The following is a 401,963-nucleotide window of genomic DNA, read 5'->3' as shown; positions in this document are numbered from 1 at the left end:
TCGGGGCTCGGGGTCGACGACATCTTCATCATTGTGACTGCGTCGGGAACGAAGGGTCATGGTCCAAATCGAGAACGCTCGGCAAGGACGCGTTTAATTGATCGCCTACGAAGAGGACAGGCTGTCGACACTCGTCGACAGCGTGCTCACGCCCGTGGACAAGGTGCTCACACCCGTCGACAAGCTGCCGATGCTGCTCGTCGTCGTGCTCATGCCGGTGCTCAACTGCGCGACCGTCACCGCATCGGTCGGGTCCGCGCCGTCGGCCACGTTCTGGATGCGCCGTTGCGCCGTGGCATTGCCGATCGACACAGCCGAAGCCGGTGCGGCCTGGCCGGTGAGGAAACCGGTGCCTGCAGGCGCGGTCGTCGCCGTGCTGCCCGAGCCCAGGGCGATGGCGCCCGCATAACTGGTGACCGCGCCATTGCCGAGTGCCATGCTGCCCACGCCCTGCACCGATGACGAGGATCCAATGGCAATGCCATCACCCGACAGCGCATTCACGCTCGCACTCTGCCCGATCGCAATCGATCCGGCAGGCGTCGCTTGCGCGCCGTTGCCCATCGCAACGCTGTTGTTGCCGATGGCTGTTGCCTGGCCCACCGCGATGGCATCGGTGCCGGTGGCAGTGGCTTGTCCGCCCGTGCTGTTCACCGCCAGGTACGGGCTGGCCGCCGCCTGCGCCACTGCATAGAGCTGTGAACCGCTCACGGCATCCGTGGACGTCGCCGACACCTCGCCATCCGCCACGCCCTGGATCTGTCGCAACCCGATCGCCACGACACCGTTGGTCGGCGCCTGGTTCACGGCAAAGGTCTTGCCCTTGATGATGGTGCTGGCGCCCGTCCAGTTGGTCGTTGGTGACAGCGCAGTCGCCTGCGAAGTCGAACCCAGGGCCACGGAATTCGCCAGCGATGACTTCGAGGCAAGGCCGATCGCAATGGTGCCGACCGCGCTTGTGGTGGCAGCGGAGCCAATCGCCACGCTGCTGATGCCGCCGAGCGTCAGGTTCTGCCCGATGCCGACCGCGTTGTTCTGTGAGATCGCGATGTTGCTGCCAACCGCCACCGCGCCTTGGGGCGCCGTATTCGACAAGCCGATCGCAACGGCTCCGTCGCCGGTCGCGGCCTGCGCGCGCCCGATGGCGACCGAGCCGCCGCCAGCGGTGGTGCCATTGGCAGTGGTCAGCGCCGAACCGATGGCGACGTTCTGGCCTGTCGCGCCGCTGTTGGTGCCCTCGCCAATCGCGATGCCGTCCGTTGCGTTGACGACCGAATCCTTGCCGATGGCGATGCCCGCAGCCGCGCCGGTGACGACCTGGGCATTGCCACCCATTGCGACCGAGAAGGCACCGGCGGCCTTGGTCGTGGATCCAAAAGCGATCGCTGATTCCGCGGAGGCCTCGCTGCCGACCCCGATGGCCGTCGCGGCCTTGCCCGACGCCAGCGCAGCCACGCCATAAGCCATGGCAGTGGGCGCCGTCGCGGTAGCGGCCATGCCGACCGCCTGCGAATAGTTGCCGGACGCCATCGCGCCGCAACCCACCACGAAGGAGCCCACGCCCCAAGCGCGCGGCTCGGCAGTCGTGATGGCATTCGGGTAGCCGCCAGCGCTGCCCAGGTTGCCCGGCGCCGCCCAGACCTGCGACGTCGTATAGGTATCCCACACCGTCCTGTTGGTGGTGTTGACGCCGTTGAGCCCAGGCGCATTGGAAATGACGTTGGCATAGAGTTGCGCCGCCGTCAGCGTGCCACCGCCGATCGCACCCGCCGCGTTGGTTCGGCCAGCGACGCTGACCGAGCCGCAGTTGTCGTTGTCGTCGCCCGAGATGGACATCGACAGGTTGCTCGAAGACGCATAGTTGCCTGCGCCACTGTCGCTTCTGTTGAGAGCGCCTTGCCAATAGAAGCTTGCGGCATCGGCATCCCCCGGCGCGAAGCTTCCCAATGCCGTGATGGCTGCGAGCGCAACGACGCTGTGGCGCAAGCCGCCAGCCTTGCCCCGGGCTGACACCAATTCGGAGACCGCGACCCATGTTCCCGTCGCTTGACTGAAAACGGAGCGATATACCCTGTTCACATGGGCCTCCTCTCTATGGCGGCACGGCCGCCGGTGCGGACGCGCGCCAAGTCCCTTGAACGCCGGGCAGTTTACGGTTCGACACCATGATTGCCGCATCGGCGTACCCCGTAACGTTCGTAATAAACGGTCGCCATATCGGACATGTTTGCGCCACATCGAACTCAAAATAGCCGTCCTGCAGCTCTCATCCCGGCGGAGTGATGGACCCATGAGCGAACAACGCAATCGGATACGAAGCATTGCCATCGTCGGTGGTGGCACTGCCGGCTGGATGGCGGCCGTGGCGCTGGGCTACACGCACCGCGAAGGGCCATGCACCGTGCGTTTGATCGAGTCCGACGAGATCGGCACCGTCGGTGTTGGCGAGGCCACCTTGCCCATCTTGCGTTTGTTCAACCGCTTCTTCGGCATCGACGAAGACGAGTTCATGCGCGCCACGCAAGCCAGCTTCAAGGCGGGCATCCAGTTCGAGGACTGGGCACGCATGGGCTATGGCTTCTTCCATCCGTTCGGTGGCTATGGCGCGCCGATCGAGCGCTTGCGCTTCTATCAATGCTGGTTGAAGCAGCACAAGGCGGGATCGCCGTACAGCCTCAACGCGTATTCGGAGAACGCCGTCGCGGCAAAGCTGGGTCGCTTTGCGCGCGCGCGTTGGCCCAACGGCGAAGTCGCCGACAACCAGTACGCGTTCCATTTCGATGCGGCCCTCTATGCCGCGTACCTGCGACGCCGTGCCATTTCGTTTGGCGTGCAACGCACCGAAGGGCGTGTCGATCAAGTCAAGCTGCGCGAAAGCGATGGCTTCATCGAATCGATCAAGCTGGTCAGTGGCGAAGTGGTCGAGGCCGACCTCTTCATCGATTGCTCGGGCTTTCGCGGCCTGCTCATCGAAGGCGCGCTGCACACGGGCTACGAAGACTGGAGCCGCTGGCTGCCATGCAACCGCGCGTGGGCCGTGCTTTGCGAAGGCGTCGATGCCATCACGCCCTACACACGCTCGACCGCACGCAAGGCGGGTTGGCAATGGCGCATTCCGCTGCAGCACCGCATCGGCAATGGCTACGTCTACTGCAACGAGCGCATCAGCGACGATGAAGCCGCGGCAACGTTGCTGGCCAATCTCGATGGCCGCGCCCTCGACGAGCCGCGACAGCTGCGCTTTACCGCCGGCCGCCGCAAGCTCTACTGGAACAGGAACTGCATCGCCCTCGGCTTGGCATCAGGCTTCCTGGAGCCACTGGAGTCATCGAGCATCGGTCTGATGCAGAACGCCATCTTCCGCTTGCTCGAGCTGATGACGGACCGCGGCTTCGAGCAGGCGACCGTTGATGAATACAACCGCCAGACCATCCTGGAGACCGAGCGCACGCGTGACTTCATCGTGCTTCACTACCTTGGCAATGGACGGCATGGCGAGCCGATGTGGGACGACTGCCGGCACATGGAAGCACCCGCGCACTTGCAGGAGCGCATCGACCTCTTCCGCGTGCGGGGACACCTCAATCTCGAGAACGAACCCTATGGCGAAACCAGCTGGCTGGTGATGCTGACCGAGTTGGGATTCGTGCCACGCGACTACAACCCGCTGATCGATGCGCTGCCTGCCGCGACGCTGGAGAAGTCGATGGCCGACATCCGCGACCAGGTGGTGCGCTACGTTCAAGGGCTACCTGCGCACCGGGCCTACCTCGAGGCGAACTGCCGGGCCGATAGCCCGGTGGCAGTGGCCACGCCGACTCCGATGGCGGTCCGCGCATGACGACATCTTCCGCAAAGCTGTGCATCGGCATCACCATCGGCCTGCACCACGCGGCCGAGACGCTGTGGAACAACGGCATCAAGCAGAACGCCGTGTACCTGGCGGAAGCGTTGAAGAACTGCCCCAATGTCGAAAGCGTCGTGCTGGTGAACACCACGGCGGTGCCGATCACGCCAGCGTTGCCTTGGGATCTTGCACGCTGGCCCACCGTCAATTGGCACGGCGCAAAAGACTTCGTCGACGTGTTGATCGAACTGGGCGGGCAAATCGATCCGGTGCAGACCGACTACCTCAAGCAACGCGGCGCGCGGCTGGTCTCCTATTGCTGCGGCTTCGAGTACGTGACGTCGATGGAATCGATCGTCTTCGGCCGCGCGCTGTGGGGCGCGAACCTCTTCGTCAATCAACGTTATGACGACATCTGGATGGTGCCGCAGGTCGACAACATCAGCCGCCCCTACTTCGAGGTGCTGCGTCGCCAGAAGGCCAGGCCGGTGCCCTTCGTATGGAGTCCCGTTTTCCTGGAGCAGCGCAGCGCGTCGATGGCGAACCACGGCCTCTATGCGCCACGCAACGGACCGCGCCGCCTGACCGTGATGGAGCCGAACATCGACGTGGTCAAGTTCTGTCTTTATCCAATCTTCATTGCCGAGACGGCGTATCGGGCACGGCCGGACGCCATCGAATTGCTGCAGGTGACCAACGCCGAACGCATTGCCAAGGAGAGCCTGGAGTTCATCACGCTGATGAACCAGCTCGATCTTGTTCGGCAGCACAAGGCGGTCTTTTTGGGGCGGCACGACACGCCGCAGTTTCTCGCGGACCGAACCGACATCGTGGTCTCGCATCAATGGGAAAACCCGCTCAACTATTTCTACCTCGAGATCTGCTGGCAAGGCTTTCCGCTGGTGCACAACGCAACGCTTTGCACCGATCTCGGCTACTGCTACGAAGGCAATGACGTGCAGGCTGGCGCGGACCGCGTCATCGAAGTCATCGATCACCACGACGCCGCGTTCGTTGCCTTTCGCGATCGGCAGCGCAGGCTGATCGCGCGCTATCTTCCTGACAACGAACAACTCGTTGCGCACTACGCGACGCTGCTGGACGAAGTCGTGAAACGGCCTGCGCGCTGAAGGCGAACTTCACAGGCTTGCCAAAGCGGCGCGTCAGCGCCGGACCACACGCGCATGCGCCATTGCTGCGCGAAGGCTGCGCCATCTGCCCCTTAGCTTGCTCTCTTTGTCAAACCCAACGGAGAGCATTCATGAGCGAAGTGCAGGAAACGTACAACCCCGAGACGCTGTGGGACCTGATCAAGGAAACACGCTACGGCATGCTGACCCATCGCCACGAAGATGGCCTGCTTCACAGCCATCCGCTGACCACGCAGAACAAGCGCCTGGATGCCGACGCGCTGCTCTACTTCTTCATACCGAAGGACGGCGAGATTGCGCACGTGGTGGCGCACGATGGCTCGGTGAACGTGGCCTATGCCAACCCTGATGACGACACCTACGTCTCGGTGACCGGTCGCGCATCGATGCTCGACGACCCCGCGTTGAAGGAAAAGCTTTTCACGAGCTTCGCCAAGGCGTGGTTTCCTGGCGGCGCGGGCGATCCGAACCTCGGGCTTCTCGCGGTCGAGATCGTCAGCGCCGACTACTGGGAAGTGCAGGACAGCAAGCTGACCCAACTCTTCAAGATGATGCGATCCGCAGTGACCGGCAACCCGCCGACAGATATCGGCGAGCACGCACGGGTCGTGATGAACTGAGAGCGTCCCGCAAAAACAAAAACCCGCCGAAGCGGGTCTTTGTGATTGGTGCGCAGGTCAGGCGGCGACCGTCGCTGCAGCTTCGGTGAACTCGTCGATCTTGTCGAAGTTCAGGTATTGATAGACCTGATCGCTGGCGGCGGTGAGCACACCCATGCCGGCCATGTATTCCTCGCGCGTCGGGATGCGGCCGAGCGTGGAGCAGATCGACGCGAGTTCGGCGCTGCCGAGGTACACGTTCGTGTTCTTGCCCAAACGGTTGGGGAAGTTGCGCGTGCTGGTCGACATGACCGTCGCGCCTTCGCGCACCTGCGCCTGGTTGCCCATGCACAGCGAGCAGCCCGGCATTTCGGTGCGCGCACCGGCGTTGCCGAACACGCCGTAGTGGCCTTCTTCGGTGAGCTGGTTCGCGTCCATCTTGGTCGGCGGCGCGATCCACAGCTTGACCGGGATGTCGCGCTTGCCTTCGAGCAGTTTCGACGCGGCGCGGAAGTGGCCGATGTTGGTCATGCACGAGCCGATGAACACTTCGTCGATCTTGGCGCCGGCCACGTCGGAGAGCGTCTTCACGTCGTCCGGGTCGTTCGGGCAAGCCAGGATCGGCTCATGGATGTCGGCCAGGTCGATCTCGATGACAGCAGCGTATTCGGCATCGGCATCGGGTTGCAGCAGTTGCGGGTCCTTCAACCACGCTTCCTGTGCAGCGATGCGGCGGCCCAGCGTGCGGGCGTCAGCGTAGCCTTCGGCAATCATCCAGCGCATCAAGGTGATGTTGCTGTTGATGTATTCCATGATCGGCGCCTTGTCGAGGTGCACCGTGCAGCCAGCGGCCGAACGCTCAGCCGAAGCGTCGCTCAGTTCAAATGCTTGCTCGACCTTCAGGTCCGGCAGGCCTTCGATTTCGAGGATGCGGCCCGAGAAGATGTTCTTCTTGCCCTTCTTCTCGACGGTCAGCAGGCCGGCCTTGATGGCGTACAGCGGGATCGCGTTCACGAGGTCACGCAGCGTGACGCCGGGTTGCATCTTGCCCTTGAAGCGCACCAGCACCGATTCCGGCATGTCGAGCGGCATCACGCCGGTCGCAGCCGCGAAAGCCACCAGGCCGGAGCCGGCCGGGAAGCTGATGCCGATCGGGAAGCGCGTGTGGCTGTCGCCGCCCGTGCCCACGGTGTCAGGCGTCAGCAGGCGGTTGAGCCAGCTGTGGATCACGCCGTCGCCCGGACGCAGCGAGACGCCGCCGCGCGTGCTGATGAAGTCCGGCAGCTCGTGGTGCATCTTCACATCGACCTTCTTCGGATAGGCCGCCGTGTGGCAGAACGATTGCATGACCAGGTCGGCGGAGAAGCCCAGGCAAGCCAGGTCCTTCAGTTCGTCGCGGGTCATCGGGCCGGTCGTGTCTTGCGAGCCGACCGAGGTCATCTTGGGCTCGCAATAGGTGCCCGGACGAACGCCCTGGCCTTCCGGCAGACCGCAAGCACGGCCGACCATCTTCTGTGCGAGCGAGAAGCCCTTCTTGGTGTCAACGGGCGCTTGCGGCAGGCGGAACAGCGTCGAGGGCGGCAGGCCCAGCGCCTCACGCGCCTTCGTCGTCAGGCCGCGGCCGATGATCAGCGGAATGCGGCCACCGGCGCGCACTTCGTCGAACAGCACGTCGCTCTTCACGGTGAACTCGGCGATGACCTGGCCGTCCTTCAACGCCTTGCCTTCGTAGGGGCGCAGTTCGATCACGTCGCCCATGTTCATGCCGTTCACGTCGAGCTCGATCGGCAGTGCGCCAGCATCTTCCATCGTGTTGTAGAAGATCGGGGCGATCTTGGTGCCCAGACACACGCCGCCGAAGCGCTTGTTCGGGATGTAGGGGATGTCCTGGCCAGTGAACCACAGCACGCTGTTGGTCGCCGACTTGCGCGAGGAGCCCGTGCCGACCACGTCGCCGACGTAAGCGACCAGGTGGCCCTTTTCCTTGAGCGATTCGATGAACTTCACCGGGCCGCGCTTGCCGTCTTCCTCGGGCGTGATGCCGGGGCGCGCGTTCTTGAGCATCGCCAGGGCGTGCATCGGGATGTCGGGACGGGTCGTCGCGTCGGGCGCGGGCGACAGGTCGTCGGTGTTGGTTTCGCCGGTCACCTTGAACACGGTCAGCGTCATGCTTTGCGGCACTTCGGGGCGGCTGGTGAACCACTCGGCGTCGGCCCAGCTTTGCAGCACGGCCTTGGCGTGGGCGTTGCCGCCATCGGCCTTTTCCTTGACGTCGTGGAACTGGTCGAACATCAGCAGCGTCTTCTTGAGCGCATCGGCGGCCACGCCGCCCACTTCAGCGTCGTCCAGCAGGTCGATCAGCGGGCTGATGTTGTAGCCACCCAGCATGGTGCCGAGCAGTTCAGTGGCGTGCGCACGCGAGATCAGCAGGCTCTTTTCGGTGCCATGGGCCACGGCGGCGAGATAGCTCGCCTTGACCTTGGCGGCGTCGTCCACGCCGGCCGGCACGCGGTGCGTGAGCAGGTTCAGCAGGAACTCGCCGTCCTTGGCGGTTGCCGTCTTGAGCAGCTCGATGAGTTCGCTGGTCTGCTTGGCAGACAGCGGCAGGGGGGGAATGCCGAGCGCGGCGCGTTCGGCAACGTGGTCAACGTAGGCTTGCAACATGGTTTTCTCTCCGGGGAACTTGGGACGGGCAGCGGCGCCGCAATCAAGCAAGAGCCGCGCCGTGGCTTATTTCTTGGGGGCGTCTGCACCTTCGAACAGGCTGGCGGGCGGGTTGGCTTTCATCTCTTCAGCGAACTTGGCCTGCTCGGCGGCTTGGCACTCGTCGGCCAGGCGCAGGCCCAGCTTCTGGCTCATCAGCATCGACTTGTTGCCCAGCTGCAGCCACATGGCTTCCTGGCGCGGGTCTTCCAGGCGAATGGCGCCGGTGCGGCTGTTCACCGGGTGCATGCGGTACTTCACCTTGCCGTGCGTGAGGTTGAAGAAGCCCGGCTTGGCAGTGTCCTTCTCGATGTCGACGCTGGCGCCCAGCTCGCACTTGATGTTGCCGGTCTGCACCTTGTCGGCCACCGCGATGTCTTCGGGTGTGAGCACGACGTTGGTGTCTTCGATGATCGGCTGCTTTTCCTCGACCTTCTTGATGATCTTCTTGGGCACCACCTTCTGGGTGATCTTCTTGCCCGTGGACAGCGGCTTGGCCGCATCCTGCGCCGACGCGGCGAAGGGCAATGCCAGCGCGATCGCCGCTATGAGTGCAATCTGTTTCATGGTGGGTTCCTTGTTGGAGGGTTTGGTTTTCAGGATGAAGCGGGCGCGGCAAACCATGCCTTTGCTTCCGCGGGCATGGTGCGGCCTGTGGCATGCGCACGCTCGAGTACTTGCCAATAAAGGCGGTAGCTGGCTCGATCGTGCAGCACGCCTTCGAAGTTGATGGGCGCCCAGTCGGCGCGCAGCGCAGCGGCAATGATCCGCGTCGCCGCATCGATCTGCTTTTCGCCCGGGGCAAAAGCATCGAGGATCGGGCGAATCTGGTTCGGGTGGATGCTCCACATGCGTGTGTAGCCGAATTCATTGGCGGCGCGGTGCGCGGCGGCGCGCATGGCGTCGACGTCATTGAATTCCGTGACGACGCAATGCGAAGGCACCTTGCCGTGCGCGTGCGCGGCGGAGGCGATTTCCAGCTTGGCGCGCACCACCAGCGGATGCGTGAATTGGCCGGCCGAGGCCATGCCTTCGGCGGGAATCGCGCCGGCATGCGCCGACACGAAATCCATGAGCCCGAAGCTGAGCGACTGCACGCGTGGATGGGATGCGATCCTGAAGGCGTTGTGCACGGCCAGCGGCGACTCGATCAGCACCTGCAAGGGCAGCGAGGTGGCACCTGCCGCGTCCAGCGTGTCGGCCGCTTTCACGACGTCAGCCAGCGTTTCGACCTTCGGCACCATGATGTGGCTGAGGCGGCTCGCCGCGTGCCCGGCAATGGTGATAATGTCGCTGGCAAATGATGCGTGATCCACGGGATGCACGCGGGCGCCGACACGCATGCCGGGCGCCGCTTTCAGGACCAGTTCGCTCACCAGCGCCGCGTGCTCGGCTTCGCCACCGACGGGCGCACCATCCTCGCAATCGAGCGTGACGTCGAACACGCAGGCGCCGAACTCCTGGGCCATCTCGGCCTGGAGCGCGAGGCTTTTTTTCATGCGCGCTTCGACACCGCTGTAGTGGTCGCACACCGGCAGGCTGATGGCGCCAGCCTGGGCGCCAAGCAGCACTTCGCGGGGGTGATGGAAGGAGGATGCGTCGCTCATGACTTGCAGTTATGACTTGCGTGTCGCCACGATGAACAGGCGCGGAAAGGCCAGCAGCCGCTGTCCATCCGCGCGTTGCGGATAGGCGTCGCCGATACGGCGCTCGTACTCCGCCAGATAGCTGGTGCGCAGTGGCGGCGTCAGCGGATCGATGAAGGGGCGCAGCCCCGTGCTGCGCACCCATTCGACGATTGCCTGCGGCGATGCCATCGGGTGCTGATAGGCGGTACGCCAGATGTCGACGCTGCCGGCGAGCGGTGCGAGAAGATCGTAGTACCCGTCGAGGCCCAGCAGTTCGGTGCGCAACTTCGAGTAATCGCCAATCGCCTCGGCCCACGTGGGCTCGGCGGCGACTTCGCGCATCAGGCGATGCGTCGGCTCGTCGCGGTTGTCGGGCATCTGGATCGCGAGCACGCCGCCGGGAGCCAGCGCGTTCAGGAGGCGCGGCAACAGCGTTCGGTGATCGGGCACCCATTGCAGCGCCGCGTTCGCGTAGATCAGGTCGGGCGGCGTGTCGGGTTGCCCGCTGCCGATGTCGCTCAGGACGAACTGCACCTTCGGAAATTTGGCCTCAGGGAGGCGTTCGCGCGCCGATGCAAGCATCGAGGGCGAGTTGTCCGTGCCGATGACGGCAGCAGACGGAAAGCGTTCGACCAGCAATTCGGTCGAGTTGCCCGGGCCGCAGCCCAGGTCGACGGCCAGCGCAGCCGACTGGAGCGCCACGCGCGCGAGCAGGTCGCGTGCGGGGCGGGTGCGCTCATCCTCGAAGCGGGTGTAGAGCGCGGGGTTCCAGTCAGTGGTCATGAGGCCCCCCGGCTTTTCACGCGCGACGCGCGTGTAACTCCACCCCCCAAGGGGGAGGCGCGGCCGCCTTGGGGCGGCCCGGCGGCGGCCTCATTGACTTTCACGCAGCAATCAGAGCAGGTGGGCCACGCCGGCTTGTTCGCCCTGCAGCTCTTCCAGCGTCTTGTTGATGCGTTCCCGGCTGAAGGCGTCGATTTCCAGGCCGTCGACGACCTTGTATTCGCCGTTTTCGCAGGTCACGGGGAAGCCGAACATCGTGTCCTTCGGAATGCCGTACTGGCCGTCCGACGGGATGCCCATCGTGACCCACTTGCCGTTGGTGCCCAGGGCCCAGTCGCGCATGTGGTCGATGGCAGCGTTGGCAGCCGAGGCGGCCGACGACAGGCCGCGCGCTTCGATGATGGCGGCACCGCGCTTGCCGACGGTCGGCAGGAAGGTGTTGGCGTTCCATTCCTGGTCGTTGATCATCTTGGCGACGCTTTCGCCGTTGATGGTGGCGAAGCGGTAGTCGGCGTACATCGTGGGCGAGTGGTTGCCCCAGACGGTCAGCTTCTCGATGTCGGCCACGGCCTTGCCGGTCTTGGCGGCGATCTGGCTGGCGGCGCGGTTGTGGTCCAGGCGCAGCATGGCGGTGAAGTTCTTGCGCGGCAGGCTGGGCGCGCTCTTCATGGCGATGTAGGCGTTGGTGTTGGCCGGATTGCCGACCACCAGCACCTTGACGTTGCGGCTGGCGACGGCGTCGAGCGCCTTGCCTTGCGCCGTAAAGATGGCGCCGTTGACGGCCAGCAGCTCGGCACGTTCCATGCCGGGGCCACGGGGACGCGAACCGACCAGCAGGGCGTAGTCAGCGTCCTTGAACGCCGTCATCGGGTCGCTGTGCGCTTCCATGCCGACCAGCAGCGGGAAGGCGCAGTCGTCGAGTTCCATCATCACGCCCTTGAGGGCCTTTTGCGGGCCTTCGACGGGCACTTCGAGCAGATTCAGGATGACCGGCTGGTCTTTGCCGAGCATTTCGCCGGATGCGATACGGAACAACAGTGCGTAACCGATTTGACCTGCGGCGCCGGTGACGGCAACGCGAACGGGCTTCTTGCTCATGGGAGGGACTCCAGGGTGGTGAAAAAGACTGGCTCTCGGGGCGGCGGATAAACACGTATTGACGGGCTTCCTGTCATGGGCGAAAGCGCCCCGGCGCGAAAACGAGCGAGATTTTATGCCGAATTGTGCTTTTTATGGCGCATGTCTTATGTCTTATATAAGATACGAGGTGTACGCATTGACACAGTGCGTCAATCCAGACCATGAACACCCCTTCCAGCCAGCTCGCCGAAAGCGCGACGCCCGCCTACAGCCCGCTGTACCTGCAGATCAAGACGCTCATCCTGCAGAGCCTTCACGCGGGCGAGTGGAAGCCGGGCGAACCGATTCCCAGCGAAATGGAGCTGGCGGCGCGTTTCCGGGTGAGCCAGGGCACGATGCGCAAGGCGATCGACGAGCTGGCGGCCGAAAACCTGGTCGTCCGGCGCCAGGGCAAGGGCACTTTTGTCGCTACGCACGCCGAGCAGCACGTTCAATACCGCTTTCTCAAGCTGGTGCCCGACAGCGGCGACCTGAACACCGAAGGCCCCGCCGAACGCACCATCGTGGACTGCCGGCGCCAGCGCGCCGCCGCCGATGTGGCCCGCGCCCTGTCGATCAAGACGGGGGACGCCGTGCTTCAGGTGCGCCGCGTGCTCGCCTACAGCGGCGTTCCCACCATCCTCGAAGACCTCTGGCTGCCAGGAACGCCCTTCAAGGGCCTGACGGCCGAGCGCCTGGAAAACTGGCATGGACCGATGTATTCGCTCTTCGAGACCGAATTTGGGGTGCGCATGGTGCGCGCCGAAGAAAAAATCCGTGCCGTGCTGCCCGACGCTGCGCAAGCCGGGTTGTTGCAAGTTACGACCGCGACCCCCCTACTCAGCGTCGAGCGCGTGGCGCACACTTACCACGACACGCCCATGGAGCTGCGCCGGGGCTTGTATCGCACGGACACGCATCACTATCACAACGAACTCGGGTGAACAATGCTTGCCCCCAGTGATTCCGCGCGGCCGGTTTGAGGCGCTCCTGAATCTGTAGCACTTGAGCAATGCACTGCGTCGATGCACGACGCACCGATACCGGATGGTGCATTGCAATAGAATTTTGCGTTGTTTGCATTTACCCAAAGTACAAGCCGTCCTTCCAAAAAAAGCCACGAAAGTCCCCATGACAGAGCTTGCAACCTCCCGGCCGCCGCGCCGCGAATTCAGAAACATCAACGCCTTCACCGACCTCAGGACCTATCGGTTGCCGCCCGCCGGCATCGTGTCGATCCTGCACCGCGTCAGCGGTTTCCTGATGTTTGCGCTGCTGCCGTTCATCATCTGGATGTTCGACACCTCCATCTCCTCTGAAATCTCCTTTGCAAAGTTCAAAGCCGTGTTCAACACCGGCTTTTCTTTTGTGCCGGGCTTCTTCGTGAAGCTCGTGGCCCTTGCGCTGATCTGGGCTTACCTGCACCACTTCATCGCCGGCCTGCGCCACCTCTGGATGGACGTGAGCCACGCCGCCGTGACCAAGGAGTTCGGCAAGAGCTCCGCCATCGTCACGCTCGCCCTGAGCATCGGCCTGACGGTCGTGCTCGGCCTGAAGCTCTTCGGCGCCTATTGAGAGGAGCACGAACATGGCAGTGAACTACGGCTCCAAGCGCACCGTCGTCGGCGCGCACTACGGTCTTCGCGACTGGCTCAGCCAGCGCGTCACGGGCGGCCTGATGGCGCTCTTCACGCTGATCTTGCTGGCGCAAGTGATCTTCACGCGCGGGCCCATCGGCTACGACAAGTGGGCCGGCATCTTCTCGGCGCAATGGATGAAGGTCCTGACCTTCGCAGTGATCGCATCGCTGCTCTATCACGTGTGGGTGGGCATGCGCGACATCTGGATGGACTACGTCCAGCCCGTCGGCATTCGCCTCGCCCTGCAAATTTTCACCATCGTTTGGCTTGTCGGTTGTGCGGGTTGGGCCATTCAAGTGCTCTGGAGAGTCTGATTCAATGACCTACACAAAAGACCAAATCACCAAGCGCAAGTTCGACGTCGTCATCGTCGGCGCCGGCGGTTCCGGCATGCGCGCTTCCCTTCAGCTGGCACGTGCCGGCCTGAACGTCGCTGTTCTCTCGAAAGTGTTCCCGACCCGCTCGCACACCGTCGCTGCACAGGGCGGCGTGGGCGCATCGCTCGGCAACATGAGCGAGGACAACTGGCACTACCACTTCTACGACACCATCAAGGGTTCGGACTGGCTGGGCGACCAGGACGCGATCGAGTTCATGTGCCGAGAAGCACCGAAGGTCGTGTACGAGCTCGAGCATTTCGGCATGCCCTTCGACCGCAACCCGGACGGCACGATCTACCAGCGCCCCTTCGGCGGCCACACCGCCAACTACGGCGAAAAGCCCGTGCAACGCGCCTGCGCCGCAGCCGACCGCACCGGCCACGCGATGCTGCACACGCTCTATCAAAAGAACGTGGAAGCGCGCACGCAGTTCTTCGTCGAATGGATGGCACTCGACCTGATCCGCGACGAAGAAGGCGACGTCGTCGGTGTCACCGCCCTCGAAATGGAAACCGGCGACCTGCACATCCTGCAGGCCAAGACCGTGCTGCTCGCCACCGGTGGCGCGGGCCGCATTTTTGCCGCATCGACCAACGCCTTCATCAACACCGGCGACGGTTTGGGCATGGCGGCGCGCTCGGGCATTCCGCTGCAGGACATGGAGTTCTGGCAGTTCCACCCGACCGGCGTGGCCGGTGCCGGCGTGCTGCTGACCGAAGGCTGCCGCGGCGAAGGCGCGATCCTGCTCAACAGCAACGGCGAACGCTTCATGGAGCGCTATGCGCCCACGCTGAAGGACCTGGCGCCGCGCGACTTCGTCTCGCGCTCGATGGACCAGGAAATCAAGGAAGGTCGCGGCTGCGGTCCCAACAAGGACTACGTGCTGCTGAAGCTCGACCACCTCGGCGCGGAGACCATCCACAAGCGCCTGCCTTCGGTGTACGAAATCGGCGTCAACTTCGCCAACGTCGACATCACCAAGGAACCGATCCCGGTCGTGCCGACGATTCATTACCAGATGGGCGGCATCCCCACCAACATCAATGGCCAGGTCGTCATCCAGAAGGGTGAAGAGAACAGCGCCATCGTCAACGGCCTCTACGCCGTCGGCGAATGCTCCTGCGTGAGCGTGCACGGCGCCAACCGCCTGGGCACGAATTCGTTGCTCGACTTGCTGGTGTTCGGCCGCGCGGCGGGCAACCACATCGTCGAGTTCAACAACAAGAACAAGGAACACAAGCCGCTGCCGGCCGATGCGGCCGACCGCACGCTGGCACGCCTGAACGAACTCGAATCGTCGACCGACGGCCTCTACGCACAAGACGTCGCCAACGAGATCCGCGCCACGATGCAGCAGCACGCAGCCGTGTTCCGCAAGCAAGCCTCGATGGACGAAGGCGTGCAGAAGATCGCCGCCGTGCGCGAGCGCGTGCGCGCCGTCACGCTCAAGGACAAGTCGCGTGTGTTCAACACCGCGCGCATCGAAGCGCTGGAAGTCGACAACCTGATCGAAGTGGCGCAGGCCACGATGGTCTCGGCCGCTGCCCGCAAGGAATGCCGCGGCGCGCACACGGTCGAGGACTACGAACGCCCGGCCGATGATCCGGTCGCGCCGCTCGGCCGCGACGACGCCAACTGGATGAAGCACACGCTGTGGTACAGCGAAGGCAACCGCCTGTCGTACAAGCCGGTCAAGATGCAGCCGCTCACCGTTGCCTCTGTGCCGCCCAAGGTCCGCACGTTCTAAGCAAACAGAAATTACAAGGTTTCCACGATGAAGCGCACATTCCAGATCTACCGCTACGACCCGGACAAGGACGCCAAGCCCTACATGCAGACCATCGAGATCGAACTCGACGGCCACGAACGCATGCTGCTCGACGCCTTGATGAAGCTCAAGGCGCAAGATCCCACGCTGTCCTTCCGCCGTTCCTGCCGCGAAGGCGTCTGCGGCTCCGACGCGATGAACATCAACGGCAAGAACGGCCTGGCCTGCCTGACCAACATGAACACCCTCAAGGGCACCGTCGTGTTGAAGCCGCTGCCCGGCCTGCCCGTCATTCGCGACCTGATCGTGGACATGACGCAGTTCTTCAAGCAGTACAACTCGATCAAGCCGTACCTGCAGAACGACACCGTGCCGCCCGAAAAGGAGCGCCTGCAGTCGCCCGAAGAGCGCGATGAGCTGAACGGCCTGTATGAATGCATCCTGTGCGCGAGTTGCTCCACGAGCTGCCCCAGCTTCTGGTGGAACCCCGACAAGTTCGTGGGCCCGGCCGGCCTGCTGCAGGCTTACCGCTTCATCGCCGACAGCCGCGACGAAGCCACCGGCGAGCGCCTGGACAACCTGGAAGACCCGTACCGCCTGTTCCGCTGCCACACCATCATGAACTGCGTCGACGTCTGTCCCAAGGGCCTGAACCCGACCATGGCGATCGGCAAGATCAAGGAATTGATGGTCCGCCGGGCTATCTGAACCATCATGCAAGCCGCGACATCACTGCACGACCAGCCGATCGACGAGCGTACGTTGAGCCGGCTCAAGTGGCGTTGCCGCCGCGGCCTGCTCGAAAACGACCTGTTCATCGCCCGATTCTTCGAGCGACATGAAGCCGCCCTCACCTATGGGCAGGCACAGGCACTGGAGACATTGATGGATCTGTCGGACAACGACCTGCTGGACCTTCTTCTGCGACGAAAGGAGCCCGAGCCTGCAGAGGCCGGCGCCGGCGTGGTGGAGCTTGTTCACCTCATGCGCACCTGACAACGCGACGCACCGATCTTTTTTGTCAGTTCTCCAGTTATCTCATCTCTGAAAGTACCCTCAAATGAAAGCCTCCGATACCAAGGCCACTCTATCGTTCAGCAACGGTGGACAAAACGTAGACCTGCCGATCTACAAGGGCACGCTGGGCCCGGACGTCATCGACATCCGCAAGCTGTACGCGCAAACCGGCATGTTCACGTACGACCCGGGCTTCATGTCCACAGCGTCGTGCGAGTCGGCCATCACGTTCATTGACGGCGACAAGGGCGAACTGCTGTATCGCGGCTACCCCATCGAGCAACTCGCCACGAACTGCGACTTCCTCGAAACCTGCCACCTGCTGCTGTACGGAGAACTGCCCAACCCCGAGCAAAAGGCCGGCTTCACCAAGCTCGTGACCAACCACACGATGGTGAACGAGCAGATGCAGTTCTTCCTGCGTGGCTTCCGCCGCGATGCGCACCCGATGGCCATCATGACCGGCCTGGTCGGCGCCCTGTCGGCCTTCTATCACGACAGCACGGACATCAACAATCCGAAGCACCGCGAGATCGCCGCCATCCGCCTGATCGCGAAGATGCCGACGCTGGTCGCCATGGCGTACAAGTACACGATCGGCCAGCCGTACATGTACCCGAAGAACGATCTGAGCTACGCCGGCAACTTCCTGCACATGATGTTCGCCACGCCGTGCGAGGAGTACAAGGTGAGCCCGGTGCTCGAGCGCGCGCTCGACCGCATCTTCATCCTGCACGCAGACCACGAGCAGAACGCGTCGACCTCCACGGTGCGCCTGTGCGGTTCGTCGGGCACCAACCCCTTCGCGGCCATCGCAGCCGGCGTGGCCTGCCTCTGGGGCCCCGCCCACGGCGGCGCCAATGAAGCGGCGCTCAACATGCTGTACGACATCCAGAAGGCTGGTGGCGTCGAGAAGATCGGCGAGTTCATCAAGCAGGTCAAGGACAAGAACTCCAACGTCAAGCTGATGGGCTTCGGGCACCGCGTCTACAAGAATTACGACCCGCGCGCCAAGCTCATGCAGGAAACCTGCAAGGAAGTGCTGAGCGAGCTGGGCCTGGAAAACGACCCGCTGTTCAAGCTGGCGATGGCGCTCGAGAAAATCGCTTTGGAAGACGAGTACTTCGTCTCGCGCAAGCTCTACCCGAACGTCGACTTCTACTCGGGCATCGTGCAACGCGCGATCGGCATCCCGGTGCCGCTCTTCACCGCGATCTTCGCGCTGGCCCGCACCGTGGGCTGGATCGCCCAGCTGAACGAAATGATCGGCGACCCGGACTACAAGATCGGCCGCCCGCGCCAGCTGTTCGAAGGCTCGCCCCGCCGCGACGTCAAGCCGATCGCCACGCGCTGATCGACTACACAGCGTCTCCTTTGCGCTGACACGAGAAAGCTGCCTTTGGGCAGCTTTTTTGCGTTTTGGCTGACAAGACAAGCGAGCGCCGAACGGTACTTTTGAGGCCGGAGGGGGTTGCTCCCTCGCCTTTTCAACATTCACCGAAGGAGTCTTGTCATGAAGAAGATCGCCGCTTTGCTCGCCGTGACGTTTGCGTTCGTCATTCCCCTCGCCGGCTGCAACACCATGAAGGGTGCGGGCCAGGACATCCAGAAGGGTGGCCAGAAGATGGAAGACGCCGCCCAGAAGAAGCAGTGAAGTTCGGGCCACGGCCTGTTCACGACAAGCGGGTTGCGGCCCGCTTTTTTGTGACCGCTGAGACTTCAGCGGTTTGAAAACACATCGCGACGCGGCAGCTTGGTCATCGCGGATCACGATGACGAAGGGGGTATTTGCGTAGCAAAATGGCGGGATGCATCGCGAAATGCGATGCCCACCGCTTTATGGCCCTCCCTGACCGCAATTTCGTCCGTCGCGTCGACCTGACCTCGCTCCAGCTTTTCGTGGCCGTGTGCGAGCTTGGCAGCATCGGCCGCGCGGCGGAGCGCGAATTCATTGCGGCTTCAGCCATCAGCAAGCGCCTGTCGGACCTGGAAGCCACCCTTCACACCCCCCTGCTCTACCGCCACACGCGCGGCGTCGACCTGACGCCCGCCGGCGAAAGCCTGCTGCACCACGCGCGCTCGGTGCTCTACAGCCTCGAAAAGATGCAGGGTGAACTCAGCGAATACGCCGACGGCGTGCGCGGACACGTGCGGGTGCACGCCAATATCTCGGCCATCGTGCAATACCTGCCGGAAGACCTGGGCGTCTTCACGCGCGAGCATGAGGCCATCAAGATCGACCTCGAAGAGCATCTGAGCAGCGAGGTGCTGAGGGCCGTGCAGGAAGGCGCCGCGGATCTCGGCATCTGCCACGCCAGCGACGGCACGCATGAACTGCAGAGCCTCGCGTACAAGCAGGACCGTTTAGCCTTGGTGGTCCCCAAAGGCCACGCGCTGGCCGCCCACCCCACCATCGACTTTGCGCAGACGCTCGACTTCGACCACGTGGGCCTGCACACCAACAGCTCCATCTACGTCGCCATGCACCAGGCCGCACTGGACGCGGGGCGCAGCATCAAGCTTCGCATCCACGTCACCGGCCTGGACGCCATGTGCCGCATGATCGAGAACGGCTTGGGCATCGGCGTGATGCCCCTGCGCGCCTTCGAATTGATGCAGGGCGGCATCGGTCGCGGGCTGGTCAGCATTGCGTTGAACGACGCTTGGGCGCAGCGCGAGATTCGCCTCGTGGCGCGCGATTTCTCGACCTTGCCCGTGGCTGCGCGATCGCTCGTCAGCCACCTGCATTCCACGGCCGGCGCCCGCGAAGCGCTGGCTGCATGAACAAGACATACATCCCCACGAAAGAAGACTGAAATGGCCCGCACGCTCTACGACAAGATCTGGGACGAACACGTCGTCCACACCGAGGAAGACGGCACCGCGATCCTCTACATCGACCGCCACTTGGTGCACGAAGTCACCAGCCCGCAAGCCTTCGAGGGCCTGCGCGAGGCCGGCCGCAAGCTGTGGCGCATCAGCTCGGTCGTGGCCACGGCCGACCACAACACGCCGACCACGGGATGGGAGCGCGGCTACGAAGGCATCGCCGACCCGACCAGCAAGGAACAGGTCACCACGCTCGACCACAACATCGCCGAATTCGGCGCTGCAGCTTTCTTCCCCTTCCTCAGCAAGCGCCAGGGCATCGTGCACGTGATCGGCCCGGAATCGGGCGCGACGCTGCCGGGCATGACGGTCGTCTGCGGCGACTCGCACACGTCCACGCACGGCGCCTTCGGAGCGCTCGCGCACGGCATCGGCACCAGCGAGGTGGAGCACGTGATGGCCACGCAGACGCTGCTCGGCAAGAAGGCCAAGAACATGCTTGTCAAGGTCGAAGGCAAGCTGCCGCTCGGCTGCACGGCCAAGGACATCGTGCTGGCGATCATCGGCAAGATCGGCACCGCCGGCGGCACCGGCTACACCATCGAATTCGCCGGCTCCGCCATCCGCGACCTGACGATGGAAGGCCGCATGACGGTCTGCAACATGGCCATCGAAGCCGGCGCGCGTGCAGGCCTCGTCGCGGTCGATGAGAAGACGATCAACTACGTGAAGGGCCGTCCCCTCGCGCCCACCGGCGTGGAGTGGGAACAAGCGGTCAGCTATTGGAAGACGTTGCATTCCGAACCCGGCGCGCATTTCGACCTCGTCGTCGAACTCGACGCGACGAAGATCCCGCCGCAAGTCACCTGGGGCACCTCACCCGAGATGGTCACCGACATCAACGGCCGCGTGCCCGATCCCGACAAGGAAAAGGACGCCAACAAGCGCGGCGCCATCGAACGCGCCCTGACCTACATGGGCCTGGAGCCCAACAAGCCGATGAACGACATCTTCATCGACAAAGTGTTCATCGGCTCGTGCACGAACAGCCGCATCGAGGACATGCGCGAAGCCGCCGCGGTGGTGAAAAAGCTTGGCCAGAAGATCGCGAAGAATGTGAAGCTCGCGATGGTCGTGCCAGGCTCCGGCCTCGTGAAGGAACAGGCCGAGCGCGAAGGCCTCGACCTGATCTTCAAGGCCGCAGGATTCGAATGGCGCGAACCCGGCTGCTCCATGTGCCTGGCCATGAACGCCGACCGCCTCGAACCCGGCGAACGCTGCGCCTCGACCAGCAACCGCAACTTCGAAGGCCGTCAAGGCGCCGGTGGCCGCACGCACCTCGTGAGCCCCGCCATGGCCGCGGCCGCCGCGGTGCACGGCCACTTCGTCGACGTCCGTACCTTCGCCTGATCAGGGAACACACACCATGCAGAAATTCACCGTGCACAAGGGCCTCGTCGCCCCGATGGATCGCGAGAACGTCGACACCGACGCGATCATTCCCAAGCAATTCCTCAAGTCGATCCGCAAGACCGGCTTCGGCCCGAACCTGTTCGACGCCTGGCGCTATCTGGACACGGGCGAGCCCGGCCAGGACCCGGCCACCCGCAAGCCGAACCCGGACTTCGTGCTGAACCAGCCGCGCTATGCCGGCGCGTCGATCCTGATCGCGCGCCAGAACTTCGGCTGCGGCTCGTCGCGCGAGCATGCACCCTGGGCGCTCGACCAGTACGGCTTCCGCGCCATCATCGCGCCGAGCTATGCCGACATCTTCTTCAACAACAGCTTCAAGAGCGGGCTGCTGCCGATCGTGCTGCCCGAAGCGCAGGTTGCCAAGCTGTTCGACGAAGTCTTCGCCTTCCCCGGCTACCAGCTCACCATCGACCTGGAACGCCAGGTGGTGGTCAAGCCCGACGGCACCGAACTCGCCTTCGACGTGCAGGCCTTCCGCAAGTACTGCCTCATCAACGGCCTGGACGACATCGGCCTCACGCTGCGCCACAAAGACAAGATCGAGGCTTTCGAGAAAGAGCGCTTGGCGACCAAGCCCTGGCTCGCCCACACGATGGTGAGCTGATCCGGAGCCGTCGCCATGCGCAGGCTGTTTCAGCGTTGGGTGTTGTCCCGGCTGTGGCTGACCTTTGTGGTGCTCTGCTTGAGCTTTCTGGCGTTCGGCATCGGATCCCTCAACCTCGTCTACCTGTTCCAGGCCAATGCCACCTTTCTCGCCGAGCAAGGATGGCAGGCCGTCATGGACGGTGCGCTGGTGCAGCTGACGCAGCTCATACTGAACGGCGTGCTGAGCATGGTCGCCTACGTCATCTTCAAGACCTGCGAACATCGCCTGTCGCATTGGCTTGCCGATGAGCATTGATCAACAACCAACCCATTGACCCTCATGAAAATCGCAGTCCTCCCCGGTGATGGCATCGGCACCGAAATCGTCGCGGAAGCCATTCGCGTCCTCGACGTGCTCGACCTCAAGTTCGAAAAGGAAACCGCCCTGGTCGGCGGCGCCGCTTACGAAGCGCACGGTCATCCGCTGCCCGAGTCGACGCTCAAGCTTGCCAAGGAAGCCGACGCGGTGCTCTTCGGCGCCGTCGGCGACTGGAAGTACGACAAGCTCGACCGCCCCCTGCGCCCCGAGCAGGCCATCCTTGGCCTGCGCAAGAACCTGGGCCTGTTCGCCAACTTCCGCCCGGCCATCTGTTACGAGCAGTTGGTCGACGCATCCAGCCTCAAGCCCGAGTTGATCGCGGGCCTGGACATCCTCATCATTCGCGAACTGACCGGCGACATCTATTTCGGCCAGCCGCGTGGCCGCCGCACCGCCGTTGACGGCCACTTCCCGGGCGCCGAGGAAGCCTTCGACACGATGCGCTACTCGCGCCCCGAAGTCGAGCGCATCGCCCGCGTCGCCTTCGAAGCCGCCCGCAAGCGCAACAAGCTCGTGACCAGCGTCGACAAGGCCAACGTGCTCGAGACTTTCCAGTTCTGGAAGGACGTCGTGACCGAGGTCCACAAGGACTATCCGGACGTCGAACTCGACCACATGTACGTCGACAACGCCGCGATGCAACTCGTGAAGGCGCCCAAGAAGTTCGACGTGATCGTGACGGGCAACATGTTCGGCGACATCCTCTCGGACGAAGCCGCGATGCTCACCGGCTCCATCGGCATGTTGCCCTCGGCCTCGCTCAATTCGAGCAACCAGGGCCTGTACGAGCCGAGCCACGGCAGCGCCCCCGACATCGCCGGCAAAGGGGTTGCAAACCCTTTGGCTACAATATTGTCTGCAGCCATGATGCTCCGCTTCTCCCTCAACCAGCCCGAAGCTGCCGACCGTATCGAGTCGGCGGTCAAGCAGGTGCTCGCCCAGGGATTGCGCACAGGAGACATCTGGTCCGAAGGCACGAAGCGCGTCGGAACCCGTGAAATGGGTGACGCCGTGGTTGCGGCCATCACCAAAAAGACGATTACCGGCTAACCGCAGCCCGATTCGTCACGCCCCTCCCGGCTCGACGAGCCGGGCGCAAAGAGAAACCAGATTCTTTTTTCTATAGGGCAACTTCAAATGGCGAACGCAACTCAACCTTTGGTCGGCCTCGTTGGCTGGCGCGGCATGGTCGGCTCGGTCCTCATGGACCGCATGGAGGCCGAAGGCGACTTCGGGCTCATCGAGCCGATGTTCTTTTCCACGTCCAATGCGGGCGGCAAGGCTCCCGCGCAAGCACGCAATGAGACCCAGCTGCATGACGCGCTCGACATCGCGCAGCTGTCGAAGTGCGAAATCATCATCACCTGCCAAGGCGGCGACTACACCAGCGAGGTGTTCCCCAAGCTGCGCGCCGCCGGCTGGAAGGGCCACTGGATCGATGCCGCCTCCACCCTGCGCATGCAGGACGACGCCATCATCGTGCTGGACCCCGTCAACCTGCCGGTCATCCAGAACGCGCTCACAAAGGGCGGCCGCAACTGGATCGGCGGCAACTGCACCGTCAGCTGCATGCTGATGGGCGTGGGTGCCCTGTACAAGGCAGGCTTGGTCGAGTGGATGACCAGCATGACCTACCAGGCCGCATCGGGCGGCGGTGCGCAGCACATGCGCGAACTGCTCACCCAGTACGGCACGCTCAACGCCGAAGTGCGCGACCTGCTGCACGACCCGAAGTCGGCCATCCTGGAAATCGACCGCAAGATCCTCGCGAAGCAGCAGAACCTGTCGGCTGCGGAAACGGCCAACTTCGGCGTGCCGCTGGGCGGCTCGCTCATCCCCTGGATCGACAAGGACCTGGGCGATGGCATGTCCAAGGAAGAGTGGAAGGGCGGCGCCGAAACCAACAAAATCCTGGGCCAGGGCGCCGGCTTCGGCACCGCTGCCACACCGGTTGACGGCTTCTGCGTGCGCATCGGCGCGATGCGCTGCCACAGCCAGGCGCTGACCTTCAAGCTCAAGAAGGACGTGCCGCTGGCGGACATCGAAGCGCTGATTGCCGCGGACAACGAATGGGTCAAGGTGGTTCCCAACACGCGCGAGGCATCCGTGAAAGATCTCACGCCCGTTGCAGTCACCGGCACCATGAATATCCCTGTCGGCCGCTTGCGCAAGCTGGCCATGGGGCCGGAATATCTGGGCGCCTTCACGGTGGGCGACCAACTGCTGTGGGGCGCGGCCGAACCGCTGCGCCGCATGCTGCGCATCCTGTTGGAAGCGTGATGTACTGCACGGGCGTGAGCCATTCGCGCCCGGCGTTGCTTCACAACAACGGCGAAAATGCGACGAAGTTCGTACACACTGGGTTAACAATCCTAGTTGCCTTGTCACTGCCGGGTGATGGTGTTAACGTCCTCTTACACTTTTGGGCCGAGCTGCCCCTATCAGCATGACAAGACTTTCGTTGCCTGCCGCCTCCGTTGTGGCGACCCGTACGAGTTCGAAGATTCCCGGTCGTTGTCAGCTGTCGATATTGAGCGCGGCTGTGGCGCTGACCCTCGGCGCCATGAGCACGCAAGCCAACGCGCTGGCGCTGGGTCGCCTCAATGTTCAGTCGCACCTCGGCGAGCCGCTGCGAGCCGAAATCGAAGTCACTGAAATCACCCCCGCGGAAGCGGACGGGCTGAAGATCAACATCGCGTCCCAAGCGGCCTTCAACGCCGCCGGCGTCGCCTACAACCCCGCCCTGGCCGATGTCCGCGTGGGCTTGCAGCGCCGCGCAGACGGCCGATACATCGTGCGCCTGAACGGCAACCGCTCGATGAACGACCCGTTCATCGACCTGCTGCTGGAAGCCAACTGGAGTTCGGGCCGCGTGGTGCGCGACTACACGGTGCTTCTGGACCCGCCGAGCAGCCCCAAGGCGCAGGCCCAATTGACGGCGCCGATCACCCCGACCGCGCCACAGATCAGCCCGATCGCCCCACAGGTCAGCCCGGCGCCGCGCGTTGCGCGCGCCCCGGCCCCGGTGGAAGCGGCGCCCGAAGCACCCGTCCGCCGCCAGCGCGCGGCGCCGCCCGCCAAGGCGCCTGTGGAAGCGCCCTCCGGCGGCGGTTCGCGCGATGGCGAGCAGGTCACGGTCAGGCCCGGCGACACCGCCAGCAAGATTGCCAGCGCGCACCGCACGGCGGACGTCTCGCTCGACCAGATGCTGGTCGCCATGCTGCGCGCCAACCCCAATGCGTTCATTGGCGGCAACATCAACCGCATGAAGGCCGGCGCCGTGATCGCGGTGCCGCCCGCAGCGCAAGTCGCCGCCATTCCTGCGGACGAAGCACGCCAGACCGTCACGGCGCAGAGTCAGGACTTCGGCGCCTACCGCCGTCGCCTCGCTGAAAACGCGCCCACGTCGCGCGTTGCCGGCGCCGATCGCCAAGCCGGCGGCAAGCTGCAGGCCAACGTGGAAGACCGCAACGCCGCGGTCGCGTCGCCGGACAAGCTGACGGTGACGCAAGGCGGCCCGACCAAGCGCGAAACCGACGAAAAGCTGATGCAGCAGCGTCAGGCGCAGGAGTCCAGTTCGCGTGTCGCGGAGCTGTCGAAGAACCTCAGCGACCTGAACAAGCTGCAGGCCGCAAGCGGTGCTCCCGCTGCGGCTGCGGCACCCGGCGCAGCCGCCCCGGTGACCGCACCATCCGCTGCCGCACCATCCGGGGCCGCAACGACGCCGGCCGCTACGGCACCGGCCGCAACCGCTGCGGCGCCGGCTCCAGCGACGCCAGCCCCGGCCACTGCGCCCGCCGAAGCCAGCACCCCGGCAGCCGCTGCTCCCGCAGCAGCCGTGGCACCCGCAGCCGTGGCACCGGCCGCCGGCGCGCCCGACGCAAGCACTGCAGCGCCCACCACGCCGGCCGCACCCGCCACCCCTGCAGCCACCGCGCCCGCCAAGCCCAAGCCTGCCGTCGCGCCCCCTGCGCCGCCGGTCGAACGCGGCTTCCTGGCTGACCTGCTCGACAACCCGATCATGCTGGGCGCCGCCGGTCTGCTGCTCCTGCTGATCGGCTTCCTGGCCTACCGCGTGCTCGGCCGTCGCCGCACCAACGCGAGCGAAAGCGTGTTCCTGGAAAGTCGGATACCGAAGGATTCCTTCTTCGGCTCCAGCGGCGGCGAATCGGTGGACACCAAGAACCAGGGCAATTCGGCCATTTCCTCGCTGTCGTACTCGCCGAGCCAGCTCGACGCGGGCGACGTCGATCCGGTCGCGGAAGCCGACGTCTACCTCGCCTATGGCCGCGACCTGCAAGCCGAAGAAATCCTGCGCGAAGCGCTGCGCCTGAACCCGGATCGCACCGCGATCCACCTCAAGCTGCTGGAAATTCACGCCAAGCGCCGCGACCTGCGTGCGTACGAAGCCCTCGCCTCGGACGTCCACAAGCTCACTGGTGGCGTCGGCACCGAATGGGCCCGCGTCGTCGAACTGGGTCGCGATCTCGATCCGGGCAACCCGTTGTACCAACCCGGCTCGACGCCCAACGTCACGACCGAGGCGCCCACGGTGCCGATCGTGGCGCCCGTGGCGGCCGCTCCTGCAGTGGTTGTCGCCCCCGCAGTGGCAGTGCCCGTCGCACCGGTGGCGCCCCCGCCGCCGGCCGCCGCTCCGCCCGCCTTCGTGCCGTCGGTCGCTCCGCTGGACTTCGACCTCGAACTCGAAAAGCCCACCTCGCCTGCGCCCCTCACGGCCAGCCTGCCGACCGTTGCCGCCGCGGCAGCCGCCAAGTCCCGCCTGCCGCTCAACGGCACGGGCCACCACCTGGACCTGGAAAACGACTTCGACACGGCACCCGCTGCCCTCGAGCCGATGATCCGCCAGGCACCTCGCCTGGCCGACGACGAAGAGCGCACGCAGCCGGCTACCTTGCGCGCCGGCCTGCCGGGCGATTCGGGCTTTGTCGAATTCGACATGACCACCCGCAACGGCCCGCTCGGCACCGCCACCTCGCCGGCTCGCCTGGAGCCGTCCGACGATTCCGGCGAGAGCCCGCACGCCATCAAGCTGACCCTGGCGCGCGAACTGCACGCCCTCGGCGATGCCGAAGGCGCCCGCTCGCTGGTGGAAGAAGTCGCCGCCGAAACCTCGGGTGACCTGCGCGCACAGGCGCAACAGCTGCTCGGCCAGTTGCGCTGACCGTTCTCCATGGGGGTTCATCCGTGAGGCTGGCCCTCGGCGTCCGCTACAACGGAAAGGCTTACGAGGGCTGGCAAAGCCAGCTCTCGGGCCGAACGGTGCAGGACAAACTCGAAGCGGCCTTGGCCGCTTTTGCCGCTCAACCCATCTCCACCCTCTGCGCCGGACGCACCGACACGGGCGTGCATGGCCTGATGCAGGTGGTTCACTTCGACACCAGCGTCGAACGCACGCCGTTTTCATGGGTGCGCGGCACCAACCGCTACCTGCCGGACGACATCGCCGTGCAGTGGGCGCAGCCGGTGCCCGATGCATTCCATTGCCGCGCCAGCGCCCTGACGCGCCGCTATCTCTACGTGCTGTCGCAGTCGCCGGTGCGGCCCAGCCTCGATGCAGGCCTCGTCGGCTGGACGATGTACCCGCTCGACGGCGACGCCATGCGTGAAGGCGCGCAGGTCCTGGTGGGCGAGCACGACTTCAGCTCCTTTCGTGCCTCGGCCTGCCAAGCGCGCTCGCCCGTCAAGGACTTGCGGCGCATCGAGATCACCCGCATCGGCGAGGGCGAGCGTTGCCGGTGGCACTTCGAATTCGAGGCCGACGCTTTCCTGCACCACATGATCCGCAACATCATGGGTTGCCTGGTACGCATCGGCCAGCGACAGGCCGATCCGACGTGGATGCGCGAAGTGCTGGAGGCGCGCAGCCGCATCGTGGCGGCGCCCACCTTTTCGCCGGCGGGGCTCTACTTCGTGGGGCCGCAATACGCCGCCGAGTGGGGTTTCCCGCCAGAGGCCACCTTCGGCAGCGAGGCGGCTGCGTATCATGGTCCGCCATGAACGCGAATGCCCCATGCACCCGGATCAAGATCTGCGGCCTGACCCGCGAACAGGATGTGGACGCCGCCGTCGAGGCGGGCGCGGACGCGATCGGTTTCGTCTTGTATGCCCCGAGTCCGCGTGCGGTCACAGCGCAGCGCGCGGCGCAACTGGCTTCGCGCTTGCCCCCTTTCATCACGCCGGTGCTGCTTTTCGTCAATGAGGATCCTGCGGTTTCGTCGCGCGCACTCGCAGCCGTGCCCGGTTCCATCGCCCAATTCCACGGGGACGAATCGCCGGAGCAATGCCGGGCCGGCAGTGGCAACGGCGCCCACCGTTTCCTGCGTGCGGCCCGGATTCCGCTGGGCGCGGCCGGAATCGACTTCGACCTCGTAAAATACGCCCAAGATTTCTCAGAAGCCCAAGCCATTCTGCTCGACGCGCACGTCGAAGGGTTTGGCGGGGGCGGCAAGGCATTCGATTGGTCACTCCTTCCACACGTCGCAAACGCTCACCTCGTCTTGTCTGGTGGGTTGACGCCTGCCAACGTCGGCGATGGCATCCGTGTGCTGCGGCCGCGGTGCAAATCGCTGGCCGTTGACGTGAGTTCCGGCGTCGAAGCCTCCAAGGGCATCAAGGACGCCGGCAAGATCCGCGAATTCGTGGCTGCCGTGCGCGCAGCCGACGCCTTCGCCTCCTAGTTCCACGGTCGTCCTGCCCCGGAGTGGTTGGCGAGGCCGACCACCCATCGAGGCTTGTGAAACCATGTTCGACTATCAGCAACCCGACGCCACCGGCCATTTCGGCATCTACGGCGGCACCTTTGCCAGCGAGACGCTGACGCACGCGATCAACGAACTGCGCAACGCGTACGCCAAGTTCAAGGACGACCCGCAGTTCGTCGCAGAATTCCGCTACGAGCTGGCGCACTTCGTCGGCCGCCCTTCGCCGATCTATCACGCGGCGCGCAGCAGCCGTGAAATGGGCGGCGCCCAGATCTACCTCAAGCGCGAAGACCTGAACCACACGGGCGCACACAAGGTCAACAACACCATCGGGCAGGCCATGCTGGCGCGCCGCATGGGCAAGCCGCGCGTCATCGCCGAGACCGGCGCCGGGCAACACGGCGTGGCCACGGCCACCATCTGCGCGCGCTATGGACTGGAGTGCGTGGTCTACATGGGTGCGGAGGACGTCAAGCGCCAGAGCCCGAACGTCTATCGCATGAACCTGCTCGGGGCCAGAGTCGTGCCGGTAGAATCCGGCAGCCGCACGCTGAAAGACGCGCTGAATGAAGCCATGCGCGACTGGGTCACCAATGTGGAAGACACCTTCTACATCATCGGCACCGTGGCCGGGCCGCATCCCTATCCGACGATGGTGCGCGACTTCCAGCGCGTCATTGGCGATGAGTGCATCGACCAGATGCCGGCCATGCTGGCGGCGCAAGGGATCACCGGCGAAGCGCAGGGCAAGCAACCCGACGTGGTCGTCGCCTGCGTGGGCGGGGGCAGCAATGCGATGGGCATCTTCTACCCGTACATCCCTTTTGAACAAACGCGCCTTGTCGGCGTTGAAGCAGCCGGCGAAGGCCTGGACAGCGGCAAGCACTCGGCCTCAATCCTGCGCGGCAGCCCGGGCGTGTTGCACGGCAACCGCACCTACCTGCTGCAGGACGACAACGGCCAGATCACCGAGACGCACAGCATCAGCGCCGGACTGGACTACCCCGGCGTCGGACCGGAGCACGCCTACCTGGCCGACATCGGCCGCGCAGAATACGTCGGCGTCACGGACAAGGAAGCGCTCGACGCCTTCCACTACCTGTGCCGAACCGAAGGCATCATTCCTGCCCTCGAATCCAGCCACGCGGTGGCCTACGCCCTCAAGCTCGCCAAGACCATGCGCCCTGACCAGTCCATCCTCGTGAACCTCTCCGGCCGCGGGGACAAGGACATTGGTACCGTCGCCGACCTGTCGGGTGTCGATTTCTATGACCGCCCCTCGATGCGCGGCCTCAAGGTGAAGGGAGGCAACGCATGAGCCGCATTGCTGCCACCTTCGCGAAGCTGAAGACAGAGGGCCGCAAGGCGCTGATTCCTTACGTCACGGCCGGCTTTCCCTTTGCCGATATCACACCCGAACTGATGCACGGCATGGTCGCCGCGGGTTCGGACGTGATCGAACTCGGCGTTCCTTTCTCCGACCCGATGGCCGATGGCCCCGTCATCCAGAAGGCGGGCGAAGCGGCTCTGGCGCTCGGCGTCGGCATGACGCAGGTGCTGGCAATGGTTCGCGAGTTCCGCCAGAAGGACGACACCACGCCGGTCGTGCTGATGGGCTATGCGAACCCGGTCGAGCGCTACGACCTCATCCACGGCAAGCGCGCCTTCATCCGCGATGCGGCTGCGGCGGGCGTCGATGGCCTGCTGGTCGTGGACTATCCGCCGGAAGAGTGCGAGGACTTCGCCGCCGACCTGCGCGCGAGCGGCATCGACCTCATCTTCCTGCTGGCGCCCACCAGCACGCCGGAACGCATGGCACAGGTCGCGCGAATCGCGTCGGGCTACGTCTACTACGTCTCGCTCAAGGGCGTGACGGGCGCCGGGCACCTGGACACCGAGGCCGTCGGCCGCATGCTTCCGCGCATCCGCGAGCATGTGACGATCCCCGTCGGCGTGGGTTTCGGCATCCGCGATGCGGCCACGGCGCAGGCCGTGGGCAGCGCGGCCGATGCGGTCGTCATCGGCACGAAGATCATCCAGTTGATCGAAAACCAGGCGCGCGATCAGGTCGTGCCGACCGTCGGCGAATTCCTTGCCGGCATCCGCACGGCACTGGATGCACTGCCGGCGGCTACTCCGAAGAACGCGGCTGGTCGATAATCAGCGCTTCGCCCTCACCCCCAGCCCCTTTCCCGCTCGCGGGCGAGGGGAGCTAATCAGGATTTCCGAATGAGCTGGCTAGAAAAACTGCTTCCCCCCAAGATCGCCCAGACCGACCCGAGCGAACGCCGCCAGATGCCCGAAGGCCTCTGGATCAAGTGCCCAAGCTGCGAAACGGTGCTCTACAAGACGGATCTGGAGCACAACCAGAACGTGTGCCCGAGCTGCGCGCATCACCACCGCATCAGCGCACGTGCACGCCTGGACGCCTTCCTGGACGCCGAAGGCCGCTACGAAATCGGCCAGGAAGTGTTGCCGGTCGACGCACTCAAGTTCCGCGACAGCCGCAAATACCCCGAGCGCCTGAAAGAAGCGCTGGAAAACACCGGCGAAACCGACGCGCTGGTCGTCATCGGCGGCTCGATCCACAGCATCAACGTCGTGGTGGCCTGCTTCGAATTCGAGTTCATGGGCGGCAGCATGGGCAGCGTGGTCGGCGAGCGTTTCGTGCGCGGCGTCGAAACCGCCATCGAGCAGAAGGTGCCCTTCATCTGCTTCACCGCCACGGGCGGCGCGCGAATGCAGGAAGGCCTCTTGTCCCTCATGCAGATGGCCAAGACCAACGCCGCATTGACCCGCCTCGCCAAGAAGGGCCTGCCCTACATCAGCGTGCTAACCGACCCCACCATGGGCGGCGTGTCCGCAGGCTTCGCCTTCGTAGGCGACGTCGTCATTGCCGAGCCCAAGGCCCTGATCGGCTTCGCCGGCCCCCGCGTCATCGAATCCACCGTCCGCGTCACGCTACCCGAAGGCTTCCAGCGCGCCGAGTTCCTGCAAACCAAGGGCGCCATCGACTTCATCAGCGACCGCCGCGAACTCCGCAAGACCATCGCCAACACCTTGGCCATGCTGCTACGCCAGCCCGCTGACGCAGTAGTCTGACAAGCGCCCCCGGCGACCGATCCCCTTCAAGCCACGCACCGCGGAACCGGCTTCGCCGGGCCGCCGGTGGGGTCCCCTCCTCGGGAGGTGGCGAATTACACGCAGCGAAGCGGAGTGAAAAGCCGGGAGGCTCTACCTCCCCATCGCGTACGCCCAACCCAGCGCGTCGCCCAGCACGATCGCCACGATCTGCAGCACCACGATCGCAACCAGCGGCGACAGGTCGACGCCCCCAATCAGCGGAATGAAGCGCCGAAACGGCCGAACCAGCGGCTCGGCCAGCCGCTGAACAAGGTCATGCAGCATCGATGACGCACTGGGCACCCACGACAAAATCGCATAGACGATCAACAACGCAGTCAGCCCCGACACCGCCAGTTGCAGCAACCCAAAGACCGACAACAACGGCAACACGCTGAACTTGCCCCCCGCGCCAATCAGCAAGAACAGCAGCAGGAACTTCAACATGACCAGCAGCCACGCCGCAATGCCGCTGGCCAGGTCCCACCTGCGAAACGCAGGCACGATGCGACGCAGCGGCAACACGATCCAGTCAGTGATGGCAAAGATAAAGCGCCCCAGCGGATTGCCGAACGGCACGCGGTGGTACTGCATGTAGAGCCGCAGAAGGCATGCGCCCCCGAACAAGCCAGTGATCACATCGAGAAGAAACGAGGGAATCTGGTAGAGCATGACGCGCCATATGGGGTGGGAGTGCGATGATATCCACGCCAAAGGCTGCCGATGACGCCACCCCTCCTTTCCACCATCCCATTGTTTCCGTTGGGAAGCGTGCTCTTCCCGGGCGGCCTGCTGCCGCTTCGCATCTTTGAAGTGCGCTACCTGGACATGATCGGCAAGGCGCACAAGGCGGGAACGCCATTCGGCGTGGTCGGGCTCACGCAGGGATCAGAAGTGCGCGTGGCAGGCGCCGAAGCAGAGCGCTTTGCACCCATCGGAACGCTGGCCGAGATCCGGTTTTTCGACGCCCCGCAAGCAGGCCTGCTGCAAATTGAATGCATCGGCACGCAGCGGTTCCGCGCACATGTCAGCACGCAACAGAAAAACGGCCTGTGGATGGCAGAGGTGGAGATGCTGCCCGACGATGTGCCCTTGAGCGTCCCCGACGATCTCGCGAACGCCGCGACAGCCTTGCGCCGCGTCGTCGACACCCTGGAAGCGCGTCGCCAGGCCGAGGGCAAGCTGGACATGCGCTTGCCGCTGGAACCACCCTGGCATTTCGACGACTGCGGCTGGGTCGCCAATCGATGGTGCGAGTTGTTGCCGATGCCCACGGAATTCAAACAACGCCTGATGGAACTCGACAGCCCCCTCTTGCGCCTCGAACTCGTGAGCGACCTGCTGGTGCGCAATGGCATCGTTTCCTGACGCGCCATTGAATCGATAGCGCCACACCGCGGCATCGCTGGCGCTGGAAGGCAGCGCCCCGCAGGGCATCGCCAGTTAAAATAGCGGGTTCCGCGCACGGCCCGACGGGCCCCGTTCCCTCCATCTTCCACGCGCGAACCAATTCGTTCTTTTTCCCCTCATGACCGACCAAACGCCCTCCTCCGCACCTGCGATCGACGACAACCAGCTGATTGCCGAGCGCCGCGAAAAACTCAAGGCATTGCGCGCGGCACAAGTCGAAGGCAAGGGCGTCGCGTTTCCCAATGATTTCAAGCCGGGCCATCGCGCGGCCGCATTGGCCACGGCGCACGGCGCGGCCGAGGCGGAAGCACTGGAAGCACAGAACGTCAGCGTGAGCGTGGCCGGCCGCATGATGCTCAAGCGCGTCATGGGCAAGGCCAGCTTTGCGACCGTGCAGGACGCCACCGGCCGCATCCAGCTCTACGTGCAGCGCGATGCCATCGGCGATGAGGCCTATGCCGAGTTCAAGCGTTGGGACTTGGGCGACATCGTGGGCGCCCAAGGCGTGCTGATGAAGACCAAGACCGGCGAGCTGTCCGTCAAGGTGACGCAACTGCGCCTGCTCACCAAGAGCCTGCGCCCCCTGCCCGACAAGTTCCACGGCATGGCCGACCAGGAACAGAAGTATCGCCAGCGTTATGTCGACCTCATCACCGACGAGGCCGCACGTGTGCGCTTCACGGCCCGCAGCCGCGCGGTGAGTGCACTGCGCGAGTTCATGGTGTCGAACGACTTCCTCGAAGTCGAGACGCCCATGCTGCACCCCATTCCCGGTGGCGCCAATGCCAAGCCCTTCAAGACGCACCACAACGCGCTCGACCAGGAAATGTTCCTGCGCATCGCGCCCGAGCTGTACTTGAAGCGCCTGATCGTCGGCGGCTTCGAGCGCGTGTTCGAGATCAACCGGAGCTACCGCAACGAAGGCATCTCGGTACGGCACAACCCCGAGTTCACGATGATGGAGTTCTACGCGGCCTACTGGAACTACCGCGACCTGATGGACTTCACCGAAACACTGATCCGCACCATCGCGGAAAAAGCCGTCGGCACGCAGCAACTCACCTACCAGGGCAAGCCGGTCGACCTGAGCCAGCCCTTCGCGCGCCTCACCATCCGCGAGGCCATCCTGAAGCACACCGAGGCCGGCGACAAGGTCGATGATGCGGCGTGGCTCACCAACGCCTTGCGCAAGCTCGGCCTCACCGAGGAAAAGCATCGTCTTTCTGGCCGAAGCCTCGCCAGCCTGCAGGTGCTCTACTTCGAGGAAACCGTGGAAGAAAAGCTCTGGCAGCCGACCTTCATCATGGAGCACCCCACGGAAATCTCGCCGCTCGCGCGTGCCAACGACGACCGCCCCGAGGTCACGGAACGCTTCGAGCTCTACATCACCGGCCGCGAGTTCGGCAACGGCTTCAGCGAGTTGAATGACGCCGAAGACCAGGCCGCGCGCTTCAACGCGCAGGTCGAAGCCAAGGACAGCGGCGACGACGAAGCCATGTTCTACGACCACGACTTCGTGCGCGCCCTCGAATACGGCATGCCACCCACGGGTGGCTGCGGCATCGGCATCGACCGCCTGATGATGCTGCTGACCGATTCGCCGAGCATCCGCGACGTGATCCTCTTTCCCGCCCTTCGCAGGGAATCTTGAAAACGCCCGCGACGCTCGCGATCGGCATCGACTTCGGCACGTCGAACTCCGCGGTGGCGTGCGCGCTCGAGGGCGGCGCTGCGCGCCTGTTGCCCATCGAGGGCGATGCGACGACCCTGCCGACCGCCGTCTTCTTCAACTCGGAAGACCGAAGCACGCATTTCGGCCGCGACGCCATCGCGCACTATCTGGCAGGCACCGAAGGCCGCTTGATGCGTTCGCTCAAGAGCTTGCTCGGCAGCCCGCTGATGCAGGAGTCGACAGCCGTGTACGACGGGCTCATCAGCTTCCAGGACATCGTCGCGCGCTTCCTGCACGAGCTGGGCACGCGCGCCGAGGTCGAACTGGGGCAGCGGCCGCAGCAGGTCGTCATCGGGCGGCCGGTTCACTTCGTCGATGACGACGAAAAGCGCGACCACAAGGCCGAAGAAAGCCTGCGCACCGCCGCACGTGCTGCCGGCTATCGCGACATCTCCTTCCAGCTCGAGCCCATTGCCGCGGCCTTCGACTACGAGCAGCGCGTGACGCGCGAGTCGCTGGTGCTCATCGTCGACATCGGCGGCGGCACCTCCGACTTCACCGTGGTGCGCGTCGGGCCGGACCGCATGTCGCACGCGGACCGTGCCGACGACATCCTCGCCACCACCGGCGTGCACATCGGCGGCACCGATTTCGACCAACGCCTGAATCTCGAACGCGTGATGCCCACGCTGGGATTCCGGCATCTGGGCCCCGATGGACGCGAGGTGCCGAGCAGCGTGTTCTTCGACCTGTCGACCTGGCACCTGATCCACTGGGTTCAAACGCCGCAGGCCATCACCCAGGCGCAGACGCTGCGCACCAACTACAGCGACCGCCGGCTGCACGAGCGGCTGATGGAGGTGCTCAAGGAAGGCTATGGGCATCGCATTGCCAGCGAAGTGGAAGACGCCAAGATCCGCGCATCGGTCAGCGGCGAGGCGGTGGACATCGACCTGTCTTTTGTCGAACGCGCGCTGCATGCGTCGCTCACGCCCGAGGACATGCAGGCCCAGTTGGCCGATTCACTCGCCGCCGTCGTCGCCTGTGCGCACGCCTGCGTCAAGCGCGCCGGGTTGCGCAGCAATGACCTCGATGCAATTTATCTGACGGGCGGCTCCTCCGCCTTGCGTCCGTTCCAGCAGGCGCTGCATCGCAGCTTCGTCGGCGTTCCGCTCATTGAAGGGGATCTGTTCGGTGGCGTGGCGGCGGGCCTGGCTTACTCGGCCCGGGCGTCGCGCGGCTTGCGGCAGCCTGCATGAGGTATCTGACGGGCTACGCGCCCTCGTTGCTGGCGCAAGTGCAGCAGCGCATCGCCGAAGGAAGTTTGGGCAAGGCACTGCTCTCGCGCTACCCGGCCGCGCATGAGGTGCGCACCGATCGGGCGCTGTATGACTACGTCAACGGCCTCAAGTCCGAATTCATGCGCAAGTCAGAGCCGCTCGCCAAGGTGGCGTATGACAGCAAGTTGCACGTGATACGCAATGCGCTCGGCACGCACACCGCCATCTCGCGCGTGCAAGGCGGCAAGCTCAAGGCCAAGCGCGAAATCCGCGTGGCGAGCCTTTTTCGCGAAGTGCCACAGGAGTGGCTGCGGATGATCGTGGTGCACGAACTCGCCCACATGAAAGAACGCGACCATGACAAGGCCTTCTACGCCCTGTGCACGCACATGGAGCCGGCGTACCATCAACTCGAGTTCGACCTTCGGCTGTACCTGACGCATCTGGACCAGGGCGGCGAGCGCTTGTGGGCGCCCTCGCAGGACACGGCTGCGCAGCCGCCGCCGCAGACATAGCGCTTCACGCCCCTTTGGGGTATCTTCTGCCGCCTCTGGCTCGACGCGCAGGCACATGTCTTCCCCACCGACCGAAGCCGTTTTCTCGAACATCTTCACCGCCAACACGTGGGGATCGAGCGAGAGCGTGTCGGGGGCAGGCTCGGAACTGCAGAACACCGCGCAGATCATTCGCGAACTGCCGCACCTGCTGCGCGAATTGCGCGTGCAGTCCATGCTGGACGCGCCTTGCGGCGACTTCAACTGGATGCAGCACGTCGACCTGGCCGGCATCGACTACCACGGCGCCGACATCGTCGAGGTCCTGGTGGAGCGCAACGCGCAACGCTTTGCCACCCCGGGACGGCACTTCAGCAAGCTCGACATCCTGTCGGACGCATTGCCCAAGGTGGACCTCATCCTGTGCCGCGATTGCCTTTTTCATTTTTCGCACGCCGACGTGTTCCGCGCGCTGCGCAACTTCATCGCCAGCCGATCGACCTGGCTGCTGACGACGACCTTCACCTATCGGGCACTCCCGCGCAACGGCGACATTGCGACGGGCGGCTGGACGGCCATCAACCTTGAACTGCCGCCCTTCAACTTCCCGACGCCGCGGCGCTTCATCATCGAGGGCAACGTGACGGAGGCGATCGTCTACACCACGCCCAATGGAAGCCTGCAGTTTCCGCAGAACGACCGATGCCTGGGGCTGTGGCTGCTGGAGGACATCCACGACGCGCTGTCGCGCATGGGGCGCTGACGCCACCCCCCGCATGGAGGACGTCAACTCCGCAAGAGTCGATTAAATTCAACCCGTTCCTGCATCGAACCTGCTATCGCTCGCCCAGCGTTTTTCCGCCCGCCAGGAGACCGCCATGTGGAAAGCCACCTTGCTTTGCTTGCTGCTCTGGACCGCCTTGTCCGCGCAGTCCGAAATCGTCTTCGTGAAGAAATCGGAACTGTGGGCCTTCGAGCTCAACCAGCAGCTCAGCAAGAACATCGATGACATCAACAGGCACGCCGAGGACCATGTGCGGTACATGCGCTGGCGCGAGGAACAAGGCCGTTCACTCAGGCAGCAGATCCAGGCGTGCGGAAACTGTGCCGACCGCGACCGTCTGGTCGCTGCGTTGAACGACCTCGAAGCCAGCAACCGCAGACATGACCAACTCCTGTGCGGCACGATCGAAGCCCAGAAAAGCTTCAGCCCGGCCATGGCTCCCATCGAGAAGCTGATGGGCCTCGAATCGTTCTGCGCCAAGGTGATCGCCGACCGCGACGCAGCACAGGAACGCCAGGAAGCCGAGCAGATCATTGCGCGCATGAAAGCGGGTGACGCAAACGCCTACGGCGAATGGGGCATGAAGCTGATGTACGGCAAGACGGGCCTGCCCACCGAAGTGGGGCGCAACGACGCCTGCCCATTGTTCTACCAGGGCGCCAGGCAAGGCGATGTCGTGTCGACGCGGGAATTGGCGCGCCATTGTCTCGGCAGCTCGACCAGCGCCATGGATCGGCGCATGGGTCTGGAACTGCTGCAGGCCTGCGCCGCGCGAGGGGAGCCGGAGTGCCTCTACCAGCTTGGCGCGCTCTATTCTCCGTCGTACGACGCGCAGTCCCGTCCGCCACCGCTCGTGGCCAATCCGGACGAAGCATTGCGCCTGCTCGATCAGGCGGCCTCGAAGGGCCATGCCGACAGCGCCAAGTACGCGGCAAGGCTGCGCAGCCAGATGGAGCGCGCCGCGGCCGGCCTGCCCCCGTTGCCAGATACCAGCGGCAAGAGCAAGCCCTTCGTGGTCACCGAAGGCGTCTACACGGTCAAGGCGCCCAACGGAGCTCACCGCGGCACCTGCACGGTTCGCGCGCTGGGCAACGATCGCTATGAACTGGCCTGGAACTCCGGCCGCCTGGCGACAGGCACGGTGCGCGGAAGCGGCCTGTACCTGGACAACGCGCCGGGCGGAGCCCCCTACACAATCCTCAATTCGAGCCGCGTGTCGCTGCTCAGCTCGCCGCAGGAATCGCTGACGCTGACGCGATAGGCCTTTTGCGCTTTACCGCAACTGACGGTTTTCAGCCGGCGCGCAGCGACGCCAAGTCCTGGTCGGCCATGTAGACCGACCGATACGGCTCACCCAGCCCGAGGAAGTGCATGAGCAGCGTGCCGGGCGTGCGCAGGTAGTGCGGCGTGTTGACGGAGACGAAATCCAGCACGTTGTCCACGCCATCGAGCCCTTGCTCGCGCAGCAGCGCATTGACGAAATACTGGTCGCCCATGCTGGCGTACACGCTGGACTTGTCGGGCACCTCGTGGATGCGCCGGTTCAACTCTTCGAGCAAGGCCGCATTAGAAGGCGTGTTGCGAAACGCCATGAGCCCGGAGTTGACCGGCCAGTTGCCGATGTCCTTGGCAAACAGAAGGTCGCGGCCGGACAGCAGTTCGTCGAAGCGTTGCGCGGGGTTGACGAAAAGCATGTCGGCGTCGATCCAGATCACCCAATCGTGCTGCGCCAGGTGCTGCTGGAGAACCCAGGCCTTGGCCCAGTTGCCCTTGACCTGCGGGCCGAGCGCTTCCGGCACGGACCGGTAGACGTGGAATGCGTACCCGTGACGGTCGCAGTAGCGCTTGACGTTGTGCTCCGCCACGCGCGCATAGGTGGCGACGTGCCCGGTGTAGAGTGTGACGAAGGCAATCCGCGATGCCGCGTTGTAGCTGGACAGCGCATCGCCGGAAAGCGGCGGATAGGCGGGCGGCTGCAGGATACGCTCGCCATGCATCAGTCCCCGATTGACCTGCCGGACCAGCAGGTTCTTGAGCGTGAGGTCATGCAGGATGTCGACCGCTTCCACGCCGCCCCGCCCCACCACCGGCAAGGGCGCGAGGTTGACGACGAAGATGCGCGCGTCTTGCCAGTTCGTGGTGCGCCAGCTGATGTGCACATAGGTGTCGGCCACCATTGCGTTGCAGGGCAGCGCGCCGGCTTCGCGCAGGCGCGACGACGCGTCCAGTTCGTCGGCCTCCAGCGCAATCACGCGACTGGCATCGGCCACGAGGTCATGCAGCATGCGCCGGTTGGCATCCGTGTTGCGAAGAACGAGCATGCCGGTCATGACGCGCTGGGCAAAGTTGCCCACCACGGGCCCTTCGACCGCCAGCACTTCGCCGGCCTGCAGCATGGCATCGACCGGCACGGGCCAGAACACCACGCAGTCGGCATCGAGGCACAGCAGCCAGTCGCCTTCCGGCAAGGCGCGCAGGTGGCGAAGCATCCGGCTGTATTTCCACGCGTCGCGCAGTGCTGGATGAAAGATGCCGTCGCTCTCCACGCTTTGATGCGGATAGCCGTGGACACGACAGTAGTGCGCGTGGTTGCGCAGCACGTCTTCGTCCATGCGATGGAAAACACTCAGGCACAACGGCATGGCTTCCCTTCAGCAGTTCGATGCGCGCGCCTTTTGCGTCAAAGGCGCGCGGTGCGCACTCAGGATGCGGTCAGCGTTCGCACCGCGTCATGGTAGCGGCGAGAGTCGATCAATGCGTCCCACGACGGCGCGGGCGTGTCGGGCATCAGGGCGCGGCGGCGGCGCTCGCTGGCGGGGTCTGGCGTCCACCGCCCATCGCGGGCAGCGGCGCCGAAACCTTCGAGCAGTTCGTCGAGCGGGCGGCCTTCGCCGATGCTCTGGTTGCACAGCATGGGCAGGTCGCATCCGGCCTTCAGGGCCGCCAGTGCGGCATCGGCGTAGCTGAGCAACTGCCCGTCGATGTAGCGACCGGCCTCCATGCTCAGGTCGTCGCTGAATATGGCCCCGTCAAAGCCCAGCCGTGTACGCAGGATCTCACGCAGCCACCGGTCGGAAAAGCCGGCCGGCCGCGCATCGACTTTGGAATAGATCACATGGGCCGGCATGACGGCCGCGAGCGTTCCGGTCAGCCATTCGAAAGGCCGCGCATCGTCGGCGAGGATGGCGTTCAGGCTGCGCTTGTCGATAGGAATGGTCACGTGCGAGTCGGCCTTGACGAAGCCGTGGCCGGGAAAGTGCTTGCCGCAATTGGCCATGCCGCCCTGCAGCATGCCGTGCATCACGCTCTTGGCCAGCAATGCGACCACGCGCGGATCGCGATGAAAACTCCGGTCGCCGATCACGCTGCTTCCGCCATGGTCGAGGTCCAGCACCGGCGCGAAACTGAAGTCCACGCCGCAGGCGCGCAACTCGCTGGCCAGCACGAAGCCGGCATTCGTCGCCACTTGCGTGGCGCGCATCGGATCACGCATCCAGAGTTGGCCGAGCGATCCCATCGAGGGCAAGCGGGTGATGCCGTCAGTGCGAAAGCGTTGCACCCGGCCGCCCTCGTGGTCCACACAGATCAGCAGGTCCGGACGCAGCGACTTGATCTCGCGGTTGAGCGCCGTCATCTGCGCGCGGTCTTGCCAATTGCGCGCAAAGTGAATGACGCCGCCGACGTGCGGGTCGGCCAGGCGCCGGCGGTCCGCCGGGGTGAGTTCGGTGCCCGCAACGTCGATGACGAGCGGGGCGTGCACGATGTCTTGCTTCATTCTTTTCGTTCGACCACGACGAAGCTCGCGGCGTAGTCGCTTTCGTCGGTCACGGTGACATGGGCGCTGAGGCCCTCGGCCTCGAACCAGTCCTTCAGGCGGCCATGCAGCACGATCACCGGCTTTCCGCTTTTCTCATTGGCAATCTCGCACAGGCGCCAGCTCATCGGCGTGATCATGCCCGTGCCGATCGCCTTGCTGAAGGCTTCCTTGGCGGAAAAGCGGGTGGCGAGGTAGCGGGTGCCGCGCTTGGGCCAACGCGCGCTGCGCGCCTTCCACACGGCGAACTCGGCATCGCTCAACACCTTGCTCGCGAAGCGCTCGCCCTGCCGCTCCAGCGTGGCCGCAATGCGGCGGATGTCGCAGATGTCGGTGCCGATGCCGTAGATCACTGCGCCTCGCTGATGCAGCGCAGGTAGTCGCGCGTCGTGGCGGCGTAGCCCAGCTCCAGCGCGTCGGCAACGAAGGCGTGGCCGATGGACACCTCGCGCACGATGCGCGTGGCCCGCAGGAATTCGGTGAGGTTGTCGCGGTTGAGGTCGTGGCCGGCGTTGACCTCCAGCCCGGCGGCCTGTGCGGCCAAAGCGGACTCGACATAGAGCTGCAGCACGGCGTCCGCCTTCGAGGTGCCGCGAGACGCTGCGTAGCCCTCGGTGTAGAGCTCCACGCGGTTGGCGCCCACGGCCTTGGCAGCGGCCATCATGCTGGGGTCCGGGTCCATGAACAGGCTCACGCGGACGCCGAGCGACTTGGCTTCGGCGATGACCGGGCGCAGCCGCTCGGCGTCTTCAGGAAAGGTCCAGCCGTGGTCGCTGGTGAACTGGCCCTCGGAATCGGGCACGAAGGTCGCTTGGTGCGGACGCAACTCGCGCAGGAAATCCATGAGGTTGTGGAACGGGTTGCCTTCGATGTTGAATTCGGCCCGCGGCCAGTCCTTGGCCAGGAGCGCCGACAGGTCGTGCACGTCCTGCCCGCGGATGTGGCGCTCATCAGGCCGTGGATGCACGGTGATGCCGCGGGCGCCCGCGTCCAGGCACACGGCCGCCGCGAACAGCACGCTGGGTATGCCCAGATGACGCGTGTTGCGCACCAGCGCCACTTTGTTGAGGTTGACGGACAGGGCGGTGCCGTGGCCCGCTGGCGATCCGGAGGAAGGGGTGGTCGAGGGTGACGTGCTCATAGGGCTTGCAGATCTCGCATCATCTGCCGCGTGCGCAGGGTGGATACGCCGCAATGGTAGTTGAGCAGAACCCGCAGTTGGTTGCGCAAGGCGCTGTTTCCGCCGGGATTCATGGTGGCGATGCTGCGCAGCGTGGTTGTGAACGGCGCCCGGTCGTCCAGCGCCGCTTGCAGCGCCAGCCACTCGTGGCCCGCCAGTGAAGTCTCGTCGTCGGCCGCCTCGCGCAGTCCCGCCTCCGGCACCAGCGCGTAGGCGGCGTCAGGCTGCAGCGGCGCCAGTGTCGACGTCTGGGCGTCGAGGCTGGGCAGCAGGCCGATCTCGCGCAGCAGGATCAGCTCGAAAGCCCGCAGCGCACCGGTCTGGGCGGCGCTCTGCGCGCTGGCGTGGTCGGTGGCCAGCACCTCCACGGCGCCGGCGTAGGCGTCGAACAGCGCCTGATGCGGGTCGTCGCGCGCCAGCAGGCGCATGAGCAGTTCGTTGAGGTAGTAGCCCGAAAGCAGCGCGTCACCCGTGGGCATCACGTGGCCGCCCATCCATTCGGCGCCCTTCAGCGTTCGGATCTCGGCGTCGCCGCCGTAGTTGAGCTGCAAGGGCTGCAGCGGCAGCAGCACGGGCCTGAAGTTGGAACTGGGCCGCTTGGCGCCCTTGGCGACCAGCGCAATGCGCCCGTGGTGCCGCGTGAAGGTCTCCAGGATCAGGCTGGATTCGCTCCAGTCGTAGCGATGCAATACGTAGGCTGGCTCGTGGGAAACGCGATGAGTGGCCACATCAAAGCCCGCTGGGGCCGCATCCTTACTCGTATCCGAAAGACTTGACGCGTGCCTCGTCGTCCGCCCAGCCCGAGCGGACCTTGACCCACAGCTCGATGAACACCTTGGCGTCCATGAGCTTTTCGAGTTCGACGCGGGTTTCCATGCCGATGCGCTTGATGCGCTCGCCCTTGTCGCCGATGACCATGGCCTTGTGGCCGTCGCGCTCGACCACGATGGTGGCGGCGATTTTCACCAGGCGCTTGTGGCCCTTCTTCTTCGGCGCTTCTTCCTCGAACCTGTCGATGATGACGGTCGAGGTGTAGGGCAGTTCGTCGCCGGTCAGGCGAAAGAGTTTTTCGCGCACTGTTTCGCTGGCGAGGAACTTCTCGCTGCGGTCGGTGAGTTCGTCTTCGGCGTACCACCAGTCCTGCTCGGGCAGGTACTTCTCGCAGATGCCGAGCAGGCGCTCGATGTCCTTGGCGTTCTTGGCCGACATGGGCACGAACTCGGTGAACGCGTGCTCCTTGTTCATGGTCGCCAGCCAGGGTGCGATGTCGCCGCGGCGATGCACGTTGTCCAGCTTGTTGGCGATGAGCAGCGTCGGAATGTCCTTGCCCAGCAGGCCCAGCACCTTGGCATCGGCCGGCGTGAAGCTGCCCGCCTCCACCACGAACAGGATCAGGTCGACGTCGGCCACCGCGCCGAGCACGGTCTTGTTCAGCGAACGATTGAGCGCATTGGCATGGCGTGTCTGGAAACCGGGCGTGTCGACGAAGACGAACTGCGTTCCGGTGCCATCCGGCTGCGCGACGGTGCGCATGCCGGTGATGCGGTGGCGCGTGGTCTGCGCCTTGCGCGAGGTGATGCTGATCTTCTGGCCGACCAGTGCGTTGAGCAGTGTCGACTTGCCGACGTTGGGCTTGCCGACGATCGCGACGAGGCCGCAGCGGCGGCCGGGCACGGGTTCTCCGGACGCGGAAGCCCCGGGGCGCGCGCCGGGCATGGGGGGCATCTCCGGAATGGGATGCGTGGTGTCGGCGTCGTTGTTCATTTCTTTCCCTGATTTCGCGCTTTGAGCCGGATCAGCATGGCTGCGGCCGCAGCCTGCTCACCAGCCCGTCGCGATCCCCCAATGCCGCGCTCGCTCAGCCCGAATTCGGCCACTTCGCATTCGACATTGAAAGTCTGTTTGTGCGCGGCGCCGAGGGTGGCCGCCACGCGGTAGATCGGCAGCTTCATTTTGTGACCCTGAAGCCATTCCTGCAATTCGGTCTTCGGGTCTTTTGCGACCGCTTCCATGCGCGGATTGATCTCGACCGACTCGAAAAGTCGGTGCACCAAAGCCTCGGCGGCCGCATAACCGGCGTCCAGATACACGGCGCCGATGACGGCCTCCAGCGCATCCGCCAGGATCGACGGGCGGTTGGGGCCACCCGAACGGGCCTCCCCTTCACCCAGGCGCAACAGCGGCGACAGTTGCAGCTTCAGCGCCAGCTGATGCAAGGTGTCCTGCTTGACCAGGTTGGCCCGCACGCGCGACAGGTCGCCTTCGGGCATTTCCGAGAGACGCCGGTACAACAGATGCGACACGGCCAAGTTCAGCACCGAGTCGCCCAGGAATTCCAGGCGCTCGTTGTGGTCGGCCGCGAAGCTGCGGTGCGTCAGCGCGCGCTGTAGAAGGTGCGCATCCGCGAAGCTGTGTTGAAGACGCGCTTGCAGCGCAGCAGTTCCGCTTTCAGACACAGCCCGATTCCCACGCTGATCGCTCAGCGCGACTGACCCTGGTATTTCAGCAGCAGGTAGGCCGGGCCAAAGAGGTGGATCTGGCGTTCGTACGCGTACGAGACGACAACCTTGTCGCCGACCTTCTGCACGTCGAGGTCCTTGCCGCTTACCGAATGGAAATCGTCGATGGCCTGTGCCCGATCGAAGATGGCTCGCACTTCAGGCACCGTGCTGCCCTCCTTGGCCTTGTTGGCGGCCTTGTCGATCGCCTGGTATTCGATCAGCGTCGGAATGACCTGCGCGACGACAACGCCGACGCAAGCCAGAACCACCGCCACGAACAACAAACCGATGAACGAAATGCCACGCTGCCTCGATGCAAAAGTCGACCGATTTACCCTCATGTGCCTGCTGCCCCTCGTCTTTTGATAACGCTTATTGGAACGGACCGATCCGTTTGAAATTGCCGAAGTTCATCCAGATGAAAAACGCCTTGCCGACGATGTTCTGATCTGGAACGAACCCCCAATAGCGTGAGTCCAGCGAGTTGTCGCGGTTGTCACCCATCATGAAGTAGTGACCCGCGGGCACCTTGCAGACCACGCCTTCAACACTGTAACGGCAATTGTCACGATTTGGGAACGACATGATCTCGACCTCGGACAAACCAGCACGGCGCGTGTCGTCATTAAGAAGTTTGTGTTCCTTGGTGCCCAGGGTTTCGTCGTACTGCTTGAGGTAGCGCATCGTCTCCTCGTCGAAGTAGTCGGGCACGGCCGTCTTGTTGACGGGCTTGCCGTTGACGGTGAGCTTCTTGTTGAGGTACGCCACCTCGTCGCCCGGCACGCCGACCACACGCTTGATGTAGTCCATGCTGGGCTTGGGCGGATAGCGGAACACCATCACGTCACCGGCCGCAGGCGGCGTGCCGTCCGTGAGCTTGGTGTTGATGACCGGCAGGCGCAGGCCGTAGGTGAACTTGTTGACCAGGATCAGGTCGCCCGTGAGCAGCGTCGGCATCATCGAGCCCGAGGGAATCTTGAAGGGCTCGAAGAGGAAGGAGCGCAACAGGAACACGGCCAGGATCACGGGGAAAAGGCCTGCGGTCCAGTCGAGCCACCACGGCTGCATGAGCAGGCGCTCGCGCGCTTTGGTGTCCACGCGGTCCACTTGCGTGATGCCCTGCTTTGCGAGTTCTTCCTTGCGCTGCGCCAAAGACGAGTCGAGCGACTCGGCCGCACGCCGACGACGCGGCAGGAAATAGAAGCGCTCTGCCAGCCAGTAGACACCGGTCACGACCGTGGCCAGGAACAGCAGGAGGGAGAAGTTGCCTTCAACGGCACCGAAGTACCAGGCGCCGATGTAGCCGGCAAAAGCCGCGAGGATGATGGAGGTGAGAAAGGGCATTCTTCTTAGTCTTCGACTTGCAAGATGGCGAGGAAGGCTTCTTGCGGCACCTCGACGGAGCCGATCTGCTTCATTCGCTTCTTGCCGGCCTTCTGCTTTTCGAGCAGCTTCTTCTTGCGGGTGATGTCACCGCCGTAACACTTGGCAAGAACGTTCTTGCGAAGTGCCTTGATTGTCTCACGCGCAATGATGTTGACCCCGATGGCCGCCTGGATGGCAACGTCGAACATTTGTCTCGAAATGATCTCGCGCATCTTGGACACGACGGCGCGTCCGCGGAACTGCGACTGGGTGCGGTGCACGATGATCGAGAGCGCGTCGACCTTCTCTCCGTTGAGCAGGATGTCGACCTTGACGACGTCGGACGCGCGGTATTCCTTGAACTCGTAGTCCATCGACGCGTATCCGCGACTCACCGACTTCAGCTTGTCGAAGAAGTCGAGCACGATTTCGCCGAGCGGCATTTCGTAGGTCAGCATGACCTGGCGGCCGTGATAGGCCATGTTCATCTGCACGCCGCGCTTCTGGTTGGCGAGCGTCATCACGGCGCCCACGTATTCCTGCGGCATGTACAGGTGCACCGTGACGATGGGCTCGCGGATCTCGGCCATGCGGCCGACGTCGGGCATCTTCGACGGGTTTTCCACCATCATCACTTCGCCGTCGCTCTTGACGACCTGGTACACCACACTCGGCGCGGTGGTGATGAGGTCCTGGTCGAATTCGCGCTCCAGGCGCTCCTGCACGATCTCCATGTGCAGCAGGCCGAGGAAGCCGCAGCGAAAGCCGAAGCCCAGCGCCTGGCTCACTTCGGGCTCATAGTGCAGCGAGGCGTCGTTGAGCTTGAGCTTTTCGAGCGCGTCGCGCAGCGCGTCGTACTCGCTGGCTTCCGTCGGGTACAGGCCCGCGAACACCTGCGGCTGGATTTCCTTGAAGCCCGGCAGCGCTTCGGTTGCGGTGAACGCAGCGCCACCGCTGCCGCCCTTGATGAGCGTGACCGTGTCGCCAACCTTGGCAGCCTGCAGCTCCTTGATGCCCGCGATGATGTAGCCGACCTCGCCCGCTTCGAGCGAATCGCGCGGCTCGTTGTTCGGCGTGAAGACACCGAGGTTGTCGGCGTTGTAAGTCGCGCCCGTCGCCATCATCTTGATGCGCTCGCCCTTCGCGAGTCGGCCATCGACCACGCGCACGAGCATCACGACACCGACGTACGAGTCGAACCAGCTGTCGATGATCATCGCGCGCAACGCGGCATCAGGATTGCCCTTGGGCGGCGGCACCTTCGCGACCACGGCTTCGAGAATTTCGTCGATGCCCATGCCGGTCTTTGCCGAGCATGGAATCGCATCACTCGCATCGATGCCGATCACGTCTTCGATCTCGGCCTTCGCGTTGTCGGGGTCTGCTTGCGGCAGGTCCATCTTGTTGAGCACGGGCACCACTTCAACACCGAGGTCGAGTGCGGTGTAGCAGTTGGCAACTGTCTGTGCTTCAACACCTTGCGATGCATCGACAACAAGCAATGCGCCTTCGCATGCAGAGAGCGAGCGACTCACTTCATAAGAGAAGTCAACGTGTCCCGGTGTGTCGATCAGATTGAGGTTGTAGACCTTGCCATCGAGTGCCTTGTAGTGCAGCGCAGCGGTCTGTGCCTTGATGGTTATCCCACGCTCTTTCTCGATGTCCATCGAGTCGAGAACCTGCGCTTCCATCTCGCGGTCTGCAAGGCCACCACAGCGCTGGATCAAGCGATCAGCAAGCGTCGACTTGCCGTGGTCGATGTGCGCAATGATCGAAAAATTTCTGATGTGATTCATCAACGGGAACGCTTAAGTACTTGAATTGGCTCGCGCACACGAGTGTCGTGGGCAAGAAAAAAGGGCGCGTCCTCTAGAGACGCGCCCTGAACCAACAAGCAATGGCAACTGCAGTAGTTGGAACTTCATTGTAGGCAAAAAGGGGGGCGCGTACAGCCGCAAGGACGGTCCGAAAGGCTCGTTGCAGGTCAGCAACATGATCTTATCAACAGCTTATCAACAATTTGTGGGGAGCGTTTTCTGGACAACTTGTGGGCGATCTGTGGAGCGCCGGTGGACTGTCACACGCCATCTCGCATCGTGAACAAGCTTGTCCGCTTTATGCGCAGGACCTGCGGGGCAACCCCCGTATTCTACTGAAAAGTGTCATTAGCCACCTTTTAAGTTAGTAGTTGCCCACAAACTTGGGCCAAAGTTGTGAGGGAATATTTTTTTGAAGGTAGACGCCAAGCGTCGGAATTTCATCAAAAAAGTGGCCCCAAACCCGACTGCGGGGTGGGGCCACTTGACGGGAATCCGATCTCAGCGTGTGGGTCGGATCAACGCATACTGGGCCCAATCCGCACGCCGGAACAACACGCTGATGGGCTTGGACTTGTCGGCCTTGGCGACCGCGCTGTCGAATTCCTTCAGGTTCGCGATCTCGATGTTGCCGACGGCGAGGATCACGTCGCCCTCGCGCAAGCCGGCCCGTGCGGCGGCGTCTGCGGCGGAATCCACCTTCACGCCGCCCTTCAGCTTGAGCTCGCGCCGCTGCGCTTCGCTCAGGTCGCTCACAGCCAGGCCGAGGGACTTCGCTGCGGCGGATGACGAGGGCTTGGCCGACGGCTCTTCGCGCTCGGCCACCTTCGTGGGCTTGTCGGGCTCGATCTCCGCGATGGTCACGTTGAGGTCGCGCGAGTTGCCGCGGCGGAACACCGTCACCGTGCTCTTCGTGCCGGGCTTGGTGTTGCCCACCAGGCGCGGCAGGTCGCTGGGCTTTTCAATCGACTTGCCGTCGAACTTGGTGATGATGTCGCCGGCCTCGATGCCGGCCTTCTCGCCAGGCGATCCGGCCTCGACGCTTCGCACCAATGCGCCCTGCGCCTTGCCCAGGCCAATGGATTCGGCAACGTCCTTCGTGACCTGGTCGATCTGCACGCCGATGCGCCCGCGCGAAACGCGGCCGGTGGTGCGAAGCTGTTCGCTCACGCGAATGGCCTCGTCGATCGGGATCGAGAAGGAGATGCCCATGAAGCCACCCGAGCGCGAGTAGATCTGGCTGTTGATGCCGACGACTTCGCCGCGCATGTTGATGAGCGGGCCGCCCGAGTTGCCGGGGTTGATGGCCACGTCGGTCTGAATGAAGGGCAGGTAGTCGCCCGTGTCGCGCCCCTTGGCGCTCACGATGCCGGCCGTCACGGTGTTCTCGAGCCCGAAGGGCGAGCCGATGGCCATGACCCACTCGCCCACGCGCAGCTTGGAGATGTCGCCGACCTTCACCGCCGGCAAGCCGGTGGCGTCGATCTTGACCACGGCCACGTCGGTGCGCTTGTCGGCGCCGACGATCTTGGCCTTGAATTCCCGCTTGTCAGTGAGCGTGACCAGCACTTCCGAGGCGTCTTCGACCACGTGCGCATTGGTCATCACATAGCCGTCGCCGGTGAGGATGAAGCCCGAGCCCACGCCGCGCGGGCGCTCTTCTTCCTGCGGCTGCTGCGGACGGTTGGGACGCGGACCCTGGCGCGGTACGCCGGGCATCGGCTGGCCGAAGAAGCGCCGGAAGAATTCCTGCATCTCCTCGTCCATCTCGGGGTTGCCGCGTTGGGAAACCTTTTCGATGGTCCGGATGTTGACGACGGAAGGTCCGACCTGGTCAACGAGATCGGTGAAGTCGGGCAACGCGCGCGTTTGCGCCGACACCGGCGTCACGGGCGCGAAGCCCAGGGTCGCGGTCAGTCCGAGCATGACCGCCATGAGGCAGGAACGAAGCGTTTTCCCTTCGGCTTTGAACATCATTGAAATAACTTTCATTGGAAAAAGCGGAAACAGGACGGGCAAGTAGAACGCCATTCGGCGGATTGGTTCTGTTCAGCGTGCAACGCGTGCAATATTTTGCGCGAACGCCTCAAGCGTCTGGGGGGGCACTTCGCCAACCACAGTCAGCCACCACTCGCCGGAGTTGTCAGCCAAGCGCTTGGTGAGGGTGTTGGTGGCGCCCATCGCCAGCAACGCTTCCTTCTGGCCACGCTGAGCATCGTAGGGCTCGACAAAGAGCGACACGGTCGCGAGGCCATCCGAAAAGGTCCATTGCAGGGTGCGCTGCGGAGCGGTGGGCGCGCCCATCGCACGGCGGTAGCAGCTGATCGGCTTGAAACCCGGCACCGCGTTCTTGAGGGTCCAGCCTTCGGCAGCCGCCGTCGTGCGCTCGACATCCGGCTTTTCCATGCGGAAGCCCATGGTGCTGCCCATCATCTGCGAGAGGGCCTGCACCTTCACTGGTGCGTCCAGTTGGAGCTCCGAGAAAGCCGACTGTTCGACGACGCGCCCTTCGCTGTCGATCGTCTGCAGCTTGGTGAGCAGGCCTGTTTGTTTTTCCGTCCAGATGCGGTAGCCAAAGCGCATCGCATCGCGCGGCATGAGTTGAACGACGTCGGTGTCGAAGCCCGCCACGCGTCCCTTGCCGACGACACGCGCGGTGTAGTAGTCCGCGATGGACGAGTCCGGCATGCCCAGCAGATTGGGAAAGAGCTCGAGATTCTCTCGCTTCTCGCTCTTGACGACGCGCTGGTCGGGGAGGAAGGTCAAGACTTGGTCGTTGCGACGAAAGGTAGAGCGCGGCGGACCCGACAGGGCTTCCACACGCTCGATCTGCAGATCGCCCTCGCACGCATGCCAGATGCGTGCGCTCGACAGGCTGCCCGCCGCCACGGAGACGACAAAGGTACCGATGTAGGAATGCTGCCGCGACGCCGTGTGCATGCGTTGCAGCCATTCGACCACGCTTCGCGAAGCCGATTCATCCGATGAGGGAGCTGCGAGCGGCTTGACGGGATTTCCCGTCGCCGGCGTCTGGGCACTCGCGAGATGCGCCATGCAAAGTGCCGCCATTGCCGGCACAAGAGCATGCACGGGATTTCGCGTCCAGTTCTTCATGCGTCGTCGTTCTCCGCGCTCAGCGCGCCGGGCCTTCGAAAGTGGCGTTGCGCAGGAAGCCCGAAGGCATCTGCGATCCACCGCCTGCTTGCTGGTGTGCCTCCAGAAGCGCGTCAAGGCGCGGGTCGCGCAGCATGAGCTGGGGCTGTTCGCCGGCCACCACGACGCGTGTTGCCGTGGTGTTGCCAGGTGCTGTTGCGATCACGGCGCCGACAGGCGCCTGCCCTGCCCCGCTGACCAGGTTCCAGCCAATGGCGGCGACGGCCGCCAGCGATGCCGCGCCTGCGACCAGCTTCCACCGGAAGACCGGTTCATTCGCCGCTTCAGCGCGGCCACGGATGGGCTGCACCACGGCCGGCGCGATCGCTTTGCTGGGGGGCGTGACCGCCTCGGCCGCCAGGCGCTTCTGAAAACCGGCCACGAAAGCCACCGAATCGCGGCAGGTCTCATGACTTCCCGAACGCAGCACGTCGCCCACCAGATGGTAGGTACGCCACGTGCTGAGCAACTCGTCGCGCGTGCAAATATCGTCGACCACCCGGGCGAACTCGTCGCCCTGAAGATCGCCATCCACCAATGCAGAAACCCGCTCGCGCAAATTGTCTGTGTCGTTCATTTCATTCACCTGCTTACCATCGCTTGCCGGACTGGTTGTCCAGGAGCGGTTTGACCCGGGCCGAAATGGCCTCACGCGCCCGGAAAATACGCGAGCGCACCGTGCCGATCGGGCAATTCATGACCTCGGCAATCTCTTCGTAGCTCAACCCTTCGATCTCGCGCAGCGTGACCGCCTGCCGCAGTTCCGCGGGCAACGCGTCCATCGCCGCATTCACTGCCGCTGCGATTTCTTTCGCGGCCAGGACTGAATCGGGGGTTTCGTCGCTCGTTGGTTCGTTTCCCGGCCGGTAAGTTTCATCTTCGTCATCGCTTGATCGAAGAGCGGCTTCGGACACGGTGGGATCGCGCTTCATGTCGACCAGTGCCTTCTTGGCCGTATTGACCGCGATGCGGTAGAGCCAGGTGTAGAACTGCGCCTCGCCGCGGAACTGGTGGAGCGCCCGGTAGGCGCGGATGAAGGTCTCCTGCGCAATGTCTTCGACCAGGTCGACGTCGCGCACCATGCGCCCGATGAGGCGCTCGATACGGCGCTGGTACTTGATGACCAGCAGTTCGTAGGCCTTCTGGTCGCCGGCGACGGTGCGCTGGACGAGCAGGAAATCGGCGTCGCCGGGCTTGGGCGCCGTGGCGTCCGCAGGCAAGGGCGGCACAGGAGGCGAGGTTTCGCTCATGGTACCGACGCCGAGTCCATGCGGCCCGCGGAGTTGGTGGCCTCGATGCCCTGACCGGTCTCCGACATCGACACCTGCGCGTGCAGCGCCCTGCGAACGTCCAGCCAGCGCTGCGGCATGGCGGCGCGTTCAAGCCACACCCAGACTGAATTCCGGTCGGGCTCGGCAAGGCGCACCAGCATGAGAGACTGGAAATCGAGGTGAACGGTCGCGCGGGCGGCTCGCAGCGATGCGCCAGCCTCGGCTGACCAGTGCTGGCCATCCCAATGAAGGCTGAGGCCCTCGCCAAGACGCACAGAACGCCAGGCGCCCCATGCAGCCATCATCAGCGCACCGAGCAGCGCCGCCGGCTTACACCAAGCGTCAGCGGTCATCGCTGATTGACCCCAGCACCACGCGCAAACGCCGCACGCGCCCAGAAGCCACAGCCCCAGCACGAGGCGGATCGCATTGCGCGAACGCCCCACCGGATAGGTCACCGATGGGGCGTTGTGCATGGAAAGAGCGGAATCAAGCGCGCTTGAACACCAGCGTGCCGTTGGTGCCCCCGAACCCGAAGTTGTTCTTGACCGCGACATCGATCTTGAGATCGCGCGCCTCGTTGGCGCAGTAGTCGAGATCGCACTCCGGATCCTGGTTGAAGATGTTGATGGTCGGCGGGCTCTTCTGGTGATGAAGCGCCAGCACGGTGAACACCGACTCGATGCCACCGGCACCGCCCAGCAAGTGGCCGGTCATCGACTTGGTCGAGTTGACAACCATCTTTTTGGCCTGGTCACCGAACGCCAGCTTGATGGCGTTGGTCTCGTTCAGGTCGCCCAGCGGCGTGGACGTGCCGTGCGCGTTGACGTAGTTCACCTGATCGGCGTTGACGCCGGCGTTGGCCAGCGCGCTCGCCATGGAGCGGCGCGGGCCGTCCACGTCGGGTGCCGTCATGTGGTACGCGTCGCCCGACATGCCGAAGCCTGCGACCTCGGCGTAGATCTTGGCGCCGCGGGCCTTGGCGTGCTCGTACTCCTCGAGCACCATCACGCCGCCGCCCTCGCCCAGCACGAAGCCGTCGCGGTCCTTATCCCAGGGGCGCGAAGCCGTCTTGGGATCGTCGTTGCGGGTGCTCAATGCACGGGCCGCCGCGAAGCCGCCGATGCCAAGCGGCGAGACGGTCGACTCGGCGCCGCCGGCGATCATGACGTCTGCATCACCGTATTCGATCATGCGTGCCGAGACGCCAATGGCGTGGAGACCCGTGGTGCAGGCCGTGACGACCGCGATGTTCGGTCCCTTGAAACCGAACTTGATCGACACGTGGCCCGAGATCATGTTGATGATCGACGCGGGCACGAAGAATGGCGACACGCGACGCGGACCGCGGTTGACGAGTTCCGTGTGCGTCTGCTCGATCATCGGCAAACCGCCGATGCCCGAGCCGATGTTGCAGCCGATGCGCACTGCCTGCTCCGGCGCGAGTGCGTCGCCAGTGGGCAAGCCACTGTCCTGCACCGCCTGGATGGCAGCGGCCAGCCCGAGATGGATGAAGCGGTCCATGTGACGCGCTTCCTTCTCGGGAATGTATTGGGTGATGTCGAAGCCCTTGACCTCGCCCGCGAAATGGCAGGCGAAGGCACTGGCGTCGAAACTCTGGATGGTGTCGATGCCCGACTTACCGGCCAACAGGTTGGCCCAGGCTTCCGTGACGGAATTTCCGACAGGAGCCAGGCAACCGAGCCCAGTCACAACGACGCGGCGTTTGGTCATGCCGGCAAACCTTTCTGGGAGAACTGCATTCCGCTGTGCGGCGCGCTGGCTTCAATTCGCCGCGTGCCGAACGGATTCAGCGCGGCCGATCAGGCCTTTTGATTCTTGGTGGCGTAGTCGACGGCGTTTTGCACCGTGGTGATCTTTTCGGCGTCTTCGTCCGGGATCTCGATGCCGAATTCGTCTTCGAGCGCCATCACCAGTTCGACCGTGTCGAGCGAGTCCGCGCCGAGGTCAGCCACGAAAGCCTTTTCGTTGGTGACTTGGGACTCTTCCACGCCGAGCTGCTCGGCGATGATTTTCTTGACACGTGCTTCGATATCGCTCATTTGGTTCCCTCTGAGGGTTGTAAGTAATCGGTGGATTTTAGCCGGCCGGGCGTGATGTTTTGCCCAGTCAGCCGCTTGGAAAAGGTGAAGGCTGCTTGCCGCCTACATGTACATGCCGCCATTGACGTGCAATTCCTGCCCCGTCACATAGGCCGCGTGAGGCGACGCCAGGTAGGCAACCGCGTGCGCAATGTCGGCCGGCTTGCCGAGGTGACCCAGCGGAATCTGCGACAACAGGGCCTGTTGCTGCGCCTCGGGCAGCGACGCGGTCATGTCGGTTTCGATGAATCCGGGTGCCACGCAGTTGACGGTGATGTTGCGGCTGCCCAATTCTCGTGCCAAGGCGCGCGTCATGCCCGCCACGCCGGCTTTTGCCGCTGCGTAGTTGGCCTGCCCCGGATTGCCGGAAGCACCCACGACGCTCGTGATGCTGATGATGCGGCCGTAGCGCTGCTTCATCATCGGGCGAATGACCGCACGCGAGAGACGGAATACGGCCTTCAGATTGGTGTCGATGACGGCGTCCCAGTCTTCGTCCTTCAGGCGCATGGCGAGCGTGTCGCGCGTGATGCCGGCGTTGTTCACCAGCACGTGCAGGGCGCCGAATTCCTTGACGATGGCGTCGATGAAAGCATCGGTGGCGCCCAAGTCGTTGACGTCCAGCGCACGCCCTTGGCCGCCATAGGGCGCCAACGCGGCAGTGATCTTTGCGGCGCCTTCAGCCGTCGTGCCGGTGCCGATCACCTTCAGGCCGTGGTGCGCGAGTTCGTGCGCAATCGCCGCGCCGATGCCGCGCGTGGCGCCAGTGACGAGGGCAACCTGACCTTCGAATGGGAGCGTGTTCATTGTTTCAGGCAAGCAGTGTTCGGGCTTCGGCAAGCGAGGCAGGATCAAAGACGCTGGTCGATGCCATATCGGGCGCGATGCGCTTGGCCATGCCGGCCAGAACCTTGCCCGGACCACATTCAATCACAGCTTCAACGCCGCGGGCCTTCAGTGCCTGCACTGTTTCGACCCAACGCACCGGACCGGCGGCCTGGCGCACCAGCGCATCGCGAATGCGATCCGCATCGGTTTCGACGCTCACGTCGATGTTGTTGACGACAGGGATTTGCGGCGCAGCGAAGGCGACGTCTGCCAGCTTGCCACGAAGGGCTTCGGCGGCCGGCTTCATCAGGCTGGAATGGAATGGCGCCGACACCGGCAGCGGGAGCGCCCGCTTCGCGCCGTTGGCCTTCAGCACTTCGCAGGCCTTGTCGACGGCGGCCTTGCTGCCGGCAATGACCGTCTGCAGGGGATCGTTGAAATTGACTGCTTCCACGACTTCCGCAGAGCCTGCGCCAAACGTGGCCGTGGCCTCTGCGCATCCAGCGATGACTTTGGACGCCTCCATGCCGAGGATGGCAGCCATGGCGCCCGTCCCGACCGGGACCGCCTGCTGCATGGCTTGCGCGCGAAAACGAACCAGAGGCGCAGCCTGTGTCAAGGTGAGCACGCCGGAAGCAACCAGCGCGGAGTATTCGCCCAGCGAATGTCCCGCGACGACGGAGGGCTTGGCGCCACCTTCAGCCAACCACGCGCGCCATGCGGCCACGCCCGCGACCAGCATCACTGGCTGCGTGTTGGTGGTGAGGGCCAGGCTTTCCTTGGGGCCTTCCTTGATGAGCTTGGCCACGTCTTCGCCCAAGGCATCCGATGCCTCGGCAAGCGCTTCAAGCACAGCAGGATGGTCACCCCAGGCGTCGAGCATGCCGACAGCCTGCGAACCCTGACCGGGAAAAACGAACGCAAACGATTTCATTGATCTTGTCTCCAGCAACGTGCGGCGCCGGTCTCGCGGGCGCCGCGCGCTACCTGCATTACATATTCAACAGGACGGCGCCCCAGGTAAAGCCGCCGCCAACACCTTCGAGCATGACGGTGTCGTTCTTCTTGACCTTGCCGCTGCGCACTGCGTCATCGAGTGCGAGCGGAATGGACGCCGCCGAGGTGTTGCCGTGCTCGTGCACCGTCACGATCAGCTTCTCGCGCGGCAGCTTGAGCTTTTTGGCCGTGCCTTCCATGATGCGGATGTTGGCTTGGTGCGGAATGAGCCAGTCAATGTCTGTATCGGCTTTGCCGGCCTTGGCCAGCGTGGCCCGCGCGGCTTCTTCGAGGACGCGCACCGCCAGCTTGAACACCGCTTGACCATCCATGTGCAGCAGTGGCGTACCGAGCACCTGGCCGCCCGACACCTGGCCGGGGACACACAGGATGCCGACGTGCTTGCCATCGGCGTGCAGATCGCTCGCCAGGATGCCCGGCGTTTCGCTCGCCTCGAGCACCACCGCGCCGGCGCCGTCTCCGAAAAGAACGCAGGTCGTGCGATCGTTGAAATCAAGGATTCGGGAAAAGACTTCGGCACCGACGACCAGCGCGCACTTTGCCGTGCCGGTGCGAATCATGGCGTCCGCCACCGTCAGTGCGTAGACGAAGCCACTGCAAACGGCTTGCACGTCGAACGCCGGACACCCGGCGATGCCCAGCTTGTTTTGCAGGATCGCTGCAGAGGACGGAAACACCATGTCAGGCGTCGACGTCGCGACGATGATGAGGTCCACGTCGCTGGCCGTGCGGCCTGCGGCCTCCAGCGCATGACGCGCCGCCTCGAAACCCAAGTCGCTGCTGGTGACTTCGGGCGCCGCGAAGTGACGCGCGCGAATACCCGTGCGCTCCACGATCCATTGGTCGGAGGTTTCGATGCCGCGCCCTGCAAGTTCGCGGGCGAGGTCGTCGTTGGTAACCCGGCGCGGCGGCAGGTAACTGCCGGTCCCGGTAATGCGTGAATAGGAGGACATCAAACTTGAAGCGCTGCCTTTTCGGCCGGCGCCGCGGATTCTTTGCGCGCAAGAAGCGGTGCAGCGTGCGCGATGCGGGCCCGAACTCGGTCGAGCAAATTGTTGCGAGCGGCATCATAAGCGCGATCCAGCGCATAGCCGAACGCGACGTCGTCAGCCGAACCGTGGCTCTTGAACACCAGCCCGCGCAAACCGAGCAGCGCAGCGCCGTTGTAGCGGCGGTGATCCAAGCGGTTTTTGAAGGATTTGAGAACAGGATAGGCCGCGATGGCAGCAAGTTTCGTGAAAATGCTGCGCGAAAACTCGAACCGAATGAATTCCCCGATCATCGAGGCAACGCCTTCGCTGGCCTTGAGTGCCACGTTGCCCACGAAACCGTCGCACACGACGATGTCGGTCGTTCCCTTGAAAATGTCGTTGCCCTCGACATTCCCGTAGAAATTCAGGTCTTGCGAATTGGCAGCCGTTCGAAGCAGTACGGAGGCCTTTTTGATCGTTTCGCTGCCCTTGATCGCTTCTTCACCAATATTGAGCAAACCGACGGATGGCGATTCATTGCCGGTAAGCGCCGAAACCAGCGCAGAGCCCAGTACGGCAAATTGAAGCAGATCCTCGGCGTCGCAATCGACGTTGGCACCCAGGTCGAGCACGGTGGTGGCCGCGCCCTTGACGTTGGGCAGTTGGGGCGCAATGGCCGGCCGGTCGATGCCGTCCAGCGTCTTGAGCAAATACCGGGCAATCGCCATCAGCGCGCCCGTGTTGCCAGCAGACACCGCCGCCTGTGCGGCGCCATCCTTGACCTGCTGGATGGCCACGCGCATCGACGAATCCTTCTTCTTGCGAAGAGCAATTTCGATGGGGTCATCCATGCCGACGACCTCACTGGCCGGCACGACGCGGGCACGCGGATGCGAGAAGCCCTCCAGCGCCGCGGGCGCGCCGACGAGCAGCAAAGAAGCCTGCGGGTGGCGCTCGAGAAAGGCGCGGCAAGCCGGCAGCGTGATGCCGGGGCCATGGTCGCCACCCATGCAATCAACGGCCAGCGTGATTGCAGACGAGGGGGCGGAATTGAATGCGGAAGTCGTAGCCATCAAAACAAAGGCCCGACGCTACGGCAAAAGTAGCTTCGGGCCTTGGCGTGAAAAACGGCGATCAGGCTTCAGACTTGGTCTTGAGCACCTTGCGGCCGCGATAGAAGCCGGTGGGGCTGATGTGGTGACGCAGATGCGTTTCGCCGGTGGTGGGCTCGACGGCGATGCCGGGCACATCCAGCGCGTTGTGCGAACGATGCATACCGCGCTTGGACGGCGACTTCTTGTTTTGTTGAACGGCCATGCTGGCTCCTGAAATTCGGTTAGGTTGGAGGGCGGGCGTGCGGCAAAGGATTGCCTGTCAATTCCCTTCTCGCCAATGCCCGAACAATTCAGTTGTTCGAACTCAAGGCAAAGCGGCATGGCACGCGCGAAGCCCACGATTATAGCGCAACTGTCGCCAAGCACGCCAGCCCCCTACTCCGCCTTGCCGTCGCGCAGTTTGGCCAGCGCGGCGAAGGGATTGGGGCGCTCTTTCTCGGCCTGGTCGAAGTCGGGGTCGACTGCCGACAGCGGAACCTCCTCCGGGCACTCATCGTGGCGGGGCGTCACTGGAATTTCCATGAGCAGTTCGTCCTCGATCAGGGCATGCAGGTCGAAATCCCTGCTGACCACCAGAACGTCTTCGTCTGACTCCTCGTCCTGCGCCGCGGCGGTGTCTTCGTCCGGCGCAAAACGGAACCACCGGTCGACGTACAGGGGTGTCTGAACCGGCAGCAGGCAGCGCTGGCAAACCAGCGGGACCGAGGTTTCAGCTTCCAGATGGAGCCACGGCTGCGCGCCGCCAGCGGAGTCTTTGCGCTGCTCGCCGACCGCCGTCCATTGCACGCGCGCATCACCATCGGGCTCGACCGCCTCGGCGGCCAGTCGCGGGAAGTGACCCAGCACATCTTCAGCCGACAAGCTTGCCCCGGCCTCGGCAAACCCGGCGACGTCCAGCCGTGCGGGTGCGAATTCTCTCTTCATCCGCTCAGTCTAATCCGCTTGCGCTGTCATCCCACACAATCGGCACATGCAAAAAAGGACTGTGATTCTGGCGTCGACCTCCCGGTACCGGCGCGAACTGCTTTCTCGCCTGCGTTTTCCCTTCGAGGTGCAATCGCCCGGTGTCGATGAAACAGCACTGGAGGGTGAAACGCCCCAAGCGCTGGCCGAGCGGCTGGCGCTCGCCAAGGCCGAGGCCGTGGCGCGCGAATTTCCCGACGCCGTGGTGATCGGCTCGGACCAGGTCGCCGATTTGCGGGGCGAAGCGCTCGGCAAGCCGGGCAACCATGAGCGCGCCACTGCGCAGCTGCGCCACATGAGTGGCCAGACGCTCATTTTCCAGACCGCCGTCGCCGTCGTCTGCCACGCCACAGGCTTTCAGCAGCGCGATCTGGCACCGGTGCGCGTCGTGTTTCGCAATTTGAGCGATGCGGCCATCGAGACTTACCTTCAGGCCGAGCAGCCCTACGACTGCGCCGGAAGCGCCAAGAGCGAGGGCATGGGCATCGCGCTGCTGGAAGCCATCGACAGCGACGACCCCACGGCATTGGTCGGCCTTCCCTTGATTCGCACGTGCAACATGTTGCGGGCGGCCGGTGTGGAGTTGCTGTGAGCGCTCACGGCAAGCTGTACCTGGTGCCCGCTCCGCTCGATTTTGGGTGCGACGCGCAGACCCCCGTGGACGAGACGGTGCCGCTGGGCACGCTTCGGGCGGCCGCAGCCCTGACGCACTGGATCTGCGAGAACGCCAAGTCAGCGCGCGCCTATCTCAAGCGCATCGAGGCGCTGGTGCCATTGGCGGCGCCGCTGCAAGCCCAGCAGTTTCAGGAATTGCCACGAGAGGTCCACAAGAAAGGCGATCACGCAGGGCAATTCGATGCGCGGCCGCTCCTGGCGCCCGCCCTTGAAGGGCACGATGTCGGGCTCTTGAGCGAGGCGGGCATGCCGGCCGTGGCCGATCCCGGCTCCTCCGTGGTGAAGGCAGCGCACGAACTGGGATTGACCGTCGTCCCGCTGAGCGGCCCCGTTTCCCTTCTGCTGGCGCTCGCGGCAAGCGGTCTCAATGGCCAGAACTTCGCATTCGTGGGCTATCTGCCGCAAGACGCGCAGGACCGCACGCGGCGCATCCGCGAACTGGAGGCACTGGCGCTGCGCACGGGACAAACGCAGCTGTTCATCGAGACGCCGTATCGCAACGCCGCCATCTTTCAGGCCCTGATGCAAAACTTGCAGCACAACACGCGCATGTCCGTGGCGCGGGGGATCACGCTGCCCGATGCGAGCGTGCGTTGCCTGACCGTCAAGGCGTGGCGCAGCCAGCCCACGCCGGCGCACGACCGCTTGCCCGCCGTCTTCGCGATCGGGCGCTGACCTTGGGCCCGAACGCCGCGCCAGCACCCGCGTCGGCCCGCTGGGCCACCCGCACGCAGTTTTTCTGTTCGGGCTTCATCTTCGCGACGTGGGGCGTGCACATTCCGACCGTCAAGGCGCACTACGGGATCGACGAGGCCCAACTCGGGTTGGCCATGCTGGCCGCCGGCATTGGCGCTCTTGCGGGGCTGACGCAGGCCAGCCGCTGGATCGGCCGCCATGGCGCCCGCGGCGCCGCTGGCGCTTGTGGCACCGTCTACGCGTTGCTGCTGGCGGGCCTGATCGCCATGCCGGGGTATGGGGCGCTCCTTGCCCTGCTTGCGGTTTTCGGCGTCGTGACCAGCGTGTTCGACGTCGCCATCAACACCGACGCAGCGCAGCTCGAAGCCTTGAGCGCCAAGCCGCTGATGAGTGGCATGCACGGCATGTTCAGCCTGGGCGGCATGGCCGGCGCCACGACGGGCGGTGCGGCACTTGCCGCGGGCATGCCACCGGGACAACACCTCCTGTGGGTCGCCCTCGCGAACGCGTTGGCGATCGCCTGGGCCACGCGGCTGATGCTTCCCAGCCACATGACACGGTCCGCTGACGCCGAGGCCGCCTTTCAGTTGCCGCGCGGCGCACTCGTTGTGCTGGGCATCCTCGCCGCCTTGGGGCTGATTGCGGAAGGCGCCATTTATGACTGGAGCGTTCTGTACCTGCAGCAGGAACTCGACAGCCCGCAGGAGCAGGCAGCGCTGGCGTATGCGAGTTTTTCAGCGGCCATGGCAGCGGCCCGGTTTGCGGGAGACGCCCTGCGCGCCCGCTTTGATCCAGCGACTTTGCTTCGCGCCAGTGCACTCCTGGCGGCCGCATCCATGGCGCTGGTGCTGCTCACATCGACGCCGTGGGTTGCCCTGGCAGGGTTTGCGGGCGTTGGCGTCGGATTTGCCAACGTTGTTCCGGTGCTGTTTTCCGCCGCGGCGCGCCAGCCGGGCGTGGAGCCTGCGCGCGGCATTGCCGCCGTCGCAGCGGCCGCGTACCTGGGATTCATGTGTGGACCGCCAGTGATCGGCTTTGTCGCCAAAGTCAGTTCATTGACGGCGGCGCTTTATCTTGTCGTCGCCTTTGCGGCGGCATTGGCCTTTTCCGCCGGTCGCGCAGGAACCGGGTCGGTCGAGAGAAGCGGGCCTTAGCGCACTTAGCGCAGGGCGGGCCCAGAGCGCACGGCGCTCCACGTGGCTTGGGCAAAGGCCGCGCCAAAGCGCTTGGCCAGACGCTCGGCCACGTTGTCACGTCGCGTGTAGTCGATGAGTTCTTCGGCCTTGACGATCTCGCGCGCCACGAAGTCGACGCTGCCCAACTGATCGGCCAGACCCAGCTCAACGGCCTGCTGCCCCGTCCAGAACAGGCCACTGAACAAGCCAGGCGTTTGCACCTTGAGGCGATCCCCGCGGCCCGCCTTGACCACGCCGATGAACTGCTGGTGAATCTGGTCGAGCATCGCCTGGGCGTGCGCCTTCTGCGCGTCCGACATCGGACTGAACGGGTCCAGGAAGCCCTTGTTCTCGCCGGCCGTGAGCAGGCGCCGCTCGACGCCGGCCTTTTCCATGATGCCGGTGAACCCAAAGCCATCCATCAGGACGCCGATGCTGCCGACCAGGCTGGCCTTGTCGACAAAGATCTGGTCTGCAGCCGCGGCGATGTAATAAGCCGCCGAGGCGCAGGATTCCTCAACCACCGCGTAGACCGGCTTGTTGTACTTTGCGCGCATGCGCTTGATCTCGTCGGCAATGATGCCGGCCTGCACCGGACTGCCGCCGGGAGAATTGATCAGCAGCACCAGGGCCTTGGACCCGTCGTCCTCCAGGGCCGCCTTCATGGCCGCCGTGATGAACTCGGCGCTGGCGTCGGCTCCGTACGCAATTTCGCCCTTGATTTCGACCACGGCGGTATGCGGCGAAGATTTGGCGGAGGTGGGCGTCGCACGAGAGAAACCCAGCCAGACCAGCGCAATGAAAAACACGAGCCAAGCCAGGCGCATGCCGATCTTCCAGCGCCGGGCGGCCTTCTGCTCATTGAGCGACGCAAAGGCGAGCTTTTCGAGCGTCGCGCGCTCCCAGCCGGCGGACAGCGCGGCCTCACCTCGGGGCGTGCTGCGGCCGGGCGCTGGGGGCGGTTGTTCAAAGGGTTCGAAACCTTCTGGTTCCGTGCGGATCGGGTCGGTCATGTCAGAAAACCAAAGGCTTCAAGTTCCAGTCAGTATGCCAGTGGACAACGCCGTCACGTTCGCTCAGGGCGATCTTGACCAGCCCTCCGCGGCACGGGCCACCGGCGCATTCCCCGGTGTCGGGCTTGTAGACCGCCCCATGTGTGGCGCACAGAAGCCACTGGCCGGTGTCGTCGAAAAAACGGTCCGGCTGGAAATCCAGTTCCATGGCCACATGGCTGCACCGGTTGAGGAACGCATGGGGCGCGCCCTCGAAGCGGATGGCGAAGGCGCGGCAACTCTCCCCGCCGTGGACTACATCGAAGGACACAGCCCTGCCACCCTCGACGAGGTCAGCCGCGTTGCAAAGGGGAATGCATTCGCTCATGTACTTTCATCACGAAAGATGGGGATTTCAGCCGTTTTGCAACAACCATGCCTGCAACCCTTCCACCGAATGGGCGATGTAGAGGGGGGCCAATGCGTCAAAGTTCTCCGACTCGTGCGCGCCGTAACTCACGGCAACGCTGGCACAGCCGGCATTGATGGCCAGCTGCAGGTCGTGGGTTGTGTCCCCGATCATCAAAGTGCGCTCCGGCGTCACGCCCTGCTCTTCCATCAATTCGAGGAGCATGCGCGGGTGCGGCTTTCCATAGGTTTCATCTGCCGTGCGCGAAGCATCGAAGCGGCCATGCAGCGCGACCGTGGCCAGGGCGGCGTTGAGGCCAGATCGCGACTTGCCGGTGGCCACGGCCAGCTTGTGGCCCCGGTCTCGCAAGCTGTCGAGCAGGGAAAGGACGCCGTCGAACAGCGTCAGGTCGCCGTGATGCCGCGCGTAGTGAAAGCGATATCGGGCGCCCAGTTCGGAATATTTCTCGCGCGGAACGTCCGGCGCGGCCTTGGCCAAGGCCTCTGCCAGGCCCAGACCGATGACCCAGGCTGCGTCGCGATCGCTCGGCCGGGCACCGCCCACATCGACGACGGCCGCCTGGATGCTGCGCACGATGATCTTCGTCGAGTCGTAGAGCGTGCCGTCCCAGTCGAAGGCGATGAGGTCGAAACGGCGGGAAGTGGAATCAGTCATTTCTCTGGCTTGGAAAGCTCGGCAAGCAACGTGGCAGGCAGCACGCCTGCGAGGTCGGGAGGCAAATCGGCCTGGAGCGCCATGCGCTCGGCTGTGGCCGGGTGATTGAATTGAAGCCGCCATGCGTGGAGGAACATCCGCTTGAGGCCGACCCTTTGCAAAAGGCGGTTGCGCGCGAATTCGCCGTACTTTTCGTCACCGGCGATGGGATGCCCTGCCGATGCCAGGTGCACGCGGATCTGATGGGTGCGGCCAGTCTTGATGGTGACCGCCAGGAGAGAAAACGGGGCCTCCTCGCCCGGAAGCGTCACGCGCGCCAGAACCTTGACGAGGGTGACTGCGCGCATTGCGTCGGGATGATCCCTGGGCACGACGCGCACGCGCCGCTCGCCCTCGCCGGGGGCGCCGTCGGCACCCGGCAGGAGATACCTGGCCAGGGGAGCGTCCAGCACCTTCTTGTTGGCGGGCCATTCGCCAAGCACCAGCGCAAGATAGGTCTTGCCGGTTTCGCGCTCGCGGAACTGGTCCTGCAGGTGCGTGAGCGCGCTGCGCTTTTTGGCCACAAGCAGGATTCCGGAGGTTTCGCGGTCCAGCCGGTGCACCAGTTCCAGGAATCGTGCGGTCGGCCGCGCCGCGCGCAATTGCTCGATCACGCCAAAGCTCACGCCGCTTCCTCCGTGCACGGCAATGCCTGCCGGCTTGTCGATGGCGATCAACGCGTCGTCTTCGTGAAGCAAGGCGTACTCGCGTGCGGGCGCCGGTGCAGCCGGCTTGGCCTGCGCATTCGCCGCCGTTTCGGACGTGCGCATCGGCGGCAGGCGGATGAGGTCGCCGGCCTCGATACGCGTTTCGGCTTGCGCGCGCCCCTTGTTCACGCGCACCTCCCCCGATCGGATGATCCGGTAGACATGTGTCTTGGGAACGCCCTTGAGGTGGCGGAAAAGGTAATTATCGAGACGCTGGCCGGCCGATTCTTCGTCCACGGTCACGAATTTGACCGTTTCGGCTGCGGGTCTGCCATGAGTCGCGGGCTTGCGCTTCGCACCTATAATGTTTTTCACCAGCGCGTCTTGGTAAGTGCTTGATTAAACACAGAAGTTTAGAGCACCGGGCCAACTGCGCTGTGAGGTCGATGCCGCTTTGGCGATGATTCTGCAAACCCCGCGCTCAAGCGCAAAGTGGCAGATCCAGCGCACAAGTCAAGCCGACGCCCACGAAACACCGAATAACGGAATACCCAGTCGGCAGACTCCCATCTGCCGGCGGATCGAAGCGAGTCCCTTGTGTTGATGATGCTGATTCAAATGGTGCTGCACTGGCTGACCAAGCCGGTTGCGCTGCCCATTGAACCAGCCTCCGAGCGCGTCACAGTTGCGTTCCCAGCCGTCCGAACGACGGCACATCGACGTCAAATCAGGCTTGCGCCCATCCATGCGCCCCCACTCCGGCTGACGAGCTAGCCCTCGGGCAGAACGATCGCGTTCTGCGCGAGCGTATTGCCATTGCAACTGGAGCCAAGCGGCAATTCCCGTCGTTTCGCGAGCAGTCGTCCGTGCATCGTTGCCCGTCATGGGCATGTAGAACGATAGAGATACAAGGACAACGCATCATGAAGCGGATGCTGATCAATGCCACGCAGGCCGAAGAACGCCGCCTGGCCATCGTCGACGGACAAAAGCTCCTCGACTACGAGATCGAAATAGAAGGGCGCGAACAGCGCAAGGGCAATATCTACAAGGCCGTCGTCACGCGCGTCGAGCCTTCGCTGGAAGCCTGCTTCGTCGACTACGGCGAAGACCGCCACGGCTTCCTGCCGTTCAAGGAAATCTCCAAACAATACTTTGCCGAAGGTGTTTCGGCCAATTCGGCCCGCATCAACGAGGCGATCCGCGAAGGCCAGGAACTGGTGGTCCAGGTCGAAAAGGAAGAGCGCGGCAACAAGGGCGCGGCCCTCACCACCTTCATCTCGCTGGCCGGCCGCTATGTCGTGCTGATGCCCAACAACCCCCGCGGCGGTGGCGTTTCGCGCCGCATCGAGGGCGACGACCGGGCCGAGCTCAAGGAGGCGATGGACCAGCTCGAGTACCCCAAGGGCATGAGCATCATCGCCCGCACCGCAGGCATCGGCCGCACCGCGCCCGAACTGCAATGGGACCTGAACTACCTGCTCAAGCTCTGGACCGCCATCGATGGCGCCGCCAAGGGCGGCAAGGGCGCCTTCCTGATCTACCAGGAATCGTCGCTGGTCATTCGCGCCATCCGTGACTACTTCAATCACGACATCGGCGACATCCTGATCGACACGGACGACATCTACGACCAGGCGCAGCAGTTCATGGCGCACGTCATGCCCGAGCATGCCGCCCGCGTAAAGCGTTATCGTGACGACGCGGCCCTGTTCAGCCGCTTCCAGATCGAGCACCAGATCGAATCGGCCTACGCCCGCACGGTGCAACTGCCCAGCGGCGGCGCCATCGTCATCGACCACACTGAAGCACTCGTTTCGGTCGACGTGAACTCGGCCCGCGCCATCAAGGGCGGCGACATCGAAGAAACCGCCACCCGCACCAACCTCGAAGCCGCCGACGAAGTGGCCCGCCAGATGCGCCTGCGCGACCTGGGTGGCCTGATCGTCATCGACTTCATCGACATGGACGAATCGAAGAACCGCCGCGAAGTCGAAAGCCGCCTGCGCGACGCGCTGCGCCAGGACCGCGCCCGCGTGCAGTTCGGCTCGATCAGCAAGTTCGGCCTCATGGAAATGAGCCGCCAGCGCCTGAAGCCGGCGCTGAGCGAAGGCGCTTCGATCCCCTGCCCCCGTTGCGGCGGCTCGGGCCACATCCGCGACACCGAATCGAGCGCGCTGCAGATCCTGCGCATCATTCAGGAAGAGTCGATGAAGGACAACACGGCCGCCGTGCACGTTCAAGTGCCGGTGGAAGTCGCTTCCTTCCTGCTGAACGAAAAGCGTCCGGAAATTGCCAAGATCGAGTTGAAGCAGCGCGTCACCGTGCTGATGATCCCGAACAAGACGCTGGAAACGCCGAACTACCGGCTGGAGCGCCTGAAGCACGACGATCCGCGCCTGGACCACATCGAAGCCAGCTACAAGATGGCCGACGAAATCGAGGATCCGACCTCGGTCACGCGCCGCTCGCAAGAGCCGACCAACAAGCAGACACCCGTCATCAAGGGTGTTCTGCCCGACGCACCGGCGCCGGTCGCTGTGCCGAAGCCGGAGCCCGTCCGGGCACCCGCGCCTCAGCGCGCACCCGCTGCAGTTCAGCCTGTCGCACCGGCTCCGACGCCGGCAGAAGGCGGCTTCTTCCGCTGGCTCAAGGGATTGTTCGGCGGCACGCCTGCACCGGCACCAGCGCCGGCGGCTCCCGTTGTGGCGGCGACCGCTGCGGAGGCACCCAAGTCAGCACGACGCGACGGACGCTCCGGCCGCGACGGTGAATCCCGCGGTCGCGACGGCGAACAGCGCCGAGGTGGTCGCGATGGCGAAGGTCGAGGCGGACGCGGCGCAGAAGCGCGCAATGGCCGCGACGGCGAACGCCGCGGTGGTCGCGACGGCGCCCGTTCGGGTGAGCGCCGCGAAAACCGGGCTGAAGCGCGCGCAGAAGCACCGCAACGCGAGGCACGCGATCCGCAGCAGGCGCGCGAGCAACGTGAGCCCCGCGAGCCGAGGGAGCAGCGCGCTCCGCGTGACGGACAGCAGCGTGGCGAGGGCCGCGACGGCGAACGCCGCGGTGGTCGTGGCGAGCAGCGCAACCTGCCGGTTGCTGACCTCCCGGAAACGCTCGACGCGCAAGCAACCAACCCTTTGGGCAAGGAAGGCGGCGAGGATCTGGCTGCGACCAACGAGCGCCCACCGCGTGCACGTGGCGAGCGCCGTGAACGCGGCGATCGCGCTGACCGAGGCGATCGGAGCGAACGCGGAGAACGCGGCGAGCGCACCGAACGTGCTGAGCGCGGTGAACGCGCAGAGCGCCGGGACCCGGCGCAAGCGGAAGACGCACAACGCGTCGAGGCGTCAGCATCACGCAATGGCGAGAACGAAGTCATAGGCGAGGCCGCAGTGGAAGCACAGCGCCCCGAAGGCGAAGAGCGCCGCGCCCGGTCTCGCGACCGTTACGGCCGCGACCGCCGCGAGCGGGCACCGCGCGAAGCGGCGGAAGCTGCTCCCGAATCCGTCGCCGCCAGTTCGCCGGTGATGCCTGATGCCCAGGAAGAGTCCGTGCTGGCATCCGAGCGGGTCTTCGCCGCCCCCGAAGCGCCCGCTGTACAGCCGATCGCGCTTGTCAAGCCAGCGCCTATTGAGGTGCCCGCCGTCCACGCGCGCGCCTTGCCGAAGGTCACCCCCTTTGAGCTGCCGCTCGGCGAACTGGCACAGATCGCCGAAGGCTCGGGCCTGCATTGGGTCAACTCCGACATGGAGCGGGTGGCCGAGGTTCAGGCCGCCATCGCGGCGGAGCCCAAGCCACAGCACGTGCCGCGCGAGCGTCCGCCCCGCATCGTGCTGGACGACGCACCGCTCATCCTCGTGGAAACGCGCCGCGATCTCGGCCAAGTGGTGTTGCCGTTCGAGCGCACAAGCGAGTTCAGCAACCACGCGAACTGATCCCTGAAACGACGGCCTGAGCGCCGTCCCCCGCCAAAAGGGCGACGAGGTACTCACCTCGTCGCCCTTTCTTTTTGCCCGGACACATCCACTTCCTCTGCTGCATCCTGTTGCGCGGGGTTACTTAATGCGGATTAGTTGGCGTCCTTGAACAACGCATTCATGCCCTGTCTTGTTACTCGTGATAAAAACTAAATGCTTACACCGGAGATAAGGTTCGCTGCAGTGCAGCAACCCGTTTTGGCGGAGGCCTACGTGGAGAGAGCATCCCTATTCGCCGTATGGCGTACGTCTTTTGAAGGCGCGACAAAGTAACGCGAATGTGTTCAAATTCTTTCGAATAGTAGTAAAGCGTTACAGAGTCACAGCGCATCACCAACATTGCAGACGCAGTACAGAACCCGAGGAATTTGCATGTTCCGACCCGATTCAAGCGCACGAGGCCACCTTGATCGCCAACTGTCCCCCGGCGGCGGCAGCGCTTCGCCGTTCATCCCGGCCATCCAGCCACGAAAGTTCGGCACGATGGAACGCGCCGTCAAGCGCGGAATGGACATCGCAGGTGCACTCCTGTTTTTCCTTGTGCTGGGCCCGTTTTACTTGCTTGTCGCGCTCTGCGTCCGGGTGAGCATGGGCAGCCCTGTCCATTTCGGACAGATCCGCATGGGAGCCCAGGGCCAACGCTTTCGCTTCTACAAGTTCCGCTCCATGGTCCACGACTCCGACGCAGTGCTCACCGAACTGCTGAGCCGCAACGACATGGCGCGTACCGAGTGGGACACCTTCCAGAAGCTCACGGTAGACCCGCGCATCACGCCGGTCGGTCAATGGATCCGCAAGCTCAGCCTCGACGAATTGCCGCAATTCTGGAACGTCCTCAAGGGCGACATGAGCCTCGTCGGTCCCCGCCCCTGCATGGAGCGTCAGCGCAGCCTCTACGGCCGGGATTGGGAGCAATACTGCGCCGTGCGGCCAGGTCTCACTGGTCTGTGGCAAGTCAGCGGCCGCAATCGCCTGCCCTACGCCAAACGGGTGGAACTTGATGCGTACTACGTGACGCACTGGTCTATCTGGCTGGACTGCAAGATCCTTGTCAAAACCGTCCTCGTCGTTCTTACCGGGGATGGCTCGCGATGACCGGCGTCCTGCCCGTCGTCCTGTGCGGTGGCAGCGGAACTCGCTTGTGGCCCCTGTCGCGCAAGACGCTGCCCAAGCAGTTCGCGCCGCTCTTCGGCGAAAGCAGCCTGCTGCAGCTCACGCTGGAGCGCCTGCGCCTGCTGCATCCGGACGTCATGTGCATTGCCGCCGAGGAACATCGCTTCCTGGTCCAGGAGGCCATTGACAGTGCCGGCGTCGGCGGATCCCAGTTGCTCGAGCCCAGCGCGCGCAACACCGCTGCGGCCATGGCCGCCAGCGCCCTGCTCGCCGAACCTGATCAACTGTTGCTCTTTGCGCCTGCGGATCACTACATCCCCGATGCCGAAAGGTTCGCTGCGACCGTGATGAGCGGCGTTTCGGCGGCGTTGGACGGATTCATCGTGACCTTCGGCGTGGTGCCCACTTTTCCGAGCACGGGCTATGGCTACATCCGCGAGGGCAAGCACCTGGGCGGCGGCGACCAGGACGGTGCACGGAAGGTCGATGCGTTCATTGAAAAGCCCCCGATCGAGCGCGCCACCCAGATGATTCTGGCTGGAGATCATCTCTGGAACGCAGGGATCTTCCTGGTGCAAGCCAAGGTGCTGATCGCAGAGTTCGAAAAGCATGCGCCCGACATTCTTGAAGCGTGCCGCCGCGCCACGGCGCACCCGTCGATTGACGGCGCCTTTGTGCGCATGGACCGGGCCGCATTCGAGTCATGCCGCAGCCAAAGCATCGACTACGCGGTGCTGGAAAAGTCCTCCTGCGTCGCGGTACTTCCCTTTGGGGGCGCGTGGAGTGACGTCGGCAGCTGGAACGCCGTCGCCAATTTGCACAAGGCCGACGAAAACGAAAACCGCATCAGTGGCCAAGGTTTTGCCATCGGCACACGCAAGACCTTCATCCACGCGCCCACGCGGCCTGTCGTGGCGCTCGGCACCGTGGACCTGCTCATCGTTGACACACCCGATGCCCTGCTTGTTGCCCACTCCGATTGCGCAGAACAGGTCAAGGACGCCGTAAGCCTCCTCACCACCCGCGGCAGGACGCAGGCAACACAGCATCGGCGCATTCCACGTCCGTGGGGTGCCTACGACAGCATCGACGACGGCGCGCGCTTTGCGGTCAAGCGGCTCACCGTCAAGCCCGGCGCCAGGCTCGCGCTTCGCATGCACCACCATCGAGCGGAGCACTGGGTCGTGGTCCAGGGCACGGCCCAGGTCCTGCGGGACGGCACCTTGACGCTGGTGAGGGAGAACGAGTCCATCTACATCCCCTCGGGAACGACCTATCAGCTCGGGAACCCGGGCAAGACCGTTCTGGAAATCATCGAGGTGCAAACAGGTGGCTATCTCGGCGACGACGACATCGTCCGCTTTGAGGACGCCGAACTGCTGGCCAGTCCAGAGGTCCGCAAAACGGCCTGATGGGTTGACGAGTTCAACTGTGCATTCACTACCAACAATTGCCTCCGCAAGACCATGACTTCATCGCAGAAACGCATCTACGTCGCGGGACATAGGGGAATGGTCGGGAGCGCCATCGTGCGCTGCCTCGAACGCTCTGGCGTCAAATCGATCATCACGCGCACGCACGCCGAACTGGACCTTACCGATCAAGCGCAAGTGCGCGCCTTCTTTGCAAGGGAGAAACCCGACGAGGTCTACATGGCCGCCGCGCGCGTCGGTGGCATCCATGCGAACAACACCTACCCGGCCGAGTTCATCTACTCGAACCTCATGGTGCAGAACAACGTGGTGCACGAGGCCTGGAGAAGCGGTGTCAACAAATTGCTCTTCCTCGGTTCGAGTTGCATCTACCCGCGAATGGCGCCGCAACCCATGGCCGAATCTGCATTGCTCATGGGCAAGCTGGAACCCACCAACGAGCCCTACGCCATCGCCAAGATTGCAGGCATCAAGCTTTGCGAGAGCTACAACCGCCAGTACGGCACCGATTACCGCAGCGTCATGCCGACCAACCTCTATGGGCCGGGCGACAACTACCATCCGGAAAACAGCCACGTCCTGCCCGCGATGATTCGTCGCTTCCATGAAGCAAAGATCGCCGACGCACCCTTTGTCACCATCTGGGGCACTGGCCAGGCCAAGCGCGAATTCCTCTATGTGGATGACATGGCAGCCGCATGCGTGCACGTCATGGCGCTCCCGCCGATGGACTACGCCTCGAACACGCAGCCCATGGAAAGCCACATCAACGTCGGCACCGGCGAAGACTTGTCAATTGCCGAACTGGCCACGGTGGTTGCGCAGGCCGTCGGCTATCGCGGCGGCCTCAAGTACGACACCTCCAAGCCGGACGGGACGCCGCGCAAGCTGCTGGATGTCGCGCTGCTTCATCGCCTCGGTTGGAAAGCGCAAATCTCCCTGCGCGAGGGCATTCAGCGCGCGTATGCGGATTTCCTGCTCCAGCACGCCGTGGAATCCGAAACGCTCGCAGCAGCGTGAGTGCGGCTGCAGAAGCCGTGCTCGCAGGGCGGTCCGGCAAGCGCATCCAGAAACTGTCGTCCATGAATAGCGAGCTGGTCACGGTGATTCCGCCCGGCACGGGAGGCGTACGCGACTATGCCGAGATCATGGGCCGCCACATTCCCACGCGCATCATCGCGCCGACTGCGCAGACACCGCTGGCGGAATATGGCAACGGCGCCATCCTCCTCAACTTCAGCGGCTACGGCTTCCACCCCCGCGGCATCCCGAGCTGGCTGGTCGAGCGGCTTGGCCAGCTTCGCGCGCGCGGCTCGAAGGTCGGCATCTTCTTTCACGAGTTGTTTGCCTCCGAGCCGCCCTGGCGCTCAGCCTTTTGGCTGGGCCCCACGCAGCGCCGCATTGCGGCAGATCTTGCAGGGCTCTCGGACTTCTGGCTGACGAACGCCGACATGGCAGCGCAGTGGTTGCGCCCACGTTCGCCGGGCACGCCCAACCGGGTACTGCCGGTTTATTCAAACGTCGGAGAGCCTTGTTTCACTCGAAACCAACGCTCGCAGAAGATCGTTGTCTTTGGCGGCCCTGCCATCCGCAGCAACGCCTATCGCGAGCTCGATGAGAATTTTTGGAGATGGGTTCGCAACCAGGGTCTGACGGTGCACGATATTGGCCCCCCCATTCAAGGCGCCGACTACGCCAAGCTGCGCGCGGATGGCCGCATCCAGGCCCACGGCGCATTGCCGGCAAGCCAGGTCAGCGCGCATCTGAGCGATGCGAAGTACGGCATCCTTTGTTATCCGCCGCAAGTCGTCTCCAAAAGCGGGGTTTTTGCCGCTTACTGCGCGCACGGAACCTGCACGGTACTGTTCGCCAAGCGCTATAACGTTCATGATGGCCTTGAACCGAATCGACACTACGCTGCCGGCTTTTCCGCGGTGACCAACAACGCCAATGGGGCGGCTGAAATCGGCGCGTCGGCACATGCCTGGTACACGCCACACCGCGTTGAAGCGCATGTCGATGCGGTCAAGACCCTGCTTGCTGGAGCGTCCTAGCCGCTCCACCACCCGTTTTTTTGATGCAGAACGCCACCCTTGCGCGCACAGCGCCCACCACCATCCGAGCCGCTCGATTGTCGACGGCAGGTCGGCTGTTCATTGCCGTCCTCCTGATCGTGGTGTTGGAAGGCGCCTTTCGCAAATGGGTGTCTGGATCGGCCACGCTGCCCCTCGTCTTGCTGCGTGACTTGTTGGTCGTTTTCGCCATCGTCCGCGCATTCGTCCGGGGAGACATGCATCGCCAACCACAACTCCTCGCGCTGGTGTCGGTGTGGTCTGCTTGCGTCATCGGCTGGGGCTTGCTGCAACTGACGCTGGGTGAAAGCAACTTTTCGATCTATCTGATTGGCCTTCGCTTCTGGCTGCTCTACATCTGGTTTGCCCTGGCCGTGGCAGCCACCCTGACGGAGCGCGACTACGTCGTCGCGCTGCGCGTGCTGCTCACGCTGCTGGTGCTGATGGCGCCACTCTCTGTGCTTCAGCATTTCTCGCCGCCTGGCGCCTTCGTCAACGCATCGCTCGATACCGACCCGGACGATGTGTTCGTGGTCGTCGCCGGGATTGTGCGAACCACGGGTACCTTCAGCTTCACGGCCGGCCTTACCACTTTCCTTGCCCTGTGCACACCCTTCGCGCTCGGCGTCTTCGAAGCCAGGAAGCGCAACACGCGCCAGCGGATCCTGGCATTGGCAATCTTCGCAAGCCTCGTTGTCTGTGCACTGGTCAGCGGGGCACGCGCCGCGTTCATCTTCACAGGCGCCATGCTGATGGTGTACCTGCTAGCAAACCTGCTCTTTGCGCCCGTACGCCGCAAGGGTTCCGCCTTGCTGATGGCCGTGCTCGTGCTCATTGTCGTGGGCGGCCTGGGCTTCGTGTTTCAGGGTGCCATCGAAGCGACGCAGCAGCGCTTCGAGACAGCCGCTGAGTCGGAAGACCTGGCCTCGCGGGTGGTGTCCGCGCTATTTGGTGAAACCGGAGCCTTCAAGCACATCACATGGATCGGTCAGGGCATTGGCATCGGGTCCAACCTTGCGCAATACGTTCAAACGGGCGATCGCGCCATCTATGTGCTGGCGGAGTCCGAGTCCGGGCGCACGCTGGTCGAAGGCGGACTGTTGGGGTGGCTCTTTCTCGCGGTGAAATTTTCGGCGGTGATCGCCGGCCTCCTGGCTGCGATGAAGCGTGCGACGCGCAGTCACGCCGTGTTTCCCCTTCTGGTCTGGGTCGGGCTGGCAGTGGCAACGGCGGGCTGGCCCGCCATTGGCCAGTTGACCGCCAACGCATTGTTCGGTGTGTACCTGGCCTTCGGGTTGCTTGCCTTCAAGTACCCGAACTTCAAGCTATTCACTTGACTGCGTCCATGAGATTCCTGCACCTCATCGCCTCGGTAGACCCCACCGGCGGCGGCCCGATCGAAGGCGCGCGCCACCTGCACCGGTCTTTGGTGGAACTGGGCCACACCGGCGAATTCGTCTCACTCGATGCGGACGACGCGCCGTGGGTTCAAGACTTTCCAACCACGTTGCATGCACTGGGGCCCGCCAAGGGTCGCTTTGGCTACAGCCCCGCGCTCTTGCCCTGGCTGCAAAGCAATGCTGAAAATTTCGATGCGGTCATCGTCAATGGCCTGTGGCAGTACCACGGCTTGGCCGCCTGGCGCGCACGCAATGATTCGCCCACGCCTTACTTTGTCTTTCCGCACGGCATGCTGGATCCTTGGTTCAAGCGCCGGTATCCGCTCAAGCACCTGAAGAAGTGGCTCTATTGGCCATGGGCCGAATACCGGGTGCTGCGCGACGCAAACGCGGTGCTCTTCACCTGCGAAGAAGAGCGCCTGCTGGCGCGCAAGTCATTCTGGCTCTATCGCTGCAACGAGGCGATCGTCTCTTTTGGCACCTCGGCACCCACCGATGATGCGCAAGATTCAAGGCGCGTCTTTCTCGACGCCTATCCCGAGTTGCAGGGAAAACGCCTTCTTCTCTTCCTGGGCCGCATTCACCCCAAAAAGGGCTGCGACCTGCTCATCGAGGCATTTGCGAAGGCGTGTCGCAACACACCCGATGTTCACTTGGTCATGGCAGGCCCCGACCAGGCGAACTGGACCCGCGCACTGCAGGCAAGGGCGCAGCAACTCGGCGTGGCCGACAGGGTGACGTGGACGGGCATGCTCGCAGGCCAACTCAAGTGGGGCGCCTTTCGCGCAAGCGAAGCGTTCTGCCTTCCATCGCACCAGGAAAACTTCGGGATCGCCGTTGCCGAAGCGCTGGCCTGCAAGTGCCCGGTGCTGATCAGCGACAAGGTGAACATCTGGCGCGAGATCGAAGCAGGCCACGCGGGCTATGTGGAAACCGACTCGATCAACGGCACGGTTGCGCTGCTCGAGCGTTGGCTCGCAACACCTGCCCCGCAGTGGGCAATCATGCGTGAGGCCGCACTGCGCTGCTTCGACCGGAATTTCAGGATGGACAACGTGGCGCGGACGCTGGTGCACGTGGTGCAAAAAAACTCACCCAAAGGCGTGTCGCACATGGACAAGCAAAGTGCACATGTCTGACGCTCAAACGGCGGTGCCTGCCGCCCACTCCTTTGCCAGCGTCCCTGCCGGACGCCCCATGAAGCTGCTGCTCTACGGCATCAACTTTGCGCCAGAAATGACGGGCATCGGCAAGTACACGGGCGAAATGGCCGAGTGGCTTGCCGCACAGGGACACGATGTCCGCGTCGTCACTGCGCCACCCTACTACCCGGAATGGGCGGTGCGGGAAGGCTATAGCGCTTCGCGATATGCACGCGAGCAGTGGCGTGGCGTCCACGTCATTCGCTCGCCGTTGTGGGTTCCCGCCAAGGCCAACGGCCTGCGGCGCATCATCCATCTCGTCAGTTTTGCGATCTCGAGCTTCCCGGCCCTGATAGCGCAATGGCGCTGGCGACCCGACGTCGTATGGGTCGTCGAACCCGCCTTTGCCTGTGCGCCGGCTGCGTTGGCCTTTGCACGCCTGCGCGGCGCGCGAGCCTGGCTTCACATCCAGGACTATGAAGTCGATGCCGCCTTTGATCTGGGTCTGCTCAAGGGCGATCGGTTGCGCCGCTGGGTCACGGCCGTGGAGTGCGCGCTCATGCGCCAGTTCGATCGCGTCTCGACCATTTCCCATCGCATGCTCGATCGCGCACGGAGCAAGGGCATCGTCAATGAACGCCTTGTGCACTTGCCCAACTGGGTGGACGTTTCGGCCATCAAGCCGTTGACCTGCGCCAGCCCGTATCGAACGGAGTTGGGCATCCCGGCCGACACGGTGGTCGCACTTTATTCCGGAAACATGGGCGCCAAGCAAGGCTTGGAAGTGTTGGCTGACATCGCCAGGCGCCTGAAAGACAAGCCCTCAATCCAGTTCGTCTTCTGCGGCGCCGGCGTTGGCCGCGACGCACTCGTGCAAGCCTGCGCGGGCTTGCCGAATGTACGCTTCCTGGACCTGCAGCCGATCGAACGCTTGTCGGACTTGCTCGGGCTGGCCGACATCCACCTTTTGCCCCAACGCGCCGATGCGGCCGACCTGGTGATGCCCTCCAAGCTCACGGGCATGCTCAGCAGCGGTCGGCCGGTGGTGGCAGGCGCTCGACCGGAAACCGAACTGGGCCAGGTCGTGGCGCTTTGCGGTCAGGTGGTGACGCCCGACGATGGGCAGGCTTTTGCCACCGCGATCGAGACCTTGGCTTCGCAGCCTGAACTGCGCGCACGGCTCGGGCGTCAGGCCAGGGCTTGGGCCGAAGAGCACATGACGCGCGACGGCGTGCTTCGACAGTTTGAATCGGCGCTGAAGACTTGCGTTCTCGCTGCCCAGCAAGCCTGACCTGAGCAACTCAAAAGGAAAAAGCGCGGCAACAGTTGCCGCGCTTTTTTTGTTGCTTCCGAACCATCCTGATCAGCTTTACCACTTCGGGGAAAAAGCACGGCAATCCTCAAAGTGAAACGCCCGATGAATTTCATCGGGCGTCCTTGGGCGGCTTGTGTCGCCGGCGATGTGCCCCTTACAGGGCACTCGCAACTATTGCTCTTCCGGCAGGATGCTTTCGTAGTTGTAGCTCGTGTAGCGGTAGCGGCCGTACTTGTAGTTGCCGTATGCGCGGCGCTTCGAATCCATGCCATTGAGCAACACACCGGCTGCCGCCTTGCCTGCCAGTGACAGGCGACGCGTGCTTTCCTTGAGTTCGCCCATGGTCGACAGATTGGCCCGCGCAATGAGCAGCACCGTTCCTGCGTGCGTTGCGATGGACGAGGTGTCCGAAGCCACCAGCACAGGCGGCGTGTCGATGACCACCAGATCGTATAGCTCCGAGAGCTTCTTCAACGTGGCCGAGAAGGACTCGGACGTCAGCAGTTCCGCCGGGTTTGGCGGAAGTTGCCCCGTCGCCAGGAAGTCCAGGTTCGGCACGACCTGGCGATGGACCGTCTGCTGAACCGTCAGGCTGCCCGCGATCAGTTCGGACAGACCACCATGACGCTGCAGGCCCAAGTACTGGTGCAGGTGCCCGCGCCGCATGTCCGCATCGACGAGCAGCGTCTTCTTTCCCGCCGCTGCCATGAGGGCAGAGAAGTTTGCCGACACAAAGCTCTTGCCCACGCCAGGCGTCGCGCCAGTGATGATGATCCGGTTGCTGGGCGATTCCAGCATGGCGAATTGCATGGCCGTGCGAAGGCTGCGCAAGCTTTCGACGGTTGGATCGTCGGGATACTCGATCGCGAGCAGTCGCACACCCGTGACGCCCGTGAGGCGCCGGCCTGCAATGGCCGCCTGATGTTCGCTGATCGGGATCGTCGAGAAAACCGCAAGTCCGGTATGCGATTCCACTTCGTGCGGATCCTGGATGCGTTGCTCAACGAGCATGTTGCGCACCAGCGCGGCGACGATACCGAGGAAAAGACCCAGCGCAAAGGCCGCACCGACAATGGTCTTGCGCTGCGGCTTGATGGGCGCCAGTGCGACTTCAGCCTCGTCGAGGATCCGCACGTTGCCGACCTTGCCCTCCTTGACCAGGCGAAGCTGCATGGCGTTGTTGAGGAGCGATTGATACAGCTCTGTGTTGACCTTGACGTCGCGCTCCATGCGCACTGCTTCTTGCTGCACGGCCGGCAGCGCCTTGATGCGCGTCTGGATATCGGCCATGTTGCCCTTGAGGGCCGAGATCTGCGCATCCAGCGTTTGCACTGCCGGGTGATTCGAGGTGAAGCGCTGTTCCAGTTCCGTGCGCTTTTGTTGCGCTTCCAGCAGCTTGGTCTGGCGGTCCACGGACATCGCAAGAATGAGGTTGGCTTCCTCACCGAACGCGACCGTTCCCTGCTGGTTCCGATAGCGGTTGTAGACCTCTTCGGACTGCTCCAGCTGCTTCTTGAACAGTGGCAATTGCACATCGAGGAAGCCGAGCGTCTTCTGTGCCTCGGCTGCGCGTCGCTCGATGTTCTGCCGCACATATTGGGCGCCGATGGCGTTGAGCACGCCCGCCAGCAAGCTCGCGTTGGAGTCCTGCATGGAGACGTTGATGATGCCGGACTGCTTGCCACGCTCGGTGATGCCCAGGCGCGACTGCACGTTCTCGATCGTCGCTTGACGCGACACACGCGAAAGATAGAAGTCGGCGCCGCGCTTGCCCGCCAGGGTAGTGATGAACAGCTCGACCGGGCCGTCCGGCGTATCCGCCTTGAGCAGCGTCCCGACCGACCCCTGCAGCGGCTCCTGCCAACCCGGATGGTTGAGGGTGTAACGGCCGTCGCCTTGCGCAGTGACGATGAACTGCTGGCCTTCGAGGCGAGACGGGAGGGCGAAACGCGAAATCACGATGCGTTCGGTTCCCGTCACGTAGCCCGCCATGCCAAGGAAGCCAGGGTCCGAAATCCCGGTCGCCCGCCGCGCCAGCCAGCCGCCCACGTAGGGCGCGTAACGCGGAATCGCCGTGATGTTCAGGTGCGTGGCGTCCACCGCCTCGCCGATCACCGTGCGCGAGCGGATGATTTCAATTTCCGCGGCGGCCGGCGTCTTGACGTCCAGGATCGTGCTGGCCTCTCCAAGTACGTTTTTGCTTGCGCCCTCGGAATCCTCCACCTGCACGACAAGATTGGCTTCATAGACCGGCCGCTGGAGCATCGCATAGATGGCGCCCAGTGCCGTCACCAAAACCACGATGGCAAGGATCAGCCACTTGTTGACGATCAACGCTTCGAGATAGCGCCCCAGGTCGACTTCGCTTTCCGCAGCCGGTTCGGCCACGCCCGGTATGGTGTTTGGCGCGAGCCCCGAGTTTTGATATTTGGAATTCATCGGCTGGCTACTATCGTGGGATGTTGCGCACGGACGTGTAGGCTGTGCTGGACGGCAGCACCAGGTTGGCCACACGGCTCCACAACACCAACGGCACCGGATCGACGTAGACAACGTCCTTCGGCTTCAGGGGGAACCCATCGGCCATGGCCAGCGCCGTCGCGGAGCGGGCGTCCAGGTGGTAGATGGTGTAGCCGCCTTGCGGTTGGTTCCGGATCACGAAAATCTGGCGCGGATTGGACGTGCCGAGGTTGACGCCGCCTGCTTCGCTCAGCGCGTCGTTCAGGCTCAAGCGGCCGTTGCGCATCAGCATGGCCTGCGCATTGACGACTTCACCCATCACCATGACCTTGCGCTCGTCGCGATTGCGCACGAACACGAGGTCACCGTTTTGCAGCGGAATGCGGGCCGGATCGATACCGGCCTCGGCCATTCGCATCAAGTCGATCGAGGTTGTCACGCCCTTGCGAGTGAGCGTGACATAGGAGCGGTCTCCAGCGGGATTGATGCCGCCGGCGCGATTGATGGCCTCGGGCAAGGTCATCGGGATGTCGGTGAAGACCTGGATGCCTGGCGTGCGGACCTCGCCCTCGACATAGGCGCGCTTGCTGCGGAACGCCTCGACGCGGACGGTGATCTGGGGGTTCTTGAAGACGCGCGAGAGCCGCTGGGTCAGCGTGTCGGAAAGCTCCTGGATCGTCATGCCTGCGGCGCGAATCTGGCCGGCATAGGGAAAGGTCAATATTCCGCCACTGGACACCAGGAAACCGGGCGCTGGCGAAACGCTGGCCGGGTCCGCCACGGTGGTCGCCGGCGTGGAACTGAACACCAGTTCAGGGTGGTCGTAGACGTGGATGCCGATCGCGTCGCCGATACCAATGCGGTAAATCGGCGGCTCCCCCAGCAAGGCCTCGACTTCAGGCCCGACGCTGGCAGGCGCTTCGGTACGCAAGGAAGCGATCAGCTCAGGCGTGATGGGCGTGATGGCGCCGTCCGGCGGCTGGTCGGCAAGGGCAACCGAGGAACCCGCAGGAACGACCGGCTTTGCCGTCGATTTCTCAAGCCGCACCGAATCGAAGCCAGGGATCAGCGCGGGTGCAACAGTGCACCCCTGCAAGACGCCGAGGCCAATCAGCAACGCGGTTTGTAAGAACAATGGTTTGGAATACGCTCTCACACTCAACCCTAAGGATTAATACTTTTGCAATCAGTTACGAACTGTACTGCACAAAAATGGGTCGTGCCAGTCCTCGAGAGCGCTATTCCAAATGGCTGTCAGACAACGTGAAGTAGTTGACGAGGGGGCGCGAGACGTGGAGAAATCGAAATCAGGAAATTTCGGTTTCCGCGGCCCGTTTCCAGGCTGCTGCCGCCTGTTCGAGGTCTCCCCGCTCCTCTGCGAGGCGCGCAAGTGCGTGCCAGGCGTGACGGTGAAGGCCAGCATCCTGAAGTCCGAGTCCAGCTTGGGTTAGCAACTGTTGTGCCTTGCCCCAGAGTTGGCGCTTCATGCAGGCCATGCCGGCGAGGTACTGCAGGTTGGGGTCGCGGGGATTGTTGCGCTGGGCGGTTTCGATCCGCGCCAGCCAATCGGCATCGACAGAGTCGAGGCCCGCTTCGAGCACGCGGGCAAGCTTGACCCGCAGGCCGTCGCCCAGGCTGCGGGAGTTTTCGACCATGCGCTCCCATACCGGAAGCAGCCAAGATCGGGCCAGCGCCAAGTCGCCACGCAGCGCAACCTGGCGCTGCGCCGCATGAATGGCCACCTCGGGCATCTCGCGCTCGGCGGTTTCCAGTTCCGCCCACGCCCGCAGGAGTTGCGCGGGATCGTGCGCGTCCGACAGCAGGTCGGTCGCCAGGCCCCGGATGATGCTGTGCGCGGCCGTTTCGGAAAAAGCGCGGTGCTTGGCGAGCAGGCGCGCCGTTTCCAGTGCCTCCAGCGTGCGGCCGTCCAGGCGCGCGGCCTTGAGTTTCAGGCGAAGTGCCAGCGTGCGGCGTTGTGCACCATGAGGGAGCTCTTCCAGCCGCGCCAGCGCGGTGGGTGCGTCGCGATCCTGCAACGCCCAACGGGCGGCTCGTAACTGCACGCCTTCGCGCGTTTCCAGGCTGACGGCGGCGGAGCGCTCGGCACTTTCATTGAGCGCGAGCTGCAGATGCGCGTCGCGCGCCGCCTTGTCCTGCAGTGATTGCGCACTTTCGGCCGCCAGCAGATGCGACATCACGCGGATCTGCTGGGCTTGCGGAATGCTGGCATCCAGTCCCGCAAGGGTGTGCTCCTGCACCAAGGCGGCCTGCGCTGCCTTGCGGGCCCGCGAGAAGCGCCCCGCCAGCAGTTGCGCGATGGCGTCGAGCAGCGAAGCGTGCAGGGCGCGCTCCTTTTGCTGCATGCGCCATTGACGTGCTTGGCGCGGCAGCGAGAAAAGTGCTGCGAGCGCGCGCAATGCGACGTGCAATATCGCAAACACCGCAAACAGGATGAGCAGCACCAGGTTGAGCGACAGGTCCACGCGCCAAGGCGGCCAGAACACGGTGATGGTGCCCTGGTTGTTGCCGGCAAACAGGGCGACGGCCGCGGCAATGCCGAACAGCGCCAGGAGCCAGAGGGCGGCACGCATGGCCCTATCGCCCCGCCGCGGCGGTCGCGAGAGCCGCCAAGGTGTCGTCGGCGCGCGGCGGCTCGGCCTCCTTGACCTGCGCCTGCAACTGCTGCAGCAGCGTGGCCGCCGCCTGTGTACGGCGCGAGGCGGGATCGAAATATTTGTTCAGCGCGGCGGAAACTGCAGTCAGCTCGCTGCGCACCCGGTCCGGCTGGCGAGACAGCAGTGCCAGGCGGGCATTCATCAACCGGAGCTTGAGGTTCTCCCGCAGGAAGAAGATCTGCTCGGGCGCCACCAGCACCGCTTCAGGAGCGTCGATGCGCCCCACACGCACCAGCGAGCGCGCTTCCTGCCGAACCGCGGCCACGATCCGTTCCCACCACGGCGCATCGGCCGGAAGGGTGTCGCTGGGCCACAGGGTTGAACCGCCCCGTGCACCCACAGCATTGAGTGCTGGCAAGTCATCGACCGAGCGAATCAGCTCATCGAGTTTCTGAAGCGCGTCCGCACTGTCGTTGCTGGCGGTGGAGCGGATGCGGTCGGCATCGCGTTGAAGCGCGCGCTGCAAGGGAGCCAGCCGCGGCTGCGCAGCCCGTGCAACGCGTTGCTCGCCAGCCTTGAGCGCTGAAAGCAAGGGCTCGGTGCTGCCGGAGGCCTGCGCCTGTTGCAGCCCAAGGCGCACGGCGGAATCGATGTCCACCACCAGGTTCTCGTCGCGCGAACGCGACAGGCTCTGGATGAGTTCTTCGAGTTGGGTGCGTTGCAGCGCCAGTTCGGAAACACGCGTTTCGTTCACGGCGACGCGCGCTGCGGCGTCGCGCACCGTTTCGCTCGCCTGACGTGCGAGGGTGCGCGCCTCGCCGGCTTGCGCCAACGCGTCTGCGCTCTGGCGCGCCAACTGCTCCTGCATGCCATCGACCTTCTGCCAGAGTGCGATGACCATGAAGAGCGCGATCAATGCGGCGACAGCCAACCCGCCGAGAATCATTCGCGATGCTGTTGAAGGCATTGCATGGGCCGCCGGCGCCGCAGCCATCGGCACAGGGAGCGGGGGGCGCTCGGCCGGATCCTGCAGGACTTCGTCAGACGTGGAGGCGACACTCATCCAAGGGATTCTATCGACGCGGACAGCGCGTCAACGTCAGCGTTGGATGTACGCACCACGCCAAAGCCCGCGTCGGTGGCCGCGCGTGCAATGCGCGCGTGGGTCGCCACGGCCAGCGCAGACCCCCAATGCGCTTGCGGCAACATCTGCAACAAGTTGGCGACGGCTCGCGAACTGCTGAAAAGCCAGACCGAGCCATCGCTGCAGGCGGCCTGCGCCAACTGGCGCTGCGCACTTGTCCAGGCCGCCGGGCGCCGTCGGTAGGCGACGACCGTGTCATGCTGGGCGCCCGCCGCCTGGATCTGGTCCGCCAGCCATTCGCGGCCTTCGGCGCGGCCCAGCTCATCACCGCCGCGCACGATCAGCACGCGGGTTGCCGTGCCCACTTGGGGTCGCACGATGTCCCAAAGCGCTTCCGAATCGAATTGGGGAGCGCGACTGTCCGGCACGTCGATGGACGATTCGGGCACGCCTTCGGCCCGCAAGGCACTGGCGGTGCCGGGACCGGTCGCCCAGAAGCGCGGGCGCGCGATCAAGCCCGGGGGCGCTGCCGCAAAGAAATGCTGGACGGCGGCCGCGCTGACGAACATCAGCGCGTCGTAGTCGCCGCCCCGCTGCGCGACGGACCGGATCGCGCCCGGATCCTCGAGCGCCACCGTCTCCAGCAGTGGCAATGACACGGCGTCTAAGCCACGGCTTCGCAATGCATCGACCCAGCGCGTCGCTTCGCGGGCGGGCCGTGTCACCAGCACGCGGCGCGGTGTCATCCGGCGGCTTGCGCGCCGGCCTGGCGCAAGGCCTGCGCCGCCTGCTCGCCCAGCGTCGCGGCGCGGTCCAGATCGCGTGCGTCACCCTGCACCTGCACGCGCACCAGAGGCGAGGCGCCTTCCATGTCGCCCCATGCGGCATCGACTCGCAGGGTGCCGTCGGGTTGCCAGCGTGCGTGGGCGGCCAGCGGCATGGAGCAACTGCCGCCCATCGCACGGCTGACAGCGCGCTCGGCGGCGGTGGCCAGCCAGTCGGGCTGCGAGACCAGCGGCGCGAGCACTTCGATCAAATCGGCGCGGTCGGCCCTCACTTCGATGCCCAAGGCGCCCTGCCCTGCCGCGGGCAACATGGCATCGGGTTCAAAGGTCGTGCGGATGCGGCTTTCCAGCCCCAGGCGCTTCAGCCCGGCCGCCGCCAGCACGATGGCGTCGTACTGTCCTTCGTCGAGCTTGCGAAGCCGGGTGTCCAGGTTGCCGCGCAAGGGTTCGATGCGCAGGTCGGGCCGCATCGCACGCAGCAGCACCATGCGGCGCAGGCTCGACGTGCCGACCACCGCACCCTGCGGCAGGTCGGCCAGTTGCGAATAGCGGGGGGATACCAGCGCGTCGCGCGGATCCTCGCGCTCCATCACGCAGGCCAGCGCAAAACCGGCCGGCAGGTCCATCGGCACGTCCTTGAGGGAATGCACCGCGATGTCGGCGCGGCCTTCCTCGATGGCAAGCTCCAGCTCCTTGACGAAGAGGCCCTTGCCGCCGACCTTGCTCAGCGAGCGGTCCAGGATCTGGTCGCCTCGCGTGGTCATGCCCAGCAGCGTCACCGCGTGGCCGTGCGCTTCAAGAAGGGATTGAACGTGTTGGGCTTGCCACATGGCCAGCCGACTTTCGCGCGTCGCGATCACGATGTGAGTCAAAGCGTGTCTCCGCCGCTGTAAAAAACTGCGTCCGATGCTAGCATGCTGCATCGCAGCAACCCGCCGGCGAGGAAGAGGACAACAGCGCAGTGAAAAACACCAAGACCCCTGCTTCTCCCAAGCGTCGAAAGAACGCAGACCACGACGATCAACCCCTGATCGAGGACATCCGCCTGCTGGGGCGGATCCTCGGCAACGTCATTCGGGAGCAGGAGGGCGAAGCCACCTTCGAGCTCGTCGAGAAGATACGAACATTGTCGGTCTCGTTCCGCCGCGATGAAGACCACTCCGCCGACCGGGCACTGAAGAACCTGCTCAAGACATTGAGCGCCGCCGAGACGGTGCGCGTGATTCGCGCCTTCACCTATTTCAGCCATCTCGCCAATCTCGCGGAAGACCGCCACCAGATTCGCCGCCGCTCGGACGCGGATCGCGCCGGCGAAAGCGCCGAGGGCAGCCTGGACGTGGCACTGGCGCGCATCCGAAAGGCAGGCGTGTCAATCGACAAGGTGGTGGAGACGCTGGCGCACAGCTACGTCTCGCCCGTGCTCACGGCGCACCCGACGGAAGTGCAGCGCAAGAGCATCCTGGACGCCGAGCGCGGCATCGGCCAGCTGCTTGTGACGCGAGACGACATCCTGCTGCGACAACAGGCCTACGCGAGCCGCCCTGCCGCCAAGAAAGATGCCCTCACACCAGTGCAGTTGGAAGAGAACGAAGTGCAGCTGCGCACCCGCGTCACGCAGCTCTGGCAAACACGCCTTCTGCGCTTTTCCAAGCTCACCGTGGCCGACGAGGTCGAGAACGCCCTGAGCTACTACGAGGCCACCTTCCTGCGCGAGATCCCCCGCGTCTACGCCGATCTGGAGCGCGCACTGGGCCACGACGGCATCGCGCCCTTCCTGCGCATGGGCCAATGGATCGGCGGCGACCGCGACGGCAACCCGAACGTCACGGCCGAAACCCTGCAATACGCGTTGAGACGCCAGGCCGAACTGGCCCTGCGCTACTACCTGACCGAAGTGCATTACTTGGGCGGCGAACTGTCGCTGTCGGCCTCGCTGGTGGATGTGTCGGTGGAAATGCAGTCCCTGGCCGAACGCTCGCCCGACAAGAACGAACATCGCCGCGACGAACCCTATCGCCGCGCGTTGACCGGCGTGTACGCACGGCTTGCCGCCACGCTGCACGATCTCACGGGCGGCGAAGCGGCCCGCCACGCCGTTGCGCCGCAGAACCCCTACAAGCAGGCCTCCGAGTTCCTGGCCGACCTGCGCACGATCGAAGACTCGCTGCGTGAGAAGCACGGCACCGTGCTCGTGTCTCAGCGCTTGGGCCCGCTGGTCCGCGCCGTCGAAGTGTTCGGCTTTCACCTTGCCACCATCGACCTGCGCCAAAGCTCGGACAAGCATGAGGCCGTGATTGCCGACCTGCTGGCCGCCGCACGCATCGAGCCGCAATACGCCGCGCTGCCCGAAGACGCCAAGCAGACCCTGCTGCTGCGCCTGCTCGACGAAGCCCGCCCCTTGCGCGTGCCCGACGTCGAGTACACGCCGCTCACGCGCAGCGAACTGGCGATCTTTGCCGCAGCGCGCGCAGCGCGTGCCACCTACGGCAAGGAAGCCATTCGCCACTACATCATCAGCCACACCGAGACGGTGAGCGACTTGCTGGAAGCCCTTCTGCTCCAGAAGGAAGTCGGGCTGCTGCGGGGCACGCTCGATGGCGACGCGCATTGCGACCTGATCGTGGTGCCGCTGTTCGAGACCATCGACGACCTGCGCAACGCCGCGCCGATCATGAAGGCCTTCTACGCCTTGCCCGGCATCGCGGCGCTGATCCGCCGCTCGGGCGCCGAGCAGGACGTGATGCTTGGCTACTCCGACAGCAACAAGGACGGCGGCATCTTCACCAGCAACTGGGAGCTCTATCGCAGCGGCGGTGAGCTGGTGGCGCTGTTCGACGAATTGAACCGCGACGCGCCTGAGGGCGAAGCCGTGCGCCTTCGCATGTTCCACGGCCGCGGCGGCACCGTCGGTCGCGGGGGCGGCCCCAGCTACCAGGCCATCCTTGCGCAGCCGCCCGGCACAGTGCGCGGGCAGATCCGCCTCACCGAACAGGGCGAAGTGATCGGCTCGAAATACGCCAATCGCGAAATCGGCCGGCGCAACCTTGAAACGCTGGTGGCCGCCACCCTGGAAGCCACCCTGCTGCCGCTGGCCAAGGCCGCGCCCGCGCCCTTCCTCGCCGCAGCGGACGAACTTTCGCGCGAAAGCATGGCGGCCTACCGCGAGCTCGTGTACGGCACGGCCGGCTTCGGCGACTACTTCTTCAGCTCGACGCCCATCCGCGAGATTGCGGAGCTGAACATCGGATCGCGCCCCGCGTCGCGCAACCCGAGCCATCGCATCGAGGACCTGCGTGCGGTTCCGTGGAGCTTCAGCTGGGGGCAGTGCCGACTCACGCTGCCGGGCTGGTACGGCTTTGGATCCGGTGTCACGGCCTTCCTCGACGGGGGCGGCAAAGGCGAATCCCGAAAGGAACGCCTCGCCCTGCTGCAGCGCATGTACGCGAAGTGGCCCTTCTTCAGCACACTGCTCTCGAACATGGACATGGTGCTGGCCAAGAGCGATCTGGCACTGGCCTCGCGCTATGCCGAGCTGGTGGAAGACCGCAAGCTGCGCAAGAAGGTGTTCTCCATGATCGAAGCGGAGTGGCACCGCACCTCGGATGCGCTCAACCTCATCACCGGTGCAAAGCAACGCCTGGAGGGCAACGCGGACATGCAGCGCTCGGTGCGCCATCGCTTTCCGTACATCGATCCCCTGCACCACCTGCAGGTGGAGTTGATGCGGCGCTATCGGGCCGGCGACGGCGGCGAGCGCTTGCAGCGCGGCATCCACATCTCGATCAATGGAGTCGCTGCGGGATTGCGCAACACGGGATAGCGGGCGGCGGTGTGCGTGGCCTCCTACATGAACATAGGTGCGCACGCCTTCTTTGCACGCTCGCGCGCGCGTAGGCTGGTAGGGAAGTTGAAAGTGGGTGCGAGCGTCGCATCCACGCGTTTGGCTTCCACAGGAACCCGTCGCCATGTCTTTTCCATCATCCCTCTCGCTCGGCAGAACCGCGCGCAGCGGCAGCACCCCTGATTTCGTCAGCAGCGATGTCGCTGCCCTGGCGTCGCACATGGAACGATGTGCCCAGTCCCGAGGTTCACTCTTCGCGCTCAGGCGCCATCTTCAAATGGGCCGTGCAGTGCTTGCAGGACGGCTGGTAACGGTGGCCCTCGTCAGCGGCACCGTCGTCGCCTTGGCGCTCCAGTTCGTGTAAGGCGTGAGCGCCTCCGTTCTGGACCGGTTCGACAGCCTCAGCGACTACGCTCGCCAACTTCTTTCAAGCCCTCACGCCGAACGCGAAGCGCCGATCCGCTCCGACCTGTTCGGCGCGCAACGCTTTGCCGAGCATGGCCGCAGTCTGGCCCGCGCGCAGCTGGTGCAGGAAAGGCCGACACGCGGCGAGCCGGCCTTCTTTCCGCGCGTCGAAGAAAACCTGGAGTCGCTGCGGCGGGCCTTCGACTACATCGCGCTGACCTCGCGCAGCGGGCGCTACGTGGCGCCAGCCGCGGAATGGCTGCTTGACAACTTTCACCTCATCGAGGCGCAACTCCAGCAGATCCACGAAGGCGTGCCGCGCAACTATTACCTTCGCCTGCCCAAGCTGAGCGAAGCGCCGCTGGCGGGCCTGCCACGCATCTACGGCATTGCGTGGGCCTATGTTGCGCACACCGACAGCGTGCTCAACAACGAGCTGTTCACCGCCTTTCTGGATGCCTATCAGGAAATCGATGAACTGACGCTGGGCGAGTTGTGGGCCTTTCCCACCACCTTGCGTGTGGTGCTGCTGGAAAACCTGCGCCGCGTCGCCGAGGACATCGCCGGCACCAAGGTCGCACGCGAAGTGGCCCATGCCGTCTCGGACATCGCCGGGAGCCTGTCCACGCACGACCTCGACGTGATGGGCCGCATGATGCGAAGCCGCGGCCTGCACGAGCCCTATGTGACGCAGCTCTGGCAGCGGCTCCCCGTGGAGCGCACCGAGCAGACCTCGTCGCTGGTGCGTTGGACGGAGCAGCATTGCCCCAACGGTCCGTCGCTCATCAGCGATGCGCAGACCGCCGCGGCTGCCGACAACCTGACGGTCGGCAACATCATCACGACCCTCCGCACGATCGGGCAGGTCGAGTGGTCCGAGCTGATCGAGCCCGTGAGCCGTTCGCTGCGCGTTTTGCGGCGGATTCCCAGCTTCAGCCTTGAAAGTGAAATCACCCGCCAGCAGATCACCCACGCCATGGAGCAGTTGGCAAGGAGCACGGCGAGGTCCGAACGCGAAGTGGCCGAAGCAGTGGTGCAACTGGCACAAGCGCCGGCTCCGGACACTGGAACGGATGCCCAGGCGCAGCTGACGGCCGGCTACTACCTCATCGGACCGGGCCGGCCCCGCTTGCGTGAATCCTTGCGGCCCTTGCATGCGCCTGTGCGCGCTGGTGCGGGTGCGCCGACGGATGCCGTTGCATGGCGCCTGCTCATCTACCTTGCCTGCATCGTTGGCGGCACGGTGCTGGTGCTTGCCGGCATGGCGCATGGCCTTCATACCGCGGATTGGAAGGCTTCCATCGGGAATGGCTGGATAACGGCGTGCGCGCTCGCATTGGCCGCTTGGCCGGTGTCGGAGGCGGTGATCGCCTTGATCCACCGCATCGTGGCCGAATCGGCGCGTGTGCATCCGCTGCCACGGCTGGATTTTCCGGCAGGCATCCCCGAAGACGCACGCGTGCTCGTGGTGATTCCCGCGTTGCTTGGCTCCACCGAAGTCAACGAACAGCTGGCGCATCGCCTCGAACTCCACTGGCTCGCGAATCGCGAAGCCAACGCGCAGTTCGCATTGCTGACGGATTGGCGAGACGCCGACAGCGCCAGCACACCGGACGACGACCGCCTGCTGGCCGACGCCTATCGCCGCATCGACGCGCTCAACGAGCGATACCCCGCAGGCCCTGACGCGCCCACCCGCTTCCTGCACATGCATCGCCCCCGAAGCTGGAGCGAGACCGACAGGACGTGGATGGGCTGGGAGCGCAAGCGCGGCAAGCTGGAGATGCTGCTGCGCTGGCTGGCCGTGGGCGACGCCAGCGGCTTTCTGCCCCTGAAGGCAGGCTGGCGGCTGGCCGACCGCATTCCCTATGTCGTCACGCTCGATGGCGATACCGGTCTGCCCCCCGGCATGCTGAAAGACCTGGTTTCCACGGCGGCACACCCGCTCAATGCGCCTTACGTGGATGCGTCAAGGCGCCGCGTGGTCTCCGGCTACGGCATCCTTCAACCGCACGTCGTGACACCCTTTCCGGCGCACGACGAGCGCTCCCTCTACCACTGGCTGTTCGCAGGGCAATGCGGCATCGATCCGTACAGCAGCGGTGCGTCCAACATCTACCAGGACCTTTTCGGATCCGGCTCATTCACCGGCAAGGGCCTGCTCAACGTGCGCGCCGTGCATGCCGTGCTGGATGCGCGGATGCCCGAAGGCCAGGTGCTCAGCCACGACCTGCTCGAAGGCGTCGTCGCACGATGCGCATTGATGACGGACGTGATGCTGCTGGAAGACCATCCCCACCACGCCAGCGTCGCGTCCTCGCGCGTCCATCGCTGGACGCGGGGAGACTGGCAACTGTTGCCCCTGATGCTGCAACCGCGCCGATTCGGCATCGATGGGCTCGGCCTGTGGAAGATGATCGACAACCTGCGCCGGGCCCTGGTCGCGCCGGCGTCGTGCCTGCTGATCGCGCTGGCCATCTTCGCGGACGCCGTGCCCTTGAGCTGGGCGCTGGCGACGGCTGCGGCCGCGCTTCTCCTCGGCCCGTTGCTCGGCGCGCTGGCCGGACTGGTACCGACGCGGCGCAACATCGAGTTGCGTCACTTCTTCGACATCGGCGGCGGCGAGTTGATTCGCGCGCTGGCCGGCGCCGCCTGGCAGTTCGTCCAGTTGATGGCCCAGGCCAGACTGCTGCTGGACGCGAGTGCAAGAGCGTTGTGGCGCATGACGATCAGCCGGCGCAAGCTCCTGCAATGGACGACGTCCGAGCAGGCGGCGGCGCAGGCGCGGTATGAGCTTCCCGCCTTCCTGCGGGCCGGTGCCGTTGCAAGCCTCTCGGGCATCGTCCTGGCTTGCGCTGCCGCATGGAGCCCCCATCCCTTCGCAGGCCCAGCCCTGTTCGTCGTGTGGGCGCTGGCGCCTGTGCTGGCGTGGTGGTCCAGCGACGTCACCAAGCGTGACCGCCATCGCCAGACCCTGGACGCCTCCGAGCGCGACTACCTGGAAAAGCTGGCGCACGACACCTGGCGCTTCTTCGAGTACGTCGTAGGCCCGGAGGACAACGACCTGCCGCCCGACAACCTGCAACTCGAACCACAGCCGACGATCGCCCACCGCACCTCGCCGACCAACATCGGCATGTACCTGCTGTCCGCCTGTTGCGCGCACGAGTTTGGATGGATTGACACGGCGCAGTTGCTCGCGCGACTGGAAGCGACGCTCGCCACGGTCGACCGGCTCGACAAGTTCCATGGCCATCTCTACAACTGGTACGACACGCAGACGCTTCGCATGCTCCCGCCGGCCTATGTGTCGAGCGTCGACAGCGGCAACCTCGCCGGGCATCTTCTGTGCGTGGCGCAGGCCTGTGGGCAACTTGCCAAGACCACGGCCCGCGACGACGCCCAACGCGCTGCACTGGAAGAGATGGCAAGACGCTGCGAGACCTTGTGCCACGCGATGGACTTCAGCGGCCTCTACAACCCCAAGCGCCACCTGTTCCACATCGGCCTTCGCGTGGACGACATGACGCTCGACGCGAGCTACTACGACCTGCTCTCTTCGGAATCGCGACTGCTCAGCTTCCTGGCCATCGCCAAGGGCGACGCACCACGCCGCCACTGGCCGGCGCTGGGCCGCCCTTTCCTGTCTGTCGGCTTCGAGCCGGGCCTGAAATCATGGGCGGGCTCGATGTTCGAGTACCTGATGCCCTCGCTCGTGATGCCAGAGCCGCAGCACAGCCTGCTGGACGCGGCCAACCGCGCAGCCATTCGCGAGCAGCAGGCTTTCGGCCATGCGATGTACCAGCCCTGGGGCGTTTCCGAGTCGGCCTATTTTGCGCAGGACCATTCGCTGGCGTATCAGTATTCGCCCTTCGGCGTGCCGCGTCTGGCCTTGCGGCGCACACCGCCCACGGAACGAGTCGTCGCGCCCTACGCCGCCGCCATGGCCGCGGCGCATGTACCGCACGACGTCATGTTGAACCTGCACCTGCTTCAATCGCTCGGTGCGCGTGGCGAATTCGGCTTCTTCGACGCAATCGACTTCACGATCTCGCGGCAGGCCGAAGGACAGGGCTTCAGCGTCGTGCGCAATTTCATGTCGCATCACCAGGGCATGTCGCTGGTGGCGCTGTGCAATTTGCTGTGTGACGATGCGCCCCGGCGCTGGTTCGCGTCGGCGCCGCTGGTGCAGGCCCATGAATCGCTGCTGCACGAACGCACGCCGCGCCAGATCATCGGCAGCGCCGATCCGCGCACGCCGCCCGAACCGGCGGAAGGCGAACCGCCGCCGGTCTTCCAGCCACGCGTGGTGGATCCGCTGGCGCCGGGCATGCAGCCCACGCACCTGCTCTCCAACGGCCGCTACACGGTCGCCCTGCGCGCCAACGGCGCTGGCGTGAGTCGCTGGCAATCCTCGAACGTGAGTCGCTGGCGCGACGATCCCTTGCGTGACCACTACGGCACCTTTTTCTTCGTGCACGCCGAAGGTGCCGGCGATGAAGCAGCCAGGCCCGTGTCGCTGACCGCGTTGCCCGCGCCCGGCGAGGGCTGGCACTATCGCGCCCGCTTCCTGGCCGATCAGGTTCAGTTCGACGCACGCTGCGAAGACCTGCAGGTGCGCACCACCGTCCTCATCAGCCCCGAGGACGATACCGAACTGCGCACGGTGGCCCTGCACAACACGAGCAACGCCACACGCACGCTGGAGTTGATTTCGTACTTCGAACCCGTGCTGTCGCAGCCCAAGGCGGACGAGGCGCATCCGGCGTTCACCAACCTCTTCGTCGAGACGCGATGGGAGCCGGCATGGCGCGCCCTGCTCATCACGCGCAAGCCCCGCCTGCACGGCGACGCGAGCATGGCAGTTGCGCATTTCGTGGCCTCGGTCGATGCGCACGTGCTGTCGGTCGCCTGCATGGCCGACCGGCGCGCCTTCATCGGCAGGAACCGGTCGCTGGCCGATCCGGCGCTCGACGCGCAGGCGCTGGACGGCAACGGCCAGCCCATCAACGGCCTGGACCCCATCGCGTGCCTGCGCGTGCGCCTGCAGATCGAGGCCGGCGCCACCGCACGCATCACCTTCGCCACCACCGCCGATGAACACGAAGACGGATTGCTCCCCGTCATCGACCGCTACCTGCAACCCATGCACGTGGAGCGGGCGACGCGCATGGCCGCCACGCTGGCGCAGGTGAGGCTGCGCGACCTGAGCATCGACCCGGCGCAAAACCTTGCGTTGCAGGACCTCACCACCATCCTGACCTACACATCGCCGCGCCCGATGAGCGATCGCGGCACGATCGACCTGCGGCAGATCTGGCGCTTCGGCATTTCGGGCGACAAGCCGATCGTGCTGGTGCACATCCATTCGACCACCGGCATGCGGTTGCTCAACACGCTGCTGCGCGCGCAGCCGTGGTGGGGATTCGGCGGCGTGGCCTGCGACCTGGTGGTGCTCAACAGCGAGCCCAGTTCGTACCTCATGCCCCTGCAGCGCGAGATCCAGGCGCTGCGCGACCGGGTGGCGCAGCAGGTGCAAAACAGCTTTCCGCGCAACGACTCCGCAGGCTTTTATCTCTTGCGCGACCAAGATGTCGCAGCTTCCGAAAAGGCTGCGCTGTCGGCCCTGGCGCGCGCGGTGTTCACCGCCGATGGCCGCACGCTCGAAGCGCAGGTTGCCGCCTTGCGCGATGCAGCCACGCCGCGCGCCATCGCCCAGGACGCACCCACCGTCGCATTGAACCCGCGTGGCGCATTCAAGCAGCCGCAGGCCGTGCAAGCGCAAGCCGTGCAGGCGCCAGTCGGCGATTTCGACGCCGCATCAGGTGAATTCAGCTTCACGGTCGATGCGCAGCACCGCCCTTTGCGGCCGTGGGTCAACATCATCGCCAACGCCGATTTCGGCTTTCAGGTTTCGGAGGCGGCTTCAGGCTTCACGTGGGCCGGCAACAGCCGCATGCACCAGATCACGCCATGGTCGAACGATCCGGTGCAGGACCCGGCTTTCGAGCACTACCTTCTTCAGGACCTCGATTCACGGGACTTGATCCCGTTGACGCCCGCCGCCGGCACGCGCCCGGATACCCGGCACCATGTGCGCCACGGCCAGGGCTACACGATCTTCGAATGCGAGCACGAAGGCCTGTCGCTGGAGACGACCTTCTTCGTCGACCGCGACGACCGCATGAAAGTCGTCCATGTGACCGTGCACAACCAAGGCAGCGGCCCGCGACGCCTGCGCGCCCTCGCCATGGTCGAGTGGCAGATGGGCGCCGCGCGCGGCGAACGGCGCACCGTGCACACTTGGAAGCCCGACGGCGTCCCGGCGGTCTTTGGCCAGCAACGCGAATCGAACGCGGGCTTCGGCGGCAGCACGGCCTTCGTGATGATCGCGGGCCTTCCACGGACTCCCGAGCAATGGACGTGCGACCGGGACGAATTCTTCACCCAGACCTCCGGCGGCCTTGAAGTTCCAGACGCCCTTGCACAACGCGCCGGCAGCGGACTGGATGCATGCGCCGCCATCGCAGGCGAGCTGGCCGTGATGGCCGGCGAGGTCGCCAGCTTCAGCTTCCTGCTCGGCCATGCGCCCGATGCGCAGGGCGCCATGCAACTGGCGCAGCAATGGCGCCAACGCGATGCGGGCGAATCCTTCGCGCAGGTGCGTGGCTTCTGGGACGAGCTGCTGGGGCGCGTGCAAGTGCGCACGCCCGATCCGCTGTTCGACGTGCTGGTCAACCGCTGGCTACCCTACCAGACGCTGGCCTGCCGCATCTGGTCGAAGGCCGGCTTCTACCAGGCCGGCGGCGCCTTCGGCTTTCGCGACCAGTTGCAGGACGCCATGGCCTTTGCGTTGACCGATCCGAAACGGCTGCGCGACCAGATCGTGATGAACGCGTCGCGGCAGTTTCCCGAAGGCGATGTGCAGCACTGGTGGCACATGCCGGGCGGCGCCGGAGTGCGCACGCATTTTTCGGACGACCTGCTGTGGCTTCCCTATGCCTGCGCGCACTACGTCGAGGTCAGCGGCGACACGAGCATCCTCGACGCCGCGGCCCACTTCATCGAGGGACCGCCGATTCCCGAGGGTGCAGAGGACGCGTACTACCCGCCGCAGATCAGCGAGCAGGTCGCCACGATCTACGAGCACTGCGCCCGCACAATCGACCGCAGCCTCAAAGTGGGCGCCCATGGGCTGCCGCTGATGGGCACCGGCGACTGGAACGACGGGATGAACCGCGTCGGGCACGAAGGGCGTGGGGAATCGGTGTGGCTCGGCTGGTTTCTCTGCGACGTTGTGCAACGCTTTGCGCCCATCGCGCAGGGACGCGGACAGGGCGAGCGCGCCAAGCGCTGGCTCGAAGCGCGCCAGGGCTGGGTGCTGGCCTTGCACCAGACAGGCTGGGACGGCGCCTGGTTCCGCCGCGCCTTCTTCGACAATGGCGCGCCGCTGGGCTCATCGATCAACGAGGAGTGCCGCATCGACCTGATTGCGCAGGCGTGGTCGGTCATCTCCGGTGCCTCGCGCGAGGACTTCACCGTGCCGGCCATGCGCGCTGTCAAGCAACAGTTGACAGACCACTCGGCCGGCCTGCTTCGCCTGCTGCATCCACCGCTGGCGCATTCCACCCACAATCCCGGTTACATCCAGGCCTATCCGCCCGGCGTGCGCGAGAACGGCGGCCAGTACTCCCATGGTGCCGTGTGGGCCATGATGGCGCAGGCACTGCAGGGCGACGTGCACACCGCATGGGAAAGCTTCAAGGGCCTGAGCCCCGCCCATCGCGCGGCGCATCCGCAGCGCCGCCCGGTGTACGAACTGGAGCCCTATGTCATGCCGGGCGACACCTATGGCGCGGCGCCTTACGTCGGGCGCGGCGGCTGGAGTTGGTACACGGGCTCCGCGGCCTGGCTGCAGCGCGCGGCCATCGAAACCCTGCTGGGCCTGCAGGTGCAGGGTCACAGGCTGCGGTTGACGCCGCGCGTGCCGCCGGAGTGGCCCGGTTTCGAGATCGCGCTGCGGCTCCAGGGCCGTGAGTTCTCGGTGCAGTGGTGCGGCAGCGAGACCGATGCGCGGGCGGCCGCCGTGAACGTGCGACCCGGCGAATGGATCGACTGGCAGGCGTTGGAGGACAAGGCCGTCGTGCGCGTCTCTTCCGTCAGCAGTTGAACACGAGTTCCGTTATTTATTGATAGGTTCTAAAATACGGAACTTCAACAACCGACGCTCTTTCGCATGTCGCATCCACTGCTGGCATTCCTCACCATCGGACAATCGCCCCGCCCTGACATGACCGGGGCCATCGTGAAAGCCTTGCCTGCGCATGTGCGAACCATCGAATGCGGCGTGCTCGATGGACTTTCACCTGAAGCGGTCACGCGCGACTTTGCCGTCCGTGAAGGCGCCTTCCCCCTGATCTCCCGGCTTGCCAGCGGCCAATCGGTCGCGCTGGATGAGCACGCAGTGGAACGAGGCTTGCAGCGTTGCATCGACCAATTGGAAGCGCAAGGTGCGAACGTTGTCGTTGTCCTTTGCACGGGGCACTTTGCGACGTTGCGCACGAAGGGCGCATGGCTGATTGAACCCGACCGCGTCGTCCAGGCGACCATCAACAACCTGGCGCACGGCAAGCGCCTCGGAATGATCGCGCCGCTGCCGGAGCAGGTGAGGCAGATCCAGGACAAGTGGTCCGCGCCCGGCGATGAGTTGCCGTGCGCATCGGCATCGCCCTACGGCCCGCTGGACTCGCTGGTGGACACGGCCAGGACACTTCGCGATCAAGGCGCACAAGCCATCGTGCTCGACTGCATGGGCTATACGGAGCAGCACAAGCAAGCCGTCGTCAACGCGATGCCTGGCTTGCCGGTGTTCGTCTCCGCAAGCGTGCTGGCCTCGACCGTCGGCAATCTGTTCTGATCAGGCCGCAGCCTGGAAGGCCAACCAGTAAGGATCGCCCACGCGCTTGCCGACGTTGCTCGCGGCATCCCGCACCAGCGCACCAAGCCGCGCGACGAGCGCATCCGTCAACGATTCCACTGGAATGGCCAGGCCAAAGCCATAGCGCTGGCGGCTGGCCGGATCCAGCACCGCGGCGGCGATTCCCGCAACGTTGGTGACAGCCTCTCCGCGCGAGAGCGACCAGCCATGATCGCGCACCTGGGCGAGCCGCCCCAGCAGGTCCTTGCGCGTACGTGGCGCGTCTCCACGGCGCAGATCCAGTTTGCTGCCCACCAGTTGTGTGACCTCTTCGTCTGAAAGCCCGGCCAGCAACGCGCGCCCCGGTGCGCTTGCGTACGCCGGCGCGCGGGTGCCCGGCGGGGTATAGACCTGCAGCGTGCCGGAGCCGGCGCGCATCTGGATGACCATCGAATCGGCGCCATCGAGAACGTTGACGTAGCCCGTATAGCCGCTTTCATCCACCAGCGCGGCAAGCGCCTCCTCGACCAGTGAGGCGGTGCTGCGCGATGCGCGGTAGTGATAGGAGGCCTCCATGATGACGCCGCCCGGCCGGTAGGCGCGCGTAGCGGGATCGCGATCCAGAAAGCCGTAGCTGGCCATCATGCTCAGCGTTCGTGACGCGGAACTCTTGGGCAGATTCAATTCCGCGGACACGTCGGTGACCGTGATGTCGCGGCGCAATCGCGCGATCAGCTTCAGGACATCCATTGCGTTGGCAAGCGTGCTCATTTCCCTCTTCTGGTTGGCAAGGCTGCCGGGATCATAGACGGCGCACTCTCGCGACAAGGCTGCGAGATGGCCAGGCAATCCCCCTTGACAGTTTTTTGGCGGCAACTATCATTGGTTCCATAAAATCATACTAGGTTCCATATTTTGGAACCACAAGAAGTTGAGCAGTTTGGCAATTCCGATGGCTTGGCCATCGATCTGAAACAATCAGGAGATGCTCTGATGGCACATGAGACGACGGCAACCCCGCTGGGTTCGACCGCACACACCAGCGCGTTCGACGTGGAATCAACCCACCCGAAGGCCCTGGCGCCGGCCAACCTGATCCTGACGGTCGTGCTCAGCATCTTTGGCGCCATCGTGGGCATCCAGATTCTTGCGAGCCTGGGCATCACGCCAAGCACTTCGCTGGTGGGCGCGCTCGCAGCCATGGCGCTGGCGCGCATTCCGCTGGCGATGTTCCGGGGCTTCCGTTCCGTGCATGCGCAGAACCTGGCGCAAACCAGCATCTCCTCGGCCACCTTCGGCGCGGCCAACAGCCTCTTCCTGCCGATCGGCATTCCCTTCCTGTTCGGCCTGCCGGAAATGATCGTGCCAATGCTCATCGGCGTGAGCCTGGCGATGCTGCTGGACGCGTGGTTGCTCTATCGCATGTTCGACACGCCCGCCTTCCCTGCAAAGAATCCCTGGCCTCTGGGCATCGCTGCGGCCGAGGCGATCAAGGCTGGCGACAGTGGCGGCAAGCAGGCGTGGCTGCTGGTCGGCGGCTTGGCCGCGGGCGTTGCCGGCGCGGTATTTGCGCTGCCGATGTCGGCATTCGGCGTGGCGCTCATCGGCGGCCTCGGGGCCATGATCGCCTTCGGCGTCGGCCTTCTCGCACGCGGTTATTCGACCCTCTTGTTCGGCGTAGACATCGCCAAGCTCTACGTACCGCACGGCATGATGATTGGCGCCGGCATCGTGGCGCTGTTCCAGGTGGGCCGCGTCGTCATGCGGGGCCGCTCCGGCGGCACCGGCGCCGTTGCGGCCAACGACGCACGCGGCGCCTCCGTCCTGGGACGCTCGCTGCGCCTGGGCGGCGCAGGCTACCTCGCGATCATGGTGTTGCTGACGGCCACCACGGGTGCGTGGGTCGGCATGTCGATGCCCATGCTCATCTGCTTTGTCCTCTACGGCACCTTTGCGGCCTTCGTTCATGAACTGATCGTTGGCATCGCCGCCATGCACTCGGGTTGGTTCCCGGCGTTTGCGGTGGCGCTCATCACACTGTTGATCGGCATCCTGATCGGCTTTCCACCCGAAGCGCTCGTGGTGCTCGCGGGCTTCTCGGCCACCACCGGTCCGGCCTTCGCGGACATGGGCTATGACCTGAAGGCAGGCTTCATCCTGCGCGGCGAAGTGTCGGGCTCAGCGCTCGAAATCGATGGACGGCGCCAGCAGTTGATCGCCGGCATGATCGGCTTCGTCGTCGCCATCGTCGTGGTCGCGTGCACCTACAAGCTGTACTTCGGCAACAAGATGACAGCGCCCATCAACGCGGCCTACGTCGCGGCCATCAAGGCGGGCATCTCGGGCGAAACGGCGCGCAATCTCGCGCTGTGGGCCATACCCGGCGCCATCCTGCAAATCATCGGCGGCGCACGCCAGCAACTGGGCGTGCTCTTTGCCACCGGCCTGCTCATTGCCAGCCCGATGGCCGGCTGGATGGTGGCCATTGGCATCGCCTTTCGCATCGTGGCGCAAAAGACCCTGGGCGCAGGTTCGCGCAAGAAGCTCGAAGTGTTCGCAGGCGGCGTGATCGCCGGCGATGCGCTGTTCAGTTTCTTCTCGGGCGCGTTCAAGGCCATGCGTGCCAAGTAAACACACTCTCTGGAGCACTGAACCATGAAACGCAATTTGACGACCGACGACGTCCTGGCAGCCGTGTGGGGCGGCGCCATCCTTGGCGGCGGTGGGGGCGGCATGATCGAGGCGGGCGAGCGCACCGCGCGCCTGGCCTTGCAAGTGGGCACGCCGCAGCTGTGGAGCGCCGACGAATTCGACAATGACGCACTCACGGCGACCGTTGCCCTGGTCGGCGCACCCGGCGCACCCAACCCTCACGTGCGGCCGTCGCACGGTCTGCGCACCATCGAACTGCTGCGCCGGGAACTGCCCCGCGGTCGCGAACTGGTTGCCCTCAACACCAACGAGAACGGCGCCGACACCACCATCAACGGATGGTTCCAGGCGGCCATGACAGGCCTGCCGCTGATCGACCTCGCCTGCAACGGACGGGCACATCCAACCAGCGTGATGGGTGCAATGGGCCTGCACACCGAGCCCGGCTATCTTTCCATCCAGGCATACGCCGGAGGCGATGAAGCGCGCCATGTCGAAGGCACGACCTCCGGGCGCCTCGAGAGAACGTCCGGCATGGTGCGCCGCGCGTCCGTCGAGGCAGGCGGCATCGTCGCGGTGACGCGCAATCCGGTGTCGGTCGGCTACGCGCGCCGGCACGGTGCGCCCGGCGCCATCAGCCGCGCCATCGCATTGGGCCGCGCGTACCTCGACCGCGGGATGGACGCAGCCGTCGATTTGCTCGGTGGACGCGTCGTTGCTGAAGGCCGGGTGAGCGCCTACCGTTGCGAGCAGCAGGAAGGGCTGGATGTCGGCTTTGTCGAACTTGACGACGGCGCGCAGACGCGGCTGAGCCTCATCAACGAATACATGCTGCTGGACCAGAAGGGCAAGCGGTTCGCGCAGTTCCCGGACTTGATCATGACCTTCACCGCGGCTGGACAGCCGGTGGTGTCCGCACACGTTCGCACCGGGATGGAGCTGCGCGTGGTGGTGGTGCCGGCGGCACGCTTGCTCCTGTCACGCACGATGCACATGCCCAAGCTGTACGAACCGCTGGAGGCCATGCTGGGTGAGAGGTTCGCACCCGAACCACAGGAAGCGCTCGAAGCGCAGGAACAGGCGGCCGCCCTGGCCGCCTGACAGCCTCAAGCCCCGGCGCGAACGCTGCCGCGGCCCACGCCCACATACGTGACGCCCGCGTCGCGCATGGTGATGGGTTCGTACAGATTGCGCCCGTCAAAAATCACGGGCGACTTCATGAGCGCCTTCAGCTTGTCCAGGCTCGGGCTGCGGTAGGCCTTCCACTCCGTGACGATCACCAGCGCGTCGGCCTGTGACAGTGCATCCATGGGGTTGGCGGCAAAGCTGATCTGGTCGAGCAAGGCAGGCGCATCGGCAAAGTCAGCCGCCAGCACGCGCTTTGTCTCGTGCACCGCAACCGGATCGTGCGCCACGATGCACGCGCCGGCGCGCAACAATGCATTGATGACCACGCGGCTCGGCGCCTCGCGCATATCGTCCGTGTTGGGCTTGAAGGCGAGCCCCCACAGCGCAAACGTGCGTCCGGCCAGATCCTTGCCAAATCGCTCGAAGATCTTGTTGACCAAAATGAACTTCTGCTCGTCGTTCACCGCCTTGACCGATTCCAGCACGCGCAGCGTCTGGCCGTATTCCTGCGCCGTGTACGTCAGCGCCTCGACGTCCTTGGGAAAGCAGCTGCCGCCATAGCCCGTGCCGGCATACAGAAAGCTGTAGCCGATCCGCGGGTCGGAGCCCATGCCCTGGCGCACCAGTTCGATGTCGGCACCCACCTTGTCGGCCAGGTTCGCCAGTTCGTTCATGAAGCTGATGCGCGTGGCCAGCATCGCGTTGGCCGCGTACTTGGCAAACTCCGCCGAGCGCACGTCCATCACGCGGGTGCGTTCGTGGTTGCGGTTGAAAGGCGCATAGAGCTTGCGCATCGTCGCCAAAGCTTCGCGGCCGCTGTCGTCATCCGAGACGCCCAGCACGATGCGGTCCGGCCGCATGAAGTCCTCGACCGCAGCGCCTTCCTTCAGGAACTCGGGGTTGCTCACCACCGAGAAGGAAAGATCGCTTCGATCGCGCTTGGCCAGCTCCTCGCGAATGGCGGCCGTGACCTTGTCGGCCGTGCCGACCGGCACGGTGGACTTGTCGACCACGACCTTGTAGCCCTCCATGCTGCGGCCGATGTTGCGGGCCGCCGAGAGAACGTATTGCAGATCGGCGCTGCCATCCTCGTCAGAAGGCGTGCCCACGGCGATGAATTGCACGTCGCCGTGTGCCACGGCCGCTTCCACGTCGGTCGAGAAAATCAGGCGCCCTGCGGCGAGGTTGGATTGCACGATGTCCGCCAGTCCCGGTTCATAGATCGGGATGCCGCCCTCGTTCAGGGTGCCGATTTTCCTGGCGTCAAGGTCAAGGCAAAAAACGTGATTGCCAAGGTCGGCGAGGCAGGCGCCCGTCACGAGGCCCACATAGCCGGTGCCGATGATGGTGATGTTCATTTCTGGAAAGGAGGGCCGTTCAGTCCTGCTTGGTGCCGGAGAGAAGTTGATCGAAATAGGCGATGGTCTTGGTGAGGCCTTCGTTGAGTTGCGTCTTCGGCGTCCAGCCGCCCAGGTGTTCCTGCGCCAGCGAGATGTCGGGGCGCCGCTGCTTGGGATCGTCCGAGGGCAAAGGCATCTTCACGAGTTTGCTGCTCGAACCTGTCAATTCGATGACTTTTTCTGCCAGTTCGAGCATCGAGAACTCGCCGGGATTGCCGATGTTCACGGGGCCCGGAAAATCGTCGCCCGTATTCATGAGGCGCAGCATGGCTTCGAGCAGGTCGTCCACGTAGCAGAAGCTGCGGGTCTGGCTGCCATCGCCATAAATGGTGATGTCCTGTCCCTTCAGCGCCTGCACGATGAAGTTCGACACCACACGCCCGTCGTTGGTGTGCATGCGCGGGCCGTAAGTGTTGAAAATCCGAGCGACCTTGATGCGCAGCTTGTGCTGGCGGTAGTAGTCGAAGAACAGGGTTTCAGCACAGCGCTTGCCTTCGTCATAGCAGCTGCGCAAGCCGATCGGATTCACGCGGCCCCAATAGGCCTCGACCTGGGGATGAATCTCCGGATCGCCATAGACCTCGCTGGTCGAGGCTTGCAGGATCTTGGCGCGCACGCGCTTGGCTAGGCCCAGCATGTTGATGGCGCCATGCACGCTGGTCTTGGTGGTTTGAACCGGATCGTGCTGGTAGTGAACCGGCGAGGCCGGGCATGCCAGGTTGAAGATCTCGTCGACTTCGATGTACAGCGGAAAGGTCACGTCATGGCGCATCAGTTCGAACTGCGGATGACCCAGCAGATGCTCGACGTTGCGCTTGGTACCGGTAAAGAAGTTGTCGACGCACAAGACATCGTGTCCTTGCGCAATGAGCCGATCGCACAGGTGGCTGCCGAGAAAGCCGGCACCACCGGTCACGAGGATGCGTTTGGACGGGTTGTATTGGCGCATGAAAAAGTCGCTCCCAAAGTCACTGAAAATTGAAATGCGGGCTAGCGCGAACGCTGCTCGTAGATCTTGGCGTCCACCAGCATGCGAAACCACAGCGCCTGAAAGAAGGCGAAGTAGAAGCCCGGCTTTCCATCGAGGAAGCCAAGGCGCAGCACATAGCGGTAGACGAAATAGCTGAGTGCCCGCATCCCGATGGGGAGGCGGTAGTACAGCTGCTTGATGAAGCGCGTGCGTTCCCGCGCGTCGCCCATGAGTCGCGGCTGCAGCACGTTGTCGCCAACGAGCTGCGGCCCCATCTTTTCCTTGGCCTCGGCATCGCTCCAGCGGTTGTGGCGCGCGATCCAGTCGGTGAGGTCCAGCGAGTTCTTGTCGTGCATGAAGCCGGTGAGCTTGCCGCTCTCGCCGCTCGCCCCCACGGTAATGAAGTGCTGGTCGTACAACCGGGCTTCGCAGCGGCCCTTGCCCGAGCGGAACAGGCGCAAGTGCCACGGATTGACGCCGCTGAATCGCAGCATGTGGCCCATGAAGTAGTCGCGACGGCGCAGCATGTAGGCATCGTTGCCGTCACTGCCTGCAAGGATTGCGCCAATCTCTTGCACCGCCACGTCGTCCAGCACCTCGTCGGCATCCAGGTGCAGTTGCCACGCGTAGTCGGCCTCCACCTGCGAGATCGCCCAGTTGCGCTGGTCGCTGTAATTGGTAAAGGGGCGCTGCACCACGGTGCAGCCCAGTTCGCGCAGCGCTTCGGCCGTGCCGTCGGTGGAACCGGAATCGACCGCGTAGACATGCGGGCTCACCCGCAAGGCCGCAGTGACGGTCTCGCGAATGATCCCGACCGAATTGAAGGTCAGCAGCACGACCACGCACTGCGGGTTCGCCCCGCTTCGGGAGATGCTTTGGGAAGAGGTCGCGTTCATGATGACAAGGAGTGCCCGGTCGCCGCGCCATGGCGGCGGCGTTTGCGGATCGCCATGGCGGGATTGCCGGAATACACCGTCCAGGGCTCGAGTTCGCCGAAAACCACGGCCCGCGCACCGAGTACTGCCCCCTCGCCGACGCGCGCGCCGGGCCCGACGAAGGCCTCGGCCGCGATCCAGGCGCGCGCGCCAATGACGATGGGGCGCGCTTGGAGCTGGAATTCGGGGGAGTTGTAGTCGTGCGTGCCGGCGCAAAGATGGGCGCCCTGCGACACGAGGGCGTCTTCGCCCACCACGATCTGGCCCATGCTGTAGACATTGACGCCAGGCCCGACGAGGGCGCGGGCGTGCATTTCCAGATGGGGCGGATACCAGACGCGCGCACTGCCGCGCACGTCGCTGCCGGGCGCCATCCGGGCGCCGAAAAGGCGCAGCAGAAGGCGCCTCCAGCCGGCCAGTTGCCTTGGCGTCCACGAGGCGCCCAGTGCCCACACGACGATCCATGCCGCCCGTATGAGCCGATTGCTCAGGGAAAAGCTGGGGCCGCCTTCGGAAGGCGCCGATTCACGCGCGTCAAGAATGGTCACTAGCAAAGTAAGAAAAAGTGAATGAACGTATGCCGAAGCGTCTCGCACCGCAGCATATTTTGTCAACACAATTTCTTACATAGACCCTAAGCCCTGTGTTGCGAAAGCACCAATGCAGGAGTAATGCGCAACTGTCTCAACTTCCGAGCAACTCTCCGACGGGCTGCAAGTCTTCGACACGGTCGCACACTGCCTTGACGACCATCATCACGGGCACGCCGAGCAGCAAACCCCAGACGCCCCACAGCCAACCCCAGAATATGACCCCGACGAAAACAGCCACCGGATTCATCTGGCTGGTCCGGCTGGTGAGCCAGGGCGTGAGCAGGTTGCCGACCAATGTGTGGATGACCAGGGACACGCCGCCCACCAGCAGCGCCATGTCCACCGCGTTGAACTGCATGAAGGCCACCATGGCCGACAAGCCCATGACGATCACCGAGCCGACATAGGGAATCAGGTTGGTGACGGCCGCCACGATGCCCCACACGGCGGCGTTGTCCACACCAAGGGCCCAGAAGGCCAGGCCAGTCGCCACGCCCACCACCGCGCTCGTGAGGATCTGCACCAGAAGGTAGCGCTCGATCTGCCGTGTGATGTCGTCCAGCACCTGCACCGTGATCTTCTTTTTCTGCAGGCTCGGCCCCGTCATCCGCACCAGTTTTCGCCGAAAGGTGTCACCGGAACACAAGGCGAAATAGGTGAGAAAGGAAACCAGCGTGAACTGCCCGACCGCTGTGAGCAGCCCGATGGTGCCGCTGACCAGGTAGTCGCGCACGTTGAAAGCCGGCCGCTCGATGACCACGCGCGCCACGCCCTTTTTCGAGGCGATCCTGGCGGAGTTTTCGTTGGCGGCCTGTTCCAGTTGCGCCGCCGCCTGCTGGACCGTGTCGAGCGTGCTGGCGTGGGCATCTTTCGAACGCACGGCCACGCGGAATTTCTGCGCCGCCAGCGGCAGCGTGTCGATGAAGCGGGAAGCGCTGTCAGACAGTGAATAACCCGTCCAGCCCATGCCACCGATGATGCCCAACAACACAATGGCCGCTCCCAGCCAGCGCGGCAGCCTCCAGCGTTGGAGACGATCGACCAGCGGCGCCAGTGCGTAGGTCAGCAGCAGGCTCACCATCAGCGGGATGAAAACCGCGGCGGCCCAGTGCAGCACGAAGACACCCGCCAGCACGGCCAGGAAGCCCAGCGACAGGCTGCGCACGTCCACCTGCACGGGCAGCATCGTGCGTTCGTGATCGCGCCCATTTTTCCGGCCTGGCGGCGCGTCGCCCGGCTCGCTCATCAAGCCTCCTTCAGCGCTTCGCGCACGGCGGCAAGCTGGCGGCGTGAAACGGCTACGGGTTCGGCGATGCCGTGCAGCCGCAGCGCCCAGCCGTCGGAGTCTTCGCCGTCGTCGTACTTCTCCAGCGCGCGAATGGCCTCACGCGCGACCAGCGCATTGCGGTGCACGCGCACGAAGCGATTCGGGTAGCGCTCCTCGAACTCGCTCAGCGAGCCGTCGAGGATGTGGCTGCGCACCGCCGTTCGCACCGTCAGGTACTTGAACTCCGACTTCAGGTAAAGCACCTCGGACAGCGGCACGCGTTCGGCGCGGCCCCGGTCCTGGATGAGGAGCGTCTCCTGGGGTGACTCGGTCAGTTCGGCACGGCGGTCCTTGAGGTAGCGCTCCGCCTTTTGCAGCGCCTGCTTGAGCCGCTCGGCGCGCACGGGCTTGGTGAGGTAGTCCACGGCCTCGAGTTCGAAAGCCGTCACGGCGTGGGTCGCATGCGCGGTCACGAAGACGATGGCTGGCGCATTGGCACGCAAGCGCAGCACGCGCGCCAGCTCGATGCCGTCCAGGCCCGGCATGTGGATGTCCAGCAGCACCAGATCGAACGCGCCTGAAAGAATGTGGCGCAGCCCCTCCTCGCCGTCGGCCGCCTCGGCCAGGACGGTGGTCGCGGGCGCGGTGCATTCACCCAGCAGGGTGCGCAGGCGGGAACGTGCGAGGGCTTCGTCGTCGACGATCAAAGTCCGCAGGCTCATGGTCGTTCTTTCCTCTTCAATCTTCAGGGTGGTGCCGGAATATCGATGCGTACGCGGTAGTTGTCCTGGTCCACGCCCGCGCGGAACTGCGCCTGCACATCGTGCAGCAAGCGCAGCCTGTCGCGGACGTTGGCCAATGCAATGCCATGTCCCCGGGGCAAGGGATCGTCGGCCCACAGGAGCGGCGGCAGGCTGTTGACGACCTCGATGATGACGCGACTGCCGCGCCGCTCGGTGCGGATGCGCAGCCTGGCGCCCTTGGGACTGGGCTCCACGCCGTGTTTGACGGCGTTTTCAACCAGCGGCTGGAGCAGCAAAGGGGGCAGGCGCGCATTGCTGGCCGCGGCATCGAGATCCCACCGGATGCGAAGCCGCTCGCCAAAGCGCACCTGCTCGATGGCGAGATAGCGCTCCGCCAGCCCGATTTCATCGGCAAGCGTCACCGACTCGCCGGGATCGGCCAGCGCCTGCCGGAACAACTCGCTCAGGTCTTCCAGCATGGTCTCGGCCTTGGCCGGCTCTTCGCGCACCAGGGCGATGGCACTGTTGAGCGTGTTGAACAGGAAATGGGGCCGGATGCGGGATTGCAGCTCCTCCAGCCTCGCTGTGGTCGCGGCCGGCGTCGCGCCGCGTGCGCGCAGCACCAGCCAACCCATGGCCACCACCGAAAACAGCAGGCCGGACAGCGCACTGGCAAACCAGGGCGCCGTGCCGAGCGCGCCCGTCAAGCGCAGCAGGCCGCAGCCGTAGAGGCCGGCCAGCACGCCCATCAGCCCGCCCACGACGTGCTGCCCCGCCGATGGCAGCCGTCCCAGCAGCTTGCGGGCCGCGCAGACGGCCACCAGCCACAAGAGCGTGGCCGGCAAGGCGCCGCCCGTCATGGTGGCGACAAGGCCGAGCCATTCCAGGGGTGCGTCCGCCGAAAAGAGCGCAACCACGGCGAGAACCGCCTCCACGAAGAGCACGGCGCGCAGGACCACGCCCACTTGGCAGACGTCGAACACCGAAGAACGCAGCGGCGGGTCCACCTTCGCTTTCTTCTCCTGAGAAGCAGAACTGCGGGTGGCCGATAAAATCGACAGATTGCGCATCAAAGAAACATTGGGTGACAAGCCCATTATTGCCTCCCATGTCTGAAAACCAACTCGACAAGAAGTCCGAAGCCTGGTCTGCCCTGTTCTCCGAGCCCATGAGCGAGCTCGTGCAGCGCTACACCGCCAGCGTGTTTTTCGACAAACGCCTGTGGCAGGCCGACATCGAAGGCTCCCTCGCCCACGCCGAAATGCTCGCCGCCCGCAAGATCATCGGTGCGCAGGATCTGGCCGCCATCCAGGGCGGAATGAAGCAGATCCGCGAAGAGATCGAAGCCGGCACCTTCCAGTGGAAGCTCGAACTCGAAGACGTGCACCTCAACATCGAGGCGCGCCTGACCCAGATCGCCGGTGACGCGGGCAAGCGCCTGCACACGGGCCGCAGCCGCAATGACCAGGTCGCCACCGACGTGCGCCTGTGGCTGCGCGGCGAAATCGACCTGATCGGCGGCCTGCTGGTGGACCTGCAGAAGGCGCTGCTGAGCATCGCCGAGAAGAACGTCGAAGTCATCCTGCCGGGTTTCACGCACCTGCAGGTGGCCCAGCCGGTGAGCTTCGGCCATCACATGCTCGCCTACGTGGAAATGTTCAGCCGCGACGCCGAGCGCATGCTGGACGTGCGCAAGCGCGTCAACCGCCTGCCGCTGGGCGCAGCCGCCCTGGCCGGCACCAGCTACCCGCTCGACCGTGAAATGGTCGCCAAGACGCTGGGCATGGACGGCGTCTGCCAGAACAGCCTGGACGCCGTGAGCGATCGCGACTTCGCCATCGAATTCACCGCGGCCGCGTCGCTGGCCATGATCCACATCAGCCGCTTCAGTGAGGAACTGGTGCTGTGGATGAGCCAGAGCTTCGGCTTCATCGACATTGCGGATCGCTTCTGCACCGGCTCATCGATCATGCCGCAGAAGAAGAATCCCGACGTGCCCGAACTGGCGCGCGGCAAGACCGGTCGCGTCGTCGGCCACCTGATGGGCCTCATCACCCTCATGAAGGGCCAGCCGCTGGCCTACAACAAGGACAACCAGGAAGACAAGGAGCCGCTGTTCGACACCGTCGACACGCTCAAGGACACGCTGCGCATCTTTGCCGAAATGGTGGGCGGCATCACCGTCAAGGCCGAGGCCATGGAAAAGGCCGCGCTGCGCGGCTACGCCACGGCCACCGACCTGGCGGACTACCTCGTGAAGAAGGGCCTGCCCTTCCGCGATGCGCACGAAACCGTGGCGCATGCGGTGAAGGCTGCGATTTCGCACCAGGTCGACCTGTCCGAGTTGCCGCTGGCGGTGCTCAAGCAGTTCAACGCGAGCATCGAGAAAGATGTGTTCGACGTGCTGAGCCTGCGCGGTTCATTGAACGCGCGCAACGTGCTCGGCGGCACCGCGCCGGCGCAGGTGCGCGCGCAGATCGCGCGCCACCGCGCCAGGCTCGGCTGAGCCGGGGGACGGCTACATCGCCCGGTAGAAGATGTAGTCCGCCTGGTACTTCACGACCTGCTTCTCGCCCGTGTTCGTACCCGTGCAAGGCATGGCAGGCGCGACGCCGCCCTGCGTGCCCACCCGCTGGATGTAGCTCACGCCCTGCATCTTGCCGGTGCCCATCGCCGGGTTGGCCTTGACCAGCTGGTAGGGGATGTTGCCGCTGCCGTTGGGCGCCACGGCCACCTGGGTGGCGGTGACCTTCGAGCCGTCCATGCTCTCCCACGTGGCGGGTGGACCGTAGTACTTGCCCACCTGCGCGCCCATGCGATCCATCAGCCTGGCGTCGGGGCCAACGAAGGTCCATTCGAACTGGCCTGGCATGTTGGCCTTGACGCGGCATTCGTAGGTGATGTCGCCGGCGCCAACGGTTTCCATCGCCACCACATGCCCGGCAGGCACTTTCACGGGATCGGGAAGCATGGCCTGCGAATACATCGACATCGCGGGCTTGGCGTTCATGTCCGCACAGCCGGCAAGGCTGGCGAGACTTGCGAAACCTGCAATGGCCAGCACGGCCGGGAGGGTACGGAGTTGCATGATCGAATCCTTCTCATGGTTTGGACGAACGGCGAAGCGCCTGTCGCGTGCACGGCTGTTGTGTGCGTTGTGGCCGCTGCTTGCATGCCTTGTACGCACCGTGCGTGAGATTGGATTCAATGTGGCCTGAACGAGCATGCACCGCGTGTGGCGCATGCGGCCGCCTCAGGCCGCCTCAGGCCGCTTCAGGCGGTGCCAGGCGCCGTCGTCACTTCTTCGGCGGGCGGCGTGGCATCGGCCTTCTGGCTGACGCGCGCCACGCCGTACATGCCGCCCAGCACGACGACCAGCAGCAGGGCATCGCTCCACCACGGACGCGCCAGCTGGCTGTCGCCAAAGAAGGCCAGCACCAGCAGCACCGCGACCAGGTGTGCGCAAAAAACAGGCAATGAGGCCGAGCCCATCGTTTCCAGCCAGCGCTGGCGCGGAATCCAGCGGGCGACCGTCGGGCCGAACCGGATGGTCAGGATGCCCAGCACCACGAGATTGACCACGCGCAGCGGGCCCAGTAGCCACTTGTCGAATAGCAGGTTGCGCTCCACGTCGCCACCGAAGGGCGCCTGGCCGTTGATGCCCGTGTGCCGCCAGAAGAAGCCATAGATCGCCAGCGCGCCGGCCAGCGCCAGCAACCATGCAGGAAAGTGAAAGGGCTTCGCGCCGGGCGCGTTGCGGCTCGCGCCCATCCACAAGCCGGCAAACCAGAGGAACTGCCAGGCAAAGGTGTTGAACGAACCCGTCTCGCCATAGGGCACGGGCAGGTGCAGCCAGTGCACGGCCTGCGCGTGGACCCATTCGGCGAAGCCGTATTGCGCCAGCACCCAGAAGGCACAGCTCACCGCCATCACGCCCCACCAGCCATGCCGCATGCCAAAGGCCAGCACCCAGGGGCTCAGCAGCATGAAGAAGATGTACATCGGCAGGATGTCCAGCAGCGCCGGTTCATAGACCAGCAGCAGGCCGAACACAAAGCCTTCCAGCGGCTGCGCGAGGTAGAAGGAGACAAGGTTCTTGACCGACGGCTGGTCGATCTTCAGGCTCACCGCCGTGATGACGGTGAACAGGAAGAACAGGATCGCCGCCTGGATCAGGTAGACCTTGAACGCGCGCTTCCAGAAGGCGCGCTCCATCGCGACGATGCCGTCCCGATAAGCGAGACGGCTGTAAACCAGCCCCGCCATGCAGGCCGACAGCAGCACGAAGCCCTCGGCCGCCGAAACGAAGCCGAAGGGCTGGCCCATCGGGTCGGTAAGGCGCGTGGGCAAGTGCGTGAGCGTCATGAGTACGAGCATCAGCCCGCGCAGCGCGTCGATTTCCCAGGAGCGTCGGGACGCCCGAATGTCGGTCATTGAGTCATTCGGCCCCCGAGGGGGCCATGTCAGTCCAGTTCGCGGATGGCATCGACGACGATGTCGCCGTAGTGCTTCCAGGTGTAGGTCGCGGCGTGCCGGACAGCGGCGGCCTTCATGGCGGGAAGGTCGCGACGGTGGCTGTTGAACCACGAGATCTTTTCCGCGATTTTCTCAGGAGAACGGATCGGCACCAAAAAGCCGGTTTGTCCCTCGATCACCAAGTCTTCCCCGCCGGTGTTGGCAGTGATGATGATGGGCAGGCCCTGGCTCATGGCTTCCTGCGTGACGAGCGCACGCCCCTCGACGATGGACGGCAGGCAGAACACGTCGCAACTGCGCATGAGTTCCAGCACCTGCGCGTGCGGCCGGCCCTTCTCGTGGGTGAAGTCGGCATATTCCGAACGATAGAACTCCGCCGGCGCCTGCATTGAGCCGAGCACGATCAGCTCGACGTTCTCGCCCTTGAGCAGCTTCATCGCGTTGAAGAGGTCCGCCAGGCCCTTGCGCTGCCCCATCGAGCCGCAAAAGAGCACACGCAGGGGCCGAGATGCATCAGGCGCCGCAAACGACGCTGCCGAGGCCGAAGCCGGCGAGCCGAAGGGTGCAAGAACGCGGCGCGGCCCGGTGGCTGCAACCGGCAGCGAATCGAGCACAAAGCCACTGGGCGCGACCACCATGTCGGCCAGTTGCAGCTCTTCCGTCTTGCGTGCGAGCTTGTCCTGCGAGTCGCTGACGCCGCCGCCGAGCGTGACGGCCCATTGCGGCAGGCGCTCCGCCTCTTCCTGCATCAGCTTGCGGCCCATCGCCCAATAGGCGATCGGCAGGTCGTAGATGCACTTCAATCCGAGTGACCTGGCTGCCCTGAAAGTGTGCAGGGCCGAATCTTCGTAGGCATAGACGGCCTTGAGCCCGTGGTCGCGGGCCAGCGCAGGCAGTGCGTCCGCCACGAAGCGGTCGAAATCCTGGAACACGGCATCGGGTGACGCAAAGCCGGCTTCGTGCCGCGTCATGCCCTGCCATCCGGCCTTGGAAGCGACCATGCGCAGCAGTTCGCGCGAGGGATGACTCAGCAGCTTGGCGGGCGCGATGTCGAAGGCGCGGCGCATCCATTCGCGCCGCAGGCCTCCGGGCATCAGCCGCGCCGCGGCGCCTTCCGGAAAAGCCGCCACGGTGGTCGCAAAGCGCGCGAGCATTCCAGCGCCCTCCGTGGCCGAGAGCACGGCGCGGACATTCTGGTTTCCGGCGGGGTGAGTCAACAATAGTTGCATGAGGGTCCTTCGAGCCGCGGCGATCATAAATGGAGCCTTTTGGTTTCAGGCTGGCTTAAGCCGACGCAGCACAATCAAGACTCCCACTATTGCCACTTCGTTAACACATGCGCCTCCTGCTCGTTGAAGACGACCACATGATCGGCGAGGCCGTGCTGGACCTGCTGCGCTCGGAGCACTACGCCGTCGACTGGGTTCGCGACGGTGCCATGGCCGACACCGCCCTGCGCTCGCACCGCTACGACCTCGTGCTACTGGACCTGGGCCTGCCCAAGCGCGACGGCATCGAAGTGCTGCGCGCCCTGCGGGGCCGTCGCGACCGCGTGCCGGTGCTGGTGGCCACGGCACGCGACGCGGTGGCCGACCGCGTGGCCGGGCTCGACGCCGGCGCGGACGACTACGTCGTCAAGCCCTACGACATGGACGAGTTGCTGGCCCGCATCCGCGCCCTGATCCGGCGCGGCGCGGGCATGGGCGAGCCAGTGTTCTCGCACATGGGCGTCACGCTCAACCCGGCGACGCACGAAGCCACGCTCAACGGCCAGCCGGTGCAGCTCTCGGCCAAGGAATGGGCGGTGCTGGAACCCCTCATCGCCCGGCCGGGCATCGTCCTGTCGCGCACGCAGCTGGAAGAAAAGCTCTACGGCTGGAAAGACGACATCAGCAGCAACGCGGTGGAGGTCTACATCCACGGCCTGCGCAAGAAGCTGGGCAGCGGCTTTATCCAGACCGTGCGCGGCCTGGGCTACCTGGTGCCCAGGGAATGACGGACGACGCGGGTTTTTCGCTGCGCCGCCGCCTGCTGGGCTTTGTGCTGGCGTCGATCCTGCTGGCCGCCACGGCGCTGGGCGTCACCGCCTATCGCGGCGCGTTGCGCGATGCCGATGCGATGTTCGACATGCATTTGCAGCAGATGGCGCATTCGCTGCACGGCAACGTGCCCATGCGCAGGGACGATGAGGCTTTTGGCCGCGAGGGCTATGACGTGTTCGTGCAGATCTGGGGACCCGACGGCACGCAGGTCTTCCGATCCGCCCGTCCCGCGCTGCCGCCGCAAGCGGTGCTCGGCTTTTCCGACGCGGTGGTGGGTGGCACGCGCTATCGCGTGTATTCGCTGCAAACCCCGGTGCAGACCGTTCAGATCGCGCAGGACATGGATGCTCGACAGGAGCGCGCCCGCGCCCTCGCCTTTCGGGCGACGCTGCCCATGGCGCTGATGGCGCCGCTGCTGATGCTGCTGGTGGGCTGGATCATCACCCACTCGCTCAAGCCGGTGGAGCGCATGCGCCGCGAGGTCGCTAGCCGTGCGGACGACAACCTGTCGCCCCTGTCCGAGGCGGGGCTGCCGCAGGAAGTGCGTCCGCTGGTGCAGGAGCTGAACCTGCTGTTCAGCCGCGTCGGCTCGGCCTTCGAGGCGCAGAAGAATTTCGTTGCCGATGCGGCGCATGAACTGCGCTCGCCCCTCACCGCGCTCAAGTTGCAAGCCCAGGCGCTTCGCCGGGCCAGCGATGAGGCGGGCCGCGACGCCGCCATCACACGACTGCAGGCGGGCATCGAGCGATCGATCCATCTGGTTGGTCAGCTGCTGGTGCTGGCGCGCCAGGAGTCGGGCGAGGAGAGCGCGACGCAATCCGCCAGCGTGGATCTCGAGCAACTCGTGGCGCAGACGGTGACGGCCGCCTTGCCGCAAGCCCATGCACGCCACATCGACCTGGGCGTGGCCGCCACCGAGCCCGCCACGGTGCAGGGCGATGCGGCGGCGCTTCGCATCCTCGTGGGCAATCTGGTCGACAACGCCGTCAAGTACGCGCCCGTCGAGGGTCAGGTCGACGTGTCGCTGCATGTGAAAGATGGCGCCGCGGTGATCACCGTCGAAGACAACGGCCCCGGCATTCCCGAGGCCGAGCGCGAGCGCGCGTTTGACCGCTTCTATCGCACGGCCGATGCCAAGGCGGATGGCAGCGGGCTCGGACTTGCCATCGTGCGCGCCATTGCCGAACGCCAGGGTGCGACCGTGCAGCTCGGAACCTCGGAGCGCCTGGGCGGCTTGCGTGCGACGGTGCATTTCCAACGGAAGGATTAAGCCCCGTCTAAGCAGGCGTCCGCATCATTCAGGTCATCCAATCCCTCTCTCAAGGACCTGACCACCATGCGACTCCAGTCAATGACCCCTTCCCGCCTGATCCTTGCGCTTGTCGCATCAGGCGTCATCGGCGGTGCCAGCGTATCGGCGATCAACCTCACGAAAGCCACCGCCGCTCCGCTGCCTGCCGTGACGGCAACCACCACGACGGGCGTTCCGGTCGCGCTGCCGGACTTCTCGGCGATCACGCAGCGCATGGGCCCTGCGGTGGTCAACATCAGCGTGGTCGGCTCCGCCAAGGCCTCGGACGACGAGGCGTCCAACGATGACGGCAACCCCTTCCAGGGCGACCCCTTCGCCGAGTTCTTCCGGCACTTCCAGGGCCCGGGCATGCAAGGCATTCCCGGCATGCAGCAACGCGGTCGCCGTGCGCCTGCGCCTGCGCCCCAGCAGGTTGTTCGCGGCCAGGGCTCTGGCTTCATCGTGAGCGCCGACGGCATCATTTTGACGAATGCGCACGTCGTGAAGGGTGCGACGGAAGTCACCGTGAAGCTGACGGACCGCCGCGAACTCAAGGCCAAGGTGCTGGGCGCCGACCCCAAGACGGACATCGCCGTGCTGAAGGTCGATGCGAAGAACCTGCCGGTCGTGACGCTCGGCAGCACGGCCGATCTGAAGGTGGGCGAATGGGTGCTGGCCATCGGCTCGCCCTTCGGCTTTGAAAACACGGTGACGGCGGGCGTGGTGAGCGCCAAGGGCCGCTCGCTGCCGGACGACAGCGCGGTGCCCTTCATCCAGACGGACGTGGCGGTGAACCCCGGCAACTCCGGCGGTCCGCTGTTCAATGCGCGCGGCGAGGTGGTGGGCATCAACTCGCAGATCTACAGCCGCACGGGCGGCTACCAGGGCGTGTCCTTTGCGATTCCGGTCGACCTGGCCAACAAGATCAAGGACAAGATCGTGGCGACCGGCAAGGTCGAGCACGGCAAGCTGGGCGTGGCGGTGCAGGAGGTGAACCAGACGCTGGCCGACTCCTTCAAGTTGGACTCGCCCGCGGGCGCGCTGGTGGCCAACGTCGAGAAGGGCGGCCCCGGCGACAAGGCGGGCCTGGAAGTCGGCGACGTGGTCCTGAAGGTGGACGGCACGCCGGTGGTCTCTTCGGGCGACCTGCCCGCCGCCATCAGCCTTTCGTCGCCTGGCGACAAGGTCAAGCTGGAGGTCTGGCGCAAGGGCGGCACGAAGGAAATCACGGCGCAACTGGGCAACGCCAGCGACAAGGCGGCCAAGGTGGCGAGCGCGGACGACAGCACGGGCCAAGGCAAGCTCGGCCTGGCCCTGCGACCCCTGCAGCCGCAGGAACGCCGCGAAGCGGGTGTCGACAGCGGCTTGGTGGTCGAGGACGCACGCGGCGCGGCGGCGATGGCTGGCATCCAGCCGGGCGACGTGCTGATTGCGGTCAACGGCACTGCGGTCAAGAGTGTCGATCAGGTGCGCGACGTGGTGTCGAAGTCGACCAAGTCGGTGGCGCTGCTGGTGCAGCGTGGCGACGACAAGATCTTCGTGCCGGTGCGGATCGGCTGATCGAAGAGTTCTCCAGGTCCCCCGCTGTTGCGGGGTTTGAAAGCATCAACCCGGCGTTGGAGGGGTTGGTGCTTTTTTGTTTGTGGTCGCGGTGTGTGCTTGCGGTGTGTGCTTGCCATGTGTGCTCTTCGGGGGGCCGCCCGGCATGCGATGGCCGCTGGGCGCCTTCACTGTGGCGGTCCCTGCGGGACTTCCCTGCGCTGCTCGCCTTTCGCGGGGTCTGGCTCGAACTCGCTCCGCTGCGCTCCACTCAGACAATCGCCAGCCCTGATCCGCGAAAGGCTGCGCTGCTCGGCGCCACAGAGGCGGCGCCCAGCGGCCATCGCATACCGGGCTCCGGGGTGGCGCCAACGGTGTGGGCGTTTCCATCGAACCTGCGTTTGATCCGTCGGTGCGCAAGAGCTCGCGGCGCGCGCACTCTTTGCTGGGGCACGACCGTCGAAACGTCCTGTTCACCCCCACCCTGTGCGGCGGACAGTTCACCCCCACCGTGTCCAGCGTCGGCGGGCGGTATGCCTGTGGGCGGCTGTTGAGCCTCGGGCGAGCACCGCAAGGAAAGGCGGAAGAAGGGCCGCAGCTGTTTGAGCGACACGCAGTGGCGCGAGTTCTGCGGACCCCGCCTTTCCTGAGGAGCAGCAGCGAAGTCCGAAGGACCCGAGGCGTCAGCCGACCGCAGGCATACCGTCCGCCGACGCCGCCCCCACGCCCACAGGCATGCCACCCACCGACCACACACACAGAGCATTCACCCCGCGTCAGTCAAGCAACGCCCGTCTCATTCAACATCGGAAACCCCCTTTGATGCCACACCGGATACGCAGCCGGCGCATCACTCGCCGCATCGAGTACCGCTACCTGTGAAGTCGTGAGGTTCCACCCCACCGCACCAATGTTCTGCACCAGCTGCTCCTCATTGCGCGCCCCGATGATCACGCTCGACACCGTCGGCCTCTGCAACAGCCAGTTCAATGCCACCTGCGTGATCGTCTTGCCCGTTTCCGCTGACACCGCATCCAGCGCATCGACGATGCGGAACAGCCGCTCTTCCTCGAAGTGCGGCCCCGTGCCCGCGATGTCGTGCGCACGGGTGCCGGGTTGCGCGGGCTGGCCGCGGCGGATCTTGCCCGTGAGCTTGCCCCAGCCGAGCGGACTCCAGATCACCGCGCCCACGCCCTGGTCGAGACCCAGCGGCAGCAACTCCCACTCATAGTCGCGATTGAGCAGCGAGTAATACGCCTGGTGCGCCACATGCCGCGGCCAGCCGTGACGGTCCGACGCGGCCAGCGACTTCATCAGGTGCCAGCCGGAGAAATTCGAGCAGCCGATGTAGCGCACCTTGCCCGAGCGCACGATCTGGTCGAGCGTGGAAAGGGTCTCTTCCACCGGCGTGTTGTAGTCCTGCCCGTGCAGCTGGAACAGGTCGATGTGATCGACGTTCAATCGCTTCAAGGCCTTGTCGACCGCCTCGACCAGATGCTGGCGCGACGAACCATAGTCGTTCGGACCGTCTCCCGTTGGAAACGTCGCCTTCGTCGATATCAGCAACTGGTTGCGCTTGCCCTTGATGGCCGCGCCGAGAATCTCTTCCGCCAGCCCCGACGAATAGCCGTCCGCACTGTCGAACATCGACACGCCGTGGTCCAGGCACACGTCGATGAGGCGTGACGCGCCGCCCGAATCCGTCGAACCCCAGGCCTTGAAGAATTCGTTGCCGCCGCCGAAGGTGGCCGTGCCGAAGCTGAGAGCGGGCACGCGCAGGCCCGAGTTGCCGAGACGCCGATGTTCCATGAGGAGTTCCTGGTCAGCAAAAAAAGGAAGCCCGCAATCTATCCCTTTGCGCCAAGGCGTGCTGGCGTGCGCCTTATCGCGTGTCGGCTGCCGGATCTTCCTCCGACGACGCCCCGTTGTCCGCCTCGCCAGCCTCCCCGTCGCCACCCACGCTGCCGTAGAAGTGGAACACGTGGCAACTCCTGGCCCAGTGCCGATTGGTCGCCTTGCGCGTGCCCACACCCACCAGCGTTCGCCCCAATGCCTTGATCTTCTGCGCGACGGGCATGAAGTCGCTGTCGCCGCCGACGATGACGACCGTGCCGATGTGCGGATGGCGTCCCAGGTCTTCGATCGCGTCCAGGCACAGCCGGATGTCCGCGCCGTTCTTGGACGACTGGCCCGGCGGGAAAAGCTGGATCAGCTCCATCGAGCATTGCAGCAGCGCATCGCGATAGCGGCCGCAGTATTGCCAGTTGCCGTACGCGCGGTTGATCGACACCGCGCCGAAGGACGAGGCAAGGTCCACCACGGCCTGCACGTCCACCAGCGGATCCTGCACCTTGAAGCGCGAATCGGGCTTGCTGTAGCTGCCCTCGCCGAACCGGGCCTCGTACAGGCTGGCGTGGAGGTTCTCGAAGTCCCAGTAAAGGGCGACGGTGTTGTTGGCGGCGCTGTTGTCAGTGGTCACAGGAATCCTTCAGTTTCAGGGTCGCAACCGGCGTGGCGAAAGCCCGGCAAACCGCGTTACGCTCGGCGATCATCCTGAGGAGCACGGTGTCCGTTTCAACAAGAATCATGGTGCAAGCCGGCGTGCTGCTCGCCCTCGCCGGCCATGCGCATGCACTGCAGATCACCAGTCTCACGCCGCAGGGCGAAGTCGCTCGCGTTCGCCAGATTGTCGCCAAATTCGACGAGCCTGCTGTGCGTTTTGGCGATCCCAAGGCAGCCGCACCGCTCACCGTGAGCTGCGCCGATGCGCGCGCCGGCAAAGGAAACGGCCGCTGGACCGGCGACAAGCAATGGGTCTTCGACTTCGAGAACGACCTGCCGCCCGGCATGCGCTGCACCGTCACCCGCGTCGCGAACTTCAGCGATCCCGCAGGCAACGCGCTCACGGGCCCGGCGCGCTATCAATTCACGACCGGCGGCCCCTTCGTGCGATTCATCGTGCCAAGCGGCGGGAAGATCGACGAGCAGCAGGCTTTCTTGCTCGAACTCAACGGCGCGGCCACGACGCAGAGCATTCGCGACAACGTCTGGTGCGCCGTCGAAGGCATGGGCGAGCGCATTCCGGTCCGGTTGCTGGACGCTGATCAACGTGCCGCGCTGCTGGCATCCACTGGCCACACCCAAGTCGCCGCAAGAGATCCTGATCGCTTCGTGACCTTCCAGTGCAACCGCACGCTGACTGCGGCAAGCCGTGTGCAGATCGTCTATGGCAAGGGGGTTGCCACGCCCACGGGGGTGGCCAACAGCGTCGAAAAGCGCTTCTCGTTTCAAGTGCGCGAGCCCTTCGCAGCCTCCTTCACCTGCGAGCGCGAGAACGCGCAAGCGGGTTGTCTGCCGCTGCGGCCGATGGAGTTGCGATTCAACGCGCCGGTCGCGCGCACCTTGGCGACGCAGATCAGGCTCAAGGGAGACAGCAAGACCCTCGAGCCAAAGTTCCCCGAGGGAAGCGCGGGTGACGACCTGGTGGAGTCGATCCGCTTCGAGGCGCCCTTTGCCGAGCTTGCGCAATACACCGTCGAGCTGCCCTCCGGCTTCAAGGATGCATCGGAGCGACCGCTCGGCAACCCCGGCGTCTTTCCGATGAAGGTCAAGACTGGCGCGATGCCACCGCTCGCCAAGTTTGCGGCATCGCCCTTCGGCGTGATCGAGCGCCTCGCCGAGCCGGAAGGCGGCGCGATGATGCCGGTGACGGTGCGACGCGTCGAACCGGCGCTCGCCATGCAGGCACTCACGCCCGGCAAGGTGAGCGACATCAATCCGAAGACCGACGCGGAGATCATCGCGTGGTTCCGCAAGGTGCGGCGCTATGAGAACAGCTACGCCGTCCCGCGCAAACAGGCGCGTGCCGACATCAAGGGCGAGTTGCCGAAAGTCATCGACAAGGACGATCGCGACAACGTGCAAAGCCGCATGCTCTCGCTGCTCGGCGGCCAGCCCGGCGTGAAGACGCTCGACATGCCCAAGGCCAACAGCCAGGACCCGCGTCCGTTCGAAGTCATCGGCATCCCGCTCACGCCCGGGTTCCACGTGCTGGAGATCGCGTCGCAAAAACTCGGCGAATCGCTGCTGGACGAACGCTATGGCAACGGCCGCACGATGTATGTGCGCACGAGCGCGCTGGCGACGAACCTCGCGGTGCATTTCAAGCTCGGCCGCGAGAACTCGTTGGCCTGGGTCACGACGCTGGACAAGGGCAAGGTGGTGGCCGGCGCCAAGGTGCGCGTCTCCGGTTGCAATGGCAAGGAAGTGGCCACCGGCACGACGGATGCCAACGGCATTGCGCGCCTCGAAGGCATCGATGCAGACGCGCCCACCTGCTCCGGTGCGGGCAATGCCGATGACGGCGAATCCGGCGACTACAGCAACGCGTACTTCGTGAGCGCGCGCGCCACCGACGACAAGGGCGTGGAAGACCTCGCCTTCACCTGGAGCGATTGGCAGCGGGGCATCGAGCCGTGGCGCTTCAACGTGCCGACCAGCAGCGATGGCGACCCCGATGTCGTGGCGCACACCGTCTTCGATCGCGCCCTGTTCCGCGCAGGCGAAACGGTGTCGATGAAGCACCTGATCCGCACGCAAACCAACGCCGGCTTCGGCGTGCCGAAGGATTTGCCGGGCACGTTGACCATCACGCATTCAGGCAGCGGCCAGACCTTCACGCAGCCCGTCACCTGGCGCACCACGGCGACTGGCGGCAAGAGCGCTGAGAACGTCTTCGCCGTTCCCACAGCCGCGAAACTGGGGGTCTACGAAGTCCAGTTGTCCATTGGCTCTGCGGGCGACGTGCGGCGCGCGTACGCCACCGGCCAGTTCCGCGTGGAAGAGTTTCGACTGCCCGTGCTCGAGGGCCGCATCGCACCGACCGACAAGAAGCCGCTGGTGGCGGTGACGTCGCTGCCCACCGACGTGCAGATCAACTACGTCTCTGGCGGCGGCGCGTCGAACCTGCCGGTGCGCGTGTCGGCCATGATGCGCAGGAAGTCCGTCAACTTTGCCGACTACGAGATGTTCAACTTCTCGCCGCCGCGCAGGGACCGTGATGCGGCAGCCTCTTCTGCTGATGAAGAATCCGAATCCGACGATGCTCGCGTGGTGGCCGACAAGCAACCCCTGACGCTCGACCGCAACGGCGCCGGCAAGCTCACGCTCGACCCGTTGCCTACCGCCAAAGCCCCGCGCGACTTGCTGCTCGAAGCCACCTACGCCGACCCCAATGGTGAGGTGCAGACGCTGCGCAGCACGCAAACGGTCTGGCCCGCCGACGTGATCGCCGGCGTGAAGACCGAAGGCTGGGTGTCGACCGGCCAGAAGCTCAAGTTCCAGGCACTGGCGTTGGACCTGTCGGGCAAGCCGCAAGCCGGGGTGCCCGTCGAAGTGAAGGCCGTCGCACGCATCACGACCACGAGCCGCAAACGCATGGTCGGCGGCTTCTACACCTATGACAACAAGACCGAAACCAGGGACCTGGGCACCGTGTGCAGCGGCAAGAGCGACAGCCGCGGCCTCGTGCTGTGCGACGCATCGCTGAAGGAACCCGGCAACGTCGAGCTGGTGGTGGTGGCCAAAGACAAGGAAGGCCGCGAGAGCCTTGCAGCGGCATCGATCTACGTCACGCGGCAGGGAGAACTTTGGTTCGGCGGCGAAGACCACGACCGCATCGATGTGCTGCCCGAGAAGAAGAGCTACCAGCCGGGCGAAACGGCGAAGGTCCAGGTGCGCATGCCCTTCCGCTTTGCCACTGCGCTGGTGGCAGTGGAGCGCGAAGGCATCATCGAAACGCAGGTGGTGCAGCTCAACGGTCAAGACCCGACGGTCAACCTGCAGATCAAGGACAGCTGGGGCCCGAACGTCTACGTGAGCGTGCTCGCCTTGCGCGGCCGCTTGCGCGAGGTGCCGTGGTACAGCTTTTTCACCTGGGGCTTCAAGGCGCCGCGCGAGTGGTGGACGGCCTTCTGGTACGAAGGCCGGGAATACGTGGCGCCAACAGCGATGGTCGACCTGAGCAAGCCGGCCTATCGGCTCGGCGTGGCGGAGATTCGCGTCGGCACCGCATCGCATCAGATCGACGTGAAGGTGGCCAGCGACAAGCCCACCTACACGGTGCGCGGCAAGGCCCAGGTCACCATCACCGGCAAGCTGCCCGATGGCAAGCCGGCAGCGGGTGCGGAAGTCGCGCTTGCGGTCGTCGACCAGGCATTGCTCGAACTCATGCCCAACACGAGCTGGAACCTGCTGGACGCGATGCTCACGCGCCGCAGCTGGGGCGTGAGCACGTCGACGGCGCAAATGGAAATCGTCGGCCGACGGCACTATGGCCGCAAGGCCGTGCCCGCGGGCGGCGGTGGCGGCAAGTCGGCGACGCGCGAGTTGCTCGACACGCTGCTCTTGTGGAGCCCGCGCGTCCTGCTCGACGCCAATGGCCAGGCCACCATCACCGTGCCGCTCAACGATGCGCTGACCACCTTCAGGATCGTCGCCGTCGCCGATTCGGGCACCCAGCTTTTCGGCACCGGCCAGGCGTCCATCCAGACGACGCAAGACCTGCAGATCATCAGTGGCCTGCCGCCGCTGGTGCGCGAAGACGACCAGTTCCGCGCGCAGATCACCTTGCGCAACACCACGCAGAAGGCGATGAAGGTCGAAGCCGCGCCGCGCGCGACCTTGCTGACGCTTCAGCCGCAAACCATCGAGATTCCGCCGGGCGAGGCGCGTGAAGTTGCGTGGACGGTGACGGCGCCGGCGCAGCTCGCGCAGACGCGCGCCGAATCGATCCTGTGGGAGATCGACGCCAGGGACACGCTGGGCGACGCACGCGACGCACTCAAGGTGCGCCAGCGCATCGTGCCGGCCGTGCCGCTGACCGTGCAGCAGGCCACGCTGGTGCGGGTCGACGAACCCTTCTCGCTCGACGTCGCACCGCCTGCGGACGCCCTGCCCGGCCGCGGCGGCCTCAAGCTCGCCTTGCAACCCAAGCTGGCGGACGGCATGCCAGGCGTGCGCGACTGGTTCGCCAACTATCCCTTCTCGTGCCTGGAACAGAAGACGAGCAAATCCATCGGCCTGCGCGACGCGAAGATGTGGCAAGGCGTGGTGGCGCAGTTGCCGAGCTATCTCGACAGCGACGGACTCGCCAATTACTTTCCGCCACGCGATGGCGAGGCCAATCGCGGCAGCGACATCCTCACCTCGTACCTGCTGGCCGCGACGGACGAAGCGTCCGCCATCGACCCGGCTTTCGCATTGCCGGATGACGCGCGAGCGCCGATGGAAAGCGGCCTCATCGCTTTTGTCGAAGGCCGCATCCAGCGCGAGTTCTGGAGCCCGCAAAAAGACCTGGACGTGCGCAAGCTTGCTGCGCTCGAAGCGCTGTCACGCTACGGCAAGGCGCAGGGCCGCATGACCGGCAGCATCACCATCGCGCCGAACCAGTGGCCGACGAGCGCCGTGATCGACTGGGTCAACATCCTGAAGCGCGTGAAGGACGTGCCGCAACGCCAGCAACGCATGGACGAAGCCGGCAACGTCTTGAAGTCGCGCCTGTCGTACCAGGGAACAAAGGTGGTCTTCAGCACCGAGCGCGACGACTACTGGTACTGGCTGATGGCCAATGGCGACGTGAACGCCGCGCGCCTCCTGCTCACGGTGATGGACGACCCTGCCTGGAAGGACGACATCGGCAAGCTGGCCAATGGCTTCATCGGTCGCCAGAGGAACGGTGCGTGGCACACGACTACCGCCAACCTGTGGGGCGGCTTGGCGCTGGACAAGTTCTCGAAGGCTTTCGAAAGCGAACCCGTCACGGGTTCGACCAACGCCACGCTGGGTGCGGCACCGTTGGGCAACGCCGATTCGACGAAGCGTGTCGAATCGGTGGAATGGAGCCGCGTCGAGCGTGTGAAGGCCAGCGACCCGTCCGGCGCACCGGGCCCAGGCACGTGGTTCGGCGCGCCGGCATCGCCGGGTGACTTGCGCAACAACGCGATGTTCCTGCCGTGGAAGCCGGGCGCCGCAAAGGAAACGCTGACCGTCACGCAGAACGGCGGCGGCAAGCCCTGGCTCACGCTGCAATCGGTGGCCGCGGTTCAACTGAAAGCGCCCTTCGCCGCAGGCTACGCCATCAAGAAGACAGTGACGCCCGTCGAGCAGGCCAACCCCGGGCAGTACACGCGCGGCGATGTGCTGCGCGTGACCCTGGAAGTCAACGCCAGCGCCGACATGACCTGGGTCGCGATCACCGATCCGATTCCGGGTGGCGCCACCATCCTGGGCAGCGGCCTGGGGCGCGATTCGCAGATTGCCACGCAGGGCGAAAAGCGTTCGGGTGGCGGCTGGCCAGCTTTCGAGGAACGCAGCTTCGAGGCCTTCCGCAGTTATTACGACTACCTGCCCAAGGGCGTTGTGAAAGTGGAATACACCGTGCGGTTGAACAACGCCGGTGATTTCGCCCTTCCGCCCAGCCGCGTCGAAGCGCTGTACGCGCCGGAGATGTTCGGCGAATCCCCCAACGCGCGTGTCAAGGTCGAAGTCGCCAAATAATGGCGACCGAACGGACACATGCGAAGAAGGAAACACGATGTGCAGAAGTATCAAGACCCTCTTCAACTTCGATCCACCGGCGACGGAAGAAGAAATGCGCGCGGCGGCCCTGCAGTTCGTGCGCAAGCTGAGCGGTTTCACCGCGCCGTCGAAGGCGAATGAGGCGGCGTTCAACAAGGCTGTGGAGGATGTGACTGCTTCGGCGCGAACGCTCATCGAATCGTTGGTGACGACAGCCGATCCACGGGACCGCGAGATCGAAGCGGCGCGGGCACGGGCACGCACCCTCGCCCGCTTCGGCACGCATCAACACAGCTGACCCGTCTTGCTCTTGCTCCCTCTCCCTCCGGGGAGAGGGCTGGGGTGAGGGCTCCGGGCGGTTGATAGTGCGAGGCTGTTCCACGGCAGTTGCCCCTCACCCCAACCCTCTCCCCGGAGGGGCGAGGGAGCAGAGACCTCTCCCGTCTTACTCCCTCTCCCTCCGGGAGAGGGTTGGGGTGAGGGCTCCGGGCGGTTGATAGTGCGGGGCTGTTCTACGGCAGCTGCCCCTCACCCCAACCCTCTCCCCGGAGGGGCGAGGGAGCAAGAGACCTCTCCCGTCTTACTCCCTCTCCCGGAGGGAGAGGGGACGAAGATCAAGTGCCTCGTGTTGCTCCCTCCCGCAATGGAGCAAGACGCTACACGCCCACCAGGTCAGGCGCCCCAACCAAGGTCCGCAAGCTGGCCGCCATGCTCACCGAATAGTCATGGCTTAACACCGTGCTCACTTCCATCCAATCCCCTCGCGCCTCTGAAGGCGTCAGCGTCAGAACAAGATAGCCCCGCTTGCTCGTCTGCGCATAACGCAGCTCAGGCACCATCTTGAGAAATGCATCGCCCAAGAGGTCGTTGGCAATCAGCGGCAGCAAAGTCTCGAAGCCCGGCGAACTCACCGACGCGGCACCGAACTCCACGCCCACGCGCTGCCCGGATGCATCCGTCAGGTTGCCACCCCACGCGTTGTGCGTGTCCCCTGCCAGAGAGACCAGGTTCTTGCCCTGCGACCGCGCCAGGCTCAGCACCGCATCGCGCGCCGCCGGGTAGCCGTCCCACGCGTCGAGGTTGTAGGGCGCGCGGCGCTGGTTGACCAGGGCGCGTTGCTCGTCGCTTCGCAAGGCGTCCGGCGTGGAGAGGGCCGCAAGGTATTCGGCCAGCGTGATCGGCGTGATCGCGCTCGCCACGCTCAGCGGCAGTTCCATGCGCGCCATCAACACCTGCTGCCCCAGCACCTGCCACGTCGCGCTGGATGCGCCCATGCGTCCCGCCAGCCAGTCGAACTGCGTCTGCCCCAGCATTTGGCGTGTGGGGCCATTGGCCAGGCCGCTCAGGTATTGGTCCAGCGACACCTGCTGGTCGCGCCCGACAAGCCGCGTGTCCAGCATGTGCAGCGACGCAAGATTGCCAAAGTCGAAAGATCGATAGATCTTCAAGGTGTCGGCCGCATCGGGCAGGCGCGTGGGCAGCCACTCGTGATATGCCTGCACGGCCGCAGCGCGACGCGCGGTGAAGCTGCCCTCGCTTCCCTCGTCATGATTGGAAGCACCACCGGACCAGGCATTGTCGGCAACATCGTGGTCGTCCCACACGGCGATCACCGGCACGTTGGCATGCATCGCGCGCAAGTCGGGGTCGCTTCGGTATTGCTGGTGACGTCGACGGTAGTCTTCCAGCGTCAGGATCTCGTGCGATGGTTTCGATTCCCGGTCGATGACGAACGCGAGTTGCGACGCATAGCCGATGGGACCGTATTCGTAGATGTAGTCGCCCAGATGCAGGGCCACATCGATGTCGGTGCGCTTGGCAACCTCCGCATACACGTTGAAGTAGCCCGCGGGGAAATTCGCGCACGACAACACCGCCATGCGCACCTGCGATACGTTGCCCACAGGCAAGGTCTTGGTGCGTCCTGTGGGCGAGGCTTGGGGGCCGACATGGAAGCGGTAGTAGTAAACGCTGGCCGGTTGAAGCCCGGCGGCATCGACCTTCACGGTGTAGTCGCGATCGGCGTTGGTCGTTGCCGTTCCGCGCGCGACGATGATGCCGAAGTTGGCATCACTCGCCACTTCCCAATCGACGTTGAGTGCGCCGGGGCTCGCCATGGTGACGCGCGTCCACAGGATGACGCGGTCCGACAGTGGATCGCCGCTGGCGACACCGTGCTCGAAGGGACTTGTGTCAGCGGGTGGGTCGCTGCCCCCACCGCCGCCTCCGCCTCCGCCACCGCAACCCGTCGTGCTGACGCCCACGCCAACGAGCATGGCGTAGAAGATGGCTCCCCGGATGAGGCTTCGACGCGAAGTGCCCGATCCCGCATTGGGTTCGCCGTGCTTGGTGCTGACAGGAATACCCATGGTGTTTCCCTTGCCCCAACCAACGGCAGCCGCTGGAGTGCGTGCTTTTATCGTGTCGGATGCTGACGCGGATTAGAGAGCTCGATGGAGGCAACGCGCTGTAGGCGCGCGCTTCAAGCGAAGGTCAGCCGACGGCCGACGGATCATTGGCGATACGGATTGTTCGGCTGGCGGTCGTATTGGTTGGGCACGCGGTCGTTGTCGCGATCGCGGTCGTACTTGTTCGGAATGCCGTCGTGGTCACGGTCGCCGTTGCCGTGGCCGTGGCCGCTGCCGTAGTTGGCACGTGCCTGCGGAGGTGGCGGGCCAGCGTCGTAGGGAACGGCGACACATCCGGCCAGTGTGGCCGAGGCGATGAGGAGTGTGGCGAGTGTTTTCATGACTCCCACCTTGGCCCGCGGCGTGATGCGGCCGCTAAAGACGGCCAGCCATCTGTTGGTAGGTGAACGCCGCACTCGCCCACATGGCATCACCTACCGCTGCGCACCGAGGTAAGCACGTGCTAGCGCGTCATCGCTGGCAATCTCTTGCGCCGTTCCCTGCGCGACGATGCGCCCGCCTTCGATGACGTACGCGCGGTCGGCCAGCGCCAGCGCAAGGCTCGCCATCTGGTCCACCAGCAGAATCGTCATGCCTTCAGCACGCAAGGCATCGAGCGCCGCGAAGAGCTCCGCGATGATCTTTGGTGCCAGGCCAAGCGAAGGCTCGTCGAGAAGCAGGATGCGTGGGCGCGCCATGAGGCCGCGCGCAATGGCGAGCATCTGTTGCTCGCCACCCGACAGCAGGCCGGCACGCTGGTGTTGCCGCTCGCGCAGACGTGGAAAGCGATCGAACATTTCATTGACGCGCGCTTCGCGATCGTGCGGCTGGCGGAACGCACCGAGGCGAATGTTGTCGATCACGCTCAGTTCCGGAAACACCTGCCGGCCTTCGGGCACGAGCACCAGGCCGCGCTGCACGATGAGTTCCGCGCTCAGGCGCGCCAGTTCGTGCCCTTGCAGATGAATGCCGCCATGCACTGGCCGATGCAGCCCCCCCAGCGAACGCATGAGCGTGGACTTGCCGGCGCCGTTGGCCCCCAGCAGTGCGACGACTTCGCCACTGCGCACCTGCAGGTCGATGCCATGAAGCACGGGCTCCGCGCCATAGCCTGCGACCAATGCGCCGACGCCGAGAATTTCCTGCGCTTCACTCGGGTTGGCGGAGCGCGCACGTGGACCGCCCTGCGCCACCAACGCTTCGCCGAGATAGGCCTGACGCACACGCGGATCGGCCTGCACCTCGGCCGGCGTGCCGGCGGCCAGATGCTGCCCGGCATCGAGCACCACGATGTGATGCGAGATGCCCATCACCAATTCCATGTCGTGCTCGACCACCAGCACGCCGATGCCGGCCGCGGCAATCTGTTGCAGCAAGGCGGCCAGCCGCTCCTTGTCTTCGCGCGAAAGGCCGGCTGCGGGCTCGTCCAGCAACAGCACCTGTGGATCGGTCGCCAACGCACGTGCGATCTCGACCAGGCGGCGGTCGACGTGTGCCAAGTCGGTAGCGAGCGTGTCGAATGCGCCGTGGTAGCCGCAGAAGTCGAGCAGCGCCTGCGCGCGGCTTCGAATCTGCGATGCGCTGAAGCGCCTCGCGCCGAACAGCATCCCCAGCGCGCCGCGACTGGCGGCCAGCGCCACGTTGTCCAGCACGCTGAGGCTGCCAAAGAGTTGTGAGGTCTGATAGGTGCGTGCGACGCCTCGCCGCGCAATGGCACACGACGGCAGTCCCTGCAAGGCTTCGTCACCCAGGCGGAAGCCGCCACCTGTGGGCACATAGAAGCCGCTCAGCATGTTGAGCGCCGTCGTCTTGCCCGCGCCGTTGGGGCCGATCAGGCTCGTGATGCGGCCGGGCGCGGCGTCGAATGAGAGATCGCTCACGGCACGCACGCCACCGAATTGCATCGACAGCTTTTCCGACACCAGTGCGCTTCCCTTCAAGCCTTCTCGCGTGGGCAGCGCGGCGACGCCCGACGGCACGCGCGGCGCTGCGACGATGCGCGCACCGCCGATGCGGCGACGGATCTTCTGCCACAAGCCCGTCGCGCCATCCGGCGCCGCCCACAGCACCACCAGCAACAGCGCGCCAAAGAACAGCAGCCGGTATTCCTCGAGGCTGGACAGCACTTCAGGCAGCAGCGCAACCACGATGGCACCGACCAGCGGGCCGGCGATTGACCCCGCACCGCCGATGACGACCACCAGCACGAAAAGAATGGATTGCCCGAAGCCGAAAGTGCTCGGCGTCACAAAGCCCGAGAGCGGCGCGAACAGCCCGCCTGCGATACCGGCCGCAACGGCCGACACCGCAAATGCCACCGTCTTGACCACCAGCGGATTGATGCCCACCGACTCAGCCGCCGTCTCGCTGTCGCGCACGGCACGCATGGCGGCGCCCCACGTTCCGCGCGAGAGCCACGCATACAGCGCGAGCATGAGACCCGCGGTGACGATGGCCAGCATCGCAACCGCCTTCTCGCCGCGCACCACGCCTGCGAACAGCGACGGCGCGGCGATGCCCATGATGCCGTTCTGGCCGCCCGTGAGGTCGCGCATCTCGACCACGCTGTGCTCGACGATGAAGCCGAAGGCGATGGTGATCATCGCGAGATAGGGCCCCTTCACGCGCAAGGCGGGCAAGGCCAGCAACGCACCCATGACGCCCGCCATCGCAGCAGCCAGTGGCCATGCCGCCCAGAAGCTCCATCCATATTTGGTCGTGAGAATGCCTACCGCATAGGCGCCAATCGCGTAGAAGCCCACGTGCCCGAAAGACACCTGCCCGGTGAGCCCCTGCAACACGTTGAGCCCGATGCCGACGATGGCCAGCAAGGCCACGTTTGCCAACACGAAGACGTAGTAGCCGTTGACGCCCGCCGCGGCGGCGATGCCGGCGACCAGCAACACGAGAACGGCAAGGATCTGCGGCATCGAGCCAAGCCCGAGCCGTGGAGACGACGCTGCTGAAGGCGACGAAGCAAAGGGCAACACCGCACTCATTGTTTGGCCCCCTGTTCGGCACTTCGTGTCCTCACTGCCCCCAGAGGGAGTGCGAGCTTGCGTGGGGCGGCAAGGCGCGCACTCATACTTTCTTCACCTCAGCCCGCCCGAACAAGCCATTGGGCCGCATCGCCAGCACCACGATCACCAAGGCAAAGCTCAGGATCTGCGTGTAGCTCGACCCCAGCGTCGACGTGATGAGCGATTCAAGAATCCCGAAGAGCAATCCGGCCACCATCACGCCCCAAGGGCTACCGATGCCGCCCAGGATCGCCACCGCAAAAGCCTTGAGCCCGAACAGCGTCCCCATGTCCGCGTTGACGTTGAACAGCGGCGCGATCAGCACCCCTGCAACGCCCGCAAACACGGCAGACATCGCAAAGGCCAGCGCCACCACGCGCTTGATCGGAATCCCCATGAGCCGCGACGCGTCGCGGTTCTGCACCACGGCCAGCATCGCCACGCCCCAGCGCGTGCGACGCGACACCGCATGCAGCACGCCCGCAAGCGCCAACCCCACGACAGGAATGACCAGCTGCAAGGGATACACCCCCAGCCCCACACCGCCGATGGACACCGGCGACACCGCCAGCGGCGAAGGCAGGCTGCGCGGCTCCTTGCCGAAGGTGAACAGCACGACGTTGTCCAGCACGATGCCCAGCGCCACCGTCGCGATCAGCCACGCGTTCGAGCCGCGGCTGGCAAAGGGCCGCACCGCCAGGAACTCCACCACAAGGCCGTACAGCGCGCACAGCAACAAGGCCAGCAGCACAGCCAGCGCCATGGGCCAGCCGAGCGTCTGCGCAAAGGCGAAGGTCAACACCGCGCCCAGCATCATCGAACTGCCCTGCGCGAAATTGACCGTGCCCGACACGGCATAGGTCACATGGAATCCGAGGGCCATCAGGCCATACATGCTCCCCAGGCCGAAGCCGCTGAGAAGCGCTGACAACAGTTGCATGGGATGGACTTCCTCGAGTCTTCAGTCGGCAAGTCAGTTCGTGGCCACGTTCACCGGAAGAATGCGGTTGTCGATGAACTGCGCCCACACGTAGTCGTTGACGCCGATCGCATCGTGGTTCGTCGGGCTGAAGGGCTTGTCGTACTTCTTGATCAGCCCGTCGTACGTCGTGATCTTGTAGAAGCCCTGGCGCACCGCATCGCCATCGGTGGAGCCGGCCTGCGCGATGGCCAGCGCTGCCAGATGCATGCCGTCATACGCGTTGGCCACACCCACGGCCGGCGTGATGTCGCCGGGGCCCTTGATCGCGGGGTACTTCGCCATCAGCGACTTGATCACGCGCTCGCCGTTGGGCGATTGCTTGCCGAAGAAGCTGTAGGTCTGCACGAAGTGCACTTCCTTGGCGTTGGGGCCGGCCAGTTCGGTGAAGCGACCACCCGCGGGGCCCCAGTGCGACACCACCGGCACCTTCCAGCCCATGCGGTCGAGCGACTTCACGACTTGCGCCGACGGACCCACGTTGCCCACGAGGAAGAGCGAGTCGGCCCCCGCAGCCTTCAGGCGCGTGAGCTGCGGCACCATGTCCAGGTCGTTGGCTTCGTACTTCTCGACGCCGACGGCCGTCACGCCCTTCTCGGCGAGCGCGGCCTTCAATCCCTTTTCGTTCGATTCGCCCCACGGGTTGTTGACCAGGATCATGCCGGGCTTGGTGGCCTTGAAGGTCTTCTGCGCGTACTGCAGCATGGCCTGGTCAACGATCTCATCGACAGCCGACACGCGGAAGGCGTAGTTGGGATTGGCGCCGTTCTTCGTGATGGCCGTGCCTGCCGCCCACGGACCCATGAAGGGCACCTTCTCCTGGTTGACCAGCGGCACGATCGCCATCGACACCGGCGTGTCCAGCCCGCCGAACAGCACGGCGACCTTCTCCTTGAAGATGAGTTCGCGCGCCGCCGTCACGCCCTTGGCGGGGTTGGCTTCGTCGTCGCGGCGCACCAGTTCGAGCTGGCGCCCGCCCAGCAGGCCGCCCTTGGCGTTGACTTCGTCGATGGCCAGTTGCAGGCCGCGCGTGATCGCCTCGCCCGACAGCGCGGACTGGCCCGACAGGGCCGTGACCAGCCCGATCTTGATGGTCTCGGCCGCAAGCGCGGTGCCCGACAGCGTGGCGACGGCCAGCGCGATTGCACTGGAAAGTAGGGTGCGGCGTGCAAGAAGGGACATGCGAGTTCTCCGATGAATGGAGCCCGCCGTGGATGCAAGCGTCGTGCCAGTGTCGCCAATACTGACAATAGTTGATCGACAGAGCACAACATCTATTGTCAACAATCGGCATGCATCTTGCGGACACGAAATCATCGCGATTGGATGCACACTTTTGCATCGCCGTTTGCACCGTTTGCACCAAAACCGGAATGCCAAGCCCATGACCGCCCGATACCTCGGCCCGCTGCCGCACCATCGACGCTTCGACTACAGCCCCATCACGCAACGCAAGGACTACGCGTGGCCCAATGGCGCCCGGCTGGCGATGTACCTTGGCTTCAACCTCGAGCACTTTGCGTTTGGCGAAGGCATGGGCGCCTGCATCGGTCCGGTGCATCCACATCCGGACGTGCTCAACCATTCGTGGCGCGAGTACGGCAATCGCGTCGGCGCGTGGCGCTGCCTTGAACTGTTCGACAGCCTGGGCCTGCCTTCGAGCACCCTCCTGAATACAGCCCTGTACGACCACTGCCCTGAACTGGTCGCGGCCTGCGTGTCGCGTGGCGACGAACTCGTCGGCCACGGGCACAGCAACTCGGAGCGCCAGGCCGACATGCATGAAGCCGACGAGGCCGCGCTGCTGGCCGACTGCCGCGAGCGCATTCGCAAGGAGAGCGGCAAGGCTCCGACCGGCTGGCTCTCGCCCTGGATATCGGAAAGCCACCTCACCCCCGACTTGCTGGCTGAAGCCGGCTATGACTACACCCTGAACTGGGCCCACGACGACCAGCCGGTGCGCATGCGAACGCGCAGCGGCAAGGCCTTGTGGTCCATCCCGTATCCCCAGGAGCTCAACGACATTCCGATGATCATCGCGCGACAGATGGACGCCAGCGACTTCGCGCAGATGGTCATCGACAACGCGGACGAGATACTGGAACAGTCGCGCAAGCAGCCGCTGGTGATGGGCGTGGCGCTGCATCCCTACATCGTCGGTCAGCCCTATCGCCTGCGGCACTTGCGCCGTGCCTTGTCGCACCTTGCCGCGATGCGCGATCGCGGCGAGGTCTGGTTCACCACGCCCGGCGCCATCTGCGAACACATGAACCTCATTGACCCGGAGACCCCACCATCATGAGTCGACGACCCGCTTCCCGTTCGCCCGTCGACGCGCCTGATGCGCCCCCTGCGCATGAAGAAGAACCGCTGCGTCCCGGCGGCGCGCTTTCGTCGGTGGACGACAGCGACGAGATCGAATCGCGCATCTACCGCGCCGTGTTCGAAAGCGTGATGAACCAGCGCCTGACGCCGGGCACCAAGCTGCCGGAAGCGCAGCTGTGCGACCTGTTTGGCACCAGCCGTTCGGTGGTGCGCAAGGTGCTGCAACGCCTGGCGCATGACCACATCGTGCAGTTGCGGCCCAACCGGGGCGCCATCATCGCCATGCCTTCGCCGGAGGAAACGCGCCAGATCTTCGAGGCGCGGCGCGGGCTGGAAGCGATCATCGTCAACCTCGCCACGCAGAACGCGACGCCCAGGGATCTGGAGGCATTGCGCCAGCAACTCAAGCAGGAACACGACGCGATGCATCGCTTCGACCAGCCCGCATGGGCGCGGCTGGCGAGTTCGTTTCATCTGCGGCTGGCGGCCCTGGCCCGCAATCCCATCCTGGAGCGCTACCTGGTGGAGATGGTCTCGCGCTGCTCGCTCATCGTGGCGCTGTATGAGCCACCGGGCAATGCGTCGTGCGAGCACGACGAGCACGAGCGCATCGTCGATTGCCTTGAGCGCGGCGATGCAGCGGGTGCCGTGCAGTTGATGGATGAGCATTTGCGGCAGTTGGAGCGCAATGTCTCGGTGCAGCGCACCGCGCCGGACCGTACGCTGGCTCATCTCCTCGGCCTGAGCTGACTCTTGCCCCCTCTCCCCTGCGGGGAGAGGGTTGGGGTGAGTGTACCGGGCCTTGGAGAATTCGTAGCGATGGATACGCCCAGTGCCCTCACCCTGGCCCTCTCCCGGAGGGAGAGGGGACAAGAAAGGACAATGTGCGTTCACACCATGGACTTGCCGTCGCTCCGCCATCCCCCCGTTGCGCGATTCGCCGCCGCACGCCGTTGTGCATTTGCCGTCCTGGTGCTCCTCATTTCCGCCAGCGCAACCGCCATCCCCAGCTTCACCCAGGTCAAGCAAGACTTCCTCCCCTCCGACGCCACCTTCGTCGACCGCAACGGCGAATTCCTCCAGCGCATTCGCATCGACCCGCGTGTACGCCGCGGTCAATGGATTGCGCTCGCCGACGTCTCGCCCGCCCTTCGAACCGCCATGGTGCTGAGCGAAGACAGGCGCTTCCACGAGCACAGCGGCGTCGACTGGCAAGCCGTGTCCGCCGCGGCGTGGGGCAACCTGTGGAACACCCGCACGCGTGGCGCATCGACCATCACGATGCAACTCGCTGGATTGCTCGACGACGACTTGCGGCGCAACAGCGGCGGTCGAAGCCTCACGCAAAAATTCGGGCAGACGCTTGCAGCGCGCGAACTGGAATCCGGCTGGCGCAAGGATCAGATCCTCGAGACCTACCTCAACACCGTCCCCTTTCGCGGCGAGATCATCGGCATCGATGCGCTCTCGCGCACGCTCTTTGGCAAGGCGCCGCACGGGCTTGACGCACGCGAGGCCGCGGTGGCTGCGGCACTCGTGCGCGCGCCCAATGCAAAGCCGTCGATGGTGGCGCAGCGCGCCTGCGAGGTGATGCGCGCCATGGCGCCCGACAGCCGGCCCGATTGCGGCGCCGTCGACATGTTTGCCACCGCCGCATTGGCACGCCGCGACTTCGACGCCAACGAAGGCATTGCGCCCCACGCGGCACGGCGCGCGCTGAAGGAACTCGAAAAAGACGCCCGTGCCGTGCGCCCGGGCCCGATCCGCACCACGCTACGCGCCCCTTTGCAACGCTTCGCCCTCACCACGCTGGAGCGCCATCTGCGCGAACTGCGCGGCCGCAACGTCGAAGACGGCGCGCTCATCGTGCTCGACAACGCCAGCGGCGACGTGCTGGCGTGGGTCGGCTCCTCTGGCGCCCTGAGCCGCGCCGCCGAAGTCGATGGCGTGCTCGCCCAACGCCAGCCGGGCTCCACCCTCAAGCCGCTTCTGTATGCGCAGGCGATTGCAGAGCGCCGCCTCACCGCCGCATCGCTGCTTGACGATTCCCCGGCGCAGATCAGCACGGCCGGCGGCCTTTACATCCCGCAGAACTACGACCGCCATTTCAAGGGCTACGTGTCGGCACGCACGGCCCTCGCCTCTTCGCTCAACGTGCCGGCCGTGCGCACCTTGGTCATGGTGTCGCCCGAAGCCTTTGCAAACCAACTGCGCGCGAGCGGATTGCCGCTGCGTGAAAACGGCGACTACTACGGCTACAGCCTCGCCCTGGGCAGCGCCGAGGTGTCGCTCCTCAACCTCGGCAACGCCTATCGCACGCTGGCCAACGGCGGGCGCTTCAGTGTTGCAGGCAACGTGTTGCCAAGCGCAGGCGCAGCACCTTCCACACCGGCCATCGACCCGCGCGCCAGCTTCATCGTTGGCGACATCCTCAGCGACACCAACGCCCGCGCGCTGACTTTCGGGCTGGACAGCGTGCTCGGCACGCGCTTCTGGACGGCCGTGAAAACCGGCACCAGCAAGGACATGCGCGACAACTGGGCCGTTGGCTGGTCGCAGCGCTACACCGTCGGCGTGTGGGTGGGCAATGCCAGCGGCGCGCCGATGTGGGACGTGAGCGGCACCAGCGGCGCGGCGCCCGTGTGGGCGGCGGTGATGGGCTTCCTGCATCGAAACGAAGCCAGCCGCGCGCCGCAGCCGCCTGCGGGATTGGTGCGCACGCATGTGGCGTTTGGCGACGGACTCGAAGCAGCGCGCGAAGAATGGTTCATCGCAGGAACCGAGCAGGCATTGTTCGCCGTCGACGAAGCGGTCAACGCAACGGACGCCTCTGCGCGCATCCTGTCGCCTTCGGATGGCACCATCGTTGCGCTCGACCCCGACATTCCGCCGAACCGCCAGCGCGTCAGCTTCGAGGCTGTCGGTCGCGGGGTGCAGTGGCGCATTGACGGCAAACCCCTGGGCCGCGGCAATCGCGCGCAGTGGTTGCCATGGCCCGGCCGGCATGTGGTGCAGCTGGCTGACGCATGCGGAGAGATCGTCGACCAGATCCGGCTCGAAGTCCGCGGCGCAGCCCTGGCGGCAAAGGCTCCGCGGCGACCCTGAGGCCACTGCAACGTGGTCCAGCAGTCAGCTTCGAAGGCCGAAGTGCCGTGCAGGCGCCGCGGCCGAATCGCCCCTCGCCAAGGCAATCAAGCAAGGTCAGTTCAATCCCGGTCGGCTGCATGTTCGGGGCCAAGCCGCGTCCGCGATCCGGAATGCTGTGCTTTCGGCATCACCTGAGCGGCCCTCTGGAGACGTCACTCGGCTACCCCGAAACTTTGCACCGGAGCCCTTGCGCTGATGGTTGCGGCCTTTCGCATTACTTCCTGTTCGTGCGCATCTTTGAAGAGACGCATTCCGTCAAATGGCCCGCGCCAATCGCGCTGCTCTTGCGGACAAATTGCGGCATGGCGCACACGGGCACGTACGTCTGAAGCACTCGTCTACCCGTGTCTCAAGGCCCTTATGAGTAGCAAAGGATTACCACACCAGACCTGATTCCAACAGGCGCGGCAATTGCTTGTCGATTCCGGAATTGACAGGGGCCACATCGACTCCAGGCGCCTGTGGAACTGCTTCCGGACCCATGCGGTAAATCCCGAATCTCGCGTTCGAGATTTCTTCGTAGTGCAGAACAGGGTGCTGCGGAAATCATCGCGGACAGTGCCAGCCAGGCATCGGATCCGGTGAAGCCAGTCAGATAGAAAAAGTAACTGTCATGGCAATAAAGAAAGGCGCTGTCACGGTTGCATTGACGTTCCGGAGGGCAGGAATAACAGCGATGCAGTCGGCCCCCAGCAGAGCGGCATGCCGCGCGCGGCGATGGGCAAGGGAGTGGCGGTCATGGCGTCACCAAGATACACGTTTGTAACGGGCGGGTGTTGTAGGTCCACCGATTGTGAAAAGGTTTGCAAGAACATTTGCCCCACCCGCGCGTGCAAAGTACAAACTGGTTATGTCAAACAGAGGGTATAGCTCGTGAAAGTAATTAAGACAACAGCATTACTGACGCTGATTTCAGCGCTTGGCGCTTGTGGTGGCGGCGGAAGTGGCGGTACTACGGGCGCGGCCGCCGGCACCAATGGTGCAGGGACCCTTGATGCAGCCGCGGATCCGAACACACTCGTTGCGGGGTCCGCAGAAGCCGAAGCCGAAAAACGCCGGCGCTGGGGTTCCAGCACCCCCGCACCGGCACCGGCACCGGCACCGGCGGCATCGCCGCCTCCGCCGCCTCCTCCGCCTCCTCCGCCTCCGCCTCCGCCGCCTCCTCCGCCTCCACCTCCGCCCGCTCCGGCCGCACCAATCGCAAGCGGCGATCCGACGGACAGCCCCACGCTCAGCGCACCGCTCGCAACGGCAAAAAGCGCACCTGACGATGATGTCGTCAACGCATCGCGCCTGGTCGATCCGGATGCCTATTCAAAAATGGCCGCCAAGATGAGCGGCGAGGATGGCATCACCTATCGCTATGGTTCTCCGTCCTCCGCAGGCGCCACGACCACGAAATGGTATGAAAGGCCGAGCAACTCGTTCACCCTGACGCAGCGACCCAATGCCGATGTTGGCAATCTCGGCCAATGGCAGGTCGGTGGCCCTGTGGCGTCAGAAGGCGGCTATGGCGACTATTTCTCCAATATCGGCAACGTCCTTTACGTAGCCAACTCGACGGCGTCGACCGCGCGCACGGGTGTCGCCGATGTCGCAACGATTTCCCAGCAAAGCAATACGTTCAGCCAGAAGCCGGAACTGCCTTGGGTGATGCGCAACTACATGGGCGGTGGCGTGGACGACATGCACGCGCAGCAGTTCGGTCTCAAGAATCCGGTTGCTGCGGCGCGCTGCTACGGTCGTCCGGGCTGGTGCTCCGAAAGCGTCGTCGTCTACCAGGACGGCACCGTCTCGACAGCCTTCGGCAGCAACACGGCCCAGAACTCGTACAAGACCAAGCTCGAAGCGGGCAAGGTGCCGACCGCGATCACTATCACCAACAGTGGCGAGTTCGCGCTCATCACGGTGTGGGACGTCGCAAAGACGCGCGGGCAGATTGCCGTCGTCGCATTGGCAGGCTTGTGTGGCGGCTGCACCGTCGCCAAGCCGGACCTCGGCGATGTGGGTTGGGGCGATTGGGGTGCGACGCATCCCGGCTTGGCCAATCAGGGCAACATTGCCTACATGAAGGTGCTGGGCTATGTCGACCTGCCCGAGAATCTGCGCGCACCGACCGAGATCTCGGCGACAACGGGCTGGGAGCCATGGGGTGGTCGGGTCATCACGCCATCCGGGCAGTACTCGGCCTACAAGATGCCGCTGGCCGTCGAGAGCAATCGCCAGACCTTCATCACTGGCAACAACGTCAATGCCTATGCCAAGGCGGGCGTGGCCGTGGTGGTCTCGAAGTCCGAGCAACGCGTTGCCTTCATCGACCTGAAGCCACTGTTCGACTACTACAAGTCGATGTACTTCGGGCCGATCGCGAACTTCAACGCGACCAAGGTGATCGGTGAAGCGCCCAGCCAATGGCCCTACACCTTTGACTACGCGACTCAGCAGAAGCCGACCTTGATCAAGACGATGGACATGCCCAGTGGCGCCAAGCCGACGGCGGTCAAGGTATCGCTTTGGGGTCCCAACGCGCGTGCCTGGATTGCGACGCAAGAAGGCGCACTGCGGGTGTTTGACCTCGGCAACTATGCGCAGCCGAGCGGAACAAGTGCGCCGAGCGTCATCAGGCAGTTGTTCTCCGTCCCGGTCGGAAGCAATCCCACCAGCATCTCGTACTTCCGCGGTGACCTTGGCAACATGCAGAGCCTCAGCTACCAGGCCATCGTGTTGTCGCGCGGAGAGCGACGCGTCGACTGGGTGAACTTCAACAGCACGCGAACCGGCGGCAGCGTCGATCTCACGAAATCCCTCAAGGACGTGCGTCTTGTCGACCCGATCTCGATCGAAGACAACGAGAACCATGGCACCGAGGCGTTCACGTTGACCCTGGCCGATTACACCGGCGGGACGATTCGCAACTACCGCTACGGCAACGTCATCTTCCATACGAACGGTGGCGCTTGCCAGAAACCGGGATGCGGAAAAGGCGAAGGCCTGACTGGGACCGACCTGTTCGAATACGGTGGCGACCTGGTTCTGCCTCCGACCCTGCGGTACACGGACGGAGCCAAGGCGCCTGCGTTGTTGCCGGGCAAGCCCTTCTTCATCACGTCACAGAACGTGCCCTGACGGAATGCCGGGCGGGGGATCAAACCCCTGCCCGTCGTGGACTTCATTGCGGCGCTGAGCGACCTTCGGGCTCGTTCAGCGCCGCAAGTCGTTGTGCCGACGTACAGGCCCGAACGGCCCGCCGGCAAGCTCAGGCCGGCTTCGACTCGCGCGCCCGGCGCGCCTCGTAAGCCTTGAGGTGCGCGTAGACCACCCGCAGCAGGGACAGTGGTTGCGCCCCGTCCCCCGCGCGTCGCAGCAGGTCGCCGATGATGTGATCGGCTTCGATCGGCGCGCCGCGCTCCATGTCCTTGAACATCGACGCGGTCATCGGCGAGCCCGCGGTGGTCAATGCGGCCTTCGCACGCTGGATGGACGCGGGCGCCGGCGCAAAGCCGTTGCGTGTCGCAACCGCCGCGCATTCCTCGACGAGTGCCGTCGTCACGTCGTTGCCGCCACCTTCCACGATGTCGCCGATGCTGGCGCGCATGAGGCAGGTCATGCCGGCAGCCGAGGCGATGAACATCCACTTCTCCCACATCGCCTGCAGGACGTTGTCCGAGGCCGACGCGGTGAAGTTGGCCTTGGCAAAGGCCTGCTCGATGGCGTCGATGCGCGGCGAACGGCCGCCGTCGAGTTCGCCGTAGGTCAGGCCGTGCATGTCGTTGACGTGCATCACGCGGCCTTCATCGTCCAGCACCGCGGAGATCAGGCACAGGCCGCCGAGCACGCGCTGGCGGCCGAAGCGCTGCGTGAGATCGTCCAGGTGGCGCATGCCGTTGAGCACGGGCAACACCGCCGTCCCGGGACCGACTGCGGCGGCAAACGATTCCATGGTCGCCGCCAGGTCGTAGGCTTTGCAGCCGACGATGACGACGTCGTACGGCGCCTGGACGTCTTGCGACAGCACGACGGGCGGCGACGGCAGATCCAGGTTGCCGAAGGGGCTCTTGATGACAAGGCCCGTCTTCGCCAGTTGCGCGGCGCGACGCGGCCGCACGAGAAAGGTCACGTCCTCGCCGGCCTGCAAGAGCCTGCCGCCGAAATAGCCACCCAGCGCGCCTGCGCCCACAACCAGAAATCGCATGTCAAAGTCCGCTCAATGAAGGGAGCGGGGATTCTGCGCTGAATCAGGCCAGGCCGCAGAAGGCCGGCACAACCGTAACCATAATGTGTCTTTTGCGCCATCAGACAACAACTCGAGGAGACCGCTCTCGTGCCTGACCTTTCCAAGATCACCTGCATCGAAGACCTGCGCGTCATTGCCAAGCGCCGCGTCCCGCGCATGTTCTACGACTACGCCGACTCCGGCGCATGGACCGAAGGGACCTATCGCGACAACGAAGCGGCATTCCAGAAGATCAAGCTGCGCCAGCGCGTGGCCGTGAACATGGAAGGCCGTTCGACCCGCACCACCATGATCGGGCAGGAGGTCGCGATGCCCGTGGCGATTGCGCCGACGGGCCTCACCGGCATGCAACATGCGGACGGCGAGATCCTGGGCGCACGCGCCGCCAAGGCCTTCGGCATTCCCTTCACGCTCTCGACCATGAGCATCTGCTCGCTGGAAGACATTGCTGAAGGCACGGGCCGCCATCCCTTCTGGTTCCAGTTGTACGTGATGCGCGACCGCGACTTCATGGAGCGCCTCATCGACCGCGCCAAGGCCGCCAACTGCTCGGCGCTGCAGGTCACGCTCGACCTGCAGGTGCTGGGACAGCGGCACAAGGACATCAAGAACGGCCTGACGACGCCGCCCGCACCGACCATTGCCAACCTCATCAACCTCGCGTTCAAGCCGCGCTGGTGCATGGGCATGCTGGGCACGCAGCGGCGCACCTTCGGCAACATCGTGGGGCACGCCAAGAACGTGAGCAACGTGTCGTCGCTGTCGTCGTGGACGGCCGAGCAGTTCGACCCGAGCCTGAACTGGGGCGACATCGAATGGATCAAGCGCCGCTGGGGCGGCAAGCTCATCCTGAAGGGCGTCATGGACGTGGAAGACGCGCGCCTGGCTGCGCAGACCGGCGCGGACGCCATCGTCGTGTCGAACCACGGCGGACGCCAACTCGACGGTGCGCCGGCATCCATCACCGCCCTGCCCGCCATTGCGGATGCCGTGGGCAAGCAGATCGAGGTGTGGATGGATGGCGGCATCCGCGGCGGCCAGGACGTGCTCAAGGCCCGCGCGCTGGGTGCTCGCGGCACGCTGATCGGGCGCAGCTTCCTGTACGCACTGGGCGCCCATGGCGAAGCCGGCGTCACGCGAGCGCTGCAGATCCTGCACAAGGAACTGGACATCACGATGGCGTTTTGCGGACACACGCAGATCGACACGGTGGACTCCGGCATCCTGTTGCCGGGAACGTTCTAAGAAGCGCTGAAAGTCGCGACCTTCGTAATTTCTGGAGGTCGCAGCTTGCCGCCCGTGCGCGGCGCCGGCTGACAGCGCAGTTGCATCGAGGCGCGCAGAATGCCCTCTGCCAATAACAACACGCAGAGGCCGCCATGAGTTCCACCATGTCCAGCCCGGTCGTCGCGCCGGGTTCTCTTCGTCAGTACACGGCAGAAGAAAAGCGCCACCGCATCTTTGCCATCGTGGGTGCCTCTTCCGGCAACCTGGTGGAGTGGTTCGACTTCTACGTCTACGCCTTCTCCGCCATCTACTTCGCGGGCTCCTTCTTTCCGAAATCGGACCCGACGGCACAGTTGCTCAACACCGCAGGCGTGTTCGCAGCGGGCTTCCTGATGCGCCCCATCGGCGGCTGGTTCTTCGGCCGCATCGCCGATCGCAAGGGCCGCAAGGCCTCGATGGTCATCTCGGTGACGATGATGTGCGCCGGCTCGCTGGCCATTGCCTGCCTGCCGACCTACGACAGCATCGGCGCGTGGGCGCCTGCATTGCTGCTGATGGCGCGCCTCTTCCAGGGCTTGTCGGTGGGCGGCGAATACGGCACCACGGCCACCTACATGAGCGAGATTGCACTGCGAGGACAGCGCGGATTCTTCTCGTCGTTCCAGTACGTCACGCTGATCGGCGGACAGTTGCTCGCGGTGCTGGTGATCGTCGTGCTCGAACAGTTGTTGACCGAAGCAGAACTCAAGGCCTGGGGCTGGCGCATTCCCTTCGTGATTGGCGCCATCACGGCCGTGGTGGCGATGTACCTGCGCCGTGCGCTCTCGGAAACGCATGGCGAACAGGGCGCGAAGAACAAGGAAGCCGGCACGCTGGCCGAACTGTTCCGCAACCACAAGGCGGCGTTTTTCACCGTGCTGGGCTACACGGCCGGCGGCTCGCTGATCTTCTACACCTTCACCACCTACATGCAAAAGTTTCTGGTGAACACGGTGCACATGCCGATCAAAACGACCAGCTACATCATGACCTGCGCCCTGTTCGCGTACATGTGCATGCAACCCTTGTTCGGCATGCTGTCGGACAAGATCGGCCGCCGCAACAACATGCTGCTGTTCGGCGCGCTGGGCACGTTGTGCACGGTGCCGATCCTCACGGCGCTTCAGACGGTGACGAGTCCCGTGGCCGCCTTCGTGCTCATCGTCGTGGCGCTGGCCATCGTGAGTTTCTACACCTCGATCAGCGGCATCGTGAAGGCCGAGATGTTCCCGCCCGAGATCCGTGCGCTCGGCGTGGGGCTGGCCTATGCCGTGGGCAATGCAATCTTCGGCGGGTCTGCCGAATATGTCGCGCTGGCCTTCAAGGCCGAAGGGCACGAGTCAACCTTCTTCTGGTACGTCACGGCGATGATGGTGGTCGCCTTCCTGGTGAGCCTGCGCCTGCCCAGGCAGGCAAGCTACCTGCACCACGACCATTGAGGGCCAGGCGTGCGGGCGGTAGAAGATCCTAAGGCTCTGCCTGCCAGAGCCGCGGATACTCCGTCACGAAGCCTTCGGACGTCACGCGCAGCGTGTCCTTGTATTCGAAGCGCGGCGCCTCGTAGGCGTATTCGGCGTCGCTGCGTCGCACATAGCGCTGCGCCAGCAGGCTGAGCGAGTCGCCATCCAGGTCGATCCACGCGGCGGGCACGTCGGCGGACTCGCCCATCTTGAGGTTCAGCCGTCGCAGTTGCACCAAATTGGTGGCTGGTGTGAATCCAAGGTCCAGATCGATGCAGTGCCCCAGTTCGGGGATGACCGCGTCGTTGAGCGTCCAGTCGCCGCGCGTATTGCGGGCAATGGCAAAGTCGACGGCCATGCTGCCGATCCAGCCACGCACGCGCCCCCACTTGGTGTGCCAGGCCTTGTCGCAGTACACGCGATAGTCAAGCCGCGCGGGCCGTCCGTCGGTGTGCTGGAACACCGCGGCCCCGTCGACTTGCCATGACTCGCCGTGCCGTTCAAGACGACAGGCGTCATGCCCCGGCGCGTCGAGCCGGCGCCAGAAAACCGTGGCGATGGTTTGCATGGGCCAATGATCGCATCGAAGCGCGGCGCGCACCAGTGGTGCTGCAACGAAACCTGTCTCGCGCGCCGGCGCCGCGCTGCCGGCAAAATCGGCGCCGTGACCGAACCCATCCGCCGCATCGCCCATCTGGACATGGACGCCTTCTTCGCGTCCGTCGAATTGCTGCGCTATCCGCAACTCAAGGGCTTGCCAGTGGTGATCGGGGGCGGACGCCGCAAGGTGGACGAGGTATTGCGGCAGGTGCCAGAAGGCGGAACCCTTGCCGACATTCCCGTGGCGGCCTTTCCGCTGCTCAAGGATTACGCAGGCCGGGGCGTGATCACGACGGCGACCTACCCCGCGCGTACCTTCGGTGTCGGCTCGGCCATGGGGCTGATGAAGGCCGCCAAGCTGTGCCCGCAGGCGATCCTGCTGCCGGTGGATTTCGAGGAGATCCGCAAGTATTCGCGCCTGTTCAAGCAGACGATCCTGGAGATTGCGCCGCTAATGGAAGATCGGGGCGTGGACGAGGTGTATATCGATTTCACCGACGTTCCGGGCGGCCAGCGCGAGGGCGGGCGGGTGCTGGCGCGGCTGATCCAGAAGTCGATCTTCCAGGCGACGGGGCTGACCTGCTCGATCGGCGTCGCACCCAACAAGCTGATCGCCAAGATGGCGAGCGAATTCGACAAGCCCAACGGCATTTCGGTGGTGTACGAAACCGATCTGCAAACGCGCATCTGGCCGCTGCCGTGCCGCAAGGTCAACGGCATCGGGCCGAAGGCGGACGAAAAGCTCAAGGGCCACGGCATCCAAACGGTGGGCGACCTGGCAGCGCGCGAGCGCGACTGGCTGATCGCCCACTTTGGAAAGTCGACAGGCGCGTGGATGCACGAGGTGTCCTGGGGCCGCGACAACCGGCCGGTGGTGACCGAAAGCGAGCCCGTCTCCATGAGCCGCGAGACGACCTTCGAGCGCGACCTGCACGCAGTGCGAGACCGCGCCGAACTGGGCGCCATCTTCACGCACCTGTGCGAAAAGCTGTCGGAAGACCTGCAGCGCAAAGGCTATGTCGGCAAGACCATCGGCATCAAGCTGCGCTACGACGATTTCCGCATCGCGACGCGCGACCAGACGCTGGCGACTTTCACAGCGGACGGCAAGACGATCCGGCAGACGGCGGGCATTTGCCTGAAGCGCGTGCCGCTGGACCGCCCGCTGCGTCTGCTGGGCGTGCGTGTGGGCTCCCTCGCACGGGCGGACAGCGATCAGGCCGCGGCGACCGAGCGACCGGCCTCCGGGGAGCGCACACAGCCTGCGCGCAGCGCGGACGCGGCCGGCGCGACGGGCTCGCTCTTTTGAAGGCGCGCCATGCGGGCACTGCTTCGCACCTTGGCGCTGCTCTTGATGGTGCCCGTCGCCGCGTTGCTGGCCTACCTCGGCGTCGCCTGCGCGCTCATGTTTTTTCCGGCGAACATGATGGCGACGACCGAAGCGCGCAGCATCGAGGCTTGGGTGTTGAGCAACGGCGTGCACACCGACCTGGTGCTACCTGTGCGCGGGCATGGCATCGACTGGTCGCAACTCTTTTTGCCGGCGCACTTTCGCGCGGCGCCGCCGGATGCCGAGTACGTCGCCATCGGCTGGGGCGACCGGGAGTTCTACCTGCACACGCCCCGCTGGGCAGACCTGACGGCGTCACGCGCGTTCGGCGCGGTGATGGGCGTGAACCCGGCGCTGCTGCACGTCACCTACCTGAAGCGCGATGAACTGGCTGCGTTCGCACACCGCCTGCCGCTTTCGCAGCGCCAGCACCAATTGCTGGTCGACTACGTGCGCGCCGCCTTGCCGGGCGGGCGGGCCCTGCCGGTCGCGGACGCGCACTACGGATCGGCGGATGCCTTCTACGAGGCGCAGGGCAGCTACGACCTGTTCGACACGTGCAACGCGTGGACCGGACGCGGGCTGCGTGAAGCCGGCGTCGTGATGGGATGGTGGACGCCGTTCGACTTCAACGTGCTCTGGCACGTGCAATAGGCCGGGCGCCGTTCGAGCACTTAGCGTCCCACACAACATCCATCATCGCGCAGGAACGCCGCCTTGCCACTGCCCCCAGTTGGTGACGATGTGGTCCACGACGCGGCTTCCCACCAGCTCGATGTTCTGCACCGTCTCGGCAAACCCGCCCGCCGTCTCGCCCGGCGCCGGGTCCAAGTGCTGCAAGGTCGTTTCCTTCGGATTGCCCTGGTCGAAGTTCACGGCGCCGCGCAGGCTCATCACGCGGTCGGTGCCATGCGTGCGCTGGATCACGAGGGTGATGGCGGCCGCTTCCATCTCGGTGATGACGTAGTCGTCCGCGCCATAGAGCTTGGCGATGTATTGCGCCTGCTTCGACATGCCCGGGCCATGGAAGAATGTGTCGCCGGTCATGTGCGTGCCGGTGCCCACGAAGGGCGCGCGGCGCGCTGCGGCGTCGGGATAGCGCAGGCGATAGGTGCGGGCCGAATCGGAATCCTTCAGTGGCGTGTCGGCGCTCAGCTTCATCGCCCAGGCGACCAGTTCCGGGTTGAGCTTGAAGCGGCGGTAGTTCTCATAGCCCTTGCGCGGCATGAAGGTCGGCTCGCCGGGCTTGTTCTCTTCAGGCGCCCAGCGATGGCCGAGGTCGTAGTCGACCAGCCACGTGGCCCAATTGACCTCGCCGATCGTGCCGCGCGAGGGCGGCGTGCCCGCCACGCCGGAGATCACGTAGTACGCCTTCGAAAAATCGAACGCGGGATTGAGCAGGATCGCCTGCATCGACGACGACGAATTGACCTTGCCCATGCCGAGGACCGCGCCGCAGACGCCGTCGGCATTGCAATACACCGGGGCGAGCGCGCCCGGCACGGTGACGGGCTTGGCGTCTTTCCAGTAGCGCTCGTACCAGTGCTGGAACTCGCCGGCGCGGTCGCCGGTGTTCTGGCCGATTTCGAACATCGCGGCCACGAACACCTTGACCTTGACCGGCGCGGCCGCCGGCGTTGTCGTGGTGGTGGATGTGCCTGAGGAAGGCATCGCGCCGCAACCCGCCAGCACGGCGGCACCAAGGCCCAAGGCCGCTGACAGCGCCACGCGACGCGTGCGCATAGAAATGGAAGTAAGCATGAAAGTGATCGCCAGGCGAAGGGATGAAAGAAGAAATCGCACGCGAATCGCGCGGGCCGCGCACCCGTGGCGCCTGTGGCGTCCTACAGCGGCCACGGCGACATCGCAGCAAAGCTTCGATTGTCACCTTGTTGTTGCCGATGCAATCCTCATGCCGACTGCGCCCATTCCGAAACCCGCCAAACCCACGCCACTGGCCAACGGCCTGGTCTATGTCACCCAGGAAATGCCCGGCCATTCGCGCGTTCGGCAAGGCGAGCGCTTTCGCTACCGCACGGCCAAGGGCGCGTGGATCGATGACGACGAAGAAATCTCGCGCATCAATGCGCTGGCGATTCCTCCGGCGTACACCAGCGTGTGGATCTGCCCGCTGGCCAACGGACACCTGCAGGCGACGGGACTGGACGCACGCGGTCGCAAGCAGTACCGCTATCACGCGGAATGGCGCGCGTTGAAGGACGAAGCGAAGTTCGAACGACTCGAAGCCTTCGGGCGCGCCCTGCCCCGGATTCGCGCGCGCGTCGCAAGCGACCTGCGGCCACGCAAGGGGTCGGAATTGCGCCGCGAGACGGTGCTGGCGACGCTGGTGCGCCTGCTGGACACGACCTTCCTGCGCGTGGGCAACGAGGAATACGCGGCGAGCAATGGCTCCTTCGGCCTCACCACCTTGCGCAATCCGCACGCGAAGGTGGGACGGGGCGTGCTCAAGCTGCGCTTTCGGGGCAAGAGCGGGGTCGAGCATTCGGCGCAGGTGGACGACCCGCGCATCGTGAAAATCGTGCGGCGCTGCCAGCAGTTGCCGGGCCAGGAGCTTTTTCAATACCAGGGTGAAAACGGGGAGCCGCGCAGCCTCTCATCCACCGACGTGAACGACTACCTGCGCGAAATCGTCGGAACGCAAGGCCCCGATGCCTTCACGGCGAAGGATTTCCGGACGTGGCACGGGACCGTGCAGGCGCTCGAATTGACGCGCCTGGCCTGTGACGCCAATCCGGAACCCGGCGCCACGACCGCCGTGCGCTTCACCGCCAAGCACATCCTGGCGGCCGTTGCAGAGCAACTGGGCAATACGCCGGCCGTCTGCAAGAAGGCCTATGTGCACCCGGCCGTGCTGGCGCTCGGCGCACGGCTGGCGGGCGATGCGGAGGAGATGCGCGCCATCTGGGAGCGCATCGGGAACGGCCACGGCCACGCCCGGCTGCATGCGGCTGAAAGGCGCCTGTTGGGATTCCTCGCGGCGCATCGACGTACGCTGGCGCGGCAGGCATCCCTCGCAGGCAAAGCGGCGCGCAAGTCAACGCATAGCGCGCGGGCTGGCGGCGCGGGCCGCGCGCGAAGCGGTGTTCAGGCCGCAGGTGCCAGAGCGAAACGCACGGTGTTGGCGCCCTCGAGCATCACCTCGTAACCCAAGTCATCGGCCAGGCTCTGAAAGGCCACGGCATCGATGGCGAGCTTGCGCGGCGCGCGGTGCGCCGAATCGTCGTCCGCCACGTTTTCGGCACCGCCGTTGCGCGCCACGGTGCTCAGGGTCAGCCCGTCGGAACCCACGCCGGCGATGGCAATGGCGGCAACCTTGCCCGCACTGTCGTGCAGGTAGCTCAAGGCGCACAGCAACAGATAGCGCAGCGCAGCGCCCTGCGGCCATTGCGCTTCCGATTCAGCAGCTTCGAGCGAAGGGCCCACTTGCAGGTCGACTTCACGCATGCTGAACGCGGGCCGCAGCAGCGCGACGCACTGCGCGACCAAGGCGGAGCGCGTGATGCCGTCGTCGACTGTGGCCAGCTCCCAATCGCGCAGCGAGCGCATGGCAGCCGTGAGTTCGCCGATCTGGTTTTCGATCAGGTCGACGCGCTGGGCGCATGCCTGGGCGTCGATGGACGGAGCGGTCAGCTGGCGCTTGAGCGTCATCAGGGCCATGCGCATGACCGAAACGGGACCGACCATGTCGTGGCGCAGGGCCGGCAGCACGCGGGACAGCAGCTCATGCCGCACGCCGGCTGCGATCCAGCTGCGGGCGCCGGGTGAAGCTTTCATCATGCTGTCAGTATCCCTGTGCGAATTCAAAGAGGCTGTAGGAGCGGAGCTACTGTCGGGCCGTGCGCGTATTGGCCGGCAGCGCCTGCGGCCAGCTCGCGCGGAAGGGATTGATGTCCAGCCCGCCACGGCGTGTGTACCTGCAATACACCGCCAGCTTGGTGGGCTCGCAGCGCTTCATGATGTCGGTGAAAATCCGCTCCGCGCAGGGTTCGTGGAACTCGTTGTGCTGGCGAAAGCTCACGATGTATTGCAGCAGGCCGGCCTGGTCGATCTGCGGTCCGCTGTAGCGGATCTGCACGCTGCCCCAGTCCGGCTGGCCGGTGACGAGGCAGTTGCTCTTGAGCAGGCGGCTCGTGAGCGTTTCGGTCACCGGCTGTTCGTCCTTGACGCTGGATAGCAGCTCAGGCGCCGGCTGGTAGTGCGTGCATTCGAGGTCGAGCCGGTCGAGGTCGACGCCATCGAGTTCATGCACCGGCTCACGGTCAAACATCTCTGGCGCCAGCAGCTTGACGCCAATGCGCCCGGCGCGACCGCTGCCGCGCCACACGGCTTCGCTCAGGTCGTTCGCGAGCGTGTCGCGCACGGCCTGCGCATCGGCGAACACGCTGCTGTTGAAGCTGTTGAGATACAGCTTGAAGGACTTGCTCTCGATGATGTTGGACGTCTCGCACGGGATGGTGAAGTGCGCGATGGCCAGTTGCGGCTTGCCGCGCGCATTCAGCCAGCTCAGTTCGAAGCCGGTCCACAGGTCGGCGCCGAAGAAGGGCAATGCGCCTTCCGCAATGCCCATGGCTACGCGCTGCGTGGCGCGTGCAATGGGGAAGAGCTGGCCCGGGTCGTACTGGTCAACGTAGGCCGACACGCGACCGAGTTGCGATTGCTCAGGCGTGTTGTCCAGGCTCACTTCGCGGCCTCGGCGTCATTCAGGAAGGGAATGATGTGGCCCATCAGGATCGCGTTCACCCCGGGCGGCAGGTCGTGGCCCATGCCCGGGATGCTGATGAAGCGCGCGCCGGGAATCCGCTTGGCCGTGTCGCGCCCCGCCGCGATCGGCACCAGCCTGTCGGCCTCGCCGTGCAGGACCAGCGCCGGGCACTGGATGCGCGCCAGTTCGCGGGCGCGATCAGCGTCCGCGCCGATGGCCAGCATCTGCCGGATCAGGCCGGCGGGCCGGTAGGCGCGGCGCAAGCCGAGAGTGACGCGTTCGCGCAAGGCCGTCTCGTCGGTCGGATAGGCGGGGCTTTCGATGAGCCGGATGAACCCGAGGCTGTATTCGAGCAACGCTTCTTCATTGCGACCCGGCGAGGGTTTGAACAGGGCGGTGGCCACTTTCGGGTCCGGCCCCGGCAGCCCGCGCGCGCCACTGGAACTCATGATGCTGGTGAGCGATACGACACGCTTCGGCGCACTCGCGGCCAGGCGCTGCGAGATCATGCCGCCCATCGAGGCGCCGATGACGTGCGCCTTGTCGATGCCGAGCGCGTCGAGCACGCCCAGCGAATCGTTCGCCATGTCCTGCAGCGTGTACGGCGAGCGCACCGACAAGCCCAGTCGCGAACGCACCGTCTGCCACACGAAGTTGTGCTTCGGAACATGGTCGAAGCCTTCGCTCAGGCCGATGTCGCGGTTGTCATGGCGGATCACCCGAAAGCCCGCATCGACCAGCGGCTGCACGAAATCCTTTGGCCAGGCGATGAGTTGCATGCCCAGGCCCATGATGAGCATCACGACGGGACGCCCGGCCTGGCTCCCGTCCGCGCCCGTGTCTTCCACTTCGATGTCGATGCCGTTGGCTTTGAGTTTCATGGTTCTTTCGGTTTCAGGCTCTCACGCGAATTCGCGCTCGCGCAGCCATTTGGTCGCCACCCATTTTTCGCCCAGCAGCACCGGCGCGCCGCCGTGCAAGGTGGCCGTGGTCGGCTCGGGCTTGTCGTAGCTGAAGAAGACGCCGGTGCCGCGCACGGGCGCCACTTCGAGCCCCACGTCAGGGAAGGTCGTCGCCCCGCCCTGCTCCGGCTCCTGCAGGTACATGACCAGCGTCGCCAGCCGCTGGCCGCCGCGCTTCAGGATGGTCGGCGTGCCGGGCTCCACGGGGTCGAAGTAGTCGTAGTGCGGGCGGTATTGCGCGCCGGGGCTGTAGCGCAGGATCTGCAGGCCTTCGCCGTATTCGACGGGCCAGTTCACCAGCTGGGCAATGCGCTTTTCGAGCCGGGCGACGATCTCGTTTTCGCCGCGCTCGAAGAACATGCCATCGCTCGTGCGGTCGACGTTGAGCGCCTCGCCGCCGGTCTTGGTTTCCACGGTGAGCGAGCGCGCCAGCCGCACGCGCGCGGCGGCGATCAAGCCCTCGCATTCCTCGTCGGACAGCAGGTTGCCGAAGACCACGACACGCGGATGGCGCATGGTCTGCAGCACCTGCACGCGGCGGTCGCCGGCGTCGATGTAGAGCGGGGAACCTTCGAGCATCGGTCCGGGCATGGCGGTGCGGGGGCCGGCGGGCGCCGCGCTGGGCAATGCGGGTGCGGCTGCACCGGCTTCGACCTGGACCAGCGCCGCGTCGATCGCGTCGTTGTGCCATCCGGCTTCGCGCATCGAGGCGCGCAGCGCCGGCACCGTGTGTCCGGCGGCGAGTTGCTCGACAACCCAGGCCCGCAGTTCAGGGCTGATGGGTTGGGCGGTATGAGTGGTGTTCATGACGATTTCCTGCGAAATACCATGCGGTCCGGCCCGGAAGCCATGGAATCGAAAGCATAGCCTTCCAGATCGAAGCGCTCCAGTGCCCGGGGCGTGGACGCCTGGTGCAGCACCGCCCAGCGTGCCATGAGGCCGCGGGCGCGCTTGGCGAAGAAACTGATCACTTTGTATTCACCCCCGGCCCGGCTCTTGGGCGAGGGCTTCCATTCCTCGAAGACGCACTCGACCACGCGGGCCTTGAGCACCTTGCGATCGACGGACTTGAAGTATTCCTGCGACGCGAGGTTGATGACCACGGGCGTGCGGTCTGCTGCGGCGCGTTTGTTGAGGTATTCGGAGATGCGGCTGCCCCAGAAATCGTACAAATTCTTTCCATTGGGGTGCGCCAGTTGCGTGCCCATTTCCAGGCGATAGGGCTGGAGGCGGTCCAGCGGGCGCAGCACGCCATACAGGCCGCTCAAGATGACGACATGCTGTTGCGCCCAGTCGAGCTGTTCAGCCGTGAGCGTTTTTGCGTCGAAGCCGCCGTAGACGTCGCCGTCGAAGGCCAGTGCGGCCTGCTTCGCGTTTCGCGGGGTGCTCTTCCTGGCCCAGGCGGCGTAGCGGCCGACGTTGAGGGCGGAAAGGTTGTCCGACAGGTCCATGAGTTCGGCGATCTGCTGGACGGACTTCTGGCGAAGCAGGCCGATGAGTTCGACCGAAGGGCCATTGGGCGCCTCGAAATGCGGCTTGGTGGCGGGAAGGTCGGCCGGGACGGGAGTTTCGTAGTCGAGGGATTTGGCGGGGGACAACAGGAAAAGCATCGGGGAATTATCGGGCGAGGCCGTTTCGCAAGTTGGCGCAAGGTCAGCGCCAAACCAGGCACGCGCTCGCCCGGCAGGAGGACGAGCGCTGTTCAACGCACCGAAAAGCCCCCCTTCGCCAGGTCGCCACCACGTCGAATAAAATCAACGCAGCGCCCCTCAGTCTCCGACGGCATCCCTGCGGATGCCGTTCTTATTTGCACCGCCATGAGCGACACCCTGAACCAACCCGGCCTCGACAGCCTCTCCAAGTCCTTCGAACCCGTTGCCATCGAGGCGCATTGGGGTCCGGAGTGGGAAAAGCGCGGCTACGCCAAGGCGGGCTTCCGCGGCACGCAGCAGCCCCAGGAAGGCGCGCCCTCCTTCGCCATCCAGCTGCCGCCGCCCAACGTCACTGGCACGCTGCACATGGGCCATGCGTTCAACCAGACGATCATGGACAGCCTCACGCGCTACCACCGCATGAAAGGCGCCAACACGCTGTGGGTGCCGGGCTCGGACCACGCCGGCATCGCCACGCAGATCGTCGTGGAGCGCCAGTTGCAGGAGCAGAAGGTCAGCCGGCACGATCTCGGCCGCAAGAACTTCGTCTCGCGCGTGTGGGAATGGAAAGAGAAGTCCGGCAACACCATCACCAGCCAGATGCGCCGCATGGGCGACACGGTGGACTGGAGCCGCGAGTACTTCACCATGGACGACAAGCTCTCGAAGGTGGTCACGCAGACCTTCGTGCAGCTCTACAACGAAGGCCTCATCTACCGCGGCAAGCGCCTCGTGAACTGGGACCCCACCATCAAGACCGCCGTGAGCGACCTCGAAGTCGAGAGCGAGGAAGAAGACGGCTCGCTCTGGCACATCGCCTATCCGCTGGAAGATGGCAGCGGCTCGCTCACCGTGGCCACGACGCGCCCCGAGACGATGCTCGGCGACACGGCCGTCATGGTCCACCCCGAGGACGAGCGCTACAAGCACCTCATCGGCCAGCAGGTAAAGCTGCCGCTGGTCGATCGCCTGATCCCGGTGATCGCCGACGACTATGTGGACAAGGAATTCGGCACCGGCGTGGTCAAGGTCACGCCCGCGCATGACCACAACGACTATGCCGTCGGGCTGCGTCACAAGCTGCCGATCATTGGCGTGCTCACGCTCGACGCGACCATCAACGACAACGCGCCTGAGAAATACCGCGGCATGGACCGCTTCGCGGCGCGCAAGGCTGTCGTGGCCGACCTGGAAGCGCTGAGCCTCCTGATCGAGACGAAGAAGCACAAGCTCATGGTGCCGCGTTGCGCCCGCACCGGCGCCATCGTCGAGCCGATGCTCACCGACCAGTGGTTTGTCGCGATGACCAAGCCCGACGCCAATGGCCAGTCGATCGCTCAGAAGGCCATCGAGGCCGTGCGTTCGGGCGAAGTGAGCTTCGTGCCCGAGAACTGGGTCAACACCTACAACCACTGGATGGAGAACATCCAGGACTGGACGATTTCGCGCCAGCTCTGGTGGGGTCACCAGATCCCCGCCTGGTACGACGAACAAGGCAAGGTGTACGTCGCACAGGACGAAGCCGAAGCCCAGGCGCAAGCACCGGGCAAGACGCTGCGTCGCGACGAAGACGTGCTCGACACCTGGTACTCATCGGCCCTCATCCCCTTCTCTTCCCTCGGCTGGCCCGAAAAGACGAAGGACCTTGACCTGTACCTGCCCTCCAGCGTGCTGGTCACGGGCTACGACATCATCTTTTTCTGGGTCGCCCGGATGATCATGATGACCAAGCACTTCACCGGCCAGGTGCCTTTCAAGCACGTCTACATCCACGGACTGGTGCGCGATTCGCACGGGCACAAGATGAGCAAGTCCGAAGGCAACGTGCTCGATCCGGTCGACCTGATCGACGGCATCGCGCTGCCCGAGTTGCTCGAGAAGCGCACGCAAGGCCTGCGCAAGCCCGAGACGGCGCCAACCGTGCGCAAGAACACGCAGAAGGAATTTCCGGACGGCATTCCCGCCTTCGGCGCTGACGCCTTGCGCTTTACCTTCGCATCGCTCGCCTCGCTGGGCCGCAGCATCAACTTCGACCCCAAGCGCTGCGAAGGCTATCGCAACTTCTGCAACAAGCTCTGGAACGCCACGCGCTTCGTGCTGATGAACTGCGAAGGCCAGGATTGCGGCCTGAGCGAGCACACCAAGGAAGAATGCGCGCCGGGCGGACCCGCGCACGGGTATCTCAGCTTCAGCCAGGCCGACCGCTGGATCGTCTCGAAGCTGCAGCGCGTCGAAGCCGAGGTGGCCAAGGGCTTCGAGGAATACCGCCTCGACAACGTCGCCACCGCCATCTACCAGTTCGCCTGGGACGAGTTCTGCGACTGGTACCTCGAGATCGCCAAGGTGCAGATCCAGACCGGCACCGACGCGCAACAGCGCGCCACGCGCCGCACCTTGATCCGCACGCTGGAAGCCTTGCTGCGCCTGGCCCATCCCATCATTCCGTTCATCACGGAAGCGCTCTGGCAAAAGGTCGCACCCGTCGCCGGACGCGAAGGCGCGTCGATCATGATCGCCGCCTATCCGCAAAGCCAAAGCGAGAAGATCGATGAAGCGGCTGAAGCCCACGTCGCTCGGCTGAAGGCGCTCGTCGACGCATGCCGCACGCTGCGCGGCGAGATGAACGTCTCGCCCGCCACGCGCCTGCCGCTCTATGCCGTGGCGGACGATGCCGCCAACGCCGAATTCCTTCGCAGCGCCGCGCCGGTGCTGCAGGCCTTGGCCAAGCTCAAGGAAGTGAAGGTCTTCGACGATGAAGCTTCGTGGGCCGCAGCGGCGGAAGCGGCGCCGGTCGCGGTGGTTGGACAAGCGCGCCTGTGCCTGCACATGGAGATCGACAAGGCCGCCGAAAAGGCGCGCATTGGCAAGGAACTTGCACGCATCGAGGGCGAGATTGCAAAGGCTAACAACAAGCTTGGCAACGAAGCATTTGTTGCCAAAGCGCCTCCCGCTGTGATCGCGCAAGAAAAGCAGCGTGTAGCGGACTTTTCTGCCACTGTCGCTCGCCTGCGGGACCAGATCGGGCGTCTTGGCTGACACGTCTACCCCGTCGCCGCACTTAACATGTGCGGCTACGACATCCAACGACCACTGAAAGCCCATGCCCAACTCGACGACACGTATTCGCAAGGCCGTTTTTCCTGTTGCAGGATTCGGCACCCGCTTTCTCCCGGCCACCAAGGCGCAGCCCAAGGAAATGCTGCCGGTGGTCGACAAGCCCTTGATCCAATACGCCGTCGAGGAGGCCTACGCCGCTGGCATCCGCGACATGATCTTCGTCACCGGCCGCAACAAGCGCGCCATCGAAGACCATTACGACACGGCCTACGAGCTTGAAAGCCAGCTCGAGGCGAGCCACAAGACGCAGTTGCTGGAAATCGCACGCTCGGTCGTGCCAGACGACATGACCTGCTCCTACGTGCGCCAGCCGCGCATGCTGGGACTGGGGCACGCTGTTCTGTGCGCCGAGCATCTGGTGGGCAATGAGCCCTTTGCCGTCCTGCTGGCCGATGACTTGATGGTGGGGCCCGCCGGCGGCGAGCCCGTTCTCGCGCAAATGGTGCGCAGCTACGCGAAGCTCGGCGGCTCGGTGCTGGCCGTGCAGGAAGTTCCGCTGGATCAGGTCAAGCGCTACGGCATCGTGGCGGGTGACAGGGTCGACGAGCGCCACACGCGCGTGCATCGCATGGTCGAAAAGCCCAGCCCCGAATCCGCGCCTTCACGCCTGGGTGTTGCGGGCCGCTACATCCTCTCGCCTTCCGTGTTCGCGCAGATCCGCCAGCAACCGAAGGGCGCGGGCGGCGAGATCCAACTCACCGACGGCATCGCCGCGTTGCTGGACAAGGAAGCGGTCCACGCCTACGCCTACGAAGGCACGCGCTACGACTGCGGCAGCAAGGAAGGCTTCCTGCAGGCGACCGTGGAACTGGCCCTGCAGCACCCCGAGGTGGGCAGCCAGTTCAAGGAATATCTCAAGAGCCTGGCGCTCTGACAAAAGGGCGCCCTTGGGCGCCCTCCTTTATTGACGAAGCGGGCGCCAAAGAGCGCCTTTTTTCTTTCAACTGCTCGTCAACGAGCGGACGAATCGCTGGACTTCATCGGCGCCGATCGGCGTGACCGGCAGCTTCACGACATCGCGCAAGTGCTGCACCATGGCCTGTGCCCACAGCACGTTCCACACCAAGCCGTTGTGGTCGTCGCCCAGCATGGAATTCGTCGGTGCGTCGCCGACGGAGTGCGTCACTCGCAGCGAGCCGATGACAATCGTCTTGTAGGCCGGCAGGCCATCGGCGTCGCGAGATCCCCACTGCGCGCGAAACCAGGCGCGGTCGTCGAAGAAGCTGGTGCGCGGCGTCGCCGCGACGATCTTGCGCAGGCCGTCGTCGAACTCGTCGCACATCTTCGAAATGTTCGCGATCTCCGAAGCCGAATGCCAGCGCTTGAGGTTGATGGCGTCGTGCGTGTCGTTGAATGTGCCCACCAGAACGATGTGCGTGGTCGGGTGCGTCTTGCGGATCAGCGACACGGCCTCGCGGTAGGCCTGCATGCATTCCTCGATGCCCTTGTGCATCGCCGGCTCGCCCGGCTTGACCGCCTGCACATCGATGAAATCGGACACGTTGCTCAGGCCGATGCGGATGATCACCACGCCGTCGCGCCAAAGTCCGGGTTCCTTGTCCATGAGTGCGACCAGGCGGGGGGTTTGTCGCCGGCGCGTGTGCATCAACTCTTCGCACCGGGCGCCCTCGTTGGCAAAGTTATAGCGGTAGTCTTCCTTGCGCGGTGCGCGGCCAACAGGAATGCCCACCACGTCGAGCCATCGCAGTGCCGGGTTGGAGACACCCCACGTCTCCCACGGGCCGGGATCGAGTTCATTGCCACGCAACCGGGCAATGACTTCGCCCCATTGGAAGGTGCGGTCGCGGAAAGCGCCTCCGCGTTGTTCCGGTCCCTGGATCGAAAGGTGATCCTGGAACGACATGCTGTTGGAGTCACCCATCACGGCGAACGGGATCTTCGACGGGGTGCCCATGGCCGGAGCGCTTGTCATTGCCAGTACAGCAAGTAGAGGAAGCGCCCATTGCAGCACAACGGCAAGCACCGCGCGCACGCCCTTCAACGCCCTGCCAACGGGCGTCATCGGCTCAACGGCGCCGCAAGACATGGATGAAATCCGTACCCGCTGTTTGCTGCTCGATGAGGTCATTGCCCGTCTGCCGCGAGAAGGCCTGGAAGTCGCGCACGGATCCCGGGTCGGTGGACACAACGCGCAACAGCTGGCCGCTCTGCATTTCATTCAGGGACTTCTTCGCCTTCAGGATCGGCAAAGGGCAGTTGAGTCCGCGCGTATCAATTTCGCGATCAATTTGCACGTATAGGCTCCTCGGGTGGCAAGTTCAGGCCCCTGCGGCGTTCATCGTTCTCGGCCTGCGTGAAGAATACCGGTTCGTGCCCGCGGCTGCGCAGCCAGTCGGCCAAAGCGTAGCCGGTGCCTGCGGGCCAGCACTTGAGTTGGGGCAAGTCGTAGAGCTTGTAGTCCACCAGTTCGGGCGACAGGCGCACCTCGCCGTCAGCCACCACGTGGTAGGCGATGATGACCTGGTTCATGCGCTGGAAGTCATAGGCACCCACGATCTTCGTGAGGCTCACGTCGAGGTTGGTTTCTTCCTTCACCTCGCGGGCGATGCCCTCTTCCGGTGTTTCGCCTGCTTCCATGAAGCCGGTGATCAGCGCGAACATGCGTGCCGGCCAGGCCGCATTGCGCGCGAGCAGTACCTGGCCGCGGTACTCGACGATCGCCGCCAGCACCGGCGTCGGATTGTTCCAGTGCGTGTGTCCGCAGTTGGGGCAGCGAAGGCGATCTTTTGCGCCGCCGTCTTCCATTTGCGTCATCCATTCGAGTGGCGTCGCGCAGGCTTGGCAAAACTTGGGGTGGGGCATGTTCTCTTTCTTTCCTCAGGCCGGGAAGACGCCGGTCGACAAGTAGCGGTCGCCGCGGTCGCACACCACGAAGACGATGGTCGAGTTTTCGACTTTCTGTGCGATTTGCAGCGCTACGCAGAGCGCGCCCGCCGCGGAGATGCCGGCAAAGATGCCTTCCTCGCGCGCGAGGCGGCGGCACATTTCCTCGGCGCTGTCCTGACTGACGTTGACGACCTGGTCGATGCGGCTCGGATCGTAGATCTTGGGCAGGTATTCCACGGGCCACTTGCGGATGCCGGGAATGCGCGAGCCTTCGTCCGGCTGCGCGCCGATGATCTGCACCGCAGGGTTCCTTTCCTTCAGGAAGCGCGACACGCCGGTGATGGTGCCGGTGGTGCCCATGGCGCTGACGAAGTGGGTGATCTTGCCCTGCGTGTCGGCCCAGATTTCCGGGCCGGTGGTTTCGTAGTGAATGCGCGGGTTGTCCTGGTTGGCGAACTGGTCCAGCACGCGTCCCTTGCCTTGCGCGACCATCTGCTCCGCCAGGTCGCGCGCGTATTCCATGCCGCCGCTCTTGGGCGTCAGCACGAGTTCGGCACCAAAGGCCTTCATGGTCTGCGCGCGTTCCACCGAGAGGTCTTCCGGCATGATCAACACCATGCGATAGCCCTTGATGGCCGCGGCCATGGCCAGCGCAATGCCGGTGTTGCCGGAGGTGGCCTCGATCAGCGTGTCGCCCGGCTTGATTTCGCCGCGCTCCTCGGCGCGCTTGATCATCGACAGGGCGGGCCGGTCTTTCACGGAACCTGCGGGGTTGTTGCCCTCGAGCTTGCCCAGGATGACGTTGCCACGCCGGGCGTTTTCGGCGGCTTCGATTCTTTGCAGCGCCACCAATGGCGTCTTGCCGATGGCGTCTTCGATCGTCGGATAGTTCATGCCAAACACTGTGCCATAATTTCGGGCTTGCTTCCCTTCCGTGCCGGAGTGGTGAAATTGGTAGACGCAGGGGACTCAAAATCCCCCGCCGCAAGGCGTGCCGGTTCGATTCCGGCCTCCGGCACCAGTGCTTGGTCACAAGCGCTGTCTTCTCTCCCCCGTTCCGATATTTTGCTGTCACGCGTGCCAAACGTGGGCATCCAGGGGTGTCGCCGCGCGTCAAGGGAAAACCAGTAGCGCCGCCGCGCGCAGTGCCGCGTCAAATCCCGGCGACCATGCTGAAGAACATCGATCCCCTGCTCACGCCCGACCTCCTGCGCCACCTCGCGGCGATGGGGCACGGCGACTTCATTGCCGTGTGCGACGCGAACTTTCCGGCGTATTCGGTCGCCGGCAGCAAGCCCCTGGTCCACTTGCCGGGCATCGGCGTGATTCCCGTGCTGCGGGCCATCCTGTCCGTGATGCCGCTGGACACTTTCGATGGCAGCCCCGTGCACCGCATGCAGCAGGTGGGCGATGCCGGGACATTGGCAGCGATTCAACGGCAGGCCATCGACACCGTGTTCTCGAAGCTCGACCCGGTGCCCGAAGTCGCAGGCCTTGAGCGCCATGCCTACTACGTGAGGGCGCGCGAGGCGTTTGCCGTCGTCGCGACGGGAGAGCCCCTGCCCTACGGAAACTTTCTCTTGAGAAAAGGCGTGCTGTAAAGGCTCACGCCTGTGGGGTGCGCAGTCCGGACTCCACCGTCGGGTACTTGAGCCTCACCCGAAGTTCGCGCTTGAGCCGCGTGTTGTCGAGCCGACGCGATTCGCCCATGAAACTGAGCAGCTGCAACGGCAATTGCTGCTGCGCATCTTCCCGCGCGACGCGCGGCGGGCGCTTCATGCCATAGAGGTCGGCGGCCAGGTCGAAGTAATCGCCCATCTTCAGTTCGGTGTCGTCGCTTGCGTGGTACACGCGCTGGGCGGATCCGCGCCAGAGTGCCGCCACGCAGGCGCGCGCCAGATCGTCGGCATGGATGTGGTTGGTGTAGACGTCGTCCTGCGCGTTCAGCACAGGCGTGCCGCGCTTGAGGCGCTCGCGCGGCGTGCCGCCCTGGCGGTCGGGCGCATAGATGCCGGGAATCCGCAGGATGCGCACTCCCACGCCCGAACGCCCCAGCCACCGCACGGCGCGCTCGGCATCCACGCGCCGGTGCGCGCGCGGCGTGTCCGGGCCCACAGTCCGCGCTTCCGTGATGCGGGCACCGCCGCAGTCGCCATACACACCGCTGGTGGAGCCGTAGACCAGCGTCGCCGGCAGGCTGCGGCGCTGGATCGCGCGCACGAGGTCGGTGGTGCGGGCATCGCGCCACCAGCGCGGCCCTTCGTCGGTACGCGCAGGGGGTGCGAGGTGCAGCACGCGCGTCGCGAGGCCGGCGAGCCGGCGCAGCGTTTCGGGCCGGTCGAGGTCTGCGACGAGCGGCGTGATGCCTGACTTGCGCAATTCGTCGATCCGCGCCGGCGAAGATGTAACGGCCAGCAGGCGCACACGCGGTGCCAGAAGGCCTGCCGCACGCAGTCCGACGTCGCCGCAGCCGACGATAAGTAACCGCTCCCGGCGAAAGCGCGAGGGCAGTGCCCCGACAGGGCTATGGTTTGAGGGCAAAATCCGATTCCTTTTCCTGGCAGAAGAATACCCATGAGCGCAGGGTCGCACGAGGCGAACTTTTCCATTACGGTTGAACCGAGCGGGCGAAACTTCGCGGCCCATCCCGACGAAACCATCCTGTCCGCCGCCATCCGCCAAGGCATCGGCCTGCCCTATGGCTGCAAGGACGGCGCGTGCGGATCGTGCAAGTGCAAGAAGCTGTCGGGCGAGGTGGAGATCGGCGCGCATCAAAGCAAGGCCCTGAGCGCTGACGAGCAACTCAACGGCTACGTGCTCACCTGCTGCTCCGTCCCGAAGACCGATGTAGTGCTGGAGTCGCGCCAGGTGACCGAAGCGGGCGCCTTCCCGATTCGCAAGATGCCCGTGCGCGTGCAGGCGCTCACGAAGAAGTCGCACGACGTGGTCGCCATGAAGCTGCAGTTGCCCGCGGGCGAACCGCTGCAGTTTCATGCGGGGCAGTATGTGGAGTTCATCTTGCAGGGCGGCGTGCGGCGCAGCTATTCGATGGCCAATGCGCCGCACACGCTGGCGCAGCCCGGAACGGGCATTGAACTGCACATTCGCCACCTGCCCGGCGGCCGCTTCACCGACCACGTGTTCGGCGCCATGAAAGAGAAAGAAATCCTTCGCATCGAAGGCCCTTATGGCAGCTTCTTCCTTCGCGAGGAATCGGCCAAGCCCATCGTGCTGCTCGCCTCCGGCACCGGCTTTGCGCCGATCAAGGCGTTGCTGGAGCACATGGACTTCAAGGGCATCGAACGTCCGACCTCGCTTTACTGGGGCGGCCGACGGCCCGAAGACCTCTACATGGACGAATGGCTGCGCGAGCACTTCGCCGACAAGCCGCACCTGCGCTACGTGCCTGTGATTTCCAATGCGGTGCCCGAAGACAACTGGACCGGGCGCACGGGCTTTGTGCACCGCGCCGTGCTGGAAGACTTCGCGGACCTGTCGGGGCATCAGGTCTACGCCTGCGGTGCGCCCATCGTCGTCGATTCGGCCAAGCGCGACTACACGGCCCGCGCGGGCTTGCCTGAGGAAGAATTCTTTGCCGACTCGTTCACGAGCGAGGCCGACAAGGCCGAGCCCTGACTTTCTCTGCGCTGGCTTTGACGCGAGCGCTTAGGCGTTTGTACTGCCAGTCAATTCAAACGGGCCGCTGACAATCACGCGGCCGCATCAACTCTTGTTTCCTCAATTTCGACATGACTTCTCGACGCCTTGTGATCTCGGCCGCCATTGCCGCCGCCGCGGCCGCTGCCCTTCCCCTTCATGCCCAACAGCGACCGATCCGGCTGGTGGTGCCCTATGCCGCGGGCGGCCCGATCGACGCGACGGCGCGCATCCTGGCCGAAGGAGTCAAGGAGGCCCTGGGCCCGGTCATCATCGACAACAAGCCGGGTGCGGGCGGCAACATCGGCGCCGACCTCGTGGCCAAGGCAGCGCCTGACGGCTTGACCATCGGCATCGCCGCCACGGCGACGAACGCGGTCAATCCCTGGCTCTATTCGAAGATGCCCTTCAACGCGGCGAAGGATTTCGCGCCCATCACGCAAATGGTCCGCGTGCCCAACGTGCTGGTGATGAACGCCGATGCGGCGCAGCGCCTGAGGATCAACAACCTGAAGGACCTCATCGCCTACGCCAGGGCGAACCCCGGCAAGCTCAACTACGGCAGCGGCGGCAACGGCAGTGCCGGCCACCTGGCGGGCGAAATGTTCAAGAAGGAAGCGGGCGTCTTCGTGGTGCACATTCCGTACAACGGCGGCAATCCGGCGCAACTGGCGCTGCTGTCGGGCCAGGTCGATTTCAACTTGGACAACCTGGCGACCGCCGCCCCCAACATTCGCGCAGGCAAGCTCAAGGCCATTGCCGTGACCACGCTTCAGCGCAGCCCGATGCTGCCCGATGCGCCGCCTGTCGCGGACGTGCTCAAGGGCTTTTCGATCGACACCTGGTGGGGCCTGGTCGCGCCGGCCGGAACGCCGCACGACGTGATCGTGAAGCTCAACCATGCCTTCGTCGCGGCCCTTCAATCGCCGGACACCAAAACCCGCTTCGCATCGCTGATGGCCGAGCCGGTCGGCAGCACGCCGGAGCAGTTTGGCGCCTTCATGAAGGCCGAACTCGCGAAGTATGAGAAGGTCGTGAAGGCGACCGGCGCGACAGTGGACTAGGAAATCACTGCCGGAAACCAAACGGACCGGCTTGCCGGTCCGTTGTGAAGGTTATTCCCCCAGGTACGCCGCGCGCACCTTCGGGTCGCTCAGCATCACCTTCGCGTCGCCGCTCATGGTGATCAGCCCCGACTCCATCACATAGCCGCGATCGGCCAGTTGCAGCGCGCGGCTGGCGTTCTGCTCCACCAGCAGCACGGTGACGCCCTGCTTGTAGACCTCTTGCACCACCTCGAAGATCTTGTCGACCATGATGGGCGACAAGCCCATCGAAGGCTCGTCCAGCAACAGCACCTTGGGGCGTGCCATCAATGCGCGGCCCATGGCCAGCATCTGCTGCTCGCCGCCCGACATGGTGCCCGCCAGCTGCGTGGCACGCTCCTTCAGACGCGGGAAGGTCGCGAACACACGGTCGATGTCATTGGCAATCTCGGCCTTGTCATTGCGAATGAAGGCGCCGATCTGCAGGTTCTCCGTGATCGTCATGCGCGTGAACACACCGCGGCCTTCGGGCACCATCACCAGGCCCTCGCCCACGAGATCCCACGCTCCGCGACCCTTGATGCTCTTGCCCAGGAATTCGATGCTGCCGGCCAGGCTCGGCAGCGTGCCGGTGATGGCCTTCATGGTCGTCGTCTTGCCGGCGCCATTGGAGCCGATCAGGGAAACCAGTTCTCCTTCGTTCACCTCGAAATCAATGCCCTTGACGGCCTGGATGCCGCCGTAAGCCACCTTCAGGCCGCTGACTTTCAGCAGTGTCTTGCTCATCTCAATGTCCTCCGGTGCCGAGGTAAGCCTCGATCACCTTTTCGTTCTTCTGCACGTCGGCCGGGGTTCCTTCGGCAATCTGCTTGCCGTAGTCGAGCACCGTGACGCGGTCGCACAGGCCCATCACCAGCTTCACGTCGTGCTCGATGAGCAGGATGGTGCGGTTGTCCTTGCGAATGCGGTCGATGAGCTCGCGCAGCATGACCTTTTCCGTGGCGTTCATGCCGGCGGCAGGTTCGTCGAGGGCGATGAGTTGCGGATCGGTTGCCAGTGCGCGCGCAATTTCCAGGCGGCGCTGGTCGCCGTAGCTCAGCGTGCGCGCCTTGTAGTCCGCGTACTTGCCGATGCCGACGTAGTCGAGCAGTTCATACGCGCGCTTGGCAATCGCCGCTTCTTCGGACTTGAAGGACGAGGTGCGAAGGATCGCGCCGATCACGCCCGAATGCGTGCGGATATGGCGCCCGACCATCACGTTCTCGAGCGCCGTCATGTCGGAGAAGAGCCGGATGTTCTGGAATGTGCGCGCGATGCCCGCCTTGGCAACTTCGTGCACCGCCGTCGGCTGGTAAGGCTTGCCCGCCAGCTGGAAGCTGCCGCTGTCCGGCGTGTAGAGGCCTGTGATCACGTTGAAGAAGGTCGTCTTGCCGGCGCCGTTGGGGCCGATCAGGCCGTAGACCTGGCCGCGCTGGATGGTGATGCCGACGTCGGAAAGCGCCTGGAGCCCGCCGAAGCGCTTGGAGATGCCCTTCACGTCGAGGATGGTTTCTGTCATGGAACGGTCCTCGCTCACGGGTTGATCGACATCGGACGCGAGGGTTCGCCCGGAACTTCATCGGCTGGCACTTCAATGCCGGGAGGATGTGCTTCGACGGACATGGTGTTCGCCGCTGAAGCGCCGCCGTTCTTGCGCGGCAGCACCTTGCCGTGCTCCGGCGACGGCCACAGGCCGCGCGGACGAACCAGCATGATCACGATCATGGCGAGCGCAATGAACAGTTGGCGCAAGATGGACGCATCGAGCCGGCCATCGGTCATCGATTGCAGCGGACCGGCCACATAGCGCAGCACTTCGGGCAGCGCAGCCAGCAGCACCGCGCCCAGGATCACGCCCGGCAAGTGGCCGAGGCCGCCCAGCACCACCATGGCGACGATCATCACCGACTCCATCAGGCTGAAGGACTCGGGCGACACGAAGCCCTGGAACGAAGCGAACATCGCACCGGACACGCCGCCGAAGCTCGCGCCCATGCCGAAGGCCAGCAGCTTAAGGTTGCGGGTGTTGATGCCCATGGCCTTGGCAGCGATCTCATCTTCGCGAATGGCCATCCAGGCACGGCCCACGCGTGAGAGCTGCAGCCGGTGCGACACGATCACGGTGATGATCACCAGCACCAGGAAAAGGTAGTAGTACAGCGTCACACCCGAGATCGAGAATCCATCGATCTTGAGCGTCTTGCCGAAGTCCAGGCCGCCGATCTTCACCGAGTCGATGGCAGTGATGCCCTTGGGACCGTTGGTGACGTTGACGGGATGGTCGAGCGTGTTCAGGAACACGCGGATGATTTCCCCGAAGCCGAGCGTCACGATGGCGAGGTAGTCGCCCCGCAACTTGAGCGTTGGCGCGCCGAGGATCACGCCGAATATTGCCGCTACCACGAACGCAATCGGAATGACGACGAAGAGCGAGGTGTGAAGGCCGTTCGGGAACATCGCCTTGATGGCCGGGAAGGTGTCCGTCAAATGCGGCGAGCCCAGCAACGCGAAGAGGTAAGCCCCGATCGCGAAGAACGCGACATACCCCAGGTCGAGCAGGCCGGCGTAGCCGACCACGATGTTCAGGCCGAGTGACAGCATCACATAGAGCAATGCGATGTCGACGATGCGCACCCAGGCGTTGCCCTGGGTCTGCAGGACCAGCGGCAGTGCGATCAGCAGCACGGCCGAGACCAGGAAGACGACGATGCTTTTGGTGTTCTTCATGCTCGTCTCCTCAGGCGCGATCGGCCACGCGCTCGCCGAGCAGGCCCGACGGGCGCACGGTCAGCGTGAGGATCAGGATCACGAAGGCGAAGATGTCGCTGTGCTGGCTGCCCAGCACACCGCCGGTCACCGCGCCGAGATAACCCGCGCCGATGGCCTCGATGAGGCCCAGCAGGATGCCGCCCACCACCGCGCCGCCCAGGTTGCCGATGCCACCGAACACCGCCGCCGTGAACGCCTTGAGGCCGGGGATGAAGCCCATCGCATGCTGCGCGATGCCGTAGTTCGACGCGTACATCACGCCGGCAATGGCCGCGAGGATGGCGCCGATGATGAAGGTGGCCGAGATGACCATGTCGGGCCGAATGCCCATGAGCGCCGCAACGCGCGGGTTCTCGGCAGTGGCACGCATCGCGCGCCCCAGCTTCGTGTAGTTGACGACCCACATGAGGACCGCCAGGGACACGGCCGTGAGGCCCAGGATCATGATCTGCGTCGGCGAGATCGAAGCGCCGGCGATGTGGATCGACTCGCTCGGCAGCAGCGTGGGATACGCCTTGTTGGTCGGACGCCAGATGATCATGGCAACCGTCTGCAAGAAGATCGACATGCCGATGGCCGTGATGAGCGGTGCCAGCTTCGGGCTGTTGCGCAGCGGCCGGTAAGCCACCTTCTCGATCACGAAGTTGAGCGTGGCCGCGACGATGCACGCAATGATGAGCGCCAGGATGAGGATGATCCAGCCCGGCGTGTTGGGCATGGCTTCGCGCATCCATCCGATGATGGTCCAGCTGGTCAGCGCGCCGACCATGAGGACTTCACCGTGGGCAAAGTTGATGAGATTGATAATGCCGTACACCATCGTATAGCCCAAGGCTATCAATGCGTACATGCTGCCAAGAACCAGACCGTTGATGATCTGTTGCAGCAAGATGTCCATAAAAGGTCCCTTTTTGTAATTGCACCCTCGGGAGGTGCACTTGACTCACCCGGTGCACCGGGTTGGCGCTGAGGTGTAGTTAGCAAAAAACCCGCCAGCGTGGATTGGCGGCGGGTTAGTGGCCGGGATTGTAGTCAAACGTTAAGCTCAAACCGGACCTGCGCGGCACGGGTTTTCCCGCTGGTGCACCAAGCTGGGCCGGCGGCAGCACTTCAACCGTGCTCGTCGTTGCGTCGGCGCAGTTCCCGCATTTTCTCGGCGATGCGTATCTCCAGGCCGCGCTCGACCGGACGATAAAAGCCGGGCGGCTCCATGCCTTCGGGCAGGTAGCGCTCGCCTGCCGCAAAGCCGCCCTCTTCGTCATGCGCGTAGCGGTAGCCCTTGCCGTAGTCGAGCTCTTTCATGAGCTTGGTGGGCGCGTTGCGCAGATGCATGGGCACCGGGCGCGTGCCGTCCTTCTGGATGAAAGCCTTGGCCTCGTTGTAGGCCTTGTAGACGGCATTCGACTTCGGCGCGATGGCAAGGTAGACGACGCATTCGGCCAATGCCAGTTCACCCTCTGGTGTGCCAAGGCGCTCGTACACCTCTGCCGCGTCGAGTGCGAGTCGCAGGGCGCGCGGGTCGGCCAGGCCGATGTCCTCGCTCGCCATGCGCACGAACCGACGAGCCATGTACCGCGGATCGGCGCCGCCATCGAGCATGCGCACGAACCAATAGAGCGCGGCGTCCGGATCGCTGCCGCGTACGGACTTGTGCAGCGCCGAGATCGTGTCGTAGAACTGCTCGCCGCCCTTGTCGTAGCGGCGCATTCGCTCGCCGAGCACGCGCAGGAGCCACGCGTCGGTGATGTCGTCGAGCTTTTCGGAGCGGGCCGCGACGGCCAGCGTTTCCAGCGTGTTGAGCAGGCGCCTGGCGTCGCCGTCGGCGTAGGCGACGAGCCGGTCGATGGCCGATGATTCAATGGAAGGGACTGCGCCGATGTCCTGCGCCCTGGCCACGATCTGCTTGAGATCGCCCTCGCCCAGCGGCTGCAAGACGTAGACGGCAGCACGTGACAAGAGCGCCGAGTTCACCTCGAAGGACGGGTTCTCGGTCGTCGCCCCGATGAAGGTGAAGAGCCCGCTTTCCACATGCGGCAGGAACGCGTCCTGCTGGCTCTTGTTGAAGCGATGCACTTCGTCCACGAAGACGATGGTGCGTTGCTGCGTGAGTCCGTCGCGCGCCAGTTGCGCCCGCTCCACGGCTTCGCGGATGTCCTTGACGCCGCCCAGCACGGCGCTGATGGCGATGAACTGCGCGTCGAAGGCATCGGCCATCAGCCGCGCGATGGTCGTCTTGCCGGTGCCGGGCGGGCCCCAGAGGATGCACGAATGCGGCTGGCCCGACTCGAAGGCGATGCGCAGGGGCATGCCCGCGCCGAGCAGGTGCTGCTGGCCGATCACCTCTCCCAGGGTCTTGGGTCGAAGGCGCTCGGCAAGGGGTTGGTGCGTGCCCGGAGAAGCCACCTACTGCTTGATCACGTCAGCGCCCGCGGGGGCCTTGAACGTGAAGACACCGGCCGGCAGCGCGGGGTTCACTTCGACCTTGTCGAACTTCAGAACGGAGCGCTGGCCAAAGCTGTCGAGGATCTCGAGCGCCGCCAGCGACTCGCCCTGGAATCCGATCTGGATGCTTTGCAGCTGTCCGTCCTTGTTCTTGGGCGTGGCCTTGACCCATTGCAGGCCATCGCGCTCCGGCGTGGCTTCCAGCGAGAAGTCGGCCTGCAGGGCGCGCAGGTCGGGCGCTGACGCAATCAATGCGGCAGGCGTCGAGCCCAGGGCCTGCGCCTGCTTGCGCTGCGTGACCTGGTTCAGGTCCGCGTCGTAGAGCCACAGGTTGTCGCCATCGGCCAGGATGAGCTGCGTGAACGGCTTCTTGTAGTCGAACTTGAACTTGCCCGGCCGCTGGAATTCGAAGGTGCCCGTGGACACCTTGGCGCGCGATGGCTGGCCTTCCCTGGGCGGTGGCGTGACGGTTTGCGTGAACTGCGCACGCCCGGTGCGCACGTTTTTCACAAAGCTTTCGAGGCTTTCCATGCCACCCGCCCAAGCGGCGCCCACGGCACTCCAGAGAACCACGACACCCAGCAATCTCTTCATCAATTCCGCCCTGTCATCTATTCGGCGCGCGCGGGCACCAGGATTTCGCGCTGGCCACTGCCGCTCATGGCGCTGACGAGACCGGCGTTTTCCATGTCTTCGACCAGTCGCGCGGCGCGGTTGTAGCCAATCTTGAGATGACGTTGAACGAGGGAAATGCTGGCCTTGCGGTTCTTCAGCACGACTTCCACAGCCTGGTCGTACATCGGATCCTTCTCGCCGCTTCCTTCGCCGCCGTCACCCAGTAGATCGCCGTCGCCGTCGACAGTTCCACCTTCGAGCACACCTTCGATGTAATCGGGCTCGCCTTGTGACTTCAGATAGGCAACCACGCGGTGGACTTCCTCGTCGGAGACGAAGGCGCCGTGCACGCGTATCGGCAGTCCGGTGCCGCTGGGCATGTAGAGCATGTCGCCCATGCCGAGCAGGGCCTCGGCGCCCATCTGGTCGAGGATGGTTCGGCTGTCGATCTTGCTGGAGACCTGGAAGGCAATGCGCGTCGGGATGTTGGCCTTGATGAGGCCGGTGATCACATCCACGCTGGGCCGTTGCGTCGCAAGGATCAAGTGGATGCCGGCTGCGCGCGCCTTCTGCGCCAATCGCGCAATCAGTTCTTCGATCTTCTTGCCCACGACCATCATCAGGTCGGCGAGTTCGTCGATGACCACCACGATGTGCGGCTCGCGCTTGAGCGGCTCCGGGTCGTCCGGCGTCAGGCTGAAAGGGTTGTAGATGAACTCGCCGCGCGTCTTGGCTTCGTCGATCTTGGTGTTGTAGCCGGCGAGGTTGCGCACGCCCAGCTTGCTCATGAGCTTGTAGCGGCGCTCCATCTCTGCCACGCACCAGTTCAGGCCGTGCGCGGCCTGGCGCATGTCGGTGACGACTGGTGCGAGCAAGTGCGGAATGCCTTCGTAGACCGACATTTCCAGCATCTTGGGGTCGATCATGAGCAGGCGCACATCGCGCGCCTCGGCCTTGTAGAGCAGGCTCAGGATCATGGCGTTGATACCGACCGACTTGCCCGAGCCGGTCGTGCCGGCCACCAGCACGTGCGGCATCTTGGCCAGGTCCGCGACCACCGGATTGCCGACGATGTCCTTGCCCAAGCCCATCGTCAGCATCGACTTGCCTTCGTTGTAGATCTGCGAGCCAAGGATTTCGCTGAGCTTGATGGACTGGCGCTTGGCGTTGGGCAACTCCAGCGCCATGAAGTTCTTGCCGGGAATGGTCTCGATCACGCGAATCGACACCAGCGACAACGAGCGCGCCAGGTCCTTGGCCAGGCCGACGATCTGCGAGCCCTTCACGCCCGTGGCCGGTTCGATCTCGTAGCGCGTGATCACGGGGCCCGGAGAAGCCAGCACGACGCGCACTTCGACGCCGAAGTCCTTGAGCTTCTTTTCAATCAAGCGGCTCGTCATTTCGAGCGTGTCGGGCGAAACGGTTTCCTGGCGTGCCTGCGCCGCGTCCAGCAGATCGACTTGCGGCAGCTTGCTGTCGGGCAGTTCGCGGAACAGCGGCTTTTGCCGTTCCTTGGCCACGCGGTCGCTCTTGGGCACTTCGGCCAGCGCGGGCTCGATCTGCACCGGTGGCGATGGCGCGCGCCGCTTGGGCCGTGGCTCGATGCGCAACTCTTCGTCAGGCGACTCGACCTCGTCCGTGCCGCGGTCGACTTGCACCGTTTCCTCGCGCTCGCGCACGGCGCGCTTGCCCATGGCGATGTCTTCGGCAATCTCGCGTTTTTCGCGGCGCGACTCGAACAACGAATACATGCGCGAACCAATGCGCTCCGCAATCTGCGTCCACGAAAAACGGAACACCAGCGCCGAGCCGATGACGCCCGCCGCAATGGCGATGAGGGCGGACCCGGTGAAGCCCATCCACTTCACGCTGGCCGGGCCGACCAGATATCCGAGCACGCCGCCACCGTGGCCCGGCAGGTGGTACTCGAGCCGGTAAAGGCGCGACCATTCGAGGACGGCACTGGCACACAGTAGCAAGACAAGGCCGAACCAGAAAGCGATGCGGCTGCGGTTGAAGCGCCCCCGCGGCGGCTCTTCGGCATGGCCCGCCTCCCCACCGCGCAACCAGCCGGCAAGCGACGACATCCAGGCGCGCACGCTGGCCGCGACGCACCACCAGACGGAGTAACCCGCCAGGAAATAGCTGCCATCGGCCAGCCAGGCGCCGATGCGCCCACCCCAATTCTTGACCTCGCCGCCGGTGCCGGAGGTGGACCACGCCGCGTCCGACGGCGTGTAGCTGAACATCGCCAGCAGCCAGAACAGGATCAGGAAGAAGCCGGCGATCAGCGTGATCTCGTGCGCGAATCGCAGGGCGCGGGCCCGAACGGGTGTCGCCTGCGCACCGGACGCGGACTGAAGGGTATTGAGCGAATAGGTCATTGCAGGAACAACGGCAATCGACCCGTGCCAAGGCACGGGGACCGCATCAAAACAGTGGCCGCGCCATCGCGCTGGCCGGCATTGTGTACCAGGACGGCGCCAAAGGCGTTGCCCTCGCCGCTGGGCGTCAGGTGAGCGATGAGAGTCGATCCTTGACGTACATCGAGCCGTCGGGCTGCGTCTGGACGAAGCCGCGTTCTTCGAGATCCTTCATGACGCGGCTGACCATTTCGCGCGAGGCGCCGACCATCTTGGCCAAGTCCTGGCGGGAGATCTTCTCGCGCACCTTGAGGTTGCCCGCGCCGTCGTCCACGGCGAACTCGAGCAGCGAGCGGGCGACGCGGCCGTATACATCCATCAGCGCCAGCGACTCGATCTTGCGGTCGGCGTGGCGCAAGCGGGCAACGAGACCACGCATGATGTTGTAGGACATCGAGGAGTTCTCGGGCAGGCAGCGCGAGAACGCTTCGCGGCCGAGCATGAGCACGTCGGTCTGCAGTTCGGTGCGAACGGTGGCCGAGTGCGGTTCGTCGTCGATGAGGCTCATCTCGCCGATATAGTCGCCCGGCTGCAGCGTCGCGAGAATGACCTCGCGGCCGCGGCTGTCCGTGCTCATGACCCGTGCGCGCCCCGTGAGGATGATGTAGAGCGCATCGGATTTTTTGCCTTGCTCCACGACGATCTCGGCACGCTTGAAGCGTTTCTTGACAATCGCATCGGCAATGCTTGCCGACTGCGACGCTGTCAGCGCCGAGAACAGCGGGACACGGCGGAGCAATTCAAGATTGGACAGCATCGACATTCAGGATCCCTCGAAAAGACGCGCAGTCGAATCCAATGGATTCATACAATCGCGCGCATTGAAAACGTGCTGGCATCCGGATTGAACCGGACAGTGATACTCGGTATCTACCATTTCTCCCCAAAATGTACACGCACCGGGCGTGCAATTTCTACAGGTTTATAGGCTTTCCACCATGTCATCGACTCAACACGCCAAGGTCCTCATCCTCGGCTCGGGCCCCGCAGGCTACACCGCCGCTGTCTACGCCGCACGTGCGAACCTCCAGCCCATGCTCATCACGGGCATCGCCCAGGGCGGTCAACTCATGACAACGACCGACGTCGACAACTGGCCCGCGGATGTTCAAGGCGTGCAAGGCCCCGAGCTCATGCAACGTTTTCTTGAACATGCAGAGCGCTTCAAGACACAGATCGTGTTCGACCATATCAACAAGGTCGATCTCAGCAAACGGCCATTTACCCTGACGGGCGACAGCGGCACCTACACCTGTGATGCGTTGATCATTGCCACGGGCGCATCGGCCAAGTACCTGGGCCTGCCGTCTGAAGAACACTTCATGGGACGCGGCGTGTCGGGCTGCGCCACCTGCGACGGCTTCTTCTATCGCGACCAAGAGGTCTGCGTGATCGGTGGCGGCAACACGGCCGTGGAAGAAGCGCTGTACCTGTCCAACATCGCCAGCAAGGTCACGCTGGTGCATCGCCGCGACAAGTTCAAGGCCGAGCCCATCCTCGTTGACAAGCTCCATGAAAAAGTAGCCGAAGGCAAGATCGATCTCAAGGTGCACAACACGCTCGACCAGGTCTTGGGCGACGACACCGGCGTCACGGGGGTTCGCCTCAAGAACACGCAGACCGGCAAGACCGAAGACCTCGATCTCAAGGGCTGCTTCATCGCGATCGGTCACCATCCGAACACCGACATCTTTGAAGGCCAACTCGAAATGAAGGGTGGCTACATCATCACGCGTTCGGGTCTGCAAGGCTTTGCAACCATGACCACGGTGCCGGGTGTGTTTGCGGCGGGTGACGTGCAAGACAACGTGTATCGCCAGGCGATCACCAGCGCAGGCACTGGTTGCATGGCGGCGTTGGACGCGCAGCGCTTCCTGGAACAGGAATAAGGCTGCCACCTCGCTTGCTCAACGGCTTTTTCACGGCGCGACCCTTCCGGCCGCTCCAAAAACGGCCGGCCTGCCCTGGTGGGCAGCTGCCGAAGGGGCAGGAAGTGCGCGGCGGCAGGCGAGAAAGATTTTTCGGGCTATAATCTTTGGCTTTGCTGAACTTGCGCCGTCATGGCGTCTTGGCAATCCGGGGTACCGCCACCCGTTTCTGGCGAGGTCAAGCTGCAAAACACCACGCGACACCTTGTTGCGGGAGCTCCCGGGCTCCATCGGTCCAGCTGTTGAATGAAAGAGTGTCCTCATGGCACGCGTATGTGACGTCACGGGCAAGGGCCCGATGGTCGGGAACAATGTTTCCCACGCCAACAACAAAACCAAGCGCCGGTTCCTCCCGAACCTGCAATACCGTCGTTTCTGGGTCGAAACGGAAAACCGCTGGGTTCGCCTGCGTGTTTCGAGCGCTGCCCTGCGCCTGATCGACAAGAACGGCATCGACTCTGTGCTCGCAGACCTGCGCGCACGCGGCCAAGCTTAAGTAAGGAGCTCACATCATGGCAACGAGCAAAGGCGGACGCGAAAAGATCAAGCTGGAATCCACCGCGGGTACCGGCCACTTCTACACGACGAGCAAGAACAAGAAGACGATGCCTGAAAAGATGTCGATCATGAAGTTCGACCCCAAGGCACGCAAGCACGTCGAATACAAGGAAATCAAGCTGAAGTAATTCGGCCTGCTCCAACAAGAAAACCCGCTGTGATCCAGCGGGTTTTTTGTTGCCCGATCGATATTCATGCCCAGACCAACGGCAGGCATAAAAAAACCGACCTCGCAAGGCCGGTTTTTTGACAGGCCGCGCGGGCCCTCAGGGTCTGATCAGGCGCGGGCGGCGCGCAGGCGAACCGAGAAGTCGCTCAGCGCAGCGATGCCGCTGGCCTCTGCACGGCGACACCAGGCCGCCAGGTCAGCCGCCAACTGTTCGCGCGATTGCGAGGTGTTGAGCCACATCTGACGCAACTCTTCGCGCATGGTCACCATCTTGTCGAGCACCGGATGGGCCGCACGAGCCTGCACCAGCGCCGGACGAGCCGATGCCGGCACCTTGTCATCGTCACGGTGCAACCAGCGCTTGGCGCCCTTTAGCACCGACAGGTCGGCACCCTTGGCCTTGAGCTGTTCGATCTCGCCCTTGCAGGCGCGGCGCATTTCACGCGCATAGCGGGCCATGACTTCGTAGCGGTTGGCGATGACGGCCTCGAGCGTCTTTTCATCCGCAACGGGCTGTACGGCGCCCAGTTGCAGCTTCGGCGGCACCTTCTTGACCTTGGCCCAGCCGATGGCTTCCATGGCGCGGATGTAGACCCAGCCGATGTCGAACTCGTACTTCTTGACCGAGAACTTGGCCGAGGTCGGGTACGTGTGGTGGTTGTTGTGCAGCTCTTCGCCGCCAATGATCAGGCCCCAGGGCGTGATGTTGGTGCTGGCGTCAGGCGCCTCGAAGTTGCGATAGCCCCAATAGTGGCCAATGCCGTTGATGATGCCGGCGGCGGTGATCGGGATCCACAGCATCTGCACGGCCCAGACCGTCAGGCCCAGTGCACCGAACAGCGCCACGTTGATGATGAGCATCAAGCCCACGCCTTGCCAGCTGAAACGGCTGTACAGGTTGCGTTCGATCCAGTCGTTGGGCACGCCGTGGCTGAACTTGGCGATGGTTTCCTTGTTCTTGGCTTCGGCGCGATACATCTCGGCGCCGCGCCACAGGACGTTTTCGATGCCGCGCGTTTGCGGGCTGTGCGGGTCTTCTTCGGTTTCGCACTTGGCGTGGTGCTTGCGGTGGATGGCAACCCATTCACGCGTGACCATGCCCGTGCCCAGCCAGAGCCAGAAACGGAAGAAATGTGAAGGAATCGGGCCGAGGTCCATCGCGCGGTGCGCCTGCGTGCGGTGCAGGAAGATGGTGACGGCGGCGATGGTGATGTGCGTGGTGGCGAGCGTGTACAGCACGACCTCCCACCAGGTGAGGTCCCACAAACCGTTGGCGAGCCATTCGACGGCCGCACTCAAAACGGCAGAGTCAGGAAGAAGCAACTTGGATACTCCATATGGCTGCACGAAGGTGCCGCCTTATCGTTGAAGCTTCCGATTTTAAAGGATCGGGCCAAAAAAAGCCTTTGATTTCCCTCAACAAATCTGGTTAATCACTCCCTTTGGGCGCTTTCACCTAATTTGCCGGAAACATCGATTAACTATTTGCGCTTCCAGATGGCAGCAAAAAAGCCGTCCGTGGCGTGGCGGTGCGGCCAGAGGCGGAGGTAGCGCGCGCCGCTCTCGCCGCCCGTGCACAGGGCGGCGGAATGCTCGACCTTCAGGCCCGCCAGCAATTCCCCGGCGTCCAGCACCTCGAAATCGGGATTTGCAACGCTGAATTGCTGCGCAATGGCCTCGTTTTCTTCCGGCAGGATGCTGCAGGTGGCGTAAATCAGGCGTCCGCCCGACTTGACCAGCCGCGAGGCGCTTTGCAGGATGGCCGCCTGCTTGACGGTCAACTCCTCGACCGATTTGGGCGACTGGCGCCACTTGAGGTCCGGGTTGCGCCTGAGCGTGCCCAGGCCCGAGCAAGGCGCATCGACCAGCACCCGGTCGATTTTCCCGGCCAGGCGCTTGATGCGCTCATCCCGCTCGTGGGCAATCGCTGCCGGATGAACGTTCGACAGCTTGCTGCGGGCCAACCGCGGCTTGAGTGCGTCCAGGCGATGTGCGGACGTGTCGAAAGCGTAAAGGCGGCCTGTGCTGCGCATGGAGGCCCCAATGGCCAGCGTCTTGCCGCCCGCGCCGGCGCAGAAGTCGACGACCATTTCGCCGCGCTTGGCGTCCAGCATGAGCGCCAGCAGTTGCGAGCCTTCGTCCTGCACCTCGATCGCCCCGCGAGCGAAAGCGTCCAGCTTGGTCAGCGCCGGCTTGCCATCAATGCGCAGGCCCCATGGCGAATAAGGCGTGGCAGCAGCCTTGATCCCGGCCAGCTTGAGCTCCGCCTGCACGTCCTGGCGCTTGTCGGTGAGCGCGTTGACGCGCAAATCGAGCGGCGCAGGCTGCTGCATCACTTCCACGAGCTTCCAGAACTCGTTGCCGAGTTGCGCCTTGAGCGGCGCGACCATCCATTCGGGCAGGTTGTGGCGATGGCGCTCCATCAGATCGGCGATCTGTATGGCGTCGCAGGCGTCCAGCCAGCGCGCCTCAGTCTCGTTCAGCGCGCTGCGCAGGAAATCGCGCGGCCCGTGGAACCCCAGGATCGCCATGCGGCGCTCCTTGGGCCCGGAGCCCGAGGGCGAGAAATGGTCGAACTGCAGCTTCTTGCGCAGCACCGTGTAGACGGTCTCCGCCAGCGTCGCACGCTCGCGCGGACCCATCTCGCGATGGTCGCGGAAGTAACGGGAAACGACCGCATCGGCCGGGTGATCGAATTTCAGGACGAGGCCGACGAGTTCCGCCGACGCATCCAACAAGGCTCTGGGGTGCATCCCCCGATTGTCCCATTGACACCCATCGGCGCGTCGCCGCGCAGATGTTTCAGGCTGCAGTGCGCGTCCAGAACGCCCCGCGCGCGTTGCGCTCGATTTCCTCTAGCGTCGGCGCGTGGCCGGCCCACAGCACCAGCGCGGCACCAGGCAGGCTCAACGTCTGCTCGAGCTGGCGGCACAGGTGATAACGGTCTTCGTCGGCCATACCCGGCAGGTCCACGAACAGGATGTACGCGCGCCGCCACGGAAATTCCCGGAGCGCCTTCCGCACCAGCCACGCACGGGAAATCGGGTGGCAGCGCACCAGGTCGGCCTGCAGTTCGCCGGCTTCGAAGTCACTCAGGTCGTGGCGGGTGATCTGGCTGAAATAGGGCGTGGAGGTGATCTCTTCCCACGCGCGTCGCTCGGCTTCGTCCGCTTCTTTCAGGCGTGCGCGCCACAGCTTGAGCCCCGTTTCGTCGTGCGGCCCGGCATCGGGGTTTTCCAACAATGCCACAGCGCTCGTGGCCGCCCACCACCGGCTGGCGGTGCCGGACGCATAGAGGCGGTCGAGCACTGGAAGGCGCGCGGCGCGGTCGGTGGGCGACAGCATCTGGACGTAGCCGCGCAGGGCACCGGCGTGCTCAGGCGTGAGTTCCAGCGCACGCTCGTAGCGGGCACGCACGTCGGCGTTGGCGTCCAGGCGCCGCTCCAGATCCGCCCACTCCACCATCTCATCCGCGTTGTTGCGACGCTCGCTGGCGGCCAGCGCATCGATGCGCTCGCGCACCCGCGCCAGGTAGCCAAAGTGCTGCCGCCAGTCGTTGCCATGCTCGCGGCACCATTCGCGGTCAAAGTGCTCGATCCATTTCTGGCCGCGATCCGCCAGCATTTCAAGCGCAGGCTTGGTGGACCAGTCCGGCAACTGGGCCTTCTCCTCGAAGGCTTCGAGGCGATCACGCAAGACGGGATGGGTGTCGTCTACGCCGCTCACGCGGGTCATGGCCATGCGCAGGGCCTCGCGGGCAAAGGCGGGGTCGGGCGCCCGGCGGAACTCAGTTCGCATGGCGGAAAACGGCCCGACAGGGAGCGGCTCGGTGGAGGCGCGCGCCCAGTGCGCAGGCCAGAAGGTGTCGGCGTACCAGGCGCTCTTGACGGCGATTTCCGTCAGCGCCGCAGCCGCCACCGACGTGCCCAGCAGCTTGGCAGAGATGCGGTCGGCCTCGTATTCATCCTGCCGCGCCAGCGCGAAGGTGCGCGCCGCAAAGCGCGGAAAGTACCAGCGAAAGAAAGCCTGCGACACCGCCGCCATCACGCCCTCTTCCTGCTGCAGGCTCGCATCGAGCTTGAGCCATGAAAGACGTGTGCGGTAGATCCAGGCGCTCAGGCGGCCGTGGTTGCCGCGAAGGTGTCCATATTCGTGCGCGAGCACCGACAAGAGGCGTCGGCGATCCAGCGCCATCAAGAGCGGCAGACCCACGCTCAGATAGTTCACGGCGCCGCCCAGCAGGCCGAAGCGGGGCAACTGGCGGATGCTCGCGTTGAATTCGTCGTCCAGATAGACGTAGTGGACCGGCGGGCCATCGATGCGGTCGCGGATGCGGTCGAGCGCATCGAACAGGCGGGGCGCGTCCTCGCGTTCCAGCCGCACACCGGCGGGCTCTTCAAAAGTGACCCACAGAGCGCGCAAGGTCGCCCAGAGGAGGCCCAGCGCAAACAGCGCCATCCAGCCCCGCGCAAAAGTGAAACGGTCCTGACCCAGCGAGCTGGCAATCCACACCAGAAGGCCCACGGCCAGCAGCAGGCACGCAATGACCCATGCGTAGCCCAGCGCGGCGAATGCGGCAACGCTGCGCCGGTAAGCAACGCTGTCGTCGGCGCTGGCGTGCTCGCTCATGCGCACGAGATGTACGAAATCAGCCCGTTCCAAATCAATCCCTTAAATGGTTAAAAGAATGTTAAACGTGAAGATGTACATCGCAACTTCATGCGCTGTTTCGGTGCACCTTTCGTGAATTAAGCCCGTGGCGCCAAAGCCGCACGTGCTATGTCAGGCACGCAAAAAGGCTTCAATGGCTTGGGGATAGATGCGGTGCTCTTGCGTCAGGACGCGTTCGGCAAGCGCTTGAGGCGTGTCGTCCGCCAGCACCGGCACGACGGCCTGCGCAAGGATGTGGCCGTGGTCGAGGTCGGCCGTGACCTGATGCACTGTCGCCCCGTGCACGCGGCAGCCGGCCTCGATGGCCCGCTGGTGGGTGTTCAGGCCCGGGAAGGCCGGCAGCAATGAAGGATGGATGTTCAGCAGCCTGCCTTGGTAGCGGGCCACGAAGCCCGGCGTGAGGATGCGCATGAACCCCGCCAGCACAACCAATGTCGGTTGATGAACGTCGATCGCCTGCGCCAACGATGCGTCGAAAGCCTCGCGAGACGGGAAGTCACGGTGATTCACAACCGTCGTCGCAATCGCGTTGTCTTGCGCAAACGCGAGCCCACCCGCATCCACCTTGTTGCTGATGACAGCCGCCACGTGCGCATCGAACCTTTGCGCCCAGCGCATGCTCTTTGCCGCGTCCACGATGGCCCTCATGTTGGAACCACCACCCGAGATCAGGATCACAATGTTCTTCGTCATGCCGGGGCGGATTATCCTTGTGTCCCCGGCCGGACTATCGGTCGCGAACGAGCATGCTAAAAACCGGGATTCTCTGGAGACACTTCATGGATTTGGCCTTTACCCCCGAGGAACAGAAGTTCCGCGAAGACATCCGCGCGTGGGTCGCGGAAAACCTGCCCAAAGAGCTTTCGCACAAGGTGCACAACGCGCTCGAATTGACGCGTGACGACCTGCAAGGCTGGGCAAAGATTCTTGGCAAGAAGGGATGGCTCGGCTACGGCTGGCCCAAGCAATTCGGAGGGCCGGGTTGGACCGCCGTCCAGAAGCATTTGTTCGAAGAAGAAACCGCCCTTGCCGGCGCACCACGCATCATCCCCTTCGGCCCGGTGATGGTCGCTCCGGTGATCATGGCTTTCGGCAGCCCCGAACAGCAAAAGCGCTTCCTGCCCGGCATCGCCAGCGGCGAAGTGTGGTGGAGCCAGGGCTACAGCGAGCCGGGTTCGGGTTCCGACCTCGCCTCGGTCAAGACCAAGGCCGAGCGCAAGGGTGACAAGTACATCGTCAACGGCCAGAAGACCTGGACCACGCTCGGCCAATTTGGCGAGTGGATCTTCTGCCTGGTGCGCACCAGCTCCGAAGGCAAGCCGCAAACCGGCATCTCCTTTCTCCTGATCGACATGAAGTCGCCCGGCGTCACCGTGCGTCCCATCAAGTTGATGGACGGCGGCGTCGAAGTCAATGAAGTCTGGTTCGACAACGTTGAAGTGCCGGCAGAGAACCTCATCGGCGAAGAGAACAAGGGCTGGACCTATGCCAAGCACTTGCTCTCGCACGAACGAACCAACATCGCCGACGTGAACCGCGCCAAGCGCGAACTCGAGCGCCTGAAGCGCATCGCCAAGGCCGAAGGCGTGTGGGACGACCAGCGCTTCCGCGACGAAATCGCCAAGCTCGAAGTCGACGTGGTCGCGCTCGAAATGCTCGTGCTGCGCGTGCTCTCGGCCGAGAAGTCGGGCAAGAACTCGCTGGACATCGCGGGCCTGCTCAAGATCAAGGGCAGCGAGATCCAGCAGCGCTATAGCGAACTCATGATGCTCGCCGGCGGCCCCTACTCGCTGCCGCTGGTGCGCGAGGCGATGGAAGCCGGGTACCAGGGCACTTATCCGGGCGGTCACGTGGAACTCGCTCCCCTGACCTCCACCTACTTCAACATGCGCAAGACAACGATCTACGGCGGCTCGAACGAAGTGCAACGCAACATCGTCGCGCAAACCGTGCTGGGCTAAGGAGACAAGAAGATGGATTTCGATTTTTCCGACGACCAGCAACAACTGCGCGACGCGGTCGCCAAGTGGGTTGAAAAGGGCTACACCTTCGAGCGCCGCCAGGCGATTGAAAAGGCCGGCGGCTTCGCACGCGATGCGTGGGACGAACTCGCTGAACTGGGCTTGGGCGGTCTCTACATTCCCGAAGACGAAGGCGGATTGGGCATGGGCCCGGTCGAAGGCATGGTCGTCATGGAAGAGCTCGGCCGCGGCATCGTGCTCGAGCCGCTGGCGCAGGCTTTCATCGCGGGCGCCGTGCTCGCCGGACACGCCGACGAAGACACCAAGGACAACTGGCTGCCGCGCATCGCTGGCGGACAGGCGCTCATCGTGCTGGCCTACCAGGAACGCAAGGCGCGCTACAAGCTCGACGTGTGCGAAGCCAAGGCCACCAAGACCGCCAACGGCTACACGCTGAGCGGTGCCAAGAGCCTCGTGCCTTCGGGCGACGAAGCGGACGCCTACCTTGTGCCGGCCCAGCTGGACGGCAAGATTGCGCTCTTCTTGGTCGAGCGTGCCGCCAGCGGCGTCGAATCGAAGGGCTACGGCACGCAAGACGGCAGCCGCGCGGCGGAAGTCGTGTTCAGCAATGCCGGCGCAACGCTGATCGCGGCCGATGGCCTGCCGGTGCTCGAACATGCCGTCGACATCGGCATTGCCGCACTCTGCGCTGAAGCCGTGGGCGTGATGGACAAGACCCTGGCCATCACCGTCGAGTACATGAACACGCGCAAGCAGTTCGGCGTGAACATCGCGACCTTCCAGGCGCTGCGCCATCGCGTGTCGGACATGAAGATGCAGCTTGAACTGGCCCGCTCGATGAGCTACTACGCCAGCCTCAAGCTCAACGCGTCGGCCGCAGAACGCCGCCAGGCGATTGCACGCGCGAAGTATCAGCTCGGCGTGTCGATGCGCTTCATCAGCCAGAACGCCGTGCAATTGCATGGTGGCATCGGCGTGACGGACGAATACATCGTGAGCCACTACTTCCGCAAGCTCACGCAGCTTGAAATGTCCTTTGGCGACTCGATGCACCATCTGGGCGAAGTGTCCAGGCGCATGCAGGACACGGCCGGGGTGTTTGCCTGATCGGCTGATTCAGGCCAGTTCCATCCTTTTTGACGCCCGTCAGTGTTGCACTGACGGGCGTTTTCGTTTTCGGGTCGGATATGCCTGACAGCTCGGCTCCACAGTCAACAAGAATTGGAGAATATTTCTTATTGAAGATAAAGAATTGTCTTTATTGAATTCAGACTTTTCCTGTTGCACCTTCAAATACCCAGAATAGACCGCAAACAAGTTGACATTTGGATGACTATTGCAAACCCAAAGTCATCCAAACAGCCGCTTTCTATTTACAATTCATCCACACCCATTCAATAGCGCATTCAATCAATAGAGTTCGCCATTTGAAGGAATTCTTGATTGAATTAAAGGATGAATGAAATGCGTGAGATTCTCTTGATTTCGGCCCTCGTCGCTACAGTCGCATTGTGGGCAGGCAATGCAACGGCCGCGAATGGCCCCGTCGATGCCCGTGGTGCAAGCCAAGGCTGCTACAGCATCGTTCCGGCTGACTGCACCTCGGAGTCTGGCCGGTTGGGCGCCCGCATTGTCGGGAGCGACGCGCAACCTGATCTGGCCCGCGGACTCTTCAAGAACACAGGCTCGACGAGCGTCGTTGAACACAGCGCCTGGGATCAACTGGATACGCCGTTGAGGCCGACAGGGAGCACGGGCGGCTTCAAGCGGATCGATACCGCCGCAGGCGCAGTGCAAATCTCGAACGCTTAAGAAGCGGACCGGCGCGACAGCCCTCACCGAACCTGGAATTCCTAGGCAATCGGCAATCGCGAATTGGAGCATCGATAAAGCACGCGCCCACGGAAGCACATGCCTCCGCAGAGACGAATTGCACCAACGCTGATTCAGCCTTTAGTGGCCAAGCGTCAATTGCCTCTCAACGAGCGCAAAAAAACACGCGCCGCATTCACCCATGCAAGCGCGAGCTTTGCGGCAAATGCGCCATCAGGAACTCCATCTGGTCCGCCAAGATGCGGCGGTTGCGCAAAATGAAGTCTTCCCACAGGCTGGGCACATAAGGCGTATACAAAAGCGCCATGCCGGCTTGCTCCGGCGTGCGGCTGCTCTTGCGATGATTGCAAGGGCGGCACGCGGTCACGACGTTCATCCACGAATCCACGCCGTTCTGCGCAAACGGGATGATGTGCTCGCGCGTGAGGTCTTCTTCATGGAAGTGACCACCGCAATACGCACAGATGTTGCGATCCCGCGCAAACAACTTGCTGTTCGTGAGTCCGGGACGTTGCGTGAAAGGATTGATCTTTGGCACGCCCTTGGTGCCGATGATGCTGTTGACCGCGATCTGAGACTGCATTCCTGTGACAGCGTTCGTTCCGCCACGGAACAGGGCCACCTGTGCACCAACCTCCCAGCGCACCTCGTCAGCCGCATAGTGAGTCACCGCTTGTTCAAGCGAAATCCACGATTGCGGCAGCCCCTGGGCCGACAGCTTCAAGACCTTCACCACACACGCCCCCTCTTCAAAAAGAAGAACCTACGCAAATGAACGGATCCAACGCGTCACAATATATACCGCTTTCATGACAAATCGTCTGCGAAAGGCCATTGGCCGGGCGCAGCGTGCTATCAAAAAGATAATCCGCAATGCAGACATTCCGTGGCTTTCGCCACCCCGAGGTCGCCAGGGCCTGCGCCTTGACGATCGGCAATTTCGACGGCGTTCATCGTGGCCACCAGGCCATGCTGGCCCTGTTGGCCACCGAAGCACGCCATCGGGGGCTGCCCAGTTGCGTCCTGACCTTCGAACCCCACCCGCGCGACTACTTCGCGCAGGTCGCCAAGAAACCTGAACTGGCGCCCGCCCGCATCGGCACCCTGCGCGACAAGCTGGGCGAACTGGCCGCCTGCGGTGTGACCCAGACGGTGGTGCTGCCCTTTGACGCGCGCCTCGCATCGAAGTCGCCCGATGAATTCATCGACCAGGTATTGATCGAAGGACTCGGCGCCAAATACGTGCTGGTGGGCGACGACTTCCGCTTTGGCGCCAAGCGCGCGGGCGACTACGCCATGCTCGACGCGGCTGGCGAGGCGCGGGGCTTCGACGTGGCACGGATGAACAGCTACGAAGTGCACGGCCACCGCGTGTCCAGTTCCGCCGTGCGCGAAGCCCTGGCCGCCGGAAACATGAGCCACGTGCAGACGCTGCTCGGCCGCCCCTACGCCATCTCGGGCCACGTGGTGCATGGCCGCAAGCTCGGCCGCGCCCTCGGCGCGTCATCGCCGGGCGGCATCGACGGGTTCCGCACGCTCAACATGCGCTTCTCGCACTGGAAGCCGGCCGCCAGCGGCATCTTCGCGGTGCTCGTGCATGGCCTGGTCGACAAGCCTCTGCCGGGCGTCGCCAACCTCGGCGTGCGGCCCTCGCTGGATGCCAACGACGTCAACGCCGGGCGCGTTCTGCTGGAGACGCACTGCCTCGAATGGCCGTCCGAACTGGGCGAGGAAGGGGCCTACGGTAAAATCGTACGCGTGGAACTTCTACACAAACTGCACGACGAGCTGCGCTACAACAGCCTCGAGGCCCTGACGGCCGGCATCGCGAAAGATCGCGACGATGCCCGTGCGTTCTTTGCGTCCACGCACCGGCAGACCACGCGCGACCGAATTTGAGCGGCGGAAGGTTTCGCTTCGCTCTGCGGCGCGCCCCATCGCGCCCGCTGCTGCCCACGATTCTTTCCGCCTGTCCCCGCAAGTCGAGCCAGCCGCCACGACCGGCCGCTGCTCGCGAACAGAACATTTAAGGCGCCGCCCGAAAACGACGCCCACCCGGACACTTCGGAATACCTCGGAAACATCATGGCTGACACTCCCACCGACAGCGCTGCTGACTATCGCGCCACGCTGAACCTGCCCGACACGCCCTTCCCCATGCGCGGCGACCTGCCCAAGCGCGAGCCGGGCTGGGTCAAGGAATGGAACGACGAAGGCCGCTACCACCGCCTGCGCGACGCCCGCCACGGCGCGCCCAAGTTCATCCTGCACGACGGCCCGCCCTATGCCAACGGCCAGATCCACATGGGCCACGCCGTCAACAAGATCCTGAAGGACATGATCACCAAGGCGCGCCAGCTCGAGGGCTACGACGCGCTGTACGTGCCCGGCTGGGATTGCCACGGTCTGCCGATCGAGAACGCCATCGAGAAGAAGTACGGCCGCAACCTGAGCCGCGACGAGATGCAGGCCAAGAGCCGCGCCTATGCCACCGAGCAGATCGCGCAGCAGATGGTCGACTTCCAGCGCTTGGGCGTGCTGGGCGAGTGGGACCATCCGTACAAGACCATGGACTTCGCCAACGAGGCGGGCGAGATCCGCGCGTTCAAGCGCGTGATCGAGCGCGGCTTCGTTTATCGCGGCCTCAAGCCCGTGTACTGGTGCTTCGACTGCGGCTCCTCGCTGGCCGAGTTCGAGATCGAATACGCCGACAAGAAGTCGCAGACGCTGGACGTCGCCTTCAAGGCCCATGACCCGATCGCGCTGGCCACGGCCTTCGGCGTTCCGGTGATCGAAAAAGACGCCTTCGCCGTCATCTGGACCACCACGGCGTGGACCATCCCGGCCAACCAGGCGATCAACCTCAACCCCGAGTTGCAGTACTCGCTGGTCGACACCGAGCGCGGGCTGTTGATCCTGGCCGACTCGCTGGTCGAGATGTGCATGAACCGCTATGCGCTCGATGGCAAGGTGCTGGCCACCGTCAAGGGCGAAAAGCTGGGCGGCCTCGAATTCGAGCACCCACTGTACGACGTCGATGCCGGCTATCGCCGCTTGTCTCCGATCTACCTGGCCGACTACGCCACCGCCACCGACGGCACGGGCCTGGTCCACTCCTCGCCGGCTTACGGCGTGGACGACTTCAACTCCTGCATCGCGCATGGCGTGGCGTATGACGACATCCTGAACCCGGTGCAAGGCAACGGCTCGTACGCGCCGGAGTTTCCGCTCTTCGGCGGCCAGAACATCTGGAAGGCCGTGCCGGTCATCATCCACGCCTTGCGCGACGCCGGCCGCCTGCTGGCCACGGAAGCGATCACGCACAGCTACCCGCATTGCTGGCGCCACAAGACGCCGGTGATCTACCGCGCCGCCGCCCAGTGGTTCATCCGCATGGACGAAGGCGAAGGCGTGTTCACCAGGGACAAGGCGGAGAAGACCTTGCGCCAGACCGCGCTGGAAGCCATCGAACAGACCAGCTTCTATCCGGAGAACGGCAAGGCGCGCCTGCACGACATGATCGCCAACCGGCCCGACTGGTGCATCTCGCGCCAGCGCAGCTGGGGAGTGCCGATTCCGTTCTTCCTGCACAAGGATTCGGGCGAACTGCATCCGCGCACCATGGAGATCCTCGACCAGGCCGCGGCCATCGTCGAGCAGGGCGGCATCGAGGCGTGGAGCCGCGTCACCGCCGAGGACATCCTCGGCGCCGAAGACGCGCCCCACTACACCAAGAGCACCGACATCCTGGAGGTGTGGTTCGACTCCGGCTCGACCTTCTTCCACGTGCTGCGCGGTACGCACCCCAACGTGCACCACGACGCCGGTCCCGAGGCCGACCTGTACCTGGAAGGCCATGACCAGCATCGCGGCTGGTTCCACTCGTCGCTGCTGCTGGCGTCCGCGCTGGAAGGCCGCGCGCCGTATCGCGGCCTGCTGACGCACGGGTTCACCGTGGACAGCCAGGGACGCAAGATGAGCAAGTCGCTGGGCAACGGCATCGACCCGCAAGAGGTCAGCAAGAAGCTCGGCGCCGAAATCATCCGCCTGTGGGTGGCCGCGAGCGACTACTCGGGCGACATCGCCGGCGACGACAAGATCCTCGCCCGTGTGGTCGATGCGTATCGACGCATCCGCAACACGCTGCGCTTCCTGCTTGCGAACACCAGCGACTTCGACATCGCAAAAGACCTCGTGCCTTTCGAAGATTTGCTGGAGATCGACCGCTATGCGCTCAGCCGCGCGTCGCAGTTCCAGGCCGAGATCCTCGCGCACTACAAGGTCTATGAATTCCACCCGGTGGTCTCCAAGCTGCAGGTGTATTGCAGCGAAGACCTCGGCGCGTTCTACCTCGACGTGCTCAAGGACCGCCTCTACACCACCGCCGCCGGCTCGCAGGCACGTCGCAGTGCGCAGACCGCACTCTGGCACATCCTGCAAGCCATGCTGCGCTGGATGGCGCCCTTCCTGAGCTTCACGGCCGAGGAAGCATGGAAGTTCTGCGCCACCGAGGACGGCAAGGGCCACTCGATCTTCACGCAGACCTACCTGGACCTGGGCACGCCCGACGAAGCCCTGTTGGCCAAGTGGAACCGCATCCGCGAAGTACGCGACGTGGTCAACAAGGACATCGAGGCGGTGCGTGCGGACGGCAAGGTCGGCTCGTCGCTGCAGGCCAACGTGCAGCTCACGGCCAGCGCCGACGACTACGCCCTGCTCGCCAGCCTGGGCGACGACCTGAAGTTCGTGCTGATCACCTCGGCGGTCGAACTCATCGAAGGCGGCGAACTTGCAACGCGGGTGGTGCCGAGCACGGCGCTCAAGTGCGAGCGTTGCTGGCACTGGCGCACCGACGTCGGCCACGACGTCGACCGCCCCACGCTGTGCGGGCGCTGCACCACCAACCTCTACGGCGCCGGCGAAGTGCGCAAGGTGGCTTGATGGCGCGCTCCAGGCCTTCGGGCGGCTCGCAAGGCATCTGGCCCTGGCTGGGCATCGCGCTGATCATCGTCATCGTGGACCAGTTCACCAAGACGCTGATCCTGGGCTACTACCAGTACGGGGACCAGACCGTCGTCACGAGCTTCTTCAACATCGTGCGCGCCCACAACACGGGCGCGGCGTTTTCCTTCCTGGCCGATGCGTCGGGATGGCAGCGCTGGATGTTCACGGGCATCGGCGTGGCGGCGGCGGCATTCATCATCTGGATGCTCAAGTCACACGCGGGCCAGAAGCTGTTCTCGCTGTCGATGGCCCTCATCCTCGGCGGCGCGATCGGCAATGTGATCGACCGGATGATGCACGGCTACGTCGTGGACTTCCTGGACTTCCACTGGGGCACCCAGCACTTCCCGGCCTTCAATGTGGCCGACAGCGCCATCACCCTGGGCGCCGTCTTCCTGATCCTGGACGAACTGCGACGCGTGCGGCGCGCCCGCTGAAGCGCCGCGCGGATGCCCTGCGCGGATTCGTCCGCGTATAGTCTTCGGCATCCATGAAACATTTGTTGAACTTACTGGCAGCCGTTGCGCTGCTGGTTTGGGGTACCCATCTTGTCCGCACGGGCGTGATGGGCGTGTTCGGCACCAACCTGCGCAAGTTCTTGGCGCGCAGCATGCGCAACCGGTTCACGGCTGCGCTGTCGGGCATCGGCGTCACGGCGCTGGTGCAGTCGAGCACGGCGACTTCGCTGATGACCTCCTCCTTCGTCGGGCAAGGCCTCATCACCTTGCCTGCCGCATTGGCGGTGATGCGCGGTGCGGATGTGGGGACCGCCCTCATGTCGGTGCTGTTCTCCACCGACCTTTCATGGCTCTCGCCCCTGTTCATCTTCGTGGGCGTGGTGCTCTACATCTCGCGCTCGGCGACCGCGTGGGGCCGCGTCGGGCGGGTGTTCATCGGGCTCGGCCTGATGCTGCTGGCCCTGCAGCTGGTGGTGGCTGCGACGGGGCCGCTGTTCGATTCACCCCCCGTACGTGCGCTGCTTGCGTCTCTCACCAGTGACGTGCTGCTGGAGATCACCATCGGCGCGGCGCTGGCTGTGGTCGCCTATTCAAGCCTGGCCATCGTGCTGCTGGTGGCCGCGATGGCGAGCTCGAATGTGGTGCCGCTCGACGTGGCGCTGGGCCTCGTGCTCGGCGCCAACCTGGGCAGCGGACTGCTGGCGGTGCTGACCACGGCCCGGGCCTCCATGACCGTGCGGCGGGTGACGGTGGGCAACCTGCTGTTCAAGCTGCTGGGCGTGGCCGTTGCAGCGCCCTTCGTCGGGCTCTATCTGAACCATGTTCGACCGTATGTGAACGCGACGCAGCTGGTGGTGCTGTACCACCTGGCCTTCAACGTGGTGATGAGCATCTGCTTCATCGGCCTGACAAACTGGGTCGCCAAGTTCGTCACCCGCATGCTGCCCGAGCCGGCCGAGCCGGTGGCCAGCGGACGGCCCCAGCATCTGGACCCCTCGGCGCTGTCGACGCCGAGCTTGGCCATTTCCAACGCGGCGCGCGAGGCGCTGCACCAGGCCGACGTCGTCGAGACCATGCTCATCGGCATGCTCAACGTCATCCGCCACAACGACCTGCAGCTGGCCGAGGAGCTGCGCAAGATGGACGACACGGTCGACAAGCTCTACTCGGACATCAAGTACTACCTGACGAAGATCTCGCGCGAGGCGCTGGGCGAATCGGAAAGCCGCCGCTGGACGGACATCATCAGCTTCACCATCAACATGGAGCAGATCGGCGACATCATCGAGCGCGTGATCATCGACATCGAGGACAAGAAGATCCGCCCGCAACGCAATTTTTCAGAGGCGGGCATGCGGGAGATCGTCGAGCTGCACGAACGCCTGGTGGCCAACCTGCGGCTGGGCATGAGCGTGTTCCTGAATGGCAACGTGCGCGACGCGCAACGCTTGCTGGAAGAAAAGGCGCGCTTCCGGGACCTTGAACATGCCTACGCCAGCACGCACCTGGCGCGCTTGTCGGAGCAAACGGCGTCGAGCATTGAAACGAGTTCGCTGCACATCGACCTGATCAGCGACCTGAAGCGCATCAACTCGCACATCTGTTCGATCGCCTACCCGATCCTGGACTCGGCGGGGGCGCTGGCGCCAAGCCGCCTTCGGACGTCGCGGCTGGGGTCGCTCGAGTAGTTGTTGAGGCGGCGGCGCTAGTGCGCGGCCAGCTGCGCGCGCGTCACGTTCTCCTGGTGCACCTTGAGCAGCCACTCGTACCAAAGGCAAAGCGGCATGGTGACGAAGGCCATGCCAATGACGTAGATGAGCAGGCCCATCATGGGAAAGTCGGCACCGTCCCGGTAGGGGATGCATGCGAGCACCGCCGCGATGGTGATGATGGCCATCACCGCCTTCAGGGCGCGGCCCATGAAGGTCGTGCGCCGCAAGCCCTGGGGATCGAACTTCTCGCTGTCCGCGCGTGAGTATTCGCGCTTGCCGCCGTCAATTTCCATAGCCTCTCCGTGATCGAAGGCTCCCCTGCCGCTTCATCCTACGCGGCTGGAACCCGGATCAACCTGGAGGCTTCCCTGGCGCGCAATAGTTGGGCGCCAGGGCAACAAGTTAGCGCAGGCCGATGCGCGAGGCGCGCCTTCTCAGCGCCGCAGCGCGCGCAGGGTCCGTGGCTTCGGCAGCGTGGGCGTCGGTCAGCAAGCTGCGCATCTGCTCGACTTCCCCGAGGATCTTGTTCGGGCTCGCCAGCGCCTTCAGCAGCATGAAGGTTTCCTCGGCGAAGGCCTCGACGACAGCCGAAAAGCCGTCGATGGCAGCAGACCCCCTGGTCGTGCGGTTGAGCGTTGTCATGGCGGAACTCCTTGAGAGACTGGGGCCCATCATCCGCAGCCCTTTGCAATAAGTACAACGATATTTATTGCCAATTCCATGCAAAATAATTGCATTCAACCCGAGGCAATCCATGGACATCAACCTGGCGCGCACCTTCCTCGAAATCGTTGCAACGCGCAGTTTCCAGCGCGCCGCCGAGCGTTTGCACGTCACGCAGACCTCTGTGAGCGCACGCGTTCGCACGCTGGAGGAACTGCTCGGCCGCACCCTGTTCGTGCGCAACAAGGCCGGCGCTGCGCTCACCGTCGCGGGCGAGCATTTCCTGCCCCACGCGACCACGCTGGTGCAGGTGTGGGAGCGTGCGCGCCAACAGGTCGCCGTGCCGACCGGCAGCCGCGCGGTGCTCTCCGTGGGTTGCGAAGTCAGCCTGTGGCATCCGCTCTTGCCCCGTTGGCTGATGTGGATGCGCGCTCGCGTGCCCGACCTCGCCATCCGCACCGAGGTCGACTTCCCGCGCGACCTGCTCGACCAGGTAGCAGCCGGCGTGCTGGACATCGCCATCGCCTACGCCCCGCAGCAGCGCCCGGGGCTGCGCGTGGAGTTGCTCATCGAGGAAAAGCTCATCATGGTCACCACCGACAAGCGCCTGCGCACGCCCCAGGCCGCGCACTACGTCAACGTCGATTGGGGCCCCGAGTTCGCGGCGCAGCACGACCTGGCTTTCCCCGAACTCTCCAACGCGCCCGTGCGCGCCGGGCTCGGCCCCCTGGGGCTGGAATACGTGCTGGCCGCTGGCGGCACGGGCTACTTCCGCCTCGACGTGGTTCGAAGCCATCTGGAATCCGGCCGCCTGCGCCGCGTTCCGGGAACGCCGGAGTACCTTTATCCGGCCTATGCGGTCTACGCCGTCGGCGCCGAACCCACCATCGTCGACGCCGCGCTCGAAGGCCTTCGTCAGGTGGCCAACCCGACACCAAAGCCCGCCACGACCCGGGCGAAGGCCGGGAAAACGCCCAGACCGCGCCTTCCGAAAAATTGACACAGGTCAAGTGACGGGCGCTTCGGGCGGGCACAGAATGCCCGTCAAACAAGCATCCGGGGCTCTTTGCACATGACGACGCTGATCTACACCCATCCGGCCTGCCTCGATCATCGTCCGGGTCCGCATCACCCCGAGTCGCCAGAACGCCTCATGGCCGTGCTGAAGGCTTTGAAGACGCCGGAGTTCGCGGACGTGGAGTGGCGCGACGCACCGCGCGGGTCGCGCGAACAGGTGCTGCTGGTGCACACGGAGGATTACGTCGAGTTGGTCGAGTCCCTCTCCCCCACCGAGGGCTACCAGGTGCTGGACGCCGGCGACACCATCATGTCGCCGGGCACGCTCGAAGCGGTGATGCGCTGCGTGGGCGCGGCGTGCGCCGCGGTCGATGCGGTGGTGGCCAGGGAAGCACGCAATGCGTTCTGCGCCACACGCCCTTGCGGCCACCACGCCGAGGCCGATCGCGCGATGGGTTTTTGCGTCTTCAACCAGGCCGCCATTGCCGCGCTGCATGCGCGTGCGAAGCATGGCCTCAAGCGCGTGGCGGTCGTCGACTTCGACGTGCACCATGGCAACGGGACGCAGAACACTTTCAGCAACGATCCGGACCTGTTCTATGGCTCGTCGCACCAGTCGCCGTTTTACCCCGGCACCGGCGCGCGCCACGAAACCGGCGTGGCCCACAACATCGTCAACGTGCCCTTGTCGCTGGCGTGCGACTCCGCCACCTTCCGCGCGCGCATGTCGGCGGACATGCTGCCGGCGCTTCGCGAATTCGGCGCGGAACTGATCATCCTGTCGACCGGCATCGACGCGCATTTCAAGGACCCGCTCGGCGGTCTCAATTTCAAGGACGACGACTTCCACTGGATCACGCGCGAGCTCATGCAGATCGCCAACGAATCCGCACACGGGCGTGTCGTCTCGATTCTTGAAGGCGGCTACAGCCTCGAAGCGCTGGGCACCGGCACCGCAGCGCATGTGCGTGCGCTCATGACATAGCCTGCGCGTTTCGCGCCGCGGCATTCAACTTCGACATCAGTAAGACATTTCTCTTCATGGTGTTTGCGTTAAGTTTTTTGCTGCGCGCCTTTGCGCGCGCCAACTCATACTGTCCACATGCGCGCGACCCATCCCCAAGGGCGCGGGCATACCCCGATACGGCATTTTGGAAAAGTTGACCGAGGTCAATTTGCATCGCAGCGCCAACGCGCAGCATCGGTTTCGTTGGGGAGTTCCGCCACAAATTCATAACTACGAGAAAGGCGAACTGTTCAGGAGACAAGTGATGATCGAGAGACTCTTCGCGCGCAGCCGGGCTTGCAGAACCAAACTCTGCGCTACTGCCCTGCTTGCACTGTCGGTTGCTGCCCCCGCGTTTGCGTGGGAGCCAACCAAGCCCGTCGAGTTCGTCGTGCCGGCAGGCACCGGCGGCGGCGCAGACCAGATGGCTCGCCTGATCCAGGGCATCGTCATCAAGCACAAGCTGATGAAAGAGCCACTCATCGTCGTCAACAAGTCCGGTGGCGCTGGCGCCGAGGGCTTCCTGGCAGTCAAGGAAGCCAAGGGCGACCCGTACAAGATCGTCATCACGCTCTCGAACCTCTTCACCACGCCGATGGCCACCGGCGTGCCCTTCAACTGGAAGGACATGACCCCCGTCGCCATGATGGCGCTCGACCAGTTCGTGCTGTGGACCAACGCGGACGAGCCCTACAAGAGCGCGGCCGAATACATCGCCGCAGCCAAGGCGGCAGGCCCCAACAAGTTCAAGATGGGCGGCACCGGCTCCAAGCAGGAAGACCAGATCATCACCGTCGCGCTGGAGAAGGCAACCGGCACCAAGTTCATCTACGTGCCCTTCAAGGGCGGCGGCGAGGTGGCCGTCCAGTTGGTGGGTGGTCACATCAACTCCACCGTCAACAACCCGATCGAAGCCGTGGCCCAGTGGCGTGCCGGCAAGCTGCGCGCGCAGTGCGTGTTCGACGAACAGCGCATGCCCTTCAAGGCCAAGGTGACCGACACGCAATCGTGGAACGACATCCCGACCTGCAAGGAAGCCGGCGTGCCGACGGCCTACACGATGCTGCGCGGCATCTTCATGCCGCCGGGCATCAAGCCCGACGAACTCGCCTTCTACGTGGACTTGCTCACCAAGGTGCGCGCCACGCCTGACTGGGCCGAGTACATGGAAAAAGGTGCGTTCAACCAGACCTTCCTGACGGGCGAACCCTACGCGAAATGGCTCACCAAGGCCGAAGCAGATCACAAGACACTGATGACCGAAGCGGGCTTCATGGCCCCGAAGTGACCGGACGGGCGCACGCCCACGCGCGCGGCGTGCTGCCCCCTGCTGCGATTGCCCTGCCGCCCGCGCAGGGCAAGTTCGGCTACGCGCCCATTTCATGACTTTCTTCGAGGATGGAGGCTCCATGGAGCACGAGGATTCTTCCGGCAGCGCCGTGCGCAAAGGCGTTGCCACCAATGTGGTGGACGCCGTGGTCGCGGCGGTTCTGCTCGTCATCGGCATCGTGGTCATCGTGGAAAGCCGGCGCCTGGGCGCCGGCTGGACCAGCGATGGCCCTGGCTCCGGCTACTTTCCCTTCTACATCGGCGTGATCATCACGATCTCGGCGCTGGGCATCTTCTACCAGGCCATCCTCGGCAAGAACAAGAACACCGAGGTGTTCGTCGACAAGGAACAGCTCAAGCGCGTGCTCTCGGTGCTGCTGCCGGCCACGGTGTACGTGCTGGGCATCTCGCTGATCGGGATCTACGTGGCCTCGGCGATCTACATCGCCCTGTTCATGATCATCCTGGGCAAGTTCTCGTGGGTGAAGAGCGTGATCGCGGCGCTGGCCGTCAACGTGCTGTTCTTCCTGATGTTCGAAGTGTGGTTCAAGGTGCCGCTCTTCAAGGGCAAGCTCGATCCGCTGGCCTTCCTCGGCTACTGAACCCCCACGGAGCAAACGCGAAATGGAAGAAATCAACGCCCTTGCGCAGGGCTTCGCCGTGATCCTGAGCCCCATGAACATCGGCCTGATGTTCGTGGGGATCATCCTCGGCGTGCTGATCGGCGTGCTGCCCGGACTGGGCGGCGCCAACGGCGTGGCGATCCTGCTGCCGCTCACCTTCACGATGTCGCCGACCTCGGCGATCATCATGCTGTCGTGCCTCTACTGGGGCGCACTGTTCGGCGGGGCCATCACCTCGATCCTGTTCAACATTCCGGGCGAGCCCTGGTCGGTGGCAACCACCTTCGACGGCTACCCCATGGCGCAGCAGGGCCGCGCCGGCGAGGCGCTCACCACGGCCTTCACTTCGTCCTTCGTGGGCGCGCTGGTGGCGGTGATCATGATCACCTTCCTGGCGCCGCTGGTGGCGAAGTTCGCGCTCAAGTTCGGCTCGCCGGAATTCTTTGCGGTGTACCTGCTCACTTTCTGCAGCTTCGTGGGCATGGGCAAGGGCTCGCCCTTCAAGATCCTTGCGTCGATGGCGCTGGGCTTTGCACTGGCCTCGGTCGGCATGGACACGGTCACCGGCCAGCTGCGCCTGACCTTCGGCCAGGCCGAGCTGATGCGCGGCTTCGACTTCCTGATCGCCGTCATCGGCTTGTTCGGCATCGGCGAAATCCTGCTGTCGATGGAAGAAGGCCTGAGCTTCAACGGCCAGACGGCCAAGATCGATCCCAAGGTGGTGCTGCAAACCTGGAAGAAGCTGCCCCAGTACTGGGTGACCTCCGTGCGCAGTTCGCTCATCGGCATCTGGATGGGCATCACGCCCGGCGGCGCCACGCCGGCGTCGTTCATGAGCTATGGCCTGGCCAAGAAGATGTCGAAGAACGGGTCGAAATTCGGCACCGGCGAAATGGAAGGCGTGGTCGCACCGGAAACCGCGGCGCACGCGGCCGGCACCAGCGCGCTGCTGCCGATGCTGGCACTCGGCATTCCGGGCTCCCCCACCGCGGCTGTGCTGCTGGGCGGCCTGCTGATCTGGGGCCTGCAACCGGGGCCGCTGCTCTTCGTCGAGCAGAAGGACTTCGTGTGGGGCCTGATCGCGTCGATGTACCTGGGCAACATCGTCGGGCTGATCGTGGTGCTGAGCACGGTGCCGCTCTTCGCGTCGATCCTGCGCATTCCGTTCTCGATCATCGCGCCGGTGATCATCGTGATCTGCGCCATCGGCGCCTACACGGTGCACAACGCCATGCTGGACATCTGGTTCATGCTGGGCTTCGGCATCGTCGGCTACCTGTTCAAGAAGCTCGACTTTCCGCTGGCGCCGCTGGTGCTGGCTCTGGTGCTGGGCGACAAGGCGGAAGACTCGTTCCGCCAGGCCATGCTGGTGTCGCAAGGCGACGTGATGATCATGTTCTCCAACCCGCTGGTGGGTGGCATCACCACGCTGGCGCTCGTGCTTCTGTTCTGGCCGTTGATCTCCAAGCTGATCGCGCTGATCAAGCACCCGAAGGTTGACGAATTTGCAAGCGAACGGCCGGTGGACTGATGAAGGAAAACATCATGCCCGTCATCGCCATGACCCAGGAAATGGGTTCCCTCGCCAAGGATGTTGCCGCCGGGCTCGCCGAGAGGCTCGGGCTCGCGGTGATGCGACACGAGGTCATCGAGCACGTCGCCGGCAAGATGGACGTGTCCCACAGCCTCATCAGCCGGCTGCGCGAAGGCAAAGCGGGGCTGGTCGAGCGGTTGAAGACCGACCGGCGAACGCTGGCGCTCTACACCGCGGAAGAGCTTTATGCCGTGGCGGACCGCGGCAATGTGGTCATCCGCGGCTGGGGCGCCACCTGCCTGCTGCGCCCGGTTCCGCACGTCGTGTGCGTGCGCATCACCCGCTCGCTGGAGAAGCGCGTCGAGTGGCTGATGGCCGACCTGGAGACCGACGACTACGCGTTTGCCGAAGCGGAGATCCGACGAAGCGACAAGGCGCACGCCGCGCGCATGCACGAGCAGTTCGGCGTGACCTGGGGCGACCCGGTGTTGTACGACGCCGTTCTCAACACCGATCGGCTGTCGGTCGATACCTGCGTGGAGCAGATCGCGCAATTGGTGCGCCGGCCCGAGTTCGCCGAGACGCCGGAGTCGCGCGCCCTGCTTGCCAACATGGCGCTGGCGGCAAGCGTGCGCGCCGCCCTGAAGGGCGAGGCCGCCACGCGCGACATCAACATCACGATCGACGCCGATGGCAGCCGCGTCGTCTTGCGCGGGATCGTCGTCAGCGCGGAAGAGCGGCAGCAGGCCGAGAGCACGGCAGCGGCCGTGAGTGGCGTGTCGGGCGTCGACAACGAGCTGAGGTTGATGGCGACGACGCGGCGGTTCACGTCGTCGAAGCAGACCTGAGGCCGTCCCGGCCCCCCGCGGGTCGGGCAACGCGCGCCCACGCAGGAGGCAGTTGAGGCCAAGCCGCGCCGGCGGAGCGCGGTACCTCGCCCGGATCTTCCTAGATCTTCCCGCGCTTGCGCAACCGGCTCAGCGTCTCCGGCGACAGGTTCAGGTATGACGCCAGCTCCTTGCGCGGAATCCGGTCCACCAGTTCCGGATGCTTGCGCGTGAAACGGTGAACCCGCCCCGGCGCGTCCAGCAGGTGCAGCGTGATGGTGTGCGCCATGATTTCGCTCATCCCGCGCATCACCATGTACTCGAACAGCTCCTTGGCCTGCGGATGGCGGTTCAGGAAGGCGATCCACTCCTTGAGCGGCAGGCTCACCACCCGCGCCTTGGTGACGCAGACGATGCCGTAGGGCGTCGGCGTGCCCAGGCGCAGCGCGGCGTAGCTGGTTTCCATGTCCTGCTCGTCGGCGAAGCGCAGGATCATTTCCTTGCCCTGCGCGTTGCTGACAACGCGCTTGAGGATGCCTTCGATGATGAAGTACTGGGCCATGTCGCGCACGCCCTGGTGCAGCAGGAACTCGCCCTTGTTGCCGTCGACGACGACCAGGTGCGATTCCAGTTCTGCCCGCTCGCTCTCGCTCAGGTCCTTGAGCAGCACATTCTCCCGGAGCTGGAGTCGAATGATGTTTTTCTCCGGGTGGTTTTCCAACAACGTCATGGTTACCGATTACTCGCTTTTCGCAACACCGCCGCTTCGCATCTTTTGACAGCGTCGTTTTCCGGAAAGTTGACATAGGTCAACGGCCGAATGGGATGGCGCGAATCATAGTCGCGGCACGGGCTTCGGCCATTCGTTGAAAGTAGAAGGAGAGACATGTCTTCAGTCAGCACGGAAAAGCAGGCTCTTGCGACAGTGGCGGACGCCGAAGTTGCACGCGCCCTCAAAAACATGACCGACTCTGCGCCGGCCGCCGAAACCACCGATGGATTCCATCTGGTCATCGACGCGTTGAAGCTCAACGGCATCGACACCATCTTCGGCCTGCCGGGCATTCCCATCACCGACCTTACGCGCATGGCGCAGGCCGAGGGCATGCGGGTCATCTCCTTCCGCCACGAGCAGCACGCCGGCAATGCCGCGGCCGCTGCGGGCTTCCTGACCCAAAAGCCGGGCATCTGCCTGACGGTGTCTGCGCCGGGCTTCCTGAACGGCCTGACCTCCCTGGCCAATGCGACGACCAACTGTTTCCCGATGATCCTGATCAGCGGCTCCAGCGAGCGCGAGATCGTCGACCTGCAACAGGGCGACTACGAGGAAATGGACCAATTGGCCATCGCCAAGCCGCTGTGCAAGGCGGCCTTCCGCGTGCTGCACGCTGAAGACATCGGCGTGGGCATTGCGCGCGCCATTCGCGCTGCGCTGTCGGGCCGCCCGGGTGGCGTGTACCTCGACCTGCCGGCCAAGCTGTTCGCGCAGACGATGGACGCCGTCGCCGGCAAGAAGTCGCTCATCAAGGTCGTCGATCCGGCACCGCGCCAGATCCCGGCGGCCGACACGGTCCAGCGCGCGCTCGACCTGCTCAAGGGCGCCAAGAAGCCGCTGATCCTGCTGGGCAAGGGCGCTGCGTATGCGCAAGCCGACGCCGACATCCGCGCGTTGGTCGAGAAGACCGGCATCCCCTACCTGCCAATGTCGATGGCCAAGGGCCTGCTGCCCGACACCCATGCGCAATCGGCCGCTGCCGCGCGCTCGTATGTGCTGCAGGAAGCCGACGTCGTGATGCTGGTCGGTGCGCGCCTGAACTGGCTGCTCTCGCACGGCAAGGGCAAGACCTGGGCGCAGGAAAAAGGCGCCAAGAAGTTCATCCAGATCGACATCGCGCCAACCGAGATCGACAGCAACGTCGCCATCGAGGCGCCGGTGATCGGCGACATCGGCTCCTGCGTGTCGGCGCTGCTGGCCGGCATCGATGGCAAGTGGGCCAAGCCGCCGGCCGAGTGGACCGGCGCCATTGCCGAGCGCAAGGACAAGAACCTGTCGAAGATGGCCGCCACGCTGGCTGCGCGTCCGTCGCCGATGAACTTCCAGAGCGCGCTGAGCGTGATCCGCGACCAGGTCAAGGCCCGCCCCGACGCCATCGTGGTGAACGAAGGCGCCAACACGCTGGACTTCGCACGCAGCATCGTGGACATGTACGAGCCGCGCAAGCGCCTGGACGTGGGCACCTGGGGGATCATGGGCATCGGCATGGGCTTCTCGGTTGCCGCTGCGGTGGTCACGGGCAAGCCGGTGATCGCCATCGAAGGCGACAGCGCCTTCGGCTTCAGCGGCATGGAAGTCGAGACCATCTGCCGCTACAACCTGCCGGTGTGCGTCATCGTCTTCAACAACAACGGCGTGTACCGCGGCACCGACGTGAACAGCAGCGGCACCGCCGACGTGGCACCAACCGTCTTCGTCAAGAACGCGCGCTACGACAAGCTGATGGAAGCCTTCGGCGGCGTCGGCGTCCACGCCACCACGGCGGACGAATTGCAGGCGGCGCTCACCGAAGCGGTCGCATCCGGCAAGCCCACCCTCATCAATGCAGTCATCGACGAAACCGCAGGGACGGAGAGCGGCCGCATCACCAGTCTGAACCCGGCAACGGCGAAGAAGAAGTAATTCCAGGCAACACAGGAGATATTTGAAATGAGCACCAAACCTCTAGACGGCATCAAGATCATCGACTTCACGCACGTGCAGGCCGGGCCGGCGTGCACGCAACTGTTGGCCTGGTTCGGCGCGGACGTCATCAAGGTCGAGCGCCCGGGCGCCGGCGATGTGACCCGCAGCCAGCTGCGCGACATCGAGAACGTCGACGCGCTGTACTTCACCATGCTCAACAGCAACAAGCGCTCGATCACGCTGGACACCAAGAAGCCCGAAGGCAAGGCGGTGCTGGAAAAGCTGATCAAGGAATCGGACGTCCTGGTCGAGAACTTCGGCCCCGGCGCGCTGGACCGCATGGGCTTCACCTGGGAGCGCATCCAGGAGCTCAACCCCAAGCTGATCCATGCCTCGGTGAAGGGCTTCTCCGAAGGCCACCACTACGAAGACCTGAAGGTCTATGAAAACGTGGCGCAATGCGCCGGCGGCGCCGCATCGACCACCGGCTGGTGGAAGGGCGAGAACTCGGCGCCCACCATCTCTGCTGCCGCCCTGGGCGACTCCAACACCGGCATGCACCTGGCCATCGGCATCCTGACGGCCATCATCGGCCGCGACAAGACCGGCAAGGGCCAGAAGGTCGCCTGCTCGATGCAGGACGCCGTGCTCAACCTGTGCCGCGTGAAGATGCGCGACCAGCAGCGCCTTGAGAAAGTCGGCTACCTCGAGGAGTACCCCCAGTACCCGCACGAGATGGACGCCTTCAAGGACAAGGTCGTGCCGCGCGGCGGCAACGCCGGCGGCGGCGGCCAGCCGGGCTGGATCCTGAAGTGCAAGGGCTGGGAAACCGACCCCAACGCCTACATCTACTTCACCGTGCAGGGCCACGCCTGGGAGCCGATCTGCGACGCGCTCGGCAAGCCAGAGTGGAAGACCGATCCGGACTACACCACCGCCCGCGCGCGCCAGCCGCACATCGAGCAGATCTTCGCGACCATCGAGGACTTCATCAAGGACAAGACCAAGTTCGAAGCGGTCGACATCTTCCGCAAGCACGACATCCCCTGCGCCCCGGTGCTGTCGATGGCCGAACTGCTGGTCGACGAGTCGCTGCGCAAGAGCGGCTCCATCGTCGAAGTGCCGCACAAGGAGCGCGGCAGCTACTGGACCATCGGCAGCCCCATCAAGTTCTCGGACCTGAAGCCCGAAGTCACGGCCTCTCCCCTGCTGGGCGAGCACACCGACGAAGTGCTGGAAGAACTGGGCTACAGCAAGGCGCAAATCGCCGCCATGCACGAAGGCAAGGTGGTTTAAACCCCAGGCGACGCGGCCGCGAAAGCGACTCTCCGCCTTGTACATTCGGCAAGGCGGGGAGAGGTGCGGCTGCGTATCGCTGAGATGACTTGCCGGGAGGCATATGCAATCGAATTTAGACCTGAGCCAACTCGTCGCCGGTGCCGGCGACTCGATCATCGTCTGTGACGCCGAGGGCGCCATCGTCCTGTGGAACAAGGCCTCGGAGCGCATCTTTGGCTTCACCGAAGCCGATGCCCTTGGCAAATCCCTGGACCTCATCATCCCCGAGCGCCAGCGCCAGCGCCACTGGGATGGCTACAACAAGACCATGGAGACGGCCGTGACGCGCTACGGCGCCGACTTGCTGCGCGTCCCCGCCCTGCACAAGGACGGCCACACGCTGTCCATCGCGTTCACCGTTTCACTGCTGCAATCCGTTGATGGAAAGGTCACGGGCATCGTCGCCATCGTTCGCGACGAGAGCGCCCGCTTTGCCGAGGATCGAAAGCTTCGTGCCCGGATGACCGAACTCGAATCCCAGATCAAAGGAATCAAGCAATGAGCCAAGCACTCAAGGGTGTTCGCATCCTGGATTTCACGCACGTCCAGTCGGGCCCCACCTGCACGCAACTGTTGGCATGGTTCGGTGCCGACGTGATCAAGGTGGAGCGCGCCGGCGAAGGCGACGCCACGCGCACCCAGTTGCGCGACATCCCCGGCGTGGACAGCCTCTACTTCACGATGCTCAACCACAACAAGCGGTCGATCACGCTGGACACCAAGAAGCCCGCGGGCAAGAAGGTGCTCGACAAGCTGATCAGGACCTGCGACGTGATGGTCGAGAACTTTGCGCCTGGCGCCCTCGACCGCATGGGCATCACCTGGGAACACATCCAGGAGATCAACCCGCGCATGATCGTCGCGTCGGTCAAGGGCTTTGGTCCCGGCAAGTACCAGGACTGCAAGGTCTATGAGAACGTCGCGCAGTGCGCCGGTGGCGCCGCATCGACCACCGGCTTTGAAGATGGCCCGCCGGTCGTGACCGGCGCGCAGATCGGCGACAGCGGCACGGGCCTGCACCTGGCGCTGGGCATCGTCGCTGCGCTCTATCAACGCAACAGCACCAACCGCGGCCAGCAGGTGCTCGCGCCGATGCAGGACGCCGTGCTCAACCTCTGCCGCGTGAAGATGCGCGACCAACAGCGGCTGGAGCGCACGGGCACGATGCACGAATACCCGCAGTACCCCGACGGCACCTTCGGCGACGCCGTGCCGCGCGCCGGCAATGCATCGGGCGGCGGCCAGCCCGGCTCGATCCTGAAGTGCAAGGGCTGGGAGACCGACCCCAACGCCTACATCTACTTCATCACGCAAGGCGCGGTGTGGCCGGCCGTGTGCAAGGTGATCGGCGAGGAAGGCTGGATCGACGACGAGGCCTACGCCACGCCGGCCGCGCGCCTGCTGCACCTGAAGCCCATCTTCAAGCGCATCGAGAAATGGACCATGACCAAGACCAAGTACGAGGCCATGGAGATCCTGAACCAGTACGACATTCCCTGCGGCCCGATTTTGTCGATGAAGGAAATCGCCGAGGACGAGTCGCTGCGCCAGACCGGCACGATCGTCGAGGTGGATCACCCCACGCGCGGCAAGTACCTGACGGTGGGCAACCCGATCAAGATGTCCGACAGCCCGACCGTGGTGACGCGCTCTCCCCTGCTGGGCGAGCACACGGACGAGGTGCTGGGACAACTGGGCTACAGCGCCGACGAAGTGGCGGCGCTGCGCGAAGAACGCGTCATCTGACGCACACGAAGAGAGTTGCAGACAACGCGGAATTGACGCTCCCCGCAGCCTGAACGGACACCGGATCGAAGGTTGCGCGGAGCGGGTCCGCCATGGGATAGCCTTGGCTTCCATCCATAACTCATCGTAGATGTGTTTTATAAAATAGTTTGACTATCCTTTATTGTTCAAGACCCCTAAATTTCCTTCCATGCCGATGCTTTCCTCATCCCTCAACCCGGCATCCAAGTTCAAGGAAATGGTCATGTACAACGATTTGCCCGCCGACTACCGCGACGAAGAAATGGACCGCAATGCATTCAATGCAGCCTTCAATGAGCTGGGCCTGCGGTGGTACTGGGACAGCGAAACCTACGCGCAACTGTTGCGCCAAAGCGCCGAGGCGTCCGACCGCATCCGCCACTACCTCGAGACGCAACAGGCGCACTTGCTGCGCGCCTACGACGCCGCATTTCTCGTTGGCGTGATCCAGGAAAAGGCCGGCCAGCACAAGAGCCGCCTGTGCGTGCCGGGCGCCATGGCCTCGGCTTACTTCAACTGGGCCGAAACGCTCGGCCGTGAACTCGGCATCTGAGCCAAAGAAGAAAGACACATGCTCCTCGACACCAGCACCGACCTCACGGCCCTCGCGCCGCCACCGCGAACCCTGCCCCGGCAAAAACATTGGGTGCGCTTCAAGTTCGCTGGCAAGACGGGCTTCGGCACGCTCTCCGGCAATTCCATCCACGAATACCAGGGCGACATGTTCGGCGCCTGCGAGGCGACCGGCGCCGTGCACGCGTTCGCCGAAGTCAAGCTGCTGACGCCGACGACGCCGAGCAAGGTCATCGCGCTGTGGAACAACTTCAAGGCGCTCGGCGAAAAGCTGAACCTGGCGGTGCCTGCCGAGCCGCTGTACCTGCTGAAGTCGCCCAACTCTTACCTGGCGCACGACGAAGCCATCCGCAAGCCCTTGTGCGACGGCAAGGTCGTGTACGAGGGCGAACTCGGCATCGTCATCGGCAAGACGGCCACCGCGGTTTCCGAAGCGAACGCGCTCGACCATGTCTTCGGCTACACCTGCGCCAACGACGTGACCGTCGCCGACATCCTGAACCGCGACGCGTCGTTCGCGCAGTGGGTTCGCGCCAAGGGCTTCGACACCTTCTGCCCCATGGGCCCGGTCGTCGCCACGGGCCTGGACCCCGCAACGCTCACCGTCACCACGCTGCTCAACGGCGAAGTGCGGCAGAACTACCCGATCAGCGACATGCGCTTTTCCGTGGCGCAACTGGTCAGCCTGATTTCCATGGACATGACGCTCAACCCCGGCGACGTGATCCTGTGCGGCACATCGGTCGGCGTCGGCTCGATGAAGCCGGGCAGCTTTGTCGAAGTGGAGATCAGCGACGTCGGCAGGCTCAGCAACCGGTTCGGCTAACCCGTTCAGCATTCAACTCTTGAGGATCGACATGAAGATTGCAGTCATCGGCGCAGGCGCGATCGGCGGCCTGGTGGGCGCAAAGCTCGCCTTGGCCGGCGAAGACGTCACATTCATCGTGCGGGGCAAGAACCTCGACGCCATTTGCACGCATGGATTCAAGCTCATCAGCGCCGAAGGCGGCGAGCAGGTGGCCCACAACGTCAAGGCGACCGACAGCTACGACAAGGCCGGTGTGCAGGACATCGTCATCCTCGCGATGAAGGCGCACCAGGTCGAGGCGGTGGCGAAAGACGTGCCCAAGCTCTTCGGCCCCGACACGGTCGTCGTGACGATGCAAAACGGCATCCCCTACTGGTACTTCCAGAAGCACGGCGGCACGCTCGAAGGCAGCACCGTGCGCAGTGTGGATCCCAATGGCACCGTGGCCGCCAGCATTCCGGCGGAGCGCGTCATCGGCTGCGTGGTGTATCCGGCCTCCGAGCTGGTGGCACCCGGCGTGGTGAAGCACATCGAGGGCGATCGCTTTCCGGTGGGCGAGCTGGACGGTTCATCGAGCGAACGCGTCAACCGCGTGTCCGCCTGCCTGGCCAACGCCGGGTTCAAGGCGCCCGTGCTCGACAACATCCGCTCGGAGATCTGGCTCAAGCTGTGGGGCAACCTGACCTTCAACCCCATCAGCAGCCTGACGCATTCCACGCTGGTCGACATCTGCCAATACCCGCTCTCGCGCGAACTCGCCTCCAACATGATGAAGGAGGCGCAAGCGGTCGCGAACAAGCTGGGCATCGAGTTCCGCGTCACGCTTGAAAAGCGCATTGCCGGCGCCGAGAAGGTGGGCAAGCACAAGACCTCGATGCTGCAGGACGTGGAAGCCGGCCGCGCACCGGAAATCGATGCGCTGGTGGGTGCGGTGGTCGAACTGGCCCGGCTCACCGAGACGCCGACGCCCCACATCGACACGGTCTTTTCGCTCGCCAAGCTGCTTGCAAAAACGATGGAAGAACAGCGCGGTCACGTCCGCCTTCGCGAATTGGCTGCGATGGCATCCTGATCGCCTCAGGGGCCGTGATGAAGTCCAGGACGCTCTGCGACACGATCTCGCGATCGTTGTCCACGCAGATCATGTGGTAGCTGTCTTCCAGCACCACCATGCGAACACGTGGTGCGCGCTCCGACCTGCCAATGTGCCTGGCCAAGTGGTGGGCAGAGCGCAGGCTGGTCAGTTCGTCTTCCCGCGCGTGCGCAATCAGCGTGTCGCATTCGATCTGATCGAGTCCTTGCCTGACCATGGCGCCCAAGCGGTCCACCTGGCGAATGCATGCGAGCGGCACCCATCCATAGTGAAAGCTGTCGCCTCGCTCGAACCTGGCCTTGATCATGGCGCGCAACTTCTCGTTCTTCACGCCATAGGGCTCTTGCTCGACCACTCGCATGCGCTCTGGCATGCCGGGCACGCGATACACGAGCTTGCGCAGACCCCGATACCAGGGGGTTGACCACCCGTCGAGATAAACCGGCGTTGCCAGCGCGACCAGACACCCCTTGACATGACGCTCACGCTTGACGACTTCGATGGCCAGCAATGCCCCCATGCACATGCCGACGACATGCAGCGTGTCGTGTTGTGCCGAAGCCTCGCGGTACTTCGCGCGAACGGCCTCGATCCAGTCCTCGGCACGCACCTTCAGCAAGTCCGTCGGCGTGGTGCCGTGACCGGGCAGGGCAACCGGATGAATTGCGAAGCCTGCTCGCATGAGCTTCTTCTGGATCAAGCCAAGGTCGAATTGCGTACCGCCGAGTCCGTGGATGAGCATGACGCCCTCAGCCGACGCACGCATCGGATGGCCCTGAACCGGATGCACAACGAAGCTTGTCGACTGCGCCAAGCGCGTGAACGCGCGCGCCGATGACAACGGCGCGCCTGAGGCGCATCGCTTTAAAACCCTGCATTGAATTCCCCCTGAGATGTGAGTACGGCCAATCAGGCCGAATCTGTTTTTCTTGGGGGTAAATCTAAAGAAGAGTCGTCATTGAAACTTCGCGGCGTGCTGTGCGAAGTTTCCCAAGGATCTCGCATGCACGCGGAAGCGCCTTGAGGTCGAAGGACCCCCTTTACCAAAACGGTGACGACGAAGCAATGACAGGTCGGTTTGCAGGACCGATCAAGCGGTGTTCGTTCGGCCAGATGACAAACGGTCCAAGACCGTGCTGGTACACGCGCGGACCAGCAGCGTGTTTGGCGTCCATCAATTGAACGCCAAAAGCAAAACGGCGCCGCAAGAACTGCGGCGCCGTTTTTGCTTTTTGCCTGACGCGTTATTCGAGCAAGCCTGCCAACTCAAGGCCCTGCTTGCCCGCAGGATGCCGGCAATCGATTTCCTCGAACTCGTTGATCTTGTCGATCTCGGTGCCCATCGCGATGTTGGTCACTTTTTCCATGATGACTTCAACCACCACCGGCACGCTGTACTTCTGCGCCATGGCACGCGCCTCGACCAGCGCCGACTCGATCTTCTCGGGGTCGGTCACGCGCAGCGAACGGCAGCCCAGGCCCTGGATCACCGCCTGGTGATCAACGCCATAGCTTTGCAGCGTCGGATCGGTCACGTTCTGGTTGTCGAAGGCCAGTTGCACGCAGTAGTCCATGTCGAAGCCGCGCTGCGACTGCCGGATCAATCCAAGGTAGCTGTTGTTGACCAGCACGTGGACGTAAGGCAAGCGGAATTGCGCGCCGACAGCCAGTTCTTCGATCATGAACTGGAAGTCGTAATCGCCCGACAGGCCCACCACGGTGCGCGTCGGTTCTGCCGCGACCACGCCGAGTGCCGCGGGCATCGTCCAGCCCAGCGGGCCGGCCTGGCCGCAGTTGATCCACTGGCGCGGGCCGTACACGTTGAGGAACTGCGCACCGGCAATCTGGCTCAGCCCGATGGTGGTCACGTAGACCGTGTCGCGCGGGAAGGCCTTGTTCATTTCCTCGTACACGCGCATCGGCTTGATCGGCGTTTCGGTGAAATGGGTCTTGCGGTGCATGAGCTTCTTGCGTTCCGCGCAGCGCGCGGCCCATTCGCTGAAGTCGCGCAGCTTCTTGTCCATCATGCGCTCGCGTGCCACCTGCACGAACATTTCGAGCGCTGCCTTGGCGTCGCTGACGATGCCCAGATCCGGATTGAACACGCGGCCGATCTGCGTGGGCTCGATGTCGACGTGAACAAAGGTGCGGCCCTTGCAATAGACCTCGGTCGAGCCCGTGTGACGGTTGGCCCAACGATTGCCGATGCCGAGCACGAAGTCGCTGGCGAGCATGGTCGCATTGCCATAGCGGTGGCTGGTTTGCAGCCCGCACATGCCGGCCATGAGTGGATGGTCATCCGGAATGGCGCCCCAGCCCATGAGGGTGGGAATGACGGGCACGCCGGTGAGTTCGGCAAACTCGACAAGCAGGTCGGCCGCATCGGCATTGATGATGCCGCCACCGGCAACAATGAGCGGCTTGTTGGCGGCGGCCAGCATGTCCAGCGCCTTCTCGATCTGCTTGCGGCTGGCGGCCGGCTTGTAGACGGGCAGGGGCTCGTAGGTGTCGATGTCAAACTCGATCTCGGCCATCTGCACGTCGAAGGGCAGGTCGATGAGCACGGGGCCCGGGCGACCGGACCGCATCAAATGGAAGGCCTGCTGGAAGGTGCGCGGCACGAGGCCGGGCTCGCGCACGGTGACGCTCATCTTGGTGACGGGCTTGGAGATGGACTCGATGTCGACGGCCTGGAAGTCTTCCTTGTAGAGCCGGGCGCGCGGCGCCTGGCCGGTGATGCAAAGGATCGGAATGCTGTCCGCAATGGCCGAATACAAGCCCGTGATCATGTCGGTGCCGGCCGGGCCGGAAGTACCGATGCACACGCCGATGTTGCCGGGCTTGGCGCGGGTGTAGCCCTCTGCCATGTGCGACGCGCCTTCGACGTGGCGCGCCAGGATGTGCGAGATGGACTGGCGCTCGCGCAGCGCGGCGTAGAGCGGGTTGATGGCCGCGCCAGGCACACCGAAGGCTTGCGACACGCCTTCTTTTTCCATCACGAGCACGGCTGCCATCGCTGCTTTCATCTTCGCCATCGCGTTGTCTCCTCAAGGGTTTACGGGTAGATGGGCGAATGGTCGGGGTACGGGGCGAAAGGCGGAACCCATGCAGGGTGCATAACGTCTATTCCGTGCCGGAATGCTTGGCTTGCAACTGTTGCTTGTGTTTGGGTGGGGTCGTGTTCGTGTTCGTGTTCGTGTTCGTGTTTGCTTCGGAGGCCGCCCGGCATGCGATGGCCGCTGGGCGCCTTCACTGTGGCGGTCCCTGCGGGACTGCCTTGCGCTGCTCACGTTTCGCGGGGTCTCGCAGAACTCGCCTTCGGCTCAGACAGCTGCGATCCTGATCCCGCGAAACGCTGCGCTGCTCAGCGCCACAGAGGCGGCGCCCAGCGGCCATCGCATACCGGGCTCCGTCGAGGCGCCAACGGTGTGGGCGTTTCTATCGATCCTGCGCGTTGATCCGTCGGTGCGCAAGAGCTCGCGGCGCGCGCACTCTATCCCTTGGGCACCCCCACGTCGAAACGTACTGTTCACCCCCAACCTCGTGCTGTGGAAAGTTCACCCCCACCGTGTCCAGCGTCGGTGGGTGGTATGCCTGTGGGCGGCTGTTGAGCCTCGGGCGAGCACCGCAGCGAAAGGCGGAAAAAGGGCCGCAGCTGTTTGAGCGGAACGAAGTGCAGCGAGTTCTGCGGACCCCGCCTTTCGTGAGGAGCAGCAGCGAAGTCCGAAGGACCCGAGGCGTCAGCCGCCCACAGGCATACCGCCCGCCGACGCCGCCCCCGACCGCGCACCACGCACCACAAAACACGAAACACCCAAATCAACCAACCGAAGAATCAAACGGCACGATCTTCTCAATCAACGCCGTTCCATCGCTCAGCAGGAAATCCTTGAACGCCTGTGCCACAGGCGGCAGCCGCTTGGTGCGCCGATGCACCACATACCAGTTGCGCATCAACGGAAAGCCCTGCACGTCCAGAACGCGCAAGCTCCCCGTCTTCACCTCCAGACTGATCGTGTGCGCCGACATGAAGCTCAGCCCCATGCCCGCGATCACCGCCTGCTTGATCGTCTCGGTGCTGCGAATCTCCATCGCAATGCGCAGGTCGAGGATGTGGACGCCACAGCCCTCCTCCATCATGTTGCGCGTGTCCGAACCTTTTTCGCGCACCACGAAAGGTTCGCGCATCAGGCGCGCCATCGGGATCTTCTTCTTGCCGACCAAGGGATGGTCTGGCGGCGCGACGATCACATACGGGTGCGGCGCAAAGGGCTGGTTGAGCGTGTCCAGGTCCGTCGGCGGACGCACCATGATTGCCAAATCGGTCTGGTTCTCGGCAATGCAGGTCAGCAGCCCCTCGCGGTTGTGCACCGTGAAGTTCAGGCTCACGCCGCGATGCCGGCTTGCGAACTCCACGAGCAGGCGAGGAAAGAAGTAGTCCCCCGCGCTGATCACACCCACATTCAGCTTGCCGCCCGAGACGCCCTTGAACTGCGTCATCGCGTTCTCGGCCGCCTCGAACTGCTGGATGATGGTTCGGCTGATCTGCAGCAACTCCGTGCCTGCCGGCGTCAGGTAGATCTTCTTGCCGAACTGCTCGAACAAGGCGTTGCCGGCGTGCTCCTCGAGCTTGGCCACTTGCGTGGAAACGGCCGGCTGCGTCAGGTGCAGTTCTTCGGCCGCGCGCGAAAAGCTCAAGTGGCGCGCCACCGCCTCGAACACCTTCAGCTGGCGCAGCGTCGCGTTCTTCACCGCGGCGGGAACTCAGAGCGTCAAGATCGTGCAGCCCGTCGTCTTGCGCGACTCGAGATCGCGGTGCGCCTGCTGGACGTCTTCCAGCTTGTAGCGCTGGTCGATCGGGATCTTCACCGCGCCGCTTTCGACAATGGCAAAGAGATCGTCGGCCATCGCCTGCGTGCTCTCGCGGCTCGACATGTGGGTGAACAGCGTGGGCCGCGTCATGTAGAGCGAACCCTTGGACGCCAGCGTGCCGAGGTTGACCGGAGGCACCGGGCCGGAGCCATTGCCGAACACCGCGAGCAGGCCAAAGGGCCGCAGGCAATCGAGCGAGCCCTCCCAGGTGTCCTTGCCCACCGAGTCGTACACCACCTTCACGCCCTTGCCGCCGGTGATCTCCTTCACGCGCTGGGCAAAGTTTTCGGTGTTGTAGTTGATGGCGTGCGCGGCGCCATGCTCCAGCGCCAGCTTGCACTTGGCGTCGGTGCCGGCCGTGCCGATCAGCTGCAAGCCCAGGGCCTTGGCCCACTGGCAGGCGATCAGGCCGACGCCGCCGGCGGCTGCGTGGAAGAGCACGAAGTCGCCGGGCAACAGGCCTTCGACGGGCAGCGTCTTCTTCAACAGGTACTGGGTGGTGAGGCCCTTGAGCATCATGGCCGCGCCGGTCTCGAAGGAGATCGCGTCGGGCAGCTTGCACACGTTCCTGGCAGGCATCACGCGCACTTCGCAGTACGAGCCGGGCGGCTGGCTGGCGTAGGCGGCGCGGTCGCCGGCCTTGAGGTGCGTCACGCCCTCGCCCACCGCTTCGACAATGCCAGAGGCTTCCATGCCGAGCTGCAAAGGCATCGCAAAGGGATACAGGCCGCTGCGCTGGTAGGTGTCGATGAAGTTCAGGCCAACGGCCTTGTGGCGGATGCGGATCTCGCCGGGGCCGGGATCGCCCACTTCGACATCGACGATCTTCAATTCTTCAGGGCCGCCATGGCGGTCGATTCGTACGGCTTTGCTCATTGCTCGGGTTCCTTGAATGGCTACAGGCGCGCATCCTGCCACGAATAGGCTTCGTTGCGCAGGCGTGGGGCCGTCAGGGCGGCAAGGGCCGAATATCGACGGCCTGAGTGTCGCGCCCTGGCCTCGGCACGTCGCGCAAGCCGTCGCTCATGCCAGGCACGAGCGCATGAACCCGTCAGTACGTGCCCGGGTACGCGCCGCCGTCGGCCAGCACGTTCTGCCCCGTCACGTAACCCGCATGGACGCTGCAAAGAAAGGCGCAGATGGCACCGAACTCTTCCGCATTGCCGAACCGCCTGGCGGGAATCGTCTTCTGCCGTGCGGCACGGACAGCATCGACGTCCTGCCCCGACTTCTGCGCGCCGCTCTGGATCGTCGCTTTCAGTCGATCGGTGTCAAAGGCGCCCGGCAGCAGGTTGTTGATGGTCACGCCCTTGCCCGCGATCGAACTGCGCGCCGCACCCGCAACAAAGCCCGTGAGCCCGCTGCGTGCGCCATTGGACAGGCCCAGGATGTCGATGGGCGACTTCACCGAACTCGACGTGATGTTCACGACGCGCCCGAAGCCGCGTTGCGCCATGCCGTCCACCGTCGCCTTGATGAGTTCGATGGGCGTGAGCATGTTGGCGTCCACCGCCTTGATCCACACTTCGCGGTCCCAGTCGCGGAAGTCGCCGGGCGGCGGGCCGCCGGCGTTGGTGACGACGATGTCGAAATCGCGGTGCACCGCGAACACGGCAGCGCGGCCGTCTTCGGTGGTGATGTCCACGGCAACGGTCTTCACGAAGGGCCCGGAGGCCGCCGCGCTCGCCTTGAGCTGTGCCGCCGCGGCTTCCAGCGCCTCGGCGCCACGCGCCACGATGACGACGTTGACGCCTTCCTTGACCAGCGCCAGCGCACAGCCGAAGCCCAGCCCCTTGCTCGCACCGCATACCAGCGCCGTCTTGCCTGCAATACCCAGATCCATGAGAACTCCTTTTCAGCGCCCAGCGCGTGTGAATACAAAAATGCCTGCGATGACCAGCAGCGTACCTGCGGCAATCCAGACCGTGAACGGCTCGCCCAGAATGACCACGCCCATGAGGATGGTGGACATCGGGCCGACCATGCCCGTTTGCGCCGCCATCGCCGGGCCGATGCGCTCGATGGCCATCATCACCGCCAGCACCGGCAGGGCCGTGCACACCGTCGCATTCAGGATCGACAGCCAGACCACCTGCGGCGCCACCTCCAGCACCGCGCCCAGGGGCCGCAGCGCCATGTACTGCACGATGCACAACGCGCACGCCACGCCCGTCGCCAAGCCCACCAGGCGCATCGAGCCCAGGCGCTTGACGAACTCCCCGCTCGCGACCAGATAGCCCGCATAGCTCACGGCGCTCAGGAAAATGAGCAGCGCGCCCCACGCGGCGGAAGCGCTCGCCCCCGTCCCGATCTCATGGCCGAACACCAGCAGCACGCCCGCATAGCTGATGGCCATGCCGGCGACCTGCATGCGCGTGATGTGCCGGCGGTAAACCACCCAGCCGAACAGCAGCACCAGCGTCGGGTTGAGATACAGGATGAGCCGCTCAAAGCTCGCCGTGACGTAGGCCAGTCCCGCAAAGTCCAGAAAGCTTGCGAGGTAATAGCCCGAAAAGCCCAGGCCGAGCACGCCGATCCAGTCCTTGCGTGTGAGTGGCGGCTTGCCCCGCCCGGCCCACCAGGCCATGCCCGCGAACAGCGGCAGCGCAAAGAGCATGCGCAGCATGATCAGCGTCACCGCATCGACGCCGTAGCGGTACGCCAGCTTGACGATGATCGCCTTGCCGCTGAAGGCAATCGCGCCCACCGTCGCCAGCGCAAGGCCCGGACCGAGGCTCTTGCCCGCAGCCCCGGATGCCGCGGCCGCTACCGCCATCTGACGAAGAAGACCATCAGAACCCTGCCGCAAGGCCGTCGCGGCGCGCATCGCTGGCCGCGACATAGCCTTCGACCGCCGGATTGCCCGCACGCCAGATGAACTGGCCGGCACCGAAGTCCTGGTAGGAGTCGTTGATGACTTCCATCTGGTGGCCCATGTCGGCCAGGCCCTGCACCGTTGCGGGGTTCATCGCCGCCTCGACGTTGATCTCGCGGCCGGCGTTGAAGCGCCAGCGCGGCGCGTCGCAGGCCGCTTGCGGGTTCTGGCCGTAGTCGAGCATGCGCACCAGCGTCTGCATGTGGCCTTGCGGCTGCATGTTGCCGCCCATGACGCCGAAGCTCATGACCGGCTGGCCGTTTTGCGTCAGGAAGGCCGGAATGATGGTGTGGAAGGGCCGCTTGCCGGGCGCCACGCGGTTGGGGCTGCCTTCCTTCAGGCTGAAGCCGTGGCCGCGGTTTTGCAGGCTGATGCCGAAGTTCGGCTCCACGCAGCCCGAGCCGAAGCCCATGTAGTTGCTCTGGATGAAGCTGACCATCATGCCGCTCTCATCGGCCGCCGTGAGGTAGATGGTGCCGCCCTTGACCGGGTTGCCCGCCTTGAAGTCCTGCGCCTTCTTCACGTCGATGAGCCGTGCGCGCGACGCGAGGTAGGCGTCATCGAGCATTTGCGCAGGCGTCACCTCCATCGTCGACGGCTCCGACACATAGCGGTACACATCGGCAAAGGCCAGCTTCATCGCTTCGATCTGCAGGTGTTGCGACGCGACCGAATCCACCGGCAGCGAGCCGATGTCGAACTTTTCAAGAATGCCCAGCGCGATGAGCGCGGCGATGCCCTGGCCGTTGGGTGGAATCTCGTGCAGCGTGTGGCCGCGGTAGTCGCGCGAAATGGGCTCCACCCACTCCGGCTTCCAGCCTTCGAGGTCGCTCGCCTTCAGACTGCCGCCGCTCTCGTTGGAGAACTTCTCCAGCGCATGCGCGATCTCGCCGCCATAAAAGGCCGCGCCCTTGGTCAAGGCAATGGCCTTGAGCGCGCGTGCGGCGCCGGGAAACTTGAACAGTTCGCCCACCTTCGGCGCACGGCCCCAGGGCATGAAGCCTTCCTTGAAGCCGGGCTGCGATTCGAGCAGCGGAATCGCCGCGGCCCACTTTTGCTGCACCACCGGCGGCACGAGGTAGCCGCGCTCGGCCACTTCGATGGCCGGCGCCATCAAATCCCCGAAAGGCAGCTTGCCAAAGCGCTCGCTCAGCGCCACCCAGCTGCCGATGGCACCCGGAATGCTGACCGAATCGATGCCGCGCATCGGCGGCGTGGCGGCGTCGGCGCCGTATTTCTTCGCAAAGTATTCGGGCGTCCAGGCCTTCGGTGCACCGCCCGAGGCGTTCAGGCCGTGGAGCTTCTGGCCGTCCCACAGGATGCAGAAGGCATCGCTGCCCAAGCCGTTGCTGACCGGCTCTGCAAGCGTCATCACGGCGGCGGCCGCCACCGCCGCATCGACCGCGTTGCCGCCCTGGTGCAGGATGCGCAACCCCGCCTGCGCGGCCAGCGGGTGCGAAGTGGACACCACGTTGCGCGCGAAAACGGGAATGCGGGTGCTGAGGTACGGGTTATGAAAGTCGAATTTCATGGGCTTGCAGTCTGAGGGGGTCAGTCGTTGGTGATCTTGTGCTCGACGATGATCTTCTTCCACTTCACCGCATCCTGCGCGGCCGTGGCGGAAAGCTGTTCCGGCTTGCTGGTTACTGGCTCGATGCCCAGGCGCGAGAGCTTGTCGCGCACCGACGGATCGGTCAATGACTCATTGGCCGCCGCATTCAGGCGCGCGACCAGCTCGGGCGGCAGGCCCTTGGGTCCATACAGCCCGAACCAGGTGTTCGACTCGAAGCCGGGCAGCGTGTCGGCAATGGCCGGCAGCTCGGGCGCCAGCGCGCTGCGCTTGAGCGAGGTCACGCCCAATGCGCGCAGGTGGCCGTCGCGCACATGTGGCATGCCGGTGGGCAAGGCGTCGAACAGCACGTCGATCTTGCCGCTGATGAGGTCGGGAATCGCCTGTGCCGTGCCCTTGTACGGGATGTGCATCACCTGGATGCCGGCCTGCGAATTGAACAGCTCCGCGCACAGCTGCACGATGGTGCCGTTGCCGCTCGACGCGTAGTTGAGCTTGCCCGGATTCTTCTTGGCGTAGTCGATGAATTCGCGCACCGTCTTGGCGGGCGAGCTGTTGGGCACCAGCATGATGCTGGGCGCGTCACCCACATGCGCAATCGGCGTGAAGTCACGCACCGGGTCGTAGGGCAGCTTGGTCAGCGCCGGACCGATGGAGTGCGTGCTGCTGGTGGCCAGCAGCAGCGTGTAGCCGTCCGGCGCCGACTTGACCGCCGCGTCCGAGCCGATGGCGCCGCCGGCGCCCGGCTTGTTGTCCACCACGATCGGCGTGCCAAGCTTTTCGCCCATCTTCGCGGTCAGGGTGCGCGCAAAGAGGTCGGTGGCGCCGCCGGCCGGAAAGGGCACGATGAGGCGAATGGGTTTGTTGGGATAGGTGTCGGCCGCAAAGGCCAGCGAAGGGGCGGTCAGGGCCGCGAAGGAAGCCAGGGCGGCGAACAGCGCCGTTGGCAGGTTTCTGCGTTTCATGTCTCTATTTTCTCCCAGTGGATGTTGCTCATTGGCATCGGAAAAAGGAACGGTACCGCAAGGCGCCGTCCCGCAATGGAAACGATGGCGCACAGCCCGTAACATGCTGCAAAGACTTGAAGAGGGAGCCCGAGCCGTGACAACGCAGAACCCCGCCCTTCCATTGCCGCCCACGCTCGCTGCGCTGATCGAACGCTTCAGCCACGCCTGCGCCAACGACACACGCCAACTCGGCAACGAGGTCGGCAGCGTGTCCACCCGGCACTACGCCGACGGCGACCATTGGCAGCGGGAGCAGCAGTCGCTGTTTGCCAACTGGCCGGTGGTGGCAGCGCACAGCTCGGAGCTCGCCGTCGGATCGGCGCTGCCCTTTGATGCACTGGGCGTGCCCATCGTGCTCACGCGCGCGGGCGATGGCCGGGTGCGCGCCTTCTTCAACGTGTGCAGGCACCGCGGTATGGCGCTCGTTCAGTCGGACGGCGCGCAGCCCGCCACGGCAAAGCCCTGCAAGACGCTGGTGTGCCCCTATCACGGCTGGACCTACGAACTCGATGGGCGCCTGCGCCATCGCCTGCATGCCGAGACTTTCGATGGCATCGATCCGGCCACGTTGAACCTGGTCGAACTCCCGTGCGACGAAGCGGGCGGGCTGGTCTTCGTCAAGCGCACGCCCGGCGAAGCCTTCTCGGCGGCAAGCTATCTCCAAGGGCTGGACAAGCATCTCGACTGGCTGGGCCTGCCCGGCATGAAGGTGTTCCGCAAGGTCGACGACGTGTACGCGGCCAACTGGAAATTGACGGTCGATGCGTTCCTGGAGAGCTATCACATTCGCGTGCTCCACCGCGACACGATCTTTCCCTTCTTTGCGGACGCCTTCGCGGTCAGCCACTACGCCGGTCCGCACCAGGATGCACTGGTGGCGCGCCGCGCGGCCTTCGAGCCCTGCGATGCGCCGCGCGATCGCAACGCGCTGTGCAAGCTGGCAACGCCGACGCAGTTCCTGTTTCCCAACACCTTCCTGATCTGGCATCCGGACTACGTGAGCGTGATCGGCATGTTCTCGCCGGCGGTGGACAAGGTGCGCTGGATGCACACCATGCTGGTTCCCGCGGACCGCATGGGCGCCGACTGGGCACCGCACTGGGAAAAGACCTTCCGCCTGATCGAGCAGACGGTGTTCCAGAAGGAAGACATCGCCACCGCCGTTGCCATTCAGCGGGGCATGGCCAGCGGCGCCAACACGGGCCTGGTGGCCGGCCGACTCGAAAGCGATGTGCTTCGCTTTCACCGCACCGTGGACGCAGCAATCGAAAAAAAGACGCTCCCGCCAAGTTAGCAGAAGCGTCCTTCGGTATTCAATCCCGCGAACATCGCGGAACCGGTGTAACCCCCGGCAGGGGGCTACACGAAGTGAGCAAGCCTGGTCAGTCCGCTTCCACGAAGGCCTCTTCGCGCTTGGACTTCACGGCCGGCAGCAGCACGATCACCAACAGCAAGGCTGCCGCAGCCAGCAAACCTGCCGACAACGGACGCGTGAGGAACACGCTCCAGTCGCCGCGCGACAGCAGCAGGGCCCGGCGCAGGTTTTCTTCCATCATCGGGCCCAGGATGAAGCCCAGCAGCAAAGGCGCCGGCTCGCAACCGAGCTTGAAGAACACGTAGCCGATGAAGCCGAAGGCACCCACCATCCAGATGTCGAAGGTGTTGTTGTTCGTCGAGTACACGCCGATGGCACAGAACAGCACGATCGCCGGGAACAGGAAGCGATAAGGCACCGACAGCAGCTTGATCCACATGCCGATCAGCGGCAGGTTCAGCACGATCAGCATTGCATTGCCGATCCACATCGAGGCGATCAGGCCCCAGAACAGTTCCGGGTTGCTGGTCATCACCTGCGGGCCGGGCTGGATGTTGTGGATGGTCATGGCACCCACCATCAAGGCCATCACGGCGTTGGGCGGAATGCCCAGCGTCAGCAGCGGAATGAAGGAGGTCTGCGCACCGGCGTTGTTGGCCGATTCAGGTGCGGCCACACCGCGGATGTTGCCCTTGCCAAAGGGCACTTCGCCCGGACGCAGCCTGGTCTTCTTTTCGATGGTGTAGGCCGCAAAGGCTGCCAGCAACGCACCGCCACCGGGCAGGATGCCCAGCGCCGAACCCAGCGCCGTACCGCGCAGCACGGCCGGGATCATGTTCTTGAAGTCTTCCTTGGTCGGGAACAGGCCCGACACCTTGGCGGTGAAGACTTCGCGTTCATGCTCGGGACGCGACAGGTTGGCAATGATTTCGCCATAGCCGAACACGCCCATGGCGATGGCCACGAAGCCGATGCCGTCGGTGAGTTCCGGAATGTCGAAGGAGAAACGCGCCACGCCCGAATTGACGTCAGTGCCGACCAGGCCGAGCAACAGGCCCAGCACGATCATCGCGATGGCCTTGAGCAGCGAACCCGAAGCCAGCACCACGGCGCCGATCAGGCCCAGGATCATCAGCGAGAAGTATTCGGCGGGACCGAACTTGAAGGCGACTTCGGTGAGCGGCGGTGCAAACGCGGCCAGGATCAGGGTGCCCACGCAACCCGCGAAAAAGGAGCCCAGCCCGGCCGCCGCAAGCGCTGGACCGGCTCGCCCCTTTCGGGCCATCTGGTAGCCGTCGATCACGGTCACCACCGAGGACGATTCGCCCGGCAGGTTGACCAGGATGGCGGTGGTGGAACCGCCGTACTGCGCGCCGTAGTAGATACCGGCCAGCATGATCAGCGCTGACACAGGGGGCAGCGCATAGGTGGCGGGCAGCAGCATCGCGATGGTCGCGACAGGGCCGATGCCCGGCAGCACGCCGATCAGCGTGCCCAGGATGCAGCCGACCAGGCAATACAGCAGGTTGGTGAAGGTAAAGGCAACGCCAAAACCGATCGAGAGGTTGTGAATCAGGTCCATGTGCTTTGCCTCAACCCGTGATGAAGGTGGGCCAGACCTGGATCTGGAGCTTGAGTGCCCAGATGAAAGCCACGTAGCTGCCAATGGCCAGCACGGTTGCCAGGATCAGCACGTCGCGAAGGTGGAACTCGCTGCCGGCCAGGCTGGAGATGATCACCAGCGCATAGATCCCGATGATCAGGCCCATCGCCGGTATGCCCACGCTGGGCAAGCCGCCCAGCAGGAAGCCGAACGCAAGGTTGGCACCCAGGATGTAGACCACCTGCTTCCAGGCCCACTTTCCGATGGGTTCGCCGTCAGCCGTTTCCACGCTCATGGCAGTGAACATGATGACGATGCCGATCACGGCCATCACGATGCCCAGCCACAGCGGGAAGTACCCTGGACCCATGCGCGCGCCATTGCCAACGCTGTAGGTGGTAGCACCCCAGGCGAAAGCAACTCCCGTAGCGGCGAACATGAGGCCCGCGAAAAAGTCTCTCTGACTTTTGATTTTCACGAACAGTCTCCTCGAAAATTTCGACCCTGAAATTTTGCTGTCCACAGGAGCCGGAATCGATGTGGATTCCACCTAGCGCGCAGCCAGGGTTATCCCTTGCAGCCAAGGAGCTGTTCACACTTTTGCCGAAGAAAGTGTGAACAGGTTCAAGCTATTCGAGCGGCGGTGTCGCGCTCAGCACTTCTTCCATCGTGGTGAGGCCTTCGGCCACGCGCAGCGCACCGGCCAAGCGCAGCGGCCGCATGCCATCAACCACCGCTTGCCGTCGCAGGTTCGCAATGTCCGGCTCCTTGTTGACCAGCGTCTTGAAGGCCTCGCTGAGCGTGAGCAGTTCATACAGGCCCATGCGTCCGCGGTAGCCCGTCATGCGGCAGTCCACACAGCCCACCGGCTTGTATGCGCGAACCGCGCCGGAGATCTTCCAGGGCTTGACGAATTCGTCCAGATGCTCGCGCGTGATCGATTCGTCCGGCTGCTTGCAATGCGTGCACAAGGTGCGCACCAGCCGCTGCGCCAGCACACCGAGCATCACCGCGTTGATGAGGTACGAGGGCACGCCCAGTTCCATCATGCGCGTGATGGCGCTCGGCGCGTCGTTGGTGTGCAGCGTGCTGAACACCAGGTGGCCCGTGAGCGCGGACTGCACCGCCATCTCGGCCGTGGCGAGGTCGCGGATTTCGCCGACCATGATGATGTCCGGGTCCTGCCGCATCAACGCGCGCAGGCCTTCGATGAAACCGAAGTCCAGCTGCGGCTGCACCTGCGTCTGGTTGAACGAGGGCTCGATCATTTCGATCGGGTCCTCGATGGTGCTGACGTTGACTTCTTCGGTGGCCACGCGTTTGAGCGTGGAGTAAAGCGTCGTCGTCTTGCCCGAGCCGGTGGGTCCGGTGACCAGCACGATGCCGTGCGGCCGCGTGACCAGCTGCTCCCAGCGCTTGGCGTCATGCTGCGCAAAGCCCAGCTCGTCGAGGTTCTTGACCGTGGTGTCGGGGTCGAAGATACGCATCACCATCTTCTCGCCGAAGGCGGTGGGCAGCGTCGACAGCCGCATTTCGATTTCGTCGCCGCGCATGTTGCGCGTTTTGATGCGGCCGTCCAGCGGGCGGCGCTTTTCGACCACGTCCATGCGCCCCAGCAGCTTGATGCGCGCGACCATCGCGTTCATCACGCCCATGGGCATCTGGTAGGCCGGATGCAGCACGCCGTCGATGCGAAAGCGGATCACGCCCTGCTCCCGCCGCGGCTCCAGGTGGATGTCGCTGGCACGCTGGTCGAACGCGTATTGCCAGAGCCAGTCGACCACCTGCACCACGCTCTGGTCGTTGGCGTCGAGTTGCTTGTTGGTCTTGCCGAGCTCCACCAGTTGCTCGAAGCTGGCCGCGCTGCTCGCGCCGCCCGACTTCTGCGCCGCGCGCACCGACTTGGCCAGCGCAAAGAACTCCGCTGTGTAGCGGTGGATGTCGCTCGGGTTGGCGACCACGCGGCGCACCGATCGGCGTGCCTGCCGCTCGACCTCGCCCACCCAGTCGGTGACGAAGGGCTCGCAGGTCGCGACCACGACTTCGGTGGGCGTGACCTGCACCGGCAGCACCTTGTGCCGCTCGGCATAGGCCGCGCTCATGGTGTCGGCCACCTTGCCCACGTCGACCTTGAGCGGGTCGATGCGCAAGTAGGTGAGCCCGGAGCGGCCCGCCAGCCATTGCGTCAGCATTTCGAGGTCCAGCGGCTTGCCGTCGCTCTGGCGCGTCATGGCGACACTGGCCAGGCGCACCAGCGGCTGCTGGCGGCTCTCGACCTGCGCGCAGCGTGCGATGGTGCGCTTGGCCTCTTCCGCCGATATCACGCCATCCAGCGCCAGCCATTCAATGGTGCGCCGCAGCTCGAGCGGACCTTCATGGCGGGCAGGTGCCGCTGCCGGCACGGGTGAAACGGAACGGGGAGTGACGCTCATGGACTGTGGGGTTTGAACACCCGCAGCCATTTGGTCGCGGGCAGGGCCCATCGAGTCTGGATGGTTTGCGCGCGGTCGGCAAGCGCGGCGCGCGTCGGGCGCGTCGGCTCGCGCTGCGCCAGCACCACCGTGTTGCCTTCACGCGTCGGCCTGAAGGCCCAGACCGCCTTCTCGCCGTAGGCCGCAACGATTTTCTCCAGGCTGCTTTCATAGCTCGACGAGCGGCCGAAGAGGTTCACCGTCATGCAACCGTCCTCAGTGAGCAGTGCGCGGCAGTCGCGATAGAAGTCCTCGGTATCCAGCACGGGCGCGGCGGCCTCATGGTCATACAGATCGACCTGCAGCGCATCGACGCTGCCCTGCCACTCGGGCTTGCGAATTTCCACGGCCGCATCGGCCGTGACCACGCTCAGCTTGGCATCGTCGGGCGGCAGCTTGAACCAGCCCCGGCACGCGGCCAGCACCTGCGGGTTGAGTTCCACCGCCGTGGTGCGCATGCGCAGCTGCTTGCGCGTGAACTTGGTCAGTGCGGCGGCGCCCAGGCCAAGTTGCATGGCGTGCCGGTTCATCACGCTGGACGGTTCCACGAACAAGAGCCACGCCATCATGCGCTGCACGTATTCGAGCTGGATCTCGAAGGGCGCCTTGAGCTTCATGGAGCCCTGAACCCATTCGGTGCCCAGATGCAGATAGCGGATGTCACCCCAATCGGAGAAATTGACTTCGGGCAGGGAGGGCGTCATGGAATTTGGTGGTTGCTACGCTATTGATAGCGCGCAGACCCCGCCAGCAGCGGGTTTGCGGGCTTCGTAGCTCAAAAAATACTGCGTGCGCACAGACACGGACGCACATAATACCGCTGCCTCGCCATCCATCGGCGCGAGGTCTGTGAGGCCGGCCTGCCACGTCGCCCTGACGCGATGCCGCCCTTGTCATTCAACGCATATGCCGTCGCGTGTCCCCTCGCGCCGGCACAGTGAGGAGAGAAGAATGAATACGGAAGCGATCTGGATATTCCTGAGCACGCAAGGCGCAGACTTCGGCCTGAAAGTCCTTGGCGCGTTGGCCGCATGGATCATTGGCCGCTGGCTGATCGGTATTGCGCAGCGCCTCGTGGCCAAGGCCATTGCGGCGGGCCAGCGGATGGACCCCACGCTGAGCAAGTACCTCGTCTCGATCCTTGGCGTGGTGCTCACCATATTGCTGATCCTGTCGATCCTGGACATGTTCGGCGTTCGCACCACTTCCTTTGCCGCGTTGCTGGCGGGTGCGGGCCTCGCCATCGGCACGGCTTGGGGCGGATTGCTCACGCACTTTGCGGCCGGCGTCTTCCTGCAGGTGTTGCGGCCCTACCGGGTTGGTGACTTCGTCACGCTCGCCGGCCTCACGGGAACGGTGAAGGAACTCGGCCTGTTCGGCACAACCATCATCACGCCCGACAACACCACCACGCTCATCGGCAACAACAAGGTGCTTTCCGACAGCATCCAGAACTTCAGCCAACTGCCTTTCCGGCGCGTCGAGACCACGGCGAAGCTGGCCAACGGCGTGGACGTTACCAAGGCCATCGAACTGCTCAAGGCTGAACTGGCCACGATTCCCAACGTCTCGACCGAGCAGCCGCCCGATGTGGAGATCCTGCAGTTCACGCCGGAGGGTCCGCTCCTGGCGGTGCGCCCCTACACGCACACCGACCACTACTGGCAGGTGTACTTCGACACGCACCGCGCGGTCGTCAAGACCTTCGGCGCGGCCGGCTTCCCTACGCCGGAGACGCCCATTTCCTATCGCACCGCCGGCGCGCAGGCTGCCAACGCCTGAACGGAGCCCCTTCGCGGCCTGAACGAAAAAACCCGCCTTGCGGCGGGTTTGTGCTGCAACTGGAAACTGTTGCGACATCACTCCTTGGGAGCAGGCGGCAGCTTTTCGCCGATCTTGTTGCCCACGTTGCGGGTCGCATCGCCCGCCGCCGTGGCGCCCTTGTCGATCGCGTTGCCCGTGGCGTCCACCGCCTTGGTGGTGCCCTTCTTGGTGGCATCCCAGCCCTTCTTGGTGGTCTTCTTGGTCGAGTTCCAAGCCTTCTTGGTGCCGCTCTTGGTCGCGTCGTAAGCCTTTTCGGTGTCCTTCTTGGTGGCGTCCCAGGCCTTTTCGGCAGCGTTCGGCTGAGCCGCCGGTGTAGCCGCCGGTGTGGCTGCTGGTGTGGCTGCCTTGTCTTGCGCCTGTGCAGGCGCCGCAATGGCAGCCATGGCCAGTGCGATGGCAGCGGGCAGGGTGCGAATCATTGTTCGGTTCATGGTGAAAGCTCCTTTGTATGAGTTGGAGGTGACGAACTTGCCACTGTGAATCAACGGTTTCACAGGCGTAAGGATGACATCAAATCGCCCGGCGTCCAGCCCTTGACTTCAAATCAGGGCTTTGACCTACTGGCAGCGCAGGCTTCTGTCGGACACGGAGATCAGCGCCCGGAGCTTTGGCAGCGCCTCGATGGCGTTGCCAGTTGTCACATCGGCCCATTGTTGGGCGCTGCAGCCCCGCAGTTCTGCCAGCACGCCCGCGATGCGCGGCATTTCGGCCGGCTCGTTGCGGCCCTGTGGTTTTCCTGCGTCGCGCTCGGCCTGTGTCGCGTAGAGCCAGTGGGGCGGAATGTCGGGCGAATCGGTTTCCATGACGATGGCGTCCTTGGGCAGCGAAGCGGCGAGGCGGCGCAACTGCAGCGCCCGCTCGTAGGTGACGGCGCCGCCAAAGCCCAGCTTCAGCCCGAGCGACAGGCAAGCCGTGGCCTGCTGCTCGCTGCCATTGAAGGCGTGGGCGATGCCCTTCCACGCCCGCCCGCCCGCGGCGTCCCGCAAGCCCTTGAGCACCTTGTCGACCGAGCGCCGCACGTGCAGCAGCACCGGCAGGTCATGCTTGCGCGCCAGGCGCAGCTGTTGCTCGAAGATGCGCTCCTGCCGGCCCGGCACCATGCCTTCCACAAAATAGTCGAGGCCGATTTCGCCAACGGCGACCAGGCGCGGGTCGTCCCGGTGCGCGCTGAGCTGCGCGTCCAGGCGCTCGAGATCCTCGTCGCTCGCGTTGCCGCTGCACATGGGGTGGATGCCCAGGGCGTAGGCGTCGTGCTGCGCATGCGCGAGTTCACGCACCGTGTCGAAGTTGAAGGCCGCCACCGCCGGAATCACGCACAGGGTCACGCCGCTTGCCGCTGCACGTGCGCGCATCGCGGCCCTGTCGCCGTCGAACTCGGGCGCGTCGAGGTGACAGTGTGTATCGACCCAGGAAGTCATCGGCGCCATGATGCCCGAACGCATGCACAGGCGCGCAAAGCGTGCTACCGTGAAGTCTTCACGTGTCCTCTTTCCCCGCTGGAGGTGCCCGATGCGCAGGCCTGCTTTCTATAGCCGTTCGCCACGCGCGCCGCAGGATGCGGCAGCACCGGCTCGGGCTGCGCCTGAAGAGGCAGATGCCGGGGATTCGCCAGCTTCAGCGGTGCAAGCGCCCACGCCGCTTCCCGCGCGGCGCGGGCCGGGCTGGCGCAGCTTTGCCGCCCTGTGCCTCGTGTTGGCCGGCGTCGCAGGCGGTGGCGCCTGGTACTTGCCGCGGCTCATGGGCCACCAGTACACGCAGAAGGACATCGACTCGGCCGTCCTTCGCACCCTTCAGACCAACACCCTGCCCTCGCGGGCTGCGCACGCGGCCAATGTGGTGCGCCCGTCCATCGTCCAGGTGGTCGCCTACGGACCCGAAAAGCCGCCCACGCCCGCCGCCAAGCTCGAGAAGCGCGGGCGCAACATGGCACGCGGCAAGCCGCCGGACGCCGAGGAGCCGGCCAGCGAACCCGAACGGGGCGTGGGCACCGGCGTGGTGATCGTGGACAAGGGCCTCATCCTGACCAACTTCCACGTGATCGCCGGCGCCGAAAAAATCAAGGTCACCTTTGCGGACGGCCTGGAAGCCCCTGCCACCATCGTGAGCGTGCAGCCCGAGAACGACCTGGCCGTGCTGCAGGCGCAAAAGCTGCCCGACGACCTGATCCCCGCCACGATGCGCTCCACCGCCGACCTGCAACCCGGCGACGACGTGGTGGTGGTGGGCTTTCCCTTCGGCATCGGGCCGTCGGTGTCGGCCGGCGTGGTGTCGGGCCTGAAGCGCTCCTTCCGCTCGCCCGAAGGCAAGCAGGAACTGAGCAACCTGATCCAGTTCGACGCCGCCGCCAACCCGGGCAACTCGGGCGGGCCGCTGGTCAACATGGACGGCGAGGTGCTGGGCATCGTCACCGCCATCCTGAACCCCACGATGCAGCGCACCTTCATCGGGATCGGCTTCGCCATGCCGATCGAGAACGCGGCATCCGCCGCGGGCATGCCGCCCTTCTGAACCCGCATCCGCCAACCCCACCGGAAAGACCACGCAGCATGAGCACAGACGCCAACCCCTACGCACCGGCCGCCGCCACCAGCGAACTCATGGAGCAGATCCTCTACGAGGTCAAGCGCGTGGTCGTGGGGCAGGACCGCTTCCTGGAACGCGTCATGGTGGCCATGCTCGCGGGCGGGCACCTGCTGGTCGAAGGCGTGCCGGGGCTGGCCAAGACGCTCACCGTCAAGACGCTGGCGGACATCGTGCGCGGCAAGTTCAAGCGCATCCAGTTCACGCCCGACCTGGTGCCGGCGGACCTGGTGGGCACGCGCATCTACAACCAGAAGACGGGCGACTTCAGCACCTCGCTGGGCCCGGTGTTCGCCAACCTGCTGCTGGCCGACGAAATCAACCGCGCACCGGCCAAGGTGCAGAGCGCGTTGCTGGAAGTGATGCAGGAACGGCAGGTGACCATCGCCGGCGAAACGCACAAGGTGCCGCGCCCCTTCCTGGTCATGGCGACGCAAAACCCGATCGAGACCGAAGGCACCTACCCGCTGCCCGAAGCGCAGGTCGACCGCTTCATGATGAAGGTGCTGGTCGACTACCCGACCGACGAGGAAGAGTTCGTGATCGTCGAGCGCGTGATCGGCACGCCGGTCGAGGTGAACGCCATCGCCACCACCGACCAGTTGGCCGAATTGCAGGCCGAGGCGCGTCGCGTGTATGTGGATCCTTCGCTGATCCAGTACGCCGTGAAGCTGGTGTCGGCCACGCGCACGCCTGAAAAGCATGGGCTCAAGGACATGCGCCGCCACATCACTTTCGGCGCCAGCCCGCGCGCGAGCATCAACCTCACCGAAGGCGCGCGAGCCCTCGCCCTGCTGCGCGGACGCAGCTACGCGTTGCCCGAAGACATGACGGCGCTGGCACCCGACGTGCTGCGCCATCGCGTCACGCTCTCTTACGAAGGATTGTCGGAAGGACTCACGCCGGACAGCCTGATCGAACGCATCATGAAAGCCGTTCCTGCTCCCGCAAAACCACTCGAACATGAAAAGCTGGTGGCGTAGGCGCGACAGCGCCGCTAACGACGCGCTGGTGGCCGCAGATGCCGCGAGCGCCGGGGCGGAGCGCGCGCTTCGAAGGCTCGAGTGGACCGTCATCCGCCGCCTCGACGGCCTGCTGCAAGGCGACTACCGCACCCTGATGCGCGGCTCCGGCCTCGACCTGGCCGACCTGCGCGAATACCAGCACCACGACGACGTGCGCCACATCGACTGGAACGTGACGGCGCGCCTGCAGGTGCCGCACGTGCGGGTGTTCACCGAAGACCGCGAGATGGGCGCCTGGTTCGTGCTCGACCTGAGTCGATCGGTCGACTTCGGATCCGGCACACGCGCCAAGCGAGAGATCTCCGCCGGCTTTGTCGGCGTGGTCGCGCGCCTGCTGACGCGCCACGGCAACCGCGTGGGCGCGCTGGTGTACGGCAGCAAGCTCGAAGCGGTGATTCCGCCGCGCACGGGCCGCCGCCATGTGCTGCACCTGCTGCATGCCATGGAGCGCCGCGCGGAAGAAGCCAAGGGCAAGAAGGCCGAAGGCACGACGCGCCTGTCGGACCTGCTGGCCGCCGCAGGCACCCTGATCCGCCGGCGTTCCACCGTGTTCGTGGTGTCCGACTTCCTGAGCGAGCCCGGTTGGGAAAAGCCGCTGGGCCAGCTGGCGCAACGCCACGAGGTGATAGCGGTGCGCCTGTTCGACCCGCTGGAACTCAGCCTGCCCGACTTGGGCCTCGTGCCGCTCACCGATGCGGAAACGGGCGAACAGTTGTGGGTCGACACGCACGACAGCGGTTTTCGCAAGCGCTTCACGCGCATGGCCGGCGAGCGCGAGGGCGTGCTGCGCGAGTCGTTGGCGCGGGCAGGCGTGGACGCGCTGGAATTGTCAACGCAGGATGATCTGGTCGAGGCGATCGTTCGCTTCGCGGATCTGCGAAAGCGCCGCGTGCGCAACGGTTTGGCAAACGCGAGGGCGGTGGGATCATGACTTTTCTCTGGCCTCAATTTCTCTGGCTGTTGCTGGCCGTTCCGCTGCTCTTGCTGCTCTACGTCTGGCTGTTGCGACGCAAGAAGAAGCTGGCGATTCGCTACGCCAGCCTGTCGATCGTGCGCGAAGCGATGGGCGCCGGGCAGACCATGCGCCGGCACATTCCGCCTTTCCTCTTCCTGCTGGCCATGGTGGGCATGCTGGTGGCCGCGGCAAGGCCGATGGCGGTGGTGCTGCTGCCCTCCAACCAGCAAACGATCATTTTGGTGATGGACGTCTCGGGCAGCATGCGCGCCGCCGACGTGCTGCCCAACCGCCTGGCCGCCGCGCAAACGGCTGCCAAGAGCTTCATCAAGGACTTGCCCCGCACCGTGAAGGTGGGCATCGTGGCCTTTGCCGGCAGCGCGCAGGTGGCGCAACTCCCGACGGTGAACCGCGACGACCTCGTGGCCGCCATCGATGCCTTCCAGTTGCAGCGCGGCACGGCCACGGGCAATGGCTTGGTCGTGGCCCTGGCCACGCTGTTTCCCGATGCCGGCATCGACATCGACGACTTCGGCCCCAAGATGAAGCAAAAGGGCGTCGCGCTGGACCAGGCGGGCAAGAACCCGCCGAAGGAATTCGTGCCGGTGACGCCGGGCTCCTACACCTCTGCGGCCATCATCATGCTGACGGACGGACAACGCACGACCGGTGTCGATCCGCTCGACGCCGCCAAGGTGGCCGCCGACCACGGCGTTCGGGTGTACACGGTGGGCGTGGGCACGGTCGACGGCGAGACCATCGGCTTCGAGGGCTGGTCCATGCGCGTGCGGCTGGACGAAGACACGCTCAAGGCCATCGCCAACAAGACGCAGGCCGAGTACTTCTACGCGGGCACGGCGGACGACCTGAAGAAGGTGTACGACACGCTGAGCTCGCGCCTCACGGTGGAAAAGAAGGAAACCGAGATTTCGGCGCTCTTTGCGATGGCGGCTGCCGTGCTGGCGTTGCTGTCAGCCGGGCTGTCGCTGCTCTGGTTCAACCGAATCCTCTGATTGCGCCAGGAGGCCGCGCGTTTGTCGCGTGGCCGCGAGCGCATTTTCATCAACATGGAGACATCGGATGTTTGATCTGAACGGAAAGGTCGCGCTCGTCACCGGGGGCAATGGCGGGATCGGGTTGGGCATGGCGAAGGGGCTGGCGCAGGCGGGGGCGCGGGTCGTGGTGGCGGGGCGCAATGCGGAGAAGTCGGCGGCGGCGGTCGAAGCGCTCAAGGCCCTGGGCAGCGACAGCTTTGCGTTGTCGGCGGACGTCACGAACGAAGCTTCGGTCAAGGCGCTGTTCGATGAACTGGCCGAACGCTGCGGGCGGCTCGACATCCTGGTGAACAACGCGGGCGGCACGGTGCGCAAGCCCGTGGACCAGTTGTCGCTGGAGGAGTGGAACAAGGTGATGGACACCAACCTCACCAGCGCCTTCCTGTGCAGCCGCGCCGCCCATGTGCTGATGAAGCGCTCCGGCGGCGGGAAGATCATCAACATCGGCTCGATGATGTCGATCTTCGGGGCCTCCTTTGCGCCGGCCTACGGCGCCGCCAAGGGCGGCGTGGTGCAGCTCACGAAGGCCATGGCCCATTCGTGGGCGGCGGATGGCATCCAAGTCAACGCGGTGCTGCCCGGCTGGATCAAGACCGACCTGACAGACGCCGCGCGCGTGCAGGTGCCGGGCCTGAATGAGCGCGTGCTCTCGCGCACCTCGGCGGCGCGCTGGGGACAACCCGGGGACTTGGCCGGCGTGGCGGTGTTCCTCGCCAGCGCGGGCTCGGACTACATCACCGGAACGGCCATTCCGGTGGATGGCGGGTATTCGATCTCGCCCTGAATCGCCTGCGATCCGGGTCGCGGCGCGCACTGCGATCCCTTGTCTGCGCAAGGGTTAATGGCGTGGCGCCCTCTCGGACGCCACGCCATTTTTCACTGGTTCGTGAAAACCCTCTTTGTCACTAATCGTCACCTAACAAAGATGCAGTACTGGAAATTTTCCAGGCTCACAAGGATGGAGACACGCAATGACAGTGAACAAACCGACCCGCCGGCGCAACCTCCTCAAGGGCGCAGCCGTGGCGGCCGGCGCCATGTCCGCGCCAATGGTCAGCATGGCGCAGACAACGTCGCTCCGCTTCCAGAGTACGTGGCCTGCGAAAGACATCTTCCATGAGTACGCCCAGGACTTCGCCAAGAAGGTGAACGACATGGCGGGCAACCGCCTGAAGATCGAAGTGCTGCCTTCCGGGTCGGTGGTGCCGGCCTTTCAACTATTGGATGCCGTGGCCAAGGGCACGCTCGACGGCGGCCATGGTGTGGTCGCGTACTGGTATGGCAAGAACTCGGCGCTGGCGCTGTGGGGCTCGGGTCCGGGTTTCGGCATGGACGCCAACACCGTGCTCGCCTGGCACAACTACGGCGGCGGCAAGGTGCTGCTCGAAGAGATCTACAAGAGCCTGAACATGGACGTGGTGTCGTACCTCTACGGCCCGATGCCCGTGCAGCCGCTGGGCTGGTTCAAGAAGCCGGTCGCCAAGGCCGAGGAAATCAAGGGCCTGAAGTTCCGCACCGTGGGCCTGGCGGTGGACGTGTTCACCGACATGGGCGCGGCCGTGAACCCCCTGCCCGGCGGCGAGATCGTGCCGGCACTTGACCGCGGCCTGATCGATGCGGCCGAGTTCAACAACGCATCGAGCGATCGCGTGCTGGGCTTTCCGGACGTGGCCAAGAATTGCATGCTGCAAAGCTTCCACCAGTCGGGCGAGCAGTTCGAGATCCTGTTCAACAAGGGCAAGCTCAACGCGCTGCCGCCGGAGCTCAAGTCCATCATCGACTACGCGGTGCAGGCGGCCAGCGCCGACATGAGCTGGAAGGCGGTGGAGCGCAACTCGGCCGACTACGTCGAATTGAAGAAGGCCGGCATCAAGTTCTACAAGACGCCCGACGCCATCCTGCGCGCGCAATTGGCATCGTGGGACAAGACCATCGCCAAGAAGTCGGAAGAGAACCCGATGTTCAAGAAGGTGCTCGAGTCGCAGAAGGCCTTCGCGCAGCGCGCGCTGCAGTGGCAGAACGACTACACGGTCGATTTCAAGATGGCCTACAACCACTACTTCGGAAGCCAGGCGAAGAAGACCTGACACCTGCGTCGACGGCAAGGGGCACCGCCGGTGCCCCTTCTTCTTTGTCACAGGCCGCTCGCGGCCAGGACTTCCTCATGCAATCCATCCTGTTGGCGGTCGACCGTTTCTCGACCTGGGTCGGCAAGACCTTTGCCTGGTGCGCGGTGCTGCTCACCCTGCTGATCAGCTGGGAGGTGTTCTCCCGCTACGTGCTCAACCACCCGCACGCCTGGGTGCTGGACGCGCAAATCATGCTGTACGGCACGCTGTTCATGACGGCCGGCGCATACACGCTGAGCAAGAACGGCCATGTGCGCGGCGACGTGCTCTACGGCTTCTTCCAGCCGCGCACGCAGGCCATCTTCGACCTGGCGCTGTACATATTGTTCTTCCTGCCCGGCATCGTGGCGCTGACCTGGGCGGGCTGGATCTACGCGGGCGAGTCGCTCGCCATCCGCGAGCAGACCTTTTCGGCCGAGCCGCTGCCGCTCTACCCCTTCAAGTTCATCATTCCGCTGGCGGGCGTCACGCTGCTGCTGCAAGGGCTGGTGGAGATCGTGCGCTGCGTGCAATGCATCCAGACGGGGTACTGGCCCTCGCGCGAACAGGACGTGGAAGAGGTCGACGTCGAGAAGCTCAAGGAGATGGTCAACGTGCACGATGAGGACATCCGCGCACTGGACGCCGTGGTCGTCGCCAAGGAGGCCACGAAATGAACATCCGCAAGGAACTGTGGTTCGGCCTTGGCTTCATGGCCATTCTGGTGCTGGCGGCAGGGTCCATGCTGCTGCGCGCGGAGACCATCACCAACGGGCACTTGGGCTTGCTGATGCTCTCGCTCGTTGTGGTGGCGATCATGCTGGGCTTTCCCACCGCCTTCACGCTGATGGGCATGGGGATGATCTTCACCTGGTTCGCGTATGAGCGGAACACCACGCACACGCTGGACCTGATGGTGCAGGCCGCCTACAAGACGATGTCGAACGACGTGCTCATCGCCATTCCGCTCTTCGTCTTCATGGGCTACCTGGTCGAACGGGCCAACCTCATCGAGACGCTTTTCAAGAGCCTGCACCTGGCGATGGCACGGTTGCCCGGCGCGCTCGCCGTGGCCACGCTGGTCACCTGCACGATCTTCGCGACGGCCACGGGCATCGTTGGCGCCGTCGTCACGCTGATGGGCCTGCTGGCGTTGCCCGCAATGCTGCGCGCGGGCTACAGCATTCCGCTGGCGGCGGGCGCCATCACGGCGGGCGGTTGCCTGGGCATCCTGATTCCGCCGTCCGTGTTGTTGATCGTCTATGGCGCGACGGCTGGCGTGTCGGTGGTGCAGCTGTATGCGGGCGCGTTCTTTCCCGGGCTGATGCTGGCGTCGCTGTATGTGGTGTACGTGATCATCGTTGCCAAGCTCAAGCCGGCCTGGGCGCCGCCACTGTCGGCGGCCGACCGCGTCGTGACGCTGCCGCCGCTGACGCAGCGCCTGACAACCGACTCGAGCGAGCACGCGCTGACGCGGCTGGTGAGCGCGATCAAGGGCAAACGCAATGCCGATGTGCCGGTGGGCCATCTGCTACGGCAACTGGGCATCGTCCTGGTGCCGGGCGCGTTGTTTGCCCTGCTGGCCATCACGAGCTACGAAGCGGTAACGACGGTGAGCGCGCAGGAGGAATACGCGATCGAGGAGATCGGTGCGGCGCGCTCAGGCGCTGCTCAAACCGGTGGCTTGGCAGAACCACCATCCGACAGCGGCGGCTTGCAGGAACCGCCGAGCGATGGCGCATTGGCCGAGCCGCCATCTTCGGGCGGCGTGCAGGAGCCTCCTGGTGCCGGTGCGGTGCAAGAGCCACCCGGCGCAGCGAGGGTGCAGGCGCCAGCTGCATCGGCTTCCGGATCCGGCACAGCGTCATCGCAAGCCGCGACCACGCGCGACGCGCCAACCTGGTGGTGGGTCTGCTTCGCCGTGTTCGGCGCGATGGTCGCGCTCTTCTACCTGTTCCTGAGCTTCGCGCGGCTCGAGATCTTCAAGATGCTGCTCGCATCCTTTTTCCCTTTGATGCTGCTGATCCTGGCGGTGCTCGGCTCGATTGTGCTGGGGCTTGCGACGCCGACCGAAGCGGCAGCGATGGGTGCGCTCGGCGGCTTTCTGCTCGCGGCGGCCTACCGCCGGCTCACGCTGGACGTGTTGAAGGAATCGGTGTTCCTCACCGCCAAGACCTCGGCGATGGTGTGCTGGCTCTTCGTCGGCTCGGCCATCTTCTCGGCCGCCTTTGCGCTGCTGGGCGGGCAGGCGCTGGTGGAAGAGTGGGTGCTGAGCATGAACCTCACGAAGGTGCAGTTCCTCGTGCTGAGCCAGTTCATCATCTTCATCCTGGGCTGGCCACTGGAGTGGACCGAGATCATCGTGATCTTCATGCCGATCTTCATTCCGCTGCTGGACAACTTCGGCGTGGATCCGCTGTTCTTCGGATTGCTGGTGGCGCTGAACCTGCAGACCGCCTTCCTCTCGCCGCCGGTGGCAATGGCGGCCTTCTACCTGAAGGGCGTGAGCCCGCCGCATGTGACGCTGAACCAGATCTTCCTGGGCATGCTGCCTTTCATGGGCATCCAGGTGCTGGCGATCGTGCTGCTGTACATGTGGCCGCAGATCGGGTTGTGGTTGCCGCAGCTGCTTTACAAGTGATGGTGGGCGGGCGCGGCGACGTCGGCGCTACGACCGGGCGGCCCACGCTGCCAGGACCGCGCGGTGATGCGGCCGTTTCGAAGTGCGCGGCCGCGCTGGCGAGGAAGTCGTTGTGAGTTCATGGCCCACGAGCCGGGGCAGCGTGTCCCCGGCTTGCGCATCGAGTGCAATCAGGGTCCGGTCCCAGAAGTGGAAGCGGCGCGGGCGAGGCACATTGGCTTCTGCCCCGCCGGAGGGACTCCACCACGGCGTCAACCCTTTTTGGCCAATTCCTTGAGGTAAGTGTCCGCGAAATCCGTACCCACTTCAATCCACAAAGGGCTGTGGTCAGACATCTGCCACGTGCGCCATTTCGCGTAGAGGCTCTCAGGCGTCTTCGCCGCAAACTTCCCTTGCTCAGGATCCCTGTCCGGCATGCGACTCTTGTACGTCTCCAGGTCTTCAACACGAAACACATCCTCGAACATGTCGACAATGCCTCCCGCCGTCACATTGAAGCGTTGATCTTTGACTCTGACCGCGATCTGGTCATAGAAGTGCATGCCCTTCTTGCGGACCTTGGCCCCGTCGATCGCCCCCGGCACTTCGAACCCCTGGCTCTTGAGCGCTTTCATGGTTTCATGCTCGGGGCTCACGACATTGAAGTCGCCCAAAAGCAGATAGTTCTCAACGGCGCCACGGCGATCCAGCTCTTGCTTGTTCACATCATCCTGGCGGTCGGCAAAGAACTTCACCAGGCGCTTGATCTCTTCAATGCGCCGCTGTAGTTGGGCGCCCGACTCGCTTCCGTAGTAGATGTGGACGGTGCAAAGACTGAAGCGAAACCATCCCGATTGGAAAGCCACGAGAAACGGGCTGCGGGCGAACTGCTGCTTTGCCTCGGTGTCGATGGACTCACCATCCACCTTCACTTTCTTGGGGGAGACGATCAGCTGACCGTCGGGAAGAACGACTTCTCCAGCGATCTTCCGGAACCAGACCTTCTCCTTGTTGTAGACGAAGGCCATTCGCTCCTGATTTCCGCCTGGGCCCTCCGTCGTGTCGGTGACGATGTAGTCCCATTCGCGACCAAGGATGCGCATCACGTGATCCAGCGGCGCCAGATCACGATTGACCTCCTGCAGTGCAACGAGGTCGAAGCACGAGATGATCTCGGCGAGGTAGTAGAACGTCTCGGGCAATCGCGGTCCGAACTTGAACTTGTTGGAGTCGAAATCCCGGATGTTCCAGGTCGCAAGGAGCAGGTTGCTGTCGGTTTTGCGAGCCTTCAGGGGCGCCAGCCGCGACCGCATGGCAAGCAGACGGTCTGCGCATCGTGTCCTGTCCGTCTCGTCTTCAATGTCACGACGCAAACCGGCGTACATGTTCGACATGAGATCTCCACAAGGTTGCAAGGGAAGCTGCCGCTCAGTATGGGGACGGCGCACGTCTTGCAGAATCCTCAAAGTTGTGGATCTGCGTGGGGCACCGCGCTCCCACATTAAAGGGTGGCACGAATCCTTCTGCGGGCTCACGGGTGAGATCGAGTTCATTCGCGGCGGCCGCGCCTCCGGTCACTTGGCGACCGGATGCAAACACCCCGCGACAACCCTCCCGATAAAAAAGTCTGAGGCCAGCGCAACCCGAACTCACCCCACGCGCAGGCGTTTGAAATCACACTCGGTGCATCGGATCCAGTCCATTCACCCACGTTTCAAACGCCACCATGATCATCGACTGCCACGGCCACTACACCACGGCGCCCAAGGCCCTTGAAGATTGGCGCAACCGCCAGATTGCAAGCCTCGGCAACCCGGCGGAACCGCCCTCGCCTTCCTCGCTGAAGATCAGCGACGACGAGCTGCGCGAATCCATCGAGACCAACCAGCTGCAGAAGATGCGCGAGCGCGGCAGCGACCTGACGATCTTCTCGCCGCGCGCCAGCTTCATGGCGCACCACATCGGCAACTTCGAAACCAGCGCCGCCTGGGCCGCGATCTGCAACGAGCTGTGCCACCGCGTGGCGCAACTGTTTCCAGACCACTTCATCGGCGCCGCGATGCTGCCGCAATCGCCGGGCGTCGATCCACGCACCTGCATCCCGGAGCTGGAGCGCTGCGTGAAGGACTACGGCTTCGTCGGCATCAACCTGAACCCCGATCCTTCGGGCGGACACTGGACGTCGCCGCCGCTGTCGGACCGCCACTGGTACCCGATCTACGAAAAGATGGTGGAGCACGACATTCCTGCGATGGTGCATGTCAGCACCAGTTGCAACGCCTGCTTTCACACCACCGGCGCGCACTACCTCAACGCCGACACCACCGCCTTCATGCAGTGCCTGACCTCGGACCTGTTCAAGGACTTTCCGCAGCTGCGCTTCGTGATCCCGCATGGCGGCGGCGCGGTGCCTTATCACTGGGGTCGATTCCGCGGGCTCGCGCAAGAGATGAAGAAGCCGCTGCTCAAAGACCACCTGCTCAACAACATCTTTTTCGACACCTGCGTCTATCACCAACCGGGCATCGACCTGCTGACCAAGGTGATCCCGGTCGACAACATCCTCTTCGCCAGCGAGATGATCGGCGCGGTGCGCGGCATCGACCCGGAGACGGGCTTTCCCTATGACGACACGCGCCGCTACATCGACGCCACGCCGATGCTCGACGACGCACAGCGCCACCAGATCTACGAAGGCAACGCACGCCGCGTGTACCCGCGCCTCGACCGCGCCCTCCAAGCCAAAGGACTCTGACCATGACCCACACCGTTCAAGAACTCGGCGTCGTCTACCGCAACATCACGCGTGCCGATCCGGGTGCCGTCGAGAAGCTGTCGCGCTTTGGCGTGTCCACGGTGCACGAGGCGCTCGGTCGCCTCGGGCTGATGGCACCTCGCATTCGCCCCATCTTCCCCGATGCGCGCTTTTGCGGCCCGGTCGTCACCGTGCTGCTGCAGCCCGGCGACAACTGGATGCTGCACGTCGCGGCCGAGCAGATCCAGCCCGGTGACGTGGTGGTGGCGGCCTGCACGGCAGACAGCACCGACGGCTTCTTCGGCGACCTGCTCGCGACGTCCTTCAAGTCGCGCGGCTGCGCGGGCCTGGTCATCGACGGTGGTGTGCGCGACGTGCACGACCTCACGGCCATGAACTTCCCTGTGTTCAGCCGCGCGATCCACTCCAAGGGCTGCATCAAGTCGTCGCTCGGCTCGGTCAACGTGCCCGTGGTGTGCGCCGGTGCGCTGGTGCATCCGGGCGACGTGGTGGTGGCCGACATCGACGGCGTGGTCGTCGTGCCGGCATCGCTCGCGCAGAAGGTCGCCGATGCCGCCGAGGCACGCGAAGCCAACGAGATCAGCAAGCGTGCCCGATTCGCCAAAGGCGAACTGGGCCTGGACATGTATGCCATGCGCGAACCCCTGGCCAAGGCCGGGCTGCGCTACATCGACTGAATCAAGAACGGAATCCAGATGAAGAAGACACTCAACACCCTGCTGGCGGTGAGCGCCGCGGCTTTCTCCCTTTCCGCAGCACCCGCGCATGCGCAGGATTTCCCGACCAAGCCCGTGCGCATCATCACGCCCTTTCCGGTGGGCAGCGGCCCCGAAGGCGTGGTGCGCCTGCTGGCCGACAAGCTCAGCCGCGCATGGGGCCAGCCGGTGACGGTCGAGAACCGCCCCGGCGGCAACGGCTTCATCGCCATCGATGCCTTCAAGCGCGGCGCCAAGGATGGGCACGACCTCATCCAGCTCGACAACGTGCACCTCATCGCCTACCCCTACCTGTTCAAGAAGTTGCCCTATGACCCGGTGAAGGACTTCGAGCAGATCGATCCGCTGTTCCGCACCAACTTCTTCTTCGCTGTCTCGACCGAGAGCAAGTACAAGTCGGTCGGCGACATCATCAAGGACGCCAAGGCCAATCCGGGCAAGCTGAACTACGGCTCATGGTCCATCGGCAACCCGGTGCACCTGGGCTCGGCGCTGTTCGAATCGACGACGGGCACGACGATGTCGCACGTGGTCTACAAGGAAACGACGCAGCTCTACACCGGCGTGGCGACCAACGAACTCTCGTTTGCGCTCGGCACGCTGGGCACGGCTGGTGCCATGCAGCGCGCGGGCAAGCTGAAGTACCTCGCGGTGGCCGCGCCTGCACGGCATCCTGCGTTCCCGGATGTGCCCACGGTGGCGGAATCAGGCGGCCCTGCCGGCTTCGAAGTCACGGGCTGGACGACGCTCGCCGCACCCACCGGCCTGCCGCCCGCTGTCACCGACAAGATCCGCCGCGACGTCGAGAAGGCCCTGGCCGACAACGACTTCAAGGCCAAGTTCGCAGCGTTCGGCTACGAGCCCTTTCCGACGACGCGCGACAAGTTCGCGCAGTACGTGAAGACCGAGTCGCAGCGCACCGAAGCCGTCATCAAGCAGGCCAAGGTCTCGCTCGACTGAGCGCGCACAGGAGATAAAACCATGGCTCGCATCATCGGCGCCGTCGCCTGCTCCCACACGCCCACCATCGGCTTTGCCTACGACAAGAACAAACAGGACGATCCGGTCTGGGCGCCCATCTTCGAGGCCTTCGATCCCGTGCAGAAGTGGCTCGCCGAGCAGAAGCCGGACGTGCTGTTCTTCATCTACAACGACCACGTCACGTCCTTCTTCTTCGATCACTATTCGGCCTTCTCGCTGGGCGTTGGCGAGAGCCATGCGGTGGCGGACGAAGGCGGTGGCGCGCGGGACTTGCCTTCCGTGGCGGGTCATCCCGCGCTGGCGCGGCACATCGGCCGCTCGCTGGTGGCGGACGAGTTCGACATGTCCTTCTTCCAGGACCGCGCGCTGGACCACGGCGTGTTCTCGCCGCTGTCGCTGCTGTGCCCGCACGAGCCGCAATGGCCGATGCCGGTGATTCCGCTGCAGGTCGGCGTGTTGCAGTCGCCGGTGCCGTCGGCGCGGCGTTGCTACAAGCTGGGGCAGGCGCTGCGCCGTGCCATCGAAAGCTATCCCGAAGACCTGAGGGTCGCCATCGTCGCAACGGGCGGTCTCTCGCACCAGGTGCATGGCGAGCGCGCGGGCTTCAACAACACGGCGTGGGACGAACAGTTCCTCGATTTGATCGAGAACGACCCGGTGCGCCTCACGGAGATGACGCAGGCCGAACTCGCGACGCTGGGCGGCCTCGAGGGTGCGGAGGTCATCATGTGGCTGGTGATGCGCGGTGCGCTGTCGTCGAACATTCGCAAGCTGCACCAGAGCTACTACCTGCCGTCGATGACGGGCATCGCGACGGCCGTCTACGAGAACCTGGCGAGTGCGCCGATCGCGGGTGAAGTGCAGCGCCACCAGCGGCACATGAACGAGCAACTCGCGGGCATCGAGTCGTTGAATGGCACCTACCCGTTCAGCCTCGAATCCAGCGTGCGCGCGTACCGGCTCAACAAGTTCCTGCATGGCATGACGCAGCCGGACCATCGGGCGCGTTTCCAGGAAGACGAAGAGGCAGCGTTCGAAGCCGCAGGGCTCACGCCGAAGGAGCGCGACCTGGTGCGTCACTGCGACTGGCGCGGACTGATCCACTACGGCGTGATCTTCTTCATGCTGGAGAAACTCGGCGCGGTGGTTGGCGTGTCGAACCTGCACATCTACGCCGCGATGCGCGGGGAGACGCTCGAGGCTTTCCAGCAAACGCGCAACGCACCCGGCGCGCTGTATTCGGTGGCGGGCAAGGACGCGAAGGCGCAGGCATGGGACAAGGCATGAAACGACGTCCATTTCTGGCAGGCGCCGCAGCAGCGTTCGCTGCCTTGGCCGGACTGCCGACCCGTGCCTTCTCCGCGGACTACCCGGACAAGCCAATCCGCCTCGTCGTGCCCTTCGGCGCCGGTGGCGTGGCGGACCTCACGGCGCGCACCGTTGGCCAGGCGCTGGGGCAGCGGCTCGGCCAGAGCGTGGTGGTGGACAACCGCCCGGGCGCCGGTGGCGTGGTCGCCGGCGACATGGTGGCCAAGGCCGCGCCCGACGGCTACACGCTGCTGCTGGTCAGCAACGGAACGGCCGTGAGCGAGGGGCTGTTCAAGCGCCTGCCTTTCGATTCGCGCAAGGACTTTGCGCCGATCTCCTTGCTCGGGCAGTTCGACCTGGCGCTCGTCGTGCCCGAGACGTCCCGATTCAAGACCTTGCAACAGTTGCTCGACGCCGCGAGACAGCAGCCGGGCAAGCTGAACATCGGCACCGTCAACGTCGGCAGCACCCAGAACCTCTCGGCGGAACTGCTCAAGCAGGCGGCCAAGGTCGATGTGCAGGTCGTGCCATTCAACGGGACGCCGGCCGTGATCACCGCGCTGCGCGGTGGACAGATCGATGCGGCGGTCGAGATCCTTTCGCCGCTCATGCCGCAGATCAAGGCACAAAGCGTGCGTGCACTGGCCGTGCTGGGCGACACACGTTCGCCATTGCTGCCTCAGTTGCCCACGGCTGCCGAGGGCGCCGGACTCAAGGGCTTCAGCGTGACGTCATGGAATGGCCTGGCCGCGCCTGCGAAGACACCCGCCGCCATCGTCGCGCGCCTGGCCCGCGAGACGCAGCAAGTGCTCGATTCAGCCGCGGTGAAGAAGCAACTTGCCGACCTGAACGTGCAGGCGCGCGCCAGCAGCCCGGAGCAACTGGCGACATTGCTCGACACCGAAATCAAACGCTGGAGCGACGTCATCGCGCGAGCCGGAATTCCACGCCAATGAACCATCCCATCCGCATCATTTCGTCCATGGCCACGCGGGGACTCCTGGAGGACCTGACGTTGGCCCATTCGGAGCGCACCGGCGTGGCCATTGCGCTCGAATCCGTCGGCGGGGTCGAGGCTGCACGTCGCGTTGCCGCGGGCGAGCCTTTCGACATCGTGGCGCTGGCCTCCGACGCGATCGACAAGCTGGTAGGGGCCGGGCATGTCGACGCTGCCAACAAGATCGACGTGGTCCGCTCGGGTGTCGGCGTGGCGGTGCGCGCAGGCGCGGCACGACCCGACATCAGCACGGAAGACGCGTTGCGCCAGGCGGTGCGGGATGCCGGGCGCATCGGGTATTCGACTGGCCCGAGCGGCATTGCGCTTATCGCACTGTTCACGCGCTGGGGCATTGCGGGCGACATCGGGGACCGGCTGGTGCAGGCACCTCCCGGCGTGCCGGTGGGCTCGCTGGTAGCGCGCGGCGATGTGGCGCTGGGCTTCCAGCAGATGAGCGAGTTGCTGCACGTGGAAGGCATCGACCTGCTCGGTCCCTTGCCTGACGCGGTTCAGATCACCACGGTGTTCTCGGCCGCACCGTGTGGTGGCGCCAATGCGAGCCCCGCCGTGCGTGCGCTGCTCGACTATTTGATTTCTCCGGAAGCGGTCGAAGCCAAGCGCCGCCACGGCATGGAGCCTGCGCCATGAACGCTTTCACCAAGACGCCCGGCTGGCTCGATTGGTACGCCAACCCGTCGACGCCACGCTTTCAGGTGCCGCCGGGCAGCGTCGACGCCCACTGCCACGTGTTCGGGCCGGGCGACATTTTTCCGTTTGCACCCGAGCGCAAGTACACGCCTTGCGATGCCTCGAAGGAGCAGTTGTTCGCGCTGCGTGACCACTTGGGCTTCGAGAGAAACGTGATCGTCCAGGCCACCTGCCACGGCGCGGACAACCGCGCGCTGGTCGACGCACTGCTGGCCTCCAACGGCCGCGCCCGGGGCATCGCGACGGTGAAGCGCGACGTGAGCGATGAAGCGCTGCACGCCCTGCACGCAGCCGGCGTGCGCGGCGTGCGCTTCAACTTCGTCAAGCGCCTGGTCGACTTCACGCCCAGGGACGAACTGATGGAGATCGCCGGCCGCATCGCCAGGCTGGGCTGGCACGTGGTGATCTATTTCGAGGCGGTGGACCTGCCGGAACTTTGGGACTTCTTCACGCGCTTGCCGACCACGGTGGTGGTCGACCACATGGGCCGGCCCGACGTATCGCAGCCGGTCGACGGGCCGGAGTTCGAACTGTTCATCCGCTTCATGCGCGAGCACGAGAACGTCTGGAGCAAGGTGAGCTGCCCCGAGCGGCTGTCGGTCAGCGGCCCACCCGCGCTGGATGGCGAGCAGGCGCCCTATCGCGACGTGGTGCCCTTCGCGCGCCGCATCATCGAACGGTTCCCGGACCGCGTGCTGTGGGGAACCGACTGGCCGCATCCGAACCTCAAGCACCACATGCCGGACGACGGCCTGCTGGTGGACTTCATTCCGCAGATCGCGCCCACGGCCGAATTGCAGAAGAAGCTCCTGGTCGACAATCCAATGCGCCTGTACTGGCCCGAAGATTGAAGCCTTCAACGAGGACACACATCATGGGATTGACACTCGGCCTGATCGGCTACGGCGAAGTCGGCGGCATCTTCGGCCGCGGGTTGCTTGGCAAGCCCGGCATCGATGCAGTGTGGGCGTGGGACCTGAAGTTTGCGCAGGAGGCCACGCGGACGGCTGCTGCGGCCGAAGGCGTTCAGGCGGCCGATGGCATGCAACAGTTGTGCACCAGGGCCGACTTGCTCATCTCGGCGGTGACCGCGTCCAACACCTTCGCCGTTGCCGATGAAGCCGCGCGCCACGCACGCAGGGGCAGCCGCTTTCTCGACCTGAACTCCGCCTCGCCCGGCACCAAGCAGCGCGCCGCGGCGGCGCTGGAAGCCGTCGGCGTCGCCTATGTCGAAGCGGGCGTGATGACCTCCGTGCCGCCCTACGGCATCCGCGTGCCGATGCTGCTTGGCGGCGCGCAAGCCGAATCGCTCGCGGCCGAACTCAACGCATGGGGCATGGACGCGCGCACCGTGAGCGAGCAACTCGGCGTGGCCTCGGCCATCAAGATGAGCCGCAGCATCATGATCAAGGGCCTGGAGGCGCTGGTGATCGAGAGCTACACGACCGCGCGCCGCTACGGCGTCGAGGCGCACGTGCTGCCGACCTTGAAGGAGACCTTTCCGCAGATCGACTGGGACAAGCAAGGCGCCTACTTCTTCAGCCGCGTGGTGCAGCATGGAAAGCGGCGCGCGGAGGAGATGCACGAGGCGGCACGCACCGTGAAGGAGGCAGGCTTCGAGCCCATCATGGCAACGGCCATCGCCCACAAGCAGGACTGGGTCGCCCGCCAGGCACAAGCCGGTCTCTTTGACGGACTCGATGGGCAAAGCGCGTGGCAGGCCTATGCAGACCGGCTGATCGCGGCCAGCGATCCCGACTGAATATCTCGACAAGGGCGCAGCCGGCGACGCGAGGGCTCGAATCATGGCGTGTAGAAGGCCAACACCAAGCCTCGAACCGCTGACTTCGCTGGGGGCCGCCACGGGAACCAACGGCTTTTTCCAGGGCGCCTACAGCGCCGACTTCGAAGCCACACGGCGCACCGAAAGAACGAAGGCGGATTGACCCGGCATCGGGGCGCGGCGGCAACATTGCCACAATCGCCGGATGCGAGCATCCACCGATTCCTTTGTCCGCCGTGTCCGTAGCCACCTCGAAGCACTCCCCGATACGGAGCGCAAGCTGGCCAATTTCGTGCTCGAGTTTCCCGGTGAACTGGCGGGCTATGCGGGCAACGAACTGGCCGAACTCGCGGGCGTATCACCGTCCACCGTGAGCCGCTTCATCCGACGCATCGGCTACGAAAACTATGAGGAAGCGCGGCGGCACGTCCGCGAAGAAAAGCAGTCGGGCTCGCCACTTTTCCAGTCGATGAAAGCGGGCGGCAAGCGCGGCGACCTGGTGGCCGCGCACGCGCAGGTTTCCGGTGCGAACCTGAGCACCACCTTCGAGCGGCTGGGCGATGCGCAGATGGTTGAAATCGCCAAGGCCATCCTCGGCGCCGAACAGGTGCTGATTTTCGGCAGCCGCAGCAGCCACGGCTTTGCCATCTATCTGCGCTGGCAGCTCATCCAGGTGGTGCCGCATGTGACGGCCATTCCCGGCGCCGGCGAAACGCTCGGCGAACACCTCGCCGGCGTGAGCGAACGCGACTGCGTGATCGTCTTCGGCATTCGCCGGCAGACGCGCCAGATGAGCGCGGTGCTGGAAGCGGCCCGCCAAGCCGGCGCAAGGATCCTCTTCATCAGCGACCAGACCTCGCCCGAGTACCCCGGCGCCACTTGGTCGATTCAATGCGATTGCCGCGGCACCGGCCTGCTCGACAACCACGTGGCGGTGATGGGCCTGTGCGACCTGATCGCGACGACGGTCGTCGACGCATCCGGCTCCGCGGGACGCAAGCGCCTGGCCGCCATCGAGCAGGCGCATGACGAGCTCGACGAGCTCTGACGCCTCATCTTTCCGCACGGATCCTGCGGCGCCCCCGAGCGTGCGGCTCAACCCTGCCAATTGCACGCCGAGGGAGCCATGCCGCGAGGGTGAATCAGGGTTTTCACTTGAAATAATAATTTCAATATTGAAGACAAAATGAAATCGTAGTGCCACAATCTGCACTCCCGGATTGCTTTGGTTTTCGATTCCTCAAGGAGCTACGACATGGCCGGTGGACCTGCTCTTTCAGCGCCAACTTCGCCCCGCGTGGCCGAGCTGGACCGCGCACTCGATCAGATCGGCGTGACCCGCTCGCACCACACGATCATTTTTCTCATCCTGATTGGTTGCCTGTTCGACGCCTTCGAGCAGAACGCGGTGGGCATCGTCGGGCCGATGTTGCGCGAGCAATGGGGCCTGGGCGCCACCGACATCGGCCTGCTGAACACGGTGACCTTCGGTGCCGCAGCCATCGGGCGCATCGTCTCCGGCTTCGTGGCCGATCGCTACGGTCGCCGCGTGATGCTCAGCCTCGACCTGTTGCTGTTCACGCTGGGCGCCGGCATCTGCGCCGCGGCACCCAACCTGACGGTGATGGCCATCGGACGCGCCGTGGTCGGCTTCGGCCTGGGTGGCGAAATCGCGATTGCCGTCACGATGCTGTCCGAGTTCTGCTCGACCAAGTTCCGCGGAACGGCGGTGGGGCTCGTGAACGTCGGCGCCGGCGGGCTGGGCAATTTCCTCGCGCCCGCTTTCGGGCTGCTCGTGTTCTCGATCTTTCCTGGCGAGAGCAGCTGGCGCTGGCTGTTCGTGTGCCTGATGGTGCCGGCCCTGTTGGGCGCCTTCTACCGTCGCTACATCCCGGAGACGCCGCGCTTTCTGCTGTCGCAAGACCGCGTCAAGGAAGTCAACGTCGTGCTGACCAAGCTGGCCTCGGGGCGACTGAGCGGCAAGGTGGACGTCGGCCATGCCTACATCGCCGATGACGGCACGCCCAACCCCACGGCGAAAGTCAAGGTGCGCGTGACGGAGATCTTCCGCGGTGCGCTGGCGCGTCGCACGATTCCGCTGTGCATCACCATCTGGATGGCTTATGGCGCGCAGCTGTCGGTGCTCACACTGATGCCGACGATTCTGGTTGGCCTGGGCTACACGGTGTCCAAGAGCCTGCTGTTCACGATGATCATGCAAAGCGGCAGCCTGCTGGGCGCCATTGCAGCGTCCGTGCTCGGCTTCAAGTTTCCGCGCAAGCGCGTGCTGACCATCGGCGCCCTGTGCGCCGGCGCGGCTGCTTTGACGATCGGCTTCCTGGCCCAGAGCATCGTGCTCGTGCTGGCGGCCGGCGCGATCTTCCAGTTCTTCGTGCTGCTGCTGAACACGACCATCTGGATCTTTGCGCCCGAGTTGTATCCGACCAAGGTGCGTGCTTTCGGCACGGCGTTCATCCTGGCGACCGGCACGGCGGCGGGCGCGTTCATGCCCCTGGTTGCGGGCCGGTTGCTCGATGGTTTTGGCGTCGCCGGCGTGTTCGGCATGGTGGCCGCCATGTACGCGATCTTCACGGTGAGCGTACAGAGCGTGCCCGAGACCTATGGCCAATCGCCCGATGCCATTGCCTTGCCCTCGGAGGAGGCCATCACCCACGCCGTCCCTTCGCGGGCCTGACTGACAACGCACCGCCCGGACGTTTTTCCCATGCGCGACATTCTCTTGATCAACCCCAACTCGTCCGAAGCGACCACCACGATGATGGTGCGGATTGCCACGGCCGAACTTCCTCCTGTTGACGGTTTTCGTGTCACCGGCCTGACTGCACTGCGCGGCCCTTCGATGATCGTCAACGAGGCGGAGCTGAGCGCGGCGGGCCTGGAGGTCGAGCGCTCATGGCGCGATGCCGGAACGGCTTGGGACGGCATCATCATCAGCGCGTTCGGCGATCCCGGCATCGAACGGGTGCGCCGCTTGAGCCCGGTGCCGGTGGTTGGTATTTGCGAGGCATCGATGCTGGAGGCGGCGCACGGCTCGCGGCGTTTCGGCGTTGCGACCGTCACGCCCGATCTGGCTGCCGCCATCGATGGCCGTGCTGCCGAACTGGGGCTCAGCGCGCACTACAGTGGCATCCGCCTCACCGAGGGTGATCCGCGTGCGCTGGCGGCCGATCCGGCAGCGCTTGACGAAGCACTGGCCGCAGCCGTGCAGAAATGCATCGACGAAGACGGCGCGCAGGCGGTCATCATCGGCGGCGGGCCGTTGGGTCAGGCTGCGATGAACTTGTCTGGGCGATTTGGCAGCGTGGCGCTCATTGCGCCGATTCCGGCGGCTGTTCGGCGGTTGCGGATGCTGATGCTGAGGCGCCAAAGCGTGGGTGCTGCCAGCAAGGCGGGTGCTTCCTTGTGAGTCGCAGCAGCTGGTTGGCGTGAAGCGGTGCACAGGGCGCGACCGGGAGGTGTGGTCTTCGCATGCATCGACGTGAAGGGCGGTGACCTTGCGGGTTTGAATTTCCGGTTCAAGCCTGGTTGCTGTCACTGGCCTCAGTTGAATCAAAGGCAGGATCGGGCCCGTCTCGGACCTTCGACTGAGCACTCTGAAAGTCAGCTCTACCGGGAGAAGCAGTCGCGGCAAGAGTTGATTGATCGGCGCGCCAGTCTTCACCGCCGCTTCAATCGGGCACGTCCATTCCGACAGCGGTCCGATCCGGAACAAACCTCCCCTCCGAGGTGCTCGGGGTCTCGGGGCATTCGTCCATCTTGCGTGGTTCTTGAGCCGATCGTCGGGGTTCGGCTTTGATGCGTTCGAGCAATACTTGAAGCGGATGCAGCAATGCGACGCCATCCATCAGATCTGCCTGGCAGCGGCACGAATAGCCGGTCGCGACGACGCGGCCTGCAAAGCCCGGATCGGACACCAGCTTTCCCCAACTGAGCTTGTAGATCGCTTCCGAGTTGGATCGATTTGCAAGCTCGTGCCCGTAGAGCCCGGCCATGCCACAACATCCGCTGGGCATGAGGTTCAGTGAAACACCCAACCTTCGGCCCAGCTTGGCCCAGTCTGCCGTCGCGGCAGGTGCGTTTGTTTTCTCGGTGCAATGCGCCAGGAGGGCCCACGGTTGAGCGCCATCGAGCGCCATCTGGGGGAGCCGATCGATGCGTTTCACCAGCCACTCCTGCGGCAACGACACTTTCGGGGCGCGATCGATTCCGAGAGCCTTCACATACTCTGCCCGAAATGCAAGGGTCATCGAGGGATCGACACCTACCAGCTCGACACCCGTGGCAGCGAGCGCATTGAGCATCCCGGCGTTGGACGCCGCCGTCTGCTCGAATTTCCCCAAGAAGCCGAGCACGTGCTGCGGCTTTCCGTTGGGCTTGAACGGCGCCATCCAGGGCGTGAAGCCGAGCAGCGTCAAGAGCTCGCAGAAGTCCAAGACGACAGTGGTGTCGTAGTAGGAGGTAAAGGCATCCTGAACGATCACAACGCTGCTGCTTCTGTCGTGGCGCGGAAGTGCCATCAAGGCGGCGGGGGAAGCCATCTTCACGCCTCGGCGCTCCAGTTCGCGGCGAAGCGCGATCCCGCTGAGGTCCGGCAACGCCACAAGCCCCACCCTGCGCAAGGCCGCACGGCCAAGGCCACTCTGCGTCACGGCATTGACGATGCGAGGCATCGTCGCTGCGACGGGCAGCCAGCGCTCGAGCGAGGCGACGAGGCGGTCCTTTGCCGGACGCAGATAGCGGCCGTAGTACACCTCAAGGAAACGGGATCGGAACGCAGGAACATCGACCTTGATGGGACATTGCCCGACGCAAGACTTGCAGGCAAGACACCCATCCATCGCTTCCTTGACCTCAAGGGAAAAGTCGCTTCGATCGCTTCGCGCGGTCCAGGAGTTCAGTACCCGTGAAGGAAGGTCGATCCATCTTTTCCACATGCTTAGCCGCCGGATCCGCCGCGCTTCTGCTGACGAATCGACGTTTGCGTCGGCCAGCAAGCGCAACCACTCCCTCATCAACGAAGCGCGACCCTTCGGCGAATGCTTTCGGTCGCGCGTTGCTTTCCACGACGGGCACATCGCGTCGTCGGGGTCGTAGTTGAAGCATGCGGCATTGCCGTTGCAATGCAACGAGTCCTCGTTTGCACGGCGAATCGTCAAAGGGATTCGACGGTCGGACTGGCCGCGTGTAGGCACTTCATCGATGCGCGTCAACGAATGGCCAGGAGGCGCCGCGATCTTGCCAGGATTGAGCTGGTTGTTCGGGTCGAACGCGGCCTTGATTTCCTGCAGCCGCGGATACAAAGGGCCGAAGAACTTTGGCGCGTATTCGGACCGGAAACCCTTGCCGTGCTCGCCCCAAAGCACCCCTTGGTACTTGCGCGTCAGCGCAAACACCTCGTCCGAGATCTCCCGGATCAGCTTTTCCTGGTCCGGATCCTTCATGTCCAGCGCTGGCCGAACATGCAGGCATCCTGCATCGACGTGACCGAACATCCCGTACACGAGGCCTCGTCGATCCAGCACGGCGCGAAACTCGGCGATGTAGTCCGCGAGGCGCTCTGGCGGGACCACGGTGTCTTCGACAAACGGCACCGGCCGCCTATCCCCTTGCATGTTTCCGAGGAGGCCGACGGACTTCTTGCGCATCGACCAGATGGCTGACGCCGCTGCCTCGCCGCGCGCAACGGTGTAGCCCCTTCGTCCGGCGCCGCCCCCCGCGGACACCAGTTCGGCTTCGACGCGGGCGAGTTTCCCGGCCAGCTCAGTCTCATCCCCTGCGAGGAACTCGACGAGGTTGACCCCTTGGGCCGGGCCTTCGGGATCGTCTGGAAAATATTCTTTGACCGCCAGCCACACGGCATCTTCGCGTGCGAGCGCCAAGACCTTTGCGTCCACTGTCTCGCTTGAGGCAGCTTCGAGCTTCATGAGCGTTTCGGCATCCCGCAAGGCAGCGTCAAAGCTGCTGTAGCGGATGTTGACGAGGGCCGTGCAATGCGGAATCCGCACCAGGTTGATCTTGGCCTCGGTCACGAAAGCCAGGCTACCCTCCGCCCCACACAACACGGAGCTCAGGTTGAAGTTTCCGCAATGGTCACAAAGGTGCACCAGGTCGTAGCCGGTGACGCATCGATTGAGCTTTGGAAATCGTTCAGCGATCAACTCTGCGTCGTCCACGCGGATGCGGTCCAGCAGGCGATGGATGGCGCCCACGCGGTCCTCGCGGCGCTTGACGCCATCGAACTCCGTGGCGTTGAGTGGCCGCGAGTGCCACGGCGTGCCGTCCAGCAGCACCGTTTTCAGCTCGAGCACGTGATCCCGAGTCTTGCCGTACAGCACGGAGCCCTGCCCACTGGCGTCGGTCGCAATCATTCCGCCGATGGTGGCGCGGTTCGATGGAGACAACTCCGGCGCAAAGAAGAGTCCGTGTTCGCGCACGGCGTCGTTCAACTGGTCCTTCACCACCCCTGCCTGAACACGTGCCCATCCCTCCGTGGGATTGACCTCCAGGATCTTGTTCATCTGGCGCGAGAGGTCCACGGCGATCCCGCTCGTCAGGGACTGGCCGTTCGTTCCGGTCCCGCCGCCACGCGGCGAGAACGAAACCCCCTTGAACCGCGGCTCGTTGGCGAGCTTCGCCACCCGGATGACGTCAAGCTCGCTTCTTGGAAAGACGACCGCCTGCGGAGGGACCTGGTAGATGGAGTTGTCGGTCGCGAAGACGGTGCGATCCGAGCGCGACTGCGTCACGTCACCCTCGAACCCTCGCAGGCGCAGTTCTGACAAGAAGTCCGAATAAAGCGCGGCAGGAAGATCCTGCGGCTTCAGACTGGGAATCATGATTCGTGCTGGTTGGCTGGGTGCGCGTGTTGATCAGGCGGCGAGCTGCGCGAGCCCCGCCTGTTTGAGCGCATCGTTGAGCCAAGGCGATACGAGCTCGCCCTTCGCAATCTCATCCAGACGTTGCTGCTCGGCTGCGATCTTGGCGTCGGCAGCGTCAAGCACCTTCTCGACCTGATCGCGCGGAATGATCACGACGCCATCGACGTCGCCGACCACCAGATCGCCCGGATTGACGGCAACACCACCCACAGATACCGACGAGGCGATACGGCCCGGCAGTCCCTTGGTCGGGCCGCAGGGATTGGTTCCCGCGGCGAAGATCGGAAACTTGCCCTCCGCCAGCGACGCGGTATCGCGAGAAGCAGCATCGACGACAAACCCGCCCAGCCCTGCAGCCTCGGCTTGCGTCACCATCAGGTCACCGAACAGCGCGCAGGTCGCATCGGCCTTGCCGTCAACGACCACGACGTCGCCCGGCTTCGCCACGGCCAGCGCCACATGGAACATGAGGTTGTCGCCAGGGCGCACTTCCACGGTGAAGGCGGGGCCCGCCAGCTTCATGTTGGGATGAAGCGCCCGAACGCGGGCGTTCAATGCTCCGCGCCGTCCACCCACGTCGCACAGGATGGCGACCTGGTACTTGCGCGCACGGTCGATCAGTGCGGGACTTACGCGCTCGAACTCTGCAGATGTGTTGTAGGTCATGGTCGTCTCTCGTTGGATGTTCTGGAAAGGGTGTTGCGGGTGCGATGTCAATCACTGCAGCGCTGAGGCTGCTGCGATGGCTTCGTTGCGCCGTTGGACGAAGACGTCCCACACTTCCGGGTTGACCAGGCGTGGAGGCCGGCCGCCGGCAAGAAGCTGGATGATCTGGTCGGCCGCCAGCGCCGCGACGTTATGGCGACCTTCGTGCGAGACGCCGGCCGTGTGGAATGTCGCCACGACGTTGTCCAGCGCGAGCAGCGGGTGGTCCAGCGGAGGCGGTTCCTGTTGCCACACGTCCAGGCCGGCGCCTGCGAGGTGTCCAGAGCGCAAGGCATCCGCGAGTGCGAGTTCGTCATGCACGCCGCCACGAGCGGTGCTGATGAACAAGGCGCCTTTCTTCATTGAAGCAAAGCGCTCTGCGCCGAAAAGGTTCAGCGTGGCTTTGTCCCGTGGACAGTGCAGGGAAACGATGTCGGAGACCCTGACCAGCATTTCGAGGTCTACAGGCTCGCCCCCGCGGGCACGAATCTCATCGGCGGTCAGCAATGGATCCACGGCTAGCACGCGCATGCCGAACGCCTTGGCCAAGGCTGCCGTCTTCGTTCCCGCATGGCCGATGCCCACGATGCCCAGCACCTTGCCGCCGATGTCGTGGCCCATGAGGGATTCACGAGAGAAGCCACGATCGACCCGGAGCTTGCGATCCGATTCGACGATTCGCCGGGAGACCGCGAGCATCAACCCAATCGCCATCTCGGCCACTGCGGCGGAGTTGCCGCCGATCTGGCTTACCACCGCTACCCCTGCACGGGTGCAGGCATCAACGTCCACGGTGTCGAAGCCAGCGCCCGTGGAAGACACGCACAGGAGTTCGGGACAACGCTCAATCAAGGGCTTGTGCGCATGAAAGGGAAGCGGCAGTTCGTCCTTGGCGGCGGTGATCTGGTAGACGTGGGCCTTTTCGAGCGCCTTCCACGCCTTGGCTTCATCTCCTCGCACGGAAGCGACCTCGAGGGCGATGCCCTTCTCATGCGAGATGCGTTCGTCGAAGACGGGGTTGATCCAGAGATCGAAGCGCGCGACGCGCCAGGGTGCAGATGCATTCATGTCAGTTCCTGTCGGGCTCTTTTGCTCTTTGGCGTTACTGCTTGGGCAGCGACTTCGCCAGTTCCTGCAGGGCCTTCTTGTTCTTCTCCAGAGACTGCTGCCATTCGGTCCCGGAGAGGTACGCGAGCACCGGCGCGTCGGCCGATGCGTTGGCAATGAACTCCGGGTCGCGCAGGCTTTCCGCGATGGCCGCGTCAAGTTGCTTGATGATTTGGGCGGGAACCGCCTTGGGTGCGGCGAAGCCTCGTTCAGAGGTCATGACGACCTTCGTACCGGTTTCCGTGGCCGTCGGAACGTTGGGCAGTGCCGGGGAGCGCTTCTCGCCAAGCTGAACCACGGCCTTGAGCTGGCCCGTGCCGGTGCCATGAAGCTCGGGCACCTCGCCTGCGCTCACCACGCCGAATGTCAGATGCCCGCCCAGGACGTCCGTCTTTTGCGCAGCGGTGCCCTTGTAGGGAATCGCATTGAGCTCGACCTTTGCCTGCTTGGCCAGCAACTGCAAGGCCAGATCACCGTTGGTGGCGACGCCGTTGTGGCCAAAGGTCAGTGACCCGGGCTTGTCGCGCAAGGCCGTAAGGGCTGCAGGCAAGGTCTGGATTGGGTTCTCGGTCCGCGTCACCAAGACCGTTGGGTCGTCCACGACGCGGGAGACCAACGTGAAGTCCTGCGGGTCGTATTGCGACTTCTTGACCATCGGCAGGAACAGAAATCCAGGAACGTTGACGACCGCCAGCGTGTACCCGTCCGGCTTCGCATTCTTGACGTAGGCATTGGCGATCTCGCCGCCGGCGCCGGGCTTGTTGACGACGACGAACTGCGCCTTGGGCCCAAGCCGCTTTTGGACGAAGGGCAGCAGCTTGCGTGCCATCAGGTCGGTGCCGCCGCCTGGGGCGAATCCGACAACCACTTCGATCGGCTTGTCCTCGGGCCATGCGGCGAAGCTTTGCCCCGCAACGCCAAGTGCCACTGCTGCGGCTGCCGCCACTTTCATGCTTGCGAATCTCATCTATGTCTCCGTTGGTGGAGACCGAATGATCGATGCGCCGTGTCAGTCGCACAAGCGATTTATTTGCTCTGCTTCGCAGTCGTTTTACGACTTTTAGCGAGTGGCGCGAGGTAGTGCGAAGGGGTCGCAAAATCGGCGACGCGCATCACGTACGACTGCATGGCCTGCAACAGCGTGCGAGTGTCATCGGCGCGCTGGAAGAAGTAGTAGTTCAGGCTCGGAAGGGGCGGATCGCTCCTCAACGCAACAAGGGCTCCTTGATCGACCCAAGGCTTCATGAACTGGGTCGGAAGGAAGCTGATGCCCGTGTCCGCAAGGACCAGTGCGACGATGGCCATGAGGCTGTTGCACCCCAGCGTGCGATGCATCGTGATGCCCTGCTCGGACGACCATGCCTCGATGGCGCGGGTCAGCCCGGAGCCCTCTGTCATGGTGATCACGGGATGCTGTTCCAGGTCTGCCTTTCGCAGCAACCTCTTGGCCGAAATCCGGGCGGGCGATGCCACCCAAGTGAACTCCACTCGACCAATGACGTTTCCCGTGACCTGCGCACCCAGACCCGGGCCAGGAGCGACCGAGAAATCGAGCTCGCCCCTTTGGACTTTTCGTTCCAGGTTTCGCGCCAGATCAACGTAGGGTTCGAGGATCAAGGCTGGATGGTCCTCGTTTACCAGGCGCGTGAAGTCGGGTAGCCAGGTCAGCGAAACAAGTTCGCTGACCCCGAACCGGCACACGCCTGCCATGCTGCTGGAAGCCAGCACCTCGCTTTGAAACTGGTCCTTGAGGTTGAGCATCTTGCCTGCAAGAGGAACCAGTCTGTGGCCCGCCTCCGTCAGCTGGGCCCGCTTGCTGGATCGATCAAAGAGTTGGGCACCGATCGACTCTTCAAGCTCCACGATGCGCTTGGACAAGGACGACTGAGTCACATGCAGACGGGTCGCAGCAATGCTGAAGCTGCCCAGGTTGGCGGCCCAGTAGAAGGCTTCGATTTCCTTTAGCGTCATGGCTTCATTGGGAGGAGTTCGGGCGAGCGGATTGGCGGAAGGTGTGCCGTAGCACCCTCCAATGCGCGACCATACTCGAAGCTGTTCCGGGAGGCCCAATGCCGACTCTCAACGAAAGCAGACCTTGATGGGCCCAGCGCGAATTCCCTGCTGATGGCCGCTACCCGCGTGCTGCACGCCAACCCCCGACCGATTCGACCATCGGAGGCGCGCGGCCGGCAAGTTCGGGCCCGTCGTGGTCATTCGCCCCTTAGCGCGAGCGACCGCTTCGCGCAGACAAGGGGTCGTCACATCGAAAGACGTGCGGGTATGTACTAAAAGAACAGCTTTTCGGGATTGCTAACCAACACTTTGTGGCGCGCCGCCTCATCGGGCACCCATCCCGCGACCAAGGCGAGTTGCTGTTCGTCGTCGACAGGCCTGAAAGATTCGACTCGCTCGGGCGGTGCGTCCTTGGGACGAGATGTCCCACCGGTATGGGGCCAGTCTGAACCCCATACAGTCCGCTCGGACGCGGCATCCCATAGAGCACGGGCAATGGAGGCAACGTCCCTGTACTTTGGCGAGTCGCTGGAAATCTGATGCTGTCCGGAGAACTTGATCCAGACATTGGCATTGCGCACCAAGTCGATCATCTGGGCCAGCACATTGATCCGCCCGGCGACGGGCGGCGGCACAAGCCCGAAGTGATCGATCAGCACGGGGCGTGACATGGTGCTGATGACTTCACTGCATGCCAGCGTGACCGCGACAGGGGCGTAGAGCTGCAACAGCATGGGAATGTCCGAAAGGGTGTCATCCATTCGTTGCAGCAATCCGGCGCAAGCCGGCGCGTCTCTTCCCCCATCGACCCCCACATTCAAGCGAACGCCCCTGACACCGGCTTGGTAGAGGCACAGAAGTTCATCTCGCGTGGTTCCTTCCTCGACCACGGCAACTCCGCGCGCGCGATCACCGAGTTGCGCAAGCCCGTCCAGCAGGCACGCATTGTCGAAGCCGTAGACGCTGGGTTGGACCAGCACGACCCGCTCCACGCCAATCGCGCGATGCACCTTCTGCAGGTCGGCGACTGTCGCAGGCGGCGGCGTGTATCGACGCTTCGCGGCGTAGGGGAACCTTGCGGGATCGAACAGATGCACGTGCGTGTCCGTCGCAAGCGGCGGCAACTTGAAGGGCTGCATCCCTATTGCGTCTGGATGTTGGCGCTCTTGACGACCTGTTGCCACTTCTTGGTTTCGTCGTTCACGAACTTTTGGAAGTCCTCCGCCGAAGTCAGCGCTGGAGTGGCCCCGAGTTCGGCGTACTTCTGGATCACTTCCGGCGCACGCAGGGCCTTTTCGATCTGCGCGTGCAGCGTCGCCAACACCGAAGGTGGTGTCTTCGCGGGCGCCACCACGCCGACCCAATGGGTCATCGAGAAGTTCTTGATGCCTGCCTCGTCGAACGTCGGGATGGCCGGCATTCGCGGCGAGCGAGTGGCTCCGCTGATGGCCAGCGCCTTGACGCGCCCGGATGCCAACGGTGCCGCGGTGCTGGTGATGCTGTCGATCAGCAGATCCACTTCGCCACCCATCAGTGCCTTGATGGATTCACCGCCGCCTTTGTAGGGCACGTGGGTGAGCTTCGCGCCAGTCACCGATGCGAGCAACTCGGTGGTCAAGTGGGGTGTGCTGCCGTTCCCTCCGGAGCCGTAGTTGAGCTTGCCGGGATTCTTTTTGGCGAAATCGATGAGTTCGCCAGCACTCTTGAATCGGGAGTCGGACGGGACCATCATGAGCATCGGCGACTCGGCAACCTTGGTAACGGCCGCCAGATCCTTCTGGGTGTCGTAGGGCATCTTGGCTTGCAACGCCGGCGACATCGTGAACGGGGCACTGACGAAGCCGAGCGTGTATCCATCAGGTGCAGCCTTGGCCACAGCATCAGTGCCAATCACACCGCCCGCCCCCGCCTTGTTGTCCACGACAAAGGGCTGACCGGTTTCACCCGTGAGGCGTTGCGCGAGCACCCGTGCCATCACGTCGTTGGGGCCGCCTGCGGCAAAGGGCACCACGAGGCGCACGGGTCGTGAAGGATATGCCCCTGTGGCCTGGGCATGTGAGAGTACAGGAGCTGCCAAAGCGAAGGCGACGGCAAGACCGGCAAGCGGCCGCTGGAGGAATGAGACTTTCATGGCTCGGAGCGTTTAATGGGACGAAGGAGATCCAACCGCGCTTATTCGGGCTTGATGTTGTGCGACTTCACCAGCTTCGACCAGCGGTCCGACTCGGAGCGGATGAAGGTCGCAAAAGCTTCCGGTGTGCCACCGGCCACTTCATTGCCTTGCGAGGTGATCTTTTCGGCCACGTCTGGCTCGCGGATGGCCTTGTTGATGGCCTGGTTCAGCTTGGCAACGACCGCGGGCGGCGTGCCCTTGGGGGCGACCACGCCAAACCAGTTGGACATCTCCATGCCCTGGATGCCGATCTCGTTGAATGTCGGCACGTCCGGCAGCAGCGGCGAGCGCTTGTCGCTGGTGATGGCGAGCGGGCGCAGCTTGGCTGAGTCGCCCTTGAGGTACGGCATCACCGCGTAGATCCACTCGAACATGATGTCAACATTGCCTGCGATCAGGTCGTTGGTCGCAGGCGCACCGCCCTTATAGGCCACATGCACCATGTCGACCTTGGCGCTTTGCTCAAAAGCCTCTCCGGCGAGGTGATGCGACCCGCCAAGGCCGCCGGAGGCAAAGGTCATGGTGCCAGGCTTGGCTTTGGCACGCGCGACCACATCCTGGGCGGTCTTCATGGGCGAGTTGAGGCTGACGGACATGACCAGCGGCCCGCGCTCGATCATTGCAACCGGCACCAGATCAGTGGCCGGATCGAACGGGAGTTTTGCGAACAGTGCCTTGTTGACGGCCAGCGGCGCAAAGTTGCCCAGGCCAATCACGTGGCCGTCCGGCGCGGCCTTCGCGATGTAGTCCGTGCCGATGTTGCCGCCTGCACCCGGGCGGTTGTCCACGATCACCGGCTTGCCAAAGTAGATCGAGAGCTTTTGCGCGATTTGGCGTGAGCGAATGTCCGAGCTTCCGCCTGCTGCATAGGGGACGACGAAGGTGATGGTCTTCGTCGGGTAGTCGGTTGCTGCCTGTGCGGCGGCAAGGGTCGGGAGGGTGGCGAGCGTGGCAAGGGACAGGGCCGCAATGAGGGGGTGGCGGCGGTTCAGCAAGCGGTTCATAGAGTCTCCAAGGGTTGGCAAAAAGATGCGGCGAACATGCCGCGGTGGGTTTTCCCTGATTGTATCTACACACGACGCAGTACAATCATGGCTAACCCTACCAAACTGGCACAGACACAAATGCTTGCACCAAGGATTGCGTTAATACATGCAACGCCACTGGCGATGGCTCCGATCCAAGGCGCCTTTGCGCGCCTCTGGCCAGAAGCGCAATGCGCCAACCTGCTGGATGACTCGTTGTCTGCCGACCTGTCGGCTGCGGGCGAACTTGGCGAAGCGCTGACCACACGTTTCGTGCAACTCGCGCAATACAGTGAGCGAACGGGAGCGCGAGCAATCCTTTTCACGTGCTCGGCGTTTGGGGCCGCGATAGAAGCGGCGGCCGCGTCAGTGGCTGTTCCAACGCACAAGCCGAACTACGCCATGTTCCGGGAAGCGATTTCGACGACTCCGGCGGCCGGTGTCTTGCGCATCGGCCTCCTCTCGACCTTCGAGCCATCCATCGCCTCGATGTCCGATGAACTGCTCCAACTCGCATGTGCGAATGAAGTCACCATCGAACTGAAGACGGCTTTCGTTCCGGACGCGATGAGCCTTCTGGCACAAGGTGACGGCGCTGCGCATGACCGCTTGATTGCTTCGCGCTCGACCGACCTTCAAGCCTGCGATGTCGTCATGCTGGGCCAGTTCTCGATGGCGCGGGCACAGCAGATGGTCCAGGCCGCCGTTGGCAAGCCGGTTCTCACCAGTCCCGACAGTGCTGTTCGCCTTCTGAAAAGTCTTTGCGCGGCGGTCCCGGCCGATTCGCTTTCTTGAGTTCACCCCACCCTACCAACCACTGGAGTTCCCCATGAAGTTCATCGTTCTGCCGTGTGACGGCATCGGCCCTGAAATCGTTGCCGCATCGGTCGAAGTACTGAAGGCCGCTGACAAGCGCTTCGATCTCAACATCAGCTACGACTACGAAGACGCCGGATTCACGAGCCTTGAGAAGCACGGCACGACCTTGCGCCAGGAGGTGCTGGACAAGGCGAAGACCTACGACGGCATCATCTTGGGCACGCAATCGCATGCCAATTACCCCGTGCCGGAAAAAGGCGGTCGCAATGTGTCGGCCGGCTTTCGCATCGGCTTGGACCTGTACGCCAATGTGCGTCCCGCGCGCACACGCCCCTACCTGCAGTCGAACATGCGCGAAGGCCGGACCATGGACCTGGTCATCATGCGGGAGGCCACGGAAGGCTTCTACCCGGACCGCAACATGGCGCGCGGCTGGGGCGAGGTGATGCCCGACCCGGACATGGCGCTGTCGATCCGCAAGATCACGCGCCGCTGCAGTGAGCGCATTGCGCGCCGCGCGTTCGAGTTGGCGATGACGCGCCGCAAGAAGGTCACGGCGATCCACAAGGCGAACAGCTTTCACATGACCGATGGCCTCTTCCTCGAGGCCGTGCGCCACGTGGCCAAGGACTTTCCCGAAGTTCAACTCGACGATCTGCTGGTCGATGCCTCGACGGCCCATCTGGTCAAGGAGCCGGAGCGCTTCGACGTGCTGGTCGCGACCAACTTCTACGGCGACATCATCTCGGACTTGGCCAGCGAACTGTCTGGCAGCTTGGGCTTGGCGGGATCTGTCATGGCCAGCGACGACCTGTGCTGCGCGCAGGCCCAGCATGGCTCGGCGCCGACCATCGCCGGCAAGGACCTTGCGAACCCCACGTCAATGATCCTGTCGGTGGCGATGATGGTCCGTTGGGTTGGCGACAAGCAGAAGAACAAGGCCATGCAAGACGCAGGTGACGCCATGGTGCGCGCCGTCGATAAGGTGCTGGAAAACCCCGAAACGCGCACCAAAGACATTGGTGGCACCGTTGGTTGCAAGGCTTTCACGGAAGCCGTCGTCAAGGCCGTGGCCACGGCCTGATCCACCATGACCCAAACTGTCCTGGGCTGCATCGCCGACGACTTTACGGGCGCCACCGACCTGGCCAACAACCTGGTGCGCGCCGGCATGCGGGTGGTGCAGACCATCGGCGTGCCGTCCGGGCCGCTCGATGGCGAGGCGGATGCGGTGGTGGTGGCGCTGAAGTCGCGCACGATCCCCGCAGCGGACGCCGTGCAGCAGTCGCTTCAAGCCCTTCAGTGGCTGCAGGGCCAAGGTTGCCGGCAGTTCTATTTCAAGTACTGCTCGACATTCGACTCCACTGCCGAAGGGAATATTGGTCCGGTGACCGATGCACTGATGGATGCGCTCGGCACGGACTTCACGATCGCCTGTCCAGCCTTTCCGGAAAACGGGCGCACGGTTTTCAAAGGCCATCTCTTCGTGGGCGACGAGTTGCTGCAAGAGTCCGGCATGCGCAATCACCCGCTGACACCGATGCGCGATTCCAACCTAATTCGTGTTCTGCAGGCGCAAACGCAACGTCGGGTTGGCCTCATCGAGCAGCGGACCGTGGCACAAGGCGAGGCGTCCATCGCGCAGCGCGTCGCGGCCTTGCGCAGCGAAGGCGTTGCCATGGCCATCGTCGATGCGATCAGCAACGCCGACCTGATGGTCATGGGCCGGGCATTTGCCGACCTGCCGCTGTTGACGGCAGGCTCCGGAGTGGCGATTGGACTGCCGCAAAACTTCGGCATAAAGCCGGCAGCCGACGCCGCGCGCCTGGCGCCGCCGAGCGGCTTGCGCGCCATCGTGTCGGGTAGCTGCTCGACGGCGACGAACGCACAGGTCGCGCATTTCCTCGCGAACGGCGGTGAGGGCTTCGCCATCGATCCCCTCCAGCTTGCCGAAGGCGTGGATTTGGCCGCACAAGCGCTTGATTGGGCGAGCTCGCGAATTGCGGCAGGACCGGTGCTGGTGTATGCCACAGCCGAACCAGCATCCGTCAAGGCGATTCAGGCGCAGTTGGGCAGCGCTCGCGCGGGCGAGATCGTCGAGCACGCCTTGGCGGCGGTCGCCCGCGGTTTGGTCGAGCGCGGTGTCGGCCAGTTGATCGTGGCAGGCGGAGAAACCTCAGGTGCCTGCGTGCAGGCGCTCGACATCCGCAGCATGCGCATCGGCCCGCAGATCGCTCCGGGCGTCCCGTGGTGCCACGCGGCATCCGGGCACGCTGGCGATGGCGCGTTGCACATTGCTTTGAAGTCCGGCAATTTCGGGGCCACCGACTTTTTCACCAGTGCATTTCGTCTGCTCGATTAAGTCGTAGAGTTCAGTTTTGCCACAGCTTGTCCCGTCCATGCCCAACTCTGCATCGCCAGCCAACGTCAGCGCGCTCACGCCCACGCTCGCCCGCAGGATCATCGAAATGATCCGCCGTGAGGGCTATTCGGTCGGCCACCGGCTGACCGAGCAGGCTTTGTGCGACGAACTGGGTGTGTCGCGCTCCCCGGTGCGCAAGGCATTGCAGTACCTGCAGGGCGTCGGGGCGCTGACCTCTGAGCCGAACCGTGGCTTTCAGGTCGCGAAGATGCCGGCCGAACTGGGCGAGCTGGAGTTCGCGCCCAATCCGGCGTCCGAGGAGGTGCTGTACATGCGCGTTGCGAACGACCGCATCCATGGCCTTCTGCCGGATGAAATTGCCGAGAACGACCTGATGGAGCGCTACGGCTTGGCGCGCCTGCAGGTCCAGCGCATCCTGAACCGCATGGCGCGCGAAAGCATGATCGACCGCAAGCCGGGCCGCGGATGGATCTTCCGCCCGTTGCTCAGCAATGTGGAGTCGCACCGCGAAAGCTACCGCTACCGCATGATCATCGAACCGGCCGCCATCCTCGAACCGGGCTACCAGGTCGACCTCGCCGAACTGGAGAAATGCCGCCGCGAACAGATCGAACTGCTGGCCGGCGGCATCGAACGCTGCACGCCCGCCGAGTTGTTCCGCGCGGGCGTGCATTTTCACGAGACCATGATCGCCGGCGCCAACAACCGCTTTCTGCTCGACTCGCTGCGCACCTTGAACCAGATGCGGAGGGTCGTGGAGTACGGCACGCGCCTTGACCGCAACCGGCTGCATCGCCAATGCGAAGAGCACCTTGTGCTGATCGACCTGCTCGTCAAGGGCGAGCGGATGGAAGCCTCCCAGTACCTGCGCCAGCACCTGAACACGGCGCGCATCACCAAGATTGGAACCGCCGATGAACGAGAGCGCGGCACGTGAAGAAATCTGCCGCGTCGGCCGCAGCCTGTTTGAGCGCGGCTATGTCCATGCGACGGCCGGCAATATCAGCGTGCGGCTCGATGACGAAGAAGGTGGCGGCTTCCTCATAACGCCGACCGATGCCTGCCTGGGCTACCTGCAACCTGAACGCCTGGCTCGACTCGACGCACGCGGCACGCAGTTGACCGGCGATCGCGCCAGCAAGACCATTGCATTGCACCGGCGCATCTATGACGCGAGCCGAGCCACCACTGCGCCCGCGCGCTGCGTGATCCACACCCACAGCACGCACTGTGTCGCGCTAACCCTGACGGGAAAGGTGAGCGCACCACCCGCGGAACGCGAACTGCTCCCGGCAATCACGCCCTACTTCGTGATGAAGGTCGGCCATGTACCCGTCGCGGCATACGCACTTCCTGGCAGCCCGATCACGGCGGATTGCGTAGAAAGCCTCATCGCTCAATATGCCGAGCGGGGCACCCCCATTCGCGCCGTCATGCTGGAACGCCTCGGCCCCAACGTGTGGCACGACACACCTGCGGCAGCAATGGCCACCCTGGAAGAGCTTGAAGAGACGGCCGCGCTCGCCGTGTTGGCTGGACCGGATACTCCAATGCTGGATGCGGAGCACATCGAAGCACTGCGCGCCACATTTGGGGCGATCTGGTAGCCATGCGAATGCACTCAGGCTGTCAAAAACCGGGATGAAAACAATATTTGCCTATGTAGGCTCCCGAACCACGCGGGAGCGAAACGCCAGGGGTGAAGGGATCAGTGTCTTTCGGCTCGATACGCAGCAGCGTCGGCTCGAACAAACGCAACTGCTCGGGGATCTGGTCAACCCGTCGTTCCTTGCGATGAACAGTGCTGGAACCGTCCTGTACACGGTGCATGGCGACGGGCATGAGGTCTCCAGCTTCAAGGTAGACCCGTCAGACGGCAACCTCAAGTTGCTGAACCGCGAGGACTGCCAAGGGCGCAACCCGGTCCATCTGGCACTCGACCCGAGTGAGCGTTACTTGATCGTTTCCAATCATTTGTCAGGGACCGTGGCCGTGATGCCATTGGCTCGGGATGGTTCAATCCAACCGGTGCAGCAGCTTGCGAAATGCGAAGGGACGCCGGGGCCGCATCGCATCGAACAACCCTTTGCAAAACCGCACTTCAATCCATTTGACCCGAGTGGGCGCTTCGTCGCTGTGCCGGACAAGGGACTCGACAAGATCTTCACCTTCGAGTTTCTCAATGGGCGCCTCGAGCCGACTTCGCCGGCGGCAGCGACATCCCGGGAAGGGTCCGGACCGAGGCATCTGGCCTTCCACGCGGCACGTCCGATGGCCTACGCGGTCAACGAGCTGGACTCAACAGTAACCGCATACCGGTTCGATGTCGAAACGGGCACGTTGGCTCCTGTGCAAATCTTGTCCACGCTTCCCGACACCTTCACCGGTAACAGTCGCGCCTCTGAAATCGCGATCGACGGCGGCGGCGGGTTTGTATACGCATCCAATCGGGGCTTTGACAGCATTGCATTGTTTGCCGTCACGGGCGAAGGAACACTGAAGTTCATAGAAGCGGTTGAAACGGGCGGCAAGACGCCGAGATTTTTTGCGTTGACGCCGAATCAACGCACGCTATTTGCGCTCAATGAGGACAGCGACAGCATCGTCGCGATGGCGGTGTCGGACACTTCGGGTCGCCTGTCGAAAACCGGCATCGATGTTCATTGCAGAAGTCCTGTTTGCATGGTCTTCTCGCCGCAAGAACGATAGGACTCGAAGCAACTAGCGGGCTCAGCGGAAGGCGTCCTGCAAGCGCCGGCTTGGATACGATCTTTCGTGATTCTGTCGTGACGTGCCTGTCTCGCCCCTGTGCAACGTCCGCTTGCTGGCCCAAAGCGATACTTTACGGCAAGGTACTTGAACTTCCGTTCATGGCCGACAGTTCCATTTTTCAGTCCAAACTCGAAGGTCAGCTTGCACTGCTGCACGCCGGTGACAGCGACAAGTGTCCGTACCACCCTGCCGTTTGCATCACGCAGATTTGCCGCGCGCGCCCTTCTTCTGTCCTTCGGCACGAGCTCCGTCGCCGCCCGACAAACCATTGCCGCCGTTGACCTGCTCAAGCCACTGCAACGCGTCGACATAGGCCATGAACCGGTTCAGGTACTCCGGCGACACGTTGCGCATCAAGGTCAGGGATCGATGCACGAGGTGGTGCGAATTCAACGGGCCGGCGTTCCCGGGCACCTTGGCGAGCGATTGCGTCAGGCGCTTGTTGGCGCTGAGCCGCGACCACGTGCTGCGGAAGAAAGCGAGCGCCTTGTGCTCGGGCTTGGAGGCGAGCGTGGGCACGGGCTTGGCTGTCTGAGAATCGTCTGCATGCGAAGACGCATGGCGCGTCATGTGCTCGACGAGTTCCGCCAAAGGCCCGCGCTGCGTTTGGCCCTTGGTCTTTGGCGCGACTTCACCGTCGGCGCCAGAATGCTTTTCAAGCTCCTCGCCATACGCGAGCACCAGTCTGCCCAGCTTGTCATCCAGGATGCGCCGCGCCTCGCCATGGTGAGCCGCGGTACGCCTCGCCATCGCCTCGATCAAGCGAAAGCGCACCGGGTCCAGCCGATCATCACCACGCGCACGCCACGCGTCGATCGTGGCCGCAGCGTCCGTTGCTTGATCCATGGATGTGTGGCTACTCACGAGGCTTCGTGTTCGCGCTGGATGAAGGCCTGGGCGTCGGCGCCATTTCCACGCGCCGGTTTTTTGACCGACCGTCGGCATCGGCATTCGACGCCACGGCCTGCTCGGAACCAAAGGCCGCGGCAAAGACCGACGACGACGGCACGCCCTCTTCGATCAAGGCCCGCGTCACCGTCAACGCACGCTGCGCCGACAGTTCCCAGTTGTCCGCGAACTGGCGGTTGCCGCCGCGCACCTGCCGGTCGTCGGTGAAGCCGCTCACCATCAGGATCTCGTCGCGCGATTTGAGGTACGCGGCCAAGGGAGTTGCCAGGCTCTTGAGCAGTTGCCGGCCTTCGGGCTGCAGCTCCGCGGAGTTCAACGCAAACAGCACGCTGCCGCTGATGCCGATGCGGCCGTTGTTCAGCGTCACGCGACCGGCGGCCAAGGGTCCGGCCAAGGCCTGCTCGAGTGCCTCGCGCCGCTGCGATTCCATCTGCCGCTGCTTGACCTCGGCTTCCAGCTTCGTCGCCAAGTCCAGTTGCATGCCGATCACGCACACCAGGATCAGCACGAAGGCGCCCAGCAGGCCCGACATCAAATCGCCGAACACGGCCCACACGGGCACGCTCGGCTCGATGCCGGCGTCGACGTCCTCCGTCATCATGCTTCGCTGCCCACCAGCGTGCGTTGTGCGGCGATGTGCTGCAGGTCTTCGACGATCTGCTTTTGCGACATGATGCTCAAGTCGATGACTTCACGGGCCTGCGCCACGTAGTAGTCGAGTTGCTCGTCGCTGCGCGCAATGGCCTTGCCCAACGCGCCTTCGATGCGCTGCAGATGCGTCACGAGCTTGTCGTTCGACTGGCCGAAGAGCTGCACGGCCAAGCCAAAAGCCTCGCCCAGGCTCGCAACCTCGACGGCGCTGCCGGTGATCTGCGCAGCCACCTCGGCCATCTTGCCGGTCTCCGCATCGACCTTGTCGTTGAAGCGTGAGCCCACGCGATCCAGCAGGTCCGCCGATGCGGACACGAGCGCATCGATGGCCGTGCGCTGTTGGTTGGAGGCATGGTTCACCGCGCCCAGCAGCGTCTCCAGCGTTTCGAGAATGCGGCCGCGTTCTTCCAGCATCGTGTTGTCGCGCGCCATGCTGTCGGCCAGCTTCTGGCGCAGTTCGCCGATGACTTCGGCTGCCGCGCGCGGGGCCTCGGAAGCGGTCTGCACGAGCTGCGCGATCTCGGCAATCGTGTCTCTTGCATGCGCCTGTGTTTGGGCGGAGATGTTGCCGGCGGTCTTTTCCAGCGTCTCGCAGATCTCCCGCTGCTGGAGTTCCGATCGCTCGCCAGCCTGCTGCCATTCCTCGTGGAGCGATGTGGCCATCGACTCCAGCGCCTGCGTCCACGCGGACAGGCGCTGCTCGTCGCGTGATGCAAGCTTCGACTGCAGATCGGCATGGGCTTGATCCACCGTGCGCAGGAGCGAAGCGCTGTGCTGCTCGAAGGTGGCAGCGGCTGCAACGAGTGCCTGCGTCGTGTCGCCCGACAGTTGATCGCTCACGCGCTGGTGCTGTGCAAGCGCGCTGCCCCACGTGTCCGACACCTTGCTGACCGCGCCTTCGAGTTGCCCGCCGACGCCAGCGACCAGGGCCGCCGAGCGTTGCTCGAAGGTCTCGGCGAACTGGTCGAGCGTGGCGCGCAGGTCGCGGGCCTGTGCCTCGTTCGTCTGCTGATGTCCGGCGAGTGCGGACTGCCAAATCTCTCCGACGTCGGCAGTCGTGGCTTCAAGGCGCGTCGTCAACCCGTCCAGCTGGCGCTGCACGCTGCTTTCAACGGTGCCATTCAACACGGCCGCCTCGCGCGCGATGCTGGCCATCGTCGCTTCGACAACCGGCTGGATCGTGGCGCTGGCCGCGCGTGCGCTCTCGGTGAGGCTTTCCTTCAGCGATTGGCCGACAGTGGAAGCCAGCCCTGCATAGGCTGCCTCGGCCTTGTGGTGAAAGCTCTCCTGACTGGCGACAAGGCGCTCGTTCAGCGCGTGGTTCTGGCGTTCCATCGTCGACATGAGGGCCTGCAGGCGATCGACCAGCACGGGCATTGCCTCGCCCTGTCGCTGCAGCAGCCTGAACGACTCTTCGCGTTGGTGTGCAAGGGAGAAAACGCGCAAGGTCGTCGCAATGCGCGTGTCCAGCAACTGCGCGGCCTGCAGCCTGTCGCGCCGGCACAAGGCAGACACGAGCCCCAGCATGGCCGACGCCGCCACACCCGCGACCGAGGTGCCAAAGGCAATGCCCAGGCCCCGCACCGGCGCAGCCAGCGAGGAACGAATGGCCTGCACGTCCGCCGCGCTTTCCAGCGCCAGGCCGGTGCCGTTCAGCGTGACCACCATGCCCAGGAAGGTGCCCAGCATGCCCAGCAACACCAGCAGCCCCGCGAGGTAAGGCGTCATGGCCGGACCGGGCAAGGCGACGCGCACACCCTCAACGCGCAGTCGCACCGCGTTCTGCAGCGAAGGATGCAGCTGGCCCAGCCATTGGCCCAGGTTCGCCGGCGGTTCAGCCGACTCCGATGCCACGGCTTGCGACAGCGTGGTCGTCGCCTGGTTGAAGTGGTGAAGCTCCAGCGCGCCCATCAGGTAGAAGGCGCCCACGATCAGCGTGATGGCAAGCGCCAGCGGGTTGGTGCCGACGTAGCCCACACCCACCCAGCACACGGCGGCCAGGCCCACGACGAAGGCGGCGTATTGAAGAAATCTGGTCATTGCAGCCTGACTACTACTGTTGTCTCTTGCGAAGGGCTTCGAGCAGCCCCTCGACCGGTTGAAATCGAAGATCCAGTTCGGCCAGCAACACGCCCTGCATGTCCTTGCCGAACACCTCCAGCCACGTTGCGGGCTGGACACCATCACTGTCGCTCCCCTCGAGTGCCAATTGCACTTCGGCGAGCTTTGCCTCATGGGCCTTGCGCAAGCGCTCGAAGTGCTTGTGGAGCAGCGCGGGCACGGTGGCGAGCAACCGTTGCTCGTGCGCACCCAGCACCTGCTCCATCACGACGTCCAGCGATGCGAGCCGCGCCTCGTCGGTGGAGGACGTGGCCGCAAGCCGCGCCCGCAACCGATCGCGCAGGCGGCCGATGCTCGTTTCCATCGCCTGTTGCCGTGCGACATAGCGCTGGCGGTACGGCGCGAAGTCCGCCGTTGCGGACGCCGCGCCTGCTTCGGCAATGGCACTCACCAGCCCGGCCCGCACACGCGCGCACTCGGCCTCTTCGGCACTCGCCGAACCCCGGGCCGCGGCGGGCGCCGTCGCCACAGGACCATTCAATGCCGAAGAGAGCGAGATGGCGTCAGTCCAGCTGAACCATTGACTCAATCGATCCGCGAAATCCCGTTTGGATTCGGGAACGTCGATGTCTGTCAGTCTGGCCAGCAGGCGAATGAGCGCCGAGTCGTTGAATCCTGGGCGCCGTAACACTTTCGCCATACCGCCGGAGGGGGAAAAACGGGGCAGTTTACCCGCAACGGCGGGGCGGTCCGGATTCCGGACGGGTCCCGCTCCGGGGATACGGGTGCGGACAACGCTGTCGACGTGGCGGTTGGGTGGTCGCGCCTTTCTGCAGCGGGTTTCAAGCCTCGCCCCGTTCAGCGCTTTTCCTCCAGACGCGGAGCCACTAGAATCGTTTCACGTATCGTTTCATGCATTCAATGAACGGCAGCCAAATCTCCTTTGGGAGAAGTGCAATTTCAAGCTGATTAATCGTTTCATCATGCCCATCGACCCCATCACGCTACTCCGTGCGAGCGGCCCACAGGCCGCCAGCAAGCTCGCCGAGTTGATGGGGGCGAGTCGGCCCACGTTGAGCCGGGCAGTGCACGCAGCAGGGAATGCGCTCATCACACGCGGCCGGGCTCGGCGCACACGGTATGCAGCAAGGCGCGCGCTGCGCGGTTCCCTGGCGCCGCTGCCCCTCTTTCGCATCGACCGCGAGGGGACACCGCACCAGATCGCCGAACTGGACCTGATCTACCCGGACGGCACCGCGCTCAGCTACAGCGGCGGGTTCGGCTGGCCGCTCGAAGAGCAGATGCTGGATGGCTGGTTCGATGGCTTGCCCTACCCGATGCAGGACATGCGCCCCCAAGGTTTCCTGGGCCGCCACTTCGCCCGGCACAACGCCGCGGTACTCCAGGTCAACGAAGACCCGGCGATGTGGTCGGACGACGATGTGCTGTACGCCCTGTCGATCCTGGGCGACGACACGCCCGGTGATCTGCTGGTCGGCGCGGCGGCCTGCAGGCGGTGGCTCGACCGGGTGCAGCAAGTGGCGTCCAGCGAAGCGCCAGCGGGCTTGCGCAATTCGCAGTTGGCGCAGGCGTACCCGAAGCTGGCAACGATGGCACTCGAACTGGGGGTGGCCGGCTCTTCGGCCGGGGGCGAGTTCCCGAAGTTCACGGCCTTGCGCCAGATGGCCGATGGCGCGCTTCAGCATGTGCTGGTCAAGTTCTCGGGCTCGGACGATTCGCCGGGCACGCAGCGCTGGGCGGACCTGCTGGTGTGCGAGCACCTGGCCGGCCGCGCGCTCGAAGATCACGTCGGCATTGCCACTGCACGCTCGCGCGTCCACGCGCACGCGGGCCGAACCTTCCTGGAGGTCGACCGCTTCGACCGTCACGGCACGCTGGGCCGCTCTCCGATGGTGTCCTGGGCGGCCTTGAACAACACCTTCATCGGCAACGCTGGACGCGCATGGGGAGAGGCCGTCGCACCGCTGGTGCACAAGGGCTGGGTGGAGGCGCAGGACATCGGCCGCATCCTGCGCGTATGGCTCTTCGGACAGCTCATCGGCAACAACGACATGCACGACGGCAACCTGTCTTTCCTGCCGGCGCAGCGAGGCAATGCCCTGCAATTGGCGCCCATCTACGACATGTTGCCGATGATGTACGCACCCGTGCGTGGCGTTGAACTGCCTCCGCGCATCTACGCGCCACGCCTGCCGCTGCCAGCGGACGCAGCCGCCTGGCAGGACGCCGCGCGCGCTGCCCTGGCCTTCTGGGAACTTGCCGCAAGCGACCAGCGCATCAGCGCCAGCTTTCGCAAGGTCTGCGGGGACAACGCGGCGCTGCTCGGCAAGCTGGCTCGACGTTAGGCAACAGCGCGCGCTTGCCGGTGCCCGTCATGGGCGGGCAAGGCGACACTCAATCCGCCAGCCGGCCAGCGGTCAACCGCAGCACGCGGTCGCAACGCGACGCCAGGCTCTCGTCGTGCGTCACCATCACGAAGGCGGTGCCACGGTCGCGCGCCAGCGAAATCATGAGCTTGAACACGCCGTCGGCGGTCGCGCGGTCGAGGTTGCCGGTGGGCTCGTCGGCCAGCACGCAGTCGGGCTGCGTGACCAGCGCACGCGCAATCGCCACGCGCTGGCGTTCGCCGCCCGACAGCTCGGCCGGCCGGTGCTGCACACGTTCTGCCAAACCCACAGAGGCGAGCATGGCGGCGGCGGCGGCTCTTGCACGCTCGGGCGTTTCGCGGCGTATCTTCAGCGGCATCGCGACGTTGTCCAGCGCGCTGAACTCCGGCAGCAGGTGATGGAACTGGTAGACGAAACCCAGGTGTCGGTTTCGCAAGCGCCCCTGCTCGGCCGCGTCGACATTGGCGATGTTCTCGCCGTGCAGCTCGACGCTGCCGCTGGTGGGCGCATCGAGGCCGCCCATGAGGTGCAGCAGCGTGCTCTTGCCCGAACCCGACGCGCCGACGATGGCCAGCGTTTCTCCCGCGCGCACGTCCAGGTCCACCCCATGCAGCACCGTGAGGTCGATGCGGCCTTCATGAAAGCGCTTGGTGAGCCCGCGCACCCTCAGCACGATGCCGTCCTTGCCGTTCGCATTGGCCTTGACGTTCGCGCCGGCGACCGTGCTTGCGTGGTCATTCATAACGCAGCGCCTCCGCCGGGTTGACGCGGCTCGCGCGCCAGCTCGGATACAGCGTGGCCGCAAAGGCAAGGATGAGCGAGATCACGGTGATCGGCACGATGTCGCTTTGCTGCGGATCACTGGGCATGCGGCTGATGAGGTAGATGTCCTTGGGCAGGAAGCTGGCATGAAACAGTTTCTCGAGCGCGGGCACGATCACGTCGATGTTGTAGGCAATGCCCAGCCCCAGCAACAGCCCGCCCATGGTGCCGATGACGCCCACCATTGCCCCTTGCACGACGAAGATGCCCATGATGCTGCGTGGGCTCGAACCCAGCGTGCGCAAGATGGCGATGTCGGCGCGCTTGTCCGTCACCGTCATCACCAGCGTCGAGACCAGGTTGAAAGCCGCCACGGCCACGATGAGCGTGAGGATGATGAACATCATGCGTTTCTCGACCTGCACGGCCGCGAACCATGTCTTGTTCTGCCGCGTCCAGTCGCGAATCAGGAAGGAGCCCGGCAAGGTCACGGCCAGTTCGTCGGCCACCTCGCGCGCCAGATGCAGGTCCTTGAGCTTGAGGCGAATGCCACTGGCGCCTTCGAGGCGGAACACTTTTTCCGCGTCCTGCTCATGGATCATCGCGAGCGCCGAGTCGTACTCGTAGTGGCCGGAATCGAAGGTGCCGACCACGGTGAACTGCTTGAGGCGCGGCACCACGCCGGCAGGTGTGACCTGTCCGCCGGGTGCCACGATGGTCACCGTGTCGCCCTCGCGCACGAAAAGCGATCGCGCCAGTTCGCCGCCGAGCACGATGCCGAATTCGCCCGGCACCAATCGGTCGAGCGCGCCGTTTTGCGCGGTCGTGGCGATATCGGTCACCTGCGGCTCCAGCTTGGGGTCGATGCCGCGCACCAGGGCGCCCTTCATGTCTTCGCCCCGCGCCACCAGCGCCTGCGTGGAAATGAACGGCGCCACCCCAATCACCTGAGGGTTCTTGCGCGCTGCCGCCATGATCTCGTCGATCTCCGGCAGCGCCTGCCCGTCGCGCGAAAAAATCTCGATATGCGAGACGACGCCCAGCATGCGGTCGCGCACTTCCTTCTGGAAGCCGTTCATGACCGAGAGCACGATGATGAGCGCCGCCACGCCCAGCGCAATGCCCAGCATGGACACGCCTGAAATGAAGGAAATGAAGCCGTTGCGCCGCGTGGCCCGGCCGGCGCGCGTGTAGCGCCAGCCGAGTTGCAGTTCATAGGGGAGTCGCATATCAGGTGTTTCGAAGGGCCGCCCCATGGCGAACGAGGGGGTTGTTCATCTTCGGAATTGTGGCATCCCGGACAATAGCCCCATGACCACATCCACTCGGCACGTCCTGATTCCTTTCGCCGGACGCAGCACGCCCGCATGCCAGGCGGCACTGGGAGGATTGCGGCTGCCCAACCTCGAAAGCCTGCTCGGCCGGCTCACGCTGGTGCGCGACGATACGCAGGAAGATTCATCCCTCTCCGCACCCCATGAACGCGCCCTTGCGGCCGCCATGGGCCTGGCGGCGTCCGATGGCTGCATTCCGTGGGCCGCGTGGGAGGCGCGCGAAATGGGCCTGCCGAGCGCCGGTGACGGCGCGTCCTGGGGCCTGCTCACGCTGTGCCATTGGCAAGTCGGCATCGACGACGTGGTGCTCGGCGACCCGAACGCCATCGACATCGACGCCGGGGAATCCGCCACGCTGCTCGCCGCCGCCCAGCCCTTCTTTGCGGAGGACGGCATTGCGCTGCACCCGAGCCAGCGGCCGGGCCGCTGGCTGGCGCAGGGCAAGGTGTTCGACGGCCTTGCCACCGCCTCCATCGACCGCGCCGTCGGCTATCCCATCTCGCAATGGTCACCGCTGTCGGACGCGGCGCGGCCCTTGCGCCGGCTTCAGAACGAAATGCAAATGCTGCTCTACACCGAGCGCGTGAACGACCTGCGCACGCAGCGCGGCGCACCGCCCATCAACTCCTTCTGGGTCAGCGGCACCGGTGCGCTGCCCGCCACGCTGACACCCGCTGACGCCACGCCCGCATCCGTCGAGGCCAGCCTGCGCGTGTCCGCATTGCACGATGACGCCGCGGCATGGACGCAGGCCTGGCAAGCCCTCGACGCCGGCGTTCTCGCATCCCTGCTCGCCGACCACAACCGCGGCGAGGAAGTCAATTTGACGCTGTGCGGCGATCGCGCCGCGCGCACCTTTGCCGCGCGCAAGGTCGGCTTCACCACGTGGGCGCGACGCCTGTTCAAGCGCGAGCCGGCAGCCGCCGTGCTGGGTTCGCTATGAAGATCGTCACGCGAGACATTCCGCCGCGCAGCGCCTGGGCGCTGGAGCAGGCGGGCGTGCACCCCCTGCTCGCCCGGCTCTACGCGGCCCGCGGCGTCACCGCCAAGGACCAACTCGACGACGGCCTTGCCCGCCTGCTGCCGCCCGAGACCTTGCGCGGCGCCCGCGAAGCCGGCGTGCTGCTGGCCGACGCGATTCGCGACGGCAAGCGCCTGTGCATCGTGGCCGACTACGACTGCGATGGCGCCACCGCCTGCGCCGTGGCGGTGCGCGGCCTGAAGCTGCTCGGCGCGCGCAACGTGAGCTACCTCGTGCCCGATCGAGTCGTCGACGGCTACGGCCTCACGCCCCCCATCGCCGAGCGCGTGGCCGACACGGGTGCCGACGTGCTCATCACCGTGGACAACGGCATTGCCAGCGTCGAAGGCGTGGCGAGCGCCAAGGCGCGTGGGCTCACCGTGCTGGTCACCGACCATCATTTGCCCGGCCCCGAGTTGCCCGCTGCGGACGTGCTCGTGAACCCCAACCAGCCGGCTTGCAGCTTCGAGAGCAAGAGCATCGCGGGTGTCGGCGTGATGTTCTATGTGTTGCTGTCGCTGCGCTCCGAGCTGCGTGCGCGCGGCGTGTTCAGTGTTGCGGACCAGCCGAAGCTGGATGCCTTGCTGCCACTGGTTGCGCTCGGCACGGTCGCCGACGTGGTGCGGCTGGACCCCAACAACCGCCGCCTCGTGGCTCAGGGCCTTCGCCGCATCCGCGCGGGCACGATGCCTGCCGGTCTCGCCGCGCTGTTCAAGGCCGCAGGACGCGCGTCGCCCGTCGCCACCACCTTCGACTTCGGCTTCGCACTCGGCCCACGCATCAACGCGGCGGGGCGTTTGTCCGACATGACGCTGGGCATCGAATGCCTGCTCACCGACGACGCGGGCCGTGCCGAAGAACTGGCACGCACGCTCGACGGCATCAACCGCGACCGGCGCGAGATCGAAGGCGGCATGCGCGACCAGGCCCTGTTGCTGGCCGAGAACCTGTTCGTGGGCGAACTGTCCCCGCCACCGGCCGTCACCGTGTTCGATGCGCACTTTCACGAAGGCGTGGTCGGCATCGTGGCCTCGCGCATCAAGGATCGCTTTCATCGCCCGACCTTCGTGTTCGCGGCCAGCGGCGCGCCGGGCAAGGAACATGAACTCAAGGGCTCGGGCCGGTCCATTCCCGGCTTTCATCTGCGTGACGCGCTGGACCTGGTGGCCAAGCGCCATCCGGAGGTGCTGCTGCGTTTTGGCGGCCACGCGATGGCGGCGGGCTGCACGGTAGCGCGCGAGCAACTCAAGACCTTTGAAGACGCACTGGCGCAAGTCGCCCGCGAATGGCTCGATGCCGCCACGCTCACGCGGCGCCTGGACACCGACGGCCCGCTCGCGCCGGAGTACCTGCGCGTCGACCTGGTCGACACGCTGCATCGCGAGGTGTGGGGCCAGGGCTTTGCGCCACCGACCTTCAGCGAAGAAGTCGAAGTGGTGTCGCAACGGCTCGTGGGTGAAAAGCATCTGGCGCTCAAGTTGAAGCACCAGGGCAAGCCGGTGGACGCCATCTGGTTCGGCCACACGGAGCCGCTGCCGCAGCGTGTGGTGCTGGCCTTTCGCCTCGATGCGGACGAATGGCAGGGCGTCCGGCGTGTACGCTTCATGGTCGAAGGCGCGGAAGGCTGAATGCCGGCGCGAAAGGATTGAACATGGCAGGTTGGATTTCAGTGTTGCAGTTGGTCCCCTGGTCGGACGTGATCAGCAACGCGCCCAAGGTCGCGGAGGCGGCCAAGAAGTTGTGGAACACCGCGTCGAAGAAGACGCCGCCCGATGTGCTTCCCGATACCCCCGCCAGCCCGCTCCTGTCGCCTGAAGCAAAGCTCGCCGACCTGCAGGCGCGCCTGGCCGCCACCGAGGCGGCGGTGGCCGACCTGCAAAAGCAGATGGTGGCGTCTTCTGAACTCATCACCACGCTCGCGGCGCAGAACACGCAATTGATTCAACGCGTGGAGCGCAATCGAATCAGAATGCTGTGGTTGTCCGCTGCCACTGTGGCGCTTGGCCTGCTCGCGATCATCGAGGTGTCCCTGCATCTCGCTCGCTGAGCGCACGGGTGTGGGACGGATCGATTTTTCCTTCCACTCCACCCCCAAAGGCGCCAATGAACGACAACAACACGCTTGCTTCGGCTGTTCCGGGTTTCAGCAGCCACGAAGCCGAAGTCAACGGCACACGCATCCACTATCGCGTCGGCGGCGAAGGGCCTGCGGTCGTGCTGCTGCACGGCTACGCCGAGACCAGCCACATGTGGAATCCCTTGATGCCCCTGCTGGCCAAGAACCACACGGTGATCGTGCCCGACCTGCGCGGCGCCGGCGATTCGTCCAAGCCCGAAGGCGGCTACGACAAGAAAAACATGGCCGTGGACATCCACGATCTGGTGAAGACGCTGGGAGTGCAACGCGCCAGCATCGTGGGCCACGACATCGGCCTGATGGTGGCCTACGCCTACGCGGCGCAGTTTCCCGGCGAGACAGAGCGCGTGGTGCTGATGGACGCCTTCCTGCCAGGCATCGGCACCTGGCAAGACGTCTGGCTGCTGCGCGACCTGTGGCACTTTCACTTCCACGGCGAGACGCCGCTGGCCCTGGTGGCGGGCCGCGAGCGCATTTACTTCGAACACTTCTGGAACGATTTTGCGGCCGATCGGACACGGTCATTGTCCGAAGCCGACCGCCAGTTCTACGCCAACGCCTACGCGCAACCCGGCGGCATGCGGGCCGGCTTCGAGTACTTCAAGGCTTTCGAGCGTGACGCCGCCGACTTCGCGAAACTGGCGACCACCCCTTTGACCATGCCGATGCTGGTGCTCTCCGGCGAGAAAGCGGGCGGCAGCTTCCTGATCGAGCAGGGCAAGCTGGTGGCGAAGGATGTCAAGGGCGTCATCGTCAAGGGATCGGGCCATTGGCTGATGGAAGAAGCGCCCGACCAGGTCATTCCCGCGCTGCTGGACTTCCTGGCCTGAGGCACATCAAGGCCGCTTGAACTCGTGGTTCAGGCCGACCACGAAGGCCCGGACTCCGTTGGGACCGATGCGCGCAAGGCTCACGTCAACGCTGATCAGCGGCGTGATGCTGTAGCGCAGGCCCGCGCGCGTGGTCGTGAGTTCGAATGCGCGGTTGTATTCGCCGATGAGCGAGAACTGCGGGTTCAGCGTCCATTCGATGGCAATGCCGGCGCGCGGGGTCCGTGCGCCGTCGCCGGGACTCCAGTCCTGCCCCAGATTGGCGTGGACAAAGAACGGCTCGCTGACGTGCCAGGTCACCGGCACGACCCACTGCGCGCCCCAGCGGCCGCCTTGCCTCAGGTCATGAAAGACACCGACTGACAGCGCTGCCGCCAGCACCGCATCGGGCGACTGCCCGAAGAAGGTCCACTTGACCTGCGGACCGAGCAGGTCAAGGCGGTCGTCAGTTCCGCGGAGAGCGTCGTAGTTGATGCCCAGCTCCACCGGGCCCACGCGGCAGGCCGGGCCGAGATGAAAGAAGTTGACGACCCTTCGGGTGGAATGCCCGGCCCAGATTTCGTACTGGCACTGCCCGGGGTCCAGCGTGCCTGCGTCGTCAACGTCGAAGTGGCCACCTGCTTGCGCGTGGCTGGCCAGCCATGCTGCGCCGAGGAAAGCCCACCATCGAGTCATCGTGCCTTTCGGGGGGTTTTTGCCCCTTTTTTGGCCGATTCTAGGGTTGAGACTTGTCAGCGCGATGAATCGCGCCAAACAGCGCTGTCGCTCTTTTTTGGCGTGGGCAGCGCAGGCGGATGCGCCCGTGGCAGAACGCGAACGCCACGCAGCAACTCAAAACTCGAACTGCGGCTGCAATTCGCGAATGCGTTTCATGGCCACGCCCGCGGCGGCCGTGCGCGTTTCGACGCCGAGCTTGACGTAGACGCGCTCCAAGTGCTTCTTGGCCGTGGCCGGGCTGCTGCCCAGGATCTCGCCGATGTCGCGGTTGGTCTTGCCCTTGACCACCCAGTAGAGCACCTCGGCCTCGCGCGCCGTGAGCTTCATGCTCAGGCTCATGGCCTCGATGACGGCGCGGTCGGACACCTCGCGCATGATGATCATCCACTCGGCGCCGTCGTCGTCGTGGCCGGTTTGCTGGTGCAGGCGCAGGCTGAGCCGCGCCGCACCGTGCTCGATGGACAGGGGCGGCGGCTCGGTGCCATCGACCGTTGCGGGCAGGTGCTGATGCAGCCACTGCAGCACGGCGGCAGGCGTCTCGGGTGCGCTGGTGCCGCAGTAGCGCTGCAGCAGGTCGCGCGCCAGCGAGGTCTGCCAGATCAGCCGCCCTTCAGGCATGCGCACGGTGATACTGGCATAGCCGAAGGCATCCAGTGCGTTGCGGGCCTGGCCGGCCTGCCGGGCCGCCTGCCGCGCCCTGCGCGCGCCCTGCAAATGCACGTTCATTCGCGCCAGCACTTCCTTGGGCTTGATGGGCTTGGTGACGTAGTCCACCGCGCCTGCTTCGAGCGCGGCGACGAGGTGTTCCGTCTCGGTCAGCCCCGTCATGAAAATGATCGGGATGTGCGCCGTGGTCGCATCGGCCTTGAGGCGGCGCGCGACTTCAAAGCCATCGAGGCCCGGCATCATCGCGTCGAGCAAGACGATGTCGGGCTGCGCCTGCACGGCGCGCGCCAGCGCGTGTTCGCCGTTGGTGGCCACCAGCACGGTGTAGCCGGATTCGTCCAGTGCGTCGTGCAGCACCGCGAGGTTGTCCGGCACGTCGTCGACGACAAGCACGAGGTCGCTGTTGCCGCCCGGATCGCGCAGGCTGTTGGCGAGCGAATTCGTTTCTGCGTTCATGGCGCACTCATGGCTTCTGCCAGCGATCGGCTCAGCGCGTCGAGCTCAAAGCGCCGCGCCAGCACGCGCTGCACTTCGGTCCAGGCGGCGCACTCGGGCTGGGCGCGATCGATCGCGTCGAGCTGGTTCATGATGCCGCGCAAGTAGCCCAGGCTCACCGCTTCTTCCAGCAAGCGGATGTGCTCGGCTGCGGGTTGCACGAGTGGCCCACGCGGTGCGGCGGCGACAGGCGCACGGACGCTGTCGCTCCAGGTGAGCGACAGCCGCCGTTCCAGCCAGTCGAGCAGTTCGCTGTGGCGCACCGGCTTGACCAGGAAATCTTCCGGCGTGATGCCCACGTCGTTGTCCAGCCGCTTGTCGAAGGCGTTGGCCGAGACGATGGCCACGGCCGCGTCGGGCAAGCCCAGGCGCTGTGCGCGACGAATGGTTTCCCACCCGTCGATACCAGGCATGGCGAGGTCGACGAACATTGCGTCGGGGCGGTAGCCGGCCGCGATCAGGTCGAGTGCATCGTGGCCGCTGGCAGCGGTGCGCAATTCGAAACCGAGCGGCGACAGCAGTTGCACCAGCAACTCCCGGTCGGCCTCTTCGTTGTCGACCACGAGCAGGCGACGGCGCGCGCCTTCATAGCCGCGACGCACACGCTGCTGCGCCGGCTTGCGCGCCACGGCAGCGGCGGCTTCGTGCACGCGTGGCAGGAACAGGCGAACCTGGAACACCGAGCCTTCGCCCGGCTTGCTTTGCACCGACATCTCGCCGCCCATCAGGTCGGTGAGCATCTTGGCGATGGTGAGCCCCAGCCCAGCGCCGGAAGACGACATGCCCGCCGTCGCGCCGCGTGTGAAGGGTTCGAACACGCGCTCGATTTCCTCGGCCGACATGCCGGGCCCGGTGTCTTCGATTTCCAGCGTGGCGAACTCGCGTGCATAGCGCAGGCGGAGCGTGACCTGGCCACGCGCCGTGAACTTGATCGCGTTGCCCAGCAGGTTGATGAGGATCTGGCGCACCCGCTTTTCATCGGCACGCACGACCTCGGGCAAGGTGCCGGAGGGCTCGAAGACAAAGGCGAGCCCCTTCTCTTCCGCCTGCAACTCGAACATGTCGGCCAGTTCCTGCATCGCTTGGGCAAAGCGCATCGGCCGGGCGTGCAGGGTGAGCTTGCCGGCCTCGATGTGCGCGATGTCGAGCGTGCCTTCGATGAGCGAAAGCAGATGCTCCCCGCCGCGCTTGATGACCGCCACGGCCTGCCGGCGATGCGGCGGCACCGACGCGTCCTCGCCCATCAATTGCGCATAGCCCAGGATGCTGTTGAGGGGCGTGCGCAGCTCATGGCTGATGGCGCTGATGTAGCGGCTCTTGGCTTGGTTGGCGGCTTCCGCGTTTTGCTTGGCCTCTTGCAGCGCGCGATCGGTCTCGCGGTGCAGTTCGATTTCGCGCATCAGCAAATGCGTCTGGCGGTTCGACTCTTCCTGCGCCACCCGCCGACTCTGATGCGCCAGCACCAGCCACCACGCGACGATGCCGGCAATGACGAGAAGCGCCATGTAGGCCTTCATGAACCCGGAGCGCAGGGCCGCGGACGGGCCTTCGGGCAAGCCGGTGTCCGCCAGCGCCAGGAGCTCCTGCCGGTAGAGCACGCCGAACACCATGGCCAGCAGGGGCACGATGATCAGCATGAGCAGCATGAAGTGGCCCAGGCCCGTGTCCAGGTAGCGCCAGCTGCGCTTCGGAAGGAACCAACGCAGGACGGCAGACCACTGCGCCGACAGGCTGGCGTGCGGCTTGCACAGGTCGCCGCAACGCGCGTCGAGCGTGCAGCAGAGCGAGCAGATGGGGCCCTGGTAGGCGGGGCAGTGCGCCATGTCGGGGCCTTCGTATTCGCGCTCGCAGATCACGCAGCGCTTGACCGCCAGCCGCTGATAGCCACCAGCGCCCTCGCCCGTTCGCGCGAGGTAGTACTTGCCGCGCGTCGCCCATGCGATGAGAGGCGCTGCAACGAAGGCAGTGCCCAACGCGATCAGCGCCGAGAAGGCCTGCGCCAGCGGCCCGAACACGCCGAGATAGGCCGTGATCGACAGCACCGACGCCAGCGCCATCGCGCCCACGCCCACCGGGTTGATGTCCCACAGATGCGCGCGCTTGAACTCGATGCCCGGCGGTGACAAACCCAGCGGCTTGTTGATGACCAGGTCCGCCACCACGGCCATCATCCATGCGATGGCGATGTTGGCGTACAGGCCCAGCACGTCGCCGAGCGCATCGAACACGTTCATCTCCATCAGCATGAAGGCGATGAGCGTGTTGAACACCACCCACACCACGCGCCCCGGATGGCTGTGCGTGACGCGCGAGAAGAAGTTGCTCCAGGCCAGCGAGCCGGCATAGGCGTTGGTGACGTTGATCTTGAGCTGCGAGATGACGACGAAGAGCGCCGTCGCCCACACCGCCCAGCCGTAGTTCGGAAAGACGTACTCGTAGGCCGCGAGGTACATCTGGTTCGGGTCCACCGCCCGGTCCGGCGGCACCATGTGCGAGATGGCGAGGTAGGCGAGCAGCGCCCCGCCCAGCATCTTGAGCACGCCCAACACGACCCAACCCGGCCCGCCCGCCAGTACGCCCATCCACCAGCGGCCACGGTTGGCGTCGGTTCGCGCCGGCATGAATCGCAAGTAGTCAGCCTGCTCGCCCATCTGCGTGATGAGCGCGATGCCGACCGTGAGCGCCGCACCAAAGAGGGGAAGCTGGAATTCAGGCGAGGTGCTTCTCAGCCCGAAATAGTGCGTAATGCCGGAAAACGCACCAGGATCGCGCGCCAGCACATAGACGAAGGGAACGACCAGCATCACGAGCCAGATCGGCTGCGTCCACAGCTGAAGCCGGCTGATGGCCGACACGCCGTGCGTCACCAGCGGGATTACGACCAGCGCGCAAACCAGGTAGCCCCATGCCGGCGGAATGCCCAGCGCGAGGTCCAGCGCATAGGCCATCACCGCCGCCTCAAGCGCGAAGAAGATGAAGGTGAAAGACGCGTAGATCAGCGAGGTGATGGTCGAGCCGATGTAGCCGAAGCCCGCGCCGCGGCTGAGCAGGTCCATGTCGACGCCGTAGCGCGCCGCGTAGATGCTGATCGGCAGCCCTGCCAGAAAGATGATCAGCCCGGTGCACACGATGGCCCAGAAGGCGTTCACGAAGCCGTACTGCACCAAAAGGGTGGCCCCGACCGCCTCGAGGATGAGGAAGGACGCCGCGCCGAAGGCCGTGTTCGCCACGCGCCATTCCGACCACTTGCGAAAGCGCTGCGGCGTGTAGCGCAGGGCGTAGTCTTCCAGTGTCTCGCTGGCCACCCAGCTGTTGTAGTCGCGCCGGATCTTGACGATGCGCTGCGGTGCTTCGTCGGGGTCGGAAGCGGCTGGGACGACAGGCAAGGGGGGCGAGTTCACGCCGATACGGTGCAACAGTCGTGCCGACCCGCCGCATTCGCCATGGAAGGCACGACTGTTGCATTCACGCAAAGCAGCCGATAACGTCAGACCCCATGGAACTCACACCCCGAGAAAAAGACAAGCTGCTGATCTTCACAGCCGCCCTGCTCGCCGAACGCCGCCGCGCACGCGGCCTGCGGCTGAACTACCCCGAGGCCGTCGCCATGATCTCGGCAGCCGTGATGGAAGGCGCACGCGACGGCAAGAGCGTGGCGGCGCTGATGAGCGAGGGCCGCACCGTGCTCACCCGCGCCGACGTGATGGACGGCGTGCCGGAGATGATCCCGGACATCCAGATCGAAGCGACCTTCCCGGACGGCACCAAGCTCGTGACGGTGCACCAACCCATTGTCTGAACGGCCTGAACAACAACAACGCTGGAGAACTTCCTGATGCGCATCCAACGCCTTGCCCTTGCGACCCTGACTGCCGCCGCTACCGCCCTGCCCCTTGCTGCCTCGGCCCACGTCGGTGTCGATGGTGCGGCCCATCACGCGGCCAGCTTCGTGCAGGGTTTCGTGCATCCCTTCATCGGCATGGACCATCTGGCCGCGATGGTCGGCGTCGGCTTGTGGAGCGCCCTGGCTGCGCGCGGTGCGCGTGACCTGTTATGGGCGCCGCTGGGCTTTGCGGCGATGCTGCTCGCCGGTGCGCTGCTCGGGCTGGGCGGCCTGCAGGTGCCGGGGGTCGAGCCGATGATCGCGGCGTCGCTGCTGGTGATCGGCCTGCTGGTTGCCACGCGCTTGCGGCTGCCGGGCCCGGTTGCGGCGGCTGCGGTCGGCGCTTTTGCGTTGTTCCATGGCGTGGCGCACGGCTACGAACTGTCGGGTGACAGCAGTGCTCCTTTGGCTGTGGCCGGCATGGTGCTGGCGACCGCGTTGCTGCACGTCGCAGGCATCGCCATCGGATGGACCTTGCGCCAGCGCGGCACGCTTTTGCCGCGCGTGGCCGGTGGCGCGGTGGCGGTTTTCGGTGTTGCGCTCCTCACGCAGGTGGCCTGACACATGATCCCCGGCGAACTCCTCACCGACAACGGCGAGCACGCGCTCAACCCCGGCCGGCGCACCGTCACGCTGGTCGTGCAAAACACCGCTGACCGCCCGATCCAGGTTGGCTCGCACTATCACTTTGCCGAGACCAATGGCGCGCTCGGCTTCGACCGCGAAGCGGCTCGCGGCATGCGGCTGAACATCGCATCCGGCACGGCCGTGCGCTTCGAGCCGGGCCAGCAACGCACGGTGGAACTGTGCGATTTCGCGGGCGACCGCATCGTCTACGGCTTTCGCGGCCTCGTTCAAGGAAAGCTATAGATGGCCACCATTGGACGGCGTGCCTACGCCGAAATCTTTGGCCCGACGGTTGGCGACCGCGTGCGCCTGGCCGACACCGACCTCGTCATCGAAGTCGAAGAGGACTACACCCTGCGCGCCGGCGGCTACGGCGAGGAAGTGAAGTTCGGCGGCGGCAAGACCATCCGCGACGGCATGGCGCAATCGCAGCGCACGCGCGCCGAAGGCACCGTCGACACGGTCATGACCAATGCGCTCATCATCGACCACTGGGGCATCGTCAAGGCCGACATCGGCCTGCGCGACGGGCGCATCGTCGCCATCGGCAAGGCGGGCAACCCCGACGTACAGCCGGGCGTGGACATCGTCATCGGACCGGGCACGGAAGTGATCAGTTGCGAAGGCAACATCGTGACGGCCGGCGGCATCGACAGCCACATCCACTTCATCTGCCCTCAGCAGATCGAGGAGGCGCTGGCCTCGGGCGTGACCACCATGCTCGGCGGCGGCACCGGCCCCGCAACGGGCACCTTTGCGACCACCTGCACGCCGGGTCCGTGGCACATCGAGCGCATGCTGCAAGCGGCCGATGCATTTCCGATGAACCTCGGCTTTCTCGGCAAGGGCAATGCGAGCCTGCCTGCCGCGTTGCACGAGCAGGTCAACGCCGGCGTCATCGGCCTGAAGCTGCATGAAGACTGGGGCACCACGCCCGCGGCCATCAGCAACTGCCTGGACGTGGCGGACGACACCGACACGCAGGTTGCGATCCACAGCGACACGCTCAACGAATCGGGCTTCGTGGAGAACACGATTGCGGCGTGCAAGGGCCGGTCGCTGTGCGCCTTTCACACCGAAGGCGCGGGCGGGGGCCATGCACCCGACATCCTGCGCGTGGTGGGCGAGCAGAACTTCCTGCCCTCGTCCACCAACCCGACGATGCCCTACACCGTGAACACGCTCGACGAACACGTCGACATGCTCATGGTGTGCCATCACCTCGACGCCGGCATCGCCGAAGACCTGGCCTTTGCCGAATCGCGCATCCGCAAGGAAACCATCGCTGCCGAAGACATCCTGCACGACTTGGGCGCCATCAGCATGTTCAGCTCCGACTCGCAGGCCATGGGCCGCGTGGGCGAAGTGATCATCCGCTGCTGGCAGACCGCCCACAAGATGAAGGGCCAGCGCGGCAAGCTGCCCGGCGACAGCGAACGCCACGACAACTTCCGCGCCAAGCGCTACATCGCCAAATACACGATCAACCCGGCCATCTCGCACGGCATCTCGCATGAAGTGGGCAGCGTCGAGGTCGGCAAGTGGGCGGACCTCGTGGTGTGGAAGCCGGCCTTCTTCGGCGTGAAGCCTTTTGCGGTGATCAAGGGCGGCACGATTGCGATGGCGGCCATGGGCGACCCGAATGCGTCGATCCCCACGCCGCAGCCGGTGCACTACCGGCCGATGTTCGGCTCGTTCGGCGGTTCATTGGCCAAGAGTTCCCTCACCTTCCTCTCGCAGGCCGGCATGGCGGCGGGCGTGGGCGAGCGCTACGGCCTGAAGAAGACGCTGAGCGCCGTGCGCAACATCCGCGGCGTGCAGAAGCAGCACATGGTGCACAACAGCTACGCGCCCAAGATGGAGATCGATGCGCAGACCTATGCGGTGCGTGCCGATGGCACCCTTTTGGTGTGCGAGCCGGCGACCTCGCTGCCGATGACGCAGCGTTACTTCTTGTTTTAAAGACCGCATCAAGACAGTGTCTTGTCGAAGCCCGACAATCGCGCCCCCTCCCCTTCGACCTGACACTCCATGCGACAACTCTCCCCCGCCGGCCAACAGGTCATCAACGACATCGCGCAGCGCAACGGCTTCAGCGTGGATGCGACGCTCAGCATGCTGGACTCGGTGATCAACGGCAACGGCAGCCAGGCCCAGTTCAACCACCCCGAGTTCTCCGGCTCCGGCCAGTGGATGCGCGGCGGCATGATCATGCTGTCGGACATGTTCAACAACTACCTGAAGGGCCGCGTGGACGGCCTTTGCAACGACCTGTCGAACCTGGTGGCGAGCCAGCCCGATCTGGTGCGCACCGGCAGCTTCCAGTCGCAGAGCCAAGGCAACGGCTACAACAGCGGACAGGCGCAGACCAGCTATGGCGGCGGCAACAGCCAGCAGCAAGGCAGCGGCGGCTTCGGTGCCAACAGCCTGTTCGTGCCGGGCACGAGCAACGACTGGTGGCCTTCGGATCTGCGCTTTCCGAACAGCACCGGCGCGCAGAACGGCGTTCGATACGCCTACTTTGCGCAGGCGCGGCGCCTGGCCATCGAAGTCAACGGCCGCGTCACGGTGTACGACACGCTCGATCATCAGATCGGTGGTTTCGGGCAGCAGCAGTCGTACGGCGCTACGCTGAGCTTCAACAGCCAGTATGGTTTGATCGACGTGGCGAGCTTGCCCGTGATTTCGGTCGATGGCGTGGCGCCCTACGTGGCACCGCCGGCGCCTGCGTTCAACGAACAACCAGCCGCCGTCAGCAGCAGCAACTACGGCAACGGCAACAACGCCCCGACGGGCAACCAGCAGGACATCTTCGCCACCATCGAACGCCTCGCCGACCTGCGCGCCAAGGGCATCCTCAGCGACGAAGAATTCGCCAACAAGAAGGCGGAGTTGCTCAGCCGGGTATGAGGCAGGCTCGTTGAATGATTTCAGCGTTGCCGTGGCTGCATATGCTCGCGAATCCAGCCCGCAAAGGCAGGCTCATCGATCTCACTGGCGGCCACCGCCAACACGGTCAATGTCGCCTCGGCTTGGGAAACCACCAGCCGGTGCCCGTTGAGCGCGAGGCACAAGCCAACCGCAAGGAATGCAGCCCGCTTGTTTCCATCGACGAACGGGTGGTTTTTTGCAACTCCGACCCCATACGCCGCTGCAAGTTCGGCAAGGTCCGGCTCCCCATAAGCCACAAGATTGAGCGGACGAGCCAGCGCCGACTTCAGCAGGCCCTCGTCGCGAATACCTGGCGCACCGCCGTGCTCTGCAAGACTCTCTTCATGCAGCAACAACAGCGAGCGCCGATCTACCCATCGCCACTCGCTCATTTGGCCAACTGGTGGAACGTGTCGCGGAACTCGCGCATGAACTCGCGGCCCAGTTTCAACTGTTCCGCGAGGTCAGGATCGTATGGCGTCAACGTGTACCCTCCGTTGGCCGCCTCGCTCACGAAGAGCGTGTCGCCCTTTTCCACCTTCATGTATGTCAGCATTTCCTTTGGAAGAATGACGCCGACGGAATTGCCGACCTGTGTGAGCTTGACTGTGGCCATTGACGCCCCCTGAAGTTATAACGGTTGTTATATTATCAGCGCTTCTCCCAGTCGATCAAGACCCCATGCTCACTGCCAACAAACTCATGCCCCAAGGCAAGGGCCTCGCGCCCGTGCTGATCAAGCGCGCATCGACCATCGAACTCGACTGGGACGTCCGCCAGAAAAGCCGCTTCGATGTCACCGACTCGCAAGGCCGCCAGATCGGCGTCTTCCTGCCCCGCGGCACGTCCGTGCGCGGCGGTGACGTGCTGGTTGCGGAAGACGGCTCGCTCGTGCGCGTCATCGCCGCGCCGCAGCCGGTGCTGGTCATCACGCACTGCACGCAGCACGGCACGCCTTTCGACTTGACACGTGCCGCCTACCACCTGGGCAACCGCCACGTGCCGATCGAGCTCAAGCCCGATCACCTGAAGATCGAGCCGGACCATGTGCTGGCAGGCATGCTGCGTTCGATGCACCTGATCGTGCGCGAAGCCAATGAAGCCTTCGAGCCGGAAGGCGGGGCGTATGGGGGCCACGGACACGCGCACGGCGCCCATGAAGGCGCGGCACCCGTCGGACCGGTGCTGCATCCTGACGCGTATGGCGGATCGCATTCACACGGCCATGACCACGATCACGACGACCACTTGCACGATCACTCCCACGGCCACGGACATTCGCATTGATGCCTGACGACCCGCCCCGCGAGCAGCCCGCATCCAGCCTCCTGCAACTTATCTGGCTCGCTTCGCCGGCGTTGCCCGTCGGCGGCTTCTCGTATTCCGAAGGCGTGGAGTCGGCGGTCGAACTGGCCGGCGTCACCCACGAAGCGGCTGCCGCGGACTGGCTCGTCGACCAGCTGCACCTGAGCCTTGCACGCGGCGACCTGGCCGTGGTCGCACAGGCCATCGCGGCGTGGCGCGCGGTGGACCGGGCACGCGTCCATGCGCTCAACGCGTGGGTGCTGCAAACGCGCGAAACATCCGAGTTCCTGCTGCAGACCGAACAGATGGGCCGCTCTTTTCTCGAATGGCTCAAGCTCCATCACGAAGACGCCGCGGCGATGTTCGACGGCTTGCCCATCACCTACCCGGTGGCCTTCGCCTTTGCGGCGGAGCGCGCCAACGCGACGGTGCGCGACGGCTGCCTGGCTTTCGCCTTCGGCTGGGCCGAGAACATGACCGGCGCGGCCGTCAAGGCGGTGCCGCTCGGCCAGAGCGCCGGCCAGCGCATCCTCGGGCGCCTGGCCGCCGAAATTCCCGACGCGGTAGAGCGGGCGATGGCCTTGTCCGATGATGAGCGCCAAGCCTTTTCCCCGATGCTTGCCATCCTGTCTTCGCGCCACGAAACCCAGTATTCCCGCCTCTTCAGAAGCTAAAACATGAACCCCCACGCTCATCACTTCGTGTATTCGCTGCCCCCCGAGGGGGCGCTTGCCTCGCTAGAGGCGGCTCGTCGCTAGGCAAACATGTCCTCCGCCCTTCACCACATCCCCAACCGCACCAAGAGACTCCCGCCCCTTCGGGTCGGCATCGGCGGCCCGGTCGGCTCGGGCAAGACGACCTTGCTCGAAATGCTCTGCAAGACGATGCGCGACAAGTACGACCTTGTCGCCATCACCAACGACATCTACACCAAGGAAGACCAGCGCCTGTTGACCGTCGCGGGCGCGCTGCCGGCCGAACGCATCATGGGCGTGGAAACGGGAGGTTGCCCGCACACGGCCATTCGCGAAGACGCATCGATCAACCTGGAAGCCATCGACCGCATGCTGGTGGACTTTCCCGATGCGGACGTGGTGTTCGTGGAGAGCGGCGGCGACAACCTTGCCGCCACCTTCAGCCCGGAGTTGAGCGACCTGACGATCTACGTCATCGACGTGGCGGCCGGCGAGAAGATCCCGCGCAAGGGCGGGCCCGGCATCACCAAGAGCGACCTCTTCGTCATCAACAAGACCGACCTGGCACCCTACGTGGGCGCCGACCTCTCGGTGATGGAAAGCGACACGCAACGCATGCGCAAGAAGAAGCCCTACGTGATGACCAACCTCAAGACGCTCACGGGCGTGGCCGAGGTCGTGGCTTTCATCGAAGAGCGCGGCATGCTGGCCAGTGACTGATCAGAGCGTGCTGTCGTCCTTGCGCTCGCGCGCCGCATACACGATGCGCACGGCGGCATGGCGCGGGTCGCCCATGCGCTGCGCGTAGACATCGACGCCGCCTTGCGACCAGGCCGCGTATTGGCTGGCGCCATCGGTGGACGCCAGTTCCTGGCCGAAGCTGCCACGTCCCCACGACACGATCTCATTGAAGGCCTGCGCGCCGAGGTCGGGTTCGCTGGTCGCCGAGGCCGAAAACTCCACGCGCTGCAGTCGGGCACCCGCGAAATAGAAGGTGGGCGCAAGCGGCAAGCCGCCCACCACCGCCGGTGCGCCACGCCAGGTGCCGGCCAACCCACCCGACAGCCGCTGCGGCCGGGGCACGCGTTCAGCCGAGGGCACCGCCGCACGCAGTTCGTCCACCGTCATGCCCATGTGCACGCCCTCGGGCAATGATTGCGCGTGGGCCAGCACGGCGGCGAATGACAGGAACAGGGCAGACGTGAAAAGGCGAACAGGGCGTCGCATGGCGCAGGCACAAGAAGATGGGGACGGCCAAGCATACCGTCCGGGCAATGGCGCAGCCTTCAACTCGCCTTTTCCGGCTTGGGCGCCTGCTGGTCCGCCAGGTCGACCCAGCCACCGCCCAGCGACTTGTACAGCGCCGTCGCCTGCAGCAACACCTCCGCCTGCGACTGCGCCAGTTGCAACTGCGCGGCGAACAGGCTGCGCTCCGCATCGAGCACCTCGAGATAGCTCGTGTAGCCGCCCTCGTAGCGCTTGCGCGCCAGGCGCGCGTAGTTGGCCAGCGCGTTGACCTGCAGTTGCGCAGCATCGCGCGCTTTCAAAGAGTCGGTGACGCCCACCAGCGCGTCCTCCGTCTCCCGAAAGCCCGTCTGCACCGCCTTGCGGTATTGCGCGAGGGACTGGCGCTGCGCCGCTTCGGCGCTCGTCACCTGGCCCGCGATGGCGCCCGCCGTGAAGATCGGCACGCTGACGTCCACGCCATAGGTCCAGATGCGCGCCGCACCGCCCGACAGGTCGGACAGTGAACGGCTCGCCGCACCGAACGCGCCGGTGAGCGAAATCGTCGGAAAGTAGGCCGCTTTCGCGGCGCCGATGCGCGCATTGGCGGCTACCAGCAATTGCTCCGCCTGCTGCAGGTCGGGCCGGCGTTCGAGCAGTTCCGAAGGCAGGTCGGCAGGCACCGGCGGCAAGGTGAGTTCATTGATCGCGCGGCCGCGTGCAATGGGCCCCGGATTGCGCCCCACGAGCACGGAGAGCGCGTTTTCCTGCTGGGCCGCGGATTGCTCCAGCAGCGGCAGCGTTCGCAAGGCAGACGCATATTCGGAGCGCGCCTGGCTCACTTCCACTTCCGACACCACGCCTCCCTTGAAGCGCTTTTCGAACAGCGTCAACGTGTCCTTGCGCAGGCCCAGCGTGTCGCGCGCCACTTCGACTTCGCGGTCGAGATCGCGCAGGTGCACGTAGCCGGCGGTGACGGCCGCCACCACCGACAGCACGGTCCCACGCCGAAACGCCTCGTTGGCTTGCAGGTCCGCAACCGCCGCCTCGGTCAGGCGGCGCGTGCGGCCGAACAGGTCGATCTCCCAGCTCGCCAGCAGATTCGCCTGCGCCGCGTTGTAGGGATTGATCCCCGGCGCGGGGCTGATCGTTTGCTCGCTGGCGCGCGTGCGGCTGCCTGTCACGTCGGCGCCAACTTGCGGAAAGAGCTGCGAGCGCGTCGTGCCCAAGGCGCCGTAGAACTGGTCCACCCGCGCTGCTGCCGCCACCACGTCGAGGTTGTTGGCCAGCGCCTCGGAGATCAGGGCGTTGAGTTGGGCATCGCCGAACTGTTCCCACCACGCGGTGTCGGAAGCCGTCGGGCTCACGTTCGTTTGCTGCGCCGCGCCGCGGTATTGGGCCGGCACCGGCACGTCCGGACGCTTGTAGTCGGGCCCGAGCATGCAACCGCCCAGCAGCGCGCCCAGCGCAAGTGCAACAGTTGCGCGTGGCGCTTCAGCGGGGCGCATCGCCAGCCCCCTCGCCTTCGACAGGCGCCGCATGTTCCGCCTTCTTGCCGCTGGTGCGCTCGCTCATCGTCTCCAGGCCCCAGAAGAACATCGGGATGAAGAAGATCGCAATGGCCGTGGCGCCCAGCATGCCGCCGATCACGCCCGTGCCCAGCGACTGCCGGCTGGCAGCCGACGCGCCGCTCGCAATGGCCAGCGGTATGCACCCCAGGATGAAGGCCAGCGAAGTCATGATGATCGGCCGCAAGCGCAGCCGCGCCGCACCGACCGCCGCGTCGTAGGCGGACATGCCTTCCTTGTGCCGCAGCTCGACCGCGAACTCGAAAATCAAGATCGCGTTCTTCGCGGCCAATGCGATGAGCACCGTGAGCCCGATCTGGAAATACACGTCGTTCTGGATGCCACGCAACCAGATCGCCACGATGGCGCCGAACAGCGCAAAGGGCACCGCCAGCAGCACGCCCAACGGCAAGGACCATTTTTCGTACTGCGCCGCCAGGATGAGGAACACCATCACCAGCGCAAACGCGAACACCAGGCCCGCCGTGGAGCCCGCCTTCTTTTCTTCATAGGCCTGCCCCGACCACGCAAAGGAGAAGCCTTGCGGCAAGACTTCCTTCGCGATCTGCTCCATCGCGTCGAGCGCCTGCCCCGAGCTGTAGCCCGGCGCGGGGCCGCCCGAAATCTTGGCCGCCGTGAAGTTGTTGAAGCGCGTGACGATGTCGGCGCCGACCACGTAGCGCGTGGTGGCCACCGCCTTCAGCGGCACCATCTTGCCTTCCTTGTTGCGCACGAACATGTTCTGCAGGTCTTCCGGCTTGGTGCGGTAGTTCGGCTCGGCCTGCAAGATTACCTGGAACAGGCGGCTGTTCTTGGGGAACTGGCTCACGTAGAGCGAGCCGAAGAGCGTTTGCAGCGTCGAATAGACGTCCTGCACCGGCACGCCCAGGCTCTCCGATTTGTCGCGGTCCACATCGATCATCAGTTGCCTGGATCGCGTGTTGATCGTCGAGTTCACGCCCGCCAGTTCAGGGCGCTGGCGCGACTTGGCGATGATCTCGCGCGTGATTTCTTCCACGCGCTGCAGCGGCGCATCGCCCTCGCTCTGCACCCAGAACTCGAATCCGCCCGTCGTGCCCAAGCCGGGTATCGACGGCGGGTTCACCGGGATCATCACGCTGTCCTGGTCCTTGCGGAATTCGGCCGCGGCATTGCGTATCAACGCATCCGCCTTGTCGGCCGGCGCCTGCCGCTCGGCAAAGCCCTTGAGCGACACGAAGAGCACGCCGGCGTTCGACTTGAGTTGCGAATCGATCAGGCTGAAGCCCGGCACCGCGGCCACCGCCTTCACCGCGGGTTGCTTGCTGAACCAGGCTTGCGCCCGATCGGTCGCGATCTCGGTGCGGTCGAGGCTGGCAGCGTCCGGCATGATCGCGGCCGTGAAGATGTAGCCCTGGTCTTCCTCGGGCAGGAAGGCCGAAGGCACCTTCCTGAAGAGCCCCATCATGATGACGATCATGCCCACGATGAGCAGCGCTGACACCAGCACGCGCTTGATCACCAACTGCGTCGTGTTGCTGTAGCCGTGGGTGAGCTGCTCGAAGCGCCGGTTGAACCAGCCGAAGAAGCCTCTCTTCTCGTGCGCCTCGCCCGCCTTCGGCGGCTTCAGCAGGATGGCCGCGAGCGCAGGCGACAGCGTGAGCGCCACCAGGCCCGAGAGCACCACCGACACCGCTATCGTCACAGCGAACTGCTTGTAGAGCTGCCCGGTGATGCCCGAGAGAAAGGCCACGGGAATGAACACCGCGCACAGCACCAGCACGATGGCGACCACGGGCCCGCTCACTTCGTCCATGGCCTTCTTTGCGGCGTCCTTGGGCGAGAGGCCGTACTCGGCCATGTTGCGCTCCACGTTCTCGACCACCACGATGGCGTCGTCCACCACGATGCCGATCGCCAGGATCATGCCGAACAGCGTGAGCATGTTGATTGAAAAGCCCATCGCCGTGAGCCCGATGAAGGCCCCGATGATGGACACCGGCACCGCCATGATCGGCACGATGGTCGCGCGAAAGCTCTGCAGGAAGATGAACACCACGATCACCACCAGCACCACCGCCTCGATGAAGGTGTGGATCACCTCGTTGATCGACTCCTGCACGAACTCGGTGGTGTCCAGCGCAATGTCGTAGTCCAGCCCTTGCGGAAAGGTCTTCTTCAGCTCGACGAGCGAGGCACGCACATCCTTGGCCACCTGCAGCGCATTGGCGCCAGGCTGCTGGTAGATCGCGATCAGCGTCGCGGTCTTGCCGTTGTACTTGGACCGGATCGAATAGTCCTTGGCGCCCAGTTCGGAGCGGCCGATGTCCTTCACGCGCACGATGGCGCCGGTGCCCTGCTGCGAGGCGCGCAGGATGATGTTGTCGAACTCCGAAGGCTCCGTCATGCGCCCCGAGGTCGCGACCGGAATGGTCTGCTGCACCGGCCCCGCCGTGGGCGATGCACCCAGCCGCCCGGCGGCGTATTGCTGGTTCTGCGCCGCCACCGCCTGCTGGATGTCGGTGGCCGTGAGGCCCAGGCTGGCCATGCGGTCGGGCTTGAGCCACAGGCGCATCGCGTAGTCGGGTGATCCAAAAATCGAACTCTGGTTGGCCCCCGGAATGCGCTTGATCGTGTCCAGCACATTGATGTTGGTGTAGTTCGCGACGTAGGTCGGGTCCTGGCTGCCATCGGGCGAAAAGATCGCCACGATCATCATGAAAGCCTGCGACTTCTTGGCCACCGACACGCCCTGCTGGCTCACGGCCGAAGGCAGCGTGGGCAGCGCGAGGTTCACGCGGTTCTGCACGTCCACCTGCGCGAGCGAGGGGTCGGTGCCGATCTGGAAGTACACCGACAGCGTCATGTTTCCCGTCGAGCTCGACGTGGAGTTCATGTACATCATGTTGTCGGCGCCGTTGACCTGCTGCTCGATGGGCGCGGCCACGTTCTGCGCCACCACTTCCGAGCTGGCGCCGGGGTACGTGGCCGACACCGAGATCTGCGGCGGCGTGATGTCGGGAAATTGCGCGATCGGCAGGTTCAGCATCGCCACGCCACCCGCCAGCACGAGGATGATCGAGATGACGCTCGCGAAGATCGGATGGTCGATGAAGAAGTGCGCGAACTTCATCGTGCCCCCGCCAGCGCGATGTCGACGCGACGCGCCAGTGCGGGGGATTCACCGCCGGTGATGTTGGCGGGCGCCTGCAAGGCGATGCGCTCGCGCGGCACGCCCGCGGCCACGAGCGCATCACGCACGGCTTGCGCGCGCTGCTTTGCAAGGTCCTTGTTGCGGCGGGCGTTGCCGGTGGCATCCACGTAGCCATTCAAGGTGACCTGCATGTTGGGCTGCGCCTTCATGGCGGAGGCAATGCCCAGCAGGCGCGCGCGGGCCGTGGCGTCCAGGCGCGTGTGGTTCGAATCGAAGAACACGGCGTCCTTGTCGGAGGTGGAAGCGGTCGCGGCGGGGCTTCCTGCGCTTCCTGCGCTTCCTGCGCTTCCTGCACCGCCCGGGCCACTCAATGCAGCCGGCGGCGCACTCATCGCAGGCGCTGCGGCCGACGTCGATGCGCCCGGCGTGCCCCCCGCAGCCGCGCCGGATGACGCCGCGCCAGGTGCCGCCATCGCCACCTTCTGCTGCGGCAAGGGTTCCGCAGGAACCTCCTTCACGCTCACCGGCACGCCGGGCGCCAGCCGCATGAAGCCATCCACCACCACGCGCTCACCGTCTTTCAGGCCACTGCTCACCAGCCATTGGTCGGCCAGCCAGTCGCCCGCGACCACAGGCCGCGGCTGTGCCTTCGATTCGCCGTCCACCGTCCACACAAAGGCGCCGCGCGGGCCTTGCTGAACGGCACGCTGCGGGACCACGATGGCGTTGGGCCGGGTGAAGCCGATCACGTTCACGCGCACGAACTGGCCGGGGCGCAAATGCCCTTCCGGATTGGGCACATCCGCGCGCAGCAGGAAAGTGCCTGTCTCCTGGCTGAACGCGGCGTCGGCAAAGGTGATGCGGCCCCGGGCAGGGAACACCGATCCATCGGCCAGCACCAGTTCCACCAGGTAATCGTCATGCGCGGCGCGCGTGAGCAAGCCCTTGTCCACCTCATCCTTCAGGCGAAGGCTCTCGTTTTCTGACAAGCTGAAGTTCACGCGCATCGGGTCGAGCTTTGCGACATAGGTCAGCAGGCTGTTGGCCGCGCTGACGAATGCGCCTTCCTGCACCTTGGCGAAGGACGACAGGCCCGCCAGAGGCGAGGTGATGGTCGTGTAGCCCAGGTTGAGCTGCGAGTCGGTCACCTTTGCGGCAGCGGCCTCCACCGCGGCGGCGGCGGCCTGCTCCTGCCCGGTGGCGTCGTCCAGGTCCTTGACGGCCAGCGCGTTGTCGGCCACCAGCGGCTTCACGCGCGCGAGATTGGCGCGCGCCGTTTTCAGCCTTGCCTGCTGCTGCGCAAGCTCGGCCTTCGCAGCCGTGAGGTCTGCGTTGAAGGGCTTGTTGTCCATCAGGAACATCACCTGCCCCGGCTTGACGAAGGCGCCTTCGGTGTACACGCGCTTCTCCAGGAAGCCGGTGACGCGGGCACGGATCTCCACCTGCTGCGAGCTCTCGGTCTGGCCGACGAAGTCGAAGGTGACAGGCACCAGCTGGGCCTTCACCGTGAGCACAGACACTGCGGTGGGTTGCGCTGCCGGCGCATGCGCTTCCTGCTTCTTGCAGGCCGCCATGAGCGCCATTGCAGGCAGCAAGACGAATGCCGCCCGACGCCACGTCGTCAAGCGCATGTTCAAGGCCATTGCAGCCTCCGCGGGGCCGCGGCCGTATCGCGCGTGACGACCGGCCAGATCTGCATCTGTTGGACCATGCGAACCCTCTCCGTCAGGCCGGGCTTGCGCCGCACTCGGTCAACGCAAAACTGCCGGCCAAGTTGGGAAACACTAGTCCGTTAATGTCACTACAAATGGCAGGATCGGGCAAGTACGCAATCGCGGGCCGATTTTTCGTTACGCGTCGAAGGGCTTGCCATGTGGGGGCGTCCCGCGTGTAATGGCGGCGGCTGCCGTTGACGGAGGAAAGAACTTTATGTCCAAGTCTCTTCTGCGCGTGCTGTTTGCGGGCGTCGGTCTTCTCGCTGCAAGCGCGACATACGCGCAGGATTCCCTTCAGATCTACGGCATTGCGGACACGTATGTCGAAGGCATCAGCGGGGGAGGCGGCTCGATCTGGCGTCTTCAGTCAGGCGGGCGTTCGGCTTCGCGCCTGGGATTCAAGGGCCGCGAAGATCTTGGCGGCGGCCTGTATTCCGTGTTCACGCTGGAAATGGGCATCAACTTCGACGATGGCTCGACCGGCCAGGGCTCGACCTTCGGCCGCCAGTCCTTTGTTGGCGTCGGCGATGAGCGCTTCGGCGCGGTCACGCTGGGACGGCAATACACCGGCTTCTGGCACATCACCGACGAGTTCAGCGAGTTTTCCAATTCTCCCGACGGCCCCAGCAGCGCAACGGTGGGTGGCTTTGGCGGCTACGAGCCGGTGCGGGGGTCGGACGACAGCGCCACCGGGCACGGCGCACCAGCGCGCATCGACAACGCCGTGAAGTACGAAACACCCGTTTGGGGCGGCTTTCGCTTCGGGGTACAGGGGGGGTTTGGCGAAGTCGTCAACAACGCTGGCGGCAACCGCATATACGATGGCTACGCCCGCTATGACCAAGGGCCGGTGGACCTGGCCCTTGGAGTCGTGGACGACAAGGGCGGCAGCGTGTCGCCGCTCGCGCACCGGCGCAGCTGGATCGTCGGAGCCGCCTACAGCTTCGGCAACCTGAGCTTCAAGGGTGCCTTCCTGTTCGTGGACGATCGCACGCCCACCAACCTCGACGGCTCGGGCTGGTGGCTTGGCGCGGACTACAAGTTCGGCGTGAACCTGGTGAAGATCCAGTATGTGGAGAACCGGCCCAAGTACATCGACGACGCCAAGACGCAGGGGCTGGGCGTTCAGTACGAGTACACGCTGTCCAAGCGCACCTTGCTCTACACCGGCGTGACCTACTTCAAGAACCAGGAAAACGCGGGCTCGGGCCTGGGGCGCGCTTCCTTCACCATTCCCGCTGGCGTCACCAACACCGTCGACAACGACCTCACGGAATGGGTCGGCGGCATTCGCTTCTCGTTCTGAGTTCAGCCGGTAGCGTTACAAACGGACGCCAATTTGCCGGCACCCATGGTGGTGCGCATGGCCCATCGCGGGGATATCGCGGGGATATATGCACCTCGCGAGTGCCGGTGCGTCGCCGCGCGCATGGCTGATCAACATTGCCCTACGCAAGCTCAGGCAAGCCGCGACGCCTTGCGCGACCGATCGCTTATAGAGTGCGTTGCATGCTCATCAAGATCGGCTTTGACATCGAACTCGGGGTCGCTTCGCCGACTTCGCTCATCTACCTGCTGCAGGTTCACCCCACGCGTGCGGCGGATGTCCAGGGGATGGAAAACATCACCATCAGCCCACCGCTGGCCACCGACTACTACCTCGACGGCTTCGACAACCAGTGCGCGCGCGTGCATGTGGACAGCGGCATCTCCAGGATCCGCATCCGCAACGAATCGCTGGTGTACGACAGCGGCCTGCCGGACCCGCAATCCCCCGGCGCGATCCAGATTGCGCCGGCCGACCTGCCGGTGGAAACGCTGCGCTTCCTGCTGCCCAGCCGCTATTGCGAAGTCGACAGCGAACTGCTGCAGTTCGCGTGGGACCGCTTTGGCACCACGCCGCTGGGCTGGCAACGCGTGCAGGCCATCTGCGACTTCGTGCACCAGCACCTGGCCTTCGACTACCAGCGCGCGCACCCCACGCGCAGCGCCCTGAGCGCCTTTCGCGAACGCACCGGTGTGTGCCGCGACTTCACGCACCTGGCCATCACCCTGTGCCGGTGCATGAACATTCCTGCGCGCTACGTGACGGGCTACCTCGGCGACATCGGCGTGCCGCCGGTGCCCTACCCGATGGATTTCAGCGCGTGGTTCGAGGTGTACCTGGGCGACCGGTGGCACACCTTCGATGCACGCCACAACACGCCGCGCATCGGCCGCATCGTCATCGCGCGCGGGCGCGACGCGGCGGATGTGCCGATCACGATGGTGTTCGGCGCCAACACGCTGGAGCGCTTTGAAGTCACGACGGAAGAAGTGGCTGGTTGAGCCGCGCTGAACGGCTGAGCCGCGTTCAATGGCCTAAGCAGCGCTGTGGCAGGCCGCACGCACGATGCGCCCGGTCGGGTTCGGCTCGACGTCAAGGAAGAGCATCGGCTTGGGGTTGCTGGAATAGTCCGTCGCCTGGTGCGGATCGCCACGCCACAGGGGCTGCATGTAGAAAATGGCATCCACGTAGTGCGCCCGCATGACGCGGCAATCGAAGCGAACGCGCGCGTGGTACGACCTGTAGGGAACGCCCTCCCAGTTGCGGCGCTCCTGCGAGCGGTTGACGCGCAAGGTCATGGTCTTGAAGTCGCCATTGACCTGAAGCGCCACCGGATCCACCTGCACCGTGTTGACCGTCGCCACGCGCGGGTCACCGGTGACCGTGAGCCACTCCGCAAGGGCTTGCGTGGCGCACGCGCCCAAGCCCAGCAATAACAACCACCTCTTCACGCCACCCTCTCCATCGGAAAACAACGATTGTAAAGAAAGCTTAACGGCTCAAGCCGCGGGGGACAGCCGAATGCCTTTCAGGTACGCCCACACGGTGCGCCGGGCGAATTGCGCCATGGCCTGCATGTCCGGCACGCCGCCGGCATGGATGAAGGTGTGCGAGACGACGCCGTAGAGCACGGCGTGGCTCACCCGCGCCGCTTCGTGCGACAGGGCGTCGGGCAGCGCATCGCTGGCCGTGGCAAAGGCCGCGGCCCATTCATCGACGAAGCGCTCATACATCTTGCGATAGGCGTCCGAGCTCGACAGGTGGCGTTCGAGGAGGTAGTGCGCGCCCCACTCCTGCGGATGCAGGCTGTGCGCCGCGACTTGCGCGTCGATGATGGCATCGGCGATTTCCTGCAACGGCCGACCGGCGCGCGCCAGCGCTGCATTGCGGGTGTCCATCAACAGCGCCTTCGAGCGCAGGTGCAGGCACACGCGCGCCAGGTCTTCCTTGCCGGCGAAGTATTCGTAGAAGCTGCCCAGGCCCGTGCCGGCCACGGAAACGATCTCGCGGATGGTGATGCCGGCGTAGCCGCGCTCGACCAGCAGGCGCACGAAGGCCTCCTGCAAGGCGCGCGAGGTGTGGTGGGCGCGGGACTGGCGGGGCTTTCTCCTCGGGGCAGCAGGCGAAGGCGATCGGTTGGCTTTGGGCTTCATGCCTTGGGATACGGGCGCAGGGAAGATGGAGTCTGTCTACAATTTTTCGAAACCGTCCGGCATTCTCGCCTGCCGGCAACATACAAAGACCCGACAAGGCAAACACGAGATGACCGATACCGCGCAATCCATTCCAGCCTGGGTCTACAGCCGCAAGGGCGACGCGTGGCACCCCACCGTCCATGCGCGCGGCCCCTGGGACCCGCGTGCGCAACACGGCGGCGCGCCCGCTGCGCTGCTCGTCCACGTGGCGGAAAGCGCGGTGGAAGGCCCTGGCTGGCAGCTCGCGCGGCTCACCCTCGAACTGATCCGCCCTGTGCCGCTGGCGCCGCTCACCACGCGTTGCACCGTGCAGCCCGCACGCTCCACGGCGCGGGTCTACATCGACCTGTACGCGGGCGAAACGCTCATCGCAAAGGCGCACGGCTTGATGCTTCGCCAGCATGCACTGAACTTGCCCGCTGGAATGCCGGGCTGGTCGCCGTCGCAACTGCTGCCCTCGCCTGGCGACTGCAAGGATCCGCTTCGCATTGCCGGATTGCCCGGGGGAACGTCTTTCTACGGAACCGCCATGGAAACGCGCAATGCGCAGGGCGACCCATCGCGACCCGGGCCCGGCGCCGCGTGGTTCCGCCTGGTGCTGCCTTTCTTCGAGCACGCCCCGACCTCCCCCGCGATGCGGGCGGCCGCCGCGGCGGATTTCGGAAACGGGTTGAGCTGGGTGCTGCCCGCCGAGCGCTATGTGTTCACCAATGCGGACCTCTCGCTGCACCTGCACCGGCAGCCGGTCGGCGAATGGATCGGGCTTCAGTCGGAGACGCAGGCCGACGCAAGCGGCGGCGGCACCACACGCACGAACCTGTTCGACGAACAGGGCGTCATCGGCGTGGCGGTGCAGACGCTGGTGATGCGCGAGCGCGGCGCCTGAGCGCCTTGCTGCGGCCTATCCGAGCGTCTGGATGATCGCCATGATGTTGCCCTCGGTGTCCTTGAACCACGCCGCCTTGGCCCCGCCGGCGGTGACGATGCCGTTGGCGTCCGAGCCCGGCATGTCGTAGTGCTCGAACAGGACGCCGCGCGCTTTCAGCTCCGCGACTTCCTTTTCAATGTCCTTCACGTCCCAGAAGGCCTGGCTCGCCTGCGACGTTCCGGCGTTCGGGGTGGGATACAGGAAGCAGGAGGTGCCGCCAGCGCAGTTGTAGGCGACACCGCCGCCCGTTTCGGCGCCCGGCTTGAAGCCGAGCTTTTCTTCGTAGAACTTGCGCGCGCGGGCCACATCCTTGGCGGGGATGTACGCGTACATGGGAGCTTCTTGCAGCATCGCTTTCTCCGGTCGGTCAGACAGAAGCGAAGACTACTGCGATGTGGCGAACCCGGCTGTCGGTGAACGACTACGCCGGGCTTGCATTTTCAGCGTTGACGTGCGGTGCCTACGCCGGCTTTTTCACCGTCGACAGCTGGATCACCGGCTGCGCGTCCGTGTAGTTGGGGATGTCCTTCATGATCTCGTCCGCGTGCGGTCCGAAGGCCGCGCCGAAGGTGTCGGCCGAATCGAAATACATGTGCACGGCGGCCACGAAAGGCGGCTTGCTGCCCGGGGCCCCACCCGCGACGCCCTCGTCGACCTCGTACTTGTGCAGGGCGGCGCCGCACCGGTTCGCAACCAGCGGCATGTGCTTGTTGAGGTAGTAGTCCATGTCGAACTTGCGACCTTCGGCGTTCGGGTACAGGACGGTGACCTTGAGCATAGGGATGTCTCCTTTTGTTGGTGAGTCGAGCAATGTACTGCGGAAGTTCTCGCTGCGTCAGTTGTGCTTGGACACGAGTGTGAGGATGTCGTAGCTCGCCACCACTTCGCCCAGCTGGTTGGTCACTTCCACGTCCCACGCCACCACGCCCTGCCCGACGCCGTTCGCGTCCTTGCGGTTGCGGTCGATCTTGCGCTTGCAGGTCAGGCGCGCGCGGATGGTGTCGCCAATGCCCACCGGCTTGACGAAGCGCAGCGTGTCCAGCCCGTAGTTGGCCAGCACCGGTCCTGGCGCGGGCGAGACGAAGAGACCTGCCGCCGCTGACAGCACGAAATAGCCGTGCGCGATGCGCTTGCCGAAGGGCGATTCCTTCGCCGCCACTTCGTCGAAATGCATGTAGAAATAGTCGCCGGAGATGCCGCCGAAGGCCACGATGTCGGCCTCGCTCACTGTGCGGCGGTGCGTGAGCAGCGAGTCGCCGATGGCCAGGTCTTCGAAGTGCTTGCGGAAGGGATGCTGGTCGCTTTCCTGCAGGGTGGCGCCGCGCATGTATTCGCCGGTGATGGCGGCGATCATGCTGGGCGAGCCCTGCACGGCCGTGCGTTGCAAATAATGCTTCACCGCGCGGATGCCGCCGAGTTCCTCGCCACCGCCTGCGCGTCCCGGGCCGCCGTGCTTGAGCATCGGCAGCGGCGAGCCGTGGCCGGTGGATTCGACCGCCGCCTCGCGGTCGAGCACAAGGATGCGGCCGTGCAGCGCCGCCACCGCCGGCACGACACGCGCCGCCGTTTTCGGATCGCGCGTGACCAGCGTGCCGACCAGGCTGCCGCGTCCGCGGGCGGCCAGCGCCATGGCTTCGTCGATGCCGTCGTAGGCCATCAGCGTGCTGACGGGGCCGAAGGCTTCGACGTCGTGCACGGCGTCGTGCTGCATCGGCTTGCGGCTGAGCAGCAGCGTGGGCGAGAAGAAGGCGCCTTCGCCCACGCCCTCGCCCACGGGGTTGAATCCATCGCGCTCGCCGTAGACCAGTTCCGCGCCCTGCATCAGGGTGGCGACGCGTTCGGACACGTCGGCGAACTGTGCGCGTGAGGCCAGCGCGCCCATGCGCACGTCTTCGCGGGACGGGTCGCCGACGACGGTCTTGGCAAGCCGTGCGCGCAGCTTTTCAGCGACGGCGTCCACGTGCTGGCGCGGCACGATCGCGCGGCGGATGGCGGTGCATTTCTGGCCGGCTTTCACGGTCATCTCGCGCGCCACTTCCTTGACGAAGAGGTCGAACTCCTCATCGTCCGGCGTGACGTCGGGCGCAAGGATCGCGCAGTTGAGCGAGTCGGCTTCGGCGTTGAAAGGGATCGACTGGCGCACCACGTTCGGGTGAACGCGCAGCTTGGCGGCCGTGTCGGCAGATCCGGTGAAGGTGACGAAGTCCGAGCCGTCGAGGCGGTCGAGCAGGTCGCCCGTGCCGCCGATGATCAGTTGCAGGCTGCCCTCGGGCAGCAGGCCGGATTCGTTGATCAGGCGCATCAGCGCTTCGGTCAGATAGCTCGTCGATGTCGCGGGCTTGCCGATGCAGGGCATGCCGGCCAGGAAGCTGGGCGCGAACTTTTCGAGCAGTCCCCACACGGGGAAGTTGAAGGCGTTGATGTGCACCGCGACACCGTTGCGCGGCACGAGGATGTGCGTGCCGGCAAAGCCGCCCTTCTTGCCCAGCGGGATCGCGGGGCCTTCGTGCACGAGGTTGCCCGAAGGCAGCTCGTTGCTGCCCATGCTGGCGTAGGCCATCAGGGTGCCGGCGCCGCCTTCGATGTCGATCCAGCTGTCGGCACGCGTGGCGCCGGTGTGCGTGGAAATCGCGTAAAGCTTTTCCTTGTTCTGCGCAAGGTACTTGCCCAATGCCTTCAGGCGTTCGGCACGTTGCTGGAAGTCGAGCGCCAGCAGCGCTGGCAAACCCACCTTGCGCGCGTGCGTCAAGGCCTCGCCGAAGTCGAGCGATTCGGCATGCGTGGCCGCCACCCGTTGGCCGTTGACGGCGCTGCGCAACTCTTGCGCGGCCTCGGTGCCGATCCAGCGGCCGGCGATATAGCTCTGGAGAACAGAAGTCATCTATCAAGTCCCTTTTGTGATCTGAAATTCAGGCGGCAGCGGCCGCCGCTTCGCTGTTGTTGCGTTGCGCGTTGCCCATGCCGAGGTAGGTGTCGATGATCCGCCGGTCATGCAGCAGGTCCGACGCCTTGCCCGAGAGCGCCACCGCGCCGGTTTCCAGCACGTAGCCGCGGTCGGCCACCTGCAAGGCGGCGCGCGCGTTCTGCTCCACGAGCAGCACCGAGACGCCGTGGCTGCGCAGCGAGGAGACCACCTGCAGCACTTCGCGCACGATGAGCGGCGCCAGGCCCAGCGAGGGTTCGTCGAGCATCAGCAGGTGCGGACGCGCCATGAGCGCGCGGCCGATGGCCAGCATCTGCCGCTCTCCGCCCGAAAGCGTCGAAGCCATCTGGCCGCGGCGCTCGCGCATGCGCGGAAAGATCTGGAAGACTTCGTCCATGCGCGCCTTCTGGTCGCGCTTGCCCTTGCGCCAGCGGTAGAAGCCGCCGAGCAGCAGGTTGTCTTCCACCGACATTTCGCCGAACAGCTCGCGCTTTTCCGGCACCAGTGCCACGCCGCGCGAGACCATGGCCTCGACGGTCGGCCGGGCGATGCGGTCGCCCGAAAGCGCGAGCGAGCCGGTGGAAGGCAGCAGGCCCATCACCGCGCACAGCAGCGTGGTTTTTCCTGCGCCGTTGGGGCCGATGACGGTGACGATTTCGCCTTCGTTCACGTCGAGCTTGACGCTGTGCAGCGCCTCGACGCTGCCGTAGGCGACGCTGAAGCCATCGAGTTGAAGCAGGTTGGTCATTGTTCACCGCCTAGGTAGGCGTCGAGCACGCGCGGATTCACCTGGATTTCGGCGGGCGTGCCCTCGGCGATGACGGTGCCGAACTCCAGCACCGTGATGCGGTCGGCGAGGTTCATCACGAACTCCATGTCGTGTTCGACCACGAGGATGCCCAGGCCTTCCGCGCGCAGTTGCGACAGCAGTTCGGCCAAGGCGCGTTTTTCAAGATGCCGCAGGCCGGCGGCGGGTTCGTCCAGCAGCAGGACTGCGGGCTGCGCCGCCAAAGCACGCGCGATTTCCACCACGCGTTGCTGGCCCAGCGCGAGCGATGCCGCAGGCGCATCGGCATGCGCGCCGAGTCCACAGCGCTCGATCTGGTGACGTGCTTCGGCGAGCAATGCGGCTTCTTCGCCGCGATCGAGGCGCAGCATCGAGGCAATCCATCCACGGTGCGCACGCAGGTGTGCGCCCAGGGCCACGTTCTCGATCACGCTGCGCTGGCCGAGCAGGCGAACGTGCTGGAAGGTGCGGCCCAATCCCAGCGCCGCGAAGGCGCGGGCGGGTGATTGATGCATGGGCTTGTCCATCAGCCGCACTTCGCCTTCGGTCGGGTCGTCCACGCCCGAGATCATGTTGAAGAAAGTGCTCTTGCCCGCGCCGTTGGGCCCGATCAGTGCGTGGATTTCGCCAGCCTTGACGTTCATCGAGACGTCGTTGTTGGCGACCAGCCCGCCGAAGCGCTTCGTGACCTTCAACGACTGCAGCAACACCGTGCCGCGCGCCGGCAATTCGCGACGCGCCAAGGTGGCGACGGCACGCGGCGCACGCGCCACATCGGGCCGCAGGAAGCGCTGCCCCAGTCGCTCCAGCGAGGGCCACAGGCCTTCGGCAAAGCGCTGCAACACGAAGAGCATCAACAGGCCGAACACGATCACTTCGAAGTTGCCGCTGGTGCCCAGCAGGCCCGGCAGGATGTCCTGCAACTTCTCCTTGAGCAGCGTGATGAGCGCCGCGCCGAGCACCGCGCCCCACAGATGGCCCGCGCCGCCCACCACGGCCATGAACAGGTATTCGATACCGATGTTCAGGTTGAAGGGCGTCGGGTTGACGAAGCGCTGCATGTGGGCATACAGCCAGCCCGAGATGGCCGCCAGCAGGGCCGCCAGCACGAAGAGCTTGATGCGATAGCGGGCCGTGTCCACGCCCATCGACTCCGCCATCAGGCGCCCGCTCTTGAGCGCACGCACCGCGCGGCCTTCGCGCGAATCGAGCAGGTTGTGCAGCACCCACAAGCCAAGGAGCAGCACTGCCCAGATGACGATGCCCAGCGCACGCGGCGAAGCCAGCGAGAAGCCCGCGATCACCAGCGGCGGAATGCCGGTGATGCCGGTCTGCCCGCCCAGGAACTCCATGTTGCCGAAGAGGTAGTAAAGGCTCAGCCCCCACGCGATGGTGCACAGCGGCAGGTAGTGGCCTTGCAACTTGACGGTGATGGCGCCCAGCGCCCACGCGAGCGCAAAGGTCAGCACGAGGCCGAGCAGCAGGCCCACCCACGGCAAGCCCGCCGCACCGACGATGGCGCCGATGCTGGCGGCCGCCATCGGCGAGGTGCAGGCCCATGCGGTGGCATAGGCGCCCATGCCGACGAACGCGGCCTGGCCGAAGGACGTCATGCCGCCCACGCCGGTGAGCATGGCAAGCCCGACGGCGACGATGGCGTACAGGCCGATATAGCTCATCACCACGACGGTGAATTCGGGGAGGAAGCCCCACGCCAGTGCCAATGCGAGGACGGCAGCCAGCGTGAGGTGTCGCCGTGTCATGAAGCCCGCATTCGATGCCGAAGTCGCGACGACCACAGGCTTGTTGTCGATGGACGCGCTCATTCCTCGTCCTCCACGTGATGGCTGCGTAGCGAGCGCCACCACAGCACCGGAATGATGAGTGTGAACACCATCACCTCCTTGAACGCACTGGCCCAGAAAGAAGAAAAGGCCTCCAGTTGCCCGACCAGCAGCGCGCCGAGCAAGGCGACCGGATAGCTCGCCAGGCCACCGACGATGGCTGCAACGAAACCCTTGAGGCCGATCAGGAAGCCGGTGTCGTAGTACACCGTGGTGAGCGGCGCGATCAGCAGGCCCGAAATGGCGCCGATCAGCGCCGCCAGCGCAAAGCTCAGGTCACCCGACAGTTCCGTCGGGATGCCCATCAGTCGCGCGCCCACGCGGTTCATCGCCGTGGCGCGCAAGGCCTTGCCCACCATCGAGCGCCCGAAGAACTGGAACATCAGGATCACCAGCACCAGGGTGACACCGATGACCACCAGCGACTGGCCGGTGACCTGCAACCCGCCCACGCTGAAGCTGGCATCCGAGAAGGCCGGCGTGCGCGAACCCTCGGCACCGAAGAACAGCAAACCCAAGCCGACCAGCACGCCGTGCAGCGCCACCGACACGATCAGCAGCGTCAGCACCGTGGCGTTGACCAGCGGCCGGAAAGCCAGGCGATAGAGCAATGGCCCGAGCGGCGTGATGAGCACCAGCGTCGTGAAGGTTTGCGCCACGAGGCCAGTGGGCCACCAGCCCAGCACCAGCGCACTGGCCAGCGCCGGCAGGGCCACGCACCACAACAGCGCCGAAGTCCATTCGACGGTGGCGCCGCGCTTCCAGCGCCAGGCTTCCACGACCAGCACCACCGCGGCGAGCACCAGCAACAACCACAGCGTGGCGGGAACCTTGCCCGCCTGCATCATGGCCATCGAGAGCGCGCCGAATGCCACGAACTCGCCCTGCGGAATGAAGATGACGCGGGTCACGGAAAACACGAGCACGAGGGCCAGCGCCATCAGTGCGTACACCGCGCCGTTCACGAGGCCGTCCTGCCCGAGCAGCAAGGCGATCTGAGCATCCATGGTTGAGACCTTAGAGGGTGGGAAGATTTCGTGGCGAGCGCGCCGAGCCCGGGTCGAGGAGTGGAGCCGTACTCACGTACGGCGAGCACCGCAGGCCCGGGATCGGTGGGCGCAGTAGAAAGATTTCCATCCTCTCAGGGCTGGTACTTCCAGCCACCATTCTCGATCTTCACCATCACGCGGGCGCGCTGGTCCAGGCCGAGGTGGTCGGTGGGCGACATCGTGAAGATGCCGTGCGCGCCGGGCATTTCGCGGATCTGCTCCAGCGCGTCACGCAGGGCGGCGCGGAACTCCGGCGTGCCGGGTTGCGCCTTCTTCAAAGCCACAGGCACGGCAGTCGCCATGAGCAGGCCGGCATCCCAGGCGTGGGCGCCGAAGGTCGAGACGCTGCCCTTGCCGTTGGCCTCGGTGTAGGTCGCCACATAGGCGAGCGCACTCTTGCGCACCGGGTTGTTGGGCGGCAGCTGGTCTGCCACCAGCACCGGGCCGGCAGGCAGGAAGGTGCCTTCGACGTCCTTGCCGCCCACGCGCAGGAAGTCCGCGTTGGCCACGCCGTGGGTCTGGTACATCTTGCCGGCGTAGCCGCGTTCCTTGAGAGTTTTTTGCGGCAGCGCGGCGGGCGTGCCCGAGCCGGCGACCAGCACCGCGTCGGGCTTGGCGGCCAGTATCTTGAGCGTCTGGCCAGTGACCGAGGTGTCGCTGCGGCTGAAGCGCTCGTTCGCGACGATGGTCAGGCCCTTGAGGCCGGCGGCCTTGCCGAACTCCTGGAACCAGCCTTCGCCATACGCATCGGAAAAGCCGATGAAGCCAACCGTCTTGACGCCCGTGCGCTGCATGTGCTCGGCAATGGCCAGCGACATCATGATGTCGTTCTGCGGCGTCTTGAAGACCCACTTGCGCTTGTCGTCCATGGGCTCGACGATGCGTGCCGAAGCGGCCATCGAGATCATCGGCGTCTTGGCCTCGGAGATGACGTCGATCATCGCCAGCGAAGCCGGCGTGACGGTGGAACCGATCACCACGTCGACCTTGCTTTCAGCGATCAGCTTGCGCGTGTTGGCCACGGCTGCCGTGGTGTCAGACGCGTCGTCGAGCACGATGTAGTTGATCTTTTGCCCGCCGATGGTCTTGGGCATCAGGGCGATGGTGTTCTTTTCCGGAATGCCGAGCGATGCCGCCGGGCCGGTGGCCGACAGCGTGACGCCCACATTGATGTCGGCATGCGCGGCGAGCGCAACGCCAAGCAGACCTGCCAGCAACAGCGGTTTGAACGATTTCATGAGAAAGTCTCCGAGTAAAAATCAAGTGACGGGATAGGCAAATGCGCCAACCGTAGTGGACGGCTTTCGGGGTCAGGCCGTCATCGGGATGTACCCGCTGCGAGTCACATCAGCGTTCGTCGAATGAGAGCACCACGCGCTCGGTCAATGGATGCGCCTGGCAGGTCAGCACGAAACCATTGGCCACTTCCTTCTTGTCGAGCGCGAAGTTGCGCTCCATGCGCACTTCGCCTTCGATGAGCTTGGCGCGGCAGGTGCCGCACACACCGGAGGTGCAGGAATACGGCACTTCGAGCCCCGAAGCCGATGCGGCGTCGAGGATGCTGGGCTGGTTCTTGGTGAACGAGATCTCGCGCTGCAGGCCGTCGCGAATGATCACGATGCGCGCTGTTTCCGCGTCGCCCGGCTTGGCCTCGTGCACGACCGCGCCCACGGGACCGGTGGCCGGCAATGCCACGCCGAAGCGTTCAATGTGAATGCGCTCTTCGGGCACACCCGCTTCGAGCAGCGCCGCCTCGGCCTCGTCGTTCATCTGGAACGGACCGCAGACGTACACGTGGTCGATACCCGCAGCAGGCACGACGCTCTTGAGGAACTCGCCGATCTTCTCGCGGTTCATCACGCCGTGGTTGAGCGGCGAATCGGTGTGCTCGTCCGAGAACACGTGCTGCAAAACCAGCCGCGTCATGTAGCGGTTCTTGAGGTCTTCGATCTCTTCCTTGAACATCGTCGACTGCAAGAGACGGTTGCCATAGATGAGCGTGAAGCGGCTCATGGGTTCGCGCGCCAGCACCGTCTTCATGATCGACAGAATGGGCGTGATGCCGCTGCCGCCGGCGATGCCGACGTGGTGGCGCTTCGACGTGGAATCGAGCGGCACGAAGAAGCGGCCTTGCGGCGCCATCACGCTCACGGTGTGGCCGGGTTGCAGGTGCGTGTTGATCCAGTTGGAAAACACGCCGCCGCGCACCTTGCGCACGCCGACGCGCAACTCGCCATCGTCGACGCCGGCGCAAATCGAATACGAACGGCGCAGGTCCTGCCCGTCGATGTCGGTGCGCAGCGTGAGGTATTGGCCTTGTGTGAAGCCGAACACTTCGCGCAGATTGGGCGGTACGTCGAAAGTGACGACAACCGCTTCCTGCGTGTCGGGCTCGATCGACTTCACTTGCAGTGGGTGGAACATGACGCTCATGGCAGGCGATCAGATGGGTTTGAAATGTTCGAAAGGCTCTTTGCACGTGAGGCAGCGATAGATCGCCTTGCACGCGGTGGAACCGAAAGCCGCGAGTCGCTCGGTGTGAAAGCTGCCGCAGCGCGGGCAGGCCAGCTTTTGTGCGTCGATGCGGCGGCCGAAGAAACGGATCGGAACGGCTTCGTTCGACGACGCCGGGCCGGGCGGCGCAATGCCGTACGCGCTCAGCTTCCGCTTCCCCTCTTCGCTGATCCAGTCCGTCGTCCACGCGGGTGCGCGGCGCAGGCTCACGCGAGCCGGCCCGAGGCCCGCTGCGTCGATGGCGGCCAGCACGTCGTGCTCGATCACCTCGGTCGCAGGACAGCCCGAATAGGTGGGCGTGAGCACGATCTCCAGGCCATCGTCATGCTCGATCACGTCGCGCACGATGCCCAGGTCACGCACCGACACGGCCGGCACTTCGGGGTCGAGCACCGTGGCAAGCACGTCCCAAGCCGCGAGGGCACGCGTGCTCGTGGCCACGTCCGCCACCGCTACCATCACCACACGCCTCCGGGGAAGCTGCGTTGCAAATATTGCATGTCCGCCAGGATGAATCCCATGTGCTCGCTGTGACGACCGCGCTTGCCGTCGCTGCGGAAAGCGGAATCCGCCGGCACGGCGAGGCCCGCTTCACCGAGGATCAATTCCATCTCGGCCTTCCACGGCGCCTGCAATTCAGACCACAGCGGACCGATGCCTTCCGCGCTGGCTTGCTCGTCGATGGGGTCGGTGTCGAACAGCTCGGACGCATAGCGCCACAGCTGGGCGAGCGCGGCTTCCATGCGCTGGCGCGATTCGTCGGTGCCATCACCCAAACGCACGACCCAGTCGCCCGAATGCTGCTGGTGATAGCGCGCTTCCTTCAGCGCCTTGCCGGCGATGGCGCGCACTTCATGGTCGCTGGACTGGCCCAGTCGCTCCCACAACAGCTTGAGCCAGGTCGAGACCATGGTGTTGCGCAGCACGCTGAAAGCGAAGTCGCCGCGCGGCAGCTCGACCATCGTGAGGTTGAAGTAGTCGCGCTCGTTGCGCAGGAAGGCGAGTTGGTCTTCGTCGTGTTGCCGCCCTTCGATTTCACCGGCGCGCGTCAGCAGGGCACGCGCCTGGCCGATCAGGTCGAGCGCGATGTTCGACATCGCGATGTCTTCTTCAAGAATGGGCGCATGGCCGCACCACTCGCCCAGGCGCTGCGCCAGGATGAGGCAGGTATCGCCGACGCGCAGCAGGTACTGCGCTTGCGGGTTCAGTTGGAGTTCGATGGATGCTGCGGACATGGCGTGCTCACATGTGGTCCACGGCCTTGGGCAGCTCGTAGAAAGTCGGATGGCGGTACACCTTGTCTTCGGACGGATCGAAGTACATGTCCTTGTCGCCCGGGTCGCTCGCCACGATCTGGTCGGAGCGCACCACCCACACGCTGCTGCCTTCCTGGCGGCGCGTGTACACGTCGCGTGCCATCTGGATGGCCATCTTCGGATCGGCGGCGTGCAGGCTGCCGCAATGCTTGTGGTCCAGGCCCGCCTTGCTGCGGACAAACACTTCCCACAGGGGCCATTCGTTTTGCGTGCTCATGCTGCTTCCTTCAAATTTGTTTGCTTGCGGGCGTGTTCGAGTGCGGCTTCGCGCACCCATTCGCCGTCTTCCCATGCCTTGACGCGGGCGCCCAGGCGTTCGGTGTTGCAAGGTCCGTCACCACCGATGACGCGCCAGAATTCGCTCCAGTCGATCGCGCCGTAGTCGTGCGCCTGGCGCTCTTCGTTCCACTTCAGATCGGGGTCGGGCAAGGTCACGCCGAGGATGCGCGCCTGCTCCACTGCGGCGTCGATGAACTTCTGGCGCAGGTCGTCGTTGCTGAAGCGCTTGATGCCCCAGCGCATCGATTGCGCGCTGTTGGGCGACTGGTCGTCCGGCGGGCCGAACATCATGATCGACGGCCACCACCAGCGATTGACCGCGTCCTGCACCATCGCCTTCTGCGCCTCGGTGCCCTTGGTCATCATGGTGAGCAGCGCTTCGTAGCCTTGGCGCTGATGAAAGCTCTCTTCGCGGCAGATGCGGATCATGGCCCGCGCATACGGCGCATAGGAGCACCGGCAGATCGGCACCTGGTTCATGATCGCCGCGCCATCCACCAGCCAGCCGATGGTGCCGATGTCGGCCCAGGTCAGCGTCGGGTAGTTGAAGATGGAGCTGTACTTGGCCTTGCCCGAATGCAGCGCGTCGAACATCTGGTCGCGCGAGGTGCCGAGTGTTTCAGCAGCGGCGTAGAGGTAGAGGCCGTGGCCGCCTTCGTCCTGCACCTTGGCCAGCAGGATGGCCTTGCGCTTCAGGGTCGGTGCACGCGTGATCCAGTTGCCTTCGGGCAGCATGCCGACGATTTCCGAATGCGCGTGCTGGCTGATCTGGCGCACCAGCGTCTTGCGGTAGTGCTCGGGCATCCAGTCCTTGGCCTCGATGAAGTCGCCGGCGTCGATGTGCGCGTCGAAGCGCTCTTCGAGCTGCATCTCCTCGGCGGAGCGAACGGCCTTCTTGCCGTCGCCGGCTTCCTTGCCCATGGTGTCCATCGCTTGCGTGTACATGGTCGTGTTCTCCTGTGTTCGGTTCAGCGGGGGCGGTTGTCGTAGACGCGGCGCGCCTTGCCGGTCAGCGTGCGTTCGATCTTTTCGGGGTCGAACACGCGCACGGCCGTGGAAATGCCCACCAGCGTCTTGATGCGGTGCTGCACCCAATGCGCCACCTCGACGCGGTCGCCATCGCTGACCGAGAGGCCGGGGCGCAGTTCGCAATGCACTTCGACCATGTCCAGCAGGCCGTCGCGGCTGATGTGCAACTGGTAGAGGCCGTTGAGCTTTTCATGCGCGAGCACGATCTCCTCGACCTGCGTCGGAAAGACGTTGACGCCGCGGATGATGAGCATGTCGTCGCTGCGGCCCACGATCTTGCCCATGCGGCGGAAGGAGCGCGAGGTCGGCGGCAACAGGCGCGTGAGGTCGCGCGTGCGGTAGCGGATGATGGGCATCGCTTCCTTGGTGAGCGAGGTGAACACCAGTTCGCCCTCTTCCCCATCGGCCACCAGTTCGCCCGTTTCGGGGTTGATGATCTCGGGGTAGAAATGGTCTTCCCAGATCACCGGGCCGTCCTTGCTTTCAACGCATTCGCTGGCCACGCCCGGGCCCATCACTTCCGACAGGCCGTAGATGTCGACGGCGTCGATGCCGGCCTTGTGCTCGATGTCCTGGCGCATGGCCTGCGTCCACGGCTCGGCTCCGAAGATGCCGACCTTGAGCGAGCTCTTCTGCGGATCCAGCCCCTGGCGCACGAACTCCTCGATGATCACCTGCATGTAGCTGGGTGTGACCATGATGATGTCCGGCTTGAAGTCGTTGATGAGCTGCACCTGCTTCTCGGTCTGTCCGCCCGACATGGGCACCACGGTGCATCCGGCGCGCTCTGCGCCATAGTGCGCGCCGAGGCCGCCGGTGAACAGGCCGTAGCCATAGGCCACGTGCACCATGTCGCCGGGCCGTCCGCCCGCGGCGCGGATCGAGCGGGCCACGAGGTCGGCCCAGGTGTCGATGTCATTCTTGGTGTAGCCGACCACCGTGGGCTTGCCGGTCGTGCCGGAGGACGCGTGGATGCGGGCCACCTTCTCGCGCGGCACGGCAAAAAGCCCGAAAGGATAGTTGTCGCGCAGGTCCGACTTCACGGTGAAGGGAAACTTCGCGAGGTCGCCCAGTTCCTTCAGATCACCCGGCTTCACGCCCTTGGCGTCGAAGGCCTTGCGGTAGTGCGGCACGTTGTCGTAGGCGCGCTGCAGCGTGGACTGGAGGCGCAACAGTTGCAAGTTGGCGATTTCGTCGCGGCTGGCTTTTTCGATGGGCGAGAGGTCGGCGGGTGCGCTGGTCTTGACGGTCATGTGGGTGGACTCCTTGAACTTTTGCGACGGCTCAGCGCGGCGTGACGGCCGGCTTGCCTTTCATGGTGTAGGAACGGCCGCGGAAGACGGCGATGCGCTCTCCGCGCTGGTTGGTGACTTCAGCGTCGTAGACGCCGGTGCGGCCGGCCTTCGACACTTCATGCGCATGAGCGCTGAGCAGGTCGTCCAGCCGCGCGGGCGCCACGAAGTCGACGGAGAAGGCAGACGCCACGGTCAGCTCGTTGTACGAGTTGCACGCAAAGGCGAAGGCCGAGTCAGCCAGCGTGGAAATCAGGCCGCCATGACAGGTGTCGTGGCCGTTGAGCATGTCTTCGCGCACGCGCATGGTCACCGTGGCGCAGCCGGGGGACACGTCGACGACCTGCATGCCGAGGGCGCGCGTGGCGCGGTCGTTTTGCAGCATGCCGTCGCGCACGAGTTCCGCGGTTTGCTGGGGGGTGGGTTGGCTCATTGGATATCAGCGGTCCGTGAAGTTGGGGGCGCGCTTGGCGCGGAACGCCTCCACGCCTTCGAGGTAGTCATGGGCGGCGCCGAGTCCGGTTTGGAGGCGCGCTTCGTTTTTCAGGGCGCCGACGAGGTCCATGTCCTGCGCAGCGGCGAACGCGTCGCGGATGACGGCCAGCGCGCGCGTGGGCATGGCGCACAGGCGTGTGGCCAGTGCGGCGGTGGCATCGGGCAGTGCGCCGTCTTCCACGCATTGCCAGATCATTCCCATTTGCGCTGCGTCCGCGGCGGGGATCTTGTCGCCCAACATGGCGATGCCCAGGGCGCGGGCGCTGCCGACCAGGCGCGGCAGCAGCCAGGTGCCACCGGTGTCGGGCACAAGACCGATCTTCGAAAACGCCTGGATGAAGCTGGCCGAACGCGTGGCCAGCACGAAGTCGCAGCAGAACGCGAGGTTGGCGCCGGCCCCTGCCGCAACGCCATTGACGGCCGCGATCACCGGAACGGGCATGGAGCGGATGCGCTCGACCAGCGGTAAATAGTGCGCCTCGATGAGCTTGCCCAAGTCCTTGCCGGGCGCGGCCTCCGGGTCGCCCAAGTCCTGCCCGGCGCAAAAGCCGCGGCCGGCGCCGGTGATGACCACGCAGCGAACGGATTCGCTTTGCGCCGCGTCATTCAGGGCTGCCAGCAACTGCGCATGCATGGCCGTCGTGAAGCTGTTCATGGCGGCCGGGCGGTTCAGCGTCAGGGTGCGGGTGGCACCTGCGTCCGTCACCAGGATCAGGGAATCCGTGCTCATCGTGTTGTCTCCTCCGGGCGAGAGTGGGGGGATCGTTGGCATGCCGGCCGTGCCTGAAAACACTATTGACCGACCGTTCGGTAGATTATAGGATTCGATCGTCGACAGGTTCAAGATGTTTTGATCTAGTGCAAACCCTGGTCGTCTGCAAAGTGCTATTCAAGGAGACACAACGTGCCCTGCTATTCCATCGAAGGCGTCGTGCCGGTCATCGACCCCACGGCCTATGTTCACCCCACTGCCGTCTTGATCGGCGACGTCATCGTGGGCCCCGGCTGCTATGTGGGCCCCTGCGCCAGCCTGCGCGGTGACTTCGGCCGCATCGTGCTGAAGGAAGGCGCCAACGTGCAGGACACCTGCGTCGTCCACGGCTTTCCGGACCAGGACACGGTCGTCGAAGAGAACGGCCACATCGGCCACGGCGCCGTGCTGCACAGCTGCATCGTGCGCCGCGATGCGCTGGTCGGCATGAACGCGGTCATCATGGACGAGGCCGAGATCGGCGCGCAATCCATCGTGGCTGCCTGCGCCTTCGTGTCCGCTGGCGTGAAGGTGCCGCCGCGAAGCCTCGTGGCCGGCATGCCCGCCAAGGTGAAGCGCGAGCTCACCGATGCCGAAGTGGCGTGGAAGCTGGAAGGCACCCTCACCTACCAGGAACTCACGCGGCGCTGCATGAAAAGCATGGTCGAGGTGGCGCCCCTGGCCGCGGTGGAAGCCCAGCGCCCGCGCGTTCAATACGCGCCGGTGCGCTCGCTCATCGACACCAAGCGCGGATAGCGCGCCGGCTCAGGCAAGATCGCGGCAGACAACATACAAAAACAGGAACGACCGGCATGCCAAGGGGAAGATCAGCCAACTACGACGACCAGCGCGGGATGATCCTCGAGCGGGCGGCGCAGCTGTTCGCCAAGCGCGGCTATCCGGCCACCTCGATGAACCAGGTGGCCGAGGCGTGCAACTTGTCGAAGGCGACGCTCTACCACTACTACCGCGACAAATACAGCCTGCTGGTGAGCATCGCGGAAGACCACGTCTCGCGGCTCGCGGCGCTCATCGAGGACGAGGAAACGCTCAAGCTGAACGGCGAGGCGCGGCTGCGCCACCTGATCCATCGCATCGTCGAGGAATATGCCGACGCGCAGAACGCGCACCGCGTGCTCACGGAGGACGTCAAGTTCCTCGAACCGGAAGACCGCGAACGCGTGCTCGACAAGGAACGGCTGGTCGTCGCCGGCTTCGCGCGCGCGGTGGCCGAGATGAACCCCGGCAAGCCGGTGCAGCCCTTGTCCAAGCCGCTGACCATGCTGCTTTTCGGCATGATCAACTGGATGTTCACCTGGATGAAACCGGAAGGCGAACTGGACTACGCCGCCATGGGCCCGATCGTGGCCGACCTGTTCATGGGCGGCGTTGGCAGCGTTCGCATGCCCTCTGAATCGCCCGACTGACCGGCCACCGACCGCATCTCACGCAGGACGCATCCCGCGCTTGCAAATGGCAACTGCTGTTGCCATCCCCAAACGCGAGGATGCGTTTGCTTGAATTGCGCTTGCTGAACGCACCGCGCATGGCGTAGAACGGGAGGCTGCTTCAGGGGGCCCTCGTTTCGCACTTCCGTTGTGAAGGATCCCCATGCCCGACCATTCCACACGGACCACGCACGCCACCCACAACATCGGCGTCGCGGAGCAGATCGGCAAGTACAGCGACGCCATCGAAACGGCGCCCGATCTGCGCTGGCTGTTCACCGCGGGAACGCCGGGGCTCTCACCCGACGGAATGCTGTCAGTGGACTTCAGCGAACAGGCGCGTCAAGCCTGGACCAACATCATGTCCGTGCTGGAGACGGTGGGCATGGGCGTGGAAGACATCGTCAAGGTCAGCACAACCCTGGTGCGTGCGGAAGACATCGCGGCCAACGCGTTGATACGCGCCAGCTTCCTGGGCGACGCGCGGCCGGCCTTCATGCTCGCCGTGATCGACCAGCTCGTGCGGCCGGACATCCTCATCGAGGTTGAGGTCATTGCCGCCAAGGCTTGAAAGGCTCCTATACTTAGCCACATGGCTAACCATAGCGCGGTCATTTCCGATGTCTTCTACGCACTGGCAGACCCGACCCGTCGCTCCATCGTGAGCGTATTGGGGCGGGGTCCGGCGTCGGTGTCCACGCTGGCGGCGCCCTTCAGCATGGCCCTGCCCTCGTTCATGAAGCACATCGGCGTGCTGGAGCGCAGCGGCGTCATCCGCTCGAACAAGGCCGGGCGCGTGCGCACCTGCGAACTCGTGCCCAAGACGCTGTCGCAGGCTGAGCAGTGGATGGCCGAGCAGCGTTCGATCTGGGAAGCGCGCTCCGATCGCATGGCCGATTTCGTCGAAACACTTCATCACCAGGAGAGCTTGTCCCGTGGCAAATCCAGACCCCAAAGCTGATCAACAACAGGATCTCGTCATCACGCGCATCCTTCGGGCACCGCGGGCCGCGCTGTGGCGGGCCTGGACCGACCCCGCATTGCTCAAGGAATGGTGGTGCCCCAAGCCGTGGACCACGGAAGTCCGCGAGTTCGACCTGCGCGCGGGCGGCGGCTTCTACACCTTCATGCGCGGACCGGACGGTGGCACCAGCGACAACCCGGGCTGCTTCCTGGAGGTCGTCCCGCAAGAGCGCATCGTGTTCACCAGCGCGCTGCTGGCCGGCTGGCGGCCGGCCGCGCCCTGGATGAACTTCACGGCCCGCATCGACATGCGCGACGAAGGCGAAGGCACGCGCTACGTCGCCACGGTGATGCACCCCGACAAGGCCACCCGCGACCGCCACGAGGAAATGGGATTCTTCGAGGGATGGGGCACCTGCATCGATCAGCTGGAGGCGCTGACGGGCGGGTCGCACTGACCCGCGTGGGCGGGCCCACTGAGCCGCGTGGGCGTGCTTCAGCCCATCAATTCCGGATTGCGACGGGCTTCGTCCAGCCGACGTTGCTTCGCCACGGCGAGGCAACGCGGATGCCGCGCGTGCTGCGGCTCTGCGCAGCGGCGGTTCAGGCAGATGGCGCGCAACAGGAACATCTCGCCGTTGCAGACGGCGGTCGGATCCGCCGCCTCGGTGCGCGGGGCGATGCGGTTGGCGCGAATGACCTTTGCAGCGGATCGGCTCGCGTCCATGTGTCTTTCGGTGGCGGAGGTGGCGGCTCTTTCTTCGATGATGACTTCGCCGTCGTCTTCTTCATTCGCTGGGAGCGGCCGCAGCGAGGCGGTCTTGACGGGCTCATTTGTCCATGACGGGCCCTGCGCCGCCGGCGACGTCTGTCCAGCCTCCTGCGCCTGCACGGCGCCAGCTACCGCGGGCATGCCCATCGCCTGCCGCTCATGCATGAAGTCGTAGTACCAGCCGGCAAAGCCGATGAACAGCGCCAATGGCATGGCCAGCACCCAGCCGAGCATGTGCACCCATTCGCGCGGCGTCCTGCGGCCGCCCTCCGTGTTGGGGTTCGACTGGTGGCTCGGTTCGGCTTGCACCGGCTCGGCACTGTCGTTCCGATAGCCACCGGGCAACCGACCTGAGCAGGCCTCGCAATGCAAGGCGTTGTGATGGTTCAGCGTCTGGCAGAAATTGCATCGGACCGGAATCGCCTTCTCGCCGCGCCACAGCAATTCCAGCAACACGCCCAATCGCCCGAACTCGATGGCGGGCGGGGCGGAAGCCTTCTTCGCGTGCGATGCAATCATGACGAGCTCCAGGAAGACGGCATGGCCGGCATGTGTCTTTTCAAATTGACAGGAACGGAACGAGTCCGCAACGAATACCTTTGTCTTCGATTCATGGGCACTGCACATGTCGGACGCAGCCGCGAGCGACCCGTCGGAAACAGCGGAATCTGGGCCCTCGCCAGCGCGCTCGTCCTGGGCCGGGAGCGGAATTTGCTATTCCTATAATGAATCGCAAGAACGGCCCGAACCCCGAGGCCGATGCGGTGGCACAGTGCAGAGGGCACTTCATGGAAGCGTGGTTCAGCTCAGAGTTGCAGCCTATTTGCCAGGCGCCGCTGTTCGTCTCCAGCGATCCCGACGTCGTCAAGCACGAGACGGCCGGCGCCTTCAAGGAACACGAGCTTTCCTGGCGCCGCGGCAAGGTCGACTCGGCCCTTTATGGGGCGCATGTGGGGTCCCTGTCCTTCTTCGTCCTGCAATACGGTGCGGCCGTGCACATCGATCCGGGCGAGCTGCAGGGCTTCGTGCTCTTCCAGGTGCCGCTGCGGGGCTCTGCCGAGATCCGCGTGGACGGCCAATCCGTTGCCGCATCGCCGAGCACCGGCGCCGTGATCTCCCCCAGCCTGCCGCTGCAGCTGGACTGGCATGAAGGCTGCCGCCAACTCTTGGTGAAGATTCCCCGCGAGCGGGTCGAGCGCACCTGCCGCCACCTGATCGACGACGAGGTGGCGACGCCGATCGAGTTCGATCCGGAAATGCACCTGGACAACGACGCGGGGCGCAGCTGGCAGCACCAGTTGGCCAGCCACTTCTGCAACCTGCGCATGCCTTCGCCGGCTCTTGCGCCGCAGCTCTTGCCGGCGCAGGAAGAAGCGTTGATTCATCACCTGCTGCTGCGGCAGGACAGCAACTACTCGGGGCGGCTGTCGCAGCCGCAGCCGGCTGCAGCGCCCCGGCATGTGCGCGCGGCGCAGCATTTCATCGAGGCGCACCTGTACGAAAGCTTGACGCTCGAGATGATCGCGAGGGCCAGCGGCGCCAGTGTGCGCAGCCTCTGCATGGGGTTCCAGAAGCACTTGCAGCGCTCACCCATGGCCCATGTGCGCGCCGCGCGGCTGGAGCGGGCGCGGCTGGATCTGCTGCAAGCGCCGCCGGGGACGCAAGTGACGGACATAGCGCTGCGCTGGGGCTTCAACCACGTGGGGCGGTTCAGCACTGCGTACCGCAAGCGCTACGGCGAATTGCCAATCCAGACGCTGCGCGGTGCCTGACTTGCTCGCTTGCCCCCTCTCCCTCCGGGAGAGGGCTGGGGTGAGGGCTCCGGGCGGTTGAACAGTGCGTGGCTGATCCACCGCCCATGCCCCTCACCCCAACCCTCTCCCCGGAGGGGCGAGGGAGTGAAGACATCACACACCGACGTCGCGATGCCATGACTTGACTTGCCCCCTCTCCCTCCGGGAGAGGGTTGGGGTGAGGGCTCCGGGCGGTTGATAGTGCGCGGCTGATCCACCGCCCATGCCCCTCACCCCAACCCTCTCCCCGGAGGGGCGAGGGAGTGAAGAGACGGAGTGACGTCCATCACACACCGACGTAGCGGTGCCAGATCTCCGGCTCGGCTTCCAGCGCCGCACTGCTCCCCGCCCACACCACGCGGCCTTTTTCCACCACCGTGTGATGGTCCGCCAACGACAGCAGGCGCTCCACATACTTGTCGATGACCAGCGTCGTCTGCCCCTGCGATCGCAGTTGGCGCAAACAGGTCCAGATCTCTTCACGGATGAGCGGCGAGAGCCCTTCGGTGACTTCATCGAGGATGAGCAACCTGGGGTTCGTCATCAACGCACGTCCCATGGCGAGCATTTGTTGCTCGCCACCGGAAAGCTGGTTGCCCATGTGATGCACCCGCTCTTTCAAACGCGGAAACAGCGCATAGACCCGATCGAGCGTCCACGGCTCCCGGCTCGCATTGCGGTTGTCCGCAAAGGCGACAAGATTTTCCCGCACCGACAGGTTCGGAAAGATCTGCCGACCTTCCGGCACCAGCGCCACGCCCAGCCGCGCGATGCGGTCCGTGGCCCACGCATCGATGCGCTGCCCCTTGAATTCGATGCGCCCCTTTCGCGCAGGCGTAAGCCCAAGGATGGCGCGCACCGTCGTGGTCTTGCCGGCGCCGTTGCGGCCCAGCAGCGTGGCGGTCTGGCCTTCCGCAATCTGCAGATGCATGCCGAACAACACCTGGCTCTGGCCATAGCCCGCGTCGACGTCGTCCACGGACAAGACCATCGCGCCACTCACGTCGCCACCTCATCGCCAAGATAGGCCTTGCGCACCTCGGCGTTGCCGCGGATCTGCTCGGGCAAACCCGTCGCCATCACCTGCCCCGACACCAGCACCGAGATACGGTCGGCCAGCTGGAACACCGCGTCCATGTCGTGCTCGATGAGCACCACCGTGAGCGTCGAGCCCAGTTCCTTGATGAGCGGGATGAGTTGCGCCGATTCCTCCGGCCCCATGCCGGCCATCGGTTCGTCCAGCAACAGCAACTGCGGCGAACTCGCCAACGCCAGACCCATCTCGAGCTTGCGCTGCTCGCCGTGCGACAAGCTCCCCGCAATCGCCTGCAGTCGAGCCGACAGGCCCACGCGCTCGCCAATCGCCGCAGCCTCGCGAAACAGCGCCGACTCGGACAGCGCCGGCTGCCAGAAGCGCAGGCTGCTGCCGCTTCGGGCCTGCACCGAGAGCGCAAGGTTGTCCAGTACCGAACAGGTCTTGAACACATTGGTGATCTGGTACGAACGCGCCAGCCCCATCGCCACCCGTTCATGCATCGCGCAGGCCGTGACGTCCCGGCCATTGAAGACGATGCGCCCGCTGTCCGGCTTCAGTGCGCCGGAAATGAGCTGGATCAACGTCGTCTTGCCCGCCCCGTTGGGTCCGATGATGGCGTGTATCTGCCCCTGAACCAGCGACAGGTTGAGCTTGTTCGTCACCGTCAGGCCGCCGTAGCGCTTGACCAGGTCGTGCAGTTGAAGAACCGGCGTCGAACTCATGCCTTGCCCTTGCGTCGGAACACGCTGTCCAGCATGCCGGCGAGCCCATTGGGAAAGGCCATCACCGCGCACAGCAGGATGAGACCCAGCACCAGCTGCCAATAGTTGGTGTACGCCGACAGAACCTCTTCCAGCACCAGCATCACCACCGCACCCAGCACGCCGCCGGACAGGTAGCCCATGCCGCCCAGGATCACCATCACCATCAGGCTGCCGGACTGCGTCCAATGAAGCAGGTTGGGCGTGATCATCATGTTCTGGTTGGCGATCAGCGCACCCGCCAGGCCGGCCAACGCGCCCGCCATCGCAAAGCAGATGAGCTTGTAGCGAAACACCGGGTAGCCCAGCGCCTCCATGCGCGTCTCGTTCTCGCGAATGGCCTGGATCACGCGGCCGAAGCGCGAGTTGATGAGCCGATACAGCAAGGCCAGCGCCACCGCCGTCACGCCCAGTACCACCCAATAAAAGACGGCTGGCGCACCCAGGTCGATGCCCGTCAGCGTCGAGCGGCCCGGCAGGCTGATGCCGTCGTCGCCGCCATAGGCCTTGAGCGAGGTCATCACGTAATACATCATCTGCGCGAAGGCCAGCGTGATCATGATGAAGTGCACGCCGCGCGTGCGCAGCGAGACGATGCCGATGCACCACGCCAGCACGCCGCTGGCCAGCGTCACCAGCGGCCAGGCGATCCACGCCGACGTCAGGCCTTGCTGCATGAGGATGCCCACGAGGTACGCGCCGAAGCCGAAGTACGCCGCATGGCCCAGGCTCACCATGCCGCCGAAACCCAGGATCAGGTTCAGGCTCGTCGCGGCCAGCGAAAAGATCAGGAGGCGCGTGGCAAAGCCGATATAGAAGTCGAAGCCGGTCGCTTCCGCGATCCACGGAAAGGCCGCCAGCACGGCCAGCAACACCGCCATGAGCGGCAGCGACACCGTGTGGTGCAGCGTGCTCTTCATCGATGCGTTCATGGTGTTGTCAGCCCCGCGCAGGGAACAGCCCCTGCGGCTTGAAGAAGAGCACCGTCGCCATCAGCATGTAGATGAGGATCGACGCCAGCGTCGGCCCCAGGTTCGACGCAATGTCCGCCGGCGCAATGGCTTTGAGCGCCGCAGGCAGCAGGCTGCGGCTGAGCGTGTCGACGACGCCCACCAGGATCGCGCCGAACAGCGCGCCGCGGATGGAGCCGATGCCGCCGATCACGATCACCACGAAGGCCAGGATGAGGATGCTTTCTCCCATGCCCACCTGCACCGACAGCACCGAGCCCAGCAATGCACCGGCGACCGCGCACAGCCCTGCACCGAGTGCCACCAGCAAGGTGAAGATGCGCTGGATGTTGACGCCCATCACCCGCACCATCTCGCGGTTGGAGGCACCGGCGCGCACCTGCATGCCCAGCCGCGTCTTGACCACCAGCAGGTAGAGCAGCCCCGCCATCGCCAGGCCCGCCGCGATGATGAACAGGCGAAACGACGGATAAGAGAAACCGGCGAACAGTTCCACCGGCCCCGACAGCGATGGCGGCGTGTTCAGCATCAAAGGCGCCGGCCCCCAGACCATGCGCGCCGCGTCGTTGAAGATGAGGATCAGCGCAAAGGTCGCCAGCACGTGCGACATGTGGTTGCGCTCATAAAGGCGCCGGAAGATGGCCACTTCGAGCAGCGCACCGATGAATGCCGTCGCCACCACCGCGCACAGCAGGCCCAGCCAGAACGAGCCCGTCATTTCGGTGAAGGTCGCCGCAAAGTACGCGCCCGCCATGTACAGCGAGCCATGCGCGAGGTTGATGAAATCCATGATGCCGAAGATCAGCGTCAGCCCCGCCGCGAGCAGGAACAGCATCAGGCCGAACTGCAGCCCGTTGAGGGCGTGTTCGAGCAGCAGCGTGGCGTTCACTTCTTGGCGTCTGCAGCTCGCGCAAACCACACGCGGGGGCCCACACCCTGGTCGGGTCCCAGCACCGAGTAACCGCCATCCACCGGAATGTCCACACCCGTGATCCACGACGCCGCGTCGGAGCAGACAAAGGCCACCGCATTGCCCACCTCCGCCCCGTCGCCCACGCGCCCCAGCGGATGCAGCGGCGCCGCCACCGCATCGGCCAGCTCGCGCGAACCCTCGCTCAGCGATTCGACCGATGGCGACCAGGTCCACGCCGGCGATACCGCCACCACGCGGATGCCCTGCGGCGCCACGGAGACGGCCAGGCTCTTGGTGAGTTGCAGCATCGCCGCCTTCGAGGCCGGGTACAGCGCCCGACCCGCCGATCCGAACTTGCCGCCCACGCTGCCGAGGTTGACGATGACACTGCCGCGCTGCATGTGCGGCAACACCTTCTGCGAAAAGATGGCGGCGGAAATCAGGTTGACGCCCAGCGTCTGGTGCCACTGCGCGCGGCTCGATGCAATGCCCTCGTCGGTGTAGATGCAGGCGTTGTTGACCAGGATGTCGATGCGGCCGAATCGCTCGAGCACAGTCTTCACGCACTGGTCGATCTGCTCGTCCTGCTCGATGTCGACGGCGCAATAGATGGCCTGCGCGCCGGGCTCGGAAGTGAGTTCCCATGCCAGCGCCTGGCCCGCCGTGTCGTTGCGGCCCACCACGACAACGCTGGCACCCGATGCGCTCAAGACACGCGCAATGTCCGCGCCCACGCCCTGCGTGCTGCCGGTGACGATCGCGACCTTGCCCGCGAGCAGGTCGGCGCCCATGGCGGCGGTCATTGCACAAGCTCCGTGCTTGCGGAGCGATCCTGCGCTGCGCTCATGAGAACACCGCCTCTCCGCGAGCAATCGTCGCGATCAAGCCCATGCTGTGCAGCGACGCTTCATGCTCCGCCGCCTGCGCTGCAGCGCAGGCATCGGCCGCCACCGTCACCGTGTAGCCCATGTCCACCGCATGGCGCACCGTGCTCTCCACCACCGAATGCGTGGCCACGCCGGCGATGACGAGCCGTCTGGCGCCGACCAGGCGCAGCACGTCGTCCAGCGGCGAGCCGTAGAACGCGTTCACGCGCTGGTGCTTCACGACGAATTCCTTGCGGCTGTCCGGCAGCGGCGCCAGTCCTTCGAAGAATTCGGAGCCCCATGCACCTTCCACGACCGCGCCCGAAGCGGCCACGCCCCGGAAGATCGGCGCGTTGACCGTGAGGTCGGCGAAGTCGGCGCGGAACGCGATGCGCACATGCACGATGGGCCATTCACGTTCGCGTGCGCCCTGCAACAGCGCCTTCGCGGCGGCGATGACCCCGGCACGCACCGGGCTGTCGGCGCTCATGCCCACGCGGATCTTGCCATCCGGGTGGAGCACGTCGTTTTGATAGTGCAGCGCGATCAGCGCAATGTCGGCCATCAGATGAAGATCTCCAGGTTTTCATGCGCCGCGTCGCAGTTGACGAGGTTCACGCGCTTCATGCGCAGGCGCCAGGTGTCGCCGTCGGCCACCAGCTTGTAGTCGTAGAAACCGGCCAGCTGGCGCGTCTGCTTCTTGCGCCACTCGGTCATCTGGAACACGGCGCGCACGACCAGGTTGCCGCCCGCATCCACGCCATCGACGCTGACGTTGCCCACCAGGCGCGTGGCGTGCGTCGGCGGTTGCTGCGACCAGTTGCGCGCGTTCTCGACGCGGCGCACGCGCACTTCGCGCAGCATCCTGTCTTCCCATGCCAGCGAGATATGGTCGTAGGGGCTGGCCTGGTCGTGCTGTTGCGGAATCCAGTACATGCCGTCGTCGGTCCACAGCGCCAGCCATTCGTCCCAGCGGCGCTCGTCCAGCAGGCGCGCCTCGCGGTAGATGAACTGCTGCAGGCGCAGGAAGCTTTCCATCGGCACGTCGACCGGCGTCAGCTTGTCGACGGAAACGTCGAAGTCGAGGTCAAGCAGCATGGGCGCCCTCCTTCGCTTCTGCTTGCAGGAACTCGCCGGTCATGAAGCGCTTCCATGCCTTGAACTGGTTGCGCATCGGCAGTTCGCTGGTGCCGTTGGTCGACACCATGCCGCCCTGCATCTCGCGGTCCGCGCCGGCGTAGCGGTGCATGCTGACCCAGTCGCCGCCTTCGTTCATGTTGCCTTCCTGGCAGCGGCCATAGACCTCGATGTCGTCGGGCATCACGTTGGACGACGGCGAGTTGATGAGGTTGCCGTACACCAGCGCGCGCTTGAACAAGGCAGGTGGCGCGTCCTTCAGCCGGAAGATCTGGATCTCGACCATCGTGCGGTCCACCGAGATCGGGCGGATCACGCGGAACTGCTGGAACACCGTGTGCGGCGATCCGCTGCCGTAGATGATGGTGTTGTGGCGGTTCATGCCCAAGATCTCGCGGGCGCGTTCTTCGCCATACGCTTGCTTGAGCGATTCGAAGTGCGCGCGCGTCACCGGGTCCTTGTCGGCGGCGCCGGGGTCGAAGATGCCTTCCATGTAGCCGTGGCCGTTGTCGTAGGCGCACAGGTCCAGCTTTTCCCAGAACTCGTAGGGCTCGCCGTTGCCATCCATGATGTGCAGTTCCAGCGGCATGTTGCCCATTTCCTTCGCCTGGTCGCGTGCGGCCATGAAGGAGGATTCGTGCGTCACACGCGCGTGCATCGTGTCGTGCAGGTTCTCGTAGAACACCTTCCAGTTCGAAGGCTGCAGCACGCGGAACACGCCACCCGCCACTTCCACCTCGCCCGAGGGCGAGCGGTCGCACAGGTTGTCGATGGAGGTGATCACGCCGCCCAGGAAGGTCTTGAGGTCCGGCCCCTGCGCCGATTGGTTGGCGAATACGAAGCCGCGGTAGTTCTCCACGCGCGCCAGCCGACGCATCGAGAAGTCAGGATGCTTCGGATCGAAGCAGGTGCCTTCGAAGCCCAGCTTCATCGGCGCCGACAAATGCTGGCCGTCGAGCTTGAAAGTCCACGCGTGGTACGGGCAGCGGAAGAACTTGCCGGCGTTGTTGTCGCCCTCGGGCACCAGCCTGGCGCCCTTGTGCGGACAGCGGTTGTAGAGCACGTTCACCTGGCCGGTGGTGTCGCGCACCATCACCACGTCCTGGTTGCCGATGCGCGTGGTGTGCGTGTCGCCCACCTTGGGCACCTGGCTTTCGTGGCCGACGTAGATCCACACGCGGCCGTAGATGCGGCTCATCTCCAGCTCGAAGATGGCCGGGTCGGTGTAGACGGATTTGTGCACGCTGTCGCCGCGCACGAGCGCGGCGACCTGTGCGGCGATCTCTTCGTCCGAGCGCTGTTGCTGTTGCTGCTGCATCGATGTCTCCTTCGTTGCCGCTGGCGGTCACTGCATCTTGCAGGAAGACGCAAACGGGTCGTGGTAGTTCGTCAGAATGGTCTTGAGCGTCTTGTTGTCAATGCGGCCCTGCTTGTCGCGGCCCACCACGCGCAGGTAGTAGTTCTGGATCGGGAACTGGTTGGTGTTGAACTTGAAGTTGCCGCGCACCGACTTGAAGTTGGCCGCCCGCAAGGCCTTGCGCAGCGCGTCCTTGTCTTCGATCTTGCCCTTGACGTCGCGCACGGCGCCGTCGAGCAGCATGGCCGCGTCGTAGCCCTGTGAGGCGTACAGGGTCGGGATGCGGCCGTATTCCTTTTCGAAGTCGGCGACGAACTTTGCGTTGGCTTCGCCCGGCAGGTCGGCCGCCCACTGCGAGGAATTGAACATGCCCAGCATCGGCTCGCCCACCGCCTTGATGGTGTCCTGGTCGCCCGAGAATCCCGGCGCGTACAGCGTCACGTCCTTGCTCAGGCCCGAGGCGACGAGCTGCTTGATGAAGCTGATGCCCATGCCGCCCGGCAGGAAGAAAAAGGCCGAGTCGGCGCCCGAGGCGCGCAGCTGCGCCAGCTCTGAAGAAAAGTCGAGCTGGCCCATCTTCACGTAGACCTCTTCGGCGATCTTGCCCTTGTACAGGCGCTTGAAGCCGCCGATGGATTCACGCCCGCCGGGGTAGTTGGGCGCGATGAGGTACACGCTCTTGTGGCCCTTGTCGGAGACGTACTGGCCCATGGCCGCGGGGATGTCCTCGTTCTGCCACGCGACGGCGAAGAAGTTCTTGTTGCATTTCTCGCCGGCATATTCCGCGGGGCCGGTGTTGGTCGAGAGGTACACGGTGTCGTTGGCCAGGATGCTGGGCATCAGCGGCAACAGCACGTTGGAGAAGACCATGCCGGTCATCACGTCCACCTTGTCGCGCTTGAGCATGCGCTCGGCCGCCTGGCGTCCGACGTCGGCGCTCTGCTGGTCGTCCACCACGTTGATTTCCACCGCCAGTCCGCCGAGCTTGCCCTGGCGATGCTTGAGCGCGAGCTGGAAGCCGTCCCGGATATCGACACCCAGCGCACCGCCCGGCCCGGAGAGGGTGGAAAGAAAGCCCACCTTGATCTTGTCCGCCGCATACGCGGGCGACACCAGTGCCGCAACGGCCAGCGCGGCCGCGATCCATCGAAACTTCATCGGGAGCTCCAGTTGTGGGAAATCGTTTCTCCGCGCATCGTGCAGTGATCCGCGCCGCGAACGCAAGCCAAATCCGGCAAGCGCAGGTCGATTCCGGCAAAGCGCTTTCACCGATCCGCGAGCGGCACGGGCACCCGCAAAATGGCAGCACCTTTCAATCCCACCTCCTGGAGTTCGCACTCATGCGCCAACTGTTTTCGATCGGATCCCTCCTGGCTTCGGCTCTTGTGCTGGCCGGCTGCGCCACGGCGCCGGGCGGCGCACCGGCGTCGCATCTCGACACCGTCCAGAAGGAGGCGCGCCTTCGCATCTGCACGCCCGGCGACTACAAGCCCTTCAGCTTCAAGAAGGCAGACACGGGCTACGAGGGCATCGACGTCGACCTGATGACGAGCTTCAGCGCCAGCCTTAACGCCAAGCCAGAATGGATCCAGACGACCTGGGCCAACCTGCTGCCCGACCTGAGCGCCGGCAAGTGCGACATCGCCGTGGGCGGCGTGTCGGTGACCACCGACCGCCAAAAGCGCGCCTTCTTCAGCACCGCCTACATGGTCAACGGCAAGACGCCCATCGTGCGCTGCGCCGACGTCTCGAAGTACCAGACGGTGGCGGACATCGACAAGCCGAACGTGCGCGTGATCTTCAATCCCGGCGGCAGCAACGAGCGCTTTGCGCGCGCCACCTTCAAGCAGGCGAAGATGACCTTGCACGGCGAGAACATCACCATCTTCGACGAGGTGCTCAACAACCGCGCCGATGTGTTCGTCACCGAATCGGCCGAAGCGATCACGCAGCAAAAGCTCAAGCCGCGGCTGTGCGCGGTGAATCCGGACAAGCCGCTGCAGTACGGCGAAATGGGCTGGATGCTGCCGCGGGATGACGTGGCGTTCAAGGCGTACGTCGACCAGTGGCTGCACCTGTCGCAGGCGGGTGGTGACTTCCAGAAGGTGATGGACCGCTGGCTCAAGTAGCCGGTCTTTCCCCCTCTCCCGCTCGCGGGAGAGGGCCGGGGTGAGGGAACTGGGCGTTGGACAAGCCGCAATCCATCCACCGCCCTTCCCCGCATTGCCCCCTCTCCCCCCGGGAGAGGGCTGGGGTGAGGGCACTGGGCGGTTGACAAGTGCGTGGCGGATCCACCGCCCGTGCCCCTCACCCCAACCCTCTCCCCGGAGGGGCGAGGGAGCAAGAGAGCTCAGGGATGTGCGCGTCGCGCAGTCAGCGTCATCCGCGTATTGCGCTCCACCGACAGCGACCACGCGAATACCGCGAGCCCCGCCAGCGCCAGCAACGCACCCACCCACCCCGTCGACGTCCACCCCAGCCCCGCGCTGATTGCCACCCCACCCAGCCACGCACCAAACGCATTGGCCATGTTGAAAGCCGAATGGTTCAACGCCGCCGCCAGCGTTTGCGCATCGCCCGCCACGTCCATCAACCTGATCTGCAGGGCAGGCCCGATGGCCACGGTGGTGCCGATCAGGAACACGTTGATGGCCGCCGTCACCGGGTGGTGCGCCATGAAGGTGAACGCCACCAGCACCAGCGCCGCATAGGCCAGCACACCGCCGATGGTGCGCATCGGCCCCTTGTCCACGAAGCGCGACCCCACCACATTGCCGACCACCATGCCCAAGCCGAACAGCGCCAGCACCAGCGGCACGCCGCTCACCGGCAATCCGGTCACCTCGGTGAGCGTCGGCTTGATGTAGCTGAACACCGCGAACATGCCGCCAAAGCCGATGGCGCCGATGCCCAGCGTGAGCCAGACCTGCTTGCGCCGGAAGGCGCCAAGCTCGCGCAGTGGGCTCGCGCCCGCAGCGGCCGGCATTTCAGGCAAGGCGCGGCGCAACAGCACGATGGCCAGCAGCGCAATCGCGCCGACAAAAACAAAGGCCGCGCGCCAGCCCCAGTGCTGCCCCAGCCACGCCGCAATCGGCACGCCGAACAGCGTGGCGCCCGTCAGCCCGAGCATCACCAGCCCGTCCGCGCGGCCACGCCGCCCCGGTGGCGCCAGGGTTGCGGCCACCAGCGCGGCCACGCCGAAGTAGGTGCCGTGCGGCAACCCGCTCACGAAGCGAAGCAGGTTCAGCGACAGGTAGCCCGGCGCCATCGCACTCGCGAAATTGCCGGCCGCGAACACCGCCATCATCGTGATGAGCAAGGCACGTCGGCCCCAGCCGGCCGCCAGCACCGCCAGCAAGGGCGCGCCGATGACCACGCCCAGCGCATAAGCGCTGATGACGTGGCCGGCCGTTGGAATGCTGACGTCGATGTCCTTCGCCACCTCGGGCAGCAGGCCCATGATGACGAACTCGCCCGTGCCGATGGCAAAGCCACCCACGCCGAGTGCCAGCACGGCGCGCACGAAGTTGGAGGCGGGAGCGGATTCGGTCGGAGCGGGGGCAGACATGGTGGAGCAGAAAATTCAGGGTTAACCCTTGTCTGCCGCACCTTAGCACGCACGTTCAATCCTTGCTGCGGCGCAGCAAATGGACCCCTCCGCTCGCAGGTTTGTCAGGGGTTCGGCGTGGCCAACTTGACGAGCGAGTGGGCCACCCCCGGCGTCCACGTGTAGACCTCCGCCGCCCCGCCGGCCGCCGCATTCGCTGCACGGGGCCGCGCGGCCCTGTCCTGGTAGGTGACGAAGCTGGGCACGCCGGTGGCCACCGGAAACACCATGCCCAGCATCGAGTTTCCGTACTGCAGGCCGGCGCCACCATGGGAAAGCACCCCCACCTCCGTCTTCGCCTGCGTTTCCAGGTCGGTCTGCACGATCTTGCCATTGGTGCATTGCTTGTCGCCGGCGGTGGCGGGCACGCAGGCCACGTAGCTGTCGATGTAGTGGTTGTCCGCGATCCAGTGGCTCGCGTGCACGTCGCTGCCGATCACGGCGGATTCGCCCAGCAGGATGTCGTCCGTGCCGTCGAACTTGACGGCGTGGGTGGTCCGCCCACTTCGGTAGACCATGCGCGTGGCGGTGGCGCCCATCAGGGAGGCGTTTTGCACCATCACCGGCGCGCCGCCGCGCTTGCTGATGGCAGCGACCGAGGGCGGCGAGCGCGGGTTGGCCGGATCGGCTTGCCATAACGCCAGATGCGTCTGCGACACCATGATCGCGTACACCGGCAGGCCGGGCAAGGTCGCGATTTCCGAAGGCTGGCCCGCGCCCGCAACCTTCATCAGCTTGTTGTTGTCGGCAAAGTAGAACGCGTCGACGTCGGCATGGCAGGCGACGTTGCGCGTGCCGAAATCAGCGCGCGCGAAGGTGTGGATCGGCGCGGCGAGCGTGGCGGCGGTTGCCGTCCACGCCAGCCGGCGCACCGTGCCGTCGACGCGGTAGTAGCCCGCCTTCAGGGTCGAGAAGTCGTAGCCCATCAACTGCGCGACGCGCGCTCCGGCACCGCCCTCGACGGGTCCGATGCGGGTGAAGTCGGGCCGGAACAACTCCAGCCCCGCGGGCGTCAGCATCAGGAAGGCGACCATGGTCTGGGCGCCGTCGTCCAGGGTGTCGACAAATTCGCCGGGCAGGCTCGCCAGCGGCGCCGCGGTGGCCGGCATGGTCGAGCGCACGTAGACGCCGCCGGCGCCTTGCTGCGTGCAGGCGCCGGAGGGGCCCTGCGTGTCGACCTTGATCCAGCCGTCGCGCCCGTCCGCGCTCACGCGCAGGGGCTCGATTTCCACCGACAGCCGGCATGCCGTGGTGAGCGAGGAGACTTGCACGGGCGTGTGCGGCAAGTCGGTGCGCAAGTCGATCTTCCACACTTTGGCATCTTTCACGAAGAACACCACCGCCTCGCCCTCGTAGGTCGTGAGGCGTGTGGCGCGATCAAAGCGAAAGGATTGCAGCGACGCCACCATCGGCACGCCGAAGGCACTGACGGCGCCGCCGTCCATGACGATGCTTTGTTCAGGCGCGGCCGGCTTCGCGGGATCGACGACGTAGAGCGTGGACTTCTGGTCGCGCGAGCCGATGGTGCCGCCCTGTGGAACGAGGCGGGCGATGACGTAGGTTCTCTTGGGTGCGGCCGGTGTGCTGGCAGCGCTGGCGGCAGGCCCGCCCGTTGCCGCTGCAGGCGGTGCGGACTTCGACGCATCCGCCCCTCCCCGGTCGTTGCAGCCCGCAAGCGCCGCCGCAACAACAAGCGCAGCCACCCGGCACCCCATCGCGACATGGTGATTCATGAAGAAAGCCCCCGCGTGATTGCAATCGCCTGCGGAGGCTCGACTCGGAGTCTCCTCTAGCGAACGTTAACGCACATGCCTTCCGTCACCTCGATTCCCGCCAAAAAAATTCCGCTCTGGCAGCGGAAGGCCACGAGCCCCTTGCCGTTGCGGTCGGAGCGAACGGCAAAGGGCGGCGAGCGTTCGCCGCTGGCCAGCGAAAACGGGCTCGCCTCGATGGGCCGCGTGCCGCCCTTGATCGTGTCGAAGACGTGCACGGTCTGCGCGTTCGGCGTCAGGTTGGCGACGGTGATGTTCAATGTCAGGCGGCTCGTCATGAGGGTCTCGGTCAACGGTCTATCTTCAGGAACAGGTCGCGATCCGGCGCAAAGTTGCCATACAGCGGCAGCAAGGCACCGCCGATGGCCCGCGCGTCCGCACCGATCGAGCCCGCCAGCACGCGAGGGCGCGAAACGCCTTCCCAGCTGTAGCGGTCCAGCGCGACATCCACTTTGGCGAGCATGGCCTGCAGCATCTCGCGGCTGAACGAGCCGTCGATGATCACGCCATCCAGGTCCAGCAAGGCAGCCGCGCTGTGGATCGCCAGTGCGATGCCCGGCGAGGACTGCTGCATCCACGCCTGCGTGACCGGCAGCCACGGCGGCTCGATGGCGCGCGGGTCGGCGATGGCGGCGGTGTCGAGCCCGGCCTGCACGTACATGCTTTCCAGCGTGAAGAGCGACGCCATGCTCAGCAACTGCCGCGGCGGTGCGCCATCGTTGCTGCCCAAACCCATTGGCATCGAGCCCACGGCGCCCGCATTGCCGCTGACGCCGCTGCGCAAATGGCTGTCGATGACGAGGCCCCCGCCGATGAAGGTGTCGATGAAGATGTAGAGAAAGCTTCGGATGCTGCGCCCCCGGCCCGCCACCAGTTCGGCGACACAGGCCGCTGCAGTGTCCTTGACCAGTTCCACCGGCAACGTCGTCATCGCCGCCACCTTCGCCTGGATGTCGATGGCGTTCCACCGGCTGGCCTGTTCCGGCGCCACGCCCAGCAGCGACTGCCACCCGCCGAGCGACAGCGGCGCGGCGATGCCCACGCCATGCAGCAAGGCCACGCGCTTGGGGCCGAGCACCTTGCGCAAGGTCTTCAGGCGCGAGCGGATCTCCTCGAAGATCGTCTCAGGGTCGGGAAACTCGTAGTCCAGCGTGAGGCGCTCGCGCACCTGTGCGGTGAAGTCGACCAGCAGCACGTCGAGGCTGCGGCGCCCGATCTTGATGCCGATGGAAAAGGCGCCGTCGGGGTTGAGCGCCATCGGCACCGAGGGCTGGCCGATCTTGCCGCGCACCGGGGCATGCTTGAGCACCAGGCCGTCGGCTTCCAGCCGCGCGATGATGACCTGCACCGTCTGCGCCGTGAGATTCGTCAGCCTTGCAATTTCAGCCTTGGGCAATGCGCCGTGCAGGCGGATCGCCTGCAGCACCACGCGCTCGTTGAACTGGCGCATGCCCACCTGATTGGACCCACGCGGCCGAAGCCGCGTGGCCGTCTCGGCGGTCATCATGCAAAGGCTTGATGGGGCAGTTCGTCGGGGCGCATGGCGCCGGTCATGACCGCCACCGTGTCGCTCATGCTGATGTTCTTGGGGTTGACGATGCACGCGCGCTTGCCCAGGCGGGCGATGTGGATGCGGTCGGCGATTTCGAAGACGTGTGGCATGTTGTGGCTGATGAGGATGACGGGCAAGCCCTTGTCGCGCACACGACGGATGAGTTCGAGCACCATGTTCCCCTCCTTCACCCCGAGCGCTGCGGTTGGCTCGTCGAGGATAACAACATGCCGTGCGAAGGCCGCGCTGCGCGCCACCGCCACGCACTGCCGCTGGCCACCCGACAGCGTTTCGACAGCCTGCGTCATCGAGCGGATGCCCACCTTCAGGTCGTTCATGCGGGCGATGCTTTCATCGAGCATCTTCTTCTTGTCGATGATCCTGAGGAGTCTGGAGAAAAAGCCGTCCTTGATGATCTCGCGGCCGAGAAAGAGGTTCTCGGAGATGGTCATGGCGGGCGCCACGGCCAGGTCCTGGTACACCGTCTCGATGCCTTCGCGCCTTGCGTCCATCGGCGACTTGAAGTGGATCACCTTGCCGTCGAGCTTGACCTCGCCTTCGTCGGGAATGGTCGCACCCGACAGCGCCTTGATGAGCGACGACTTGCCGGCGCCGTTGTCGCCGATCACCGCCATGATCTCGCCGGCGCGCAGCTCGAAGTCCGCACCATCGAGGGCCGTGACGTTGCCGTAGCGTTTGACGAGGCCCTTCGCCTCCATGACGAGGGTTCCGTGGGAATGTACTGGCGTGGTCATGATCAACGGGCTCCCTTGCGTGACAGTTGGTCGGTGGCGACGGCGAGAATCACAAGCACGCCGGTGATGAGCACCTGGTACACAGAGGCGACGCCCATCAGCGTGAGGCCGTTGCGGAAAACACCCACGATCACCGCGCCCAGGAGGCTCCCCAGGATGATCCCGCGGCCGCCGAAGAGGCTGGTGCCGCCGAGCACCACGGCCGTGATGGCGTCGAGGTTCTCGGTCTGGCCGGCGTTCGGGTCGCCGACGGCGGTGCGGGCCACCGACAGCAGCGATGCGATGCCGTAGAACAGACCCGCCGTGACGTACACCATCAGCAGCACCTTGTCTGTGGGAATACCCGTGAGGCGCGTGGCCTCGGGGTTGTTGCCCACCGCGTACACATGCCGCCCCGGCTGCGTGTCCCGCAAGCCCCACCACATGAACACGTACATGATGATCATGAAGATCGTGCCGTAGTTGAGCGCCGCGCCACCCAGCGAGATGGTGTTGCCAAAGAAGGTCATCGCGGGCGGCAGGTCCGTGATGGTCTGCGCCCCGGAGTAGAGCTGCGTGACGGCAAAGGCGATGTTCATCGTGCCCAGGGTCACGATGAAAGGCGGCAGCTTGATGCGCGTGACCAGCAGGCCGTTGAGCAAGCCGAAGGCCATGCACACCAGCAACCCGCACAGGATGGCCAGGTACTGGTTCATGCCGCTGGCCACCGCCAGCTTGGTCATCACGATGCCGCCCAGCGCCATCACCATGCCGCAACTCAGGTCGATGCCCGCCGTGAGGATGACGAGCGTCTGGCCGATCGCGATCGTGCCCACCACCATCACCTGCTGCAGGATCAGCGAGAAGTTCTGCACCGACAGGAATCGGTCGCTCTGCGTGGAGAAGAACACGACTGCAATGAGCAGCGCGATCAGCGGGCCGAGGGTGGCGACCGGCGGCATCTTGAACTTGTGCGCGGCGTCAGCCGCCTTGGGGGTGGTGGTGGCGGTGCTCATGTCATGTCCCGCTTACTTGTTGCCCCAGCACAGGTCGGTGCCGACCTTGGTGTCCTTGCTGTCGACGCCGGCCATCGGCTTGTCGGTGATCAGCGTGACGCCGGTGTCGGTGTAGCCCTTGGCCTTGGTGCCGTTCTTGGCATAGGCCAAGCCGGCCTCGACGCCCATCGATGCCATCTTCAGTGGGTATTGCTGCGAGGTGGCCGCAATGACGCCGGCCTTCACGTTCTTGACGCCGGCGCAGCCGCCGTCGACCGAGACGATGATCACGCCCTTTTCCTTGCCTGCCGCCTTCAGCGCTTGGTACGCGCCCAATGCGGCTGGCTCGTTGATGGTGTAGACGAGGTTGATGTCCGGATTCTTCTGCAGGCAGTTCTCCATCGCGGTCTGGCCCTTGGCCGGATCGCCGAAGCTGTCGGCGCTGCACACGACTTCCGGTGCCTTGGAAAGTTCGTTGCTCTTGGAGTCGTTCGCCTTCAGCCCAAAGCCCGACATGAAGCCGTTGTGACGCTGGGCTCCCACGGGATGGCCGGGGAACAGGTCGAGCGTCGCGATCTTGGCGGGCTTGCCGGCCATTGCGACCTTGGCGTACTTGCCGATGAGTTCGCCAGCCGTGTAGTTGTTGGTGGCAAAAAGCGCGTCAGCCGCATCGGCCGGGTCGGTGGGGCTGTCGAGCGCGATGAACATCACGCCCTGTGCCTGCGCCTTCTTGATCGTCGGCACGATGGCCTTCGAGTCGTTGGGCGTGATCAGGATGGTCTTGGCGCCGCCGGCAATCATGTTCTCGATGGCCGTGACCTGGCCCGCGTTGTCGCCGTCCGATTTGCCCGCCGCGCTGAGGAGCTTCGCGCCTTGGGCTTTGGCTGCCGCATCGGCACCTTCCTTCATCTTGACGAAGAACGGATTCGTTTCCGTCTTCGTGATGAGGCCGATCACCGGCTGGTCGGCCGCGAAGGAGATGCCCGCGGCGCACAGGCCGGTGGTGATGGCGAGAGCGATGCGGGTCGGGTTCTTCAGCATGAGGAGTCTCCGTGTGTGTTGAGCGCTCGGTTGGCGCGGGTGGTGGGTCTGGGTGCCTTCGCCGTTCCGGGCTGACCGTGTCGGCGTGGACGGATTGTGGGCGCCCCGACTAACTAAATCAATTAGATTTATTAGGTAGTTTCCCGGGGTTTTCACCTAGCCTCGACAGGTCCATGCTCGCGTCCCAACGATGGCGCAAGTCCGTGCCGCCCCAACCCCTGAATGAACCGGAGAACAAGATGTTTGTCGTATGCGGCGAGGCCCTGATGGATGTGTTTGCAGCCGGCGAAACGGCCACCGGCATGGCGCTCGACGCGCGCGTGGGCGGATCGCCTTTCAACGTGGCCATGGGCCTGGCGCGTCTTGGGCAGCCCGCGTGCTTCTTCTCGTCGGTGTCGCGCGGCTTCCTGGGCGAGCGCTTGATGAAGACGCTGCGTGAGGAAGGCGTGGGCACCGACACGGTCTCGCTGGTCGATGCGCCGACCACGCTCGGACTGGTCGGGCTGGACGCCAGGGGCGTGCCCTCGTATTCCTTCTACGGCGAAGGCTGCGCCGACCGGCTCCTGGCCCTGGCGGCGCTCGCCACCCTGCCCGACAAGATCAGCGCGGTGCAGATCGGCTCCTATGCCACGGTGGTCGAACCCATTGCGTCCACGCTGCGGGCCTTGGTGGAGCGCGAGCAGTCGCGCGCGCTCATCTGCTACGACCCCAACATCCGCCTGAACGTCGAGCCCGACCTGGCGCGCTGGCGCGACATGCTGCAGTGGATGCTGCCGCGCACGCACCTGCTCAAGATCAGCGACGAAGACCTGGGCCTGCTCCTGCCCGGCACGTCGATGAAGCAGTTTGCCGACGATGCGTTGGCGCAAGGCGTGCGCCTCGTTGTGGTCACGCGGGGCGGCGAGGGTGCGGTCGCGTGGACGAAATCGGCGTCCGCCACGGTGCCGGCGGTGGCGTTGCCGGTGATCGACACCGTGGGCGCAGGCGACACCTTCCAGGCCGCCCTGTTGACTTGGCTGGCCGAGCACGACTGCCTGTCGGGCGCTGCAGTGGCGTCGCTGGACAACGAGCAGTTGCGGGCGGCTTTGCAGTTCGCCGGCGGTGCCGCCGCCATCACCTGTTCACGCCGTGGTGCGGATTTGCCAAGGCGAAGCGAACTGGCTTGATGCGTTCCGGCAATCGTTGACCCGCCACCGTCAGGCCCGACTGGTGGCGCAGCGCCCGGGCTTGGCCGGGCCTGCCTTTGTGCCACCCGCGCAAAGGATGACGCCTACACCGCCAGCAGCCCCGATCGACCTTCCACGCTGCCTTGCGCGATGCGCCTGCGCGGAAAGCTCGCACCGCGGTGCGCCTTGTGCAGGTCGCCCAAGGACACCAGCGTGTGGCCCTGCGCGCGCCAGCCTGCAAGAAGCCGCTGCATCACGGGCAGCAGCCTCATGCCTTCCAGCTCCGCATGCAGCGTGTAGACCTGATTGCGCATCGTGTCCTGCGTGAGCGCCAGCAGGCCTTCATGCACGTTGCCGGGCGTGATGTCGCCCACGCCGATGCGCTCGTCGAGCGTCGGCAGCGTGGTCGGGTATTGCGGCGGGCCGATGACGCTGCCGTCCGCCGACACCGGCACGAAGGGCGCGCCGCCGCGCGTGTCGGACGCGTATTCGATGCCCAGCAGCGCTTCGGCCCGCGCCGCACCGTCGTTGAACTGCCAACCCGCGGCGCCATGCACCGTGGGCGGGTCGCCGAACACTTCCTGGTGTCGCTCGGTCGCGCGGCGCATCTCGCGCAAGGCCCATGCGTCGTCCTTGCCTGCCAGGCCGTCTTGCCAGCGCACATGGTCCCAGCAATGCACGCCCACCTCGAAGCCGGCGTCGCGCACGCTGCGCAGCGTTTGGCGCTCGCGCCGGCCGATGTCCGGACCGGGCAGCAAGGTGCCGTACAGGAGCGTGCGTACGCCGTAGTGCTCCACCACCGACGTGCGCGACACCTTGTCGAGAAAGCCCGGCCGCAGTGCGCGAAAAATGGCACGCCCCGTGTGGTCGGGCCCGAAGCTGAACAGGAAGGTCGCGCCGGCCCCGGCATCGGCCAGCGCCTTCACCAGCGCCGGCACACCTTCGCGCGTGCCTCGCCAGGTGTCGACATCGACCTTCAGTGCAATGCGCGCCATGCGTCTCAGGCCCTCAGGTCGATGGCCGCCGCCGCCTCGTCGTGGTAGTAGTCGAACAGCGCCTGCAAGGCTTGCGCCATGCCAACCCCGGGCTTCCACCCGAGGTCTGCCATGGTGGCGCGGATGTCAGGCACGCGATGCACCACATCCTGGTAGCCCTGGCCGTAGTAGTCCGACGACGCAATGTCGACGAGCCGGACGGCCTGCGCCGCCTCGCGGTAGCCGGGTTGCTGCTTGGCCATGTCGAGCATCATTTGCGCCACCTCGCGGATCGAATGATTGTTGGCGGGGTTGCCGATGTTGTAGATCTTTGAATCCGCCACGCCGCCTTCGTTCGCGATGATTTTCACGAGCGCCGAAACGCCATCGTCCACGTGGGTGAAGGTGCGGCGCTGGTTCCCGCCGTCCACCAGCTGAATGGGCTCGCCGCGCACGATGTGCCCAAGAAACTGCGTGATGACGCGGCTCGATCCTTCCTTGGGCGCGTGCAGGCTGTCCAGGCCCGGTCCGATCCAGTTGAACGGGCGAAACAGCGTGTAGCGCAGCCCCTCCTGCTGTCCGTAGGCGTGAATCACGCGGTCCATCAACTGCTTGGCGCAGGCGTAGATCCAGCGCGGCTTGTTGATGGGTCCGTAGACCAGATTGGAGGCCTCGGGGTCGAAAGACTCGTCGCCGCACATGCCGTAGACCTCGCTGGTCGAGGGGAACACCACCCGCTTGCGGTAGCGCAGGCACTGGCGCACGATGGGCAGGTTGGCCTCGAAGTCCAGTTCGAACACGCGCAGCGGCTCGCGCACATAGGTGGCCGGCGTGGCGATGGCCACCAGCGGCAGCACCACGTCGCACTTCTTCACGTGGTATTCGATCCACTCCTTGTTGATCGTGATGTCGCCCTCGAAGAAGCGAAAGCGCGGGTTGTCCATCCACGGTGCAACGCGGTCCGACTGCATGTCCATGCCATGCACTTCCCAGTCGGTGTTTTCGATGATGTGGCGCGTGAGGTGGTGGCCGATGAAGCCGTTGACACCCAGGATGAGGACTTTGAGCATGGCGTTCTGTCGTTGAAGTGCGTCAGCCGTCGACCTCGATGCAGCGGGCGCCGAATCGGGTTTCGAATTCGTGTGCGTCGAGGGCATGCCCGGCATCGCCGCAGCGCGCGCCGGTCACCCGCGCGCCGAGTACCCGCACGCCGCTGCCATCCGCGGCCATGAGCCACATGCCTTGCGCATCGACGAGCATGCGCAAGCCCTGCCCCGGGGCTTCGGGCGGCATGGCCTCGCGGCGCGTCCTCTCGATCAGGACGCGTTGACCCGCGATGTGCACGAACGCGCAGGGATACGGCGGCGCCAATGCACGAACCAGGTCGTGAATCTGCCCTGCATTCGCATCGCCGGGAATGCGTCCGTCCTCCGGCTTGCGCCCGCCGAAGTAGCGGCCTTGGGACAGGTCTTGCGCGCGCTCCACCGCCGTGCCGTCGATGAGCCGCGGCAGGCTGCGCACCATGACGATTTCCGCCGCCACCGTGACCTTGCCGAACACATCGTGCGCGGTGTCGTCCGCCAGGATGGGCACGGCGCACTGGTCCACGATGGAGCCGTTGTCCGGCTTCTCGTTCATGCGGTGCAGCGTGGCGCCGGTCTCGCGTTCGCCGTGGATCACGGCCCAGTTCACGGGCGCCCGGCCGCGGTACTTCGGCAACAGCGAGCCATGCATGTTGAACGCGCCGCGCGAGGGCAAGTCGATCCATTCACGCCCGAGCATCTTGCGGTAGTAGAACGAGAACAGGAAGTCAGGCTCGAGCGCGCGGGCGGCGTCGAGCAGCGCCTGGTCGTGCGGGTCGTCCGGCATCACGCACCGCAGACCATGCGCCTGCGCAACCTGCGCCACGCTGGCGAACCAGATGGTCTCATCCGGTGCGTCGGCGTGCGTGACCACCAGCGCCACGTCGATGCCGGCGTCGAGCACCGCGCGCAGGCAGCGTACACCCACGTCGTGGTACGCAAAGACGATCGCTCGCGGCGCACGGCGTGCTGCATTGCTCATCGCTTGCGCTCCAGGATCGCGTTGATGACGTAGCGCGGACGCGCCCTCACCTCCTGGTAGATGCGACCGACGTACTCGCCGAGCAGGCCAATGCCGAACAGCGCGAGGCCGATGAGCAGGAATTGCAAGGCAAACAGCGTGAACACGCCGCCCTGCTCCGGCCCCAGCACCAAACGGCGCAGCAGCAGGATCACGAACAGCAGCCCCGAGAGCAAGGACACCACGATGCCCAGCATCGAGAACGCCTGCAGCGGCACCAGCGAGAAGCCCGTCACCAGGTCGAAGTTGAGCCGGATCAGGCTGTAGAGCGAATACTTGGACACGCCCGCGTGCCTTGCCTCATGCTCCACCACGACTTCGGTCGGGTTCTTCGAGAACTGGTAGGCCAGCGCCGGGATGAAGGTGTTCATCTCGTTGCACTGGTTGATGAGGTGCACCACGTTGCGGCTGTAGGCGCGCATCATGGAGCCGTGGTCCGTCATCTCGATGCCGGTCATGCGATGGCGCAGCCGGTTCATCAGGCGCGAGGCCACGCGTCGCCACGCCACGTCCTGCCGGTTTCGCCGGATGGTGCCCACGCAGTCGTGCCCCTTGTCCATGGCTTCGAGCAGGATGTGGATGTCTTCCGGCGGGTTCTGCAGGTCGGCGTCGAGCGTGAGGATGCGCTCCCCTTGGCAATGCTCGAAGCCCGCCAGGATGGCGCGGTGCTGGCCGAAGTTGCCGTTCAGGAGGATCACGCGCGTGACATCGGGGCGCAGCTCGAACTGGGCCGCCATGAGCGCGGCGGAGCGGTCGCGGCTGCCGTCGTCGATGAAGACGATCTCGTAGGCGATGTTCAGCGCATCGAGCGCCGGGTAGAGCCGCGCGAACAATGCCGCAAGCCCCTCTTCTTCGTTGTAGACGGGGATCACCACACTCAGCGACACCGGGGCTGGCACGTCCAGCGGGTCCACGAATTCAATCGCTTCGTGCATCGTCATGCCTGAGATTCCTTCAGTTGGGCCAGCGCCACCCCCAAGGCGGCGCACACGCGGTCCACATCGGCGTCGGCCATGGCGGGGAACAGCGGCAGCGTCACGGTGCGGCGCCCGATGTCCTCGGCCACGGGAAAATCGCCGGCCGCATGGCCGAGCTTCTGGAAGAGCGAGAACAGGTGCATGGCGGGGTAGTGCACGCCGATACCCACGCCCAGGGAGCGCATGGCGGCGATGAATTCACCCCGGCGCGACGCAAGCTTGCGCCCGAGCAATGGCTGGAACATATGCCAGTTGCCGTGGCCCGCGTTGTCAGCGGGCGGCAACTCCATGTCGAGGGCGTGGTCCCACAGGGCGAAGTAGCGCTGCACCAACACGCGCCGGCGTGCGCTGAAGTCGTCGACCTGCCGCAGCTGGCCCAGGCCGATGGCCGCCGCAATGTCGGTGAGGTTGGCCTTGCCGCCCCACGCCTGCACTTCCATGCCGCCATCGGGCAGCCGGATGACGCCTTGCAGGCGAAGCCGCTCGAAGCGCAGCGCCTCCTGCTCGTCGTTCAACACCAGGCATCCGCCCTCGGCCGTCGTGAAGTTCTTGTTGGCGTGAAAGCTGAAGGACACCAGGTCGCCAAAGCTGCCGATCTCGCGGCCGTTCCAATGCGCGCCGAAGGATTGGGCCGCGTCCTCGATCACGCGCAGCTTGTGCTGCCCGGCCAATGCATACAGGCGGTCGCGGTCCACCGGCAGGCCCGCAAGATCGACTGGAATGATGGCGCGCGTGCGCGGCGTGATGGCGGCTTCGACGCGGTCGAGGTCGATGTTGCGCGTCGCGTATTCGGCATCCACGAACACCGGCGTGGCGCCCACGGCGAGCACCACGTTGGCCGTGGCGACCCAGCTCAAGGGCGTGGTAATGACCTCGTCGCCCGGGCCGATGCCGCAAAGGCGCAAGGCGAGTTCGAGCGAGGCCGTGCCCGAGTTGACCAGCCGCACCGGCCGGCCGCCAAGGCGTTGCGACAGCGCGGCCTCCAGTGCCTGGCACCGGGGGCCGGTGGTGATCCAGCCCGAGCGCAGCACGTCGGCCACTTCGGCAATCGTTTGCTCGTCGATGGAAGGACGGGTAAAAGGAAGAAAGCTCATGCGTTGTTCCCGCTGCGCGCCACCAGCACCACGCCGATGATGATCACGCCAATGCCGATCCAGCGCTGCGCGTTGACGGCCTCGCCGAACAGCCACCACGCCAGGAGCGCATTGACCACGTAGCCGATGGACAGCATGGGGTAGGCGATGCTCACGTCGACGCGCGACAGCGCCACGATCCACACCACCACGCTGAACACGTAGCACACCAGGCCGCCAATGATTCCGGGATGCTGCGCGAGCCCCAGCGAGGTCCGCCACAGCGCCGAAGCCCCGGCATCCATCGAGATGTGGCCCACGCTGGACGCACCGGCCTTCAGCATCAGTTGCGCCGCGGCATTGAGCAGCACGCCGGCCAGGATCCAGATGAAATCGAGCGCTTTCATCGCTTCATCACCACGACACGCCGGGCGTCCTGGAACAGCACGCGCATGGGAAGGCCGCGCCCGTCAAGCTCGGTGAACAGGGGCCTGCCCATGTAGGCCGCCGCTTGCGGCAGGGCACGCCAACGCGTGACGAATTCTTCGAGGCTCATCCAGCGATCGGCTTCCTGTGATTGCCCGAACTTGAACTCATCTTCGTAGTCCACCAGGGCGACGTTGCGGCCCAGGTAGAAAGGCAGGGTCTGGTCATAGTCCCGAACGGAGAACACGGGCGTGTCGGCAGCGAGCAGCGGCCTGAGCACTTTCGCGAAAGGGGCCGCGCTCTTGAGTTGGCCGAAGCTGTCGTGCGACGCCATCACCAGCGTGCACGCAAGAAACTGCGTCATCGCCACGCTGAGGATCGCCGCCGTCGTCCTGCGCCTTCCGAGCAGCCACCATGCAAGGGCGGCCCCCGCCAGGAAGAGCGCCGCGCCGCTGCGCAAGGCGGATTCGAGCGGCCCCAGCACCGCGACCGGCGTGTTGCCCGACGCAAACCGGTGTGCCTGCGTCGAGAGGACCAGCGCCACGAACCACAGCAGCGTGGGCACCAGCAGGTGCCAGCGCAGCGTGGACGGCGCCACGTCGCGCAAGCGCAGCGCCAGCAGCAAGGCCAGCGGCGGGAACATGGGAAGAATGTACGAAGGCAGCTTGGAGCCCGACATGCTGAAAAAGACCAGCACAAAGCCCGCCCACACGATCAGCGCCTGGCGCGCCGTGATGCTGCCCGCAGCGACGGGGGCCTCGGGGCCGCTCCTGTGGAACAGCCAGGGCAGTGCACTCGTCCACGGCAGCATGCCGGCCAGCAACATCGGCCCGAAGTACCACCACGCGCCTTCGCGGCGGTGCTCCGTGGAGAGAAAGCGCGTGAAGTGCTCGTGGATGAAGAAGAAGTCCGCAAAGCCCGGGTTGCGCAGCGACACCGCCACGAACCACGGCGCCGCGAGCACGAGGAAGATCAGTCCGCCCGACCACCAGTGCATGCCCCGCCACAACCCGACATCGCGCCGCCAGAGGCTCACCAGCACCAGCGCGGCGCCCGGAATCACGAGGCCGACCAAGCCCTTGGACAGCACCGCGCCGGCCATGGCTGCCCACGCGAGCCAGATCCAGTTGCGCCGAACGCTTCCGCTGGCCGTGCCCGACAGCAGCAAGCCGCACAGTGCGAGCGTCAGGAAAAAGGCCAGCCCCGCGTCAAGGGTGAGAAAGTGGCTGTTGCCGATGATCCAGGTCATCGACGCGCAAATCGCCAGCGCCCGAATGCCCGCTTCGCGCCCCCACAGTCGATACGCCGTGTAGCCGACCACCAGCACCGTGAGATAGCCCGCCAGCCCAGGCCACAGGCGCGCCGCGAATTCCGTGACGCCGAACAGCTTGAAGCTCAGGGCACCGAGCCAGTACTGAAGGGCCGGCTTCTCGAAATAGAGGACGCCATTGAGCCGCGGCGTGATCCAGTCGCCGCTTTGCAGCATGCCCAGGGACAGCGACGAATAGCGCCCCTCGTCCGGCGTGATGAGCGAGCGCGCGCCAAGGCTCGCAAACCACACCAGGGAGAACAGCACAAAGATCCCCGCGAGCCAGACGGACTGCGCGATGGATCTTGCCGCTGGGCCCGGGGCCTCAGCTGTCAACGTGCTGGACCGGGGCGCCGAGGCGCTGGAGACTTGTTCTGACATGGCGTCCATCGAACGCCGCCATTGCTTCGCCCGGAAAAATTCAAGATGGGGCGATGTTTGCAAATGAGCCTTAACAATCAATGAAAAATGCCTGACCTGAAGAACAACGAAAACGGCCCGCAGCTTGCGCTGTGGGCCGGATTATGGTCTGACATTTGACGTTGTGCGAAGGTGTTGTGCAGTCGTTTGACGATGCGCAACTGACGGTCTGTCGACCGGAAAATGCGACGACGCGCGCAGGGCAAAGGCGCCGTCCCCGAGGGGATCAGGCGAAGCGACGGTTGCCGCCGCGTTCGATCTCACGCATGCGGCGCTCGAGTTCGAAAGTGTCTGCGGCTTCAGCAAGGTACGCCTCGTCGCGCGCTTGCAGGATCTGGTCCATCGAGAGAAGGTCTTTGACGAGCTTGAACAGTTTGGTCATGGTAAGTACTCCTTTAGGTTGCCTCGATTGTAACAGGCAACCTAGGGAATACCCTAATCAAATCCGGGATTAGTCGACATTTGTAGTCAGAATGTGACCCAAGCGCCGACTCTCCGTCCCGCCCAACGCTGCCCAACGGCCACTTCAGCGCCTGCAGATGGCGAGCACCAACTCCTGCTCCGTGCACGGTCGCGGCGGCGCCTTTCCCCTGGCCGGTGAGGACGCGGTCGTGGCCGCGGCCGTGTGGGTGGCGATGCAGGCGCGCAGGCGTTTTTCCATCGGCCCGTAGTAGCGCCAGCCCTGGCCCAAGGCCGGCAACTCCAGCTTCACCTGCTTCCACTTGGGATGGCCGTTGGCCTGCAGCTTGTCGAAGTTGGTGCACAAGGAGTCGGCAAAGCGGTTGAGGTAGCCGACCGTGGTCTGCAGGCCGTAGTCATAGGTCACCAGGTAGGCCTTGACGGTCCACGTGGGAATGTCGTTCGTGAGCCAAGCCGAGTAGCTGGAGGCGCGGATCGTCGCGGGAAAGTAGGTCTTCCTGGCCCGCACGGTCTCGGGTGCTTTTTCGTCGAGCTTCAGGATCTTGATGAACTTGCGCGCATCCGGCTGCATGTCCGTGAACAGCTTGGCGGGCTGCCCGGCCACGATGATGGCCACGTCGATGGTCTTGTCGACGGTGAGCTTGACGAGCGCATCTTCGTTGGTGAGGTATTGGGCGTTTTCCGGCGCGATGGGCTCACCGAACATCAGTTGATAGAGCGTGCGGGACGTGAGCGCGGTGCCGCTGCCCAGTGCGCCGACGCCCAGCTTCTTGCCCTTGATCTCGTGGATGGATTCCATCGGCGAGTCGGCTCGGGCCACGAAGTAGATCTCCTCGTCGTAGAGCGGCATGATCAGGCGCAGCGGCCGGATGATGTTGCCCGCCTCCGCGTTGCCGCCCTTGGCCTCGTCCAGAAAGGCCTGGAAGACGTCGGACTGCACCAGCGCGAACTTGACGCCCGGCTCGAAGCGCATGCGGTTGACGTTTTCCGCCGAGCCCTTGGAGTCCAGCACTTCGAGGTCGATGCCAGCAGGGTCCGCCACCCACTTGGCCAGATCACGGCCGATCTGGATGTAGGTGCCGCTGGGAGATGCGGTGACGATCTTGTACTCCGCCCGGGGCGTCTGCGCGATGGCTGGTAGCACGGCTGCGGCCATGAGTAAAAGCAACCCGGACAGTGTGGATCTGATTCGCATGCTGGCTCTCCTCTAGTTGGTTTGTGGATCGTGATGGATGCTGTGCCTCACTTGGGACACAACGCAAGTGCGGCAAGCGCTGGACTGCACTCTTTTTGCTGCGGCTGCGATGTGTCCTTCGGTGGTGCTGGGGTGGCCGCTGCCGGTGCTGCCGGTGCTGCCGGCGCTGCAGGGGAAGCGGGTGCTGGCGCGGATGCCGGCGGCTTGGCGGGTTCGATGAGGCCGAGTGCCTTGGCAGCTGCGGTCGCGGCCGCGTCGTCCAAGGGGCGATTTGGGGCGGCTTGTTGCGGTTGTGCTGGTGCGGGTGCCGGCGTGGGTGCGGGTTTCGGCGCGGGCGCTGGTGGGGGTGTCTGAGTTGGTGCTGGTGCTGGTGCTGGTGCTGGTGCTGGTGCTGGTGCTGGTGCTGGTGCTGGTGCTGGTGCTGGTGTCGGTGCTGGCGCCGGCGTTGGTATCGGTTTGGGTGTAGGTGCCGGCACCGGCGTGGGCGCCGGCGTCGGTGCTGGTGCCGGTGTTGGTGTCGATGCCTGAGTTGGTGCTGGTGCCAGCGCTGGCTTAGGCACTGCTGCTGGTGCAGGCGTCGGCGTCGGCGTCGGCGTCGGCGTCGGCGTCGGCGTCGGCGTCGGCGTCGGCGTCGGCGTTGGCGTTGGCGTTGGCGTTGGCGTTGGCGTTGGCGTTGGCGTTGGCGTTGGCGTTGGCGTTGGCGTTGGTGCTGGCGTCGGGGTCGATGCCTGGGTTGGTGCTGGTGCCGGCGCTGGCTTAGGCACTGCTGCTGGTGCAGGCGTTGGTGCTGGCGTCGGGGTCGGTGCTGGCGTCGGCGCTGGGGCTGGTGTCGGTACCGGCTTGGGTGCAGGTGCAGGCGCCGGAGCAGGTGCTGGCGTCGGTGCAGGTGCAGGCGCCGGAGCAGGTGCTGGCGTCGGCGTCGGCGTCGGCGCAGGCGTCGGCGCTGGCGCTTGCACAGGTGCCTGCGCAGCACGCGCGGGTGCGGGCGTAGGCACAGGCTTGGGTGCAGGTGTCATCGCACGTTCCGGCGGCGTCGCCGCGGCCGTCACCGTGGGCGGCGACCCCTTGCCTTGCGCCTGGGACTGGGCCTGCAATTGCGCCTGCAATTGCACCTGGCGATCGAAGGCCGCCCTGAGTTCCTGAACACCCGGAACCTCGTCGTAATGCGTATCCAGCACACCCAGCGCGCGCTGCGCCGTGTCCAGGTCACCGCGACTCAAGGCGCCCTGCATCTGCTCGACGGTCGCCCTGAACTCCCGCAGCTTGGTGGCTTCGATCTGCTTTTCGAGGTAGAGGTCATGCACCAGCGCAAGCACCAGCACGATCATCATCACTACCACAAGGCCGATCACCAGGCGATAGGCCGTTCGTGGGTTGCGTGCCCATCGGTCAGGCCCACCATTGCCGCTGGACGCGGGCAGCGTCTTGAGCTGCAACCCCTCGGGGTGCACAGGGCCGAAGTCGGATTCGGGCCCGAACTCACTGGGTGCCACGTGCGTGGTAACGAGGGGCCGATGCGGAGGCGGGCGTTCCTCTTCCTGCGGCAGCACCACGTTTTCGAACATCAGGACGGTCGGCGCATCGGCGTCGTCCGCCACAGGGCGCTGGGGCCTCATGGGCACGGTGACGGCATCATCCGGGGCATCGGCAGCCAACTGGTCCTTTCCACAAAATCGGCAATACCGCTCCCCTTCCTGCAACAGCCTTGCGCAATATTTGCAAGGCACCAGGAACTGCGTGTCCATGAATTCGGCCGGATCCACCATAGTCAGGAACATGCTTCCGTGCCCGAAGAGAGGACACCGCTTTGATTTTGGACCGGATTTCGTGCCGGACCAATATGACTTCTGCTGAGTTGCCCGCGAGAAACCCTTGAGCCAAGACCATATGACCCCCGATGCCCCTTCGCTTGCCATGATCGAGTCCTGCTCGAAAGCCTCGCTCGACCTCTTGCAGGCGAACCTGACCCCGCACGGCATCCTGGCGGCCAGCCCCACTGAAGCGGCCGTGGCGCGCCGCTACACGCGCATCTTCGGGCGCGACGCCGCCATCTGCGTCATGGCCATGTGCGGCAGCGGGGTTCCCGCCCTCGAACTGGGTGCGGTGGCCAGCCTCGACGCGCTTGCCGCGCAGCAAGCAGCCAACGGCCAGATCCCGAAGTACGTCGATCCCGAGGGACGCGATGCCGACTTCTGGTACCTGGGCTGCATCGACGCGACCTTGTGGTGGCTGATCGCGGTCGACCACGTGCGCCGCCACGGCAGCGTGGGTGCTTCACACTGGAGCCGCGAGGTGGCGCGCGCCATCGACTGGCTGCTGGCACAGGAGCACCAGCACTTCCGGCTGCTGCAGCAAAACGAGGCCAGCGACTGGGCCGACATCATGCCGCGCTCGGGCTACGTGCTGTACACCAACGCCCTCTGGCACGAGGTCAAGCGCCGCTTTGCGATGGCGCACGCCGAGGCCACGCACGAGCACTTCAACCACCTGTTCAATCCCTTCCAGCGTGACCTGCCCGAATACCACCGGGCGCGCTTGCTTCAGCACTATGCGCGCCGCGGCCGGCGCGATCCGGGCCTGTACCTGAGCTTCGTCAACCTCTCGGTCGTTGGCGACGAAGGCGATGTGTTCGGCAACGTGCTGGCCATCCAGTGCGCCCTGGCCGACGGGGACATGGCTCGCCGCATCGTCGACACCGTCATCGCGGCGCATGCGGGCGAACCCTGGCCCGTGCGCGTGGTGCTGCATCCCCTGTCGCGCCAGCACGCGCTGTGGCGGCCCTACATGGCGCGGCATCAGCAGAACATCATGCACCAGTACCACAACGGCGGCATCTGGCCTTTCGTCGGTGGCTTCTGGGTGATGGCGCTTGCGCGGCTGGGCATGCACGGGATGGCCTGGTCCGAACTCACGAAGCTCGCCCGCGTGAACGCGCTCGATGACTGGCGCTTCACGGAGTGGTTCCACGGCCGAAGCCTGGTGCCCATGGGCATGGCGGGCCAGAGCTGGAATGCGGCCACCTTCCTGCTCGCGCTGCGTGCCCTGAAGGGCGACGACAAGGCGTGGTGACGCCGCCCTCCGCGCGGACGCGCTGAAGCCGTCTCCACGGCACAGAACCCAGCGCCACACGGCGCCAACAACCTGTAACAACAAAAGGCCGGGCAAGCCGCATCGCCGCCTCCACCCACTCGGGGTGGGGCCGTTCTTGCGCCCGCGCACGACCATACCGGTACGCAATCTTCGCCCGGCTGGAGACATCGGCATCGAGACGTGGTTGCGCCCCTCATCGCAACCCATCCAACGAAAAAAGGATCTCTCGTGAAGCCCTCGTTCCGCCTTGCATCGGCCATTGCCGTCGCAGCCCTCGCCACCGTGTCGGCCTACGCCGCCAAGCCCCTCGCCCAGCAGCACAACCCCTTCCTGGCGCAGTCGTACAACAACCAGACGCACTGGGACGATGCCGCTTCCGACAGCACCGACATCGCCGTGCCGCGCGGCTTCTTCGAGGTCACGCCCGAATCGGTGCAACTGATGCCCAACGAGTCGGTCGGCCTGCCTTCGATGACCGACACCGTCGCCGGCCAGGAGCTGCAGTTCTGGTGGTCGGGCTATGGCCTGCGCAAGATGAAGAGCGAAGGCGGCAAGCTGGTCGAGATCGCACGCAGCGACATCCCGGTCAAGCTGCCCAACTACGCGCCCGTCAGCGTCGAAGAGCGCCGCGCACAGGCCGCAGCGGTGCAGAAGTTCATCGAGGCCAAGGACGAGAAGGGCCTGCTCGACTACCTGAAGTCGCAGCCCAACCGCGCGTCGTCGGCATCGGCCGACCAGATCGCCAACGGCGCCGTGTACGCGGTGCTGACGCGTGACGATGCCTTCATCGGCTGCAACGGCCGCCAGGTGTTCCGCATCGACCAGCAAGACCCGAAGAACCCCGCATCCGGCATGAAGCCGGCGCGCTTCACCACCCTGCCCGCCTCGTTGTTCGACAACGAACGCGCCCGCTCCAAGACTCACTTGCCCGGCGACATGTCCTTCGGCATGGGCATGAGCTTCAACGGCTTCCTGGTCGTCAACACGCTGGGCGGCAAGGTCATCACGCTGAACCGCGAGACGCTCGAGGTCATCGATGTCTACACCACCGCCGGCGCCGACGAACAGTTCATGAACAGCTTCGCCACCGGCCCCGAGGCCAATGGCGGCGCGGTGTACGTGGCCTCCAACACCACCATGTACCGCTTGGTGGTCGATGCCAATGGCAAGATCCACGACGACGAGGCCAGCGGCGCATGGGCCGCGAAGTACGACCGCGGCATCCAGATGCCCCCGCCGAAGATCGGCGACGGCACCGGCTCCACGCCGACGCTGATGGGTTTCGGCCCCAACGACGACAAGCTGGTCGTCATCACCGACGGTGCGAAAAAAATGCGCCTCGTGTCGTTCTGGCGCGACGGCATTCCTGCCGGCTGGAAGCAAAAGCCCGGCACGCAGTCGCCCCGCGTCGCCGACCAGATCGAAGTCGACATGGGCGCGGGCCAGGACATCGTGCAGTCGGAGCAGTCGGTCGCCATCTACGGCGACAAGGCTTTCGTGGTCAACAACATCCTGACCAGGGAAGAGCCGCAGCTCAGCCGCGACAGCTACTACGTCAACCTGGTCAACGGCGCCACGCGCCCCGGCCCGCTCGGCGCGGCCGGCTTCAAGTGGGACAACAGCAAGCACGCCTGGACCCAGCAATGGTCGCGCACCGATGTGTCGTCCATCTCTGTGGTGCCCATGATCAGCGGTGGCAGCAACATGGCCATCGTCGACGGCTACTTTGCCGGCCGCTGGGGTGACCGCCACCACATCGGCATGGACCTGGACACCGGCAAGACGGTGATGGCCATCCGCGGCGGCACCAACCCCATCTTCAACGGCATGTACGCGCCGGTGAAGGTCGACAGCCAGGGCAACCTGCTCTACGGCATGGCCTTCGGCATGGTGCGCATGGACACGTCGAAGATGAAGCGCATCGAGCCCTGATCTTCAGAGTCTGTAAAGCCGGATTTGCCCCTCCCCCCGCCTCGGGGGGAGAGGCGCGGCGCAAGCCTGCGCATCCTGCCCGCATGAAGACCCCCACCCCCCGCAAGCCTTCCATGAACAACGAATCGAACCGCCTCGCCACGCGCGGCATGCCGCTGACCTTGCGCTCGAGCAAGCCGGACCGCGAAGTCCGCGCCTTCCTGCGCTGGGTCAACCTGGCGCCGGGGCAACTCACCGATCGCCCGGTGGCCACGCAGCGCAAGCTGTGGCGCCTCATGGCATTGGCGATGGGCCGGCGTCCGCACGTGGCCGAGGTGACGCAGCGCACCATCGCCGGCCCTGGCGGCCCGATCGAACTGCGGATCTTTTCCGCAGGGCCTTCGAAGGCGCTGCGCCCCGCCTTCCTGTGGTGCCATGGCGGCGGCTTCATCGTGGGCGGGCTCGACTCCGCCGATTCGATCTGCCGCAGCATTGCGCTGGCCACTGATTGCGTGGTCATTGCGGTGCGCTACCGGCTCGCGCCCGAACATCCGCTGACCGCCTGCCGCGAAGACTTCCTCGAAGCCCTCGAATGGGTTGCGCAGTTCGGCGCCACGCTGGGCATCGACACGAGCCGCCTGGCCATCGGCGGCGATTCGGCAGGTGGCAACATTTGCGCCGCCGTGGCGCAGCACGTCACACGCCACAACGGCCCCAGGCTGGCCCTTCAGGTGCTCGTTTACCCGGCCACCGACCTGGTGGAGGAATTCCCCTCGCTGACAGAGAACGCGAACGGCTACCTCATCACCGAGCGCTTGCTGCGCGGCGTCATGGCGCACGTCGGCGAACTGGCCAATCCGCAAGACCCGTGGCTCTCCCCGCGCCGCCAGCCCGACCTGAAGGGCCTGCCGCCCGCACTCGTGGTGAGTGCCGGCTTCGACCCGATCCGCGACGACGGCCTGGACTACACCACACGCCTGCGGGCCGCCGATGTGCCGGTGCAACTGTTGCACTACCCGGGCCAGATCCACGGCTTTCTCAATTTCGATTCGGTGATCAACGGCGGACGCGACGCGCTGCATCGCATCGCCAAGGCACTGGGCCACGCCTTCCGCGGCGAGCCCGCGAAGGACTGCACGGTCGAGATTGCCGATGGCCCGGTCAGCGCACTGGCCGCGCCATTCAAGCCGGTGACCGAGCTGGTCGTGACCTCGTTGACCGGCTGGGCCACTGCCGAGCGCGTCTGGCTGACGCTGCTGGGCCGCCTCTCGGCCAGGACGGACGACGCCGCGCGCCGTCTGCTCGACTCGCGCTTCGTGCCGGGTGCCTTGCTGCGCCAGAGCGTCGTCGCGCATGGCCACGAGCTCGAAGCGCGCCAGACCTGGCCGCACGCCACCAGCCTGCAATGCGCCCAAGTGCGCAAGCCCCATGAATCCTCGCCGCAACGCGACGCACGCGATCGGCGGCCATCAAAGGAAAGATCCACATGAGCCCCAAGCAACTCCTCGACCCACTGGCGATGTGGCGCGAGGCCATCGACCGCCTCGAAGGCGGCATCAACGGTTTTGCCACGCGCAACATGGAGTCCGAGCGGTTCTCGCAGGCGCTCGCGATCGTCCTGCGCGCAGGGCTCGGCACGCACCACCTGTTCGACAAGAACATGGCCCGCCTGTACGAACGGCTGGGCCTGCCGAGCCGCAGCGAAGTGGAAGCGCTGGCCTCGAGCCTGCGCCGCATCGAGGACAAGCTCGACATGCTGCTGCCGCCGCCCGCGCCGGCGCATCGGCCCGCGCGTACCAAGCGGGCGCCGGAAGCGCCGGTGGCGATTCAACCTGCCGCACCCGCCGAGGCGAAGGCGGCTTCCGCCAGCGCCAGCGCGAAAGCTCCTCCTGCAAAAGTGGCCAGGCGCGCCGTCGCAGCGAAGCGCAAGGGGTGAGGCATGAACGCAGCCGTCAAGACTGAAGACAAGTCCCTCACGCAGCGCCTGCGCACCGAGGTCGACCGCGCCATCCAGCGCAGCTTCAAGGGCCTCGAATACCTGGGCTCCCCCGCCCCCGCCGTCGGCACCACGCCGCGCAGCCTGATGTACCGCAAGGGCACGCTGGGCCTGTACCACTACCACCCGCAAAGCACCGAGGTCTATCGGGTGCCGCTGCTGCTGGTGATGGCGACCACCAACAAGAGCTACATCTTCGACCTCGCACCGGGCCAGAGCCTGATCGAGTTCCTGCTCAAGCGCGGCTACGACGTCTACGTGATGGACTGGGACGCGCCCACGCCCGACGAGAAGCGCCTGAAGTTCGAGGACTACACGCTAGACTTCATTCCGGAGTGCATCCGCCGCGTGCAGGAGCGCTCCGGCGAAGAGGACGTGACGCTGGTCGGCTACTGCATGGGTGGCGTGCTCGCGACCATCTACGCGGCGCTGCATCCCGAAGGCCCGATCAAGAACCTGGTGTGCTTCACCACGCCGATCGACTGGTCGAAGATGACCCTGTTCCAGTCGCTGGCCGACAAGCGCCACTTCGACATCGACCGCCTTGTCGACACGCTGGGCAACGTGCCCTCGCAGGTGGTGATGGGCGCCTTCGAGGCGCATCGCCCCACCAGCCGCGTCGCCGCGCAGGTGCGCCTGTGGGACAACATGTGGAACGACCAGTACGTCAAGGGCTACCGCATGATGGACCGCTTCGGCGCCGAGACGCTGCCGCTGCCCGGCGAGTACCTGCGCCAGACCGTCAAGCAACTGGTCTGGAAGAACAGCCTCAACGACAACACGTTGCGCGTGGGCGGGCGCACCGTGGACATCCACAACATCCGCGTGCCGCTGCTGCACGTGACCGCGAAGTACGACCACCTCGTGCCACCCGAATGCGCCGCGCCTCTGGTGGCGCAGGCGAGCTCGCAGGACAAGGAAGAAATCCAGTTGCCAGGCGGACACGTCAGCCTGGTGGCCGGTCCCAATGCGGTCAAGCGCATGTGGCCCGCACTCGATCAATGGCTTGGAAAGAGATCCGAATGAACGACACCACCACTCCCCGTGACAACCCCCGCGCCTTTCCGCGCAAGCACCTGCTCGGCAACGCGAACGTCGACATCGAGCTGCTCAAGCCACAGGACGGCGCGGCAATCGCGGCCTTCATCCAGAAGCTGCCGACACACGACCTGCTGTTCGTGCGGCGCGACCTGAGCCATCCGAAGGTGGTGACCGCCTGGCTCGATTCGATTTCGGCCGGCAACATCACCAGCCTGGCCGCGCGTTCCAACGGCGAACTCATCGGCTGCACCGCCATCGTGACCGACCCGCACTCCTGGTCGCGCCACGTGGCCGAACTGCGCGTGATGACCTCGCCCGAATGGCGCGGCCGCGGCCTGGGCCGCCTGCTGATCCAGGAGTGCTTCGCGCTCGCGCTGGGCCTGGGCCTGGAGAAGCTGTACGTGCAGATGACGGTCGACCAGCGCTCGGCCATCGCCGTGTTCGAAGAGCTGGGCTTTCGCGCTGAAGCGGTTTTGCGCGACCACGTGAAAGACCGCGACGGCACCACCTACGACCTGGCCATCCTCAGCCACAACATCGCCGAAGTACAGGCCCGCTTCGAGGTCTACGGCGTGGCGGACGCGCTGGGTAACTGACGACTATTTTTTTGACAACGACGGAGACAAATCATGCAACTCACCCAATCCCTGCGCCGCTCGGCGCAAATCACCCCGCGCCGCACTTCCACCGTGTATGGCGAGCGCCGCCGTACCTGGTCCGAAACCGCCAACCGCGTTGCGCGCCTGGCCGGTGGCATCGCCGCCATGGGCCTGCAACCCGGCGAGCGCGTGATGATCCTGGCCTCCAACAGCGACCGCTACATCGAGAGCGTCTTTGCCGTGCTGTGGGCCGGCTGCGTGGTCGTTCCGGCCAACACGCGCTGGGCGCCGGCCGAGCACGCCTACGCCCTGCAAGACAGCGTGCCGACGCTCTTCATGGTCGACCAGGACTTCGTCGAGATGGCGCGCAAGCTGCCCGGCGTCGACGCGCGCCGCACCATCTACATGGGCGATGACGCACAGGCCGACCTCGTGTCCTACGAATCGCTGATCGCCGACAACGCGCCGCTCGCCGACCGCGCGAGCGAAGGCGACGCCATGGCCGCCATCATGTACACCGGCGGCACTACGGGCTTCCCGAAGGGCGTCATGCTGTCGCACAACAACCTGGCGCTGGCGCCCATGAGCTTCGCGCTCGAATGCCCGTACGAGCAGGACACGGTCTTCCTGCACGTGGCGCCGATGTTCCACCTGGCCGCGCTGAGCTCGATGTTCAGCTACACCTCGGCCGGTGCCACGCAGGTGATTGCCCCGCGCTTCGACCCGGCGCTCATCTGCAACATGATCGCCGGGGAAAAGGTGAACATGACGCTGATGGTGCCGACGATGATCGACTTCATCGACCGCTACCTGCAGGCCGTGCCCACCGACGTGAGCTCGCTGCGCAAGATGATCTACGGCGCGGCGCCGATCTCCGAGGCGCTGCTGCGCCGCGTGATGAAGAGCCTTCCGAACGTCCAGCTGTACCAGGGCTATGGTCAGACGGAAATGTCTGGCGGCGTGGTGGTGCTGCGCCCCGAATTCCATGTCGTCGAAGGCGCCAACGCGCGCCTGCTGCGCTCGGCCGGCCGCGCCAGCATCGGCGTGGACATCCGCATCGTTGACGACGAGATGAACGAAGTGCCGCGCGGCACCGTCGGCGAAATCGCGGCACGCGGATCGACCGTGATGCTGGGCTACTGGAACAAGCCCGAGCAAACGCGCGCCGCCATCGTTGATGGCTGGCTGCGCAGCGGCGACGCCGCCTGCATGGACGACGACGGCTTCGTCTTCATCGTCGACCGCATGAAGGACATGATCGTCTCGGGCGGCGAGAACGTGTACTCGGCCGAAGTCGAGAACGCGCTGTCGCGCCACCCCGCGGTGCTCGAATGCGCGGTCATCGGCATTCCGCACGAAAAGTGGGGCGAGGCGGTGCATGCCGAGGTGCGCCTTCGTGACGGCCAGGAGATCGACGAGGAAGCGCTTTCGGCCCATTGCGCGGAACTGATCGCGGGCTACAAGCGCCCACGCTCCTTCAATTTCCGCAAGGACCCGCTGCCGCTGTCGGCGGCCGGAAAGATCCTCAAGAACGAGTTGCGCAAGCCCTATTGGGAAGGCCAGGCGAGAAGCATCGCCTGACGTGCAATGACACGTGGCACGGGCCCTGCGGCCGGAGCGCAACGCTTCCGGCCGCAGGGCCCGTATCGCTTCGGCATCCGCGTCACCCGATCAACGAATGCCCTCGCGCTCGGCCACCGAGCGCGGGTCGCGGGACCAGACCTGCATCAGGAAATCGCGTTCCGCGTGCAGCACCAGCCGGTGCAGGCCGATGGCCCCGAGCGCGGCGTGCACGCGTGCGGTCGGCTGCACGCGCTCGCTGAAGTCGGGGCGCCAGTCGCATGCGACCAGCGTGCCATTCGGCGCAAGCGTTTCAGCGCACAGCGCGGCCACCTGCTGCCATGCGTCTGCTTGCAGGAAGTAGCCGACTTCACTGAGCACAATCAAGTCGAAAGGCGCCTGTGCCGCGGGCCAATCGCCGGGCAGATCGTGCTTTTCGACACGCACGTTGGCGAGTTGTTCAGTGCGCCGGCGCGCGACGGCCACCGCATGCGTCGAAAAGTCGCTCGCCAGCACCGCATCGCAGCGCAGCGCCAGTTGCGCGGTGAGTTCGGCCGCGCCGCAACCCGGCTCGTAGGCGCTTGCAAAGCGTTCGCAGGGCAAGCTGGCCAGCAGGACGGCGCGCTTGCGTCGCTCATACCACCGGTTGCGCAATCCATAGGGATCATCGGCCGCGCCGTAGAGTCCCTCGAAGTAATCCTTGCGCTCGGCGCTCATGCGAAGAAGACCTCGAAGCGGCGGTGCGCACGTGCCACCGTGCTGCCACGAAGGACGGGTGGCGCGCCGGTGGTGGCGTCGATGCGAAGCTGACTTTCGAAGGCCTCTGTCGCGTGGCGCTTTCGTTGCGACGCATCCGCATCGAGCACCAGGCGGCGCGCACGTGCCCATGGCATGCGCGCATCACCGGGCGCCGCCCAGTGCCATGCCCACACGGGCACTTCGATCAGCGTCGCGCCGACATGCATGGCGGCCAGGGCGGTCGCGCTGCCGGTCGCCTCGTGGTCCGGATGACCGTCCAGGCGCCAGGTCGTGAAGACGACGTCGCTTGGCCGCAGCAAGGACTGCAGCTTGTCCTGAAGCACCGAACGCAAGGCCATCAAGCCGCCATCGGGCAGGCCGAGGCGCAAGGGCACTTGTGACACGCCAAGAAGGCTCAGCGCCCGCTGGCTTTCAAGCGGACGAATGCGCCCCAGGTCCGCAGGCGACCATTGGCGCGAACCGGGATGGCTCGACGTGCCATCGGTCACGGCGATCACGCAGATCTCTCGTTGCAGCGCGGCCAATTGAGCCAACAGGCCGCCGCAGGCGAGCACCTCATCATCCGGATGCGGTGCGACCACCACGGCGCGTGCACCTTCGGGCACGAGGTCGGTGGCTGTCACCGCCGGTATCGTTGCCGCGCCCAGCCAGGGCAGCCAATCAGCCTCCGGCGTGCCGTCGCTTTCGTCGATGAGGCGTTCAGGGTGCGTCACAAGCACCACGAGAAATGGTCGGGCTGGATCACACGCTGACCCAGCGCGGCAAGGTCTCGTTCGGCATGGCTCTGGCGCATGAAAACAGGCAGGTCGGCCATGGCCTGTGCAAAGCGCCTGTTGCGGCACAGCGGACCTGCGCCGAGCGCACGAGCCGCGTGGTGCAGCACGTTCTCCGCCGCCGCTTCAACGGCCAGCCGGGTGCGCAGCGCCAGCGTTTCGGCGTTGGCCTTGGGCTGGGCATCGATGGCTGACGCCGCCTGTTCCAGCAGCGCTGCTGCGCCCGCCAAGGCCACGTCGATGGCGCCCAAGTGCGCCAGTCGGTGCGGGTCGCGGTTTCCGGCAGACAGCTCGCGCGCGGTGTTCGCAATGCCCATTGCACCGCCGTACCAGCAAGCCGCGATGCCGGCGCCTCCATGCCAGAAGCCAGGGCGCCGCGTGTAGTCGCCCGGCGAGCCGAGCAGCACGGCGTGGGCAGCTTCAAATTGCACATCCACGCTGTCGCACGCCGCCATGCCGACCGCTTGCCAGCCGACCTGCGTGACATGCACGCCCGGCTGTTCCATGGCGACAGCCGCCAGGCAAGGCTCGCCGGCTTCATTCCAGCCGCTGATCACCGCATGGGTGACGCTCGCTGCGCCCGAGCACCAGGCCTTGGTGCCGCTGATCCGGATGTCGCGTTGTTCGCCCCGGGTCGCGAAGGCCACGCGCGCATCGGGCGGCTCGGCGCACCAGGTGCCCCAGCGGGTGCCACGCGCCGGCGCAGGGCCGCCGAGTTCGCGCAGGATGGCGAGCGCATCGGTGTGCCCTTCGAAAAGCTTCACCAAAGACAGGTCGTGCGCCGCCACGGCCGACAACCGGCGCCAGCGCGCGAGCGTCTGGCCGGACCCCGGAAACGGCAAGCGGTCGAGTCCCGCATCGACCAGATGCGCCAATGCCAAGCCGGGGCCATGCGCTTGTTTCAGTCGGTTGAGATCGTCGCCGTTGGCGACCGGCATCAGGGCTTCGTTGCGCAGGAGTGGCGAGCTTGTGTTCACCCGTGAACCGTAGGCGCCACCGCACTGGCACGTCGTCGGTTCAGGGGCTCGGGCGCTGTAGGAAAGAGTCCGCTACGCCGGGTCAACGCGCGACGCGCGGCGCGGGGCGCTTGAAACGGCGCGATCCAGGAAGGCCTCGAGCTCCTGGATGGAATACGGCTTCTGCAGCAGGGCAAAGCCGTGGTGGCCCTCGACAGCCAGCACGTGGCTGTAGCCACTCGTCAGGACGACGGGAAGGTCCGCCCACCGCGAGCGTATTTCCTTGGCCAGGTCGACACCGTCCATCCCCGGCATCACGACGTCGGAGAACACCAGATCGATTTGATCGCGCTTCGACTCGAGGATTTCCAGGGCCTCCTTCGCGCTCGCCGCGCGCGTGGATGAATGGCCCACCGCGGACAAGAGCCCTGAGGCGAATTGCCCGACGTCTTCGTTGTCTTCGACCAGGAGAATGGACAGCCTGGCCATTTTCTGGAGCGCATCCGTCGTGCCGTTGGGCACCGTGGGATCGACAGCATCCGTCGTCGCACGCGGAAGGTAGAGCGTGAAGCACGTGCCTTCACCCACACGGCTGCGCACACTGATCTCGCCGCCGGACTGCTTGGCGAATCCGTAGACCTGGCTCAAACCCAGGCCCGTGCCCTTGGTCGAGGGCTTGGTCGTGAAGAAGGGCTCGAAGATCCGGCCCAGCGTCAGCGGCTCGATGCCGGAGCCGCTGTCTTCGACCGACGTCGCCACGAAGGATCCCTTGACGGAGGGATGGCGCCGCACCGCGGGCACTTCGTCCACGTTGCACACGGAGATCTTCAGGCGGCCGCCCGTGGGCATGGCGTCTTTCGCGTTGATGACCATGTTCAGCAAGGCCGTGTCGAACTGGTTGGGGTCGGCCTGGGCTGCATCGAGTTCCGCGTCGTACGCGTAGTCCACTTTCACCGTGGCACCCACCATCGTCTCGATGACCTGCGCCATGGCGCCCACGCGCTGTGCAATGCCGAAAGCTTCCGGCCGCAGCGGCTGCTGGCGTGCGAAGGCGAGAAGCTGCTTGGTCAGATGCGCAGCGCGATCCGCCGTTTCGGCGATGGCGCGGATGTAGCGCTCGCGGCGCTCTTCGTCGCCGCCGCTTCTTCGAAGCAGTTCCACCGAGGAGCGGATGACGGTCAGGAAGTTGTTGAAGTCGTGCGCAACGCCTCCGGTGAGACGGCCAACGGCTTCCAGCTTCTGCGCGTGTCCCAGTGCTTCGCGGGCCCGGTCCATCTCGTCTTGCGCCCGCTTGCGCTCCGTGATGTCGCGCGTGATCTTGGCGAAGCCGATGTGCTGGCCCGCCTCGTCGAAGATGGCGTCGATCACGACGCTGGCCCAGAAACGCGTCCCATCCTTGCGCACGCGCCAAGCCTCGGCTTCGTAGCGCCTTTCCGCCAATGCCGTTTGAAGCGCCCGCGCGGGCATGCCGTTGCGTTGGTCTTCTTGCGTGTAGAAGCGCGAGAAATGCTGCCCCAGGATTTCGTGCGCGGTGTAGCCCTTGATCAGTTGCGCGCCGGCATTCCAGTTGGTCACCCGGCCCGAGGGGTCGAGCATGTAGATGGCGTAGTCGCGCACACCTTCCACGAGAAGCCGGAAGCGCTGCTCGCTCGCAAAGAGCGCCTGCTCGGAATACCTTGCCTGCGACAGGTCGCGCGTGATCTTGGCGTAGCCGATCAACTCGCCGCCCGGCGCCAGCACGGGTTCAATGTGCACGGTGGTCCAGAAGCGCGTGCCGTCCTTGCGCACCCGCCACCCTTCGGATTCGAACTTTCCCTGCTCGCGGGCGAACTTCAGGGCACGTGCGGGAAGCCCCACCGCGACATCCTCGGGCGTATAGAAACGGGAGAAGTGCTGGCCGACGATCTCTTCGGCGGTATAGCCCTTGAGGCGCTCCGCACCGGTGTTCCAGCTGCTGACGTGTCCCTGCGCATCCAGCAGGTAGATCGCATAGTCCTTGATCGCATTGACCAGAAGCTGGAAACGATGCTCGCTGGGAAGCGAAGCTTCTTTTTCGTCGCCGGAAGGCTTCGATGAGGGGTCCATGGTGACTCTTTGTTGCGGATGCCTGATTCTGCGTACTCTTTGCATCCCGAACAACAGGGTCGGTTTCAGGTCTCGCCAACAGCCGAAGCTTCGGCCGTTGGCGTGGACCCGCGCGTCTAGCCGCGCTCGCGGGCAGCGTTGCGCAAGTCGCGGATCTGGTCGTGGTTGCGCTGCGCCCCGTCGGCTTGGCGCTGCACCACGCTTCGCACGTCGACGGGCAGGTTCTGCTTCAGGGCCTTGCGATAGTGCGCCACGGCGGTGTCTTCGCCGCGCTCGCACGATTCGAGAATGGACAGCTCGCTGTTGGCGCCCAGCGAGCCCTTTACGTGGACCCAGCCGCGGTGCAATGCGCCCGTCGCGGTACCGCCGTCGGCCGGCTTGCCACCATAGGCCGTGATGAGTTCGATCAACTCGGCTTCGCCCTGGCTGCAGGCTTCCGCACGGCTGAGAAAGAGCTGCTTCGTGGCAGGCGCCTCGACCTCTTCGGCGCAGGCCAGGAAACCGTAGCCGCCGTCGCGCGTGGTTTCGAGCAGGTCGTTGAGCACGTCCACCACGTCATCGTCGGACAGTGCTTCTTTCAGGTCTTCAACTCTGGTCATCGGGGTTCCTTGTTGGCCCTGTTTGCAAGGCAGCATGAAAAAGCCATGTAGGCGCCGGGCGAAGGTCCGGGCGTCCGCCTCAGGTTGCGTGCGCGGCAGGTCCGCGTCCATCAGCGAGCTCGCTGGTTGCCTGTAGGGAATATGGAAAGGAGATGGCGGATCGGCGCTTCTTCTTCTACGTGGACGGGCTTGTCTCCTACCGTGCCGACGTGACGTCGATGTCCCCATCGCAGGCTTCATTTGTCAGGAGGCATCTCATGCTCAATCCGGAAGTTGCAGGACCCGCACGCATCATGGGGCGCCTCGATGCTGCGCCTGTCCAGTCCGTCGAGGGCGCGGCAAGTGCGGTTTCGTGGGGCGCCATCATCGCCGGTGCCGCGGCCGCGGCAGCGCTTTCGATGCTGCTCCTGATGCTCGGCGTCGGTCTCGGACTGTCGTCGGTTTCGCCCTGGGTCGATCGCGGCGCAAGCGCCACGGCCATCGGCATCTCCAGCATCCTGTGGCTGACCTTCACGCAGCTTGCCGCATCCGGTATGGGCGGCTACCTGGCCGGACGCTTGCGGACGCGGTGGGCCGGCGCGCGCACCGATGAGGTCTACTTCCGCGACACGGCGCATGGCTTCCTGGCGTGGGCGATGGCCTCGCTGGCGACTGCCGCATTGCTGGGCTCGACCATCAGCACGGTGGTCGGTGCCGGCGCGCAAGCGGGCGCGGCGGTGGCGGGTGGAGCGGCCACGGTGGCCACGGCTGGCGGCGCTGCTGCCATCGGCTCTGGTGCCCCGGGCAATGCGGGCGGCGGTGCGGCCTCGTCTTCGGGTCCGATGGGCTACTTCCTGGATTCGCTCTATCGCACGGACGCTTCCACGGCCACTGCGCCGAACGCGGCCGGGAGTCCTCAGGGCACGCAAGGCGCGCAGGGCATGTCGCCTGCACCCACCGCGGAAGTCGGCCGCATCTTTGCCACCAGCATCGGCAGCGGCAATCTGCCGCCGGCTGACCTCAAGTACGTCGGCCAGACCGTGGCGCAGCGTACGGGCCTGAGCCAGCAGGACGCCGAGAAGCGCGTCGCCGACACCTACGCCGCGGCGCAGGCCAAGCTGCGCGACGCCGAAGCCGCGGCACGCGACGCCGCCGACAAGGCACGCAAGGCTTCCGCGTATGCGGTGCTCTGGATGTTCATCTCACTGCTGGTGGGCGCCTTCATCGCCAGCCTGGCTGCGACCTATGGCGGCCGCCGCCGCGATCTTTAAGCCCTCTTCACCCTGGAGAAACCCATGCGTTCCCTGCTTCTGCTTTTTCTTGGCGTGCCCATTCCCATCATCATCCTGCTTGCGCTCTTCCTGCACTGAGCGCGCGCATGATCGGCGTCATCATCCCGGCTCACAACGAAGAGCATCACCTGGGCATTGCCCTGCAGGCCATCGACGTGGCGCGTCGCGATCCTTGCCTGCAAGGCGAGGCGGTCGAAGTCATCGTCGTCCTCGACAGTTGTACCGACGGCACCGCATCGGTCGCTGCACGGCATGGCGCCGCCACGGCTACGGTGGGGGCGCGCAATGTGGGAACAGCGCGCGCACACGGTGCCACGGCCATGCTGGCCGTCGGCGCGCGCTGGCTGGCGTTCACCGATGCGGACACCACCGTCGCGCCCAACTGGCTGTCAGCCCAACTGGCGCTGAACGCGGATGCGGTGTGCGGTGCGGTCAACGTGGCCGACTGGTCGCCCCACGGCGAGCATGCCGCGCTGATCGAAGCGCATTTCCAGGAGACCTACACGGACCGCGAAGGCCACCGGCACATCCATGGCGCGAACCTCGGTGTGTCGGCACAGGCGTACCTGCGTGCGGGAGGCTTCCGGGCGCTGGCATGCAGCGAGGACGTCGATCTTGTTGAGGCCCTGGAGCGCAGTGGGGCACGCATCGCGTGGAGCGCGGCGCCGCGCGTGCTGACGAGCGCGCGCAAGGACGTGCGTGCCAAGGGCGGGTTTGGTGATGCGTTGATCAAGGCGGTGGCAGCGCGGCTTGCGGCGCTGCCTGTGGTCGTGAGTCCGTCTTGCTAGCCGCGCCGCGCGATCATTCCACCTTCGGCACACGCGGCACGCCCACCGAACAATCAAGCGCCCGTCGATCCCACCCCGCCGCATCGGCGGCCGCGCCATAGCTGGCGTGCAGGAAGTCGAACACCAGCTTGTCCGGATCCGGTGCCGCGCAAACGGCTGAATAAGGCAGGACGTACTCGCCCATGGCCGGCTCGAATGACGCACCGGCCGGCATCGCCGCATCCCGGAACCCCGGCGGCTCGGGGTAGGCGTAGGCATAGAACACCGCCTGCGGAAAGGCATCGCCACCCGGCCAGAAACCCGCGCTGCTGACCTCGTGCGAATAGGCGTCGCGTGCCACGCGATCCGGCAGGCCCGGCGTGCCGGGATGCGGTGGTGCGGTGCGGCCTGAAAAGCGCGTCACCGCCAGGTCGAAGCTGCCCCAGAAGAAATGCACCGGGCTCACCTTGCCCAGAAAGCAGGTGCGAAAGAGCTTCAACATGCGATCGGCCTGCAGCAGCGCACGCCAGAAACGGTGTGCGGCCTGCGCGTCGTAGTCGGCGTGCACGAAGTCCTGCGGAAACGGAATCGGATCCGCCACTTCGTTGGGCACCTGGTGGATGGCGACATCGACACCCAGCGTGGACAGCAAACGCAGGATGCGCTCGTAGAAATGCGCAACCGGCATCGGCTCCAGCTGGAAGGCGCCCTCGCCGCCCCGGCTGGTGCGGCACACGAGCCGGTGCGCGATGAAATCGAAGTCGATCTCGAAGACGTCGCTGCCGTCCGGAATGGTGGACGTGCCCAGGCCGCGTGAGGTCAGGTACAGCGGCACTTGCCAACCGTGGTTGATCCAGGGCGAGCGCGCGAGGCGGATCTTGCCCACGATCTGGGTCCACAACTGCAGGGTCTGCGCCGTGGTGCGCCACGCAGAATAGTCCAGCGTGGGCCAGGCATGGGCAAGAGGTGTTTCGGCCATCGTGCGTCCCATTGGGAGGAGTGATGGCCGAACGCTACTACAGGATGCCTGGCGCGTGTGCGCCGTTTCGTGAGTGCCGCGTATCAGTGCGGCGTGTCAGTGCCGCGTCGCCGGCGACGGCTGCGCCGCATGCGACGGCCGCGTGGCACCGGCGCCAGTCGCCGAAGCCGAACGCGCATCCGCACTGCCCGGCGTCGGGCCCGACTGGGAAGCGCGCGCAGCCGCTGCCGCACGCACTTCCATGAGACATTGCCGAAGGAATGCCATGGCGTGCCTCGCTCGTGTGCTTACAGCGCGCCCGCCAGTTCGGGCACGGCGGTGAACAGATCGGCTTCGAGGCCGTAGTCGGCCACGCTGAAAATCGGCGCCTCCGGATCCTTGTTGATCGCGACGATCACCTTCGAATCCTTCATGCCCGCCAGATGCTGGATCGCACCACTGATGCCAGCGGCGATGTAGAGCGATGGCGCGACGACCTTGCCGGTCTGGCCCACTTGAAGGTCGTTGGGCGCGTAGCCCGCATCGACCGCCGCGCGGCTCGCACCGAGCGCAGCGCCCAGCTTGTCGGCCAGCGGCGTGAGCACTTCGTTGAACTTCTCGCTGGAGCCGAGTGCGCGACCGCCCGACAGCACGATCTTCGCGGCCGTGAGTTCGGGGCGATCGTTCTTCGTGACCTCGCGGCCGACCAGGCTGGACGCGCCCGTGTCGGCGACGGCCGGGATGCTTTCAATCGCTGCGCTGCCACCGCTTGCGGCCGCGGCATCGAAGCCGGTGCCGCGCACGGTGACGACTTTCACGGCATCGACGCATTGCACCGTGGCAATGGCATTGCCCGCGTAGATCGGGCGCTCGAAGGTGTCGGGCGAGACGACGCGCGAGATCTCGGAGACCTGGGCCACGTCGAGCTTTGCAGCGACGCGCGGCGCGACGTTCTTGCCGTGCGCGGTCGCGGGGAACAGCAGGTGGCTGTAGTTGCTGGCCACCGCCAGCGCTTGCGCCGCGACGTTCTCGACGAGTTGCGCTGCAAATTGCGGCGCATCGGCGTGCAGCACCTTGCTGACGCCTGCAACTTGCGCGGCCGCTTGTGCAGCGCCCGCGGCGTTGTGGCCCGCGACCAGCACATGCACCTCACCACCGCACGCCACGGCGGCAGTCACGGTGTTGAGGGTGGCGCTCTTCAACGCGCCGTGGTCGTGTTCGGCAATAACAAGTACGGTCATGATCAGATCACCTTGGCTTCGTTCTTCAGCTTGTCGATGAGGGTGGCCACATCGGGCACCTTGATGCCAGCGCCACGCTTGGCGGGCTCAGCCACCCTCAGGGTCTTCAGGCGCGGCGACACGTCGACGCCGAGGTCTTCGGGCTTGACGGTGGCCAGCGGCTTCTTCTTCGCCTTCATGATGTTCGGCAGCGTGACGTAGCGCGGCTCGTTCAGGCGCAGGTCGGTGGTGATGACCATCGGCAGCGCGGACTTCACGGTTTCCAGGCCGCCATCGACTTCACGCGTCACGGTGGCGAAGCCGTCAGCGATCTCGACCTTCGAGGCGAAGGTGGCCTGCGGCACGTCGAGCAAGGCGGCGAGCATCTGGCCCGTCTGGTTGCAGTCGTCGTCGATGGCCTGCTTGCCGAGGATGACCAACTCCGGCTTCTCCTGGTCGACCAGCGCCTTCAGCAGCTTGGCGACAGCCAGCGGTTGCAGCTCTTCGGCGGTCTCGACCAGCACGGCGCGGTCGGCGCCGATGGCCATGGCGGTGCGCAGCGTTTCCTGGCATTGCGCCACGCCGCACGAGACCACCACCACTTCGCTCAACACGCCCTTTTCTTTCAGGCGCACGGCTTCCTCGACGGCGATTTCGTCGAAGGGGTTCATGCTCATCTTGACGTTGGCGATGTTCACGCCGGTGCCGTCGGACTTGACTTGCGCCTTCACGTTCGCGTCCAGGACGCGCTTGACTGCTACCAATGCCTTCACTTGTTTCTCCATCTGATTGCTGTCTATTCGGCGCGCACGCCCAGTCCCTGCTGCTGCAGGCGGGCGATGGTGTCGCCATCGAAACCCCAGTCGCGCAAGGCCGCGCCACCGTGCTCGCCGCGCTCCGGGGCGCTGCGGGGCAAGGCAGAGGGCGTGGCGGAGAAGCGCGGCGCCGGGCCGGGCTGGATCACGCCGCCCACCTCCACGAAGCTGCCGCGGGCGCGGTGCTGCGCATGGCTGGGCGCTTCGGAGAAGCCGAGCACCGGTGCAACACAGGCATCGCTGCCGTCGAACACTTCGCACCAATGGGCACGCGTGCCGCTCGCGAATGTTTTCCCGAAGACTTCGCGCATCTGGGGCCAGCCCTTGCGGTCGTATTGCAGCGACAGACCCGCACCGGCCAGGCCGAGCTTGTCGAGCAGTTCGGCGTAGAAACGGCCTTCGACAGCGCCCACCGTCATGTAGTGGCCGTCGCTGGTGGCGTAGGTGTCGTACCAGGGCGCGCCGCTGTCAAGCCAATTGGTGCCGCGCTCTTCCTTCCAGTTGCCCGAGGCGATCATTCCCCAGAACACCGCGCCCAGTTGGGCGGCGCCTTCGATCATGGCCGCGTCGACCACCTGGCCGACGCCGCCGCGCTGCACGTTCAGCAGCGCCGCGAGCACGCCCATGGCCAGCAGCATGCCGCCACCGCCGTAGTCGCCGACGAGGTTGAGCGGCACCGTGGGCTTGCCGCCTGCGGGGCCGATGCCCGAAAGCACGCCGGACAGCGCGACGTAATTCAGGTCATGCCCCGCGCGGTCGGCCATCGGGCCGGTCTGGCCCCAGCCGGTCATGCGGCCGTAGACCAGGTTCGGGTTGTGCTGCAGCGCCACGTCGGGCCCGAGGCCCAGGCGCTCCATCGTGCCGGGACGAAAGCCCTCGATGACCACGTCCGCGCGCTCGATCAGTTCCAGCGCCGTGGCGATGGCTTCAGGCTTCTTCAGATCCAGCGTGACCGAGCGGCGACCGCGGCCGGTGATGTCGATGCGCGGGCCGCTGGCCTTGGGGCCGAGGTCCGAATGCGCCACCGGGCGGTCGATGCGGATCACGTCCGCGCCCATGTCGGCCAGGAGCATGGTGCCGAAAGGGCCGGGGCCGATGGCCTCGAACTCCAGGACGCGAATGCCGGACAAAACACCCATTTGGAATCTCCACGTTGTTCAGGATTGGCCCGGTTCACTCTATATCGCAGGGCTTTTCGGGTCGATGGAAACGAGTAGAGCATGGCCACCCCCACTCCACGCCTACCCTCTTTGGGTGGGGGCTGGGCGCGGACCCCGCAATGCCCCGGTGCTGCTGCACAATTCGCCGCTGCGCCGTCCAAGGGTCGGTGTACAACGCCATCCATGCCACCGCGCCCATCCCCTTCCAGCACGACGCCCGCCCCGAGCGCCGCCCCTGCCACGGCCCCGGCCGAGCAGCGTTCGGGCGTCGGCGTCGTGGGGCGCGAGCGCCTGCTGGCGCGGCTGGTCGAAGCGCGGCGCTTGCGCTGCATCGTCGTCACCGGCCCGGCCGGATCGGGCAAATCAACGCTGGTCGCAGCCTGGCGCCAGGCGATCGTTCCGCTGGGTTTCGACGTCGCGTGGTTCACGGCGACGGCGCAGGGCAGCGCACCCGCAGCTTTCATCGACGGCCTGCTGGCCAGCGTTGCGCGCGTCGATCCTGCTCTGGTGCAGGAAGCGGTCCAACTGGGCGGCGCCAGCGTCGATGCGCAGGAAGACGCCGATGCCTTCGAGCGACTGGCGATCTCCCTCATCCGCGGCATCGCGGCGCATCCGCGCGACCTCGCGCTGGTGATCGACGACCTTCACCACCTGCAGCAACCCGCCATCCACGAGGCGCTGCAGTGGCTGCTGGACTACGCCCCGCCCAACCTTCACCTGGTGCTGGTCTCGCGCGGAGGCCAGGCGCTGTCGCTCGACCGATTGCGCAGCCAGTCGCAAACGCTCGAACTCGACCGCCGCGACCTGCGCTTCACGCCTGCGGAAACCGGCCAGTTCCTCAAGGCGCAACTCGGCGACGTCGATGCGCGCACCATCAAGGCGCTGCACGAACTGAGCGACGGCTGGGTGGCGGGCCTGCGCATCTTCACCGTCGACTGGAAGAAGAAGCAACTCGAAGCCGGCCGCCCGGCGCAAGGCGAGCCCTTTGCACGCGTGCCGGCGCGTGACGCACAGGCCTTCACGCAGTTCTTCGAGGGCGAAGTGCTTTCTCGCCTGTCGTCGGGCGAGCTCGACATCCTCGTTCGCCTGGCGCCCTGCCGGCGCTTCTGCGCCTCGCTGTGCGCCGCGCTGGTGGACGCGCCCGAGGCCACGGCCCGGATGACCGCGCTGCTCGCCCGCCTGGAGCGCGACGACATGTTCGTGGACGCTGTCGAGAACCAGACGCTGGAGACCTGGTACCGGCTGCATCCGCTGCTGCGCGAGACGCTGCTCGCGCGCTTTGCCGCGCTCGACGAAGCCACGCGCCAGGCCGTGCATGGACGCGCCTTCGTGTGGTTTCGCGAAGCGGGCCTGTTCGAAGACGCGGTTCGACATGCAGTGCGCTCGGGCCAGCCGGCGCAGGCGGCGGCGCTGGTCGACCAATGCGCGCAATCGCTCATCGTGCGCGGCGAGCGAAGCGAACTCATCGGGCTGCTTCGCCAGTTGCCACCCCGGCAGCTCAACCAGAGCCTGAAGATGCGCTTGCTCGCGGCGCGCGTGCAGCTCTTCGAGCGCGAGCTGCAGGCCTGCGCGAAAACGCTCGACGGCCTCGCGCCCGATGTGCCCGCCGACGACTCCAGCAACCGTTTCATGCTGACCACGCTGCGGGCCGCACTGGCCGTGCAGGGCGACGACATCGACGCCGCCCTCGCGATGCTGCCGCAACTGCTCGACATTCCGCCGGATGCCGAGGCCCTGACCATCGGCGCGCGCAACAACATCCTCTCCTGGCTCTACACGCAGCAAGGCGACTACGAAAAGGCCCGGCGCGTGCAGCTCGACACGCCGCCGCTCATGGTCGATGGCGCCCCGCTGCTCGCCACCGCCGCCGGCAGCCTGCACGGCCGCAACCTGGTCGGTCTGAGCTACGCGCTCGAAGGCAAGATGACGCAGGCCGAACGCATCTTCCGCGCCGTGGCCGCCGAAGCGCAGCTGGGCGGCAAGGCCTGCGCCGACGCGTACTACCTGGCGATCAGCCTGCTGAGCGATGTGCTGTACGAGCTCAACGACGCCCGCCAGGCCCGCGCCCTGCTGGAAGGCAAGATCGACATGCTGGAGCGCATCGCGATCCCCGACGCGCTGCTGCGCGTGTACCGCGTGCTGGCCGCCGCGAACTGGCAGGCCGGCAACCAGGCGGAAGCCTTCGCGCAAGTGGAGCGGCTGGAAGCCTACGCCGTGCAGCACCAGCTCGACCGCCTGCTGGCTCACAGCCTGGGCGACCAGGTGCACCTGCGGCTGCTGACCGGTGAGCTGATGGCCGCCGAAGCGCTGCTCGCGCGGCTGGACGCCGTGCACGCAAAGCACGCCGCAACGACATTGCAGATGCCCTGGGAGATCAGCGAAGTCACGCAGCGCGCACACATCCGGCTGGCCATGGCGCTGGGCGACCTCGACGGTGCCGCTGCCCAGCTGGCCAGCCTCGTTGCGCAGTGCGAAGCCCGGGGCCGCCAGCGCTCGGTGGCCCATCTGCTGGTGAAAAGCGCCGCCGTCGATGCGCAACTGGGTCGCAATGCATCGGCGCGGCACAAGCTCATCGACGCGTTGCAGCGCGGGCATCGGCTGGGCCTGTTGCGCAGCCTGCTGGATGCCGACGCGAAGGCGCGCCACATGATGGGCGAACTGGCGAAGTCGGAAGCGCTCGACCCGGTGCTGGCGTTCTACGTCGAGCGCCTGCTGGCCGCGCGAACGCCGCGCGAAGCACCGCCCGCTGCCGCCAACGCCGGGGCTGGCGCACGCGGCGCCATGCCTGCAGAGCTGAAGGCCTTCAGCGAACGCGAAATCGAGATGCTGCGCCTGCTCGCGCAAGCCATGCCCAACAAGAAGATCGCACGGGCCCTGGGCCTGTCGCCCGAGACGGTGAAGTGGTACCTGAGCCGCATCTACGGCAAGCTGCGCGTGTCGGGTCGCGATGAAGCGGTGGCGCGCGTGCGGGACTTTGGCTGGGACATGGACGAGGCCCGCGGCGGCGAGCCCTCAGCGCCCTGAGCCAGGGGCGTAAAGCGTGTCGAGCGCGATCAGGCAACTCCGCCCGCACGGAGCCTGCCCAAACGCGACACCGCCAGCATGATCGCCGCGGCGACCAGGCTGCCGCCAATGCTCGCAACGATGACCAGCGCGTAGCTGTTCGTCGCATCGAACACATAGCCCGCCGCAGACGGACCCACCAGCGTGCCGATCGCCACGCCGGTGTAGAGCACGCCGATGATGGCGCCGATGTTCTTGCCGCCGAAGTAGTCCGCCACCAGCGCGGGCAGCAATGCGACGCAGCCGCCATAGAAAACGCCGAACACCAGCGCGAACGCGGCCAGCCCCGCCAGGCCGGTCGACAGCAGCCACACGAGCATCGACGCGCCCATGCCGGCATACATGAGGATCAGCGCCGGTTCGCGCCCCATGCGGTCGGCCACGTTGCCCAGGAAGAAGCGCCCTGCCGTGCTGCCGACACCGATCGCACCCAGCAGCAGCACCGCCGATGTGGGCGGCAGGCCATGGTCGAGCGCGTAAGGCACGAGGTGCACGAAGGGCACGAAGAGCCCGAAGGAAACGATCATGCAGGAGGCATACAGGCCGATGAAGCGCGGTGTCTTCAGGGCGTCCTTCAACGCAAAGCCTTCGGGTGACGTCGCGGCCGCGCCGGGGGGTGGCGCCACGGGTGCCGGGTCGCCGTCGGCAAAGACGCCGCGCTCGCGCGGGTCGTCCGCCACCAGAAGCGCCATGCCGACGCCAACGACCGCCGCGCCGGCGCCGAGGATGAGGTAGGCCGTGCGCCATCCCCATTGTTCGATCAGGAACGAGGCCAGCGGCGGCATCACCAGCGTGCCCACGCCGATTCCACTCACCGCCAAGCCGGACGCGAAACCGCGCCGCCGCACGAACCAGCGCTGGATGGTTCCCAGCGCGGGCACGTAGGCCAGCCCGACGCCCACGCCGATGCCGAGCGCGTACGCCGCATAGACCTGGCCGAGCGTGCGCGACATGCCGGCCAGCGCCAGCCCGGCGCCGGTCAGGACCATGCCGGCCACCACCAGCCGCCGTGCCCCCCACCGGTCCGCCAGCGGTCCGCTCAGCACACCGAGGCTGAAGTACAGGAAGCCTGCCAGCGAAAAGACCAGCGACACCGACCCGCGCGAGGCTGCGAATTCAGCCTGCAACGAGCCGACGAAGGCACTGAAGGTGTAAGCGCTGCCAAAGCCGACGAAGGTGGTGGCGAAGGCTGACGCGACGACGACCCAGCCGTAGAAGAGCGCGGGGCGCTTTTGCTGGCCGGGCAAGCTCGGATTCCGGATGGTCATGTGTCTCTTGTTCTGGTGATCGACGCCGATTGTGCTCAGCAATGCCCCGGCGCGCTTGGGCGATTCACCCCCCACCCCGGGTGGGGCGTCTCACGGTGCCGCGCCGGATCATCGGCCACACAACGGAGACAAGGACCCCATGCCGAGCGAAACCATCCCGCTGCGCGAGTCGCAGCTTGCCATCGAAGATGGCGTGGCCCTGTTCACGCACCAGCGTCCCGCGGCGCGCAATGCGCTTTCGCTGGACCTGCGCGCGGACTACCGCGACATGCTGGGCCAGGTCGAGTCCGACCGCCGCGTGCGCGCGCTCATCATCACGGGCTCGGGCGGCAGCTTCTGCGCCGGCGGTGACGTCAAGGGGATGTCAAGCCGCAGCGATCCTGAATTCCGCACCCCCGACGCCATGCGCCGCCGCCTGCAGGTCGGCCACGGGCTGATCGAGCGGCTGCGCTCGCTCGAAATGCCGGTGATCGCCGCCGTGGACGGACCGGCCGTCGGTGCCGGCTTCTCGTTCGCACTGGCGGCGGACTTCATCCTCGCCTCGCACCGCGCGTACTTCTGCATGTCCTTTTTGAAGGTCGGGCTGATTCCCGACCTGGGCGCCTTTCACTTCCTCCCGCGCGCCGTCGGCCTGCCGATGGCGAAGGAACTGGCGATGACCGCGCGGCGCGTGAACGCGGCGGAGGGCAAGCAACTCGGCTTCGTCCACACGCTGCACGAGCCGGAATCGCTGCAAGCCGATGCCATGCACTTCGCGCGCCGCTTCCTGGCCGGACCGCGCGAGGCCATCGGCCTGACCAAGGCCCTGCTGAACAAGAGCTACGAGACGCCCTACGCGACGCTGGCGGAGCTTGAGGGCAACGCGCAGGCCGTCGTCTCCACCCTGCCGTACCACCACGAGGCCGTCGAAGCCTTCACGCGCGGCGAAGCGCTCCGCTACGACTGGGACCGCACCACGGGTTGAGCCCGCCCCCCATCCGGGGTAGTGCCGCCCAACCCCCACCGGAATAACTTAGGGCCCAGAGACAAGTTCCTCAAGGAGACACCCAGTGAACGTGACCCGCAACGTCTTCCGAGACGACCATGAGATGTACCGCGAGACGGTGCGCCGTTTCATCGAACGCGAATGCCTGCCTCGCCAGAACGCCTGGGACAAGGCCGGCCAGATCGACCGCGAGACCTGGCTGAAGGCCGGCAAGGAAGGCCTGCTGTGCGCGTCGCTGCCCGAGGAATACGGCGGTGGTGGCGGCGACTTCGGCCACGCGGCCGTGTTCGGCGAGGAGTTCGCGCGCTCGGGCGTCAGCGGCCCGGCCTTCGGCATGCATTCGGACATCATCGCGCCCTACATCCTGCGCGCCGGCACCGAAGAGCAAAAGCGCAAGTGGCTCCCCAAGGCGGCGTCGGGCGAGATCATCCTGGCCATCGCCATGACCGAGCCCGGCACCGGCAGCGACCTGAAGACCGTGAAGACCACTGCCGTGCGCGACGGCGACGACTACGTCATCAACGGCAGCAAGACCTTCATCAGCAACGGCCTGACCGCCGACCTGATCATCGTCGTCTGCAAGACCGACCCGAAGGCCGGCGCCAAGGGCATCAGCCTGATCGCCGTCGAAGCGACGCGCGAAGGCTTTCGGCGCGGCCGCAAGCTGGAAAAAGTGGGCCAGTACGCGCAGGACACGGCCGAGCTCTTCTTCGACAACGTGCGCGTACCGGTGGCCAACCGCCTGGGCGAAGAAGGCAAGGGCTTCAGCTACCTGATGGGCGAACTGCCGCAGGAGCGCTTCACCATCGCCATCGCCGCTGCCGCACGCCTGGAGCGCGCGCTGCAGACCACCATCGACTACGTAAAGGACCGCAAGGCCTTCGACGGCACGGTGTGGGATTTCCAGAACACCAAGTTCAAGCTCGCCGACATCAAGGCGCAGGCCGTGGCCGTGCGCACCATGATCGACTACTACATCGCCGAACACACGCGCCGCCGACTCACGCTGGAAGAGGCGGCGATTGCCAAGCTCTTTGCCACCGAGACGCTGGGCAAGGCGCTCGACGACATGGTGCAGCTGCACGGCGGCTACGGCTACATGCTGGAGTACCCGATTGCCCGCGACTTCGTGGACTCGCGCGTGACGCGCATCTACGGCGGCACCAGCGAGGTCATGCGCGAGCTGATTTCGCGAAAACTCTAGAACTTGGCTCTCCCCCAGGCTTCGCGCACTTCGTGTCGCTACGCCAACCCCCTCACCGGGGGCAACACCAGCGGCCCGGCAAAGCCGGTTCCGCGGTGTTCCCCGAAAAGAAAAGTCATCGAATTCAACAGGAGCAAGTGATATGACAAACAAGGTTTTCGTTGCCGGCGTCGGCATGATCCAGTTCAAGAAGCCGGGCACCAGCGAGCCCTATGACGTGATGGGCGAGCAGGCCATCCGTGCGGCGCTGGCCGATGCCGGCCTCGATTTCTCCGACGTGCAGCAAGCCTATGCCGGCTACGTGTACGGCGACTCGACCTGCGGCCAGAAGGCGGTGTACCGCGTCGGCATGACGGGCATCCCGGTGCTCAACGTGAACAACAATTGCGCCACCGGTTCGTCGGCCCTGTACCTGGCCCGCCAGGCGGTGATGAGCGGCGTGGTCGACTGCGCCCTCGCCTTCGGCTTCGAACAAATGAACCCGGGCGCGCTGAAGTCGCGCTGGGATGACCGCGCACCCGCACTCGAACGCGCAGCCAGGGTCGTCGACGAGTTGGTCGGCCGCCCCGAGATCCCGTCGGCCATTCGCCAGTTCGCCGGCGCAGGCCGCGCGCACATGCAGAAGTACGGCACCACGCTGGAGACCTTCGCCAAGATCCGCGCCAAGGCCAGCCGCCATGCCGCCAACAACCCGCTGGCCGTGTTCCGCAACGTCGTGACGACCGAAGACGTGATGAACTCGCCCATGCTGTGGGACGGCGTCATCACCCGCCTGATGGCCTGCCCGCCCACCTGCGGCGGCGCCGCGGCCATCGTGGTGTCGGAAGAATTCGCCCGCAAGCGCGGCCTGCGCACCGACGTGCTGATCGCCGGCCAGGCACTCGCGACCGACCTGCCCAGCACCTACGACGCCATGGACATGATCCGCGTCGTCGGCTTCGACATGACGGCACTGGCCGCAAAGCAGGCCTACGAGCAGGCCGGCGTCGGCCCGAAGGACGTCGACGTGATCGAGCTGCACGACTGCTTCGCCCAGAACGAACTGCTGACCTACGAAGGCCTGGGCCTGTGCGGCGAAGGCGAAGCCGAGAAGCTGGTGAACGACGGCGACAACACCTATGGCGGGCGCTGGGTCACCAACCCCTCGGGCGGCCTGCTCTCCAAGGGCCACCCGCTGGGCGCCACCGGCCTCGCGCAGTGCTACGAGCTCACGCATCAGTTGCGTGGCACGGCCGACCAACGCCAGGTCGCGAACGCCAAGGTCGCGTTGCAACACAACCTGGGCCTCGGCGGCGCGGGCGTCGTGACCATCTACAAGAAGGCTTGAATCACATGATCGACAAGAAACACATCGGCATGAAGCTGCCGGTCTACACGGCCAGGGCCGAGGCCGGGCAGATGCGCTTCTTCGCGAAGTCGATCGGCGAGACGAACCCGGTCTACATCGACGAATCCGCTGCGCGCGACGCGGGCCATCCCGGCCTGCCGCTGCCGCCGACCTTCCTTTTCTCGCTGGAATTCCAGATCCCCTCGAACGCCTGGCGTGAGGAGCTGGGCATCGTCACCTCGCGCATCCTGCACGGCGAGGAGACCTTCAAGTACCACCGCATGGCCTACGCCGGCGACACGCTGCAGTTCGAGACGCACATCGCCGACATCTACGACAAGAAGGGCGGCGCCCTGAGCTTCGTGGTGCGCGAATCGCGCGTGACGAACCAGCGCGGCGAGCACGTGGCCGACCTGCGCAGCGTGCTGGTCCACAAGAACAAGTGAAGGCAGGAGCAGACACCATGAGCCAACCCACATTCGCAGCCGTCGACGTCGGCGACACCCTGCCCCCGCTGGCACTGCCGGCCATCACCCGCACCACGCTGGCCCTGTTCGCCGGCGCCTCGGGCGACCACAACCAGATCCACATCGACACCGACTACGCCCGCAAGGCCGGCATGCCGGACGTGTTCGCGCACGGCATGTTGTCGATGGCCTACCTCGGCCGACTGCTCACGCAGTGGGTCGACCAGCGCCAGATCCGCAGCTTCGGCGTGCGCTTCACGGGCATCACGCACCTGGGCCACCAGATCACTTGCAGTGGCCGCGTGGTCGAAAAGTTCGAAGCCGACGGCGAGAAGCGCGTGAAGCTCGAAATCGAAACGCGCAACCAGTATGGCGACACCAAAATCGTTGGTGATGCCGTGGTCGCGCTCTGACTCATCACCCTTTCATTCTTTCGGAGATACACAAAATGGGAACACTCGACGGCAAGGTCGCCCTCGTTACCGGTTCGGGCCGCGGCATCGGCCAGGCCATCGCGATGAAGCTCGCCAGCCAGGGCGCACGCATCGTCGTCAATGACCTCGACGCCGATCCGGCGCAAGAGACGGTCGAGCTGCTGAAGAAGAGCGGCGCCGAGGCCGTGGCCTGCGCCGGCAACGTCAGCGCACCGGACTTCGCCGAGCGCTACATCAAGACGGCGGTCGACAGCTTCGGTGGCATCGACATCATCGTGAACAACGCCGGCTTCACCTGGGACGACGTGATCCAGCGCATGACGGACGAGCAGTGGTACGCCATCATGGACTGCCACCTGACGGCGCCCTTCCGCATCCTGCGCGCGGCCTATCCGGTCATCAAGGCACAAGCCGCCGCCGACGCGGAAAAGGGCATCGAAGTGCATCGCAAGGTGGTCAACGTGTCGTCGACTTCGGCGCTCAACGGAAACGCCGGCCAGATGAACTATTCGTCGGCCAAGGCCGGCGTGATCGGCATGACGCGCGCGCTCAGCCGTGAGTGGGGTCGCTTCAAGGTCAACGTCAACGCGGTGGCTTTCGGCCTGATCCACACCCGCATGACGAACGCCGACGCCAAGGCCGGCGCCACGGTGAACATCGAAGGCCGCGACATCCGCGTGGGCCTGAACCCCGAACTGCTGAAGTCGCACGCACAGCGCAACCCGCTGGGCCGTGGCGGCACGCCGGAAGAAGCAGCAGGCGCGGTGTACCTGTTCTGCCTGCCCGAGTCGAACTACATCACCGGCCAGGTCGTGGCGGTGGCTGGCTCGCCGCAGTAACGCGGCTTGCGAGACGCCGAACAAGGCCACCCATGTGGCTCGGCGTCTCCATAGTGGGGATCGCAGCGGGGGCATCGATTGACCCCGCTGCCGCAGTCGATCAAAAGAGTTTCCGGAGACAAGACAACATGACCACCCTCGCCACCGAAGCCCTTGCACCCTCCCCCGTGCGCTACCGGCCGGTGCCCTACGACATCCGCAAGGCCGTCTGCGAACGGCGCGCGGATGGCACGCTGATCCTGCGTTCGCCCATCACACCCCAGCCGACAGGGCGCACCGGCTTTGCCGGCTTCATCCCGCACTGGGCAAGCAAGCGCGGCGACGTGCCGGCGTTTTGCGAGCGCGATGCGCAAGGCGGCGAATGGAAGCGCATCACCTGGCGGCGCATGTGGCAACAAGTGCAAGCGGTGGGCGCCGCCTTGCTCGAGATGGGCCTGGGCCAGGGCAAGCCGCTGGTGATCCTGTCGCCGAACTCGCTCGAGCAACTCGTGCTGACGATGGCGGCGGAATACGTGGGCGTGCCGGTCGCGCCGGTGTCGCCGGCCTATTCGCTGCTGAGCAGCGACTTCGCGCGCCTCAAAGGCGTGTGCGAACTCGTACCGCCCGCAGCCCTTTTCGTGCAGGACGCAGCCACGTTCCAGCGCGCCATTGCGGCGCTGGGCTGCGCCGACGTGCCCGTCATCGCCGTGAACGGCGCCGGGCCGGGCCAGCACGCATGGAAGGCGTTGTCAGACGCCGAACTCACAGGGCAGCGTCGCGACAAGGTTGCCGCGGCGCACGCGGCGATCAAGAACGACGACGTCGCCAAGGTTCTTTTCACTTCCGGCTCGACGGGCGTCCCCAAGGGCGTGCCCGTCAGCTACAGCAACCTGCAAGCCTGCGCGGCCAACCTCTCGAACATGTTCGCGAAGCTGGCCGAGGATGAACCGCCGGTCTTCCTCGACTGGCTGCCCTGGCACCATGCGCTCGGCGGCGTGCTCAACCTCGGCCGTTCGGTGTTGCTCGGCGCCACGCACTACATCGACGACGGCAGGCCGCTGCCCGGGATGTTCGATCGCACGGTGCGCAACCTGCGCGAGATCTCGCCGACGCTGCTGACCAGCGTGCCGTCCGCATGGACGATGCTCGCGGCAGAACTGGAGCGCGACCCGCAGCTCGCGCGCAGCCTGTTTGCGCGCGTCATCAACTTCGGCTACGGCGGCGCGAGCCTGCCCAAGGATGTGAACGAACGCATCCAGCGCATGGCCGAGCGCACCGTCGGCGAGCGCATCGTGTTCGGTACCGGCCTGGCTTCAACCGAGACCACCGGCGTCGGCACCTATCGCAACTGGGCCAGCGACGACCTGAGCAACATCGGCGCGCCGGCGCCCGGCACCGAGATCAAGCTGGTGCCGCTGGACGGCGACCGCTACGAGATCCGCGTGCGCGGCGCCCACAATTTCACCGGCTATGTGGCACGGCCCGACCTCACCGCGGCCGCGTTCGACGAGGAAGGCTTTTTCAAGCTCGGCGACGCCGTGCGCCTGGTGGACATGGAAGACCCTGCCAAGGGCATGCGCTTCGATGGCCGCGTGGCGGAAGACTTCAAGCTCGTCAACGGCACGTGGGTGCGCACCGGCTCGATTCGCCTGGGCCTCGTCGAGCGCTGCACGCCACTCATCACCGATGCGGTGATCTGCGGGCACGACCAGAACTACGTTGCGGCGCTCGCATGGCCGAACGTGGCGGCCTGCCAGCGGCTGATGCCCGAACTCGCAGGACTCAGTGCCGCCGAGTTGTCGGTTCACCCCGGGCTCGTCGCCGCCATCAGCGAACGTCTGCGCAAGGACACCGGCAGCGCCAGCCTGCGCGTCGAGCGCTTGATGCTGATGGCCGAGCCACCCTCGATGGACGCCAACGAGATTGCCGACAAGGGCTACGTCAACCAGTCCACCACGCGCTCGCGCCGCGCGCATCTGGTGGACGAACTGTTCGGCGACCGGCCCGGCCCGCACATCGCGACGACGCGCTGAGCCGACGCCGAGGAAGTCCGCGCGCACTGCGCAAGGCAGCCCTGACCCCATTCATGAAACCGGAGACAAGAAACCCATGCGCCATCTCATCAGCAAGGCCCTCATCGCCGTCGCCGCACTCGCGTGCGGCGCGCACGCCATCGCCCAGGACTACCCGACGCGGCCCATCACCATCGTCGTGCCCGCGCCGCCCGCGGGCGCGACCGACGTGCTGGCACGCGTGCTGGCCGACGAACTGGGCAAGAGCCTGAAGCAGACCGTCATCGTCGACAACAAGCCGGGTGCCTCGGGCATGCTCGGCGCGTCCATCGTGGCGCGCGCGCAGCCGGACGGCTACACGATCTTCATGTCGCACGCCACGCCGATCTACTACGCGCAGTACATGTTCGCGAAGGTGCCCTATGACGTGCGGCGCGACTTCGCCTTCATCACCGAGATCTGCTCGGCCAGCCTGGTGTTCGCCGTCAACAAGGACGTGCCCGCGCGCAACATGAAGGAGTTCGTGGCCTGGGCGCAAGCCAACAAGGGCAAGGTCAACTACGGATCGTTCGGCGTCGGATCGTCGAGCCACCTGCTCAACGCGCATTTGAGTGAATCGCGCAAGCTGGACATGACGCACGTCGCCTACAAGGGCGAGGCGCCGATGATCCAGGACATGATCGCCGGCCAGATCCCGATGGGCATCGGCACGCTGGGCACGATGGCGCCGCACATCGCGAGCGGCAGCCTGCGCCCGCTGGCCATCATCGGCGAGAAGCGCCTGTCGGAGTTGCCCAACGTGCCGACGATGGCGGAAGCGGGCTTCACCGATGAAGAGTTCAAGCCGCTGGGCGGCGTGATGCTGACGGCGCCTGCCAAGACGCCACCGGCCATCCTCGCAAGGCTTGAAAAGGAAGCCCGCGCCGCGACGCAAACCGCCGCCATGAAGGCCCGCTTCCAGGCCTTCGGCCTCGTGGCCATGGGCAACAGCTCGGCGGAGTTCAGGAAGAACTTCGAGGCGAGCGGGCCGGTGATCCAGAAGCTGGTGCAGGTGTCGGGCGCCAAAGTGGATTGATCCATCGCCTGCGGCTCTCTCCATGCGCCGCGCGTGAGCATCGCGGTTGATAATCGTCAATGCGCTGCACGAATCGAGCGCGCATGCTGCTGTTGTTCAGCTTGATTTGCTGTTCAGCGCCCAAAGGAGCCGACATGAAAATTGCAGGACTCACATCGGCCGTGCTGGCCTTGTCGCTGGCGGCGCCTGTCGTCGTCGCACAAACGGCGCCGGCAGGCACGGCGGCGCCAGCAGCACCCGCTGCACCCGCTGCACCCGCTGCACCCGCTGCACCCGCCGCGAATGCCGTCGATCCGGCGTCGATCCAGGCACTCAAGGACATGGGGGCCTACTTGCAGACCTTGCAGCGCTTCCGTACGACGACCTCGCTGACGGGCGAGCGCGTTCTGGTCGACGGCCAGAAATTGCTGCACACCGCGTCTGCCACCGTGGACGTGCAGCGACCGGACAAGCTGCGCGCCCGCATGCACACCATTCGCTCCGATCGCGAACTCGTCTTTGACGGCAAGACTGCGACGCTCTACTTTCCTGCGCTGAAGTACTACTCGTCGGTGGACTTCGCGGGGTCGAACAGCGACCTGGTCAGCAAGCTGGAAGAGCGCTACGGCGTTGAAATTCCGTTGGCCGACCTGTTCCTTTGGGGCACCCCGGCTGCGCCGGTGGACAAGATCGAGTCGGCCATGAATGCCGGGCCGGATCTCGTCGGCAATGTTCCCTGCGACCACTACGCGTTTCGCCAGGGCGATTTCGATTGGCAGATATGGATTGCAAGTGGCACAAAGCCATTGCCGCGCAAGCTCGTGATCACCAATCGTGCCGACGAGGCCCGCCCCCAATCGGTCAGCCTCATGGACTGGGACCTGAAGCCGCCTTTCAACCAGACAAGCTTCAAGTTCGCGCCGCCGAAGGGGGCAAAGAAGATCGAATTTGTTCCGGCGAAGACCAACTAGGAGAACGACCATGAACGGATCATTCGACAAGTTGCTGGCGGTCCCACTGGCTGCCCTCGTTCTGGCCAGCTTCGCACTGACCCCCGCGGCGCAGGCCGCTGGTCGGGAAGGCGGCGGTGGACGTGCCGCAGCCCATGGTGGTGGTGGCGGTGCTCGCGCAGGTGGAGGCGGCGGCGGAGGCGGTGCTCGCGCGGGTGCTGCGGGTGGTGGCGGCAGACAAGCCGCGCAGGCCAACCCCAACAGGGCCGACGCCCGCACCAATGATGTTCGCAGTTCCAGCGCCAACAGCGTCAACAGCAACCGCGCCACCAATGCCAATGCCAACCGGAACACCAACGTCAATGCGAACCGCAACACCAACGTCAACGTCAACCAGAACGTCAACGTGAACCGGAACGTCAACGTGAATGCCAGCGGCAACTGCTGTGGCGGCTGGGACAACGACTATCACCCGGTCGCTGGCGCCGTGGCCGTCGGCGCCGCGGTCGCCGTGACCTCCGCCGTGATCGGCTCGATGGTCCCGTCTGTGCCGCCCAGCTGTGTCCCGGTGAACTACGGCGGCATGGTCTACCAGCAATGCGGAGGCACCTGGTACCAGCCACAAGGATCGCAGTTCGTCGTGGTCAATGCCCCGTATTAGGGGCGTGCCCCGGCGCCGGCATGAAGCCGAGCTCGCCGGGTAGTTCGCGAAGCGCTCATGGAGGCGATGCTGCGCTTCGTTGAAGTGGACCTTGCGCTTGCCAGTGCGATCGACGCACCGGCCAGCGCGAAGCATTCGCAGACGGATCCCCCGTGCGAAACAAGAGGAGCATGCAAATGATCGATTCGGGAAAAGTACGCTGGGGCCGGGCAGTCCAACTGCTCGCCGCGGGCAGCCTTCTCGCCCTGTCGGGCACGGCGCTGGCAACCAATCAATCGCAGCAGCGACAGGAGGGCAGGTCGGCCAATCAGAACGCCAAGCAGGAAGCGCGTTCGAACAAAGTCGACTGCAGACAGGCGAACCAGCAAAGCAACGCCGCGTGCCGACACGACAAGCGCGATACCAAGCAGGACGGTCGTCAGGAAAAACGGGAGATCAAGTACTGAAGTGGCCGGCGAGCCGGGCAAGGGACCCGGCGTCGGCGACGTACCTTGACTTCCGTTGTCGACGATCCTTCAGCGTTTGCCTTGCAGGCCCAGCAGCCAGGGAATCTCGCTCTTGTCGTGCATGCCCAGCTTCTTGTAGGCGCAACGCACGTAGTGGCGCACGGTGGTGGGTGAAATCGCCATGCGTTGCGCCACTTCCTTGTGCGAGAGGCCTTCGCCGTAGTAGCGGATGGCCGCCAGCTCGCGCGGGCTGAGGCGGTCCAACAGCGATCGCGGGCTGGCCTCCAGTTGGTAGAGCCCGGCGATGGGCGAGCATTCGATGCGCAGCGTTTCGCCGACGTAGACCGCCTTGCCGTTGCCGTGCGCGTGCAGGTACTCCTGCAAGTTGGGTGGCAGGTGCTGGCCATGGTAGCCGGGCCATTCGCCGCGCAGCAAGGTCTCGAAGGCCTTGTCGGCCTGATGCACCGCGCCGAAGCCGTCGCAGATGGCGCGCGTGGGCGCGGAGCTGCTCTCCCCGCGCTCATGCGTCAGCCGGAAGGACCGGTTGACGGTCAGCGCCGCCGCCAGGTGGGGCATCATGTCTTCGACGCGCTGCATGTCTTCGGCACTGAAGGGCTTGTCGAGCGAGCGCCTGTAGACCGACAGGAAGGTGGCCAGCCCGAAGCGCTGGTCGAGCACGCACACCACCATCAACTGCGCCAGCCCCCAGCCGACCGCCCAGTCGCGAAAGCGCGGCGCAATGCCCGGCGCCACGATCGAGATCGCGAAGGCCTTGCCATAGCGGCCACCGATGCCCTCCACCAGGGGATCGCAGTCGCGCACCGCTTGCCAGCTCGAGAAGAACTCGCTGGGCAAGCCGTAGACGAAGCTGTTGTGGATCACCGGGCCTGTGGTCGTGAGCGTGGTCACGCCAGTCCACCCGGCATCGAAGGGCAGATAGCCCGACAGGCAGCGAAAGAAGCTGTTCTCGAACTCGCCGATGCCGCTGCGTTGGGCCAGCGCATAGAGGTCGAGCAGCAGCAGGCTGAGTTCGCGCGCGGCCCTGCCGTCGCTGCCGAAGGGGCCGGCGAAGTCGCCGCGGCGCGGCGCCAGCGGGGTGCCGGCGTACTCGTCGAGGCTGATGGCGGGCGGCATGTCCAGGTACGGATCGCGGTGCTGCCTCTGCTGCCCGTTGTCTGCGCTGCGATTCACCTGTGCTCCTTTGGGGTGCCGGCAGCCTCCCTGCAGGCGGGCGTCGGATCGGTGTTTTTGATCATACGTGCCGCCTTCGGCACTTGAAAGGCGGTGCGGGCAGCCCCTCCAAATGAACGGGGCTGACGGGCTCCAGGGCAGCGCGGCCGGTTCTGCGCCCCGCCTGCGCGCCCGGTTCGCACAGAGGCACCGCGCCGGCCTGCGGGTTTACCGCAGCGTCCACTTGAACGTCTGTGCATCGCGCAGTCCGCTTTCCACAATGCGAGCCGATCCGGGCAGCCCGCCCGCCAACCAAGCACCGATTCAACGCCATGAAAAGCATGCATGCCCTGCCGCTCCCCCCGCTCGCTTCCGGTCGCGGATTCACCGCATCCACGCTGGTGTCGCTCGTCGTCTTCGCGGCCATCACGCCGCTGCTGTTGCTCGTGGCGCCGGCGGTGGCCGCGCAGCTGGGCGCCCAACTGGGCCTGAGCGCATCGCAGATCGGCACCTATTTCTTCGTGGAGCTGGGCGCCTTCAGCTGCGCGACCCTGCCGTCCTTCCTGTGGCTGGGCCGTGCCGATGCGCGGCGCGTCGCGGCCGTGGCGGTGTTGCTGCTCGGCTTGGGCAACCTGCTCACCGCGTGGTGGATGCCCGGCGACTTCGCCGTACTGCTCGCGCTGCGCGCCCTCACGGCGCTGGGCGGCGGCACGCTGATGGTGCTGTGCATGACCAGCGCCGCGGCCAGCGCGAACCGCGACCGCGTCTATGGCCTGTGGGTGATCGGACAACTGGTCGCCGGCGCCGTTGGCCTCTACCTCCTGCCGCAATTGTTCGCGGCGTTCGGGCTGCGTGCGCTGTACTTTGCGCTGGCCGTGCTGACGCTGCTGGCCGCGCCGTTGATCCGGGGCTTCGACCCGGGGATCGGTCAGGGCAGCGGCAACGGCGGCAACGGCGGGAATGTCGCGCACGCCAAGGCCGACGGAGCCGGCACCCGGCTCGCAATGGCCGTGCTGTCGATCGCCGGCGTGCTGGCCTTCTACGTGGCGATCGGTGGCGTGTGGACCTTCGCCAGCAAGGCGGCCGAGCTTGCAGGCGTCGGCGCCGGGCTCAACGGCGACCTGCTCGCCATCGCCAGCGTGATGGGCATCGCCGGCGCTGCATGCGCCTCGTACATCGGCGGCCGCTTCGCACGCAAGGCCATGCTGCTCCTGGGCTACGCGATCCTCGTCGCTTCGCTGCTGGGGCTGTCCGTCGGGTCCACGGTGCTCGCCTACGCGGCCACGGTCTTTGCCTTCAAGTTCGCCTGGACCTTCGTGCTGCCTTTCATCCTTGCTGCGGTGGCAAAGCACGACGGCTCGGGACGCCTTGTCGCCTCGCTCAACTTCGTCATCGGCGCCGGCCTGGCGGTCGGGCCGCTGCTGGCTGGCTTGCTGCTCGATGCGGGTGCCAGCCTGCAGGCGCTGTTCCTCGCCGCGGCGGCGATCGGCGTGCTGTCCTTTTCCTGCCTGCTGCGCGTCGAACGCGGCTGATCCTTTCACTTCCACTGCATCACTCACTTCTCGAGGACATCCCATGGACAAGACTGCCTTCTTCACCGACGAACGCACCTTCTGGCATACCGGCGGCATGCACGCGCTCATCCTGCCGGTGGGCGGCTGGGTGCAGCCGCCCTCGGCTGCCGGCTATGCGGAATCGCCCGAATCCAAGCGCCGCTTGCTCTCGCTGATCCAGGTGTCCGGCCTGGCCGCTTCACTGGACATCCGCAGCGCGGCGCCCGCGACCGAGGAAGACCTGCTGCGCATCCATCCACGCGAATACCTGTCGCGCTTCAAGGCGCTGAGCGATGCCGGCGGCGGCGACCTCGGCGACTACGCGCCCTTCGGTCCAGGCAGCTACGAGATCGCCGCCCTGTCGGCCGGCCTTGCGATCGGCGCGATCGACTCGGTGATGTCGCGGCGCTCGCGCAACGCCTTCTCGCTCTCGCGTCCACCGGGTCATCACTGCCTGCGCGACAAGCCGATGGGCTTCTGCCTGCTGGCCAACATCCCCATCGCGATCGAGGCTGCGCGCGCCAAACATGGCATCGAGCGCGTCGCGGTGCTTGACTGGGACGTTCACCACGGCAACGGCACGCAGTCGATCTACTACGAGGACCGGAACACCCTCACCATCTCGCTGCACCAGGATCGCTGCTTTCCGCCCGGCTACAGCGGCGCGGAGGAGCGCGGCGCGGGCGCCGGCCTGGGCGCGAACATCAACATCCCGCTGCTGCCGGGCGGCGGGCACGACGCCTACCTGCATGCCTTGGAGCGCATCGTCCTGCCCGCCCTGGATGCCTTCCGGCCCGAGCTGATCGTGGTGGCCAGCGGCCTGGACGCGAACGCGGTCGATCCGCTGGCGCGGATGCTGCTGCACAGTGACAGCTACCGCGCCATGACGCGCCTGGTGCGGGAGGCCGCGCAGCGCCACTGCGACGGGCGCCTGGTGATCGTGCACGAAGGCGGCTACTCCGAAGCCTACGTGCCCTTCTGCGGCCACGCGATCGTCGAGACGCTGGCCGACGTGCGCACCGGCGTCGTCGATCCGATGCTGGAGCTGGCGATGGCGCAGCAGCCCAACGAACGTTTCGCGGCCTTCCAGCGCGATTTGATCGACGAGCTGGCGCGGCAATTCGTGCAGTAGAGCGCTGGGCGCCCCTACCGCTCGACCATCTCCCTCACCTTGCGCGCCAGCGCCGCAATGTCGAAGGGCTTGGTGATCACCTCCATGCCCGGCTCCAGCAGCCCATTGCCCACCGCCGCATTCTCCGCGTAGCCGGTGATGAACAGCACCTTGAGCTGCGGCCGGGCGACGCGCCCTGCATCGGCCACCTGGCGGCCGTTCAGGCCACCCGGCAATCCCACGTCCGTCAGCAGCAGGTCGATGCGCGCATCCGACTGCAGCAGGCGCAGCCCGCCGGGTGCGTCTTCGGCCGACAGCACGCGGTAGCCGGCGCCCTCCAGCTCTTCGACGATCAGCATGCGGATGGTCGCTTCGTCCTCGATCACCAGCACGGTTTCGCCATCGCCCGGCTCCGCCGCTTCATCGTCCGGCTGTTCGGGGTCTGCCTCCGCACTGCCCAGATGGCGTGGCAGGTAGAGGCACATGGTCGTGCCCTTGCCCAGTTCCGAATACACGCGCACCTGCCCGCCCGATTGCCTGACGAAGCCGTAGACCATCGACAGGCCCAGGCCCGTGCCCTGCCCCATCGGCTTGGTCGTGAAGAACGGATCGAAAGCGCGCGCAATGGTTTCGGCCGACATGCCCGCGCCGGTGTCGGTCACGCAAATCGAGATGTATTGGCCGGTGGGCAAATCGCGCTCCGAGGCCGCGCGCTGGTCCAGCCATTTGTTGGCCGTCTCGATGGTGAGCCTGCCGCCGTTGGGCGCCATCGCGTCGCGCGCGTTGATGCACAGGTTGAGCAGCGTGTTCTCCAGTTGCGAGGGGTCGACCTTGATGGACCACAGGCCGCCCGCGCCAACCACTTCGACCTCGACACTCGGCCCCATGGTGCGACGGATCAGGTCTTCCATGCCGCCGATCAGCCGGTTGGCGTCGACCGCCTTCGGGTCCAGCGTCTGGCGCCGTGAAAAGGCCAGCAGGCGATGCGTGAGTGCGGCCGCGCGGCGCACCGAATCCTGCGCCATGCCGAGGTAGCGCGCGGAGTTGTCGAACTTGCCCGCGGCGATGCGCCGCTCGAGCACCTGCAGGCTGGTGCTCATGCCGCCCAGCAGGTTGTTGAAGTCGTGCGCAATGCCGCCGGTGAGCTGGCCGATGGCTTCCATCTTCTGCGACTGGCGAAGCGCTTCCTCGGCGGCCATCAGTTCCTTTGTGCGCGCGCGCACATTGGCCTCCAGCGTCTCGTTGGCCTCGCGCAGTTGGACTTCGCTCAGGCGCAGCGCCACCACGCCGCGCGCGCGTTCGGCGGCTGAACGCGTGCGCTCGGCCATCTCGCGCACAAAGGCCAGTTCCTCGGGCGTCCAGGGGCGCACGCTGGTGTTGTTGACGTAAAGCACCGCCACCAGCACGCCCTGCTCCATCACCGGCACGTTCACGAAAGCGCGGCTGTCGAGTGCTTCCAGCGCAGGCGCGGCGGAGGACGTTCGCGCGTCTTCGCGCACATCGGCGATGTTGATGAATTCGTTGCGCTTCAGGCTGTCGATGAAGGAGCCGTAGTCGCGCAGCGGGGTGACGCCGGCCAGGCTTTGCACGCCGGGCGCCGTCCAGTCGCGCTCGACATGCAGGGTGTCGGCCACGGCGTCGATGGTGCCGAACCCCACCCGGCTCGCGCTCAATGTCTCGCCAAGCAGCCGCAGGGAGGCAAAGGTGATGTCCGCGGGGGCATCCAGATCGAGCAGGCGCTCGGGCAGCGAGGCCAGCGCGTCCGAGAAACCCAGCGCGAGCTTGCGCGCCGTCTCGTCCCGCGCAATCTTCAGGAAGCCGCGGGGCCGGCCGTGCGCATCATTTGGCAGGGGGCGCACGGAACCGTTCATGTACACGCGCGTGCCGTCCTTGCGCAGATGCCAGCGCTCGTCGGTGGCGCAACCCTCGCGCGCGGCTGTCTCCAGTTCCATCACGTCCGCGCGCCGGGCGCGATCTTCGGGCGTGAAGAGCGTGGAAGCGGTGCGCCCAACGATTTCCTTGGCGCTCCAGCCGAAGATGGCCTCGGCGCCGGCCGACCAGTCGGTGACGAAACCCAGCGCATCCGTCGCCAATATCGCGTGGTCTTTCGCGCCTTCGATGACGAGCGCCAGGCGCGCATCGCTTTCTCGCCGCGCCGTCTCCGACGCCAGCCGCGCGGTGACGTCCACGCCCTCGACAAAGATGCCCGTGACGGTGTCGGTCGCATCGCGGATGGGCTGGAACACGAAGTCGACATAGCGGTCCTGTACCGGGCCGTCTTCATGCACCTGCATGGCGTAGCGGGAGCCGTGCGCGGTAAAGGCCTCTCCGGTCGCGTAGACCTTGTCGAGCAGGTCGACATAGCCCTGAGCCGCCGCGTCGGGCAGCGCCTGCGCCACGGTGCGACCCATCAGCTGGCGATGACCGGTCAGACGCTGATACGCCGGATTGGCGAACACGAAGCGGTGATGCGGCCCGGCGAGCATGGCCATGAAGCCCGGCGCCTGCTCGAAAAGCTGTTCGAAGCGCTCGCTCTCGCGCAGCATGTGGCGTTCCGCGATGACCTTTTCTGTCGTCTCCACGACGATGGCCATGACGCCGACGGGCATGCCGCCGTCGTCCAGCAATGGCGAATAGTCCAGGTTCATCCACACGCGCTCGGCCTTGCCGTTCCGGTAGAGGGTGAGTTCCTGGTCGGTGTAGCTCAGCGTTCCGCCCGCGAGGCCGACTTTCATGACGTTGTCGTTGAAGTCGGCGACTTCGTCCCAGCCTTCGCGAACGTTGGAGCCGAGCAGCTGCGGATGGCGCTGTCCGGCAAAGACGGAATAGGCGTCGTTGTAGACCATGACACCGTCTTCGCCCCACAGCATGACGATGGGCACCACCGAGCGCAGCATGAGCGCGGTGGCGGCTTTCATGTGAGGCGGCCAGTCGCCAAGCGGGCCGACCGGGGTGCGGCTCCAGTCGCGGCCGGCAATCAGTCCAGCGAGTTGCCCGCCTCCGGTCAGGAAGGGCCAGGTACTTTCGGCTTGGTGGATTGCCATGGGTTGCGGGTGGAGGAAGGGTCCGGTATTCTTGTTCGAAAAGCGCCCGCCCTTGCGTCAGCCGGGGCCGCGCCGTCGAGCCGGATTCGCCTTGCGCCAAGTGTTCCGGCGCTTGCCGCCTTGGGAACCGCCACCCCAAGCCATCGCGCGTCTGGCGTTTTCAGCGCGCGGGACCTACGCAGTGCACGCTGACTTTCATGTCGCCCATTTCGAGCGGGCCGTAATTGGAGAGAAAGGCCACGTCCGCCGCATCGCGGCCATAGGCCACGACGATGCGGCCTCCGCGCGGCTCGGCCTGCGTGGCGTCGAAGGTGTACCAGCGCCCGCCAACGTAGGCTTCGAACCAGGCGTGCATGTCCATCGGGTCGAGTTCGTACAGATAGCCCACCACTATGCGCGCCGGGATGCGCAGCGCGCGGCACAGCGCCACACCGATGTGGGCGAAGTCGCGGCACACGCCGGAGCCGGCGTCGAGCGTGTCCAGCGCATCGGTGCTGCCATCGCTCACGCCGTACTTGTATTCCACGTTCTCGTGGATCCACGCGCGGATGGCCTCCACTTGCGCATAGCCGGGATCGACGCCTTGGGTGATCTCCCTGGCGCGGTCTTCCATCTTGTCGGACGGGCAGTAGCGGCTCTGGAGCAGGAACACGAGCACGTCCGAAGGCAGGCGGGCAATCGGCGTGACGCCCGCATCGGGTGCGACGGCGATGTGCTCTTCGGTCTCCATCACCGTGCTGACTTCGATGCGCATCTCGCCGGCGGGAATGGTCAGGCGCTGGCACAGGTTGCCGTACGGGTCGACGTATTCGGTCGTTGGCACCCACGGCCGCATTTCGTAGACCTCGCTCACCATCCACTGCGCCTCGCCACTGCGAGGACGCATCATGGCCACCACGGGGCAGTCCTCCGCGGCCTTGACGGTCATCTTGCATTCGGCATGGATTCTCATGGGGGAGGTCCTTCGACAACGGCGGGCGTGTCAAGCGGTTATAGGGCCGATGTGCCGGGCGGCGCGTAGGCGGAGCGATGAAATTGCAAGATCCACGCCGCCGGAGTGCGCTGCGCCCGGATGGATCGAGGCAGCGAGTCGCCGCGGCACGGCAAACCGGTGTGTCGGCGCGTCACAATGACTGCATGAACACCGCAGACAACGGCGCTGCGTCGGCCGACGCCCCGCCCGGATACACCACCCTCAAGACATTGGACCGCGGCTTCGTGCGATTGGTCGGCCCCTTCTTCCTGCACGACGAACGGCCGGTGCTCGCCACGCGCATCACGCCCGACCATCTCAATTCCATCGGCATCGTGCACGGCGGCTTCCTGGCGACGCTGGCCGACACGGCATTCGGGGCGGTGCTGCGACGCCAACTGAGCCTGCCGGCGCCGCCTGCGACGGCAAGCCTGAGCGTGGACTACATCGGCGCCGTGCGTGAAGGTGACTGGCTCGAAGCGCATGTCGACGTCCACAAGGTGGGCGGGCGGCTCACCAACGCGAGTTGCCTGCTGAAGGTGGGCGAGCGCTTGGTGCTGCGTGCGAGCGGGATCTTTGTCATGAGCGTGCCGGGGACGCGCTGAGTCGGCGGGCACTCAAACGGGCTTCGGGGCAGAAGTCCCGTGCAGCGACATGCGCCTTGCGGCATTCACGCCATTGCCGCACGCCAGCGCATCACTCAACGCAAGACCAGCACAGGAATCTGCGCCCGGCTCAGCACACGCTGTGTTTCGCTGCCCAGCAGCAAGCGCTTGATGCCCTTCCTGCCGTGCGAGGCCATCACGATCAGGTCGCACTGGTGCTTTCTTGCCGCGGCGATGATCGTTTCGCCCACCGCGTCGGAATGCATCACCACCGTCCCGGCCTTGACGCCCCGGTCCGCGGCGGACTGCGCGGCCTGCTCCATCAGCGCCTGTGCATCCTGGGCGAGACCCTGCTCGATGCGTCCCATGTCCTTCGCGTCGAAGATGGCGCTGCCGCCGACGAAGTTGCTTTCGGGGTAGACCGGCACCACCGTCAGCACCAGCAGCTGCGCACCGTGCACGCTGGCCAGTTCAATGGCAGAGGCGACGGCTCGCGTGGCAAGGGCCGAACCGTCGGTGGCGACGAGGATGTGCTTGAACATTTGGAGCCTGGCTTGGCGTCACGCTACCACGTGAGCGCTGCCTCATGCTCGCAGCCCGGTACTCGACGTTCAGGCCCGCTGCATGGCCCGCTTGCGTTGCAGTGCGCGAAACAGGTCCGCGAGCAACACGGCAAGCCCTGCGCGGGCGCAGCAGGGGAAGAGATCCTTGGAGTCGATGGGGTTGTTGGGCATGGGACGTCCTTTCAGATCAATGAATGCGTGTAGCGGCCGAGCGTGGCCGATTCGCGATGTCGCCAGTCGCGTGCCGAATCCGTTTGCGCAGTGGACTGCGGCCATGCCATGCCGGCCTTGATCACATCGACTTCGAAGCGGCGCTCGCACGTGATGCCGCCGCGCTTCACCAACTGATGCACGATGCCGTCGGCGTCCACGCTGAAGCCATCGAGCGCGAAGACCGGCTGCCCCACACGACCGGGCAGCGTCGAATGCGTGGTGATGAAACCGTCCTGCACGGAGCCGCGGGCGATGGAAGTTTCGAAGTTGAACAGGCCACGCAAGCCCTGCTCGTTGCCTGCGGCCGTCAGCACCTGTTCGAGGAATGAACCCTGCCCGGCGGGTGGCTCCACGCGCCCGAGCACAAGCCCCGCGTGCTTGCCGCTGACGATGAGGCCGCCGCCGCGGTGCAGCACGCGGCCGGTGCCCATCTCCTTCTCTTCCAGCAGGCGCAGGCCCACCAGCGGACCGGGCGCCGAAGGCTGCAGGCGCCAATCCTCGACGTACGCACCGCTCGGCGCGAACTCGACCATGCAGTTGCCAACGCGCTGCAAGGGCGCCGGCTCGGGCCAGCGATCGTGCAGCTGCAGGGCAGTGGGTTCGCGCCACACGAGTTGCGCGCCATCCCATACCGATTCGGCAACCCATCCCTCGTAGTTGCCGAGCACTTCCAGTTCGGCCTTCGAATACGCCGCCCACGGCTTTGCCAACGCGACCAACCCGTCATTGCGCGGCAGGCGAAGGTCGATCGAGAAATTTCGGCTCTGCAGCCAGAACACCTGCGTCTCGATGTCGCTGCTGCCATCGGCAAAGGCGATGCAGTGACGGCGATACAGGCCCATCATCCACTCGGGCACTTGTTGCGCCGGACGGCGCGGGTGGCGCTCGATGAGTTCGAGCAAGTGCATCACAGCACCACCTCTGCCTTGCGGCCGAAGCTGTCCACCGTGCGCGCGCCCTCGGGCAGCTTCAGCTCGCCGCGTGCGATGCGTTGCTTGAGGTAGGTGAAGGTCTGCTGCGTTTGCGCGTAGATGTGGTCGCCGCAATTCAACGGCGTGTAGGGGCTCGGGCCGTCCTGCGCAGCGCGCGGCACGATGGGTTCGATGACGGTGTCGTAGTCGCAGGCGCAGAAGAGCGGAAAGGAATAGCGCTCTTGCGGCACCTTGCGCACGCGATGGCGCGTGGCCACGAAGGCGCCGTTGGACAGCACTTCGAGCATGTCGCCGATGTTGATGACGAAGGCGCCCGGCATCACCGGCACGGAAATCCATTCGCCCGCCCCGTTGATGACTTCCAGCCCCGGCGCGGTCGGCAGCAAGATGGTGAAGCACTCGTAGTCGGTGTGCGAGCCGATGCCTTGCCCTTCGCCCTTCGGCACTTCGTCGAAGGGGTAGTGGATCAAACGCAGTTGGCTCGGCGGCTGGTTCACGTGGCGCACCAGGCGGTCTTCTTCCACGCCGAGCGCGAGTGCAAAGCCGCGGAACAGCAGCTTGCTCAGGGCCAGCACTTCCTTGTAGTAGGCGCTGACGTCCTCCCTGAAGCCGGGCATCTCGGGCCAGCGGTTGGGCCCCAGCAGCGGCCTGCGTCCTTCCACCGACTCATGGTCAAAGCCGACGTCGTACGCTTCCTTGCGGTCGATCACGTTCTCGCTGAAGCGCTCTTCGCCTTCCGGCACGTAGCCGCTGTGGTTGGTCGATTCGCCGATGTAGTTGCGCATCTTCACTTCATGCGGCTGCGCGAAGTAGGCCTTCGCGCGTTCGATGAGTGCCTCGATGCTGCACTCGCTGACGCGATGGCCCGTGAGATAGAAGAAGCCCGCATCGCGTGCGGCTTGGCCGAGCTGGTCGGCGGCCTGCTGGCGTTCGTGCAGATGGGGGGAATGGAGGCTGGTGATGTCCACCACCGGCAAGGCCTGGAAGGCGGTGTGTTTTCTGCTGGGTCCCGACACTGTGAAGCTCCTTTGTTGATGAGTGTCTGGCCGTCCAGCATGTCTGCCTTTTGCGTGAGTACAAAAGGCCCAAGTCGTCCTGGCTCGCATCGCGCGAGAGAGCGAAGACAAAAGCAGATTTCAGGCCTGCCGTTGATGCGCTTCGTCGCACCAAGTTCGTGACGCCGCGGCTCGCCCAGCACCAATCGGGGGCAACGCACGCACCGAACCCCGCTCCAGACCCATCCAATAGTTGGCACGACTCCTGCTGCAACCATTGCGGGAGCCGGCGACAAACCGGTTGACACGCACAATTTGCAAATGGATGGCTAGGGTTCCGGTTCGCTGACCAGGCGAACGCTGGTCCGAGAGCTGTCGACCTCGGTAGGGGTTACACGGCGGGACAAAAGCCCGGGAGATGGACGCGATCGCAAGACCGCGCCGCTCCCGGGCTTTTCTGTTTCACCCTACTTGAGGATCCAACGTGTCAAAGCTTTCCAGATTCATCAGCAGCGCGACGCTGTGCCTCGCCACCCTGGCCTGCCTGCAATCCGCAGTCGCAGCAGCGCCGCGCACCGACTTCAAGGTGTGCTCCTCCATCTATGCCGGCTTCATGCCCTGGGCCGAAGCGCAGGCGCAGGGCATCTTCGCGAAGTGGGGCAAGAAGTACGGCGTCAACATCAGCGTCGTGCAACTCAACGACTATGTGGAGTCGATCAACCAGTACACCGCGGGCAAGTTCGACGGCTGCGCCATGGCCAACATGGATGCGCTGACCATCCCGGCCGCCGGCGGCGTCGACTCGACCGCCATCATCGTGGCCGACTATTCCGACGGCAACGACGGCATCGTCATCAAGGGCAAGAACAAGAAGCTGCAGGACCTCAAGGGCCAGACGGTGAACCTGGTCGAGTTCTCGGTGTCGCACTACTTCCTGGCGCGCGCACTCGAATCGGTGGGCATGAGCGAACGCGACATCAAGGTGGTCAACACCAGTGACGCCGACATCGTGGCGGCCTTTGCCACGCCTTCGGTGAAGAATGCGGTGACGTGGAACCCGATGCTCTCCACGCTGGCCGACGGGCAGGACGCATCGCTGGTCTACACCTCGCACCAGTTGCCCGGCGAGCTGATGGACATGATGGTCGTCAACACGAAGACGCTCAACGACAACCCCAACTTCGGCAAGGCGCTGACGGGCGCGTGGTTCGAGATGATGTCGGTCATGACCGCCAAGGACGATCGCGCGACCAGGTCCCTCACCGCGATGGCCAAGGCCTCGGGCACCGACCTCGCGGGCTTCAAGGCACAGCTGTCGACCACCGCCCTCTTCTACACGCCGCAAGCGGCGCTGAAGTTCGCGACCAGCCCCGACATGCCCAAGATCATGAGCCGCGTCGCGAAGTTCTCCTTCGACCACGGCATTCTCGGCCAGGGCGTGAAGAGCCCCGATGCCATCGGCATGGCCTTCGACGGCGGCGCCGTCGTGGGCAACAAGAACAACCTCAAGCTGCGCTTCGACCAGAGCTACGTCCGCATGGCGGCCGAAGGCAAGCTCTAAACCGATTCCAACAACGCAACCGCGAGGGCCTGCGCCATGCGCCTCATCAATCGACGACCCGGTCGAGGGAACGCCGTGTTCCTCCTGCTGATGCCGTTCGTCATTCTCCTGGCCGTCTACTTCCTCGGGTCGACGGCGCGGCTGGCGGACAACCCCGACGACAAGCTGCTGCCCAGTGCGGTGCAGATGACGGAAGCCATCCACCAGTACGCCTTCACCGAGGACAAGCGCACCGGCGACTACCTGCTGTGGGTCGACACCGGGGCGAGCCTGAAGCGCCTGGGCATCGGGCTGGCCGTCAGTGCGGTGCTGGCGCTTGTCGCGGGCATCCTGCTGGGCAGCTTTCCGTTCTTCGCGGCCAGCTTCTCGCCCTTCGTGACGGTGATCTCGATGATCCCGCCGCTGGCGGTGCTGCCGATCCTGTTCATCGTGTTCGGGCTCGATGAACTGTCGAAGGTGGTGCTCATCGTCATCGGCATCACGCCGGTGATGGTGCGCGACCTGCAGCAGCGTGCCAACGAGATCCCGCGCGAGGTGTGGGTGAAAGCGCAGACGCTGGGCGCCAACAGCTGGACGCTGATCCTGCGCGTGATCGTGCCGCAACTGGTGCCGCGCCTGCTGGTCGCGCTGCGCCTGTCGCTGGGCTCGGCATGGCTCTTCCTGATCGCCGCGGAAGCGATTGCGTCCACCGACGGCCTGGGCTACCGGATCTTCCTGGTGCGGCGCTACCTGGCGATGGACGTGATCCTGCCCTACGTGGTGTGGATCACCCTGCTCGCCTGGCTCATGGACCTGGCGCTGGCCTTCATCACGAAGCGCGCCTTTCCGTGGTTCGGAGGAGCACGCCATGCTTGAAGTACGCAACGTCTGGAAAAGCTACGACGACCAGGTCGTGCTGGAGCGGCTGAACCTCACGGTGAAGGAAGGCGAGTTCTGCTCGATGGTCGGCGCCTCGGGCTGCGGCAAGTCCACCTTCCTGCGGCTGCTGCTGGGGCAGGAGCAATGCAGCAAGGGAAGCATCCTGCTGGACGGCAAGGCCCTGCCCTCGGAGCCGGACCGGCACCGCGGCGTGGTGTTCCAGCGATACTCGGTGTTCGAGCATCTGGATGTTCTGCGCAACGTGATGATCGGCCTGGAACTGCCGGCGTCGCCCTTCGTCGGCAAGCTCTTCGGTGCCAAGCGCAAGGCCGCGCGGGACGAAGCGGTGGCGATGCTGGAGCGCGTGGGCCTTGGTGCGTCGCTGCACAAGTACCCGAGCCAGTTGTCGGGCGGCATGCAGCAGCGGCTGGCGATTGCGCAAGCGCTCATCACCAAGCCGCGCATCCTGCTGCTCGACGAGCCTTTCGGCGCGCTGGACCCCGGCGTGCGGCGCGACATGCACGAGTTGCTGCTGGGCCTCTGGCGCGAGACCGGGCTGACCATTTTCATGGTCACGCACGACCTCAAGGAAGGCTTCGCGCTGGGCAGCCGCATGCTGGTCTTCGACAAGTGCCGCATCGATCCGCAGGCGCCGGGCGCGTACGGCGCACGCATCACCTACGACATTCCGCTGGACCGTGGTGGCGACGCCAACGGCCAGTTGTCGCTCGCGAAAGCCGCCATCGAGCGAGGGCTGCCACGGCCCGCCCACAACATCGAACAAGGGAACCTCCATGTCGTCATTGCTTGAAGAAACCATCCCGGGCGGCGGACACACCTCGCTCATCGTCAAGCGCGGCCAGTCGCTGCGCATCACCGACATCGAGGGGGGAGCCAACGTCAGCCTGCTGATGCTCAACGCTCACGAGAAGAGCGAGCGCCTCAACCTGCCCGACACGCTCAAGTGCCAGCACACGGCGAAGCTCACCGCTGGCCATTGCCTCTACTCCGACATGGGCCGCGTGCTGGCCGCCATCGTGCGCGACACCTGCGGCTGGCATGACCCGATCGGCGGCGTATCGGATGCGGCCGAGGTCGAAGTGCAGTACGGCCACGGCCGCTACCAGGAACTGCGCAACGGATTCCATCGCAACGGGCAGGACAACCTGCTGGTCGAGATGGGCAAGTGGGGCCTGAACATCTCGGACCTGCAGATGACGCTCAACCTCTTCAGCCGCGTGGACGTGCGCGAGGACGGCGGCTTCCGTTTCTCGTCCGGCAACTCGAAGGCCGGCGATCTGGTCGAGCTTTATGCGCCCATGGACACGCTGATCGTGCTCACCGCGATCCAGCACCCGCTGGACCCCAGCGACGTGTATGCGCCCAAGCCGGTTCGCATGCAACTGGAGCGCGCCGACGCCTCCGTGGCCGAGATCTGCCGCCTGTCCTGCGAGGAGAACCAGCGCGGCTTCATCAACACCGACCGCCTTTACCTGTGAGGCCCGACATGACGACAACACAACTGACTGCCAGCCCCCGCACGCCCGAGACGGCCGTGTTCCGCGAAACCGTTGCCGCCGGCGAGCCGTGGGTGAAGGAACTCAAGGCCGGCCAGACACTGCGCATCCTCGACCTCGAAGGCAACCAGGCGGTGGACACGCTTTTCTTCAACCTGCACGACCGCAGCGAACGCTTCGACGCGCAGCGCACCTTGCGCCGGCAAAAGAGCCTCTACATCACGACGGGCACGGTCCTGTATTCGAACCAGGGCAATCGCATGCTGACCGTCGTCGCCGACACCTGCGGCCGGCACGACACCCTCGGCGGCGCCTGCGCGCAGGAGAGCAACAGCGTGCGCTATGCCCTCGGCAAGCGCTACATGCACAGCTGCCGCGACAACTTCCTGCGGGCCTGCGCGCACGACACGCGCCTGGGCAAGCGCGAGATCGGCGCCAACATCAACTTCTTCATGAACGTGCCGGTGACGCCCGAAGGTGGCCTCACCTTTGCCGATGGCATTTCCGCGCCGCAGAAATACGTCGAGTTGCTGGCGGAGATGGACGTGCTGGTGTTGATCTCCAACTGCCCGCAGTTGAACAACCCCTGCAATGCGTACAACCCGACCCCGGCCGAGTTGCTGATCTGGGATTAGCGGACCACGCGCCTCGCAACGAGGCGCCGTGCCGGGGACGACCCCGGCATGCATGAACAACTGGCGGGACGACTCGCCAACGAGGTTCTTCACATCATGTTCGACAAAGTATTGATCGCCAATCGTGGCGCGATCGCGTGCCGCATCATCCGTACGCTTCGTGCGCTCGGCCTGAAATCCGTTGCGGTGTACTCGGAAGCGGACGCCGATTCCGCGCACGTGCAGCAGGCCGACGAGGCCGTGTGCATCGGCCCGGCGCCGGCGGCGCAGAGCTACCTCGACGCGGATCGCATCCTGGCGGTGGCGCGCGACACGGGTGCCGGCGCCATTCATCCGGGCTACGGTTTCCTCTCCGAAAACCCCGGCTTTGCGCAGGCCTGCGAAGCCGCGGGCATCGCCTTCATCGGGCCGACCGCGCAACAAATGCTCGCCTTCGGCCTCAAGCACACGGCGCGTGCGCTCGCTGAAGAACATGGCGTGCCCTTGCTGCCGGGCAGCGGACTGCTGGCTGACCTCGGCTCTGCCCTTTCCGAAGCCGAGCGCATCGGCTACCCGGTGATGCTCAAGAGCACGGCCGGCGGCGGCGGCATCGGCATGCGGCTGGTGCGTGACGCAGCCGAACTGGCGCCTGCCTTCGAAGCGGTGCAGCGCCTGGCGCAAGCCAACTTCAAGGACGCGGGCCTCTTCCTCGAAAAGTTCGTCGAGCGCGCGCGGCACATCGAAGTGCAGGTGTTCGGCGACGGCGCAGGCCATGTCATCGCGCTGGGAGAGCGCGACTGCTCGGCGCAGCGTCGCAACCAGAAGGTCGTTGAAGAAACCCCAGCGCCGCACCTCGATGCGGCAACGCGCACGGCGATGCTGGATGCGGCGGTTCGGCTGGGCAAGGCAGTGTCGTACCGCTCCGCCGGCACGGTGGAATTCGTGCTCGACGCCGACACGCAGGCCTTCTACTTCCTGGAAGTCAACACCCGCCTGCAAGTGGAGCATGGCGTCACCGAACAGGTCACCGGCATCGACCTCGTGGGCTGGATGGTTCGGCTTGCACGCGGCGAGTCTTTTGCGCTGTCTGCACCCGAAGCGCAAGGCGCCTCGATCCAGGTGCGCCTCTACGCCGAAGACCCGGCACGCAACTTCCAGCCGAGCGCCGGACGCCTGACCGAAGTGGCCTTCCCCGACGACACACGCATCGAGACCTGGGTCGCCACCGGCAGTGAAGTGCCGCCCAACTACGACCCGATGATCGCCAAGCTGATCGTCACCGGACGCGACCGGGCCGATGCCGTGCAAAAGTTGCAAGCCGCGCTGGCGAGCACGCGGCTGGCGGGCATCGAGACCAACCTGCGCTACCTGCGCGCCATCTCCGCATCGGCGGATTTCGTCGAAGGCCGCATCGTCACGCGATCGCTGGCCGACTTCAGCTACCAGCCCAAGGCCTTTGAAGTGCTCGAAGCGGGCGTGCAGACCACCGTGCAGGACTGGCCCGGCCGCCAAGGCTATTGGGACGTCGGCGTGCCGCCCTCCGGTCCCATGGATGACCTCGCATTCCGCCTGGCGAACCGCATCGTCGGCAATGACAGCGACGCCGCCGGCCTCGAATGCACGATGAGCGGCCCGACCCTTCGCTTTCACCACGACGCCGTGATCGCGGTGTGTGGCGCGGCGATGCGCGTCACGCTCGACGCGCAACCGGTGCGCCTCTGGCAGGCCACGCACGTGAAAGCCGGCAGCGTCCTGAAAATCGGCGCAGTCGAATCGACGGGCGGCAGCCGCGCCTACCTGGCCGTGCGCGGCGGCATCGACGTGCCGGCCTATCTCGGCAGTCGCTCCACCTTCACGCTGGGCCAATTCGGCGGCCACGGCGGCCGCACGCTGCGCACCGGAGACATGCTGCACGTCGGCGAGCAGGCGCTTGCGCCTGCGCACCTCACGCTCGACGCCGCCGCAGTGCCGACCTACGCGCAAGGCGCCACGCCATGGGAAATCGGCGTGCTGTACGGCCCGCATGGCGCGCCCGACTTCTTCACCGACGGCGACATCGCGACCTTCTTCGACACGCCCTGGGAGGTGCACTACAACTCGAGCCGCACCGGCGTGCGACTCATCGGCCCCAAGCCCACCTGGGCGCGTCGCGATGGCGGCGAGGCGGGCCTGCACCCGTCGAACATCCATGACAACGCCTACGCCATCGGCGCGATCGACTTCACCGGCGACATGCCCGTGATCCTCGGCCCCGATGGTCCGAGCCTCGGTGGCTTCGTTTGCCCTGCGGTGGTGGTGGCGGCCGAGCGCTGGAAGCTGGGGCAACTGCGTCCCGGTGACAGCGTGCGCTTTCGCTGCGTATCGCAAGCCGAGGCGCTGGCGCTGCAGGATGCGCAGGACCGTTGGGTCCACGAACTGCAGGCGCCGGCGGCACCCGCTTTCGTGGGCCGCGCGCAGGATGCGTCGCACCTCGCATCGCCGGTCGTCTTCGAGCGCGAAGCCTCCACGGGCCGCCCCGCGTTGGTCGTGCGGCAGGCCGGCGACCGCTATTTGCTGGTCGAACTCGGCGAGTTGCAACTCGACATCGCGCTGCGCATGCGCATCCATTCACTGCACGCTGCCCTGCAAGCCCAAGGCATCGACGGCATCATCGACCTCACGCCGGGCATCCGATCGCTGCAGCTGCACTATGACCCGCGCCGCGTCGATCGCGCCGCGTTGATCGACGCCATTGCCTTGGCCGACGACGAATTCGGCGACACCGACGACCTGACCGTGCCTTCGCGCACCGTGTACCTGCCGCTCTCGTGGGACGACAGCGCAACCAGGCTGGCCATCGACAAGTACATGCAATCGGTGCGCCCCGACGCGCCCTGGTGCCCGAGCAACATCGAGTTCATCCGCCGCATGAACGGGCTGGACAGCATCGAGGACGTGCACCGCATCGTGTTCGACGCGCGCTACCTCGTGCTCGGCCTGGGCGACGTATACCTCGGCGCACCGGTCGCCACGCCGGTCGATCCGCGTCATCGCCTCGTCACCACCAAGTACAACCCGGCGCGCACCTGGACACCGGAGAACGCGGTGGGCATCGGCGGGGCCTACATGTGCGTTTACGGGATGGAAGGCCCCGGCGGCTACCAGTTCGTCGGGCGCACGCTGCAGATGTGGAACCGCTGGCGCGATGCGTCCAGCGGCGCCGCCGCCTTCGAAGCAGGCAAGCCCTGGCTGCTGCGCTTCTTCGACCAGATCCGCTTCTACCCGGTCGGTGAGGAAGAGCTGCTGCGCATCCGCAGCGATTTCCCCGCGGGCCGCTACCCGGTGCGCATCGAACCGGGCGAATTCAGCATGCGCGAGTACCGCGAGTTTCTGGATGGCAACGCAGAAGACATCGCCAGCTTCAAGACCACGCAACAGCTGGCCTTCGAGGCCGAACGCGAGCGCTGGCGCGTGCAGGGGCAGGCCGAATACGTGGACGAAGCTTCACTCACCACGCCTGCAGATGACGCGCTCGACCTGCCCGAGGGTGCCAGCGCCATTTGCAGCCAGGTCCCCGGCAGCGTCTGGAAGGTCGCGGTGCATCAAGGCGACGTCGTGGCGCAAGGCGACACGCTGGTGGTCGTCGAATCCATGAAGATGGAATTCGCAGTGACGGCGCCCTTTACAGGCCGTGTGCACAGCGTGCGCTGCACCGAAGGCGCAGCAGTCGGGGCCGGACAAGAGGTGGTGGTGCTGATGCCCGCAACCGATCCTTCGACCGCACGCGCCGAAGAAGACCGGATTGCCGCGGAGTTGGCTGCGTGAACGCGCGCGTCCCCATTCATCGTGTCGGCTTCTCGCTGGAAATTGCCAGCCTGCAGGCCGACTACCGCAAAGGCACGCGCACGCCGCTCGACGTGATCGAGGCTGTCATCGCGGCGACGGAGGTGGACACGCACCATGCCTGGATCCACCGCATCGACGCCCGCGCACTGCGCGCACGCGCCAGCGCCTTGCAGGAACGTGGGCCCGCAGGCCTGCCCCTGTACGGCATCCCGTTCGCCATCAAGGACAACATCGACCTGGCCGGCGTGCCCACCACCGCCGGTTGCCCCGACTATGCCTACCTGCCGCCCGCCAGTGCCTTCGTCGTCCAACAGTTGCTCGACGCCGGCGCCATCGCCGTCGGCAAGACCAACCTGGACCAGTTCGCGACCGGCCTGAACGGCACGCGCTCGCCCTACGGCGCCTGCCTCAACGCCTTCGATTCGGCGCGCGTGTCGGGTGGCTCCAGCTCGGCTCGGCGGTGGCTGTTGCTTTGGGCCAGGTCAGCTTCGCGCTGGGCACCGACACGGCAGGCTCAGGCCGCGTGCCCGCTGCCTTCAACCACCTCGTAGGCCTGAAGCCGACCTGCGGGCTGCTGTCGACCACGGGCGTGGTGCCGGCCTGCCGCTCGCTCGACACACCCTCGATCTTTGCCTTGACGGCCGCGGATGCGCATCGCGTGTTCAAGGTGGCCAAGGCTTACGACGAAGCGGATTCGTACGCGCGGCCCGCGCAAGCCCACGGCGTTGATTTCGGCAGCGCCACACGCTTTCGCCTCGGCGTGCCTGCGGCGGATCAACTGCAGTTCTTCCAGCCTGGCTACGCACAAGCCTTCGACGCGGCCTGCGATCACGCCCGCCAGCTGGGCGCGGAAATCACCACCATCGATTTCGCGCCTTTTCTCGAAGCCGCACGGCTGCTGTACGAAGGTCCATGGGTCGCCGAGCGCTACCAGGCCATCCGCGACTTCATCGACACGCAGCCGCAAGCCGTGTTTCCGGTCACGCGCGAGATCACGCTCGGCGGCGCCAAGCCGCTGGCGGCCGACGCTTTTGCCGCCTTCTACCAGCTGCGCGCGCTTCAGCGGCAATGCGGGAAAACCTGGCGCAGCGTCGATGTGCTGCTGCTGCCGACCGTGCCCTCCCACCCGGGCATTGCGGCCATGCTGGAAGAGCCGGTCCGCCTCAACAGCCAGCTCGGCCTGTACACCAACTTCATGAACCTGCTCGATTGCGCAGGCGTGGCGCTTCCTTTCTCCTTGCTGCGGGATGGCCTGCCCTTTGGCGTGACCTTCGCCGCGCCCGCGCATCAGGACGTGCCGCTGCTGCACCTGGCCCAACGCTGGCAGCGGTCGCTGGCCGGCGCATCGGCCACCCTGGGCGCAACCGGCTTCACCGCTCGCCGCCACACGTGATTTCAATTTTTTCAACCCCGGAGTACCCAGTGCCTCTCATGCGTTCGTTCCCTCGCCCCGCCCCCGGCAGCATTGCCGCCGCCGTCTTCGTCTTCGCCACGACGAGCGCGATGGCGCAGTCCACCGACAAGCCCGCAGATGCCCCGGCCGACGCCGGTCCGTGGACCGTCACGAAGCACATCGACCTGGCCTACCCCTACGTGCTGCGCGGTGCGACCACCACCTACGGCAATGGCGCACCGCTCGGCAATGCGGGCGCCGATGCGCCGGAGTCGTCGCGCGTGGCGTTGCAGTGGGGCATCGACTTCGTCCACACGAGCGGCTGGAGCTTCGGCTACTGGGCCTCGACCATCAACTACTCGTACAAGCAACTGGGCCGCTCGTATGACGACCGGAGCATCACCGACTTCCAGCACCCCAAGTCCGTCGAGAACGACTTCTACGGCGCCTACAGCGGCAACATCGTGGGCGACCTCGGCTACACGGCGGGCATGACGGGCTATGTCTACATCAACGGCGTGCACGCCAACGCGCTGGAGACCAAGCTGGGCCTGACTTAT

At 65.1% G+C, this 401,963-nt stretch carries 358 protein-coding genes, 1 tRNA gene, 2 pseudogenes and 1 riboswitch (1 of these 362 only partly in view); of the genes and pseudogenes, 175 read left to right on the top strand and 186 right to left on the bottom strand.

Annotated elements, in window-relative coordinates; all coding sequences use genetic code 11:
• Nucleotides 1-105: 105 nt before the first annotated feature.
• Nucleotides 106-2,178 carry a YadA family autotransporter adhesin gene (locus QTI66_RS19545; protein WP_286561489.1) on the bottom strand — a complete coding sequence of 691 codons (2,073 nt, stop codon included), beginning with the start codon at nucleotides 2,176-2,178 and terminating at the stop codon, nucleotides 106-108.
• Between the two features lie 112 nt (nucleotides 2,179-2,290).
• Between QTI66_RS19545 and QTI66_RS19540 the strand changes: the two genes are divergently transcribed.
• From QTI66_RS19540 to QTI66_RS19530, 3 genes are all read left to right on the top strand, one after another.
• The gene (locus QTI66_RS19540) at nucleotides 2,291-3,841 is read left to right on the top strand and encodes a tryptophan halogenase family protein (RefSeq protein WP_286561488.1); all 1,551 of its coding nucleotides are present in this window, start codon (nucleotides 2,291-2,293) and stop codon (nucleotides 3,839-3,841) included.
• Nucleotides 3,838-4,977: a DUF2827 domain-containing protein gene (locus QTI66_RS19535; protein ID WP_286561487.1), complete on the top strand. Its 1,140-nt coding sequence runs from the start codon at nucleotides 3,838-3,840 to the stop codon at nucleotides 4,975-4,977. The genes QTI66_RS19540 and QTI66_RS19535 overlap by 4 nt, the downstream gene beginning before the upstream one ends.
• Nucleotides 4,978-5,108: 131 nt before the next feature.
• Nucleotides 5,109-5,618 carry a pyridoxamine 5'-phosphate oxidase family protein gene (locus tag QTI66_RS19530; RefSeq protein WP_286561486.1) on the top strand — a complete coding sequence of 170 codons (510 nt, stop codon included), beginning with the start codon at nucleotides 5,109-5,111 and terminating at the stop codon, nucleotides 5,616-5,618.
• A 57-nt stretch (nucleotides 5,619-5,675) separates the two neighbouring features.
• On the opposite strand, the gene QTI66_RS19525 is transcribed toward QTI66_RS19530, so the two are convergent.
• The 5 genes from QTI66_RS19525 to QTI66_RS19505 all read right to left on the bottom strand — a co-directional run bounded on the left by QTI66_RS19525 (nucleotide 5,676) and on the right by QTI66_RS19505 (nucleotide 11,809).
• Nucleotides 5,676-8,261: a bifunctional aconitate hydratase 2/2-methylisocitrate dehydratase gene (locus tag QTI66_RS19525; protein WP_286561485.1), complete on the bottom strand. Its 2,586-nt coding sequence runs from the start codon at nucleotides 8,259-8,261 to the stop codon at nucleotides 5,676-5,678.
• A 66-nt stretch (nucleotides 8,262-8,327) separates the two neighbouring features.
• Nucleotides 8,328-8,867 (bottom strand): hypothetical protein, encoded by a 540-nt coding sequence (locus QTI66_RS19520; protein ID WP_286561484.1) that lies wholly within the window; start codon nucleotides 8,865-8,867, stop codon nucleotides 8,328-8,330.
• A gap of 29 nt (nucleotides 8,868-8,896) precedes the next feature.
• Nucleotides 8,897-9,907, bottom strand: a complete 1,011-nt coding sequence (locus QTI66_RS19515; RefSeq protein WP_286561483.1) for an HpcH/HpaI aldolase/citrate lyase family protein — start codon at nucleotides 9,905-9,907, stop codon at nucleotides 8,897-8,899.
• Nucleotides 9,908-9,916: 9 nt separating this feature from the next.
• Entirely contained in the window at nucleotides 9,917-10,711 is a 795-nt protein-coding gene (gene tam, locus QTI66_RS19510; RefSeq protein WP_286561482.1) for a trans-aconitate 2-methyltransferase, read from the bottom strand.
• Between the two features lie 111 nt (nucleotides 10,712-10,822).
• Nucleotides 10,823-11,809 carry a malate dehydrogenase gene (locus QTI66_RS19505; RefSeq protein ID WP_286561481.1) on the bottom strand — a complete coding sequence of 329 codons (987 nt, stop codon included), beginning with the start codon at nucleotides 11,807-11,809 and terminating at the stop codon, nucleotides 10,823-10,825.
• Nucleotides 11,810-12,012: 203 nt separating this feature from the next.
• Here QTI66_RS19505 and QTI66_RS19500 point away from each other — a divergent pair, with 203 nt between their 5' ends.
• The 20 genes from QTI66_RS19500 to accD all read left to right on the top strand — a co-directional run bounded on the left by QTI66_RS19500 (nucleotide 12,013) and on the right by accD (nucleotide 31,725).
• Complete coding sequence (locus tag QTI66_RS19500; RefSeq protein WP_286561480.1) at nucleotides 12,013-12,774, top strand: GntR family transcriptional regulator; 762 nt, start codon at nucleotides 12,013-12,015, stop codon at nucleotides 12,772-12,774.
• 187 nt (nucleotides 12,775-12,961) lie between these two features.
• Complete coding sequence (gene sdhC, locus QTI66_RS19495; RefSeq protein WP_286561479.1) at nucleotides 12,962-13,405, top strand: succinate dehydrogenase, cytochrome b556 subunit; 444 nt, start codon at nucleotides 12,962-12,964, stop codon at nucleotides 13,403-13,405.
• Between the two features lie 13 nt (nucleotides 13,406-13,418).
• Complete coding sequence (sdhD, locus tag QTI66_RS19490; protein ID WP_286561478.1) at nucleotides 13,419-13,784, top strand: succinate dehydrogenase, hydrophobic membrane anchor protein; 366 nt, start codon at nucleotides 13,419-13,421, stop codon at nucleotides 13,782-13,784.
• 4 nt (nucleotides 13,785-13,788) lie between these two features.
• Nucleotides 13,789-15,597: a succinate dehydrogenase flavoprotein subunit gene (gene sdhA, locus QTI66_RS19485; protein WP_286561477.1), complete on the top strand. Its 1,809-nt coding sequence runs from the start codon at nucleotides 13,789-13,791 to the stop codon at nucleotides 15,595-15,597.
• A 27-nt stretch (nucleotides 15,598-15,624) separates the two neighbouring features.
• Nucleotides 15,625-16,326: a succinate dehydrogenase iron-sulfur subunit gene (locus QTI66_RS19480; protein ID WP_286561476.1), complete on the top strand. Its 702-nt coding sequence runs from the start codon at nucleotides 15,625-15,627 to the stop codon at nucleotides 16,324-16,326.
• A gap of 6 nt (nucleotides 16,327-16,332) precedes the next feature.
• Entirely contained in the window at nucleotides 16,333-16,614 is a 282-nt protein-coding gene (locus QTI66_RS19475) for an FAD assembly factor SdhE (protein ID WP_286561475.1), read from the top strand.
• Between the two features lie 64 nt (nucleotides 16,615-16,678).
• Nucleotides 16,679-17,989, top strand: coding sequence for a citrate synthase (gltA, locus tag QTI66_RS19470; protein ID WP_286561474.1), 1,311 nt, complete (start codon nucleotides 16,679-16,681; stop codon nucleotides 17,987-17,989).
• Nucleotides 17,990-18,148: 159 nt separating this feature from the next.
• Nucleotides 18,149-18,289 carry an entericidin A/B family lipoprotein gene (locus tag QTI66_RS19465; protein WP_286561473.1) on the top strand — a complete coding sequence of 47 codons (141 nt, stop codon included), beginning with the start codon at nucleotides 18,149-18,151 and terminating at the stop codon, nucleotides 18,287-18,289.
• Between the two features lie 185 nt (nucleotides 18,290-18,474).
• Complete coding sequence (locus tag QTI66_RS19460) at nucleotides 18,475-19,419, top strand: LysR family transcriptional regulator (protein WP_286561472.1); 945 nt, start codon at nucleotides 18,475-18,477, stop codon at nucleotides 19,417-19,419.
• A 33-nt stretch (nucleotides 19,420-19,452) separates the two neighbouring features.
• Nucleotides 19,453-20,874, top strand: coding sequence for a 3-isopropylmalate dehydratase large subunit (leuC, locus tag QTI66_RS19455; RefSeq protein ID WP_286561471.1), 1,422 nt, complete (start codon nucleotides 19,453-19,455; stop codon nucleotides 20,872-20,874).
• Between the two features lie 16 nt (nucleotides 20,875-20,890).
• Nucleotides 20,891-21,541 (top strand): 3-isopropylmalate dehydratase small subunit, encoded by a 651-nt coding sequence (leuD, locus tag QTI66_RS19450; protein ID WP_286561470.1) that lies wholly within the window; start codon nucleotides 20,891-20,893, stop codon nucleotides 21,539-21,541.
• A gap of 15 nt (nucleotides 21,542-21,556) precedes the next feature.
• Nucleotides 21,557-21,838, top strand: coding sequence for a hypothetical protein (locus QTI66_RS19445; protein WP_286561469.1), 282 nt, complete (start codon nucleotides 21,557-21,559; stop codon nucleotides 21,836-21,838).
• A 24-nt stretch (nucleotides 21,839-21,862) separates the two neighbouring features.
• A complete protein-coding gene (leuB, locus tag QTI66_RS19440) occupies nucleotides 21,863-22,951 on the top strand; it encodes a 3-isopropylmalate dehydrogenase (RefSeq protein WP_286561468.1) in 1,089 nt (362 codons plus the stop codon).
• 87 nt (nucleotides 22,952-23,038) lie between these two features.
• Nucleotides 23,039-24,181, top strand: a complete 1,143-nt coding sequence (asd, locus tag QTI66_RS19435) for an aspartate-semialdehyde dehydrogenase (protein ID WP_286561467.1) — start codon at nucleotides 23,039-23,041, stop codon at nucleotides 24,179-24,181.
• A 262-nt stretch (nucleotides 24,182-24,443) separates the two neighbouring features.
• Nucleotides 24,444-27,083 (top strand): motility hub landmark protein FimV, encoded by a 2,640-nt coding sequence (locus tag QTI66_RS19430; RefSeq protein ID WP_353506208.1) that lies wholly within the window; start codon nucleotides 24,444-24,446, stop codon nucleotides 27,081-27,083.
• Nucleotides 27,084-27,106: 23 nt separating this feature from the next.
• Nucleotides 27,107-27,919, top strand: a complete 813-nt coding sequence (gene truA, locus QTI66_RS19425; protein ID WP_286561465.1) for a tRNA pseudouridine(38-40) synthase TruA — start codon at nucleotides 27,107-27,109, stop codon at nucleotides 27,917-27,919.
• Nucleotides 27,916-28,599 (top strand): phosphoribosylanthranilate isomerase, encoded by a 684-nt coding sequence (locus QTI66_RS19420; RefSeq protein WP_286561464.1) that lies wholly within the window; start codon nucleotides 27,916-27,918, stop codon nucleotides 28,597-28,599. The genes truA and QTI66_RS19420 overlap by 4 nt, the downstream gene beginning before the upstream one ends.
• Nucleotides 28,600-28,663: 64 nt before the next feature.
• On the top strand, nucleotides 28,664-29,941 hold the full coding sequence (gene trpB / locus QTI66_RS19415) for a tryptophan synthase subunit beta (protein WP_286561463.1): 1,278 nt from the start codon (nucleotides 28,664-28,666) through the stop codon (nucleotides 29,939-29,941).
• Nucleotides 29,938-30,783: a tryptophan synthase subunit alpha gene (trpA, locus tag QTI66_RS19410; RefSeq protein ID WP_286561462.1), complete on the top strand. Its 846-nt coding sequence runs from the start codon at nucleotides 29,938-29,940 to the stop codon at nucleotides 30,781-30,783. Before trpB ends, trpA begins: the two co-directional genes overlap by 4 nt.
• Nucleotides 30,784-30,852: 69 nt before the next feature.
• A complete protein-coding gene (accD, locus tag QTI66_RS19405) occupies nucleotides 30,853-31,725 on the top strand; it encodes an acetyl-CoA carboxylase, carboxyltransferase subunit beta (RefSeq protein ID WP_286561461.1) in 873 nt (290 codons plus the stop codon).
• 132 nt (nucleotides 31,726-31,857) lie between these two features.
• Here accD and QTI66_RS19400 read toward each other — a convergent pair whose 3' ends face one another.
• Entirely contained in the window at nucleotides 31,858-32,418 is a 561-nt protein-coding gene (locus QTI66_RS19400) for a YggT family protein (protein WP_286561460.1), read from the bottom strand.
• Nucleotides 32,419-32,469: 51 nt separating this feature from the next.
• On the opposite strand from QTI66_RS19400, the gene QTI66_RS19395 reads away from it, so the two are divergent.
• The 6 genes from QTI66_RS19395 (at nucleotide 32,470) to QTI66_RS19370 (ending at nucleotide 38,647) form a co-directional block, all read left to right on the top strand.
• Nucleotides 32,470-33,114, top strand: coding sequence for an LON peptidase substrate-binding domain-containing protein (locus tag QTI66_RS19395; RefSeq protein WP_286561459.1), 645 nt, complete (start codon nucleotides 32,470-32,472; stop codon nucleotides 33,112-33,114).
• A gap of 160 nt (nucleotides 33,115-33,274) precedes the next feature.
• Nucleotides 33,275-34,807, top strand: a complete 1,533-nt coding sequence (gene lysS / locus QTI66_RS19390; protein WP_286561458.1) for a lysine--tRNA ligase — start codon at nucleotides 33,275-33,277, stop codon at nucleotides 34,805-34,807.
• Nucleotides 34,804-36,087, top strand: coding sequence for an Hsp70 family protein (locus tag QTI66_RS19385; RefSeq protein ID WP_286561457.1), 1,284 nt, complete (start codon nucleotides 34,804-34,806; stop codon nucleotides 36,085-36,087). Before lysS ends, QTI66_RS19385 begins: the two co-directional genes overlap by 4 nt.
• Nucleotides 36,084-36,623, top strand: coding sequence for a YgjP-like metallopeptidase domain-containing protein (locus tag QTI66_RS19380; protein ID WP_286561456.1), 540 nt, complete (start codon nucleotides 36,084-36,086; stop codon nucleotides 36,621-36,623). The genes QTI66_RS19385 and QTI66_RS19380 overlap by 4 nt, the downstream gene beginning before the upstream one ends.
• A 55-nt stretch (nucleotides 36,624-36,678) precedes the next feature.
• Complete coding sequence (locus tag QTI66_RS19375; protein ID WP_286561455.1) at nucleotides 36,679-37,365, top strand: class I SAM-dependent methyltransferase; 687 nt, start codon at nucleotides 36,679-36,681, stop codon at nucleotides 37,363-37,365.
• A 115-nt stretch (nucleotides 37,366-37,480) separates the two neighbouring features.
• The gene (locus QTI66_RS19370; RefSeq protein ID WP_286561454.1) at nucleotides 37,481-38,647 is read left to right on the top strand and encodes an SEL1-like repeat protein; all 1,167 of its coding nucleotides are present in this window, start codon (nucleotides 37,481-37,483) and stop codon (nucleotides 38,645-38,647) included.
• 31 nt (nucleotides 38,648-38,678) lie between these two features.
• Here QTI66_RS19370 and QTI66_RS19365 read toward each other — a convergent pair whose 3' ends face one another.
• The 23 genes from QTI66_RS19365 to QTI66_RS19255 form a co-directional block, all read right to left on the bottom strand.
• Complete coding sequence (locus QTI66_RS19365; RefSeq protein WP_286561453.1) at nucleotides 38,679-40,028, bottom strand: DUF273 domain-containing protein; 1,350 nt, start codon at nucleotides 40,026-40,028, stop codon at nucleotides 38,679-38,681.
• A 59-nt stretch (nucleotides 40,029-40,087) separates the two neighbouring features.
• Complete coding sequence (gene nagZ / locus QTI66_RS19360; RefSeq protein WP_286561452.1) at nucleotides 40,088-41,161, bottom strand: beta-N-acetylhexosaminidase; 1,074 nt, start codon at nucleotides 41,159-41,161, stop codon at nucleotides 40,088-40,090.
• Nucleotides 41,158-41,553: a holo-ACP synthase gene (gene acpS, locus QTI66_RS19355; RefSeq protein WP_286561451.1), complete on the bottom strand. Its 396-nt coding sequence runs from the start codon at nucleotides 41,551-41,553 to the stop codon at nucleotides 41,158-41,160. Before acpS ends, nagZ begins: the two co-directional genes overlap by 4 nt.
• A complete protein-coding gene (locus QTI66_RS19350; RefSeq protein ID WP_286561450.1) occupies nucleotides 41,550-42,341 on the bottom strand; it encodes a pyridoxine 5'-phosphate synthase in 792 nt (263 codons plus the stop codon). Before QTI66_RS19350 ends, acpS begins: the two co-directional genes overlap by 4 nt.
• Nucleotides 42,338-43,108 (bottom strand): DNA repair protein RecO, encoded by a 771-nt coding sequence (recO, locus tag QTI66_RS19345; protein ID WP_286561449.1) that lies wholly within the window; start codon nucleotides 43,106-43,108, stop codon nucleotides 42,338-42,340. Before recO ends, QTI66_RS19350 begins: the two co-directional genes overlap by 4 nt.
• Nucleotides 43,109-43,133: 25 nt before the next feature.
• Complete coding sequence (gene era / locus QTI66_RS19340) at nucleotides 43,134-44,096, bottom strand: GTPase Era (protein ID WP_286561521.1); 963 nt, start codon at nucleotides 44,094-44,096, stop codon at nucleotides 43,134-43,136.
• A gap of 44 nt (nucleotides 44,097-44,140) precedes the next feature.
• A complete protein-coding gene (rnc, locus tag QTI66_RS19335) occupies nucleotides 44,141-44,836 on the bottom strand; it encodes a ribonuclease III (RefSeq protein WP_286561448.1) in 696 nt (231 codons plus the stop codon).
• Between the two features lie 23 nt (nucleotides 44,837-44,859).
• Nucleotides 44,860-45,222, bottom strand: a complete 363-nt coding sequence (locus QTI66_RS19330; protein WP_286561447.1) for a DUF4845 domain-containing protein — start codon at nucleotides 45,220-45,222, stop codon at nucleotides 44,860-44,862.
• Between the two features lie 31 nt (nucleotides 45,223-45,253).
• Nucleotides 45,254-46,225 (bottom strand): signal peptidase I, encoded by a 972-nt coding sequence (lepB, locus tag QTI66_RS19325; RefSeq protein WP_286561446.1) that lies wholly within the window; start codon nucleotides 46,223-46,225, stop codon nucleotides 45,254-45,256.
• Nucleotides 46,226-46,230: 5 nt separating this feature from the next.
• A complete protein-coding gene (gene lepA, locus QTI66_RS19320) occupies nucleotides 46,231-48,042 on the bottom strand; it encodes a translation elongation factor 4 (protein WP_286561445.1) in 1,812 nt (603 codons plus the stop codon).
• A 522-nt stretch (nucleotides 48,043-48,564) separates the two neighbouring features.
• Nucleotides 48,565-50,040 (bottom strand): DegQ family serine endoprotease, encoded by a 1,476-nt coding sequence (locus QTI66_RS19315; protein WP_286561444.1) that lies wholly within the window; start codon nucleotides 50,038-50,040, stop codon nucleotides 48,565-48,567.
• A 72-nt stretch (nucleotides 50,041-50,112) separates the two neighbouring features.
• Nucleotides 50,113-51,177, bottom strand: coding sequence for a MucB/RseB C-terminal domain-containing protein (locus QTI66_RS19310; protein WP_286561443.1), 1,065 nt, complete (start codon nucleotides 51,175-51,177; stop codon nucleotides 50,113-50,115).
• A gap of 19 nt (nucleotides 51,178-51,196) precedes the next feature.
• Nucleotides 51,197-51,793: a sigma-E factor negative regulatory protein gene (locus QTI66_RS19305; protein WP_286561442.1), complete on the bottom strand. Its 597-nt coding sequence runs from the start codon at nucleotides 51,791-51,793 to the stop codon at nucleotides 51,197-51,199.
• Nucleotides 51,794-51,806: 13 nt separating this feature from the next.
• Nucleotides 51,807-52,466 carry an RNA polymerase sigma factor RpoE gene (gene rpoE, locus QTI66_RS19300; RefSeq protein ID WP_286561441.1) on the bottom strand — a complete coding sequence of 220 codons (660 nt, stop codon included), beginning with the start codon at nucleotides 52,464-52,466 and terminating at the stop codon, nucleotides 51,807-51,809.
• Entirely contained in the window at nucleotides 52,463-52,963 is a 501-nt protein-coding gene (locus QTI66_RS19295; RefSeq protein ID WP_286561440.1) for a hypothetical protein, read from the bottom strand. The genes rpoE and QTI66_RS19295 overlap by 4 nt, the downstream gene beginning before the upstream one ends.
• A 13-nt stretch (nucleotides 52,964-52,976) precedes the next feature.
• Nucleotides 52,977-54,221 carry a beta-ketoacyl-ACP synthase II gene (gene fabF / locus QTI66_RS19290; RefSeq protein WP_286561439.1) on the bottom strand — a complete coding sequence of 415 codons (1,245 nt, stop codon included), beginning with the start codon at nucleotides 54,219-54,221 and terminating at the stop codon, nucleotides 52,977-52,979.
• An 89-nt stretch (nucleotides 54,222-54,310) separates the two neighbouring features.
• Nucleotides 54,311-54,550, bottom strand: a complete 240-nt coding sequence (acpP, locus tag QTI66_RS19285) for an acyl carrier protein (RefSeq protein WP_007830471.1) — start codon at nucleotides 54,548-54,550, stop codon at nucleotides 54,311-54,313.
• A 102-nt stretch (nucleotides 54,551-54,652) separates the two neighbouring features.
• Nucleotides 54,653-55,396 (bottom strand): 3-oxoacyl-ACP reductase FabG, encoded by a 744-nt coding sequence (fabG, locus tag QTI66_RS19280; RefSeq protein ID WP_286561438.1) that lies wholly within the window; start codon nucleotides 55,394-55,396, stop codon nucleotides 54,653-54,655.
• 4 nt (nucleotides 55,397-55,400) lie between these two features.
• Complete coding sequence (fabD, locus tag QTI66_RS19275) at nucleotides 55,401-56,351, bottom strand: ACP S-malonyltransferase (RefSeq protein WP_286561437.1); 951 nt, start codon at nucleotides 56,349-56,351, stop codon at nucleotides 55,401-55,403.
• A gap of 58 nt (nucleotides 56,352-56,409) precedes the next feature.
• Nucleotides 56,410-57,387, bottom strand: coding sequence for a beta-ketoacyl-ACP synthase III (locus QTI66_RS19270; protein ID WP_286561436.1), 978 nt, complete (start codon nucleotides 57,385-57,387; stop codon nucleotides 56,410-56,412).
• The gene (gene plsX, locus QTI66_RS19265) at nucleotides 57,387-58,478 is read right to left on the bottom strand and encodes a phosphate acyltransferase PlsX (protein ID WP_286561435.1); all 1,092 of its coding nucleotides are present in this window, start codon (nucleotides 58,476-58,478) and stop codon (nucleotides 57,387-57,389) included. Before plsX ends, QTI66_RS19270 begins: the two co-directional genes overlap by 1 nt.
• A 61-nt stretch (nucleotides 58,479-58,539) precedes the next feature.
• Nucleotides 58,540-58,722: a 50S ribosomal protein L32 gene (rpmF, locus tag QTI66_RS19260; RefSeq protein ID WP_094479674.1), complete on the bottom strand. Its 183-nt coding sequence runs from the start codon at nucleotides 58,720-58,722 to the stop codon at nucleotides 58,540-58,542.
• Nucleotides 58,723-58,895: 173 nt separating this feature from the next.
• Nucleotides 58,896-59,444, bottom strand: a complete 549-nt coding sequence (locus tag QTI66_RS19255; RefSeq protein WP_286561434.1) for a YceD family protein — start codon at nucleotides 59,442-59,444, stop codon at nucleotides 58,896-58,898.
• 46 nt (nucleotides 59,445-59,490) lie between these two features.
• Here QTI66_RS19255 and QTI66_RS19250 point away from each other — a divergent pair, with 46 nt between their 5' ends.
• Genes QTI66_RS19250 through QTI66_RS19240 form a run of 3 tightly spaced genes read left to right on the top strand, consistent with a single transcriptional unit; the run spans nucleotide 59,491 to nucleotide 62,008 of the window.
• Nucleotides 59,491-60,075, top strand: coding sequence for a Maf family protein (locus QTI66_RS19250; RefSeq protein WP_286561433.1), 585 nt, complete (start codon nucleotides 59,491-59,493; stop codon nucleotides 60,073-60,075).
• Nucleotides 60,072-60,833, top strand: a complete 762-nt coding sequence (locus QTI66_RS19245) for an SAM-dependent methyltransferase (protein ID WP_286561432.1) — start codon at nucleotides 60,072-60,074, stop codon at nucleotides 60,831-60,833. Before QTI66_RS19250 ends, QTI66_RS19245 begins: the two co-directional genes overlap by 4 nt.
• A 2-nt stretch (nucleotides 60,834-60,835) precedes the next feature.
• The gene (locus QTI66_RS19240; RefSeq protein ID WP_286561431.1) at nucleotides 60,836-62,008 is read left to right on the top strand and encodes an MFS transporter; all 1,173 of its coding nucleotides are present in this window, start codon (nucleotides 60,836-60,838) and stop codon (nucleotides 62,006-62,008) included.
• A 5-nt stretch (nucleotides 62,009-62,013) separates the two neighbouring features.
• On the opposite strand, the gene QTI66_RS19235 is transcribed toward QTI66_RS19240, so the two are convergent.
• From QTI66_RS19235 to QTI66_RS19220, 4 genes are read right to left on the bottom strand one after another with little or no spacing between them, the layout of a single operon-like run.
• Nucleotides 62,014-63,042 carry a S49 family peptidase gene (locus tag QTI66_RS19235; RefSeq protein WP_286561430.1) on the bottom strand — a complete coding sequence of 343 codons (1,029 nt, stop codon included), beginning with the start codon at nucleotides 63,040-63,042 and terminating at the stop codon, nucleotides 62,014-62,016.
• A 1-nt stretch (nucleotide 63,043) separates the two neighbouring features.
• Nucleotides 63,044-63,409: a Rieske (2Fe-2S) protein gene (locus QTI66_RS19230; RefSeq protein ID WP_286561429.1), complete on the bottom strand. Its 366-nt coding sequence runs from the start codon at nucleotides 63,407-63,409 to the stop codon at nucleotides 63,044-63,046.
• 27 nt (nucleotides 63,410-63,436) lie between these two features.
• Nucleotides 63,437-64,105 (bottom strand): HAD family hydrolase, encoded by a 669-nt coding sequence (locus tag QTI66_RS19225; protein WP_286561428.1) that lies wholly within the window; start codon nucleotides 64,103-64,105, stop codon nucleotides 63,437-63,439.
• On the bottom strand, nucleotides 64,102-65,166 hold the full coding sequence (locus tag QTI66_RS19220) for an RluA family pseudouridine synthase (protein ID WP_286561427.1): 1,065 nt from the start codon (nucleotides 65,164-65,166) through the stop codon (nucleotides 64,102-64,104). The genes QTI66_RS19225 and QTI66_RS19220 overlap by 4 nt, the downstream gene beginning before the upstream one ends.
• A gap of 548 nt (nucleotides 65,167-65,714) precedes the next feature.
• On the opposite strand from QTI66_RS19220, the gene QTI66_RS19215 reads away from it, so the two are divergent.
• The 8 genes from QTI66_RS19215 to QTI66_RS19180 all read left to right on the top strand — a co-directional run bounded on the left by QTI66_RS19215 (nucleotide 65,715) and on the right by QTI66_RS19180 (nucleotide 77,222).
• Nucleotides 65,715-68,729 carry an Rne/Rng family ribonuclease gene (locus QTI66_RS19215; protein ID WP_286561426.1) on the top strand — a complete coding sequence of 1,005 codons (3,015 nt, stop codon included), beginning with the start codon at nucleotides 65,715-65,717 and terminating at the stop codon, nucleotides 68,727-68,729.
• A gap of 525 nt (nucleotides 68,730-69,254) precedes the next feature.
• Entirely contained in the window at nucleotides 69,255-69,866 is a 612-nt protein-coding gene (locus QTI66_RS19210) for a sugar transferase (RefSeq protein ID WP_286561425.1), read from the top strand.
• Nucleotides 69,863-71,296, top strand: a complete 1,434-nt coding sequence (locus QTI66_RS19205) for a mannose-1-phosphate guanylyltransferase/mannose-6-phosphate isomerase (RefSeq protein ID WP_286561424.1) — start codon at nucleotides 69,863-69,865, stop codon at nucleotides 71,294-71,296. The genes QTI66_RS19210 and QTI66_RS19205 overlap by 4 nt, the downstream gene beginning before the upstream one ends.
• A 54-nt stretch (nucleotides 71,297-71,350) precedes the next feature.
• Nucleotides 71,351-72,337, top strand: coding sequence for a GDP-L-fucose synthase (gene fcl, locus QTI66_RS19200; protein WP_286561423.1), 987 nt, complete (start codon nucleotides 71,351-71,353; stop codon nucleotides 72,335-72,337).
• A gap of 62 nt (nucleotides 72,338-72,399) precedes the next feature.
• The gene (locus QTI66_RS19195) at nucleotides 72,400-73,371 is read left to right on the top strand and encodes a hypothetical protein (protein WP_286561422.1); all 972 of its coding nucleotides are present in this window, start codon (nucleotides 72,400-72,402) and stop codon (nucleotides 73,369-73,371) included.
• Nucleotides 73,372-73,607: 236 nt separating this feature from the next.
• The gene (locus tag QTI66_RS19190) at nucleotides 73,608-74,726 is read left to right on the top strand and encodes an O-antigen ligase family protein (protein ID WP_286561421.1); all 1,119 of its coding nucleotides are present in this window, start codon (nucleotides 73,608-73,610) and stop codon (nucleotides 74,724-74,726) included.
• Between the two features lie 8 nt (nucleotides 74,727-74,734).
• Nucleotides 74,735-75,928 (top strand): glycosyltransferase, encoded by a 1,194-nt coding sequence (locus QTI66_RS19185; protein WP_286561420.1) that lies wholly within the window; start codon nucleotides 74,735-74,737, stop codon nucleotides 75,926-75,928.
• On the top strand, nucleotides 75,921-77,222 hold the full coding sequence (locus QTI66_RS19180) for a glycosyltransferase WbuB (RefSeq protein WP_444815016.1): 1,302 nt from the start codon (nucleotides 75,921-75,923) through the stop codon (nucleotides 77,220-77,222). The genes QTI66_RS19185 and QTI66_RS19180 overlap by 8 nt, the downstream gene beginning before the upstream one ends.
• Before the next feature lie 195 nt (nucleotides 77,223-77,417).
• On the opposite strand, the gene QTI66_RS19175 is transcribed toward QTI66_RS19180, so the two are convergent.
• From QTI66_RS19175 to hemC, 6 genes are all read right to left on the bottom strand, one after another.
• A complete protein-coding gene (locus QTI66_RS19175) occupies nucleotides 77,418-79,760 on the bottom strand; it encodes a polysaccharide biosynthesis tyrosine autokinase (RefSeq protein ID WP_286561419.1) in 2,343 nt (780 codons plus the stop codon).
• Complete coding sequence (locus QTI66_RS19170; RefSeq protein ID WP_286561418.1) at nucleotides 79,696-80,754, bottom strand: polysaccharide biosynthesis/export family protein; 1,059 nt, start codon at nucleotides 80,752-80,754, stop codon at nucleotides 79,696-79,698. The genes QTI66_RS19175 and QTI66_RS19170 overlap by 65 nt, the downstream gene beginning before the upstream one ends.
• Before the next feature lie 259 nt (nucleotides 80,755-81,013).
• A complete protein-coding gene (locus tag QTI66_RS19165; protein WP_286561417.1) occupies nucleotides 81,014-82,297 on the bottom strand; it encodes a heme biosynthesis HemY N-terminal domain-containing protein in 1,284 nt (427 codons plus the stop codon).
• Nucleotides 82,298-82,301: 4 nt separating this feature from the next.
• Nucleotides 82,302-83,384 (bottom strand): uroporphyrinogen-III C-methyltransferase, encoded by a 1,083-nt coding sequence (locus tag QTI66_RS19160; protein WP_286561416.1) that lies wholly within the window; start codon nucleotides 83,382-83,384, stop codon nucleotides 82,302-82,304.
• On the bottom strand, nucleotides 83,381-84,151 hold the full coding sequence (locus tag QTI66_RS19155) for a uroporphyrinogen-III synthase (protein ID WP_286561415.1): 771 nt from the start codon (nucleotides 84,149-84,151) through the stop codon (nucleotides 83,381-83,383). The genes QTI66_RS19160 and QTI66_RS19155 overlap by 4 nt, the downstream gene beginning before the upstream one ends.
• Entirely contained in the window at nucleotides 84,148-85,113 is a 966-nt protein-coding gene (hemC, locus tag QTI66_RS19150; RefSeq protein ID WP_286561414.1) for a hydroxymethylbilane synthase, read from the bottom strand. The genes QTI66_RS19155 and hemC overlap by 4 nt, the downstream gene beginning before the upstream one ends.
• Nucleotides 85,114-85,151: 38 nt before the next feature.
• Here hemC and ppc point away from each other — a divergent pair, with 38 nt between their 5' ends.
• From ppc to QTI66_RS19135, 3 genes are all read left to right on the top strand, one after another.
• Complete coding sequence (gene ppc, locus QTI66_RS19145; protein WP_286561413.1) at nucleotides 85,152-88,010, top strand: phosphoenolpyruvate carboxylase; 2,859 nt, start codon at nucleotides 85,152-85,154, stop codon at nucleotides 88,008-88,010.
• A gap of 388 nt (nucleotides 88,011-88,398) precedes the next feature.
• Nucleotides 88,399-96,606 (top strand): glycoside hydrolase family 94 protein, encoded by an 8,208-nt coding sequence (locus tag QTI66_RS19140; protein WP_286561412.1) that lies wholly within the window; start codon nucleotides 88,399-88,401, stop codon nucleotides 96,604-96,606.
• Between the two features lie 66 nt (nucleotides 96,607-96,672).
• On the top strand, nucleotides 96,673-97,353 hold the full coding sequence (locus QTI66_RS19135; RefSeq protein WP_286561411.1) for an AroM family protein: 681 nt from the start codon (nucleotides 96,673-96,675) through the stop codon (nucleotides 97,351-97,353).
• Here QTI66_RS19135 and QTI66_RS19130 read toward each other — a convergent pair whose 3' ends face one another.
• On the bottom strand, nucleotides 97,354-98,124 hold the full coding sequence (locus QTI66_RS19130) for an IclR family transcriptional regulator (protein ID WP_286561410.1): 771 nt from the start codon (nucleotides 98,122-98,124) through the stop codon (nucleotides 97,354-97,356).
• A 222-nt stretch (nucleotides 98,125-98,346) separates the two neighbouring features.
• On the opposite strand from QTI66_RS19130, the gene QTI66_RS19125 reads away from it, so the two are divergent.
• Together QTI66_RS19125 and QTI66_RS19120 are read left to right on the top strand one after the other, a co-directional pair.
• Complete coding sequence (locus QTI66_RS19125) at nucleotides 98,347-99,984, top strand: OPT/YSL family transporter (protein ID WP_286561409.1); 1,638 nt, start codon at nucleotides 98,347-98,349, stop codon at nucleotides 99,982-99,984.
• Between the two features lie 24 nt (nucleotides 99,985-100,008).
• Nucleotides 100,009-101,106, top strand: a complete 1,098-nt coding sequence (locus tag QTI66_RS19120) for an S-methyl thiohydantoin desulfurase domain-containing protein (RefSeq protein WP_286561408.1) — start codon at nucleotides 100,009-100,011, stop codon at nucleotides 101,104-101,106.
• Between the two features lie 5 nt (nucleotides 101,107-101,111).
• On the opposite strand, the gene QTI66_RS19115 is transcribed toward QTI66_RS19120, so the two are convergent.
• The 7 genes from QTI66_RS19115 to QTI66_RS19085 all read right to left on the bottom strand — a co-directional run bounded on the left by QTI66_RS19115 (nucleotide 101,112) and on the right by QTI66_RS19085 (nucleotide 108,138).
• A complete protein-coding gene (locus QTI66_RS19115) occupies nucleotides 101,112-102,491 on the bottom strand; it encodes a UDP-glucose dehydrogenase family protein (RefSeq protein ID WP_286561407.1) in 1,380 nt (459 codons plus the stop codon).
• 19 nt (nucleotides 102,492-102,510) lie between these two features.
• Nucleotides 102,511-103,482, bottom strand: coding sequence for a UDP-glucuronic acid decarboxylase family protein (locus QTI66_RS19110; protein WP_286561406.1), 972 nt, complete (start codon nucleotides 103,480-103,482; stop codon nucleotides 102,511-102,513).
• A 41-nt stretch (nucleotides 103,483-103,523) separates the two neighbouring features.
• Complete coding sequence (locus QTI66_RS19105) at nucleotides 103,524-104,399, bottom strand: glycosyltransferase family 2 protein (protein ID WP_286561405.1); 876 nt, start codon at nucleotides 104,397-104,399, stop codon at nucleotides 103,524-103,526.
• On the bottom strand, nucleotides 104,396-104,986 hold the full coding sequence (locus QTI66_RS19100) for an LbetaH domain-containing protein (protein ID WP_286561404.1): 591 nt from the start codon (nucleotides 104,984-104,986) through the stop codon (nucleotides 104,396-104,398). Before QTI66_RS19100 ends, QTI66_RS19105 begins: the two co-directional genes overlap by 4 nt.
• A 136-nt stretch (nucleotides 104,987-105,122) precedes the next feature.
• The gene (locus tag QTI66_RS19095) at nucleotides 105,123-106,367 is read right to left on the bottom strand and encodes an AI-2E family transporter (RefSeq protein ID WP_444815022.1); all 1,245 of its coding nucleotides are present in this window, start codon (nucleotides 106,365-106,367) and stop codon (nucleotides 105,123-105,125) included.
• Nucleotides 106,277-107,020, bottom strand: coding sequence for a LytR/AlgR family response regulator transcription factor (locus tag QTI66_RS19090; protein WP_286561402.1), 744 nt, complete (start codon nucleotides 107,018-107,020; stop codon nucleotides 106,277-106,279). The genes QTI66_RS19095 and QTI66_RS19090 overlap by 91 nt, the downstream gene beginning before the upstream one ends.
• Nucleotides 107,021-107,043: 23 nt before the next feature.
• Nucleotides 107,044-108,138 carry a sensor histidine kinase gene (locus QTI66_RS19085; protein ID WP_286561401.1) on the bottom strand — a complete coding sequence of 365 codons (1,095 nt, stop codon included), beginning with the start codon at nucleotides 108,136-108,138 and terminating at the stop codon, nucleotides 107,044-107,046.
• Between the two features lie 11 nt (nucleotides 108,139-108,149).
• Between QTI66_RS19085 and argH the strand changes: the two genes are divergently transcribed.
• On the top strand, nucleotides 108,150-109,547 hold the full coding sequence (gene argH / locus QTI66_RS19080; RefSeq protein WP_286561400.1) for an argininosuccinate lyase: 1,398 nt from the start codon (nucleotides 108,150-108,152) through the stop codon (nucleotides 109,545-109,547).
• A gap of 12 nt (nucleotides 109,548-109,559) precedes the next feature.
• Here the strand turns inward: argH and QTI66_RS19075 are convergent, their stop codons facing one another.
• The 3 genes from QTI66_RS19075 to QTI66_RS19065 all read right to left on the bottom strand — a co-directional run bounded on the left by QTI66_RS19075 (nucleotide 109,560) and on the right by QTI66_RS19065 (nucleotide 112,746).
• Nucleotides 109,560-110,129: a DUF3455 domain-containing protein gene (locus QTI66_RS19075; RefSeq protein WP_286561399.1), complete on the bottom strand. Its 570-nt coding sequence runs from the start codon at nucleotides 110,127-110,129 to the stop codon at nucleotides 109,560-109,562.
• Nucleotides 110,130-110,314: 185 nt separating this feature from the next.
• Nucleotides 110,315-111,475: an OpgC domain-containing protein gene (opgC, locus tag QTI66_RS19070; protein WP_286561398.1), complete on the bottom strand. Its 1,161-nt coding sequence runs from the start codon at nucleotides 111,473-111,475 to the stop codon at nucleotides 110,315-110,317.
• Nucleotides 111,476-111,504: 29 nt separating this feature from the next.
• The gene (locus tag QTI66_RS19065) at nucleotides 111,505-112,746 is read right to left on the bottom strand and encodes a glycosyltransferase family 4 protein (protein WP_286561397.1); all 1,242 of its coding nucleotides are present in this window, start codon (nucleotides 112,744-112,746) and stop codon (nucleotides 111,505-111,507) included.
• A 107-nt stretch (nucleotides 112,747-112,853) separates the two neighbouring features.
• Here QTI66_RS19065 and QTI66_RS19060 point away from each other — a divergent pair, with 107 nt between their 5' ends.
• The 3 genes from QTI66_RS19060 to QTI66_RS19050 all read left to right on the top strand — a co-directional run bounded on the left by QTI66_RS19060 (nucleotide 112,854) and on the right by QTI66_RS19050 (nucleotide 116,410).
• Nucleotides 112,854-113,513, top strand: coding sequence for a response regulator (locus tag QTI66_RS19060; RefSeq protein WP_286561396.1), 660 nt, complete (start codon nucleotides 112,854-112,856; stop codon nucleotides 113,511-113,513).
• Nucleotides 113,510-114,829, top strand: coding sequence for a sensor histidine kinase (locus QTI66_RS19055; RefSeq protein WP_286561395.1), 1,320 nt, complete (start codon nucleotides 113,510-113,512; stop codon nucleotides 114,827-114,829). The genes QTI66_RS19060 and QTI66_RS19055 overlap by 4 nt, the downstream gene beginning before the upstream one ends.
• Before the next feature lie 66 nt (nucleotides 114,830-114,895).
• Entirely contained in the window at nucleotides 114,896-116,410 is a 1,515-nt protein-coding gene (locus tag QTI66_RS19050) for a DegQ family serine endoprotease (protein ID WP_286561394.1), read from the top strand.
• A 759-nt stretch (nucleotides 116,411-117,169) separates the two neighbouring features.
• Here QTI66_RS19050 and QTI66_RS19045 read toward each other — a convergent pair.
• Together QTI66_RS19045 and QTI66_RS19040 are read right to left on the bottom strand one after the other, a co-directional pair.
• Entirely contained in the window at nucleotides 117,170-118,198 is a 1,029-nt protein-coding gene (locus QTI66_RS19045) for an aldo/keto reductase (protein WP_286561393.1), read from the bottom strand.
• Between the two features lie 73 nt (nucleotides 118,199-118,271).
• A complete protein-coding gene (locus tag QTI66_RS19040) occupies nucleotides 118,272-118,868 on the bottom strand; it encodes an NYN domain-containing protein (RefSeq protein WP_286561392.1) in 597 nt (198 codons plus the stop codon).
• Between the two features lie 107 nt (nucleotides 118,869-118,975).
• Between QTI66_RS19040 and QTI66_RS19035 the strand changes: the two genes are divergently transcribed.
• The gene (locus tag QTI66_RS19035; RefSeq protein WP_286561391.1) at nucleotides 118,976-124,945 is read left to right on the top strand and encodes an Ig-like domain-containing alpha-2-macroglobulin family protein; all 5,970 of its coding nucleotides are present in this window, start codon (nucleotides 118,976-118,978) and stop codon (nucleotides 124,943-124,945) included.
• Nucleotides 124,946-124,982: 37 nt separating this feature from the next.
• On the top strand, nucleotides 124,983-125,264 hold the full coding sequence (locus QTI66_RS19030) for a DUF2277 domain-containing protein (protein ID WP_286561390.1): 282 nt from the start codon (nucleotides 124,983-124,985) through the stop codon (nucleotides 125,262-125,264).
• Between the two features lie 358 nt (nucleotides 125,265-125,622).
• Here QTI66_RS19030 and QTI66_RS19025 read toward each other — a convergent pair whose 3' ends face one another.
• The 5 genes from QTI66_RS19025 to QTI66_RS19005 all read right to left on the bottom strand — a co-directional run bounded on the left by QTI66_RS19025 (nucleotide 125,623) and on the right by QTI66_RS19005 (nucleotide 132,555).
• A complete protein-coding gene (locus QTI66_RS19025) occupies nucleotides 125,623-127,335 on the bottom strand; it encodes an alkaline phosphatase D family protein (RefSeq protein WP_286561389.1) in 1,713 nt (570 codons plus the stop codon).
• 143 nt (nucleotides 127,336-127,478) lie between these two features.
• Nucleotides 127,479-127,715 carry a hypothetical protein gene (locus QTI66_RS19020; RefSeq protein ID WP_286561388.1) on the bottom strand — a complete coding sequence of 79 codons (237 nt, stop codon included), beginning with the start codon at nucleotides 127,713-127,715 and terminating at the stop codon, nucleotides 127,479-127,481.
• Nucleotides 127,716-127,808: 93 nt separating this feature from the next.
• Nucleotides 127,809-130,304, bottom strand: a complete 2,496-nt coding sequence (locus QTI66_RS19015) for a branched-chain amino acid ABC transporter ATP-binding protein/permease (RefSeq protein WP_286561387.1) — start codon at nucleotides 130,302-130,304, stop codon at nucleotides 127,809-127,811.
• A 151-nt stretch (nucleotides 130,305-130,455) separates the two neighbouring features.
• The gene (locus tag QTI66_RS19010) at nucleotides 130,456-131,334 is read right to left on the bottom strand and encodes a branched-chain amino acid ABC transporter permease (RefSeq protein ID WP_286561386.1); all 879 of its coding nucleotides are present in this window, start codon (nucleotides 131,332-131,334) and stop codon (nucleotides 130,456-130,458) included.
• A 33-nt stretch (nucleotides 131,335-131,367) separates the two neighbouring features.
• The gene (locus tag QTI66_RS19005; protein WP_286561385.1) at nucleotides 131,368-132,555 is read right to left on the bottom strand and encodes an ABC transporter substrate-binding protein; all 1,188 of its coding nucleotides are present in this window, start codon (nucleotides 132,553-132,555) and stop codon (nucleotides 131,368-131,370) included.
• A gap of 202 nt (nucleotides 132,556-132,757) precedes the next feature.
• Between QTI66_RS19005 and QTI66_RS19000 the strand changes: the two genes are divergently transcribed.
• The 3 genes from QTI66_RS19000 to pbpC all read left to right on the top strand — a co-directional run bounded on the left by QTI66_RS19000 (nucleotide 132,758) and on the right by pbpC (nucleotide 136,803).
• Nucleotides 132,758-133,675, top strand: coding sequence for a polysaccharide deacetylase family protein (locus QTI66_RS19000; protein ID WP_286561384.1), 918 nt, complete (start codon nucleotides 132,758-132,760; stop codon nucleotides 133,673-133,675).
• Complete coding sequence (locus tag QTI66_RS18995; RefSeq protein ID WP_286561383.1) at nucleotides 133,672-134,448, top strand: GntR family transcriptional regulator; 777 nt, start codon at nucleotides 133,672-133,674, stop codon at nucleotides 134,446-134,448. The genes QTI66_RS19000 and QTI66_RS18995 overlap by 4 nt, the downstream gene beginning before the upstream one ends.
• A gap of 147 nt (nucleotides 134,449-134,595) precedes the next feature.
• A complete protein-coding gene (gene pbpC / locus QTI66_RS18990; protein WP_286561519.1) occupies nucleotides 134,596-136,803 on the top strand; it encodes a penicillin-binding protein 1C in 2,208 nt (735 codons plus the stop codon).
• 400 nt (nucleotides 136,804-137,203) lie between these two features.
• On the opposite strand, the gene QTI66_RS39585 is transcribed toward pbpC, so the two are convergent.
• Nucleotides 137,204-137,527 carry an aminopeptidase P N-terminal domain-containing protein gene (locus QTI66_RS39585; protein ID WP_353506209.1) on the bottom strand — a complete coding sequence of 108 codons (324 nt, stop codon included), beginning with the start codon at nucleotides 137,525-137,527 and terminating at the stop codon, nucleotides 137,204-137,206.
• 638 nt (nucleotides 137,528-138,165) lie between these two features.
• On the opposite strand from QTI66_RS39585, the gene QTI66_RS18985 reads away from it, so the two are divergent.
• Complete coding sequence (locus tag QTI66_RS18985) at nucleotides 138,166-139,971, top strand: hypothetical protein (protein WP_286561382.1); 1,806 nt, start codon at nucleotides 138,166-138,168, stop codon at nucleotides 139,969-139,971.
• Nucleotides 139,972-140,101: 130 nt separating this feature from the next.
• On the opposite strand, the gene panE is transcribed toward QTI66_RS18985, so the two are convergent.
• The gene (panE, locus tag QTI66_RS18980; protein WP_286561381.1) at nucleotides 140,102-141,037 is read right to left on the bottom strand and encodes a 2-dehydropantoate 2-reductase; all 936 of its coding nucleotides are present in this window, start codon (nucleotides 141,035-141,037) and stop codon (nucleotides 140,102-140,104) included.
• Between the two features lie 129 nt (nucleotides 141,038-141,166).
• On the opposite strand from panE, the gene QTI66_RS18975 reads away from it, so the two are divergent.
• On the top strand, nucleotides 141,167-142,324 hold the full coding sequence (locus QTI66_RS18975) for an alpha-hydroxy acid oxidase (RefSeq protein ID WP_286561380.1): 1,158 nt from the start codon (nucleotides 141,167-141,169) through the stop codon (nucleotides 142,322-142,324).
• 134 nt (nucleotides 142,325-142,458) lie between these two features.
• Nucleotides 142,459-143,784 (top strand): MFS family transporter, encoded by a 1,326-nt coding sequence (locus QTI66_RS18970; RefSeq protein WP_286561379.1) that lies wholly within the window; start codon nucleotides 142,459-142,461, stop codon nucleotides 143,782-143,784.
• Nucleotides 143,785-143,812: 28 nt separating this feature from the next.
• Here the strand turns inward: QTI66_RS18970 and QTI66_RS18965 are convergent, their stop codons facing one another.
• Nucleotides 143,813-144,373, bottom strand: a complete 561-nt coding sequence (locus QTI66_RS18965) for a putative glycolipid-binding domain-containing protein (RefSeq protein WP_286561378.1) — start codon at nucleotides 144,371-144,373, stop codon at nucleotides 143,813-143,815.
• Between the two features lie 132 nt (nucleotides 144,374-144,505).
• Here QTI66_RS18965 and QTI66_RS18960 point away from each other — a divergent pair, with 132 nt between their 5' ends.
• Nucleotides 144,506-145,714, top strand: coding sequence for a Y-family DNA polymerase (locus QTI66_RS18960; RefSeq protein WP_286561518.1), 1,209 nt, complete (start codon nucleotides 144,506-144,508; stop codon nucleotides 145,712-145,714).
• Nucleotides 145,715-145,723: 9 nt separating this feature from the next.
• On the top strand, nucleotides 145,724-146,389 hold the full coding sequence (locus QTI66_RS18955) for a TIGR02117 family protein (protein ID WP_286561377.1): 666 nt from the start codon (nucleotides 145,724-145,726) through the stop codon (nucleotides 146,387-146,389).
• 42 nt (nucleotides 146,390-146,431) lie between these two features.
• Here the strand turns inward: QTI66_RS18955 and QTI66_RS18950 are convergent, their stop codons facing one another.
• Nucleotides 146,432-147,496, bottom strand: a complete 1,065-nt coding sequence (locus QTI66_RS18950; protein WP_286561376.1) for a purine-nucleoside phosphorylase — start codon at nucleotides 147,494-147,496, stop codon at nucleotides 146,432-146,434.
• Nucleotides 147,497-147,647: 151 nt separating this feature from the next.
• Between QTI66_RS18950 and QTI66_RS18945 the strand changes: the two genes are divergently transcribed.
• Nucleotides 147,648-148,901: a DNA topoisomerase IB gene (locus tag QTI66_RS18945; RefSeq protein ID WP_286561375.1), complete on the top strand. Its 1,254-nt coding sequence runs from the start codon at nucleotides 147,648-147,650 to the stop codon at nucleotides 148,899-148,901.
• Here the strand turns inward: QTI66_RS18945 and QTI66_RS18940 are convergent.
• The 5 genes from QTI66_RS18940 to yaaA are packed head-to-tail and all read right to left on the bottom strand — an operon-like array spanning nucleotide 148,841 to nucleotide 153,030.
• Nucleotides 148,841-149,533 (bottom strand): hypothetical protein, encoded by a 693-nt coding sequence (locus QTI66_RS18940; protein ID WP_286561374.1) that lies wholly within the window; start codon nucleotides 149,531-149,533, stop codon nucleotides 148,841-148,843. The two genes, QTI66_RS18945 and QTI66_RS18940, sit on opposite strands and share 61 nt — an antisense overlap.
• A 46-nt stretch (nucleotides 149,534-149,579) precedes the next feature.
• The gene (gene queF / locus QTI66_RS18935; protein WP_286561517.1) at nucleotides 149,580-150,431 is read right to left on the bottom strand and encodes an NADPH-dependent 7-cyano-7-deazaguanine reductase QueF; all 852 of its coding nucleotides are present in this window, start codon (nucleotides 150,429-150,431) and stop codon (nucleotides 149,580-149,582) included.
• 2 nt (nucleotides 150,432-150,433) lie between these two features.
• Complete coding sequence (locus QTI66_RS18930; RefSeq protein ID WP_286561373.1) at nucleotides 150,434-151,339, bottom strand: alpha/beta fold hydrolase; 906 nt, start codon at nucleotides 151,337-151,339, stop codon at nucleotides 150,434-150,436.
• A 21-nt stretch (nucleotides 151,340-151,360) separates the two neighbouring features.
• Entirely contained in the window at nucleotides 151,361-152,227 is an 867-nt protein-coding gene (locus QTI66_RS18925) for a 2OG-Fe(II) oxygenase (protein WP_286561372.1), read from the bottom strand.
• Nucleotides 152,224-153,030 (bottom strand): peroxide stress protein YaaA, encoded by an 807-nt coding sequence (gene yaaA / locus QTI66_RS18920; RefSeq protein ID WP_286561371.1) that lies wholly within the window; start codon nucleotides 153,028-153,030, stop codon nucleotides 152,224-152,226. Before yaaA ends, QTI66_RS18925 begins: the two co-directional genes overlap by 4 nt.
• 207 nt (nucleotides 153,031-153,237) lie before the next feature.
• On the opposite strand from yaaA, the gene QTI66_RS18915 reads away from it, so the two are divergent.
• Nucleotides 153,238-156,108 (top strand): valine--tRNA ligase, encoded by a 2,871-nt coding sequence (locus QTI66_RS18915; RefSeq protein ID WP_286561370.1) that lies wholly within the window; start codon nucleotides 153,238-153,240, stop codon nucleotides 156,106-156,108.
• Between the two features lie 64 nt (nucleotides 156,109-156,172).
• Nucleotides 156,173-157,063, top strand: a complete 891-nt coding sequence (gene galU / locus QTI66_RS18910) for a UTP--glucose-1-phosphate uridylyltransferase GalU (RefSeq protein WP_286561369.1) — start codon at nucleotides 156,173-156,175, stop codon at nucleotides 157,061-157,063.
• A 66-nt stretch (nucleotides 157,064-157,129) separates the two neighbouring features.
• On the opposite strand, the gene QTI66_RS18905 is transcribed toward galU, so the two are convergent.
• From QTI66_RS18905 to cysM, 4 genes are all read right to left on the bottom strand, one after another.
• On the bottom strand, nucleotides 157,130-158,104 hold the full coding sequence (locus QTI66_RS18905; protein WP_286561368.1) for an SGNH/GDSL hydrolase family protein: 975 nt from the start codon (nucleotides 158,102-158,104) through the stop codon (nucleotides 157,130-157,132).
• A 112-nt stretch (nucleotides 158,105-158,216) separates the two neighbouring features.
• On the bottom strand, nucleotides 158,217-158,444 hold the full coding sequence (locus QTI66_RS18900) for a sulfurtransferase TusA family protein (protein ID WP_286561367.1): 228 nt from the start codon (nucleotides 158,442-158,444) through the stop codon (nucleotides 158,217-158,219).
• Nucleotides 158,434-159,012 carry an NUDIX domain-containing protein gene (locus QTI66_RS18895; protein ID WP_286561366.1) on the bottom strand — a complete coding sequence of 193 codons (579 nt, stop codon included), beginning with the start codon at nucleotides 159,010-159,012 and terminating at the stop codon, nucleotides 158,434-158,436. The genes QTI66_RS18900 and QTI66_RS18895 overlap by 11 nt, the downstream gene beginning before the upstream one ends.
• A gap of 15 nt (nucleotides 159,013-159,027) precedes the next feature.
• Nucleotides 159,028-159,930, bottom strand: a complete 903-nt coding sequence (gene cysM, locus QTI66_RS18890) for a cysteine synthase CysM (protein ID WP_286561365.1) — start codon at nucleotides 159,928-159,930, stop codon at nucleotides 159,028-159,030.
• 42 nt (nucleotides 159,931-159,972) lie between these two features.
• On the opposite strand from cysM, the gene QTI66_RS18885 reads away from it, so the two are divergent.
• Together QTI66_RS18885 and QTI66_RS18880 are read left to right on the top strand one after the other, a co-directional pair.
• Nucleotides 159,973-160,057: transfer RNA gene (locus tag QTI66_RS18885), tRNA-Leu, on the top strand.
• A 148-nt stretch (nucleotides 160,058-160,205) separates the two neighbouring features.
• Nucleotides 160,206-160,637, top strand: a complete 432-nt coding sequence (locus QTI66_RS18880) for an RbsD/FucU family protein (RefSeq protein ID WP_286561364.1) — start codon at nucleotides 160,206-160,208, stop codon at nucleotides 160,635-160,637.
• Nucleotides 160,638-160,641: 4 nt separating this feature from the next.
• Here QTI66_RS18880 and QTI66_RS18875 read toward each other — a convergent pair whose 3' ends face one another.
• Complete coding sequence (locus QTI66_RS18875; protein WP_286561363.1) at nucleotides 160,642-161,577, bottom strand: NAD-dependent epimerase/dehydratase family protein; 936 nt, start codon at nucleotides 161,575-161,577, stop codon at nucleotides 160,642-160,644.
• 33 nt (nucleotides 161,578-161,610) lie between these two features.
• Between QTI66_RS18875 and QTI66_RS18870 the strand changes: the two genes are divergently transcribed.
• Both QTI66_RS18870 and QTI66_RS18865 read left to right on the top strand, forming a co-directional pair.
• Complete coding sequence (locus tag QTI66_RS18870) at nucleotides 161,611-162,672, top strand: CDP-6-deoxy-delta-3,4-glucoseen reductase (RefSeq protein WP_286561362.1); 1,062 nt, start codon at nucleotides 161,611-161,613, stop codon at nucleotides 162,670-162,672.
• A gap of 113 nt (nucleotides 162,673-162,785) precedes the next feature.
• Nucleotides 162,786-163,757, top strand: a complete 972-nt coding sequence (locus QTI66_RS18865) for a Bug family tripartite tricarboxylate transporter substrate binding protein (protein ID WP_286561361.1) — start codon at nucleotides 162,786-162,788, stop codon at nucleotides 163,755-163,757.
• A gap of 51 nt (nucleotides 163,758-163,808) precedes the next feature.
• Here the strand turns inward: QTI66_RS18865 and QTI66_RS18860 are convergent, their stop codons facing one another.
• The 8 genes from QTI66_RS18860 to QTI66_RS18825 form a co-directional block, all read right to left on the bottom strand.
• The gene (locus QTI66_RS18860) at nucleotides 163,809-164,525 is read right to left on the bottom strand and encodes an ABC transporter ATP-binding protein (RefSeq protein WP_286561360.1); all 717 of its coding nucleotides are present in this window, start codon (nucleotides 164,523-164,525) and stop codon (nucleotides 163,809-163,811) included.
• Between the two features lies 1 nt (nucleotide 164,526).
• Nucleotides 164,527-165,297: an ABC transporter ATP-binding protein gene (locus tag QTI66_RS18855; protein WP_286561359.1), complete on the bottom strand. Its 771-nt coding sequence runs from the start codon at nucleotides 165,295-165,297 to the stop codon at nucleotides 164,527-164,529.
• Nucleotides 165,298-165,311: 14 nt separating this feature from the next.
• Nucleotides 165,312-166,505, bottom strand: coding sequence for a branched-chain amino acid ABC transporter permease (locus QTI66_RS18850; RefSeq protein ID WP_286561358.1), 1,194 nt, complete (start codon nucleotides 166,503-166,505; stop codon nucleotides 165,312-165,314).
• A gap of 10 nt (nucleotides 166,506-166,515) precedes the next feature.
• A complete protein-coding gene (locus QTI66_RS18845; RefSeq protein ID WP_286561357.1) occupies nucleotides 166,516-167,445 on the bottom strand; it encodes a branched-chain amino acid ABC transporter permease in 930 nt (309 codons plus the stop codon).
• Between the two features lie 212 nt (nucleotides 167,446-167,657).
• Nucleotides 167,658-168,950: a replication-associated recombination protein A gene (locus QTI66_RS18840; protein WP_286561356.1), complete on the bottom strand. Its 1,293-nt coding sequence runs from the start codon at nucleotides 168,948-168,950 to the stop codon at nucleotides 167,658-167,660.
• Nucleotides 168,951-169,583 (bottom strand): outer membrane lipoprotein periplasmic chaperone LolA, encoded by a 633-nt coding sequence (gene lolA, locus QTI66_RS18835; protein WP_286561355.1) that lies wholly within the window; start codon nucleotides 169,581-169,583, stop codon nucleotides 168,951-168,953.
• 17 nt (nucleotides 169,584-169,600) lie between these two features.
• Nucleotides 169,601-171,988, bottom strand: a complete 2,388-nt coding sequence (locus tag QTI66_RS18830; protein WP_286561354.1) for a DNA translocase FtsK — start codon at nucleotides 171,986-171,988, stop codon at nucleotides 169,601-169,603.
• Between the two features lie 127 nt (nucleotides 171,989-172,115).
• Nucleotides 172,116-172,790, bottom strand: coding sequence for a Crp/Fnr family transcriptional regulator (locus QTI66_RS18825; RefSeq protein ID WP_286561353.1), 675 nt, complete (start codon nucleotides 172,788-172,790; stop codon nucleotides 172,116-172,118).
• Between the two features lie 175 nt (nucleotides 172,791-172,965).
• Here QTI66_RS18825 and trxB point away from each other — a divergent pair, with 175 nt between their 5' ends.
• The 3 genes from trxB to rpmG all read left to right on the top strand — a co-directional run bounded on the left by trxB (nucleotide 172,966) and on the right by rpmG (nucleotide 174,641).
• Nucleotides 172,966-173,916 (top strand): thioredoxin-disulfide reductase, encoded by a 951-nt coding sequence (gene trxB / locus QTI66_RS18820; RefSeq protein ID WP_286561352.1) that lies wholly within the window; start codon nucleotides 172,966-172,968, stop codon nucleotides 173,914-173,916.
• A 301-nt stretch (nucleotides 173,917-174,217) separates the two neighbouring features.
• Nucleotides 174,218-174,451, top strand: coding sequence for a 50S ribosomal protein L28 (gene rpmB / locus QTI66_RS18815; RefSeq protein ID WP_081265743.1), 234 nt, complete (start codon nucleotides 174,218-174,220; stop codon nucleotides 174,449-174,451).
• A gap of 16 nt (nucleotides 174,452-174,467) precedes the next feature.
• Nucleotides 174,468-174,641 (top strand): 50S ribosomal protein L33, encoded by a 174-nt coding sequence (rpmG, locus tag QTI66_RS18810; RefSeq protein ID WP_007830291.1) that lies wholly within the window; start codon nucleotides 174,468-174,470, stop codon nucleotides 174,639-174,641.
• A 149-nt stretch (nucleotides 174,642-174,790) separates the two neighbouring features.
• On the opposite strand, the gene QTI66_RS18805 is transcribed toward rpmG, so the two are convergent.
• The 4 genes from QTI66_RS18805 to purN form a co-directional block, all read right to left on the bottom strand.
• Entirely contained in the window at nucleotides 174,791-176,005 is a 1,215-nt protein-coding gene (locus tag QTI66_RS18805; RefSeq protein WP_286561351.1) for a DesA family fatty acid desaturase, read from the bottom strand.
• Between the two features lie 158 nt (nucleotides 176,006-176,163).
• Nucleotides 176,164-177,435, bottom strand: a complete 1,272-nt coding sequence (locus QTI66_RS18800) for an RsmB/NOP family class I SAM-dependent RNA methyltransferase (RefSeq protein WP_286561350.1) — start codon at nucleotides 177,433-177,435, stop codon at nucleotides 176,164-176,166.
• A 49-nt stretch (nucleotides 177,436-177,484) separates the two neighbouring features.
• Nucleotides 177,485-179,344, bottom strand: a complete 1,860-nt coding sequence (locus QTI66_RS18795) for a M48 family metallopeptidase (protein ID WP_286561349.1) — start codon at nucleotides 179,342-179,344, stop codon at nucleotides 177,485-177,487.
• Between the two features lie 120 nt (nucleotides 179,345-179,464).
• Entirely contained in the window at nucleotides 179,465-180,046 is a 582-nt protein-coding gene (gene purN, locus QTI66_RS18790) for a phosphoribosylglycinamide formyltransferase (RefSeq protein WP_286561348.1), read from the bottom strand.
• 86 nt (nucleotides 180,047-180,132) lie between these two features.
• On the opposite strand from purN, the gene QTI66_RS18785 reads away from it, so the two are divergent.
• The 3 genes from QTI66_RS18785 to QTI66_RS18775 all read left to right on the top strand — a co-directional run bounded on the left by QTI66_RS18785 (nucleotide 180,133) and on the right by QTI66_RS18775 (nucleotide 183,147).
• Entirely contained in the window at nucleotides 180,133-181,314 is a 1,182-nt protein-coding gene (locus tag QTI66_RS18785; RefSeq protein ID WP_286561347.1) for an acyl-CoA dehydrogenase family protein, read from the top strand.
• A gap of 12 nt (nucleotides 181,315-181,326) precedes the next feature.
• Complete coding sequence (locus QTI66_RS18780; RefSeq protein WP_286561346.1) at nucleotides 181,327-182,442, top strand: acyl-CoA dehydrogenase family protein; 1,116 nt, start codon at nucleotides 181,327-181,329, stop codon at nucleotides 182,440-182,442.
• 357 nt (nucleotides 182,443-182,799) lie between these two features.
• Nucleotides 182,800-183,147 (top strand): hypothetical protein, encoded by a 348-nt coding sequence (locus QTI66_RS18775; RefSeq protein WP_286561345.1) that lies wholly within the window; start codon nucleotides 182,800-182,802, stop codon nucleotides 183,145-183,147.
• Nucleotides 183,148-183,343: 196 nt separating this feature from the next.
• On the opposite strand, the gene QTI66_RS18770 is transcribed toward QTI66_RS18775, so the two are convergent.
• Nucleotides 183,344-183,901 (bottom strand): HNH endonuclease, encoded by a 558-nt coding sequence (locus QTI66_RS18770; RefSeq protein ID WP_286561516.1) that lies wholly within the window; start codon nucleotides 183,899-183,901, stop codon nucleotides 183,344-183,346.
• Nucleotides 183,902-184,041: 140 nt separating this feature from the next.
• Between QTI66_RS18770 and QTI66_RS18765 the strand changes: the two genes are divergently transcribed.
• The 4 genes from QTI66_RS18765 to QTI66_RS18750 all read left to right on the top strand — a co-directional run bounded on the left by QTI66_RS18765 (nucleotide 184,042) and on the right by QTI66_RS18750 (nucleotide 190,318).
• On the top strand, nucleotides 184,042-185,067 hold the full coding sequence (locus QTI66_RS18765) for a bifunctional riboflavin kinase/FAD synthetase (RefSeq protein WP_286561344.1): 1,026 nt from the start codon (nucleotides 184,042-184,044) through the stop codon (nucleotides 185,065-185,067).
• Nucleotides 185,068-185,253: 186 nt separating this feature from the next.
• Nucleotides 185,254-188,109: an isoleucine--tRNA ligase gene (ileS, locus tag QTI66_RS18760; protein ID WP_286561343.1), complete on the top strand. Its 2,856-nt coding sequence runs from the start codon at nucleotides 185,254-185,256 to the stop codon at nucleotides 188,107-188,109.
• On the top strand, nucleotides 188,109-188,609 hold the full coding sequence (gene lspA, locus QTI66_RS18755) for a signal peptidase II (RefSeq protein WP_286561342.1): 501 nt from the start codon (nucleotides 188,109-188,111) through the stop codon (nucleotides 188,607-188,609). Before ileS ends, lspA begins: the two co-directional genes overlap by 1 nt.
• A gap of 53 nt (nucleotides 188,610-188,662) precedes the next feature.
• The gene (locus QTI66_RS18750; protein WP_286561341.1) at nucleotides 188,663-190,318 is read left to right on the top strand and encodes a Na/Pi cotransporter family protein; all 1,656 of its coding nucleotides are present in this window, start codon (nucleotides 188,663-188,665) and stop codon (nucleotides 190,316-190,318) included.
• Nucleotides 190,319-190,335: 17 nt separating this feature from the next.
• On the opposite strand, the gene QTI66_RS18745 is transcribed toward QTI66_RS18750, so the two are convergent.
• Both QTI66_RS18745 and QTI66_RS18740 read right to left on the bottom strand, forming a co-directional pair.
• Nucleotides 190,336-190,635 (bottom strand): hypothetical protein, encoded by a 300-nt coding sequence (locus QTI66_RS18745; protein ID WP_286561340.1) that lies wholly within the window; start codon nucleotides 190,633-190,635, stop codon nucleotides 190,336-190,338.
• 109 nt (nucleotides 190,636-190,744) lie between these two features.
• Complete coding sequence (locus QTI66_RS18740) at nucleotides 190,745-190,984, bottom strand: hypothetical protein (protein ID WP_286561339.1); 240 nt, start codon at nucleotides 190,982-190,984, stop codon at nucleotides 190,745-190,747.
• A 112-nt stretch (nucleotides 190,985-191,096) separates the two neighbouring features.
• Between QTI66_RS18740 and QTI66_RS18735 the strand changes: the two genes are divergently transcribed.
• From QTI66_RS18735 to QTI66_RS18710, 6 genes are all read left to right on the top strand, one after another.
• Nucleotides 191,097-192,005, top strand: coding sequence for a LysR family transcriptional regulator (locus tag QTI66_RS18735; protein WP_286561338.1), 909 nt, complete (start codon nucleotides 191,097-191,099; stop codon nucleotides 192,003-192,005).
• Nucleotides 192,006-192,077: 72 nt separating this feature from the next.
• The gene (locus QTI66_RS18730) at nucleotides 192,078-193,007 is read left to right on the top strand and encodes a histone deacetylase family protein (RefSeq protein ID WP_286561337.1); all 930 of its coding nucleotides are present in this window, start codon (nucleotides 192,078-192,080) and stop codon (nucleotides 193,005-193,007) included.
• Nucleotides 193,008-193,293: 286 nt separating this feature from the next.
• Nucleotides 193,294-194,316: a Bug family tripartite tricarboxylate transporter substrate binding protein gene (locus tag QTI66_RS18725; RefSeq protein WP_286561336.1), complete on the top strand. Its 1,023-nt coding sequence runs from the start codon at nucleotides 193,294-193,296 to the stop codon at nucleotides 194,314-194,316.
• Nucleotides 194,317-194,437: 121 nt separating this feature from the next.
• A complete protein-coding gene (locus QTI66_RS18720; protein ID WP_286561515.1) occupies nucleotides 194,438-194,959 on the top strand; it encodes a tripartite tricarboxylate transporter TctB family protein in 522 nt (173 codons plus the stop codon).
• Nucleotides 194,960-194,981: 22 nt separating this feature from the next.
• Nucleotides 194,982-196,511 carry a tripartite tricarboxylate transporter permease gene (locus tag QTI66_RS18715; protein WP_286561335.1) on the top strand — a complete coding sequence of 510 codons (1,530 nt, stop codon included), beginning with the start codon at nucleotides 194,982-194,984 and terminating at the stop codon, nucleotides 196,509-196,511.
• Between the two features lie 14 nt (nucleotides 196,512-196,525).
• Nucleotides 196,526-197,362 carry a cytidylate kinase family protein gene (locus QTI66_RS18710; RefSeq protein WP_286561334.1) on the top strand — a complete coding sequence of 279 codons (837 nt, stop codon included), beginning with the start codon at nucleotides 196,526-196,528 and terminating at the stop codon, nucleotides 197,360-197,362.
• A 100-nt stretch (nucleotides 197,363-197,462) separates the two neighbouring features.
• Here the strand turns inward: QTI66_RS18710 and QTI66_RS18705 are convergent, their stop codons facing one another.
• On the bottom strand, nucleotides 197,463-198,071 hold the full coding sequence (locus QTI66_RS18705; protein WP_286561333.1) for a Crp/Fnr family transcriptional regulator: 609 nt from the start codon (nucleotides 198,069-198,071) through the stop codon (nucleotides 197,463-197,465).
• 156 nt (nucleotides 198,072-198,227) lie between these two features.
• On the opposite strand from QTI66_RS18705, the gene oxc reads away from it, so the two are divergent.
• The 7 genes from oxc to QTI66_RS18670 all read left to right on the top strand — a co-directional run bounded on the left by oxc (nucleotide 198,228) and on the right by QTI66_RS18670 (nucleotide 205,579).
• The gene (gene oxc / locus QTI66_RS18700) at nucleotides 198,228-200,018 is read left to right on the top strand and encodes an oxalyl-CoA decarboxylase (RefSeq protein WP_286561332.1); all 1,791 of its coding nucleotides are present in this window, start codon (nucleotides 198,228-198,230) and stop codon (nucleotides 200,016-200,018) included.
• A 27-nt stretch (nucleotides 200,019-200,045) separates the two neighbouring features.
• A complete protein-coding gene (gene frc, locus QTI66_RS18695) occupies nucleotides 200,046-201,317 on the top strand; it encodes a formyl-CoA transferase (protein WP_286561331.1) in 1,272 nt (423 codons plus the stop codon).
• Between the two features lie 103 nt (nucleotides 201,318-201,420).
• A complete protein-coding gene (locus tag QTI66_RS18690) occupies nucleotides 201,421-201,861 on the top strand; it encodes a PAS domain-containing protein (RefSeq protein WP_286561330.1) in 441 nt (146 codons plus the stop codon).
• Complete coding sequence (frc, locus tag QTI66_RS18685) at nucleotides 201,858-203,105, top strand: formyl-CoA transferase (RefSeq protein WP_286561329.1); 1,248 nt, start codon at nucleotides 201,858-201,860, stop codon at nucleotides 203,103-203,105. The genes QTI66_RS18690 and frc (QTI66_RS18685) overlap by 4 nt, the downstream gene beginning before the upstream one ends.
• A 244-nt stretch (nucleotides 203,106-203,349) precedes the next feature.
• Nucleotides 203,350-203,679, top strand: coding sequence for an HAD family hydrolase (locus QTI66_RS18680; RefSeq protein WP_286561328.1), 330 nt, complete (start codon nucleotides 203,350-203,352; stop codon nucleotides 203,677-203,679).
• A gap of 18 nt (nucleotides 203,680-203,697) precedes the next feature.
• Nucleotides 203,698-204,525: a fumarylacetoacetate hydrolase family protein gene (locus QTI66_RS18675; RefSeq protein WP_286561327.1), complete on the top strand. Its 828-nt coding sequence runs from the start codon at nucleotides 203,698-203,700 to the stop codon at nucleotides 204,523-204,525.
• A 31-nt stretch (nucleotides 204,526-204,556) separates the two neighbouring features.
• Nucleotides 204,557-205,579 carry a 2-dehydropantoate 2-reductase gene (locus QTI66_RS18670; RefSeq protein ID WP_286561326.1) on the top strand — a complete coding sequence of 341 codons (1,023 nt, stop codon included), beginning with the start codon at nucleotides 204,557-204,559 and terminating at the stop codon, nucleotides 205,577-205,579.
• A 100-nt stretch (nucleotides 205,580-205,679) separates the two neighbouring features.
• Here the strand turns inward: QTI66_RS18670 and QTI66_RS18665 are convergent.
• From QTI66_RS18665 to QTI66_RS18630, 8 genes and pseudogenes are all read right to left on the bottom strand, one after another.
• Nucleotides 205,680-206,342: pseudogene (locus tag QTI66_RS18665) on the bottom strand (alpha/beta hydrolase); the annotation flags it as partial.
• A 502-nt stretch (nucleotides 206,343-206,844) separates the two neighbouring features.
• Nucleotides 206,845-208,635 carry a glyoxylate carboligase gene (gene gcl, locus QTI66_RS18660; protein WP_286561325.1) on the bottom strand — a complete coding sequence of 597 codons (1,791 nt, stop codon included), beginning with the start codon at nucleotides 208,633-208,635 and terminating at the stop codon, nucleotides 206,845-206,847.
• A 784-nt stretch (nucleotides 208,636-209,419) separates the two neighbouring features.
• A complete protein-coding gene (locus QTI66_RS18655) occupies nucleotides 209,420-210,352 on the bottom strand; it encodes a LysR family transcriptional regulator (RefSeq protein WP_286561324.1) in 933 nt (310 codons plus the stop codon).
• A gap of 12 nt (nucleotides 210,353-210,364) precedes the next feature.
• Complete coding sequence (locus QTI66_RS18650) at nucleotides 210,365-211,348, bottom strand: quinone oxidoreductase family protein (RefSeq protein WP_286561323.1); 984 nt, start codon at nucleotides 211,346-211,348, stop codon at nucleotides 210,365-210,367.
• Between the two features lie 175 nt (nucleotides 211,349-211,523).
• Entirely contained in the window at nucleotides 211,524-212,315 is a 792-nt protein-coding gene (locus QTI66_RS18645; protein WP_286561322.1) for an SDR family oxidoreductase, read from the bottom strand.
• Between the two features lie 12 nt (nucleotides 212,316-212,327).
• The gene (locus QTI66_RS18640) at nucleotides 212,328-213,248 is read right to left on the bottom strand and encodes a DMT family transporter (protein WP_286561321.1); all 921 of its coding nucleotides are present in this window, start codon (nucleotides 213,246-213,248) and stop codon (nucleotides 212,328-212,330) included.
• Nucleotides 213,249-213,264: 16 nt separating this feature from the next.
• Entirely contained in the window at nucleotides 213,265-214,878 is a 1,614-nt protein-coding gene (locus QTI66_RS18635; protein ID WP_286561320.1) for a gamma-glutamyltransferase family protein, read from the bottom strand.
• Nucleotides 214,879-214,898: 20 nt separating this feature from the next.
• Nucleotides 214,899-215,882, bottom strand: a complete 984-nt coding sequence (locus tag QTI66_RS18630) for a Bug family tripartite tricarboxylate transporter substrate binding protein (RefSeq protein WP_286561319.1) — start codon at nucleotides 215,880-215,882, stop codon at nucleotides 214,899-214,901.
• Between the two features lie 136 nt (nucleotides 215,883-216,018).
• Here QTI66_RS18630 and QTI66_RS18625 point away from each other — a divergent pair, with 136 nt between their 5' ends.
• The gene (locus QTI66_RS18625; protein ID WP_286561318.1) at nucleotides 216,019-217,218 is read left to right on the top strand and encodes an aromatic ring-hydroxylating oxygenase subunit alpha; all 1,200 of its coding nucleotides are present in this window, start codon (nucleotides 216,019-216,021) and stop codon (nucleotides 217,216-217,218) included.
• A gap of 88 nt (nucleotides 217,219-217,306) precedes the next feature.
• Here QTI66_RS18625 and QTI66_RS18620 read toward each other — a convergent pair whose 3' ends face one another.
• The 4 genes from QTI66_RS18620 to QTI66_RS18605 all read right to left on the bottom strand — a co-directional run bounded on the left by QTI66_RS18620 (nucleotide 217,307) and on the right by QTI66_RS18605 (nucleotide 222,017).
• The gene (locus tag QTI66_RS18620) at nucleotides 217,307-218,821 is read right to left on the bottom strand and encodes a tripartite tricarboxylate transporter permease (RefSeq protein ID WP_286561317.1); all 1,515 of its coding nucleotides are present in this window, start codon (nucleotides 218,819-218,821) and stop codon (nucleotides 217,307-217,309) included.
• A 10-nt stretch (nucleotides 218,822-218,831) separates the two neighbouring features.
• Nucleotides 218,832-219,320, bottom strand: coding sequence for a tripartite tricarboxylate transporter TctB family protein (locus QTI66_RS18615; RefSeq protein WP_286561316.1), 489 nt, complete (start codon nucleotides 219,318-219,320; stop codon nucleotides 218,832-218,834).
• A 151-nt stretch (nucleotides 219,321-219,471) separates the two neighbouring features.
• On the bottom strand, nucleotides 219,472-221,274 hold the full coding sequence (tfpB, locus tag QTI66_RS18610) for a type IV pilus assembly ATPase TfpB (RefSeq protein ID WP_286561315.1): 1,803 nt from the start codon (nucleotides 221,272-221,274) through the stop codon (nucleotides 219,472-219,474).
• Complete coding sequence (locus QTI66_RS18605; protein WP_286561314.1) at nucleotides 221,271-222,017, bottom strand: class I SAM-dependent methyltransferase; 747 nt, start codon at nucleotides 222,015-222,017, stop codon at nucleotides 221,271-221,273. Before QTI66_RS18605 ends, tfpB begins: the two co-directional genes overlap by 4 nt.
• Nucleotides 222,018-222,264: 247 nt before the next feature.
• Between QTI66_RS18605 and QTI66_RS18600 the strand changes: the two genes are divergently transcribed.
• Entirely contained in the window at nucleotides 222,265-223,095 is an 831-nt protein-coding gene (locus tag QTI66_RS18600) for a mechanosensitive ion channel family protein (protein WP_286561313.1), read from the top strand.
• Nucleotides 223,096-223,172: 77 nt separating this feature from the next.
• Here the strand turns inward: QTI66_RS18600 and QTI66_RS18595 are convergent, their stop codons facing one another.
• Both QTI66_RS18595 and QTI66_RS18590 read right to left on the bottom strand, forming a co-directional pair.
• Nucleotides 223,173-223,568: a hypothetical protein gene (locus QTI66_RS18595; RefSeq protein ID WP_286561312.1), complete on the bottom strand. Its 396-nt coding sequence runs from the start codon at nucleotides 223,566-223,568 to the stop codon at nucleotides 223,173-223,175.
• 126 nt (nucleotides 223,569-223,694) lie between these two features.
• The gene (locus QTI66_RS18590; protein WP_286561514.1) at nucleotides 223,695-224,555 is read right to left on the bottom strand and encodes a TatD family hydrolase; all 861 of its coding nucleotides are present in this window, start codon (nucleotides 224,553-224,555) and stop codon (nucleotides 223,695-223,697) included.
• Nucleotides 224,556-224,646: 91 nt separating this feature from the next.
• Here QTI66_RS18590 and QTI66_RS18585 point away from each other — a divergent pair, with 91 nt between their 5' ends.
• From QTI66_RS18585 to QTI66_RS18550, 8 genes are all read left to right on the top strand, one after another.
• Entirely contained in the window at nucleotides 224,647-225,645 is a 999-nt protein-coding gene (locus QTI66_RS18585; RefSeq protein WP_286561311.1) for a S1C family serine protease, read from the top strand.
• 38 nt (nucleotides 225,646-225,683) lie between these two features.
• The gene (locus QTI66_RS18580; RefSeq protein ID WP_286561310.1) at nucleotides 225,684-226,700 is read left to right on the top strand and encodes an AAA family ATPase; all 1,017 of its coding nucleotides are present in this window, start codon (nucleotides 225,684-225,686) and stop codon (nucleotides 226,698-226,700) included.
• Nucleotides 226,681-227,673 carry a DUF58 domain-containing protein gene (locus QTI66_RS18575; protein WP_286561309.1) on the top strand — a complete coding sequence of 331 codons (993 nt, stop codon included), beginning with the start codon at nucleotides 226,681-226,683 and terminating at the stop codon, nucleotides 227,671-227,673. The genes QTI66_RS18580 and QTI66_RS18575 overlap by 20 nt, the downstream gene beginning before the upstream one ends.
• Nucleotides 227,670-228,710: a VWA domain-containing protein gene (locus QTI66_RS18570; protein WP_286561308.1), complete on the top strand. Its 1,041-nt coding sequence runs from the start codon at nucleotides 227,670-227,672 to the stop codon at nucleotides 228,708-228,710. The genes QTI66_RS18575 and QTI66_RS18570 overlap by 4 nt, the downstream gene beginning before the upstream one ends.
• Nucleotides 228,711-228,777: 67 nt before the next feature.
• Nucleotides 228,778-229,536 (top strand): SDR family NAD(P)-dependent oxidoreductase, encoded by a 759-nt coding sequence (locus QTI66_RS18565; protein WP_286561307.1) that lies wholly within the window; start codon nucleotides 228,778-228,780, stop codon nucleotides 229,534-229,536.
• Nucleotides 229,537-229,723: 187 nt separating this feature from the next.
• Complete coding sequence (locus QTI66_RS18560; protein ID WP_286561306.1) at nucleotides 229,724-230,839, top strand: TRAP transporter substrate-binding protein; 1,116 nt, start codon at nucleotides 229,724-229,726, stop codon at nucleotides 230,837-230,839.
• Between the two features lie 77 nt (nucleotides 230,840-230,916).
• Nucleotides 230,917-231,537 carry a TRAP transporter small permease subunit gene (locus tag QTI66_RS18555; protein ID WP_286561305.1) on the top strand — a complete coding sequence of 207 codons (621 nt, stop codon included), beginning with the start codon at nucleotides 230,917-230,919 and terminating at the stop codon, nucleotides 231,535-231,537.
• Nucleotides 231,534-233,501: a TRAP transporter large permease gene (locus QTI66_RS18550; protein WP_286561304.1), complete on the top strand. Its 1,968-nt coding sequence runs from the start codon at nucleotides 231,534-231,536 to the stop codon at nucleotides 233,499-233,501. Before QTI66_RS18555 ends, QTI66_RS18550 begins: the two co-directional genes overlap by 4 nt.
• A 251-nt stretch (nucleotides 233,502-233,752) precedes the next feature.
• Here QTI66_RS18550 and QTI66_RS18545 read toward each other — a convergent pair whose 3' ends face one another.
• Nucleotides 233,753-234,874, bottom strand: coding sequence for an endonuclease/exonuclease/phosphatase family protein (locus QTI66_RS18545; RefSeq protein WP_286561303.1), 1,122 nt, complete (start codon nucleotides 234,872-234,874; stop codon nucleotides 233,753-233,755).
• A gap of 332 nt (nucleotides 234,875-235,206) precedes the next feature.
• Here QTI66_RS18545 and QTI66_RS18540 point away from each other — a divergent pair, with 332 nt between their 5' ends.
• The 11 genes from QTI66_RS18540 (at nucleotide 235,207) to QTI66_RS18490 (ending at nucleotide 246,176) form a co-directional block, all read left to right on the top strand.
• On the top strand, nucleotides 235,207-236,235 hold the full coding sequence (locus QTI66_RS18540) for an amidohydrolase family protein (RefSeq protein ID WP_286561302.1): 1,029 nt from the start codon (nucleotides 235,207-235,209) through the stop codon (nucleotides 236,233-236,235).
• A gap of 2 nt (nucleotides 236,236-236,237) precedes the next feature.
• Nucleotides 236,238-236,933 carry a 4-carboxy-4-hydroxy-2-oxoadipate aldolase/oxaloacetate decarboxylase gene (gene ligK / locus QTI66_RS18535; RefSeq protein WP_286561301.1) on the top strand — a complete coding sequence of 232 codons (696 nt, stop codon included), beginning with the start codon at nucleotides 236,238-236,240 and terminating at the stop codon, nucleotides 236,931-236,933.
• A gap of 18 nt (nucleotides 236,934-236,951) precedes the next feature.
• Nucleotides 236,952-237,932 (top strand): Bug family tripartite tricarboxylate transporter substrate binding protein, encoded by a 981-nt coding sequence (locus QTI66_RS18530; protein WP_286561300.1) that lies wholly within the window; start codon nucleotides 236,952-236,954, stop codon nucleotides 237,930-237,932.
• A gap of 21 nt (nucleotides 237,933-237,953) precedes the next feature.
• Complete coding sequence (locus QTI66_RS18525) at nucleotides 237,954-239,240, top strand: gallate dioxygenase (RefSeq protein ID WP_286561299.1); 1,287 nt, start codon at nucleotides 237,954-237,956, stop codon at nucleotides 239,238-239,240.
• Nucleotides 239,237-240,217, top strand: coding sequence for a tripartite tricarboxylate transporter substrate binding protein (locus QTI66_RS18520; RefSeq protein ID WP_286561298.1), 981 nt, complete (start codon nucleotides 239,237-239,239; stop codon nucleotides 240,215-240,217). Before QTI66_RS18525 ends, QTI66_RS18520 begins: the two co-directional genes overlap by 4 nt.
• Complete coding sequence (locus QTI66_RS18515) at nucleotides 240,214-240,906, top strand: substrate-binding domain-containing protein (protein WP_286561297.1); 693 nt, start codon at nucleotides 240,214-240,216, stop codon at nucleotides 240,904-240,906. Before QTI66_RS18520 ends, QTI66_RS18515 begins: the two co-directional genes overlap by 4 nt.
• Complete coding sequence (locus tag QTI66_RS18510; protein ID WP_286561296.1) at nucleotides 240,903-241,817, top strand: amidohydrolase family protein; 915 nt, start codon at nucleotides 240,903-240,905, stop codon at nucleotides 241,815-241,817. The genes QTI66_RS18515 and QTI66_RS18510 overlap by 4 nt, the downstream gene beginning before the upstream one ends.
• Before the next feature lie 23 nt (nucleotides 241,818-241,840).
• Nucleotides 241,841-242,728, top strand: coding sequence for a DUF1932 domain-containing protein (locus QTI66_RS18505; protein ID WP_286561295.1), 888 nt, complete (start codon nucleotides 241,841-241,843; stop codon nucleotides 242,726-242,728).
• A gap of 226 nt (nucleotides 242,729-242,954) precedes the next feature.
• Nucleotides 242,955-243,797 (top strand): MurR/RpiR family transcriptional regulator, encoded by an 843-nt coding sequence (locus QTI66_RS18500; protein WP_286561294.1) that lies wholly within the window; start codon nucleotides 242,955-242,957, stop codon nucleotides 243,795-243,797.
• Between the two features lie 207 nt (nucleotides 243,798-244,004).
• Nucleotides 244,005-245,444, top strand: a complete 1,440-nt coding sequence (locus tag QTI66_RS18495) for an MFS transporter (protein WP_286561293.1) — start codon at nucleotides 244,005-244,007, stop codon at nucleotides 245,442-245,444.
• Between the two features lie 30 nt (nucleotides 245,445-245,474).
• Nucleotides 245,475-246,176: an aspartate/glutamate racemase family protein gene (locus QTI66_RS18490; RefSeq protein WP_286561292.1), complete on the top strand. Its 702-nt coding sequence runs from the start codon at nucleotides 245,475-245,477 to the stop codon at nucleotides 246,174-246,176.
• 262 nt (nucleotides 246,177-246,438) lie between these two features.
• Here QTI66_RS18490 and ydiJ read toward each other — a convergent pair whose 3' ends face one another.
• The 8 genes from ydiJ to QTI66_RS18450 form a co-directional block, all read right to left on the bottom strand.
• Nucleotides 246,439-249,606, bottom strand: a complete 3,168-nt coding sequence (gene ydiJ, locus QTI66_RS18485; RefSeq protein ID WP_286561291.1) for a D-2-hydroxyglutarate dehydrogenase YdiJ — start codon at nucleotides 249,604-249,606, stop codon at nucleotides 246,439-246,441.
• A 33-nt stretch (nucleotides 249,607-249,639) separates the two neighbouring features.
• On the bottom strand, nucleotides 249,640-250,314 hold the full coding sequence (locus QTI66_RS18480) for an RraA family protein (RefSeq protein WP_286561290.1): 675 nt from the start codon (nucleotides 250,312-250,314) through the stop codon (nucleotides 249,640-249,642).
• A 51-nt stretch (nucleotides 250,315-250,365) separates the two neighbouring features.
• Nucleotides 250,366-251,421 carry a hydroxyacid dehydrogenase gene (locus QTI66_RS18475; protein WP_286561289.1) on the bottom strand — a complete coding sequence of 352 codons (1,056 nt, stop codon included), beginning with the start codon at nucleotides 251,419-251,421 and terminating at the stop codon, nucleotides 250,366-250,368.
• Nucleotides 251,422-251,455: 34 nt separating this feature from the next.
• A complete protein-coding gene (locus QTI66_RS18470) occupies nucleotides 251,456-252,427 on the bottom strand; it encodes a tripartite tricarboxylate transporter substrate binding protein (protein WP_286561288.1) in 972 nt (323 codons plus the stop codon).
• Between the two features lie 59 nt (nucleotides 252,428-252,486).
• Entirely contained in the window at nucleotides 252,487-253,530 is a 1,044-nt protein-coding gene (locus QTI66_RS18465) for a LysR family transcriptional regulator (RefSeq protein WP_286561287.1), read from the bottom strand.
• 215 nt (nucleotides 253,531-253,745) lie between these two features.
• On the bottom strand, nucleotides 253,746-254,612 hold the full coding sequence (locus QTI66_RS18460) for an amidohydrolase family protein (protein ID WP_286561286.1): 867 nt from the start codon (nucleotides 254,610-254,612) through the stop codon (nucleotides 253,746-253,748).
• Between the two features lie 2 nt (nucleotides 254,613-254,614).
• On the bottom strand, nucleotides 254,615-255,481 hold the full coding sequence (locus tag QTI66_RS18455; protein ID WP_286561285.1) for a tripartite tricarboxylate transporter substrate binding protein: 867 nt from the start codon (nucleotides 255,479-255,481) through the stop codon (nucleotides 254,615-254,617).
• 164 nt (nucleotides 255,482-255,645) lie between these two features.
• Nucleotides 255,646-256,650: a Bug family tripartite tricarboxylate transporter substrate binding protein gene (locus tag QTI66_RS18450; protein ID WP_286561284.1), complete on the bottom strand. Its 1,005-nt coding sequence runs from the start codon at nucleotides 256,648-256,650 to the stop codon at nucleotides 255,646-255,648.
• A gap of 87 nt (nucleotides 256,651-256,737) precedes the next feature.
• On the opposite strand from QTI66_RS18450, the gene QTI66_RS18445 reads away from it, so the two are divergent.
• From QTI66_RS18445 to QTI66_RS18420, 6 genes are read left to right on the top strand one after another with little or no spacing between them, the layout of a single operon-like run.
• Complete coding sequence (locus tag QTI66_RS18445) at nucleotides 256,738-257,466, top strand: aspartate/glutamate racemase family protein (protein WP_286561283.1); 729 nt, start codon at nucleotides 256,738-256,740, stop codon at nucleotides 257,464-257,466.
• Between the two features lie 34 nt (nucleotides 257,467-257,500).
• Nucleotides 257,501-258,574 (top strand): isocitrate/isopropylmalate dehydrogenase family protein, encoded by a 1,074-nt coding sequence (locus QTI66_RS18440; RefSeq protein ID WP_286561282.1) that lies wholly within the window; start codon nucleotides 257,501-257,503, stop codon nucleotides 258,572-258,574.
• Nucleotides 258,575-258,580: 6 nt separating this feature from the next.
• Nucleotides 258,581-259,852, top strand: coding sequence for a 3-oxo-tetronate kinase (gene otnK, locus QTI66_RS18435; RefSeq protein WP_286561281.1), 1,272 nt, complete (start codon nucleotides 258,581-258,583; stop codon nucleotides 259,850-259,852).
• 37 nt (nucleotides 259,853-259,889) lie between these two features.
• Nucleotides 259,890-260,810: a GntR family transcriptional regulator gene (locus tag QTI66_RS18430; protein ID WP_286561280.1), complete on the top strand. Its 921-nt coding sequence runs from the start codon at nucleotides 259,890-259,892 to the stop codon at nucleotides 260,808-260,810.
• A complete protein-coding gene (locus tag QTI66_RS18425; RefSeq protein WP_286561279.1) occupies nucleotides 260,788-261,480 on the top strand; it encodes a class II aldolase/adducin family protein in 693 nt (230 codons plus the stop codon). Before QTI66_RS18430 ends, QTI66_RS18425 begins: the two co-directional genes overlap by 23 nt.
• Nucleotides 261,481-261,514: 34 nt before the next feature.
• Nucleotides 261,515-262,582 (top strand): lactonase family protein, encoded by a 1,068-nt coding sequence (locus tag QTI66_RS18420; protein WP_353506207.1) that lies wholly within the window; start codon nucleotides 261,515-261,517, stop codon nucleotides 262,580-262,582.
• A 261-nt stretch (nucleotides 262,583-262,843) separates the two neighbouring features.
• Here QTI66_RS18420 and QTI66_RS18415 read toward each other — a convergent pair whose 3' ends face one another.
• Genes QTI66_RS18415 through QTI66_RS18400 form a run of 4 tightly spaced genes read right to left on the bottom strand, consistent with a single transcriptional unit; the run spans nucleotide 262,844 to nucleotide 266,966 of the window.
• Nucleotides 262,844-263,491 carry a DUF2894 domain-containing protein gene (locus QTI66_RS18415; protein ID WP_286561278.1) on the bottom strand — a complete coding sequence of 216 codons (648 nt, stop codon included), beginning with the start codon at nucleotides 263,489-263,491 and terminating at the stop codon, nucleotides 262,844-262,846.
• A gap of 10 nt (nucleotides 263,492-263,501) precedes the next feature.
• Nucleotides 263,502-264,152: an OmpA family protein gene (locus QTI66_RS18410; RefSeq protein ID WP_286561512.1), complete on the bottom strand. Its 651-nt coding sequence runs from the start codon at nucleotides 264,150-264,152 to the stop codon at nucleotides 263,502-263,504.
• Nucleotides 264,152-266,245, bottom strand: a complete 2,094-nt coding sequence (locus QTI66_RS18405; RefSeq protein ID WP_286561277.1) for a DUF802 domain-containing protein — start codon at nucleotides 266,243-266,245, stop codon at nucleotides 264,152-264,154. Before QTI66_RS18405 ends, QTI66_RS18410 begins: the two co-directional genes overlap by 1 nt.
• Before the next feature lie 13 nt (nucleotides 266,246-266,258).
• Nucleotides 266,259-266,966, bottom strand: coding sequence for a DUF3348 domain-containing protein (locus tag QTI66_RS18400; protein WP_286561276.1), 708 nt, complete (start codon nucleotides 266,964-266,966; stop codon nucleotides 266,259-266,261).
• A gap of 283 nt (nucleotides 266,967-267,249) precedes the next feature.
• Here QTI66_RS18400 and yjjJ point away from each other — a divergent pair, with 283 nt between their 5' ends.
• Nucleotides 267,250-268,632, top strand: a complete 1,383-nt coding sequence (gene yjjJ / locus QTI66_RS18395) for a type II toxin-antitoxin system HipA family toxin YjjJ (RefSeq protein ID WP_286561275.1) — start codon at nucleotides 267,250-267,252, stop codon at nucleotides 268,630-268,632.
• Nucleotides 268,633-268,681: 49 nt separating this feature from the next.
• On the opposite strand, the gene lolD is transcribed toward yjjJ, so the two are convergent.
• Both lolD and QTI66_RS18385 read right to left on the bottom strand, forming a co-directional pair.
• Nucleotides 268,682-269,416: a lipoprotein-releasing ABC transporter ATP-binding protein LolD gene (gene lolD, locus QTI66_RS18390; protein WP_286561274.1), complete on the bottom strand. Its 735-nt coding sequence runs from the start codon at nucleotides 269,414-269,416 to the stop codon at nucleotides 268,682-268,684.
• The gene (locus QTI66_RS18385) at nucleotides 269,409-270,665 is read right to left on the bottom strand and encodes a lipoprotein-releasing ABC transporter permease subunit (RefSeq protein ID WP_286561273.1); all 1,257 of its coding nucleotides are present in this window, start codon (nucleotides 270,663-270,665) and stop codon (nucleotides 269,409-269,411) included. Before QTI66_RS18385 ends, lolD begins: the two co-directional genes overlap by 8 nt.
• Nucleotides 270,666-270,747: 82 nt before the next feature.
• Here QTI66_RS18385 and QTI66_RS18380 point away from each other — a divergent pair, with 82 nt between their 5' ends.
• Genes QTI66_RS18380 through QTI66_RS18365 form a run of 4 tightly spaced genes read left to right on the top strand, consistent with a single transcriptional unit; the run spans nucleotide 270,748 to nucleotide 274,758 of the window.
• Entirely contained in the window at nucleotides 270,748-271,713 is a 966-nt protein-coding gene (locus QTI66_RS18380; protein ID WP_286561272.1) for a hypothetical protein, read from the top strand.
• Complete coding sequence (recJ, locus tag QTI66_RS18375; protein ID WP_286561271.1) at nucleotides 271,710-273,419, top strand: single-stranded-DNA-specific exonuclease RecJ; 1,710 nt, start codon at nucleotides 271,710-271,712, stop codon at nucleotides 273,417-273,419. The genes QTI66_RS18380 and recJ overlap by 4 nt, the downstream gene beginning before the upstream one ends.
• Before the next feature lie 23 nt (nucleotides 273,420-273,442).
• The gene (locus QTI66_RS18370; protein WP_286561270.1) at nucleotides 273,443-273,838 is read left to right on the top strand and encodes a hypothetical protein; all 396 of its coding nucleotides are present in this window, start codon (nucleotides 273,443-273,445) and stop codon (nucleotides 273,836-273,838) included.
• Nucleotides 273,839-273,894: 56 nt separating this feature from the next.
• On the top strand, nucleotides 273,895-274,758 hold the full coding sequence (locus tag QTI66_RS18365; protein WP_286561269.1) for an alpha/beta fold hydrolase: 864 nt from the start codon (nucleotides 273,895-273,897) through the stop codon (nucleotides 274,756-274,758).
• Between the two features lie 6 nt (nucleotides 274,759-274,764).
• On the opposite strand, the gene QTI66_RS18360 is transcribed toward QTI66_RS18365, so the two are convergent.
• The 3 genes from QTI66_RS18360 to QTI66_RS18350 all read right to left on the bottom strand — a co-directional run bounded on the left by QTI66_RS18360 (nucleotide 274,765) and on the right by QTI66_RS18350 (nucleotide 280,052).
• Complete coding sequence (locus tag QTI66_RS18360; RefSeq protein ID WP_286561268.1) at nucleotides 274,765-275,433, bottom strand: PA4824 family protein; 669 nt, start codon at nucleotides 275,431-275,433, stop codon at nucleotides 274,765-274,767.
• Nucleotides 275,434-275,589: 156 nt separating this feature from the next.
• Complete coding sequence (locus tag QTI66_RS18355; protein WP_286561267.1) at nucleotides 275,590-276,597, bottom strand: response regulator transcription factor; 1,008 nt, start codon at nucleotides 276,595-276,597, stop codon at nucleotides 275,590-275,592.
• A complete protein-coding gene (locus tag QTI66_RS18350) occupies nucleotides 276,594-280,052 on the bottom strand; it encodes a hybrid sensor histidine kinase/response regulator (protein WP_444815015.1) in 3,459 nt (1,152 codons plus the stop codon). Before QTI66_RS18350 ends, QTI66_RS18355 begins: the two co-directional genes overlap by 4 nt.
• 80 nt (nucleotides 280,053-280,132) lie before the next feature.
• Here QTI66_RS18350 and QTI66_RS18345 point away from each other — a divergent pair, with 80 nt between their 5' ends.
• The 5 genes from QTI66_RS18345 (at nucleotide 280,133) to QTI66_RS18325 (ending at nucleotide 284,056) form a co-directional block, all read left to right on the top strand.
• Nucleotides 280,133-280,435 carry an urease subunit gamma gene (locus QTI66_RS18345; RefSeq protein WP_286561265.1) on the top strand — a complete coding sequence of 101 codons (303 nt, stop codon included), beginning with the start codon at nucleotides 280,133-280,135 and terminating at the stop codon, nucleotides 280,433-280,435.
• A gap of 36 nt (nucleotides 280,436-280,471) precedes the next feature.
• On the top strand, nucleotides 280,472-281,080 hold the full coding sequence (locus tag QTI66_RS18340; protein ID WP_286561264.1) for a HupE/UreJ family protein: 609 nt from the start codon (nucleotides 280,472-280,474) through the stop codon (nucleotides 281,078-281,080).
• Between the two features lie 3 nt (nucleotides 281,081-281,083).
• A complete protein-coding gene (locus QTI66_RS18335; protein ID WP_286561263.1) occupies nucleotides 281,084-281,389 on the top strand; it encodes an urease subunit beta in 306 nt (101 codons plus the stop codon).
• Nucleotides 281,390-283,108: an urease subunit alpha gene (ureC, locus tag QTI66_RS18330; RefSeq protein ID WP_286561262.1), complete on the top strand. Its 1,719-nt coding sequence runs from the start codon at nucleotides 281,390-281,392 to the stop codon at nucleotides 283,106-283,108. It abuts the gene before it with no gap.
• A gap of 69 nt (nucleotides 283,109-283,177) precedes the next feature.
• Nucleotides 283,178-284,056, top strand: a complete 879-nt coding sequence (locus QTI66_RS18325; protein WP_286561261.1) for an SHOCT domain-containing protein — start codon at nucleotides 283,178-283,180, stop codon at nucleotides 284,054-284,056.
• Nucleotides 284,057-284,076: 20 nt separating this feature from the next.
• Here QTI66_RS18325 and QTI66_RS18320 read toward each other — a convergent pair whose 3' ends face one another.
• Entirely contained in the window at nucleotides 284,077-284,469 is a 393-nt protein-coding gene (locus QTI66_RS18320) for a type II toxin-antitoxin system death-on-curing family toxin (RefSeq protein WP_286561260.1), read from the bottom strand.
• Nucleotides 284,466-284,693 carry an AbrB/MazE/SpoVT family DNA-binding domain-containing protein gene (locus QTI66_RS18315; RefSeq protein WP_286561259.1) on the bottom strand — a complete coding sequence of 76 codons (228 nt, stop codon included), beginning with the start codon at nucleotides 284,691-284,693 and terminating at the stop codon, nucleotides 284,466-284,468. The genes QTI66_RS18320 and QTI66_RS18315 overlap by 4 nt, the downstream gene beginning before the upstream one ends.
• Before the next feature lie 65 nt (nucleotides 284,694-284,758).
• Between QTI66_RS18315 and ureE the strand changes: the two genes are divergently transcribed.
• From ureE to ureG, 3 genes are all read left to right on the top strand, one after another.
• Nucleotides 284,759-285,364 (top strand): urease accessory protein UreE, encoded by a 606-nt coding sequence (gene ureE, locus QTI66_RS18310; RefSeq protein WP_286561258.1) that lies wholly within the window; start codon nucleotides 284,759-284,761, stop codon nucleotides 285,362-285,364.
• Nucleotides 285,364-286,056: an urease accessory protein UreF gene (locus tag QTI66_RS18305; protein ID WP_286561257.1), complete on the top strand. Its 693-nt coding sequence runs from the start codon at nucleotides 285,364-285,366 to the stop codon at nucleotides 286,054-286,056. The genes ureE and QTI66_RS18305 overlap by 1 nt, the downstream gene beginning before the upstream one ends.
• Before the next feature lie 90 nt (nucleotides 286,057-286,146).
• Nucleotides 286,147-286,797, top strand: a complete 651-nt coding sequence (gene ureG / locus QTI66_RS18300) for an urease accessory protein UreG (RefSeq protein WP_286561256.1) — start codon at nucleotides 286,147-286,149, stop codon at nucleotides 286,795-286,797.
• Here the strand turns inward: ureG and QTI66_RS18295 are convergent, their stop codons facing one another.
• From QTI66_RS18295 to QTI66_RS18275, 4 genes are read right to left on the bottom strand one after another with little or no spacing between them, the layout of a single operon-like run.
• On the bottom strand, nucleotides 286,798-287,304 hold the full coding sequence (locus QTI66_RS18295; RefSeq protein ID WP_286561255.1) for a hypothetical protein: 507 nt from the start codon (nucleotides 287,302-287,304) through the stop codon (nucleotides 286,798-286,800).
• 59 nt (nucleotides 287,305-287,363) lie between these two features.
• Nucleotides 287,364-288,842 (bottom strand): efflux transporter outer membrane subunit, encoded by a 1,479-nt coding sequence (locus QTI66_RS18290; RefSeq protein WP_286561254.1) that lies wholly within the window; start codon nucleotides 288,840-288,842, stop codon nucleotides 287,364-287,366.
• On the bottom strand, nucleotides 288,796-291,981 hold the full coding sequence (locus QTI66_RS18285; protein ID WP_286561253.1) for an efflux RND transporter permease subunit: 3,186 nt from the start codon (nucleotides 291,979-291,981) through the stop codon (nucleotides 288,796-288,798). Before QTI66_RS18285 ends, QTI66_RS18290 begins: the two co-directional genes overlap by 47 nt.
• The gene (locus QTI66_RS18275) at nucleotides 291,978-293,645 is read right to left on the bottom strand and encodes an efflux RND transporter periplasmic adaptor subunit (protein WP_353506206.1); all 1,668 of its coding nucleotides are present in this window, start codon (nucleotides 293,643-293,645) and stop codon (nucleotides 291,978-291,980) included. The genes QTI66_RS18285 and QTI66_RS18275 overlap by 4 nt, the downstream gene beginning before the upstream one ends.
• 286 nt (nucleotides 293,646-293,931) lie before the next feature.
• On the opposite strand from QTI66_RS18275, the gene QTI66_RS18270 reads away from it, so the two are divergent.
• Complete coding sequence (locus tag QTI66_RS18270; RefSeq protein ID WP_286561252.1) at nucleotides 293,932-295,023, top strand: porin; 1,092 nt, start codon at nucleotides 293,932-293,934, stop codon at nucleotides 295,021-295,023.
• A gap of 203 nt (nucleotides 295,024-295,226) precedes the next feature.
• Nucleotides 295,227-296,045 carry a transglutaminase-like domain-containing protein gene (locus QTI66_RS18265; protein WP_286561251.1) on the top strand — a complete coding sequence of 273 codons (819 nt, stop codon included), beginning with the start codon at nucleotides 295,227-295,229 and terminating at the stop codon, nucleotides 296,043-296,045.
• A 33-nt stretch (nucleotides 296,046-296,078) separates the two neighbouring features.
• Here QTI66_RS18265 and QTI66_RS18260 read toward each other — a convergent pair whose 3' ends face one another.
• Together QTI66_RS18260 and QTI66_RS18255 are read right to left on the bottom strand one after the other, a co-directional pair.
• A complete protein-coding gene (locus tag QTI66_RS18260) occupies nucleotides 296,079-296,495 on the bottom strand; it encodes a surface-adhesin E family protein (protein ID WP_286561250.1) in 417 nt (138 codons plus the stop codon).
• A gap of 48 nt (nucleotides 296,496-296,543) precedes the next feature.
• The gene (locus tag QTI66_RS18255; RefSeq protein WP_286561249.1) at nucleotides 296,544-297,197 is read right to left on the bottom strand and encodes a TetR/AcrR family transcriptional regulator; all 654 of its coding nucleotides are present in this window, start codon (nucleotides 297,195-297,197) and stop codon (nucleotides 296,544-296,546) included.
• A 109-nt stretch (nucleotides 297,198-297,306) separates the two neighbouring features.
• On the opposite strand from QTI66_RS18255, the gene QTI66_RS18250 reads away from it, so the two are divergent.
• Nucleotides 297,307-298,125, top strand: coding sequence for a thioesterase family protein (locus QTI66_RS18250; protein WP_286561248.1), 819 nt, complete (start codon nucleotides 297,307-297,309; stop codon nucleotides 298,123-298,125).
• A 15-nt stretch (nucleotides 298,126-298,140) separates the two neighbouring features.
• On the opposite strand, the gene QTI66_RS18245 is transcribed toward QTI66_RS18250, so the two are convergent.
• From QTI66_RS18245 to QTI66_RS18175, 15 genes are all read right to left on the bottom strand, one after another.
• Nucleotides 298,141-298,518, bottom strand: a complete 378-nt coding sequence (locus QTI66_RS18245; protein ID WP_286561247.1) for a VOC family protein — start codon at nucleotides 298,516-298,518, stop codon at nucleotides 298,141-298,143.
• 109 nt (nucleotides 298,519-298,627) lie between these two features.
• The gene (locus QTI66_RS18240) at nucleotides 298,628-298,945 is read right to left on the bottom strand and encodes an EthD family reductase (RefSeq protein ID WP_286561246.1); all 318 of its coding nucleotides are present in this window, start codon (nucleotides 298,943-298,945) and stop codon (nucleotides 298,628-298,630) included.
• Between the two features lie 57 nt (nucleotides 298,946-299,002).
• Nucleotides 299,003-301,048: a phenylacetic acid degradation bifunctional protein PaaZ gene (gene paaZ / locus QTI66_RS18235; protein ID WP_286561245.1), complete on the bottom strand. Its 2,046-nt coding sequence runs from the start codon at nucleotides 301,046-301,048 to the stop codon at nucleotides 299,003-299,005.
• Nucleotides 301,049-301,076: 28 nt separating this feature from the next.
• Nucleotides 301,077-301,838 carry an ABC transporter ATP-binding protein gene (locus QTI66_RS18230; RefSeq protein ID WP_286561244.1) on the bottom strand — a complete coding sequence of 254 codons (762 nt, stop codon included), beginning with the start codon at nucleotides 301,836-301,838 and terminating at the stop codon, nucleotides 301,077-301,079.
• Complete coding sequence (locus tag QTI66_RS18225; protein ID WP_286561243.1) at nucleotides 301,835-303,703, bottom strand: branched-chain amino acid ABC transporter ATP-binding protein/permease; 1,869 nt, start codon at nucleotides 303,701-303,703, stop codon at nucleotides 301,835-301,837. Before QTI66_RS18225 ends, QTI66_RS18230 begins: the two co-directional genes overlap by 4 nt.
• Nucleotides 303,700-304,728 carry a branched-chain amino acid ABC transporter permease gene (locus QTI66_RS18220; protein ID WP_286561242.1) on the bottom strand — a complete coding sequence of 343 codons (1,029 nt, stop codon included), beginning with the start codon at nucleotides 304,726-304,728 and terminating at the stop codon, nucleotides 303,700-303,702. Before QTI66_RS18220 ends, QTI66_RS18225 begins: the two co-directional genes overlap by 4 nt.
• 134 nt (nucleotides 304,729-304,862) lie before the next feature.
• Entirely contained in the window at nucleotides 304,863-306,008 is a 1,146-nt protein-coding gene (locus tag QTI66_RS18215) for an ABC transporter substrate-binding protein (RefSeq protein ID WP_286561241.1), read from the bottom strand.
• Nucleotides 306,009-306,117: 109 nt separating this feature from the next.
• Nucleotides 306,118-307,203 (bottom strand): 1,2-phenylacetyl-CoA epoxidase subunit PaaE, encoded by a 1,086-nt coding sequence (gene paaE, locus QTI66_RS18210; RefSeq protein WP_286561240.1) that lies wholly within the window; start codon nucleotides 307,201-307,203, stop codon nucleotides 306,118-306,120.
• A gap of 9 nt (nucleotides 307,204-307,212) precedes the next feature.
• Complete coding sequence (gene paaD / locus QTI66_RS18205) at nucleotides 307,213-307,743, bottom strand: 1,2-phenylacetyl-CoA epoxidase subunit PaaD (RefSeq protein WP_286561239.1); 531 nt, start codon at nucleotides 307,741-307,743, stop codon at nucleotides 307,213-307,215.
• Nucleotides 307,743-308,519 carry a 1,2-phenylacetyl-CoA epoxidase subunit PaaC gene (gene paaC, locus QTI66_RS18200; protein ID WP_286561238.1) on the bottom strand — a complete coding sequence of 259 codons (777 nt, stop codon included), beginning with the start codon at nucleotides 308,517-308,519 and terminating at the stop codon, nucleotides 307,743-307,745. The genes paaD and paaC overlap by 1 nt, the downstream gene beginning before the upstream one ends.
• A gap of 7 nt (nucleotides 308,520-308,526) precedes the next feature.
• Nucleotides 308,527-308,817: a 1,2-phenylacetyl-CoA epoxidase subunit PaaB gene (gene paaB / locus QTI66_RS18195; RefSeq protein ID WP_286561237.1), complete on the bottom strand. Its 291-nt coding sequence runs from the start codon at nucleotides 308,815-308,817 to the stop codon at nucleotides 308,527-308,529.
• Nucleotides 308,814-309,824: a 1,2-phenylacetyl-CoA epoxidase subunit PaaA gene (gene paaA, locus QTI66_RS18190; RefSeq protein ID WP_286561236.1), complete on the bottom strand. Its 1,011-nt coding sequence runs from the start codon at nucleotides 309,822-309,824 to the stop codon at nucleotides 308,814-308,816. Before paaA ends, paaB begins: the two co-directional genes overlap by 4 nt.
• Before the next feature lie 23 nt (nucleotides 309,825-309,847).
• On the bottom strand, nucleotides 309,848-311,161 hold the full coding sequence (gene paaK, locus QTI66_RS18185) for a phenylacetate--CoA ligase PaaK (RefSeq protein WP_286561234.1): 1,314 nt from the start codon (nucleotides 311,159-311,161) through the stop codon (nucleotides 309,848-309,850).
• 31 nt (nucleotides 311,162-311,192) lie between these two features.
• Nucleotides 311,193-311,633 carry a hydroxyphenylacetyl-CoA thioesterase PaaI gene (gene paaI, locus QTI66_RS18180; protein ID WP_286561233.1) on the bottom strand — a complete coding sequence of 147 codons (441 nt, stop codon included), beginning with the start codon at nucleotides 311,631-311,633 and terminating at the stop codon, nucleotides 311,193-311,195.
• 6 nt (nucleotides 311,634-311,639) lie between these two features.
• Nucleotides 311,640-312,425, bottom strand: a complete 786-nt coding sequence (locus tag QTI66_RS18175) for an enoyl-CoA hydratase-related protein (RefSeq protein ID WP_286561232.1) — start codon at nucleotides 312,423-312,425, stop codon at nucleotides 311,640-311,642.
• Nucleotides 312,426-312,599: 174 nt separating this feature from the next.
• On the opposite strand from QTI66_RS18175, the gene QTI66_RS18170 reads away from it, so the two are divergent.
• From QTI66_RS18170 to QTI66_RS18150, 5 genes are all read left to right on the top strand, one after another.
• Nucleotides 312,600-313,202 carry a phenylacetic acid degradation protein PaaY gene (locus tag QTI66_RS18170; RefSeq protein WP_286561231.1) on the top strand — a complete coding sequence of 201 codons (603 nt, stop codon included), beginning with the start codon at nucleotides 312,600-312,602 and terminating at the stop codon, nucleotides 313,200-313,202.
• A 56-nt stretch (nucleotides 313,203-313,258) separates the two neighbouring features.
• Nucleotides 313,259-313,873 carry a TetR/AcrR family transcriptional regulator gene (locus QTI66_RS18165; RefSeq protein WP_286561230.1) on the top strand — a complete coding sequence of 205 codons (615 nt, stop codon included), beginning with the start codon at nucleotides 313,259-313,261 and terminating at the stop codon, nucleotides 313,871-313,873.
• A 184-nt stretch (nucleotides 313,874-314,057) separates the two neighbouring features.
• The gene (locus QTI66_RS18160; protein WP_286561229.1) at nucleotides 314,058-314,465 is read left to right on the top strand and encodes a RidA family protein; all 408 of its coding nucleotides are present in this window, start codon (nucleotides 314,058-314,060) and stop codon (nucleotides 314,463-314,465) included.
• A gap of 21 nt (nucleotides 314,466-314,486) precedes the next feature.
• Nucleotides 314,487-314,855, top strand: a complete 369-nt coding sequence (locus QTI66_RS18155) for an ArsR/SmtB family transcription factor (RefSeq protein ID WP_286561228.1) — start codon at nucleotides 314,487-314,489, stop codon at nucleotides 314,853-314,855.
• Complete coding sequence (locus tag QTI66_RS18150; protein ID WP_286561227.1) at nucleotides 314,830-315,315, top strand: SRPBCC family protein; 486 nt, start codon at nucleotides 314,830-314,832, stop codon at nucleotides 315,313-315,315. Before QTI66_RS18155 ends, QTI66_RS18150 begins: the two co-directional genes overlap by 26 nt.
• 38 nt (nucleotides 315,316-315,353) lie before the next feature.
• Here the strand turns inward: QTI66_RS18150 and QTI66_RS18145 are convergent, their stop codons facing one another.
• Nucleotides 315,354-316,148, bottom strand: coding sequence for a hypothetical protein (locus tag QTI66_RS18145; protein ID WP_286561226.1), 795 nt, complete (start codon nucleotides 316,146-316,148; stop codon nucleotides 315,354-315,356).
• Between the two features lie 206 nt (nucleotides 316,149-316,354).
• Here QTI66_RS18145 and QTI66_RS18140 point away from each other — a divergent pair, with 206 nt between their 5' ends.
• A complete protein-coding gene (locus tag QTI66_RS18140) occupies nucleotides 316,355-317,401 on the top strand; it encodes an AraC family transcriptional regulator (RefSeq protein ID WP_286561225.1) in 1,047 nt (348 codons plus the stop codon).
• Between the two features lie 307 nt (nucleotides 317,402-317,708).
• On the opposite strand, the gene QTI66_RS18135 is transcribed toward QTI66_RS18140, so the two are convergent.
• The 9 genes from QTI66_RS18135 to QTI66_RS18095 are packed head-to-tail and all read right to left on the bottom strand — an operon-like array spanning nucleotide 317,709 to nucleotide 325,621.
• Nucleotides 317,709-318,413, bottom strand: a complete 705-nt coding sequence (locus QTI66_RS18135; protein WP_286561510.1) for an ABC transporter ATP-binding protein — start codon at nucleotides 318,411-318,413, stop codon at nucleotides 317,709-317,711.
• Between the two features lie 8 nt (nucleotides 318,414-318,421).
• Complete coding sequence (locus QTI66_RS18130) at nucleotides 318,422-319,180, bottom strand: ABC transporter ATP-binding protein (RefSeq protein ID WP_286561224.1); 759 nt, start codon at nucleotides 319,178-319,180, stop codon at nucleotides 318,422-318,424.
• Complete coding sequence (locus QTI66_RS18125) at nucleotides 319,177-320,139, bottom strand: branched-chain amino acid ABC transporter permease (protein ID WP_444815021.1); 963 nt, start codon at nucleotides 320,137-320,139, stop codon at nucleotides 319,177-319,179. Before QTI66_RS18125 ends, QTI66_RS18130 begins: the two co-directional genes overlap by 4 nt.
• Before the next feature lie 19 nt (nucleotides 320,140-320,158).
• The gene (locus QTI66_RS18120) at nucleotides 320,159-321,079 is read right to left on the bottom strand and encodes a branched-chain amino acid ABC transporter permease (protein ID WP_286561221.1); all 921 of its coding nucleotides are present in this window, start codon (nucleotides 321,077-321,079) and stop codon (nucleotides 320,159-320,161) included.
• Complete coding sequence (locus QTI66_RS18115) at nucleotides 321,076-321,906, bottom strand: SDR family oxidoreductase (RefSeq protein WP_286561220.1); 831 nt, start codon at nucleotides 321,904-321,906, stop codon at nucleotides 321,076-321,078. Before QTI66_RS18115 ends, QTI66_RS18120 begins: the two co-directional genes overlap by 4 nt.
• A gap of 40 nt (nucleotides 321,907-321,946) precedes the next feature.
• The gene (locus tag QTI66_RS18110; RefSeq protein ID WP_286561219.1) at nucleotides 321,947-322,534 is read right to left on the bottom strand and encodes a cysteine hydrolase family protein; all 588 of its coding nucleotides are present in this window, start codon (nucleotides 322,532-322,534) and stop codon (nucleotides 321,947-321,949) included.
• A complete protein-coding gene (locus tag QTI66_RS18105) occupies nucleotides 322,534-323,067 on the bottom strand; it encodes an aromatic-ring-hydroxylating dioxygenase subunit beta (RefSeq protein ID WP_286561218.1) in 534 nt (177 codons plus the stop codon). The genes QTI66_RS18110 and QTI66_RS18105 overlap by 1 nt, the downstream gene beginning before the upstream one ends.
• Complete coding sequence (locus tag QTI66_RS18100; RefSeq protein WP_286561217.1) at nucleotides 323,057-324,424, bottom strand: aromatic ring-hydroxylating dioxygenase subunit alpha; 1,368 nt, start codon at nucleotides 324,422-324,424, stop codon at nucleotides 323,057-323,059. The genes QTI66_RS18105 and QTI66_RS18100 overlap by 11 nt, the downstream gene beginning before the upstream one ends.
• A 27-nt stretch (nucleotides 324,425-324,451) precedes the next feature.
• On the bottom strand, nucleotides 324,452-325,621 hold the full coding sequence (locus tag QTI66_RS18095) for an ABC transporter substrate-binding protein (RefSeq protein ID WP_286561216.1): 1,170 nt from the start codon (nucleotides 325,619-325,621) through the stop codon (nucleotides 324,452-324,454).
• A 182-nt stretch (nucleotides 325,622-325,803) separates the two neighbouring features.
• Here QTI66_RS18095 and QTI66_RS18090 point away from each other — a divergent pair, with 182 nt between their 5' ends.
• Entirely contained in the window at nucleotides 325,804-326,592 is a 789-nt protein-coding gene (locus QTI66_RS18090; protein ID WP_286561215.1) for a transporter substrate-binding domain-containing protein, read from the top strand.
• A 221-nt stretch (nucleotides 326,593-326,813) separates the two neighbouring features.
• Here QTI66_RS18090 and QTI66_RS18085 read toward each other — a convergent pair whose 3' ends face one another.
• The 7 genes from QTI66_RS18085 to QTI66_RS18055 all read right to left on the bottom strand — a co-directional run bounded on the left by QTI66_RS18085 (nucleotide 326,814) and on the right by QTI66_RS18055 (nucleotide 334,164).
• Nucleotides 326,814-328,031 carry an MFS transporter gene (locus QTI66_RS18085; RefSeq protein ID WP_286561214.1) on the bottom strand — a complete coding sequence of 406 codons (1,218 nt, stop codon included), beginning with the start codon at nucleotides 328,029-328,031 and terminating at the stop codon, nucleotides 326,814-326,816.
• A gap of 104 nt (nucleotides 328,032-328,135) precedes the next feature.
• Nucleotides 328,136-329,803: a hypothetical protein gene (locus QTI66_RS18080; RefSeq protein WP_286561213.1), complete on the bottom strand. Its 1,668-nt coding sequence runs from the start codon at nucleotides 329,801-329,803 to the stop codon at nucleotides 328,136-328,138.
• Nucleotides 329,804-329,859: 56 nt separating this feature from the next.
• Nucleotides 329,860-330,135, bottom strand: a complete 276-nt coding sequence (locus QTI66_RS18075) for a hypothetical protein (protein WP_286561212.1) — start codon at nucleotides 330,133-330,135, stop codon at nucleotides 329,860-329,862.
• Nucleotides 330,132-331,349 carry an ROK family transcriptional regulator gene (locus QTI66_RS18070; protein WP_353506205.1) on the bottom strand — a complete coding sequence of 406 codons (1,218 nt, stop codon included), beginning with the start codon at nucleotides 331,347-331,349 and terminating at the stop codon, nucleotides 330,132-330,134. Before QTI66_RS18070 ends, QTI66_RS18075 begins: the two co-directional genes overlap by 4 nt.
• Nucleotides 331,346-332,149 (bottom strand): ATP-binding cassette domain-containing protein, encoded by an 804-nt coding sequence (locus QTI66_RS18065; RefSeq protein ID WP_286561211.1) that lies wholly within the window; start codon nucleotides 332,147-332,149, stop codon nucleotides 331,346-331,348. The genes QTI66_RS18070 and QTI66_RS18065 overlap by 4 nt, the downstream gene beginning before the upstream one ends.
• A 2-nt stretch (nucleotides 332,150-332,151) precedes the next feature.
• Complete coding sequence (locus tag QTI66_RS18060; protein WP_286561210.1) at nucleotides 332,152-333,144, bottom strand: ABC transporter permease; 993 nt, start codon at nucleotides 333,142-333,144, stop codon at nucleotides 332,152-332,154.
• 12 nt (nucleotides 333,145-333,156) lie between these two features.
• Nucleotides 333,157-334,164, bottom strand: coding sequence for a sugar ABC transporter substrate-binding protein (locus tag QTI66_RS18055; protein WP_286561209.1), 1,008 nt, complete (start codon nucleotides 334,162-334,164; stop codon nucleotides 333,157-333,159).
• A 173-nt stretch (nucleotides 334,165-334,337) separates the two neighbouring features.
• Between QTI66_RS18055 and QTI66_RS18050 the strand changes: the two genes are divergently transcribed.
• A complete protein-coding gene (locus QTI66_RS18050) occupies nucleotides 334,338-335,330 on the top strand; it encodes a carbohydrate kinase family protein (RefSeq protein ID WP_353506204.1) in 993 nt (330 codons plus the stop codon).
• A gap of 104 nt (nucleotides 335,331-335,434) precedes the next feature.
• Here the strand turns inward: QTI66_RS18050 and QTI66_RS18045 are convergent, their stop codons facing one another.
• From QTI66_RS18045 to QTI66_RS18005, 9 genes are all read right to left on the bottom strand, one after another.
• Nucleotides 335,435-336,325, bottom strand: coding sequence for a polysaccharide deacetylase family protein (locus QTI66_RS18045; protein ID WP_286561208.1), 891 nt, complete (start codon nucleotides 336,323-336,325; stop codon nucleotides 335,435-335,437).
• Nucleotides 336,326-336,330: 5 nt separating this feature from the next.
• The gene (locus QTI66_RS18040; RefSeq protein ID WP_286561207.1) at nucleotides 336,331-337,374 is read right to left on the bottom strand and encodes a bifunctional UDP-4-keto-pentose/UDP-xylose synthase; all 1,044 of its coding nucleotides are present in this window, start codon (nucleotides 337,372-337,374) and stop codon (nucleotides 336,331-336,333) included.
• Between the two features lie 22 nt (nucleotides 337,375-337,396).
• A complete protein-coding gene (locus tag QTI66_RS18035; RefSeq protein WP_286561206.1) occupies nucleotides 337,397-338,368 on the bottom strand; it encodes a formyltransferase in 972 nt (323 codons plus the stop codon).
• On the bottom strand, nucleotides 338,365-339,342 hold the full coding sequence (locus tag QTI66_RS18030; RefSeq protein ID WP_286561507.1) for a glycosyltransferase: 978 nt from the start codon (nucleotides 339,340-339,342) through the stop codon (nucleotides 338,365-338,367). The genes QTI66_RS18035 and QTI66_RS18030 overlap by 4 nt, the downstream gene beginning before the upstream one ends.
• A 2-nt stretch (nucleotides 339,343-339,344) precedes the next feature.
• Complete coding sequence (locus QTI66_RS18025) at nucleotides 339,345-340,478, bottom strand: DegT/DnrJ/EryC1/StrS family aminotransferase (RefSeq protein ID WP_286561205.1); 1,134 nt, start codon at nucleotides 340,476-340,478, stop codon at nucleotides 339,345-339,347.
• Nucleotides 340,475-340,864: an SMR family transporter gene (locus tag QTI66_RS18020; RefSeq protein WP_286561204.1), complete on the bottom strand. Its 390-nt coding sequence runs from the start codon at nucleotides 340,862-340,864 to the stop codon at nucleotides 340,475-340,477. The genes QTI66_RS18025 and QTI66_RS18020 overlap by 4 nt, the downstream gene beginning before the upstream one ends.
• Complete coding sequence (locus QTI66_RS18015) at nucleotides 340,861-342,573, bottom strand: glycosyltransferase family 39 protein (protein WP_286561203.1); 1,713 nt, start codon at nucleotides 342,571-342,573, stop codon at nucleotides 340,861-340,863. The genes QTI66_RS18020 and QTI66_RS18015 overlap by 4 nt, the downstream gene beginning before the upstream one ends.
• Before the next feature lie 265 nt (nucleotides 342,574-342,838).
• The gene (locus QTI66_RS18010) at nucleotides 342,839-342,994 is read right to left on the bottom strand and encodes a DUF3563 family protein (RefSeq protein WP_286561202.1); all 156 of its coding nucleotides are present in this window, start codon (nucleotides 342,992-342,994) and stop codon (nucleotides 342,839-342,841) included.
• A gap of 144 nt (nucleotides 342,995-343,138) precedes the next feature.
• Nucleotides 343,139-344,227, bottom strand: a complete 1,089-nt coding sequence (locus QTI66_RS18005; RefSeq protein WP_286561201.1) for a TAXI family TRAP transporter solute-binding subunit — start codon at nucleotides 344,225-344,227, stop codon at nucleotides 343,139-343,141.
• Nucleotides 344,228-344,498: 271 nt separating this feature from the next.
• Between QTI66_RS18005 and QTI66_RS18000 the strand changes: the two genes are divergently transcribed.
• The 10 genes from QTI66_RS18000 (at nucleotide 344,499) to QTI66_RS17955 (ending at nucleotide 354,445) form a co-directional block, all read left to right on the top strand.
• Nucleotides 344,499-344,693, top strand: coding sequence for a hypothetical protein (locus QTI66_RS18000; RefSeq protein ID WP_286561200.1), 195 nt, complete (start codon nucleotides 344,499-344,501; stop codon nucleotides 344,691-344,693).
• Between the two features lie 306 nt (nucleotides 344,694-344,999).
• Nucleotides 345,000-345,218, top strand: coding sequence for a hypothetical protein (locus tag QTI66_RS17995; protein ID WP_286561199.1), 219 nt, complete (start codon nucleotides 345,000-345,002; stop codon nucleotides 345,216-345,218).
• 79 nt (nucleotides 345,219-345,297) lie between these two features.
• Complete coding sequence (locus QTI66_RS17990) at nucleotides 345,298-346,038, top strand: hypothetical protein (protein WP_286561197.1); 741 nt, start codon at nucleotides 345,298-345,300, stop codon at nucleotides 346,036-346,038.
• A gap of 76 nt (nucleotides 346,039-346,114) precedes the next feature.
• A complete protein-coding gene (locus QTI66_RS17985; protein WP_286561506.1) occupies nucleotides 346,115-347,296 on the top strand; it encodes an amylo-alpha-1,6-glucosidase in 1,182 nt (393 codons plus the stop codon).
• A 249-nt stretch (nucleotides 347,297-347,545) separates the two neighbouring features.
• Complete coding sequence (locus QTI66_RS17980) at nucleotides 347,546-349,249, top strand: hypothetical protein (RefSeq protein WP_286561195.1); 1,704 nt, start codon at nucleotides 347,546-347,548, stop codon at nucleotides 349,247-349,249.
• A gap of 83 nt (nucleotides 349,250-349,332) precedes the next feature.
• A complete protein-coding gene (locus tag QTI66_RS17975) occupies nucleotides 349,333-350,718 on the top strand; it encodes an alpha/beta hydrolase (RefSeq protein ID WP_286561194.1) in 1,386 nt (461 codons plus the stop codon).
• Nucleotides 350,715-351,164, top strand: a complete 450-nt coding sequence (locus QTI66_RS17970) for a hypothetical protein (RefSeq protein ID WP_286561193.1) — start codon at nucleotides 350,715-350,717, stop codon at nucleotides 351,162-351,164. The genes QTI66_RS17975 and QTI66_RS17970 overlap by 4 nt, the downstream gene beginning before the upstream one ends.
• A gap of 3 nt (nucleotides 351,165-351,167) precedes the next feature.
• Nucleotides 351,168-352,250 carry an alpha/beta fold hydrolase gene (locus QTI66_RS17965; RefSeq protein ID WP_286561192.1) on the top strand — a complete coding sequence of 361 codons (1,083 nt, stop codon included), beginning with the start codon at nucleotides 351,168-351,170 and terminating at the stop codon, nucleotides 352,248-352,250.
• Nucleotides 352,247-352,861: a GNAT family N-acetyltransferase gene (locus QTI66_RS17960; protein WP_286561191.1), complete on the top strand. Its 615-nt coding sequence runs from the start codon at nucleotides 352,247-352,249 to the stop codon at nucleotides 352,859-352,861. Before QTI66_RS17965 ends, QTI66_RS17960 begins: the two co-directional genes overlap by 4 nt.
• Nucleotides 352,862-352,894: 33 nt before the next feature.
• Nucleotides 352,895-354,445: a long-chain-fatty-acid--CoA ligase gene (locus QTI66_RS17955; RefSeq protein ID WP_286561190.1), complete on the top strand. Its 1,551-nt coding sequence runs from the start codon at nucleotides 352,895-352,897 to the stop codon at nucleotides 354,443-354,445.
• Between the two features lie 90 nt (nucleotides 354,446-354,535).
• Here QTI66_RS17955 and QTI66_RS17950 read toward each other — a convergent pair whose 3' ends face one another.
• The 5 genes from QTI66_RS17950 to QTI66_RS17930 form a co-directional block, all read right to left on the bottom strand.
• Nucleotides 354,536-355,141, bottom strand: coding sequence for a class I SAM-dependent methyltransferase (locus QTI66_RS17950; protein WP_286561189.1), 606 nt, complete (start codon nucleotides 355,139-355,141; stop codon nucleotides 354,536-354,538).
• Complete coding sequence (locus QTI66_RS17945; RefSeq protein WP_286561188.1) at nucleotides 355,138-355,896, bottom strand: PIG-L deacetylase family protein; 759 nt, start codon at nucleotides 355,894-355,896, stop codon at nucleotides 355,138-355,140. Before QTI66_RS17945 ends, QTI66_RS17950 begins: the two co-directional genes overlap by 4 nt.
• A complete protein-coding gene (locus tag QTI66_RS17940; protein ID WP_286561187.1) occupies nucleotides 355,893-356,894 on the bottom strand; it encodes an acyl-CoA dehydrogenase family protein in 1,002 nt (333 codons plus the stop codon). The genes QTI66_RS17945 and QTI66_RS17940 overlap by 4 nt, the downstream gene beginning before the upstream one ends.
• A 111-nt stretch (nucleotides 356,895-357,005) precedes the next feature.
• On the bottom strand, nucleotides 357,006-358,997 hold the full coding sequence (locus tag QTI66_RS17935) for a hybrid sensor histidine kinase/response regulator (protein WP_286561186.1): 1,992 nt from the start codon (nucleotides 358,995-358,997) through the stop codon (nucleotides 357,006-357,008).
• 116 nt (nucleotides 358,998-359,113) lie between these two features.
• A complete protein-coding gene (locus QTI66_RS17930) occupies nucleotides 359,114-359,596 on the bottom strand; it encodes a ferritin-like domain-containing protein (protein WP_286561185.1) in 483 nt (160 codons plus the stop codon).
• 257 nt (nucleotides 359,597-359,853) lie between these two features.
• On the opposite strand from QTI66_RS17930, the gene QTI66_RS17925 reads away from it, so the two are divergent.
• Nucleotides 359,854-360,846, top strand: a complete 993-nt coding sequence (locus tag QTI66_RS17925; RefSeq protein WP_286561184.1) for a hypothetical protein — start codon at nucleotides 359,854-359,856, stop codon at nucleotides 360,844-360,846.
• 107 nt (nucleotides 360,847-360,953) lie between these two features.
• Entirely contained in the window at nucleotides 360,954-361,655 is a 702-nt protein-coding gene (locus tag QTI66_RS17920; RefSeq protein WP_286561183.1) for a glycosyltransferase family 2 protein, read from the top strand.
• 13 nt (nucleotides 361,656-361,668) lie between these two features.
• Here the strand turns inward: QTI66_RS17920 and QTI66_RS17915 are convergent, their stop codons facing one another.
• The 4 genes from QTI66_RS17915 to QTI66_RS17900 form a co-directional block, all read right to left on the bottom strand.
• The gene (locus tag QTI66_RS17915; protein ID WP_286561182.1) at nucleotides 361,669-362,613 is read right to left on the bottom strand and encodes a DUF5996 family protein; all 945 of its coding nucleotides are present in this window, start codon (nucleotides 362,611-362,613) and stop codon (nucleotides 361,669-361,671) included.
• A gap of 287 nt (nucleotides 362,614-362,900) precedes the next feature.
• Nucleotides 362,901-363,833, bottom strand: coding sequence for an electron transfer flavoprotein subunit alpha/FixB family protein (locus QTI66_RS17910; RefSeq protein ID WP_286561181.1), 933 nt, complete (start codon nucleotides 363,831-363,833; stop codon nucleotides 362,901-362,903).
• Between the two features lie 2 nt (nucleotides 363,834-363,835).
• The gene (locus QTI66_RS17905) at nucleotides 363,836-364,585 is read right to left on the bottom strand and encodes an electron transfer flavoprotein subunit beta/FixA family protein (protein ID WP_286561180.1); all 750 of its coding nucleotides are present in this window, start codon (nucleotides 364,583-364,585) and stop codon (nucleotides 363,836-363,838) included.
• A gap of 23 nt (nucleotides 364,586-364,608) precedes the next feature.
• Nucleotides 364,609-365,766 carry a CaiB/BaiF CoA transferase family protein gene (locus QTI66_RS17900; protein WP_286561179.1) on the bottom strand — a complete coding sequence of 386 codons (1,158 nt, stop codon included), beginning with the start codon at nucleotides 365,764-365,766 and terminating at the stop codon, nucleotides 364,609-364,611.
• A 204-nt stretch (nucleotides 365,767-365,970) separates the two neighbouring features.
• On the opposite strand from QTI66_RS17900, the gene QTI66_RS17895 reads away from it, so the two are divergent.
• Nucleotides 365,971-368,811, top strand: a complete 2,841-nt coding sequence (locus tag QTI66_RS17895; protein ID WP_286561178.1) for a winged helix-turn-helix domain-containing protein — start codon at nucleotides 365,971-365,973, stop codon at nucleotides 368,809-368,811.
• 29 nt (nucleotides 368,812-368,840) lie between these two features.
• Here QTI66_RS17895 and QTI66_RS17890 read toward each other — a convergent pair whose 3' ends face one another.
• Nucleotides 368,841-370,118 (bottom strand): MFS transporter, encoded by a 1,278-nt coding sequence (locus tag QTI66_RS17890; RefSeq protein WP_286561177.1) that lies wholly within the window; start codon nucleotides 370,116-370,118, stop codon nucleotides 368,841-368,843.
• Nucleotides 370,119-370,257: 139 nt separating this feature from the next.
• Here QTI66_RS17890 and QTI66_RS17885 point away from each other — a divergent pair, with 139 nt between their 5' ends.
• The 11 genes from QTI66_RS17885 (at nucleotide 370,258) to QTI66_RS17835 (ending at nucleotide 380,476) form a co-directional block, all read left to right on the top strand.
• Entirely contained in the window at nucleotides 370,258-371,082 is an 825-nt protein-coding gene (locus tag QTI66_RS17885) for an enoyl-CoA hydratase/isomerase family protein (RefSeq protein WP_286561176.1), read from the top strand.
• 85 nt (nucleotides 371,083-371,167) lie between these two features.
• Nucleotides 371,168-372,307 carry an acyl-CoA dehydrogenase family protein gene (locus QTI66_RS17880; protein WP_286561175.1) on the top strand — a complete coding sequence of 380 codons (1,140 nt, stop codon included), beginning with the start codon at nucleotides 371,168-371,170 and terminating at the stop codon, nucleotides 372,305-372,307.
• Between the two features lie 142 nt (nucleotides 372,308-372,449).
• Nucleotides 372,450-373,634, top strand: a complete 1,185-nt coding sequence (locus QTI66_RS17875; RefSeq protein WP_286561174.1) for a lipid-transfer protein — start codon at nucleotides 372,450-372,452, stop codon at nucleotides 373,632-373,634.
• Nucleotides 373,635-373,639: 5 nt separating this feature from the next.
• The gene (locus QTI66_RS17870) at nucleotides 373,640-374,080 is read left to right on the top strand and encodes a MaoC family dehydratase N-terminal domain-containing protein (protein ID WP_286561173.1); all 441 of its coding nucleotides are present in this window, start codon (nucleotides 373,640-373,642) and stop codon (nucleotides 374,078-374,080) included.
• Nucleotides 374,081-374,097: 17 nt separating this feature from the next.
• Nucleotides 374,098-374,514: a MaoC family dehydratase gene (locus QTI66_RS17865; RefSeq protein WP_286561171.1), complete on the top strand. Its 417-nt coding sequence runs from the start codon at nucleotides 374,098-374,100 to the stop codon at nucleotides 374,512-374,514.
• Nucleotides 374,515-374,549: 35 nt separating this feature from the next.
• On the top strand, nucleotides 374,550-375,374 hold the full coding sequence (locus tag QTI66_RS17860) for an SDR family NAD(P)-dependent oxidoreductase (RefSeq protein ID WP_286561170.1): 825 nt from the start codon (nucleotides 374,550-374,552) through the stop codon (nucleotides 375,372-375,374).
• 128 nt (nucleotides 375,375-375,502) lie between these two features.
• Complete coding sequence (locus tag QTI66_RS17855) at nucleotides 375,503-377,386, top strand: feruloyl-CoA synthase (RefSeq protein WP_286561169.1); 1,884 nt, start codon at nucleotides 375,503-375,505, stop codon at nucleotides 377,384-377,386.
• Between the two features lie 76 nt (nucleotides 377,387-377,462).
• Nucleotides 377,463-378,440: a Bug family tripartite tricarboxylate transporter substrate binding protein gene (locus tag QTI66_RS17850; RefSeq protein ID WP_286561168.1), complete on the top strand. Its 978-nt coding sequence runs from the start codon at nucleotides 377,463-377,465 to the stop codon at nucleotides 378,438-378,440.
• A gap of 134 nt (nucleotides 378,441-378,574) precedes the next feature.
• Nucleotides 378,575-379,390, top strand: coding sequence for a DUF2092 domain-containing protein (locus QTI66_RS17845; protein ID WP_286561167.1), 816 nt, complete (start codon nucleotides 378,575-378,577; stop codon nucleotides 379,388-379,390).
• 10 nt (nucleotides 379,391-379,400) lie between these two features.
• Nucleotides 379,401-380,030: a hypothetical protein gene (locus tag QTI66_RS17840; RefSeq protein ID WP_286561166.1), complete on the top strand. Its 630-nt coding sequence runs from the start codon at nucleotides 379,401-379,403 to the stop codon at nucleotides 380,028-380,030.
• Nucleotides 380,031-380,200: 170 nt separating this feature from the next.
• Nucleotides 380,201-380,476, top strand: coding sequence for a hypothetical protein (locus QTI66_RS17835; RefSeq protein ID WP_286561165.1), 276 nt, complete (start codon nucleotides 380,201-380,203; stop codon nucleotides 380,474-380,476).
• A gap of 69 nt (nucleotides 380,477-380,545) precedes the next feature.
• Here the strand turns inward: QTI66_RS17835 and QTI66_RS17830 are convergent, their stop codons facing one another.
• Complete coding sequence (locus QTI66_RS17830; RefSeq protein ID WP_353506203.1) at nucleotides 380,546-381,667, bottom strand: helix-turn-helix transcriptional regulator; 1,122 nt, start codon at nucleotides 381,665-381,667, stop codon at nucleotides 380,546-380,548.
• A gap of 311 nt (nucleotides 381,668-381,978) precedes the next feature.
• Between QTI66_RS17830 and QTI66_RS17825 the strand changes: the two genes are divergently transcribed.
• Together QTI66_RS17825 and QTI66_RS17820 are read left to right on the top strand one after the other, a co-directional pair.
• The gene (locus QTI66_RS17825; protein WP_286561164.1) at nucleotides 381,979-383,178 is read left to right on the top strand and encodes an MFS transporter; all 1,200 of its coding nucleotides are present in this window, start codon (nucleotides 381,979-381,981) and stop codon (nucleotides 383,176-383,178) included.
• A 43-nt stretch (nucleotides 383,179-383,221) separates the two neighbouring features.
• Nucleotides 383,222-384,331, top strand: coding sequence for a histone deacetylase-like amidohydrolase (locus QTI66_RS17820; RefSeq protein WP_286561163.1), 1,110 nt, complete (start codon nucleotides 383,222-383,224; stop codon nucleotides 384,329-384,331).
• 14 nt (nucleotides 384,332-384,345) lie between these two features.
• Here the strand turns inward: QTI66_RS17820 and QTI66_RS17815 are convergent, their stop codons facing one another.
• Entirely contained in the window at nucleotides 384,346-387,354 is a 3,009-nt protein-coding gene (locus QTI66_RS17815) for a PAS domain S-box protein (RefSeq protein ID WP_286561162.1), read from the bottom strand.
• A gap of 160 nt (nucleotides 387,355-387,514) precedes the next feature.
• Complete coding sequence (locus tag QTI66_RS17810) at nucleotides 387,515-388,306, bottom strand: transglutaminase domain-containing protein (protein WP_286561161.1); 792 nt, start codon at nucleotides 388,304-388,306, stop codon at nucleotides 387,515-387,517.
• Between the two features lie 185 nt (nucleotides 388,307-388,491).
• On the opposite strand from QTI66_RS17810, the gene QTI66_RS17805 reads away from it, so the two are divergent.
• On the top strand, nucleotides 388,492-388,932 hold the full coding sequence (locus tag QTI66_RS17805; RefSeq protein WP_286561160.1) for a PaaI family thioesterase: 441 nt from the start codon (nucleotides 388,492-388,494) through the stop codon (nucleotides 388,930-388,932).
• A gap of 95 nt (nucleotides 388,933-389,027) precedes the next feature.
• Here the strand turns inward: QTI66_RS17805 and QTI66_RS17800 are convergent, their stop codons facing one another.
• The 4 genes from QTI66_RS17800 to QTI66_RS17785 form a co-directional block, all read right to left on the bottom strand.
• Entirely contained in the window at nucleotides 389,028-389,474 is a 447-nt protein-coding gene (locus tag QTI66_RS17800; RefSeq protein ID WP_286561159.1) for a universal stress protein, read from the bottom strand.
• A 69-nt stretch (nucleotides 389,475-389,543) separates the two neighbouring features.
• Nucleotides 389,544-389,666, bottom strand: a complete 123-nt coding sequence (locus QTI66_RS17795; protein ID WP_286561158.1) for a hypothetical protein — start codon at nucleotides 389,664-389,666, stop codon at nucleotides 389,544-389,546.
• A gap of 11 nt (nucleotides 389,667-389,677) precedes the next feature.
• Nucleotides 389,678-390,616, bottom strand: coding sequence for a hypothetical protein (locus QTI66_RS17790; protein WP_286561157.1), 939 nt, complete (start codon nucleotides 390,614-390,616; stop codon nucleotides 389,678-389,680).
• A complete protein-coding gene (locus QTI66_RS17785; RefSeq protein ID WP_286561156.1) occupies nucleotides 390,616-391,656 on the bottom strand; it encodes an isopenicillin N synthase family dioxygenase in 1,041 nt (346 codons plus the stop codon). The genes QTI66_RS17790 and QTI66_RS17785 overlap by 1 nt, the downstream gene beginning before the upstream one ends.
• 297 nt (nucleotides 391,657-391,953) lie before the next feature.
• Nucleotides 391,954-392,055, top strand: a riboswitch (guanidine-I (ykkC/yxkD leader).
• A gap of 64 nt (nucleotides 392,056-392,119) precedes the next feature.
• On the opposite strand from QTI66_RS17785, the gene QTI66_RS17780 reads away from it, so the two are divergent.
• From QTI66_RS17780 to QTI66_RS17745, 8 genes and pseudogenes are all read left to right on the top strand, one after another.
• Nucleotides 392,120-393,196, top strand: coding sequence for a putative urea ABC transporter substrate-binding protein (locus tag QTI66_RS17780; protein ID WP_286561155.1), 1,077 nt, complete (start codon nucleotides 392,120-392,122; stop codon nucleotides 393,194-393,196).
• Between the two features lie 36 nt (nucleotides 393,197-393,232).
• On the top strand, nucleotides 393,233-394,051 hold the full coding sequence (locus QTI66_RS17775; protein ID WP_286561154.1) for an ABC transporter permease: 819 nt from the start codon (nucleotides 393,233-393,235) through the stop codon (nucleotides 394,049-394,051).
• Nucleotides 394,044-394,865, top strand: a complete 822-nt coding sequence (locus tag QTI66_RS17770) for an ABC transporter ATP-binding protein (protein WP_286561153.1) — start codon at nucleotides 394,044-394,046, stop codon at nucleotides 394,863-394,865. Before QTI66_RS17775 ends, QTI66_RS17770 begins: the two co-directional genes overlap by 8 nt.
• Nucleotides 394,849-395,553, top strand: a complete 705-nt coding sequence (locus tag QTI66_RS17765) for an urea amidolyase associated protein UAAP1 (protein WP_286561152.1) — start codon at nucleotides 394,849-394,851, stop codon at nucleotides 395,551-395,553. Before QTI66_RS17770 ends, QTI66_RS17765 begins: the two co-directional genes overlap by 17 nt.
• Before the next feature lie 8 nt (nucleotides 395,554-395,561).
• Entirely contained in the window at nucleotides 395,562-396,206 is a 645-nt protein-coding gene (locus QTI66_RS17760) for an urea amidolyase associated protein UAAP2 (RefSeq protein ID WP_286561151.1), read from the top strand.
• 48 nt (nucleotides 396,207-396,254) lie between these two features.
• The gene (uca, locus tag QTI66_RS17755) at nucleotides 396,255-399,989 is read left to right on the top strand and encodes an urea carboxylase (protein ID WP_286561150.1); all 3,735 of its coding nucleotides are present in this window, start codon (nucleotides 396,255-396,257) and stop codon (nucleotides 399,987-399,989) included.
• Nucleotides 399,986-401,403 (top strand): annotated as a pseudogene (atzF, locus tag QTI66_RS17750) (allophanate hydrolase). The gene uca and the pseudogene atzF overlap by 4 nt, the downstream one beginning before the upstream one ends.
• Nucleotides 401,404-401,441: 38 nt before the next feature.
• Nucleotides 401,442-401,963, top strand: the 5' portion of a protein-coding gene (locus QTI66_RS17745) for a TorF family putative porin (RefSeq protein WP_286561149.1). It continues 402 nt past the right edge of the window; 522 of the gene's 924 nt are visible here — the first part of the coding sequence; it begins with the start codon at nucleotides 401,442-401,444; its stop codon lies beyond the right edge, outside the window.

The sequence above is a fragment of the Variovorax brevis genome, from assembly GCF_030317105.1.
GTDB lineage: Bacteria > Pseudomonadota > Gammaproteobacteria > Burkholderiales > Burkholderiaceae_C > Variovorax > Variovorax brevis.
The sequence above is the reverse complement of the archived record's forward strand: the minus strand, read 5'-3'. Positions and strand labels throughout refer to the sequence as shown.

Excerpts from the sequence above, each read along its gene's own strand:
- QTI66_RS18340 (WP_286561264.1), top strand. The coding sequence starts at position 280,472 with ATGCGCATCCAACGCCTTGCCCTTGCGACCCTGACTGCCGCCGCTACC.
- paaK (WP_286561234.1), bottom strand. The coding sequence starts at position 311,161 with ATGACCGTCAAGACCAGCGCACCCGCCGACCTCTCGCCCATCGAAAAA.
- QTI66_RS18285 (WP_286561253.1), bottom strand. The coding sequence starts at position 291,981 with ATGAAGTTCGCGCACTTCTTCATCGACCATCCGATCTTCGCGAGCGTC.
- QTI66_RS18410 (WP_286561512.1), bottom strand. The coding sequence starts at position 264,152 with ATGACGGAGGACGTCGACGCCGGCATCGAGCCGAGCGTGCCCGTGTGG.
- QTI66_RS18105 (WP_286561218.1), bottom strand. The coding sequence starts at position 323,067 with ATGCTGCTTGACCTCGACTTCGACGTTTCCGTCGACAAGCTGACGCCG.
- QTI66_RS17825 (WP_286561164.1), top strand. The coding sequence starts at position 381,979 with ATGAAAAGCATGCATGCCCTGCCGCTCCCCCCGCTCGCTTCCGGTCGC.
- QTI66_RS18400 (WP_286561276.1), bottom strand. The coding sequence starts at position 266,966 with ATGGCGAAAGTGTTACGGCGCCCAGGATTCAACGACTCGGCGCTCATT.
- QTI66_RS17790 (WP_286561157.1), bottom strand. The coding sequence starts at position 390,616 with ATGCACTTGCTCGAACTCATCGAGCGCCACCCGCGCCGTCCGGCGCAA.
- QTI66_RS18010 (WP_286561202.1), bottom strand. The coding sequence starts at position 342,994 with ATGACCAAACTGTTCAAGCTCGTCAAAGACCTTCTCTCGATGGACCAG.
- QTI66_RS19215 (WP_286561426.1), top strand. The coding sequence starts at position 65,715 with ATGAAGCGGATGCTGATCAATGCCACGCAGGCCGAAGAACGCCGCCTG.
- QTI66_RS18100 (WP_286561217.1), bottom strand. The coding sequence starts at position 324,424 with ATGCAGCAGCAACAGCAACAGCGCTCGGACGAAGAGATCGCCGCACAG.
- purN (WP_286561348.1), bottom strand. The coding sequence starts at position 180,046 with ATGACGAAGAACATTGTGATCCTGATCTCGGGTGGTGGTTCCAACATG.
- QTI66_RS18995 (WP_286561383.1), top strand. The coding sequence starts at position 133,672 with ATGAGTCGACGACCCGCTTCCCGTTCGCCCGTCGACGCGCCTGATGCG.
- era (WP_286561521.1), bottom strand. The coding sequence starts at position 44,096 with ATGCCCGGCGCGCGCCCCGGGGCTTCCGCGTCCGGAGAACCCGTGCCC.
- QTI66_RS18785 (WP_286561347.1), top strand. The coding sequence starts at position 180,133 with ATGGATTTGGCCTTTACCCCCGAGGAACAGAAGTTCCGCGAAGACATC.
- paaC (WP_286561238.1), bottom strand. The coding sequence starts at position 308,519 with ATGTCCGCAGCATCCATCGAACTCCAACTGAACCCGCAAGCGCAGTAC.
- QTI66_RS18420 (WP_353506207.1), top strand. The coding sequence starts at position 261,515 with ATGAAAACAATATTTGCCTATGTAGGCTCCCGAACCACGCGGGAGCGA.
- QTI66_RS19270 (WP_286561436.1), bottom strand. The coding sequence starts at position 57,387 with ATGTCCTCCTATTCACGCATTACCGGGACCGGCAGTTACCTGCCGCCG.
- QTI66_RS18555 (WP_286561305.1), top strand. The coding sequence starts at position 230,917 with ATGCAATCCATCCTGTTGGCGGTCGACCGTTTCTCGACCTGGGTCGGC.
- yaaA (WP_286561371.1), bottom strand. The coding sequence starts at position 153,030 with ATGCTTTTCCTGTTGTCCCCCGCCAAATCCCTCGACTACGAAACTCCC.
- rpmF (WP_094479674.1), bottom strand. The coding sequence starts at position 58,722 with ATGGCCGTTCAACAAAACAAGAAGTCGCCGTCCAAGCGCGGTATGCAT.
- QTI66_RS19180 (WP_444815016.1), top strand. The coding sequence starts at position 75,921 with ATGTCTGACGCTCAAACGGCGGTGCCTGCCGCCCACTCCTTTGCCAGC.
- QTI66_RS18550 (WP_286561304.1), top strand. The coding sequence starts at position 231,534 with ATGAACATCCGCAAGGAACTGTGGTTCGGCCTTGGCTTCATGGCCATT.
- QTI66_RS19445 (WP_286561469.1), top strand. The coding sequence starts at position 21,557 with ATGCGCAGGCTGTTTCAGCGTTGGGTGTTGTCCCGGCTGTGGCTGACC.
- QTI66_RS18040 (WP_286561207.1), bottom strand. The coding sequence starts at position 337,374 with ATGCTCAAAGTCCTCATCCTGGGTGTCAACGGCTTCATCGGCCACCAC.
- QTI66_RS17900 (WP_286561179.1), bottom strand. The coding sequence starts at position 365,766 with ATGGGTGTTTTGTCCGGCATTCGCGTCCTGGAGTTCGAGGCCATCGGC.
- QTI66_RS19045 (WP_286561393.1), bottom strand. The coding sequence starts at position 118,198 with ATGGAACATCGGCGTCTCGGCAACTCGGGCCTGCGCGTGCCCGCTCTC.
- gcl (WP_286561325.1), bottom strand. The coding sequence starts at position 208,635 with ATGGCGAAGATGAAAGCAGCGATGGCAGCCGTGCTCGTGATGGAAAAA.
- QTI66_RS17800 (WP_286561159.1), bottom strand. The coding sequence starts at position 389,474 with ATGTTCAAGCACATCCTCGTCGCCACCGACGGTTCGGCCCTTGCCACG.
- lolD (WP_286561274.1), bottom strand. The coding sequence starts at position 269,416 with ATGAATGACCACGCAAGCACGGTCGCCGGCGCGAACGTCAAGGCCAAT.
- QTI66_RS18440 (WP_286561282.1), top strand. The coding sequence starts at position 257,501 with ATGAAGTTCATCGTTCTGCCGTGTGACGGCATCGGCCCTGAAATCGTT.
- QTI66_RS18025 (WP_286561205.1), bottom strand. The coding sequence starts at position 340,478 with ATGAGCTTTCTTCCTTTTACCCGTCCTTCCATCGACGAGCAAACGATT.
- QTI66_RS18680 (WP_286561328.1), top strand. The coding sequence starts at position 203,350 with ATGTACAACGATTTGCCCGCCGACTACCGCGACGAAGAAATGGACCGC.
- QTI66_RS17795 (WP_286561158.1), bottom strand. The coding sequence starts at position 389,666 with ATGCCCAACAACCCCATCGACTCCAAGGATCTCTTCCCCTGCTGCGCC.
- QTI66_RS18215 (WP_286561241.1), bottom strand. The coding sequence starts at position 306,008 with ATGAAATCGTTCAAACCGCTGTTGCTGGCAGGTCTGCTTGGCGTTGCG.
- sdhA (WP_286561477.1), top strand. The coding sequence starts at position 13,789 with ATGACCTACACAAAAGACCAAATCACCAAGCGCAAGTTCGACGTCGTC.
- QTI66_RS18230 (WP_286561244.1), bottom strand. The coding sequence starts at position 301,838 with ATGACCAACCTGCTTCAACTCGATGGCTTCAGCGTCGCCTACGGCAGC.
- paaD (WP_286561239.1), bottom strand. The coding sequence starts at position 307,743 with ATGGTAGCGGTGGCGGACGTGGCCACGAGCACGCGTGCCCTCGCGGCT.
- QTI66_RS19035 (WP_286561391.1), top strand. The coding sequence starts at position 118,976 with ATGGTGCAAGCCGGCGTGCTGCTCGCCCTCGCCGGCCATGCGCATGCA.
- QTI66_RS18915 (WP_286561370.1), top strand. The coding sequence starts at position 153,238 with ATGAGCGACACCCTGAACCAACCCGGCCTCGACAGCCTCTCCAAGTCC.
- QTI66_RS18290 (WP_286561254.1), bottom strand. The coding sequence starts at position 288,842 with ATGCGGCGCCTGTCGAAGGCGAGGGGGCTGGCGATGCGCCCCGCTGAA.
- trpB (WP_286561463.1), top strand. The coding sequence starts at position 28,664 with ATGTTCGACTATCAGCAACCCGACGCCACCGGCCATTTCGGCATCTAC.
- QTI66_RS18020 (WP_286561204.1), bottom strand. The coding sequence starts at position 340,864 with ATGAAAGCGCTCGATTTCATCTGGATCCTGGCCGGCGTGCTGCTCAAT.
- QTI66_RS18130 (WP_286561224.1), bottom strand. The coding sequence starts at position 319,180 with ATGAGTTCGACGCCGGTTCTTCAACTGCACGACCTGGTCAAGCGCTAC.
- QTI66_RS17885 (WP_286561176.1), top strand. The coding sequence starts at position 370,258 with ATGCCGAGCGAAACCATCCCGCTGCGCGAGTCGCAGCTTGCCATCGAA.
- QTI66_RS18940 (WP_286561374.1), bottom strand. The coding sequence starts at position 149,533 with ATGATGAAAGCTTCACCCGGCGCCCGCAGCTGGATCGCAGCCGGCGTG.
- QTI66_RS18490 (WP_286561292.1), top strand. The coding sequence starts at position 245,475 with ATGCGCGACATTCTCTTGATCAACCCCAACTCGTCCGAAGCGACCACC.
- sdhC (WP_286561479.1), top strand. The coding sequence starts at position 12,962 with ATGACAGAGCTTGCAACCTCCCGGCCGCCGCGCCGCGAATTCAGAAAC.
- QTI66_RS19055 (WP_286561395.1), top strand. The coding sequence starts at position 113,510 with ATGACGGACGACGCGGGTTTTTCGCTGCGCCGCCGCCTGCTGGGCTTT.
- QTI66_RS19025 (WP_286561389.1), bottom strand. The coding sequence starts at position 127,335 with ATGGGTATTCCTGTCAGCACCAAGCACGGCGAACCCAATGCGGGATCG.
- QTI66_RS18570 (WP_286561308.1), top strand. The coding sequence starts at position 227,670 with ATGACTTTTCTCTGGCCTCAATTTCTCTGGCTGTTGCTGGCCGTTCCG.
- recJ (WP_286561271.1), top strand. The coding sequence starts at position 271,710 with ATGAAGATCGTCACGCGAGACATTCCGCCGCGCAGCGCCTGGGCGCTG.
- QTI66_RS18880 (WP_286561364.1), top strand. The coding sequence starts at position 160,206 with ATGCTGAAGAACATCGATCCCCTGCTCACGCCCGACCTCCTGCGCCAC.
- QTI66_RS19030 (WP_286561390.1), top strand. The coding sequence starts at position 124,983 with ATGTGCAGAAGTATCAAGACCCTCTTCAACTTCGATCCACCGGCGACG.
- QTI66_RS18560 (WP_286561306.1), top strand. The coding sequence starts at position 229,724 with ATGACAGTGAACAAACCGACCCGCCGGCGCAACCTCCTCAAGGGCGCA.
- QTI66_RS18845 (WP_286561357.1), bottom strand. The coding sequence starts at position 167,445 with ATGGACATCTTGCTGCAACAGATCATCAACGGTCTGGTTCTTGGCAGC.
- QTI66_RS19010 (WP_286561386.1), bottom strand. The coding sequence starts at position 131,334 with ATGCAACTGTTGTCAGCGCTTCTCAGCGGCTTCGGCCTGGGGAGCATG.
- QTI66_RS19460 (WP_286561472.1), top strand. The coding sequence starts at position 18,475 with ATGGCCCTCCCTGACCGCAATTTCGTCCGTCGCGTCGACCTGACCTCG.
- fabD (WP_286561437.1), bottom strand. The coding sequence starts at position 56,351 with ATGAAATCGTTTGCGTTCGTTTTTCCCGGTCAGGGTTCGCAGGCTGTC.
- QTI66_RS19295 (WP_286561440.1), bottom strand. The coding sequence starts at position 52,963 with ATGCACAACGCCCCATCGGTGACCTATCCGGTGGGGCGTTCGCGCAAT.
- QTI66_RS17920 (WP_286561183.1), top strand. The coding sequence starts at position 360,954 with ATGATCGGCGTCATCATCCCGGCTCACAACGAAGAGCATCACCTGGGC.
- rpoE (WP_286561441.1), bottom strand. The coding sequence starts at position 52,466 with ATGAGCGAAACCTCGCCTCCTGTGCCGCCCTTGCCTGCGGACGCCACG.
- QTI66_RS18050 (WP_353506204.1), top strand. The coding sequence starts at position 334,338 with ATGCTCGCGTCCCAACGATGGCGCAAGTCCGTGCCGCCCCAACCCCTG.
- accD (WP_286561461.1), top strand. The coding sequence starts at position 30,853 with ATGAGCTGGCTAGAAAAACTGCTTCCCCCCAAGATCGCCCAGACCGAC.
- QTI66_RS18045 (WP_286561208.1), bottom strand. The coding sequence starts at position 336,325 with ATGGCGCGCATTGCACTGAAGGTCGATGTCGACACCTGGCGAGGCACG.
- frc (WP_286561329.1), top strand. The coding sequence starts at position 201,858 with ATGAGCCAAGCACTCAAGGGTGTTCGCATCCTGGATTTCACGCACGTC.
- QTI66_RS18925 (WP_286561372.1), bottom strand. The coding sequence starts at position 152,227 with ATGAACACCACTCATACCGCCCAACCCATCAGCCCTGAACTGCGGGCC.
- QTI66_RS18095 (WP_286561216.1), bottom strand. The coding sequence starts at position 325,621 with ATGAAGTTTCGATGGATCGCGGCCGCGCTGGCCGTTGCGGCACTGGTG.
- QTI66_RS18960 (WP_286561518.1), top strand. The coding sequence starts at position 144,506 with ATGGACGCCTTCTTCGCGTCCGTCGAATTGCTGCGCTATCCGCAACTC.
- paaE (WP_286561240.1), bottom strand. The coding sequence starts at position 307,203 with ATGAGCGTCATGTTCCACCCACTGCAAGTGAAGTCGATCGAGCCCGAC.
- QTI66_RS19400 (WP_286561460.1), bottom strand. The coding sequence starts at position 32,418 with ATGCTCTACCAGATTCCCTCGTTTCTTCTCGATGTGATCACTGGCTTG.
- QTI66_RS18970 (WP_286561379.1), top strand. The coding sequence starts at position 142,459 with ATGAGTTCCACCATGTCCAGCCCGGTCGTCGCGCCGGGTTCTCTTCGT.
- QTI66_RS18565 (WP_286561307.1), top strand. The coding sequence starts at position 228,778 with ATGTTTGATCTGAACGGAAAGGTCGCGCTCGTCACCGGGGGCAATGGC.
- QTI66_RS18865 (WP_286561361.1), top strand. The coding sequence starts at position 162,786 with ATGACTTCTCGACGCCTTGTGATCTCGGCCGCCATTGCCGCCGCCGCG.
- rpmB (WP_081265743.1), top strand. The coding sequence starts at position 174,218 with ATGGCACGCGTATGTGACGTCACGGGCAAGGGCCCGATGGTCGGGAAC.
- QTI66_RS19535 (WP_286561487.1), top strand. The coding sequence starts at position 3,838 with ATGACGACATCTTCCGCAAAGCTGTGCATCGGCATCACCATCGGCCTG.
- QTI66_RS19110 (WP_286561406.1), bottom strand. The coding sequence starts at position 103,482 with ATGCGCCAATACAACCCGTCCAAACGCATCCTCGTGACCGGTGGTGCC.
- QTI66_RS18450 (WP_286561284.1), bottom strand. The coding sequence starts at position 256,650 with ATGAACCGCTTGCTGAACCGCCGCCACCCCCTCATTGCGGCCCTGTCC.
- QTI66_RS18515 (WP_286561297.1), top strand. The coding sequence starts at position 240,214 with ATGAACCATCCCATCCGCATCATTTCGTCCATGGCCACGCGGGGACTC.
- QTI66_RS18675 (WP_286561327.1), top strand. The coding sequence starts at position 203,698 with ATGCTCCTCGACACCAGCACCGACCTCACGGCCCTCGCGCCGCCACCG.
- QTI66_RS19530 (WP_286561486.1), top strand. The coding sequence starts at position 5,109 with ATGAGCGAAGTGCAGGAAACGTACAACCCCGAGACGCTGTGGGACCTG.
- QTI66_RS18065 (WP_286561211.1), bottom strand. The coding sequence starts at position 332,149 with ATGACCACGCCAGTACATTCCCACGGAACCCTCGTCATGGAGGCGAAG.
- ileS (WP_286561343.1), top strand. The coding sequence starts at position 185,254 with ATGGCTGACACTCCCACCGACAGCGCTGCTGACTATCGCGCCACGCTG.
- QTI66_RS18470 (WP_286561288.1), bottom strand. The coding sequence starts at position 252,427 with ATGAGATTCGCAAGCATGAAAGTGGCGGCAGCCGCAGCAGTGGCACTT.
- plsX (WP_286561435.1), bottom strand. The coding sequence starts at position 58,478 with ATGGCTACGACTTCCGCATTCAATTCCGCCCCCTCGTCTGCAATCACG.
- QTI66_RS19525 (WP_286561485.1), bottom strand. The coding sequence starts at position 8,261 with ATGTTGCAAGCCTACGTTGACCACGTTGCCGAACGCGCCGCGCTCGGC.
- lepB (WP_286561446.1), bottom strand. The coding sequence starts at position 46,225 with ATGCCCTTTCTCACCTCCATCATCCTCGCGGCTTTTGCCGGCTACATC.
- QTI66_RS19505 (WP_286561481.1), bottom strand. The coding sequence starts at position 11,809 with ATGAGCAAGAAGCCCGTTCGCGTTGCCGTCACCGGCGCCGCAGGTCAA.
- QTI66_RS17770 (WP_286561153.1), top strand. The coding sequence starts at position 394,044 with ATGCTTGAAGTACGCAACGTCTGGAAAAGCTACGACGACCAGGTCGTG.
- lysS (WP_286561458.1), top strand. The coding sequence starts at position 33,275 with ATGACCGACCAAACGCCCTCCTCCGCACCTGCGATCGACGACAACCAG.
- QTI66_RS17965 (WP_286561192.1), top strand. The coding sequence starts at position 351,168 with ATGAACGCAGCCGTCAAGACTGAAGACAAGTCCCTCACGCAGCGCCTG.
- QTI66_RS18605 (WP_286561314.1), bottom strand. The coding sequence starts at position 222,017 with ATGACGCCCTCCCTGCCCGAAGTCAATTTCTCCGATTGGGGTGACATC.
- QTI66_RS19075 (WP_286561399.1), bottom strand. The coding sequence starts at position 110,129 with ATGCAACTCCGTACCCTCCCGGCCGTGCTGGCCATTGCAGGTTTCGCA.
- QTI66_RS19135 (WP_286561411.1), top strand. The coding sequence starts at position 96,673 with ATGTCGCATCCACTGCTGGCATTCCTCACCATCGGACAATCGCCCCGC.
- QTI66_RS18945 (WP_286561375.1), top strand. The coding sequence starts at position 147,648 with ATGCCGACTGCGCCCATTCCGAAACCCGCCAAACCCACGCCACTGGCC.
- QTI66_RS18715 (WP_286561335.1), top strand. The coding sequence starts at position 194,982 with ATGGAAGAAATCAACGCCCTTGCGCAGGGCTTCGCCGTGATCCTGAGC.
- QTI66_RS17935 (WP_286561186.1), bottom strand. The coding sequence starts at position 358,997 with ATGGACCCCTCATCGAAGCCTTCCGGCGACGAAAAAGAAGCTTCGCTT.
- QTI66_RS19155 (WP_286561415.1), bottom strand. The coding sequence starts at position 84,151 with ATGACACCGCGCCGCGTGCTGGTGACACGGCCCGCCCGCGAAGCGACG.
- QTI66_RS18165 (WP_286561230.1), top strand. The coding sequence starts at position 313,259 with ATGCCAAGGGGAAGATCAGCCAACTACGACGACCAGCGCGGGATGATC.
- QTI66_RS19540 (WP_286561488.1), top strand. The coding sequence starts at position 2,291 with ATGAGCGAACAACGCAATCGGATACGAAGCATTGCCATCGTCGGTGGT.
- QTI66_RS18405 (WP_286561277.1), bottom strand. The coding sequence starts at position 266,245 with ATGACCAGATTTCTTCAATACGCCGCCTTCGTCGTGGGCCTGGCCGCC.
- QTI66_RS17960 (WP_286561191.1), top strand. The coding sequence starts at position 352,247 with ATGAACGACACCACCACTCCCCGTGACAACCCCCGCGCCTTTCCGCGC.
- QTI66_RS18765 (WP_286561344.1), top strand. The coding sequence starts at position 184,042 with ATGCAGACATTCCGTGGCTTTCGCCACCCCGAGGTCGCCAGGGCCTGC.
- QTI66_RS18775 (WP_286561345.1), top strand. The coding sequence starts at position 182,800 with ATGCGTGAGATTCTCTTGATTTCGGCCCTCGTCGCTACAGTCGCATTG.
- lolA (WP_286561355.1), bottom strand. The coding sequence starts at position 169,583 with ATGAAGAGATTGCTGGGTGTCGTGGTTCTCTGGAGTGCCGTGGGCGCC.
- QTI66_RS17925 (WP_286561184.1), top strand. The coding sequence starts at position 359,854 with ATGCTCAATCCGGAAGTTGCAGGACCCGCACGCATCATGGGGCGCCTC.
- QTI66_RS18830 (WP_286561354.1), bottom strand. The coding sequence starts at position 171,988 with ATGACCTATTCGCTCAATACCCTTCAGTCCGCGTCCGGTGCGCAGGCG.
- yjjJ (WP_286561275.1), top strand. The coding sequence starts at position 267,250 with ATGCCCATCGACCCCATCACGCTACTCCGTGCGAGCGGCCCACAGGCC.
- fabG (WP_286561438.1), bottom strand. The coding sequence starts at position 55,396 with ATGAACACGCTCCCATTCGAAGGTCAGGTTGCCCTCGTCACTGGCGCC.
- QTI66_RS17975 (WP_286561194.1), top strand. The coding sequence starts at position 349,333 with ATGAAGACCCCCACCCCCCGCAAGCCTTCCATGAACAACGAATCGAAC.
- QTI66_RS18035 (WP_286561206.1), bottom strand. The coding sequence starts at position 338,368 with ATGAGCAATGCAGCACGCCGTGCGCCGCGAGCGATCGTCTTTGCGTAC.
- QTI66_RS19420 (WP_286561464.1), top strand. The coding sequence starts at position 27,916 with ATGAACGCGAATGCCCCATGCACCCGGATCAAGATCTGCGGCCTGACC.
- QTI66_RS18705 (WP_286561333.1), bottom strand. The coding sequence starts at position 198,071 with ATGACGTTGTTGGAAAACCACCCGGAGAAAAACATCATTCGACTCCAG.
- QTI66_RS19515 (WP_286561483.1), bottom strand. The coding sequence starts at position 9,907 with ATGAGCGACGCATCCTCCTTCCATCACCCCCGCGAAGTGCTGCTTGGC.
- QTI66_RS19005 (WP_286561385.1), bottom strand. The coding sequence starts at position 132,555 with ATGTCCCTTCTTGCACGCCGCACCCTACTTTCCAGTGCAATCGCGCTG.
- QTI66_RS18645 (WP_286561322.1), bottom strand. The coding sequence starts at position 212,315 with ATGGATCTGGGTATTGCAGGCAAGACGGCGCTGGTATGCGGTGCGAGC.
- trpA (WP_286561462.1), top strand. The coding sequence starts at position 29,938 with ATGAGCCGCATTGCTGCCACCTTCGCGAAGCTGAAGACAGAGGGCCGC.
- sdhD (WP_286561478.1), top strand. The coding sequence starts at position 13,419 with ATGGCAGTGAACTACGGCTCCAAGCGCACCGTCGTCGGCGCGCACTAC.
- QTI66_RS19465 (WP_286561473.1), top strand. The coding sequence starts at position 18,149 with ATGAAGAAGATCGCCGCTTTGCTCGCCGTGACGTTTGCGTTCGTCATT.
- QTI66_RS19545 (WP_286561489.1), bottom strand. The coding sequence starts at position 2,178 with ATGCGGCAATCATGGTGTCGAACCGTAAACTGCCCGGCGTTCAAGGGA.
- QTI66_RS18965 (WP_286561378.1), bottom strand. The coding sequence starts at position 144,373 with ATGCAAACCATCGCCACGGTTTTCTGGCGCCGGCTCGACGCGCCGGGG.
- QTI66_RS18055 (WP_286561209.1), bottom strand. The coding sequence starts at position 334,164 with ATGCTGAAGAACCCGACCCGCATCGCTCTCGCCATCACCACCGGCCTG.
- QTI66_RS18255 (WP_286561249.1), bottom strand. The coding sequence starts at position 297,197 with ATGAAGCCCAAAGCCAACCGATCGCCTTCGCCTGCTGCCCCGAGGAGA.
- QTI66_RS18735 (WP_286561338.1), top strand. The coding sequence starts at position 191,097 with ATGGACATCAACCTGGCGCGCACCTTCCTCGAAATCGTTGCAACGCGC.
- QTI66_RS19120 (WP_286561408.1), top strand. The coding sequence starts at position 100,009 with ATGAAACGCAATTTGACGACCGACGACGTCCTGGCAGCCGTGTGGGGC.
- QTI66_RS19195 (WP_286561422.1), top strand. The coding sequence starts at position 72,400 with ATGAATAGCGAGCTGGTCACGGTGATTCCGCCCGGCACGGGAGGCGTA.
- QTI66_RS17895 (WP_286561178.1), top strand. The coding sequence starts at position 365,971 with ATGCCACCGCGCCCATCCCCTTCCAGCACGACGCCCGCCCCGAGCGCC.
- QTI66_RS18360 (WP_286561268.1), bottom strand. The coding sequence starts at position 275,433 with ATGACTCGATGGTGGGCTTTCCTCGGCGCAGCATGGCTGGCCAGCCAC.
- QTI66_RS19090 (WP_286561402.1), bottom strand. The coding sequence starts at position 107,020 with ATGAGCCTGCGGACTTTGATCGTCGACGACGAAGCCCTCGCACGTTCC.
- QTI66_RS18445 (WP_286561283.1), top strand. The coding sequence starts at position 256,738 with ATGGCTAACCCTACCAAACTGGCACAGACACAAATGCTTGCACCAAGG.
- paaI (WP_286561233.1), bottom strand. The coding sequence starts at position 311,633 with ATGAGCCAACCCACCCCCCAGCAAACCGCGGAACTCGTGCGCGACGGC.
- QTI66_RS18860 (WP_286561360.1), bottom strand. The coding sequence starts at position 164,525 with ATGAGCAAGACACTGCTGAAAGTCAGCGGCCTGAAGGTGGCTTACGGC.
- QTI66_RS17840 (WP_286561166.1), top strand. The coding sequence starts at position 379,401 with ATGAACGGATCATTCGACAAGTTGCTGGCGGTCCCACTGGCTGCCCTC.
- QTI66_RS17855 (WP_286561169.1), top strand. The coding sequence starts at position 375,503 with ATGACCACCCTCGCCACCGAAGCCCTTGCACCCTCCCCCGTGCGCTAC.
- QTI66_RS17865 (WP_286561171.1), top strand. The coding sequence starts at position 374,098 with ATGAGCCAACCCACATTCGCAGCCGTCGACGTCGGCGACACCCTGCCC.
- QTI66_RS18800 (WP_286561350.1), bottom strand. The coding sequence starts at position 177,435 with ATGCACCCCAGAGCCTTGTTGGATGCGTCGGCGGAACTCGTCGGCCTC.
- asd (WP_286561467.1), top strand. The coding sequence starts at position 23,039 with ATGGCGAACGCAACTCAACCTTTGGTCGGCCTCGTTGGCTGGCGCGGC.
- QTI66_RS18635 (WP_286561320.1), bottom strand. The coding sequence starts at position 214,878 with ATGAAATTCGACTTTCATAACCCGTACCTCAGCACCCGCATTCCCGTT.
- QTI66_RS18460 (WP_286561286.1), bottom strand. The coding sequence starts at position 254,612 with ATGCAGCCCTTCAAGTTGCCGCCGCTTGCGACGGACACGCACGTGCAT.
- ureC (WP_286561262.1), top strand. The coding sequence starts at position 281,390 with ATGGCCACCATTGGACGGCGTGCCTACGCCGAAATCTTTGGCCCGACG.
- QTI66_RS19255 (WP_286561434.1), bottom strand. The coding sequence starts at position 59,444 with ATGAAGAGAGAATTCGCACCCGCACGGCTGGACGTCGCCGGGTTTGCC.
- QTI66_RS19020 (WP_286561388.1), bottom strand. The coding sequence starts at position 127,715 with ATGAAAACACTCGCCACACTCCTCATCGCCTCGGCCACACTGGCCGGA.
- QTI66_RS18385 (WP_286561273.1), bottom strand. The coding sequence starts at position 270,665 with ATGCGACTCCCCTATGAACTGCAACTCGGCTGGCGCTACACGCGCGCC.
- QTI66_RS17915 (WP_286561182.1), bottom strand. The coding sequence starts at position 362,613 with ATGGCCGAAACACCTCTTGCCCATGCCTGGCCCACGCTGGACTATTCT.
- QTI66_RS18620 (WP_286561317.1), bottom strand. The coding sequence starts at position 218,821 with ATGGACCTGATTCACAACCTCTCGATCGGTTTTGGCGTTGCCTTTACC.
- QTI66_RS19305 (WP_286561442.1), bottom strand. The coding sequence starts at position 51,793 with ATGAACGACACAGACAATTTGCGCGAGCGGGTTTCTGCATTGGTGGAT.
- QTI66_RS18505 (WP_286561295.1), top strand. The coding sequence starts at position 241,841 with ATGGGATTGACACTCGGCCTGATCGGCTACGGCGAAGTCGGCGGCATC.
- QTI66_RS19235 (WP_286561430.1), bottom strand. The coding sequence starts at position 63,042 with ATGACCGACCCGATCCGCACGGAACCAGAAGGTTTCGAACCCTTTGAA.
- QTI66_RS18125 (WP_444815021.1), bottom strand. The coding sequence starts at position 320,139 with ATGAAGAGCACGCTGCACCACACGGTGTCGCTGCCGCTCATGGCGGTG.
- QTI66_RS18155 (WP_286561228.1), top strand. The coding sequence starts at position 314,487 with ATGGCTAACCATAGCGCGGTCATTTCCGATGTCTTCTACGCACTGGCA.
- QTI66_RS18895 (WP_286561366.1), bottom strand. The coding sequence starts at position 159,012 with ATGCCCCACCCCAAGTTTTGCCAAGCCTGCGCGACGCCACTCGAATGG.
- QTI66_RS17805 (WP_286561160.1), top strand. The coding sequence starts at position 388,492 with ATGAACACCGCAGACAACGGCGCTGCGTCGGCCGACGCCCCGCCCGGA.
- QTI66_RS17890 (WP_286561177.1), bottom strand. The coding sequence starts at position 370,118 with ATGACCATCCGGAATCCGAGCTTGCCCGGCCAGCAAAAGCGCCCCGCG.
- QTI66_RS18630 (WP_286561319.1), bottom strand. The coding sequence starts at position 215,882 with ATGAAACGCAGAAACCTGCCAACGGCGCTGTTCGCCGCCCTGGCTTCC.
- QTI66_RS17775 (WP_286561154.1), top strand. The coding sequence starts at position 393,233 with ATGCGCCTCATCAATCGACGACCCGGTCGAGGGAACGCCGTGTTCCTC.
- QTI66_RS18590 (WP_286561514.1), bottom strand. The coding sequence starts at position 224,555 with ATGACTTCCTGGGTCGATACACACTGTCACCTCGACGCGCCCGAGTTC.
- QTI66_RS18710 (WP_286561334.1), top strand. The coding sequence starts at position 196,526 with ATGCCCGTCATCGCCATGACCCAGGAAATGGGTTCCCTCGCCAAGGAT.
- QTI66_RS19160 (WP_286561416.1), bottom strand. The coding sequence starts at position 83,384 with ATGAGTGTCGCCTCCACGTCTGACGAAGTCCTGCAGGATCCGGCCGAG.
- QTI66_RS19370 (WP_286561454.1), top strand. The coding sequence starts at position 37,481 with ATGTGGAAAGCCACCTTGCTTTGCTTGCTGCTCTGGACCGCCTTGTCC.
- QTI66_RS18070 (WP_353506205.1), bottom strand. The coding sequence starts at position 331,349 with ATGATGACCGCCGAGACGGCCACGCGGCTTCGGCCGCGTGGGTCCAAT.
- rpmG (WP_007830291.1), top strand. The coding sequence starts at position 174,468 with ATGGCAACGAGCAAAGGCGGACGCGAAAAGATCAAGCTGGAATCCACC.
- QTI66_RS17850 (WP_286561168.1), top strand. The coding sequence starts at position 377,463 with ATGCGCCATCTCATCAGCAAGGCCCTCATCGCCGTCGCCGCACTCGCG.
- QTI66_RS18855 (WP_286561359.1), bottom strand. The coding sequence starts at position 165,297 with ATGACAGAAACCATCCTCGACGTGAAGGGCATCTCCAAGCGCTTCGGC.
- QTI66_RS18140 (WP_286561225.1), top strand. The coding sequence starts at position 316,355 with ATGAATCGCAAGAACGGCCCGAACCCCGAGGCCGATGCGGTGGCACAG.
- QTI66_RS18090 (WP_286561215.1), top strand. The coding sequence starts at position 325,804 with ATGCGCCAACTGTTTTCGATCGGATCCCTCCTGGCTTCGGCTCTTGTG.
- QTI66_RS18670 (WP_286561326.1), top strand. The coding sequence starts at position 204,557 with ATGAAGATTGCAGTCATCGGCGCAGGCGCGATCGGCGGCCTGGTGGGC.
- QTI66_RS19185 (WP_286561420.1), top strand. The coding sequence starts at position 74,735 with ATGAGATTCCTGCACCTCATCGCCTCGGTAGACCCCACCGGCGGCGGC.
- QTI66_RS18345 (WP_286561265.1), top strand. The coding sequence starts at position 280,133 with ATGGAACTCACACCCCGAGAAAAAGACAAGCTGCTGATCTTCACAGCC.
- QTI66_RS18530 (WP_286561300.1), top strand. The coding sequence starts at position 236,952 with ATGAAGAAGACACTCAACACCCTGCTGGCGGTGAGCGCCGCGGCTTTC.
- gltA (WP_286561474.1), top strand. The coding sequence starts at position 16,679 with ATGAAAGCCTCCGATACCAAGGCCACTCTATCGTTCAGCAACGGTGGA.
- QTI66_RS18060 (WP_286561210.1), bottom strand. The coding sequence starts at position 333,144 with ATGAGCACCGCCACCACCACCCCCAAGGCGGCTGACGCCGCGCACAAG.
- QTI66_RS18930 (WP_286561373.1), bottom strand. The coding sequence starts at position 151,339 with ATGAAACTCAAAGCCAACGGCATCGACATCGAAGTGGAAGACACGGGC.
- frc (WP_286561331.1), top strand. The coding sequence starts at position 200,046 with ATGAGCACCAAACCTCTAGACGGCATCAAGATCATCGACTTCACGCAC.
- QTI66_RS18480 (WP_286561290.1), bottom strand. The coding sequence starts at position 250,314 with ATGACCTACAACACATCTGCAGAGTTCGAGCGCGTAAGTCCCGCACTG.
- paaB (WP_286561237.1), bottom strand. The coding sequence starts at position 308,817 with ATGAGCACGCAAAACGAATGGCCCCTGTGGGAAGTGTTTGTCCGCAGC.
- pbpC (WP_286561519.1), top strand. The coding sequence starts at position 134,596 with ATGGACTTGCCGTCGCTCCGCCATCCCCCCGTTGCGCGATTCGCCGCC.
- QTI66_RS17930 (WP_286561185.1), bottom strand. The coding sequence starts at position 359,596 with ATGACCAGAGTTGAAGACCTGAAAGAAGCACTGTCCGACGATGACGTG.
- QTI66_RS19520 (WP_286561484.1), bottom strand. The coding sequence starts at position 8,867 with ATGAAACAGATTGCACTCATAGCGGCGATCGCGCTGGCATTGCCCTTC.
- QTI66_RS18640 (WP_286561321.1), bottom strand. The coding sequence starts at position 213,248 with ATGGCGGTAGCGGCCGCGGCATCCGGGGCTGCGGGCAAGAGCCTCGGT.
- QTI66_RS19210 (WP_286561425.1), top strand. The coding sequence starts at position 69,255 with ATGGAACGCGCCGTCAAGCGCGGAATGGACATCGCAGGTGCACTCCTG.
- QTI66_RS19000 (WP_286561384.1), top strand. The coding sequence starts at position 132,758 with ATGACCGCCCGATACCTCGGCCCGCTGCCGCACCATCGACGCTTCGAC.
- QTI66_RS19380 (WP_286561456.1), top strand. The coding sequence starts at position 36,084 with ATGAGGTATCTGACGGGCTACGCGCCCTCGTTGCTGGCGCAAGTGCAG.
- QTI66_RS19350 (WP_286561450.1), bottom strand. The coding sequence starts at position 42,341 with ATGAGCACGTCACCCTCGACCACCCCTTCCTCCGGATCGCCAGCGGGC.
- QTI66_RS18005 (WP_286561201.1), bottom strand. The coding sequence starts at position 344,227 with ATGCGAATCAGATCCACACTGTCCGGGTTGCTTTTACTCATGGCCGCA.
- QTI66_RS18525 (WP_286561299.1), top strand. The coding sequence starts at position 237,954 with ATGGCTCGCATCATCGGCGCCGTCGCCTGCTCCCACACGCCCACCATC.
- QTI66_RS18510 (WP_286561296.1), top strand. The coding sequence starts at position 240,903 with ATGAACGCTTTCACCAAGACGCCCGGCTGGCTCGATTGGTACGCCAAC.
- QTI66_RS18780 (WP_286561346.1), top strand. The coding sequence starts at position 181,327 with ATGGATTTCGATTTTTCCGACGACCAGCAACAACTGCGCGACGCGGTC.
- QTI66_RS17835 (WP_286561165.1), top strand. The coding sequence starts at position 380,201 with ATGCAAATGATCGATTCGGGAAAAGTACGCTGGGGCCGGGCAGTCCAA.
- QTI66_RS19115 (WP_286561407.1), bottom strand. The coding sequence starts at position 102,491 with ATGAACATCACCATCATCGGCACCGGCTATGTGGGCCTCGTGACGGGC.
- QTI66_RS19395 (WP_286561459.1), top strand. The coding sequence starts at position 32,470 with ATGACGCCACCCCTCCTTTCCACCATCCCATTGTTTCCGTTGGGAAGC.
- fcl (WP_286561423.1), top strand. The coding sequence starts at position 71,351 with ATGACTTCATCGCAGAAACGCATCTACGTCGCGGGACATAGGGGAATG.
- QTI66_RS18305 (WP_286561257.1), top strand. The coding sequence starts at position 285,364 with ATGCCTGACGACCCGCCCCGCGAGCAGCCCGCATCCAGCCTCCTGCAA.
- QTI66_RS18720 (WP_286561515.1), top strand. The coding sequence starts at position 194,438 with ATGGAGCACGAGGATTCTTCCGGCAGCGCCGTGCGCAAAGGCGTTGCC.
- QTI66_RS18745 (WP_286561340.1), bottom strand. The coding sequence starts at position 190,635 with ATGGAAATTGACGGCGGCAAGCGCGAATACTCACGCGCGGACAGCGAG.
- QTI66_RS18750 (WP_286561341.1), top strand. The coding sequence starts at position 188,663 with ATGAAACATTTGTTGAACTTACTGGCAGCCGTTGCGCTGCTGGTTTGG.
- oxc (WP_286561332.1), top strand. The coding sequence starts at position 198,228 with ATGTCTTCAGTCAGCACGGAAAAGCAGGCTCTTGCGACAGTGGCGGAC.
- QTI66_RS18115 (WP_286561220.1), bottom strand. The coding sequence starts at position 321,906 with ATGACCGCCGCCATGGGCGCCGACCTGCTCGCGGGCAAGGTCGCGATC.
- argH (WP_286561400.1), top strand. The coding sequence starts at position 108,150 with ATGTCTGAAAACCAACTCGACAAGAAGTCCGAAGCCTGGTCTGCCCTG.
- QTI66_RS19125 (WP_286561409.1), top strand. The coding sequence starts at position 98,347 with ATGGCACATGAGACGACGGCAACCCCGCTGGGTTCGACCGCACACACC.
- QTI66_RS17955 (WP_286561190.1), top strand. The coding sequence starts at position 352,895 with ATGCAACTCACCCAATCCCTGCGCCGCTCGGCGCAAATCACCCCGCGC.
- QTI66_RS18315 (WP_286561259.1), bottom strand. The coding sequence starts at position 284,693 with ATGGCCACAGTCAAGCTCACACAGGTCGGCAATTCCGTCGGCGTCATT.
- QTI66_RS17940 (WP_286561187.1), bottom strand. The coding sequence starts at position 356,894 with ATGCCGGTCGCCAACGGCGACGATCTCAACCGACTGAAACAAGCGCAT.
- QTI66_RS18275 (WP_353506206.1), bottom strand. The coding sequence starts at position 293,645 with ATGGCCTTGAACATGCGCTTGACGACGTGGCGTCGGGCGGCATTCGTC.
- hemC (WP_286561414.1), bottom strand. The coding sequence starts at position 85,113 with ATGCAGCATGCTAGCATCGGACGCAGTTTTTTACAGCGGCGGAGACAC.
- QTI66_RS19205 (WP_286561424.1), top strand. The coding sequence starts at position 69,863 with ATGACCGGCGTCCTGCCCGTCGTCCTGTGCGGTGGCAGCGGAACTCGC.
- acpP (WP_007830471.1), bottom strand. The coding sequence starts at position 54,550 with ATGAGCGATATCGAAGCACGTGTCAAGAAAATCATCGCCGAGCAGCTC.
- QTI66_RS18870 (WP_286561362.1), top strand. The coding sequence starts at position 161,611 with ATGAGCGCAGGGTCGCACGAGGCGAACTTTTCCATTACGGTTGAACCG.
- QTI66_RS18690 (WP_286561330.1), top strand. The coding sequence starts at position 201,421 with ATGCAATCGAATTTAGACCTGAGCCAACTCGTCGCCGGTGCCGGCGAC.
- QTI66_RS18335 (WP_286561263.1), top strand. The coding sequence starts at position 281,084 with ATGATCCCCGGCGAACTCCTCACCGACAACGGCGAGCACGCGCTCAAC.
- QTI66_RS18580 (WP_286561310.1), top strand. The coding sequence starts at position 225,684 with ATGAGCACAGACGCCAACCCCTACGCACCGGCCGCCGCCACCAGCGAA.
- QTI66_RS17765 (WP_286561152.1), top strand. The coding sequence starts at position 394,849 with ATGTCGTCATTGCTTGAAGAAACCATCCCGGGCGGCGGACACACCTCG.
- QTI66_RS18425 (WP_286561279.1), top strand. The coding sequence starts at position 260,788 with ATGAACGAGAGCGCGGCACGTGAAGAAATCTGCCGCGTCGGCCGCAGC.
- QTI66_RS18355 (WP_286561267.1), bottom strand. The coding sequence starts at position 276,597 with ATGAACGCAGAAACGAATTCGCTCGCCAACAGCCTGCGCGATCCGGGC.
- QTI66_RS18725 (WP_286561336.1), top strand. The coding sequence starts at position 193,294 with ATGATCGAGAGACTCTTCGCGCGCAGCCGGGCTTGCAGAACCAAACTC.
- QTI66_RS19060 (WP_286561396.1), top strand. The coding sequence starts at position 112,854 with ATGCGCCTCCTGCTCGTTGAAGACGACCACATGATCGGCGAGGCCGTG.
- QTI66_RS18030 (WP_286561507.1), bottom strand. The coding sequence starts at position 339,342 with ATGCACGAAGCGATTGAATTCGTGGACCCGCTGGACGTGCCAGCCCCG.
- QTI66_RS18850 (WP_286561358.1), bottom strand. The coding sequence starts at position 166,505 with ATGAAGAACACCAAAAGCATCGTCGTCTTCCTGGTCTCGGCCGTGCTG.
- QTI66_RS19230 (WP_286561429.1), bottom strand. The coding sequence starts at position 63,409 with ATGAGCGAATGCATTCCCCTTTGCAACGCGGCTGACCTCGTCGAGGGT.
- QTI66_RS19375 (WP_286561455.1), top strand. The coding sequence starts at position 36,679 with ATGTCTTCCCCACCGACCGAAGCCGTTTTCTCGAACATCTTCACCGCC.
- QTI66_RS18575 (WP_286561309.1), top strand. The coding sequence starts at position 226,681 with ATGAAAAGCTGGTGGCGTAGGCGCGACAGCGCCGCTAACGACGCGCTG.
- QTI66_RS19480 (WP_286561476.1), top strand. The coding sequence starts at position 15,625 with ATGAAGCGCACATTCCAGATCTACCGCTACGACCCGGACAAGGACGCC.
- ureE (WP_286561258.1), top strand. The coding sequence starts at position 284,759 with ATGCTCACTGCCAACAAACTCATGCCCCAAGGCAAGGGCCTCGCGCCC.
- opgC (WP_286561398.1), bottom strand. The coding sequence starts at position 111,475 with ATGACCGACATTCGGGCGTCCCGACGCTCCTGGGAAATCGACGCGCTG.
- leuB (WP_286561468.1), top strand. The coding sequence starts at position 21,863 with ATGAAAATCGCAGTCCTCCCCGGTGATGGCATCGGCACCGAAATCGTC.
- QTI66_RS18540 (WP_286561302.1), top strand. The coding sequence starts at position 235,207 with ATGATCATCGACTGCCACGGCCACTACACCACGGCGCCCAAGGCCCTT.
- lepA (WP_286561445.1), bottom strand. The coding sequence starts at position 48,042 with ATGAATCACATCAGAAATTTTTCGATCATTGCGCACATCGACCACGGC.
- QTI66_RS18370 (WP_286561270.1), top strand. The coding sequence starts at position 273,443 with ATGGCAGGTTGGATTTCAGTGTTGCAGTTGGTCCCCTGGTCGGACGTG.
- QTI66_RS19085 (WP_286561401.1), bottom strand. The coding sequence starts at position 108,138 with ATGGGCTTGTCACCCAATGTTTCTTTGATGCGCAATCTGTCGATTTTA.
- QTI66_RS17875 (WP_286561174.1), top strand. The coding sequence starts at position 372,450 with ATGACAAACAAGGTTTTCGTTGCCGGCGTCGGCATGATCCAGTTCAAG.
- QTI66_RS19190 (WP_286561421.1), top strand. The coding sequence starts at position 73,608 with ATGCATCGCCAACCACAACTCCTCGCGCTGGTGTCGGTGTGGTCTGCT.
- QTI66_RS17860 (WP_286561170.1), top strand. The coding sequence starts at position 374,550 with ATGGGAACACTCGACGGCAAGGTCGCCCTCGTTACCGGTTCGGGCCGC.
- QTI66_RS18650 (WP_286561323.1), bottom strand. The coding sequence starts at position 211,348 with ATGAGCAAAGCCGTACGAATCGACCGCCATGGCGGCCCTGAAGAATTG.
- QTI66_RS18085 (WP_286561214.1), bottom strand. The coding sequence starts at position 328,031 with ATGTCTGCCCCCGCTCCGACCGAATCCGCTCCCGCCTCCAACTTCGTG.
- QTI66_RS19330 (WP_286561447.1), bottom strand. The coding sequence starts at position 45,222 with ATGAGGGTAAATCGGTCGACTTTTGCATCGAGGCAGCGTGGCATTTCG.
- QTI66_RS17820 (WP_286561163.1), top strand. The coding sequence starts at position 383,222 with ATGGACAAGACTGCCTTCTTCACCGACGAACGCACCTTCTGGCATACC.
- QTI66_RS18495 (WP_286561293.1), top strand. The coding sequence starts at position 244,005 with ATGGCCGGTGGACCTGCTCTTTCAGCGCCAACTTCGCCCCGCGTGGCC.
- QTI66_RS18135 (WP_286561510.1), bottom strand. The coding sequence starts at position 318,413 with ATGGTCTTGTCCGTGGACGACGTCGACGCGGGCTATGGCCAGAGCCAG.
- QTI66_RS18825 (WP_286561353.1), bottom strand. The coding sequence starts at position 172,790 with ATGTCGATGCTGTCCAATCTTGAATTGCTCCGCCGTGTCCCGCTGTTC.
- QTI66_RS18955 (WP_286561377.1), top strand. The coding sequence starts at position 145,724 with ATGCGGGCACTGCTTCGCACCTTGGCGCTGCTCTTGATGGTGCCCGTC.
- QTI66_RS18520 (WP_286561298.1), top strand. The coding sequence starts at position 239,237 with ATGAAACGACGTCCATTTCTGGCAGGCGCCGCAGCAGCGTTCGCTGCC.
- QTI66_RS18175 (WP_286561232.1), bottom strand. The coding sequence starts at position 312,425 with ATGAGCACGGATTCCCTGATCCTGGTGACGGACGCAGGTGCCACCCGC.
- QTI66_RS18270 (WP_286561252.1), top strand. The coding sequence starts at position 293,932 with ATGTCCAAGTCTCTTCTGCGCGTGCTGTTTGCGGGCGTCGGTCTTCTC.
- QTI66_RS18110 (WP_286561219.1), bottom strand. The coding sequence starts at position 322,534 with ATGGCCGACATTGCGCTGATCGCGCTGCACTATCAAAACGACGTGCTC.
- paaZ (WP_286561245.1), bottom strand. The coding sequence starts at position 301,048 with ATGACTTCTGTTCTCCAGAGCTATATCGCCGGCCGCTGGATCGGCACC.
- QTI66_RS18415 (WP_286561278.1), bottom strand. The coding sequence starts at position 263,491 with ATGGATCAAGCAACGGACGCTGCGGCCACGATCGACGCGTGGCGTGCG.
- tfpB (WP_286561315.1), bottom strand. The coding sequence starts at position 221,274 with ATGAGCGTCACTCCCCGTTCCGTTTCACCCGTGCCGGCAGCGGCACCT.
- QTI66_RS18740 (WP_286561339.1), bottom strand. The coding sequence starts at position 190,984 with ATGACAACGCTCAACCGCACGACCAGGGGGTCTGCTGCCATCGACGGC.
- ydiJ (WP_286561291.1), bottom strand. The coding sequence starts at position 249,606 with ATGATTCCCAGTCTGAAGCCGCAGGATCTTCCTGCCGCGCTTTATTCG.
- fabF (WP_286561439.1), bottom strand. The coding sequence starts at position 54,221 with ATGACCAAACGCCGCGTCGTTGTGACTGGGCTCGGTTGCCTGGCTCCT.
- QTI66_RS18240 (WP_286561246.1), bottom strand. The coding sequence starts at position 298,945 with ATGCTCAAGGTCACCGTCCTGTACCCGAACGCCGAAGGTCGCAAGTTC.
- tam (WP_286561482.1), bottom strand. The coding sequence starts at position 10,711 with ATGACCACTGACTGGAACCCCGCGCTCTACACCCGCTTCGAGGATGAG.
- QTI66_RS18295 (WP_286561255.1), bottom strand. The coding sequence starts at position 287,304 with ATGCGACGCCCTGTTCGCCTTTTCACGTCTGCCCTGTTCCTGTCATTC.
- QTI66_RS18245 (WP_286561247.1), bottom strand. The coding sequence starts at position 298,518 with ATGCTGCAAGAAGCTCCCATGTACGCGTACATCCCCGCCAAGGATGTG.
- QTI66_RS17950 (WP_286561189.1), bottom strand. The coding sequence starts at position 355,141 with ATGAGCGCCGAGCGCAAGGATTACTTCGAGGGACTCTACGGCGCGGCC.
- QTI66_RS18145 (WP_286561226.1), bottom strand. The coding sequence starts at position 316,148 with ATGATTGCATCGCACGCGAAGAAGGCTTCCGCCCCGCCCGCCATCGAG.
- QTI66_RS19365 (WP_286561453.1), bottom strand. The coding sequence starts at position 40,028 with ATGCCGTTGTGCCTGAGTGTTTTCCATCGCATGGACGAAGACGTGCTG.
- QTI66_RS18265 (WP_286561251.1), top strand. The coding sequence starts at position 295,227 with ATGCTCATCAAGATCGGCTTTGACATCGAACTCGGGGTCGCTTCGCCG.
- QTI66_RS18585 (WP_286561311.1), top strand. The coding sequence starts at position 224,647 with ATGCGCAGGCCTGCTTTCTATAGCCGTTCGCCACGCGCGCCGCAGGAT.
- QTI66_RS19250 (WP_286561433.1), top strand. The coding sequence starts at position 59,491 with ATGCAAAAAAGGACTGTGATTCTGGCGTCGACCTCCCGGTACCGGCGC.
- uca (WP_286561150.1), top strand. The coding sequence starts at position 396,255 with ATGCATGAACAACTGGCGGGACGACTCGCCAACGAGGTTCTTCACATC.
- QTI66_RS17970 (WP_286561193.1), top strand. The coding sequence starts at position 350,715 with ATGAGCCCCAAGCAACTCCTCGACCCACTGGCGATGTGGCGCGAGGCC.
- QTI66_RS17760 (WP_286561151.1), top strand. The coding sequence starts at position 395,562 with ATGACGACAACACAACTGACTGCCAGCCCCCGCACGCCCGAGACGGCC.
- QTI66_RS17870 (WP_286561173.1), top strand. The coding sequence starts at position 373,640 with ATGATCGACAAGAAACACATCGGCATGAAGCTGCCGGTCTACACGGCC.
- QTI66_RS19015 (WP_286561387.1), bottom strand. The coding sequence starts at position 130,304 with ATGCCGCAGATCCTTGCCGTTCTCGTGTTGCTGGTCGCCGGCATCGCC.
- QTI66_RS19310 (WP_286561443.1), bottom strand. The coding sequence starts at position 51,177 with ATGAAGAACTGGACGCGAAATCCCGTGCATGCTCTTGTGCCGGCAATG.
- QTI66_RS19130 (WP_286561410.1), bottom strand. The coding sequence starts at position 98,124 with ATGAGCACGCTTGCCAACGCAATGGATGTCCTGAAGCTGATCGCGCGA.
- ligK (WP_286561301.1), top strand. The coding sequence starts at position 236,238 with ATGACCCACACCGTTCAAGAACTCGGCGTCGTCTACCGCAACATCACG.
- QTI66_RS19050 (WP_286561394.1), top strand. The coding sequence starts at position 114,896 with ATGCGACTCCAGTCAATGACCCCTTCCCGCCTGATCCTTGCGCTTGTC.
- QTI66_RS18015 (WP_286561203.1), bottom strand. The coding sequence starts at position 342,573 with ATGTCAGAACAAGTCTCCAGCGCCTCGGCGCCCCGGTCCAGCACGTTG.
- trxB (WP_286561352.1), top strand. The coding sequence starts at position 172,966 with ATGTCATCGACTCAACACGCCAAGGTCCTCATCCTCGGCTCGGGCCCC.
- QTI66_RS18985 (WP_286561382.1), top strand. The coding sequence starts at position 138,166 with ATGGCCGCCAAGATGAGCGGCGAGGATGGCATCACCTATCGCTATGGT.
- QTI66_RS17845 (WP_286561167.1), top strand. The coding sequence starts at position 378,575 with ATGAAAATTGCAGGACTCACATCGGCCGTGCTGGCCTTGTCGCTGGCG.
- QTI66_RS18430 (WP_286561280.1), top strand. The coding sequence starts at position 259,890 with ATGCCCAACTCTGCATCGCCAGCCAACGTCAGCGCGCTCACGCCCACG.
- QTI66_RS18325 (WP_286561261.1), top strand. The coding sequence starts at position 283,178 with ATGCGACAACTCTCCCCCGCCGGCCAACAGGTCATCAACGACATCGCG.
- QTI66_RS18220 (WP_286561242.1), bottom strand. The coding sequence starts at position 304,728 with ATGGATGCTCAGATCGCCTTGCTGCTCGGGCAGGACGGCCTCGTGAAC.
- cysM (WP_286561365.1), bottom strand. The coding sequence starts at position 159,930 with ATGAACTATCCGACGATCGAAGACGCCATCGGCAAGACGCCATTGGTG.
- paaA (WP_286561236.1), bottom strand. The coding sequence starts at position 309,824 with ATGTACACGCAAGCGATGGACACCATGGGCAAGGAAGCCGGCGACGGC.
- QTI66_RS17815 (WP_286561162.1), bottom strand. The coding sequence starts at position 387,354 with ATGGCAATCCACCAAGCCGAAAGTACCTGGCCCTTCCTGACCGGAGGC.
- QTI66_RS19500 (WP_286561480.1), top strand. The coding sequence starts at position 12,013 with ATGAACACCCCTTCCAGCCAGCTCGCCGAAAGCGCGACGCCCGCCTAC.
- QTI66_RS18160 (WP_286561229.1), top strand. The coding sequence starts at position 314,058 with ATGCCCGACCATTCCACACGGACCACGCACGCCACCCACAACATCGGC.
- QTI66_RS19315 (WP_286561444.1), bottom strand. The coding sequence starts at position 50,040 with ATGATGTTCAAAGCCGAAGGGAAAACGCTTCGTTCCTGCCTCATGGCG.
- QTI66_RS18905 (WP_286561368.1), bottom strand. The coding sequence starts at position 158,104 with ATGGGCACCCCGTCGAAGATCCCGTTCGCCGTGATGGGTGACTCCAAC.
- QTI66_RS18225 (WP_286561243.1), bottom strand. The coding sequence starts at position 303,703 with ATGAGCGCGTCCATCGACAACAAGCCTGTGGTCGTCGCGACTTCGGCA.
- QTI66_RS18365 (WP_286561269.1), top strand. The coding sequence starts at position 273,895 with ATGAACGACAACAACACGCTTGCTTCGGCTGTTCCGGGTTTCAGCAGC.
- QTI66_RS18730 (WP_286561337.1), top strand. The coding sequence starts at position 192,078 with ATGACGACGCTGATCTACACCCATCCGGCCTGCCTCGATCATCGTCCG.
- galU (WP_286561369.1), top strand. The coding sequence starts at position 156,173 with ATGCCCAACTCGACGACACGTATTCGCAAGGCCGTTTTTCCTGTTGCA.
- QTI66_RS19105 (WP_286561405.1), bottom strand. The coding sequence starts at position 104,399 with ATGAACGCGACCTCTTCCCAAAGCATCTCCCGAAGCGGGGCGAACCCG.
- QTI66_RS18545 (WP_286561303.1), bottom strand. The coding sequence starts at position 234,874 with ATGTCGAACATGTACGCCGGTTTGCGTCGTGACATTGAAGACGAGACG.
- lspA (WP_286561342.1), top strand. The coding sequence starts at position 188,109 with ATGGCGCGCTCCAGGCCTTCGGGCGGCTCGCAAGGCATCTGGCCCTGG.
- QTI66_RS17910 (WP_286561181.1), bottom strand. The coding sequence starts at position 363,833 with ATGACCGTACTTGTTATTGCCGAACACGACCACGGCGCGTTGAAGAGC.
- leuD (WP_286561470.1), top strand. The coding sequence starts at position 20,891 with ATGCAGAAATTCACCGTGCACAAGGGCCTCGTCGCCCCGATGGATCGC.
- QTI66_RS18600 (WP_286561313.1), top strand. The coding sequence starts at position 222,265 with ATGAATACGGAAGCGATCTGGATATTCCTGAGCACGCAAGGCGCAGAC.
- QTI66_RS18950 (WP_286561376.1), bottom strand. The coding sequence starts at position 147,496 with ATGCTTACTTCCATTTCTATGCGCACGCGTCGCGTGGCGCTGTCAGCG.
- QTI66_RS18380 (WP_286561272.1), top strand. The coding sequence starts at position 270,748 with ATGACCACATCCACTCGGCACGTCCTGATTCCTTTCGCCGGACGCAGC.
- QTI66_RS18475 (WP_286561289.1), bottom strand. The coding sequence starts at position 251,421 with ATGAATGCATCTGCACCCTGGCGCGTCGCGCGCTTCGATCTCTGGATC.
- QTI66_RS18250 (WP_286561248.1), top strand. The coding sequence starts at position 297,307 with ATGACCGATACCGCGCAATCCATTCCAGCCTGGGTCTACAGCCGCAAG.
- QTI66_RS19065 (WP_286561397.1), bottom strand. The coding sequence starts at position 112,746 with ATGCAACTATTGTTGACTCACCCCGCCGGAAACCAGAATGTCCGCGCC.
- QTI66_RS18080 (WP_286561213.1), bottom strand. The coding sequence starts at position 329,803 with ATGAATCACCATGTCGCGATGGGGTGCCGGGTGGCTGCGCTTGTTGTT.
- nagZ (WP_286561452.1), bottom strand. The coding sequence starts at position 41,161 with ATGAAGCAAGACATCGTGCACGCCCCGCTCGTCATCGACGTTGCGGGC.
- QTI66_RS18595 (WP_286561312.1), bottom strand. The coding sequence starts at position 223,568 with ATGAACCGAACAATGATTCGCACCCTGCCCGCTGCCATCGCACTGGCC.
- QTI66_RS19225 (WP_286561428.1), bottom strand. The coding sequence starts at position 64,105 with ATGACTGATTCCACTTCCCGCCGTTTCGACCTCATCGCCTTCGACTGG.
- panE (WP_286561381.1), bottom strand. The coding sequence starts at position 141,037 with ATGCGATTTCTGGTTGTGGGCGCAGGCGCGCTGGGTGGCTATTTCGGC.
- leuC (WP_286561471.1), top strand. The coding sequence starts at position 19,453 with ATGGCCCGCACGCTCTACGACAAGATCTGGGACGAACACGTCGTCCAC.
- QTI66_RS19475 (WP_286561475.1), top strand. The coding sequence starts at position 16,333 with ATGCAAGCCGCGACATCACTGCACGACCAGCCGATCGACGAGCGTACG.
- QTI66_RS18500 (WP_286561294.1), top strand. The coding sequence starts at position 242,955 with ATGCGAGCATCCACCGATTCCTTTGTCCGCCGTGTCCGTAGCCACCTC.
- QTI66_RS17985 (WP_286561506.1), top strand. The coding sequence starts at position 346,115 with ATGACCCCCGATGCCCCTTCGCTTGCCATGATCGAGTCCTGCTCGAAA.
- QTI66_RS17810 (WP_286561161.1), bottom strand. The coding sequence starts at position 388,306 with ATGAGAATCCATGCCGAATGCAAGATGACCGTCAAGGCCGCGGAGGAC.
- QTI66_RS19165 (WP_286561417.1), bottom strand. The coding sequence starts at position 82,297 with ATGCGTGCCGCCCTCTGGCTCCTGGCGCTGTTCGGCATTGCCGCGGCC.
- ureG (WP_286561256.1), top strand. The coding sequence starts at position 286,147 with ATGTCCTCCGCCCTTCACCACATCCCCAACCGCACCAAGAGACTCCCG.
- otnK (WP_286561281.1), top strand. The coding sequence starts at position 258,581 with ATGACCCAAACTGTCCTGGGCTGCATCGCCGACGACTTTACGGGCGCC.
- QTI66_RS18320 (WP_286561260.1), bottom strand. The coding sequence starts at position 284,469 with ATGAGCGAGTGGCGATGGGTAGATCGGCGCTCGCTGTTGTTGCTGCAT.